The 461,373-nt window shown below is 41.3% G+C and carries 471 protein-coding genes, 1 tRNA gene, 1 other RNA gene, 1 pseudogene, 1 riboswitch and 1 other annotated feature (2 of these 476 running past the window's edge); of the genes and pseudogenes, 359 read left to right on the top strand and 115 right to left on the bottom strand.

Annotated elements, in window-relative coordinates; all coding sequences use genetic code 11:
- The 5 genes in view from NST01_RS17635 to ssuE are tightly spaced (at most 34 nt apart) and all read right to left on the bottom strand, a layout consistent with a single transcriptional unit that may run on beyond the window.
- Positions 1–380, bottom strand: partial view of an amino acid ABC transporter permease gene (locus NST01_RS17635; protein ID WP_008343545.1) — the start only. The gene continues 382 nt to the left of window position 1, outside the view; the window shows 380 of its 762 coding nt (coding positions 1–380); it begins with the start codon at positions 378–380; its stop codon lies off the left edge, out of view.
- A gap of 13 nt (positions 381–393) precedes the next feature.
- A complete protein-coding gene (locus NST01_RS17630) occupies positions 394–957 on the bottom strand; it encodes a GNAT family N-acetyltransferase (RefSeq protein WP_008343543.1) in 564 nt (187 codons plus the stop codon).
- A gap of 34 nt (positions 958–991) precedes the next feature.
- Entirely contained in the window at positions 992–1,246 is a 255-nt protein-coding gene (locus NST01_RS17625) for a glutaredoxin family protein (protein ID WP_008343541.1), read from the bottom strand.
- On the bottom strand, positions 1,246–2,271 hold the full coding sequence (locus NST01_RS17620) for an LLM class flavin-dependent oxidoreductase (protein ID WP_008343539.1): 1,026 nt from the start codon (positions 2,269–2,271) through the stop codon (positions 1,246–1,248). Before NST01_RS17620 ends, NST01_RS17625 begins: the two co-directional genes overlap by 1 nt.
- Positions 2,255–2,806, bottom strand: a complete 552-nt coding sequence (gene ssuE, locus NST01_RS17615) for an NADPH-dependent FMN reductase (RefSeq protein ID WP_008343538.1) — start codon at positions 2,804–2,806, stop codon at positions 2,255–2,257. Before ssuE ends, NST01_RS17620 begins: the two co-directional genes overlap by 17 nt.
- A gap of 150 nt (positions 2,807–2,956) precedes the next feature.
- Between ssuE and NST01_RS17610 the strand changes: the two genes are divergently transcribed.
- A complete protein-coding gene (locus tag NST01_RS17610; RefSeq protein ID WP_008343536.1) occupies positions 2,957–3,841 on the top strand; it encodes a LysR family transcriptional regulator in 885 nt (294 codons plus the stop codon).
- 39 nt (positions 3,842–3,880) lie between these two features.
- On the opposite strand, the gene NST01_RS17605 is transcribed toward NST01_RS17610, so the two are convergent.
- Positions 3,881–5,209, bottom strand: coding sequence for an LLM class flavin-dependent oxidoreductase (locus tag NST01_RS17605; protein ID WP_341042286.1), 1,329 nt, complete (start codon positions 5,207–5,209; stop codon positions 3,881–3,883).
- A 374-nt stretch (positions 5,210–5,583) separates the two neighbouring features.
- Here NST01_RS17605 and NST01_RS17600 point away from each other — a divergent pair, with 374 nt between their 5' ends.
- Positions 5,584–6,396 (top strand): zinc-dependent metalloprotease, encoded by an 813-nt coding sequence (locus NST01_RS17600; protein ID WP_035389836.1) that lies wholly within the window; start codon positions 5,584–5,586, stop codon positions 6,394–6,396.
- Positions 6,397–6,448: 52 nt separating this feature from the next.
- Here NST01_RS17600 and NST01_RS17595 read toward each other — a convergent pair whose 3' ends face one another.
- The gene (locus tag NST01_RS17595; RefSeq protein WP_008343530.1) at positions 6,449–6,634 is read right to left on the bottom strand and encodes a 2-hydroxymuconate tautomerase; all 186 of its coding nucleotides are present in this window, start codon (positions 6,632–6,634) and stop codon (positions 6,449–6,451) included.
- Between the two features lie 107 nt (positions 6,635–6,741).
- Here NST01_RS17595 and NST01_RS17590 point away from each other — a divergent pair, with 107 nt between their 5' ends.
- Entirely contained in the window at positions 6,742–7,404 is a 663-nt protein-coding gene (locus NST01_RS17590; RefSeq protein ID WP_050826697.1) for a site-2 protease family protein, read from the top strand.
- Positions 7,405–7,416: 12 nt separating this feature from the next.
- The gene (locus NST01_RS17585; protein ID WP_076821280.1) at positions 7,417–7,935 is read left to right on the top strand and encodes a YwhD family protein; all 519 of its coding nucleotides are present in this window, start codon (positions 7,417–7,419) and stop codon (positions 7,933–7,935) included.
- 125 nt (positions 7,936–8,060) lie between these two features.
- On the opposite strand, the gene NST01_RS17580 is transcribed toward NST01_RS17585, so the two are convergent.
- Positions 8,061–10,130 carry a transglycosylase domain-containing protein gene (locus NST01_RS17580; protein WP_129547946.1) on the bottom strand — a complete coding sequence of 690 codons (2,070 nt, stop codon included), beginning with the start codon at positions 10,128–10,130 and terminating at the stop codon, positions 8,061–8,063.
- A gap of 225 nt (positions 10,131–10,355) precedes the next feature.
- Here NST01_RS17580 and speE point away from each other — a divergent pair, with 225 nt between their 5' ends.
- The 5 genes from speE (at position 10,356) to argS (ending at position 14,771) form a co-directional block, all read left to right on the top strand.
- A complete protein-coding gene (gene speE / locus NST01_RS17575) occupies positions 10,356–11,186 on the top strand; it encodes a spermidine synthase (protein WP_003214614.1) in 831 nt (276 codons plus the stop codon).
- Positions 11,187–11,255: 69 nt separating this feature from the next.
- Complete coding sequence (speB, locus tag NST01_RS17570) at positions 11,256–12,128, top strand: agmatinase (RefSeq protein ID WP_017360073.1); 873 nt, start codon at positions 11,256–11,258, stop codon at positions 12,126–12,128.
- A gap of 78 nt (positions 12,129–12,206) precedes the next feature.
- A complete protein-coding gene (locus tag NST01_RS17565; RefSeq protein ID WP_007497708.1) occupies positions 12,207–12,554 on the top strand; it encodes a hypothetical protein in 348 nt (115 codons plus the stop codon).
- A 124-nt stretch (positions 12,555–12,678) separates the two neighbouring features.
- Entirely contained in the window at positions 12,679–13,101 is a 423-nt protein-coding gene (locus NST01_RS17560; RefSeq protein ID WP_007497707.1) for a DUF1934 domain-containing protein, read from the top strand.
- Complete coding sequence (argS, locus tag NST01_RS17555; RefSeq protein ID WP_017360071.1) at positions 13,098–14,771, top strand: arginine--tRNA ligase; 1,674 nt, start codon at positions 13,098–13,100, stop codon at positions 14,769–14,771. Before NST01_RS17560 ends, argS begins: the two co-directional genes overlap by 4 nt.
- Before the next feature lie 405 nt (positions 14,772–15,176).
- On the opposite strand, the gene NST01_RS17550 is transcribed toward argS, so the two are convergent.
- Positions 15,177–16,145, bottom strand: a complete 969-nt coding sequence (locus NST01_RS17550) for a S66 family peptidase (RefSeq protein WP_046526737.1) — start codon at positions 16,143–16,145, stop codon at positions 15,177–15,179.
- Between the two features lie 151 nt (positions 16,146–16,296).
- On the opposite strand from NST01_RS17550, the gene cls (NST01_RS17545) reads away from it, so the two are divergent.
- The 4 genes from cls (NST01_RS17545) to NST01_RS17530 all read left to right on the top strand — a co-directional run bounded on the left by cls (NST01_RS17545) (position 16,297) and on the right by NST01_RS17530 (position 21,058).
- A complete protein-coding gene (gene cls, locus NST01_RS17545) occupies positions 16,297–17,799 on the top strand; it encodes a cardiolipin synthase (protein WP_046526736.1) in 1,503 nt (500 codons plus the stop codon).
- 105 nt (positions 17,800–17,904) lie between these two features.
- Entirely contained in the window at positions 17,905–19,620 is a 1,716-nt protein-coding gene (locus NST01_RS17540; RefSeq protein WP_041091393.1) for an ABC transporter ATP-binding protein, read from the top strand.
- Positions 19,621–19,745: 125 nt separating this feature from the next.
- Positions 19,746–19,988: a hypothetical protein gene (locus NST01_RS17535; RefSeq protein ID WP_017368228.1), complete on the top strand. Its 243-nt coding sequence runs from the start codon at positions 19,746–19,748 to the stop codon at positions 19,986–19,988.
- Between the two features lie 71 nt (positions 19,989–20,059).
- Positions 20,060–21,058 carry a S66 family peptidase gene (locus NST01_RS17530; protein WP_017368227.1) on the top strand — a complete coding sequence of 333 codons (999 nt, stop codon included), beginning with the start codon at positions 20,060–20,062 and terminating at the stop codon, positions 21,056–21,058.
- Positions 21,059–21,087: 29 nt separating this feature from the next.
- Here the strand turns inward: NST01_RS17530 and NST01_RS17525 are convergent, their stop codons facing one another.
- The 3 genes from NST01_RS17525 to cls (NST01_RS17515) all read right to left on the bottom strand — a co-directional run bounded on the left by NST01_RS17525 (position 21,088) and on the right by cls (NST01_RS17515) (position 23,587).
- Positions 21,088–21,342 (bottom strand): hypothetical protein, encoded by a 255-nt coding sequence (locus NST01_RS17525; protein ID WP_017360064.1) that lies wholly within the window; start codon positions 21,340–21,342, stop codon positions 21,088–21,090.
- Between the two features lie 73 nt (positions 21,343–21,415).
- Complete coding sequence (uvsE, locus tag NST01_RS17520) at positions 21,416–22,378, bottom strand: UV DNA damage repair endonuclease UvsE (RefSeq protein ID WP_129547945.1); 963 nt, start codon at positions 22,376–22,378, stop codon at positions 21,416–21,418.
- A 12-nt stretch (positions 22,379–22,390) separates the two neighbouring features.
- On the bottom strand, positions 22,391–23,587 hold the full coding sequence (cls, locus tag NST01_RS17515; protein WP_129547944.1) for a cardiolipin synthase: 1,197 nt from the start codon (positions 23,585–23,587) through the stop codon (positions 22,391–22,393).
- Between the two features lie 143 nt (positions 23,588–23,730).
- Here cls (NST01_RS17515) and NST01_RS17510 point away from each other — a divergent pair, with 143 nt between their 5' ends.
- From NST01_RS17510 to NST01_RS17485, 6 genes are all read left to right on the top strand, one after another.
- Positions 23,731–25,842, top strand: a complete 2,112-nt coding sequence (locus tag NST01_RS17510; RefSeq protein ID WP_144609996.1) for a (Fe-S)-binding protein — start codon at positions 23,731–23,733, stop codon at positions 25,840–25,842.
- A gap of 103 nt (positions 25,843–25,945) precedes the next feature.
- Positions 25,946–27,121, top strand: coding sequence for an acetyl-CoA C-acetyltransferase (locus NST01_RS17505; RefSeq protein ID WP_249476694.1), 1,176 nt, complete (start codon positions 25,946–25,948; stop codon positions 27,119–27,121).
- Between the two features lie 19 nt (positions 27,122–27,140).
- Entirely contained in the window at positions 27,141–28,004 is an 864-nt protein-coding gene (locus NST01_RS17500) for a 3-hydroxybutyryl-CoA dehydrogenase (protein ID WP_007497692.1), read from the top strand.
- Between the two features lie 11 nt (positions 28,005–28,015).
- On the top strand, positions 28,016–29,128 hold the full coding sequence (locus tag NST01_RS17495) for an acyl-CoA dehydrogenase family protein (RefSeq protein ID WP_129547943.1): 1,113 nt from the start codon (positions 28,016–28,018) through the stop codon (positions 29,126–29,128).
- Between the two features lie 16 nt (positions 29,129–29,144).
- Positions 29,145–30,287 carry an acyl-CoA dehydrogenase gene (locus NST01_RS17490; RefSeq protein WP_017368220.1) on the top strand — a complete coding sequence of 381 codons (1,143 nt, stop codon included), beginning with the start codon at positions 29,145–29,147 and terminating at the stop codon, positions 30,285–30,287.
- Positions 30,288–30,418: 131 nt separating this feature from the next.
- Positions 30,419–30,616, top strand: a complete 198-nt coding sequence (locus NST01_RS17485) for a hypothetical protein (protein WP_050826685.1) — start codon at positions 30,419–30,421, stop codon at positions 30,614–30,616.
- Positions 30,617–30,629: 13 nt separating this feature from the next.
- Here the strand turns inward: NST01_RS17485 and NST01_RS17480 are convergent, their stop codons facing one another.
- A complete protein-coding gene (locus NST01_RS17480) occupies positions 30,630–31,103 on the bottom strand; it encodes a DUF2798 domain-containing protein (RefSeq protein WP_224559426.1) in 474 nt (157 codons plus the stop codon).
- A 377-nt stretch (positions 31,104–31,480) separates the two neighbouring features.
- Here NST01_RS17480 and rpoE point away from each other — a divergent pair, with 377 nt between their 5' ends.
- Complete coding sequence (gene rpoE / locus NST01_RS17475; RefSeq protein ID WP_017368217.1) at positions 31,481–32,017, top strand: DNA-directed RNA polymerase subunit delta; 537 nt, start codon at positions 31,481–31,483, stop codon at positions 32,015–32,017.
- 238 nt (positions 32,018–32,255) lie between these two features.
- Positions 32,256–33,863, top strand: a complete 1,608-nt coding sequence (pyrG, locus tag NST01_RS17470; protein WP_017360053.1) for a glutamine hydrolyzing CTP synthase — start codon at positions 32,256–32,258, stop codon at positions 33,861–33,863.
- 42 nt (positions 33,864–33,905) lie between these two features.
- Here the strand turns inward: pyrG and NST01_RS17465 are convergent, their stop codons facing one another.
- On the bottom strand, positions 33,906–34,436 hold the full coding sequence (locus NST01_RS17465; RefSeq protein WP_008343445.1) for a DUF2529 domain-containing protein: 531 nt from the start codon (positions 34,434–34,436) through the stop codon (positions 33,906–33,908).
- A gap of 180 nt (positions 34,437–34,616) precedes the next feature.
- On the opposite strand from NST01_RS17465, the gene NST01_RS17460 reads away from it, so the two are divergent.
- From NST01_RS17460 to NST01_RS17415, 10 genes are all read left to right on the top strand, one after another.
- Positions 34,617–34,991: a response regulator gene (locus tag NST01_RS17460; RefSeq protein WP_003214681.1), complete on the top strand. Its 375-nt coding sequence runs from the start codon at positions 34,617–34,619 to the stop codon at positions 34,989–34,991.
- A gap of 178 nt (positions 34,992–35,169) precedes the next feature.
- On the top strand, positions 35,170–36,027 hold the full coding sequence (locus NST01_RS17455) for a class II fructose-bisphosphate aldolase (protein ID WP_007497678.1): 858 nt from the start codon (positions 35,170–35,172) through the stop codon (positions 36,025–36,027).
- A 111-nt stretch (positions 36,028–36,138) separates the two neighbouring features.
- Positions 36,139–36,777 (top strand): fructose-6-phosphate aldolase, encoded by a 639-nt coding sequence (gene fsa, locus NST01_RS17450; RefSeq protein WP_003215343.1) that lies wholly within the window; start codon positions 36,139–36,141, stop codon positions 36,775–36,777.
- A 246-nt stretch (positions 36,778–37,023) separates the two neighbouring features.
- Positions 37,024–38,313: a UDP-N-acetylglucosamine 1-carboxyvinyltransferase gene (locus NST01_RS17445; RefSeq protein ID WP_017360051.1), complete on the top strand. Its 1,290-nt coding sequence runs from the start codon at positions 37,024–37,026 to the stop codon at positions 38,311–38,313.
- Between the two features lie 32 nt (positions 38,314–38,345).
- On the top strand, positions 38,346–39,311 hold the full coding sequence (glpX, locus tag NST01_RS17440) for a class II fructose-bisphosphatase (protein ID WP_007497670.1): 966 nt from the start codon (positions 38,346–38,348) through the stop codon (positions 39,309–39,311).
- 364 nt (positions 39,312–39,675) lie between these two features.
- Positions 39,676–40,959, top strand: a complete 1,284-nt coding sequence (rho, locus tag NST01_RS17435; protein ID WP_007497667.1) for a transcription termination factor Rho — start codon at positions 39,676–39,678, stop codon at positions 40,957–40,959.
- A 130-nt stretch (positions 40,960–41,089) separates the two neighbouring features.
- Positions 41,090–41,290: a 50S ribosomal protein L31 gene (rpmE, locus tag NST01_RS17430; protein WP_003215407.1), complete on the top strand. Its 201-nt coding sequence runs from the start codon at positions 41,090–41,092 to the stop codon at positions 41,288–41,290.
- A gap of 87 nt (positions 41,291–41,377) precedes the next feature.
- Positions 41,378–41,980: a thymidine kinase gene (locus NST01_RS17425; RefSeq protein WP_017368216.1), complete on the top strand. Its 603-nt coding sequence runs from the start codon at positions 41,378–41,380 to the stop codon at positions 41,978–41,980.
- Between the two features lie 279 nt (positions 41,981–42,259).
- Positions 42,260–43,960, top strand: a complete 1,701-nt coding sequence (malS, locus tag NST01_RS17420) for an oxaloacetate-decarboxylating malate dehydrogenase (RefSeq protein ID WP_024718762.1) — start codon at positions 42,260–42,262, stop codon at positions 43,958–43,960.
- Positions 43,961–44,051: 91 nt separating this feature from the next.
- A complete protein-coding gene (locus NST01_RS17415) occupies positions 44,052–45,008 on the top strand; it encodes an AEC family transporter (protein WP_007497662.1) in 957 nt (318 codons plus the stop codon).
- A gap of 35 nt (positions 45,009–45,043) precedes the next feature.
- On the opposite strand, the gene racA is transcribed toward NST01_RS17415, so the two are convergent.
- Entirely contained in the window at positions 45,044–45,595 is a 552-nt protein-coding gene (racA, locus tag NST01_RS17410; RefSeq protein WP_048002970.1) for a chromosome-anchoring protein RacA, read from the bottom strand.
- A gap of 210 nt (positions 45,596–45,805) precedes the next feature.
- Here racA and prfA point away from each other — a divergent pair, with 210 nt between their 5' ends.
- The 21 genes from prfA to NST01_RS17305 all read left to right on the top strand — a co-directional run bounded on the left by prfA (position 45,806) and on the right by NST01_RS17305 (position 62,790).
- The gene (prfA, locus tag NST01_RS17405) at positions 45,806–46,873 is read left to right on the top strand and encodes a peptide chain release factor 1 (protein WP_008343422.1); all 1,068 of its coding nucleotides are present in this window, start codon (positions 45,806–45,808) and stop codon (positions 46,871–46,873) included.
- Positions 46,863–47,750: a peptide chain release factor N(5)-glutamine methyltransferase gene (gene prmC / locus NST01_RS17400; protein WP_057078937.1), complete on the top strand. Its 888-nt coding sequence runs from the start codon at positions 46,863–46,865 to the stop codon at positions 47,748–47,750. The genes prfA and prmC overlap by 11 nt, the downstream gene beginning before the upstream one ends.
- A 137-nt stretch (positions 47,751–47,887) precedes the next feature.
- On the top strand, positions 47,888–48,367 hold the full coding sequence (locus tag NST01_RS17395; RefSeq protein WP_019743247.1) for a hypothetical protein: 480 nt from the start codon (positions 47,888–47,890) through the stop codon (positions 48,365–48,367).
- A gap of 163 nt (positions 48,368–48,530) precedes the next feature.
- Positions 48,531–49,181, top strand: coding sequence for a stage II sporulation protein R (gene spoIIR, locus NST01_RS17390; RefSeq protein WP_007497652.1), 651 nt, complete (start codon positions 48,531–48,533; stop codon positions 49,179–49,181).
- Between the two features lie 63 nt (positions 49,182–49,244).
- The gene (locus NST01_RS17385) at positions 49,245–49,688 is read left to right on the top strand and encodes a GNAT family N-acetyltransferase (protein ID WP_210552237.1); all 444 of its coding nucleotides are present in this window, start codon (positions 49,245–49,247) and stop codon (positions 49,686–49,688) included.
- Between the two features lie 161 nt (positions 49,689–49,849).
- On the top strand, positions 49,850–50,902 hold the full coding sequence (locus NST01_RS17380) for an L-threonylcarbamoyladenylate synthase (protein WP_249476696.1): 1,053 nt from the start codon (positions 49,850–49,852) through the stop codon (positions 50,900–50,902).
- Positions 50,903–50,962: 60 nt separating this feature from the next.
- Positions 50,963–51,517, top strand: a complete 555-nt coding sequence (locus tag NST01_RS17375) for a manganese efflux pump MntP (protein WP_052320298.1) — start codon at positions 50,963–50,965, stop codon at positions 51,515–51,517.
- A gap of 63 nt (positions 51,518–51,580) precedes the next feature.
- Positions 51,581–52,039 (top strand): low molecular weight protein arginine phosphatase, encoded by a 459-nt coding sequence (locus NST01_RS17370; RefSeq protein WP_017360042.1) that lies wholly within the window; start codon positions 51,581–51,583, stop codon positions 52,037–52,039.
- A 141-nt stretch (positions 52,040–52,180) separates the two neighbouring features.
- Positions 52,181–52,630 carry a ribose 5-phosphate isomerase B gene (gene rpiB, locus NST01_RS17365; protein WP_003214714.1) on the top strand — a complete coding sequence of 150 codons (450 nt, stop codon included), beginning with the start codon at positions 52,181–52,183 and terminating at the stop codon, positions 52,628–52,630.
- 12 nt (positions 52,631–52,642) lie between these two features.
- Positions 52,643–53,182 carry a TIGR01440 family protein gene (locus NST01_RS17360; protein ID WP_007497644.1) on the top strand — a complete coding sequence of 180 codons (540 nt, stop codon included), beginning with the start codon at positions 52,643–52,645 and terminating at the stop codon, positions 53,180–53,182.
- 177 nt (positions 53,183–53,359) lie between these two features.
- The gene (gene glyA / locus NST01_RS17355) at positions 53,360–54,607 is read left to right on the top strand and encodes a serine hydroxymethyltransferase (protein WP_024718755.1); all 1,248 of its coding nucleotides are present in this window, start codon (positions 53,360–53,362) and stop codon (positions 54,605–54,607) included.
- A gap of 147 nt (positions 54,608–54,754) precedes the next feature.
- The gene (gene upp / locus NST01_RS17350; protein ID WP_003214553.1) at positions 54,755–55,384 is read left to right on the top strand and encodes a uracil phosphoribosyltransferase; all 630 of its coding nucleotides are present in this window, start codon (positions 54,755–54,757) and stop codon (positions 55,382–55,384) included.
- 498 nt (positions 55,385–55,882) lie between these two features.
- On the top strand, positions 55,883–56,266 hold the full coding sequence (locus tag NST01_RS17345) for an ATP synthase subunit I (protein WP_007497639.1): 384 nt from the start codon (positions 55,883–55,885) through the stop codon (positions 56,264–56,266).
- A 7-nt stretch (positions 56,267–56,273) separates the two neighbouring features.
- Positions 56,274–57,008 carry a F0F1 ATP synthase subunit A gene (atpB, locus tag NST01_RS17340; RefSeq protein ID WP_007497637.1) on the top strand — a complete coding sequence of 245 codons (735 nt, stop codon included), beginning with the start codon at positions 56,274–56,276 and terminating at the stop codon, positions 57,006–57,008.
- 48 nt (positions 57,009–57,056) lie between these two features.
- Positions 57,057–57,269 (top strand): F0F1 ATP synthase subunit C, encoded by a 213-nt coding sequence (atpE, locus tag NST01_RS17335; protein ID WP_003214968.1) that lies wholly within the window; start codon positions 57,057–57,059, stop codon positions 57,267–57,269.
- Positions 57,270–57,389: 120 nt separating this feature from the next.
- On the top strand, positions 57,390–57,902 hold the full coding sequence (atpF, locus tag NST01_RS17330; protein WP_007497634.1) for a F0F1 ATP synthase subunit B: 513 nt from the start codon (positions 57,390–57,392) through the stop codon (positions 57,900–57,902).
- Positions 57,899–58,444 carry a F0F1 ATP synthase subunit delta gene (locus tag NST01_RS17325; RefSeq protein WP_007497632.1) on the top strand — a complete coding sequence of 182 codons (546 nt, stop codon included), beginning with the start codon at positions 57,899–57,901 and terminating at the stop codon, positions 58,442–58,444. Before atpF ends, NST01_RS17325 begins: the two co-directional genes overlap by 4 nt.
- 16 nt (positions 58,445–58,460) lie before the next feature.
- Positions 58,461–59,969 carry a F0F1 ATP synthase subunit alpha gene (gene atpA / locus NST01_RS17320; protein WP_035389793.1) on the top strand — a complete coding sequence of 503 codons (1,509 nt, stop codon included), beginning with the start codon at positions 58,461–58,463 and terminating at the stop codon, positions 59,967–59,969.
- Positions 59,970–60,057: 88 nt separating this feature from the next.
- Positions 60,058–60,924, top strand: a complete 867-nt coding sequence (locus NST01_RS17315; protein WP_007497628.1) for a F0F1 ATP synthase subunit gamma — start codon at positions 60,058–60,060, stop codon at positions 60,922–60,924.
- 24 nt (positions 60,925–60,948) lie between these two features.
- The gene (gene atpD / locus NST01_RS17310; RefSeq protein WP_008343395.1) at positions 60,949–62,370 is read left to right on the top strand and encodes a F0F1 ATP synthase subunit beta; all 1,422 of its coding nucleotides are present in this window, start codon (positions 60,949–60,951) and stop codon (positions 62,368–62,370) included.
- Between the two features lie 24 nt (positions 62,371–62,394).
- Positions 62,395–62,790, top strand: a complete 396-nt coding sequence (locus NST01_RS17305) for a F0F1 ATP synthase subunit epsilon (protein ID WP_008343393.1) — start codon at positions 62,395–62,397, stop codon at positions 62,788–62,790.
- A gap of 48 nt (positions 62,791–62,838) precedes the next feature.
- On the opposite strand, the gene NST01_RS17300 is transcribed toward NST01_RS17305, so the two are convergent.
- Entirely contained in the window at positions 62,839–63,306 is a 468-nt protein-coding gene (locus tag NST01_RS17300) for a hypothetical protein (RefSeq protein ID WP_008343391.1), read from the bottom strand.
- Positions 63,307–63,476: 170 nt separating this feature from the next.
- Here NST01_RS17300 and NST01_RS17295 point away from each other — a divergent pair, with 170 nt between their 5' ends.
- The 6 genes from NST01_RS17295 (at position 63,477) to NST01_RS17270 (ending at position 68,968) form a co-directional block, all read left to right on the top strand.
- On the top strand, positions 63,477–63,707 hold the full coding sequence (locus NST01_RS17295) for a DUF1146 family protein (RefSeq protein ID WP_008343389.1): 231 nt from the start codon (positions 63,477–63,479) through the stop codon (positions 63,705–63,707).
- A gap of 128 nt (positions 63,708–63,835) precedes the next feature.
- Positions 63,836–64,570: a YwmB family TATA-box binding protein gene (locus NST01_RS17290; RefSeq protein ID WP_048001103.1), complete on the top strand. Its 735-nt coding sequence runs from the start codon at positions 63,836–63,838 to the stop codon at positions 64,568–64,570.
- Positions 64,571–64,602: 32 nt separating this feature from the next.
- Positions 64,603–65,910 (top strand): UDP-N-acetylglucosamine 1-carboxyvinyltransferase, encoded by a 1,308-nt coding sequence (gene murA, locus NST01_RS17285; protein ID WP_007497616.1) that lies wholly within the window; start codon positions 64,603–64,605, stop codon positions 65,908–65,910.
- A gap of 256 nt (positions 65,911–66,166) precedes the next feature.
- Positions 66,167–67,189, top strand: a complete 1,023-nt coding sequence (spoIID, locus tag NST01_RS17280) for a stage II sporulation protein D (RefSeq protein ID WP_008343381.1) — start codon at positions 66,167–66,169, stop codon at positions 67,187–67,189.
- 324 nt (positions 67,190–67,513) lie between these two features.
- The gene (locus tag NST01_RS17275; protein ID WP_080934067.1) at positions 67,514–68,212 is read left to right on the top strand and encodes a VWA domain-containing protein; all 699 of its coding nucleotides are present in this window, start codon (positions 67,514–67,516) and stop codon (positions 68,210–68,212) included.
- Positions 68,213–68,293: 81 nt separating this feature from the next.
- Positions 68,294–68,968, top strand: a complete 675-nt coding sequence (locus NST01_RS17270; RefSeq protein WP_026050166.1) for a VWA domain-containing protein — start codon at positions 68,294–68,296, stop codon at positions 68,966–68,968.
- A 51-nt stretch (positions 68,969–69,019) separates the two neighbouring features.
- On the opposite strand, the gene NST01_RS17265 is transcribed toward NST01_RS17270, so the two are convergent.
- Both NST01_RS17265 and NST01_RS17260 read right to left on the bottom strand, forming a co-directional pair.
- Positions 69,020–71,368, bottom strand: coding sequence for an FdhF/YdeP family oxidoreductase (locus NST01_RS17265; protein ID WP_046344660.1), 2,349 nt, complete (start codon positions 71,366–71,368; stop codon positions 69,020–69,022).
- A gap of 82 nt (positions 71,369–71,450) precedes the next feature.
- A complete protein-coding gene (locus NST01_RS17260) occupies positions 71,451–72,716 on the bottom strand; it encodes an L-lactate MFS transporter (RefSeq protein WP_017360032.1) in 1,266 nt (421 codons plus the stop codon).
- Between the two features lie 134 nt (positions 72,717–72,850).
- Between NST01_RS17260 and fdhD the strand changes: the two genes are divergently transcribed.
- A complete protein-coding gene (fdhD, locus tag NST01_RS17255) occupies positions 72,851–73,639 on the top strand; it encodes a formate dehydrogenase accessory sulfurtransferase FdhD (protein WP_019743253.1) in 789 nt (262 codons plus the stop codon).
- A 10-nt stretch (positions 73,640–73,649) separates the two neighbouring features.
- On the top strand, positions 73,650–74,657 hold the full coding sequence (gene moaA, locus NST01_RS17250; RefSeq protein ID WP_017360030.1) for a GTP 3',8-cyclase MoaA: 1,008 nt from the start codon (positions 73,650–73,652) through the stop codon (positions 74,655–74,657).
- Positions 74,658–74,911: 254 nt separating this feature from the next.
- Here moaA and rpsN read toward each other — a convergent pair whose 3' ends face one another.
- The 4 genes from rpsN to NST01_RS17230 all read right to left on the bottom strand — a co-directional run bounded on the left by rpsN (position 74,912) and on the right by NST01_RS17230 (position 77,187).
- Positions 74,912–75,181: a 30S ribosomal protein S14 gene (gene rpsN / locus NST01_RS17245; RefSeq protein WP_008343369.1), complete on the bottom strand. Its 270-nt coding sequence runs from the start codon at positions 75,179–75,181 to the stop codon at positions 74,912–74,914.
- 16 nt (positions 75,182–75,197) lie between these two features.
- The gene (locus tag NST01_RS17240) at positions 75,198–76,394 is read right to left on the bottom strand and encodes a GTP-binding protein (RefSeq protein ID WP_017360029.1); all 1,197 of its coding nucleotides are present in this window, start codon (positions 76,392–76,394) and stop codon (positions 75,198–75,200) included.
- Positions 76,395–76,474: 80 nt separating this feature from the next.
- Positions 76,475–76,624, bottom strand: coding sequence for a 50S ribosomal protein L33 (gene rpmG, locus NST01_RS17235; RefSeq protein ID WP_003214771.1), 150 nt, complete (start codon positions 76,622–76,624; stop codon positions 76,475–76,477).
- A gap of 140 nt (positions 76,625–76,764) precedes the next feature.
- Entirely contained in the window at positions 76,765–77,187 is a 423-nt protein-coding gene (locus NST01_RS17230; protein ID WP_007497598.1) for a DUF5362 family protein, read from the bottom strand.
- A gap of 288 nt (positions 77,188–77,475) precedes the next feature.
- Here NST01_RS17230 and NST01_RS17225 point away from each other — a divergent pair, with 288 nt between their 5' ends.
- Together NST01_RS17225 and NST01_RS17220 are read left to right on the top strand one after the other, a co-directional pair.
- Positions 77,476–77,670, top strand: a complete 195-nt coding sequence (locus NST01_RS17225; protein WP_072367358.1) for a hypothetical protein — start codon at positions 77,476–77,478, stop codon at positions 77,668–77,670.
- Between the two features lie 33 nt (positions 77,671–77,703).
- Complete coding sequence (locus tag NST01_RS17220) at positions 77,704–78,102, top strand: hypothetical protein (RefSeq protein WP_007497596.1); 399 nt, start codon at positions 77,704–77,706, stop codon at positions 78,100–78,102.
- A 55-nt stretch (positions 78,103–78,157) separates the two neighbouring features.
- Here the strand turns inward: NST01_RS17220 and NST01_RS17215 are convergent, their stop codons facing one another.
- A complete protein-coding gene (locus NST01_RS17215) occupies positions 78,158–78,667 on the bottom strand; it encodes a hypothetical protein (protein ID WP_046526717.1) in 510 nt (169 codons plus the stop codon).
- Between the two features lie 98 nt (positions 78,668–78,765).
- On the opposite strand from NST01_RS17215, the gene NST01_RS17210 reads away from it, so the two are divergent.
- Genes NST01_RS17210 through NST01_RS17200 form a run of 3 tightly spaced genes read left to right on the top strand, consistent with a single transcriptional unit; the run spans position 78,766 to position 81,663 of the window.
- A complete protein-coding gene (locus NST01_RS17210; RefSeq protein ID WP_048002961.1) occupies positions 78,766–80,565 on the top strand; it encodes an ABC transporter ATP-binding protein in 1,800 nt (599 codons plus the stop codon).
- Position 80,566: 1 nt separating this feature from the next.
- Entirely contained in the window at positions 80,567–81,136 is a 570-nt protein-coding gene (locus NST01_RS17205; RefSeq protein WP_213407044.1) for a MauE/DoxX family redox-associated membrane protein, read from the top strand.
- The gene (locus NST01_RS17200) at positions 81,133–81,663 is read left to right on the top strand and encodes a TlpA family protein disulfide reductase (RefSeq protein ID WP_007497592.1); all 531 of its coding nucleotides are present in this window, start codon (positions 81,133–81,135) and stop codon (positions 81,661–81,663) included. The genes NST01_RS17205 and NST01_RS17200 overlap by 4 nt, the downstream gene beginning before the upstream one ends.
- Before the next feature lie 234 nt (positions 81,664–81,897).
- On the opposite strand, the gene NST01_RS17195 is transcribed toward NST01_RS17200, so the two are convergent.
- On the bottom strand, positions 81,898–82,395 hold the full coding sequence (locus tag NST01_RS17195; RefSeq protein WP_008343345.1) for a GNAT family N-acetyltransferase: 498 nt from the start codon (positions 82,393–82,395) through the stop codon (positions 81,898–81,900).
- Between the two features lie 127 nt (positions 82,396–82,522).
- Here NST01_RS17195 and NST01_RS17190 point away from each other — a divergent pair, with 127 nt between their 5' ends.
- Entirely contained in the window at positions 82,523–83,419 is an 897-nt protein-coding gene (locus NST01_RS17190) for a peptidoglycan DD-metalloendopeptidase family protein (RefSeq protein WP_007497590.1), read from the top strand.
- Between the two features lie 86 nt (positions 83,420–83,505).
- On the opposite strand, the gene NST01_RS17185 is transcribed toward NST01_RS17190, so the two are convergent.
- The 5 genes from NST01_RS17185 to NST01_RS17165 form a co-directional block, all read right to left on the bottom strand.
- Positions 83,506–83,853, bottom strand: a complete 348-nt coding sequence (locus NST01_RS17185; RefSeq protein WP_007497589.1) for a P-II family nitrogen regulator — start codon at positions 83,851–83,853, stop codon at positions 83,506–83,508.
- A gap of 18 nt (positions 83,854–83,871) precedes the next feature.
- The gene (locus NST01_RS17180; RefSeq protein ID WP_008343343.1) at positions 83,872–85,080 is read right to left on the bottom strand and encodes an ammonium transporter; all 1,209 of its coding nucleotides are present in this window, start codon (positions 85,078–85,080) and stop codon (positions 83,872–83,874) included.
- 193 nt (positions 85,081–85,273) lie between these two features.
- Positions 85,274–86,014, bottom strand: coding sequence for an amino acid ABC transporter ATP-binding protein (locus NST01_RS17175; RefSeq protein ID WP_035389775.1), 741 nt, complete (start codon positions 86,012–86,014; stop codon positions 85,274–85,276).
- A 10-nt stretch (positions 86,015–86,024) separates the two neighbouring features.
- Complete coding sequence (locus NST01_RS17170) at positions 86,025–86,702, bottom strand: amino acid ABC transporter permease (RefSeq protein ID WP_081832172.1); 678 nt, start codon at positions 86,700–86,702, stop codon at positions 86,025–86,027.
- A gap of 41 nt (positions 86,703–86,743) precedes the next feature.
- Positions 86,744–87,631, bottom strand: coding sequence for a transporter substrate-binding domain-containing protein (locus NST01_RS17165; RefSeq protein ID WP_251185843.1), 888 nt, complete (start codon positions 87,629–87,631; stop codon positions 86,744–86,746).
- Positions 87,632–87,807: 176 nt separating this feature from the next.
- Between NST01_RS17165 and NST01_RS17160 the strand changes: the two genes are divergently transcribed.
- Positions 87,808–89,199, top strand: coding sequence for an MFS transporter (locus tag NST01_RS17160; protein ID WP_035389771.1), 1,392 nt, complete (start codon positions 87,808–87,810; stop codon positions 89,197–89,199).
- Positions 89,200–89,232: 33 nt separating this feature from the next.
- On the opposite strand, the gene NST01_RS17155 is transcribed toward NST01_RS17160, so the two are convergent.
- The 3 genes from NST01_RS17155 to NST01_RS17145 all read right to left on the bottom strand — a co-directional run bounded on the left by NST01_RS17155 (position 89,233) and on the right by NST01_RS17145 (position 91,558).
- Positions 89,233–89,832: an undecaprenyl-diphosphatase gene (locus tag NST01_RS17155; protein ID WP_046526711.1), complete on the bottom strand. Its 600-nt coding sequence runs from the start codon at positions 89,830–89,832 to the stop codon at positions 89,233–89,235.
- Between the two features lie 109 nt (positions 89,833–89,941).
- The gene (locus NST01_RS17150; protein WP_024718734.1) at positions 89,942–91,129 is read right to left on the bottom strand and encodes an MFS transporter; all 1,188 of its coding nucleotides are present in this window, start codon (positions 91,127–91,129) and stop codon (positions 89,942–89,944) included.
- A gap of 15 nt (positions 91,130–91,144) precedes the next feature.
- Complete coding sequence (locus tag NST01_RS17145) at positions 91,145–91,558, bottom strand: MarR family winged helix-turn-helix transcriptional regulator (protein WP_026050165.1); 414 nt, start codon at positions 91,556–91,558, stop codon at positions 91,145–91,147.
- A gap of 347 nt (positions 91,559–91,905) precedes the next feature.
- Here NST01_RS17145 and spoIIID point away from each other — a divergent pair, with 347 nt between their 5' ends.
- The 4 genes from spoIIID (at position 91,906) to NST01_RS17125 (ending at position 95,193) form a co-directional block, all read left to right on the top strand.
- Entirely contained in the window at positions 91,906–92,184 is a 279-nt protein-coding gene (gene spoIIID / locus NST01_RS17140) for a sporulation transcriptional regulator SpoIIID (protein WP_008343327.1), read from the top strand.
- A gap of 185 nt (positions 92,185–92,369) precedes the next feature.
- Entirely contained in the window at positions 92,370–93,371 is a 1,002-nt protein-coding gene (gene mbl, locus NST01_RS17135; protein WP_007497573.1) for a cell shape-determining protein Mbl, read from the top strand.
- Positions 93,372–93,505: 134 nt separating this feature from the next.
- Positions 93,506–94,345, top strand: a complete 840-nt coding sequence (locus NST01_RS17130; RefSeq protein WP_017360018.1) for a flagellar hook-basal body protein — start codon at positions 93,506–93,508, stop codon at positions 94,343–94,345.
- Positions 94,346–94,374: 29 nt separating this feature from the next.
- Positions 94,375–95,193 (top strand): flagellar hook-basal body protein, encoded by an 819-nt coding sequence (locus tag NST01_RS17125; protein ID WP_007497568.1) that lies wholly within the window; start codon positions 94,375–94,377, stop codon positions 95,191–95,193.
- A 14-nt stretch (positions 95,194–95,207) separates the two neighbouring features.
- On the opposite strand, the gene NST01_RS17120 is transcribed toward NST01_RS17125, so the two are convergent.
- Positions 95,208–96,263, bottom strand: a complete 1,056-nt coding sequence (locus NST01_RS17120; protein ID WP_165379176.1) for a tetratricopeptide repeat protein — start codon at positions 96,261–96,263, stop codon at positions 95,208–95,210.
- Between the two features lie 219 nt (positions 96,264–96,482).
- On the opposite strand from NST01_RS17120, the gene fabZ reads away from it, so the two are divergent.
- Both fabZ and mscL read left to right on the top strand, forming a co-directional pair.
- Positions 96,483–96,917, top strand: coding sequence for a 3-hydroxyacyl-ACP dehydratase FabZ (gene fabZ / locus NST01_RS17115; protein ID WP_326114905.1), 435 nt, complete (start codon positions 96,483–96,485; stop codon positions 96,915–96,917).
- A gap of 126 nt (positions 96,918–97,043) precedes the next feature.
- Positions 97,044–97,439 carry a large conductance mechanosensitive channel protein MscL gene (mscL, locus tag NST01_RS17110; protein WP_007497563.1) on the top strand — a complete coding sequence of 132 codons (396 nt, stop codon included), beginning with the start codon at positions 97,044–97,046 and terminating at the stop codon, positions 97,437–97,439.
- A 27-nt stretch (positions 97,440–97,466) separates the two neighbouring features.
- Here the strand turns inward: mscL and NST01_RS17105 are convergent, their stop codons facing one another.
- Entirely contained in the window at positions 97,467–97,877 is a 411-nt protein-coding gene (locus NST01_RS17105; protein ID WP_003215215.1) for a YwpF-like family protein, read from the bottom strand.
- Positions 97,878–97,994: 117 nt separating this feature from the next.
- Here NST01_RS17105 and NST01_RS17100 point away from each other — a divergent pair, with 117 nt between their 5' ends.
- The 3 genes from NST01_RS17100 to NST01_RS17090 all read left to right on the top strand — a co-directional run bounded on the left by NST01_RS17100 (position 97,995) and on the right by NST01_RS17090 (position 100,545).
- A complete protein-coding gene (locus NST01_RS17100) occupies positions 97,995–98,351 on the top strand; it encodes a hypothetical protein (protein ID WP_008343305.1) in 357 nt (118 codons plus the stop codon).
- Positions 98,352–98,742: 391 nt separating this feature from the next.
- Entirely contained in the window at positions 98,743–99,603 is an 861-nt protein-coding gene (locus tag NST01_RS17095; RefSeq protein WP_029575441.1) for a Cof-type HAD-IIB family hydrolase, read from the top strand.
- Between the two features lie 153 nt (positions 99,604–99,756).
- Positions 99,757–100,545 carry an STAS domain-containing protein gene (locus NST01_RS17090; RefSeq protein WP_019743575.1) on the top strand — a complete coding sequence of 263 codons (789 nt, stop codon included), beginning with the start codon at positions 99,757–99,759 and terminating at the stop codon, positions 100,543–100,545.
- A 73-nt stretch (positions 100,546–100,618) separates the two neighbouring features.
- On the opposite strand, the gene NST01_RS17085 is transcribed toward NST01_RS17090, so the two are convergent.
- Together NST01_RS17085 and NST01_RS17080 are read right to left on the bottom strand one after the other, a co-directional pair.
- Positions 100,619–103,396 carry a DEAD/DEAH box helicase gene (locus NST01_RS17085; protein ID WP_017360014.1) on the bottom strand — a complete coding sequence of 926 codons (2,778 nt, stop codon included), beginning with the start codon at positions 103,394–103,396 and terminating at the stop codon, positions 100,619–100,621.
- Positions 103,383–104,990, bottom strand: a complete 1,608-nt coding sequence (locus NST01_RS17080) for an SWIM zinc finger family protein (RefSeq protein WP_017360013.1) — start codon at positions 104,988–104,990, stop codon at positions 103,383–103,385. Before NST01_RS17080 ends, NST01_RS17085 begins: the two co-directional genes overlap by 14 nt.
- A 186-nt stretch (positions 104,991–105,176) precedes the next feature.
- Here NST01_RS17080 and NST01_RS17075 point away from each other — a divergent pair, with 186 nt between their 5' ends.
- Complete coding sequence (locus tag NST01_RS17075) at positions 105,177–105,320, top strand: hypothetical protein (protein ID WP_003214884.1); 144 nt, start codon at positions 105,177–105,179, stop codon at positions 105,318–105,320.
- 114 nt (positions 105,321–105,434) lie between these two features.
- Positions 105,435–106,754, top strand: a complete 1,320-nt coding sequence (locus NST01_RS17070; protein WP_046526708.1) for a UDP-glucose dehydrogenase family protein — start codon at positions 105,435–105,437, stop codon at positions 106,752–106,754.
- A 40-nt stretch (positions 106,755–106,794) separates the two neighbouring features.
- Here NST01_RS17070 and NST01_RS17065 read toward each other — a convergent pair whose 3' ends face one another.
- The 5 genes from NST01_RS17065 to alsS all read right to left on the bottom strand — a co-directional run bounded on the left by NST01_RS17065 (position 106,795) and on the right by alsS (position 111,062).
- Positions 106,795–107,328: a chromate transporter gene (locus NST01_RS17065; protein ID WP_007497548.1), complete on the bottom strand. Its 534-nt coding sequence runs from the start codon at positions 107,326–107,328 to the stop codon at positions 106,795–106,797.
- The gene (locus NST01_RS17060) at positions 107,328–107,888 is read right to left on the bottom strand and encodes a chromate transporter (RefSeq protein ID WP_058337158.1); all 561 of its coding nucleotides are present in this window, start codon (positions 107,886–107,888) and stop codon (positions 107,328–107,330) included. The genes NST01_RS17065 and NST01_RS17060 overlap by 1 nt, the downstream gene beginning before the upstream one ends.
- 37 nt (positions 107,889–107,925) lie before the next feature.
- Complete coding sequence (locus tag NST01_RS17055; RefSeq protein ID WP_017360010.1) at positions 107,926–108,402, bottom strand: Lrp/AsnC family transcriptional regulator; 477 nt, start codon at positions 108,400–108,402, stop codon at positions 107,926–107,928.
- A 153-nt stretch (positions 108,403–108,555) separates the two neighbouring features.
- Positions 108,556–109,317: an acetolactate decarboxylase gene (gene budA / locus NST01_RS17050; RefSeq protein ID WP_370529243.1), complete on the bottom strand. Its 762-nt coding sequence runs from the start codon at positions 109,315–109,317 to the stop codon at positions 108,556–108,558.
- A gap of 44 nt (positions 109,318–109,361) precedes the next feature.
- Complete coding sequence (gene alsS / locus NST01_RS17045; RefSeq protein ID WP_017368183.1) at positions 109,362–111,062, bottom strand: acetolactate synthase AlsS; 1,701 nt, start codon at positions 111,060–111,062, stop codon at positions 109,362–109,364.
- A 150-nt stretch (positions 111,063–111,212) separates the two neighbouring features.
- Here alsS and alsR point away from each other — a divergent pair, with 150 nt between their 5' ends.
- Positions 111,213–112,100, top strand: coding sequence for an acetoin biosynthesis transcriptional regulator AlsR (gene alsR / locus NST01_RS17040; RefSeq protein ID WP_008343276.1), 888 nt, complete (start codon positions 111,213–111,215; stop codon positions 112,098–112,100).
- A 59-nt stretch (positions 112,101–112,159) separates the two neighbouring features.
- Positions 112,160–112,777 carry a flavin reductase family protein gene (locus tag NST01_RS17035; protein ID WP_008343275.1) on the top strand — a complete coding sequence of 206 codons (618 nt, stop codon included), beginning with the start codon at positions 112,160–112,162 and terminating at the stop codon, positions 112,775–112,777.
- A 233-nt stretch (positions 112,778–113,010) separates the two neighbouring features.
- Here the strand turns inward: NST01_RS17035 and rbsB are convergent, their stop codons facing one another.
- From rbsB to NST01_RS16990, 9 genes are all read right to left on the bottom strand, one after another.
- A complete protein-coding gene (gene rbsB, locus NST01_RS17030; protein ID WP_008343273.1) occupies positions 113,011–113,928 on the bottom strand; it encodes a ribose ABC transporter substrate-binding protein RbsB in 918 nt (305 codons plus the stop codon).
- Positions 113,929–113,941: 13 nt separating this feature from the next.
- Complete coding sequence (gene rbsC, locus NST01_RS17025) at positions 113,942–114,895, bottom strand: ribose ABC transporter permease RbsC (RefSeq protein ID WP_008343271.1); 954 nt, start codon at positions 114,893–114,895, stop codon at positions 113,942–113,944.
- Between the two features lies 1 nt (position 114,896).
- A complete protein-coding gene (locus NST01_RS17020; protein WP_008343268.1) occupies positions 114,897–116,378 on the bottom strand; it encodes a sugar ABC transporter ATP-binding protein in 1,482 nt (493 codons plus the stop codon).
- A 15-nt stretch (positions 116,379–116,393) separates the two neighbouring features.
- On the bottom strand, positions 116,394–116,786 hold the full coding sequence (gene rbsD, locus NST01_RS17015) for a D-ribose pyranase (RefSeq protein ID WP_074041793.1): 393 nt from the start codon (positions 116,784–116,786) through the stop codon (positions 116,394–116,396).
- On the bottom strand, positions 116,783–117,661 hold the full coding sequence (gene rbsK / locus NST01_RS17010) for a ribokinase (protein WP_046526704.1): 879 nt from the start codon (positions 117,659–117,661) through the stop codon (positions 116,783–116,785). The genes rbsD and rbsK overlap by 4 nt, the downstream gene beginning before the upstream one ends.
- Positions 117,658–118,644 (bottom strand): LacI family DNA-binding transcriptional regulator, encoded by a 987-nt coding sequence (locus tag NST01_RS17005; RefSeq protein ID WP_008343265.1) that lies wholly within the window; start codon positions 118,642–118,644, stop codon positions 117,658–117,660. Before NST01_RS17005 ends, rbsK begins: the two co-directional genes overlap by 4 nt.
- A 117-nt stretch (positions 118,645–118,761) precedes the next feature.
- Positions 118,762–119,904 carry a Ger(x)C family spore germination protein gene (locus NST01_RS17000; protein WP_341042254.1) on the bottom strand — a complete coding sequence of 381 codons (1,143 nt, stop codon included), beginning with the start codon at positions 119,902–119,904 and terminating at the stop codon, positions 118,762–118,764.
- On the bottom strand, positions 119,894–120,991 hold the full coding sequence (locus tag NST01_RS16995) for a GerAB/ArcD/ProY family transporter (RefSeq protein ID WP_060832711.1): 1,098 nt from the start codon (positions 120,989–120,991) through the stop codon (positions 119,894–119,896). The genes NST01_RS17000 and NST01_RS16995 overlap by 11 nt, the downstream gene beginning before the upstream one ends.
- The gene (locus tag NST01_RS16990) at positions 120,981–122,462 is read right to left on the bottom strand and encodes a spore germination protein (RefSeq protein WP_017368177.1); all 1,482 of its coding nucleotides are present in this window, start codon (positions 122,460–122,462) and stop codon (positions 120,981–120,983) included. The genes NST01_RS16995 and NST01_RS16990 overlap by 11 nt, the downstream gene beginning before the upstream one ends.
- Before the next feature lie 747 nt (positions 122,463–123,209).
- On the opposite strand from NST01_RS16990, the gene pgsB reads away from it, so the two are divergent.
- The 5 genes from pgsB (at position 123,210) to NST01_RS16965 (ending at position 127,538) form a co-directional block, all read left to right on the top strand.
- Positions 123,210–124,391, top strand: coding sequence for a poly-gamma-glutamate synthase PgsB (gene pgsB, locus NST01_RS16985; protein WP_007497522.1), 1,182 nt, complete (start codon positions 123,210–123,212; stop codon positions 124,389–124,391).
- Positions 124,392–124,406: 15 nt separating this feature from the next.
- Entirely contained in the window at positions 124,407–124,856 is a 450-nt protein-coding gene (pgsC, locus tag NST01_RS16980) for a poly-gamma-glutamate biosynthesis protein PgsC (RefSeq protein WP_007497520.1), read from the top strand.
- Positions 124,857–124,874: 18 nt separating this feature from the next.
- Positions 124,875–126,041 carry a CapA family protein gene (locus NST01_RS16975; RefSeq protein WP_241511559.1) on the top strand — a complete coding sequence of 389 codons (1,167 nt, stop codon included), beginning with the start codon at positions 124,875–124,877 and terminating at the stop codon, positions 126,039–126,041.
- Positions 126,038–126,208: a hypothetical protein gene (locus NST01_RS16970; RefSeq protein ID WP_008343253.1), complete on the top strand. Its 171-nt coding sequence runs from the start codon at positions 126,038–126,040 to the stop codon at positions 126,206–126,208. Before NST01_RS16975 ends, NST01_RS16970 begins: the two co-directional genes overlap by 4 nt.
- A gap of 106 nt (positions 126,209–126,314) precedes the next feature.
- The gene (locus tag NST01_RS16965; protein WP_035389736.1) at positions 126,315–127,538 is read left to right on the top strand and encodes a C40 family peptidase; all 1,224 of its coding nucleotides are present in this window, start codon (positions 126,315–126,317) and stop codon (positions 127,536–127,538) included.
- A 56-nt stretch (positions 127,539–127,594) separates the two neighbouring features.
- On the opposite strand, the gene NST01_RS16960 is transcribed toward NST01_RS16965, so the two are convergent.
- Both NST01_RS16960 and NST01_RS16955 read right to left on the bottom strand, forming a co-directional pair.
- Entirely contained in the window at positions 127,595–128,476 is an 882-nt protein-coding gene (locus NST01_RS16960) for a Cof-type HAD-IIB family hydrolase (RefSeq protein ID WP_181362752.1), read from the bottom strand.
- Positions 128,477–128,824: 348 nt separating this feature from the next.
- Positions 128,825–129,790, bottom strand: coding sequence for an LCP family protein (locus tag NST01_RS16955; protein WP_017360001.1), 966 nt, complete (start codon positions 129,788–129,790; stop codon positions 128,825–128,827).
- A 271-nt stretch (positions 129,791–130,061) separates the two neighbouring features.
- Between NST01_RS16955 and NST01_RS16950 the strand changes: the two genes are divergently transcribed.
- Positions 130,062–131,426 carry a sugar porter family MFS transporter gene (locus NST01_RS16950; protein ID WP_100218329.1) on the top strand — a complete coding sequence of 455 codons (1,365 nt, stop codon included), beginning with the start codon at positions 130,062–130,064 and terminating at the stop codon, positions 131,424–131,426.
- Positions 131,427–131,562: 136 nt separating this feature from the next.
- Positions 131,563–132,960 (top strand): bifunctional glycosyltransferase family 2 protein/class I SAM-dependent methyltransferase, encoded by a 1,398-nt coding sequence (locus NST01_RS16945; RefSeq protein ID WP_048003427.1) that lies wholly within the window; start codon positions 131,563–131,565, stop codon positions 132,958–132,960.
- 204 nt (positions 132,961–133,164) lie between these two features.
- On the opposite strand, the gene NST01_RS16940 is transcribed toward NST01_RS16945, so the two are convergent.
- The 5 genes from NST01_RS16940 to kduI all read right to left on the bottom strand — a co-directional run bounded on the left by NST01_RS16940 (position 133,165) and on the right by kduI (position 138,587).
- Positions 133,165–134,310: a Ger(x)C family spore germination protein gene (locus tag NST01_RS16940; protein WP_025208098.1), complete on the bottom strand. Its 1,146-nt coding sequence runs from the start codon at positions 134,308–134,310 to the stop codon at positions 133,165–133,167.
- The gene (locus NST01_RS16935) at positions 134,307–135,407 is read right to left on the bottom strand and encodes a GerAB/ArcD/ProY family transporter (RefSeq protein ID WP_017368171.1); all 1,101 of its coding nucleotides are present in this window, start codon (positions 135,405–135,407) and stop codon (positions 134,307–134,309) included. Before NST01_RS16935 ends, NST01_RS16940 begins: the two co-directional genes overlap by 4 nt.
- A 3-nt stretch (positions 135,408–135,410) precedes the next feature.
- Positions 135,411–136,877 carry a spore germination protein gene (locus NST01_RS16930; protein WP_007499884.1) on the bottom strand — a complete coding sequence of 489 codons (1,467 nt, stop codon included), beginning with the start codon at positions 136,875–136,877 and terminating at the stop codon, positions 135,411–135,413.
- A 104-nt stretch (positions 136,878–136,981) separates the two neighbouring features.
- Entirely contained in the window at positions 136,982–137,755 is a 774-nt protein-coding gene (gene kduD, locus NST01_RS16925; protein WP_041091449.1) for a 2-dehydro-3-deoxy-D-gluconate 5-dehydrogenase KduD, read from the bottom strand.
- A 4-nt stretch (positions 137,756–137,759) separates the two neighbouring features.
- The gene (gene kduI / locus NST01_RS16920; RefSeq protein WP_017368169.1) at positions 137,760–138,587 is read right to left on the bottom strand and encodes a 5-dehydro-4-deoxy-D-glucuronate isomerase; all 828 of its coding nucleotides are present in this window, start codon (positions 138,585–138,587) and stop codon (positions 137,760–137,762) included.
- Between the two features lie 257 nt (positions 138,588–138,844).
- Here kduI and NST01_RS16915 point away from each other — a divergent pair, with 257 nt between their 5' ends.
- The 12 genes from NST01_RS16915 (at position 138,845) to NST01_RS16860 (ending at position 153,092) form a co-directional block, all read left to right on the top strand.
- Entirely contained in the window at positions 138,845–139,855 is a 1,011-nt protein-coding gene (locus NST01_RS16915) for a LacI family DNA-binding transcriptional regulator (protein WP_249476698.1), read from the top strand.
- Between the two features lie 86 nt (positions 139,856–139,941).
- Positions 139,942–140,958 (top strand): sugar kinase, encoded by a 1,017-nt coding sequence (locus NST01_RS16910; protein WP_326114916.1) that lies wholly within the window; start codon positions 139,942–139,944, stop codon positions 140,956–140,958.
- Entirely contained in the window at positions 140,930–141,538 is a 609-nt protein-coding gene (locus NST01_RS16905) for a bifunctional 4-hydroxy-2-oxoglutarate aldolase/2-dehydro-3-deoxy-phosphogluconate aldolase (protein WP_079919215.1), read from the top strand. The genes NST01_RS16910 and NST01_RS16905 overlap by 29 nt, the downstream gene beginning before the upstream one ends.
- Positions 141,539–141,647: 109 nt before the next feature.
- Positions 141,648–142,103: a GNAT family N-acetyltransferase gene (locus NST01_RS16900; RefSeq protein WP_171465844.1), complete on the top strand. Its 456-nt coding sequence runs from the start codon at positions 141,648–141,650 to the stop codon at positions 142,101–142,103.
- A 70-nt stretch (positions 142,104–142,173) separates the two neighbouring features.
- Positions 142,174–143,175: a sugar-binding protein gene (locus tag NST01_RS16895; protein WP_249476700.1), complete on the top strand. Its 1,002-nt coding sequence runs from the start codon at positions 142,174–142,176 to the stop codon at positions 143,173–143,175.
- Entirely contained in the window at positions 143,172–144,614 is a 1,443-nt protein-coding gene (locus NST01_RS16890; RefSeq protein WP_008343224.1) for a sensor histidine kinase, read from the top strand. The genes NST01_RS16895 and NST01_RS16890 overlap by 4 nt, the downstream gene beginning before the upstream one ends.
- Positions 144,608–146,026 carry a response regulator transcription factor gene (locus tag NST01_RS16885; RefSeq protein ID WP_046526690.1) on the top strand — a complete coding sequence of 473 codons (1,419 nt, stop codon included), beginning with the start codon at positions 144,608–144,610 and terminating at the stop codon, positions 146,024–146,026. The genes NST01_RS16890 and NST01_RS16885 overlap by 7 nt, the downstream gene beginning before the upstream one ends.
- Positions 146,027–146,125: 99 nt before the next feature.
- The gene (locus NST01_RS16880; protein ID WP_035389707.1) at positions 146,126–147,394 is read left to right on the top strand and encodes an ABC transporter substrate-binding protein; all 1,269 of its coding nucleotides are present in this window, start codon (positions 146,126–146,128) and stop codon (positions 147,392–147,394) included.
- Positions 147,395–147,451: 57 nt separating this feature from the next.
- Positions 147,452–148,423: a carbohydrate ABC transporter permease gene (locus NST01_RS16875; RefSeq protein WP_017359986.1), complete on the top strand. Its 972-nt coding sequence runs from the start codon at positions 147,452–147,454 to the stop codon at positions 148,421–148,423.
- Positions 148,420–149,241 carry a carbohydrate ABC transporter permease gene (locus NST01_RS16870; RefSeq protein WP_008343219.1) on the top strand — a complete coding sequence of 274 codons (822 nt, stop codon included), beginning with the start codon at positions 148,420–148,422 and terminating at the stop codon, positions 149,239–149,241. The genes NST01_RS16875 and NST01_RS16870 overlap by 4 nt, the downstream gene beginning before the upstream one ends.
- 146 nt (positions 149,242–149,387) lie before the next feature.
- Positions 149,388–150,338, top strand: a complete 951-nt coding sequence (gene manA / locus NST01_RS16865) for a mannose-6-phosphate isomerase, class I (protein WP_041507862.1) — start codon at positions 149,388–149,390, stop codon at positions 150,336–150,338.
- Between the two features lie 123 nt (positions 150,339–150,461).
- On the top strand, positions 150,462–153,092 hold the full coding sequence (locus tag NST01_RS16860; RefSeq protein WP_326114925.1) for an N-acetylglucosaminidase: 2,631 nt from the start codon (positions 150,462–150,464) through the stop codon (positions 153,090–153,092).
- Positions 153,093–153,109: 17 nt separating this feature from the next.
- On the opposite strand, the gene NST01_RS16855 is transcribed toward NST01_RS16860, so the two are convergent.
- Positions 153,110–154,297 carry a CDP-glycerol glycerophosphotransferase family protein gene (locus NST01_RS16855; RefSeq protein WP_326114927.1) on the bottom strand — a complete coding sequence of 396 codons (1,188 nt, stop codon included), beginning with the start codon at positions 154,295–154,297 and terminating at the stop codon, positions 153,110–153,112.
- Between the two features lie 11 nt (positions 154,298–154,308).
- Positions 154,309–155,079 (bottom strand): WecB/TagA/CpsF family glycosyltransferase, encoded by a 771-nt coding sequence (locus tag NST01_RS16850; protein WP_046344612.1) that lies wholly within the window; start codon positions 155,077–155,079, stop codon positions 154,309–154,311.
- A 369-nt stretch (positions 155,080–155,448) separates the two neighbouring features.
- Here NST01_RS16850 and tagD point away from each other — a divergent pair, with 369 nt between their 5' ends.
- From tagD to tagH, 6 genes are all read left to right on the top strand, one after another.
- Positions 155,449–155,838 carry a glycerol-3-phosphate cytidylyltransferase gene (gene tagD / locus NST01_RS16845; RefSeq protein WP_008343212.1) on the top strand — a complete coding sequence of 130 codons (390 nt, stop codon included), beginning with the start codon at positions 155,449–155,451 and terminating at the stop codon, positions 155,836–155,838.
- Positions 155,839–155,935: 97 nt separating this feature from the next.
- Positions 155,936–157,402, top strand: a complete 1,467-nt coding sequence (locus NST01_RS16840; RefSeq protein ID WP_035389701.1) for an alpha-glucosyltransferase N-terminal domain-containing protein — start codon at positions 155,936–155,938, stop codon at positions 157,400–157,402.
- A gap of 47 nt (positions 157,403–157,449) precedes the next feature.
- Positions 157,450–159,720, top strand: coding sequence for a CDP-glycerol glycerophosphotransferase family protein (locus NST01_RS16835; RefSeq protein WP_017359982.1), 2,271 nt, complete (start codon positions 157,450–157,452; stop codon positions 159,718–159,720).
- Between the two features lie 182 nt (positions 159,721–159,902).
- Complete coding sequence (locus NST01_RS16830) at positions 159,903–162,269, top strand: CDP-glycerol glycerophosphotransferase family protein (protein ID WP_039956073.1); 2,367 nt, start codon at positions 159,903–159,905, stop codon at positions 162,267–162,269.
- Between the two features lie 174 nt (positions 162,270–162,443).
- A complete protein-coding gene (locus NST01_RS16825) occupies positions 162,444–163,271 on the top strand; it encodes an ABC transporter permease (RefSeq protein WP_008343200.1) in 828 nt (275 codons plus the stop codon).
- Between the two features lie 19 nt (positions 163,272–163,290).
- Entirely contained in the window at positions 163,291–164,895 is a 1,605-nt protein-coding gene (gene tagH / locus NST01_RS16820) for a teichoic acids export ABC transporter ATP-binding subunit TagH (RefSeq protein WP_046344607.1), read from the top strand.
- Positions 164,896–164,922: 27 nt separating this feature from the next.
- Here the strand turns inward: tagH and galU are convergent, their stop codons facing one another.
- Positions 164,923–165,804 (bottom strand): UTP--glucose-1-phosphate uridylyltransferase GalU, encoded by an 882-nt coding sequence (gene galU, locus NST01_RS16815; protein WP_008343198.1) that lies wholly within the window; start codon positions 165,802–165,804, stop codon positions 164,923–164,925.
- A 268-nt stretch (positions 165,805–166,072) separates the two neighbouring features.
- Here galU and wecB point away from each other — a divergent pair, with 268 nt between their 5' ends.
- Positions 166,073–167,212 carry a non-hydrolyzing UDP-N-acetylglucosamine 2-epimerase gene (wecB, locus tag NST01_RS16810; RefSeq protein ID WP_017359979.1) on the top strand — a complete coding sequence of 380 codons (1,140 nt, stop codon included), beginning with the start codon at positions 166,073–166,075 and terminating at the stop codon, positions 167,210–167,212.
- A 33-nt stretch (positions 167,213–167,245) separates the two neighbouring features.
- Here wecB and tagU read toward each other — a convergent pair whose 3' ends face one another.
- Positions 167,246–168,166, bottom strand: a complete 921-nt coding sequence (gene tagU, locus NST01_RS16805; protein ID WP_008348305.1) for a polyisoprenyl-teichoic acid--peptidoglycan teichoic acid transferase TagU — start codon at positions 168,164–168,166, stop codon at positions 167,246–167,248.
- Between the two features lie 182 nt (positions 168,167–168,348).
- On the opposite strand from tagU, the gene NST01_RS16800 reads away from it, so the two are divergent.
- The 15 genes from NST01_RS16800 to NST01_RS16730 all read left to right on the top strand — a co-directional run bounded on the left by NST01_RS16800 (position 168,349) and on the right by NST01_RS16730 (position 185,964).
- The gene (locus NST01_RS16800) at positions 168,349–168,672 is read left to right on the top strand and encodes a hypothetical protein (protein ID WP_035701604.1); all 324 of its coding nucleotides are present in this window, start codon (positions 168,349–168,351) and stop codon (positions 168,670–168,672) included.
- A gap of 25 nt (positions 168,673–168,697) precedes the next feature.
- Positions 168,698–170,806: a SpoIID/LytB domain-containing protein gene (locus NST01_RS16795; RefSeq protein ID WP_008348301.1), complete on the top strand. Its 2,109-nt coding sequence runs from the start codon at positions 168,698–168,700 to the stop codon at positions 170,804–170,806.
- Positions 170,807–170,828: 22 nt separating this feature from the next.
- Positions 170,829–172,319, top strand: a complete 1,491-nt coding sequence (locus tag NST01_RS16790; RefSeq protein ID WP_008348299.1) for an N-acetylmuramoyl-L-alanine amidase — start codon at positions 170,829–170,831, stop codon at positions 172,317–172,319.
- Positions 172,320–172,451: 132 nt separating this feature from the next.
- Complete coding sequence (locus tag NST01_RS16785) at positions 172,452–173,942, top strand: N-acetylmuramoyl-L-alanine amidase (RefSeq protein ID WP_326114939.1); 1,491 nt, start codon at positions 172,452–172,454, stop codon at positions 173,940–173,942.
- Between the two features lie 144 nt (positions 173,943–174,086).
- A complete protein-coding gene (locus tag NST01_RS16780; protein ID WP_019743577.1) occupies positions 174,087–174,656 on the top strand; it encodes a hypothetical protein in 570 nt (189 codons plus the stop codon).
- 197 nt (positions 174,657–174,853) lie between these two features.
- Complete coding sequence (locus NST01_RS16775) at positions 174,854–175,513, top strand: sugar transferase (RefSeq protein WP_008348294.1); 660 nt, start codon at positions 174,854–174,856, stop codon at positions 175,511–175,513.
- An 18-nt stretch (positions 175,514–175,531) separates the two neighbouring features.
- On the top strand, positions 175,532–176,983 hold the full coding sequence (tuaB, locus tag NST01_RS16770) for a teichuronic acid biosynthesis protein TuaB (protein WP_050826659.1): 1,452 nt from the start codon (positions 175,532–175,534) through the stop codon (positions 176,981–176,983).
- Positions 176,980–178,164 (top strand): teichuronic acid biosynthesis protein TuaC, encoded by a 1,185-nt coding sequence (tuaC, locus tag NST01_RS16765; protein ID WP_074041807.1) that lies wholly within the window; start codon positions 176,980–176,982, stop codon positions 178,162–178,164. The genes tuaB and tuaC overlap by 4 nt, the downstream gene beginning before the upstream one ends.
- Positions 178,165–178,239: 75 nt before the next feature.
- The gene (gene tuaD / locus NST01_RS16760) at positions 178,240–179,577 is read left to right on the top strand and encodes a UDP-glucose 6-dehydrogenase TuaD (RefSeq protein WP_017368147.1); all 1,338 of its coding nucleotides are present in this window, start codon (positions 178,240–178,242) and stop codon (positions 179,575–179,577) included.
- Positions 179,578–179,591: 14 nt separating this feature from the next.
- Entirely contained in the window at positions 179,592–180,521 is a 930-nt protein-coding gene (locus NST01_RS16755; RefSeq protein ID WP_326114943.1) for an NAD-dependent epimerase/dehydratase family protein, read from the top strand.
- A gap of 39 nt (positions 180,522–180,560) precedes the next feature.
- Complete coding sequence (gene tuaE / locus NST01_RS16750) at positions 180,561–182,027, top strand: teichuronic acid biosynthesis protein TuaE (RefSeq protein WP_326114945.1); 1,467 nt, start codon at positions 180,561–180,563, stop codon at positions 182,025–182,027.
- Between the two features lie 61 nt (positions 182,028–182,088).
- Positions 182,089–182,766 (top strand): teichuronic acid biosynthesis protein TuaF, encoded by a 678-nt coding sequence (gene tuaF / locus NST01_RS16745; protein ID WP_138826541.1) that lies wholly within the window; start codon positions 182,089–182,091, stop codon positions 182,764–182,766.
- Between the two features lie 24 nt (positions 182,767–182,790).
- Entirely contained in the window at positions 182,791–183,546 is a 756-nt protein-coding gene (gene tuaG, locus NST01_RS16740; protein WP_008348281.1) for a teichuronic acid biosynthesis protein TuaG, read from the top strand.
- Positions 183,515–184,762, top strand: a complete 1,248-nt coding sequence (gene tuaH, locus NST01_RS16735; RefSeq protein ID WP_048002904.1) for a teichuronic acid biosynthesis protein TuaH — start codon at positions 183,515–183,517, stop codon at positions 184,760–184,762. The genes tuaG and tuaH overlap by 32 nt, the downstream gene beginning before the upstream one ends.
- A 134-nt stretch (positions 184,763–184,896) precedes the next feature.
- On the top strand, positions 184,897–185,964 hold the full coding sequence (locus NST01_RS16730) for a glycosyltransferase family 4 protein (RefSeq protein WP_007499956.1): 1,068 nt from the start codon (positions 184,897–184,899) through the stop codon (positions 185,962–185,964).
- 36 nt (positions 185,965–186,000) lie between these two features.
- Here NST01_RS16730 and NST01_RS16725 read toward each other — a convergent pair whose 3' ends face one another.
- Together NST01_RS16725 and NST01_RS16720 are read right to left on the bottom strand one after the other, a co-directional pair.
- A complete protein-coding gene (locus NST01_RS16725; protein ID WP_025208065.1) occupies positions 186,001–187,092 on the bottom strand; it encodes an LCP family protein in 1,092 nt (363 codons plus the stop codon).
- The gene (locus NST01_RS16720; protein WP_181891304.1) at positions 187,077–187,745 is read right to left on the bottom strand and encodes a YigZ family protein; all 669 of its coding nucleotides are present in this window, start codon (positions 187,743–187,745) and stop codon (positions 187,077–187,079) included. The genes NST01_RS16725 and NST01_RS16720 overlap by 16 nt, the downstream gene beginning before the upstream one ends.
- A 221-nt stretch (positions 187,746–187,966) precedes the next feature.
- On the opposite strand from NST01_RS16720, the gene NST01_RS16715 reads away from it, so the two are divergent.
- From NST01_RS16715 to NST01_RS16600, 24 genes are all read left to right on the top strand, one after another.
- Entirely contained in the window at positions 187,967–189,142 is a 1,176-nt protein-coding gene (locus NST01_RS16715) for a sensor histidine kinase (protein ID WP_003213166.1), read from the top strand.
- 64 nt (positions 189,143–189,206) lie between these two features.
- Positions 189,207–189,896, top strand: a complete 690-nt coding sequence (gene degU, locus NST01_RS16710; protein WP_008348273.1) for a two-component system response regulator DegU — start codon at positions 189,207–189,209, stop codon at positions 189,894–189,896.
- 211 nt (positions 189,897–190,107) lie between these two features.
- Positions 190,108–190,950: a DegV family protein gene (locus tag NST01_RS16705; protein WP_024719242.1), complete on the top strand. Its 843-nt coding sequence runs from the start codon at positions 190,108–190,110 to the stop codon at positions 190,948–190,950.
- Between the two features lie 119 nt (positions 190,951–191,069).
- Positions 191,070–192,449, top strand: coding sequence for a DEAD/DEAH box helicase (locus tag NST01_RS16700; RefSeq protein WP_142675479.1), 1,380 nt, complete (start codon positions 191,070–191,072; stop codon positions 192,447–192,449).
- A 64-nt stretch (positions 192,450–192,513) separates the two neighbouring features.
- A complete protein-coding gene (locus NST01_RS16695; RefSeq protein WP_035701582.1) occupies positions 192,514–192,807 on the top strand; it encodes a late competence development ComFB family protein in 294 nt (97 codons plus the stop codon).
- Between the two features lie 101 nt (positions 192,808–192,908).
- Entirely contained in the window at positions 192,909–193,490 is a 582-nt protein-coding gene (locus NST01_RS16690; protein WP_234717161.1) for a ComF family protein, read from the top strand.
- Positions 193,491–193,546: 56 nt separating this feature from the next.
- Complete coding sequence (locus tag NST01_RS16685) at positions 193,547–193,966, top strand: TIGR03826 family flagellar region protein (protein ID WP_017357864.1); 420 nt, start codon at positions 193,547–193,549, stop codon at positions 193,964–193,966.
- A 79-nt stretch (positions 193,967–194,045) separates the two neighbouring features.
- Positions 194,046–194,309 (top strand): flagellar biosynthesis anti-sigma factor FlgM, encoded by a 264-nt coding sequence (gene flgM / locus NST01_RS16680; protein ID WP_003213252.1) that lies wholly within the window; start codon positions 194,046–194,048, stop codon positions 194,307–194,309.
- An 18-nt stretch (positions 194,310–194,327) separates the two neighbouring features.
- Entirely contained in the window at positions 194,328–194,810 is a 483-nt protein-coding gene (locus NST01_RS16675) for a flagellar protein FlgN (protein WP_007499977.1), read from the top strand.
- 15 nt (positions 194,811–194,825) lie between these two features.
- Positions 194,826–196,346, top strand: coding sequence for a flagellar hook-associated protein FlgK (gene flgK / locus NST01_RS16670; protein WP_138826534.1), 1,521 nt, complete (start codon positions 194,826–194,828; stop codon positions 196,344–196,346).
- An 8-nt stretch (positions 196,347–196,354) separates the two neighbouring features.
- Positions 196,355–197,266 carry a flagellar hook-associated protein FlgL gene (gene flgL / locus NST01_RS16665; protein WP_008348257.1) on the top strand — a complete coding sequence of 304 codons (912 nt, stop codon included), beginning with the start codon at positions 196,355–196,357 and terminating at the stop codon, positions 197,264–197,266.
- A gap of 46 nt (positions 197,267–197,312) precedes the next feature.
- Positions 197,313–197,891, top strand: a complete 579-nt coding sequence (locus NST01_RS16660; protein WP_035701576.1) for a DUF6470 family protein — start codon at positions 197,313–197,315, stop codon at positions 197,889–197,891.
- Positions 197,892–197,919: 28 nt separating this feature from the next.
- Positions 197,920–198,354 carry a flagellar assembly protein FliW gene (fliW, locus tag NST01_RS16655; RefSeq protein ID WP_017368139.1) on the top strand — a complete coding sequence of 145 codons (435 nt, stop codon included), beginning with the start codon at positions 197,920–197,922 and terminating at the stop codon, positions 198,352–198,354.
- Positions 198,348–198,572 carry a carbon storage regulator CsrA gene (gene csrA / locus NST01_RS16650; protein WP_017368138.1) on the top strand — a complete coding sequence of 75 codons (225 nt, stop codon included), beginning with the start codon at positions 198,348–198,350 and terminating at the stop codon, positions 198,570–198,572. Before fliW ends, csrA begins: the two co-directional genes overlap by 7 nt.
- A gap of 153 nt (positions 198,573–198,725) precedes the next feature.
- Positions 198,726–199,067, top strand: a complete 342-nt coding sequence (flaG, locus tag NST01_RS16645; protein ID WP_146270810.1) for a flagellar protein FlaG — start codon at positions 198,726–198,728, stop codon at positions 199,065–199,067.
- A 20-nt stretch (positions 199,068–199,087) separates the two neighbouring features.
- A complete protein-coding gene (locus NST01_RS16640; RefSeq protein WP_060781475.1) occupies positions 199,088–200,614 on the top strand; it encodes a flagellar hook-associated protein 2 in 1,527 nt (508 codons plus the stop codon).
- 17 nt (positions 200,615–200,631) lie between these two features.
- Positions 200,632–201,036: a flagellar export chaperone FliS gene (gene fliS, locus NST01_RS16635; protein WP_008348247.1), complete on the top strand. Its 405-nt coding sequence runs from the start codon at positions 200,632–200,634 to the stop codon at positions 201,034–201,036.
- On the top strand, positions 201,033–201,374 hold the full coding sequence (locus NST01_RS16630; protein WP_008348246.1) for a flagellar protein FliT: 342 nt from the start codon (positions 201,033–201,035) through the stop codon (positions 201,372–201,374). The genes fliS and NST01_RS16630 overlap by 4 nt, the downstream gene beginning before the upstream one ends.
- 13 nt (positions 201,375–201,387) lie before the next feature.
- Entirely contained in the window at positions 201,388–201,768 is a 381-nt protein-coding gene (locus NST01_RS16625) for a hypothetical protein (protein ID WP_008348244.1), read from the top strand.
- A 33-nt stretch (positions 201,769–201,801) separates the two neighbouring features.
- Entirely contained in the window at positions 201,802–203,487 is a 1,686-nt protein-coding gene (locus NST01_RS16620) for a methyl-accepting chemotaxis protein (RefSeq protein WP_341042213.1), read from the top strand.
- A 189-nt stretch (positions 203,488–203,676) separates the two neighbouring features.
- On the top strand, positions 203,677–204,240 hold the full coding sequence (gene hpf / locus NST01_RS16615) for a ribosome hibernation-promoting factor, HPF/YfiA family (RefSeq protein ID WP_007499992.1): 564 nt from the start codon (positions 203,677–203,679) through the stop codon (positions 204,238–204,240).
- Between the two features lie 198 nt (positions 204,241–204,438).
- On the top strand, positions 204,439–206,964 hold the full coding sequence (gene secA, locus NST01_RS16610; RefSeq protein WP_035701569.1) for a preprotein translocase subunit SecA: 2,526 nt from the start codon (positions 204,439–204,441) through the stop codon (positions 206,962–206,964).
- 67 nt (positions 206,965–207,031) lie between these two features.
- Positions 207,032–208,133 (top strand): peptide chain release factor 2 gene (gene prfB, locus NST01_RS16605; RefSeq protein ID WP_098680723.1). Its coding sequence is split into 2 segments (ribosomal slippage): positions 207,032–207,103 and positions 207,105–208,133, totalling 1,101 coding nucleotides; the frame shifts between segments, so codons are not numbered across the junction.
- Between the two features lie 124 nt (positions 208,134–208,257).
- A complete protein-coding gene (locus tag NST01_RS16600; protein WP_341042212.1) occupies positions 208,258–210,051 on the top strand; it encodes a M3 family oligoendopeptidase in 1,794 nt (597 codons plus the stop codon).
- 17 nt (positions 210,052–210,068) lie between these two features.
- Here the strand turns inward: NST01_RS16600 and NST01_RS16595 are convergent, their stop codons facing one another.
- Positions 210,069–210,803, bottom strand: a complete 735-nt coding sequence (locus NST01_RS16595; RefSeq protein WP_341042211.1) for an alpha/beta family hydrolase — start codon at positions 210,801–210,803, stop codon at positions 210,069–210,071.
- A 189-nt stretch (positions 210,804–210,992) separates the two neighbouring features.
- Between NST01_RS16595 and NST01_RS16590 the strand changes: the two genes are divergently transcribed.
- From NST01_RS16590 to NST01_RS16570, 5 genes are all read left to right on the top strand, one after another.
- Positions 210,993–211,841 (top strand): YitT family protein, encoded by an 849-nt coding sequence (locus NST01_RS16590; protein WP_017368132.1) that lies wholly within the window; start codon positions 210,993–210,995, stop codon positions 211,839–211,841.
- A 48-nt stretch (positions 211,842–211,889) separates the two neighbouring features.
- Entirely contained in the window at positions 211,890–212,219 is a 330-nt protein-coding gene (gene cccB, locus NST01_RS16585) for a cytochrome c551 (protein ID WP_341042209.1), read from the top strand.
- 382 nt (positions 212,220–212,601) lie between these two features.
- Entirely contained in the window at positions 212,602–213,288 is a 687-nt protein-coding gene (gene ftsE, locus NST01_RS16580; protein WP_008348229.1) for a cell division ATP-binding protein FtsE, read from the top strand.
- On the top strand, positions 213,281–214,171 hold the full coding sequence (gene ftsX, locus NST01_RS16575; protein WP_024719915.1) for a permease-like cell division protein FtsX: 891 nt from the start codon (positions 213,281–213,283) through the stop codon (positions 214,169–214,171). Before ftsE ends, ftsX begins: the two co-directional genes overlap by 8 nt.
- Positions 214,172–214,285: 114 nt before the next feature.
- A complete protein-coding gene (locus NST01_RS16570) occupies positions 214,286–215,548 on the top strand; it encodes a murein hydrolase activator EnvC family protein (RefSeq protein WP_341042208.1) in 1,263 nt (420 codons plus the stop codon).
- A gap of 48 nt (positions 215,549–215,596) precedes the next feature.
- Here the strand turns inward: NST01_RS16570 and NST01_RS16565 are convergent, their stop codons facing one another.
- Positions 215,597–216,337 (bottom strand): sulfite exporter TauE/SafE family protein, encoded by a 741-nt coding sequence (locus NST01_RS16565; RefSeq protein WP_008348223.1) that lies wholly within the window; start codon positions 216,335–216,337, stop codon positions 215,597–215,599.
- Positions 216,338–216,490: 153 nt separating this feature from the next.
- Here NST01_RS16565 and ctpB point away from each other — a divergent pair, with 153 nt between their 5' ends.
- From ctpB to NST01_RS16550, 3 genes are all read left to right on the top strand, one after another.
- Complete coding sequence (ctpB, locus tag NST01_RS16560) at positions 216,491–217,939, top strand: carboxy-terminal processing protease CtpB (protein ID WP_341042206.1); 1,449 nt, start codon at positions 216,491–216,493, stop codon at positions 217,937–217,939.
- 344 nt (positions 217,940–218,283) lie between these two features.
- Positions 218,284–218,637, top strand: a complete 354-nt coding sequence (locus NST01_RS16555) for a swarming motility protein SwrAA (RefSeq protein WP_007500014.1) — start codon at positions 218,284–218,286, stop codon at positions 218,635–218,637.
- Positions 218,638–218,705: 68 nt separating this feature from the next.
- On the top strand, positions 218,706–219,893 hold the full coding sequence (locus NST01_RS16550; RefSeq protein ID WP_234898347.1) for a PDZ domain-containing protein: 1,188 nt from the start codon (positions 218,706–218,708) through the stop codon (positions 219,891–219,893).
- Positions 219,894–219,901: 8 nt separating this feature from the next.
- Here the strand turns inward: NST01_RS16550 and NST01_RS16545 are convergent, their stop codons facing one another.
- Positions 219,902–220,267, bottom strand: a complete 366-nt coding sequence (locus tag NST01_RS16545) for a winged helix-turn-helix transcriptional regulator (RefSeq protein ID WP_007500018.1) — start codon at positions 220,265–220,267, stop codon at positions 219,902–219,904.
- Positions 220,268–220,487: 220 nt separating this feature from the next.
- Here NST01_RS16545 and NST01_RS16540 point away from each other — a divergent pair, with 220 nt between their 5' ends.
- Positions 220,488–221,162: an NAD(P)H-dependent oxidoreductase gene (locus tag NST01_RS16540; protein ID WP_045033987.1), complete on the top strand. Its 675-nt coding sequence runs from the start codon at positions 220,488–220,490 to the stop codon at positions 221,160–221,162.
- A gap of 91 nt (positions 221,163–221,253) precedes the next feature.
- Positions 221,254–221,478: a binding site (T-box leader), on the top strand.
- Between the two features lie 75 nt (positions 221,479–221,553).
- Entirely contained in the window at positions 221,554–222,903 is a 1,350-nt protein-coding gene (locus tag NST01_RS16535) for an amino acid permease (protein ID WP_008348215.1), read from the top strand.
- Positions 222,904–222,951: 48 nt separating this feature from the next.
- Here NST01_RS16535 and NST01_RS16530 read toward each other — a convergent pair whose 3' ends face one another.
- The 8 genes from NST01_RS16530 to NST01_RS16495 all read right to left on the bottom strand — a co-directional run bounded on the left by NST01_RS16530 (position 222,952) and on the right by NST01_RS16495 (position 234,149).
- Positions 222,952–223,944, bottom strand: a complete 993-nt coding sequence (locus NST01_RS16530) for a glycosyltransferase family 2 protein (RefSeq protein ID WP_203143724.1) — start codon at positions 223,942–223,944, stop codon at positions 222,952–222,954.
- Positions 223,945–223,975: 31 nt separating this feature from the next.
- Positions 223,976–226,087: an ArnT family glycosyltransferase gene (locus NST01_RS16525; RefSeq protein ID WP_340968256.1), complete on the bottom strand. Its 2,112-nt coding sequence runs from the start codon at positions 226,085–226,087 to the stop codon at positions 223,976–223,978.
- Positions 226,088–226,235: 148 nt separating this feature from the next.
- Positions 226,236–227,654, bottom strand: a complete 1,419-nt coding sequence (locus NST01_RS16520) for a HAMP domain-containing sensor histidine kinase (protein ID WP_048002899.1) — start codon at positions 227,652–227,654, stop codon at positions 226,236–226,238.
- Positions 227,651–228,337, bottom strand: coding sequence for a response regulator transcription factor (locus NST01_RS16515; RefSeq protein WP_017357881.1), 687 nt, complete (start codon positions 228,335–228,337; stop codon positions 227,651–227,653). Before NST01_RS16515 ends, NST01_RS16520 begins: the two co-directional genes overlap by 4 nt.
- Positions 228,334–229,317 (bottom strand): YncE family protein, encoded by a 984-nt coding sequence (locus NST01_RS16510; protein WP_017357882.1) that lies wholly within the window; start codon positions 229,315–229,317, stop codon positions 228,334–228,336. Before NST01_RS16510 ends, NST01_RS16515 begins: the two co-directional genes overlap by 4 nt.
- A 268-nt stretch (positions 229,318–229,585) precedes the next feature.
- Positions 229,586–230,920 (bottom strand): MFS transporter, encoded by a 1,335-nt coding sequence (locus tag NST01_RS16505; RefSeq protein ID WP_340968252.1) that lies wholly within the window; start codon positions 230,918–230,920, stop codon positions 229,586–229,588.
- A 40-nt stretch (positions 230,921–230,960) separates the two neighbouring features.
- Positions 230,961–231,533, bottom strand: a complete 573-nt coding sequence (locus tag NST01_RS16500; protein ID WP_025208046.1) for a TetR/AcrR family transcriptional regulator — start codon at positions 231,531–231,533, stop codon at positions 230,961–230,963.
- Positions 231,534–231,623: 90 nt separating this feature from the next.
- Positions 231,624–234,149, bottom strand: coding sequence for a PEP/pyruvate-binding domain-containing protein (locus NST01_RS16495; protein WP_340968249.1), 2,526 nt, complete (start codon positions 234,147–234,149; stop codon positions 231,624–231,626).
- A gap of 285 nt (positions 234,150–234,434) precedes the next feature.
- On the opposite strand from NST01_RS16495, the gene NST01_RS16490 reads away from it, so the two are divergent.
- From NST01_RS16490 to uvrA, 3 genes are all read left to right on the top strand, one after another.
- A complete protein-coding gene (locus NST01_RS16490; RefSeq protein WP_008348197.1) occupies positions 234,435–234,680 on the top strand; it encodes a CsbA family protein in 246 nt (81 codons plus the stop codon).
- Positions 234,681–234,970: 290 nt separating this feature from the next.
- Positions 234,971–236,956: an excinuclease ABC subunit UvrB gene (gene uvrB, locus NST01_RS16485; RefSeq protein WP_341042197.1), complete on the top strand. Its 1,986-nt coding sequence runs from the start codon at positions 234,971–234,973 to the stop codon at positions 236,954–236,956.
- A gap of 7 nt (positions 236,957–236,963) precedes the next feature.
- The gene (uvrA, locus tag NST01_RS16480) at positions 236,964–239,840 is read left to right on the top strand and encodes an excinuclease ABC subunit UvrA (protein WP_008348190.1); all 2,877 of its coding nucleotides are present in this window, start codon (positions 236,964–236,966) and stop codon (positions 239,838–239,840) included.
- 33 nt (positions 239,841–239,873) lie between these two features.
- On the opposite strand, the gene NST01_RS16475 is transcribed toward uvrA, so the two are convergent.
- Positions 239,874–240,104: a hypothetical protein gene (locus NST01_RS16475; RefSeq protein ID WP_008348188.1), complete on the bottom strand. Its 231-nt coding sequence runs from the start codon at positions 240,102–240,104 to the stop codon at positions 239,874–239,876.
- Between the two features lie 197 nt (positions 240,105–240,301).
- Between NST01_RS16475 and NST01_RS16470 the strand changes: the two genes are divergently transcribed.
- The 5 genes from NST01_RS16470 to NST01_RS16450 all read left to right on the top strand — a co-directional run bounded on the left by NST01_RS16470 (position 240,302) and on the right by NST01_RS16450 (position 246,277).
- On the top strand, positions 240,302–240,637 hold the full coding sequence (locus tag NST01_RS16470; RefSeq protein WP_008348186.1) for a hypothetical protein: 336 nt from the start codon (positions 240,302–240,304) through the stop codon (positions 240,635–240,637).
- An 11-nt stretch (positions 240,638–240,648) separates the two neighbouring features.
- Positions 240,649–241,740: a DUF4097 family beta strand repeat-containing protein gene (locus NST01_RS16465; RefSeq protein ID WP_007500040.1), complete on the top strand. Its 1,092-nt coding sequence runs from the start codon at positions 240,649–240,651 to the stop codon at positions 241,738–241,740.
- Positions 241,741–241,746: 6 nt separating this feature from the next.
- Entirely contained in the window at positions 241,747–241,941 is a 195-nt protein-coding gene (locus NST01_RS16460; RefSeq protein ID WP_008348183.1) for a PspC domain-containing protein, read from the top strand.
- A complete protein-coding gene (locus tag NST01_RS16455) occupies positions 241,942–242,328 on the top strand; it encodes a phage holin family protein (RefSeq protein WP_007500042.1) in 387 nt (128 codons plus the stop codon). It begins immediately after the preceding gene.
- A gap of 94 nt (positions 242,329–242,422) precedes the next feature.
- Positions 242,423–246,277 carry a metallophosphoesterase gene (locus NST01_RS16450; protein ID WP_341042194.1) on the top strand — a complete coding sequence of 1,285 codons (3,855 nt, stop codon included), beginning with the start codon at positions 242,423–242,425 and terminating at the stop codon, positions 246,275–246,277.
- A gap of 27 nt (positions 246,278–246,304) precedes the next feature.
- Here NST01_RS16450 and NST01_RS16445 read toward each other — a convergent pair whose 3' ends face one another.
- The 3 genes from NST01_RS16445 to nagA are packed head-to-tail and all read right to left on the bottom strand — an operon-like array spanning position 246,305 to position 248,964.
- Complete coding sequence (locus tag NST01_RS16445; RefSeq protein ID WP_081114529.1) at positions 246,305–247,030, bottom strand: GntR family transcriptional regulator; 726 nt, start codon at positions 247,028–247,030, stop codon at positions 246,305–246,307.
- Positions 247,031–247,048: 18 nt separating this feature from the next.
- Positions 247,049–247,774, bottom strand: a complete 726-nt coding sequence (gene nagB, locus NST01_RS16440; protein WP_081114530.1) for a glucosamine-6-phosphate deaminase — start codon at positions 247,772–247,774, stop codon at positions 247,049–247,051.
- Complete coding sequence (gene nagA / locus NST01_RS16435; protein WP_060781458.1) at positions 247,774–248,964, bottom strand: N-acetylglucosamine-6-phosphate deacetylase; 1,191 nt, start codon at positions 248,962–248,964, stop codon at positions 247,774–247,776. The genes nagB and nagA overlap by 1 nt, the downstream gene beginning before the upstream one ends.
- 176 nt (positions 248,965–249,140) lie before the next feature.
- Between nagA and hprK the strand changes: the two genes are divergently transcribed.
- The 8 genes from hprK to NST01_RS16395 all read left to right on the top strand — a co-directional run bounded on the left by hprK (position 249,141) and on the right by NST01_RS16395 (position 254,953).
- Positions 249,141–250,073, top strand: a complete 933-nt coding sequence (gene hprK / locus NST01_RS16430; protein ID WP_003212943.1) for an HPr(Ser) kinase/phosphatase — start codon at positions 249,141–249,143, stop codon at positions 250,071–250,073.
- 11 nt (positions 250,074–250,084) lie between these two features.
- Positions 250,085–250,909, top strand: coding sequence for a prolipoprotein diacylglyceryl transferase (gene lgt / locus NST01_RS16425; protein WP_046344550.1), 825 nt, complete (start codon positions 250,085–250,087; stop codon positions 250,907–250,909).
- A gap of 16 nt (positions 250,910–250,925) precedes the next feature.
- Positions 250,926–251,870, top strand: coding sequence for a nucleoside recognition domain-containing protein (locus NST01_RS16420; protein ID WP_025208037.1), 945 nt, complete (start codon positions 250,926–250,928; stop codon positions 251,868–251,870).
- A complete protein-coding gene (gene ppaX, locus NST01_RS16415) occupies positions 251,867–252,517 on the top strand; it encodes a pyrophosphatase PpaX (protein ID WP_017357895.1) in 651 nt (216 codons plus the stop codon). The genes NST01_RS16420 and ppaX overlap by 4 nt, the downstream gene beginning before the upstream one ends.
- Position 252,518: 1 nt before the next feature.
- A complete protein-coding gene (locus NST01_RS16410; RefSeq protein WP_017368116.1) occupies positions 252,519–253,037 on the top strand; it encodes an acyltransferase in 519 nt (172 codons plus the stop codon).
- Between the two features lie 69 nt (positions 253,038–253,106).
- Positions 253,107–253,535 (top strand): Rrf2 family transcriptional regulator, encoded by a 429-nt coding sequence (locus tag NST01_RS16405; protein WP_003213266.1) that lies wholly within the window; start codon positions 253,107–253,109, stop codon positions 253,533–253,535.
- A gap of 87 nt (positions 253,536–253,622) precedes the next feature.
- Positions 253,623–254,264: an NAD(P)-dependent oxidoreductase gene (locus tag NST01_RS16400; protein ID WP_007500066.1), complete on the top strand. Its 642-nt coding sequence runs from the start codon at positions 253,623–253,625 to the stop codon at positions 254,262–254,264.
- A gap of 56 nt (positions 254,265–254,320) precedes the next feature.
- Positions 254,321–254,953 (top strand): DsbA family protein, encoded by a 633-nt coding sequence (locus tag NST01_RS16395; protein WP_048001948.1) that lies wholly within the window; start codon positions 254,321–254,323, stop codon positions 254,951–254,953.
- A 78-nt stretch (positions 254,954–255,031) separates the two neighbouring features.
- Here NST01_RS16395 and NST01_RS16390 read toward each other — a convergent pair whose 3' ends face one another.
- Positions 255,032–255,823, bottom strand: a complete 792-nt coding sequence (locus NST01_RS16390; RefSeq protein ID WP_048001949.1) for a C39 family peptidase — start codon at positions 255,821–255,823, stop codon at positions 255,032–255,034.
- 230 nt (positions 255,824–256,053) lie between these two features.
- Between NST01_RS16390 and NST01_RS16385 the strand changes: the two genes are divergently transcribed.
- From NST01_RS16385 to NST01_RS16305, 17 genes are all read left to right on the top strand, one after another.
- Positions 256,054–257,229: an ATP phosphoribosyltransferase regulatory subunit gene (locus NST01_RS16385; protein WP_048001950.1), complete on the top strand. Its 1,176-nt coding sequence runs from the start codon at positions 256,054–256,056 to the stop codon at positions 257,227–257,229.
- Complete coding sequence (gene hisG, locus NST01_RS16380) at positions 257,222–257,869, top strand: ATP phosphoribosyltransferase (RefSeq protein WP_017368112.1); 648 nt, start codon at positions 257,222–257,224, stop codon at positions 257,867–257,869. Before NST01_RS16385 ends, hisG begins: the two co-directional genes overlap by 8 nt.
- Positions 257,866–259,155 (top strand): histidinol dehydrogenase, encoded by a 1,290-nt coding sequence (gene hisD / locus NST01_RS16375; protein ID WP_048001952.1) that lies wholly within the window; start codon positions 257,866–257,868, stop codon positions 259,153–259,155. Before hisG ends, hisD begins: the two co-directional genes overlap by 4 nt.
- Positions 259,152–259,736 carry an imidazoleglycerol-phosphate dehydratase HisB gene (gene hisB / locus NST01_RS16370; RefSeq protein WP_017368110.1) on the top strand — a complete coding sequence of 195 codons (585 nt, stop codon included), beginning with the start codon at positions 259,152–259,154 and terminating at the stop codon, positions 259,734–259,736. Before hisD ends, hisB begins: the two co-directional genes overlap by 4 nt.
- Positions 259,736–260,374 (top strand): imidazole glycerol phosphate synthase subunit HisH, encoded by a 639-nt coding sequence (hisH, locus tag NST01_RS16365; protein WP_017368109.1) that lies wholly within the window; start codon positions 259,736–259,738, stop codon positions 260,372–260,374. Before hisB ends, hisH begins: the two co-directional genes overlap by 1 nt.
- Positions 260,371–261,108 (top strand): 1-(5-phosphoribosyl)-5-[(5-phosphoribosylamino)methylideneamino]imidazole-4-carboxamide isomerase, encoded by a 738-nt coding sequence (gene hisA / locus NST01_RS16360; protein ID WP_007500079.1) that lies wholly within the window; start codon positions 260,371–260,373, stop codon positions 261,106–261,108. Before hisH ends, hisA begins: the two co-directional genes overlap by 4 nt.
- On the top strand, positions 261,105–261,863 hold the full coding sequence (hisF, locus tag NST01_RS16355; protein ID WP_108611010.1) for an imidazole glycerol phosphate synthase subunit HisF: 759 nt from the start codon (positions 261,105–261,107) through the stop codon (positions 261,861–261,863). Before hisA ends, hisF begins: the two co-directional genes overlap by 4 nt.
- Positions 261,860–262,489 (top strand): bifunctional phosphoribosyl-AMP cyclohydrolase/phosphoribosyl-ATP diphosphatase HisIE, encoded by a 630-nt coding sequence (hisIE, locus tag NST01_RS16350; RefSeq protein WP_108611009.1) that lies wholly within the window; start codon positions 261,860–261,862, stop codon positions 262,487–262,489. Before hisF ends, hisIE begins: the two co-directional genes overlap by 4 nt.
- Positions 262,490–262,619: 130 nt before the next feature.
- Positions 262,620–264,080: a tetratricopeptide repeat protein gene (locus NST01_RS16345; protein ID WP_017357904.1), complete on the top strand. Its 1,461-nt coding sequence runs from the start codon at positions 262,620–262,622 to the stop codon at positions 264,078–264,080.
- Between the two features lie 364 nt (positions 264,081–264,444).
- Positions 264,445–265,821: a C40 family peptidase gene (locus NST01_RS16340; RefSeq protein WP_017357905.1), complete on the top strand. Its 1,377-nt coding sequence runs from the start codon at positions 264,445–264,447 to the stop codon at positions 265,819–265,821.
- Between the two features lie 234 nt (positions 265,822–266,055).
- Entirely contained in the window at positions 266,056–267,006 is a 951-nt protein-coding gene (trxB, locus tag NST01_RS16335) for a thioredoxin-disulfide reductase (protein ID WP_024719880.1), read from the top strand.
- Between the two features lie 358 nt (positions 267,007–267,364).
- On the top strand, positions 267,365–267,829 hold the full coding sequence (locus NST01_RS16330) for an 8-oxo-dGTP diphosphatase (RefSeq protein WP_008348133.1): 465 nt from the start codon (positions 267,365–267,367) through the stop codon (positions 267,827–267,829).
- A 39-nt stretch (positions 267,830–267,868) separates the two neighbouring features.
- Entirely contained in the window at positions 267,869–268,756 is an 888-nt protein-coding gene (gene rapZ / locus NST01_RS16325; protein ID WP_182489029.1) for an RNase adapter RapZ, read from the top strand.
- Complete coding sequence (locus NST01_RS16320; protein WP_008348128.1) at positions 268,757–269,716, top strand: gluconeogenesis factor YvcK family protein; 960 nt, start codon at positions 268,757–268,759, stop codon at positions 269,714–269,716. It abuts the gene before it with no gap.
- A gap of 17 nt (positions 269,717–269,733) precedes the next feature.
- A complete protein-coding gene (gene whiA, locus NST01_RS16315) occupies positions 269,734–270,684 on the top strand; it encodes a DNA-binding protein WhiA (protein WP_008348125.1) in 951 nt (316 codons plus the stop codon).
- Between the two features lie 26 nt (positions 270,685–270,710).
- Complete coding sequence (locus NST01_RS16310; protein ID WP_008348124.1) at positions 270,711–270,968, top strand: HPr family phosphocarrier protein; 258 nt, start codon at positions 270,711–270,713, stop codon at positions 270,966–270,968.
- A gap of 38 nt (positions 270,969–271,006) precedes the next feature.
- A complete protein-coding gene (locus tag NST01_RS16305) occupies positions 271,007–271,750 on the top strand; it encodes an arylamine N-acetyltransferase family protein (protein WP_341042187.1) in 744 nt (247 codons plus the stop codon).
- Between the two features lie 52 nt (positions 271,751–271,802).
- Here the strand turns inward: NST01_RS16305 and NST01_RS16300 are convergent.
- Both NST01_RS16300 and NST01_RS16295 read right to left on the bottom strand, forming a co-directional pair.
- Positions 271,803–272,129: pseudogene (locus tag NST01_RS16300) on the bottom strand (ribonuclease); the annotation flags it as partial.
- Positions 272,130–272,471: 342 nt separating this feature from the next.
- Positions 272,472–273,452 carry a 2-hydroxyacid dehydrogenase gene (locus NST01_RS16295; RefSeq protein WP_283931120.1) on the bottom strand — a complete coding sequence of 327 codons (981 nt, stop codon included), beginning with the start codon at positions 273,450–273,452 and terminating at the stop codon, positions 272,472–272,474.
- A gap of 559 nt (positions 273,453–274,011) precedes the next feature.
- Between NST01_RS16295 and NST01_RS16290 the strand changes: the two genes are divergently transcribed.
- Both NST01_RS16290 and NST01_RS16285 read left to right on the top strand, forming a co-directional pair.
- A complete protein-coding gene (locus NST01_RS16290; RefSeq protein WP_160757983.1) occupies positions 274,012–274,593 on the top strand; it encodes a beta-class carbonic anhydrase in 582 nt (193 codons plus the stop codon).
- Positions 274,594–274,630: 37 nt separating this feature from the next.
- Positions 274,631–276,253: a SulP family inorganic anion transporter gene (locus NST01_RS16285; RefSeq protein WP_035701494.1), complete on the top strand. Its 1,623-nt coding sequence runs from the start codon at positions 274,631–274,633 to the stop codon at positions 276,251–276,253.
- A 230-nt stretch (positions 276,254–276,483) separates the two neighbouring features.
- Here NST01_RS16285 and NST01_RS16280 read toward each other — a convergent pair whose 3' ends face one another.
- Complete coding sequence (locus tag NST01_RS16280; RefSeq protein ID WP_008347798.1) at positions 276,484–276,825, bottom strand: MazG nucleotide pyrophosphohydrolase domain-containing protein; 342 nt, start codon at positions 276,823–276,825, stop codon at positions 276,484–276,486.
- A 136-nt stretch (positions 276,826–276,961) separates the two neighbouring features.
- Between NST01_RS16280 and NST01_RS16275 the strand changes: the two genes are divergently transcribed.
- Positions 276,962–277,540 (top strand): LOG family protein, encoded by a 579-nt coding sequence (locus NST01_RS16275; RefSeq protein WP_017368101.1) that lies wholly within the window; start codon positions 276,962–276,964, stop codon positions 277,538–277,540.
- Positions 277,541–277,595: 55 nt separating this feature from the next.
- On the opposite strand, the gene clpP is transcribed toward NST01_RS16275, so the two are convergent.
- Entirely contained in the window at positions 277,596–278,192 is a 597-nt protein-coding gene (gene clpP, locus NST01_RS16270; protein WP_007500118.1) for an ATP-dependent Clp endopeptidase proteolytic subunit ClpP, read from the bottom strand.
- A gap of 253 nt (positions 278,193–278,445) precedes the next feature.
- Here clpP and NST01_RS16265 point away from each other — a divergent pair.
- The 10 genes from NST01_RS16265 (at position 278,446) to abc-f (ending at position 288,958) form a co-directional block, all read left to right on the top strand.
- Positions 278,446–278,521: transfer RNA gene (locus tag NST01_RS16265), tRNA-Arg, on the top strand.
- A gap of 301 nt (positions 278,522–278,822) precedes the next feature.
- Positions 278,823–279,287: a DinB family protein gene (locus NST01_RS16260; protein ID WP_341042183.1), complete on the top strand. Its 465-nt coding sequence runs from the start codon at positions 278,823–278,825 to the stop codon at positions 279,285–279,287.
- A gap of 233 nt (positions 279,288–279,520) precedes the next feature.
- Positions 279,521–280,411: an ABC transporter substrate-binding protein gene (locus tag NST01_RS16255; protein WP_341042579.1), complete on the top strand. Its 891-nt coding sequence runs from the start codon at positions 279,521–279,523 to the stop codon at positions 280,409–280,411.
- A 167-nt stretch (positions 280,412–280,578) separates the two neighbouring features.
- The gene (locus NST01_RS16250) at positions 280,579–281,748 is read left to right on the top strand and encodes a macrolide family glycosyltransferase (RefSeq protein WP_008347787.1); all 1,170 of its coding nucleotides are present in this window, start codon (positions 280,579–280,581) and stop codon (positions 281,746–281,748) included.
- A gap of 289 nt (positions 281,749–282,037) precedes the next feature.
- The gene (nikA, locus tag NST01_RS16245; protein WP_073412773.1) at positions 282,038–283,681 is read left to right on the top strand and encodes a nickel ABC transporter substrate-binding protein; all 1,644 of its coding nucleotides are present in this window, start codon (positions 282,038–282,040) and stop codon (positions 283,679–283,681) included.
- Positions 283,682–283,696: 15 nt separating this feature from the next.
- A complete protein-coding gene (gene opp1B, locus NST01_RS16240; RefSeq protein WP_242731096.1) occupies positions 283,697–284,626 on the top strand; it encodes a nickel/cobalt ABC transporter permease in 930 nt (309 codons plus the stop codon).
- 5 nt (positions 284,627–284,631) lie between these two features.
- Positions 284,632–285,519: a nickel/cobalt ABC transporter permease gene (gene opp1C, locus NST01_RS16235; protein WP_035389463.1), complete on the top strand. Its 888-nt coding sequence runs from the start codon at positions 284,632–284,634 to the stop codon at positions 285,517–285,519.
- Positions 285,482–286,300 carry an ABC transporter ATP-binding protein gene (locus tag NST01_RS16230; RefSeq protein WP_341042177.1) on the top strand — a complete coding sequence of 273 codons (819 nt, stop codon included), beginning with the start codon at positions 285,482–285,484 and terminating at the stop codon, positions 286,298–286,300. The genes opp1C and NST01_RS16230 overlap by 38 nt, the downstream gene beginning before the upstream one ends.
- On the top strand, positions 286,294–287,064 hold the full coding sequence (locus tag NST01_RS16225) for an ABC transporter ATP-binding protein (RefSeq protein WP_341042176.1): 771 nt from the start codon (positions 286,294–286,296) through the stop codon (positions 287,062–287,064). Before NST01_RS16230 ends, NST01_RS16225 begins: the two co-directional genes overlap by 7 nt.
- 334 nt (positions 287,065–287,398) lie before the next feature.
- A complete protein-coding gene (gene abc-f / locus NST01_RS16220) occupies positions 287,399–288,958 on the top strand; it encodes a ribosomal protection-like ABC-F family protein (protein ID WP_216942820.1) in 1,560 nt (519 codons plus the stop codon).
- 16 nt (positions 288,959–288,974) lie between these two features.
- On the opposite strand, the gene NST01_RS16215 is transcribed toward abc-f, so the two are convergent.
- The gene (locus NST01_RS16215; protein ID WP_341042173.1) at positions 288,975–290,384 is read right to left on the bottom strand and encodes a polysaccharide deacetylase family protein; all 1,410 of its coding nucleotides are present in this window, start codon (positions 290,382–290,384) and stop codon (positions 288,975–288,977) included.
- A gap of 427 nt (positions 290,385–290,811) precedes the next feature.
- Between NST01_RS16215 and NST01_RS16210 the strand changes: the two genes are divergently transcribed.
- From NST01_RS16210 to NST01_RS16195, 4 genes are all read left to right on the top strand, one after another.
- Entirely contained in the window at positions 290,812–291,747 is a 936-nt protein-coding gene (locus tag NST01_RS16210; RefSeq protein WP_341042577.1) for a FecCD family ABC transporter permease, read from the top strand.
- Positions 291,744–292,745 (top strand): FecCD family ABC transporter permease, encoded by a 1,002-nt coding sequence (locus NST01_RS16205; RefSeq protein WP_017368092.1) that lies wholly within the window; start codon positions 291,744–291,746, stop codon positions 292,743–292,745. The genes NST01_RS16210 and NST01_RS16205 overlap by 4 nt, the downstream gene beginning before the upstream one ends.
- 16 nt (positions 292,746–292,761) lie before the next feature.
- A complete protein-coding gene (locus tag NST01_RS16200) occupies positions 292,762–293,658 on the top strand; it encodes an iron-hydroxamate ABC transporter substrate-binding protein (RefSeq protein ID WP_007500130.1) in 897 nt (298 codons plus the stop codon).
- A gap of 144 nt (positions 293,659–293,802) precedes the next feature.
- Positions 293,803–294,027 (top strand): phage holin, encoded by a 225-nt coding sequence (locus NST01_RS16195; protein WP_341042171.1) that lies wholly within the window; start codon positions 293,803–293,805, stop codon positions 294,025–294,027.
- Between the two features lie 279 nt (positions 294,028–294,306).
- On the opposite strand, the gene slrR is transcribed toward NST01_RS16195, so the two are convergent.
- The gene (slrR, locus tag NST01_RS16190; protein ID WP_007500131.1) at positions 294,307–294,777 is read right to left on the bottom strand and encodes an HTH-type transcriptional regulator SlrR; all 471 of its coding nucleotides are present in this window, start codon (positions 294,775–294,777) and stop codon (positions 294,307–294,309) included.
- Positions 294,778–295,034: 257 nt separating this feature from the next.
- Between slrR and NST01_RS16185 the strand changes: the two genes are divergently transcribed.
- The 19 genes from NST01_RS16185 (at position 295,035) to NST01_RS16095 (ending at position 315,350) form a co-directional block, all read left to right on the top strand.
- Positions 295,035–295,766 carry a YveK family protein gene (locus NST01_RS16185; protein ID WP_024719858.1) on the top strand — a complete coding sequence of 244 codons (732 nt, stop codon included), beginning with the start codon at positions 295,035–295,037 and terminating at the stop codon, positions 295,764–295,766.
- Positions 295,756–296,439, top strand: a complete 684-nt coding sequence (locus tag NST01_RS16180; RefSeq protein ID WP_008347761.1) for a CpsD/CapB family tyrosine-protein kinase — start codon at positions 295,756–295,758, stop codon at positions 296,437–296,439. Before NST01_RS16185 ends, NST01_RS16180 begins: the two co-directional genes overlap by 11 nt.
- A 165-nt stretch (positions 296,440–296,604) precedes the next feature.
- Positions 296,605–298,479: a polysaccharide biosynthesis protein gene (locus tag NST01_RS16175; RefSeq protein ID WP_341042170.1), complete on the top strand. Its 1,875-nt coding sequence runs from the start codon at positions 296,605–296,607 to the stop codon at positions 298,477–298,479.
- Positions 298,445–299,584 carry a glycosyltransferase family 4 protein gene (locus NST01_RS16170; protein ID WP_144739587.1) on the top strand — a complete coding sequence of 380 codons (1,140 nt, stop codon included), beginning with the start codon at positions 298,445–298,447 and terminating at the stop codon, positions 299,582–299,584. Before NST01_RS16175 ends, NST01_RS16170 begins: the two co-directional genes overlap by 35 nt.
- Positions 299,585–299,586: 2 nt before the next feature.
- The gene (locus tag NST01_RS16165; protein WP_017368088.1) at positions 299,587–300,426 is read left to right on the top strand and encodes a glycosyltransferase family 2 protein; all 840 of its coding nucleotides are present in this window, start codon (positions 299,587–299,589) and stop codon (positions 300,424–300,426) included.
- Positions 300,419–301,549, top strand: a complete 1,131-nt coding sequence (locus NST01_RS16160) for a glycosyltransferase family 1 protein (protein ID WP_144739585.1) — start codon at positions 300,419–300,421, stop codon at positions 301,547–301,549. Before NST01_RS16165 ends, NST01_RS16160 begins: the two co-directional genes overlap by 8 nt.
- Before the next feature lie 14 nt (positions 301,550–301,563).
- The gene (locus tag NST01_RS16155) at positions 301,564–302,667 is read left to right on the top strand and encodes an EpsG family protein (protein WP_341042169.1); all 1,104 of its coding nucleotides are present in this window, start codon (positions 301,564–301,566) and stop codon (positions 302,665–302,667) included.
- A 27-nt stretch (positions 302,668–302,694) separates the two neighbouring features.
- Positions 302,695–303,723 carry a glycosyltransferase family 2 protein gene (locus tag NST01_RS16150; RefSeq protein ID WP_056702821.1) on the top strand — a complete coding sequence of 343 codons (1,029 nt, stop codon included), beginning with the start codon at positions 302,695–302,697 and terminating at the stop codon, positions 303,721–303,723.
- Positions 303,723–304,751 carry a polysaccharide pyruvyl transferase family protein gene (locus NST01_RS16145; protein WP_017359196.1) on the top strand — a complete coding sequence of 343 codons (1,029 nt, stop codon included), beginning with the start codon at positions 303,723–303,725 and terminating at the stop codon, positions 304,749–304,751. Before NST01_RS16150 ends, NST01_RS16145 begins: the two co-directional genes overlap by 1 nt.
- Positions 304,752–304,779: 28 nt before the next feature.
- Positions 304,780–306,309, top strand: a complete 1,530-nt coding sequence (locus NST01_RS16140; protein ID WP_282900213.1) for an MATE family efflux transporter — start codon at positions 304,780–304,782, stop codon at positions 306,307–306,309.
- Between the two features lie 20 nt (positions 306,310–306,329).
- Positions 306,330–306,923: a sugar transferase gene (locus tag NST01_RS16135; RefSeq protein ID WP_050826619.1), complete on the top strand. Its 594-nt coding sequence runs from the start codon at positions 306,330–306,332 to the stop codon at positions 306,921–306,923.
- A complete protein-coding gene (locus NST01_RS16130) occupies positions 306,886–307,575 on the top strand; it encodes an acetyltransferase (RefSeq protein WP_017368086.1) in 690 nt (229 codons plus the stop codon). The genes NST01_RS16135 and NST01_RS16130 overlap by 38 nt, the downstream gene beginning before the upstream one ends.
- The gene (locus NST01_RS16125; protein WP_008347739.1) at positions 307,572–308,735 is read left to right on the top strand and encodes a DegT/DnrJ/EryC1/StrS family aminotransferase; all 1,164 of its coding nucleotides are present in this window, start codon (positions 307,572–307,574) and stop codon (positions 308,733–308,735) included. The genes NST01_RS16130 and NST01_RS16125 overlap by 4 nt, the downstream gene beginning before the upstream one ends.
- Before the next feature lie 164 nt (positions 308,736–308,899).
- Positions 308,900–310,519: a nickel ABC transporter substrate-binding protein gene (nikA, locus tag NST01_RS16120; RefSeq protein WP_341042168.1), complete on the top strand. Its 1,620-nt coding sequence runs from the start codon at positions 308,900–308,902 to the stop codon at positions 310,517–310,519.
- Positions 310,520–310,537: 18 nt separating this feature from the next.
- Positions 310,538–311,482 carry a nickel ABC transporter permease subunit NikB gene (gene nikB, locus NST01_RS16115; RefSeq protein WP_048001972.1) on the top strand — a complete coding sequence of 315 codons (945 nt, stop codon included), beginning with the start codon at positions 310,538–310,540 and terminating at the stop codon, positions 311,480–311,482.
- Positions 311,479–312,312, top strand: coding sequence for a nickel ABC transporter permease subunit NikC (nikC, locus tag NST01_RS16110; RefSeq protein WP_008347734.1), 834 nt, complete (start codon positions 311,479–311,481; stop codon positions 312,310–312,312). The genes nikB and nikC overlap by 4 nt, the downstream gene beginning before the upstream one ends.
- Positions 312,313–312,316: 4 nt before the next feature.
- Positions 312,317–313,132, top strand: coding sequence for a nickel import ATP-binding protein NikD (gene nikD, locus NST01_RS16105; RefSeq protein WP_186365168.1), 816 nt, complete (start codon positions 312,317–312,319; stop codon positions 313,130–313,132).
- A 13-nt stretch (positions 313,133–313,145) separates the two neighbouring features.
- Positions 313,146–313,961, top strand: coding sequence for an ABC transporter ATP-binding protein (locus tag NST01_RS16100; protein WP_144739579.1), 816 nt, complete (start codon positions 313,146–313,148; stop codon positions 313,959–313,961).
- A gap of 63 nt (positions 313,962–314,024) precedes the next feature.
- Positions 314,025–315,350: an MATE family efflux transporter gene (locus NST01_RS16095; RefSeq protein ID WP_144739577.1), complete on the top strand. Its 1,326-nt coding sequence runs from the start codon at positions 314,025–314,027 to the stop codon at positions 315,348–315,350.
- A gap of 24 nt (positions 315,351–315,374) precedes the next feature.
- On the opposite strand, the gene yvfG is transcribed toward NST01_RS16095, so the two are convergent.
- Positions 315,375–315,590 carry a protein YvfG gene (gene yvfG, locus NST01_RS16090; RefSeq protein ID WP_017359206.1) on the bottom strand — a complete coding sequence of 72 codons (216 nt, stop codon included), beginning with the start codon at positions 315,588–315,590 and terminating at the stop codon, positions 315,375–315,377.
- Positions 315,591–315,660: 70 nt separating this feature from the next.
- Here yvfG and rpoN point away from each other — a divergent pair, with 70 nt between their 5' ends.
- A complete protein-coding gene (gene rpoN / locus NST01_RS16085) occupies positions 315,661–316,959 on the top strand; it encodes an RNA polymerase factor sigma-54 (protein ID WP_203085409.1) in 1,299 nt (432 codons plus the stop codon).
- Between the two features lie 173 nt (positions 316,960–317,132).
- A complete protein-coding gene (locus tag NST01_RS16080; protein ID WP_008347721.1) occupies positions 317,133–317,870 on the top strand; it encodes a FadR/GntR family transcriptional regulator in 738 nt (245 codons plus the stop codon).
- 227 nt (positions 317,871–318,097) lie between these two features.
- Here NST01_RS16080 and NST01_RS16075 read toward each other — a convergent pair whose 3' ends face one another.
- Entirely contained in the window at positions 318,098–319,540 is a 1,443-nt protein-coding gene (locus tag NST01_RS16075; RefSeq protein WP_079920163.1) for a sigma-54 interaction domain-containing protein, read from the bottom strand.
- Between the two features lie 209 nt (positions 319,541–319,749).
- Between NST01_RS16075 and NST01_RS16070 the strand changes: the two genes are divergently transcribed.
- The 13 genes from NST01_RS16070 (at position 319,750) to NST01_RS16010 (ending at position 333,261) form a co-directional block, all read left to right on the top strand.
- Complete coding sequence (locus NST01_RS16070) at positions 319,750–320,943, top strand: ornithine--oxo-acid transaminase (protein WP_255835735.1); 1,194 nt, start codon at positions 319,750–319,752, stop codon at positions 320,941–320,943.
- A 137-nt stretch (positions 320,944–321,080) separates the two neighbouring features.
- Positions 321,081–322,466, top strand: coding sequence for an amino acid permease (locus NST01_RS16065; protein ID WP_048002953.1), 1,386 nt, complete (start codon positions 321,081–321,083; stop codon positions 322,464–322,466).
- Positions 322,467–322,754: 288 nt separating this feature from the next.
- A complete protein-coding gene (locus tag NST01_RS16060; RefSeq protein WP_008347711.1) occupies positions 322,755–323,792 on the top strand; it encodes a sugar-binding transcriptional regulator in 1,038 nt (345 codons plus the stop codon).
- Positions 323,793–323,823: 31 nt separating this feature from the next.
- Complete coding sequence (gene gap, locus NST01_RS16055; RefSeq protein WP_007500174.1) at positions 323,824–324,831, top strand: type I glyceraldehyde-3-phosphate dehydrogenase; 1,008 nt, start codon at positions 323,824–323,826, stop codon at positions 324,829–324,831.
- Positions 324,832–325,044: 213 nt separating this feature from the next.
- Complete coding sequence (locus tag NST01_RS16050) at positions 325,045–326,229, top strand: phosphoglycerate kinase (RefSeq protein WP_017359212.1); 1,185 nt, start codon at positions 325,045–325,047, stop codon at positions 326,227–326,229.
- A 30-nt stretch (positions 326,230–326,259) separates the two neighbouring features.
- On the top strand, positions 326,260–327,021 hold the full coding sequence (gene tpiA / locus NST01_RS16045) for a triose-phosphate isomerase (RefSeq protein WP_008347706.1): 762 nt from the start codon (positions 326,260–326,262) through the stop codon (positions 327,019–327,021).
- Positions 327,014–328,549, top strand: a complete 1,536-nt coding sequence (gene gpmI, locus NST01_RS16040) for a 2,3-bisphosphoglycerate-independent phosphoglycerate mutase (protein WP_017359214.1) — start codon at positions 327,014–327,016, stop codon at positions 328,547–328,549. Before tpiA ends, gpmI begins: the two co-directional genes overlap by 8 nt.
- Before the next feature lie 29 nt (positions 328,550–328,578).
- Positions 328,579–329,871, top strand: a complete 1,293-nt coding sequence (gene eno / locus NST01_RS16035; RefSeq protein WP_003212752.1) for a phosphopyruvate hydratase — start codon at positions 328,579–328,581, stop codon at positions 329,869–329,871.
- Positions 329,872–330,151: 280 nt separating this feature from the next.
- The gene (locus NST01_RS16030) at positions 330,152–330,421 is read left to right on the top strand and encodes a hypothetical protein (RefSeq protein WP_008347702.1); all 270 of its coding nucleotides are present in this window, start codon (positions 330,152–330,154) and stop codon (positions 330,419–330,421) included.
- Positions 330,422–330,480: 59 nt separating this feature from the next.
- The gene (locus tag NST01_RS16025; protein ID WP_008347699.1) at positions 330,481–331,248 is read left to right on the top strand and encodes an ATP-binding cassette domain-containing protein; all 768 of its coding nucleotides are present in this window, start codon (positions 330,481–330,483) and stop codon (positions 331,246–331,248) included.
- A complete protein-coding gene (locus tag NST01_RS16020; protein ID WP_265784874.1) occupies positions 331,220–332,617 on the top strand; it encodes a hypothetical protein in 1,398 nt (465 codons plus the stop codon). Before NST01_RS16025 ends, NST01_RS16020 begins: the two co-directional genes overlap by 29 nt.
- Positions 332,614–332,979: a hypothetical protein gene (locus NST01_RS16015; RefSeq protein ID WP_017359217.1), complete on the top strand. Its 366-nt coding sequence runs from the start codon at positions 332,614–332,616 to the stop codon at positions 332,977–332,979. Before NST01_RS16020 ends, NST01_RS16015 begins: the two co-directional genes overlap by 4 nt.
- Positions 332,980–333,261: a hypothetical protein gene (locus tag NST01_RS16010; RefSeq protein WP_282900216.1), complete on the top strand. Its 282-nt coding sequence runs from the start codon at positions 332,980–332,982 to the stop codon at positions 333,259–333,261.
- A 20-nt stretch (positions 333,262–333,281) separates the two neighbouring features.
- Here the strand turns inward: NST01_RS16010 and NST01_RS16005 are convergent, their stop codons facing one another.
- Together NST01_RS16005 and NST01_RS16000 are read right to left on the bottom strand one after the other, a co-directional pair.
- The gene (locus NST01_RS16005) at positions 333,282–333,746 is read right to left on the bottom strand and encodes a GNAT family N-acetyltransferase (RefSeq protein WP_035389418.1); all 465 of its coding nucleotides are present in this window, start codon (positions 333,744–333,746) and stop codon (positions 333,282–333,284) included.
- Positions 333,747–333,761: 15 nt separating this feature from the next.
- On the bottom strand, positions 333,762–334,226 hold the full coding sequence (locus NST01_RS16000) for a hypothetical protein (RefSeq protein ID WP_144625720.1): 465 nt from the start codon (positions 334,224–334,226) through the stop codon (positions 333,762–333,764).
- A gap of 118 nt (positions 334,227–334,344) precedes the next feature.
- Between NST01_RS16000 and NST01_RS15995 the strand changes: the two genes are divergently transcribed.
- On the top strand, positions 334,345–334,980 hold the full coding sequence (locus NST01_RS15995; RefSeq protein ID WP_035389414.1) for a MarC family protein: 636 nt from the start codon (positions 334,345–334,347) through the stop codon (positions 334,978–334,980).
- A gap of 54 nt (positions 334,981–335,034) precedes the next feature.
- Here the strand turns inward: NST01_RS15995 and NST01_RS15990 are convergent, their stop codons facing one another.
- The gene (locus tag NST01_RS15990) at positions 335,035–335,571 is read right to left on the bottom strand and encodes a GbsR/MarR family transcriptional regulator (RefSeq protein WP_017359221.1); all 537 of its coding nucleotides are present in this window, start codon (positions 335,569–335,571) and stop codon (positions 335,035–335,037) included.
- A gap of 269 nt (positions 335,572–335,840) precedes the next feature.
- On the opposite strand from NST01_RS15990, the gene NST01_RS15985 reads away from it, so the two are divergent.
- From NST01_RS15985 to NST01_RS15970, 4 genes are read left to right on the top strand one after another with little or no spacing between them, the layout of a single operon-like run.
- Positions 335,841–336,989 carry a betaine/proline/choline family ABC transporter ATP-binding protein gene (locus NST01_RS15985; RefSeq protein WP_017359222.1) on the top strand — a complete coding sequence of 383 codons (1,149 nt, stop codon included), beginning with the start codon at positions 335,841–335,843 and terminating at the stop codon, positions 336,987–336,989.
- 13 nt (positions 336,990–337,002) lie between these two features.
- A complete protein-coding gene (locus NST01_RS15980; RefSeq protein WP_007500193.1) occupies positions 337,003–337,656 on the top strand; it encodes an ABC transporter permease in 654 nt (217 codons plus the stop codon).
- A 13-nt stretch (positions 337,657–337,669) separates the two neighbouring features.
- The gene (locus NST01_RS15975; protein ID WP_008347678.1) at positions 337,670–338,587 is read left to right on the top strand and encodes an osmoprotectant ABC transporter substrate-binding protein; all 918 of its coding nucleotides are present in this window, start codon (positions 337,670–337,672) and stop codon (positions 338,585–338,587) included.
- 21 nt (positions 338,588–338,608) lie between these two features.
- Complete coding sequence (locus NST01_RS15970) at positions 338,609–339,298, top strand: ABC transporter permease (RefSeq protein WP_008347676.1); 690 nt, start codon at positions 338,609–338,611, stop codon at positions 339,296–339,298.
- Between the two features lie 81 nt (positions 339,299–339,379).
- Here NST01_RS15970 and NST01_RS15965 read toward each other — a convergent pair whose 3' ends face one another.
- From NST01_RS15965 to NST01_RS15955, 3 genes are all read right to left on the bottom strand, one after another.
- The gene (locus NST01_RS15965; protein ID WP_007500199.1) at positions 339,380–339,700 is read right to left on the bottom strand and encodes a winged helix-turn-helix transcriptional regulator; all 321 of its coding nucleotides are present in this window, start codon (positions 339,698–339,700) and stop codon (positions 339,380–339,382) included.
- Positions 339,701–339,782: 82 nt separating this feature from the next.
- The gene (locus NST01_RS15960; RefSeq protein WP_081114556.1) at positions 339,783–340,184 is read right to left on the bottom strand and encodes a helix-turn-helix domain-containing protein; all 402 of its coding nucleotides are present in this window, start codon (positions 340,182–340,184) and stop codon (positions 339,783–339,785) included.
- Positions 340,185–340,314: 130 nt separating this feature from the next.
- On the bottom strand, positions 340,315–340,719 hold the full coding sequence (locus NST01_RS15955) for a helix-turn-helix domain-containing protein (protein ID WP_007500204.1): 405 nt from the start codon (positions 340,717–340,719) through the stop codon (positions 340,315–340,317).
- Between the two features lie 154 nt (positions 340,720–340,873).
- On the opposite strand from NST01_RS15955, the gene NST01_RS15950 reads away from it, so the two are divergent.
- From NST01_RS15950 to ssrA, 7 genes are all read left to right on the top strand, one after another.
- Positions 340,874–341,107, top strand: coding sequence for a helix-turn-helix domain-containing protein (locus NST01_RS15950; protein ID WP_008347669.1), 234 nt, complete (start codon positions 340,874–340,876; stop codon positions 341,105–341,107).
- 37 nt (positions 341,108–341,144) lie between these two features.
- The gene (locus NST01_RS15945; RefSeq protein WP_008347666.1) at positions 341,145–341,435 is read left to right on the top strand and encodes an AbrB/MazE/SpoVT family DNA-binding domain-containing protein; all 291 of its coding nucleotides are present in this window, start codon (positions 341,145–341,147) and stop codon (positions 341,433–341,435) included.
- 187 nt (positions 341,436–341,622) lie between these two features.
- The gene (gene secG, locus NST01_RS15940; RefSeq protein ID WP_003212746.1) at positions 341,623–341,856 is read left to right on the top strand and encodes a preprotein translocase subunit SecG; all 234 of its coding nucleotides are present in this window, start codon (positions 341,623–341,625) and stop codon (positions 341,854–341,856) included.
- Positions 341,857–341,979: 123 nt separating this feature from the next.
- Positions 341,980–342,726, top strand: a complete 747-nt coding sequence (locus NST01_RS15935) for an alpha/beta hydrolase (protein ID WP_008347663.1) — start codon at positions 341,980–341,982, stop codon at positions 342,724–342,726.
- Between the two features lie 19 nt (positions 342,727–342,745).
- Positions 342,746–345,085: a ribonuclease R gene (gene rnr / locus NST01_RS15930; RefSeq protein WP_125589640.1), complete on the top strand. Its 2,340-nt coding sequence runs from the start codon at positions 342,746–342,748 to the stop codon at positions 345,083–345,085.
- Positions 345,086–345,224: 139 nt separating this feature from the next.
- Positions 345,225–345,695 carry an SsrA-binding protein SmpB gene (gene smpB / locus NST01_RS15925; RefSeq protein ID WP_326115033.1) on the top strand — a complete coding sequence of 157 codons (471 nt, stop codon included), beginning with the start codon at positions 345,225–345,227 and terminating at the stop codon, positions 345,693–345,695.
- A gap of 181 nt (positions 345,696–345,876) precedes the next feature.
- Positions 345,877–346,240: a transfer-messenger RNA gene (gene ssrA / locus NST01_RS15920) on the top strand.
- A gap of 73 nt (positions 346,241–346,313) precedes the next feature.
- Here ssrA and NST01_RS15915 read toward each other — a convergent pair.
- Complete coding sequence (locus NST01_RS15915) at positions 346,314–347,381, bottom strand: tyrosine-type recombinase/integrase (protein ID WP_341042158.1); 1,068 nt, start codon at positions 347,379–347,381, stop codon at positions 346,314–346,316.
- 252 nt (positions 347,382–347,633) lie between these two features.
- On the opposite strand from NST01_RS15915, the gene NST01_RS15910 reads away from it, so the two are divergent.
- The gene (locus NST01_RS15910; RefSeq protein WP_341042157.1) at positions 347,634–348,734 is read left to right on the top strand and encodes an AimR family lysis-lysogeny pheromone receptor; all 1,101 of its coding nucleotides are present in this window, start codon (positions 347,634–347,636) and stop codon (positions 348,732–348,734) included.
- 20 nt (positions 348,735–348,754) lie between these two features.
- Complete coding sequence (locus tag NST01_RS15905; RefSeq protein WP_280513598.1) at positions 348,755–348,877, top strand: hypothetical protein; 123 nt, start codon at positions 348,755–348,757, stop codon at positions 348,875–348,877.
- Positions 348,878–349,108: 231 nt separating this feature from the next.
- Here NST01_RS15905 and NST01_RS15900 read toward each other — a convergent pair whose 3' ends face one another.
- The gene (locus NST01_RS15900; protein WP_151284822.1) at positions 349,109–349,507 is read right to left on the bottom strand and encodes a helix-turn-helix domain-containing protein; all 399 of its coding nucleotides are present in this window, start codon (positions 349,505–349,507) and stop codon (positions 349,109–349,111) included.
- Positions 349,508–349,685: 178 nt separating this feature from the next.
- Here NST01_RS15900 and NST01_RS15895 point away from each other — a divergent pair, with 178 nt between their 5' ends.
- The 4 genes from NST01_RS15895 to NST01_RS15880 all read left to right on the top strand — a co-directional run bounded on the left by NST01_RS15895 (position 349,686) and on the right by NST01_RS15880 (position 350,616).
- Positions 349,686–349,889 (top strand): helix-turn-helix domain-containing protein, encoded by a 204-nt coding sequence (locus NST01_RS15895; RefSeq protein WP_071168555.1) that lies wholly within the window; start codon positions 349,686–349,688, stop codon positions 349,887–349,889.
- Between the two features lie 37 nt (positions 349,890–349,926).
- On the top strand, positions 349,927–350,130 hold the full coding sequence (locus NST01_RS15890) for a helix-turn-helix transcriptional regulator (RefSeq protein WP_066030369.1): 204 nt from the start codon (positions 349,927–349,929) through the stop codon (positions 350,128–350,130).
- Positions 350,127–350,294, top strand: a complete 168-nt coding sequence (locus tag NST01_RS15885) for a hypothetical protein (RefSeq protein ID WP_341042151.1) — start codon at positions 350,127–350,129, stop codon at positions 350,292–350,294. The genes NST01_RS15890 and NST01_RS15885 overlap by 4 nt, the downstream gene beginning before the upstream one ends.
- A gap of 76 nt (positions 350,295–350,370) precedes the next feature.
- Complete coding sequence (locus NST01_RS15880; RefSeq protein WP_341042150.1) at positions 350,371–350,616, top strand: hypothetical protein; 246 nt, start codon at positions 350,371–350,373, stop codon at positions 350,614–350,616.
- Positions 350,617–350,713: 97 nt separating this feature from the next.
- On the opposite strand, the gene NST01_RS15875 is transcribed toward NST01_RS15880, so the two are convergent.
- Positions 350,714–350,905 (bottom strand): hypothetical protein, encoded by a 192-nt coding sequence (locus NST01_RS15875; RefSeq protein WP_071168557.1) that lies wholly within the window; start codon positions 350,903–350,905, stop codon positions 350,714–350,716.
- A 74-nt stretch (positions 350,906–350,979) separates the two neighbouring features.
- On the opposite strand from NST01_RS15875, the gene NST01_RS15870 reads away from it, so the two are divergent.
- The 49 genes from NST01_RS15870 (at position 350,980) to NST01_RS15630 (ending at position 386,215) form a co-directional block, all read left to right on the top strand.
- Positions 350,980–351,843: a conserved phage C-terminal domain-containing protein gene (locus NST01_RS15870; protein WP_341042149.1), complete on the top strand. Its 864-nt coding sequence runs from the start codon at positions 350,980–350,982 to the stop codon at positions 351,841–351,843.
- Positions 351,782–352,648, top strand: coding sequence for an ATP-binding protein (locus NST01_RS15865; protein ID WP_341042147.1), 867 nt, complete (start codon positions 351,782–351,784; stop codon positions 352,646–352,648). The genes NST01_RS15870 and NST01_RS15865 overlap by 62 nt, the downstream gene beginning before the upstream one ends.
- A gap of 84 nt (positions 352,649–352,732) precedes the next feature.
- Positions 352,733–352,888, top strand: coding sequence for a DUF6906 family protein (locus NST01_RS15860; RefSeq protein WP_341042146.1), 156 nt, complete (start codon positions 352,733–352,735; stop codon positions 352,886–352,888).
- Positions 352,885–353,418 (top strand): hypothetical protein, encoded by a 534-nt coding sequence (locus NST01_RS15855; RefSeq protein ID WP_341042145.1) that lies wholly within the window; start codon positions 352,885–352,887, stop codon positions 353,416–353,418. Before NST01_RS15860 ends, NST01_RS15855 begins: the two co-directional genes overlap by 4 nt.
- A complete protein-coding gene (locus tag NST01_RS15850) occupies positions 353,384–353,527 on the top strand; it encodes a hypothetical protein (protein ID WP_189318026.1) in 144 nt (47 codons plus the stop codon). The genes NST01_RS15855 and NST01_RS15850 overlap by 35 nt, the downstream gene beginning before the upstream one ends.
- Positions 353,527–353,661, top strand: coding sequence for a BH0509 family protein (locus tag NST01_RS15845; RefSeq protein ID WP_142392784.1), 135 nt, complete (start codon positions 353,527–353,529; stop codon positions 353,659–353,661). Before NST01_RS15850 ends, NST01_RS15845 begins: the two co-directional genes overlap by 1 nt.
- Positions 353,662–353,676: 15 nt before the next feature.
- Positions 353,677–353,838 carry a hypothetical protein gene (locus NST01_RS15840; protein ID WP_341042142.1) on the top strand — a complete coding sequence of 54 codons (162 nt, stop codon included), beginning with the start codon at positions 353,677–353,679 and terminating at the stop codon, positions 353,836–353,838.
- An 82-nt stretch (positions 353,839–353,920) separates the two neighbouring features.
- On the top strand, positions 353,921–354,130 hold the full coding sequence (locus NST01_RS15835) for an XtrA/YqaO family protein (protein WP_341042141.1): 210 nt from the start codon (positions 353,921–353,923) through the stop codon (positions 354,128–354,130).
- A 33-nt stretch (positions 354,131–354,163) separates the two neighbouring features.
- Positions 354,164–354,421, top strand: a complete 258-nt coding sequence (locus NST01_RS15830; protein ID WP_341042140.1) for a hypothetical protein — start codon at positions 354,164–354,166, stop codon at positions 354,419–354,421.
- A 240-nt stretch (positions 354,422–354,661) separates the two neighbouring features.
- Entirely contained in the window at positions 354,662–354,886 is a 225-nt protein-coding gene (locus NST01_RS15825) for a hypothetical protein (protein WP_059375633.1), read from the top strand.
- Positions 354,883–355,275 (top strand): hypothetical protein, encoded by a 393-nt coding sequence (locus NST01_RS15820; protein ID WP_341042139.1) that lies wholly within the window; start codon positions 354,883–354,885, stop codon positions 355,273–355,275. The genes NST01_RS15825 and NST01_RS15820 overlap by 4 nt, the downstream gene beginning before the upstream one ends.
- A gap of 2 nt (positions 355,276–355,277) precedes the next feature.
- A complete protein-coding gene (locus tag NST01_RS15815) occupies positions 355,278–355,547 on the top strand; it encodes a hypothetical protein (RefSeq protein WP_341042137.1) in 270 nt (89 codons plus the stop codon).
- 14 nt (positions 355,548–355,561) lie between these two features.
- Positions 355,562–355,972: a hypothetical protein gene (locus NST01_RS15810; protein WP_341042136.1), complete on the top strand. Its 411-nt coding sequence runs from the start codon at positions 355,562–355,564 to the stop codon at positions 355,970–355,972.
- The gene (locus NST01_RS15805) at positions 355,969–356,400 is read left to right on the top strand and encodes a hypothetical protein (protein WP_341042135.1); all 432 of its coding nucleotides are present in this window, start codon (positions 355,969–355,971) and stop codon (positions 356,398–356,400) included. The genes NST01_RS15810 and NST01_RS15805 overlap by 4 nt, the downstream gene beginning before the upstream one ends.
- A gap of 4 nt (positions 356,401–356,404) precedes the next feature.
- A complete protein-coding gene (locus NST01_RS15800) occupies positions 356,405–356,587 on the top strand; it encodes a hypothetical protein (protein WP_341042134.1) in 183 nt (60 codons plus the stop codon).
- A 222-nt stretch (positions 356,588–356,809) separates the two neighbouring features.
- On the top strand, positions 356,810–356,932 hold the full coding sequence (locus tag NST01_RS15795; RefSeq protein ID WP_341042133.1) for a hypothetical protein: 123 nt from the start codon (positions 356,810–356,812) through the stop codon (positions 356,930–356,932).
- Positions 356,933–356,945: 13 nt separating this feature from the next.
- A complete protein-coding gene (locus NST01_RS15790; RefSeq protein ID WP_341042131.1) occupies positions 356,946–357,395 on the top strand; it encodes an ArpU family phage packaging/lysis transcriptional regulator in 450 nt (149 codons plus the stop codon).
- Positions 357,392–357,934 (top strand): site-specific integrase, encoded by a 543-nt coding sequence (locus tag NST01_RS15785; RefSeq protein WP_341042130.1) that lies wholly within the window; start codon positions 357,392–357,394, stop codon positions 357,932–357,934. Before NST01_RS15790 ends, NST01_RS15785 begins: the two co-directional genes overlap by 4 nt.
- Before the next feature lie 147 nt (positions 357,935–358,081).
- Positions 358,082–358,588, top strand: coding sequence for a hypothetical protein (locus NST01_RS15780; protein ID WP_341042129.1), 507 nt, complete (start codon positions 358,082–358,084; stop codon positions 358,586–358,588).
- Positions 358,589–358,889: 301 nt separating this feature from the next.
- Positions 358,890–359,468, top strand: coding sequence for a DUF4145 domain-containing protein (locus tag NST01_RS15775; protein WP_341042128.1), 579 nt, complete (start codon positions 358,890–358,892; stop codon positions 359,466–359,468).
- A 191-nt stretch (positions 359,469–359,659) separates the two neighbouring features.
- On the top strand, positions 359,660–360,235 hold the full coding sequence (locus tag NST01_RS15770) for a hypothetical protein (RefSeq protein WP_341042126.1): 576 nt from the start codon (positions 359,660–359,662) through the stop codon (positions 360,233–360,235).
- An 83-nt stretch (positions 360,236–360,318) separates the two neighbouring features.
- On the top strand, positions 360,319–360,999 hold the full coding sequence (locus NST01_RS15765) for a hypothetical protein (RefSeq protein WP_341042124.1): 681 nt from the start codon (positions 360,319–360,321) through the stop codon (positions 360,997–360,999).
- A 165-nt stretch (positions 361,000–361,164) separates the two neighbouring features.
- Positions 361,165–362,268: a hypothetical protein gene (locus tag NST01_RS15760; RefSeq protein ID WP_341042123.1), complete on the top strand. Its 1,104-nt coding sequence runs from the start codon at positions 361,165–361,167 to the stop codon at positions 362,266–362,268.
- Between the two features lie 83 nt (positions 362,269–362,351).
- Positions 362,352–362,717, top strand: coding sequence for an HNH endonuclease (locus tag NST01_RS15755; RefSeq protein WP_341042122.1), 366 nt, complete (start codon positions 362,352–362,354; stop codon positions 362,715–362,717).
- A 227-nt stretch (positions 362,718–362,944) separates the two neighbouring features.
- Positions 362,945–363,460 carry a phage terminase small subunit P27 family gene (locus NST01_RS15750; RefSeq protein ID WP_144455648.1) on the top strand — a complete coding sequence of 172 codons (516 nt, stop codon included), beginning with the start codon at positions 362,945–362,947 and terminating at the stop codon, positions 363,458–363,460.
- Positions 363,461–363,474: 14 nt separating this feature from the next.
- Positions 363,475–365,166: a terminase large subunit gene (locus NST01_RS15745; RefSeq protein ID WP_341042575.1), complete on the top strand. Its 1,692-nt coding sequence runs from the start codon at positions 363,475–363,477 to the stop codon at positions 365,164–365,166.
- Positions 365,166–365,345, top strand: coding sequence for a hypothetical protein (locus tag NST01_RS15740; protein ID WP_035701870.1), 180 nt, complete (start codon positions 365,166–365,168; stop codon positions 365,343–365,345). The genes NST01_RS15745 and NST01_RS15740 overlap by 1 nt, the downstream gene beginning before the upstream one ends.
- A gap of 4 nt (positions 365,346–365,349) precedes the next feature.
- Positions 365,350–366,630: a phage portal protein gene (locus NST01_RS15735; protein WP_135226619.1), complete on the top strand. Its 1,281-nt coding sequence runs from the start codon at positions 365,350–365,352 to the stop codon at positions 366,628–366,630.
- Positions 366,593–367,216, top strand: a complete 624-nt coding sequence (locus NST01_RS15730) for an HK97 family phage prohead protease (RefSeq protein WP_035701867.1) — start codon at positions 366,593–366,595, stop codon at positions 367,214–367,216. Before NST01_RS15735 ends, NST01_RS15730 begins: the two co-directional genes overlap by 38 nt.
- 39 nt (positions 367,217–367,255) lie before the next feature.
- Positions 367,256–368,551, top strand: coding sequence for a phage major capsid protein (locus NST01_RS15725; protein WP_341042121.1), 1,296 nt, complete (start codon positions 367,256–367,258; stop codon positions 368,549–368,551).
- 26 nt (positions 368,552–368,577) lie between these two features.
- A complete protein-coding gene (locus tag NST01_RS15720; protein WP_341042120.1) occupies positions 368,578–368,967 on the top strand; it encodes a collagen-like protein in 390 nt (129 codons plus the stop codon).
- Positions 368,968–368,978: 11 nt separating this feature from the next.
- Positions 368,979–369,281 (top strand): head-tail connector protein, encoded by a 303-nt coding sequence (locus tag NST01_RS15715; RefSeq protein WP_341042119.1) that lies wholly within the window; start codon positions 368,979–368,981, stop codon positions 369,279–369,281.
- Entirely contained in the window at positions 369,271–369,585 is a 315-nt protein-coding gene (locus NST01_RS15710; protein WP_341042118.1) for a phage head closure protein, read from the top strand. The genes NST01_RS15715 and NST01_RS15710 overlap by 11 nt, the downstream gene beginning before the upstream one ends.
- Positions 369,585–369,989, top strand: a complete 405-nt coding sequence (locus tag NST01_RS15705; RefSeq protein WP_202734449.1) for an HK97-gp10 family putative phage morphogenesis protein — start codon at positions 369,585–369,587, stop codon at positions 369,987–369,989. The genes NST01_RS15710 and NST01_RS15705 overlap by 1 nt, the downstream gene beginning before the upstream one ends.
- Positions 369,986–370,384 carry a tail completion protein gp17 gene (gene gp17, locus NST01_RS15700; protein WP_341042117.1) on the top strand — a complete coding sequence of 133 codons (399 nt, stop codon included), beginning with the start codon at positions 369,986–369,988 and terminating at the stop codon, positions 370,382–370,384. The genes NST01_RS15705 and gp17 overlap by 4 nt, the downstream gene beginning before the upstream one ends.
- Positions 370,385–370,386: 2 nt before the next feature.
- Positions 370,387–370,998, top strand: a complete 612-nt coding sequence (locus NST01_RS15695; RefSeq protein WP_341042116.1) for a major tail protein — start codon at positions 370,387–370,389, stop codon at positions 370,996–370,998.
- 55 nt (positions 370,999–371,053) lie between these two features.
- Complete coding sequence (gene gpG, locus NST01_RS15690) at positions 371,054–371,398, top strand: phage tail assembly chaperone G (protein WP_057079045.1); 345 nt, start codon at positions 371,054–371,056, stop codon at positions 371,396–371,398.
- A gap of 212 nt (positions 371,399–371,610) precedes the next feature.
- The gene (locus NST01_RS15685) at positions 371,611–376,044 is read left to right on the top strand and encodes a phage tail tape measure protein (RefSeq protein WP_341042115.1); all 4,434 of its coding nucleotides are present in this window, start codon (positions 371,611–371,613) and stop codon (positions 376,042–376,044) included.
- The gene (locus NST01_RS15680; protein ID WP_341042114.1) at positions 376,045–376,881 is read left to right on the top strand and encodes a phage tail domain-containing protein; all 837 of its coding nucleotides are present in this window, start codon (positions 376,045–376,047) and stop codon (positions 376,879–376,881) included. It abuts the gene before it with no gap.
- An 11-nt stretch (positions 376,882–376,892) separates the two neighbouring features.
- A complete protein-coding gene (locus NST01_RS15675) occupies positions 376,893–378,644 on the top strand; it encodes a phage tail protein (protein WP_341042112.1) in 1,752 nt (583 codons plus the stop codon).
- Positions 378,645–378,681: 37 nt separating this feature from the next.
- Entirely contained in the window at positions 378,682–380,556 is a 1,875-nt protein-coding gene (locus tag NST01_RS15670) for a right-handed parallel beta-helix repeat-containing protein (protein WP_341042110.1), read from the top strand.
- A gap of 13 nt (positions 380,557–380,569) precedes the next feature.
- On the top strand, positions 380,570–381,928 hold the full coding sequence (locus NST01_RS15665) for a phage baseplate upper protein (RefSeq protein ID WP_341042109.1): 1,359 nt from the start codon (positions 380,570–380,572) through the stop codon (positions 381,926–381,928).
- Between the two features lie 17 nt (positions 381,929–381,945).
- Positions 381,946–382,245 carry a hypothetical protein gene (locus NST01_RS15660; protein ID WP_341042107.1) on the top strand — a complete coding sequence of 100 codons (300 nt, stop codon included), beginning with the start codon at positions 381,946–381,948 and terminating at the stop codon, positions 382,243–382,245.
- Positions 382,242–382,421 (top strand): XkdX family protein, encoded by a 180-nt coding sequence (locus NST01_RS15655; protein ID WP_034325261.1) that lies wholly within the window; start codon positions 382,242–382,244, stop codon positions 382,419–382,421. Before NST01_RS15660 ends, NST01_RS15655 begins: the two co-directional genes overlap by 4 nt.
- Positions 382,422–382,464: 43 nt before the next feature.
- Positions 382,465–382,884: a phage holin family protein gene (locus NST01_RS15650; RefSeq protein WP_341042106.1), complete on the top strand. Its 420-nt coding sequence runs from the start codon at positions 382,465–382,467 to the stop codon at positions 382,882–382,884.
- 44 nt (positions 382,885–382,928) lie between these two features.
- Positions 382,929–383,750, top strand: coding sequence for a peptidoglycan recognition protein family protein (locus NST01_RS15645; RefSeq protein WP_341042103.1), 822 nt, complete (start codon positions 382,929–382,931; stop codon positions 383,748–383,750).
- A 286-nt stretch (positions 383,751–384,036) separates the two neighbouring features.
- Positions 384,037–384,780, top strand: a complete 744-nt coding sequence (locus NST01_RS15640) for a hypothetical protein (protein WP_341042101.1) — start codon at positions 384,037–384,039, stop codon at positions 384,778–384,780.
- 30 nt (positions 384,781–384,810) lie between these two features.
- Complete coding sequence (locus tag NST01_RS15635; RefSeq protein WP_341042100.1) at positions 384,811–385,560, top strand: hypothetical protein; 750 nt, start codon at positions 384,811–384,813, stop codon at positions 385,558–385,560.
- Between the two features lie 22 nt (positions 385,561–385,582).
- Complete coding sequence (locus NST01_RS15630; RefSeq protein ID WP_341042099.1) at positions 385,583–386,215, top strand: hypothetical protein; 633 nt, start codon at positions 385,583–385,585, stop codon at positions 386,213–386,215.
- Between the two features lie 78 nt (positions 386,216–386,293).
- Here NST01_RS15630 and NST01_RS15625 read toward each other — a convergent pair whose 3' ends face one another.
- A complete protein-coding gene (locus tag NST01_RS15625) occupies positions 386,294–386,482 on the bottom strand; it encodes a hypothetical protein (RefSeq protein ID WP_341042098.1) in 189 nt (62 codons plus the stop codon).
- A gap of 665 nt (positions 386,483–387,147) precedes the next feature.
- Positions 387,148–387,984, bottom strand: coding sequence for a hypothetical protein (locus NST01_RS15620; RefSeq protein WP_048002942.1), 837 nt, complete (start codon positions 387,982–387,984; stop codon positions 387,148–387,150).
- A 427-nt stretch (positions 387,985–388,411) separates the two neighbouring features.
- Between NST01_RS15620 and NST01_RS15615 the strand changes: the two genes are divergently transcribed.
- Positions 388,412–388,978, top strand: a complete 567-nt coding sequence (locus NST01_RS15615; protein WP_017368064.1) for a hypothetical protein — start codon at positions 388,412–388,414, stop codon at positions 388,976–388,978.
- 102 nt (positions 388,979–389,080) lie between these two features.
- Here NST01_RS15615 and NST01_RS15610 read toward each other — a convergent pair whose 3' ends face one another.
- Entirely contained in the window at positions 389,081–389,326 is a 246-nt protein-coding gene (locus NST01_RS15610; protein ID WP_017359230.1) for a hypothetical protein, read from the bottom strand.
- Between the two features lie 238 nt (positions 389,327–389,564).
- Here NST01_RS15610 and NST01_RS15605 point away from each other — a divergent pair, with 238 nt between their 5' ends.
- The 10 genes from NST01_RS15605 (at position 389,565) to NST01_RS15560 (ending at position 400,642) form a co-directional block, all read left to right on the top strand.
- Positions 389,565–391,163: a histidine kinase N-terminal 7TM domain-containing diguanylate cyclase gene (locus NST01_RS15605; protein ID WP_041091913.1), complete on the top strand. Its 1,599-nt coding sequence runs from the start codon at positions 389,565–389,567 to the stop codon at positions 391,161–391,163.
- Positions 391,164–391,417: 254 nt separating this feature from the next.
- A complete protein-coding gene (locus NST01_RS15600) occupies positions 391,418–391,873 on the top strand; it encodes a DUF6376 family protein (RefSeq protein ID WP_216099149.1) in 456 nt (151 codons plus the stop codon).
- Between the two features lie 97 nt (positions 391,874–391,970).
- The gene (locus NST01_RS15595; protein WP_249476554.1) at positions 391,971–392,276 is read left to right on the top strand and encodes a metal-sensing transcriptional repressor; all 306 of its coding nucleotides are present in this window, start codon (positions 391,971–391,973) and stop codon (positions 392,274–392,276) included.
- An 83-nt stretch (positions 392,277–392,359) separates the two neighbouring features.
- On the top strand, positions 392,360–392,566 hold the full coding sequence (gene copZ, locus NST01_RS15590; protein ID WP_017368060.1) for a copper chaperone CopZ: 207 nt from the start codon (positions 392,360–392,362) through the stop codon (positions 392,564–392,566).
- An 84-nt stretch (positions 392,567–392,650) separates the two neighbouring features.
- Positions 392,651–395,086, top strand: coding sequence for a heavy metal translocating P-type ATPase (locus tag NST01_RS15585; RefSeq protein WP_326115037.1), 2,436 nt, complete (start codon positions 392,651–392,653; stop codon positions 395,084–395,086).
- On the top strand, positions 395,083–395,280 hold the full coding sequence (locus NST01_RS15580; RefSeq protein WP_326115039.1) for a hypothetical protein: 198 nt from the start codon (positions 395,083–395,085) through the stop codon (positions 395,278–395,280). Before NST01_RS15585 ends, NST01_RS15580 begins: the two co-directional genes overlap by 4 nt.
- 256 nt (positions 395,281–395,536) lie before the next feature.
- Positions 395,537–396,814, top strand: coding sequence for a cation:dicarboxylate symporter family transporter (locus NST01_RS15575; protein WP_007500222.1), 1,278 nt, complete (start codon positions 395,537–395,539; stop codon positions 396,812–396,814).
- A gap of 16 nt (positions 396,815–396,830) precedes the next feature.
- Positions 396,831–398,276: an aspartate ammonia-lyase gene (gene aspA, locus NST01_RS15570; protein WP_007500224.1), complete on the top strand. Its 1,446-nt coding sequence runs from the start codon at positions 396,831–396,833 to the stop codon at positions 398,274–398,276.
- A 117-nt stretch (positions 398,277–398,393) separates the two neighbouring features.
- On the top strand, positions 398,394–399,710 hold the full coding sequence (locus tag NST01_RS15565; RefSeq protein ID WP_048001827.1) for an ATP-binding protein: 1,317 nt from the start codon (positions 398,394–398,396) through the stop codon (positions 399,708–399,710).
- The gene (locus NST01_RS15560; protein ID WP_050826612.1) at positions 399,707–400,642 is read left to right on the top strand and encodes a response regulator; all 936 of its coding nucleotides are present in this window, start codon (positions 399,707–399,709) and stop codon (positions 400,640–400,642) included. Before NST01_RS15565 ends, NST01_RS15560 begins: the two co-directional genes overlap by 4 nt.
- Before the next feature lie 14 nt (positions 400,643–400,656).
- Here the strand turns inward: NST01_RS15560 and NST01_RS15555 are convergent, their stop codons facing one another.
- Entirely contained in the window at positions 400,657–401,265 is a 609-nt protein-coding gene (locus tag NST01_RS15555; protein ID WP_144626118.1) for a TetR/AcrR family transcriptional regulator, read from the bottom strand.
- A gap of 89 nt (positions 401,266–401,354) precedes the next feature.
- On the opposite strand from NST01_RS15555, the gene NST01_RS15550 reads away from it, so the two are divergent.
- A complete protein-coding gene (locus NST01_RS15550) occupies positions 401,355–401,903 on the top strand; it encodes a hypothetical protein (RefSeq protein ID WP_047945414.1) in 549 nt (182 codons plus the stop codon).
- A gap of 37 nt (positions 401,904–401,940) precedes the next feature.
- Here NST01_RS15550 and NST01_RS15545 read toward each other — a convergent pair whose 3' ends face one another.
- Genes NST01_RS15545 through NST01_RS15535 form a run of 3 tightly spaced genes read right to left on the bottom strand, consistent with a single transcriptional unit; the run spans position 401,941 to position 404,508 of the window.
- Positions 401,941–402,879, bottom strand: a complete 939-nt coding sequence (locus tag NST01_RS15545) for a metal ABC transporter substrate-binding protein (RefSeq protein ID WP_326115043.1) — start codon at positions 402,877–402,879, stop codon at positions 401,941–401,943.
- Positions 402,880–402,892: 13 nt separating this feature from the next.
- Positions 402,893–403,765, bottom strand: coding sequence for a metal ABC transporter permease (locus tag NST01_RS15540; RefSeq protein WP_007500236.1), 873 nt, complete (start codon positions 403,763–403,765; stop codon positions 402,893–402,895).
- Entirely contained in the window at positions 403,765–404,508 is a 744-nt protein-coding gene (locus tag NST01_RS15535) for a metal ABC transporter ATP-binding protein (protein ID WP_008347622.1), read from the bottom strand. Before NST01_RS15535 ends, NST01_RS15540 begins: the two co-directional genes overlap by 1 nt.
- A gap of 423 nt (positions 404,509–404,931) precedes the next feature.
- Here NST01_RS15535 and NST01_RS15530 point away from each other — a divergent pair, with 423 nt between their 5' ends.
- From NST01_RS15530 to NST01_RS15500, 7 genes are all read left to right on the top strand, one after another.
- A complete protein-coding gene (locus tag NST01_RS15530; RefSeq protein ID WP_052320428.1) occupies positions 404,932–407,031 on the top strand; it encodes a heavy metal translocating P-type ATPase in 2,100 nt (699 codons plus the stop codon).
- A gap of 146 nt (positions 407,032–407,177) precedes the next feature.
- Positions 407,178–407,864, top strand: coding sequence for a DsbA family protein (locus tag NST01_RS15525; RefSeq protein WP_017359241.1), 687 nt, complete (start codon positions 407,178–407,180; stop codon positions 407,862–407,864).
- Entirely contained in the window at positions 407,861–408,274 is a 414-nt protein-coding gene (locus tag NST01_RS15520) for a disulfide oxidoreductase (RefSeq protein ID WP_007500241.1), read from the top strand. The genes NST01_RS15525 and NST01_RS15520 overlap by 4 nt, the downstream gene beginning before the upstream one ends.
- Positions 408,275–408,422: 148 nt before the next feature.
- Positions 408,423–409,034 (top strand): trimeric intracellular cation channel family protein, encoded by a 612-nt coding sequence (locus NST01_RS15515; RefSeq protein ID WP_007500242.1) that lies wholly within the window; start codon positions 408,423–408,425, stop codon positions 409,032–409,034.
- 323 nt (positions 409,035–409,357) lie between these two features.
- Complete coding sequence (locus NST01_RS15510) at positions 409,358–411,373, top strand: Na+/H+ antiporter (protein ID WP_017359242.1); 2,016 nt, start codon at positions 409,358–409,360, stop codon at positions 411,371–411,373.
- 63 nt (positions 411,374–411,436) lie between these two features.
- The gene (locus NST01_RS15505) at positions 411,437–412,306 is read left to right on the top strand and encodes an ROK family protein (RefSeq protein ID WP_341042093.1); all 870 of its coding nucleotides are present in this window, start codon (positions 411,437–411,439) and stop codon (positions 412,304–412,306) included.
- Positions 412,307–412,374: 68 nt separating this feature from the next.
- On the top strand, positions 412,375–413,220 hold the full coding sequence (locus NST01_RS15500) for an aldo/keto reductase (protein ID WP_341042091.1): 846 nt from the start codon (positions 412,375–412,377) through the stop codon (positions 413,218–413,220).
- A gap of 179 nt (positions 413,221–413,399) precedes the next feature.
- Here the strand turns inward: NST01_RS15500 and modB are convergent, their stop codons facing one another.
- The 4 genes from modB to NST01_RS15480 all read right to left on the bottom strand — a co-directional run bounded on the left by modB (position 413,400) and on the right by NST01_RS15480 (position 417,422).
- Positions 413,400–414,065, bottom strand: a complete 666-nt coding sequence (gene modB, locus NST01_RS15495; protein ID WP_058213607.1) for a molybdate ABC transporter permease subunit — start codon at positions 414,063–414,065, stop codon at positions 413,400–413,402.
- Positions 414,065–414,841, bottom strand: coding sequence for a molybdate ABC transporter substrate-binding protein (gene modA, locus NST01_RS15490; protein WP_341042090.1), 777 nt, complete (start codon positions 414,839–414,841; stop codon positions 414,065–414,067). Before modA ends, modB begins: the two co-directional genes overlap by 1 nt.
- A gap of 115 nt (positions 414,842–414,956) precedes the next feature.
- The gene (locus NST01_RS15485; protein WP_116306210.1) at positions 414,957–416,807 is read right to left on the bottom strand and encodes an LTA synthase family protein; all 1,851 of its coding nucleotides are present in this window, start codon (positions 416,805–416,807) and stop codon (positions 414,957–414,959) included.
- A gap of 123 nt (positions 416,808–416,930) precedes the next feature.
- The gene (locus tag NST01_RS15480; protein ID WP_341042087.1) at positions 416,931–417,422 is read right to left on the bottom strand and encodes a metal-dependent hydrolase; all 492 of its coding nucleotides are present in this window, start codon (positions 417,420–417,422) and stop codon (positions 416,931–416,933) included.
- A 171-nt stretch (positions 417,423–417,593) separates the two neighbouring features.
- Between NST01_RS15480 and NST01_RS15475 the strand changes: the two genes are divergently transcribed.
- The 3 genes from NST01_RS15475 (at position 417,594) to NST01_RS15465 (ending at position 420,151) form a co-directional block, all read left to right on the top strand.
- Positions 417,594–418,022, top strand: a complete 429-nt coding sequence (locus tag NST01_RS15475) for a MarR family winged helix-turn-helix transcriptional regulator (RefSeq protein ID WP_007500254.1) — start codon at positions 417,594–417,596, stop codon at positions 418,020–418,022.
- 82 nt (positions 418,023–418,104) lie between these two features.
- A complete protein-coding gene (gene sspJ, locus NST01_RS15470; protein WP_008347117.1) occupies positions 418,105–418,248 on the top strand; it encodes a small acid-soluble spore protein SspJ in 144 nt (47 codons plus the stop codon).
- 122 nt (positions 418,249–418,370) lie between these two features.
- Positions 418,371–418,549, top strand: a riboswitch (Lysine riboswitch).
- Between the two features lie 192 nt (positions 418,550–418,741).
- Positions 418,742–420,151 (top strand): amino acid permease, encoded by a 1,410-nt coding sequence (locus tag NST01_RS15465; RefSeq protein ID WP_268438972.1) that lies wholly within the window; start codon positions 418,742–418,744, stop codon positions 420,149–420,151.
- 37 nt (positions 420,152–420,188) lie between these two features.
- Here the strand turns inward: NST01_RS15465 and NST01_RS15460 are convergent, their stop codons facing one another.
- A complete protein-coding gene (locus NST01_RS15460; protein WP_144683624.1) occupies positions 420,189–421,127 on the bottom strand; it encodes an ABC transporter substrate-binding protein in 939 nt (312 codons plus the stop codon).
- Between the two features lie 259 nt (positions 421,128–421,386).
- On the opposite strand from NST01_RS15460, the gene NST01_RS15455 reads away from it, so the two are divergent.
- From NST01_RS15455 to pdxA, 20 genes are all read left to right on the top strand, one after another.
- Positions 421,387–422,439 (top strand): FecCD family ABC transporter permease, encoded by a 1,053-nt coding sequence (locus NST01_RS15455; protein ID WP_008347113.1) that lies wholly within the window; start codon positions 421,387–421,389, stop codon positions 422,437–422,439.
- Entirely contained in the window at positions 422,440–423,462 is a 1,023-nt protein-coding gene (locus NST01_RS15450) for a FecCD family ABC transporter permease (protein ID WP_048003212.1), read from the top strand.
- 21 nt (positions 423,463–423,483) lie between these two features.
- Complete coding sequence (locus tag NST01_RS15445) at positions 423,484–424,299, top strand: ABC transporter ATP-binding protein (protein ID WP_017359249.1); 816 nt, start codon at positions 423,484–423,486, stop codon at positions 424,297–424,299.
- Between the two features lie 178 nt (positions 424,300–424,477).
- Positions 424,478–425,200, top strand: a complete 723-nt coding sequence (locus NST01_RS15440) for a response regulator transcription factor (RefSeq protein WP_008347112.1) — start codon at positions 424,478–424,480, stop codon at positions 425,198–425,200.
- Between the two features lie 3 nt (positions 425,201–425,203).
- Complete coding sequence (locus tag NST01_RS15435) at positions 425,204–426,958, top strand: HAMP domain-containing sensor histidine kinase (protein WP_017359251.1); 1,755 nt, start codon at positions 425,204–425,206, stop codon at positions 426,956–426,958.
- 136 nt (positions 426,959–427,094) lie between these two features.
- Positions 427,095–428,531, top strand: a complete 1,437-nt coding sequence (gene uxaC / locus NST01_RS15430; RefSeq protein ID WP_326115060.1) for a glucuronate isomerase — start codon at positions 427,095–427,097, stop codon at positions 428,529–428,531.
- Positions 428,532–428,598: 67 nt separating this feature from the next.
- A complete protein-coding gene (locus NST01_RS15425; RefSeq protein WP_144626111.1) occupies positions 428,599–429,609 on the top strand; it encodes a LacI family DNA-binding transcriptional regulator in 1,011 nt (336 codons plus the stop codon).
- Positions 429,610–429,667: 58 nt separating this feature from the next.
- Positions 429,668–431,119, top strand: a complete 1,452-nt coding sequence (locus tag NST01_RS15420; protein WP_326115064.1) for a tagaturonate reductase — start codon at positions 429,668–429,670, stop codon at positions 431,117–431,119.
- The gene (locus tag NST01_RS15415; protein WP_144739541.1) at positions 431,116–432,609 is read left to right on the top strand and encodes a UxaA family hydrolase; all 1,494 of its coding nucleotides are present in this window, start codon (positions 431,116–431,118) and stop codon (positions 432,607–432,609) included. Before NST01_RS15420 ends, NST01_RS15415 begins: the two co-directional genes overlap by 4 nt.
- A gap of 20 nt (positions 432,610–432,629) precedes the next feature.
- On the top strand, positions 432,630–434,021 hold the full coding sequence (locus NST01_RS15410; RefSeq protein ID WP_058213618.1) for a glycoside hydrolase family 28 protein: 1,392 nt from the start codon (positions 432,630–432,632) through the stop codon (positions 434,019–434,021).
- Positions 434,022–434,192: 171 nt separating this feature from the next.
- The gene (locus NST01_RS15405; RefSeq protein WP_025207962.1) at positions 434,193–435,143 is read left to right on the top strand and encodes an ABC transporter substrate-binding protein; all 951 of its coding nucleotides are present in this window, start codon (positions 434,193–434,195) and stop codon (positions 435,141–435,143) included.
- A complete protein-coding gene (locus tag NST01_RS15400; protein ID WP_326115067.1) occupies positions 435,109–436,167 on the top strand; it encodes a FecCD family ABC transporter permease in 1,059 nt (352 codons plus the stop codon). The genes NST01_RS15405 and NST01_RS15400 overlap by 35 nt, the downstream gene beginning before the upstream one ends.
- Positions 436,164–437,450: a heme ABC transporter ATP-binding protein gene (locus NST01_RS15395; RefSeq protein WP_326115069.1), complete on the top strand. Its 1,287-nt coding sequence runs from the start codon at positions 436,164–436,166 to the stop codon at positions 437,448–437,450. Before NST01_RS15400 ends, NST01_RS15395 begins: the two co-directional genes overlap by 4 nt.
- A 179-nt stretch (positions 437,451–437,629) precedes the next feature.
- Positions 437,630–438,532: a 4-hydroxy-tetrahydrodipicolinate synthase gene (gene dapA / locus NST01_RS15390; RefSeq protein ID WP_019743891.1), complete on the top strand. Its 903-nt coding sequence runs from the start codon at positions 437,630–437,632 to the stop codon at positions 438,530–438,532.
- Between the two features lie 4 nt (positions 438,533–438,536).
- Positions 438,537–439,709 (top strand): iron-containing alcohol dehydrogenase, encoded by a 1,173-nt coding sequence (locus tag NST01_RS15385; protein ID WP_326115071.1) that lies wholly within the window; start codon positions 438,537–438,539, stop codon positions 439,707–439,709.
- 71 nt (positions 439,710–439,780) lie between these two features.
- The gene (locus NST01_RS15380; protein WP_008347100.1) at positions 439,781–441,184 is read left to right on the top strand and encodes a sodium:solute symporter family protein; all 1,404 of its coding nucleotides are present in this window, start codon (positions 439,781–439,783) and stop codon (positions 441,182–441,184) included.
- On the top strand, positions 441,184–442,359 hold the full coding sequence (locus NST01_RS15375; RefSeq protein WP_008347099.1) for a sialidase family protein: 1,176 nt from the start codon (positions 441,184–441,186) through the stop codon (positions 442,357–442,359). The genes NST01_RS15380 and NST01_RS15375 overlap by 1 nt, the downstream gene beginning before the upstream one ends.
- Before the next feature lie 146 nt (positions 442,360–442,505).
- On the top strand, positions 442,506–444,290 hold the full coding sequence (locus tag NST01_RS15370) for a sigma-54-dependent Fis family transcriptional regulator (RefSeq protein WP_341042080.1): 1,785 nt from the start codon (positions 442,506–442,508) through the stop codon (positions 444,288–444,290).
- A 25-nt stretch (positions 444,291–444,315) separates the two neighbouring features.
- The gene (locus NST01_RS15365) at positions 444,316–445,662 is read left to right on the top strand and encodes a four-carbon acid sugar kinase family protein (RefSeq protein ID WP_341042078.1); all 1,347 of its coding nucleotides are present in this window, start codon (positions 444,316–444,318) and stop codon (positions 445,660–445,662) included.
- Positions 445,638–446,642 (top strand): 4-hydroxythreonine-4-phosphate dehydrogenase PdxA, encoded by a 1,005-nt coding sequence (pdxA, locus tag NST01_RS15360; RefSeq protein ID WP_019743886.1) that lies wholly within the window; start codon positions 445,638–445,640, stop codon positions 446,640–446,642. Before NST01_RS15365 ends, pdxA begins: the two co-directional genes overlap by 25 nt.
- Before the next feature lie 36 nt (positions 446,643–446,678).
- On the opposite strand, the gene NST01_RS15355 is transcribed toward pdxA, so the two are convergent.
- On the bottom strand, positions 446,679–447,425 hold the full coding sequence (locus tag NST01_RS15355) for an SDR family NAD(P)-dependent oxidoreductase (RefSeq protein ID WP_341042076.1): 747 nt from the start codon (positions 447,423–447,425) through the stop codon (positions 446,679–446,681).
- A 189-nt stretch (positions 447,426–447,614) separates the two neighbouring features.
- Between NST01_RS15355 and NST01_RS15350 the strand changes: the two genes are divergently transcribed.
- The 7 genes from NST01_RS15350 to NST01_RS15320 all read left to right on the top strand — a co-directional run bounded on the left by NST01_RS15350 (position 447,615) and on the right by NST01_RS15320 (position 452,895).
- Positions 447,615–448,184 (top strand): cob(I)yrinic acid a,c-diamide adenosyltransferase, encoded by a 570-nt coding sequence (locus tag NST01_RS15350; protein ID WP_341042075.1) that lies wholly within the window; start codon positions 447,615–447,617, stop codon positions 448,182–448,184.
- A gap of 165 nt (positions 448,185–448,349) precedes the next feature.
- Positions 448,350–448,745: a hypothetical protein gene (locus tag NST01_RS15345; RefSeq protein ID WP_047945391.1), complete on the top strand. Its 396-nt coding sequence runs from the start codon at positions 448,350–448,352 to the stop codon at positions 448,743–448,745.
- A gap of 15 nt (positions 448,746–448,760) precedes the next feature.
- Positions 448,761–449,426 (top strand): stress responsive protein LiaH, encoded by a 666-nt coding sequence (gene liaH, locus NST01_RS15340; RefSeq protein WP_341042074.1) that lies wholly within the window; start codon positions 448,761–448,763, stop codon positions 449,424–449,426.
- Positions 449,427–449,537: 111 nt separating this feature from the next.
- Positions 449,538–450,407 carry a LiaG family protein gene (gene liaG / locus NST01_RS15335; protein WP_007500299.1) on the top strand — a complete coding sequence of 290 codons (870 nt, stop codon included), beginning with the start codon at positions 449,538–449,540 and terminating at the stop codon, positions 450,405–450,407.
- Between the two features lie 30 nt (positions 450,408–450,437).
- The gene (gene liaF, locus NST01_RS15330; protein WP_224559410.1) at positions 450,438–451,202 is read left to right on the top strand and encodes a cell wall-active antibiotics response protein LiaF; all 765 of its coding nucleotides are present in this window, start codon (positions 450,438–450,440) and stop codon (positions 451,200–451,202) included.
- Entirely contained in the window at positions 451,199–452,263 is a 1,065-nt protein-coding gene (gene liaS, locus NST01_RS15325) for a two-component system sensor histidine kinase LiaS (protein WP_060781391.1), read from the top strand. Before liaF ends, liaS begins: the two co-directional genes overlap by 4 nt.
- Positions 452,260–452,895, top strand: a complete 636-nt coding sequence (locus tag NST01_RS15320) for a response regulator (RefSeq protein WP_007500305.1) — start codon at positions 452,260–452,262, stop codon at positions 452,893–452,895. Before liaS ends, NST01_RS15320 begins: the two co-directional genes overlap by 4 nt.
- Before the next feature lie 42 nt (positions 452,896–452,937).
- Here NST01_RS15320 and NST01_RS15315 read toward each other — a convergent pair whose 3' ends face one another.
- The 4 genes from NST01_RS15315 to NST01_RS15300 are packed head-to-tail and all read right to left on the bottom strand — an operon-like array spanning position 452,938 to position 456,967.
- Complete coding sequence (locus NST01_RS15315) at positions 452,938–453,306, bottom strand: hypothetical protein (protein ID WP_007500307.1); 369 nt, start codon at positions 453,304–453,306, stop codon at positions 452,938–452,940.
- A 40-nt stretch (positions 453,307–453,346) separates the two neighbouring features.
- Positions 453,347–454,465 (bottom strand): Ger(x)C family spore germination protein, encoded by a 1,119-nt coding sequence (locus NST01_RS15310; RefSeq protein WP_008347083.1) that lies wholly within the window; start codon positions 454,463–454,465, stop codon positions 453,347–453,349.
- Positions 454,462–455,556: a GerAB/ArcD/ProY family transporter gene (locus tag NST01_RS15305; RefSeq protein WP_144739534.1), complete on the bottom strand. Its 1,095-nt coding sequence runs from the start codon at positions 455,554–455,556 to the stop codon at positions 454,462–454,464. The genes NST01_RS15310 and NST01_RS15305 overlap by 4 nt, the downstream gene beginning before the upstream one ends.
- Positions 455,543–456,967, bottom strand: coding sequence for a spore germination protein (locus tag NST01_RS15300; protein WP_108610960.1), 1,425 nt, complete (start codon positions 456,965–456,967; stop codon positions 455,543–455,545). The genes NST01_RS15305 and NST01_RS15300 overlap by 14 nt, the downstream gene beginning before the upstream one ends.
- Before the next feature lie 113 nt (positions 456,968–457,080).
- Between NST01_RS15300 and NST01_RS15295 the strand changes: the two genes are divergently transcribed.
- The 3 genes from NST01_RS15295 (at position 457,081) to NST01_RS15285 (ending at position 459,189) form a co-directional block, all read left to right on the top strand.
- Complete coding sequence (locus NST01_RS15295) at positions 457,081–457,248, top strand: YvzF family protein (protein ID WP_017359274.1); 168 nt, start codon at positions 457,081–457,083, stop codon at positions 457,246–457,248.
- A gap of 87 nt (positions 457,249–457,335) precedes the next feature.
- Positions 457,336–458,730: a class II fumarate hydratase gene (gene fumC / locus NST01_RS15290; RefSeq protein WP_108610959.1), complete on the top strand. Its 1,395-nt coding sequence runs from the start codon at positions 457,336–457,338 to the stop codon at positions 458,728–458,730.
- 123 nt (positions 458,731–458,853) lie between these two features.
- Positions 458,854–459,189, top strand: a complete 336-nt coding sequence (locus NST01_RS15285; protein ID WP_164999013.1) for a hypothetical protein — start codon at positions 458,854–458,856, stop codon at positions 459,187–459,189.
- A 26-nt stretch (positions 459,190–459,215) separates the two neighbouring features.
- On the opposite strand, the gene NST01_RS15280 is transcribed toward NST01_RS15285, so the two are convergent.
- On the bottom strand, positions 459,216–460,094 hold the full coding sequence (locus NST01_RS15280; protein ID WP_017359276.1) for a TetR/AcrR family transcriptional regulator: 879 nt from the start codon (positions 460,092–460,094) through the stop codon (positions 459,216–459,218).
- A 192-nt stretch (positions 460,095–460,286) separates the two neighbouring features.
- On the opposite strand from NST01_RS15280, the gene spxO reads away from it, so the two are divergent.
- Positions 460,287–460,451: an anti-adapter protein SpxO gene (gene spxO / locus NST01_RS15275; RefSeq protein ID WP_096881830.1), complete on the top strand. Its 165-nt coding sequence runs from the start codon at positions 460,287–460,289 to the stop codon at positions 460,449–460,451.
- A 20-nt stretch (positions 460,452–460,471) separates the two neighbouring features.
- Here the strand turns inward: spxO and NST01_RS15270 are convergent, their stop codons facing one another.
- On the bottom strand, positions 460,472–461,373 hold the 3' portion of the coding sequence (locus tag NST01_RS15270; RefSeq protein ID WP_017359277.1) for a HAMP domain-containing sensor histidine kinase. Its footprint extends 430 nt past the window's final position; only the last 902 of its 1,332 coding nucleotides appear in the window; its start codon lies beyond the right edge, outside the window; its stop codon occupies positions 460,472–460,474.

Genomic DNA, 461,373 nt, shown 5'->3' with positions numbered 1-461,373 from the left:
TGAGATGCTGGGACACTCGATAGGGCAGATCGGAATATTTCTGAAAAATACCCAGCTGTATTGAGTCCATATGTAATATACAGAAAGATCAATTTGTTCCACATGGAGATATCAAGCCCTATTGTTGCAAGCACACCAGGCAGGCCATAAAACACAATAAACATTTGAACAAGGATAGGTGTTCCGCGAATAAATGAGACATAAATTGCACTGAGCTGATGCAGGATGGGAATACGCTCAATTCGAAAATAAGCAAGAATGAATCCAAGAAAACTGCCAATCAAAGTGGCAAATAAAACGATCAGTAAGGTTGTTGGAAGAGCTGACAATACTTTAGGGAAGAGTGTGACGACATACTCCCATTTGAAAAACTCCCCCATGTTGAATCACCTCCTATGTTGAAGTCGTTTGGACTTTTTCTTCTGAGGGCGGTGCGCCTAATATGGCGGCATCGAACCGTTCAGGGATGAGGACTTTATACATTAATACACCTAAGTCGCCATTATCGGCTTCACGTTCAATATATGCTGTATAGCCTTTTCGTTCGTACATCTCTAGAAGCCAGGGGTGTTTCCGGCCAGAAGTACCCAGTGTGTATGCTGGTGCTTTAAATGTCTGCCGGAGCAAGGTGTTTTCTACATAATCGAGCAGCTTATTTCCGATCCCTTGACCGGCTAAATCAGGAGCTGTGGCAAACCACCAAACAAATGGATAGCCTGAAACCGGTTGAGTGCTCTCCCACGGAAAACGTATGGTGATGGTTGATATGAGCCGCCCGTCTCGTTCTAACACAACAGCAACGGATTGTTTGATGTTTTCTGTGACCATTTCAAGTGTGGCGTTCGTGGATGGCCAATCAATGCCCATTTCTCCAAGCGGTTTAAATGCACTGGACAGCAATTCTAGAAAAGCCGGTGCATCTTCTTCGGTAGCGATGCGAAAAATATCTCGACTCATGACAAACCTCCAATCAAAAGGGTAGTGTGTAATGTCAGCTCAACGCTTTTCGTAAAGCATCGATATCTGGATTCAGCAATGCTTGATACACGTGGGGATCACGGCTGATTTCTACTACTGGCACGTAACGGACGCCGTATTTTTCTTCTAAAATATTTCTGTAATGATCATGTTCTGTTACATCAATGGTTGAATAAGTAATGTGCTGTTCGTTGAAATAGGACTGAATGTCCTGACAATAGCTGCATCCATTTTTGCTCCATAAAATGATTTTTTGATTATTTGACATTAGACGCTCACCTCTTGGTTTATTTGGTTTTTGGCTGTTAGTTCATGATCAAATGCTTCTTTTAATAATGTGATAGACGCTATTCTTGCCTCAATGTCTACAATCGGAGATAGCACAATGAACTCATTGATATCATATGTCTCGGCTAGTTCAGTCAGCCGGTGATGAACGGTTTCTTTTGTGCCAGCGGTATAACCGGTTTTTTGAACGTGAATGTTGTAGTGTTCCTTGTTTGTTCCTTTCACCAGCTTTTCTGCATCTTCTAGTGACGTCACATTAAGCTTTCTTCCATCGGAAAAGGAGACCTTTACTGTTTCCTTTTGCTTGATGTACGAGAGGGCTTGTTCATGGTCTTCTGCTACAGATACGGTGATGGCGAGAAGAAATTGCTGGTGGGTGTTCTGTGTCTTGAATTTTTGAAAAGTCTCTCTTGCTTCTTTTAATAATGCGTCATCCCCGTTAATAAAATAGGCAAACACAAAGGATATTCCAAGTTTTGCTGCGAATTCCGCGCTCTCAATACTGCCGCCTAGAAGGAACATGTCGGGTGATACGCTAGGAATTGGCTGAGCATTTAACTCATTTGCTTGTTCAGTAAGATACGTTTTGAGATCCACTAATTTTTGAGAAAAGTCTTTCCGTGACGCTTGATAATCTTCCTGAAGCGCTTGTGTCGAGAGGTTCAACCCTCCTGGTGCTTTCCCAACGCCTAAATCGACTCTGCCAGGCGCTAGTGATGCCAGTACATGAAATGTTTCAGCCACCTTAAACGGGCTGTAATGCTGAAGCATGACACCGCCAGACCCAATTCGCAAATGGTTCGTTTTTGCTAAAAGATAACCAGCGAGGGCTTCAGGGGATGATCCTGCCACTTGAGAATTATTGTGATGTTCAGACACCCAAAACCTGTGATAACCAAGCTGATCTGCTGCTTCAGCCAATCTGACAGTATGCTGAATACCCGTCTCTGCTTTCTCGTTTTCACTGACGAGGCTTTGATCAAGAATACTAAGGGTGAGCGACATTGGCTGTTCCTCCTATTAGACTTTGATATTGAGATAGTGCGAGGTTTAATCTGTTTGTGGCATCTGGATCAAGCACATAGCTATCTGAATCCTGCTTTGAGACCTGTTGATCGACAACATACACGCCAGATTGAACGACGGTTGCACCGAGTTGATGAATGATCGGTTTAAGTGCATATTCAATGACGAGCAAATGTCCGTATGTTCCTCCTAAAACAAAGGGAAGAACGGGTTTCCCTTGTAACGCTTTCTGGGGGAGTAGATCTAAAAAAGTTTTTAAAATACCGGAAAAAGACGCTTTGTAGACAGGTGTTAACACAATGACACCGTCGCTCTCATTCACAAGCTCAATGGCTTTGACAATGTCTTCGTTTGAAAAATCTGCTCCTATTAAGGCACTGCTAGGAAGCTGGTGGACTTGAATGACATGAACATCAATCCCATGTAACGCCAAACGATGATGGATGTGTTGCAGGACACCGGTTAACCGAGATTGGACGGAATGCCCGCCTGCTATAATCGTTACTTTTGCCAATTCGTCTCCTCCATTTCTGATAATTCCTTCTAAACAACTTGGAATAGTTGATAATATAAATTATAATAAGGCAAACCAATAGAAAAGTATAATTAGTAATCATAAATACACGATTCAGATATTTAAAATATAGGGAGAAGAGGGGTTTTCATGGAGATTCGAGCGATACGCACCTTTGCCACGATCGTGAAATACGGAAATTTTTTAAAAGCAGCAGAAGCGCTGAATTATTCTCAGCCAACCATCACTTTGCACATCAAACATTTAGAAGAGGAAATTGGAGAGAAGCTTCTAGAAAGAGGGAAGACCTTAAAGTTAACAGCATCAGGACAGCTTTTTTATGAAAGAGCCAATTCTTTACTCAATGAATATGAGAAATTGACGAAAACACTCCAAGATTTAGAAGTGGGCATTGCGGGGTTCATTCGCATCGGTGTTTCTGAGCCTACAGCCAGCTTAGAATTTCCTGCACTTATTGCAGAATTCAAGGAAAGGTTTCCTAATGTAGAATTTTCTGTGCAAGTAGCGGATGCGAATACGTTGAGTTCCTTACTTTCTCATGATGAGATTGATTTTGCGATTTGCGGAGCACCAGAAGCTTCGATGGAGAATAGCTATAAGCCTCTTTTTCAAGATGATATCGTGCTGCTCGTCCCGTCTTCCCATCGATTAGCGGAAAAAGGGGTAGTGGAGGTGACAGATTTAAAGGATGAGACCATTTTATTCACGCCACACAATTGCCCCATCCGTATTCAAATTGAACAACAAATCGTCGATGTCATTGGGACCAATTACAATAAGTTAGAGATTACGAGCAGCATGTCCCATAAACATTATGTTCAGGCTGGATTAGGTGTCTCTCTTTTTACACGAACTGCTCATTCCTTTACCCTTCCAGGCACCAAGGTATTAGAAATAAAGGGCATTCATGTTTCCCCGCCAGTTGGTCTATTGAGGAAAACAAATGATTCGCCAGGAAGAGCCGTACTTCAATTCATTGATCTCATCGAAAATCGACTTCATCAACCAACATGAAAAGAGGGGTAGCCTTTGAGCTAACCCCTCTTTTCATGTTTATTTCACGGTTTGTTTAAGAAACTGATTTTTCTTAATAGGCAGACCCAAATTTTCACGAAGGGTATGAGCTGGATAATTCGGGTCGTAATATCCTCTTTCTACTAATATCGGAATGACGTGTTCCGTCCATTCAGATAAACCGCTTGCTAGAATAGGCGCGCCAAAAATAAATCCATCTGCGGCATCTTCTTCGATCCATTGGATCAGCTGGTCTGCCACTTGTTCATAAGTACCGAAAAAAGCACTTTTGGGAGTGGTCACTCGTAGAGCGACTTCTCTTAAGGTCAAGTTTTGTTCTTTCGCCATTTTTTTAATCGATTCTGTTGTGGATTGAAAGCTGTTTGAACCGGCATCACCGATATCAGGAAATGGCTCATCAAGTGGAAATTGACTGAAGTCCAAGTGATCAAAGAACCTGCCCAGGTAATGAAGGGCTTCTTCAATAGAGACCAGATGTTGAATGGCTTCATATTTTTCTTCTGCTTCTTCGACTGTTCTCCCTGTAATCGGATGGATGCCAGGGAAAATTTTGATATCAGCTGGATTTCTGCCCAGCGCTGCGGCTCTATTTTTCACGTCGCGGTAATATGCTTTCGCCTTCTCAAGTGAGTCTGCATTCGTAAATACTGCGTCCGCTTCTTTTGCGGCTAGATCCTTTCCTGCCTCTGACGCACCTGCCTGGAAAATCACCGGTTGCCCTTGTTCAGATCGTTCGATATTCAAAGGACCTTTGACAGTAAAGTGTTTGCCATGATGGTTTAATGTGTGCAGTTTATCCCGATCGAAGAAAACCCCTGTTGATCGATCTCTTATAAAAGCATCCTCTGCCCATGAGCTCCATAGGCCGTTCACTACTTTTAAGTATTCTTCTGCAATTTCATATCGAAGTGAATGGCTTGGATGCGGACGAATGATGTGGTTTTCAGCAGAGCCTTCAAGTGGGGAAGTCACAACATTCCATCCGGCCCGGCCTTTACTTAATTTATCTAGAGATGCAAATTGCCGTGCAATGGTAAAGGGCTCACTGTAAGAAGTGGATACGGTGCCCACAAGTCCAATCTGTCTCGTGACCGCTGCAAGAGCGGATAAGATGGTTAATGGTTCAAATCGGTTCAAGAAATGAGGAATTGAATGTTCATGAATATATAAGCCATCTGCGACAAAGACAAAACGGAAACCCGCTGCTTCTGCCTTTTTTGTCATTGCTTGATAATAATCAATGTTCACACTTGCATCTGCTGGAACGGATTCATCCTTCCATGCATTCATATGACCTCCTGGACCATGTAACATTAATCCAAATTGTATGTGCTTTTTTTCAGACATGTGGATCGTCCCTTCTGTTTTGAAGTAGCATTGTTTTTATGTTCTTCATCATAAGGGAGAATCGCAGAGAAGTATAATTGGTATCAGTAAAGTCTGACTTTATCTTTTCTAATATCAATTTTTTCTCCCTTATATGATGTGGCTGGGTCTATGACATCATTTTAGGAAAAGGAGGATGATTACTATGTAAATGACCCAGACCAAAAGTGCTGTTTTTTGATGAAATGTGTGTCAAAATATCCGAAAAATTAGTGAAAATGACATGATTCGACTTTCTTCCTGTATATCAAATTCCCTGTTTTTGACTGAATAGAAGGAAAATGGTGAATTTTCAGTGAATATATAACCTTGTGAAAAACAAAGGAGGGATAGGAATGAAAAAGCGTTCAGTCTTTTTGTCATTTTTATTGGTAGGTAGTTTGTTACCGGGGGTAAGTTCAGCTTCAGCACCAGTTGCAAGTGCAGGTCATGGGCATGATCATGGTCATGCGCCGTTCGAAACACATATTAGTGAAGGGTTGCCAAAGGCAAACGATTTTAAAGATTTGACGAAGGCACCTCCTATTGAAAGAGATGTGACAACAAAAATATTAGACGAGTCTGGTAAACAGGTAGGGTCTAGAACCTTTAAAGCAAATACAGGAGATTCGATTTCAACAAAAGCTAGTACAGGCAGTCAGAAAGTGACCGTCTACGCAGTAGCTGATGCGCAGTATCGTGCGAAATATAGTGATTGGCAGACGCGCATTGTCAGCATCATTGAGCAAGCGGATGTGACATTTAACCGTGATCATGATGTGGACTTTGTCGTACAAGCCGTAGGGTCTTGGACGTCTTCAGGATCAAATGCATCACAAATTTTGTCTAACCTTCAGCGCAGCTTTGATGGCAGAGGATACGATTTTGTCACAGGATTTACAGCAAATCCAAACTTTGATGCAGGCGGAATCGCTTATGTTTACAATAGTGCACCGAGCGGAAGTGCATTCAGTGTCAACCTTGATCAAGGAACAGCGAATACAGCAAAAGCGGCTACACATGAATACGGCCATAACTTTGGTTTGCCGCATGACCCTCAAGGCAGCGGAATTGTCTGCTTAATGAATTATGATTATTCTTACACTGTCGATTACTTCGATGCGGCTCATAAAAATCAAGTGAACCGTAATAAAGCTTGGTACAGATAAGGTAAGAGACAAAAGGACAAACACCGAAAAAGTGTTTGTCCTTTTTATATGCTTACAGGTCGCTCATTCGCTTTCCTGCTACAGCATAATGTTCTTTTTTCATTTCTTCAATAATGACAGAGACTTTTTCTGCACCTGCGCCTGTTGTTTCAACAACGGCATCTGTGACTTTCTCCACAAGAGCTCTTTTCTGCTCATCTGTTCTTCCTTCAAGCATTTGAACGGTGATAATCGGCATGATGGCAACCTCCTTTTTCCTGTAGTGCTACGCTTCCCTTTAGTTTGAGGGACTTCTTATAGTATACTGAATGAAGTAAATCATTGTATAGAAAGAAAGAGGGATTCATGCCTTTGGACCAATTTCTTGTTTATCCATTAGAACTGATTCCATATGTCGCCATTACGCTTGTTGTGGCTTTTACGATGCACGAGCTGGCGCATGCATATGTTGCGTATCGTTTTGGAGATCCGACAGCTAAAAATCAAGGCAGACTGACGCTCAATCCATTGAAGCACCTTGATGTTTTCGGGACGATCTTGATCTTTGTGGCTGGGTTTGGCTGGGCGAGGCCTGTACCTGTGAATCGATACCATTTCAAAAACCCACGTCTCGCAGGGATATGTGTGTCGATCGCTGGACCATTAAGCAATTTGGTTTTGGCATTTTTGGGCTTTTGTGTGTATGCGCTTCTTCAGAAATTTGGTGGGGAGTCGCTCATTCGCTTTGAGCCGGGGGTCGATTATTTCTTCCAAATCTTTATTAACTTGAACGTGATTTTGTTCCTATTTAACTTATTACCGATCCCGCCGCTGGATGGATATCGTATTATTGAGGATGTTGTCAGTCCCGGCATCCGTGCAAAGATGACGCAGTTTGAACAGTATGGAATCATCATTTTCCTCATCTTCGTCATCACGCCGCTAGGTCAGTTTGTTTTTGTTCCATTGATCGGAATGCGGGATCAAATCATATACTGGTTTAATCTTATTTTGAAGCCGCTGCTTTAGGAGGTTTAATGAATGGAAGGTAAAAAGAAGAAACCAATTGGTTTTAATATCATTAAAAAAACAGATGCAACGGATGGACATGGAGGTTTTGGGGCAGGTGCCCTCAGCCTTGATAATATCTCGCCAGTCATCATTGATGTGGAGGAAAAGGAAGCCGTCATTGATATTGGTGCGATGCATGCAAGAAGTGCCGTCGAAAAAGGAATTAAATTTTTAAAAACCAAAGAAGAGGTACCTAACGGAAAACCGTATTGGCTCGTATGGGTGACGATTGACCGCAGAGAAGAGGGGCCATATTATGCAGGCGTCACAGCTTGTGAAATGACGGTTGACCGCTCGATCCGCAGAGGATATAAGTCACTTCCTGAGCATGTGAATTTAATGGATAAATCCATGAAGCGTAAAATCGTTGTCAGTCATATGGATGATGGTTCGAAAAAGGTGCTCGCTGATTTCTTGAAGAGTCACAATGAAGCGTTATGGGAAGCATCTACAGATGAATTAAAAGAAGGGTTGTCTGTTCCTGAGTAATTGTGAAATTTTTGTGAAGAATGATGAATGCATACCAATTCCAGTCGTTTTTTCAGTAAACTGGTGTTAAAGCTAGGACATGGAGAATCCCGAGATGCAGATCTCGGGGTTTTTCATGTCCATTTTTAACGTTTCAGCCACTTTTCCCACCATTTCTTAGGCTGTTGATCCTGAGCCGTGTCTTGCTCAGATGCTTTGTTCTCGGCACCATAGCAGACACCGGTCGGCTCCGTTCCTTCTATAAAATAGGTAAATACCTTTGATTCGCATCCTGGGCCAGCGAGATCACCGGTTTTTGGATTGATATATACGCCTTTTACACCGTCTGGCGGCATGAAGGAGGAGGCTGGCTGATTCGAGAGGGCTGATTCCATAAAGGAAGCCCATATCTTTTTCGCATAGGCGGTTTCTTTGACCGAGTCAATGGTGCGTCCTTTATCGTAGCCGGTCCACACACCTGTGACGAGCTGGGGAGAGAAGCCGATCATCCAGCTGTCAGCGCCTGTCGTCCCTGATTTTCCTCCATAATTTCTGGTAAGATCTTTTGAAATGGTACGTCCTGTGACACTTGTATAGCCATTTAATTGATCATTGAACATCCCTGACATCATGTCAGTGGTGACAAATGCTGCTTTTTCATCTAGTACTTGCTCTCGTTTTTGTTTCTCCTCAAAGAGTACGTTGCCCTTTGCGTCCGTTACTTTCGTAATAAAGGTTGGCTTGACACGTTTTCCTCCATTGACCAGCATCGCGTAAGCATTGGTCATTTCGATTGGTTTGACAGGTGAAGTACCTAGCGCAAGTGAAGGCACTTGATCTAGTTTTTCGTGAATCCCGAACGTTTTGCCTGCACGTACAAGCTGTTCCATTCCTAAAAATAGATGGGTTTTGACCGCATAAATGTTATCAGATAGAGCCAAAGCCTGAAGCATCGTAATACCGTCATTGGCGTAATAGCCATGATAGTTGCTTGGTGAATAAGCGGCGCCGCTTCCTTGCTCATCGAGTTCAAAAACAGTTTCTTCACTGCGCATCACGGTTGCTGGTGTAAACCCATTTTGCAAAGCCATGTAATAGAGAAGTGGTTTCATTGTTGAACCCGGCTGTCTTTTTGCTTGTGTGACACGATTGAATGGGCTTTTCTCGTAATCTCTCCCGCCTATGAGGGCGAGTACATGCCCTGTTTGGGGATGGATGGCAGCAAAGCCGATTTGGATATCTGATTCAGCATCCATGATGTTGGTTAAAGTCTTTTCAGCGATTTTTTGTAATTCAGGTTGTAAGGTCGTTTCGATATGAAGACCATACGTTTCAATTTGTTCCTCGGTTAAACCCAGCGTTTGTTTCAGTTCGCGAATGACATCATCATAAAAATACGGGGCCTGCTTTGCTTGTAGCTGCTTTTGTTTGAGCGGGCGATAGGACAGCTTTTCCTTGCTGGCATCAGCAGCCGCTTTTTTCGTAATCATGCCATCCTCTTGCATTTGCCTCAGAATCATATTCTTTCTTGCGCTGGCTTTCTCCTCATTCACATAAGGGGAGTAGAGAGAAGGCCCCTTTGGAATACCGGCAAGCAAGGCAGACTCAGCTAAAGTTAAGTTCTTCGCTTTTTTTCCAAAGTAAAGGCGGGATGCCGCTTCCACGCCGTATGCGCCGTGGCCATAATATATGGTGTTCAAGTATCCTTCTAATATCTCATCTTTTGTATAGTTTTGTTCTAAGCGGATCGTGTAAAAGGCTTCATTCCACTTCCGCTTCCATGTTTTATCATGATCTAAATATAAATTTCGTGCGTATTGCTGGGTGATCGTGCTGGCGCCTTGTACCTTTGCCATTGCACGAATGTCTGCCACCGCAGCACCCGCCATGCGTTTCACATCAAAGCCGTGATGCTGATAAAAGGTTTTATCCTCAACCGCGACCACTGCCTGCTGTATATGAGGGGACATGTCCTTTAAAGGAACCCAGTATCTCTTTTCTCCAAAGCTCGATTCGCCAAGTTTAGACCCATCGGCTGCATAAATGGTCGTAGATTGGGGAACTTGAACAGAGGGAGCGCCTTGCCACTTAGCAAGTAAAAGAATCGTCAAAAAGACTGTGCCTGCAAATAGAAAAGCGAGCAAGCCGATAAAAAAACAGGCCCGAATCGTTTTCACGGTCATGCGGATTTTTTTATTACTCATGATTGTGTCCATGCAAAGCCCCCATTTTGACGGTTTTTTATCAGTATGGGACAAAGAAAACCGTTTTAAACAGGCGACTGCAAGGGTGCGCTTTAAAAATGAAGTTATCTCATGCGGTTCTTTACAATTTGATATGAATCCACTATACTTTTTTCTTGGACAATCGATATAGTCATAGCCGATAAAAGGCGCTAACAATAGATGTTTGTTTATTATTGGATGAGAGGAAGATGAACGATGAGCGAACTTTGGTATACAGAGAAGCAAACGAAGAATTTTGGCATTACATTGAAGGTGAACAAAACCCTTCACACAGAACAAACAGATTTTCAGCATTTAGAAATGGTGGAAACAGAAGAGTTTGGCAATATGCTGTTTTTAGACGGTATGGTGATGACATCAGAGAAAGATGAGTTTGTATACCACGAAATGGTGGCACATGTTCCTCTTTTCACTCATCCAAACCCGGAAAATGTCCTTGTTGTAGGCGGAGGAGACGGTGGTGTTATTCGTGAAATCCTGAAGCATCCAAGTGTGAAAAAAGCGACACTTGTTGATATTGATGGCAAGGTCATTGAATACTCGAAGAAGTTCCTTCCTTCAATTGCTGGGAAACTAGACGATCCTCGTGTAGATGTAAAAGTCGGAGACGGCTTTATGCACATTGCGGAAGCCGACAACGAATATGACGTGATCATGGTTGACTCAACTGAGCCAGTTGGACCAGCTGTGAACTTGTTCTCTAAAGGTTTCTATGCAGGAATCTCAAAAGCACTCAAAGAAGACGGTATTTTCGTTGCACAGACGGACAACCCTTGGTTCACACCTGAGTTAATTACAAATGTACAGCGTGATGTAAAAGAAATTTTCCCGATTACCAAGCTATACACAGCGAATATCCCAACATATCCAAGCGGTCTTTGGACATTTACCATTGGTTCTAAGAAGTATGATCCACTTGCTGTAGAAGACAGCCGCTTCTTTGATATCGATACGAAATATTACACAAAAGAATTGCACAAAGCGGCATTCGTTCTGCCGAAATTTGTGAGCGACTTAATCAAATAAATCAAGCGAAGTGGAAATGCGCAAATGAAAGTTTGCGCATTTTTTGAAGCGTAAAAGGAGGAATCTTGCATGAGATTCGACGAGGCTTATTCAGGAAAAGTGTTTATTGGAAGTCATCCGACATGGGAAGATGCGAAAGTCATTTTATACGGGATGCCGATGGATTGGACCGTCAGTTACCGTCCAGGCTCACGTTTTGGCCCGAACCGTATTCGTGAAGTATCCATTGGATTAGAGGAATACAGCCCTTATTTAGATCGTGAACTGCACGAGGTGCCATTCTTTGATGCTGGCGACATCCCGCTTCCATTTGGTAATGCACAGAAAAGCTTAGATTTAATTGAAGAGTATGTTGACAGCATTTTAGAAAAAGGGAAGTTTCCATTAGGAATGGGCGGCGAGCATCTTGTGTCTTGGCCGGTTTTCCGTGCGATGTATAAGAAATACCCTGATTTGGCCATCATCCATATGGACGCACATACAGATCTTCGTGAGGAATATGAGGGTGAGCCGCTTTCACATTCGACACCGATTCGTAAAGTGGCAGGACTTATTGGACCTGAAAATGTATACTCTTTCGGCATCCGTTCAGGGATGAAAGAAGAATTTGAATGGGCAAAAGAAGCAGGTATGCACATTTCTAAATTTGAAGTGCTGGAGCCATTGAAACAAGTATTACCAAAGCTGAAAGGCCGCCCAGTTTATGTGACAATTGACATTGATGTACTTGACCCGGCACATGCGCCTGGTACTGGAACGGTGGATGCTGGCGGTATTACGTCAAAAGAACTGCTGGCATCTATTCATGCTATTGCTGGTTCTGATGTGCATGTCGTCGGTGCAGACCTTGTGGAAGTAGCGCCTGTATACGATCATTCCGATCAAACAGCGAACACAGCAAGCAAACTTTTACGAGAAATGCTGCTTGGTTTTGTGAAATAACATCTTGATAGAGGAGCTTGTCATCTCATATGGACAAGCTCTTTTTTTTACATCGGTGACATGATAAAGGAGGCAGGTATGTTTTCTTCTGTATTGATGGTATTACTCGCTTTATGTGTGTTAGCGGCAGGCTTTCTTACGCTGAAAAGAGAGCTTGCAGCGAGTCCGCCGACGTTCACCTCGAAAAAAGAGGCAAAGGATGAGATGGTTCATCTGTTTCAGGATCGAGGCTTTTTCTATCTCACTGGCATCGCGCTGTTGATGCAGTTTGTTTATAAACAAGGGCACCTTCTCCCATTTGATTTGTTTCAGGCATTTTTGGCAAGTTCAGGTATCCAAGCACTGTTTTATCTCATCAATCGAAAAAGCGCAGGGCTCAAGACTGGACTCGTGATAGGGGTGAGCTTCATTTTTCTTTTTTTCTAAAGAGACATGTGAAGATCAAAAATGGGGTTTCATCCACACGAAGAAGAGAAATGATGGGATGATAGGCAATCGGGATTATGGTATACTATTTTAGTTAAACGGGTCTTAGCAAAGGAAGTGCAAAATGACACAAAACCAAATTTCAATTCATGTAAAGTCAGTGATGAAACCAGAGACGGAACCGGCTGAAACGATCGAATTCCGAACAACTGGAACGTATCAAGAGAAGAATGACAAAACGTATCTCACTTACCATGAAGAACATGAAATGGGTCAAGTAAAAACTGTTGTCAAAATAAGTGAAAAAGAAATTTTTGTCATGAGATCAGGTGCGATTCAAATGAAGCAGCGCTTTCTCATTGGAGAAACGACCGTGACACATTACACGATGCCATTTGGCACACTTCAGCTCGATGTGCACACACATGGTATTGATCTTGATGTAGACAATGGGCTTCTACACATTACGTACGATATGCTGACAGGTGAAGATCAAAAGCATTTACATACATTATCGATTTCATATAAGGAGGATTTACGTTCATGAATATCGCAGAACAGGTCAAAGATGCGTTAAAAGAAGAAATCATTGCGGCAGTCGTCAAAGCAGGACTTGCTGATGAAAGCCAGGTGCCGGATGTTCTTTTGGAAGTGCCAAAAGACAAAACTCACGGTGATTATTCCACCAATATGGCGATGCAGCTTGCTCGCATTGCGAAAAAAGCACCTCGTCAAATCGCCGAGGACATTGTGAATGCATTTGATAAAGGCAAAGCGTCAATCGAAAAACTGGATATTGCAGGTCCAGGATTCATCAACTTTTATATGAACAATCAATATTTAACGAAACTGATTCCGGCAGTTCTTGAAGCAAAAGAGGCTTATGGCGAAACGAATACAGGCGGCGGTCAAAAAGTGCAAGTCGAATTCGTCTCAGCCAACCCAACAGGTGACCTTCATCTTGGACATGCCCGCGGTGCAGCTGTAGGAGATTCTCTTTGCAACATCCTTGATAAAGCAGGCTTCGACGTGAGCCGTGAATACTATATCAACGATGCAGGCAATCAGATCAATAACCTTGCTCTATCTGTAGAAGTACGTTACTTTGAGGCGCTCGGTCTTGAAAAAGAAATGCCAGAGGACGGGTACAGAGGAGAAGACATCAAAGGCATCGGGCAGAAACTGGCAGATGAATTTGGTGACCGTTTCGTGCACGAATCAGAAGAAGAGCGTATGAAATTCTTCCGTGAGTACGGTTTAAAATATGAACTAGAAAAACTACGTGTCGACCTAGAGAATTTCCGTGTCCCATTTGATGTGTGGTATTCTGAAACGTCTTTATATGAAAACGGAAAAATCGAACCAGCGCTAGAAACACTTCGCGCTAAAGGCTATGTCTTTGAAGAAGATGGCGCAACATGGTTACGTTCAACTGATTTTGGTGATGACAAGGACCGTGTCCTGATTAAAAAAGACGGCAGCTTCACGTACTTGCTTCCAGATATCGCATATCACAAGGACAAATTAGACAGAGGCTTTGACCAGCTCATCAACATTTGGGGAGCGGATCATCACGGCTACATTCCTCGAATGAAAGCGGCGATCCAAGCACTCGGATATCCAGAGGACAAACTGGAAGTCGAAATCATTCAGCTTGTTCACCTTTACAAAAACGGTGAAAAGATGAAGATGAGTAAACGTACAGGTAAAGCCGTCACAATGCGTGACTTGATTGAAGAAGTGGGCTTAGATGCCACTCGTTATTTCTTTGCGATGAGAAGTGCGGCGACACATATGGACTTTGACTTAGACTTAGCGATTTCTACGTCTAACGAAAACCCTGTGTACTACGCGCAATATGCACATGCGAGAATTTGCAGCATGCTCCGTCAAGGGGAAGAAAAAGGCTACGAGCCAAACCTTGAAAAAGCAGATTTCTCTCACATTCAGTCCGATAAAGAATACGATCTTCTGAAAATCATCGGCAGCTTCCCAGAGGTTGTAGCAGAAGCGGCAGAAAAACGTATTCCGCACCGCGTCACAAACTATATCTATGATCTAGCATCAGCCCTTCACAGCTTCTACAACGCCGAGAAGGTCATTGATGTTGAAAATGAAACAAAAACAACAGCACGCCTATCACTGATGAAGGCGACACAAATTACACTAGCCAACGCATTAAAACTCATTGGCGTATCTGCACCGGAAAAAATGTAATGCAAAAAGCCCCGCTCTATTTTATGAGCGGGGCTTCTTTATATAAAAAACCCGCTATTCTCGAGAGATAGCGGGTTTTGAAAATTAACCAAGCGTATTAATAATGTTAGAAATAGAATCGAATAATTGACTAAGTACATCAGAGAACATGAGCGTATCCTCCTTTCAGAAAGCATGTAGTATGTGCGTGTCATAGGAATTACCCAAGTGTGTTAATGATGTTAGAAATAGAATCAAATAATTGGCTAAGTACATCAGAGAACATGTTTTTGCCTCCTCTCTTTTCTTTTTACATCTACTTAACGAAGGGGATGAAGGATTGGATCACTTTTTCTAAAAAAATTTTAAAAAGAAATAAAGGCATAGAAAAAGCACCCTCATATGTGGGTGCTTTTTAGGTTTTATTTATGCATGAACACGCCATTGGATTTGCCCGCCGTCGCAGGATAATTCGGCACTCCCGCCAATCGGCAAGGTGAAGACTGGCTGTGTATGTCCGATATCGACATCGTAAATCACTGGAATGTGTTGAAGCATTGGGTGCTTATCTAGAATGAACCTCAAATGTTCCTCTGTCATCTTGGATTTCTTTTGAAAACGTCCGATGATTAACCCTTTAATGGATTCGGCATGCTGCAAAAGCGAGGCAAGGTCTCTGGCGAATGTTTCAGGAAAGACCAAGTCATCATCCTCCACAAATAAGATGGCATCCTTGATGCGAGGCATAAAGGGTGTCCCTTGCAATAAGTTCAGTGTACAAAGGTTTCCGCCATATAAGGTGCCTTCAGCTGTTCCTTCTTGATAAATCCCCCATGTTGTCGGATGAAACTGCCTATTTGCTTGATCAAGATACCACGCATCATCACTCCACTTTGTAGAAGGGGTGAAATCAAATGGCTCGCTGCTCATCACGCACGCTTGAAACATGGCTGTCTGCTCCTCTTGTCCTTGTTCCATTTGGAAACTGGAGAAATGAGGACCTGAGTACGTCACCATGTCACATTTGGCGGTAATGGCGTTTGCAAGTGCGGTAATATCACTGTAGCCGCAAAGAACTTTTGGGTGCTGACGGATCAAATCATAATCTATATAAGGCAAAAGCTCATTGCAGTTAAAGCCACCGATTGCTGTCAAAATGCCGTCGACTTCATCATTTGAGAATGCCTCATGTAGATCAGATAAACGGTATTCAATAGAAGAAGAGGAATGCAGATCACATTCAAACACGTGTTGTCCAAAAGAAACAGTGAACCCTAATGCCTCTAAACGTTTTTTCGCCTGAGCCATTCCTTCTTCTGATAAAATGCTGGCACTTCGGCTTGGAGCAATTACCCGAATGTGGCTTCCCTTTTTTAAAGCAGATGGTGTACGCATCAGTCATTCGTCCCTTCCTTCACATATTTTCCATTATATCGGATCAAAACGCTCCAGTCTGTAAAAGCTAAAAGAAAGCAGCAAACCGTGCGTTTCAGACGAGCTGTGCAAAGGGTATGGAAAAGAAAAAGACAGAATGAGGGCGGAGAATGTGAAAAAGAGGAGACTGGAATTTCTATTTTTATATTTCATGATATTTGGGGCATATGTGGTGTTTTGGTGGCCGGTTCCAGCGTGGGGTTTTCAGCTTTACGCAGCTAGTTATATCGCCATCATTTTATTTAGTATTATCTCGCTTATGCTAGAGAACCGGACATCACAGCACACGCTGTTATGGATGTATGTACTGATCTTTTTCCCGATCATCGGCTATATGTTTTATTTGTTCTCGGGGCAGCTTTATGTCAAAGGACATTTGTTTAAATCAAAGAGAATGTATAACCGAGAAAAATTACGCAGAATATCAGAGCTTGAGAGTAAGCCGGATGAGACGCGTTTAACCGATAATCAGCGTGCTTTTTTTCATTACACAGAAAAAGCGACAGGGATGCATGTAAATACAAATAGTGATATGGAGATTTTAAAGAATGGAGAGGAAACCTTTCCACGTATTTTTGAAGAATTAAAAAAGGCAAAAACGTTCATCCATATAGAATATTACATGTTCAAATCTGATTTTCTCGGTCACCGGATGATGGAGATCCTAATTGAAAAAGCGAAAGAAGGAGTAGAGGTCCGATTCATCTATGATGCGGCTGGCAGCATTCGCTTCTCACGAAAAGATATTAAACGATTGAAGCAGGCGGGGATAAAGGTCGCTCCTTTTCTGCCATTAAAATACGGATTCTTTAATCAAAAATTCAATTTCCGAAATCACCGAAAAATCGTGATTATTGATGGAGAAACAGGATTTGTTGGTGGGCTCAATGTGGGGAAGGAATATGTAGGACGCGATGAAAACATCGGCTTTTGGCGTGATACGCATACGATGTTAAAGGGTGAAGCCGTTCAGACACTTCACTCCATATTTATGCTGGACTGGGAGTATGTATCAGATGAAGTGTTAATTGATGATCCGAAGTATCACACCCCGCATCCTGTGACAGGAGAAGATGTCATACAGGTCGTGCCGACTGGACCTGATATGAAGGAAAGTATGAGTGATTTATATGACGCACTCATTTCGAATGCACAGCAATTTGTCTGGATTGCGACGCCTTATTTTGTCCCAAATGAATCCATTCGCACAGCGTTAAAAATTGCGGCCACAAGAGGGGTGGATGTGCGTGTGATGGTGCCTGAGATAAACGATGGCTTTCTCACGCAATACGCCACACGATCTTATTTTTCTGAGCTTTTGAAAGAAGGCATCAAGGTGTATCACTATCAAAAAGGATTCATGCATCAAAAGGTCATGATTGCAGACGGAGAGCTTGCCTCTGTCGGAACGGCCAATGTTGATATGAGAAGCTTCCAACTCAATTTTGAGGTCAATGTCTTTACAGCGGCAAAGAAACCGATCGAGCAATTGATGGCTCATTATGAGGAAGATATGAAGGAATGTGAGCAAATGGGGCCGGTTCATTTTTATAAAAGGGGCTTAAAGGAACGTTTAAAGGAATCGTTTGCTCGGTTGTTTTCAGGTGTATTGTGAGGGAATCCAGGGGAAGAAATCATTTCCTGATCTAGTATTTCTATAATGATTCCTCTATAATTGAAAATGATTATCAATTATAGAGGAAGTGAGGTTCTTTTACATATGCTAAAACGCTTTTTTGCCTATTACAGGCCCTATCGTGGTCTGTTCTTTTTAGATTTCTTTTGCGCTGTGGCCGTCGGACTCATGGAACTAGGTTTCCCGCTGATCGTGAACTACTTCATTGATACATTACTGCCGACAGGGAACTGGACGGTCATTGCCTGGACCGCACTTGCGCTGTTTGTCATTTACGCACTCAGCTCAGTGATGCAATTTATCGTGTCGTATTGGGGGCACATGCTTGGCATTAATATTGAGACAGATATGAGAAAAAAACTATTTGATCATTTTCAGCGTCTCTCATTTAAGTTCTTTGATAACAACAAAACGGGTAAGCTTATGTCTCGAATGACCAATGACCTCATGTACATTGGTGAGGTGGCGCATCACGGACCTGAGGATTTGTTTATTGCGATTATGACCATTCTTGGCGCTTTTGCCGTTATGCTCATGATTAACTGGCAGCTTGCCATTTTAACGTTCTTGATTATGCCAGTCATCATCTGGTTAGCCCTTCATTTTAATAAAAAAATGACACAGGCAATTACACAACTCAACAATGACATTGGAGATTTTCATGCAAGGGTTGAGAACAATATTGGCGGTATTCGTCTTGTTCAAGCCTTTGCAAATGAACATTTTGAGAAAAAGCGCTTTGCTGAAAATAACAACCGCTTTCGAAAAGCGAAACTTCTTTCCTATAAAATTATGTCGGTTAACGGATCAATCAGCTATATTCTCACAAGGCTTGTGACGCTGTTTGTCCTTCTGGCAGGTACATGGTTTGTTCTTCAAGGTCAATTAACGGCAGGCGGATTTATCGCCTTTGTCTTGATCACAAATGTGTTATTCAGACCAATTGATAAGATCAACACGGTGATTGAAATGTATCCAAAAGGCATTGCCGGTTTTAAAAGCTATGTCGATTTGCTTGAAACAGAGCCAGATGTGAAGGATACAGAAGGAGCACGTGATATTTACGGCTTGAAAGGTGAAATTGAGTATCGAAACGTGACATTTGGCTACGATGAGCACAGTCATGTATTGAAGGATATCAACTTAAAGATCAAACAAGGAGAAACTGTTGCGTTTGTCGGGCCATCAGGAGCGGGGAAATCGACCATTTGCAGTCTGCTGCCTCGTTTTTATGATGTGGACGAAGGAGACATCACCATTGATGGTGTGAGCACAAAATCGATGACCTTGTCCTCTTTAAGACAGCAGATTGGCATTGTGCAGCAGGATGTCTTTTTATTCTCAGGCACCATTCGTGAGAATATTGCGTACGGCAACCTAGAAGCGAGTGATGCAGACATTTGGGAGGCGGTGCGACGTGCCCATTTAGAGGAGCTCGTTCAGCGGTTCCCAGAAGGATTGAATACGGTCATTGGTGAACGCGGCGTTAAGCTATCCGGCGGTCAAAAGCAACGCCTGTCAATTGCACGGATGTTTTTGAAAAACCCGTCTATTCTTATTTTGGATGAAGCGACGTCAGCACTTGATACAGAAACAGAAAAAGCAATCCAAGACGCACTAAGCGAACTGGCAGTCGGCCGGACGACACTCGTCATTGCTCACCGCCTTGCGACAATTAAACATGCAGACCGAATCATCGTCGTGACAGAGGAAGGCATTGAAGAACAAGGCCGTCACCAAGATTTAATTCAAATGGGCGGCGTCTATAGCAGACTGCATGAAGCGCAGTTTGGTCATTGAAGAGAAGTGATTGAATGAGTCCAGTTATTAAGCTGGGCTCTTTTTGATAGGATAAAATCTTCTTTTCCATTTAAATGGAATGTTGATATACTATAAGGCAATTGGATTCAAAAGGAGAGGATGGCTTGAGTGAAACGGCAAAAACAGTCATGATCAAAAGCATTCACTATTTGACGCTCGTTGGCTTATTTATCTTAATCATTCCCGCTGGACTCAATCCAGTCTTTTTTTATGTGGGAATGATTTTGTTTGGCATCAATACTGGAGTGAACATCATAGGTAGTTCTCTGAGCAAAAAAAAGATATTTGCGACGCTCGCCATCAGTTTTGCTGTCATATTGTTTGGGCTGTTTAAGCTCTTATATTAAATCTTAGCCCTTTTGAAAAAGGGCTTTTTTTGCTAGGATAGTAAAAACTCGTGTAGGAAGGATCTGATGGAATGAAGGGGCTTCGGCGTTTACAGAAGGGCGATAAAATAGGTATTTATTCTCCCTCAAGTCCAGCATCTGCCACCTTCCCTCTTAGGTATGAGCGGGCGAAGGAATGGCTTGAACAAAAAGGATTCAATGTGGTACCAGGATCATTAACAGGGAAAGAGGATCACTATCGTTCGGGAACAATTCAAGAACGAGCAGCTGAGCTGAATGAGCTGATGGCGAGAGAAGATTTGTCTTGTATCATGTCAATGATTGGGGGGACGAACTCGAATAGTTTGCTTCCTTATCTCGACTTTGAGCTGCTGATGAAGCATCCGAAAATCATGATTGGTTATTCAGATGCGACGGCGATTCTTTTAGCGGCTTATGAAAAAACGGGTCTGCCTGTTTTTTACGGGCCTGCACTTGTGCCGTCTTTTGGAGAGTTTGAACCATTTGTCGATCATACATATCAATCTTTCGAGGATATTCTCATTCATCCGCAGCCCATCCCATATCAGGTGAAAAAACCGCCCTTCTGGACGGACGAACGGATCAACTGGGAAGAGAAAATAAGAGACAAAGAAAAACGTCCAAACGAGTGGATGTGCGTCATTGAAGGGCAGGCAGAAGGTAGACTGATCGGCGGGAACCTAAATGCCATGTATGGCATATGGGGAAGTGAATTCATGCCTCAAATCCAAAAAGGCGATATCCTTCTCATTGAAGATTGTATGAAAACCGCCTCCACCGTCGAAAAGAACTTCTCTCTGTTAAAGATAAATGGTGTGTTTGAACGGGTATCTGGTATCCTCTTAGGGAAACATGAGCTGTTTGATGATGAAGGAACGGGCAAAAGGCCGCACGATCTCTTACTTGAAGTACTGGGAGATACAAAGAGGCCGCTCATCGCAGAATTTGACAGTGCCCATACGCATCCGATGCTCACGATGCCAATCGGTACACAAGTAAAAATGAATGCAACGTCACGCGAGGTTTGGCTGACAGAAGCGTGGATATAGAAAAAGAGCAGTTCTAATACTGCTCTTCTTTACGAAGCATGTTCTTTTTCAAATGGCTGTAGAAGGTCTTGTGCCTCTTTTCCTTCTACCACGATTAAATAGTCTGATTCTAAATGAGTGAGCCTAAAGGTTTCTAGCTCTACGATGTTCTTAATGTTGCACATTGTTTTTTTAGAATATACATATAAACGATGCTGAGCGTGCTGGCACTTTTCGTATAGAGAAATAAGCTTATGTAAATTCAATGCTTTCGCAGCAATTCGGATTGAATAGATTTGTGACATCTTCATATCCTCCTGTTAAATACTTTCTCACAATAGCTTTGTTACCCCCGTTGTGATAGAGGTAAACCTTTCTCTACGATTTCCACTCAATGGTGCCTCCGCCCGTCCGCCGATTGCCTCTGATCGCTGACAGCTCCTCAACAAGACGGAGCAAAGCCTGATCCTTTTTCTTTGCCTCAATCATAAAATCCACATCACGACCATACGGCTTTAAAGCTTGAAAAAGTGGCAATACAAAGGACATCTCCACACCATCCGCATGGCTCCGTATCGCCTTTTCTGATTTTGGTGAGGATAAGTGGATTTTAGGCGGTATGCCAGTGTTTGCCCACGTGTCAAACACTCTTGGCAGAATGTCATCAAGCGCCGCATCATCATCTTTGTTTGCCATGTGATGGTGGTAATCAAATACAAACGGGATGCTATGCTTTTCACAAACATCAAGCGTTTCTAATGACGTATAGGTTTTGTCATCATTTTCAAGCGTCATTCTCGCCTTGATATGTGCAGGAAGCTGCTTTATATTTTCATCAAAACGCTGTAAAGCAGATGCTTTGTCGCCATATGCACCTCCGACATGAATGTTCATATAGCCTTCCTTTTCAAGCTGCATGGCCTCAAGCATTTCATAATGATAGGTCATATCAATGACGGCGTTTTCTGTAATGGCTGGCTTTGGACTTGTGAACAAAGTAAATTGATTGGGGTGAAAGCTCACTCGTAATCCGTGCCGCTTTACGAGTTGACCAATCTCTAGAAATTCTTTGCGAAAGGGTGTCACAAAGTCCCACCGCACCTCAGGATGGGTGGCGAGAGGGACAATCGAGCTTGAAAAACGGTAAAGCGGAATATCATGGGCAATCGCAAAATAAAGCGTTCTTAATGTATTGACGAGGTTGGCTTTCGTCGTTCGCAATAGAGCCTCTGTCCTCTCTTCCTTTGAGAGCTTACTGTATCTTGCAAAGGTCAGCGACTTGGCAGGTGAAGCTTCCCATAAAGTGACGGCGTTGGATACATAACCAAATCGATAACGCATAGGTCAACTCCTTTATAAAAAATATGAGAACAGGGCGCCTATCCACTCAATTGGACGCGTGAGAAGTGGGCGTTGTTTGTATTTTTCTTCAGTCATCAGTTCTGACACTTCCATGTGTTCACGAATCTTTTCCTCTACATGTGCGGTGAAGGCGGGATCATCAATGGCCACATCCACTTCTTCGTTGAAAAACAAACTTCGTTTATCAAAGTTCGCCGTACTGATCATACAACGGCTATGATCGATGAGAATGGCTTTCGCATGATAAAACCCTTTATAAAAACGATACACAAGACATCCAGCAGCAATCAGATCTTTCAAATAATGAAATCCAGCTTCTTTCACAAGCGGGTGATCTGCCTTCATTGGGATGATGATGTCGACAGTCACGCCTCGCTTCCGTGCGTCAAGAAGGGCGCTTAGAAGAGGAGCAGATGGAATAAAATAGGGCGTGCAGATGGTGATTTGCTTTTTCGCCTGTTGAATATCGTGAAGAAATAAGGCCTCTAAAGAAAAACCTGCCGTCGCACGTGTAGTGCACTGTAATGTTCCCGGTTCCAGTGCAGGAAAAACCTCGTATTGCAGCTGGTGAATACCAGATGACCGGTACAAATCATTCAGAAACACATGCTGTAGGTCTGCGACAACCTGTCCTGTCATGCGCAGGTGATAGTCTTTCCAAATGCCAAACCTGCCGTTTTTCCCTATATATTCATCTCCAATATTAAACCCGCCAATGTAGCCGATCTTCCCATCGATCACCGTGATCTTTCGGTGATTTCTCATGTTTAAACGATAAATGAAAAAAGGAAAGCGTGGTTTATTTAAAAAGTAAAATCGAATGCCACTTTTTTCTAGCATCTGAATGGATGTTTGATCAAATGGATAGGAGCCTAACCGATCAGTGAGCAAAAAAACCGAAACACCTTGCTCTGCTTTCGCTTTAAGTGCTTGCAGAATCCTTTGCCCAATCTTGTCGTTCTTTACAATAAAGAACATCATATGAATAGAAGAAGAGGCTTGCTGTATATCCGTAAGAAGCTGATCAAACAGTGGTTCGCCATCATGATAAAAGGCTGCATCGCCGCTTGTTTGGTCAAAAGACCGTTCAAAAGCATGGGTAGAAAAATATTTTCTCCCTATATAAAGATCTAGCCTGACGAGTAGAACAATGACGAAGACGACGAGTAGAATGATCCATGCGATCATGAAGGTTCCTCCTTTTTTACATATGACGATAGTGTACCCAAATGGGCAAAAAATATTGACTGAATACTCATTCATTATTTATGATAGAGGTACAACATGGAAACGGAACAAAGTGGGTCTTGGGGAATGAAAGGGGGAGCAAGATGAATAGCCTTTTAATTGTTAACTTGATTGCATTTGCGGCAGTGACCGCTTACGCTGTGTATTTGTTTATTTATCTCATTCGAACACGAGCGGCGTATATTCGTCTTGGCAAAAAAGAAGAATTTCAAAAAGACATGAAAAAACGTTTAGAACGTGTTTGGGTGAATGTGTTTGGGCAAAAGAAACTGCTCAAGGACAAGAAGAGCGGCATCATTCATGTGCTGTTTTTCTATGGATTTATTTTAGTGCAGTTCGGAGCCCTTGATTTTATTATGAAGGGACTTGTTCCAGACAGCGGGCTACCATTAGGTCCGCTTTACGGTGTCTTTACATTCTTCCAAGAGGTGGTCACACTTCTCATTTTAGTGGCGGTGGTTTGGGCGTTCCATAGAAGATATGTCGAGAAGTTAGTCCGTTTAAAAAGGGGCTTTAAGTCAGGGCTTGTCCTTTTGTTTATTGGCGGATTGATGCTGACCGTATTACTGGGAAACGGAATGAACATCATTTGGCATGGGCACTCACTATCAGCAACTGAGCCAATTGCTTCCGGCATTGCTTTCTTGCTGGGCTGGCTGTCACCACTTGCGGCAACAATTGTTTTCTATGTCGCATGGTGGGTGCATCTTCTTATTTTACTGACGTTCTTAGTGTACGTCCCGCAGTCTAAGCACGCCCATCTCATCGCTGGCCCGGTCAACGTATTTGTCAGCAGATTGGACCCGCCAGGCAAACTGCAAAAAATTGATTTTGAAGATGAGACACAAGAAACGTTCGGCGTTGGGAAAATTGAAGATTTCCGTCAATCTCAGCTGATCGATCTTTACGCTTGTGTGGAGTGCGGGCGCTGTACGAATATGTGCCCGGCGACTGGGACGGGGAAAATGCTGTCTCCAATGGATTTGATTTTACGATTAAGAGATCATTTAACAAATAAAGGGGCTGCCATTACTTCAAAGACACCGTGGGTTCCGCAACTTGCTTTCAAACAGACGACAGGAAATCAGCTGGCGATGCAGGCAAGAGGAGCTGGAGCGGAAGAATCTGCGGCGAGCGCAATGTATCATCCTTCTCTCATTGGTGAGGTCATTACAGAAGAAGAAATCTGGGCATGCACGACATGCCGAAACTGTGAAGATCAGTGTCCTGTCATGAACGAACACGTCGACAAAATCATTGATATGCGCAGATACTTAGTGCTGACAGAAGGAAAAATGGATGCAGATGCACAGCGTGCGATGACAAGCATCGAGCGCCAAGGGAACCCATGGGGATTGAACCGAAAAGAAAGAGAAAACTGGCGTGAACTAAGAGAAGATGTGCATGTCCCGACAGTGAAAGAGCTGAAAAAAGCAGATCAGACCTTTGACTATTTATTCTGGGTTGGATCGATGGGGGCATATGACAATAGAAGCCAAAAGATTGCTTTTGCCTTCGCAAAACTGCTCAATGAAGCAGGGGTTTCTTTTGCCATCCTAGGCAATAAAGAGAAAAACTCAGGCGATACACCGAGAAGACTTGGGAATGAATTTTTGTTCCAAGAGCTTGCTGCAAAGAACATCGAAGAATTCCAAAAAAATGACGTAACCAAAATTGTCACGATCGATCCGCATGCTTACAATTTATTTAAAAATGAATACCCAGACTTCGGGCTCGAGGCAGAGGTGTACCATCATACAGAATTACTGGCAGAGCTAGTAAAAGAGGGAAAATTAACGCCTATTCATGAAGTGAACGAAGTCATTACTTTCCACGATTCTTGCTACCTAGGCAGATATAACGAGGTCTATGATCCGCCAAGAGATATTTTAAAATCCATTCCGGGTGTGACACTGAAAGAAATGGAACGGAATCGTGAATCCGGGATGTGCTGTGGTGCCGGCGGCGGCTTAATGTGGATGGAAGAAGAGACAGGTACTCGAATTAACACAGCGAGGACGGAGCAGGCCTTACAGGTACAGCCATCCATCATCAGCTCAGGATGCCCATATTGTTTAACCATGCTTGGGGATGGGACGAAAGCGAAGGAAGTAGAAGAGCAGGTCGGAACATTTGATGTCGCAGAACTTCTTGAAAAATCAGTGTTTGGCGAAACGAGAACGCAGGCTTCATAAAGGTGTCAGGCCGATGGATCTTCTGTTCATCGGTCGATAGATGCCGATGTTTTAAGTGCTGTCTAGCATTTATGTAAGCGGTAATAAATAGGAGGGGAAAGAAATGAGCACGACGGTCATTGTATCTGGAGCGAGAACACCATTTGGAAAACTAGGTGGAACTTTAAGTCGTTTGACTGCTGCAGAATTAGGGGGGATGACGATAAAAGCTGCGCTGGAAAGAGCCTCAAATGTTCATGAAGTGGATGAAGTCATCATGGGCAGTGTCCTTCAAGGAGGACAAGGTCAAATTCCTTCAAGGCAGGCAGCTAGACATGCAGATCTTCCTTGGTCGGTTCCGACGCAAACCATCAACAAAGTCTGTGCTTCAGGAATGCGCAGTGTCACGACAGCCGATCAAATCATTCGAGCGGGAGATGCCAAGGTGATCGTGGCAGGCGGCATGGAATCCATGTCTCATGCTCCTTATCTTCTGAAAAAAGCACGATGGGGTTACAAAATGGGAGATGGTGCTGTACAAGATGCCATGATTTTAGATGGATTAACCTGTTCGTTTACAGGTGTTCATATGGGTGAGTATGGAAGCATGGCGGCGAAAGAGCTTGACATTACACGAGAAGAACAAGACCTTTGGGCGTTAAGAAGTCATGAACGAGCCATTGAGGCGCAAAAAAGCGGCTTTTTTAAAAATGAGATCATCCCCGTTACCGTCAAGAATAAAAAAGGAGATCAGCTGATTTCAGAAGATGAAGCCCCGCGGCGTGATACGTCATATGAACGTTTGTCAAAACTGATGCCCGTTTTCGATCAGGCAGGTACGATTACCGCTGGCAATGCACCGGGTGTCAATGATGGTGCAAGTGCGCTTCTATTAATGAAAGACACATACGCCATGCAGCAAGGTGAAAAAGCTATGGCAGTTGTGCTTGGGCATGCGCAAGTGGCAGTAGAGGCAAAGGACTTTCCGAAAACACCAGCCTATGCCATCGAAAAAGTGTTAAAGAAAACAGGGAAGCGAGTAGAGGATATCGATTTGTTTGAAATCAATGAGGCTTTTTCAGCGGTTGCATTGGCATGCGAAAAAATTCTTGGACTGGATCGGCGGAAAATGAATGTGAACGGAGGGGCAGTCGCGATTGGTCACCCGATTGGAGCAAGCGGAACACGTATTATATTGACCTTGATCCATGCACTCAAACAAAGAGGCGGCGGGATCGGCATTGCGGCGATTTGCAGCGGCGGGGGTCAAGGTGATGCGATCATGATCAAGGTGGATTAAAAGGGAGGCGTTCATTGTCATGAGTATAGAAGAAACCGTCATGGTCGTTGGGGCTGGTCAAATGGGCTCGGGTATTGCCCAAGTATTTGCACAGTCAGGTTATACCGTCCTGCTCCATGATACGGAAGAGGAGCAGATTCATCGAGCCATTTCCTCTATGACCAAACAACTGACGAAACGAGCAGAAAAAGGAAAGCTGGCACATCAGGCAGTCCGTGATATTACACAGCGACTGGCTGTTTCAACAGATCTAAAGGATGTACAGCAGACGCATTTAGTGATTGAAGCCGCATCTGAACAAATGAAGATCAAAAAACAAATCTTTGAAACCCTCGATCAATTTGCACCTGATGACACGATATTTGCGACAAATACGTCTTCCTTGTCGATCACAGAATTAGCAGCCGTGACGAAACGGCCTGAGAAAGTGATTGGCATGCATTTTATGAATCCAGTTCCCGTGATGAAACTTGTGGAAGTAATCCGTGCGCTACAAACGGATGATGCCACGTACCAATTTGTTTTTGACACCGCAAAGACATTAGACAAAACCCCAATTGAAGTGGAAGACTTCCCTGGGTTTGTGTCAAATCGCATTTTGATGCCGATGATCAATGAAGCCATTTATACCCTTTATGAAGGCGTGGCAGATGTAGAAAGTATTGACGGCATCATGACGCTTGGAATGAACCATCCAATGGGCCCGCTTCGTCTCGCCGACCTCATCGGGCTCGATACTTGTTTATTTATTATGAATACCCTTCACGAGGGTCTTGGAGATAGCAAATATCGACCTTGTCCTCTTTTGAAAAAATATGTGAACGCAGGCTGGCTGGGCAAAAAGACAAAGAGAGGTTTTTACACTTACCACGACCACTCATAGGGGGAGTCAAGATGGATGTGTTGCTGACAGAAAAACAACGTCTTTGGAGAAAACGAATAGCAGAATTTGCACGCCAGCATGTATTCCCTGAAATAGAAGCGATGGAACAGGGCGTGTTCCCGAAAACGCTTTTAGCTGAAATGGGTCGGCAAGGCTTTTTAGGCATTCCGATCCCAGATAAGTATCATGGATTAGGGGCAGATTTCACAACCTATATCATGGCGATTCATGAATTATCCAAAGTAAGTGCAACCGTCGGTGTCATTGTATCCGTTCATACATCTGTTGTGACGATGCCGATTTTGGCGTTTGGAACGACTGAACAAAAAGAATCCTACGTTCCCAAGCTTGCGTCCGGGCAGAAGCTGGGCGCCTTTTGTCTAACTGAACCGAAGGCAGGATCAGATGCCTCTAGTATTCAGTTGAAAGCAGAGCGCACAGACGATCACTATGTGTTAAATGGAACGAAAATTTTTATCACAAGCGGCGGTGAAGCGGAAGTCTATCTTGTATTTGCGGTGACAGACCCTGCTTCTGCTAAGAAAAATATATCAGCATTCATTGTGGAGAAGGGGACACCAGGATTTACGATCGGAAAAGATGAGAAAAAGATGGGCCTGCATGGATCAAAAACAGTCACACTTCATTTTGACGGTGTTCGAATTCCAAAAAAACAGCTGCTCGGTGCAGAAGGAGATGGTTTTCGGATTGCCATGTCTAGCTTAAATGCGGGGAGAATTGGCATTGCGGCTCAAAGCCTTGGTATTGCAGAAGCCGCATTAGCTGAGGCGGTGACGTATTTAAAGCAGCATCCAGCTGGCCTTGAAACGACCATTCGGTTGGGCGATCTGGGCACCAAGCTGGAAGCGGCAAAACTTCTTGTCTATCAAGCGGCTTCTTATAAAGAGGCCAATCGCCCTGTCACGAAGGAAGCGTCGATGGCGAAGTTGTTTGCATCTAAAACAGCGGTTGATATTAGTACAGAAGTCATCCATTTGCTTGGTCTAGCCGGTTACACGAAGCAATACCGAGCAGAGCGGTACTTTCGTGATGCGAAAATTTGTGAGATTTATGAAGGAACAAGTGAAATACAAAGGCTGGTTATTTGTAAACAGCTAATATGAAGTGAGGTGGCTCATGATGCAGTTCCAATTAAGTGACGAACACGAAATGATACAAAAAATGGTGAGAGATTTTGCGAAAAATGAAGTGGAGCCAACAGCAGCAGAGCGAGATGAAACAGAATCGTATGATCCCGCTATTTTTCGTCAAATGGCGGAGCTTGGTTTAACGGGAATCCCTTGGCCAGAAGAAAATGGGGGGATTGGTAGTGATTATTTGGCCTATGTCATAGCGGTTGAAGAGCTCTCACGAGTGTGCGCCTCAACAGGCGTCACCCTATCTGCTCACACATCACTCGCTTCATGGCCGATCTATACATTCGGAACAGATGAGCAAAAGGAGACGTATTTAAAGCCGCTTGCAGCGGGTCAGAAGATCGGCGCATACGCACTGACCGAGAGCGGCTCGGGCTCAGATGCCGGCGGAATGAAAACAACAGCAGTAAAAGCAGGGAATGAATACGTCTTGAACGGTGCAAAGATTTTTATTACCAATGGAGGCATTGCGGATTATTATATTGTGTTTGCTGTTACTGACCAGGATGCTTCATCCCGCAATACAACCGCTTTTATTGTAGAAAAAGAGACGCAAGGCTTCTCAATCGGCAAAAAAGAAAGCAAACTGGGCATCCGCTCATCGCCAACGACAGAAATCATCTTTGAAGACTGTCGTATACCCGAAAGGAACCGGCTTGGTCAAGAAGGCGAAGGTTTTAAGATAGCGATGATGACACTTGACGGCGGCAGAAACGGTATTGCCGCACAAGCTGTTGGCATTGCTCAAGGTGCTCTGGATGCAGCAGTCAATTACGCAAAGGAGCGCAAACAATTTGGTAAACCAATCATTCAGCAGCAAGGCATTGCTTTTAAGTTAGCGGATATGGCAACGGCAATTGAGGCCTCAAGACTGCTCACCTATCAGGCAGCATGGCTTGAAACGAAAGGGCTTCCGTATGGGAAAGAATCAGCTATGTCCAAGCTTTTTGCCGGTGATACAGCCATGAAGGTGACGACAGAAGCTGTACAAATCTTCGGCGGATACGGCTATACAAAGGATTACCCAGTCGAACGATACATGCGTGATGCGAAAATCACTCAAATCTATGAAGGTACACAAGAAATTCAGCGGCTGGTCATCTCACGGAAACTGCTAGATATGTAGAAACCAAGTAAAGACCACCTGATATGAGGTGGTCTGTTTTTGTGTGAAATGTGAAATCTCTCCAATATGATCTCATATCACCTGATCACTATGGTAAAATTGGGAAAAGAACCAAAATGGAGGTTATCATGATGAACACAACATTTATTGGCATTTTAGGAATCGTCACGATGATCATATGGATTATGGTCTCCACAGAGCTTTCAAAGTCTCCAAAAAGGAAGGAAGAAAAAGAAAACAGCCGCAGAAAACTCATTGTACTCATGTCTGCGGGCACTTTATTCACCGTACCTTTGGTTTTTTCACTCATTCAGAATATCCAGCTGTAACATATCCCTTCGACTAAACCGCTGCTGTCTGTTTTAATTTCATCCATTTGAAGAAAACAAAACGGACGAGTGGTCCCATAATCAACATCTGCAAAGGGAACGCCAACATGACATTATGGCCGAAAATCGTTAAGTAATCAGATAGAATCGATTGTGTTTGAAATCCTGTGCCGATGCTTTGAACAACATATCCGCATAAAGACATGAGACACACCATCCCAAACACGATAAAGATAGAAAGAGTAAGAATAAAATAGATTTTCTTGCCTTTTGGGGCAAAACGGTTGGCTGCTTTTTTTGCTGAAGGCCCAACAATACACATCTCAATCAACAACGTGATGGCAAAACCGATCACATAGGTGAGTACACCTTCTAACCATGTCATATGTCCAAGCCGTCCATTTAAAAATAGGTTATAAAAGAACATCACTGAAAACATACAAAAACACATCAAGACACCAAATTGTATATCTTCTTTTTTTGTCATTGGCAATTTGATCAACCTCTCAAAATTAGTCTATTTATTATAGATTTCTGTTTCAATTCGTCGTAAGTGAACATTTTGTGAAGGAATAAATCCCCTTTTTTAAGAAGAGTAAATGGCTTTGTATTCATCAAAAGAGAAGACAAAAAAGCATGCAAAATGTGTACTTCACACATGAATTATGCCAATTCGGCACAAATGATTGACCGCTAGAGGCTTCTCTTGTGAAAAAATCAAAAATTAACATCAATAAAGGTGGCATAAACTCCCCTAATTTGTTTATAATGAGAGGTATGGTTTGTCGTAAGAATAAGGTATAAATACTTATTATTTCACTGATAAATGGATACATACATGTAATAGAAAGGGAGTGTCTGACCTTGAGTTTGAAAGAATACTCACAGGAACAGCTCAAACAAATGTCTTTAGTTGAACTTGCTTATGAAATTTTCAGAGACAGCAAAACACCGATTACGTTTTCCGAGTTAATAGATGAAATTGTCCGTTTGCAAGGGATACAAAAATCTGATCTTGATGATCGACTTGCTCAATTTTATACAGACTTAAATATAGATGGCCGCTTTATTTCGTTAGGTGATCAGAGATGGGGACTTCGCAGCTGGTATCCAGTTGATCAAATCGAAGAAGAAGTTCAGCCAGCTGTGAAAACAAAAGCGAAAAAGAAAAAAACAAAAGCTGCTGTCGTTGAAGAAGACTTCGATGATATTGAAGAGGAAGAAGAAATCGACGAGCTTGAAGAAGATCTTGATCTTGTTGAAGACGACGAGGACCTTGACCTAGATGATGAAGAAATCGATGAAGAGATAGAAGACTTCGACGAAGATGATGATGAAGATGATGACGGCTTAACGGAAATTGATGAAGACGATTTAGACGATGATGAGGAAGACAAATAACCCTCACAAACCGGTCCTGAAAACAGGACAAAACCGTCTTGACTTTCCAGAGCGAACTATGTAGTATGTATTTTGGGCTCTCTAAAAAAGAGTACGTAAAGATACGTTCATTTACGCTCCCTTTCATTTATTTGAAAGGGAGCTTTCTTATTTTTCAAGAGATTTAGGGATACACTCTAAAAGGATGAAGCTGTGCATGTCTAGTCATGCAAGGGTAAAAAAGAGAGGAGCATACGAAATGACAAAGTATATTTTTGTAACAGGAGGAGTTGTTTCCTCACTTGGAAAAGGGATCACGGCTGCATCGTTAGGCCGCCTTCTGAAAAATAGAGGGATGGATGTCACCATTCAAAAATTTGATCCATATATCAACGTAGACCCAGGGACAATGAGTCCATACCAGCACGGTGAGGTATTTGTCACAGACGACGGTGCTGAAACAGACCTTGACTTAGGTCACTATGAGCGTTTCATTGATATTAACTTGAATAAATACAGCAACGTCACAACAGGTAAAATCTACTCTACTGTTTTGAAGAAAGAGCGCCGCGGCGACTACTTAGGTGGAACAGTACAGGTTATTCCCCACATTACAAATGAAATCAAAGACCGTGTGTACCGTGCCGGAAAAGAAACGGGTGCAGATGTGGTCATTACAGAAATCGGTGGAACAGTAGGAGACATCGAATCCCTTCCATTCCTAGAAGCGATTCGTCAAATGAAGAGTGACATCGGCCGTGAAAACGTGATGTACATTCATTGTACCCTTGTTCCTTACATCCGTGCTGCAGGCGAACTGAAAACAAAACCAACACAGCATAGTGTAAAAGAACTTCGCAGTCTTGGTATTCAGCCAAACGTCATTGTGGTCAGAACTGAAATGCCATTGGCACAAGACATGAAGGACAAAATTGCGCTATTCTGTGATATTGATACGAAAGCAGTCATCGAATGTCAGGATGCAGATACCCTTTATTCGATTCCGCTTGATTTACAAAAACAAGGATTAGACAAGCTTGTATGTGAGCACATGAAGCTTGACTGTCAAGATGCGGACATGACGGAGTGGACGGCGCTTGTTGATAAAGTGCAAAACCTTTCAAAACAAGTCACGATTGGTCTTGTAGGGAAATATGTTGAGCTGCAAGATGCATACATTTCTGTCGTTGAATCCCTTCGTCATGCGGGCTATGCATTTGATGCGGATGTTCAAATCAAATGGATCAACGCAGAAGAAGTCACAGCAGAAAATATGGCTGATTTCGCTCAAGATGTAGACGGCATTATTGTTCCTGGAGGCTTCGGAGACCGCGGAGTAGAAGGGAAAATCATTGCAACGCAATATGCGCGTGAAAACAAAGTGCCATTCTTCGGAATCTGCTTAGGTATGCAAGTCGCATCTATCGAATATGCGAGAAACGTACTAGGTTTAGAGGGAGCACATTCCGCTGAAATTGATCCAGAAACAGCATTCCCAATCATCGACCTTCTTCCAGAACAGAAGGATGTTGATGACTTAGGTGGAACACTTCGTCTCGGCCTATACCCTTGTAAATTAAACGAAGACTCAAAAGCATTTGCTGCATACAATGACGAAGTCGTGTACGAACGCCACCGTCATCGCTATGAGTTTAATAACGAATTCAGACAGCAAATGGAAGCAGCAGGTTTTGTCTTCTCTGGTACAAGCCCAGACGGACGTCTTGTTGAAATCATTGAACTGAAGGATCACCCATGGTTCCTTGCTTCTCAGTTCCACCCAGAATTCATTTCAAGACCGACAAGACCACAGCCGTTATTTAGAGATTTCGTTGGTGCTTCACTACAGGCATCTGAATCAAAATAAAACAAAAAAACTGCCGAGAATATCATCTTCTCGGCAGTTTTTTTATTCATATTCCTCAACGATTTCTTTCACAGTAAACGATAGAGCATGGTAGACATATAAGCAGGTCATCAGTGCAGGATAGCCGAACCTTGTTCCATCTTCTGCAGGCACAAGTGGTTTTTTGAGCTGAAAATCAATGTGGACATCACAATGCTCTTCAATAAATGATGTCTCCTTTTGTGCAGGACCGACCCCGACAATAGGTGTACCTTGTTCGTGCAGCTCTTTGACAAGGGATTGAATCTCTTGATCTTCTGGATCTGAATAAAATAAAAGCACCCTGTCACTTGGATGAAGTAAGCTGCGCTCCTTTTGATCCAGCGGCAGAACCTTCGCACCCGGAAACGGTTCCTTGCTCTCAGATGCCTCTAAGGCTACAGCCGCCAGTTCATTCTTGCCATGAAAATACACGGCATGTCCACTGACAACGGCCTGAGCAAGAAGGCGTGCACCGTCTTCGATCGCTTCGGCCTGCTTATCTCCAATACGTGAAAAAATACCTGATAATTGGGTAGTGAAAATTTTTAACAAGACTCATTTCCTCCTTCTGTCAGATCATTTTATAATAGAATATAAAGAGAATATTAGGAAAAATGCTCAGAAAATGTCGTAAAGTAAACTATTATAATTAAAGGAAATGTGAAAATCAAACAGAATTATTTAACAACAGCTCTTTTTATGGCGAAAAATGAAAGCAATGGGGTGTAACAGATGAATGAGAAAATTTTAATTGTCGATGATCAGTACGGTATTAGAATATTGCTGAATGAAGTGTTTCATAAAGAAGGCTATCAAACCTTTCAAGCCGCTAATGGACTACAGGCATTAGATATTGTGAAAAACCATAGACCAAACCTCGTCCTGCTTGATATGAAAATTCCCGGAATGGATGGCATTGAGATTTTAAAACGCATGAAATTAATTGATGAAGACATTCGCGTGATCATTATGACAGCTTATGGCGAACTAGATATGATTCAAGAGTCTAAAGAGCTCGGTGCATTAACGCATTTTGCTAAACCATTTGATATTGATGAAATCCGTGATGCAGTCAAAGAATACTTGCCGCTCGAAACAAATGGCTAGATGGAAATGATTGAATCAAGTCATTCTGTTGCCGATTTGTCGAATAATTGGTATTCTAGATAAGAAGAAGAAAGCGATCTGACTTTGAAAGTTTACATATGGCGAGAAATTCTGGTCATGCTAGGGTGGAGAGCTTTTTTTAGTAAGCAAATTAGCTACATAGGGAGGATTTTTCATCATGCCTTTAGTTTCAATGACAGAAATGTTGAAAGACGCAAAGGAAAAAGGTTACGCTGTTGGACAGTTTAACTTAAATAACTTAGAATTCACGCAAGCGATTTTACAAGCTGCTGAAGAAGAGAAATCTCCAGTTATCTTAGGAGTATCTGAAGGAGCAGGACGCTACATGGGCGGCTTCAAAACAGTTGTCGCTATGGTAAAAGCGTTAATCGAAGAATATAATGTAACAGTTCCTGTTGCGATTCATTTAGATCACGGTTCAAGCTTTGAATCTTGTGCAAAAGCGATTCATGCAGGATTTACTTCTGTGATGATTGATGCTTCTCACCATCCATTTGATGAGAACGTAGCGACAACTGCAAAAGTGGTTGAGCTTGCACATTTCCACGGTGTATCTGTAGAAGCTGAGCTTGGAACTGTTGGTGGACAAGAAGACGACGTCATCGCTGAGGGCGTTATTTATGCTGATCCAAAAGAGTGCCAAGAGCTTGTAGAACGTACTGGTATTGACTGCCTTGCGCCTGCACTAGGTTCAGTTCATGGTCCATACAAAGGTGAACCAAACCTTGGTTTCGCTGAAATGGAAGAAATCGGTAAAACAACTGGACTTCCACTTGTTCTTCACGGCGGAACAGGTATCCCAACTGCTGACATCAAGCGTGCGATTTCACTTGGTACAGCAAAAATCAATGTAAACACTGAAAACCAAATTGCTTCTGCGAAAGCAGTTCGCGAAACACTTGCTGCAAAAACAGAAGAGTATGATCCACGTAAATATCTTGGACCAGCTCGTGACGCAATTAAAGCGACTGTTATCGGCAAAATGCGTGAATTTGGTTCTTCTAACCAAGCATAATTTGATGAGAACCGAAAGCCGCCTGAGTCACAGGCGGTTTTCTCCATATCATGAGAAAGCGCAATCAAATTTACATTTCAGACAATTTATTGATAGGAGAGTGGCACAGTTATGTTATTTTTCGTAGACACAGCGAATATCGCAGACATCAAAGAGGCACACGAGCTTGGCATTTTAGCAGGCGTGACAACAAACCCTAGTTTAGTAGCGAAAGAAAAGGACGTATCGTTCCACGACCGCCTTCGTGAAATCACTGACGTGGTATCAGGTTCAGTTAGTGCGGAAGTCATTTCTCTCAAAGCAGAAGAAATGATTGAAGAAGGAAAAGAGCTGGCTGCTATTGCACCAAATATCACAGTGAAAATCCCAATGACAACAGACGGTCTTAAAGCAGTCAAAGCGTTAACAGACCTTGGGATTAAAACAAACGTCACGTTGATTTTTAGTGCAAACCAGGCACTTCTTGCAGCTAGAGCTGGTGCGACGTATGTCTCTCCATTCCTCGGCCGCTTAGATGACATTGGCCAAAATGGTCTTGATCTCATTAGTGAAGTGAAAACCATTTTTGATGTTCATGGATTAGATACACAAATCATTGCTGCATCCATTCGTCACCCGCAGCATGTGACAGAAGCTGCGCTTAGAGGTGCTCATATCGGCACAATGCCGCTGAAAGTCATCAAGCAGCTGACAAAACACCCATTAACGGATGCAGGCATTGAGCAATTTTTAGCAGACTGGAATAAATAAGTGATTGTGGCAGACGGATACGCATCCGTTTGCCGCAGTTTTCCTTAAATACGCTAAGAAATGTTTTGTGCAAAGAAGAGAACATCACAGCCTCGCAAAGCTTCGATTATTTTTCTTCCGACAAATTTCGTTTAACCTGTATTCTTTCTCTTGATATTGGCTAAATTTTGGACAAGACCTTTTAAAGCGCGACATCCACAAACAGTATAACTCCAACAGTGATCTTCTTTAAGAAGGGAGACAAATATGGAAAAGTTAAACATTGCCGGCGGTGACCCCTTGCGCGGGACCGTACATATTAGTGGTGCGAAAAATAGTGCTGTGGCACTGATTCCTGCCACGATTCTCGCTGATTCTCCAGTAACCATTGAAGGCCTTCCGCATATTTCAGATATTGACACATTACGAGATCTGTTAGAAGAGATTGGCGGAAAGGTCACGTTTGAAAAAGGTGAGATGGTTGTCAATCCTACCTCCATGATCAGTATGCCGCTTCCTAATGGGAAAGTGAAGAAACTACGAGCATCCTATTATTTAATGGGCGCCATGCTCGGTAGATTCAAGCAGGCTGTCATTGGGTTGCCAGGGGGATGTCACTTAGGACCTAGACCGATCGATCAGCATATCAAAGGCTTTGAAGCACTTGGAGCCGAGGTGACAAACGAACAGGGTGCGATTTATTTGCGCGCTGAAAAATTAGTCGGAGCCCGAATTTATCTTGATGTTGTCAGTGTAGGTGCGACCATCAACATCATGCTGGCAGCCGTGCTGGCTGAAGGGAAAACAGTGATTGAAAATGCCGCAAAAGAACCCGAAATTATTGATGTAGCGACACTGCTTGCAAGCATGGGAGCTAAAATCAAAGGTGCGGGGACGGATGTGATTCGGATCGAAGGTGTGGAATCTCTCCATGGTTGCAGGCATTCCATCATCCCTGACCGCATAGAAGCAGGTACATTTTTAATTGCAGGTGCAGCGATGGGGGATGAAGTTGTGCTTGATAATGTGATCCCAACTCATTTAGAATCAATTACGGCGAAACTTAGAGAGATGGGGTTCACAATTGAAACAAGCAACGATCAAATGCTGATCGTTGGCAGAAATGAAGGACTCAAGCCTGTCGATATCAAAACCCTTGTGTATCCGGGCTTTCCGACCGATCTTCAACAGCCGATGACGGCTTTGTTAACAAAAGCGAAAGGCACGAGTGTCGTGACAGATACCATTTACTCTGCCCGCTTTAAACACATTGACGAATTGCGTCGAATGGGTGCTAATATGAAGGTGGAAGGAAGATCTGCCATTATTACAGGTCAAACGCAGCTTCAAGGTGCAAAGGTCAAAGCAAGTGATCTGCGAGCAGGTGCTTGTCTCGTTGTTGCAGGGTTAATGGCAGACGGTGTGACCGAAATCACAGGGCTTGAACATATAGACAGAGGATATAGTATGCTTGAGGAGAAGCTTGAAGGCTTGGGTGCAACCATCTGGCGTGAAAAGCTGAGTGACCAAGAAATAGAAGAACTTCAAAATTCATAAGGCTTTGACTGTGAGAGGAGATTTGGACAAAAATGGAAAGAAGTTTATCGATGGAACTAGTACGGGTGACAGAAGCAGCTGCATTAAAATCTGCTCGTTGGATGGGTAGAGGTTTAAAAGACGAAGCGGATGATGCTGCAACAAGTGCCATGCGTGATGTATTTGATACGATTCCGATGAAGGGAACTGTGGTCATCGGCGAGGGAGAAATGGACGAAGCGCCAATGCTTTATATTGGGGAAAAGCTTGGAAACGGATATGGACCTCGCGTGGATGTCGCTGTTGATCCATTGGAAGGAACAAATATTGTAGCAAGCGGCGGCTGGAATGCTTTAGCTGTTATCGCTGTTGCAGATCATGGCAACTTGCTGAATGCACCTGATATGTACATGGATAAGATCGCAGTAGGTCCAGAAGCGGTAGGCTGCATCGACATTGAAGCGCCTGTCATTGACAATCTTCGTGCTGTTGCAAAAGCAAAGAACAAAGATATTGAAGATGTTGTTGCGACAATTTTAAACAGAGAGCGACATGAAAAGATCATTGCTGAGCTGAGAGAAGCTGGAGCAAGAATCAAGCTGATCGATGATGGTGACGTTGCAGGAGCCATTAATACAGCATTTGATCACACAGGTGTTGATATTCTATTTGGTTCAGGTGGAGCGCCTGAAGGTGTCCTTTCTGCTGTTGCGCTTAAAGCACTTGGTGGAGAAATCCACGGTAAGCTTCTTCCACAAAGTGAAGAAGAGCTGAGACGCTGTGAGAAAATGGGGCTGGATGTTGGAAAAGTCCTCAGAATGGAAGACCTCGTGAAAGGCGATGACGCCATTTTTGCAGCGACAGGTGTAACAGATGGCGAGCTATTAAAAGGTGTTCAATTTAAAGGCTCTGTTGGAACAACACATAGTGTTGTCATGCGTGCGAAATCAGGTACTGTTCGATTCGTCGATGGCAGACACAGTTTAAAGAAAAAACCGAATCTTGTCATTCGTCCGTAATCTGAAAGCGGGTATTCTTTACCCGCTTTTCATATAGGTGTCAAATATATATCATTTTCTTTTTAAAGTTGAATATTCCCTGCAAATGAGGTAAAACTAAAGAGTGCTGCGAAATTTTCTGCGAATTTACTTCTTTTAAGCTTCAACAAGTTTAAATACTGCCGCATCATGACGATATACTCATTATCCTTCTCTATGTTGACAAAGCTCAATTTCACATTGTTCCTATCTTTACGATAAAACGAGTGGGAGCGTTACCATGAGAGCGAGGTCATTCCAACAAAAACGGAATTAAAAGCTAATCAAATACAATGGTCATGCATTTGTAATGAAATACATTGACTAGAAAAGTGTGGTGTCCATATTGAAAGATGTTTCGATTTCATCTTTGGAAAATATGAAATTAAAAGAGCTGTATGAGTTAGCAAAAAAGTACAAAATCTCTTATTACAGCAAACTAACAAAAAAAGAATTAATTTTTGCCATCTTAAAGGCGAATGCTGAGCAAGAGGATCTCTTATTTATGGAAGGGGTTCTAGAAATTATTCAGTCAGAGGGATTTGGTTTCTTAAGACCAATTAACTACTCCCCAAGTTCTGAAGACATTTATATTTCAGCTTCACAAATCAGACGCTTTGATTTAAGAAATGGTGATAAGGTGTCTGGAAAGGTACGACCTCCAAAAGAGAATGAACGCTACTATGGCCTCCTTCATGTCGAAGCGGTAAATGGGGACGACCCAGAATCAGCTAAGGAACGTGTTCACTTTCCTGCACTCACGCCGCTATTCCCTGATCGTCAAATGATTCTTGAAACACAGCCTAATCACCTGTCTACTAGAATTATGGATATGATGGCGCCAGTTGGGTTTGGGCAACGTGGTTTAATTGTTGCACCGCCTAAGGCTGGGAAAACCATTTTGCTCAAAGAAATTGCCAACAGTATCTCTGAAAATCATCCAGAGGCAGAACTGATTGTTCTTCTTATTGACGAACGTCCAGAGGAAGTAACAGATATCGAACGTTCTGTTGCAGGGGATGTTGTTAGTTCAACCTTTGACGAAGTACCGGAAAACCACATTAAAGTAGCAGAGCTTGTATTAGAGCGTGCGATGCGTCTAGTTGAACATAAAAAAGATGTCATCATCTTAATGGACAGCATCACAAGGCTTGCTCGGGCATACAACCTGGTCATCCCGCCAAGCGGCCGAACGCTTTCCGGCGGTATTGATCCAGCTGCTTTCCACCGTCCAAAACGCTTCTTTGGTGCTGCGCGTAACATCGAAGAAGGTGGAAGCTTGACCATTTTAGCTACTGCACTTGTTGATACAGGATCACGTATGGATGATGTGATTTATGAAGAGTTTAAAGGAACAGGAAACATGGAGCTCCATTTAGACCGTTCTCTTGCAGAAAGAAGAATTTTCCCAGCCATCGACATTCGTCGTTCCGGTACAAGAAAAGAAGAACTGCTTGTGCCTAAAGAGCATCTTGATCGTCTATGGGCGATGAGAAAATCAATGTCAGATACACCTGATTTCGCTGAGAAATTCATGCGCAAAATGAGAAAAACAAAGACAAACCAAGAATTTTTCGATATTTTAACGCAAGAGTGGAAACAAGCAAATATGTCTGCATCAAGAAGATAGCTTCCTGAAAAAATACATTTGCAATCATAGACTTACACTGTTATAATTTTATCATGTGCGTTTCAGAATTTATTCTGAGATATTAACTCTGTTTCCGAATTGGATTCAGGGCGGAAGGAGATGACAGTAGATGAAAACAGGAATTCATCCTAACTACAAAAAAGCTACAGTCAAATGCGCTTGTGGAAATGAGTTTGAAACTGGATCAGTAAAAGAAGAGGTACGCATCGAGATTTGCTCTGAGTGCCATCCTTTCTATACAGGCCGTCAAAAATTCGCTTCTGCTGATGGACGTGTTGACCGCTTTAACAAAAAATACGGTCTTAAGTAATAATAGATACAATAAACAGGCAGGAATCCGTTCTTGCCTGTTTTTTTACGTGGATTGATGGAACTTTAAAACGGGGGAGAAGACCTTATGTATGTGATGAAACAAAGCGGTTGGCTTGAAGTCATCTGCGGAAGTATGTTTTCTGGAAAGTCGGAAGAATTGATTCGGAGAGCCAAAAGAGCCACCTTTGCCAAACAAGAAGTAAAAATATTCAAACCAGCGATTGATAACCGGTATAGCACAAACTCAGTTGTGTCACATAACGGTTCATCCGTCGATGGGATTGCAGTAACCTCACCAAAAGACATAATAACGCACATATCAGAACGAACCGATGTCATTGGCATTGATGAGGTGCAATTTTTTGATGAGACAATCATTGATATTGTCACTCAATTGGCTGATAAAGGCTACCGAGTCATTGTTGCAGGCCTTGATCAAGACTTCAGAGGAGAGCCATTTGGTGTTGTTCCGCATTTAATGGCATGTGCAGAGCTTGTAACAAAACTTCAAGCAGTTTGTTCGGTATGCGGCTCCCCAGCGAGTAGAACACAACGCTTGATCGACGGTAAACCCGCATCTTATGATGATCCCATTATTTTAGTAGGTGCGCAGGAATCATACGAAGCACGATGCAGACATCACCATGAAGTACCAAAATTAGATGTTGGTACAACACTTGACAATTAAAAAAATAGCAAATGCCGCTGTGTTTCGTTTTTCGAGATTTTGGCTGAACACCCATCATTTGTACTTAAATAAATTAAATAACGCTACGAAAAAATTATCTAATTTTCAACGCTTGCGTTTTGGTATAAGCAGGCATAAAATGACTAACTGTAGTGTAAAGCATTTAAACGAAAAGTTCGATTTCTTGTCATAATTTTTTTGATTAAGGATTTTTCTCCTTGATCGTTCTTTGTATTAATAGTTCACTTTATTTATATTTTAGAAAGAGGGTAGTTTTTGATGAACAACGTGAAGAAAACAAAAGAAGGGTACCTCGAAACCACTTTGACAGGTAAAGATGTATTATCGATTCCAACGTTGAACAAAGGCGTTGCTTTCTCTGAAGAAGAAAGACAAGAGCTTGGACTAGAAGGATTACTTCCTCCAACTGTTCTGACTTTAGAACAGCAAGCAGAGAGAGCATACAAGCAATTTCTAGCTCAGCCAGATCGTCTTCGTCAAAACGTATACTTAAGTGATTTGCAAAACCGTAACGAAGTATTATTCTATAAGCTTCTAACGGACAAGCTTCGTGAAATGCTTCCTGTTGTTTACACACCAACTGTTGGTGAAGCGATTCAAGAATACAGCCATGAATACAGAAGACCTCATGGTGTCTACCTTTCAATCGACAACATTGACGGTATTGAGAAAGCATTTGAAAACTTACATGCAACAGCAGGCGACATCGACCTCATCGTAGCAACTGACTCTGAGAGTATTCTTGGAATTGGTGACTGGGGTGTTGGTGGTATCAACATCGCAATTGGTAAATTAGCTGTTTACACGGCTGCAGCAGGGATTGATCCAAGCCGCGTGATTCCAGTTGTATTAGATGTTGGAACTAACAATGAGAAATTATTAAATGATCCATTGTACATCGGGAACCACCACAAACGTGTACAAGGTGAAAAATACGAAGAGTTCATTGATGCGTATGTAAAAGCAGCACTTAAATTCTTCCCGAAAGCATTGCTTCACTGGGAAGACCTTGGAAACAAAAATGCGCGTAACATCATGAAAAAATACAACGACAACATCTTAACATTTAATGATGATATCCAAGGTACTGGTGCCATTACTTTAGCGGGTGTTCTTGCAGCTGTCAAGAAAACTGGTACTCAATTGAAAGATCACCGTGTGATGATTTTCGGAGCTGGATCAGCTGGAATCGGAATCGCCGATCAAATGCGTGACACAATGGTTCTTGAAGGTCTAAGTGAAGAAGAAGCAAACAATGCATTCTGGACGTTAGACTACAGAGGATTGCTAACAGATCAGTTTGAAGATGAAGTGCTTGATTTCCAAAAACCATACCTTCGTTCTTCTGATGAAGTAGAAGGCTGGGCACGTGATGAAAAAGGACAAATCTCATTTGCTGAAGCTGTTCGCAAGGTGAAGCCAACCATTCTTATTGGTACATCAGGTCAAGGCGGCGCATTCACTGAAGAAATTATTAAAGAAATCGCAGCTCATACAGAGCGTCCAGTGATCATGCCGATGTCTAACCCAACTCCACTTGCTGAAGCAGTACCGGAAGATCTATTCAAATGGACAGACGGTCGTGCGCTTGTTGCAACTGGAAGCCCATTCGAAAATGTCGAGTATAACGGAATTGAACATGAAATCGGACAATCAAACAATGCGTTCGTTTTCCCTGGACTTGGTCTTGGTTCAATCGTAACGGAATCAAAAATTATCACAAAAGGCATGTTCGTTGCTTCTGCAAATGCGATCGCTGAAATGGTTGATCATGAAAAACCAGGCGCTGGACTGCTTCCAAGCATTGATAAATTGCAAGAAGTATCAATCAAGGTAGCTGTTGAAGTAGCAAAAGCAGCAATTAAAGATGGTGTCGCAAGAAGAACACCTGACAACATCGAACAAGCTGTGAAAGATGCTATGTGGATTCCTGAATATAAAAAAATTGTAAGAGCATAATAAAATGTGTAACGCGGCATTGTTTCGGGTAATGTAAGCAATGCCGCTATAAAATAAGAAACATGTAAAGGATTCAAGGAGGAATAGTAAGATGGACTTTTTAAATATTTTGATCCTCCTAGCACCGATTTTTTTCGTTATCGCGCTGGGTTGGTTCGCAGGGAACTTCGGCAGCTATGACGCTAAATCTGCAAAAGGTGTAAGTACACTTGTTACAAAGTATGCTTTACCAGCGCACTTTATCGCCAGCATTCTGTCAACACCAAAAGATAAATTCTATAGTCAAATTCCATTTTTCGTTGCATTGATTCTCGGAATCGTAGGCTTTTATATCATTATCCTTTTAGTTACGAAATTTGCTTTTAAATATGATTTAACAGATTCATCTGTTTTCTCATTAAACTCAGCACAACCGACCTTTGCATTTATGGGGATTCCGGTCTTGGGCAGTTTATTTGGGGCTCAAGAAGTTGCAATTCCGATTGCTATTACCGGAATAGTTGTAAATGCATTGCTTGATCCAATTGCTATTATTGTGTCAACTGTCGGTGAAAAAACAAAAGGAAAAGCCAAAGACGGCGAAAGTTTCCTAAAAATGACGACGAAAGCGATTTTGCACGGTTTATCTGAGCCGCTTGCGCTTGCACCGTTAGCAAGTATCATTCTTGTTCTTTTAGGATTTAAACTTCCTGAAATCGGACATGAAATGCTAGAGGAAATTGGAAGTGTGACATCAGGGGTTGCGCTCTTTGCAGTCGGTGTCACAGTCGGTATCCGCAAAATTAAACTGAGCTTACCAGCTTTCAGTATCGCATTGCTCAAAGTAGCTGTACAACCGTTACTTATGTATTTTATCGCCATTCTTATGGGTCTTTCGGCGGATGAAATTACAAAAGCTGTATTGCTTGTTGCCTTCCCAGGTTCAGCTGTTGCGGCCATGATCGCCACTCGATTTGAGAAACAGGAAGCAGAAACAGCATCCGCATTTGTGATCAGTGCGATCATGTCACTCATTACATTACCGATCATTATTGCACTTACCGTATAATATAGTAGAAAGGCTGCCTCGTTAGGCAGCCTTTCTTAGCGAAATGAATGAAACAGAGGGAAGAGCACACGCTTTTTTTTCATTTCGGGGTGTGCCTTTTCCTTTTCTTCTTCTTTTGATGGTTTTGGTTTTGTCAATGTGGCTGTGAGGCGTTCTAATTTTGCAGTTAATTCTTCAATTTCTCTTCTGTGCTGGAGGAGCTGGTAGGAAACGCCTTCATCTGCTTTCTTAGCGAGTTTCCGTTCTATTTCTTGGAAACGGGCTTCAATATGACTGACATGTGATTGCTCTTGAAGGAGCTGTTTCACTTGTTCTTCTAAGGCTTCTATCCGTTTTGATGAGTCAGAAGTTTCTACAGTAGGTGATAATTGCTGGGCGGTTTCTTCATGGATCGGCAGTCTAATGTCATGGAGAATCACACCCTCGTTCATTTGGTGTTTGACCTCTTTGAGCAGCTGGACAATGTCATCATGAAATTCGTAATGTCCAAGTTCATTCCGGGCGACAGGGATGTTGAGCTGTTTGACCCAGCGCTGAATGGTTTTTGAAGATACACCAATTTCCTTTGCAACCTCATTTGTATTCAAACCAAATGCCCTCCCTTTTTTCAATTACAAGTACCATTCTCTTTCGTGAGCATCCGTTCCTTCACGTTAGACAAAACAAGTAACCAATCGCCAAAGATCGTGTTTTCTAGTGAAAAATTGCAGAAAATCAATTGTTTTGGAAATTTTTTTGACTGTCATACCCCGCTATACTATAATTAGACTGTTACGCACAAAACAGAGGTGAAGACCATGTTAGACCGTTTAAAATCAATTGAAGAACGCTATGAAAAGCTAAATGAATATTTAAGTGACCCTGAAGTGGTGAACGACCCTAAGAAGCTTCGTGAATATTCGAAGGAACAATCTGATATTCAAGAAACTGTTGAGGTATATAGACAATATCGTGCGGCATATGATCAGCTAAGTGATGCGAAAGCCATGCTGGAAGATAAGCTCGATGCCGATATGCGCGACATGGTCAAAGAAGAAATTTCAGAGCTCACAGAGGAAACAGAACGTTTAGAAGACGAGCTGAAAATCTTGCTCATCCCGAAAGATCCGAATGACGATAAGAACGTTATTGTGGAGGTTCGTGGTGCAGCGGGCGGAGAAGAGGCTGCGCTGTTTGCAGGAAACCTGTACCGTATGTACAGCCGTTATGCTGAAATGCAAGGCTGGAAAACGGAAGTCATGGAAGCGAGTGTCACTGGAACTGGCGGTTATAAGGAGATCATCTTTATGATTAGCGGTAAAGGTGCATATTCTAAACTAAAGTTTGAAAACGGTGCACACCGCGTGCAGCGTGTTCCTGAAACTGAGTCAGGCGGCCGTATTCATACATCAACAGCGACAGTTGCTGTATTACCAGAGGCGGAGGAAGTTGAAATTGATATCCACGAAAAAGATATTCGTGTGGATACATTCGCATCAAGCGGACCAGGGGGACAAAGTGTTAATACCACAATGTCTGCTGTTCGTTTGACTCACCTTCCAACAGGTGTAGTGGTTTCCTGTCAGGATGAGAAATCACAAATCAAAAACAAAGAAAAAGCGATGAAAGTTTTGCGTGCGAGAATTTATGATAAATTCCAGCGTGAAGCACAAGCTGAATATGATCAAACCCGTAAATCTGCTGTTGGAACAGGGGATCGTTCAGAGCGTATCCGTACGTACAATTTCCCGCAAAACCGTGTGACGGACCACCGTATCGGATTGACGATTCAAAAGCTTGATCAAATTTTAGAAGGAAAACTTGACGAGGTCATTGATGCATTAATTATGGAAGACCAAGCAAGAAAACTTCAAAATGCAAAATAAAAAGCGAACGATCTTTGAAGCCCTTAAATGGGCTTCTTCTTTGTTAACGGAAGCGGGCAGAGACCAAAACGCAGCAGAGTTAATGTTGATGCATGTGCTTGGATGGAGCAGAAGTGAACTTCTTGCCCGTTTTCATGATCCACTGCCAGAGGAGCAAGATTCACAATTCAGCAAGTTCGTTACGCAGCACAAGCGTGGAGTGCCTGTGCAGCATTTAACGGGTGTTGAATTTTTTTATGGGCGTCCTTTTGAGGTAAGCAAACACGTTCTGATTCCTCGTCCTGAAACGGAGGAAGTGGTGCTGGCGGCATTGAATATGATGAATCGTGTGTTTCCTAATGATCAGCCGCTCAAAGCTGTTGATGTAGGAACAGGTAGCGGTGCAATTGCGATTACGTTAGCTCTTGAAAAAGAATCTCTCACTGTGACAGCGACGGATATTTCACATGAAGCACTTGAAGTAGCAAAGCGAAATCAAGAAGCGCTTGGTGCAGACGTTCATTTTGTCCAAGGGGATTTACTTGAACCGATTATGGCTCAAGGCATCAAAGTCGATGTGTTTATTTCCAATCCGCCTTATATTGCGGCAGAAGAAATGGATGGTTTATCAGAGGTTGTCACAAAGCATGAACCTGTCAATGCGCTGACAGATGGGCGTGATGGCCTGTGGTTTTATGAGCGTATCGCCTGTGATCTCCACAAGGTACTTCATCAGCAAGCAGTGGTTGTCCTTGAAATAGGACATACACAAGCACAAGATGTAAAAGCGCTTCTTTTGCAGGCGTTCCCTTCAGCTGATGTTCATATCATCAAGGACATCAACGGAAAGGATCGAGCGGTTTGCGCACACATTCAAAACGGAAGTCCGGCTGAATAAAGTCGGACTATTTTATTATGTAAAGATGAAACTTATGGTAAAAGGGAAACGTATATATAGAAGAATGAACATTCTGATCATGATTTTTTACATAAATTTGTTTTGAAGGAGCGAATGGTGTGAACAGAAGGTATGCGATGGTGTTGGTCATCGTCAGTGTACTATTGATTGTGAGTGCTTGCGGTAAACCGAGCTTTAAAAAAGAAGCAGCAGCATTTGGGGAAAACTATAAAAAAGCACAATACACAGTGAATCGGACGGATGACCTATCTGACATGAAGGAGAAGTTGAAGGATTATTTAACCGAGCATGAATATCAAGAATATACAGAAGACAGTATGTTTCCAAGTGTATTAGAAGCAGCAAAAGATCAAGATTGTCAAATTAAACTGAAAAAAATTACGTTTACACCTTCAGATGAAAGCGATGACAGGATTGAATTTGACTATGAAATGATCATTCAATTTATTGACCATAAAGGAAAGGTCAAAAAGGAAATTGAGAAAAAAGGTGCAATGACAGTTATCAAAACAGATTCGGGATTAAAAATCAGCCGAGATTGGGATGGAAGACTGTACCCTTCCGATTACCAATCCTCACTAAAAAGCCGTTCATAAGTTGTTGAATGGCTTTTTTTCATGCAGAAAAAACATTGATTCGCTCACCTCATGTAGTTGTTTTTTACTCATAATCTATTAAAAAAATCATTTTTGCTGTTTATGAGATGCGTTTCCTGGACACAATGTTTGTAGCGAAGAGAAAAAGTGGGGGGAACACATTATGTTCAAAAGTAAAATGATGATTTGTCTTTATATGTTTCTATTATTATGTGGTGCTTTTGCAAACCTTGGAAAAGAGGAGACGGCGGCTGCTTCTGCCAATCAGCCTGTTGTGATTCCAGATGAAGCCATTCGTTTACGCATTTTAGCCAACAGTGACCGGTCGGCAGATCAAGATGTGAAACGAAGTATTCGAGATGAGGTCAATGCCAATATAACGGAGTGGGTGAAAGACCTCACATCCATTGAAGAAGCTAGACGTGTGATTCGTTCAAAGCTTCCAGACATCAATCGTATTGCCAAAGCAAAATTAAAGGAACAACACATTGATCAATCCGTATCGGTCAGCTTTCAAAAAGCCTCATTTCCAACAAAGCTATATGGCAACTTTGTTTATCCTGCTGGGAAATATGAAGCCATTTTGATTACGTTAGGGGAAGGAGACGGAGCCAATTGGTGGTGTGTGTTATTCCCACCGCTCTGCTTTATCGATTTTTCAAACGGAGAAGCGATCGCCTCACCAGAAGGAGATGATAAAGAGCAGGTAGCCGCAGAGCCATCAAATGAATCTGTCAATGAAGTGGTAAAAGAAGAAGAGACGGGTGAAGTGAAATTCTTTCTGTTCGAATGGGTCTCTAGTCTTTTCTCTTAAAAAAGGTCTAAATCTGCTTTTGCCTCATAGAGTTGAAGTAAGAGAACAAAAAGAGGTGAAAGCATGTATTATCAATTAAGAATAGCGACAGAAGAAGATGCCCCGGCCATTAATGCTTTTCTTGAAAAAGGCCAAGCAAAAGGCGGGGTGACGATTGCAGAGCGTACGTCATTTGTGGTCATGGAAGATGCAGACGGTGAGCTTGCAGGCTGTTTAGGTCTTGAACGACTAAATGAACAAGAAGGATTGCTAAGATCACTTGTGATATCAGATAAACTCGGCCAAGGGCATATCGTTTCTTTGTTCCAAAGTGTTCAAACGCTAGGGGAAAAACAAGGTGTGGACACCTTTTATGTTGTAGCCAATCACTCCTCCTCGCATGATTTTTTAGCGCTGATGGGCTTTACGCCTCTAGAGGAAATCCCAGAAAGTGTGTGGGTATCTGCGCATGCTAAAGAGTCGTTGGGAAAAGAGCAGGCGGTTGTGCTGCAAAAAACAGCTAGTTAATCACAAAACACCGGACTTATTCACATACTTATCCACTTTAAAACAAGCGTTATCCACAAATTGTGGACAACGCTTGTTTTATTTAGCATCATCTTTTATACTTTCAAAAGGATAATTGAGATATATCAACAGTTTTATCTTTTTTAAAAGGAGTTTGTATGATGTTAAATACAAAAAGGTGGTCTGTGGATTTAAAAAAGGATTTATCCACATACTATCCACAAATTGAACAAGCAGCTCTGTTGTTGCGGAAAAATGAAGTGGTCGCTTTTCCGACAGAAACGGTTTATGGACTAGGGGCAAATGCAAAAGAGACAGAGGCTGTGAAAAAAATTTATGAAGCGAAAGGACGCCCAAGTGATAATCCGTTGATTGTTCACATTGCGGACGTTCAACAGCTTCATGAATTTGCGCAAATAGAAAATGAAAAAGTAACAGCGCTGATGGATGCCTTTTGGCCAGGCGCTCTCACCATTGTTCTACCTTGTAAGCCGGGCACATTATCAAAGCAGGTGACGGCAGATTTATCTACAGTAGGCGTAAGAATGCCTAATCATCCTGTTGCGCTTGAACTCATCCGAGCAGCTGGTCTGCCAATTGCCGCGCCAAGTGCCAACCGTTCGGGAAAACCGTCGCCGACACTTGCGGATCATGTTGCGAGTGATCTTGATGGGAAAATTGCTGGCATTGTCGATGGTGGTTCAACAGGTATTGGTGTGGAGTCAACGGTTGTATCCTGTATAGACGAGATTCCAGTGATCTTAAGGCCGGGCGGTATTACAAAAGAAGCGTTAGAAGAGGTCGTAGGAACAGTCAACATAGATCCAGGGCTGACGAAAAAGGATGAGGCGCCTGTATCGCCGGGAATGAAATACACACATTATGCACCTGAAGCACAAATGTATATATTTCATGGAAGTGATGAAGACATGCAGCTGCACATTCAGAAGTACCGAGCTGAAGGGCTAAAAGTAGGTGTGCTGACGACAGAAGAAAAGAAGGAATGGTTTGCGGCAGATGTTATCTTTAGCTGTGGATGGAGAGAAAAGCCTGAAACGGTTGCGGCAAACTTATATCGTGTGCTGAGACAATTTGATGAAACGGATGTAGACTTGATCATTTCAGAAGCCTTCTCAGAGCAGGGAGTTGGTTCTGCGATCATGAACCGTCTGCAAAAAGCGGCAGGAGGGCGTACCCTCTCTTCGTTCAAATAGTTCTAACCTCTCTTGGACAAACATAGGTTAAAGGAGAATGCGTGTCCAAGGGGGATTTACATGAATGAACTAGCTGGCGAATTGCTGACACTCAGTATCATGGCTTTTGCACTTGGAATGGATGCCTTTTCGGTTGGACTCGGCATGGGGATGATTCAGCTGAGATTCCGCCAGATCCTTTATATTGGACTTGTCATTGGGATATTTCATATGTTTATGCCTCTTTTTGGCATGCTGACAGGTCAGCTTTTATCTGGCTGGCTTGGGCTCCTAGCAACCTATATTGGCGGGGCGCTGCTTTTGGTGCTGGGTCTTCAAATGATCATCGCTTCTATCCGAAAAGAAGATAAGCCATTTATCGCACCTGTTGGGGCCGGTCTCGTTCTTTTTGCAACAAGTGTGAGTTTAGATAGTTTTTCCGTTGGCTTAAGCCTGGGGATTTACGGTTCTCGGGTGTTGATGACCATTTTATTGTTTGGCTTTTTTAGTATGATGCTCACATGGCTTGGATTATTACTCGGTAAACAGGTTCGGTCATGGGTAGGTTCATATAGCGGTGCGCTTGGCGGGTTTATTTTACTAGCCTTTGGAATCAAATTATTATTTCCGCTCTAGCCAGTCTCCTTACATAACATGTAGAATGAAATGCTATATAATAGAAGAAAAGGAGGTCGAAAGATGAATATCTTATTTGTTTGTACGGGAAATACTTGCAGAAGTCCGATGGCTCAAGCCCTTTTTTCCTCCATTGCAGATGAAAAAGGCTTACAGGTCACTGTAAAATCAGCGGGCATCTTCGCCTCTGATGCAGGGAAGGCTTCTCCTCAAGCAGTCGAAGCATTATTTGAGAAAAGCATTCCACTGAATCACTCATCGTCTAAACTAACAGAAGAACTTCTTCATGAAGCAGATTATGTCTTTACCATGACGATTCAGCATAAGCAGTTGATTGTAGAGCAATACGCTCATGTGAAAGACAAGGTCTTCACTCTAAAAGAATTTGCGACAGGATCAGAAGGTGACGTGTCGGATCCATTTGGAGGGAGTCTCTCCATTTATCAGGAGACACGAGATGAACTAGAAACGCTATTGTATCAACTTGCTAAAAAGCTTAAACAGGATCACAAATCCTCATAAATGGACAACCTGTAAAACCGTTGCGCAAACGGTTTTTCTGCTTTTGTTTGCAAATGACTAGGCAGAGGTTAAAATATAACTGTAAATAAAGAATGAATGTAAGACATGACAGATCAACTCACCCTTAGGAGGAATTGCCCGATGAAAGTAGCCATTGCATCCGATCACGGCGGAACGAATATTCGTGAAGAAATCAAACAACTAATGGATGAATTAAAGATTGAATACATTGATATGGGTTGTGAATGTGGATCAGGTTCTGTAGACTACCCAGACTATGCTTTTCCTGTAGCCAATATGGTAGCAAACGGAGAAGTCGATCGTGGCATTTTGATTTGCGGGACAGGTATCGGTATGAGCATTTCAGCAAACAAAGTGAAAGGCATCCGCTGTGCACTGGCGCATGATACATTCAGTGCAAAGGCGACGAGAGAACATAACGATACAAATGTTCTTGCGATGGGAGAACGAGTCATTGGACCAGGATTGGCAAGAGAGATTGCTCACATTTGGCTGACAACAGAATTTACTGCAGGACGTCATGCTGTACGGATTGGTAAAATCGCTGATTACGAAGAAAAGCACCTGTAAGGAGCGCTTAACATGAACATTGGTCAAGATTGGCTTGAAATGTTAAAAGAGTTTCATCAAACAGTTGAACTGCGAGCTGGCCACATTTTAGTGATTGGCTGCAGTACGTCAGAAGTGGCTGGCGAGCACATTGGGACAGCGGGAAGTGAGCAAATTGCTGAAGCTATTTATCAAGAGCTCGATCAACTGAGACGCGAGACAGGAATTGAATTGGCCTTCCAATGCTGCGAGCATTTGAATCGTGCCCTCGTTGTGGAAGAAGAGGTGGCGTACCGGCTTAACTTAGAGATTGTAGCGGCAGTACCTGTCCGTAAGGCGGGTGGTTCTATGGCGGCTCATGCGTATCAGCAAATGGAACACCCTGTGCTGGTTGAATCCATTTCAGCACATGCAGGGATTGATATCGGTGATACATTCATCGGCATGCACTTAAAACGGGTAGCCGTACCGGTCCGTCTCAGCCGTCATCAATTAGGACAAGCACATGTGACGTTTGCAAAAACTCGTCCAAAGCTGATTGGCGGAGAACGAGCCGTTTATACAAGATCATAGTTCGGATATATTTCTAATATAATGTTGAATGATGAAGACGTTTCACCCTTTGAATATTCGGGTTTTCATAAAAAAGAAGTCGATTTTCCAAAAAAAACTTTTACATTTTACTCAAAAACCGTGTACAATGAGATGGTGAAAACATCGAATGGAAATAGATTGGAGAGGATTTCGCTGATGAAACATTTACCTGAGCAAGACGCACAAGTATTCAAAGCAATTCAACTAGAGCGGAAACGCCAGCAGGACAAAATCGAATTAATTGCATCAGAAAACTTCGTAAGCGAAGCAGTCATGGAAGCGCAGGGCTCTGTCTTAACAAACAAATATGCAGAAGGTTACCCTGGTAAACGCTACTATGGCGGCTGTGAACATGTAGACGTTGTAGAAGATATCGCACGTGACCGCGCAAAAGAAATTTTTGGCGCTGAGTATGTGAACGTACAGCCTCACTCAGGAGCTCAAGCGAATATGGCCGTATACTTTACAATCCTTGAGCATGGCGATACAGTGCTAGGCATGAACTTATCACATGGCGGGCATTTAACACATGGAAGCCCTGTAAACTTTAGCGGCGTACAGTACAACTTTGTAGAATACGGTGTAGATAAAGAAACACAACATATCGACTACCAAGATGTACTTGAAAAAGCACGTGAGCATAAGCCGAAACTAATCGTAGCGGGTGCAAGTGCTTACCCACGTCAAATTGATTTCAAAAAGTTCCGTGAAATTGCCGATGAAGTCGGTGCTTACTTTATGGTGGACATGGCTCACATCGCGGGTCTTGTTGCAGCAGGTCTTCATCCAAATCCAGTTCCTTACGCTGATTTTGTGACAACGACAACTCACAAAACATTGCGCGGACCTCGCGGCGGAATGATTCTATGCCGTGAAGAGTTTGGTAAAAAGATCGACAAATCGATCTTCCCTGGTATTCAAGGTGGACCACTCATGCATGTGATCTCTGCAAAAGCTGTTTCTTTCGGTGAAGTATTGAACGGAGATTTCAAAACATATGCACAAAACGTGATTGATAACGCAAAACAACTAGCTGAAACACTTTTATCTGAGGATATTCAGCTTGTATCTGGTGGAACAGATAACCATCTTGTTCTCATCGACTTGCGCTCTCTTGGCATTACAGGAAAAATTGCAGAAAACGTTCTTGATGAAATTGGTATCACAGTGAACAAAAATGCGATTCCTTATGATCCAGAGAAACCATTTGTTACAAGTGGTGTACGTGTAGGTACAGCAGCAGTGACAAGCCGTGGCTTCGATCAAGAAGCGATGAAAGAAGTCGGTTCCATCATTGCGCTTGCGCTGAAACATCATGAAGATGAAGCGAAATTAGAAGAGGCGAAAAAGCGTGTATCTGATCTGACAGCTCGTTTCCCTCTATATCAAGAATTAGATTATTAAGATGCAGACCCATTTGCCTATTTTTGGCATGTGGGTTTTTTTTGTAGGATTTGCGAATCATATTGAAAGATGATGTCTTTTTATGTAGAATTGTAGGAAGTGTGCAAAGTTCACCGGAAGATGACAGAAAAGGAGTTGTAGCAAGCAATGGCAAAGGTTTATGTATTTGATCACCCGCTTATTCAGCACAAACTTACATATATTCGTGACGTTCATACAGGAACAAAAGAATTTAGAGAGCTAGTGGATGAAGTCGCAACATTAATGGCATTTGAAATCACAAGAGACTTACCGCTTGAAGAGGTAGATGTAGAAACACCTGTACAAGTCGCTAAATCAAACGTGATCTCAGGTAAAAAACTCGGAGTTGTGCCGATTTTAAGAGCAGGTCTTGGAATGGTAGACGGGATTTTGAAACTCATTCCAGCTGCCAAAGTGGGACATGTCGGTTTATACCGTGATCCGAAGACATTAAAGCCTGTTGAATATTATGTGAAGCTTCCATCTGATGTGGAAGAGCGTGAATTTATCGTAGTAGACCCAATGCTTGCAACGGGCGGATCAGCAGTAGAAGCATTAAACAGTTTGAAAAAACGCGGTGCGAAAAACATCCGCTTCATGTGTCTGATTGCTGCGCCAGAAGGTGTAGAAGAAATGCAAAAACATCATCCAGATGTTGATATCTACATTGCGGCATTAGATGAGAAGTTAAACGAAAAAGGTTACATCATCCCAGGTCTTGGTGATGCTGGTGACCGTATGTATGGAACAAAATAAGAATGATTCATGAAAAGCCCACATGCAAACGTGCATGTGGGCTTTTTTGAAAAATATGACAAACGGTTGATATCGTTCTTAGAAAAATCAATGTATACTGAACATTAGCAGTTTTTTTGCATGAATGTCACAACTCTCCTAAAGTTTGATGAAATTGTGAACATTTTGTGTGCTCTCTCATTATAGAAAAGTTTTTTAACTTTCAACGGATTGACACATCATAGACGCTATTGTATGCTAAACGAGGGTATTATGGTAAGGTTTTCATAGCCTATAGCACTCTACTAATCCTCATTGTGAACCCTTTAATAATCAGGGTTTGTATCAGCGAATGAAGCAGAATCCCATAGATCTAAAGATTTCAAGTCTGATTGCACAATTAGACCGATGGGTGATTGATTTTTTTCAAACAGGACGGCTTATTATAAGCGTCTTCTACGCAGTTTTCATCACCATTTATCACCTTTTTTACAATATTTTTCATCGGGAGTCAGATGAATGAACGATCCAAACGTCATTTTCCGCAGACAGAGTAAATATATGTTCTATTTATTGGCAATTTTTGTGTTTGGCTATGCCATGCCTGGTTTTAAACCACTGTTTCTTGGTTTCATTATCGGCACAATTTTTGCTTTCTTTAATTTATTCCTGCTTATTCGGAGAATGCATGCTTTTGATCGAGCAGTTAAAAAAGGAAAATCTATTCGTTCAATGGGAAGTACAGCCAGGTGGGCCAACGCAATTCTCGCAGTAGCGATTGCTTGGCGTTACCCTAACGAAGTTCATCTGGCAGGTGTTGTTATAGGATTAATGACAATATATCCTGTCATTATGATAGATTCCTTCATTCAACTTAAACGTTCTACTATGGAAGAGAGGTGAATACTCTTTGGGTCACAGTTCAAAAACTACAGAATTTTTAGGGTTAACGTTCAACTTATCCAATGTTCTCATGATTACGATTGCTAGTATCATCGTTCTTCTCATAGCGGTGCTGACTACTCGTGTTCTGGCTATTCGTCCGACAAAGGCGCAGAACTTCATGGAATGGATTGTTGATTTTGTTCGAAATATCATAGGTAGTTCGATGGACATGAAAACAGGAGCCCCATTTCTAGCGCTTGGCGTTACATTACTCATGTACATATTTGTTTCAAACATGCTTGGACTGCCATTCTCGATTACGGTCGATCACAACTTATGGTGGAAATCACCAACTGCTGATCCTGCAATCACAATGACACTAGCGGTTATGGTCATGGGATTGACACACTACTATGGTGTTAAAGCAAAAGGAGTCAAGGAATATACAAAAGACTACTTTAGACCAATCCCACTCTTAGTACCGCTGAAAATTATTGAAGAATTTGCAAACACATTAACACTTGGTTTGCGTCTTTATGGAAATATTTTCGCTGGAGAGATTCTTCTTGGTTTACTTGCAGGACTTGCGACTAATTTCTATTCGCAAAACCTTGCACTAGGTATCATTGGTACATTAGGTGCCATCGTGCCGATGATTGTATGGCAGGCATTCAGTTTGTTTGTCGGAACCATCCAGGCATTTATCTTCACCATGCTGACAATGGTGTATATCTCCCATAAAGTCAGCGACGAACACTAAAAAATTGAGAGTCCAAAATGGACGTTATTTTAAAGGAGGAGCTTTTTAATGAATTTAATAGCAGCAGCAATTGCAATCGGTTTAGGAGCACTAGGAGCAGGTATTGGTAACGGTCTAATCGTATCTAAAACAGTTGAAGGAATCGCTCGTCAGCCAGAGGCTGGTAGAGAACTAAGAACACTTATGTTCATCGGGGTAGCTTTAGTTGAGGCACTTCCAATTATCGCTGTCGTTATCGCATTCTTGGCATTCTTTGGTTAATATGTGAGAAGCGTTCTAATATGAATTTTAATGGCGAAGATCAGATTAGTTCGAAACTTCGCCATTCCTTTATGTTTTGTTTCTTAACATATTATTTAAAGAAGGGAGTTGCCGTACTAAATGTCTCAGTTACCAGTAGTTTTAGGAGCAGGTCTAAACACCGGAGATATCATATTCCAGCTGATCGCTATGCTCATCCTGCTTGCACTTTTAAAGAAATTTGCGCTTAAGCCTTTATTAGGGATTATGAAACAGCGTGAAGATTATATAGGAAATGAAATTTCAAGTGCTGAAGAAAAGCACGTTCAAGCTGAAAAGCTTCTTGAAGAACAACGTGTCTTATTAAAAGAAGCACGCGAAGAATCACATACACTCATCGAAAATGCGAAAAAGATTGGTGAGAAACAAAAAGAAGATATCATTCAAGCAGCGCGTCAAGAATCAGAGCGCTTGAAAGAGTCTGCTAGAACTGAAATCGTGAAAGAAAAAGAACAAGCTGTGGCTGCACTGCGTGAGCAAGTTGCATCACTATCTGTATTAATTGCTTCTAAAGTGATTGAAAAAGAACTTGATGAGCAGGCACAAGAGAAATTGATTCAAGAGTATCTTAAAGAGGCAGGCGAAAGCCGATGAGCGTGACTATTGTCTCTAAGCGTTACGCTTCTGCTCTTTTTGACATCGTTCTTGCTTCTTCGGCAGTAGACGAAACTGAAAAAGAGCTGAATGAGATCAAAAAAGTTCTGAAGGCTGACCAAGAATTAAATGACTTTCTTGTTCATCCGAAGATTACGGCAGACAAAAAGAAACATCTGATTGCAGAAGCTTTCAAAGGTGTTTCGACATATGTTTTGCACACAATGTATTTACTGATTGACCGCGGGCGCACGAATATTTTTCCTGAAATGGCGTCTGAGTTTGTGAAACTTGCAAACCGTACGAAACAAATAGACGATGCGATCGTGTATTCAGTTAAACCGCTCAGCGGAGCTGAAATTCAATCTTTATCTGAAGTATTTGCCAAAAAAGCCGGAGTCACATCACTGCGTGTTGAAAACGTGATTGACAAGGATCTAATAGGCGGAGTGAAAATCCGTATCGGAAACCGCATTTATGACGGCAGTGTCAGCGGAAAGCTTTCCCGCATTGAACGTCAGCTTGCAGGCGAAAATCGTTAGAAGGGGTGAAACCTTAGTGAGTATCAAAGCTGAAGAGATTAGCGCGCTGATAAAGCAGCAAATCCAAAACTATCAATCTGAAATTGAAGTAAAAGATGTCGGTACAGTCATTCAAGTAGGGGACGGTATCGCGCGTGTACATGGCCTTGACAACATTATGGCAGGAGAGCTTGTTGAGTTCTCTAACGGTGTAATGGGTATGGCTCAAAACCTTGAGGAGTCTAACGTAGGTATCGTAATCTTAGGACCTTACAAAGATATCCGTGAAGGTGACGACGTAAAACGTACAGGTCGTATCATGGAGGTTCCAGTAGGAGAAGAGTTAATCGGACGTATTGTGAACCCACTTGGTCAGCCTGTTGATGGACTAGGTCCAATTTTAACAAGCAAAACACGTCCAATCGAAAGTGAAGCACCAGGCGTTATGGATCGTAAATCGGTACATGAGCCGCTTCAAACGGGAATTAAAGCAATTGATGCCTTGATTCCAATCGGACGCGGACAGCGTGAATTGATCATTGGGGATCGTCAAACAGGTAAAACATCTGTTGCAATCGATACGATCCTTAACCAAAAAGATCAAGACATGATCTGTATCTATGTAGCGATCGGACAAAAAGAATCAACTGTTCGTGGTGTTGTTGAAACACTTCGTAAGCATGGTGCGCTTGACTACACAATCGTTGTCACAGCTTCTGCATCACAGCCAGCTCCACTTCTTTACCTTGCTCCTTATGCAGGTGTAACGATGGGTGAGGAATTCATGTATAACGGCAAGCATGTGCTTGTTGTGTATGATGACCTTTCTAAACAAGCGGCAGCTTACCGTGAGCTTTCATTATTGCTTCGTCGTCCTCCAGGCCGTGAAGCATTCCCTGGTGATGTTTTCTATCTTCACTCTCGTTTATTAGAGCGTGCAGCGAAGCTTAGTGATGAAAAGGGTGGCGGTTCTATCACAGCATTGCCTTTCGTAGAAACGCAAGCTGGTGATATCTCTGCATATATCCCAACAAACGTTATCTCAATCACAGATGGACAGATCTTCTTACAATCTGATCTCTTCTTCTCAGGCGTACGTCCAGCGGTAAACGCAGGATTGTCTGTATCTCGTGTAGGTGGTTCTGCACAAATCAAAGCGATGAAAAAGGTAGCAGGTACACTTCGTCTGGATCTTGCTTCTTATCGTGAGCTTGAAGCATTCGCTCAGTTTGGATCTGATCTAGACCAAGCGACTCAAGCCAAATTAAACCGTGGTGCTAGAACAGTTGAGGTCTTAAAACAAGACTTGAACAAACCGCTGAAAGTTGAAAAACAAGTAGCGATTCTTTATGCACTGACAAGAGGATACTTAGATGATGTAGCGATTGCTGATGTCAAACGCTTTGAAGCTGAGTTATTCATGTACATTGAAGAAAACCATAAAGACTTGTTTGACACAATCTCTCAAACAGGAAACATGCCTGCTGATGAAGAGTGGAAAACAGCGATCGAAGGCTTTAAACGTACGTTTGCACCAAGCAACTAATTAGTAATCTTTCCGAGAGAAAAAGATTCTCTTTTTCTCTCTTTTCACGTAAATGAACACGGATTCCTGAAAAAAGGTGGTGAAATCTTTGGCCTCATTACGCGATATTAAGTCAAGGATCACGTCAACAAAAAAATCGAGTCAGATCACAAAAGCGATGCAAATGGTATCAGCTGCGAAACTGAATCGTGCTGAAAATAATGCGAAGTCCTTTGTTCCATACATGGAGAAAATCCAAGAAGTCGTTGCGGCAATCGCAACTGGAACAAGTGCTAAGCACCCAATGCTTCTTTCAAGACCTGTTAAGAAAACAGGGTATCTCGTCATTACATCTGATCGAGGACTTGCAGGACCTTTTAACAGCTCGATTTTACGTGCCGCTTACCAAGCCATTCAATCTCGTCATCAATCTGCTGATGAATATGCGGTGATTGTGATTGGTAAAATCGGACGCGACTTCTTCAAAAAGCGTGGTATTCCAGTTATTTCTGAAGTAACAGGGCTTGGAGACGAAGTAGCGTTTGCTGATATTAAAGAATTAGCAAGCAGTACAGTGCAAATGTTCTCTGATGAAGCGTTTGATGAGCTTTACATGTTCTATAACCATTTCGTCAGTGCCATTTCACAAGAAGTAACAGAGAAAAAATTATTGCCGCTAACGGACCTTTCGGCCGCAGCGACACCAAATAAACGTTCCGCATCTTATGAGTTTGAGCCTTCTGAAGAAGAAATTCTTGAAGTTCTCCTTCCTCAATATGCAGAGAGTTTGATTTTCGGTGCGCTTCTTGACAGCAAAGCAAGTGAACATGCTGCAAGGATGACAGCAATGAAGAGTGCAACAGACAACGCAAAAGAATTGATCGACAGCCTGACACTCTCTTACAACCGTGCTCGTCAAGCAGCGATTACACAAGAGATTACAGAAATTGTCGGCGGAGCAGCTGCCTTAGAATAGAAATAATTGTCAGGAGGGAATGCAATGAAAACAGGACGCATCAGTCAGATCATGGGACCAGTCGTAGACGTTCGTTTTGAAGACGGTCACTTGCCTGAGATTTATAATGCGATCAAAGTTTCGCATAAAGCGGAAAGCGAAAGTGAAGTTGATATCGACTTAACTTTAGAAGTAGCACTACATTTAGGTGATGATACAGTGAGAACCATCGCAATGGCATCAACAGACGGTGTGAAGCGCGGTATGGAAGCTGTAGACCTTGGAAAACCAATTTCAGTACCAGTTGGTAACGTAACACTTGGACGTGTATTCAACGTACTGGGAGATAACATTGACTTAGATGAGCCACTTGGTGTGGAAGCGCAAAGAGACCCAATCCACAGACAAGCGCCTTCTTTTGATCAACTTTCTACAGAAGTTGAAATTCTTGAAACAGGTATCAAAGTTGTTGACCTTCTTGCTCCTTACATCAAAGGTGGAAAGATCGGTCTATTCGGTGGAGCCGGTGTTGGTAAAACCGTTCTGATTCAAGAATTGATCAACAACATCGCACAAGAACACGGCGGTATTTCTGTATTCGCTGGTGTTGGAGAGCGTACACGTGAAGGAAATGACCTTTACTACGAAATGAAAGATTCTGGCGTTATCGAAAAAACAGCGATGGTCTTCGGCCAAATGAACGAGCCACCAGGTGCACGTATGCGTGTAGCTCTAACTGGTTTGACAATGGCAGAGCATTTCCGTGATGAACAAGGTCAAGACGTATTGTTCTTCATCGATAACATCTATCGTTTTACACAAGCAGGTTCTGAAGTATCAGCCCTTCTTGGACGTATGCCTTCAGCGGTAGGTTATCAGCCAACTCTTGCAACAGAAATGGGTCAGCTTCAAGAGCGTATCACGTCTACAAACGTAGGATCGGTTACATCGATTCAAGCGATCTATGTACCTGCGGATGACTATACAGATCCAGCTCCAGCTACAACGTTCGCTCACCTTGATGCAACGACAAACCTTGAGCGTAAGTTGACAGAGATGGGGATTTACCCAGCGGTAGATCCACTTGCTTCAACATCTCGTGCCCTTGCACCTGAGATTGTTGGCGAAGAGCATTATGCGATCGCGCGTGAAGTTCAGCAAACATTGCAACGTTATAAAGAATTGCAAGATATCATTGCCATTTTAGGTATGGATGAATTATCTGAGGACGATAAGCTTGTGGTACACAGAGCTCGTCGTGTTCAATTCTTCCTATCTCAAAACTTCCACGTAGCAGAACAGTTTACTGGTCAAAAAGGTTCTTATGTGCCATTGCAAGAAACTGTTAAAGGCTTCAAGGAAATCTTATCTGGTAAATACGATCACCTTCCAGAAGATGCATTCCGCTTAGTCGGTCGCATTGAAGAAGTGGTTGAAAAAGCCAAAGAGATGGGTGTAGAGGCCTAATCTGGTCCTTAGGAGGGTAAAAGCATGAAGACCGTTCAAGTCAATATCGTTACTCCCGACGGCCCAGTGTATGAAGCGGATGTGGAAATGGTCAGTGTAAGAGCAGAAAGCGGTGAGCTTGGAATTTTAGCTGGCCACGTTCCAATGGTTGCTCCGCTAAAAATCGGTGCAGTTCGCTTAAAACATAGTGGATCAACTGAATTGGTTGCAGTAAGCGGTGGATTTGTTGAAGTTCGCCCCGAAAAAGTAACCATTCTTGCTCAGGCTGCTGAAACATCAGACAAAGTTGATGTCGATCGTGCAAAGTCAGCGAAACAGCGTGCTGAAGAGCATTTGAACCACCCGAATGAAAGTGATGTACGCAGGGCGGAACTCGCATTAAAACGGGCATTAAACCGTTTAAATGTAGCAGGGAAATAAAACAGAAAATCCTTCTTATCATTGCGATAAGAAGGATTTTTTTAAGGATTACATGAGAGACTGATACATCGACACATACGGATGAGATGCTTGCTTTTCAAGATATAAATGCTCGCAAAAATGCGTACTATGCCACGTTTTATTGTTTCGGCGCAAGCCAAGGGTATATTGATGCGAAGAGTCCATATAAGGCCGCACGACCCAATCAGCATCTGAATGATGCTTGATGACAACCTCTCCCATGTACACACTCAACATCGCTTCCAATGCATCAATAGGCATTTTCCACTCAGCAAAAAGCTGCTGACGGAAGGCATCGAAGTATAATGACTCTAACTGATAAAGGCTTTCCTCTGAGTAATCCAAAGAAATGTTATGAAAATGACACAATTGTGCTAATTCTTCTAGCTGTGTCTGTCTATAATCAAAGTAGAAAGCAATGGCTTCCCATTCATGTTCAAATGAGGGAACCAGTTCTCCGTACAAATCAACAAAGTCAGGAAAAGAATCTTTCAAATATGATCAGCTCCTTCCACCGCAGTATATCATCTCCTTCGCATCAGAATAAGAGGGGATTCACTCTAAATGTAGCTCTTTTTTCCAAATGATTCATCTTTCCGATTTTGGAGGATATAATGAAAGGGAGTTTTCCTTTACAGAAATCAATAAAAGGAGGATTCAAGTGTATGGAAGACGTAGGACAACAAGCAATTGTCAGTATTGTGATCCACCTATTTTTTATCGCCATTACGTGGTGGGCATTGCTTGCGGTGAATATCGATCCACTGATTAAAAAAGGAAAAATTATTCAAGCTAGATTGCTCATGATGCTGCTCACGATTGCTATTGCATCGGCAGTCAGCAATTTCTTCCTTGATTATTTAAATTTCTCCAGACAAATCCCTTATATGTTTTAACATAAAAGGTTTGGTCACTGCCTTCTGCGGGAACGTAAAAAGAAGTGTCAAAAATATGGCCTTTGATGACTTTTCCACGTATGCATTGATCTCCTTGCGGCAACACTTGTAGCAAGGGGGAATGACAAGTGAGAAAGTATTTAAAAGGTTGGCCATTATTTGCATTTATTCTTTTTTTTGTTCTGATGATTCAAGGTGTTCGGGCAGAAGAAACATCGACGCTCGCCCAAATAGCAGAAGGTATGAAAAACCAGCAAATCGAAGTAAGTGGATGGACGCTTCATGCCAAAACAAATATAAACATTTCATCCGAACAATTTTCAAAAAAAGTGAAACGTTTGAAAGACGAACTACGACAGTATGAGTGGACCGAAAAAAAAGAGAAACATGTCACCAAAGTCACAGGAATTTACAAAGATGAAAAAAATGATACATTATCGAAAATTTTACTCGTGAAGACCGACACAAAATCAAACCAAAAGTCGTATTTATTATATGAGCAAAAAGGTGCTCGCCCACTGAATACCTGGGAGCATACATATGATCAGTTCGTACGTCATGCAAAAAGCATATTACAAGAAAAATTTGTGATTTTTACTTGTCTCGATGGTCATGTAAATGGTATGATGGATGTTGTTTTGCAAAAAAAAGCTGAAATGATAGCAAATGAATTTCAAGCAAAACCAGTTGAGTATCTCGTTGAGTCTAATTTTGTGTCGCTTTCCGCTTACACAGAGAAGTGGGAACAGTTCATTATGACTTCAAATGATAAAATGAATGTTCAAATTGCCATCAGAAGTTCGGAAATGAACGAAAATCATACGATTACGGTTGGCACACCAATCGTAACGACTGAATATTAATATAGAGAATTTGGGACGCGGAGGGGAAGACCTTGGAAAAAATCATCGTCCGCGGCGGTCAAAAGTTAAACGGCACAGTTAAAGTAGAAGGCGCAAAAAATGCCGTTTTACCAGTTATCGCTGCATCTTTGTTAGCAAGTACAGAAAAAAGCGTAATTTGTGATGTACCTACGCTCTCCGATGTATATACAATCAATGAAGTGTTACGTCATTTAGGAGCAGAAGTACATTTTGAAAATAACGAAGTATCAGTAGATGCATCTCATGCACTAGAAACTGAGGCTCCGTTTGAGTATGTCCGTAAAATGAGAGCATCTGTGCTCGTCATGGGACCACTTTTAGCTAGAACAGGTCATGCAAGAGTTGCATTACCTGGTGGTTGTGCGATTGGTTCAAGACCAATTGATCAGCATTTAAAAGGCTTTGAAGCAATGGGAGCTAAAATTCAAGTAGGTAATGGTTTCATCGAGGCTGAAGTAAATGGCCGTTTAAAAGGTGCAAAAATCTATTTGGATTTCCCAAGTGTAGGGGCAACTGAAAACATCATCATGGCAGCAGCATTGGCTGAAGGAACGACGATTTTAGAAAACGTAGCAAAAGAACCTGAAATTGTTGATTTGGCAAACTATATCAATGCCATGGGCGGTAAGGTTCGCGGTGCTGGAACTGGTACAATCAAAATCGAAGGTGTAGAAACACTTCACGGTGCAAAACACAACATCATCCCTGACCGAATTGAAGCTGGTACGTTTATGGTGGCAGCAGCCATTACTGAAGGAAATGTTCTTGTAAAAGGCGCTGTGCCTGAGCACATGACTTCACTTGTGGCGAAAATGGAAGAAATGGGTATTCAGATCATTGAAGAAGAAGAAGGTTTAAGAGTCATTGGACCATCTGAGCTCAAGCCAATCGATCTAAAAACAATGCCGCATCCTGGTTTCCCAACGGATATGCAATCTCAGATGATGGCGCTATTGCTTCGTGCGAACGGAACAAGCATGATCACAGAAACTGTGTTTGAAAATCGTTTTATGCATGCTGAAGAATTCCGCCGCATGAATGGCGATATTAAAATTGAGGGTCGCTCTGTGATAATCAATGGACCTGTTCAACTTCAAGGTGCTGAAGTGGCAGCGACTGATTTAAGAGCAGGAGCAGCACTTGTACTTGCTGGATTAGTGGCAGAAGGTCATACACGTGTCACTGAATTGAAGCATATTGACCGTGGATATGTGAACTTCCACCAAAAACTAGCAGCAATCGGTGCAGACATTGAAAGAGTAAATGATGAATCAGCAGATGTGACACAAGAACAAGTTGTATCAGATCTAAACGCATAATCATAAAAGAAATCAGTGTGTCCATTTGGGCATGCTGATTTTTTTTAGAATCATAGACTGGTTGCATTTTCAAAAGCTTATCATTAGTGTATCCAATCGTTTTAAATTTTATTCATAAAGACGAACAGTAAATCAAATGAAGAAGAGCACAAACATATCAGCAGAAGACTTGTCCAATGAATGAAAGAAGCTGTCATATTAGCTTGTCCTTGCCCATAGGATAAAAGAGATTCAATGACAAATGGGGGCAGCCAATATGAAACCAATGATATGGACAATCGCAGGAATTTGCATCATCATTTTAATGATTCCAACCTTACTCGTGTTGCCAACGTTCCAAGGAAAACCAGCAGCCAGCCAACACGTAGCAGCAGAACCATCAGTTAAAAAAGAAGTGAAAGGTTCAGTCAAATTGAAACAATCACCCGTCTCCATTCCCGTCTACCGTTCAGCGCATCAGCAGGTAGAAAACATCCCCTTAGAAGAGTATGTGATCGGTGTCGTCGCTTCTGAAATGCCAGCCGATTTTGAAATTGAGGCGCTCAAGGCACAGGCACTCGCCGCTAGAACGTATATCGTCAGACAAATGATCATTGATAAAACCGTCAAATCTCCACAAGGTTCTCTTGTAGATGACACTCAAATGTTCCAAGTGTACAAAAATAAACAGGAACTGAAGAAAATTTGGGGAAAAGCGTACAATTGGAAATTAAAAAAGGTCACAGAAGCTGTCGCCAGTACACAAGGGAAAGTACTGACGTATGACGAAAAACCAATTGATGCTTCCTTCTTTTCAACAAGTAATGGGAAAACCGAAAATGCAGAAGCTTATTGGAAAAATGAAATCCCTTATTTGAAAAGCGTCTCAAGTAAATGGGACGAAAAATCACCCAAATTCCAAAACAAGAAAACCATCACAGTGAGCGAATTTCAGCAAAAACTGGGTGTGACCCTTGGCCAGCAGCAGGTGGGAGAAATTGTAGAACGTACACCAGGCAATCAAGTAGCCAAAGCCGTCATTAACGGAAAAACATTGTCGGGTAGAGACATTCGCGAATCACTAGGATTGCACTCTGCGGACTTTACATGGGAACGAAAGGGTCAGCAAATCGTGATTACGACAAAAGGGTATGGCCATGGTGTGGGCATGAGTCAGTATGGTGCACATTATATGGCACAGTCAGGTAAAAAAGTAGAGGCGATCGTGAAACATTATTATCAAGGGATAAAAATTGAATCAGCTGATCGCTTTCTGAACACATATATGGCTAAGAAATAAAAGCAAAGGTGCCTCAAAATGGGGGCATCTTTTTTTATGTGTGAAGAGGTTTGAACAGAATGTGACAAATTGCGACTTAAGACGCACCTCAGGAAATCTTAAACATTTACATCCCGACAAGAACCGATGGCCGATACAAAGCCCCTCGAAAGAATGAGAAAACGAGGGTGACAAAAGAGTCTTTAGGTGAATATATCTAGACATCTGACAGAATTTTAGTGATTTTGATGAAAGAGAAAAAGGGATCGAGTCCTATACCATTCCAAGACAGAATATTTTACGATTAAGATGTTTCAATCAAATACATAAGGAGGAAGGAAAAGCATGTTGAAAAAAGTATTTACACTCGTAACCTTAGCTGTATTGACATTATCAATGTCAATCTCTTCACCAGTATTTGCAGAAGCAGCATCAGCCAAAAAACATAAGAAAGATGTAAGAGTGACCATCTTACTTGATGCAAGTGGAAGTATGGCAAGAAAAGTGGATGGAGAGCGCAAATTCGATTTAGCAAAACAAGAGGTATTTAAATTTGCTCAGTCTCTTCCGAAAGATGCTAAAATCCGTATGAGTTTGTTTGGGTCTGAAGGAAACAACAAAAACTCAGGTAAAGCTCAATCATGTGAAGTCATTAGAGGCGTTTATGGCGTTCAGCCTTATGAAAAGGATAGTTTCGAAAACTCTCTAAACGGTCTTGGACCAAATGGCTGGACACCGATTGCACGTGCTCTTGAAAGTGCAAAGCAAGCAGATAAGCAGCTTCATAAAGGAACAAAACACATTGTGTACTTAATTACTGATGGTGAAGAAACTTGTGGTGGAGATCCAGTGAAAGTAGCGAAAGAGCTTCATAACTCAAAGGGATCTACTGTAGTCAATGTGATTGGATTAGACTTTAACGATGGCTATGAAGGTCAATTGATGCAAGTAGCTAAAGCTGGTAAAGGTCATTACTACCAAGCAAGCACTGGGAAAGAAATGGGTTCTATCCTTACAGCAGAATCATTAAAACTACACGAATAACTTGCTGAAGAAAAGGGAAACGATTGATTGATGCTTTCGTTTCTCTTTTTCTGTACAAATGAAAAAAAGGGAGATTTTTTAATGAAAAGAAATATTATATTAACCATTTTAGCGAGTCTTGTTCTGCTTCTTTCTTCACCAGCTCATGCTGTAACGAAAAAGGAGCCTGCTCACGTGGTGATTTTACTTGATTTAAGCGGAAGCATGGCACAATCAGTTGAAGGCGAAAAGAAAATTGATATCGCAAAACGCTCGATCCAAAGTTTCGCAAGTATTTTATCAGAAGATACACAAGTCTTGCTTCGTGTTTTTGGTCATGAAGGAACGAATAAAAATGCAGGAAAAGCCGTTTCTTGTGCAAGTTCCGAAGCAGTTTATGGATTTGGAACATATGAGCAAGCAGCCTTTCAACAAGCGCTGAATGTGTATGGTCCAACAGGCTGGACACCACTTGCCAAAGCATTAACTGATACGAAACAAGATTTTGAAGATCACCAAGCTGAAGGAAAAAATATTGTATATGTTGTCAGCGATGGTGAGGAAACATGTGGCGGAAGCCCATCACAAGCAGCGAAGCAATTACATGAAGAAGGTATTGACACAATCGTCAATATCATTGGCTTCGATGTAAATGAAAAAGAAGCAAAAAGTCTAAAATCTGTTGCCAAAGCTGGTGGTGGACAATATCAACCAGCAGCAAATGCAGAAGAATTAAATCATATTCTTCAAAAAGAAGCGAACTCTTTTGGTCAATAAGATGTGAATAGACAGCTGGGGAGAAACCCCCAGCTGTTTTTTCATAAAGGATCAATTTAAAGTCGTTTCTAATTCATCAATCCGTTTCTCCACGTAGTGCTGATCTTTTCTTGCATGAAAGGTTTCGGCTTTTTCTAATATCGCGGTGGTATTGTATTCTGGAATCTGGGAATAGCTTTCGTAAACTCCTTTTGGTATTAACACGTTTCCTTCAGGCCAATAAACTGCAATATTTCCACGTTTCAGCTCTCCGAATTGAGCAACTCCTTGGTAGGATCCATATTGATTGAAAAGGACAACAGGATCGCCTTCTTGGACGTAAAGCTCTTTCGCATCTTCTTCATTCATCAAGATAGAATGCCGCTTTCCGCCATTAAAGGCATCCTTTTCACTGTAAATCATAGAGTTGAATTGCTTGCCTCGTCTTGTCGTGATATTGAAATGCCCCTCAGTTTTTCGATATTGGGGCAGCTGTGCTGGGAGCAGGTGTCCTTTTCCATCCGGTGTTGGACACACCCCATCTTCGCAAAGCCATGCGCCACCCCATTGAAAGACATCCCCTTTATGACGCAAATGCTGGATCCCATCATAGTTCCGATTTGCGATGGCAATCTCACGACGAATGTCTTCAGCATGGTCAAAATGAATCAGCTTCGCATCTTCTGGACGAACCCTTTTTGCTAGGTCAATATAAATGTCCCATTCAGCTCTGGCTTCTTCAATGCGTGGCCCTTCAATTTCCGGACTGAAATACACCATGCGTTCCGTACTGGTTGATGTACCGCCGCCTGGCTGTTCATATCTTGTCATTGCAGGCAGAACAATCACAGTCTCTTCTGCTTCTACCAGTGTAGAGGTGTTCAAAATAATATCTTGATGGACACGGAGTTCAAGCTCGGATAGTGCTTTTTCAATCGCTTCAGGATTAGGCATCGTTTCTAAAAAGTTTCCACCGCTAGTAAACAGCATCTTCAGCTTTTGCGGGTGTTCTTTTGGAAGAGCCATTTTTTCAAATGATTGCCCAATCGTGTCACCATGCCATTTTGGAATATCAAATCCCCATATCTTCTCGATTCTTTTAATATTCTCTTCATCAAAATCACTGCCGGGCAATACGAATGGATCGGCACCCATTTCGCCTGAACCTTGGACACCGCTATGGCCACGAATAGGCATAACGCCACAATGTTTTCTGCCAATAAACCCGCGTAACATGGCAAGGTTTGCGACTTGTGATATATTATCAGTTGCAAAACGATGCTGAGTGAGACCCATACTCCAAATAAACACGCCTGAATTGGCATTGGAAAGAAGTACAGCGAATTCCTTCATTCTTTCTTTAGATAAGCCTGACGATGCTTCGAGATCCGACCATTTTAACTGAGTGACATGCTGCTTTACATCTTTTATGCCGGTTGTATGCGCTTGGATAAATTCATGGTCAAGAGCGGAATGAGGCGCTTGCTCTTCCATTTCAAACCAATGTTTGATGACACCATTCATAAACGCAATATCGCCGCCTATATTGACTTGATAAAAATCATCCGCTATTTTTGTGCCGAATAAAGCACTTTCTGGGATAGAAGGGACCCAATATTTTTCCATTGCAGGCTCTTTATATGGATTGATGACAATGATCTTGGTTCCTTTCTTTTTAGCGGCGTACATATATTTAGTGGAAACCGGCTGGTTGTTTGCTGCAACAGAGCCCCAAAAAATCAATACATCTGTTCCAATCCAATCACTGTAATTACAGCTGGATGCACCTATACCAAGGGATCGTTTAAGAGCTGTTTTGCTTGGTGAATGGCAAATACGAGAAGCATTATCGATATGATTTGTTCCAATATATCGCGCAGCTTTCGCCGCAGTATAGTACACTTCATTTGTAATCCCTCTAGCCGTTAAATAGAAAGCAAGCTGACGTTTATCAATCGATTTGATTTTAGCGGCGATTTGATCTAATGCACCATCCCAAGAAATGCGTGTAAAGGCATTCTCACCTTTTTTTCGAATCAGGGGATAAGGGATACGCCCAAGTTTTCGAAGGGACGTGCTATCCATTTGTTTGAGCCGCTCAATATCTTCGAACCATTTTGGATCAATAGCTGGCATTGTGTTAAGCCGTAGCACATTCAGTCTTGTTGTGCATATATGGGGTCCTGCTAGTGTTTGATCGTATAAACCTGATACACCAAGAGCACAGCCGTCACAAACGCCCTGAGTCAATATACGGTACGCATAGGGGAGGTTATCTTTGTTCTCCCATGCCACTTTCATTGTGTCTCGAATGTGTTTCGGTTTTACTTTTCCAAGCCCCATAGGAGCAAAAGAGGCCCATAGCTTTGGTGAGGGTTTTTTGTTGAGTTTAATAGGCCCCTTGTGTTTTGTTTTTCCCATGATATCGTCACCCTCCTATTACTTTGTAAAGCGTTTTCATATCTAAAAATTACCTGTAGATTGTCATTCTGTCAAATTCATATTAAGAGCGGACCGTGACAGAAGAAGGAGCAGTAAGATTTGATTCACGAAGTTGTTTAATATCCTTCCGAATGAGAAGAGATATGATAAACGCAATGAAAAATAGGCCAGAGAAGACCATGAGACTTTGTGTGTAATTGCCTGTAATGTCACGAATAAAGGAGGAAAATAAAGGTCCTGCTAAACCAGCAGCGGCCCAAGCGGTGAGAATATAACCGTGTATGGCACCTAGCTGCTTCGTACCAAATAAATCTCCGATATAGGCTGGAATTGAAGCAAACCCTCCTCCGTAGCACGTATAAATGATCGCCATCACGATTGAAAAGATGAGCGGATCTTTTAAGTAGGGAAGTAAGGGAAAAGCAATGAGCTGTATAGTAAAGAAAATCGTATACGTATTTGGCCTTCCAATATAATCAGAGAAAGATGCCCATCCGATCCGTCCTAGCCCATTAAAGGCACCTAAAATTCCAACAAGAGTAGCTGCTGCACCGGCCGTGAAACCAACACTTTCTTGAGCAAGCGGTGATGCTACAGAAATAATGGCAATTCCGCATGTGATATTAATAAAGAGCATGACCCACAAATAATAAAAACGCCGTGTTTTAATGGCTTCATTTGCTGTGAGCTGTGATAAATCTTGAGGAATTTTCCTTTGGCTTGTTTTTAGCACGTTAAATTGTTTGACATCATCAGGTGTTGGTGGTGATAAATAAAGAGATGAAACGACCATGATGATAAAATAAGAGATTCCGAGAATATAGAAGGTATTTGTAATATCAACTTTTTCAATGAGAAATTGAATAATGGGACTGCAAATAAGAGAAGCAAATCCAAAACCCATAATGGCTAAACCCGTTGCGAGTCCTCTTCGATCTGGAAACCATTTGACTAATGTTGAAACTGGTGCAATATAGCCTACACCTAATCCGATTCCAGCGAGTACACCATAAAATAAATAGAGGAGAGGTAATGAAGACATGTGAACAGCAAACCCTGATCCAGTCATCCCAATGCCGAAGAAAATAGCTGAGAAGAGCCCTGATGCCCTCGGCCCATACTTTTCAACGAAATGCCCCATAAAGGCAGCCGATAAACCTAAAAATAAAATAGCGATGCTAAATGTCAGGCTTATTTCTGTTAATGACCATTGAAAGGTTTGATGTAAAGGATTCGTAAAAACACTCCATGCATAAACAGATCCGATAGATAAATGAATCCCCACAGCACTTGTAGCGATAAGCCAACGGTTTTTTGTTTTGTTCATTGTGTTCCCTCCATATAAAGCAAACAAAAAGTTTGATAAGATAGAAATATGTTACATTTTTATGACTTTTTAAAATAATATCACAATTCGTCTGGTTCATATAACTAAATTTGTGTTGAAAGGAAGATCAGATCATGAATCCTTCTGTTAAAACGAAACGACGCATACACCAATATCGCAGAGGTCAAATGACATGTAAAACAGATGAAGTTGTAGAAGAATTCCCTTTAACCGTGCTGGTGAATAGTGAAGAGTTTGTCACACTCGTTTGTTCACCGGATCATTTGAAAGAATTGGTGATCGGTTTTTTAGCTTCAGAAGGAGTCATTCGATTTGAAAAAGAGATTAAAAGGTTTACAATAGATGAAAGTATGGGTTTTGCATATGTTGACTTACATCACTCAACTCAGTTCCAATCCGCAGATTTTACAAAACGAGTGATCGGATCTTGCTGTGGGAAAGGAAGACATTTTTATTTTCTCCAAGATGTGAAGACGGCAAAAACAGCCATTGACCGAATCAGTATTTCTGCTGAAACTTGTATTCATTTAATGAAATGTTTACAGGAGGAAAGTCAGTTATTTCAACATACTGGTGGTGTCCATAATGCTGGACTGTGTGATACAGAAAAGCTATTCATCACTAGGACGGATATAGGACGGCATAATGCGTTGGATAAAATCTATGGATATTGTTTACTTCATAAAATCCCACTGAGAGATAAAATCCTTGTATTTAGCGGCCGGATATCGTCTGAAGTTCTGTTGAAGGCAGCAAAATTAGGGGTATCAATCGTCATATCAAAATCAGCTCCTACTGAGTTAGCACTTAAAATGGCAGAAGAATTAAATATAACAACAGTTGGATTCGTAAGAGGAGAATCTTTTAATATCTATACTCATCATCAGCGTATTACAGAATAGGAGGCTAAGTATGGTCAGTATTTTGGATAAAAGACATCGACCATTGCGCGATTTAAGAATATCCGTAACAGATCGCTGTAATTTTAGATGTACGTACTGTATGCCTGCTGAAATCTTTGGACCAGATTATCCTTTTTTAGATAAAGAAGAGCTGCTTAGCTTTGAGGAAATTGAACGACTTGCTGCGCTTTTTGCAAAGGAATTAGGTGTGGTGAAATTACGTATTACGGGTGGTGAACCTTTAATGCGTAAAGATTTGCCCGTTTTGATAGAAAAACTCGCAAAAATTCCAGGTATTGAAGACATCGCGATGACAACCAATGGAACGCTGTTACCTTTGTACGCAGATAAGCTAAAGAAAGCAGGTCTGAATAGAGTCACCATTAGTTTAGATTCTTTAAATCCAGATCGTTTTAAGCAGATGAATGGAAGACACATTTCTATCCAAAAAGTATTTGATGGGATAGAGGCTGCAAAAAAAGCTGGACTTGCTATTAAGATCAATATGGTTGTCCAAAAAGGTGTGAATGATCAAGATATCTTACCAATGGCAGCCTATTTTAAAAAAGAAGGACACATTCTACGATTTATTGAATTCATGGATGTTGGCAATACGAACAAATGGAATCTCAAGCATGTATTGACGAAAAAAGAGATTATGGAGCTAATTCATTCAAAATACCCTATCAAACCAGAACCCCCTCGATATCAAGGTGAAGTAGCCAAGCGTTATTTTTATGAGGATGGGTCAGGAGAGATTGGCATTATTTCTTCCGTTTCAGATGCTTTTTGTGGATCGTGTAATAGAGCTAGACTATCTGCACGTGGCGAATTATTCACCTGTCTTTTTGCATCATCGGGTTTTGATCTGAGACGATTCATCCGTAATTCAGAAAATGATGAATATCTAGTGAACATATTGAAGGAACTTTGGTCAAACAGACAGGATCAATATTCAGCTGAGAGAGAGCAAAAGAAAGATCAGAAAAAAGTTGAGATGTCCTATATCGGCGGGTAATGACAACAAAGTATCATGATCATCGATTTTTGAAAAGAAGAGAAAATGCTATAATCACTGTTGAAAATCTTCTTTTAACATCAGGACAATCTTTCCTATAAGCTCATCCCCATAAAAAAACAGCAGAGATTCTGCTGTTTTTTTAAAATGCTATTTTGTACCTCAAAATTGACGGAGTAAGGATGAAAAAAAGATTTTTATTCATTTTGTCCTGCTTTACATTTACAGGAACTATGCTAAGATCAAATCAATCTTTACCAACTCGATTTTTTCACTCCTGGAATCTGTCCTTTATAGGCAAGCTCACGAAAAGCAATTCGAGACATTTTAAATTTTCTCAAGTAACCTCTAGGACGGCCAGTTAATTCACAGCGGTTTTTTAAGCGAGTGGGTGAAGAGTCTCTAGGTAGTTTCTGCAAAGCTTCATAGTCACCTTTTTCTTTTAGCTCTTTCCTTAATTGTGCATATTTCAAAACGAGCTGCTGCCGCTTTTTTTCTTTTGCTATTTTTGATTTCTTTGCCATTTAAAACCCTCCTGGTTTAAGTGTGTATGTTCCATTGAAAGGGGTCTTCAAACGTTGTCCAATCTTGATCAAATTCTTCAGGTGTGAGTAAGCATTGATCTAGTGTACGAATAATATCTGCTTTAGGTAAATCTACACCGATAAAGACAAGTTTTGTATGTCGATCACCAAACTCTGCATCCCACTCATCTAAAATTTCTGGTTCCTGATTTAAGATCCGTGATCGTTCTTGCTCAGGCAAGGCAGCAATCCAGTATGCGATTGGTTCAATTGCAACAGATTTTCCGGCTTGTGAAATTAAAATGGTTAAATCATGATGTGTCACTAGCCATGTAAATCCTTTCGCTCGAACAATCTGCTCTGGCATTTGATCTAACCATGCATTCAGTCTGCCAGTATGAAAAGGAAGCCTTCTTTCATAAACAAAAGATGAGATTTGGTATTCTTCTGTTTCAGGCGTATGCTGAGAGTGTCCAGCATTAATTTCTTTGATCCAGCCCGCAGAAGCACTAGATTTTTCAAAATCGAATAAACCAGTATTCAAAATATCACTAGGCTGTACGTTACCTTTAGAGGTTCTAATAATGGCTGCTTCTGGTTGAAGTTTGGTTAACACGTGCTCAAGCCGATCTAGTTCTGATGCTGATACAAGATCACATTTATTGATAATGAGCACATCACAAAATTCAATTTGATCAATAAGTAAATCGGAAATCTCTCGTTCATCATCATCTGAAACTGCTTCTTTACGATCCAATAAACTTTCTCCTGACTGGAAATCTGTCCAGAAACGGTTTGCATCTACCACCGTTACCATCGTGTCTAATCTGCAAAAACGTGTCAAATCTATGCCCATTTCTTCATCAATGTAAGAGAAAGTTTGAGCGACAGGAATTGGTTCACTAATACCTGTAGATTCAATGACAATATAATCGATATTCCCAGCCTTACAAAGGCGTTCTACTTCAATTAATAAATCTTCTCTCAATGTGCAACAAATACAACCATTAGATAGTTCAACCAGTTTCTCATCTGATCGAGAGAGTTCTCCGCCTTGCTTAACTAATTCTGCATCAATATTTATTTCGCTCATGTCATTGACAATAACAGCTACTTTTAGCCCTTTACGATTCTGTAGAACATGATTTAATATCGTGGTTTTTCCAGCTCCTAAAAAGCCGCTTAGAACTGTGACAGGTATTCTCTTATCCATTTGGTTTAGTCCTTTTGAACATAATCATTTTGTATGCCGCCTCGCTTAAATAGTAATTGTTACGATTTGAATCCCAAAAATTATTTTGTTTCCCGATGAAGGGTGTATTTCTTTAATCGTGGAGAATATTTTTTTAACTCCAATCTGTCTGGGTTCGTTCGTTTATTTTTTGTAGTGATATAGTTTCTGTCACCTGTTTCTGTACAGGCTAAGGTGATTTTCACGCGCATAATTGCTATAATCCTCCTTTATTTCGTAATGATTACGATTTGTATTTTAAAATGATAAAGGCTGATTGTCAAGTTTAGTATCAAGTCTATGCCAACTCAAATAAAAAAGGGGTATCGTATTTCATTGATACCCCTTTCTATTAATAAAAGTCACCAAGTTCTTCTTCGTAATAATCTTCGTACTGTTGGACATCGGTAGGGAGTTCTTGGAGAAAGGCTAGTCCGCCTAGTATAAACATCAAAACAATCGCGATGAATGAGAGAATAACGGCGGCAATACTTGAAATCGCAAACAGTGTTTGCATTTTCATCATTTTAGCATATTGTTCCAATAATTCTTCGTAAGAAGTATCAGGCGCTTGAATCAATTGTTCAGCTGCTTTCACGGATTTTTGGACATGAATTCCCATCATAATCAGAAAAACGCCAATGGCAGCAGGAAGAACAAGCCAAAACCCACTGAGGATGGATAGACCACCTGAAATATAGAGAAAGATGCTCCCAACCTTTCCCCACTTTGTTATTGAATGAAGAGATTGAATGATTTTCTCAGTTTGTTGCAATTGTGTTCACTCCTTTATGTATTCACTCTCTATCATACTTGAGCAAGTAGTACTTTAGGAAGAGTGAATTGACCTTTTTTCTATCTTCCATTTACTTTTTATGGATAAATAAATTATTTTTGAATAAGAAAAAAGTAGCAATTACTACAATTCTAATCGATAAATTTTGTCATAAATAAGAAAATTAGTTTGAAGTAATTAGAAAATTTATCAAAATATGTTGTTAGTTGTCTATCAATTGGTTATTATTGTATTGTATTACCATAAAAATTGGAAGGTGGAATTCATATGTTAGATCGAATTTTAAACAAAATGACCAATGTTCAACCTGCAGCTGCTAGATGTATTTTGCAAAGATTGGTCACTTCTTGCCAATCAGCACCAACTTGTTTCCTTCAAGGCGTTGGAACTTTCCGTTACTATGTGGATCGTGACACAGGTGAGATTTGTACTAGCCAAGAACGCGTTAAATGTGGCTGCTAAATTTAAGTATCTTATTTATTAGGGTGTGAACGCATGAGCATAACTCCAATTTCATTAGTAACAAATGCTATGCAGACGTCAAATAAGCGTCAAGCTGGCCATACATCAAATTCTTTTTTGACTCAAGCAGCGCAAATTGTTCAAGGCGACCATTCTCCAGAAGAGAGAAAGGCGTTATTTCAACAACTGACTTTAGTTCAGCAAGGAAAAGATTTAGAGCTTCATGTTTCTAAATTAAAGGAACTAGAGAAAGAGGTTCAAAAAGAGGGGTCTTCTTCTGTTACTGTGAATCAGCACGGTGATCAAGTTGACATTTCAAATGAAGCTCGCAGTGAGTTTGAACAAGCTGAGGAACAAACATCCGCTTCAAGCGAAGCTAATGAAATCGCTGCAGAGGAAAAAGGGAAGGATGTTCAGCCAAATTCACAATAATAAAAAATGAGGCATGTGTTTGATGCTCTTCACATGCCTCATTTATCTTTTATCTTTAGTTTGCAGCTAGTCTTGAATAAAGACCGTCTGGAAAAGGTGCTGCATATGAGATGGTATCATTCTCTTCTACCATGATGTAGAACGGAAACTCCTGAATTTGGAATGCGTTTATCAATTGTTCGTCTACCGGAATAATTCGCAAGTTTGTTTCGTGATCACGATATAATTCTTGGTCCTTTTTTTGCCCGTTTTTCAACAAAATACTCAATGAAACGTTTAGTTTACGCTGCTTTTTTGTTTCTAGGAATTGTTCGAGTGATGGAATGCAGTGCGGACATGCTGTGTCAGTGAAGATCAGTAATTGTTGTGTACGATTTGTTTGCAGCAGATCATTCATGTGAATGGGTGATGGCTGATCGAGAAGTGGATGCGCAAGTTTCTGCCCCACGTGTTCTATAGGTAAGATGATAAGCTGCATCTGTTGTTTTAAATAGATGATAATTCCAGCCGTTAATAGAAGACTGCAAATCATAAGAGCGAGCTGTATAAGAAAAATTGAATTCATCGTATATCGTCCTCTCAAAGTGAAGTTACGCAAAGCTATCATATTACAAATATCAAAAATATGTCAATTATACTAAATGGTGTAAGGTGGAGCATCTCATGAGTACAGTGAACCATTGTTTATATGCAATCTCCTATACTTGGAAAAAAAGTCGTTCTTATCTTCTTTTAACTTTGTTCATTCAAGTGATCGTTGGTTTTATGCCTTTGGCTAGTGTCTGGATTATTCAAACTTTGATTAATGAAATTATTTTATTTATGACGTCTTCAGGTGACATCCAAAAGGTTTTGTGGTTATTTGGACTGCAAATGGTCATTGTGATTTTAGGATATGGGCTTCAATTCATTCTTCAGCTTAGTCAACAGAAAGCAACAAATCTGATTGGTCTGCATTTGAAAGGTGAATTGCTTCAAAAAGCGATAAGACTGCCGTTTATTACGTTTGAGCACCCGTCCTTTTATAATGAAAGTCAACGTGTGATGAACAGTCATCAGCATGTTCTCAGTATGGTGAGAAGTATTTTTACAATGATGAGCGCGTTGATTACTGTTGTATCACTTCTTATTTATATGATCGGTATTCATTGGGGCTTAGCGGTCATATTGTTCTTGTTTACCTTGCCTGTATTATGGATTGAACTTTTTTTTGGAGGCGCACGTTATCGATTAAATCGTTTGTTAACGGCTAATGATCGAAGAGAAATTTATGTATCTGATCTCGTCGCACAGCGAGATTCTTTAAAGGAAGTTCGTTTATATGGAATAGGGAATTATCTTCTTCAAAAGTGGAGAGGTCACTACGTTAAAAGTGCAGATGAAAAATATAATTTGCTGAAACGCCAAGTGCGCTGGGAGATGGCAGGCGGGTTGCTCATGACATTGGCCTATGTGTGCTGTGGTTTATTGATTGTCTTTCTTATTTTTCAAAAAAAATTAGCTGCGGGTACGTTTGTTGCAGTGCTACAAGCTGTACAAAACATTCAAAGTGGGTTTCAAGATTTAACGAGGGAATGTTCTAGTTTATATGAAACGAGCCTATATGTTGATGAAATGAGAGCTTTTCTAAAGAGAGAAGAGGAAATGCATGAACAGACGGAAGAGGCAGCGTCGCTTCAGGGAATTGAGCATATCCAGTCCATTACATTAGACAATCTCTCTTTTACTTATCCGAATATGAAAAAACCAGCGATTGAGCATATTCATTTTCATATGAATAAAGGTGAACGAATTGCATTAGTAGGAGATAATGGGTCCGGTAAAACCACTTTAATCAAATGTTTAACCGGCTTATACGATCCAGATCAACAGAATATGCACAAAGTCAATGGAGAGGATATTTCCACCATCCATAAAAAGACCTATCATGCGAGAATGGCTGTTCTTTTTCAAGATTTTATGAAGTACGAATTCACTGTGAGAGAAAACATAGGGTTTGGCCGTATTGATGATATAGAAGAGGAAGAGCGGTTGATTTCAGCCGCCCGTCAAGCAGGTATAGAGAAAAGAATTAATGAAATGGAAGACACATATGATGCGCAGCTAGGTCGCTTTTTTGAAGAGGGACATGAATTGTCTGGCGGACAATGGCAAAAGCTTGCGATGGCGAGAACCTTCTTTAGAGAAAGTGATTTTATTATTTTAGATGAACCGACCTCTGCTCTCGATCCATTGTCGGAGATCTCACTCATTCGAAAGTTGTTCGATCATACGCAGGATCAAGGTGTTTTGTTTATTACACATCGTATGGGAGCGGCCCGCTTAGCAGACCGTATCATCGTCATGAAAGATGGTGCTTTCATTGAAGAGGGCAACCATGATGAACTGATGGCATTACACGGAGAATACAGAAGGCTATACGAGGCACAATCTCAACTATTTCAACAAAAGGAGATGGTGTAAGGTGAGTGTCTTTTATTTCATAGGAGTCTATTTACTAGGAATCATTTTTGCAGGTGCATGGCTGGATAAAGCAAGGAAACAGAAGGCACATGTCCAGCAGATCAATGCTTATCGGCTGCTGCCGCCTTCTTTCGCGGCACCCATGTTTTATGTATTTTTGTTGATTGAGTTGGTTTGTACGATTCATTTGTTTATATGGAACATGTCTGTCCTGCCTGCAGTGGGCCTTACAGCCCTGTTATGTATTTACTCTGGAGCGGTTACGTTCAATTTAATGAGGGGGCATCGTGATATTTCGTGCGGTTGTGGAGGATTACTGGAAAACGATCGCCTGCATTGGGGGATTGTGATTCGTAATCTGCTGATGCTTACTCTTGTGGCAGGGTTATTTTATGTACATCCTAGTGTTGAAATGATTTCATTGCGGTTGAAAATGATTTGTTTTCTCATTGCAGCGGCTGTCTGTTTGATCATAGCGGTCAGCCAAGAAATTGTGCTATTGAAGCGAAAGTGGATCGACTCATTCCAGATTGCAGATGGATCAATTATAGAAGGAGATAAAATGAAATGACAGATATTTTATTAATCATTGTGTTATTAATTGTCATTGCCCAGCTGGCTGTCGTGTTTTTGCTTGCCCGTTTTATCGGGAGATTTATGAATAAAATAAAATCTCTTGATGGAATTGAATTGAAGGAAGCGGATATTGGTGACCCGGCTCCGTTATTTCGCAGTTATTCGCATGTAGGTGAAAAGGTGATCTTGAAGGAGTATTTGCAAAATGGGCGAGCTGTGATGCTGTTATTTGTGAATTCTACTTGTATGACTTGTAAAAGTATTTTGTCTGATGTGCAGCCTCAAACTTCACATGATGATGCTCATGTGATTGTTATTAATGGAGATGAACAAGCCGATGATGCCTCGCTTCTTCAATTGCTGCCGGAGCAAGCTGTTTATATGCGCTCATCACAAATTATGGAGTTGTATGGAGTAACAGTTGTTCCGCAAGCGCTTCTGATTGATGAACATGGTATCATTCTGAAAAGAAAATCGCTTCAAAATGCGAAGCAATTTGAGCAGTTGGTGCATGCTTCATAAAAAAGCGTCTCTTTCTTCAAGAGACGCTCCAGCGTGTAGACAAACCCTCGCATTCTTTGTCAGTCCTGCGTGCTGGTGCTCACGAATGTGAAATTCGCTCCGCACCAGTACTCGTCCTTCCTAGACTGCAAAGGTTTTCTATCACGATGAAAAGAAGACAAAGGGCTAAAATCAAGTTCATTTTAGCCCTTTGTCAACAATCTAAAGCGTCTCTTTCTTCAAGAGACGCTCCGTTTATAACTCTTTTCCTAAAATATCTAAGTCGTACCGATTGCCGTCCATTTCTGCGATGCGTGGCAAATGTCCCCAAGTCTCAAATCCGTGCTTCTTAAATAATTTGATGCTGGCTTCGTTGTGGCCGAAAATAAAGGCAAGTAACGTTCGGATGCCTAATGAGGGTGCCAATTCGAGCGCCTCTTGTAAGAACAGTGACCCTAAACCTTTTCCTCGATAGTTTTGGTTCAAGTAAATACTCATTTCAACAGTACCGTTGTATGCGGGTCTGCCGTAAAACGTTTCAAAACTGAGCCAGCCGTAGATATTTCCTTCCTCATCTGTTTTCACATAGAGAGGACGTTTCTCTGAATGATTCAAAAACCACTGACGGCGGTCTTCTACTGTAACAGGTTCTGTATCGGCCGTTACTTCTCTTGAAGCAATCGTTGAATTGTAGATATCGACGATCTCTTTGAGGTCATCTTCTGTTGCCATGCGGTTGAAAGTTTTCACCATATGTACCCCCATCTTTTTTCATTCATCATACATATTATTGATGCGATTGCGCAAAATAAAAAGAAAAATGATTTCGTGTGTATATATTTTTTGAAAAGTGTTCAGAATGTTGCTGAGGTGATGAAAAATGAGAGAGGAAGAAAAGAAACGTACTTCCAAAATCACAAAAGTTCAGCAATTTTTCCGTAAGCGCTGGGTATTCCCTGCTATTTACTTGGTCAGCGCAGCGGTCGTGTTAACAGCCGTTCTTTGGTATCAAGCTGTATCGAAAGATGTGAAAGACCAACTATCTGATGGAAATCAAACAGGACAAGAACAGCGTGATGATGCCGTTGAAGTTGGAAAGCCAATTGAAAATGTCGCTATGCCGGTCCAGAATTCTGAGAATGTTTCTGTCGTGAAAAAGTTCTATGAAGCAGATGCTGATCAAAAAGAAAAAGAAGCAGCACTTGTAAACTATAATAACACCTATACCTTAAGCAAAGGTATTGATCTTGCAGATAAAGATGGCAAAGTGTTTGATGTCACAGCTGCTCTTAGTGGAACAGTCGTTCAGGCGAAAAAAGATCCAGTTCTCGGTCACGTTGTTGAAATTGAACATGAAGATGGATTGTCTACTGTGTATCAATCGTTGTCTCAAGTGAGTGTAAAAGAAGGCGATGAAGTAAAGCAGAATGATGTCATCGGTGCTTCTGGTAAGAATCTATATGGTGCTGAAAGCGGCAACCATGTTCACTTTGAAATTCGTATGGAAGGTTTAGCGCTTAATCCGCTTAGCTTCATTGATAAGCCTGTTTCTTCCATTGAAAAAGCAGCGCAAGAAGTGACGGAAGAAGCAAAAGAACCTGCACAGCCAAAGGCTGATGAAAAAACGAAGGAACCTGCTGCTGACGATAAGGCAAAAGAGCCGGCTGAAGAAAAATCTGAAGATAAGTCTGATGAGAAGGGGAAATCCTCTGATCAAGAAAAGTCTTCTGATTCCTCTAAAGACCGCAGTCAGTCAGAAGAAACAAAACAATCTTAATGTCATGTCAGATCCTCTGTGTAGATAAATGCACAGAGGTTTTTTTCTGTCTTTAAAAAAACCTCCGCCATATGGCGGAGGGGATGCTATAAGGCGGCAGGTCCTTCTTCACCTGTCCGAATGTTGATTGTATTTTCTATCTCATATATAAAAATCTTCCCATCCCCTGGTTCGCCTGTACGCAGTACTTTCTGTGCTGTTTCCACGACCTGTTCAACAGGTACTTTGCTTAAGACGATTTCAATCTTTAAACGTTCGTACACATTGCTTTCCTTTTTGACGCCACGGTATAGTTCCGTATGTCCCTTTTGTAAACCGCAGCCGTGCACATTGGAAAAGGTAATCGAGGTGACACCAATCTTTCCAAGCTCCACCTTTAATGTTTCAAAATTAGCTGGACGTGTGACAATCTCCACTTTATACATTTTGCTCATAGAGACACCCCTTTTTCTTTAATCTTGATATGCTTTTTCGCCGTGCATCGTTAAATCAAGACCGACTGATTCTTCTTCTTCAGTTGCGCGAATCTTGAAGAAGATGTTGACGACTTTGATGATCACGTATGTGACAACTGCAACAAAGACGTATGTGGCCACGATGGCGACAACTTGTTTCCAAAGTAAGCTTGGATCGCCGTAAAATAAGCCGTTGGCTCCGCCATCATTGACAGATGTAGTGGCGAAAAGGCCTGTAGCAATGCCTCCCCAAGTACCGCCGATTCCGTGGAGACCGAATGCATCCAGTGCATCGTCATAGCCAAACTTGGCTTTGAGTGAATAGACGCCCCAGAAACAAACGATCCCGCCGATGATTCCGATGATAATCGAAGCGAATGGTGTGACAAAGCCTGCGGCAGGTGTAATCGCTACTAGGCCTGCAATGGCTCCAGAGATTGCACCTAGCATCGTTGGTTTTTTGTTGATCATCCATTCGACTAACAGCCAGCCGATGATTCCTGCAGCAGCTGCTGTATTGGTGTTAATAAAGGCATACATGGCGACACTATCTAATGTGAGGGCACTTCCTACGTTAAACCCAAACCAGCCAAACCAAATCACAGCTCCACCAAGAAGTGTGTAGATCAAGTTATGCGGAGAAGAACTTGCCGCTTCTTTTCGCTTCCCGAGAACAATGGCTACGACTAGACCAGCCACACCGGATGATATGTGGACGACGTTTCCACCGGCGAAGTCAAGTGCTCCCATTTCGCCAATCCAGCCGCCACCCCATACCCAGTGTGCGACTGGAGCGTATACAAATGTGACCCAAAGGAGTGTAAACACGACCACCGCTGAGTAACGAATACGTTCAGCGAAGGCACCAGAGATAATGGCTGTTGTGAGGACGGCAAAGGTCATTTGGAACATCATGAACAATGAATGTGGAATCGTATCACTATATGAACCAGGTTCAAAGCCAACGCCTTTTAGTCCAACCCAGTCAAAGCCTCCGATCCATGCATTGCCTGGCGCAAAGGCCAGTGAATAGCCAAACACGATCCAGACGATAGAGACAATGGCTAGTGAGGTTAAGCTGTGCATTGTCGTACTTAACACGTTTTTACTTCTCACAAGTCCTCCGTAGAATAAGGCTAAACCCGGTGTCATTAACCACACGAGTAGTGCGCAGAAGAACATAAATACTGTATCACCCATTTGCATGCTGCATTCCCCCGAATCATTCAGAATTAATAGATTTCTTAATTCTTCATTATAGAGAGAAAAGTCATATATAACATATTCATGTAAGTTTATCTAACATGGTTTTTTGGTCATTATCAATATAAATGGATGAAAAGTTCGTAAAAAATGAGAATAAACGTGTATGAACGACGAAAAATAAAGGGCGTTTGACCTATAAAATCGAACTGAGAAACAATTTGGTTCGCTCCTCTTGAGGAGAATCAAATAATTCTGATGGGGTACCTTGTTCGACAATTCGTCCTTCATGCATATAAACAACTCGGTCAGCTACTTCTTTTGCGAAGCCCATTTCATGAGTGACGATGACCATTGTCATGCCTTCTTTGGCAAGACTTTTCATGGTTTGCAGCACTTCGCCTACAAGCTCTGGGTCCAGCGCAGAAGTAGGCTCGTCAAATAACATGACATCGGGCTTCATGGCGAGAGCTCGTGCGATGGCAACGCGCTGTTTTTGACCGCCTGATAGCTTTGAAGGGTACACTTTTGCTTTATCCGCTAGTCCGACTTTCTCTAATAAGATATTGGCTTCAGTTATCGCTTGTGCTTTCTTTGTTTTTTTCACCATGACCGGTGCTTCGATGATGTTTTCAAGCACGGTTTTGTGCGGGAAGAGATTAAAATGCTGAAACACCATGCCTATTTTCTGCCTCATTTCATTTAATTGATCTCGTTTTGGATGAACGGGACTGCCATCAATGATGATCTGACCGTCATTTTTTATTTCTAAAAAATTCATACAACGGAGCAAGGTGCTTTTCCCAGAGCCGCTTGCACCAATTAAGACGACGACATCATTTTCATATACAGTGAGATCGATATCTTTTAAGACATGCAGCTCTCCAAAGTATTTATTCAGTTTTTCAACACGAATGATCTCTTTTGATTCTGTCATGCTTCTCCTCCTAATGATCACTGACTGAAAGTTTCTTCTCAACGGTTTGCACAGCGAATGTTAACAGCAGGACAAGAACTAAGTAATAGACAGCCACGACAAGTAAGTACGTCATGTTGTCAAAACTGTTGGAACCTTGAGTGGTGGCGATGTTAAAGAGTTCATTGACGCTGATGAAGGCGGCAAGTGATGAATCTTTTAAGCCGATAATAAACTGATTGCCGAGAGGGGGGAGGGCACGCCGCATCGCTTGCGGGAGAATGATACGTCTCATGGTTAGAAATCGCCCCATGCCAAGAGAACGTCCTGCTTCTTTTTGACCTTGATCGATTGATTGAATCGCACCTCTAAATATTTCTGCTATATAGGCACCGTTATGGAAGGCAAGCGCAATAGAGGCTGCCCAAAAGTCGGGTATATTTAATTCTGTCAGCCCAAAATACAGGATAAAAATCTGCACAATGAGTGGTGTCCCGCGTACAAGGAAGATATAGGCATTTGCGATATAACCGAAAACGGCTACGTGGGATATTTTTAGTAAGGCAAAGAAAAGCCCGATGAACATGCCGATGAAAATACTGATGACAGTGAGTTGTAAGGTGAGCAGCATTCCTTCTAAGAAAACGCCTCTAGAATCAATCAGCGTTTGAAAAAAGTGTGATAAGGTAGGCAAAACAATCATCTCCATTTGAAGAAAGTGCGCCTAGAGAAAGGCGCACAATCGTGGTTTTAATCCTGTTTGACGGTAATATCTTCGTCAAAATACTTTTCGCTAATTTGTCTTAATGTTCCGTCTTTTCTAAGTGCGTCAATCGCATCGTTGATTTCTTTTATGAGCTCTTTATTGTCTTTAGAGACAGCGATTGCTTGCTCACTTTGCCCGAGTCTTTCTTGTGCTTCAATTTTAAGTTTTTTCTTCATGGCTTCTGCACCTGTGGCAAAATCAGTGACGACCGCATCGTGTTTGCCGTTGGCTAGTGCTTCTAAAGCGACAACATCACTGTCGTAATATTTTGGTTCCTGCCCGCTATGTTCTTTGGCAATATCCGCATAGGACGAACCTTTAGAGACAGCGATTTCTTTGTCTTTTAAGTCATCTGCACTGTGAATGTCTGCGCCGGGTCTTGTGAAGATTTGCGGACCGGAGTAGTAATACGGTTGAGAAAAAAGGACGTGTTTTTTTCGTTCCTCGTTGATGGTATGACTTGCAACGGCCGCATCAAATTTACCTGCTTTGACGCCTTCGACGATGCCTGCGAATTTATATTTTTTCTGTACAGGCTCTAGGCCCATCTTGTCACTAATCGCATTGCCGACATCAATATCAAAGCCGGACATCTGGTTTCCATCCATGTAACTGAATGGGTGGAATTCACCTGATGCTGCAAAAATAAATTTCCCATCTTCCAAAATCGGCGACCCTTTCGCTGTAGAATTACGTTTATCTCCGTTCCCATTTGTTTCATTTGAACCGCACGAAGACAGAAGTAATACTGCAACCGAGAAAAGGGCTGGGACCCAAAACCGTCTTTTTTTAATAATAAGCTTCTCCTCCTTTTCAGCCGTTCTCCGTATAAGGAGAAAGTAGGCTTTTAAATATGTGTAGCATCTTACCATTTGTTCCTCATATTCTCAATTTTATATGCGCTTTTCCAACACTTGCCCTTTTTAGAATGTATGTCTTGCTTTTCGGAGAGAGAACTTGAATTGCTAAGGGTAAAAAAGGGAAATGAATCTCATAATAACGAGGAGATAGACAAAGAACGTGTATGTCAAAAGAAGGGGGCGGGTGTATGATCAAATGGAAAAACAACCGAAAAGTCTTTTTAACGGCGATTGCTTTTGGCACGATGTTAAATCCACTGAATTCCTCGATGATTTCTTTAGCCTTGCATCAAATTCAGCATGAGTTCGGTTTGTCATTTACGACGGTATCTTGGCTCATTTCAACCTTTTATTTGGCTAGTGCGGTCACGCAGCCGGTGAGTGGACGAATTGGAGATCATGTGATGAGCCGGAGAACTTTATTTTTATTTGGACTAGTTCTAGTGGCAGTCTCAGCCATTTGTGCGCCGTTTGCCCCGACTTTTGCGGTGCTGATTGTGATCCGGCTTCTTCAGGCGATTGGAAGTAGTGCGATCTATCCTTCAGGTGTTGGACTGATTCGGGATCATGTGAAGGAACGACAAGCTTCTGCTTTAGCGGTATTGTCCATCTTTGCTTCAGCGATGACAGCACTCGGGCCGACACTTGGCGGGTTTTTGATGACGATCGGCAGCTGGCCGGCGATCTTTTTAGTGAATTTACCATTCATATTGATCAGTTTTTTTCTAGGCCTGTCCTTGTTTCCTAAGGAGAAGAAGAAAAAATTGCGTATCGGAGACACTGTCCGAAAGCTTGATTTGCCAGGGATGTTTCTATTTACAGTTTGTATTGTCCTTTTGCTGTCTTTTTTATTATCACTATCTGATGGTATTCAGTATGTACAGGGCATTCTCTGTCTTGTGAGTGCGGGTGCTTTTATATGGTGGGAATATCAGGTGGATGAACCATTTATCCAAATTCGGATGTTCAGGCAGGAGAAACGGCTTTCGCTTGTGTATGTGCAATTTATCATTTTGAATATTTTCTTCTATTGTCTCTTTTTTGGCTTGCCAAGTTATTTTCAAGATGAATTGGGCTGGCGTGTGGAGATGACGGGTCTCTTTATGCTTTGCATGTCTGGCGTGAGCATTATGGTATCGCCGCTGACTGGCAAGTGGGTAGATCGCGGCGATGAACGGCACCCTGTTTTGGCAAGTGCTGTGCTGATGCTGGCCGGCGCTTCCGCCATGACTTTCTTTTTTATTCCTGCGCCATTCTGGGGGAAAGGACTGGTTCTTGCTTTGCTTGGACTCAGTTACGGGATTGGAAATGTTGCGCTTCAAGCTGCGATGTTAAAAGCGAGCCCTCAACAAATGATTGGCACGACCTCTGGGCTTTTTCAAACATGCAGGTACCTTGGTTCCATTCTGTCATCTGCCGTGCTTGGCATGCTGTTTGGTGAGGAAATTGCAGGTTCTCATTTTGAACAATTAGGCTGGACATTGATCATGATTTCTCTTGTCGGCATTAGCGTCAGCCTTTATTTTTCGAGTATGGTCAGAGGGAAACAAACAATGAAAAAAGCGGCTGGGATAAAGTAGAAGAGAGGTCTTCCATACTTTATCGCAAGCCGCTTAAGAGTTGGACAGGTCTGATCCTTGGTCCTTTTGCTTCCTTCTGAAAATTTTGCCCACAATGTTCTCGTAAAATGTCACGATACGATCAATAGGAGAGTCAAAGAACTTCCATAATTTATTCATGATAAAGACAACCACAATCGATACGATCAAGCTGCCTAATACATCAAATGGATAATGATGACCGACCCAGATGCGGGAGAACCCTGTCAGTAATCCAAAAACAAGCAACATATTGCCTAGTTTTTTATTACGGGATCGAATGGCTAGTGAAAGAGCCAGTGCACCTGTTGTGTGGTCACTTGGGAAGGAAGCGTCTGCTGAGTGCGGGATGAGTGTGTCGACTTTGTGCGCCACAAACGGCCGCTCTTCATAATAAAACAGCGTAATGGCAAAATTGACGATGAGTGCCACGATGCCTGTTACACCAGAAAAGAAGACATGCTTCTTAAATTTGTGATTACCTAAAAACCAGCAAATCAATAAGACGAGGGCATATACGAGAATGGCCTTTTTCGTAATGAAAATCATGGCCTGATCTAAAAACTCAGAATGATGAGCCATCCCGTGTATGACTTTAAACAATTCGTAATTCAAAACATCACCTATACTTTCGCTTAACGCCAACTATTTTTCAAAAGACCTATCTGTTCATTTGAAATATCCTATATTTTAGCATGTTTTCAGTGAAGTTTAAAACAGTATCCTATTCTGATAGGGAAACCTTTTGTGCTTTTGCTTCTTGCGGTTTTCGTTCGCTCCAATAAAAAACGCCCATGCTGAGTAACACGACAACGCCAGCAATGAGATATACATTTGAAAAATCTGTGAAGCTGACAAGCAGTCCGAAGACAAAGGATCCAGCGGCAATCCCCGTATCATACAAGGTAAAGAAAGTTGCTGTGGCGTAGCCTGTACGGTGTGCTGGTGAGTGCTGTATCGCAAGTGTTTGTAGACATGGCACCAAAGAGCCGTAGCCAAGGCCGATGACAGCGCCGGATAAAAGAAGCATGGTGGCTGTTTGTGTAGCGGTCAGCATCCATAAACCAATCGCAAAGAGAGCAATAGATGGATAGATCACAATATGAGGCCCGACTCGGTCAAACAGTCTGCCTGTAAATGGACGTGATCCAAGCATTGCAGCTGCAAAAACGATGAAGAAATAACTGCTTGCACCCATCAGGTGAAGTGAATTGGCATAGACTGAAATAAATGAAATGATCGGCGAGTAACAGAAGGAGATAATGATTCCAACTGCTGCCGTTTTTAAAGCACCTTTTTCAAACAGGTGAGAAAAAGTGAATCGAAAGATGACACTTCCGCCGTTTTCAGGCTCTGGCTGTCTAATCAGCATCGTGAAAGCTGCGCCGATGGAGACGATGATGGAAAAGAGCAGAAATAAAGAATGGAATCCTACTTTTCCGACTTGATTCAGTGCGATAAACGGACCGATGACCACGGCGAGGTTCATCGACATCACAAAGTATCCAAGACCCTCTCCTCGTTTATGTTTCGGAATCATATCAGCTGCAATAGCACTTGCTACGGTTGTCAAAATGCTGAAGAAGATTCCTTGCACGAAACGCAACATGAGAAGTGTTTGGAATTGATCAATTGGAATGTATAAATAAGTGAGCAGGGCAAAAGCCGTTGAAGAAAAAATCGCCATGCGTTTCTTGCCGAATTTCTCAATAATGGCCCCTGAAAATGGTCTTGTCACAATTGCTGATAATAAGAAGACCGTCACAAGGAGGCCGCCCTGTGATTCTGTTCCATTTAATTCATCCATTGTGTATATGGGGAGTAGTGTCAAAAGGGCATAAAAAGAGGTGAATGTAAATAAATTCACCAGGACAATCATGATAAAGTCTTTTGTCCAAATGCGTTCGTTCATGGTGTAAGTCACTTCCTATTCAGTTGATAATTTGTGTAAAAGTGTATGGAGGAGTTGTTTTTCTTCGTAGGTAAAATCTGAAAGACATTCTTCTTCAAATTGTTCCATCGTCTGTTTGATTTTTTTAAACTTTGCTTTTGCATCGTCTGTCATGACGATGAGATTCTCACGTTTGTCTTTTCCTTGGACTCGTTTCACCCAGCCGTTTGCTTCTAGACGCGTCACGGTTCTTGTAATCGTCGGTGCTTCGACGTTCAAATAGGTCCAAATGTCTTTTTGCGTTTTAGGACCGAATGTATCCAAACAAAAAAGTACAGTCCACTGGGACATGTACAAGTCATAAGCAGCAAGCGCTTCGTTCGCTTTTTTAGACAGCAGCCGCGCGCTTTGATGTATTTGATGTAAACACTCTCTGTTTAACGTATCCATAGGCTCACCTTTATTCATTATTTATCTAGGTAAATAAAATCACCTTTCCTATTTTACGTGTTACACCGATGCTTGTAAAGTGAAAATTTTCGGCACTCGAAATGATTTTTTGTTTTGTCTTTTCTGATAAATCCCTTGTCCCATCTTCATTTTTAGCATATTCCCTATGCAATGCTAATACACTGTTACAAACCTGACAAAGAGAGTGTTTGAGGTGAGGGATCGTGTTTGGCATTTGCTACCTAATGGATGAGAAATTAAGACGAACAAGCGCCGCTGAAAATGGATAATATTGATACGGATCTCATTTCACACTTCTCACATCCATTTTAGGGAGGTCGAGTGGTGTGCACGATTACATCAAAGAGCGAACAATCAAGATAGGAAAGTATATCGTGGAGACAAAGAAAACCGTTCGTGTAATTGCGAAAGAATTTGGAGTCTCTAAAAGTACTGTACACAAGGATCTAACAGAAAGACTGCCAGAAATTAATCCAGATCTGGCTAACGAAGTGAAGGAGATACTGGATTATCATAAATCAATCCGTCACCTGCGAGGGGGAGAAGCCACAAAGTTAAAGTATAAAAAAGAAGAAATTTTAGAAGGTGAGCCTGTAAAACAGTAAGCTTTAGTTCTTTGTTCATAAACATGATATATATATCTTCCTCTTATCGGTAGTTTCTAACCACAAATTTTGTAAAGACTTTTGTAAAGAAATATCTTTTTTTCTTCAAATTATGATAGAATATATAATTAGGGCAGAATGTGGTATTTGCTATGGAAACAGATTTTCAAGGAGGATATATATAGATGTTTGCTAGGGATATTGGAATTGATCTTGGTACTGCAAATGTACTGATTCATGTCAAAGGAAAAGGAATTGTGTTAAATGAACCATCTGTTGTCGCTCTTGATAAAAACAGCGGGAAAGTATTAGCTGTTGGAGAAGAAGCGAGACGTATGGTTGGACGTACGCCTGGGAATATTGTTGCGATTCGTCCATTAAAAGATGGCGTAATTGCTGATTTTGAAGTAACTGAAGCGATGCTCAAGCATTTTATTAACAAATTGAATGTGAAAGGGCTGTTCTCTAAGCCGCGTATGCTCATCTGCTGCCCGACAAACATTACATCTGTTGAGCAGAAGGCAATCAAAGAAGCTGCTGAAAAAAGCGGCGGGAAGCATGTATTTCTTGAAGAAGAGCCAAAAGTAGCAGCAATTGGTGCTGGTATGGATATTTTTCAGCCAAGTGGAAACATGGTCGTAGATATTGGAGGCGGAACGACAGATATCGCTGTCATCTCGATGGGTGACATTGTAACCGCCTCTTCTATTAAAATGGCTGGAGACAAATTTGATCTGGAAATTCTCAACTACATCAAAAAAGAGTACAAGCTGTTGATCGGTGAGCGAACTGCAGAGGACATTAAGATCCAAGTTGCAACGGTATTCCCAGACGCACGTCACGAAGAGATCTCGATTCGTGGACGAGACATGGTGACAGGATTACCAAGAACGATTACCGTCACAAGCAAAGAAGTAGAAGAAGCATTACGTGAATCTGTATCTGCCATTGTTCAGGCTGCGAAACAAGTTCTTGAAAGAACACCACCTGAATTATCAGCTGATATCATTGACCGCGGCGTCATCATTACTGGTGGCGGAGCGCTTCTAAACGGGCTTGATCAATTGCTTGCAGAAGAGCTGAAAGTACCAGTTTTCGTTGCAGAAAACCCAATGGATTGTGTAGCAGTTGGTACTGGCGTGATGCTTGATAATATGGACAAGCTGCCAAAGCGTAAACTCAGCTAATGATTTCCCTCATTCTTTTTAGAAAGAATGGGGGATTTTTATTAAAGAAGCCTGCCAATATGCCGATATATTTCATAGAAGATTGTGTACTGATGATTTTAGGTCATGTGAAAGAATTTGAATGAGGTGAGCACGTGTTAAAAGGACTATACACCGCAACATCTGCCATGATCGCTCAAGAGCGGCGGACAGAAATGCTTTCAAATAATATCGCAAATGCGAATACTCCAGGCTATAAAGCAGATGAAGGGGCCATGCGCGCATTTCCAGAAATGCTGCTAAGCCGAATGGAATCAGGACGTTTCCAAACATCTTCAGGCAAAGGCTTTAGTATCCCGCAGCAAACGGCGATTGGCGGAATTAATACGGGAACATACATGCAGGAGTTAATTCCTCAATTTACACAAGGAACATTAAAAACAACGGATCAAACAACGGATATCGCATTAGTAGAAAATAATGTACCCATCAACCCAGAGACAAATCAAAAGTCAGCGCTTTTTTATGCTGTGAATACACCAGAAGGCGTTCGTTATACGAAAAGCAGTTCCATTACATTGAATGATCAAAATCAGTTGACGATCAATGGACGTGCCCTTCTTTCCGTGACGGGCCAGCCGATTACCGTTCAAAGTGAGAATTTCAAAGTGAACGCAGATGGAACCGTGAGTGAAAACGGACAAAACCTTGGACAAATTGATGTACGTGTTGCAATGGATACAAGAAACCTTGCGCGTGAAGGAAATGATTTATACCGTACAGCTGATAATCAGCCTCTTCCAAGTGCGGTCAATAACGGTCAAATGTCCTATACATTAAGCCAAGGTGTATCAGAGCTGTCGAACGTTGATGTGACGAAATCATATACAGAAATGACAACAGCCTACCGCGCATTTGAAACAAACCAAAAAGTGGTTCAGGCATATGATAAGAGTTTAGAAAAAGCAGTGAACGAAATCGGAAGAGTGTATTAATGAAGAAATGAAGAGAGAGGAGGATTCTCATGCTTAGAACGATGATCAATGCAGCTGTGTCGATGAACGAGGTGCAAAAGCAGCTTGATATCATTAGTAATAACATCGCAAACAGTGAAACAACAGGGTATCGCGCGAAAAACACCCGTTTTTCAGAGCTGGTCAGACAACAGTTTAATCAGGTAGATGAAAAAAATGAGCAGGTGGCAAACAGTCGTCTGACACCTGCTGGTTTAAGGCTTGGAACTGGAACGATGGTCAATGCATCCATTAACTCATTGCAAGGGTCTATTAAAGAAACAGGCCGTGACCTTGATGTTGCATTTGGTGCGCCATCTCAGTATTTGCAGGTCAATGCTGGCGGTAACATCCGGTATACAAGAGATGGCTCTCTTTATTTACAGCCAGGAAATAATCGGAATCAAGTCCAGCTGGTGACAAGCGAAGGCCATCCGATTCTTGACGAAAACGGGAATGAGATTGTCTTAAATGCGAATTTCCGTGATATTTCTATCGATAAAAATGGCCGGCTTACAGCTATCTCTCGAGGCAATCAACCGAATCAGCAGGTGAACCTTGGGGTTGTTCAAGTGAATAATTCTTCAGCACTCATCTCTGAAGGAGAAAATTTGTTCTCAGTCGACGGCAACTATCAAGGCGCTTTAACGGCACTGAATGGGGCAAACCGTCAGGCCATTCAACTTCAGCAAGGTGCACTTGAAACGTCGAATGTGGACATGTCTAAAGAATTAACAGACCTCATGACAACACAGCGTTCGTATCAGATGAACTCAAGAACCATTACGATGGGCGATCAGATGCTAGGACTCATTAATACCATTCGATAATGAGCAGGCGGATGTCAGCCTCTCATGATAAAAAAGGCGGCTCGCTCAAAGTCGCCCTTTTTTTTATAAAAATCTGAGACATCTGCAAGCAGATCTTCAAGATCAATCCAGGCTTCTTTTCGTTCAAGACATGTGACGAGTGTAGCAATCTGTTCATCTGCCTTGGGCGTTTGGCTGTAGAGAAGGAATAAAATTTGGAACTTGATTCTTAATAGATCAAATTGGGCATCAACGGCTTCTTTTAGTCCTTTTTGAATATACTTCATTCCTTCATCAGTTAAATTCTCTTTAAAGCAGGAACGCACAGTTTCATAGAGACACGATACATAGGAGTGGGCAGATTTCCGGTATGCTGGGAGCCGAAGCGCTTTTTTAAAGTATTCTAGTGCTTCCTTATGACGATTCTGTCTCGACTTGATAAAACCAGCGTCATAATACACGATACCAAGCAGTTCTTGGTCATCAATCATTTTCACGTATTCGATAATTTCAATAAAAATAGATTCTGCTTCTTCATATTTTTTTTGATCACTAAAGTTAAGTGCGAGCACAATTTTGCACCGATAAATGCTGTGGATATCCCCGTGCTTTGCAAAGATATCCATGGCTTTTTCAACATGTCGAATGGATAACAGTGAATAGCGGTTGTTATAATAAACACCACTTGTACGGAAATGAAACTCCGCTTCCTCTAGCTCATCGTCTAGCAGGGGCAGTTTTTCTTCTGCTTTTTCAAGATAATGAATGGCATCATTTTGATCGCTCTTTAAAGATTCGTATAAACCGAGAAAAAAGTAAAAATAATATTGCAGTTGATCATTCATTTGATCTTTGTGGAGCATGAGTTCATGCTTCAGTTTTTCTAAGTCTTCTGTTTGATTCATCCAGAGCTGGTGCCGAAAAAGTATAAGCTGATAATGTAAATGAAGCTCCTGTTTCTTTGACAATCTACGTTTATATTTGGTTAAGGACGTTTTGATCTCTTCAGCCTTCGAAAAATGTCGATGTTTTAGCATTGTATACCACGAATGGAGAAGTTTTTTAATGGATTTATCGCTTATAAAATTCATTTTTACCCTCTTATTCAATCAATGATGTAATATATATTACCATATTTGTGAAAAAACGATGAGTGTAGAGTGGATTATATTTCATGACAATAGGTAATAATAGATGTTATTTTTTACCATAATTGTTGGCTAGACATTGAAAAATGACTGCATTCATAATATACTTCAATAGGAATCAAATGAAGATTAGCGATATAGAAAAGAAGGAGAGATCAAGACATGCTTGATGCTCAGCAAATTCAAGACATTATTCCACACCGTTATCCATTTTTATTGGTTGACCGTATTTTAGAAATTGATGGTGAGAAAAGAGCGGTTGGAATCAAAAATGTCACAGTAAATGAAGAATTTTTTAATGGCCATTTCCCAGGATACCCCGTCATGCCAGGTGTGCTTATTGTAGAAGCGCTCGCTCAAGTTTTTGGGGTCATCATGTTAGGTAAAGAAGAGAACAAAGGGAAAATTGGTTTGTTTGCAGGGATTGACAGCTGCCGATTCAAAAGACAGGTCAAGCCCGGCGATCAGCTACGTTTAGAGGTTGAAGTCACGCGTCTTCGCGGTCCAGTTGCCAAAGGAAAAGCAGTTGCAACAGTAGATGGCGAAGTGGCATGTGAAGCAGAACTGACATTTTCTATCGGTCCGAAAGTATCGTAATATGTCTGACGGTTCATCATGTATGAACCGTTTTTTATATGGAAACATTCAGCCCAAGCGGATAAGGACTTGCTTTTTTGACAAAAAAACGTCATATTAGACAAAAAAAGATGAAGGTGATAAAGAATGCTGAAAGAATTTAGAGAGTTTGCCGTCAAGGGGAATGTAATTGACCTGGCTGTCGGTGTCATCATCGGGGGAGCATTTGGCAAAATTGTCACTTCTCTTGTGAATGATTTAATTATGCCGCTTGTTGGTATTATTGTTGGGGGGCATGATTTTAGTGGATTGTCTATTAAAATCGGTTCTGCTCAAATTTTGTATGGAAGTTTCATTCAAACAGTGGTCGACTTCTTGATTATCTCCTTTTCCATTTTTATCTTTATTCGTTATTTAAATAAATTAAAACGGAAAAAGGTAGAGGAAGAAGAAGTGGTTGAAACGCCAGATCAAACGGAAGTGTTGTTAACCGAAATTAGAGATCTTTTGAAAAATCAAAGCCAATCGAAAGATGTGCAATAGAAAAAGAGCGGCTCATCCCGCTCTTTTTTATGTGTTCTGTTTAAAAGCATCCAGCAGTTTTTCTCCTGATAGCCCCTCTTTGACGAGGTCTTTTAATACTTCTTCGGTTTCTGTTCTGTAACGATTTGTGATCATTTTACCGTCGAGTAATACAGATATGTTTTCTTCTAAGGCAACGATGTTTTTGACTTGGACCGATAGATGAACAGGGCGGTTGTTTTCTTTTGTAATCGTCACGAGAATCTTTACTTCTGTATGCTGCTGGAAGAGCACCTCAAACACTTGTCTATGCTTCTTTGGAATCAGTGCCTCGATCATCCAGTGATTTTCGCCATCTTCTTTATTAATGATTAAGCCGTCACGAAGGGGAATGCTGGACATTTTATCTTGCTTTGGATCAAGTTCGATTTTTAAATCAATCAGCCTAAAGGTTTTCATATTTATCACCTCACAAGCGTTCATTATTCGTAAGTATCATTATAGCATACAACATCTGTATAAATGAAACCGCTGCCTACTCAGAACTAGCTGCATATAAGTGAAAGGAGATGTTTTATGGAGTCCTATCAACTTCGAAACATACATATTGGTGAGGAAAAGGAAAGCAATGTGAGGGTCTATACATGGGGAGATATTCTCTCATTTTGTGATGTGTATATGGAAGAAGGGGAGTCCCTCACTTTTCAATACGTGACAGACGATCAAATGGACTGTTTTGAATTTCAGTTGTCAATTCATGATGGAAGGCTTTGTTTTTATTGGTTTGCGTGGGACGGGTCTGACTATATTCACATGCCTTCTAGTAATTGGATTCATTCAGATGTTTTTTATCAATTTATGAAAAATAAGTATTTCGTCAAACAAAATAAGATGATGTTTTATACGCAAGCGGTAAAAAGTAAAAATGATTGAGAAAATAAAGAATTTGAAGAACGATTTTGTCATTTTCGTTTTTTGTCTCTTGTGCTATTTCTCAGTAGACTAGGGTTAGCTGAAAGGAAAGGAGGCAAAAGGCAAAGGTCTAGCATCTCGCGGCCCCCCTCTAGCTATAGCTGATAGACTTTGCCTTGTACACATATTCACTGCGTAATAGTAGAACCAAGGTTTATTTGTATCAGTCATGTGTCCCCTGTGAATCCCCTTATGCGTATCCGGTCATGTAGCGTGACCGGGTACTCTTATATTCATTGATAAGCCGATCATCCCTTGCAAATAGTGGATACTCATTTCATAATGATGATGGATTTGATAAACGGAAGGTCAACTGAAAATGAAGGCAAAAAAGGAGAGACCGATGACAAACATTCAATTAATCGCAACGGATTTAGACGGAACTTTATTGAACAGTGAGCACAAAGTGAGTCAGGAAAACGAGCAGGCGTTAAAGGAAGCAGCAGCGAGTGGGATTGAGGTTGTCGTTTCAACAGGCAGAGCGTATTTTGATGTGAAATCTATTTTTGATCAGCTTGGGATGAATACGTGGGTCATTAGTGCAAATGGAGCTGTGATTCATGATCCAGAAGGTCAAGTATATCATTCGGCTGTTCTAGAAGAAGAAAAAGCAAAACACATCTTATCATGGCTTGAAGAGCGTGATTATTACTATGAAGTGTTTACGAATGAAGCCATTTACACACCAAACCGCGGCAGGGAGCTTCTGGCGATAGAAATGGACCGCTTAAAGAGTGCAAATCCAGAAACGGATCAGCGTGTTCTTGAGCAAGCGGCTGAAGTTCAATACAGCCAGTCAGGTTTTGCTTATATTGATACATATCAAGAATTGTTTCGTGAGGATCAGAATCTTTCGTTTTATAACATCTTAGGTTTCTCATTTTTTCAAGACAGATTGAAAGCCGGATGGGAGGCGTTTGGACATGATTCTGAATTAACATTGGTTAGTTCGGCTGATCATAACTTTGAAATTGGAGCAAAGGAAGCGTCGAAAGGGCAGGCGTTAACCAGGCTGGCAGAAAAGCTCGGTATTCCATTAAGCCGAACAGCGGCTGTAGGAGACAGTTTAAATGATGAATCGATGATTCGGGCAGCTGGGGTTGGAATTGCAATGGGGAATGCGAGAAAGGATATAAAAGAATTAGCTGATCACGTCACGTTAACAAATGATGAACATGGTGTGGCACATATGATTCAACATCTTTTGAAATAATTGAATCGCATGTATTTGTATAAATGACATAGGGTGAAGCGCATTCTACAAAAGAGGAATTCAGAACTACTTCTATTTACACCTGCTATGGAACATCATATAATTTAATTATGAATATAACCCGCTTGTAAGGAAGTTAAGGAGAGTAAACGAATGGCGCTGGAATCTTATAAGTCCGACAATCTGCATTTAATCAAGGAAGCCTTAGACTATACTCAGGTTGGCCTGACGGTGACGGACCCGTCTTTACCTGATAATCCTTTAATATATGTGAACAAGGGCTTTTTAGATATGACAGGCTATCAAGAAACCGAAGTATTAGGAAAGAACTGTCGTTTCCTTCAAGGAGATGAAACTGAACAGATTGCTCTCAAACAAATTAGGACAGCCATTGAAAACAAAGAGGCTGTCACTGTTCAGTTGAAAAACTATAAAAAATCTGGTCAAATGTTTTGGAACGAGTTAAGTGTGGCGCCTCTATGGATTGATGAAAATGAAGGGAAACGCCTTTATTTCGTTGGTCTGCAAAAGGATGTTACGAAAGAGAAGGAACAGCAAGAGCTTCTTGAGCAATCCATTGATGAAGTATTGAATATTTCTGTCCCGATTGTTCCGGTGAAGGATGGTATTTCTGTCCTGCCCATCATAGGTACGTTAACAGCGCCAAGATTTGATAAAATCATCTCAACGGTTTCCACTTATATCTCTCAATCCAAAGACGATTACTTCATTGTGGATCTGTCTGGTTTATTAGAGGTGGATTCATTTGTGGCGGATGCGATCTTTAAGCTAAATGATTTGATTTTAATGACTGGCACAGAACTGATCGTGACAGGTATTAAACCAAATCTTGCGATGAAAATGGGAGAAATGAGAGAGGACTTCCGTGAGTTGAACACGTATATGAATGTGAAATCTGCATTGAAAAAGCTGCAAATTTAAGCATTCCTTTAGATGAGATTAAAAAAAGAGGACTTTTCATCACGCCCTGAGAAAAGTCCTCTTTTTGCTGTCATTACGATGATTGAGCGGCTGCACTTAACGTGAATAAATCTTCTAGTTCGTTCGTTGACAGCTCTGTAATCCAGCTTTCACTTTGGATAATTTGATCATTTAACGTTTGTTTTGTTTCGAGCATTTGATCAATTTTTTCCTCTATCGTGCCGGTTGTGATCATCTTATGGACATGAACAAACCGCTTTTGCCCGATGCGGTAAGCACGGTCTGTTGCTTGGTTTTCTACAGCAGGATTCCACCATCTATCGTAGTGAATGACATGATTGGCGGCGGTTAAGTTTAGTCCGGTTCCTCCTGCTTTTAAAGAAAGAATTAAGATGTTGAACTCTTTTTTCTGGAAGCGTTCCACCATTTTGTCCCGATCATGTTTGGATAAGCTCCCATTTAAAAATTGAACTGGTTCTCCAAACATCTTTTCGGCGAGCTGTTTGATCATGTTGCCCATTTCAATATACTGCGTAAAAATGAGGCAGCTTTCTCCTTGTTCGTGTATGGCTTTTAACAGCTCTGCTAATTTATCCATTTTTAATGAACGCTTCAACAATTTTACATCTGTTCCGCTCTCTTTTAAATAAAGAGCAGGGTGATCGCAAATTTGTTTGAGTCTGCCAAGCATACTTAAAATGATGGCTTTCCGCTGCATCCCTGTTAATGAGGCCATATGTTCGAATGTATCTTTGACCAGCTGTTCATATAAAGATGCCTGCTCTGCAGATAACGGGATGAATTCTTTTTCTTCTAGTTTCTCTGGCAGATTGAGTGCGACTTCTTCATCTTGTTTTGTCCGTCTTAATAAGAATGGCTTGATCAGCTGCTGCAGCTGTTGGATTCTTTTTTCTTCACGGTCTTTTTCAATCGGAAGGACGAATTTTTTATGAAAACTGGTCAGGCTGCCGAGATATCCTTTGTTCACGAAGTCGAAAATAGACCAAAGCTCTGTCAAACGGTTCTCCATCGGTGTCCCGCTGAGGGCAATGTGGTGCTGTCCTTTTAATTGCCTAATGGCTCTCGATTGTTTCGTATGGGCATTTTTAATGTTCTGGGCTTCGTCTAAGCAAATGGTATTCCATTTGGCTGCTGTTAATTCATCACGGTCAGAATGTGAGAGACCATACGAAGTGAGGACGATATCTGTTGATTCGTACGCTTTTGTAAAGTTCTCACCTTGTGGACGTGATGGTCCATAATGCAGAGCGACATTCAAATGTGGTGCGAATGTTTCTAGCTCTCTTTGCCAGTTCCCTAATACGGAAGTCGGTGCAATGATGAGAGATGGAGCGGCGTCTTGTTGATGCTCCTTCAAATAGGTGAAATAAGCGATCATTTGAATCGTTTTTCCAAGACCCATATCATCTGCTAAACAAGCCCCGAATCCATGAGACCTTAAGAACAGAAGCCAGTTGACACCGTGCTGCTGATACGGGCGCAGTGTGCCCTTAAAGGACTCACTCATCTCGTAGGATGGCAGCTCTTGTGTATCATTTAACTGATGAACAAGCCCTCGTAATTGAGACGAAAGTTCAAATTGAATATGGGCAAAGGCCGAACTGTCTAGCAGCTCAGGAATCGACTCAGAAGAGGCCTCTTGGTCTGCGAGTTCACGTGACAAAATATCCGACATATGAAGTCCTTCGTTCTCAGCGCGCTCCATCCATTTCTTCATTTGCTGGATAAAGGTCGGATCGATTTTAATCCATTGTCCACGAATATTGACAAGACGACGTTTACTTTGAACAAGCTCGTTGAATTCATCTTCTGTCAGCTCAATCCCGTTTGTGGCAAAGCGCCAATTAAAGTCCATAAGGGCATCCATTCCAACGTGCGATTCGCCTCGTGGTGTGGAGGAAATCCGTGCTTTTAGCATCATGGTGCTTTCTTTGACGATTTGCCACCATGATGGGAGCAGGATCTCAATCCCCATGTTCACAAGTGTTTCACTCGCTTCAGACAGGAAGAGCCACGCTTCTTCTTCTGACATGAGGGTGGTACCAGATGTAAATGAGAGCCAAGGGACAATCTGACCGAACCGCTCCAGCTCTCTGGTGATTTTTTCTTGAAACGGACGCCATGATTTTTTTAAAGAACGGATGCCTTCAAAGAAATGCAGATCACTGTTTTTCTTATCACGCAAAAACAGTTCAATTTTCCAATCATCTCCGTCGAAATCAGGCTCATTTAAACGCAAGCCGACAGTGAAAGGCGTCTCATCATCAATCCAGCCGATCGTTTCCAAGAAATCCTGTTCATCTAAAAAATGACCTTGGAAGGAGGAAAGAGCAGGCGATTGTGCAGTCATTCGGTTCCATTTGTGCTGCAAGGCATCATCATATTGAATGTAATCCTGTACGGCAAAGGAGAACCAATCAGCTGTGTAGCCATCTAACAGACCTTCTTTGTCTTTAAAGCGAAGCATTCCTTTTGTCCAAGCCTCGAAATCTGGGACAAAATCTTCATCCTCGATGAATTCGTAAATGGTTGAGGCTGTTTTCATAAGCGGCTCTGTTTCATCCGTTAACGTCACATGGCTGAAAGTATTAAATGAATTTTTCCCTAACAATTCAACGGTCATCCAAGGACTTAACAGGAAGGCAGGTGTGCCAATAAAGCTCACATCTTCTAAGAATGTTCCGTAAAAAGATGATTCGTGCCATTGGAAAAGCTGCCTCTTCATTTCATTTAGCGGTACAGGCTGTCCGTCCTCTGCTTGCGCTGAAATGGTGAAAGAGAAATCTTCGGTTTGTTCTGCATGAATGACAATTTGTTTATGGCGTGTCATCAATTAATTTTCCTTTCTTCATTTCCTCTTGGAACGCACGCAGCCGTTTTGTTGAATCTTGCAGCTGCTGTACATATCTTTCCCACACCGCGGTTTTTTTCGTTTTATGATAAAGCGTACGCAGTTTTTTGAGCATTTTCACAGATTCCCGGTAAGCACTTCGATTCTTTTGATCGAGAAGCAGTGAGATTTCCCGGTGGTATGAAGGAATGAGTGCTTCAGGCTCTTCCTTTGCAATCTGTTTTATTAATTCTTTCTCCAACTCACTGATAGAGAAACCAACGAGGCTGTGTATTTCAATCCATTCTGCATAGCGTTCTTGTGCATATAAGAGCTGACTATATTCAGTAAATGCATAAGGCATACAGATTTGAAGATAGCGTTCATACAAGAAATGATCTTTCGTCTGTTTAAAGTATGCGTCTAAATAAAAGAAGAAATCGCTGACGGCTCCACGCAGTTCTCTATAAGATAGGTCAAGCTGGCAATATTCTTCTAATACATATGTGATCTCTTGATACCAAAGTTTGAGACGCTTCCAGTCCTTGCGGTTTGTGAGATCCTTTAGCCAATTGAGCACATTTGGCAGCATATCTGCATTGAGCAATTTTAATTGCTGGAAGAGTCTTTCGTCTTCTTTTAGCAAATAATCCATATGCATCAGCCCAATGGTGCGCTCAACCGTTTGCTCCTGCTGTTGGGCGCTCTTGAGTAATTCTGTTTCTTTTTTGACCCATTTCCCTCTATTTAATATAGTTCCCCACATTTCCATAAAGACCGCAACTCGTTCATGCTGGAAAGGTCCGCTGATTTGAAGAAGTGTCCGAACGGCAGTTGGTGTGTTTTCAAGAAACGGATCGAGGGAAAAGGAAAGGGCGTATGTCCTCAAATGATCCACTGAATCAAAAATGGTGTTCATGAGCTGTTCTACATATGGATTCATTGAATAAAAGTCTTTTTCGGCATCGAGGCGGCCGAGGTCGATTAGCTCATGGAGCCTTAACCACACATCGATAGACGTATGAATCGCATACAAACTCTTGAATTCAGGTGAAGTGGGTGCGTGTTTTTTCAGGATCGATAAATAGCCGTAATACAAATGCTGTGGTGTTTGCTGGTGCTTCGGTGTCCGTTTCAGCCAGAGGTGAAATTCCTCCTGGAAAAAATTCAGCCAGCTCTGAAGTGATTGTTCATCTGGGCGCTTCACTTGGAAGTGCTGACGAATGAGTTCTTTGCTGCGCTGTAATTCATCCTTCTCTGACCAATTTTCTGTAAAGCCGGTCACACTCTCTACTTGAGCGTATAGCGAAAAGAAGACAGCGAGGATGTGTTTACATAGTCCATCAGCTGGACATGAGCAGCTGCTTCTCACTGGAAACAGCACATGAAGGTGGACTCTTGCTGCCACGACATCATGTACATAAGCTGACCATTCGGTATCAGACTCTTGCTTGAGCCGATATACGCTGTCCTGTCTATAAGTAATCAATGCTTTTTTGATGAGTTGCTTGTTTTCATCTGTTGCAGGAAGAAGTTCTTTGATCTGTTCGGCTGTTTGTTTGATTTCTTCTTCGTTGATGTTGTGCTGAAGCATTTGATCCGCTCCTAACCAAGTAAAAGATTCCAATTCTTTTATTATAGCTCAATGGTGATTTATAAAAAAGTTTTTCATGAAAATGGTCATAAATTTCAAAAGCTGTCGAATGATGTATTAGAGTATTGCATAAACCAACCATACAGCATATAATAATGAAATTAGTGGAATCGAAAGGATACAGACATGGATAATAAGGGTTTAAATCAAGAAGAGTTTTTAAAGATTTTGATGTACGCTCATGATATTGGTGAAAATTCCAATGATGTCACAACAAAAGAAATGCTTGAAAATCTGATTGCTCATATTCGAAATGGCCTTGTTTCATAAAAGTAACCCCCTGCTCTCTCAGCAGGGGGTTTTTGTATGCTTTTATGAATGGAACGAAAATCCCCGGCATACGATGACATTACAAGCATAAGGAGTATGGGGAGCTGATGTGTCATGAAGGTTGCGATTGCAGGCTGTGGGTATGTAGGGCTTGTCACAGGGGTGTGTTTAGCAGAGGCGGGACATGATGTGACATGTATGGATATTGACCGGCGGAAGGTCATGCAGCTGAAGCAAGGGAATCCTCCGATGTACGAGCCGGGATTAAAAGAACTGCTCAAACGGAATATGGAGCAAGGACGCATTCGTTTTCATATTAATGGAGCGTCAGCCTATTCGCAGGCTGACGTGTTAATGATTGCTGTCGGTACCCCGCAGCAGGCAGACGGTCAAGCTGATTTGCAGTATGTCTTTCAAGCGGCAAAGGAGATGGGCTTACAAGCAAAGCCAGGCGCAGTGCTTGTCGTGAAAAGTACAGTGCCTGTCGGAACGGGCGATCAAATTGATCATTTGATTCATCACGTGTTAGGTCGTAAGGAGCCATTATCTATCGCATCGAATCCAGAATTTTTACGAGAAGGCTCTGCCATCTCAGATACGTTGCGAGCGGATCGGCTGGTGATTGGAGCCGAAACAAAGAACGGATTAGATCAGCTAGAGTCTATGTATGCGGATTTCCACATTCCATTCGTGAGAACAGATCGGAAAAGCGCAGAGATGATCAAATACGCATCAAATGCATTTCTTGCCACAAAAATCAGCTTCATGAATGAAATTGCTTCGATTTGTGGAAAAACAGGAGCTGATGTTGAGAGAGTTGCAGAAGGGATGGGACTCGATCAGCGGATTGGTGCTTCGTTTCTTAGGGCAGGCATTGGTTACGGAGGTTCCTGTTTTCCGAAGGATACAAATGCCCTTGTTCAAATTGCAGGGCATGTGTTCCATGATTTTGAGCTATTGAAGGCTGTCATCAAAGTCAACAATGAGCAGCGGGCTACTTATATTCGAAGTGTGAAGGAGCGAATGGGAGAAAACTTGGAAGGGAAGAGAATGGCCCTTCTTGGCCTTTCATTTAAGCCGAATACTGATGACATAAGAGAGGCGCCGTCGATCCCAATCGCTCATCAGCTCCATCAATTAGGAGCGGAGATCGTGGCCTATGATCCTGCTGCCGCCCGCAATGCGGCTCAAGAACTGCCTGATCAAGTCTTTTTTGCTCAAACGATTGAAGAGGCGATAAAGGATGCTGATGCTGTCTGTATACTAACAGAGTGGGCGGATATTCAGTCCTTTCCACTTTCAGCTTATAAAGATTTCATGAGGCAGCCGATCATTTTTGATGGCCGGAATTGTCATACGCTTGAAGCGGCAGAAGCAGCTGGTGTCGAGTATCATTCTATTGGGCGCAGGCCTGTCTCTCCTATTTATATGTAATGAGAAAAACCGATAACTTCACGTGTTATCGGTTTTTGCGTTAATGCGGAAGAATGAATCCGCCATATAAAAATGCAGCCACTATTAGAAAAGCAGGGTGCAATTTGAATTTGGTCATAAAGAAAAATGAAATGGCGGCAATGGCAAGTGATTGCGTCCAGCCAATGGCTTTCACGGCATCTCCGCCAATTTCCCATGTTAATAAAAGCATCATCATCGCAATGACAGGCTGTACAGATAGAGTCATGCCTTTGACGACAGAAGATTGGCGAAAACGATCAATGAGTTTTAGCAATAAAATCAATCCAATAGCAGACGGTAGGACCGTCGCAAGCAGTGCAACGATAAAGCCTGGCCATCCCATGACATCATAGCCTACATAAGCCGCAATTTTCGTAGCGATTGGACCTGGAAGTGCGTTGGCTAATGCGAGCATATTGGAGAACCCTTCGTTTGTCATCCAATGAAAATGATTGACGATTTCTTCATAATTGAGTGGAATGGAGGCAGGTCCTCCACCATACCCTAACAGATTGGATAAGAAGAATGCCCAGAATAAAAAGAGAATCAGCATCACGAAGACACTCCTTTCTCTTTATTTGTTCGATTCCAGCGATCTTTCAGTCTAAAATGAAAGGCACCATAACATAAAAAGATGATGACAATGATTCCTGGATGAATCGAGAGTACTTGAAGACCGACAAATGCCAAAAGGAATAGGGCGATTCCGAAGATCATGCCGAAGCCCTTCAACGCTTTTTGTCCAAATTCATATGCCATCATTCCTAACAGAACGGCAATCACTGGTGTCACAGCACCGATCATATTTTGAATGATGACTGAAGAGCTTAAGACGCTGACAAGTGTAACAAGTGCCACCATAGCGAGACATGTCGGTAAAATATGTGCAGCTGTTGCAACAATGGCGCCAGATACACCTTTTAATCGATAGCCGAGGTATGCCGACATTTTCGTAGCAATCGGTCCAGGTAATGCGTTGGCGATGGCGAGTGTTTCTCCAAATTTGTCATCATTGATCCATTTGTATTTGACGACCGCTTCATGGCGAATGAGCGGGATCACAGAAGGTCCTCCGCCAAATCCCAGAATACCGGTTCGCACCATGGCGATCATGAGTTCAAGATATGATTGCAAGTGGTTCAACTCCTATCTACAATTTCATGCCCATTCGGCTTTTGTATCGTTTAATGAGCATTTGACAGTCAACACTGACGACGCCTTCAAGCGGGTACAGCTTCTTTGTCAGGAACGTCTCCATTTCCTGTTCATTTTGAAAAATGCCATGCATATGCAGTTTGCTTGGTCCTGTCATATGATAAAGGCTTGTGACGGCTGTTTCCTGCTCAAGCTGAAGGGCGACTGTTTCTAAACATTTCGGCTCAACCTCTACGTTAAAAAAGACAGAGACATGAATGCCGATCTTTGCTGGATTAATGACAGCGGTGAATCGTTCAATGACACCTGCTTCAATGAGCTGCTGAATACGGGCTTGTACAGCAACACGGGAAAGGCCGACTTGTTTCCCTAGATCCGTGTAGGACATACGCCCGTCCTCGTGTAATAAGGAAAGAATTTGTTTATCTCTTTCATCTAATGTTAAGTTTGGAATGCGATATTCATGTGCCACCGTATAACCACCTTTCTTCTGTTGATATTCTATCATATTTTATTACGAATAGAATGTTTGATTTTTAATTGAGTAACGAAATGAAATAATAAAAGAAGATAACATATCTTTTTGCATGAAAAAACACCCCAGTATCACCGGGGTGTGTTCATTTTATTTTTCTGGGCTGCTTTCCGCACTGGCAATTTGTTGTGCAAGGTCAGCACGATCAATGTCTGCTTGGAAGAACTCCTGCGTATTTGGAAGGTGTAAATTCATGTGACGTTTTTGGGAAATTCGAATGGTCACTTGATCCACAGTGTAATCAAATACATGCCCGCCTACGCTGCGATCATCATCAATAAAGTGGAGATGATATCCGCTTACCGCAATGCCATGTGCGTACTGTGGTGTACGGAAGCCTGCGATCGTCCCGCGAATATTTTCAAAATCGAAAATAGGCTGTGACTTGACTGCTTCCACCATCGGAACGTAAGGTTTTTCCTGTTTTTCAACCGTACGGGTTTGAACCTTTTTGAATGACCCATCGATGCGGATCGCATAAAAGACATTTTTGCTTGGTAAGATTCGGTCGATTTCTTCCTCTAGCTCTTTGGACGTCATCGGTGCATCAATTCGATGAACGATGTCCGTTTCAAAGAATGCTAGAGAGCAGAATGGTGAATAATCTTGATCGGTTACTGGTGTGGCTGTTCCATCAGAGCGCAGTCGATAAAAAGCGCCATCAAAGCCGATTAGTTCCCCATCTAATTGATTGAATGTGCCAATGCCAAAATCACCGTGCTCGGGAATATGTGATAGGGAGAAATCTCCATCGTATACGGCTTCCAGCAAGGAGGTCATGGTTGATACTTGATAGACCTCTTGCTTTTTGTCCTGCGGTATTGTGTTGTTTTGTTGATTCATTGGGTGCATCATACCCATATCCGCTCACTCCTTTAAAGTAATGTATCGAAGTCTTATCTGACGTTCGTTGTGTGTTTTTCACGAAAGACTTCTGGCCATTTTTGACTGGCGAGGTCTGGGTTGTCTTGATAGTCTATCGGAATATCAATAATAACGGGTCCTTCTATGTTTATACCCTTTTGAAGGACAGTTGAAAGCTCTTCAGGTGAGTTGACACGTAATCCAGTTGCTCCAAAGCTTTCTGCATATTTCACTAAGTCGATCTGACCGAACTCAACACAAGACGTACGGTCATACTTCATTTCCTGCTGGAATGCCACCATATCGTATGTGCTGTCGTTCCAAACGAGATGAACGAGATTTGTTTTCATGCGCACGGCTGTTTCTAATTCCATGGCGGAGAAGAGAAAACCGCCATCACCTGAGACTGAAATGATCTTTTCATCTGGATTCAATATGGAGGCTGCAATTGCCCATGGTAATGCCACGCCAAGTGTTTGCATTCCGTTACTCACTAGGAACGTGTTCGGTTCATAAACACGGAAGTGGCGAGACATCCAAATGGCATGAGATCCGATATCACATGTCACTTTCGTGTCATCTGGGATGATACGTCTCAACGTATGAATGACATCCAGCGGGTGTGATAAATGACTTTCTCTTTCTGGTGCTTTTTCGATATCACTTAACAGCTCTTGTAATTCTGTGACCAGATCTACGTTCTTTTTGCATAATGAAAGTGGAACGCTGTCGTGGGCTAGATGTTGCACCGTTTCAGATATATTGCCCACAAGCTCAAGCGTCGGTTCATAGAAATGGTCAATATCTGCCTGCATGTCATCTACATGGATGATGTGACGCTGCTGCGGTTTCAAATTCCAATGCTTCGGATCGTATTCGATTGGATCAAAGCCAATAGTTAAAATCACATCCGCTTTCTCAATGAGAAGGTCCCCTGGCTGATTACGGAATAAGCCGATTCTGCCCACATATTGAGGCTCAAGCTCTCTTGAGAGAACGCCGGCTCCTTGGTACGTTTCGACAAATGGGATACCAAGTGTTTTTAATAATGTTCTTGTCGCATTTGCCGCAGCTGGACGGCTAGCTTTCATTCCCACAATTGCAACAGGTAAGTGCGCATTTTGAATTTTGGCGATGGCCGAACTGATGAGAGCATCCGGTGCAGGACCTAGTTCTGGAGAAGGGTGAGCAGACACTGGTGTTTGTGTGGTGTGTTCGGTCACGACATCTTGTGGAAAGCTGATAAATGCTGCTCCAGCTTGACCTCTTTGTGCCGCGCGAAAAGCATTTGTTAATGCTTCTGGTATATTGTTTACGTCTTGTACTTCAACGCTATATTTTGTCACTGGTTTGAATAATGCCGCATTGTCGAGTGATTGATGTGTTCGTTTGAGTCGATCCGCACGGATGACGTTTCCAGCAATTGCAACAACAGGGTCACCTTCTGTATTGGCTGTTAATAGACCTGTCGCTAAATTGGATGCGCCAGGACCTGATGTGACGAGACAAACGCCTGGTTTGCCAGTTAAACGACCGACAGCTGCTGCCATGAATGCCGCATTTTGTTCGTGTCTGCATAGCACAAGCTCTGGACCTCTGTCTTTTAATACATCAAATACTGCATCAATTTTTGCACCTGGAATCGCAAAAACATGGGTCACACCTTGGGCAATGAGCGTATCAACAATCAACTCTGCTCCTCGTTTTGTTAGGGGTTGTGTTTGAGAATTCATTTACCCCGCACTCCTTTCGGCAAGTAAAATTTTTTATGAAAATATATTTTCATGATATGATTTACTATACATTTCACAAAATAAATTTTCCAATATATGTTTAACGTAGTTTTAATATGTTTCACGAATAAGTGTTTGAGGAGTGAAAGGATGGAACTGAGACATTTGCAGTATTTTGTCACAGTCGCGGAGGAGCTGCATTTCGGCAGAGCGGCCGCACGATTGAACATGACACAGCCTCCACTTAGTCAGCAAATTAAGCAGTTTGAGGAAGAATTGGGATTTCCTTTGTTTCACCGGTCTAAACGGGTGGTGGAGTTAACAGCTGCTGGAAAGGTTTTTTTACATGAGGTCCGGGGGGTGCTGCATCAGCTTGATAAAGCCGTTGATCATGCCCGGCATACGGCAAGAGGGGAGCTTGGGAAGATTATCATCGGTTTCGTTGGTACAGCGACATATGATATTCTGCCGCCAGTTGTCCGTGAATTCAGAGAGCTGTACCCCTCTGTCAGTATTGAGCTGCAACAGCTCTCTGTCCCGCAGCAGCTTGAGGCGCTTTTGAATGGTGAGATTGATATTGGTTTTTTGCATCCTACATCACCGCAAGAAGAATTGGTCAGTCGTTTAATGAAGCAAAGTGAATGTATTTTTGCGATTCCGAAAAACCATCCGCTGGCGGAAAAAGAAGCGGTCACGATTGAAGATATTCGTGATGAGCCGATTATTTCTTTATCAAAGGAATCATGGCCGTCCCTTTATCAGCATTTTGTCCTACTTTGTGAAAAGTACGGATTTTCACCCAATATCGTGCAGGAAGCAGCAGAATATCAAATGGTCATTGGTCTTGTCACAGCGGGAATCGGAATTGCTATCATTCCAACATCGGCCCGGCGTTTATTTAATTTAGATGTGGTGTATCGGTCAATTGAAGGTGAGCAGCTACTCGCGGAATGGACCATTTCTTATAGACGAGAAAATCATAATCCGGCATTGTTTCATCTTGTCCATCATATTCTCCATCGTGCTGAGCCGGAATAAGGGAAGAGAGAACGGGGTATGGTATGATGTCGTTACATATAAGAGGAGGCGTGTCTGAAGTGATTACATTACAAATGGATCAGTTGTCACGAAAAGAAGCATATAAAGTATTATCTGGTTCCGTCGTTCCAAGACCCATTGCATTTATTACAAGCCTTTCTAAAGAAGAAGTCGTCAATGCTGCACCATTTAGTTTCTTTAATGTCATTAGCGGCCATCCTCCGCTGATCGCTGTTTCTATTGGACGTCGTCAAGGAGAGATGAAAGATACAGCAAAACATATCATCGACAGGGAAGAATTTGTTGTCCATGTGAGTGATGAAGCGATGATTGAAGATATTAATGAAACAGCTGCTACTTTGCCAGAGGATGAGAGTGAGCTGACTCGTACCGGTCTTCATCAAGTGAAGAGCAGCGTGGTGTCAGTGCCAGGAATCAAGGAAGCACGCATTCGCTTTGAATGTCAGCTGGAAAAACATCTGACCTTTCAAAATGATGAAGGGGAGATCACAGTCGATCATATCATTGGCCGGGTGGTGTGTGCGCATTTAGATGAATCCGTCTATGATGCGGAAAAAGGATATATTTTTACGAATGAATTAAAGCCAGTTGCACGTTTAGCGGGGAATGATTATGCCCATTTAGGTACGCCATTTGTACTGAAGAGACCGGAATAACATCTAAAACCCCCGAGGCTATCGGGGGTCCAGCGTGTAGACAAACCCTCGCATTCTTTGTCAGTCCTGCGCTTCGGTGCTCACGAATGTCAATTCGCTCTGCTCCGGTCCTCGTCCTTCCTAGACTGCAAAGGTTTTCTATTACGCTGAAAAGAAAACAAAGTGCTAAAATAAAGTTCATTTCAGCCTTTGTCTACAATCTAAAACCCCCGAGGCTATCGGGGGTTTAGTGTTTATTTCTTTTGTTCTAGTTTCAATGGAGCGGCGATATTTTTTTCTACCTTTTTGCCTTTTAATACATCGTCCGCAGCGCCGACTGCCAGTTGACCGATCAGCTCTGGCTGCTGCGCGACTGTTGCAGATAGTTTTCCTGCTTTGATCGAGTTGAGTGCATCTTCGTTACCGTCAAAACCAACGACAAGAATGTCTTTTCCAGAGCTTTGGATGGCCTCTAGTGCGCCAAGCGCCATTTCATCATTGTGGGCAAAAACGGCTTTGATGTCAGGGTTTCCTTGAAGAAGGTTTTCCATCACGTTGAGCCCTTTTGTCCGGTCGAAGTCAGCGGCTTGTTTTGCTGTGACATCTAACTGTTTGTCTGCAATTTGATGGAAACCTTTTCCTCGTTCACGTGTCGCAGAAGCACCTGGTACACCTTCTAGTTCAGCCACTTTTGCTCCTTTACCGACTTTGTCGATGATAAAGTTAGCGGCCATTTCGCCGCCTTTGATGTTATCGGAAGCAACGAGCGCTTCAACCTTTCCGCTTTCTGCCGAACGGTCTAATGTGATGACCGGTATGTCTGAAGCATTCGCAGATTCGACAGCCGTTGATATGGCAGAGGAATCGGCTGGGTTAATGAGTAATGCATCAACCCCTTGTTGAATTAAATCTTCTACATCACTCGTTTGTTTGGCTGAATCATTTTGTGCATCGGCAATGACAACTTCGATGCCAAGCTTTTTCGCTTCTTTTGTCACGCCGTTTTTAAGAGAAACGAAGAATGGGTTATTTAAAGTCGAGATCGACAGTCCGATTTTCATGTCTTTTTTCTTGCCATCCTTTGTTGATTTGGCCCACTCTGGCGGTTCAAGCGAGCAGGCAGAAAGCATGAATAGTGAGAGAGTCACGATCAGGATTACATATTTTTTCATAGCAGCTGCCTCCTTAAGCAGATTTCTTTCTGTCGAGTAGGACTGCAATTAAGATGACAATCCCTTTCACAACAGACTGATAGAATGATGAAACACCAAGTAAGTTCATACCATTGTTCAAGACCCCGATAATGAGTACCCCGATGAGTGTGCCGACAATTCGCCCTCTTCCGCCGGATAGGCTTGTCCCGCCAAGTACAACGGCAGCAATTGCATCAAGTTCATACGACGTACCAGCTGTTGGCTGGGCTGAGTTGAGACGAGATGTTAAGATCGCACCTGCTAAAGCAGACATAAAGCCGGCTAAGGAATAAATCATGATTTTGACGCGTGGTACTTTAATACCTGAGATGAGGGCTGCTTTTTCATTTCCGCCAATGGCATACGTTCTTCTGCCAAAAGGTGTTTTATGAAGCAAGACCCAGAGTACGATAAAGGTGAGAAGCATGGTGATCGCTGGAACAGGAATGCCTAAGAAATATCCACGGCCAAATAGCTGAAATGCATAGTTAGAGCCAAGCCCTGTAATTGGGTTTCCGTCTGTATAAACAAGCGTCAATCCTCTGAAAATCGTCATCGTCGCAAGTGTTGCGATAAAAGGAGCCATTTTTCCTTTTGTGATTAAAAGACCGTTGATCATTCCAAGGATGGCACCGATGATACATCCAACGATGATGGCAAGAATCGGGTCCAAACCAGATACAATAAAGCCGGCAGTCAGAGCACTAGACAGCGCTAGAATGGCACCGACAGACAAATCAATTCCTCCGGTTAAAATAACAAATGTCATGCCAAAGGCAATGAGGGCGTTAATGGAGATTTGTCTGAGTAAGTTTAAAATGTTTAATGGTTCTAAAAAGGCCGGATTTAAGATAGAAACAATGGCGACAAGGATGATGAGTCCTAAGAATGGCCCAAGCTTTTGCATGATGTGATCAAATCGTCCATTTGAAGTAAGTGGTTTCATGTTACTTCCCTCCTGTAGCTAGTGTCATAATTCGTTCTTGTGTAGCTTCTGTTTTACTTAATTCTCCGCTGATGGTTCCTTCATGGATGACAAGCACTCGATCGCTCATCCCAAGAACTTCTGGGAGCTCAGAGGAGACCATCAAAATGGCAACACCTCGATCTGTCAGCTCGTTCATGAGCTGATAAATTTCTCGTTTCGCCCCGACGTCGACACCTCTTGTCGGTTCATCTAAAATCAGCACCTTCGGTTGAATGCCGATCCATTTGGCGATGACGACCTTTTGCTGATTTCCACCGGACAGGCTGCGTGCAGAGATTTCAGATGAAGCGGTTTTGATCGTGAGTCGTTTGATGAGCAGGTCAACAAAATCCTGTTCGTTTTTCTTATCAATCAGCCCCTTTGGAGAGAAGCTGTCTAAGTTAGGTAACCCGATGTTTTCCCGAATGGATGCATCTAGCATCAGTCCTTCATCTTTGCGATCCTCCGTAATAAAACCGATGCCAAGCTTGACCGCATCACTTGGTTTTTTAATAACAGCCTTTTTCCCATGAACCCAAATTTCTCCTTGATCCAGGGGATCGAGTCCAAAGAGCGACCGCATCATTTCTGTCCGGCCAGCGCCCATTAAGCCTGCAACACCGACAATTTCCCCAGCTTTGACGGAAAAACTGACATCTTGAAAGCGGCCTTTCCTCGTTGCTTGCTTCACCTCTAGGACGATATCACCAGTAGAAGGTGTGCGCTCAGGGTAACGATCTGTTAATTCGCGGCCGACCATTTTTTTGACGACTTCATGGAAATTCGTGTCCGGTATCGCTTTCGTATCGACCGTTTTTCCGTCACGCATGATCGTAATCCGGTCACAGATGGCAAAGATTTCTTCCATCCGGTGAGAAATGTAGACGATGGAAACGCCTTCTTTTTTGAGTGATTCAATGACCTGAAATAGCTTTTCAATCTCACGGTCTGTGAGAGCAGCTGTTGGTTCATCCATAATAATGACCTTTGCATCGGTCATTAACGCTTTCGCAATCTCAATCATCTGCTTTTGGCCGACAGAACAGCTTCCTGCCTCTTGATCGAGCGATAAGTTGACAGACAATCGGTCGAGCTGCGCTTGGGCGAGTGTTTTCATTTTTTTGGTGTCTAGGAGACCAAGTTTTGTATAGATTTCTTTCCCGATAAATAAATTCTCGAGTACCGTCATATCAGGCCATATATTCAGCTCCTGATGAATGAAGGCAATCCCGTTCTGCTCGGCTTCTTTCGGATTTTTGAAAGCGGTTTCTTTTTCGTCGATTTGAATCGTTCCTTGATCCAGGGAATAGAGTCCTGTCAGCAGATTCATTAACGTTGATTTTCCTGCCCCGTTTTCACCCATAAGTGCATGGACTTCACCTGTGACGAGGTCAAAGGAGACCCCGGCGAGAACGGTGTTTTTTCCAAAGGCCTTATGGATGTTATGCATTTCAATGTTCATAAGTGGCTCCTCCTTTTAAAAGATGACACCGGCATGAAGAATGCAGTTTGCGTATGGGGTGGCTTCACCCGTTCGAATCACTGCTTTTGCCTGTTTGGTCATGTCTTTGAACGTCTCGTGATCGACTTCATCTAACGGATGTGAGAACGCTTTCTTTAGAAAAAAATGATCTCTCTCATTGGCTTCTTTGATTTCACTGGCGATCGTGATGTGTTCAATGGCCATTTCCTCAAGAAGAAGGGAAGTAACCTCCTGAAAGGATGGTGTGCCGATGGATAATGCAAGGTCGATCTTGACCGGGCCTTCTGGAATGGGCAGGCCGCAGTCTGCGATGACAATCGTATCTGTATGACCAAGATCAGCAAGCACCTTGGCGATATGACTATTTAAAATACCATTTTTCTTCATTTCTTATTCTCCAATTCTTCTCTTGCTGGCATGCCGCCTTGGGCACCAAATTTTGTGACTGAGATAGATGCGGCTAAGTTGGCAAAGGCAAGTGCGTCGAATAGGGATTTTCCTTCTGTCAGTGCTACAGCTAGAGCGCCGTTAAAAGTATCACCAGCGCCTGTAGTGTCGACGGCTTTCACAGGATAGCCCGGTACCAACACTTCTTTTGATCCATCAAAGTAACGAACACCATTTTTTCCTTCTGTAATGAGTAATTTGTTTGGATATTGGCGCAAAGCTTCTGCTATGGTGAGTCCATCAAACATAAGAGCTGCTTCGTGTTCGTTTGGCGTGATATAGGCAGCTTGATCTAATATTTGCTGAGAGACTTTGCGAGCTGGTGCGGGATTTAAGATGACTGGGATCCCTTTTTCGCTGCAAATGGCGCAGACGGCTTCGACTGTTTCTTCAGGAATTTCCTGCTGGATAAGGACGATTCCGATATCTTCAAGAGAAGAAAGAGCATCTTTTACATAGTGAGGTGTTACCTCATTGTTTGCTCCTTTGACGACAACAATGCTGTTATCTCCTTCAGCTAGAATGATATGAGCTGTTCCGCTTTCCATTTCGGTAACCGGTTTCATATAGGTGGTGCGAACACCTTGTGCTTGCAAATTGCTCATAATGTCCTGACCATATGCGTCATCACCAACTCGGCCGATCATATATACATCTGCACCGAGCCTTGCGCTTGCTACTGCTTGATTGGCTCCTTTTCCCCCAGGGACCGTTTTAAATGATTCGCCTAGGACGGTTTCTCCTGCACTAGGACGTTTATTCGATGTGACAACTAGATCCATGGAACAACTTCCTACGACAACTATTTGACTCATTGTGAATCCACCTTTCTTGTGGTCTCTCGTTCAATAAAAGAGACGGGCATTTGAATAACTGCTTGATCTATAGGCTGTTTTTGAATGGCTTTAATGATCAGCTTTGCGGCTTCTTTCCCCATATCATAGGCAGGCTGCCGGATCGTTGATAGAGATGGGAAGAGCAGTTCGCTTTGCGGAATATCATCAAATCCAATGATTTGGACGTCTTCTGGAATGGCTTTTCCAATTCGAAGTGCTTCGTGTACGACGGCTGCTGCGACGATGTCATTGCTGGCAATGATGCCATCTGTTTCAGGGTACAGCTTGAAAAGAGCCTTGGCGCTTTTTCGGGCTTCCTGAAAAGAAAAAGAAGCGTTAGACATCACATGAAAGTTAGCACCTTCTTCAGTCAGAACATCAAGTGCGCCTTTGAATCTTTGCCGCGCCGTTTGAAGATGAGCGGGCCCTTTTAGCAATGTGATCTGCTGACTGCCGCGTTTGATTAATTCCATTGCAGCCATTTTCCCGCCTGCCGTAGCATCTGCAAACACAGAAGGCGCATTTGGAACGGTACGATCTAAGAAGACAACAGGCAGTTCATCATCATTGTACAAATCCGATTCAGGTTCGTTTGTGACAGCGATGACACCGACCACCTGGTTTTGCTTAAAGGTTTGTAAATAGGCCATTTCCTTCTCCCGATCTTCATCACTGTTTCCGAATAATAAGCGAAAACCGTTTGCATGAATCTCATCCTCAACGCCTCTAGCCAGCTGAGGGAAGAAGGGGTTTGTGATATCAGGTAAGATGAGACCAACTAATCTTGATTCTCTTTTAAAAAGGGATCGTGCCACTTCATTGGGGAAGTAGTTTAGCTCCTGCATCGCTTGTGTCACACGGGTTTTCGTATCAATATGGACGTATCCAGTATCGTTAAGCACGCGTGAAACAGTCGCAACAGACACTTGAGCAGCTTTTGCAACATCTTTAATTGTAGCCAATGGAGTGCCTCCCTTCTTTGATGTGTAACCGTTTACATAGATAGATTATCACGAAAGCATTAAAAAGACAATCTTAAAAAAATAAAAAAAGAAAAGAAAGAGGGCGTCTTCCTTTTCTTAACTAATAATGCCCGTTTGGGTAATGTTCACTTTGATTTTTGGGATGATCTTCACTTTTGGATAATCGGTGACCCAATTCATTTTCATATACTCATCATAATGTCTGACTCTGTATTTTCTGCCGAGGCTTAAGACGTCAGAATTTGCTTCTTGTAATGTAGCAACAATTTTTTCTGCTTCTTTTGTCAAGATGGTTGAAAGTCTTTTGTTCAGCATTTCAATTTTTTTGTCTGTATCTAGATTATCTTTTGGGTACTCAAGGACAGAAGTATTAAATTCAAATTTGAGTGAGTATGTTAAGTTTCGATGATCAGGATTCAGAATCTCGATGTCTCTCTTCACATCAGTGACTTGGATGGTGATGTAATTGTTTTCTTTTGACTTCATGTCGCTTCTCACTTTTTTTGTGAAGTTGGCATATTTGCCCATTTTTCCGTCCATGACGGTGAGCAGAATTGCATCTTGACCGTACAACTCGCCTTTCTTCTTCTCATTATCAAATAGAGCAACCCCTTTTACACTGATTAATTTCTTCGATTGATCGAAATGAATCAACGGCAGTGTGAAGTCTTCTCCAGTTTGGAGCATTTTAGATCGAATACTTTGAATGTTTTTAGGTGCTACTTGGGAGGAGCGTGATGCAGTTGTGATTAAGTTATTTAAATAGTCACTCACGATGAGTTTTTCCTTCAGCAGCGAGTTAATCACTTCTTCACAGGTTCCCCCTTGAACAACGGCAAGATTTGCAAGGAGAGGGCTTTTTGGATCACGATAAAACATATCTAAGTAGGGCAGAAGACGCTTTTGGGCAAATTCATCACCGATTAGCATCACCCGCATTTTCGACATGTCTATTTTTTGATCCACAATCCGGCTGAAGTTGGTTCTTGCTTTTCTTAAAGTAGGTGCTTCCGTTGTGAGAAGAGTGGTTAAAAAGCTACCTGTATTTCCTTGTTCCATACTTTGAGACTGCTGCACTTTTCGATAAGTGATTGAGTACTTCGCATTGTCATCCTCTCCTTGATCAACAGCAGAGGTTAACACAAGAGAGATGTTCTTTAATAGGTTCTGATCCCAGCAGCCAGGCATGAATATGAGAGACACACACATGAGCAACGTCAGTATGTACTTATGACGCATGTGATTTCACCTTCCCTTTGCGATGTTTGATAAAGATGATAATGGCCATAAAGATTGGGAGTGTGTAAATAAATGAATATTGAGCGATGGTGGTAAAATCATTAAAACGCTGAATTCTAAAATTATCGGTTGCAAGGTAACAGCTAGCCGCATAAATAAAAATGGAAAAATATAAGACATATTTTTTGTGTTCTTTTTTCTTAAGAATACTTGCCACGCCATTCGCACAAAAGTAAAGGTAATTACTGAGTGTAGCTAAAATGACAAATACCCAGAAACTAAGGAAAATTAAATCCGTCCGTTCAATCACACCGAACGAAATGGTTTTTAGTAGATAAAGAACTGGGTTGGGAATGATATTGAGCTCAATCGGACTGAAGAACATAAAACAAATCAATGTAATAAATAGGTAGTAAAGCGTCGTGCATATATTGGCAATGGTCATGACTTTATATCGTTCCTTAATGGTTCCTTTCATCAATGGAGAGATAATGAGGATCATCTCGAACCCATTCATAGATAGAACGACGTCTTTTAATCCAAGTGAAACTTGAGAAAGATCCACTTGGAAAAAAGGCATGAGGTAGTCGATATTGGTTCCTTTTAATGAATAGAGCATTAAGAGAGAGAGCATGAGCAAAAAGGGCGTCAAAACGAAGTTAAACCTGACAATGGCCGTAATTTGCTCCTTTGCAATGTAAATGATGGAGATCATCAGTAACAGATTAATGACCCAATTTGGTGTGAGCGGCAGTACCCAAATGCCAAGAATTCTTGTGAAAATGGATAAAACAACAATGCAGACGGAGGCGAAGTATAACGTATATAGTGCCACCAAAGTCCGGCCGATCCATTTTCCGAACACTTCAATTAAGGCTTGGAAAAATGATATATCAGGATACTTCTGAATGATGTAAATAAAAATGGTGTTAATGATTTGAATGAAAAAACAGGCTAAGATAATCGCCATCCACCCATCGTGTCCCATGTCTTTCATCAGCAAATGAGGCAGGGCTAGAATACCGACACCAATTTGAGATTGAATGATAAAAAAGACAGCTTGAGGTGGAGATATTTTATTTTTCATCTTTATTTTTCCATCCTCTCAAATTTTCAATTTGCTCTTTCTTTTTTGGATTTAAGTAAACAGGGCGCTTTTTGTACATCCACATCGGTAATCGAATCACAGTATCTTTTAAGTCCTGCCAGTTAAATGGAGCCACTGGTGATAAGTACGGGACACCTAGTGATTCGAGGCGGCATAAATTCATCAATACGATCGACAGGCCGAATGAAATGCCAATAAACCCAAACATCGATGCCATAAACATGAGAGGGAAACGAAGCATACGAATGGTGGACGTCATTTCAAAGGATGGGAGGACAAAGGATGCAACAGCTGTCACGGCAACAACAATGACAAGGACATTCGAAATGAGTCCAGCTTTTACCACAGCGTCTCCAATCACCAAACCGCCTACAATCCCAATCGTCTGACCAATTGGCTTTGGCAGTCGCACCCCTGCTTCTCGTATGAGCTCAATCGTAATCTCCATCAGCATTGCTTCAATTAACGGCGGAAAAGGAATGCCGATAATGGAATTTTTCATCGTAATCGCTAATTCATCCGGGACTACCTCATAATGAAAGCCGATGACTGCAATATAAAAAGAAGGCAAAATCACAGCGATGATACAGGCAATATAACGAAGAATACGAATAAATGTAGCCGGAATCCAGCGGCTATTATAGTCATCTGGTGATTGAAAGAAGCTAAAGAACGTAATAGGCAAAATGATAGCCATTGGGCTGCCATCCATTAAGACGACAATTCTTCCTTCAAGAATGGCAGATCTCACTTTGTCAGGTCGTTCTGTGTCAATAAGCTGCGGGAAGATGGAATACGAATCATCTTCAATCGCCTCTACAATAGAACCGGGGCTAAGCAGCGTGTCTACTTTAATAGAAGAAATTCGTTTGTTAACCTCATCTATCTTTTCTTGATTGGCAATATCAGAAATATAAACCGTTGCAACCTTTGTTTCAGATTTTGTACCGACCTTATGATACTGGATTGCAAGTTTTCGATCATTTAAGTGTGAACGCAGCAAATATAAATTGGTATCTAAACTCTCAACAAACCCATCATGTGCGCCTGCAATAATACTTTCAGAAGAAGGTTCAGAAATGGAACGCAGCGGCGGCTGCCCAACAGCAAATATTTTGATCTGTGCGGATTTTTCATCAAGGAAGGCAATACTTCCGGCAATAATGCTGTCGACAATCAGCGTCAAGTCACCTGTTTCGAGTGAACTAAGAGATTTTGCATAGTCCTGTTTTCCAGGAGGGCCAAGCAAGTTGCCAATAATGAAGTTGTTTAATTTACTTTCATCCACTCTTGTTTTAATAAAAAACAGCACTGATTTCGTTTCATTCACCATCAATTCCCGGTATTCAAAATCAGCGCTTTGTTGAAATGCTTTTTTCAGAATCCGAATCTTTTCCTCAAAACCGCCTGATAAAAAGTGTAAGCGTGTTTGCTCATTCGTATTTGGCATCTTTAGCCTCCTCTCACAGATTTTTTAACCATAGTGTAAGCCGAGAAGATGATTTTATGCGTCATCTTTGGGGAAAGCATGACATGCACCGACAACTTTCAACTAAAATCACATTAAAAATGTTAAGAAATGATGAATCTTGATAAAAAGAAATGAATAATGTTTCATTGTTTAGGTCATAAGGAGTGAATATCGTAAAGAGAGGCTATAACAAAATGATTAATCTTTGACATCTTATCCCAATTTTTTGTGACCTGAAAATAAGCAGATGACTTGATTTTTTGACAGGTGACCTTTGTCATAGGTCAACACATAGCGTTCTGACCAATGAGGATGACTTTCTAACCTGTTCATTTAAAAATATAAAATATTCTAAAACACGCACTATTCATTTAAAGCACTGATATGACTGATTTCGTAGAGATGAAAGGACTTTAAAACATTGATTCAAAATACATCTTAATAATTGTCGAAAAATTTAGGGAGAAAAGGACAAAAGATTTTTCACTGTTTGATGGTAACGCTTTCTCTTGTTTGAAGCAGAAATTCAGCCGTCATTTTGTCCGTCTTTTGGCCTTTTCATTTGAGCGTGAGGTAGGCAAATACGCCTTCTGATTAGAGGAATTTGGCATACGAGGAAGTGAAAGATTATGTTACATAATACCGATTGTGATTTTATGCTGAACCTATATACTGTTGATTGAATTTACATATCACACTCATAAAAAAAGGAGATGTAGATAAGCGATGTGGTTAATCGTTATAGCCTGTGTCATCATGTTAGGGATTGGCTTTATTGAAAAGAAGCGTCATCAGAAAAATATCGATGCCCTGCCGGTACGCGTCAATATTAATGGTATACGCGGAAAGTCTACCGTTACAAGATTGACAACCGGTATCTTAATGGAGGCAGGTTATAAAACTGTCGGCAAAACAACAGGAACGGATGCAAGAATGATTTATTGGGATACGCCAGAAGAGAAACCGATTAAAAGGAAACCGCAAGGACCAAATATCGGAGAGCAGAAAGAAGTTATGAGAGAAACCGTTGAAAGAGGAGCAAATGCCATCGTCAGTGAATGTATGGCGGTGAATCCAGATTACCAAATTATCTTTCAGGAAGAGCTGCTTCAAGCGAATATTGGCGTGATCGTAAACGTTCTTGAAGATCATATGGATGTGATGGGGCCAACTCTTGATGAAATAGCTGAAGCCTTTACAGCGACAATTCCTTACAATGGGCACTTGGTTATTACGGATAGTGAATATACAGATTTCTTTAAAGAGATTGCGAAAAAACGCAATACTGAAGTGATTGTTGCAGATAATTCCAAGATTACCGATGAGTATTTACGGAAATTTGAGTATATGGTGTTCCCGGATAATGCTTCACTTGCACTTGGTGTTGCACAAGCATTGGGAATTGATGAAGATACGGCATTCAGAGGCATGTTAAATGCGCCGCCTGATCCAGGAGCGATGAGAATTCTTCCATTAATGGATGCAAAAACACCTGGACATTTTGTAAATGGATTTGCGGCTAATGACGCAGCATCTACATTGAACATTTGGAAGCGTGTGAAGGAAATTGGGTATCCAACAGATGAACCGATTATTATCATGAACTGTCGTGCGGATCGCGTAGATAGAACGATCCAGTTTGCGGAGGATGTACTTCCTTATATTGAAGCAAGTGATCTTGTCTTAATTGGTGAAACGACAGATCCAATTGTGAAGGCATTTGAGGATGGGAAAATTCCGGCTGACCACTTACACAACCTTGAATATCAATCTACAGAACAAATTATGAACATGCTTGAGAAAAAGCTTCATAATCGAGTGGTTTATGGAGTCGGCAATATTCACGGCGCCGCTGAACCTTTAATCGAAAAAATTCAAGAATACAAAATTAAGCAGCTTGTCAGCTAGGAGGAAATATAGAAAATGTTCGGATCAGATCTTTATATCTCGTTAATTTTAGGTGTTCTACTCAGTTTAATTTTTGCAGAAAAAACAGGAATCGTACCAGCTGGGTTGGTTGTTCCAGGTTATCTGGCGCTCGTCTTTAACCAGCCAGTCTTCATTTTAGTTGTTTTATCTGTCAGCTTGTTGACATATGTGATCGTTCGTTTTGGTCTATCGAAATTTATGATTTTGTACGGACGCAGAAAGTTTGCGGCGATGCTGATTACAGGAATTGCCCTAAAGCTCATATTTGATTTCTTCTATCCAGTGGTTCCGTTTGAAATAGCAGAATTCCGCGGAATCGGAATCATCGTGCCTGGATTGATTGCGAATACGATTCAAAAGCAAGGTCTTACGATTACCCTTGGAAGCACATTACTTCTAAGTGGTGCAACATTTGCCATCATGTATGTTTACTATCTATTTTAAGATAAGGTGTGTCCAATGATGAATAAAAAATTGAGCTTTCAGGAAAAGCTGCTGAAAATCACAAAGAACCAAAAGAAAAAGACGAATAAACACGTACTGATTGCTTTACCTATTGTCATTGCTTGTACATTTCTATTTACATTTATCGGGAAAGCACAAGTACCAACTGTAGAAAAGAATCCAGAAAACATCCTGACCGCTTCGTTTGTCGGAGATATTATGTTTGGAAGAAATGTAGAGAAAGTAACAGACCGTTATGGAAAGCAGCACCTGTTCCGCTATGCGAAGCCGTATTTTGATGTATCAGATTATGTAACTGGGAATTTTGAGCATCCAGTGGCTTCAGATAAGGAACAGGCAGCACAAAAGAATATTCATTTGAAAACAGATGAAGATTCTGTACAAGCGTTAAAGGATTTGAATTTCTCTGTACTAAACTTTGCGAATAACCATGCAGCAGACTACGGTGAAAAAGGCTTAAATAACACGATTGATGCCTTTGAAAAAGCTGACATGGATTATACAGGGGCAGGGCGCAACGTCAATGATGCGAAGCAGAACATTTCATACAAAGAAGTGAATGGCGTTAAAATCGCTACCCTTGGTTTTACAGATGTCTATGGAAAAGATTTTAAAGCAACAAATCGCAAGTCAGGTATTCTACCAGCTGATCCATCTATCTTTATTCCGATGATTTCACAAGCTGCTGAAAAGGCAGATATCGTTGTTGTTCATGCGCACTGGGGACAGGAATATAACAATGAAGTAAACGACAGACAAAGAGAGCTGGCAAGAGCGATGTCAAAGGCAGGTGCTGATATCATTATCGGTGCACACCCGCACGTTCTTGAGCCGATGGAAGTCTATAACGGAACAGCGATCTTCTATAGCTTGGGGAACTTTATTTTTGACCAAGGCTGGTCAAGAACACGTGATTCTGCCATTGTTCAGTATCATCTGAATGAAGATGGAAAAGCGACATTTGAAGTGGTTCCAATGTACATCAAAGAAGCGACACCTGCTCCAGTCAAAGCAGGATCTCTTGAATCAAAATCGATTATCCGTATGCTGACAAATGGCACGAATGCGGATTGGAAAGAAAAAGACGGACATATTTTCTTTGAAGTCGATCATTCTGATAAAGTTCAAACATTAAAAGAAAACGAGGGGAAGGATAAAAAATGAAATTCCTTAAAGCAAGCTGGCCGTTTGTTGCGTTAATTTTAGTCTTTGTCTTTATGTCTGCTTTTAAATTTAGTGACAGCCTCACCGATCATGAGAAACAAAAGATCTCGGTTGAAATGCAGAAAATCGAACAGCAAAAGCAGTCAAAAGCAGAAGCAAGTAAATAAAGAAATGATGATGAAAAGAGCACGCGAGGCGTGCTCTTTTTTGACGGAAAAAGGTGTAAAATGAAAGGGGTCATGTCGAAACTATAAAAGAAAGGAGGAAGAGAGGATGAAATGGAAAGGAATACTGCTTGGAGGATGTGCCATTGTAGGACTCATGTTTATGTCTCAAACAGAGGTGTCTGCTCAAACAACATCTCCTTTAAAACAAGCGGAAACGCTGATAGGCACGCCTTATCATAAAGGAGGAATCGATCCGAAAACGGGCTTTGATGCGTCTGGTTTTATACAATATGTATACAAAACAACAGGTGCATTTGATTTGCCGCGAAAGGTGATCGATCAATACCAAATCGGTGAAAACGTATCATGGGAAAAAGCGAAGCCCGGAGACCTTGTCTATTTTCGCAGTCTTGAAGAAACAAAAGACATCCCGACGCACGTTGCTTTGTACGCTGGAAATGATCAGGTGATCCACATCACACTCAGTCAAGGGGTGGTGAAAACAGATGTCAGCAAAAGTAAATATTGGACTGATCGGTTCTATGCGGTCAAACGGCTGCCTGTCTCCCAAGAGATGTCGGATGATCAACTTGTGAAAGATGCGATGAAATATTTGGGGATCCCTTATGTATTCGGGGCATCAGATCCAAAAGTAGGATTCGATTGTTCAGGTTTTTTACAATATTTATTTGAAAAATCACTTGGGATTTATTTGCCAAGAAGTGCTGAGCAGCAATGGATGGTTGGAGAGAAAGTGGCACGAGACGATATTCGCCCTGGAGATTTTGTTTTTTTTAGCAACACGTATAAAAAAGGAATTTCACATGTAGGCATGTACATCGGAGGAGACCGCTTTATTCATGCGAGCCGTTCGGAAAGTGTGACGATTTCTTATTTGTCTGAATCGTATTGGCGTGAGAAATGGACAGGTGCGAAACGATTAACTGAGCTGAAACTAGCGAAAGAAGACCCAGTCGTATCAAAAGCCGCTACGTATATTGGAGAAGTACCCTATGTAAAAGGTGGTGCGAGCCCAAAGCAAGGCTTTGATACAGCAGGATTCACGCAGTATATCTATCAAGAAGTGCTTGGAATGGAGATGCCTCGCTATGCGCCGGGACAAGTTAAAGCAGGTACACCTGTGAAACGATCGGAACTAAAGCCAGGAGATCTTGTCTTTTTTAAAGGGACTTCGTTGATGCCAGCCATTTATGCTGGTTCAAATCAAGTCATTCATGTGACGGTTTCAAATGGCGTTGTCATTACCAATATGAAAACAAGTACGTATTGGAAGGATAAATATGAGACGGCTGTTAGAATTAAAAAATAAAGAAAAAGCCCGATCGATGCTCAGATCGGACTTCTCGACTTCTCACTAGGCGCTGATCAGACAAGCGTCTTTTTTTCTTGAAATTGATTCTGCAAAAGCAGATCAATAAAATAGGCGACGCCATCTTCATGGTTGCCTTTTGTGATATAGGTGCTTTTTTCTTTAATGACATCCACCGCATTCCCCATCGCTATCCTGTGTCCTGCTTCATCGAACATGGATAGATCATTAGGGCTATCACCGATCGCATAAATATTGGATCGGTCTACGCCATAATGGGCTGCAAGTTTCTTGAGGGCATGTCCTTTGCCTGACTCTTTTGGCAATACCTCAATGATATGTTCTCCAGATGAGGTCAATGAGAGCTCAGGCATCTTAGAAAGAAGATCTCGTGCTTCTTGCAGCTTATTCATATCAAATGAGAAGCATAGTAATTTATAAGTTGGTTCATTCGACTCAAAAATTTGACGGATGTCATCGACAGGTTTGATGCCAAACTGTTTAAATTGAGTCATCGCCCCTTCCCATAAATCAGCTACATCCTCGTTAGGATTGGCGCTTTTGATCATATCAAATTCAGCTTTGAGCTTATCTTTTCCATCAAATGGGGAAAGGAGGGCATCGTCTGTATAGACCTCGAAATAAATGTTCCGTTCCACTAATTCCTTTGCAGCACGTCTACCAGCTTCTTGATCAAGGGTGATTCTGCTGAAGAGCTTGTACCCTTCTGTATGGACAGTTCCTCCGTTTGCCGCAATGATGGGAATATCCAAATCCTCGAGAAGCTCTTTTACATCAAAAGTCGCGCGCCCTGTACAAATGGTCACAATATATCCAGCTTCCTTCGCACGAATCAATGCCTGCCGGTTTTGAGCGGATATTTCACTTTTCGTATTTAAGAGTGTACCGTCTAAATCAATCGCAATCATTTTTTTCATTGCTGTTATATCCTCCTTCATTCATGCAATAGCCTCTTCAAAGTATGTACGATTTCCTTCATTCTCATGAAAGAGTCGGGTCGTGGATTCCTCTCTTTAAGGCTAAACAAAAATGGTCAATTGATCAAGGATATAAGAAAAAGCGCCCAAAAGGACGCTTTTAGCGTGTAGACAAACCCTCGCATTCTTTGTCAGTCCTGCGCTCCGGTGCTCACGAATATCAAATTCGCTCTGCTCCGGTGCTCGTTCTTCCTAGACTGCAAAGGTTTTCTATCACGCTGAAAAGAAGAAAAAGGGCAAACACCTTTTTCAACACATAAAAAGCGCCCAAAAGGACGCTTTCTGTGTTTATGATAATTCAAGCTGTTTCTTCAATTCCGTTTTGACTTCGTTCAGTTGGTTTTGATCCAATTGGTAATAATAAACGCCATTTGGCTGGTAATCAGATCCTTTTAGTTGAATCGTATCAACAGATTTCAATGAAGTGAGTAGTGGGAAAAGACCGACTAGTTCTTTCATTGACAGGTTAGTTGAGACGTTATCGCCTAGAGTATCTATGATATTGTCATAAGACGGAATAGATGTTACTGATTTTGATTTATCGAAAATGGCTTTTAATACTTCCATTTGACGCTGTCCACGCATGAGATCACTGTCTGCTTTTCTTGTTCTCACATAAGCGAGAGCTTGATTACCATCTAGTGTGTGAGTGCCCGTTTGCAGCTGAACTTTGCCCTTTGTATCTTTAAGAATCTGTTTCACAACATATTCATCTTTAATGTTAACGGAAACACCGTTTAATTCGTTCACAATTTCCTTAAACGCTTTGAAATTACTTTCAATTACAAAGTCGACAGGGATATCTAGTAAATTCTCAACTGTACTCACCGTGAGGTCTGCATCACCAAATGCGTGTGCATGTGTAATTTTGTCATAACCATGACCTGGAATATTAACATATGAGTCCCTTGGAATACTTAATAATTTCACGGTTTTATTCGTACGATTTACTGTCGCTAATACCATTGCATCGCTTCGTGCTTGTTTGACGGTTTCGCCTGGTCTGCTGTCAATGCCAAGCAGCAAGACAGAAAAGCTGTCTTTCCCAGGATCAAATGCTTCAATCCGTTTGACAGATTGTGCACCGCGGTCTAGAGAGACTTGTGCTTTTTTTGCAGCCGATGTCACTTTATAGTAGGCATAGCCGGTGACAGAAGCGGTTGTCAGTAAAAGAATACCAAAAATAAAAAGAGTGACTTTCACCCATGGTTTTAAACGCTTTTTGCCTTTGCGTTTACTTCTTGTTTGATCCATATATTTTAAACCCTCGCTATGATTTTATAGTAAAGATGTCCTTCTTCATGCTTACAAACTAAAACAAATATACCTTAAAACGGGATATAGTGCGACATTTTTTTCACTAACGCTTAATTGACGTTTCCTTATCTAAAAAAGTTTCAATGATACGCAAATGAAATATATTTGTCATAAAACATCGAAATGTTTGAAATGACAGGAAGTGAGGAAAATGATTTTTCATAGAGAAACATCCAGTCATTACATAGATAAAAGAGGGGTTATGATCATGAAAAATCGGAATGGGTGGCTTTATTTCTTCGGCGCACTTGGCGGCGCCTTATATGGTTACGATACAGGTGTCATTTCTGGCGCTATCTTATTTATGAAAGAGGATTTAGGTTTAAATGCATTTACAGAGGGACTTGTGGTCAGCTCGATTTTAATCGGGGCGATGCTCGGGTCTTCTCTTTCTGGAAAACTGACAGATCAATTCGGACGGAAAAAAGCGATAATCGCCGCAGCCATTTTATTTATTATCGGCGGATTTGGAACAGCCCTTGCACCGAATACGGAGGTCATGGTCTTATTTCGAATCGTGCTAGGACTTGCTGTCGGATGCTCGACGACGATTGTTCCATTGTATTTATCTGAACTTGCGCCAAAGGAATCAAGAGGGGCACTTTCCTCATTAAACCAACTCATGATCACATTTGGTATTCTTCTTGCCTATATTGTGAACTACGTTTTAGCAGATGCAGAGGCATGGCGTCTGATGCTTGGAATTGCCGTTGTTCCTTCTGTGCTCTTGTTATGTGGTATTTTGTTTATGCCAGAAAGTCCTCGCTGGCTGTTTGTCCAAGGACAGGCGGACCGGGCGAAAGAAATATTGTCCAAACTTAGACAAAGCAAGCAAGAAGTTGAAGACGAAATTGCGGATATTCAAAAAGCAGAAAGTGAAGAAAAGGGCGGTCTTAAGGAATTACTCGAACCATGGGTGCGCCCGGCTTTAATTGCTGGTGTCGGTTTAGCCTTTTTACAGCAGTTTATTGGGACAAATACGATCATTTATTATGCACCAAAAACATTCACAAGTGTCGGCTTTGGCGATTCAGCAGCCATTTTAGGAACTGTAGGAATTGGTGCAGTCAATGTTGTCATGACGTTTGTTGCGATTAAAATCATTGATCGTGTCGGGCGGAAAGCGTTACTCCTATTTGGAAATGTAGGGATGGTTCTTAGTTTGATAGTTCTAGCAGTGGTCAATCGTTTTTTCGAGGGATCAACAGCTGCAGGGTGGACGACGATTATATGTTTAGGACTTTTCATCGTCATTTTTGCTGTCAGCTGGGGCCCGGTCGTATGGGTGATGCTGCCGGAGCTGTTCCCAGTACATGTCCGGGGAATCGGTACGGGGGTATCGACCTTCCTACTGCATACAGGGAATTTGATCATCTCGCTCACATTCCCAGCCTTGTTAAGTGCAATTGGCATCAGTAACCTTTTCCTTATTTATGCAGCCATCGGCATAGGTGCCTTCTTATTTGTGAAATATTTAGTCACAGAAACGAAAGGGAAAAGTCTTGAAGAGATTGAAGAAGATTTAAAAAAGAGAAACCGTGCCGTCGTGAATGACGAAGGGGAAACGGTATGAAAAAAGACCAGCTGCATGAGGCCGCTGGTCTTCCTTTGTTAAACAAACGTTTAATCAAGAAAGGACAATCACTCATCTTCTGAACGTGCTGCCTATGACATACATATGGAACAGGCGGGCGAAAGGTGGAAATGAGATGAAAGGAAAAACGAGCATTGTGATGCTGACGTACAATGAACTGCACCTAACGAAAAAATGTATCGACAGTATCAAGAAGCATACTCGGCGTGATGAATATGAACTCATTATCGTGGATAATGCTTCATCAGACGGAACAAAGGAATATGTGAGACAACTGGAAGATGTCGTGTTGATTGACAACGAGAAGAATCAAGGCTTTGCCAAGGGCTGTAACCAAGGGGCGAAAAAGGCAACAGGAGATAGTATTCTTTTTTTAAATAACGACACGATTGTGACCGAAAACTGGCTTTTGCCTTTAAGAGAAGCCCTTTTTGCATCAGAGCGTATTGGCATGGTAGGGCCTGTCTCCAATTATGTAAGTGGTCCTCAGCTCGTTCAGCCATCTTACACAGATGTGAAGGAGCTTCCTGCCTTTGCAAAGGCATATACGGCTTCGAGAAAAGGTCAAAGAACATATGTGCATAGACTTGTTGGTTTTTGTTTGCTGGTCAAAAGAGAGCTGATCGAGGATGTAGGGTTATTTGATGAGCGGTTTGTATATGGATCATTTGAGGATGATGACCTTTGTCTGCGTTCTTTGCTGAAGGGATACCAGCTGCAAATCGTCCATGATTCATTTGTACATCATCACGGTCATGCCACATTCAATGCCAATGAAGAAACGAATATCTCTACATTGTTTGCGGAGAACAGGCTTCGATTTTTAGATAAATGGGGTATTGATTTAAACCTGATCTCCCCCCATCCATATTTTGCAGCACTGCTCCCTGAGGATGCCGTATGTGTGCTGGATGTTGGCTGCGGTGCTGGGGCGACAGGGCTTGAACTGATCAACCGGCAGTCCGTTGACATGTACGGAGTAGAGGCGGATGCATTAAAAGCAGAGATGGCAAAGGCGTATTACAAAGAAGTGATTGAGACAAAAGCGGAGGCGTATCCTTGGTCAGAGAAAGAAGCTTTTTTTGATGCTGTGATCTTTTCTGATGTGTTAGAGCATGTGTCAGATCCATGGCAGATGATTGCTCAAGCGCATGCGTCTTTAAAACCAGGTGGCGTGATCATTTGCTGCTTACCTAATATGATGCATGCGGAAGTACTGCTGCCTTTAATGGCAGGTGATTTTACGTATCAAGATGTGGGGATTTTAGATCGAACACATATGAGATTTTTCACACCAAATACAATGCGGGCGCTCTTTCCAGACCATTTGTTTCATCGCGTGATTGAACAGCCCATCAATGTGCCAATTGATCAAAACGTTCAATTGTTTTTTGACGAAGTGGCGAGAGTAGGAGAGTCACTTGGCTTTCAAACAAAAGCATTATCTGATCAAGTGACGCTCTATCAGCTTTTGATCGTTGCACGTAAAAAAGGCGGTTCCCCCTCCGGGTAATCCGCCTCAGCGTGTAGGCAAACCCTCGCATTCTTTGTCAGTCCTCTGCGCCAGTGCTCGCGAATCCTTCATTCGCTCTGCTCCGGTACTCGTCCTTCCTAGACTGCAAAGGTTTTCTATCACGCTGAAAAGAAGACAAAGGGCTAAAGCAAAGTTCATTTTAGCCCTTTGTCAACCATCTAAGGCGGTCATCCGCCTTTTGTGCTACCATTTAAAGTTTTTCGTTGCGCCTTCTGCACCAAAGTTCAAAATGCTCACTTTTACGTCATATGCAATGTCTACTTCTTGAAATAGTGTATCCCATTCGTTGCGGTGCTGATCCCAAAAGTCTGGATACTTGATGCGCACCTGCCGGTTTAAAAAAATCGGGTCAACACCCACATCTTTTTGCATGTGATTGACAGCTTTTTGAATGCGCTCTTTGATTTTGCGTTCAAAAATGCGCTCAAATCGTTTGATGTATTGCTCATCGTATGAGTTTTCAGGGGGATATTGATCTTCTGATAGTTTCCCGTTTGTTTGTACACTAATTTTAAAGGAGATCTTTCCGTTCTTCAGATAGGGTTCAATCTTGGACTTTGCTTTCTTGATTTCATACGTAATCGGAAAGCCTTTGTAGGTGGCAGGTACGACTCCGCCTGAGATGCGATTCATGACCCAGTTTAAAGATTGGACATCTTTTGCTGGTATGAATCCTATCAGCTTTCGCGTTTTCCCATGGATAATGCCTGCACCATCATAGGTGAGTTCTCCGTTTACGACATCCACACTTTGGACAAGAAAGCTTGTACCCATCTGAAAGTAATCCGACGCTCGGCCAATACGTGTTGGCAGTAAAATCTTCCCGTTAAAGCTCCGGTTTTTTGATGTTTCAAAAATATGCTCGACTGGAACCTTTTGTTGTGATTTTAATTTTTGATTGATGACTTTTGATGCCTCATGGCGTGACACTAAGAGGTAGCTGCTTCTTCGAACCTCATCATCTCGTATAAAGTGGTTGAGTGTCCCTTGAATATCATGATGTTCAGCTTGATCTTTGCCAAACAAAAAGATTTTGAGGTGATCACTGTAAATCGGCGGGTCCTTCAAAGCGACATTGCTGACTGCTTCCAGTACATTTTTCCCCTTTGAGACGACATTCACATAGCCAGGGGAGTCTGCTTCTTGTGTTCCGCCCATTTTAGGGACAAGGTTTTGATAGGTGAGTTTGACTCCGTTATCATCTTCCTCGTCAATGCCAACACCGCGCACAAACGATAATTTCTCAATATCTTTTAAGTCCCAGCAACCTGTCGATAAAAGCAAAAGACAGCAAGACAAAAAGATGAGCCATAAACGCCGTCCTTTCATGCAGATCGACCTCCCCATTTTTTACGTATCATGAGCAGAATAGCTGTTATAAAAGGAATCGCTAAAACAGCGAATAATGCATAGCCGAGTAAAGTCGAGTAGTAAAAGACTTCATTGATATTTCTCGGAAAAAGAGAGAGAGCTGAGGTCAGCAAAAACAGTAACCATAGCAGTCTCGTTAAATTGGTTGTCTTAAACACCGTTTGACAGCCTTTAATAGCAAATTGGAAAAAGCCAAGCATACAAATAAACTGCTGGCACGTCCAGATCGTCAGTAAGAAAATATCAAAGCGTTCAATGAAGACCCCTTCTAGTTCTAGCGCTTGAATGAGTGAGACAGTGGGCCAGGTGAGTGATTTCGTTTCTCCAACTGTCATGGAACCAATCACAATAAAGAGCGTGAGGGAGTAAATAAGTGTGGTGATCCCTACCCCGATCGCTGCGGCCCATTTCGCTTTTGACCATTTGTCTTTATAGACAAGCGGTACGACAAACAAAATGACTTCAAAGCCTGTAAATTGAATAAATGTTTGAGAGAACAAATTACTAAAATCTTTAAACCCGTGAGCCATTACCGGGCGTAAATAATCAAAATCAAATATTTTCAAACTAAACAGCATGAGCCCAATGTAAATGATCATGGTCATTGGATAAATGTATGTCACCATTTTTACTACTGGAAAAATTCCGCTTTTTAAATGATAGGTGGCCACCAGTAAAAAAATCATCACAATCACGGTCATCGGGGTCGATTGCAGCAGGAAAAATTGAACCACTTCCCCCAGTACACGCGCCTCAAAACCAACAATGGCTAGTAAATAACCGATCAGCATTAGGTTAAAAATCGTGCCAAAGAAGGCACCGGCTCCTTTTGTATTCGATTCAAAAATGGTATCCGGTGCATTTTTCTCCGCAATCCAACCTAGCAAAAAAGCAACGAAAGCAAAGATGACTCCCTGTATCAATACAATGATCCAGCCATCAGGGAATCCTGAATTGGCAGAACTGCGTGGAATGGTTAAAATTCCAGCGCCTATCATTGTAGAACTGCACAGAATGGTGACTTGTAACAATGATAGCTTCTCAGCTCTGTACATCGTTTAATCTCCTTGTCTTTTGAGATTTTTTGTCTTGGCTGTTTTCGGTCTCGATTTAAATAGCCCTATTGGTAAACGAACGTACGTATCTTTTAAATCTGAAAACGGTGAAGACAAAACAGGTGTGAAATAGTCAAAACCAAAGGTCTTGAGCTGCATCAAGTGACAAAGTACAAATAAATAACACATGATGAGGCCGTATAATCCAAACATGGCTGAACTGAAGATCGCCATAAACCGCAGGATGCGTAAGGGAAAGCTGAAATCATATGATGGAGCAGTGAAATCGGCTAGTGCCGTCAGAGACACAATAATGACCATTAAGGCACTGACGATATTGGCTTGGACAGCCGCCTGTCCAATAATGACGCCGCCAATCAGTCCAATCGTCTGCCCAATCGCCCTAGGAAGACGAAGTCCAGCTTCCCGCAGCAGTTCAATCGTAAACGACATCAAAATGGCTTCCACTACAGGAGGAAAGGGCACATTTTGCCGGCTGCCTGCGATGGTCAGTGCCATTCGTGTTGGTAATAAACCAGGATGATAGGAAACAAGGGCGATATAGAGTCCCGGTAAAAAGATCGTCAAAAGCACGGCAATATAACGGAGCAAACGCAAAAGAGTCGCACTTGTCCATCTTTGATAATAATCCTCCGGTGATTGCATCAAGGCAGTGAGAGTCATCGGCATAATGAGGGCAAAGGGCGTCCCATCGAGCAAAATAGACACCTTTCCTTCTAGCACAGAGGCAATCACCCGATCAGGACGTTCTGTATTTTGAATCTGTGGAAAAATAGAGACATGACTGTCTTCAATCAACTGTTCAATATAGCCGGACTCAGGAATATCATCCATTTTGATTTGCTTCATACGAGAGAATACATCATCTACTAGTTTGGGGTCTGCGATATCACGAACATACACAAGAGCAGCAGATTTCTTGTTACGAGTTCCTATGTTCACCTTTTGAATGACAAGATTCGGATCGTTTGCCCGTTCACGAAGCAATGCCGTGTTTTTTTCAAGATTCTCAATGAATCCAATCCTTGGTCCTCTAACAAGGACTTCTGATTGCGGCTCCTCTACTTCTCTAAATTGAAAAAGATTCGTATGGAGCGCAAGCGCTTGAGTGGCCCTATCCACAAATAAAATAGCCCTGCCGCTGTATAACTGCTCGATGGCAAGGTTCATATCTTCCAGCACATCATTTTGAATGCCAAAGAACGTTTTAGAAAGGGAAGAAAGTGTGGTGTGGTCGACCTCGGTGATGGTCAGTTCCTTTTGCATAGGTGAAATGATTTGTTTGGAAAGCATCTCAAATTCTGTGAGTCCTTCAACGTACACGAGACATGCAGAGACAGCGGAAGGACCAAATGAAAAAGAGTGGAACACGATATCATCACTTTTGCCGGCAAAGCTTTTGACACGCTGAATGACGGACTCTATATCTTGTTCAATACGACTTTTCATAATACCTCACCCTCATGTCTTTTTTTATAGAGTGACTCGGAAGGAGAAGAATTATGCAAATAGAAAAAAGAGAATCCCCTAAAATAGGAATTCTCTTCACATGTTTATCTCGCCAGCCAGCCGCCATCTACGGCTAAAATATGACCGTTCATATAATCAGAGGCAGGGGAGCTGAGAAAGACGGCGGCACCTGCTAGATCTTCAGGCCGTCCCCAGCGTCCAGCGGGGATTCGTTTCAGAATTTCTTCATTCCGGTTCGCATCGTCACGAATGGCTTGCGTGTTATTGGTTGCAATATAACCAGGCGCGATCGCATTGACCTGAATATGCTGACTTGCCCATTCATTTGCAAAAGCTTTCGTCAAACCTGCGACAGCATGCTTACTTGCTGTATAAGCGGGAACAAAGACACCGCCTTGAAATGATAGAAGGGAAGCGATATTGACGATTTTCCCTTGCCCTTTATTCAGCATCTGCTGTCCGACCTTTTGCGTGAGGAAAAAGAGACTGTTGATATTCACATCCATCACAGTATGCCAGTTTTCCTCTGAATATTGAGCGGCCTCTTCTCTTTTAATGGTCCCAGCATTATTGATCAAAATATCAATTGAATGCTGCTTTAAAAGGGCATCAACATCCCGCTTTGCGGACTTAGGATCTGAAAAGTCTACTTGAATCGCATGAAATGATCTGCCGGTCTGTTCGACAAGTTCTTTTGTTTCATCAAGCGGCGTATGGTGGTAGGTGCCGATGATATCTGCACCTGAACGGGCAAGCGCTACGGCAATACCTTGCCCAATACCAGTTCCAGGACCTGTGACAAGAGCTGTTTTGCCTTCGAGGGAAAAGAGGGACGCTACATATGATGTCGTCGTCATTTCATTACCTCAGCTGGTCCATCGGGACAAAGTCCATATCTTTAAACGTATAGTTTTCTCCCGCCATTGCCCAAATAAATGAATAATTTGCGGTACCTGAGCCTGAATGAATGGACCAGGCAGGTGAGATGACGGCTTCTTCATTTGCTACAACGAGATGTCTCGTTTCAGATGGCTCCCCCATAAAATGAAAGACACGTGCGTCTTCCTCTATATCAAGATATAAGTACACTTCCATCCGCCGGTCATGTATATGAGCAGGCATCGTGTTCCATGTGTTATTGGTTTCAAGCTGAGTGATGCCCATCATAAGCTGGCAGCTTTGGATGCCGTCTGCATGAATGACCTGATACAGATTCCGTACGTTCGAGGCGGATGCTTCCCCTAAATGATTCGGTGTTAATTCAGCGATCGCAGCCTTTTGTGTCGGATACGCTCTATGAGCGGTGGCTGACACAAGATAAAATTTGGCCTGCTCACCTGATGAACTAGCAAACTGTACATGTTCGTGTCCAAGTCCAATATATAAGAAATCTTTATGCTCCAGCACAAATGACTCACCATCGACTGTAACCGTACCTTGGCCGCCGACATTCACAATGCCAATTTCCCGTCTTTCAAGGAAATATTCTGTACGTAAAAAGTCGCCGGCATCTAGCTTGATCGGTTCTGATGTCGGCATAACACCGCCAATCACCACACGGTCCTCATGCGAATAATATAGCTTCAATTCACCACTGACAAAGAGTGTCGGAATATGAAAATGACGACGAAGTTCCTCTGTTGTAAAACGCTTGACCTGCTCAGGATGTACAGCATAACGATTTTCCATTTGAGATAAGCCTCCCTTTCCATCTGAAACATATGATTGTTTTATTTGGTATCGGTTTCAAGGAAAATTCTAGAGGAAAAAGAGAGCGGCGTCAACCGTTAATTTGAAATCGCTTTCTTTAATTGTATAAAAGCTTTTTTTCTTCATGTTCATGAAAAAAATCTTCTAGTACAGTTCAACTTGTGGTATGCTTTTTTTAAGTTTATTTGAAATCGGTTTCGAAACAAATGAGAAGATCGATCTTGGGAGTTTTTTGTATGAAAGAGAAAAAGCAAACGAAAGTCACCATTAACGAAGTTGCAGCATATGCAGGTGTCTCAAAATCAACGGTATCCAGATACATCAATGGCAGAATAAATGAAATTTCTCCTGAAAAGGTAAAAAAGATTAAAAAAGCCATTGAGGAGCTCCATTATCGTCCGAGTCAGCTTGCCCAAGGATTGAAAGTAAGAAAGAGCAAGGTCATTGGTTTTATTGTGGCTGATATTACGAATCCATTCTCTGTTGCGACACTTCGTGGTGTGGAAGAGATTTGTGATGAATATGGATACAGCATCATGGTGTGCAACACAGATAATCGTCCAGAAAAAGAACGAGAAATGCTACTGAAGCTGCATGCTCATTATATTGAAGGGCTGATCATCAATACGACCGGTCAAAACAATGACATTTTGCAAGACTTTAAGCAAAATGGTGTACCGATTGTTCTTGTTGACCGTAAGTTACCTGAGCTCAAGGTCGATACCGTCACAACGAATAACCGTGACATCACGGCTCGTCTACTTCATCAAATGGTTGAAAAAGGCTACGAACATATCGCTTTCTTTACTGAGCCGGTCGATGGGATTAGTCCTCGTGAAGAACGAAAAGAAGCCTATGAACAGACGGCCATGAGTCAACATAAGACACCTATGATTGCAGAAATCAATTTGAAGCAAAAGGAACAAATGCGAGATGAGATTTGTCGTTTTTTACAATCAAACCATCAGAAAAAAGCGATTTTAGCAGGCAATGGATTACTCATGCTGAAGCTCATCAGTGAACTCGTCGATCTTGGGGTGAAGATACCTGAGGAGATAGGCATTGCCGGATTTGATGATACAGAATGGTATAAGCTGATCGGGCCAGGCATCACTACGGTGGCGCAGCCATCTCATGAGATGGGGAGAGCGGCGATGCAAAAAATCAAGACGCGTCTTGAAGGGGATAAGAGTGCACCCCAGACCATTCAACTTGATGGAGAAATCATTGTGAGAAAATCTTTATAAACGTCAGGCAGAGAAGAGTATACATACGTGCATGCTCTCTCTTTTTCAACTATTTTGAAACCGGTACCAAGAAAGGGGAGAAATGAGTGAAAGCATTGGATGTGATCACATTTGGGGAATCAATGGCGATGTTTTATGCAAAAGAAATTGGCGAGCTTCACCAAGTGCATACGTTTCAAAAAGCACTTGCTGGTGCAGAGAGTAATGTTGCGGTCGGCTTGGCAAGATTAGGCTTTAGCGTTGGCTGGATGAGCAAGGTCGGGGCGGACTCACTTGGTACATTTATTTTAGAAGAGCTTCAAAAAGAAGGGGTCGATACTGAGGCAGTGCTCCGTTCAAATGATGGGGCCAAAACAGGGATATTGCTTAAATCAAAAGTCATCGATGGAGACCCTGATGTGACGTACTACCGAAAAGGCTCTGCTGCGAGCACATTGAACGCAAGCGATTTCCCGTCCACTTATTTTCAGCAGGCAGGACATCTTCATATGACCGGAATCCCGCCTGCTGTGTCTAGTGAAATGAGAGCGTTTTCTTTTCATGCCCTTAAAGAAATGAAGAAAGCAGGAAAAACCATTTCCTTTGATCCGAACCTTAGACTTCAACTATGGGAAGAGGAAGAAGACATGATTCATACGGTGAATCAGATGGCTGCTCAAGTAGATTGGTTTTTCCCAGGGCTTGCAGAAGGTCAAAGACTCACGGGGTGTCATGAGCCGGAAGCAATTGCGGATGTTTATTTACAAAAAGGCGTCAAGCTTGTGGTCATTAAACTGGGAGCGGAAGGAGCCTATTTCAAAAGTGCATCCGGCCAAGGTGTAGTGGATGGTTTCCATGTGTCTCATGTCGTGGATACAGTCGGAGCTGGTGATGGATTTGCAGTGGGAGTGATGAGCGGTCTGCTGGACGGATTATCATATGAAAAATCGGTGACAAGAGGCAATGCCATTGGAGCACTTGCAGTCATGTCCCCAGGAGATCACGAGGGACTGCCGACTCGAAAAGAGCTTCAGGCATTTATAAAAGAAGCCAAACGATATCAAAGGCGACACGATATGAAGGGAGATGAGAGGTATGGGAAAGTCAGCAAGTATGAGCGTTAAAGAGAAGCTCGCAGCTTGTAAACTCATTGCGGTGGTCAGAGCAGGTAGTGAAGCAGACGGGATAGAGATGATTGCTCGTTTAAAGAAAAAAGGGGTGCGGGCCATCGAAGTGACATATACCACGCCCAATGCAGAGCGGATCATTGCATCTTACCAGCATGACCACGACTTGATTGTCGGAGCCGGAACGATTACAACGCTTGAGCAGGCACAATCAGCCATTGAAGCCGGCTCTCAATTTATCGTCAGTCCAGGATACCTTCCTGTCATCGGAGAGCACCTATCTTTTCACGATACACTTTACGTTCCAGGTGTTTTGACCCCGAGTGAAATTATGCAGGCAAAAGCAAATGGATACAGCGTGTTAAAGCTTTTTCCGAGCGGCTCCTTCGGTTTGTCCTATATGAAAAATTTGCAAGGCCCGTTTCCAGAGATTGAGTTCATCCCAACAGGAGGCATTCATCCAGTCGATGTGCCAAAGTGGCTTGAAGCAGGAGCTGTGGCAGTAGGTGTCGGCAGCCAGCTTGAAAGCAGTACAGCAGAAGAATTACAGGCCGTTCTTTCTTCCACCATCATGTAGTTCACATAAACAACCGGCGGATGACTGCCGGTTGTTTGTTCGTTTATCTGACATAAAAGATGGGAAGGCACTTCTTTTCACGTAAAATGAGCATAAAGGAGAGGTCGATATGTACATTCAACAAGATGAACTAAAAGATGGTCAAATTGAACAATTGATTCAAGCTCATTTAGAAGAGATGAAAAAACATTCACCGCCAGAAAGCATTCATGCCCTTCCGTTAGACGATCTGAAAAAACAAGATGTCACAGTATGGAGTGCAAGGGATGGCGAGGTGCTTCTTGGCTGCGGAGCCATCAAGGAGCTATCGAGTGAACATGGTGAACTCAAATCGATGAGGACGGTAGCAGCTCATATGCGAAAAGGCGTGGCGAAGCATCTGTTGACCCACCTTCTCCAAGAGGCGAAGCGGCGGGGGTATAAAAGAGTGAGCCTTGAAACAGGTGCGATTGCTTTCTTTGAACCAGCAAGAAGATTATATGAAAGCTTTGGATTTCGATATTGTCCGCCTTTTGGTTCATACCAAGAAGATCCGAACAGTTTATTTATGACAAAGGAATTATAGAGGTCGAGAGAGTATGCTTTTATAAGCAGCTCTTTTTTTTTGCGGCAACAATGGAAGGAGGGGAATGTGAATGAAATGGTCGAAGTTGTTCGGAATGGGCGCATTTCTCACATTTTGTGTCGTATCTGTTCTTTTTTTATCTGTATTAGGTCAAGATTTAGTTAAAATTGAAAGCGCTTCCGATGAGACAGTATCAACTTACCAATATCACTTTGTTCTTGTACCGGAGGAACTTGATAATGAATATTGGCAATTGGTGCAAAAGGGAGCTGCTGATGCGGCGGAAGTTCATCGGGTGTATCTTGAATACCTAGGTCCAAAGCAGGCTGATTTGGATGATCACCTGAAAACCATTGATATGGCGATTGCTGGTCATGTGGATGGCATTATGACGCAAGGACTTGATGCAAAGAGATACAAACCGCTCTTTCAAAAAGCAAGAGAGAAAGGTATAGATGTCGTCACAGTCGATACCGATGCAGAGGGGAGCAAGCGTCAAGTGTATGTCGGAACAGATAACTATTATTCTGGCTTTATCGCCGGACAGGCACTCATCGCCGATACAAAAGGTGAACAGTATGTGGGCATTGTGACGGGACGGCTTGATGCGATTCACCAGAAGCTTCGCGTGAAGGGGTTTCGAGATGCCGTTTCTGGTGAGAAACGCATTCATATTGCTGGAATAGAAGAGTCGGCGATTACGAAATCAGGTGCTTCCGGTGCTGCGTATAAATTGTTAAATGATCATACGCAGCTCACCGCATTTTATGGAACAAGTGCATTAGACGGTGTCGGCATTATTCAAGCAACAGAGCAATATCATTCGTCTAAAGATGTTTATGTACTCGCATTTGATACTCTGCCTGACACGATTCAAGCGCTGGATGATGGGAAAATTGATGCAGTGGTTGTACAGCACCCTTATGAAATGGGCTATCAAGCGGTTGAATCTCTTGTTCGTTTGCAACAAGGGGATAAACAAGAACCGCTGCAGTACACAGGGACGAGTGTGATTCGGCGAGGAGACCTGCCCCTTCATCAAATGGAAAGACCACAGGGGGTTCAGCCATGAGAAAAATACGAAGTAAATTATTATTGGCATTTTTAATTCTTGTGCTCCTTGGTAATGTGGCCGCTTTTTTTGTGTATTGGAGCAGTTCAAAAATCACATCAGAATATAGCAAGAGCTTTCGTTCCTTTCTCCTGCTGAATGATATTTCGACAGAGGCAAAAACGATGTATGAAAAGGTCAACGCCTTTGCCATCGAAAAGGATCAGGCGTTTGCCAAGGGCTATGCTGAATCAAAACAGAAAATGACATCATATGACCAAGCATTACTCAAAGATGCAGGGCTTCATGCCGCCATCCCCTCCATTGAAAAATATCAATATATGATGCGGACGCTCATAAACGAAAGTGATGCGACAATGAATCATGTCAAAAAAGGGAAAATCAAAGAATATGCTGCAAGTGTGAAGGAAGTAAGAACCGTGTCCTCTTATATCCAAGAACAGACAATGACTCTTTTGGATGATGAATTATCTGAGTATCAAGTACTCTACCAATCCCTTCAAAAAAGACATCAAACGTATGCGCTTTTTACTCTATGTCTGTTTACATTATCGATAGGCATCGCTTTATGGATGGCCTATATCATTGCGGGTGGAATTTCAAGACCGATCGTCCATCTGTCTCGAAGTGCCAAAGAAGTATCAGAAGGAAATTTTGATGGTCCGAATTTGCATGTGTCATCAAAGGACGAAATCTCTGTGTTAAATCATGCCTTTGAGCGAATGCGGCGAGAGATGAAGGTCATGATTGAAGAGATGAAGCAAAAGGCCGCGTTAGATCAGCAAATTAAAGACATGAAGCTGAAAACACTACAAAACCAAATGAATCCACATTTTTTATTTAATACATTAAACATCGTTTCACGTATGGCGTACTTAGAATCAGCTGATGCGACATCGAGATTGATACAATCCGTTTCTACGCTGATGCGGTATTCGCTATCTCCTCTCAGCGCATCTGTTACGTTAGAACAAGAAGTGAAAGTGGTAAAAGAATATTTTCATATACAAGAAACAAGATTTTCCGATCGTATTACATGCAAAACGACCATAGATGAGTCGTGTCTATCTGTTCACATTCCGAGCCTTACATTGCAGCCGCTTGTCGAAAATGCCTTTATTCATGGGGTAGAACCAAAAGAGGAGGGTGGGCTTGTAGAGCTCTCTATTGATCGAGATGATGGCTTTGTCATGATTCGGATTCGGGATAATGGACTTGGCATCAGTGATCAAGAGAAAAAGAGATTGCTATCGCAAGAGGAAGAAGATCATCCAGACACACGTAGTAAAGGTCACTCGACAGGAATTGGTCTTCGAAATGTGATGTCTAGGCTGCGTTTGTTTTATGGAGTGCAGGATGCCCTTCAAATTGATTCAAAGCCAAACGAAGGGACCACCATTCAATTGACAATACCAATCAAGGAGGAACGAGCATGCTGAACGTGCTGATTGTGGATGATGAAAAAATTGAACGAATGGCGATGCGTAAGTTCATGACCGAATGGCTGCCAGACTGTCATATTGCAGGGGAAGCTGCGAATGGAAAAAAGGCGGTGGAATTGGCGCGGTCTAAGCCAATTGACCTTGTGCTCATGGATATTCAAATGCCAGGCATGGATGGACTCACAGCGATCAAACAGATCAAGGCAAGCTGTCCTCATACTAAATTTATTATGCTGACAGCCTACGATACGTTTGATTATGCCAAGCAAGCCATGCAGGAAGGGGTCAAACAATACCTTGTCAAACCAGCTGATAAAGACGAAACCATTACAGCGATTCGTTCTGTTGCGGCAGAAATTCAGCAGGAGGTCTCCCTGCGGCAGGCTGAGAAAGTCAATCAGCAGTCGAAATGGCTGGAAGCTCATGTGTTGAACGGTCAATCTTATCCCTCCACAGCGTTTGAGCGGCTGTTTCAGGATTTTCAAGCAGGTCTAGTGATCGCTGTTCAGCGGACAGGTGGGGATCAACTCCTGAATCATTTGCAGGAGTCTGCTCTTTTTCAAGCAGTGCCTATCAAAGTGAGCGGTGAGCTGCTTACATGCTTGATTTACAGCCGTCAATCATCTGGTCATCTAAAGGCGAATGTACTGCAAGCCATTCGCGCTGCTATGACAAGCGAGCAGCATTCCTCTGTCGTTGGCTTGGGTCATCCTGTCTCAAATCCGCTTCAACTTCAGAAAAGTGCAGCAGAAGCGAAGCTTTCCTATTATCAGCGAAAAAAAGATGACAGCGCTGTTCGTTATGGCTTTTACTATACAGATAGACAATCTTACGTATTGATCAACTTGCCTGAGCTTGCCGATGACATGATGCTGGCACTAGAAGAAGGGAGAAGAGATGATGCTCTTGCTTACTATGATGCCTTCCAATTAGAAGGGGCAACCATTTCTCATGTGAAAGAGCTGCTCATTTTACTCAAATCACGACTTCGTGCAGATGTGCCGATTCTAGCTATCACCACAGAAACAGAATGCCGCCAATGCTGTGAACATTTATTTGATCTGTATGAAGCAAGAACCCAGACGGTGAATGATATAGAACGGGCGAAACGATACATTCAAACACATTTTTGCGAACATATTACGCTGGAGCAAACGGCCGCCTATGTTGATTTAAGCCCGACGTATTTCACCAAACGCTTTAAGGATGAGACAGGTCTGACGTTTAAAGAATATGTGACGACCTGTAGGATGGATAAAATGAAGAAGCTACTGAAAGAGAGTTCGCTTAGTTTAAAAGAAATCACCTATCAAGCTGGATATACTGATCCAAATTACGTCAGTCGTGTGTTTAAAAAAATGATTGGCTGTTCACCGAAGGAATATCGAAAACAGGTCGTAAAAAAATGAAGAATTTCATAAAAAAGTGAAGAAGTTTGCCTGAAAAAAGGCAAGGATCTGCCAGTATACTTATTTTGATAACGCTTACAAAATAGAGATGGGGGATCCATGATGAAGTTTAAATTAGGCTTTACTTTATTGGCACTCTGTATGCTGGTCGTCTCTGCTTGCAGTTCATCGACGAACTCAGATGCAAAAAAAGAGGGCGGAGCGGAGAAACTAGAAATTTTCTCTTGGTGGACTGGTGCAGGTGAGGAAGACGGGCTGAAGGCACTCATTCAATTGTTTGAAGAGAAAAATAAAGACATTCCAATTGAAAATGCAGCTGTCGCTGGTGGCGCTGGTACGAATGCAAAGGCTGTTCTAACAAGCCGGATGCAAGGAGATGATCCGCCAGCTACTTTCCAAGTACACGGGGGAGCAGAGCTGAATGAGAGCTGGGTAGCCGCAGGCAAAATGGAGCCACTGGATGATCTATATGAAAAAGAAGGCTGGAAGGATAAATTTCCAGAATCACTGATTGACCTTGTGAGCAAAGACGGGAAAATCTATTCCGTTCCAGTGAATATTCACAGAGGCAATGTGCTTTGGTATAACAAAAAAGTATTTGAAGATCAGGGCTTAGAGCCGCCAACGACGTTTGATGAATTTTTCAAAACAGCCGATGCCTTAAAGAAAAAAGGGATTACTCCACTTGCGCTTGGGGATAAAGAACCTTGGGCAGCGACTCATTTGTTTGAGAGCGTTCTTCTAGGAGTACTAGGTGCAGATGACTATCAAAAACTTTGGGCGGGCGACTTAAAAATGGATGATGCAAAAGTGAAGGAAGCGGCAGACATCTTTGGACGTATGCTCGAGTACGTCAACGACGATCATAGCTCGCGTAACTGGCAGGATGCCTCACAGCTCGTGGCAAAAGGGGAAGCTGCAATGAATGTCATGGGCGATTGGGCAAAAGGATATTTTGTGAATGATCTAGATTTGAAGGTGAATAAAGACTTTGGATACGTGGCAACTCCTGGTACGGAGGGCAGCTTTATGGTCATTACGGATACATTCGGACTGCCGAAGGGTGTCAAACAGCCAGAAAACGTGAAAAAATTCTTATCTGTCTTAGGGTCTGTGGAAGGACAGGATGCGTTTAATCCGCTGAAAGGGTCCATACCGGCTCGTGTGGATGCAGACGTATCAAAATATGATGAATACGGAAAATCGGCAATGAAGGCGTTTAAAGAGTCAAAGCTGGCACCGTCTCTTGCGCATGGCTCAGCTGCTGAAGAAGGTTTTGTCACGAAGGCGAACCAAGCCGTCAATATTTTCGTGACACAAAAAGACAGCAGTCAGTTCGTTTCTTCTTTAAAAGATTCAATGAAATAAAGATGAAAGAGGCGGCCGTTAGGCACCGCCTCTTTTTTAAAAAAGGAGTGTAGCTTCATGCGCATGGACACATCGCCGACCACAAAAACACCAGCAGCAAAAGTGAAACGTGTTCGGAAAAAATGGAATGGAGACCAGCTGCTTGCCCTGCTATTTTTAGCACCGTCAGCTGTTTTATTATTCATTTTTGTTTACGGATTTATTGGCTGGACAGGATATGTTTCATTATCGAACTGGACCTCGCTTGTTCCTGATTTTTCTTTCGCAGGTATGAAAAATTATGTCATGCTGTTTCAAGATTTTCGCTTTCAGTCAGATCTTCGAAACACGGTCTTTTTTACATTATTCTTTATTGGAGCAGTCATTGCTTCTGGGCTTGTGCTGGCCATTTTACTAGATCAGAAGATAAAGGGGGAATCACTTTTTCGGAATCTCTTTTTCTTTCCGATGGCCCTTTCCTTTGTTGTCACAGGTGTTGTGTGGCAATGGATCCTAAATCCATCAACTGGGGTGAATCTGTTTTTAAAAACACTCGGCATCCAGCCCAAGTGGTACACGGATACGAACATTTTAGCTGGATTTGTCTGGGGGAAAATTGAGTTTGGTGTACCGGCAGCAATGATTGCAGTTGTCATCGCTGCTGTATGGCAGATGACAGGATTTTCACTTGCGATGTATTTGGCTGGTCTTAGAGGAATTCCAGAGGAAGTGAGAGAGGCTGCTAGAATGGATGGCGCAACCGAGTGGCAAATCTACTGGAAAATCATTTTCCCGCTGTTAAAACCAATCACAGCGAGTGTCGTCATTATCATGGCACATATCTCTTTAAAGATCTTCGATTTGATTTACTCGATGACAGGACCAGGTGCAAACTTTGTCACCGATGTGCCAGGTGTTTATATGTTTGAAATGACCTTTAGAGGAAACCATTATGCAGGTGGTGCCGCCATTGCGATCGTTATGCTGATTTCTGTTGCAGTCTTTATCGTGCCGTATCTCCTGTCTAGTCGGAAGGGGGCTTCATCATGACCGCAAGAGGGTTTGTCCGTCCAGTTCTTTATGCTTTATTAATACTGTGCAGTTTGTTTTTTCTCATGCCTGTTTATGTCATGCTCGTCACAAGCTTAAAGCCATTAGGTGAAGTGACCCTTGAGCGAATGTGGTCGCTCCCATCTACACTAGATTTCTCAAGCTACAAAATCGCTTTTGAAAAGTTATCACCCAATTTAATGAATTCTCTTTATCTAGTCATTCCTGCTACCTTATTGTCAGCTGTATTAGGTGCGATGAATGGCTATGTGCTGTCTAAATGGCGCTTTAAAGGATCAGAAGTGGTGTTTACCTTCATGTTGTTTGGTATGTTTATTCCATATCAAAGTATCCTCATTCCACTTATTCAATTTTTACGTGAAATCGGCTTGTATAACTCCATTCCGGGACTTGTGCTTGTTCATGTCGTATATGGCCTGCCAATCACAACACTCATGTTCCGCAATTTTTATGTAAGCATTCCTGATGAAATGATTGAATCAGCGAAGATGGATGGTGCCGGATTTATCGGGATCTTCAGACATATGATTCTGCCGCTTTCCATCACAGGGTTTGTCGTGGTTGCCATTTGGCAATTCACAAATGTGTGGAATGAGTTTCTATTTGCGGTCACTATGACCACGGCAGAGAATCAGCCGGTCATGGTTGCACTGCAAAATTTATCAGGCAGTCAAATTGTGCAATGGAATGTTCAAATGGCAGGTGCCATCTTGGCTGCGCTGCCAACACTTTTGGTCTATATTCTACTCGGAAAATACTTCGTGAAAGGGCTTCTTGCAGGCTCTGTCAAAGGGTAAATTGATTTTCTTGTTATCGTTTTCATTCGGTGTACTGAAAGGATTGACTTCTCTTTAGATAGCGTCATAATAAAAGTTGAGACTTGCTAGTTTTCATCTTGCTAGGCAAGGATTATAAAGGGTAGCAAAGGGAGGAGTCATCCTGAATGAAGCAGTCACCAATTTTTTTACTGCCTGAATTGAAGGAGAGAATATGGGGAGGTACAGCCTTAAGGGATCAATTTGGCTATGATATTCCTTCTGATCAAACGGGAGAATGCTGGGCAATTTCTGCTCATCCAAACGGACCAAGTGTCGTGCAAGACGGTCCATATAAAGGGAAAACGCTGATCGAACTATGGAACAATCACAGAGAATTGTTTGGGGGAATAGAAGGCGATCGCTTCCCGCTCTTAACAAAAATTTTAGATGCAAACCAAGATTTATCCGTTCAAGTTCATCCAGATGATGATTATGCGGAAAGACATGAAAATGGTGAGCTTGGGAAAACAGAGTGCTGGTATATCATTGACTGCAAAGAAGGCGCAGAAATGATCTACGGTCATAATGCAAGGACGAGAACTGAGCTTGTGACCATGATGAACAGTGGAGATTGGGAAGGCCTTTTGCGGCGAGTGAAAATTAAGCCGGGCGATTTTTATTATGTGCCAAGCGGTACCATTCATGCACTATGTGAAGGCACACTGGTTCTCGAAACGCAGCAAAGTTCAGATACGACCTATCGGGTGTATGATTATGAACGAAAAGACCAAAATGGCCATGAACGTGAACTTCACTTCACGCAGGCCATTGATGTCACAACGGTTCCTCATGTAGACGGTTATGCAGATGAATCAGTAGAAACTCGTCCAGGGGTGACCATTAGAACATTTGTAGAAGCAGAATATTTCTCTGTGTATAAATGGGAAATTGATCAAAAAGTAGAGCTATCGCAAGATTATCCGTTTTTGCTGTGCAGCGTTATTAATGGGGAAGGGTCCTTAGAGCATAATGGACATACATATCCGCTGCCAAAAGGAGCCCATTTTATCCTGCCGGCTGAAACTGGGAACTTCACCATTGAAGGATCTTGTGAACTGATTGTGTCACATATATAAAGGTAAAGAGGACTTCGAGAGGTCCTCTTTTTTTCTAATGCATAAATGACTTGAAAGAGACTTGTTTTTGTCGATAAAGAGATTAGTAGACTATTATGCAAAGTTAAGAGAGGGACAGGGACCGTGAAAAAAACCATCAAGATTATGTTACTCGCAGCTGCCTTTGGTATGACATTACACACAGGCAAAGAAGTGCAAGCAGCCTCCTATGTCGATCAATCCATTTATACGATTAGCACCTCAAAAGTATTTACAACAGAAGCAGAAGTGAAAAAAGCGGTTGACACGTTGAAAAAGGATAAGAAATGGACAGCCACTTATCAAACGTCAGGAAATACATCGACCTATCAGCTAACTGCCTCAGGATATGACTCACAAGTAGCAGCTAATGCAAGTGCCGCTGCATTAAAAAAAGAGTTAGGCATGAGCGGTACGGTGTCTCCAGTAGGTGACCGCCTTCCTTTACAGAAAATCGTATCTGATCCAATCAACGATGAAAGTCAGGCGAAAAAACTGACGCTCGAGCTGACGAAAACATCAGGACTCAATAGCACGTATGAAGCTATCAATCAAAGCAGACCATCTTATCAGGTCATTTCAGGAGCCATTGATTCTGAAACGAAAGTCAAAAATATTCAAACCGAACTACAAAAACAGGCCGGAGTCACTAGTACATATCAAACCGAAAACAAAGCGGGCACTGTGTATCAGCTGATCTCAGGCAATTTGGTTGGACAGAGTAAGGCAAATACCATCCTGCAAGGTTTTCAAAAGGAATCTGGTTTAAAAGCAGTACTCCAAACGGTAGCAGCAGGCAAACCGTATTACATCGTCACATCTGCTGCACAAACGAATCAGTCTAAAGCGCAAACCCTTCTGACCCAGCTGCAAAAAGAAGCGAAAATTAGCGGAAAGATTCAGAAGGCTGGAGCTGTTAAAAATGTATATAGCATGGAATCAGGCTATTTCAAAGACAGTAAGCAAGCAGCCTCAGCGGCGGCTCAGATTAAGAAACAAGCTGGTGCGTCAGGTACTGTGCAGCGAGTAGGAAAAACGAAAAATTATATCGTAAAGCTCAATCAATTAAATGACACAACTTACGCAAAAACAGTTGCCTTTTTCAAGAAAAAGAAATGGCGCTATACGTCTAAAAAGATCTCCTCTACACAGCCATATCAAGTAGTGACTGGGAATCTTTTGGGCGATGATCAAGCGAAAAAAGCAACGGCATTTTTCCAAAAGAAAAAAGTATCCGCCACAATGAAAAAAACAGGCAAAGCATCTGACAGCACGTATCGACTTGTTGTGAATCAAGCAACGGATCAGACAAAAGTAAATAAAGGTGCTGCATACTTAAAAGCACAAAAGGTGACAAGCAGCATCACAACAGGCAAGGGACAAGCTGTCAGTAAAGCATACAGCCTAATGACAACCCCTGTATATGATCAAAGCAAAGTAAAGCAAGCGCAAGAGATCATCAAGAAAAATGGAGTTGCCAGCAGTACAAAAACATTAACAGAAGCTGTTAAGCAATACCGTATTACGACAGAGGCGACTGTGAATCAGACAAAACTGAATCAAGCCTTAAGTTATTTAACCAAACAAAAAATGAAAGCAGCCGCTCAAAAAACGGGAGCAACTGATTATGGTCAATATCAGATCAAAACAGGGGTCATTTCGACTGCTACGTTAAGAGATCAAGGCATGACATTCTTCAAAAAGCGAAATGAACCAGCTGCTTATACAACAACGACAAAACCGGCATATAAAATCAACATCACACAGCAGTTTACAGGTTTACCAAATGCGAATGCGGCCATTGCTTTTGTGAAAAGCCAATACGGCTGGACAGCCACAGCGACAAAAATCAAAAATGGTCCAATGGTGATGCAGACGAATTATAACCTCACAGTCAATGAGATGGTAAACAAACAAATGAAGGTGTCACCGCAGACAGATGGTGCAGCCTATGTCTATGCGACATATGTAGACCCAGCGACGTCCACAGTGAATACAGACGGGCTAAATGTACGTTCTACACCTGATTCAAGTTCGGCTAGCAACATCGTCGCACAGCTGAACAAAGGGACAAAAGTGAAGCAGCTTGGAAAAGAAGGCAACTGGATCAAGATCAGCCTCGGCTGGAGAAATGCGAGTTCAGCAGAAGTATTAAAATATGTAGACCCAGCGAATATCGCGGAGGGCACTCAATCTTATTTTCAATTTCTCAAACTCTCTGAAGCTGCAAATCTCAACCCGACTGAAGTGAATACGAAGATTTTAGCAGGGAAAGGCATTCTTGCCGGAAAAGGACAAGCCTTTATCACAGCAGCGAAAACGTATCATATTAACGAAATCTATCTCATTTCACATGCATTGCTTGAAACAGGCAACGGCAGTTCCATTTTAGCGAACGGTACGAAGTTTAATGATAAAATCGTGTACAACATGTATGGCATTGGTGCATATGACAGCAACCCGAATTATCTCGGTGCAAAGTATGCGTATGAACAGCAATGGTTCACACCAGAGGCAGCCATTATTGGCGGGGCAAAATTCATTGGCAACAGCTACATCAATAATGCCACATACAAACAAGATACCATTTACAAAATGCGCTGGTCTGCGACAGCCACTCACCAATATGCAACAGATATTGGCTGGGCTTCTAAACAGGTCACTCGTATGTATAGTTTGTATAACTTACTTGATAACTATACGCTGTATTATGATATCCCCGTGTATAACAAATAAAAAAACGTCCGTGCTTCTTAATGAGAAGCCGGACGTTTTTTGTGTAACAGCTGATGTTCAATAAAGGAAAGAAGCTGCTGACTTGATTCCCCTTTTGAATATTGATTCCATTCCTCAGCAAAGGTTTTCAATAAGTCTTGATTGGCTGATTCGTTTAGCTGCTTAAGCTCCGTTAAGAGCATATCTTGAGTGACGCAAGCCTTTCCTGGAATGATGTCTTCATAACGTTCGACTAAGCCGCGTTTTGTGCGATAAGTCTCTAGATCGTAAGTGAAGAACAACACAGGCTTTTGGAGCAGCGCATATTCAAACACAATGGACGAATAATCTGTAATCAGGACATCGCATACAGAGAGCAATGGAAAGAGCGGCTGATCGGACACATCAAATATCCACTCACCATCTGTTTCTGCTTTGGCTAGGTGTTTCACTGCAGGATGAAGTTTGACGAGCAGGATATAGTCACCATTCAGCTCTCTCTGCAATTGTTCTTTAGAAAAAGGTAAGACAAGACCGTCCATTGCAAAGTCCCGGTAGGTCGGCGCATACAGCAGCACTTTTTTGCCTTTTGGAAAAATATCCGTCTGAAAGGAAATAGGGCGCTCATCATAGTACGCATCTGTGAAGGGGACACCTGTTGGCAAAAAACGATCGTCGTTGACGCCAAATGAAGTTTTGAAAATCTCGCGCATGTGATCTGAGCCAGTAACGATATAATCGAAAGACGCATAGACCCGCTTGAAACGCTGCAGATCACGAGAACTACGGTGATGATTTGAAGCGTCTTCAAGACCGAACTTTTTCAAAGCACCATTGGCGTGCCACACTTGAATACAAGTGGTAGAAGGTCTATTTCTTAGCACACTTGTCATCAGAAAATAATTATCTGTGACGACGACTTTGCTTTTTAGCATCGTATAGATACATTGAATGAGATGGATGGGATTTTTTTCATGAAAATAGCGAAATGACACATGAGGCACGTCCTTTTCTATCACGGAAGCATGCTTCGTATAGAGGACAGTGAGCTTCATTGTCATATTCGCCTGTTGTTGATAAGTATCAATGAGAGCAGCTGCATTCTCTTGGAATGAAACAAGCAGCGTCACCTGATTGTCACGAGGTTTCACGCCGCTCATGAGCCATCCAGCAAAAGAAACAAAAGCTGCATAGCATGAGATGATCATTGAGTGTATATTCATCATGTATCAGTCTCTCACAGCTGCTTCGTCTGATCTTTTACTTGCTCAGGATAGTAGCGCTTTTTCCCTTTGTTTTCTTTTAATACGGCAAAAGCGTACTTTGGGATATTCAGCATTCGTTTCCATCTCCACGGATTGACAATGAGTCTGTACAGCCATTCCGTATTTGTTTTAATCATCCAGCGTGGTGCACGCTTCACCGTTCCGCTAAATACATCAAAGCTTCCACCTAAACCGATGCAAACAGCTTGCGGGAACAAATGACGGTATTCATAAATAAAGTTCTCTTGGTTTGGATAACCTAAAGCAACAAACACCATATCTGCTTTTGAACGAGCAATTTGTTTTGCCACAAATCGTTTATCCGCTTGATAACCATCACAGCTGCCTGCAATCACCACATTCGGATATTCCGTATCAATTCGCTGTTTGACAGCCTCGAGCACTTCTTTTTTCGCCCCATATAAAAAGATACTTTTAGATTGCTTGTTTGCAAGATCAAGCATAGACATAAACACATCAAAACCTGCAATTCTTGATTTCAATGGACTTTGCGTCATGCGTGACATCAACACAACACCTACACCATCCGGCAGTACATAATCCGCGGAAGAAACGACTTGATGATATGCATCATCCTTCATGACAGCATAGCCGATCTCTGGATTCACTGTCGCAATCATGGCGCCTCTTCTCTGGGAAATATGATGCTGGTTGATATAGTTAATAAATTCATCTAAGTCACCATTTACATAAGAAAGGTTAGAGACCACTTCTGTTTGCATTGTTCAGACCTCCTTTTTCATTTTGTTATCTATGAAACGTTCATTGTAAATTCATTCTTCGCCTACTCATCATTTTATCACAGTTGCTCCATGAAATATTAACAATAACTTTACAATCCTTTAAATTTCGTGACATTTTGATAACTTCATATGGAAGGTGCTTCATAAAACATTGATTTTTCGGACTTTACGTTCCGTGCCCATTAAATTGGAAATAGTTTGTCTTTACATCTGCTTAACGTTTGTTAGGCGCTGTGATATAATGAGGTTCCGAAGAGCGAAAAACACGATCGAAGATAAAAGGATTACGGATAAACATTACTGCTTGAAGCAGTCGAATAAGGATGAAGAAAGGAGTTTATGTTTGCAATGAAGAAAGTTATTACTTACGGTACATTTGATTTATTACACTGGGGGCATATCAAGCTGCTAGAGCGTGCAAAACAGCTTGGAGATTACTTAGTGGTAGCCATCTCGACAGATGAATTTAATTTACAAAAATCCAAAAAGGCTTATCATAGCTACGAGCATCGAAAGCTGATTTTAGAAACCATTCGTTATGTAGACGAAGTCATTCCAGAAAACAGCTGGGATCAAAAAGTCCGCGATGTACAAGAGCATGACATTGATGTCTTTGTCATGGGAGATGACTGGGAAGGTAAATTCGATTTCTTGAAAGAGCATTGCGAAGTCGTTTACTTGAAGAGAACAGAAGGTATCTCGACAACTCAAATTAAGGAAGAAATTGCGGGACTTTAATAGATCGAAAAAAAGTACTTCTTATCTTTTGGTGAGAAGTGCTTTTTCATGTAAAATACAATGAGCAAGTTATCATGATTTTTAAGGAGAGCTTCCTTTGTTTCAAAATTGGATGAAGAAAAAAGTTGAAGATACATTGGATCAACCTGAACAAAATGAAACGATGACTTTAGTTGAAATTCCTGACATGGACTACTACTTTATTGTAGGTGACGTACCAAATGAGGAAGACGGCTTAACGAAGTCTTTAAAAGCAAGAATAGAGCCATTGGCTGAGAAACATAAACGTACTGCGATGTTAACTTTGAATTTCGATGTAAATGTGAAGGAACGTATTCGCCGCTTGGAGGAGACCTTTCATCCTCAAATTGACATCCTGAATGTATTTGAACATTACATTCTGCCAGAGAGCGGAAGTAAAAGGTATTATTCGGAGTTTATTGCGGGTGAAGTACCTCAATCCATCAATGAAGCAGTTATCCCGGCAGATACATCGACCATTCAGGTGACGAGATATGAACTGCCTTCTTCCCCAATCTGTATGATTGATCAATATAATGAAGAGCAGCAATTAGTGAAGAGAGAAGAATACAATTGGCAGGGAGCTTTACGCAGAGTTCAAAGCTTTGTTCCTCATACAGGTGCTCTCTATTTAGAAGAATTGATCAAGGACGATGGCAGCATTTTTATGGAGATCATCTATGCTGGTGATGCAAAAAAGAATCCAGTCCGTCACATTAATTGGTATAAAAAAACAGGAATTCAAACATTTACAAAGAAGACGGATATAAAACAACAATGGCTATCCAGCATTCAATTACAAAATGACCGGTTAAAACTGATGGTCACAGAGGACCGGGACCAGGACCGCCATTTGTTTAAAATAGATCAACCGGAATCAACTTATTATGCTGCTTTTGTGCATGAAGCCCATTATGAGGAAAATCCGCACCATATCAATTCTCAATATGGAGAATTATTCAAACAAATAAGAAAACAGCAAGTGGATGCCGTCTTCTTTGGCGATACTAAGCATAAAGAAGATGTTGAGAAGGTTTTAGGAGAACAAACTTATTTCTACCATGTGCCTTCTGATGAAATGTCAGCTTGGAAAACAGTACTTCATCAGATGCTGGAAAACCGTATACGTAAAGATGAGCTGAGAAAGATCGTGGATCGCACGAAATGGGTGCTGCATGATCTTAGCTCTGAACACCATGTTCTTCATCTTCAGCTTAAGATGACAGACGAAATGAGCCAAGCGGATCATGTGGAAATTGATTTTGCAGGATATGATCGAGTGAATGGAGCTAAAATCATTTCTCAAACAATTGATGAGAATGATCAAGTCAGTTTCCCAATTGGTCATTTTCAAACAAAGAAAAACATCGAAACCAACCAAACAAAATTTGTGGATTTTTACATCCGCTTTAAAACAGAAGAACTTCAAGAAGTTTTGCAACGTCTAGAAGTAGAGGGAGAGCTCCTTACCAATAAACCATCTTCAATTGATGGTTGGTCGTATCAAACGAAACAGGGGAACTATTCTTGGAAAGTAAAATAATGATACAAATAACGGTAAGATTTTTGAACAGAGGAGATTAACGATTAATGATTGAAGAGGGAATCCATAAGAAGAGTGTCGTTGAAGGTTTAAAAAATCATCATGAAAAATTGGAAATGCTCGTTCGCATCTACGATGACATGCCATTAGCAGATAGAGAGTTTTATCTGTTTATGAGGGAAAGGGTCTCAAAACAAGAACTATTCCTCCCGCTTGTTCATCAAGAAGAGAATCTATTCAAATTGGTACTGAGTGAAGCATCGCTTCCGCTTGCGTTAGAGCAAGGCCAGACATACAACTTATATGTCACGGACTATCTGAGCGCAAACAAAGAAGAGGACGAAGACGAGCTCGAAGACTCAGCCTATGATTCTGATTCGGAAGAAGAGGATGAAGACGCAAAAGAAGCGGATACCAGCGCGACTTCCGAAATAGAAGAAAAAACACCATATTATAAACGTCGTTTGAAAATGGAAATTGAAACGCCAGAGCTGACATTTTTAGAAAATAAAGAAGCGCTGTTGTATGTTATTCCATATCGTACAGACAAAGGCAATGCTTCATTGAAAATCAAACGGGAGCTCAAAGTTGTGAAATTCCATCACATCGAGCTCAACAAAGAATGCACGCTATCTTTATCTGGGTATGCAGGCGTTCTAAGTGCAGAGCATCCTTATCAGATCAAAGAAGTAAAGCTTCTATTGAAGAAAAATGGTGAGGAACCAGTTGAGCATCGTTTTCCTGTCAAGATGACACATAAAAAAGATGAAGTCATTCAATATCGTGACGACCATCAAACACCACAACTGTATCAATTTTCAGCAGAAGTTCCTTTAGAGGAGTTAACTTATTCCTTAAACAAACGGTTTGTCTATCGCTTCTATTTTGAGTTTATTTGCGATGTTAACGGAGTGGAAGAAACGTTAACAACAACTTCTTTAGTGCTTGGAGATCGTTCAAACAAACTCAAAGGACTTGTTCAAATTCATAAAAGAAACGATGTACCAATTCGATATGAAGTGTACAGAAAGAAAAAAAGACAAACTTTAGGCATCCGAATAAATGATTACACCATGAAGACACGTGCTAAGTACTACGTAAAAAGCAAGTGGAAGAAATTCAAGAAGCAAGTGGGTAAGATTAAAAAAGTTCGCAATCGCCTTGTGACAAGTACTTTCCAAACGACCTTTACACTGGCGAGTAAACTGTCCGTCAAAAAGAAAACCGTTATTTTTGAGAGCTTTAATGGGAAACAATTCAGCTGTAACCCGCGTGCTATTTATGAATATATGAAAGAAAATCACCCTGAATATACGCTGATCTGGAGTGTTAAAAAAGGTCATGAAGCACCATTTAAAGAAAAAGGCATCTACTATATCAATCGTCTGTCATTGAAATGGATTTTTGCAATGGCAAGAGCTGAGTATTGGGTCGTAAACAGTCGTTTGCCGCTATGGGTTCCAAAACCAGAACACACCCAATACTTACAAACATGGCACGGCACGCCATTAAAACGACTGGCGATGGACATGGACGAAGTGCATATGCCTGGAACAAACACGAAGAAGTACAAAAAGAATTTCACGAAAGAAGCATCGAATTGGGATTATCTGATTTCTCCTAATGCATACTCGACCGAAATTTTTACCCGTGCGTTCCAATTCCAAAAGACCATGATTGAGTCAGGATATCCGAGAAATGATTTCCTTCACAATCAAAACAATGAAGAAACAATGAGAGCGCTCAAACAAAAAATGAACTTGCCGCTTGATAAAAAATTGATTTTATATGCACCGACATGGAGAGACGATCAATTTTATAAAAAAGGGCAGTACAAATTTGATTTAGACCTTGATCTGCATGAGCTACGAGCATCTATCGGAGAAGAATATATCATCATCCTTCGTATGCACTATTTAGTAGCGGAAAACTTTGATCTCGGACCATATGAAGGCTTTGCCTATGACTTCTCTCATTACGAAGACATTCGAGACCTTTATATGATTTCCGACCTACTCATTACAGATTACTCTTCCGTGTTCTTTGATTATGCAAACCTTAAACGTCCGATGCTGTTCTATGTACCAGACATCGAAACATATCGTGACAAGCTCAGAGGATTCTACTTCGACTTTGAACAAGAAGCACCAGGACCACTTGTAAAAGAAACATCACGCGTGATTGAATGGGTAAGAGAAACAGAACAGCCGACATTTACATTACCACCTTCATTTACGCCGTTTTATGAAAAATTCTGCTACCTAGAGAGCGGAGAGTCATCGAAGCGTGTGGTGGAAGTAGTGTTTTCTGAAAAATAGTAAAAAAAGTACCGTTCCTCTCATGTAGAACGGTACTTTTTTGTTTTTTTTATTCCATTGTACACATATTTAAAAGTAATGGTAAAAATAAAAAAACATAGAAATTTAACAGTAAACATGCTAAATTTAGATAAGATTATCCGGTATTGTAAATATGCTGAAAATAATATAGAGGTGCTTCAATGTACAAACTTTATCATAATTTTATAGAAATTCTAAATTTAGATGAACATAAGCTAGTAATATATATTGACGAAATAGAGAAGTTGTCCACTTTTGAATTTAAAGAGTTAAATGTAAACGATTCAAAGTGGATTTGTAAAATTGATGTAAAGGATCAAATGATTTTTGAATCCACAATAGATCATTCTAATGAAATGATTTATCTCTATGCTAAGGATCAAAATTTGTATATCTTGAAAGAAAGCTCTGACATGATTCAGCCAAAACAAATACATTCAATTGAAATTAACAATCAATTTGAAAAAATCTATGTTAAACAATTAGGATTAGACCGCTATGGCTTGTACAGTGGAGAAAAGGAACTGTTGTTATTCTCAGGGCTGCTAAATGTAGATGAGATCAATCAAAATTACAAAATGGATTTAGCCATTGATGGAGAAGAAAAAAGATTTGTGGACATCTCCTTTATCATATATGGTCTTTTCCACTTTGTTATTACGTACGATTGTCAAAATAAAGAACTAAATGTTAGAAAAATCTTGTTTGATGTGATGCAGGAACATAAAGATATTGAAGTGACTGTAAATAACCGTAATCAAATCAAAATTCTAAATAAGGTAACTGAGCAAAAGAAAATCGTCAACTTTAGACTCGTTCCTACATATCAGCCGCTTAAGATTTTCGGTAAAGATACATTAGAGCAATTCAAAGAAGATAACATTCTTAATATTCTAGTGATAAATAAACAAAGATATTACATATATGTAAGAACAAATGGTGTTTATTTAGTAAGAGGAAATCCATATCTTGTCACAAAACACACTTCTAGATTACGTATTTTTAGTTTGTTTAATAGCTTCTATGTTTATGGAAGACTGACTCATTACGCATATAATTCAGACCAGAAGTATGAATATCTTTATATTAGAAACTCTGAGCACCAATTGGCGAAATTTACAAGACCATTTAGAAAGATCAAGTTTCTGAAAAGATATGGCTTCTTTAAAATTTCGTTAAATGATCTTGATTTAGATAGCAGAATCCACAATAACTTGTTCGTAGGAAATGATCACCGGATTATCCATAGTTTAAGATTGAAAAAAAGAGATAAAAAGGTTAAGACATATATCACGAAAAAGAATGGGGACAAGCTACAAGTACTAAGAACAAATCTTTTTGGAAATGTCACGTCAACTATTATTCCTTATTCTGAGGAATATTCTTTATTTAGTAAGGTCAAAATAAAAGTAGCGAGCATTTTATCATCGTTTTATAAAGACAAAAAATATGGTGTCAATTTGTTTTTTGAGAAAAAGAGTGACAAAGCAGATGAATCAGCTATTAGGGTTTATGACTATGTTCAAGAGAATTGTCAAACAGACTCAAAGAATTACTTTATTCTCAATAAGAAATCCAGTGCATATCCAGCATTGAAGGCGAAATATGGAAAAGGAATCATTCCGAAATATAGTCTGAGACACTATTTAAGTATTTTTAATGCCAGTTATTTTATTTCAAGTGAGCTATCTAACCATGTTCTGAATGATAGACTATATATTGATCATCTTAGAGAGAGAATCATGAGTGTTCCGCTCGTATTTTTACAGCATGGCATTATGTTTGCTAAGCCAGTTGATAATCCAATGGCTTTTGGATTCCATAAAGACAAGAACCAATACAATATTTATAAATCAGTCATTAGCTCTGAATTAGAAGCCGGTGAGTTTTATAAAATGAACTATGACCGTGATGATTTAATTTTGACCGGGCTTGCGACCTTTGACCATGCAAAGTTAGTAAAGGGTGCAGATAAGATTGCCTTCATGCCAACTTACCGATATTGGGAAGAGGGGCTTATTTATACGAATAGAATTGAGGAAACCTCTTATTATAGAGTTCTAATTAAAATCATTAAAAGCTTTGAAGAAGCAGGCTTGCTTGATCGTCTTTTACTTGTACCGCATAATAAATTTTCACAATATGTGTATCAGAATTTACCGCAGTATAAACATATTATTTCTGATAACCCTTCAGAAGCGCTAAAAGTGTCGAAAGTGTTTATTACAGATTATTCTTCTGCTATTTATGATGCGCAATATAGAGGAGCCTACCCGATCTTTTATTGGGAAGAGAAAGATTACTTAATTAGACAGTACAAGGCCATTCCGCCTGTGAACGAAGAGAATGCACCAGGTCCAATTGCATATAACACTCAAGACCTGATTCGTATTGTCAAACATGCAATCGATCATCAGTATGTGGTAGAAGATGAGTATAAAGAAAAATATTTGAAGATCAATAGCTTTAACGATAATCAAAATACAAAAAGAATTACTGATTTCTTAAAAGAGCATCAAATCATCTAACATCTGAGGGGCCCCCTGAATCTACGATCGCAAGGATTCAGGGGGATTTTTAGTTTCTTGAATAAATGATACGACTTTTGTTATAAGATGAAATGTGAATCGTTATCTGTTACAATTATGAGCGGTGCTTTTTAAAAAAGTGATCCCAAAAACTTATATCTAAGGAAGATTAGAATGAACGCAATGTTGACGATACTGAAGGAGCAAATCAGCTCATTTTCGCTGATTATGCGACTTGCTGTTTATGAAACAAAATCAAAATATCAGATGAATTATTTAGGTGTTTTATGGCAGTTTTTAAATCCATTGATTCAAATGCTGGCTTACTGGTTTGTTTTTGGTTTAGGCATTCGCGGAGGACAGCCAATTGTCATTGGAGGCATGGAGGTTCCATTTATCATCTGGATGCTTGCTGGATTAATACCGTGGTTCTTCATTAGTCCGACGATCCTTGATGGATCAAACAGTGTGTTTAAACGCATTAATATGGTATCAAAAATGAATTTTCCGATTAGTGCGCTGCCGTCTGTGGTCATCATGTCCAACTTGTTCAGCTATTTTGTCATGATGGGTGTCTATCTTATTGTGCTGATTTCTTATGGCATATATCCTGACGCGCATTGGCTACAATATATTTACTACCTTATATGTATGATCGCGTTTATGTTTTCGTTTAGTTTGTTTAATTCAACAATTAGTGTACTCGTAAGGGACTATCAATTTCTTTTACAATCAGTGACACGTTTACTTTTCTTTTTGCTGCCGATTTTTTGGAATATCTCAGAGAAGCTCACTGGAGACAAAGCATGGATAGGAGATATTTTAAGATTAAATCCTCTTTTCTACATTATTGATGGTTTCAGAAATAGCTTGTTAAAGGGAGAATGGTTCTTCCATGATGTGAAATATACGCTTTATTTCTGGCTGATTACGCTTCTTTTTTTAACAGTCGGTTCATTGCTTCATATGAAATTTAGGGATAAATTTGTCGATTTTCTTTAAAAAGTAAGGAGATTATACGATGAAACTAAAGGTTTCGTTTCGAAACGTATCCAAGCAATACGTCTTATATAAAAAGCAGTCTGACAAGATCAAAGGGCTGTTTTTTCCTAATAAAAATGAAAAAGGTTTCTTTGCCGTTCGTGATGTGTCGTTTGATGTCTATGAAGGAGAGACGATTGGTTTTGTAGGGATCAACGGTTCTGGGAAATCCACGATGTCGAACCTTCTAGCGAAAATCATTCCACCGACAAGTGGTGAGATTGATATGGACGGCCAGCCATCGTTAATTGCCATTGCGGCAGGGCTGAACAATCAGTTAAGCGGTAAAGACAACATTCGTTTAAAATGCTTAATGATGGGTCTGACAAATAAGGAAATTGACGATCTTTATGAAAAAATCGTAGAGTTTGCGGATATTGGAGACTTTATAGACCAGCCTGTAAAGAGCTATTCAAGCGGAATGAAATCCCGTCTTGGTTTTGCTATTTCAGCACATATAGATCCAGATATCCTCATTATTGATGAGGCACTGTCTGTAGGAGACCAAACCTTCTATCAAAAATGTGTGGATCGCATCACCGAATTCAAAGAACAAGGAAAGACGATCTTTTTTGTCAGTCACTCCATTAGTCAAATCCAAAAAATCTGTGATCGGGTTGCTTGGATGCATTATGGTGAACTTCGTATGTTTGATGATACGAAAAAGGTTGTGAAAGAGTATAAGGAGTTTGTTGATTGGTTTAACAAGCTTTCCAAGAAAGAAAAAAAGGAATACCAATTGAAGCACAAAGAAGGTCGAAAAGGCGTACAAAAGACAGAGAAGGTGTCTCGTTATCATGAGAACGAGAAACGACGTTCATTTTTTGGACCAGCGTTTCAAGTGACCATGATAGCTGTTTTAACCATCTTACTTGCCCTTTCAATGTTTTCGGATCGCCCGCTTCGTACACTTGCGACATTTGGTGCAATTCCTTCAGGTAAAACAGAGGCGCCCCAGTCAACGAACCATGAGACAAAAGGTGCCCCTGATGATATGAAAAAGATTGATCAACAGGCCATAGTTAAGGCAGATCCAATGACGGTTTATACAGACAGGGCCATGAAAGAAAAGGCAGACGTCACATTATCGTTTGGACAAGAAGTAAAGGCTGTGGCTAAAAATAAACAAGCCGTTCAAATCAAAACAGCATCAGAGACGTATTATGTGAAACCTGATGCGCTACAAAACGCAGATGAATTGAAGCCGTTATCCATCGGACCAGCACAGTTCAATTCCTACGTATCACCCGCATCTGCGGGTTCGTATGAGTACTTACTTTCTTTCCTTGGAAAAGAAGAGTCTGTGCTGAAGCAAAGAATGCAAACACTTAGCTCGGTCAAAAGTGAGCAAGGTGATACCGTTGAGCGGCTGACCACTGAGAAAACCGATTATGTGATTCAAAATGGCCAGGCAAATACGATGGTGTTCCGCGAGATCATGCCTATCTCTCCTTCAACACTTGGACTGACAGAACAGAATGTCTGGATGAATGAGAAACAAACGAAGTTCGCAGTAAAGGGCGAACATAACCTGTTTGTCATTGATAATGAACAGCATACGCTGACCGTTTCAGCGATCAAATAAAAAAGCTGCCGATGCCGGCAGCTTTTTTTAATTCACTTCTTCTTTTTCAAGAAGTTGTTTCATAAATGGAATGAGTTTTTTCTTGAGCTCTTCATCTTGAAGGGCAAACTCTAGCGTCGTTTCAATGAAACCTTGCTTCTCTCCGACATCATATCGTTTTCCTTCAAAATCATAGGCAAATACACGCTGGATGTCATTGAGCTTTTGAATGGCATCTGTCAGCTGAATTTCTCCTCCTGCACCAATTTCTTGTTGATCAAGGTACATAAAGATCTCCGGCGTGAAAATGTAGCGCCCTAAAATGGCTAAATTGGATGGTGCGGTTCCTTGCGGCGGCTTTTCAACAAAGTTTTTCACTTGGTAGCGGCGCCCTTCTTGGGTAAGAGGGTCAATGATCCCGTAGCGATGCGTATCGCTGTCCGCTACCTGCTGAACGCCGATCACGGACGAAAGGGTTTTTTCATATTCATCCATCAGCTGGCGAAGTCCAGGTGTTTCGGCTTGGACGATATCATCACCTAATAAAACAGCAAAGGGTTCATCACCGATAAAGTTGCGTGCGCACCAAACGGCATGTCCGAGTCCTTTAGGTTCCTTTTGGCGGATGTAATGAATATCAGCAATATTAGAGGACTTTCTCACTTTTTCTAAAAGTTCACTTTTTCCTTTTTCTTCAAGGTTGCGCTCAAGCTCTGGCGCAAAATCAAAATGATCCTCAATGGCTCTTTTTCCTTTTCCAGTGACAATAATAATGTCTTCAATTCCTGATTCAACAGCTTCTTCAATAATATATTGAATGGTTGGTTTATCAACGATTGGCAGCATTTCTTTAGGCATAGCCTTTGTGGCAGGGAGGAAACGTGTTCCGAGACCTGCTGCTGGTATTATGGCTTTACGTACTTTTTTCAATGAACTTTGCACCTTCCTTACATAGATAACCGATTTAATAATCAATGTTAGTTCTTGGTCGTCTTTATAAAGTGTAACTTACAAATCATAGGAAAGACAAATGATTTCACTAAAAATGATTTTTAGATAGTTTACATTTTATATGTTAAATGTAAAGGAGGGTGAATGATAACGTTAATTCAATGTAAATTTCTTTTTTATATCATTAAATTTATCCTCCAAATTGTGTATAATTGAAAGTATTATACTAGGAAAGAGGCATAAACAAGTGAAAAAACTAAATGTAATGACTATTTTCGGTACTAGACCTGAAGCAATCAAAATGGCTCCACTTGTCCTTGAACTTAATAAACATCCACAAATAAATTCAATTGTCACTGTAACAGCTCAGCATAGAGAAATGCTAGATCAAGTTCTTGAGGCATTTTCTATTACGCCAGACCATGATCTAAACATCATGAAGCAGCGCCAAACATTATCTGAAATTACATCAAATGCATTGTTGAAACTAGATCAATTATTCCAAGAAGAAAAACCTGATATTGTGCTTGTTCATGGCGACACAACGACAACTTTTGCAGGAAGTTTGGCTGCGTTCTACCACCAAATTTCTGTTGGTCACGTTGAAGCGGGTTTAAGAACACACAATAAATACTCGCCGTTCCCTGAGGAATTGAACCGACAAATGACAGGCACGATTGCCGATATTCATTTTGCTCCTACAAATGAGGCGAAACAGAATCTTTTAATTGAAAATAAAAAAGAAGAGACGATTTGTGTGACGGGGAATACAGCGATTGATGCATTGCAAACAACGGTTACAGAGCAGTATCAACACCCTATTTTAGAGAAAATAGGCACAGATAAAATGATTTTGTTAACGGCTCATCGCAGAGAAAATCTCGGCCAGCCGATGAAAAACATGTTTAGAGCGATTAGACGTATTGTAGAAGAGTTTGAAGATGTTCAGGTTGTATATCCTGTACATTTAAACCCTGCTGTTCGTGATGCGGCTCAGACAGAATTCAGTGATCTTGATCGTGTGCACTTAATTGAGCCGCTCGAAGTAGTTGATTTCCATAACTTCGCTGCTGCCTCGCACTTTATTCTAACGGATTCTGGCGGTGTACAAGAGGAGGCGCCTTCTCTAGGGAAGCCAGTACTAGTGCTGCGCGATACAACAGAACGCCCTGAAGGTGTGAAAGCTGGTACGCTGAAGCTCGCAGGTACAGATGAAGAGACCATTTACAACATGGCAAAACAGCTTCTAGTCGATCAGAAAGAGTACGACAACATGTCAAAGGCGTCTAATCCATATGGTGATGGACAAGCGTCAAAACGAATTGTCGAAGAGCTTCTCCATCGTTATGGTTTAAGTGATGAAAAACCAGCCCCATTCCAATCATAAAAAAAGAAGACTACATTCCTGTAGTCTTCTTTTTTACTGCTCCAAACTATCCTTCAATTCCTTCTTCACTTTCGCTAAACTGCTGTCATCAAGCTGATAGTAATAAATATTATTGATTCGTGCGCCTGTACCTTTCAGCTCGTGCTGTTTCACATTTTGTCTTGCATCACGATAATCATTCATCATCGTCCACATGTCGTCAAAGGACATATTCGTTTTCATGTTGTTTTCAACGACTTTAAACATATCGCCGAATTTCGTAATAGATGAAATGTTAGCGCCTTTTGCAATGATGCCTTCAATGACTTGACGCTGTCTTTGCTGACGGCCGAAATCACCTTTAGGATCTTGCTTTCTCATTCTTGTATAGGCAAGGGCTTGATCGCCGTTCAGGTTAATTTCTCCTGTACCAAATGAATGGCCATCATAGCTGAAAGCAAACGTGCTGTTCACCGTAATGCCGCCAAGTGTATCGACAATGTCTTTGAAACTTTCCATATTCACTTTCACAAAGTAATCCACAGGTACATCAAGCAGTTCCTCTACTGTATCTGCAGCCATTTGTGTACCACCGAAAGCATAAGAGTGGTTGATTTTATCCATTGTGCCTTTTCCGACAATTTTTGTATACGTATCACGGGGGATACTCACCATTTCAGTTGTTTTCGTTTTCGGATTCACTGTCATGTATATTAATGTATCTGCACGGCCTCGGTCATTCTTTCTTTCATCGACACCCATGACTAAAATGGAGATCGGGTCTTTTTTACTTAAATCGACATCTTTGTCACGCTTATCTGACTTCTTTAAGTTCTCTTGAATGCCTGCGACAGTGGATGCGGCTGTATTCCAAAGATGATACGCGTATCCGCCAGTGGCTAATACGAATAAGCCAATAATCGATAAAACAATCCAAAGAACCTTCTTTTTCTTTCTTTTTCTCTCAGCTCTCATAATGTCCCTCACCTTTTCTATCATTCTTCCATGATTATAGGTTTACGAATCTTGATAAACAAGTTATTTTTTTACTCTGAACCTAGATATAGACGTTGTAACAAAAAAAAGGTTTCAAAAAACCTTAAATTTACCTTAAAATATTAAGTTATAAGACGATACAAAGACATGAGGTGAAAAAAATGAAGAAAATCGTCGTTTTACCGTTCTTAATACTACTACTAGGTATCGTGCTCACAGCATGTGGAACGGCTGAGCAATCCTCAGGAGAAAACAAGACAAGCAGTTCAACTCCTCAGGTGCTGGAAGAAAAAGCTGAATTTATTGGAATGGCTGATGCACATACAGTCGAAGTGAAAAAAGTGAATACGACCTTAAGCTATGAATTTACGGATAATTTTAAAGATGTATTAAATGAATTTAAACCAGGTGACAAAGTAGAAATCTCTTACTTTATCAATGACAGTGGTCAAAAAGAAATTCAGAAGATTGAAAAACAGAAGTAAAAAAAGATGGGCGGGATGAACAAAATTGAAGAAAACAGGCATTACACTTATCGTTCTCATGACACTGACACTACTAATTGCACCTTTTCAGTCTGCCATGGCCAGCTCGACAATTTCAGTAAAACTGTCTAACTATATCGGAAACAAAAACAGCATGGATTTCTCAACAACGGGGGAATACAAACTATCAGGATCAAATGTCGCTGTGACGAAAAGATACGACGGCAAAAATCGTTACGAAGTAGCCAATAGTATTGCTTCTGCAGGATGGAAAAATCCTTCAACCGTTGTGATTGTGAGCCGAGATGCTTTTGATCATGCCATTTCTGTATCGCCGTTAGCATACAAATTAGGCGCCCCAATTTTGTACACGAACATTGAAAAGCTAACGAAGACAACTGAAAATCAGTTGAAAAAGATGAATCCTGATAACATCTTAATTGTCGGGAATACGAAAAGTATTTCAACAGCTGCTGAGAAATCAATCAAAAAGTATGGAAAAGTGAGACGCATTAGTGGGAAAGACAAATTTGAAATTTCCCAAAAAATCGCCAAAGAAATGGGTAACTATAAGCAAGCAATTGTTGTCGGCGGGAACTCATTCATGAATGGGATTGCAATTGCATCCTATGCATCGAGAAAAGGATACCCAATCCTATTAACAAAAAAAGATTCCATTCCGTCTTATAAAATGCCAAGTAAAGTCATTATCATCGGCAGTACAAAAAGTACGGGACAAAAAGTAGAAAATCAAATCAAGAAAACCTCACAGGTGACACGAATCAGCGGTGCCAATCGCTACGAATTATCTGTGAATATCATTAAAAAATTAAACATTAATGCAGATAAAGTGTACTTGGCAAAAGCCTCTAGCTATATTTATGCAATGCCTTTGTCGCAATTGGCTGCAAAATCTAACAGTACCGTTGTGTATGTGAAGCCGGATTCTGTCACAGCGTCATTAAAAGCATTGCTGAAAGAAAAAGGTACATATGCTTACCATCTTGCTGGTAGCACAAGTGCGATTACAGATAGTTTAAAAAATTCTTTAGCCAAACAAGTCTATCTGAAAAAAAATCAAAACTACCAATTGAATATTTCTAACGGAAAAATTTCATTAAAAGGCATTAAGACGTATAACACATTAAGAGTTGTTCCTGAGAAATATTCAACCAAAAATGTCCTTCAAATCGCAGGGAAGCCTTACTTAGGTAACGTCAACTTTGCCATTGAATCAGGATATATCAGGCCGACTAATGAAAATATTCCATTTGAAGACTATCTAAAAGGTGTTGTGCCAAACGAAATGCCTGCGAGCTGGCATGTTGAGGCATTAAAAGCACAAGCTGTTGCCGCTAGAACGTATTCAGTGAAAAGTATTGGAAAAGTCGTACCTGATACAACAGCCTTCCAAGTATATGGAGGATATAACTGGTACACAAATTCGACAAAAGCTGTGGATGCCACAAAAGGCAAGGTTCTGAAATACAACAATCAACTTATTTCAGCCACCTATTATTCTAGTAATGGCGGATACACTGAGGCGAGTGAAGAAGTATGGGGGAATGCACTGCCATACTTAGTCGCCAAAAAAGACACAAAAGATCCTGTCAATGCGTGGACACTGAAGTTGTCTAAAAAGCAATTAGGCACTACGTTGACTGCAAGTACAGCAGCTTCTGAGTGGTCTAAGGCAAAAGAAGCCAATGCTGCCGACCTTGCTGGTCTAAAATCATGGCTGTTGAAAAATAAAGAAACAGCTGCATCTGACATGAGAATTGCATCTATTTCAAGCCTGACATTCTCAGGAAAAACAAAAGGTCAGCGTGCGAAGACCGTTTCAATCAAGCTGAATTACCATCTGAAAAACAAAACAGGTACGTATACAGTGAACAAAAGTACAACGGCAAGTATGAAAATGACAGAGTTTAGAACAGTCATGGGCGCAACAAAGGTGAAAAGTACGTTTGCGTCAGTAAAGAATAATACAAATGATTTCACGATTTCAGGAAAAGGCTATGGTCACGGCATTGGTATGAGTCAATACGGCGCCAAAGCTAGAGCTGAATCTGGAAACTCGTATTCTTCTATACTTTCGTTCTACTATCCAGGTACAAAACTAACAAACTATTAAAAGTTAAGGGAGGACACAGAAGATGCGCTCAATGATCAAAACAGCCATCCTCAGCCTCATCGCCATTTTCGTTATTGTTCCAACAGCTTCAGCAGATAACTCGGTCTCCCGAATTGATGGTGGGAGCCGGTATGCTGTAGCAGCAAACGTAGCGAAAAAAGGATGGGGAACAGCAAGTACAGTTGTTTTAGTGGGGAAAACTGCATATGCAGATGCAACAGCAGGAATTCCACTGGCACATCAAAAAAATGGACCAGTTCTTTACACAAATAGTACAAGCCTTTCTGGAGATACAAAAAAAGCCTTAACGGCTTTAAAAACGAAGACAGTTATTGTTTTAGGCAGCACATCAAGTGTGTCAAACAACGTGGTCAATCAAGTAAAGAAAATGGGCATCTCTACACAACGTATTTCAGGAAAAAACCGATATGAGCTATCGGCAAATATCGCGAAAAAAATGAAAACGCCAGCTGGCGTCGTTGTGGTTGAAGGGTCATTCTATGCACATGGAATTGCCATTGCACCTGTAGCGGCACAAAAAGGGTTCCCAATTCTATATACAGATAAAAAGGGCCTTCGTTCTGAAATCGCTTCTGTTGCAAAAGCAAGCAATGTGAAACAAACCATTGTCGTAGGCGGAGAGAATTACGTCACAAAAGCAGCTTATAATCAATTAAAATCTCCAACGCGAATCAAAGGCTCTACTCGTTATGACGTGGCTGCGAATATTGTGAAAAAATACAATATGAGCACAAATAATACCTATGTAGGAAGAGGGTTTGGCTATGCCACTTCATCTTCTGCGGCAGGAATTGCAGCAAAGCAAAACAAAGCATTGCTCCTAACGAATGAAAAGACGCTGCCAAAGGTAACAAGAGCGACGATTAGCAGCAAAAAAATCACCAAATTTACTGTCGTTGGCAGTACAAATACAGTGACACCAACTGTCGTGAATCAATTGAAAAATCCTGTCGTTGGCAAAAAAGTATTCATTGACCCAGGTCATGGCGCTCATGATTCAGGAGCGGTAGGCTACGGATTATATGAGAAGAACTTAAACTTAGATGTAGCCAAACGTCTAAATACAAAGTTAAACAACGCAGGTGCACTTGTGACGATGTCAAGAACATCAGACACATTCGACAGTCTTCAAACACGGGTGAGCAAAGGTGCGTCAGCAAATGCAGATATCTTCATCAGTGTCCATGCGAACTCAAATGATAACAGCAGTGCAAATGGAACTGAAACGTATTATGACAAAACATATGCGGCAACAAACAGCTTGAAGCTTGCGCAAAATATTCAGCCTAAAATGGTCAGTGCATTAGGCACAAGAGACCGTGGCGTGAAGACAGCTGGTTTCTATGTGATTAAATATTCTAAGATGCCAAGTGTTCTCTTAGAAACTGGTTTTGTTTCCAGTCCAGTTGATTCAAATATTTTGAAATCTGCTACTTATAAAGATCGATTAGCGTCAGGTATTTCAAGCGGTGTTTCAGGCTATTTTAGATAAGAAAACATACAGATGAGGGGTGCCTAAGATACACCTCTTAGGCTGCTCGAGAAACGACTCTCGGCAGCCTTTTTTCAAAAGTACATGAAGTGTTTCCGGGGTGAAGGGTTCAAAACCAAGGAGGTTGACTTCATGCGTTCTTATATCAAATGTTTTGTTTTGATTGTGGTTTCACTATGTTTGTATGCACCATCTGCATTTGCGCAGCACAATGTATCGAAAATTGAGGGAAGTAATCGATATGAGGTGGCAGTTAACGCTGCAAAACGAGGCTGGTCGACAGCACCTACAGTTGTTTTAGTAGGCGGTGAAGCTTATGCAGATGCGCTAAGTGCTGTGCCGTATGCCTTTCAGCAAGGAGCCCCAGTGCTTTTAACGAATACTAGCAGTCTTTCAGGTGCAACTAAGTCAGGTCTTCAGCATTTTAAAACGAAGCGTGTCATCATTCTTGGCGGAACCGCAAGCATTTCTCAAAAAGTCGTAGCGCAGCTAAAAGCAATGAATCTATCCGTATCGCGAATACAAGGGAAGAATCGATATGAATTGGCGGCAAACGTTGCTAAGCAAATGAAGAGTGCTGATACAGCTGTGATTGTGAATGGTTCTGCTTATGCAGATGCTGTGGCGATTGCTCCGTATGCTGCAAAACAGGGCTTTCCTATTTTATTAACCGATGCAAAAGGGCTGCGGCAGGAAACAGCCAATCTATTAAAAAGCAAAGCGGTGAAACGGACGATTGTGATTGGCGGGGAAACAAATGTCAATCAAGCAGCCTATCAAAAGCTACCATCACCCGTGAGAATCAGCGGAGCTAATCGGTATGAAGTGGCAGCCCGAATTGCGAAAACATACCCGATGAAGACAACCCAAACGTATATGAGTAACGGCTATGCATATGCCGATGCGGCAGCTGCGGCAAGTACGGCAGCCAAGCAAGGGCAAACCCTTCTTCTTACAGACGCTCAATCAGTACCAGATGCGATTCGTCGTGTCATTGGGACTAAAAAGATTTCAACATTTACAGTGTTAGGCGGAACATCAACCATACGAACCAGTGTGATCACACAGCTGAAAAATCATGTGTTAGGTGAAACCATCTTTATTGATCCAGGTCATGGTGCGCAGGATGCTGGAGCGGTAGGAAATGGGCTGTTTAAAAAAAATGTAAATCTGGATGTCGCGTTAAAACTGCAAGCAAGGCTCAAACAAGCGGGTGCGCTGACGGTCATGTCTAGAACATCTGATACATTTGATTCCTTGCAAACGCGCGTAAGCAAAGGATCACAGGCTGGTGCGGATGTGTTCATCAGCATCCATGCCAATGCAAATGATAATAGCGGTGCAAATGGAACAGAAACGTATTATGATGCGACGTATGCTTCGGCCAATAGTTTAAAGCTGGCACAAAAGGTACAGCCCCAGATGGTGAAAGCCCTTGGCACAAGGGAGCGTGGTGTGAAAACAGCAGGGTTCTACGTGATCAAGTATTCAAAAATGCCCAGCATCTTGCTCGAAACAGGGTTCGTAACCAGTCCGATTGATGCCAGTATATTAAAATCAACGACTGCTAAGGAGAGGCTGGCTTCAGGAATCGCAGCAGGTGTATCTCAATATTTTGAATAAAATAGATCGGATGAATGATATGTCAAGTTAAAAATACATTTCATTTCAGGTTATTTTTGTTATAATCGAAACATAGAGGGTGGATTTTTCACGTATTTGCCTTCCAATGACAGCAAATCGACAAATCATGAAGAGGTGACGATCTTGAAAAAATTAATCACAATGCCGTTTTTAGTCTTACTTCTAGGTGTAATGCTCACAGCATGCGGCACATCAAATCAGTCAAACGATAACAATACGGATAACAGCAAAAAAGAAACAACTGAAGCAGCAGATCAAAAGAAAGAAAATGCAACAGATGAAAAGACGGAAGACAAGTCTGCAAGTGAAAAAGCAGATGATGAAAGCAAAGAAACAGCTGCTCAAACAGAAGACCAAGCAGGTCAATCTGATGAAGATGCAAAAGAAAGCTCAAGTAAGGAAATCACAAAAGAAGAAACGACAAATGATCAGTCAAAAGCTGAATCTAAAACAAAAAAAGAATCTACAACGAAGAAAAATGAAGTCACCAAAGAAGGCACATATGTCGGTTTGGCTGATGGACATACAATTGCTGTCAACATTGATGGAAAAGAAGTAGCCATTCAATTCGGAAATACATTTTCTAAACAAGTGAACAGCCTAAAAGAAGAATCAAAAGTGAAAGTAACGTATACAAAAGATGCAAACGGAACGCTTAGACTGAAGACGATCGAATCCGTAAAGGCAAAATAAAAAAGACACGTAGACCCGCAGAATTGCGGGTCTTTTTTACGTTTAAAAGGGCATAACTTGATATAAGGGCACATTCTTAACACACTTTTACAAGACTTAACAGCCCATTTACATTTGCTTAATGTTGCTCTGCTAAACTGACTTTCATAGAACATCTCTTTACACAACAACTACTTTGAATGGTGAGGTGCAGGTCAGTGAGCGCAGAGAAAGCGATGAACCTTTACAGAGAATATGAAGTGAGACGAAACCACTCTTTTGCTTTAACAGAACATATGGTTCGATATTTATTTGCAAAACGTTTCATAGATGTCGTGTTCTCGTTCATCGGATTGATGTTGAGTACGCCAATCATTTTACTGTTTGCCCTTTTAATCAAGCTAGAAACACCAGGGCCAGCCTTTTATATGCAGGAAAGGGTCGGAAAAGACGGTGTCTACTTTAAATTATGGAAGCTCAGATCGATGAGAACCAACGCAGAAAGCGGAGGAGCGAAATGGGCGCAAAAAAATGACCCTCGTATCACCAAAGTGGGGGCATTCATCAGAAAAACAAGAATTGATGAACTGCCGCAATTTATCAACGTGTTAAAAGGAGAAATGAGTATTGTAGGTCCACGTCCGGAAAGACCAATGTTTACTGCCGAATTTAATCGGACGATTCCAGGCTTTACAAAAAGACTGACAGTGAAGCCGGGGCTGACAGGCCTTGCTCAAGTAAATGGGGGATATGAAATGAGTCCAAGTGAAAAATTATCACACGACTTACAGTATATTCAAAACTTGACATTTTCTCTCGACACGAAGATTATGGTAAAAACGTTAAAAGTCATCGTGACTGGTGACGGAGCCAGATAAGTAAAGTAGGGAAGAGAAATGGCAAGTATGAAAAATCGCCTGCTGGGCGGAGCAAAATGGACAAGCTTGTCCGCATTGATCATTACCATCATCCAAATTGCACAGTTCGCCTTTTTAGGGAACGTAATGTCACTGAAAGAATTTGGACTCGTTGGCATGATCACAACGGTCACAATATTTACACAGATTTTACTTGATCTAGGTATCGGTGCTGCGATCATTCAAAAGGAACAAACGACGGAACGTCAATTATCTACATTATATTGGATCAACTTGCTGACGGGAATTCTCTTGTTTTGTGTATTGATCCTCGCAAGTCCCTTGATTGCCGCCTTTTATGCCAGACCTGAGCTGGAAGGCTTGCTCAAGTTATTATCGATCATGTTTCTTATTGCACCAATTGGTCAGCAATACCAATATATGATGCAGAAAGATTTAGCCTTTAAAACCTTAAGTACGATTGAGACGATAGCGACGATCATTTCGCTGATTGTTCTACTGATTCTAGCCTTTTTTATTAATCCAATTGTGGCCTATGTGATCTCTCAAGTACTGCTTCAATCAGGAAAAGGACTCATGTATGCAGCGGCTTATTGGAAGAAGTGGCGCCCAGCACCCGTTTTCGCATTAGGGGAAGTGAAAGAGTTTTTCTCCTTCGGGGCTTTCCAGCTTGCGTCAAGACTAGTCAATCGGGCAGGCTCAAATATCGACATGATTTTAATAGGACGGTTTCTTGGAGCAGAAGCTTTAGGGATTTACAGCCTGGCTTATCAAATCGTCACAATCCCGGTGCTGAAAATTAACCCGATTGTGACGAGAGTGGCTTTCCCAGTTTTCGCAAAAAGTCAGCGTGATCATTCTAGGCTGCGTGAGGGCTTCCTCAGTATGACGAATATGCTCGCACTCATTAGTTTTCCACTCCTCATCGGTCTTGCTGCCGTATCAGATAGCTTTATAGAAGTGGTGTTTGGAGAGAAATGGCTAGTGGCGGTCCCGGTTTTGAATATTTTGTGCATTGTTGGTCTACTCCGTGTGCTGATGAATCCAAATGGTTCCATCCTTCTTGCAAAAGGAAGAGCTGACTTAGCTTTTTATTGGGATACAGGCATGCTCATCGTATATGGATGCGCCTTATATGCAGGAGTCCATACTGGCAGTCTATTGACTGTAGCTTGGGTCTACTCAGGGGTCAGCCTGCTGAACTTCATTGTCGGCAGGTGGCTGATGGCTTATGTCATTCAGCTAGATATGAAGGTGTATGTAAAATCACTCGTAAAGCCTGCTGTCATGACGCTGTTAATGGCCGGCTGCGCAGTAGCTGTTCATCAAGGGATGAAGCTGACATCAGCGGATATACTGCTTCAATTACTACTGACGATTTGTTTAAGTGCGGCTTTATATAGCTTGCTGCTTGTCAAAATGTATCCGCAGGTGACAGGGAAATTATGGAGAAGAGGTCGTTCGTCATGAAGGTGCTATGGCTGACAAGTGTATATCCTAGTGAAAAACATCCAAGTGAAGGCGTCTTCCATGAAACGCAAGTGCAGGAGCTGGTCAAACAAGGCGTAGAAGTGAGCGTGATTTGTCCTACCCCTGTCAATCCGCCCATCTTACGGATGCTTAAAGCTTCCTATCGTCAGAGAAAAGATCTTCCCCAGCAGGAAGTGAGGTGCGGAGTACCGGTTTACAGACCGCCTTATACAGCACTGCCTGGACAGCTAAAATGGGCTCAGCCGAGTAAACGAATCGCAGCTTCTGTCCTACGCACAATGGAGCTTTATGAACTGTCACCGGATTTCATCCATGCGCACTTTGCCATGCCGTCTGGCGGCGCAGCAGCTGTGATCCAAAAGGAAGCGAGCATCCCTTATCTTCTGACCTTACACGGTAGTGATGTGAACATCTATCCAAACTATAGCAAAGGGGCGCTTGCAGCCTTTGAAGCAGCAGTAAAACAGGCGTCTGCTGTTCTCACAGTGAGTGAGGAGCTGGCAAAGAAAACACATGACATGACAGAGGTGGATGCACAATGTCTCCCGCTTGGAATTCCGCTCAAGTCATTTTCTAGAACACCAGGGGATCAAACAGCCATCAGAAAGCAGGTAGGTTTACCGCTTCACGACAAGCTCATCGTTTTTGTTGGCCGTTTAGTCAAAGAGAAAGGTTTGCTTGAATTAGCGGAAGCTGTCAGCGGGATGGTGGGTGTGAAAGCCGTCTTTGTCGGAAAAGGACCCCTCGCAAAGGAGCTGGCCGAACGGGCGGGAGAATCCATTATACTCCCGGGGCAGGTGCCGAATGAACAAGTCAAACATTATTTAATGGCAGCTGACCTGTTTGCCCTTCCATCCTACAGTGAAGGAATGCCGACTGTCGTCCTTGAGGCGCTCGCTTTAAAACTGCCTGTCATCGCAACACGGGTTGGTGGTCTCCCATCACTATTTTCTACCTATCAACATCTGCTCATTGAACCGCGTTCAACGAGTCAGCTAAAAGAAGCGATTCACGCTTATCTTTATGAAAACAGATGGAACGAGCAAGTGAAGAACGATCTTCACCACATCGTCCATACAGATTATTCATCATCACATAATGCTACGCTTCTGATTCAACAATATGAAAAGGTGCTGAATCAATCAACATCCACCGTTTAAACAGGATGAAATGTGCAAAGACTGATAGATAAACAGTTTGGAACGACCAATCTGCTTTTACTGAGAGGATGAAACATGTTGAAGAAAATTGCTGTGATTGGAACAGGATATGTCGGATTAGTATCGGGTACTTGTTTTGCTGATATCGGAAATCGCGTCATTTGTTGTGACATCGACGAATCAAAAATCAACAGCTTAAAAAGCGGTCTCGTTCCAATTTATGAACCGGGCTTAAAGGAATTGATTGAGAAGAATACAGAAGAAGGAAGATTGTGTTTTACAACCAATATTCCTGCTGCAATTCGAGAATCAGAGATTATTTATATTGCTGTAGGAACACCAATGACACCTCAGGGGGAAGCGGATTTAACATTCGTGAAAGCTGTGGCACAAACGGTTGGGGAACACCTGAATGGCTACAAAATCATCGTGAATAAGAGCACAGTGCCAGTTGGAACAGGACGTCTTGTTCAAGCCATTGTTCAAAAGGCTTCACGCAGTAAATATCCATTTGACGTCGTCTCCAATCCAGAGTTTCTGCGGGAAGGTTCAGCTATTCAAGATACGATGAATATGGAGAGAGCGGTGATTGGCTCTACAAGTGCACACGCATCCACGATCATTAAAAAATTGCATGATCCGTTTCAAACAGAAGTGGTTGAGACCAATCTAGAAAGTGCAGAAATGATTAAGTATGCGGCAAATGCCATGCTCGCCACAAAAATCTCATTCATCAATGACATTGCGAACATTTGCGAGAGAGTTGGTGCTGATGTGGAAAAAGTCAGCGAAGGCGTTGGGTTAGACAGCCGTATCGGGCATAAATTTTTAAAAGCAGGCATTGGATTTGGCGGTTCTTGTTTCCCAAAAGATACGATGGCTCTTCTCAAAATTGCCGAAACAGCCGGCTACCGGTTCAAGCTGATCGAATCTGTCATTGAAACAAACAACCACCAAAGAGCCCATCTTGTCAGCAAACTGATGAGTGTGTTCGGTGATATTAAAGGAAAAACGATTTCCGTTTTAGGGCTCGCATTTAAACCAAATACAAACGATATGCGTTCAGCGCCAGCACTAGATATTATCCCAATGCTGAGAGAGCTCGGAGCTTTTGTCAAAGCCTATGATCCAATTGCTTATGTAGAAGCAGAAAGAGAGCTTGGCCCGCAGGCGGTCTTCAGCAATGATCTCTATGAAACAGTGAAAGATACAGATGCTTGTCTCATCTTAACGGAATGGGATGACGTACAGAAGATGGATAAGGATCAGATCAAGCAGCTACTTCGTTCTCCCATTTTAATTGATGGAAGGAATTTGTTTGATCCAGCAGAAATGAAAGAGAGAGGATTTATTTACCAGTCCATCGGCCGCCCAGGCGTATGGGAAACAGAATTGGTATCGAAGGCACAATAATAGGGGGAACTTGGATGAAGAAAGTATTGGTCACTGGGGGAAGTGGATTTATAGGATCTCATACGGTAGAGGCTTTATTAGAGAAAGGTTATGAGCCCATCGTTCTTGATAACTTTTCAACTGGATCGAAGGAAAATATCGCTCATCTTTCCGTACAATGCATTGAAGCAGATGTCACAAAATCAGAAACGGTCGATTTGATCAAACACATTGCACCAGATTATATCATTCATCTTGCAGCGCAAGTGAGTGTAGCCGTTTCTGTTCAACATTTCGTCTACGACGAAGAGGTCAATATTAAAGGTTCGCTGCATGTGATCAAAGCAGCGGCTGAAGCCGGGGTGGAGAAAGTGGTGTTTGCCTCATCGGCAGCAGTCTATGGAGACCCAGTCTATCTGCCGGTCGACACAGCTCATCCACTGCAGCCTGGTTCACCTTATGGCTTGTCGAAACTGACAGTTGAACGATACTTAGAGATGGCAAAATCACTCTATGATGTGGACTATTGTATTATGCGGTACAGCAATGTATATGGTCCGCGCCAAGACGCACTTGGTGAAGGCGGTGTTGTCTCAATTTTTTCTGATAAGTTTGCAAAACATGAGGCACCTTTCATCTTCGGAAACGGGGAACAAACAAGAGATTTCATCTATGTAGGCGATCTAGCCGCAGCGAATGTTGCAGCTTTAACAGCTCAATCAAACGTTTGTTTAAATATCTCATGTGGTCATTCCATCACGGTGAATGAGCTGTTTCAAACGATGAAGCGAGTCACGAGATCAGATCTTGAACCGATTTATAAGCCTCAGCGCGCAGGAGATATTGTGCATAGTACATTGGTAAATGAGGAAACGAAACAAGTCTTAACATGGGAGCCTGTTGTGACTTTACAAGAAGGTTTGGCTCGCACCATTTCCTACTATGAACAGGAAGTAAAGGCTTAATCCCTCAAATCGGATGGGTTGCTTAGGAGGAAAATGGGTATGAGTGTGAAACAAACAGCATGGCAAATCATAATCGGATGTATTTTATTAATAGCAGGTATCGGGCTTGTACAAATGGCATCCGCACAGTCTATCGGGTTAAAGAAGATGGTGGTCATTCCGGTTTTGATTGTGGTGCTCATGGTGGCTGCTATATATATGAAGCTCTACATGAATGGTGAGCACATATTCATGTCAGCCATTTACCTTTTAATTGCACTAACATTTCTCAATAACGCTTTCTTCTCTATTAGTGCCGGGTTCTTTAGTCTCTTTCTCTACCGCATCATGCTCTTGGCTGTCTTTGCTTTATTCATATGGCGGATGAGAGACAAAGGAACGTACATATCCCAGTGGCAGCAAATTCGTGTTAAAGGCATTCTTGGTTTTTTCGCTGCATGGTTTCTTTACGGGCTCATCTCACTGCTTTGGGCTCATTCGGTCACAGACGGGCTGAAATATATGTCTCTTCTTGCGATGGGAATGGGTTTTGTCTTTCTTGTGGTCATGTACATTCAGCGAATGGATCAAATTGTGACTTTTTATAGTATTTGGCTAGTCATGACTGTATTTGTGATGGGAATCGGGTTCTATAATCACTTGACCTTGAATCATTTACCGAATACCTCATTGTATCTTGGACCAGCGTACAAACAGCACTATCCTACAGCTGTCTTCTTTAACCAAAATGACTTTGCGACGTTTTTATCTATTAGCTTTTTCTTATATGTGGCGTGCATGCGCCAAATGAAAAATGGTTATATCAAAGCGTTCGGATTACTAGGAGCCATCTTAGCGCTGTATCTTATTTTGTTAACAGAATCGCGCGCCAGTTTGCTTGGCATATTAGCTGGAGCGGCAATCTATGTATGGTTGCTGATGCCTCGCTTTTTAAAAAAGTGGTCCATCATGGCAGCAGGCGGGCTTGTTATCATCTGTATCGCCATTTTTTCAGCCAAAATCTATTCTATCTTTTATGACTTGTTTCTCGCTTCTCAGGTCGCTCATTCTTTTAGCGAACCACTTCCGTCCAACATTGCCCGGGCGAATTTAATCAAAAACGCCTGGCATTTCTTTACGAATTCATACGGTTTCGGAGTCGGAGCGGGCAATGTGTCTTATTACTTAGCTCACTTTTCTATCTTTGATACAGATCAGGTCGTTGAAGTTCACAATTGGCTGCTAGAGGTGATGACGAATTTTGGGTTTGCCGTCATGCTAGGTTATATCTCAGTGTATGCCTATCTCATGTTCTCGCTGTACAAACAATACCAATTGGCTGACACGAGATCAGCCAAGATGATCATTGAAGGTCTATTTGCTGCCATGCTGAGCTTTCTCGTCTCAAGTATCAGTCCTAGTTCCGTCTCGAATTTATATTTCCACTGGGTGTTTCTAGGGCTGGTGATCGCAGCGGTCAATATCATGAAAAATAAACAGCGCTTCAAGCCGTGGGCAAACGTGTGATGCTGAGTTTGTATGGCTACACTAGTGAAAAAGCAAATACGTCAATGTTGGGAGAATGAGCATGTCTGGTTTTATGTTAAGAATAGGGAAGCGAATGAAAAAATATATCGTCTGGCTTGTGCTGCTGCCTGTCGCATTAGCTGCTTTTGGTTTCTTTTTTGCCAAAGGGACAGTAGAACAGTCTAGTTACACAGCTGCTGTGACCTTGACGCTTGGGAAATATGACGACGGTGTGTATAACAATCTGTCAGAAGTGACATCTCTATTAAAAAGCGATGCATTTCTGAATCAAGCACTCCGTGATGTAAAGGAAGAAGAAAGGCAGGATGTGAAAAATCGTTTGATTCTCACGAACCAGTCCGATACACAATTGCAGTTGTCGTTTACAGATGCTGATCAAGCTCGAGCTTTGGCGGTAGTGAAACAAGTGTCAGATACATTTTTAAAGCAGGACAAAGCCTTATTTACGAAAAGACAGCAAGTCATTGAAAGAAGACTATCCGCTCTTGAAGATGAATCTGTCAGCAATGACTCCAAAGTCGATAAAGAACGATTTTTATATGAATTGGAATCGACAAAGCTGGGTATGAAGCAGGCAAAGATTGTCGATCCTGCCCAAGTGCTTGATGAAGGGAACAAAGGTATGTCAGCGAAAAAACGAGCACTGCTTGGACTTGTCATTGGCCTTAGCATCTCGCTTATGTTTGTGGTGTTACCTGAAGTGTTCAAAGAATCTTAATGATGAACTGGAGATGAGTCTTAGGTGAACAATCAACCGTTAGTATCAATTATTACACCGGCGTATAATGCGGAACGTTATTTAACGGATACAGTTCATTCCGTCCTTGCCCAAACCTATTCCAACTGGGAGCTGATCATTGCAGATGATTGCTCAACAGATGGCACAAGGAAGCTGTTAGGGGAATTAAGTCAGACGGACGACAGAATCAACGTCATTTATTTAGAGGAAAACGGGGGAGCCGCTATTGCTAGAAACACAGCCATCAAACAGGCGAAAGGCCGCTTTATCGCTTTTTTAGATAGCGATGATATGTGGAAACAGACAAAGCTCGAAAAGCAGGTCAAGTTTATGTTAGAAAATGATCATGCCTTTACTTTCACGGCATATGACATCATTTCAGAAAATGGAGAGCCATTACAAAAAACCGTCACAGCGCCGGCTCAGTTGAACTACAATGAAGCTTTAAAAAATACGATTATCGGCTGTTTGACGGTGATGCTCGATCTTCAACAAGTAGGACACGTGGAAATGCCAAACATTCGAACAAGGCAGGACTTAGCCACATGGCTCTCTATTTTAAAAAAAGGGTTTACTGCCTATGGAATGAGTGAGCCGCTCAGTGAATATCGCATCGTGGGAAACTCGATTTCTAGTAACAAGTGGAAAGCAGCGAAAAAAACATGGTTTGTCTATAGAGAAATTGAGCAGCTTCATTTTGTGAAAGCATCTTGGTGTTTTATGCACTATGCCACAAATGCTGTCAAAAAGCGCTTATAAACAGAAGGGAAAAAAGGTGATAAAGGTGAAAGCAGAGTCGATCATACATGTGATTGTCGCAACGGGAGAATGGGGACACGATGGCCTAAGGTACAGACGACATCGACTGGCGGAATTTCTTGCATCTGATCCAGAAACGAAAGAGGTCATCTGGGTCTGCCCATCTTCCACTCGTCATTCAACTCCCTTTCAGCCTATAACGGATCGAATGAAGCAAATGACCATTCCTGATGTGCTCAAGAGCAAGTTTTTTCGCTTTGGCCGTTATCAAGATATGTTTTATTTTCATAAATTATCTCCTCTTCTTGAGCATTTGCGTCAAGAAGAAAAACAGGGCATAGCCGTCTGTTTATGGTATACGTTTCCGGGATTTCCGCTCTTATCTTCTTTATTTGAATGGAAACATATTGTGTATGATTGCAGTGACCTGTGGGGAGAGCCCATCAGCGGAAAAAACAACATTCTCTCTTATATGAGACAGCGAGTCATTGTAAAAGCAGAAAACCGCATTATTAAATATGCACACAGCATTACGTGCTCTTCACAATACTTACATGATCAAATCAAAAAAAGGCTCATGGGTGAACCGAAAGATGTCTTTACAGTCGAAAATGGCGTCGAGTATGATGTGTTTGCAAAAAGCAACCTCCCTAGCAGGGAAGACGTGCTAGAGGGAAGAGAGGGAACGGTTCTTGGCTTTATAGGTGGGATCAAGCCGAAGCTCGATTTTGACATGATCGCTCAAGCTGCTCGCATGCAGCCAGATTGGACATTTTTATTTGTCGGTCCGGATGGAACGAATGGAGATCCATCTTTTCAGCATGCACTCAAACTGCCCAATGTCCTATGGACAGGAGCAGTCGCACCAGAAGAAGTGCCTGCTTATATGAAATTAATTGATGTAGGGATGATGCCATACAAACAGTCTCCTTACAATCAAGCGGTTTTTCCGCTCAAGCTGTATGAATTTTTAGCTGCCGGAATCCCTGTTGTTGGTTTAAATCTTCCATCAACGGAAAGGCTAAAAGAGAATGATGTGTATGAATATGTAGAGGGCGAAGATCCAGCTCTCTTCGTAGAAGCCTGCCAGAAAGTGATCAGTAAAAAAGATGACATGACATGCAGACATCTAAGACAAAGCCGAGCAAAGAAAAAAGATTGGCACGCACTGTTCACAAACATGGTGGAATTAACGAATATTAAAGAAAACGCATAATTCATTCAGGATTGTGCGTTTTTATTTGTTTCTTCTTCTTAGGGGGAGCTTGTGATCATCCTATATTCAATTGTATAATGGAAAGAGCGGCCAATATACAAAATACAGATTTCAATTTAGAAGGAGACTGACCTATGGATTACGAACGCGCCTTATTAGCGTTTTTTGTCTCTCTGGCTACAGTTTTAATTGTGACACCAATCGTCAAAAAGTTTGCAATTAAGATTGGTGCAGTGGACCAGCCGAATAAACGAAAAGTTCATGATAGAGTAATGCCTCGAATGGGCGGTTTGGCGATTTTTATTGGGGTAGCGGCTGGAGCACTAGCAGGCGGGCTGTTTCTACATAATAAAATTACAGCTATATCAGTTGGCGCTGTACTCATCGTCATTTTAGGTATATTTGATGATAAATATAATTTAAGTGCAAAATTTAAATTTCTTGTGCAAGTTCTCGTTGCTTGCTTAATCGTGAGCACGGGCTTAAAAATGGACTTTTTCTCTGTTCCTTTCTTAACAGATCGACTGGAGTTAGGATGGATGGCATATCCCCTGACTGTACTATGGATTGTTGGGATTACAAATGCGATCAATTTAATTGACGGATTAGATGGACTGGCTGCCGGAATTTCGGTTATCGGTTTAACCACGATTGCCGTCATGGCATTTTCTGCGGACAAGATCCTGATTCTTTCGTTATCTCTTGTCGTCATTGGCAGTACCATCGGTTTTCTTTTTTATAACTTCCATCCAGCAAAAATATTTATGGGTGATACAGGTTCGTTATTTTTAGGCTATATGATCTCGGTCCTGTCACTTTTAGGATTGTACAAAAGTGTTACTTTGTTTAGTGTTGTTGTCCCTGTAATTATTTTAGGTGTGCCTATTTTTGATACGACCTTTGCGATCATCAGACGAATATTGAATAAACAGCCTATCTCAGCACCTGACAAATCACACATCCATCATCGACTGATGGCCTTTGGCTTATCACATCGAATGGCAGTGATTGTGATTTACATGATTGGCTTAGTCTTCAGCTTAAGTGCGATTTTGCTGACAAGTGCCACCATTTGGCTGTCATTGATCATCATCTTTTTACTGGTCATGTTTATGCAAGTTATTGCTGAAGTCACTGGATTAGTGAACGAAGAGTTTAAACCATTTACGAAATTCTACAAACGTATGGTCAAAAGACAATAAAAAACAGCCCGTTCCTCGGAAGGCGGGCTGTTTTTATTATTGTCCTGTTGTATTGCTCGAAGGAGTCGTGGTATCAGTTGTTCCTGTTTCACCAGAGGCTGGATTTGTTTGTGAATCTGTTTCAGATGATGACTCAGCAGGAAGCTTTAAATGTGTCCTTAACTCATTTTGCACCTCAGCCAAGTTGGTTTGATCTGGCTCAAAGAAGTATGTTCGATTTGGTCCTAGATAAAGGTCTGATCCTTTAATAGATAATGTTTCAGTATCGTCTCCTTTGAAACCACTGTAAATTTGCTGTAGAGCAAGTCCTTCTGTGATGCGGAAGTTGGTTGTTATATGATCACTTACTTCTTTTGCAATATTATCCACGTTTGCAATGTTATGAGGTTTCGCCATTTGATCAATCATGGCACGTAAGATTTGTTTCTGACGATCGTTACGCCCGAAATCACCACGTGGATCTTGTTTTCTCATTCGCGCGTAAGCAAGTGCCTCTTCCCCGTTTAAATGCATATTCCCTTTTTTAAAGTAAATCTTTTTCGATTTTTTGACGTCACTTTTTTCATTGAAGTCAAATGGAACGTCTATATCGATTCCCCCAACTTCATCAATGACATCCTTAAAACCGTCAAAGTCCACTGTTGCATATTTGTCAATTGGGATATGCAAGAATTGTTCGACAGTTTCAATCGTTTCGTCTTTACCGCCTTTAGCAAATGCCGCATTGATCTTTACTTTATTTCCCGTTGTGTCACTAGCAAGCTGTACTCGTGTGTCACGGGGGATACTGACCATTTTCATCGTTTTATCCTGAGGATTAATCGTTGCGACGATGAGTGAATCTGAACGGCCGTGATCACCATTTGTGGCGTAATCCTCTATGCCAACAAATAGGACAGAGAAAGGTTTTTTCTTTATATCAATGACAGCATCACGGAGTTTCGATTTCTCCCCGCGCTCTAATTCATCATAAGTTTTGTCAGCAGCTTGGAGTGTATTCACAATCTTATAAACTGCAAATCCGCCCATGCAGATAAAGAGAAGCAAAAATAAGACCAGAATCCGTTTGAAAATCTTTTTCTTCTTACTCTTTTTCTTTCGTACACGCACTTTTACTCGTTGTGCCATTCATCTGTCTCCTTTATCGGACCAACGTCCTTTTCTAAATAAATCAATTCGCCTTCTTTAGTAACACTCTTTCCATTAGTCAACTCAGTCATCCATTCAATGAACTGCTCTTTTTGTGTTTCTTCTACATACGTTTCAAAAATCACATCTTCTGCATAATGGATGTCTTTTAGCTGAAAAGATGAGACTCTAAGCTCATTCTCTACCTTTCCAAGCCATGTATAATCTATTGTTGTGTGCATCGTACGCATTAAACAGCGTTCTACCATACCAACATGATTGATTGCTTCAGACACAGATTTTCCATACGCGCGAATTAATCCACCGGCACCTAGCTTAATACCGCCGAAATAACGAGTGACGACAACAACTGTATCTTTCAGCTTGCGTTTTTTAAGCACTTCAAGCATGGGTACCCCTGCCGTACCGCTTGGTTCACCATCATCATTTGCTTTTTGAATCAGATCATGTTCACCGATCAAATAGGCGGAACAATTATGAGTGGCGTTCCAATGTTGTTTTTTTATGGATTGTATAAAGGCTTGTGCTTCTTCTTCTGAGACAGCACGTTGTATATGACAAATAAAACGTGATTTTTCAATGACGATCTCATGCTCGCCACGGCTTTTTACTGTGAGATAGCGGTTCAGCAAAAGACATACCCTCCTGACAAGCAAATTGTAAGGCTAGAGAAAATTTGCATTGGTTTTAGAATTTTACAGCGTATTTTGTTATGATGATAGGAGCGGAAAAAGGGTCGTCATAAAAATTTCATGATTTATACGCATTCTTTCATTATAATTCGACATAAAATGCAGATCAATGACATTTATAATAAAAAAAGATGACATCACTGTTACGGGAGGTAAAAGCCATGACAACACCTAAAATGGATCCGAAGTTATTGGATTCAATCATCATGAAAATGCTAAGTACAGTTGATGGCAGTAAGGACGAAGTATTTAGAATCGGCGAACAGTCCCGTCAACAATATGAAAGCCTAGTAGAAGAGCTCAAGCAAATTAAACAGCAAGTCAACGAAGTCATTGATTTTGGGGATAAACTAGAAGTACATACGAGACATGCTAGAAATCGTTTATCTGAAGTCAGCAGAAACTTCAACAAATTCAGCGAAGAAGAAATACGAGAAGCCTATGAAAAAGCACATAACCTGCAAGTAGAATTGACCATGATCCAGCAGCGCGAAAAACAGCTGAGGGAAAGAAGAGATGATCTCGAAAGACGATTGTTAAGCTTACAAGACGTCATTGAACGTTCAGAAACGCTTGTGAGCCAGATCACGGTCGTCCTCAACTACTTGAACCAAGATTTACGTCAGGTCGGTGTTTTACTTGAAGATGCTCAGGCAAAACAAGATTTTGGACTAAGAATTATTGAAGCCCAGGAAGAAGAGCGCAAAAGGGTATCACGAGAAATCCATGATGGACCTGCTCAGATGCTGGCAAACGTGATGATGCGTTCAGAACTAATTGAACGAATTTTTAGAGACCGTGGAACAGAAGAAGGATTTAAAGAAATTAGAAGTCTAAGACAGAATGTGCGAAATGCACTGTACGAAGTGAGAAGAATCATTTATGATTTAAGACCGATGGCTTTAGATGATTTGGGTCTCATTCCGACACTGCGAAAATACTTAAACACAATTGAAGAATATGATGGAAAAACCAAAATTACGTTCCAGTGCTTAGGTGATACTGAAAGCGAAAGAATTGCTTCTCAATTTGAAGTGGCACTATTTAGACTAGCTCAAGAAGCTGTCACAAATTCTTTAAAGCATTCTGAAGCTGAAGAAATCTCTGTGAAGGTTGAAGTGACGAAAGACTTTGTCACCTTAATTATCAAAGACGATGGAAAAGGCTTTGATATGAAGGATGTTAAAACAAATAAAAACAAATCCTTTGGGTTACTTGGTATGAAAGAGCGCGTAGACTTACTAGAAGGTAAAATGACCATAGACTCAAAAATAGGTCTAGGGACATTCATCATGATTAGAGTACCGTTAACATTACAAAATAAAATTGTAAAATAGAGACAAAAGACATATTGACCATAAAGTTCAGGTGTAGAACAATAAACATGGGGAGGCGTAGCTTGTGACTAAAGTAAATATTGTAATTATCGATGACCACCAATTATTCCGTGAAGGTGTCAAACGGATTTTAGATTTTGAACCTACTTTTGAAGTAGTTGCAGAAGGAGACGACGGTGACGAAGCTGCACGTATCGTAGAACACTATCATCCGGATGTTGTCATTATGGACATTAATATGCCGAATGTAAATGGTGTGGAGGCTACAAAACAGCTAGTAGAGCTTTATCCCGAATCAAAAGTCATTATCCTATCTATTCATGACGATGAAAACTATGTGACACATGCATTAAAAACAGGAGCAAGAGGCTACTTGTTAAAAGAAATGGATGCAGATACCCTCATTGAAGCAGTAAAAGTAGTAGCTGACGGAGGCTCTTATTTACATCCGAAAGTCACTCATAACTTAGTAAATGAATTCCGACGCTTAGCAACAAGCGGCGTTTCAGCACATCCACAGCACGAGGTATATCCTGAAATTCGCAGACCACTTCATATCTTAACAAGACGTGAATGTGAAGTTCTTCAAATGTTAGCTGACGGAAAGAGCAATAGAGGTATTGGTGAGTCGCTCTTTATTAGTGAGAAAACAGTCAAAAACCACGTGAGTAACATTTTGCAAAAAATGAATGTAAATGACCGTACTCAAGCTGTTGTTGTAGCAATTAAAAACGGCTGGGTAGAAATGAGATAATGTTCCGGACAAGTACTCCTTTTTCGCCTGTTTTTAGTTCTCTCATATTCAAGTTAGAGAGCAATGATAGGCAGGTAAGGAGTCTTTTTCGGATATAGCGGGCTTGCCTATTGATTAGGCAAGCTTTTTTGATTAGTATTATAAATCTAGTGAAAAACAATGATCATTCTTTTTTAAAAAGCAACTTAACGGATAAGGAAGGTATTTAAGAATGAAAATAGCCGTTGTAACAGACAGTACTGCTTATATACCACAAGAACTACGTGATAAACATCATATTCATATGATCCCTCTGAATGTCATCTTTGGTACTGAATCATACCGTGAAGAAGTAGAAATGGATTGGAAGACATATTATGAAGAAGTCAAGAAACATAAAGATCTTCCAACAACCTCTCAGCCTGCTTTCGGTGAACTTATAGAATTATATGAAAAACTTAGTGAAACATATGATGCTGTGATTAGTATACATCTGTCAAGCGGAATTAGTGGAACATACAATAGTGCGGCCTCAGCGAATGAACTAGTTGACGGAATCGACATTTATCCGTTTGATACAGAGACTAGCTGTATGGCGCAAGGTTTTTATGTGTTAGAAGCTGCTGAAAAAATCCAAGGTGGTGCTTCTCCAGAAGAAGTGATTTCCCATCTCAATTATCTGAAAGAAAATCAAAGAGCTTATTTTATGGTAGACGATTTAACTCATTTACAACGTGGCGGCAGATTAAATGGTGCTCAGGCTTTTATTGGAAGCCTCTTAAAGGTAAAGCCTATCTTGCATTTTGACAACAAGCTAATTGTCCCTTTTGAGAAGATTCGTACACGCAAAAAAGCCATTTCACGTATTTTTGAATTATTTGATGAAGATGCATCACGTGGTGTTCCAATGAGAGCAACTCTGATACATGGTAATAGAGAAGAAGAAGCAGATGAATTAATTGCGCACTTATTAGAAAAGTATCCTCATGTTGAATTTTATAAAAGCTACTTTGGTGCCGTGATTGGCACTCATCTAGGCGAAGGCTCTTTAGCACTTGGCTGGATCATCAGATAGATATCAAAATCCCCTTTTCTCATGGAAAAGGGGATTTGTTTTTCTGTTTTTACAATTAGACGAAAGGCCTTCTCTTTGTACATAATGGGTCAACATGAATGGAAAGGTAGTGCGTGAAATTGAATCTGGAAAAAGCAATGGAACTCAGTCACAAGCTACAATCAAGGCATCTTCTTCCTATTGAATGTCAATGTACACAGTCCGAATTGGAGTGGCTGGAGAATCAAGGATTCATCCATAGAACACCTGCTGTCAATAGGGTGGCGAGTGGTTTGATCTGCTGCCGGTGCGGTGTATCAAACAAGCGCTACTTTGCCCTCTCTCCGTGTGAAACATGTAAAAAAGACTGTGTATACTGTAGATCCTGCATCATGCTGGGAAAAGTAAGTGAATGTGGCTTTCTCTATGAATGGACGGGTCCACAAAAGAAAGAAACAAGACAAGTTGAATTAACATGGCAGGGAGAACTTTCTAAAGGGCAAAAGAGAGCGTCCGATAGGCTAGTAGAAGCAATCCAAAACAAATTTGATCTGCTCGTTTGGGCTGTTTGTGGTGCGGGGAAAACGGAGGTGCTTTTTCACGGAATAAAATATGCGCTAAATAACGGAATGAGTGTTTGTATTGCGACGCCTAGAACCGATGTTGTACTTGAGCTTGAACCTCGAATGAGAAAGGCATTTCAAGGACTGAATATAGCTGCACTTTATGGCGGGAGTTCTCAAAGATTTCAAATGGCACCGCTTATGATCGCTACAACCCATCAGCTAATGAGATATAAAAACGCTTTTGATGTCCTCATTGTAGACGAAGTCGATGCTTTTCCTTATTCAATGGATGAACGGCTTCAGTTTGCTGTTTTAAAGTCAATGAAAAAAACAGGAGTTAGAATTTACTTAAGTGCCACACCATCTAAAAAAATGCAAAAGGATGTTGCTTGTAGACAATTAGAAGCGATCAAAATTCCTCTGCGCTTCCACCAAAAACCGCTGCCTGTCCCAACATTTCAATGGGTTGGAGATTGGAAAAAGAAATTAAAAAGAAATCGGCTTCCAGCATCTACAATGAACTGGCTGCATGAACATATCACAAAGAAAAAAAGAGTGCTACTCTTTGTTCCTTCTATTTCTACTATGAAGAAGGTAACTCATATTCTTCAAGTTCAATGTGTAAATGTACAGGGAGTTTCTGCCGATGATCAAGAAAGGAAGCAAAAAGTCCAGCATTTCAGAGATCATAGATACGATGTATTGGTTACAACAACTATTCTAGAAAGAGGCGTTACCATTCAAGATGTTCAAGTGGGCGTATTAGGTGCGGAATCTCCTATTTTTACAGAAAGTGCACTTGTCCAAATTTCTGGTAGAGCAGGGAGACATCCAGATTTTTTTAATGGAGACGTGTACTTTTTTCATTTTGGTTTAACGAGAAGTATGAAACAAGCAAAGAAACATATCGTAAAAATGAATAATACAGCTGAAAAAGAGTTTTCTGAAAAATAGTGTGGGTTCAACTAAATCATGGTACATTATATTCACAAAACACAAATGGCAGGAGAGACAAAATATGCTACTCAACGCAAAAGAAATACTACTTAAAGAAATTCTCTATCAATATCTCAACCAATTAAACATGATTTGTCATTGTGAAAAATGTATAGAAGATGTATTAGCCATTTCTCTAAATCAAGTGAAACCGCAATATATAACAGATATCGATAAAATATCCTACAGTAAATCCGAGATGGTGGATAAACAGAAAAATACGGCGATGCTCGTCATTCTGACAGAAGCTGCTTCAACGGTCACAACATATCCAAGGTGCGAAAATCATTTGCCGTTGAACAAAGAAAATCGTTGATTTGTCCAATTTGTGAGAGCCATTTTGTGGCTGCTTTTACATGGAAATCATTCCTACTATTAAATGAAGATTGTTTATGTGTAGCATGTAAGGACCACCTGATGAAGATTCAAGGTCCTACTTGTCCCAAATGCGGAAGAGCGCAATTAAATGATCAATTGTGTCAGGATTGTTCAAGGTGGAATAAACGACGGGATTTTGCTGAGATTCTTGTGATGAATCGATCTGTTTATGCTTACAACGACTTTATGAAAGATATTCTAGCTCGATTTAAATTTCGAGGTGATACGGCTTTAGCTGATCTATTTAAAAAAGATGTACAGTCAGCGTTTAAACGTTCTTTTTCAATCAAAGAACCGGTCCTTGTCCCAATTCCTTTGAGTAAAGAGAGATTAAAGGAAAGAGGATTCAATCAGTCAATGATGCTTGCTTCCATGATTGGCGGACCTATATTGGAGCCACTTATAAAAGTACATCAAAGTAAGCAGTCTAAGAAAAGAAAAAATGAACGTTTACATCAACAGAATTTGTTCCAATTAAGGCAGTCAAACCCGATCGTTCTAAAGGATGTCGTGTTAATCGATGACATTTATACAACTGGGGCGACAGTCTATCATGCAGCAAAAATTTTAAAAGGAGCAGGCGCCAAAAGTGTTTCCTCTTTTACGTTGATTCGTAGTTAAAAATCATGACAATCAACCGATATTAAGAAAAGAAAATAACGTAAGGGGTTTTGGTTATGAATCAATTGGCAAACTGTCCACAATGTAATCAGTTATTTTTAAAAACCACCATCCAAACGGTTTGTAACAAATGCTTTGAAGAAGAAGAACGTTCTTTTGATATCGTTTATAAATTCTTGCGTAAGCAAAGTAATAGACAATCAACCATTGCTGAAATAGTAGACGCAACAGAAGTTGATGAAGAATTAATCCTGAAATTTATCCGTTTGAAAAGACTTCAAATTAGTCAATTCCCGAATATCAATTATCCTTGTGAAAGATGCGGCCAACCGATCAGGAAAAACAAGCTGTGTAGCCATTGTGAAAAGGATATAAAGACGCAAATCAGCCAAATGGACCAAGAAGAAGAGCGTAAAAGGGAGATTGAATCTAGGAAAAAAGACACCTATTATGCCATTAATCCTAAAAACGACTGATTCCCTAAACTAAGTTGCAGTTTGGTCGATAAAATGGATAGAATCAAGACAGACTGTAACGGAAAGCGAGAGGAATCCCGTGAAAATTAATCGATATGGAACACAACCAGTAAATCCTTACAAGAAAACATATGAGAAACAAACGTTGCAATCGAATCAAGCAAAATCAACTGACAAAGTCGAAATTTCTAAAAAGGCAATCGAAATGCAAAAGGTGCCGAATATCATGAAAGAACGTCAAGATAAAATAGACCAAATTAAAAAAAGCATTGAAGCCGGAACATATCAAGTAGATACAAAAGGCATTGCAGATAAAATGTTGAATTTTTATAAACAACAATAACAAAAGGGAGTAGCGTGAATGTCAGTAAAAATAATGATTGAAGAACTGCACCGTCTCTACGGATTACATGAACAGCTTCTAAAGCTGTCTAAGAATAAAACAGAAATGCTGAAAAATAACGAGATCGATGCTCTTTCAGAGGTTCTGAACCTTGAGCAAAAATATATTCAGGCCATTTCACAATTAGAAGAAAAGCGGATTGAAGCAGCAGTTCAATTTTTACAAAGTGATCAATCGCCGACAATCACCGCATGCATCGAAAAAGCTACAGGAACGGATCAAGAAGAGCTTATTTCGTTATATGAGAAGCTGAATGACATCATGGTGGAACTGAAAGATGTAAACGAACTGAACAAACAGCTTATTCAGCAGTCACTTCAATTTATTTCACTGACATTCGATCTTGTGAATCCTAACAAAGAAAATATGAATTACGGACAAAATGGTCTTGAGAGTTCAAAGCCTAAACAGCATAGGGCTTTGTTTGATTCAAAGGCGTAAACAAGGAGGATATCTATGGGTTCTACATTCATGGGACTAGAAACGGCAAAACGAGGAATCACAGCCCAGCGTGCAGGGCTTTATGTCACATCAAACAACGTATCCAATGCAAATACTGATGGCTACTCAAGACAGAGAGTTACCTTTAAAGCAGAGAATCCTTACCCAGTGATTTCTGTTTATGATGGCAAGACATACGGCCAAATGGGGACAGGTGTCCAAGTTGGAACTGTTGAAAGAATTCGAGACAGCTTTTTAGATCTTCAGTATAGAGATCATAACAATAACTTGTCTTATTATGCGACGAAGTCTGATGCTCTTTCACAAATGGAAGGAGTGATGAATGATTTGACAGATGAAGGCTTGAATAGAGCCTTTGATAATCTCTGGAAATCATTACAAGTCTTATCGGAATCGAAAAATGCTGATACTGCTTCAGCCCGTACAGTTGTTAAGACAAGTGCTCAGGCTTTAGTAGATCAATTCCGCCTGCTAAATTCTTCTTTAACAACGATACAAAAGAATTTAAAAACTGAACTCGATTCAACGGCAAAAAATGTGAACACCCTATTAACTCAAATTGATGAAGTGAATAAACAGATTGCAACAGTTGAGCCAAATGGTTATCTTCCCAATGATCTTTATGATACGCGCGACGCTCTTATAGATCAGCTTTCCTCACTTGTTGATATTAAAGTGAGCTACAACCCTTCTGGAGGAAATGCTCTGGAAATTGCTGAAGGAACCGTTAACATCGATATTATCGGTGCAAATGGACAATCTGCTGGAACAATTTTAAATGGCATTACCAATGAAAAATCTGAATTGCAACTTTCCTATGATAATACGACAGGACTTGTTAACTCACTCCAATTTGGAACGACAACCATCGCAGCTGATCAATTACAAGTGAATGGTAAAGTAAAAGCACTTGTTGAGGCGTATGGCTATATGTCTAATGGAGCTGAAAAAGGCATGTACCCGGATATGCTTGCTGAGCTGGATGAAGTAGCAAAAGTATTTATGGATACTTTTAACGACGTCCATAAGCAAGGGTACACGTTAAATGGCACAAGTGGACAAGACTTTTTCGATATTGAGAATAACAATGATTTGAATAAAGGCTTGGCAGCACGTATCAAAGTGAGTGACGTGATTTTAGCATCGACAGATAACATTGCTGCATCTCTTAATCAAACGCAAGGTGATGGTTCGAATGCTACGAAATTAGCTAATATTCAAAACTTAAAGCTGCCAATCGGCGGAACTACCACTACGATTCAGGATTACTATCAGAATGTTATTGCTGAAATGGGGATACAAGCTAAAAAGAACATGACGCTTGAAAGCAGTTCAGCTGCTCTTGTGAATTCAGCCAATGAACGCAGGATGTCAACTAGTGCTGTATCTATAGATGAAGAAATGACGAACATGATTCAATTTCAGCATGCGTATAATGCAGCAGCAAGAATTATGACGATGCAAGACGAAGTATTAGATAAAATAATAAACGGCATGGGAGTCGTAGGAAGGTAGGGTAACTGATGCGAGTCACGCAAAGTATGATTTCTCAAAATTCACTTCGAAATATTAGCAAAAGTTATGAAAAACTCTCTAAAATTAATGAGCAGGCACAGTCTGGAAAACGTTTCACAAAAACGTCTGATGATCCTGTTGCAGCAGTGAAAAGTCTTCAGTATAGTACAGCCATGTTTCGAAATGAGCAATACCAAACTAATTTAAATGAGGCGCGAAACTGGATTGATACATCTGAAACAAGTGTCACTGAAATAATTGATATCATGTCAAATATACGAGATAAAGTACTCGATGCGGCCAATGGAACAAAACAGCCAGAAGATTTAGCTGCTATCGGAGTGGAAATTGGTCAGATGAAGAATCAAATCATTGATGCAATGAACACGCAGATGTTAGGTAAGTTTGTTTTTAATGGGACGAATACCAATGTTAAACCAGTTGTAGAGAATGCAGATGGTACGTTTACATTTAACTTTGAAAACTATACAGATGCAAACGTGGTTCAGTCGAACATTTCTGATGGAATCACATTAAATGTGAATTCAAATCCTCTTTCAGCTTTTGGTGGGCAATCTGCCAGTGGTCAAAATGTCATTGAAATGCTGACTGATTTAGAAAACTCATTAAAAAATGGAACGTTTACAAATTCTGATGATGCATTAGGAAATATCGATCAGTTTAAAGAAGTGATGAGTGCTGAGCGTTCAGATCTTGGGGCTAGATCCAATCGTATCGACTTAGTCGGGAGCCGTTTGACTTCGCAATTTGAAGTGCTGAAAAAGGCTAAATCAGATGCCGAAGATGTAGAAAGTGAGAAAGCCATTCTTGATCTTCTTCAACAAGAGACTGTAAATAGAGCTGCTTTAGCGACGACAGCTAAAGTGATTCAGCCATCCCTTGTCGATTTCTTAAGATAAGAAAAAGCATCCGTTGGGTGCTTTTTTGCATCATGGAGGTGAACCTATGCAAATCCCTAGATTGTTAATGGAGCAAACTTATGCAAAGCTGCAAATGTCGACAACCCCTTCCAGGCAAGAAGTAGAGCAGCCAAGAGCTGAGCTTGAGATTCAGCAGCCAAGAGCTGTCATGAATATCACAAGGACACCGTCGAAATTAACCATAGATCAAACCGAGGCATTTGCCGATATGGATATTAAGTCGATTTTTAGACGTTCAGAGGAATGGGCTGCGGAGGGGAAACGTGCGATTGGAGAAGGTATGGGGCGTAGAGCGGAAGAAGGAAGTGAACTCATCAAGATCGAGAATGGTGGGAATGCGATTGCTGAGTTTGCGAAAATCAATGGCAGTCCTCCAGCAAAACAATTCAACATCGGTGTGATTCCTTCATTTTTTAGTGTGAAAATTCACTATCAGCCATCTGAACTTAAAATTGATGTGGAGCCGCAAAAAGCTATTATAGAGGCAACACCTCATAAACCAATTGTTAACTACCAGCCAGGTAAAGTTCATATTGATATGTTACAATACCCAGAATTAAAAATAGAAGTTGACGAAACAGGTCAAAATGGTGATAAGGTATAGTTAAGAAAAATGAAAAAGGTCGTGAATTATGATCATTCAAACAAAATACCATGGCGAAGTGACGATTAAAGAGGAGCAAATCATTCACTTCTCTAATGGGATACCAGGATTTCTGGATCAAAAACAATTTGTCATTTTACCTTTATCAGAAGAATCCCCATTTTTAGTTCTTCAATCTTTGAAAAATGCAGAACTAGGCTTTATTGTCAGCAGCCCATTTTTGTTCTTCAATCAATATGAATTTGACTTAGAAGAATCGGTTGTAGACATTCTTGGGGTAGAAGATGCCAATGAAGTGGAAGTCATGGTTATTTTAACAATGGGATCTTCTATTGAAAAAACGACAGCCAATTTAAGAGCGCCTATTATTGTGAATCGGAAAAACATGAAAGCCAAGCAGGTCATTTTGCATGATTCAGCCTATCATACAAAACATTTGCTAGAGGTGGCTTCCTCATGTTAGTTCTATCTCGTAAATTAAATCAATCGATTCAAATAGGCGACGATATTGAAGTTAAAATTATTGCGATTGAAGGCGATCAAGTAAAAGTTGGAATTGAGGCTCCTAAGCATATTGATATTCACAGGAAGGAAGTATACCTGTCTATTCAAGAAGAAAACAGCCGTGCTGCTAGCTTGTCCCTCGATCTACTTTCTCAATTATCCTCACAAAAAAAGTGAGGATTTTTTTATCCTATTTGTCGATCCTCCTCCGTGTGAAACCGTAGAAGTACACCATCTATATGAAACTTTAACAAATCGGTCCATCTATATTTAATTTAAAAATTCAAAGCCGATATAAAAGATAGATTAAAGCACAGGAGCTGAATAACTATGTCTGTTGGTAAGTTGACTTCGATAGAGCCACTGATTGATGCATTTCAAACCCGTGTTACGAATCATCAAAATGACAATGCAAACACTGATTTACAAGCAAATGGAAAAGTCGTTTCAAAAGAAGAAATTGAGAAAACGCTTCAAGGAGCAAATAAGTTGATTGAACCTACTCAATTTCATCTTCAATTTGAATTACATGAAAAACTCAATGAATATTATGTCAAAGTCGTAGATAACCAAACCGAAGAAGTCATTAGAGAGATTCCTTCCAAAGAATGGCTTGATTTCTATGCGGCAATGACAGAGATTGTCGGTTTATTTGTCGATAAAAGAATGTAATTGAAGGGAGAACATAAACCATGGTTAATCGAATTACTGGATTTTCAAATGTATTTGATATTGATGAAATCGTCTCAAAGCTAATGAAAACTGAGCAAGCACCACTTGATAAAATGACACGCCAGAAACAAACACTTGAATGGCAAAGAGACAGCTACCGCGAGGTCAATTCAAAGGTCAAAGAATTAGATGATCTCATTGCCAAACTAAATTTAACATTACCAAGTACTTATGGCGCAAAAAAGGTGACAAGCTCAAACGAATCTGCTGTCACAGCAACTGGCTCAACAAATGCTGCCTCTGGCTCAATTAATGTGACCCAACTAGCGACAGCATCCGTTTTCAAATCTTCTAGTCCATCTGGATTTACTGCTTCAAACGGTACGTTTACGTTTGAGGTGATGACACCAGATTCTACAACACCTAAAACAGTGACCATTAATACCACTGATACAGATACCCTTGATACAATCGTGACAAAATTGAACAGCTCTCAACTTGGTGTCACGGCTTATAAAGGCCAGATCTTTGATGGAACCAACTACGTAGATACGATCGCCCTGACTTCGCGTACGACTGGTGAAGGTGTCAGTATTAAGGCAGCGGATGGCAATTCCGCTTCATTTTTAACGCAATTAGGCTTCCAAGTGGATGGAGATAATAAATTAGTTGCGACTACTCAAGGGCAGAAAGCGCAATACGAAATTAATGGTCTCAAAATGGAAAATAACAATAATACCTTCACGCAGGCTGGTATCACATATGAGCTGAAAGGAACAACAGATAAGCCTGTCAGCTTGAACGTTTCAACAGATGTCGATGCCATCTTTGATAAAATTAAACAATTTGTTGATAAATACAACGAACTCGTTGAATTGGTCAATGGTAAAGTGAATGAAAAGCGAAATAGAGACTATCAACCATTAACGGCTGAAGAGAAAAAAGCCATGTCTGAAAAAGAAATTGAGTTATGGGAAACAACCGCTAAGTCTGGCTTACTGAGAAGTGATTCTATTTTACGAGCTGGTGCCTCTAAAATAAGAAGTGATTTTTATGCTGATATTACGACAAGTGATGGGAATAAAATTCACCTGACACAAATCGGTATTTCTACTTCATCCTCGTATAAAGATGGCGGGAAGCTTGAATTAATTAATATTAATGGAGTAGAGAAATTAAAAAAAGCCATTGAAGAAGACCCAGACAAGGTAAGGCAAATGTTTATCTCTGGTTCTTTAAATGTTGATTCTAAAGACAAAGACAAAGCACAGCAGCAATATAAAGAACAAGGAATCATCTATCGCGTCAAAAATTCCTTATCAGCCTTCACGAAGAGTATTCAAACAAAAGCTGGTAGTACATCAATGGAGCTAAAAGAATATGGACTTGGTAAGGATTTAGATTCTTTGACAAAACGAATGGATACATTCCAAGATCGTTTAAAAATGGTGGAAGCTCGTTACTACAAAAAGTTTAACGCCATGGATAGTGCGATTCAAAAGCTAAACAACCAATCTGGCTATCTTTCTCAACTGCTTGGACAATAATTGGAGGTTTATAACATATGGCAATTCAGAACCCTTATGCCGCCTATCAGAAAAATTCTATTGAGACCGCAACACCGGCCGAGTTAACGCTTATGCTTTATGAAGGATGCTTAAAGTTTATTAGACTAGCAAAGCATGGCATTCAAAAAGAAGATGCTGAAATGAGAAACTTGAACCTGAAAAAGGCTCAAAACATCATCCAAGAATTAAATGTCACCTTAAATCGTACGTATGATGTATCAAAGAGCATGGCAAGTATGTATGACTACATCTATCGAAGACTGATTGAAGCCAATCTGCAAAATGACGAAGAGATCCTGAATGAAGTAGAGCAATATGTGACTGATTTCCGAGATGCTTGGAAGGAAGTCATTCAAACCGATCGAAAAGGGCGTCACCACTCTATTGGGGGATCTCTATGAGTATTGTGGATCAACTGCACGACCAAACGTTAAAAATGGCAGCGGAAATAGAGGCCAACCCGCAAAGCGAAACACTCGTTGAAGACTTTGATGCTTTTTTAGTTGAGAGAGACGAACTAATGAGAGACATTCAACATGAGCTTTCCGTTCAAGAAAAAGAGAAAATCAAAGAAATCATTCAAACAGATCAACTGATGGCCAAGCAATTAACGGAGATTCAAAATGGGATCAAGGCAGATATTCAAGCCATTCAACGTAAGAAAACAAAACAGCTGAATTATCAAAATCCGTATCAGCCCATGACAAGTGACGGCGTATACTACGATAAACGGAAATAAATAGGTGAGACCTGTGGCGTATCGTTCAGATGACTATATTTTATTAACCACATATTATGACCTTCTATATACGATAGAAGAGAGTCTAAAATATTTAGATGAAATTGAGAAGGATTTCGCTAAAACAGAAGGGGATCGGATCTTTAATGATCTGATCCATGCCTTCTTTCATTTAGAGACAACACATCCGCTTCTGCTTTCGATTATTGAAAATGAGCACTTTGCCAAGACGATTCGATCGTTTGACCAAATTTTTTTAAGTTTCGATATACTAGCTTTCTATACATTCCCTTCAAATCACTTCCAGTCATTCCTTACATCATATTTTATACCTGAATATAGAAAGTGGATGGATGAAATACATGCCTGTATGAGGCCGTATGTCATTCATTAATTTTTGTTCAATTCAGACCATTCGGAGGAATTTATGAGACTAAAAAATCAATTTTTATTTGGGCTTATTGTCATATGTGTATTGTTTGTCAGTATTTTGGGGTTTTCTAGTTTTATTTATTACAAAACAGATCAATCGTATAAAGCACTTCTCACCAAAGAAGTAAAGCTGTACCAGACCTCGCTGGAATTAGAGGCACTGCTACAAAAGCAAGAAGCACAAATTAAAACGTATGTGGTTGTTCAAGATGCTGAAAATTTACAGAAGATTGAGCAAACATATGAAGAAATCAATAAGAAAACAGCTGAAGCATCAAAAATGAGCACCGTTAAACAAGCAAAAAATCTGTTAGATCAAATTTCCGAAAAAAATTATCTTTACTACACCTCAACAAATCGATTATTTAATTCATTGAATATGCAAAATCAAAAAGAATTCAACACCCGCCTCAGTCAAGAATTACAACCTATCGAACAAGAAATACATACCTTTACAAAAGAATTTGCTCAAACACAATTGAAACAGCGGGATCAAAAAATCAGTCAGCTCAATGAAGAAAGTAACCAATTATTGCTGACGCTTATTCTCGTTAGCGCAGCGATTATAGTCGGCTTTTTAGTCATTGGCACAAGGTTTGTTCATCGTATGACAAAACCGATTGTCTCTGTCACACATGCAGCAAGAAGAATGGCAGATGGTGACCTCACACTTGAAGAGATTGAAGTAACCTCTAAAAATGAAATTGGCCAGCTCGGTACGGCTTTTAACCAAATGACCGCTCATTTGCGTCAGCTCATCTTACAGGTGCAAAACGGATCAAGGCAATTAGCTGATTCTGCTGCGCAATTTGAAGAAACCATCAGTCAAACCATATCGGCTAGTGAACAGACGTCTAGCTCGATTGAACAGGTCAGTGAAGCTTCACGTGAACAATCGGATGCAGTAGGAAAAGTAGCTTCGGCGATTCAAGAAGTCTCGACTGGTATGCATAATGCGGCTGAACATACGTCTGATGTTTCGGGTCACTCAATTTCAGTGACTGAAAAGGCTGAAGAGGGCGCATCCCTCATTCAACAATTTGTGAAACAAATGAGTTCTATTAAGGAATCTGTGAATGAACATCATTCTACAATGGCCAATGTACAAGTACAGTTTACCGGCATTCAAGACCTGCTGGGGAATATTCATGCCATTGCAGATCAGACAAATTTACTTGCTTTAAACGCAGCCATTGAAGCAGCAAGGGCTGGGGAACATGGACGAGGTTTTGCGGTTGTTGCAGATGAAGTCAGAAAGCTGGCAGAAGAATCAAGTCAACTGACTGATCAAATTAGTCAGTTACTCGCCAACGTGAACAAAGATACTGATAGATCGTCTCAATCTATGACGAAAGTGGAACGAGATGTAGCAGAAGGTGTGAAAGTATCGCAATTGTCTGAACAGAGCTTTCAAGAAATTCTGGAATCCATCCGTGATATCTCGATGAAAGCAGAGGAGCTTTCTGCCACGACAGAGCAAATCTCAGCTAGTACAGAAGAAATTTCTCAAACAATTGGTGTGATAGAAGAAGGAGCCAAGCGAAATTCTGAGGAAACAGAGTACATGTCGGCGGCTGTTGAAGAATCACTAGCGGCGAATGAGGAAATGAAAGCAGCTGCGGAAGATTTAAAATCTTTGTCTCAATCACTGAAAACATCTATTTCATCTTTCAAGATTTAACAGTGCGATGGTCTTTTTCAAGAATCAATCGAATATATATTCATCACCTATCAAGTAAAAGCTGAAGCACCGCAGGATTCGACAAATTTCAATAAAAATTCACATTTTTTTTACGTTTGAGCAGGAGAAAAGGAGGGAAAAGTAGAAATAAGTTTACATATCCTTAATTTTAAAGGAGGCGTTCTTTACATGAATTACAATGTCCGAGGAGAAAACATCGAAGTAACACCTGCACTAAGAGATCATGTCGAGAAAAAAATTGGAAAGTTGGAGCGTTATTTTGAGTCAGATGTTGATGCTTCAGTCAACGTGAACTTGAAATTTTACAACGATCAAGAATCTAAAGTTGAGGTTACCATTCCAATGACTGATCTAGCACTTCGAGCAGAGGTGCATAATGAGGATATGTACAATGCAGTAGACCTAGCAACCAGTAAATTAGAACGTCAAATTAGAAAACATAAAACGAAAGTGAACCGTAAATTCCGTGAGCAAGGTGCGAAAAAGCATTTATTTGCTGGAGGAAACGGTGCTTCCGAAGTAGCAGTTCAAGATGACGAAGAAATTGATGAAACAGAAATCGTCAGACAAAAACGCTTCAATCTAAAACCAATGGATAGCGAAGAGGCCATTCTCCAAATGAACATGTTAGGTCACAGTTTCTTTGTCTTCACAAATGCTGAGACAAATTTGACCAATGTGGTATACCGCCGAAATGACGGTAAATACGGACTCATTGAGCCGAACGCTTAATCATTCGTTCCTTTTGATCCGAAAATGACCTAAAAAAAGTAAACCCGTTCCCTTCATAAGGGGCGGGTTTTTTGTGCTAAATCATTGCAAATTCTTTGGAAATCAAGGAAGGTATGGTATGATAAATGCAGGTAAATATGGACCTGTCAAACTTTTGGACATGCCGAAAAATTGCATGAAATAGAGGAGCGTTATTATATGCTTGGAATCTTAAACAAAGTGTTTGATCCTACGAAACGTACGATCAGCCGATATGAAAAAAAGGCAAATGAAATCGAAGCTCTCGCTCAAGATTTCGAGAAATTATCTGACGAGGCTTTACGAAATAAAACGATCGAATTTAAAGAAAAACTTGAAAAAGGACAATCTGTAGACGACCTTTTGGTTGAAGCATTTGCAACGGTTCGTGAGGCTTCCCGCCGCGTGACAGGAATGTTCCCATTTAAGGTGCAGCTCATGGGGGGGATCGCCCTACATGAAGGGAATATCTCTGAGATGAAAACAGGTGAAGGGAAAACGTTGACATCAACGATGCCTGTTTATTTGAATGCTCTTTCTGGAAAAGGCGTCCACATTGTGACAGTCAACGAATATTTGGCAAGCCGTGATGCAGAGGAAATGGGCAAGATTTTCGAATTTCTTGGATTAACGGTTGGCTTGAACTTAAACAGTTTAGACAAAGATGAAAAAAGAGAAGCGTACGCTGCTGATATCACGTATTCAACAAACAATGAGCTTGGCTTTGATTATTTACGAGATAACATGGTGCTGTATAAAGAGCAAATGGTTCAAAGACCACTTCATTATGCCGTCATCGATGAAGTTGACTCCATCTTAATTGATGAAGCGAGAACACCTCTTATTATTTCTGGACAAGCTGCAAAATCGACGAAACTTTACGTACAAGCAAATGCCTTTGTTCGTACGTTAAAAATAGAAGACGATTTCACTTATGATATTAAAACAAAAAGTGTACAGCTGACTGAAAGCGGAATGACGAAGGCGGAAAAAGCATTCGGCATTGAGAACTTGTTTGATGTCAAACATGTCGCTCTTAACCACCATATCGCGCAGGCTCTTAAGGCACATGTTGCGATGCAAAAAGACGTTGATTATGTTGTGGAAGATGGTCAAGTCGTCATCGTTGACTCCTTCACAGGACGTTTAATGAAAGGACGTCGCTATAGTGAAGGTCTGCACCAAGCCATTGAAGCAAAAGAAGGTCTTGAAGTGCAGAATGAAAGCATGACACTTGCAACCATTACGTTCCAGAACTACTTCCGTATGTATGAAAAGCTATCTGGTATGACAGGTACAGCGAAAACGGAAGAAGAGGAATTCCGTAACATTTACAATATGCAGGTTGTCACAATCCCAACCAATAAACCGGTTGTGCGTGATGACAGACCTGATTTAATTTACCGCACGATGGATGGCAAATTTAAAGCAGTAGCTGAAGACGTCGCACAGCGTTATATGACAGGACAGCCGGTCCTTGTCGGAACTGTTGCGGTTGAGACATCTGAATTAATTTCAAAACTGCTTAAAAATAAAGGCATCCCACATCAAGTGTTAAACGCGAAAAACCATGAGCGTGAAGCACAAATTATTGAGGAAGCTGGACAAAAAGGTGCCGTCACAATTGCGACAAACATGGCGGGACGTGGAACAGACATCAAGCTTGGCGAAGGTGTGAAAGAACTAGGCGGTCTTGCTGTTATTGGGACAGAGCGTCATGAATCACGCCGTATTGATAACCAGCTCCGTGGTCGTTCTGGTCGTCAAGGAGACCCAGGGATTACTCAATTCTATCTCTCAATGGAAGATGAATTGATGCGCCGATTTGGTGCAGAGCGGACAATGGCGATGCTTGATCGCTTCGGCATGGATGACTCTACTCCAATTCAAAGTAAAATGGTCTCAAAAGCTGTTGAATCTTCTCAAAAACGTGTTGAGGGGAATAACTTTGATTCCCGTAAGCAGCTTCTGCAATATGATGATGTTCTTCGTCAACAGCGTGAAGTCATTTACAAACAGCGTTTTGAAGTCATCGATTCTGATAACTTGAAATCGATTGTGATCAATATGATTCAATCGTCTATTGAGCGGGCTGTTGGATCTTACACGCCGAAAGAAGAACTTCCAGAAGAATGGAAACTAGATGGTCTTGTTGAATTAATCAACACGAACTATTTAGATGAAGGTGCCATTTCGGTCAAAGATATCTTCGGTAAAGAAGCAGATGAGATCACCGAATTCATCATGGAGCGGATTAAAGAGAAATATGATGCAAAAGAAGAGACATTTGGCGATGAACAAATGCGTGAATTTGAAAAAGTCATCGTTCTTCGTGCAGTAGATTCGAAGTGGATGGATCATATTGATGCAATGGATCAGCTGCGTCAAGGAATCCATTTACGTGCATATGCACAAACCAATCCGCTTCGTGAGTATCAAATGGAAGGATTTGCGATGTTTGAGCATATGGTCGCTTCAATTGAAGATGACGTCGCTAAATATGTGCTGAAATCAGAAATCCAAAACAACCTAGAACGTGAAGAAGTCGTTCAAGGACAAACAACTGCTCATCAGCCTCAAGAAGGCGATGAGGAGAAAACAGTGAAGAAAAAGCCGGTGCGTAAAGTGGTGGATATCGGAAGAAACTCACCATGTCACTGCGGAAGCGGCAAGAAATATAAAAATTGTCATGGGAAGACAGAATAAGTAATGGAAAGAGGTGAAAACCTCTTTCTATTCATGTCAGCCCCCATACATCTATGAGGTGAAGGATATGGAATTAGTAGAAATTAGACAAGAGCTTGAAAATATGGCTAGCAGGCTAGCTGATTTTAGGGGGTCTCTTTGACCTCGATACAAAAGAAGCGAAAATTGCAGAGCTTGAGGCCACGATGTCAGAGGCTGACTTTTGGAATGACCAGCAAAAAGCGCAAGGTGTCATTAATGAAGCCAATGCACTGAAGGATTATGTGAATACATATCATGAGCTCAGTGAATCTCATGATGAGCTGCAAATGACGCATGATTTATTAAAAGAAGACTACGATGAGGATCTTCATGCAGAGCTTGAAAAAGAACTGAAGAACTTAACAAAACAATTTAACGAGTTTGAATTGCAGCTTCTTTTAAGTGAACCGTATGACAAAAACAATGCCATTCTTGAGCTTCACCCGGGTGCAGGTGGAACGGAATCACAGGACTGGGGATCGATGCTCCTCAGAATGTATACCCGCTGGGCAGAGCGCAGAGGCTTTAAGGTCGAAACACTTGATTACCTTCCTGGTGATGAAGCAGGAATTAAGTCTGTGACATTACTGATTAAAGGACATAACGCTTACGGTTACTTAAAAGCAGAAAAAGGTGTCCATCGTTTAGTCCGTATTTCTCCATTTGATTCATCTGGCCGTAGACATACATCTTTCGTTTCCTGTGATGTCATGCCAGAATTTAATGAAGAAATTGATATCGATATTCGTACAGAGGATATTAAGGTGGATACGTATCGTGCAAGTGGTGCAGGGGGGCAGCACGTCAATACGACGGACTCTGCGGTTCGTATCACACACATCCCAACAAATGTCGTCGTGACGTGCCAAACGGAAAGATCCCAAATCAAAAACAGAGAACGTGCAATGAAAATGCTGAAATCTAAGCTTTATCAAAAACGGATAGAAGAACAGCAGGCGGAATTGGATGAAATTAGAGGAGAACAGAAAGAAATTGGCTGGGGAAGCCAAATTCGCTCGTATGTTTTCCACCCATATTCCCTTGTGAAAGACCATCGTACCAACACGGAGATGGGAAATGTTCAAGCGGTGATGGATGGAGATTTAGATTCCTTTATCGATGCGTATTTACGTTCAAAATTATCATAAAAACTCGGCTTCTTGCCGGGTTTTTTTAATTGTGAGAAAATATAATGAATATAAAGGAATACATATGCCATACTGACTCTATATCCTTTGTATGATGAAATTAGCAATTAAAGGGGGAAATAATTTGGGATTAAAACCATTACAAGAGACGTGGGATTTAGATGCCTTTTTTAAAGGAGGCAGTTCTTCATCAGAATTTATCACATACTTACAGCACATACAGCAGCTATTAGATGAGTTACGACAAAAGGTAGATGCCTTTTCAAAAGAAGATACACAAATTGAAAAAAAGTTAACAACTGTCCTTGAAACGTATGAAATCACATATAAAAAACTAGCGCAAGCAGGTTCATTTGTATCCTGTCTACAATCTCAAAATACAAAGGATATGAAGGCAGGTAGTCTCCGAGGGTCTATTGCCAAGCTGGAAGCTGAATTAGGAACCATTCTAGCAGGGTTTGATCAATCACTTGCTGAGATTCCTACTAGCCAGTGGGAAGAATTAATGGATTCAGCCGCTTTCTCAGATGTTCGTTACATATTAAATGAACGAAGAGAACATGTGAAAGATCAACTGCCTGTTGAACAGGAAACACTCATTCAAAAACTAGCAGTAGATGGGTATCATGCGTGGGATGAACTTTATTCTAGCTTGGTGAACAAAATTACCATTCCATTTGAGCAAAATGGTGAAACACAAATGATCTCTGTAGGCCAAGCAGAAAATGCGATGGATGATTCAGATCGTGAAGTAAGAAAAGCCGTGTATCATAATTTAGAACATGCATGGACACAGGATGAACATTTGTTTGCAAGCACACTCAATCATCTCGCTGGTTTTCGTCTACAAGTATATGAAGCCAGAGGATGGGATCATATATTAAAAGAGCCTCTTGATATTTGTCGGATGAAACAAGAGACGCTCGATACAATGTGGTCTGTCATTGATGAACATAAACAGCCATTCATTGAATATTTACAACGTAAAGCTGACATGCTTGGGGTTGATAAACTGAGCTGGTTTGATGTGGGAGCGCCTATTGGAAGTGAGACAAAAACCTATTCTTATCAAGATGCAGCCGCTTTTATTATCAATCATTTCGCAGGGTTTGGAAAAGAGCTCGCTGCTTTTACTGAAAAAGCTTTTAATGAACGCTGGGTAGAAGCTGAGAATCGCCCAAACAAACGAGTGGGCGGTTTTTGTACGAATTTCCCTGATAGCGGAGAATCACGTATTTTTATGACCTTCTCAGGGACTCCATCCAATGTAGCGACACTAGCACATGAGCTTGGTCATTCGTTCCATCAGGAAGTCATGCAGGATGTTCGGATGTTGAATCGTAAATATGCGATGAATGTAGCTGAAACTGCGTCTACATTCGCAGAAATGATTGTGGCAGATGCTTCATTAAAAGAGGCGGCCAATGAAGAAGAGCGTCTCAGTTTGCTAGAGGATAAGCTGCAGCGCAGTGTAGCATTCTTTATGAATATTCAATCACGCTTCTTATTTGAACAACGCTTTTATGAAGAGCGCAAACAAGGAGAAGTGCCAGCTGACCGCTTGAATGAGTTGATGGTAGAAGCACAGAAGGAAGCCTTTGGCGACTCTTTAGATGAATACCATCCGCATTTCTGGGCGTCTAAACTGCATTTCCATATTACAGGTGTCCCGTTTTATAACTTCCCTTACACCTTCGGGTACATGTTCTCGCTAGGTATTTACGCGAAAGCATTGCAGGCTGGGGCATCATTTGAAGAGAAATATATTGCGCTATTAAAAGATACAGCGTCAATGACTGTAGAAGATTTGGCATATAAGCACCTAGGTGTCGACCTGACTCAAAAAGCATTTTGGGAAGAGGCCATTTCACTGGCTGTGGCAGATGCTGAAGAGTTTTTAGAAGCGACGAAGGCATAAAAAATGAAAAGCTCCCATTACGGGAGCTTTTTTGCTGGTTTTAACCATTCCAGCATCGTCTGAACGATGTCTTTTTGTTGCGTGAGGACTGGAATGTCTGCAGGCTGATCCCCTTTTTGTTTGCTATACATGCCAAATTGAGCATGATTACCGCCTTTTATCTCATGATACACCGTTTGAGAAGGCAGCTGCTTTTTCGATTTTTTGATTTTTTCTCGTGTTGCGAGACCATCTTTTTCGCCTGAAATAGATAATACTTGCAAGGAAGCCTGTTTCAAATCATCTGATGCAGGATAGGAGGCAAGGAAAAAGAGGCCGTCCAGCTTGCTTTGATTTTTATATGCATACATAGCGGCAGCTGTTCCGCCTAGCGAATGTCCGCCAATGTACCAATGCTTGATGGCCGGATGACTTTTGAGGATATCGTCTGCTTTCTTCGTATTAAATATTGCGAAGGAAAATGGCATGTCTGGGATAAAGACCGAATAGCCTTTCTTCATCAGCGCATTCCCAAGATAGGCATACGCAAGAGGTTCAACTTTTGCCCCAGGATATAGAATGATGCCAGTATCGCTTTTTGATGCTTCAAATGAATATACCCCGTTTTTATGATCGACCTGCTCAATGTTCATCTGCTTTTTTAACGCTTCCGATGGTCCATATGTAAATCGGCTCCATGTATAGAAAGCACCAAAAGCTAAGATGATGAGTGCAAGTAATGTAATACCGGTGATCTTCAGTATTTTCTTCATCGTATGTCCCTTCTTTCTCATGTACATATTAAATATACCATCATTTACTCTTCTGCCAAACGGCAAGTACGCTGATCCGGCTGTGTGATAAAGTATTAATCCATTAGCACTGCATTTGGCTGTTATTTACAATCTGAATGAGAGGACTTAAAATAGGTGTGCATTCAGAAGTAACGGAGGAAGAAAGACATGAAGCAGGAACATTCTCAATTTTGGATTGAAGTGAAAAATTATTTACTCATTTTAATAGGATCAGCTATCGTAGCGGTTGGCTTTAATACGTTATTATTACCAAATCAGATTGCTGCTGGCGGTGTGAGCGGAATCAGTACCATTATGCAATCATTCGGCTTTGAAGCTGCATATGTACAATGGGGTCTCAATATTCCGCTGTTTATCGCAGGCTTTTATTTATTAGGTGGAACATTTGGGGTAAAAACGCTCGTTGGTTCTGTCTTTTTACCTTTAATGGTGTTCTTAACAAGACACATTGCTCCTGTCACCCATGAAGCACTGCTAGCCGCAATATTTGGCGGTGTAGTGATTGGGATCGGGATTGGGCTCGTTTTCCTCGGCAATGGTTCAACGGGAGGAACGGCACTTGCGGCCAAAATCATTAATAAATATACAGGGCTGACGTTAGGTACTTGTTTAGCAATGATGGACGGTTTGATTGTTTTGGCGGCCATGACTGTTTTTGGGATTGAAGAAGGTCTGTACGCAGTGATCGGAGTGTTCATTTCTAGTAAGACGATTGATGTCGTACAGGCTGGCTTTAGTCACTCGAAGATGGCCATGATTATTACGGGCCATGAGGATGAGGTCAGACAGGCGGTGTTTGATCAAATTGATCGTGGTGTAACGAAGATTTCAGCAGTAGGTGGGTACACCGACCATGACCGGCCTATTTTAATGTGTGTTGTAGGGCAGTCACAATTCACAAAGTTGAAACAAGTGGTAAAAGCGATCGATGCATCAGCGTTTGTCATCGTCATGGATGCAAAAGAGGTGCTTGGTGAGGGTTTTAAAAGGGCGTAAACAAGGATATAATAACGTTGACCAAATGATTGTAAGGGAGGGAAATACATGAAAAAGAGCGGATTAACGCTTCTTTTTGTCACTATGCTTTTTGTACTTGCGGCCTGTGGAGGAAATTCAAGCAGCAGTGACAAAGAAGGCAGTAAAAGTGCTTCAAGTGTGAGCAGTGGTGAAGAGATTTATCAGCAAAACTGTATTGGCTGTCATGGAAAAGACTTATCTGGCGGAGGCGGCCCAAGCCTGAAAGAAGTCGGGAAAAAATATAATGAAAGCCAAATTGCAGATATTGCCCAGAACGGTAAAGGATCTATGCCAAGCGGAATGGTAGATGAAAAACAAGCAAAAGAAGTCGCCAAATGGCTTGCAGAGAAAAAATAAAACCTTTGTCTAATCGACAAGGTTTTTTTATTTTCTATTTGTAGAAAAAGACTTTTGGATAGTATGAAAACGTATTATATTAAATTTTATTTAAAAAATAAGGGTAAAAAGACATGTTTTTCGGTTTTGGTTGCTCTATTTACCTTTTATTTATAAGTTTTGAAATATAAATGTAATACCATTGCGTCGATTCATGACGTATAATTGGAGTTGTTGAAATTTAGACGATTCAATTTTTTCATCTTTTTGGATGAAAAGGACATAAATTGCTTGTGCGTATCGAAGGGTATGTGCGTGACCATACATAACGTTTTTTGACGAGAAGTGTCAGAACATCATGATAAGCTGTTTGACAGCGAATAAGAAAAGATTAGGTGATTACATGATTGAAATGAAGGAAGTCTATAAGATCTATCCTAATGGTGTAAAGGCGATCAATGGAATCAATGTCTCTATCCATCCAGGAGAGTTTGTGTATGTTGTTGGTCCCAGTGGCGCTGGTAAATCCACGTTCATTAAAATGATGTATCGTGAAGAGAAGCCAACAAAAGGGAAAATCTTAATTAATAACAAAGATTTAGGCTCGATGAAGGAAAAAGAAATTCCTTATGTGAGAAGAGAAATTGGCGTAGTATTCCAAGATTTCAAACTGCTTCCAAGTCTTACGGTCTTTGAGAACGTGGCATTTGCTCTTGAAGTCATTGGTGAACAGCCAAGTATTATTAAGAAAAAAGTGCTTGAGGTACTTGATTTGGTGCAATTAAAGCACAAAGCTCGTCAATTTCCAGATCAGCTTTCCGGCGGTGAACAGCAGCGTGTATCGATCGCTCGTTCGATCGTCAATCATCCTGAGGTTGTCATTGCAGACGAACCGACAGGAAACCTTGATCCAGATACTTCATGGGAAATCATGAAGACACTCGAAGAGATTAATAACCGCGGAACAACAGTCGTCATGGCGACACACAACAAAGAGATTGTAAACAGCATGAAGAAACGCGTCATCGCAATCGAAGATGGAATGATTGTGCGTGACGAAGCAAGAGGGGAGTACGGAATTTATGATTAAAACTCTCTCGCGGCATTTACGTGAGAGCTTCCGTTCACTTGGAAGAAACACGTGGATGACATTTGCATCAATTAGTGCGGTCACTGTCACATTGATTTTAGTTGGGGTTTTTCTTGTCATTATGCTCAACTTGAATAACATGGCATCGAACGCTGAGAAAGAAGTAGAAGTAAAAGTTCTCATCGATTTAACTGCGAATCAAAAGCAGCAAGATGAATTAAAAGCAGAAATTGAGAAGATTCCTGAAATAAGTGATGTGAAATATTCATCCAAGGATGATGAACTAAAAGCACTGATTAAAAGCTTTGGTGAAAATGGACAATCTATGGGACTGGTTGATCAAGAAAATCCATTGAATGATGCGTTTATTGTGAAAACAACAGATCCCCACGATACACCAAAAGTAGCGAAAAAATTAGAAAACCTAAAAGGGACGTATAAAGTCACTTATGGAAAAGAAGAGGTCAGCCGACTCTTTAATGTTGTCGGAGTGGCGCGTAATGTCGGCATCGCACTTATTATTGGGCTTTTATTTACAGCGATGTTCTTGATTTCCAATACGATCAAAATTACGATTTTTGCTAGACGTAAAGAAATTGAGATTATGAAACTAGTAGGTGCAACGAACTGGTTTATCCGCTGGCCGTTCTTCATCGAAGGATTACTACTTGGTGTATTTGGCTCGATTATACCAATCGCTGTATTGCTTGGCACGTATCAATATGCTGTCGGCTGGGTGGCACCAAGGGTACAAGGTTCATTTATTTCAATGCTTCCATACAATCCGTTTGTCTATCAAGTATCACTGATCCTTCTATTGATCGGTGCCATTATCGGTGTGTGGGGAAGTTTAACGTCCATCCGTAAATTCTTGAAAGTATAAATCTATTTATATTGATGGCAGCACTCGAAGATTCTATAGAAGATGTGACCGGTTGATCCAATTCATCCGGTCGACTCTTTATGCAGGCAGTTGTCATGGGAGGGGAATATCGTTTTGAAAAGAAAGCTGATGATGGCTGGAATGGCAGCGTTTATTGGAACAACGTGGCTATACATTCCAGGGAACGAAAATCGTGCATTCGCATACGAAGACCTAGATCAAAAACGTCAACAAATTGAAGAGAAAACATCGAAGACTGAATCAACCTTGAAGAAAAAGAAATCAGAACTGGCAAAGCTTGAAAAGAAAGAATCAAAGCTCAAGCAAGAAATTGAAAAAATTGACCAAAAAGTAAGTGCCGCAACTGAAAAAGTCGCTGAAAAAGAAAAAGAGGTCAAACAGACGAAAAAAGAGATCAAAAAACTAAAAAAAGAGATTGAAGTCATCAAGGAGCGAATTGAAAAGAGAAAAGCGATTTTCAAAGATCGAATTCGTTCTATGCAAAAAAGCGGCGGTACAATCAACTATTTAGATGTGCTGCTAGGTGCTCGTAGCTTTAGTGATTTTGTCAGTCGTGTGGGAGCTGTTACAACCATCGTCGAAGCAGATAAAGACATGATTACAGAACACGAGAATGATTTGGAGCTAGTAGAGCAAAAAGAAGCAGAGCTAAATAAACAGCTAAGTGGACTTGAAACATCTTTGAAAGAGCTTGAAACGTTGAAAAAGGACCTATCTAAACAGCAAAAAGAAAAAGGAAAAGTCCTTGGTCATGTAACGGAAGAAAAAGAACATGCACATGATGAACTAGGAAAGCTTGAAAATGAACAAGAAATTTTAGCAAATCAAAAAGCGGCGGTAAAGTCTGAAGAGGCACGCCGTCAAAAAGAAGAAGCGAAGAAAGCAGAACAAGCAGCTGCTGAAAAAAGTGCACCTGCACCAAGTGGAGGATCTGATCAAGTGTCAGATACACCAGCAAGTAGCTCAGGTTTCATTAAGCCAGCTGCAGGCCGTTTCTCATCAGGCTTTGGCGGACGTTCTGGCGGACAGCATTACGGATTAGATATCGCTGCAAAAGGCACTGTATCTGTCGTTGCAGCCGCATCTGGAACAGTCACGAACTCAAGCTACTCGTCGAGTTATGGGAACGTGGTGTTCATTACACATAACATCAATGGCCAAACGTATCAAACGGTATACGCTCATCTTTCAACAAGAAGTGTGTCAACAGGTCAAAGAGTCGAGCAAGGTCAATTCCTTGGATATATGGGCAACACAGGTCAGTCTTATGGCCAGCATCTTCATTTTGAAATTCATAAAGGATTATGGAATGGCGCGAAATCAAATGCAGTCAATCCAGCGCAATATATCCGCTGACAAAAAGCCGATAACAGCATGTTATCGGCTTTTTTCATGTAGATGAAATTAAAATAACAGCAGTAATCCGGCAATAATAGGTGTTAAAAGCACAGCGGATTTTAATAACAGTTTTGGCGCAAGGCGTGTAAATTTTGCCCCAATAAAAGCTCCTAATACGGTACCGATTAAGATCTGAACGAGCAGGATAAAGTCAACATAGCCTTCTGAAATATAACCAATTCCACCGCCAATAGAGATTGGAATAATCACTAGCATCGTTGTGCCAACAGCTTGTCTAATAGACAGCTTCAGCAAAATCAAAAGCCCCACTTGAATAAATGGTGCTGATCCGATACCGAACATCCCTGAAAGCATCCCTGATACAAGGCCTAATATAATGCCCCTGATCAGCAATTGGCGTGAAGAAAGCGGCTGTTGTTCAGCATCTTCTTTTAGGACAAACAATTTGATCATCATAAAAACAGCAGATAAAAAGAGCATACCAGCTGTTAAATAGTGCAGGCTATCCTCTGGAATAAAAGGAGCCACTTTTGCTCCGGCAAATGAAGCAATACAAGCTAGTGCACCGACAATCAAACCTGATTTGAGCTGGATATTTCCTTCCCGGTAGTGGCTGTATGCACCAGATAAAGTCGTAAATGCCATAGCAGCTAAAGATGTCCCAAGTGCAGTATGGATTGGTACATCAAAGATTAACGTCAGCAATGCGATGACAAAACCAGCCCCGCCAGCTCCTACAAACCCTAGTAAAATTCCTAATAAAAGCATCGTCAATATAATATACATAGCGAAGACTCCTTCTCGATCGTAACAAAATAAAAATTACACCTAATGAAATGATTAGTCAAGCCTCCCTAGGAGAATGTCTTTACATGAAATCCCTTCTTCTGGCATATAATAACTCAGGTCATCAGGAAGAGTTGAAGAAGGAGGCCAAATATGAAAAAACAAATCGCATCCATCATGGCAAGTGTCATTCTCATCATCAGTGCAGGGGTTATGACGCATAAAGAGGCGACTCAAGCGGAGTCACCGAAAGCGGCTGCTGCAGTGGCTGGACAAGCTCAATCAAGTGATCGAGCGAAGGAAAACGGAATGGAGAAAATTGAGAAAGCCTATGACCTCATTTCGAATGAATATGTAGAGGAAGTGGATCGTCAAAAGCTGCTTGAAGGTGCCATTCAAGGAATGCTTTCAACCTTAAATGATCCGTATTCAGTATACATGGACAAGCAAACCGCAAAGCAATTTTCGGATTCACTTGATTCCTCATTTGAAGGAATTGGGGCAGAAGTTGGAATGGATGAAGGAAAGATTATCATTGTCTCTGCCTTTAAAAAATCCCCTGCGGCAAAGGCGGGTCTGAAACCGAAAGATGAAATCATCAGCATTGACGGTGAGACGATGAAAGAAAAAAGCCTAAACGATGCTGTACTGAAAATAAGAGGGAAAAAAGGAACGTCTGTCGCCTTGAAAATCAGACGAAATGGAATTGAAAAAGAGCTAACATTCCATATCAAACGCGAAGAAATCCCGCTTGAAACCGTAACGGCTTCAATGAAAGAGGTCAATGGTCATAAAACAGGCTATATTGCGATCTCTAGCTTCTCTGAAGATACGGCGAAGGATTTCACGGCAAGCCTGAATAAGCTCGAGAAAAAGGGCATGGAAGGCCTTGTGCTGGACGTGAGAGGAAACCCTGGCGGCTATCTACAAAGTGTGGAAGACATTTTGAAACATTTTATCACAAAGGATCAGCCATATATTCAAATTGCAGAACGGAATGGCGATCGAAAACGATATTTTTCAAAACGAAAAGAACAAAAACCATACCCGGTCAATGTCTTAATTGATAAAGGAAGTGCATCCGCTTCTGAAATTCTGGCTGGTGCTTTGAAAGAAGCAGGGAAGTATGAAGTGGTAGGTGATGTTTCCTTTGGTAAAGGAACTGTGCAGCAGGCGGTACCAATGGGAGATGGAAGTAACATTAAATTAACGCTGTATAAGTGGCTGACACCGAAAGGGAATTGGATTCACAAAAAAGGCGTTGTGCCGACCATTGCGATTCATCAACCAGATTACTTCACCGTTGGCCCGCTCCAGCTGAAAGAACCGCTTCAGCTTGATATGAACAATGAAGAAGTCAGACAAGCACAGACATTGTTAAAAGGGTTATCATTTGACCCTGGCAGAGTAGATGGATATTTTGACGAAGAAACGAAAAAGGCTGTACTCGCATTTCAAAGCACATACAATCTCGAAAAATCAGGCGTTATTGATTTAAAGACAGCGAAAATGATGAACAAGATGGTAGATGAAGTGAAATCTTATGAAAAGAATGATCTTCAGCTGCAAACTGCACTAAAAGCACTATATCTCAAAAAATAAAGAGGCGAATAAATGCCTCTTTTTTTTGGTTCATAAGTGTTACGAACATGTAATAATTTATTCTTAAAAATATATTATATCGAGAAATATATTCATTTATTTTACAAAAAACATAACATTCCTTCGAATTTACCCGATAACATATTTATATAAGAGACTTTCTGTTGATTTAAACATGTCATGAAAATGAAACTTTTGAAAGTTGTATGTTACATAAATAATTCTTACAATAAAAAGTAGCACTCATTTTAAATATTTTATTTTTTGCGGATATTCAGCTTAAGCATTGAGCTGTACCGAGGTTTGCGCTTTTCTTAAAAGAACTAGTAAATGGGGGTACACAATTGAAAAGGGCAAGTATTGTGAGAGAGAAAAAATATTACGAGTTGGTAGAGGAGCTTAAGAGTCGTACGAAAGATGTGACGTTTTCGGCTACAAAGGCATTAAGTCTACTCATGCTGTTAAGCAGGTACTTGGTCAATTACACAACGGTAGAATCAGTCGACGAGATCGATGAAGACTGTGCTGAGATATACTTCAATTATTTAATGGATAATCATAAGAGACTTGGTATAAACTTAACCGACATCAAGAGGTCTATGCAGCTTCTCGGCGGCATACTAGATGTAGATGTGAATCACTATTTAAAAGATTTTTCACTGTCGAATGTCACACTTTGGATGAATCAGGAGAAATAAACCTGATGTCAAGCATCGATTTATTTGATAGAATAAGAGAAAATGCTTGACTTGGGCGGTGAACGATAATGAGCTCGGAGTGGATGGGAGCCGGATTAAAAGCGGTCGGTCTGTTTTTAATCCATCCTCTTTTTTATTTTATGATATTAATCAGCCTATTATATGGCTACATCCGCGTAAAGCGGGAGAGAAAAGCGTTTCAAACAAGAATAGAAGATGTTTACGATGAACTGAAATTTACATATTCAAAGGGATGGGTTCCAGGAATTTGTCTATCGATCATATCTGTAGGCTTAGGGATTTCCCTTCCGCCTGGATTCATCGTGCTGATTGCAGCGATGACCATCGTTTTCTCTTTATTCTTTAAGGCGAGTGCGCTTTCGTCTGCATACACACTCGGTTTCAGTTTTATTGCGGCATTTGGATTGATGTCTGTTCAAGTGAGCCATTCTTGGCTGCCGCAGCTTTCAATGATGAATGCATCAGCCGTTGTGATCCTGTTAGGGCTACTGTTAATGACTGAAGGCATGTTAGCCTATCGAACGGCGCATTTACGTACATCGCCTGCAATGGTGATGAGTGCGAGAGGACTTTTGATCGGCCAGCAGCGAGCAAACCGTCTGTGGCTTCTACCACTTGTTTTGCTGATGCCGGCAGGTGAATGGACTTCTTCTCTGCCATGGTGGCCTGTGCTTCAAGTGCACGATCAAAGCTTTTCATTTATTGTGATCCCTTACATCATCGGCTTTGGCCAGCGTATTCAAGGATCGCTGCCAATTGTGAGTATTCAAATTACGTCACGCCGTATTATGATGCTCGGTCTAGCTGTTGCTGCAGTAGGTGCGGCAAGTATTTGGTTTGAGCCGATTGCGTGGGGAGCTGTTGTTCTAGCGATTGCAGGAAGAGCCTTTTTATCATGGAAGCAGAGGGTGAATGACAACGCTGCACCATTCTTTTTCTCTAAGCGGAATCAAGGGCTTATGGTGCTTGGTATCATTCCGAATACCCCTGCGGCTGATTTAAAGCTTGAGATCGGAGAAATGATTACAAAGGTCAATGGAATCGAGATCAAAACCGTTTCAGAATTTTATGAAGCACTACAAACCAACCGTGCTCTGACAAAGCTCGAGATTATTGGTCTCAATGGTCAGACAAGATTTGAGAAACGCGCCTCTTACGAAGGGGAGCATCACCAGCTTGGTATCCTGTTTGTGAAGGACGATCCTCAGCAAGAGCCAACGGCGATTTCATCTTAAAAAAGCTGCTAGAGATGGCAGCTTTTTTCTTTTGGGTGCGTTTCTCTCCCATAGGATTCACCCCATTCACGCATGGCAAAGATAATGGGCTTTAACGTATTTCCAAGAGAAGTCAGTGAATACTCGACACGAGGAGGAACTTCCTCATAGACTTCACGGTGAACAATCCCGTCTTGTTCAAGTTCTCGTAATTGCAACGTCAGGACACGCTGCGAAATTCTTGGCAGAAGCCGGCGTATTTCGTTGTAACGCTTTGGACCGCAAGTCAAATGATAAAGGATGACGCCTTTCCATTTCCCTCCGATGACATTTGTAGTGATAGACACGGGACAGCCATGATTCACAATACTGACTGGATTGGATGGTACACTCATCTCAACATTCCTTTCTTAAACGAAAATGGTCATAAACGAACATGTTTGTGCCTAACGAACAAAAATGTGCGTACTTGAATCAATGGAAGCTTTTCTTTTACCATAGAGATAGACATCACACATTCGGGTTGTTTGTTTTCCTATCATAACAATTTCTACGAGGGAATGGAAAGAAATTGGATTGTGGGAACACACCTGTTCATTAGAAAGGATGAATAACATGCGAGACAAAGAGCTATTAAAAAAAGAAATCATTGAGGCGTATGAATTCCGTCATGCGACAAAAGAGTTTGACCCAGCGAAAAAGATTCCAGAGGATGATTTTGCATTTATTTTAGAAACAGGAAGACTTTCTCCAAGCTCTGTAGGGTTTGAGCCTTGGAAGTTCCTCGTTGTTCAAAATGAAGCATTTAGAGAAAAATTAAAAGAGTATACATGGGGAGCGCAAAAGCAGCTTCCAACTGCCAGCCATTTTGTGATCATCTTGGCAAGAACAGATGCCCGCTATGATTCAGCATATGCAGAATACATCAACAAGCAAATCAAAGGAATGACAGACGAAACGTTTGAAATGGTCAAGGGGCGCTACAGAGAATTCCAAGAGAACGATCTTCATCTACTAGAAAATGACCGTACATTATTTGATTGGGCTTCAAAACAAACGTATATTGCCTTAGGTAACATGATGACAGCTGCGGCACAGATCGGCATTGATTCATGCCCAGTTGAAGGATTTAGCTACGATCACATCCATCGTATCTTAGAAGAAGAAGGGTTACTGGAGGATGGTCAATACGACATCTCTGTCATGGCAGCCTTTGGTTATCGTGTCACTGAGCCAAAACGCGGCAAAACACGTCGCCCGATGGATGAAGTAGCTGTTTGGATTCGTTAATAGCTGTTTGTCTGAAAAAGGCTGTTGACAATTGCGTGGTTAGTCAGTATATTTAAAAAATAAAATCTTTGACGAATATACAAATTTGACTATAAACGCTTTGACTTGAGAATAGTAAATGAACATCCGTTTTTTAAGAGAGCTGCGGGTCGGTGCAACGCAGTAAAACGAATCATTGAACTCGCTCAAAGAGCGGTAAGACTGAATGAATAGTAAGTCTTTACGTGTGACCTCCGTTATCGGGTTTTAAGTTGGATTCAGCCATGGCTGAATCAATAAGAGTGGTAACGCGGTTGCAAGGTCAGTCGTCTCTTCCAGGAGATGGCTGGCCTTTTTATATGCTTTTATCTCATATTTGTCTGAAGATTCAAATTTAAAGGAGCTATAGAAAATGGAAAAGGAACATGTGCAGTTAAAACGAACAATGACATCAAGGCATATTATGATGCTTGCGCTTGGCGGTGCCATCGGTGCTGGTCTGTTTAAAGGAAGCAGTTCTGCCATTGATATTGCGGGTCCTGCTGTCATTTTGGCATACATGATTGGTGGTCTTATTTTATTATTTATTATGCAAGGACTTGCCGAAATGACCGTTGCACGACCTGGAGCAAGAACATTCCGTGACTTGATTGAACCTGTGTTAGGAAAATATCCGGCCTATTTCTTAGACTGGATCTATTGGAAGATGTGGGTGCTGAACATTGCAGCAGAAGCGATTGTGTCGGCCATCTTTATTCAGTACTGGTTCCCACAAGTGCCAATCTGGATGCTTGTGTTAATCATTTCACTTGTAGTCACAATCATTAATGTTTGCTCAGTCAAAATGTTTGCTGAGACAGAGTATTGGTTAGCTTCTATTAAAATTGCTGTCATCATCTTATTTATTATCATTGGATTTACCATGCTATTTGTCTCATTCGGACAGCATGCAGCACCTGGATTGTCTAACTTAACGGATCACGGTGGATTTTTCCCAAATGGTACTGGTGGATTAATTGCAGCAATGCTGGTTGTCGTGTATTCATATGGTGGGACGGAGATGATTGGGGTCACGTTAGCAGAAACAAAAAACCCTGAAAAAGTCATCCCAAAGGCCATTCAAAGTACGTTTGTACGCATCATCGGTTTTTATGTACTACCGTTCTTTATCATTGTCAGCTTAATCCCTTGGAATCAAGTAAACAATGAGCAAGTAAGTCCATTTGTGACAGTGTTTGCAACAATCGGAGTACCGTATGCTAGTGACATCATGAATGGTATTATCTTACTAGCGATTTTGTCTTCTATGAACTCTGGCTTGTATGCTTCATCACGGGTGCTTTATACACAGGCAATGGATGGCCGTGTATGGAAAGGATTCTCCAAGCTGTCAAAACAGCAGGTGCCTGTGCGAGCCATCCTTGTATGTACATCTACCTTGTATGCAGCTGTATTGATTTCTCTTTTTGTAGGAAGTCAAACGTTTAATTACTTAATGGGCTCTTTAAGTTACACAGTTCTATTCATCTGGTTTATCATTGCCGTCGGTCATTTGAAATCTCGAAGCGTCGCACAGCCAGGCGGATATCGCGTGAAGCTGTATCCTTTCACAACGTGGTTTTCAGTTATTGCGATCATGGCCATTTTTGTCGGCGTTGTATTCAATACACCAATTGTTCAAACGCTGGTCACCATGGGCATTTATTTAATCATTACACTATCTTTCTTTATTAACAGAAAACGGTTTGAAACAGCCGTCTAATTTATTAAAAAGCGTGCAGGACCTTCTGAAGGGTCTCGCACGCTTTTTTTAATGCTGTTTATATTGCTTGAAGTGGACAGGGGATTGAACGGGATGTGGCTTTGCCTGAAGGCCATAGCTATCCCTGACGATATAAAGCGGCCGGTCCTTGGCTTCATCGTAGATTCGGCCGATATACTCCCCGATCATGCCTAACATAAAGAGGATGATCCCGCTAAAGAATAGCTGAATGACAATTAATGAACTCCAGCCGGTGATGGTGCTGTTTGTAAAAAGCTTTAAATATAAAACTAGAAACATCGAAATGAAGCCAATAGCTGAAAGGGCAATACCTGCCACGCTGGCTAGCTTTAAAGGTTTGTAAGAAAAAGATGTGATCCCATCCATCGAGAGCTTGAGCATCTTTTTGAGAGGATACTTTGTTTCTCCTGCCAACCGCTCATCCCGAACATATTCTACCGCAATCTGTTTGAAGCCAACCCAGCTCACTAATCCGCGGACAAATGGGTTTTTCTCGCGTATTTTTCTCATTTCATGACACACTTTACGATCCATCAATCTAAAGTCGCCGGTGTCAATAGGAATATCTACTTCGGTGATTTGACGTAGCACTCGGTAGAAAAGGGAAGCCGTGTACTTTTTGAAAGCTGTTTCGCCTTTTCGTTGCGTGCGGACCGCGTATACGACCTCATAGCCTTCCTTCCATTTTTCAATCATGTCTAAAATCAATTCAGGTGGATCTTGTAAATCCGCATCAATCACTACGACAGCTTCTCCCTTTGCATAATCCATTCCCGCTGTAATGGCAATTTGATGCCCAAAGTTACGAGAAAAATCAATAAGTCTCACATGCGGATCGGTCTGGCAGTACCCTTTAATCAGTTCAGCTGTTCGATCCATACTGCCGTCATTGACGAAGAGAAGCTCATATGCTTCTCCCGTCGAATCCATGACGGTCTTGAGGCGCTGATACGATTCATGGATCACAAGTTCTTCATTATACACTGGGACTACAACAGAGTATTGTATGTTCTTTTCCATCAGTCATCGTTCCTCCCTTTTAATAGATGAATTAATCAACGGATAGTTCATAAAGAGTACCGCTCTCCATTCCGCCCATTCGTCCATTTGACTGATCATTTTGTTTTGATTGTTGGCTGTCTGTTTGCTGGTTCGTTTTGGATATAGAGCTGTTCTGCCATTTAGAAGCAGATACTTCTTTGCCATTTTTTTGAATCCAAGTGAGAATGTCAGAGCTGCCGCCTCTCATACCAGAAAGATAGAAGTATTTGATTTTGCCGTCTTTAACGAGCTGTTTGAATTCATTAAGCGTGAGAATGTTATCAGATCCACTAAATCCACCTAATGCCATAACAGCTTTTCCTGTTTTAATAATGTAAGGCGAAGCAGTGGTTGCATCTGTTGTCCCGAATAGGAATTCTTCTCCCGTATTGTTTTTTTCCAGATAGCTGATCAGCTTTTCATTGACTTGTGAACTCATGCTGCCACTTGAAGTTGCAAGCTGAGGACCAGCCTCTGGCAGCATACTGTTTCCTCCGTAAAGAAGAGGTGTGCTTGCCCAGTATAGGGGTGCGATCAGCATCCCAAGGATGGCAATGAGAGACATGAATTGTTTTAGTTTTTCTTTCCCTTTTATCAAGAGCAGAGAAAGGATCGTTCCAACACCAATGATACCGACTGCGATGCTTAGTCCAAGTCCGATCGTGCTTGTAAAAGTGGATAGGATAAAGATTTCAAATGCGGTTGTGACGAATATCGCAATTGGAAGCAACCATTTTTTAAAGCCAGTTCCTGTTTGGAACAATTGAGTCATAGAAACCCATCCTGCTCCTGCTAATACAGCAATTGGCGGTGCCAGCATGATTAAATAATAGTGATGGAAGAATCCTGCGACACTGAAAAATGCAGCAACGGGTATAAGCCAAGCTAGCCAAAATAGTGTTTCTTTTTGTTTTGTATTGAGGCGTCTTCTTTCAAAGGCTGTCGAGAAGAAGATACCAATCGCACCGAAGAGCGCAAATGGAAGCAGCCAGCTGATTTGATCGGACAGTTCAGATTGGAACAGACGTAATGGCCCTTTTGTTCCTGTTCCAAACATGCCAGAACCATTTCCCATTTTTCCGCCCCCGCCATTTGGCGGTCCATCACCATTACCGCCTGAAGGCATATCAGGTGGTGTTGTGCCGTTTGCATTGCTTGGTGGTCCTTGCATTGAAGGCTGTTCCTGACTGGATGATTGGTTTGAATTGTCTGAGTTGTTTTGAGTTCCATTTGATGGCGGCTGAGGCATGGTGGATGAATCATTGTCATTTTGCTGATCACCCTGCTGTGAAGGTGGCTGTCCCTCACCTTGATTTGTGCCGCCTCCGCCAGACTGTTGACCAGTCAACCGCTGCAGACCATTGTAACCAAAGGCTAATTCTAGTGCTGAGTTCGATTGACTTGATCCCATATAAGGACGATTGTCTTTGGAAGTGAGATCAACCGCTATAGACCATGAAGCAGATACACCTAAAAGAACAATCATTGAAATCATCAGCGATAACAACTTTTTCTTCCATGTCGTTCGATAGGCAATGATGTAAAACAGAACGAGAGCCGGTACAATCATATACGCTTGTAGCATTTTTGTATTAAAACCGACACCGATCATTGCAAAAGAAGCAATCGCCCAAAGCACTTTCTGCTGTTTCACAGCCTTGAACATCATGGCTGTTGCGAGTAAAAGAATAAAGACGAGTAAGCTGTCAATGTTATTTGTACGAGATACAGCAACTGCGATTGGTGTACACGCCATAATGAGTGCTGACAGTCTTGCAGCAGCCAGGCCAAATGTAGGTTTGACTAGGCGGTAGATTAAATAAACAGATCCAATGCCAGCTAAAGCTTGGGGTAAGATCACACTCCAGCCATGCAGGCCGAAAATTTTGGCACTGATCGTTTGCAGCCAGAAGGCGAGCGGTGGTTTATCCACCGTGACATAACCTGAGGGATCGAACGAAGCAAAGAAGAAATTATGCCAGCTTTGCATCATACTTGTGACCGCCGCTGTATAATAAGCGTTCACCGTATCGTCGTTCCAAATGTTATAAATGTTTAAAATGGCAGATAAAATCAATATGAAAAATAAATAAAGATCAAATTTCTGAAAGCGTCTAATCAAAAGCTTGTCACTCCTTTTTCTTAACTTGAAAAAAGTGTAACAAGCAAATATGAATAAATTGTTAATAAAAAAAGGCCAATTCTTTATTTTTCTGTTGAATAAAAACAGCTCTAGAAAAGAGCTGTTTTGTTTAAGATGTCATCTTATTTTATGAGGAGACAGGAGGAGTTTCAGTGCTCTCTGTACTTGGTAATTGTATAATAGCGGTCGTACCTAGGCCTTGTTCAGATTGAAGAACGAACGTGCCACGATGTTTTTTTATAATTTGATAAACAATGGCTAGTCCAAGACCAGAGCCGCCATCTTTTCTTGTGCGGGCTTTATTCACTCGATAAAAACGCTCAGAAACATGAGGGAGATCTCCTTTTGGAATTCCGCTGCCTTCATCTGTGATTCTCAATTCAGCAGTTTGTTGGTGAACGAATAATTCAATCGAAATCGATTTTCCTGATGGCGTGTAATGGATGGCATTGTCCAATAAATTACGAACGACTTGCTCAAGTCGATCGCTATCACCATAAATAATACAATCTTCTTCGAGTTCTCGGTTGAACGAGATTCCCTTTTGACTAGTAATGAATGTCATTTGATCAAGAACATCATGAATAAGCTGCGCAAAGACGATTGGTTCCATCGTTAGTGGATAAGATTCCCCCTCTAACTGCGCGAGATCAAGAAGATCATGTACGAGCCTGCTTAATCGTGTGGATTCGTCTTGAATAATCTGCATGCCTTTCTTTTGATCAATAATGCCTTCTTCAATTCCTTCGGCATAGCCTTTCATATAACTTAAAGGCGTTCTCAGTTCGTGAGAGACATTAGCAAGGAACTCTCTGCGATGCTGTTCAACTTTTTCTAACGTAGAGGACAGTTTATTAAAGGAACGGCTCAGCTGATTTAGCTCATCCCCTTTTTTGGTCACAGCCATGCGTTTTGAAAAATCACCAGATTCCATTTCCATTGCAATTTCTTTCATTTGATTGATCGTCCTTACGACTTTATTAGAACTTTTATATCCAATAAAGAAAATCAAAAGCAGGATAATTAAAATAGAGATGCCAAGCGTTAATCGAATTTGAACAAACGGTTCATACACATCAGATAAAGGCATAGAGAGGAAAATGGTTCCTGATAAATCATTTTTGTTTGAGAACACAGGGATGGCAATCCCGAGAATATCTTGATGAAACTGGGGGTGTTCTCTAATTAACACAACTGTTTTCCCCTGAAGAAGCTTTTGGCGTTCTTTAAACGTAATGAGGTTATCGTTTGTATTCGTATCGAAAGGAATACCGCTTGAAAGCTCCATAGGATCATCAGTAAAAATAACACTTGCCTGACTTGAGTCATTTGCCCACTTCATTCTGTCAGTAAAATACGTGTCTTTCCCGTGTTTGTGATAGATTTCTGCCAGCTTCTTTCCTTGTAAACTTAAAGAGTCAATCTGTTTATCTATATATAAGTGCTGGTATAAGTAATAAGTCAGAGCAAGAGCTGAGGCAGCAACGATTCCTATAACGGAAAGGATTAAGAAAAGCACTTTCCTTTTAATAGATAATGGCTTCATTTGTCCTCCTCAAACTTATAGCCGACACCCCAAACGGTTTTAATATACCGTTCCGCTTCCTTTAATTTCAGTCTTAGTGTTTTAATATGTGTATCGACTGTTCTTAAAGATCCACTAGATGAGTGTGATTCCCACAATTTTTGATAGAGCTGTTCACGGGAAAAGACTTGGCCTTGATTGAGCAGAAGAAACATAAGTAAATCAAATTCTCTTCTTGTTAAATTGATGGGCTCTTGCTTGAGATAGACTTGTCTGCCATCTTGATCGATCTCCAAGTCACCAATCATGATTCGCCTGCGCTTTAAAGAAAGACCTCTAATTCGTCTTAATGTCGTTTCAATTCTAGCTGCAAGCTCACGTAGACTAAAAGGCTTCATGATGTAGTCGTCTGCTCCAATTTCCAGCCCCTTAATGCGATCCTCTTCATAACTTCTAGCTGTTAAAAATAAAATGGGGATTTGAGAGGTTTGCCTGATGCGCTGGCAGACTTCGAATCCATCCATATCTGGCATCATAACATCCAATACAACAAGGTCAATGGCCTCTTTTTCAAGCTGATGTAAGGCGCCCGTGCCATTATTTGCAGTTATCACGTGAAAGCCTTGTCTCTGCAAAAAGGATCCGATTAACTCAAGCATATCTAATTCATCATCTACTATTAAAATATTCATCTGTTCTTTCATTTCTTTTCCTCCAACATGATAGCATAAGGTCCTGCTGGGATGTTCAGTCGGTTCTTCAACATGAATGTATGTTTGTCGATGACGGATACTGAATTGTCATCTAAGTTACTGACATATATAGATGAGGAATCAGCAGTGATATAATTCGGATTTTGACCGGTCTCAACAGAGGAAAGCAGTTTGTTTTTCTCGGTATTTACTTTATATAGTGTATGGTCTCCATGACATAATACATATAAAGTAGAAGAGTTTTTTTCTGAAAAAAATGCGACTGGCATAACACCTAGTTTGATTTCTCGCTGTTTTTTACCTGTTTTAGGGTCGTAAGCAAAAATGCTCTTATTTAATGTGCCCGGTTTACCGTGTCCTCCAACCCAAATGGAGTGCCCATCAAAATGAATGCCAGATGGCCGTTCTAGGACGGAAATCGTTCGTATCTTTTTTTTCTTTTCAATATCAATGACTGAAACAGAATGACTTTTTGCATTTAAAACAAACAACGTTCCTGAAGAAGACAACGCCATAGAAGAGGGTAATGTCCCGGTCTTCACAGTTGCTTTTATTTTCTTGTGCACTGTATCGATAAAATAAACGACATTTTTCTCTGAATCGGTCACAAGTAAAGTGTTGGTCTCCGCATCATACGCAAGTGAAGTCAGACCTTTATTCACATCCATATAGTCCGCTGCTGTTCCTTTTTTTAGATTGATTTCTATAAGAGATTGTCCCTCCTTACTTGATGCAATGATCACATCTTTGTTGATGTGAACAAGATCAGTGAGAGGATGTTTTAAATCAACGGAAGAGACAATTTTATTTTTTTGTAAATCAACGATTGAAAAGGAGGCTTTTTTTAGTTGAGAAATGACAGCAATTGATTGAGAGCTGCCAGGTGGCGTAAATTGCTGGTCTTTTCCGCAGCCTGCTAGGAAAAATAGTAGAGCTGACAAGCATATTAAAAAATATTTCACTCGTTTCATCCTTCTGCTCCTTTGGTGCTCTATTTTCAAAAAGCATAACACAAAAATTGTGAAAAAAAATCGAAGTTATGAATGCTGGAAGATATGAAAAGAAGTTTTTAGGTGGGGAAGTAGAGTTGAATGAAAGTTGAAATTTCTTTTTCGTTTATTCATATGACATTTTTTCATGAGTAAAAGATCATTTTCACAGTTTGATCATTGTATCCATAATCGGTTACAGTAACAAATAATCATAGCTCCCCCGCCCTAAATAGAGCGAAGGGAGTCATTAAGCAGAGTGTTCAGATGAATGAGAAGTGGGTTTCGTTTTTAGACTATGAGAGAGGAGGAAACCAAGAATACCTGCGCCCATTAATACGATAAATAAAGATTGAAAACCACTTAATATACCAATTAAAGTAGATGAAATGATACTTCCGAAATATCGAAAGGTAGAAAAAATCCCAGATGCAGAGCCGGATAAACTCTGATCAACAGATGTTAAAGAAGCCATCTGCATGCTAGTCATGCCAATACCTGATGAGATCCCCCCAGCGACTAATGTGATGATAAGGAGTGGTAAATTTGGGTAGCTGCTTAGTGTGATCAGCATAACACCGGATAAAGTAAGGCATAGAAATGAAAATCGAATCATTTTTTTGGCACCTTTTATTGGATGGAGCTTTGCTCCGAGTAATCCACTAATAGACATACAGAGTGAAAAGATCGAAAGGAAAATCCCGCTTTGTGTATGAGAAAGCGCGAGTTTTTGCTCCATAAACAGCGGCATGATGAGAAGAATCGCGTACATCACAAAATTACTAAGCATGATAGAAAGGTTAGCGTTCGTAAAAGTACTGTTTTTAAATAGTGTCAAATCAATGATGGGATTTGTAACTTTCCGTACGTGTTTGAAAAATAAAGGAATGGAAATGACCGCTAGAACGCCATAGATCATGTATTCGTTTAATACTTGGCTTTTAGTAAACAAAATGAGTGTGGCGATCCCGATTGTTAAGTATAACGAACCGATGATATCTACATTGGCTTGTAAACGTGTATGTTTCATCTTCGGAATCATAAAAACGCCTGTCACAAGTGTGAGAATCAAAAATGGTATATTCACTAGGAAAATGGAATGCCAGTCAAAGCTCTGAATGAGAATAGAGCCGATAAAAGGTCCAAGTGCGGCACCAATTCCCGCTCCAAAACCGAAAAAACCCATAGTTTTAGAAAGTTTTTCATGTGATACTGTTGCACGAATTAAAGCAATGCTGTTCGGCGTTAATATAGCTCCGCCTGCCGCTTGAATTGATCGGAAGCTAATAAGAAAAGCAAGATTAGGTGCGAAAGCACATCCAATGGAGCCAATCAAAAAGAGTATCACACCAGCTAAATACATGCTGCGGTGGCCGTATATATCTCCCAGCTTACCCGCAATAGGTTGAGTGACTGCCATGACAATTAGATAAATCGTGACCACCCAAGTAATGTTTGATATGGATTGATCGTAATAAGTTGATATAGATGATAGAGCGACTGCGATCATGGTTGAATTGACTGGAACTAAAATAGCTCCAAGCAGCAAAGAATAAATGATCAAGTTCTCTTTTTTAAGATTCAATGTGTTTACCACCTTTGTAAAAAAGAAGAATTTCACCCAATTAAGTGGGGGAAATTCCTCTCATGAAAATGTGTGTGCATGTCTCAATAAAGTCTTCTTTTTTTGTTAAAACAAGCTGAATGTCTTGCTCTAGCTGTTGAATGAAAAAGCCAAAATACGTGCTAATAAATATATCTGCATAGATGTCTTCTTTTCCTTCTAATACACGATGCTGAGCACCCATTTTTTTGAAATAATGAATCAGCATGTCTCTCAATTCTTGAGGATAAATTTTTTCATGGTCTGTTAAATCTTTAAACATAGCGGGTTCTCTCATGCTGATATAGATAAATTCTTTTTTTGAAGTCAAATCTTCAAGGAAATAGCTACCGAGAAATTTTAAATCGGTGTATAAATCGTCTTTAAATTCTGCTTCAAGGGTTTTGGTCGGTGTTGATTTCATTTTCATAATGGCAGCAATCACGCCGCGTTTGTTTTTAAAGTTACGAAAAATTGTCGCTTCACTTACATTCGCTTTTGTCGCAATTTCTTTTGTCGTTGTTTTTTGATAGCCCTTTTCAGACAATAATTCCATTGTTGCGCGAATGATCCGTTGATTTGTTGATTTTAACAAGCATACTCACCTCAGGTTATGAATGTGTTTGCAACAAAGTAAGTATACCGATAAAATCTGTGACCGCCAATATGATTCAAACAGTGACGACTATGCCCGTGAATGCTGATTTAATAACTGGATACGCCCATTGGCTCCATCTACTGTCACGAGGTCACCGGATTTTAGTTTTTCAGTTGCGATCCGTGTACCTAGGACAGCCGGTATCATATATTCTCTAGCGATAATAGCGGAATGGGACAAAATGCCGCCAGAATCGGTGATGACTGCTTTTGCGTCTCTAAATAAGCTGGTCCATAAAGGTGTCGTTGTTTTACAAACTAAAATGTCATCTTTTTCAAATTGTGAAAATTCATCAGCAGATGTAATGACTCTGACTCTTCCAGAAGTAATGCCGCTAGATGCACCAATTCCATAGATTGAATCGTCTGTGTTGTTTTCATTTTCCCTTAGCGAACCGAGCATTCTTTCTACTTGCTGTAATTCAGCTTCAGAAGGCGTTCCTGTATAAGCTGGTGGTTGGATGGATTCATTTTCCTTCATTTCAATTTTTCTTTGCTGAATGATCGAATCGTATGTGGTCGAAGTTGTGAGCGCATTGAGTACTTCATCATCGTAAAGATACCAAAGGTCTTCTTGATGAGGGATCGCTCCTTTTTGAACAAGAAGTTCACCAATCTTTAAGAGATAGAGTCTCGCTTTTGCATCTAACATGGCATCAATGTAAAAGTGATGATCATCTCGAATATTGGCTGCATGGAGTGCAAAATGATAAAGTTCTTCAAATTTTGTTTTAAACGCTTCATCTGTCACTTGACTGATAAACTGTTCATACGTTTCTTGTCTTTTGATCACGGCTTGTGCAAATTCTTCATCAAAATCAGATTGGTACCGAATGTTGTTTCTAATGATGTCCAAGACAAATTCAGGATTTTCCACCCATGTTTCCTCTGTGAAATCATGGCTTTTAACAGACCGCCAACCATAGACTTGGAGAAAATCTTCTACTTTGGAAATGAAGTTTTTCCCTTTTTCTGTATGATTGAGTGCATATAATAGTTCAGCATTCGCTGAATGATCTGTAAATGCCTGAAGAAGTTCCGAATCTTGAAGGACGTCTTTTGCCAAGTGAAATAGCTTTTGATCTGTTTCAAGAGACTTGTTCATCACACCTATCATCATTTCATGCAACAGGACGACTTGTGTTTGATCGCCATCATATGAGACAAGCATGTCTTCAATGATTGCTGATAGAATGACTTGAGGTATGACAATGTCAAAATGGTCGTCATACGCTCTTAGATAAATCTCTTTTAATTCTTGAAAGCCATTAATGGCTTCATCAATTGTCAGCGATTGAGTGATTTGCCGATCAAGTTTTTCGTATAATGGGAACAAGTTTTGCTCTAAAATGCGATACATTCTTTCGCTTAAACGAGGAAACAGTTCGAATAGGCTCTCGTCAAAAACTGGTTCATGTGTCGCTTCTGGTATAGACGGTGAAGAATACAGATGTCCTCTATAAAGCTTGATATCTTTAATATTAAGGTCTGGTACTTGATACTTCTCTCCGTTTTTCTTCATCCCGTTTTTTAAAGCAGGTATGATCAAACTTGAAAAAAGAGGACTTGTTGGTCCAGGCATATGATCGTCCATTGAGATCCAGAAGTCTTGCAGCTCTTCAGGTTTCAATTGAAAGGCTGCACCTGAGGAGCCATTTGCTGTATTGGAAAAAGAAGCAGTAATCGGTCTTGCTTGAAGTAAATAAAAAGTACCATCTGACATGCCGAATTCGATATCTACTCCATGTCCATAAAGTTCTTCTACTTGTTTTGTCATTTTCGTGATTTGGATCAATTGGTCATCTCGAAGACAAAATTGGCCAGCCATCTCTTCACCTACGGGTTGTTCAATGACGCCCTCTTGACAGGGGACAATTTGCAGTTCTTTTGTTCCTAGTGATTTTTCAATAGAGTACGTTTCTTTGTTTACAATAAATGTATCTGGCGTCACAAGGCCGGAGACGATGGCTTCTCCTAGTCCATAGCTTGCAGTCATCATGACTTCGTTTGTTTTTCCTGATACAGGATTCTCACTAAAGATGACACCAGAGATGTCAGAATGGATCAATCCTTGTACAACAACAGCCATGAGCGGCATCTCTTCCTCGTTCTCAATCATTTCTTCCTTATATTCTGTGACTCTTGCTGCGAAGTAAGACGACCAACATTCTTTGACGGCTTGCAAGAATTCTTCATTTGTTTTGATATTTAAATAGGTCTCGTATTGACCTGCAAAGGAGGCGCCTTCGAGATCTTCCGCAACAGAAGAGGATCGCACTGCAACGGATGGATATGTTTTCAACAATGATTGAAAGGATGAAAGTAATTCTGTCTCCATTTGTGAAGGAAACGAAGCTTCTGTGATTTTTCGGGCAAGGTTTTGATCAGTTGGATGGAAATTGTGATATGAAAGAAAGCTTGCAAAGCTGTTCGTTTTAATAATAAATCCATCTGGAACTGGCAGTCCGTGATTGTTTAATTTAATTAAATTCACGCCTTTTGCCCCTGCGAGTGATGCGGATTCTTCAGCCGCATGAAATAATACTGAATACATGGGAATGCCCCCTTATCCAAATAGCCAATGGTTTCATTTGTCTCTTTTTGTTTTTTTGAATGATAGTGCGCACTATCATTTTCATCATAGAATTTATTGGATGTAACTGTCAAAGACGTAAAGACCTATCTTTAGAAAGGGGACGTTTTCACTAATTTTCCTCCTCATCTATATCAAAAGTCTTCACCCGAGAAGAAAAAAAGCTGAAATCGAAAACTGTGAATTGTTCATTATGCCAATCTTTACTATAATCAAGGGAGTAGACCATGTAGAGGGAGGGTTTTTGTGATTACAAAAGCCATATTTGCACTTGTTTTTCCTTTCTTGCTCGTTATTTTATTTTCAAAGGTTACTTATAATCATTACGTTGGCATTGCATTAACAGCAGCGCTTTTATTTGCTTCGTATATGAAAGGCTATACAGAAACCTACTTTATCGTAGGATTAGATATTATTTCTTTAGTGGCCGGGGCATTGTTTATGGCCAAGAAAGAAGTCGAAAAAAGAGAGAAGGCTGAAAAACATCATTGATGTGATCCCTCTTGATGAAAAGAAAATGTTTTTGATACAGGAGCTGTGCTTACGATTTCTAGTGAGTGCAGCTTTCTTTTTTGTGGTTTTTCTGCTGATCGAATATCTCACTCCAAAATGTTCCATACTGAAAGGAAGGTTTCTTTAGAGGGTTATGAGCCACGGCAGAGAGGGTATGGTTGTATTGGAAATAAAAATCAAGTCAGACACGAACTTTAGTTCGTATTTTTGTGTTCTTTTATGATAATATATTCATTAGATAGATTTCGTAACGAAATGGAGGCTTTGATGTGAGTGACCGCTTTGAATTAGTTTCTAACTATCAGCCCCAAGGGGATCAGCCAAAAGCCATTGAAAAGCTTGTGGAGGGCATCCATCAGGGGAAACAGCATCAAACGCTGTTAGGTGCTACAGGTACGGGAAAGACCTTTACTGTATCCAACCTGATCAAAGAAGTGAACAAACCAACCCTTGTCATTGCGCATAACAAGACACTTGCCGGACAATTATACAGCGAGTTTAAGGAATTCTTTCCGAATAATGCTGTCGAATATTTTGTGAGTTATTATGATTATTACCAGCCTGAGGCGTATGTGCCTCAAACTGATACATTTATTGAAAAGGATGCCAGCATTAATGATGAGATCGATAAGCTAAGGCACTCCGCCACATCCTCATTATTTGAGCGGAGAGATGTCATCATCATTGCCAGTGTGTCCTGTATTTATGGCTTAGGTTCTCCTGAAGAATACAGAGAGCTTGTGCTGTCTTTACGAACTGAAATGGAAATTGAACGAAATCAGCTGCTGCGTAAGCTTGTGGATATTCAGTATTCTCGTAATGATATAGATTTTCAGCGCGGAACCTTCAGAGTTCGAGGAGACGTCGTTGAAATTTTTCCTGCTTCACGAGATGAGCATTGTATCAGAGTGGAGTTTTTCGGTGATGAAATTGAACGTATTCGTGAAGTAGATGCTCTCACTGGAGAAATTCTCGGTGATCGTGACCACGTTGCTATTTTCCCAGCATCTCACTTCGTCACAAGAGAAGAAAAGATGGAAAAAGCGATTATTAATATTGAAAAAGAGCTTGAGGAACAGTTGGAAAAGCTTCGTGAAAACGGAAAATTGCTTGAAGCACAGCGTCTTGAGCAGCGGACAAGGTATGACCTTGAGATGATGAGAGAGATGGGCTTTTGTTCAGGGATTGAGAACTACTCAAGACATCTCACCTTACGTCCGCCTGGTTCTACACCTTACACATTGCTTGATTATTTCCCGGATGATTTTATGATTGTTGTCGATGAGTCACACGTGACCATCCCGCAAATTCGCGCCATGTACAATGGGGACCAGGCAAGAAAACAAGTGCTTGTTGATCATGGATTCCGTCTGCCGTCAGCACTTGATAATAGACCACTCACATTTGATGAGTTTGAAAAGCACATTAACCATATTGTGCATGTATCCGCAACACCTGGCCCATACGAGCTTGAGAAAACGCCAGAGGTTGTGGAACAAATTATTCGTCCAACCGGTTTGCTTGATCCAATCATTGAAGTCCGCCCGATTGAAGGACAAATCGATGACTTAATTGGGGAAATTCATGCAAGGGTTGAGAAAAATGAGCGTGTGCTTGTGACGACTTTAACGAAGAAAATGTCTGAGGATCTGACAGATTATCTGAAAGAAATCGGAATCAAGGTCAATTATCTGCACTCAGAAATTAAGACACTAGAGCGGATTGAGATTATTCGTGATTTACGTCTCGGAAAATATGATGTGCTTGTTGGGATCAACCTTCTTCGAGAAGGTTTGGATATTCCAGAGGTGTCGCTCGTGACGATTTTAGATGCGGATAAAGAAGGCTTTTTACGTTCAGAAAGATCCCTCATCCAGACGATTGGCCGTGCTGCAAGGAATGCAGAAGGCCGGGTTATTATGTATGCAGACAATATGACGAAATCAATGGACATTGCCATACAAGAAACAAAGCGGAGACGTGAGCAGCAAGAAGCGTATAATGAGAAATTTGGTATCACTCCGCAAACGATCCATAAGAAGATTCGAGATGTGATCAAGGCAACAAAAGTACATGAGGATTCGGAAGAATACGAAACAAAAGCAGCACCAAAGTTGTCAAAAATGAGCAAAAAAGAACGAGAAAAAGTGATCGAAAACGTCGAGATGGAAATGAAAGATGCAGCAAAAGAGCTTGATTTTGAAAAAGCAGCAGAATTAAGAGATCTATTGCTAGAGCTAAAAGCGGAAGGATGAATGCCTGATGGCTATGGAACGAATAGAGGTGAAAGGGGCAAGAGCCCACAACCTTAAAAATATTGATGTCAATATCCCGCGCGATCAGCTAGTGGTCATTACGGGTTTATCTGGTTCGGGAAAATCGTCGCTTGCCTTCGATACCATTTATGCAGAAGGTCAGCGTAGGTATGTTGAATCACTGTCAGCCTATGCACGTCAATTTCTCGGTCAAATGGACAAACCAGATGTAGATGCGATTGAAGGGCTTTCTCCAGCGATTAGTATTGACCAGAAAACGACAAGCAGGAACCCTCGATCAACCGTTGGGACTGTTACAGAAATTTATGATTACTTGCGTCTATTATATGCTCGAGTCGGAAAACCGATTTGTCCTATTCATGGGATCGAAATTACATCACAGACGATTGAGCAAATGACAGACCGCATTTTAGAGTATCCAGAACGAACGAAACTACAAGTGCTTGCTCCGGTCGTATCTGGACGTAAGGGAACTCACGTGAAAGTACTTGATCAAATTCGGAAGCAGGGCTACGTTCGAGTCAGAGTTGATGGCGAGATGGAGGACCTGTCAGAAGAGATCGAGCTTGAAAAGAATAAAAAGCATTCCATTGAAGTGGTGATTGATCGAATTGTCGTGAAAGAAGGCGTGGCGGCACGGTTGTCTGATTCTCTTGAAACGGCACTCCGACTTGGTGAAGGTCGTGTGATGATTGATGTGATTGGACAAGAGGAGCTGTTATTTAGTGAGCATCATGCTTGTCCGCACTGCGGATTCTCTATTGGGGAACTTGAGCCAAGAATGTTCTCGTTTAATAGCCCTTTCGGTGCCTGCCCAAGCTGTGATGGGCTTGGTTCTAAACTAGAAGTAGATCCAGAGCTTGTGATTCCGAATAAGGATTTGACTTTACGTCAGCATGCCATTGCCCCATGGGAGCCTCAAAGCTCACAATATTACCCGCAGCTTCTTGAGGCCGTATGTACACACTATGGAATTGACATGGATATTCCAGTAAAAGATATCCCGACGCATTTATTTGATAAAATTTTATATGGCAGCGGCTCTGAGCTGATTTATTTTAAATATGAAAATGATTTTGGCCAGGTCCGTGAAAATGAAATCGAGTTTGAAGGTGTGCTTCGTAACATTGAACGGCGTTACAAGGAAACGAGCTCCGATTATATTCGGGAGCAAATGGAAAAATATATGGCCAATCAGCCATGCCCGACCTGTAAAGGATATCGCCTGAAAAAAGAAACGCTTGCGGTTCTCATCAATGGCAAACATATTGGAGAAATGACCGATTTGTCTGTATCTGATGCCCTTGATTTCTATGAGAAAATTGAGTTGTCTGAGAAAGATTTGCAGATTGCCCAGCTCATTTTACGTGAAATCAAAGAGCGCTTATCCTTCTTAAATAATGTCGGATTAGATTATCTGACATTAAGCCGGTCTGCTGGCACATTATCAGGCGGGGAGGCGCAGCGGATTCGTTTGGCGACACAAATCGGATCAAGACTGACAGGCGTTCTTTATATTTTAGATGAACCATCGATTGGTCTGCATCAACGGGATAATGACCGGTTGATTGGGACATTGAAAAACATGCGTGATATCGGAAACACACTGATTGTCGTAGAACATGATGAAGATACGATGCTTGCCGCTGATTATCTCATTGATATTGGTCCAGGAGCAGGGGTTCATGGAGGAGAAGTGATTTCAGCTGGAACGCCAGAAGAAGTCATGAAGGACCCAAAATCGTTGACTGGACAATATTTATCTGGTGAGAAATTCATCCCGCTTCCGATTGAGAGACGAAAGCCTGACGGCCGCTTCATTGAAATTAAAGGGGCAAAAGAAAACAATCTTAAAAACGTGAATGCGAAATTTCCTTTAGGTGTCTTTACCGCTGTGACGGGTGTGTCAGGATCAGGGAAAAGTACACTTGTGAATGAAATTTTATTGAAATCCCTTGCCCAAAAACTGCACAGAGCAAAAGCGAAGCCAGGACAGCACAAAGAAATCAAAGGAATGGATCACTTAGACAAAGTCATTGATATTGATCAATCTCCAATTGGCCGTACACCAAGATCCAATCCTGCTACGTATACAGGTGTATTTGATGACGTGCGGGATGTTTTTGCGCAAACCAATGAAGCGAAGGTACGAGGCTATAAAAAGGGGCGATTCAGCTTTAACGTGAAAGGTGGACGCTGCGAAGCGTGTCGTGGAGATGGCATTATTAAAATTGAAATGCACTTTTTACCTGATGTATATGTGCCTTGTGAAGTGTGTCACGGGAAACGTTATAACCGCGAGACGCTAGAGGTCACGTATAAAGGGAAAAATATTTCCGATGTGCTTGAAATGACGGTAGAGGACGCACTTCAATTTTTCGAGAATATCCCGAAAATTAAGCGGAAGCTGCAAACGATCTTTGATGTTGGATTAGGATACATTACACTTGGGCAGCCTGCCACGACATTGTCTGGTGGAGAGGCGCAGCGTGTGAAATTGGCATCTGAGCTTCACCGCCGTTCAAACGGAAGATCCTTGTATATTTTAGACGAACCGACAACCGGTCTTCATGTGGATGATATTGCTAGGTTGTTAAAAGTGCTCCAACGCTTGGTCGAAAACGGGGATACGGTATTGGTCATTGAGCACAACCTTGATATTATTAAGGCAGCCGATTACCTTGTTGATCTAGGACCAGAAGGCGGTGCTGGTGGAGGAACGATTATTGCTTCAGGAACACCTGAACACATTGCTAAAGAAGAAGCTTCTTACACCGGTCGATACCTAAAACCGATTTTAGAGCGTGACCGTGAGCGAATGAAACAGTTAGTCAAAGAAACAGAAAGTGTGACATCCTCATAAAGAAAAACCCCTCGGAAAAGAGGGGTTTTCCTTTTATTGCACATCTTCCTTTGGCATTAAGTTACTGAGGTGCGTTAAATCCTTTAAAATATGAGTGCTGCTACTATCGAGCAGTACTTTTAAATAACGGATATCACCATACTTCGGATGAGACGGATGAATGGCCTCTAGCTCCTTGATCATATCGCTGTTCATGCTTTTCTGTTTCTGTATAAGGTCTAAAAGCGTTTGTGCCGTGTGGTTAGCATTATGATGATCTGTCAAAATAATTACCCCCTATAATGATAATCACCATCTTTTCAACATATTTTAAAGGGTAATCCATAAAGAATCTACACTTAGGTGCAAAAAGAAATAATTTGTGTCTAAGGTCATATGTAAATCGAATGAGTTTGAAACTTTTTATACGCCATAAACGTATGAGTTAGAAAGGAATTTTCATCATGAAGGAGCGAATATATATGAACAGAGATCAGTCGATCATTGCATCTATTTGTTATTTTAGTGTATTTTTCATGCCGTTTATTGTGCCGATCGTGGCATATTTTGTAGTGGATCAAAAGGAAACGAAACGGCATTCGCTGCGTGCATTGTGGTCACATGTTTTGCCAGTCGCAGCGTGTGTGCTGCTGGTTTTTGGAGCTATCCCCTTTTTATTGACGACACAGGCAAGCGACTCACTCGTTCCAGTGTTCACCGTACTTATCTTGTCCTTTTTAGTCGCCATTGGCTTTTTGATCTCTGTCATTTGGAATATCATTCAAGGTATTAAAGTGCTTCAATCCATTAAATCGTAGGAGGGCTTTGTATGAATGAAAAAGAACGCATTTTAAAATTAGTAGAAGACGGGACATTATCTGCAAAAGAAGCGATTACGCTGCTTGAAAAACTAGAAGAAAATCAGTCCATTTCACTAGAAAAATCAACGGCTGATCATACCTTTCATGAAGAAAAAGCTGGCACAGAGAATAAAGGAACTGGTACTGAAAACCTCGGTGCAAAGCTGTTTGGATGGTTAGATTCGGCGGTGAAAAAGGTCAAAGATGTCGATCTTGATTTGAACTTTGGACAGTCCGTCGACGTTGAACACATTTTTCAATTCAAAGACGCTGCACTGTCCCATTTAGATATACAATTGGCAAACGGCAGTCTCAATTTGATGCCTTGGGATGATGGGGATGTTCGGGCAGAGTGTCATGCGAAAATTTACCGTGCAGAGGATGGAGAGCAGGCCAGACAGCAATTTCTTCAACATCTGGATTGCGGGCTTGAAGGGGACAAATTTTTTATCCGAACTGAAAAGAAGACCATGAAGGTCAATGTCACCCTGTATGTACCTCGTATCCAATACGATAAGATCAAAGTCAAACTGTTTAATGGACCGATTCGCGGGGAAAAGCTAAAGACAAAAGAACTGGCTGCAAAAACAACAAATGGCGTCGTCTCTTTTGCCTCTTTACAAGCAGAAAAAGTCGGAATTGAAACAGCAAATGGACAAATCAAACTGGCTGATCACGAGTGTGGTATGATTGAAGTAGAAACCATTAATGGGCTCATTGACCTGCGTGGGAAAAGTGAATCAATTGATGCACAGAGCTTCAATGGGAACATTGCTGTTCAGCTGTCAGATGAGAAATGCCGTTCGATCTATGCAAAAACGACAACAGGCAGTGTGGACGTTCAGATTCCGCGTGCTTGTGCAGTGACTGCGGAGCTGAAAAGCAATCTCGGATCGATCTCTCATGAACTGCTTGATGCAAATATGATTAAAGAGAAAAATGAAACACTGCAAAAAGAGAAAATGATCAAAGCCAATCAACAGGCGGAGCACAATATATCCATTTTTGCAGAAACAAAAACAGGCTCAATCCAAGTAAAGCACCAATCAGACAAGGAGTGATTCTACATGAAGAAGCTTTATCGTTCAGCGACAGATAAAAAAATAGCGGGTGTTGTTGGTGGACTTGCTGAATACTTAAGTGTCGATGCATCCCTGCTTCGTATTTTAACGGTGATCATCGGATTTATGACAGCATTTATGCCGATATTCTTGATCTACTTCATCTGGTATTTTGTTGTTCCGGAAGAAGGCACTAACTAAATGCTTAGATGGATCGTTAGTATTTTCGTCAATGCATTACTTTTAATCGTCATTGCTGGATATTTTGATTCAGGCATTCTGCCAGGCCTTGGTAGTGTGTATATTGAAGGTTTTGGCGCAGCGATTGTAGCAAGTATTATTTTGTCCTTGCTCAATATTTTAGTGAAGCCGTTTTTGATCATTTTAACGCTGCCAGTGACAGTACTTTCACTAGGATTGTTCCTCTTTGTCATTAATGCCATCACACTGATGATGACCTCAAGCTTTATGGGAGATAGTTTTAACATTGATGGGTTTGGAACGGCCATTTGGATGGCTGTCATTTTATCCATTTTCCATCTGCTCATACAGAAAGGAATCGTGGAACCGTTAGCGAAAAAAAGCTAACGGTTTTTTTGTGTGAATTTATATCGTTTCCTCGTTCCATCTGTCATAAAAACCGTCTTCAGGAGACACAATATCCGAAGGGAGGCGGTGCACGATGGTGAATGTGAGCAGACAAATCATTCTTTTGCTTTTTTTGAGCATTCTTTTTTGTTTCAGTCAGCCTGCTTCAGCAGGATCTTTGACACAAACACAAGTGAACATACGAAATAAGCCCTTTTCACCTTTTATCTTTGATCAATTTCAAGTAGATGTCCGTCCGGTTCAAGGAAAAAAACGTGATCTTCAATTTAGGGCATCTATTAGTCAGTCAGAGCAAATTTTGTCTGCAAACTTGTACTATAAACAGAGTGATGAACTAGGATATCGATTGATCCCAATGGAACGATTACCGGGGATGAAACCAGAATTCACAGCGAAAATCCCGACAGATCAGTTGTGGAATCCAACAGTTCATTACTATACAGAATTCCTGACGCAGAAGTCTGTCATCAAAACAACCGAACAAGCAGTTCACTTAAACGGATTTGAAGAGGATCTCTCACAAATTCCTGAGCTATTGATGACAGAAATCGTCGTGAATTCAAAAAACCGCAAAGGCAAGGATGCTTTTGAATTCATCGAGGTGTATAACACAACACATGCACCCATTTCACTTCGACATTACCAGCTTCGCTATCGCAATCCAGCGCAAGGCGTGGAGATGGATGATATATATTCATTTCACACAAGTCCTATCACCATTTCTCCTGGAAAGCCGTACGTATTTTGGCTTAGAAAAAAAGGGCAGGAGCATTTAACGGTAGCGGACTTTAATGCGATGTACAAAAGCCATTTAAAAGAGGGCGAGCAACTATCGGTCATTGAGAGTAAAGGATTGTCCAATTCTAAATCCCGCCTTGTTTCTATCACAACAAATATAGGAGAAGAGGTATCGTCGGCATCCTATCGTTTAAGGCCTTCATTGTTTAGCGAGCACAGATCGTTACTGTTCAAGTATCCAATGGATGGTACGACACAAATGAAGCTGATCTCGAAAGTGGAGGAAGAGCCAACACCCGGAAAAGTGTTAAAAGCACAAATTCCAACTGAAAAAAAAGAAATATCACAAGATGTTCATAAACCTGTGATCGAAGATATGACAGACAATCAACCGATAAAACCAACTGAAGGCATTGAAATGAGGGCAGATGTGCAGGATGATCAGTCCGTCAAAACGGTCAAATTGCGATATCGAACCAATCGTCATGAAGATTTTAAAGAGGTGCTGCTTCAAAAGGATCATAATGATCGGCTGTTTCACTATATTATTTATTCACCTGAGCTCATCGGTAAAGATCGATTGGAATATCAGATTGAAGCGTCTGACGGCGAAAATCAAGCAATGACAATGAAAAAAACAATTGATGTGGAACAAGTAAGCAAAGCTCACGGCCTTCGATTGAATGTAGAAGAAGGAGATACGGTTTCTGGCGTATTTCACTTAAAAGCAACAGCAGATCAGAAAAAAAGCATACAATTAATGATAGATGGAAAACCGATTCGACAAGTATTCCCTGCACTTGAAGCAGATCCATATCTTGCATTTGATGTCAAAGGGACAAATTTATATTTTAAGAATGGTGTGTCTATAGGTAAGCACTTACTTTCCATTTTTGATGATTCGACAAAAGTGTATCGCACCTATACGATACCAATACCAGAAAAACACTTAGAAAAGGCAGGTCCACAAACGATATCATTCCATGCTGGGACGAAGTCATCGCCGTTTGACCGATTTCCTGGAGAAAATCACGATGATTTTGAATTGAAAAATGTCCAGATGATTTTATCGAATGGAACTCAAATTCTGCCTCTAAATGCGAGCCAGCATGAGGAATGGAAAATGGGCGACGGTGGCAGCGCTAAGAAGGTGAGAGCATTTCAGTTTCAAATCCCGAAGCAAGCATATGCATCAAGCTATATTCAGTGGGATACAAGAAGGCTGAAAGAAGGAGTACATGTTGTTCAGGCTAAAACCGCAGACGAATCTCAATCTGTACGTGTGAAAGTCGATAACACGGGTCCGAAAATCAAGAGTAATATACAGGCAAATGACCAATATAAAGGCGTCTTTACGTTAAAGGCAAAGGTAACGGATCGTTGGAGTGACATAGCGGAGATGAAGGCATATTTAGATGGAAAACCGATCTCTTTGCCTTATCAAACGTCCTCTAGCGAATTAGAACCTGGGGAGCACACATTGAAGATAAAAGCAAAAGATGCCGCTGGAAACAAATCAACTTTGAAAAAGGTTTTTAAGACGGTACATGAACACCCTGAAACGCCAGAGAGAGTGTCAGATAGGACAAAAAAGGAATCATCTAAGCAAACAGTGCTAACCAATGATCCTACTAATGATCAGTTAGATTACTCCTTTTACCGTGCCTATCAATATACATCGCTGCATCCGTCCATGAAGATTTTCAAATATGCAGCGGAAACAGAGCCGCCAAAACATTTAAATGAAACAGGGGAAATGATTTTTTCTGATCGAGAAAGAAATCGCATTGCATTTGCTGATGGTAAATCAGTGGAAACGAAAGATCTACAGCATTTTCCTTATCATCGCTTTCAAATCAAGGTTCATCACGATGTACGTGAAAAGGATGTTGTCGAGGCTGTATGGAAAGGAAGCTCATTATCAGGGAGAAAGGTAACGATGTACGCTTGGAATCATCAGCAAGAAAAGTGGGATAAAATCACTCATCACTTTGCCAAGGATGAAAAGGAATTTTACCTAAAAGGGCTGCTGTCAGTCAGACAGTATATGAAAAATCAAACGTTTGATTTGCTTGTACAAGATGAGATCAGTCAGACGTTAAAGCCTTATAAGATGGTGTGGATGTCTGATACTCAATATTATGCCAGAAGTTATCCTCATATCTTCAAAAAAATGGTCGAGTGGATCAGAGATCAAAGGGACCCATTAAATATTCAATATGTGTTCCATACAGGTGATATTGTGGATGATTCAAAGGATAAGCAATGGAATCGTGCCGATACATTTATGCGTGTGTTAGATCAGCATCAGATTCCTTACGGTGTATTAGCTGGTAATCATGATGTCAGACACAAAGACGGCCATTATAGGGAATATGGGAGATACTTTGGAGCGAAACGCTTTGAAGACAAGCCATATTACGGTGAATCTTATCAAAACAATCGAGGTCATTATGATCTTATCTCTGCTGGTGGCAATGATTATATGATGGTGTATATGGGCTGGGGGATCAAGCAAAATGAGATTGACTGGTTAAATCGAGTCATTTCTGAACATCCAGATCGCATTGTCATTTTAAATTTCCATGAGTATTTGTTAGTGAGCGGCAATCGAAGCCCAATTGGAGATTTGATCTTCCATCAAGTGGTAAAGCGTCACCCGAATATTGTCGCAGTATTTAGCGGTCACTACCACGGAGCCAGTCGAAAAGTAGATGAGATTGACGATGATCATGATGGAAAAGTGGACAGAAAAGTATATCAAATCCTTGCAGATTACCAGTCAGGTCCTGAAGGCGGTCAAGGTTTTATGCGGCTGATCACTGCGGATCAAGAAAAAAATAAACTTCATTTCACCACATATTCACCCTACTTGAATCAAGAACATTTCTATGATCCAAAAACGTATGGAGATCAAGATGAATTTTCAATTGATGTCGATTTAACACCAAAAATGAAATCCGTCAAAACCAATTATTTTGAATTGAATGTCTACACAAACGTTCTTCTTGGAGAAGTCAAAGGTGTGAAAAGTGGTAAAAAAGCAAGCTTTGAATGGAAAGGGTTAAAGCCAAATCAAGAATATTATTGGTACACTGTCGCAAAAGACCGTTTCGAAGGGAAAGCGATTTCGCCTATATGGAAAATTCATACAAAAAATGATGATCAATCAACATTTCTTAGGAAATAAAAAAACTGTGCTTTCAGGAGCACAGTTTTATCTTTCCATTGTGTGAGTGAGTTTGTATCGATCCCCTCTATAAATGGACATGACATACTCGAATGGAAGGTCATTTTGAAAATAAGTTGTTCTTACAATGGAGAGGACAGGGTCCCCTAATGAAATAGACAGCAGGTCAGCTTCTTCCTTTGAAGCAACATTGGCTTCAAGCTCCTGCTTGGCATGGGCAATGGTTAGACCTGTGTTCGTTTCTATATATTCATATAAAGATCCAGTTAAATGGTCCTTTGTGAGCTCGCCAGCAAATTTTTCAGGTATATAACTCGTTTCAATAGCCATTGGTTCATCGTTTGCAAGGCGGATTCGTTTTAATTCATAGACATCTTCACTGTTCGACAGCTGTAATGATTGCAGCAAGTGCTCTGGGCATGCGACTTTTTTGAAATCAATCAACTGACTTGAAGCTTTGAACCCACGTTGACGCATATCTTCTGTAAAGCTTGTTAAGCCCTGAAGCGGTTGTTCAAACTTCTTTCGGCTAACAAATGTTCCTTTTCCTTTTTGCCGGTATAAATATCCTTCGTTCACAAGGTTCGATAAGGCTTGTCTGACAGTCATTCGGCTAATACCAAAGCGTTCGGCATATTCTCTTTCAGAAGGAATGAGTGTATCAGGTGCTAACGTTCCATCCTCAATCTGCTTTTTCAAGTTCTCCATAATCTGATGGTACATGGGGATAGGTGACTGCTTATCAATAAACATGTGAAAATCCTCTCGTGTTTAGCGTAGTGAACCAGCTTCTCGATCAATAAAAATCGTCACATCTTCATGAAGTTTCAGAGCAGATGCAGGGAAGTCTGGGTGAATCTCTGTTCGTTCTAAATATTGTATCACGTCCGCTTTTGATTTTCCTGATGCGAGAAGGAGAATTTTTTTACTTGAAAGAATGCTTGCAATTCCCATTGTAATGGCATGTGTAGGCACCTCATCAATAGAAGAAAAGTATCTTGCATTGGCGTGGCGAGTGTGTTCATCTAATTGAACGACATGCGTCTTTGAGTCAAAGGGAGTACCAGGTTCATTAAACCCGATATGTCCATTTTGTCCGATACCAAGTAGCTGAAGATCAATGCCCCCTAAATCTTCAATGAGCTGATCATACCTTAAGCACTCTTCTTCCAAGTGAGAAGCAGCACCATTGGGAAGGAAATATTGATCTGACGGGAGATCAATATGGTCGAATAAATGACGCTTCATGTAAGTCATATAACTATTTTCATGATTTGGATCAATTCCCACGTACTCATCCAGATTCACTGTTCTTGCTTGTTTGAAAGACAATTGTTCTGTTTGATGCAACTGAATTAACTCTTTATAAGTGTCAATTGGTGTACCGCCAGTTGCCAGACCGAGAACCGCATCTGTTTTTGATTCAATGGTACGTGCAATGAAAGCAGCTGCTGCTTTTCCTAATTGATCTTTATCTGCAAATTCGATGATGTTCATCAGTGTGTGGCCTCCTTTTTTTCATAAACGATTTGTCCATGGCAGATCGTCATCATGAGTTCGCCAGCTTCATCCCAAATGACCAAGTCTGCCAGTTTTCCAACTTCGATCGAACCGAGCTGATGATCGATCCCGAGCTGAGTGGCTGCATTTGTTGAGGTCATTTGAGCAATTTCTGTCCATCCGCATTGTGTGATCTGTCTCATACGTTTGACCCCATCTTTCATTTGTAAAATCGATCCTGCAAGTGTTCCATCTGCCAGCAATGCTTTTTCACCGCTGACTGTCACTGTCTGCCCACCAAATTCGTAGGTTCCCTCTCCAAGTCCTTTTGCACGCATTGAGTCTGTAATCATGATCAAACGTTCACTTCCCTTTGCCAAATACGCAAGCTTTACGGAAAGAGGATGTGAATGAATGCCATCTGTAATCAGCTCAGTCAAAAGCTTTTCGTTTGTAAGCGCAGCCCCTGCAACATTGGGCTCACGATGCTGAAATGAACTCATCGCATTATAAAGATGCGTGACATGACGCGCACCGTGCTTTGCTGCTAGTTCAATCATGTCATGAGGAGCATTTGTATGTCCAATAGAAGGAATGATATTTTTTTCTTTTAGTAAGGAAAGAAATGCAAAATCATCATCTTCCTCAGGTGCAAAAGTGACAATTCGAATCAGCTGATCAGATGCACTCAGCCATTTCTCAAAAAGAGGAAGGTTAGCCTGCGTAATCCATTGAGCAGGCTGCGCACCAGCTTTATCTTTAGAAATAAAAGGACCTTCTAGATGAATGCCTAAACATTGTGCCTGACTTCCAGCCTGCTTTTCATTATAGGGTCTCCACTGTGCGACATTTTTAAGTGCTTGCTCAATCTCTTGATGATTTTGTGTAATGGTTGTTGCTAAAAAGCTTGTCGTTCCTTCTGCGGGTAAGTGATCAGCAAGTGTATTCATGGCTTCTGGTGTCGCATCCATCATATCTGCACCATATCCCCCATGAATGTGAATATCAATCATTCCGGGGAGTAAATAAAAGTTTTCCCGGGAAATATATACTTTTTCATAATTTCCTGTCGGTGGTGATGTTGAAATATAGTCGATCTTGCCATCGCGTAAACCGACAAAACCGTTTTCAATGATTTCTGTCTTTGTCACAATATGAATATTGGAGAGCAATAAAGAACTGCTCATGATTGTGCCCCCTTATTCTCGTCGTTAGATTCAGTTTACCTTTTTTAAGTATAGTTGTCTATACCAGTGAATGTGTTGAAACAGGATCAGGATAAAATACTGTTTTGGGTTCATCATTGAAAGTGATAAAATAGAGCTGTATTTCTGAAACGCCTGTGATAAAAGGAGGAAGAAGCGTGCCGAAAGTTCGTACGAAGGACATAATGGAACAATTTCATCTTGAACTGGTAAGTGGGGAAGAAGGGATTAATCGTCCCATTACAATCAGTGATCTTTCCAGACCAGGTATTGAAATGGCTGGATATTTTACATATTACCCAAAAGAAAGAGTTCAACTTTTAGGGAAGACAGAGCTTTCTTTTTTTGAACAGCTCCCAGAACGCGAACGAAAGCAGAGAATGATGTCTCTTTGTACAGATATTACCCCTGCCATCATTTTGTCACGAGATCGTGAAGTACCAAAGGAATTGATCGAAGCTTCAAATGAAAATGGAGTGCCGGTTTTACGCTCAAGCTTAAAAACGACAAGACTTTCGAGTCGATTAACGAACTTCTTAGAAAGCAAGCTTGCACCAACGACTGCGATTCATGGCGTACTCGTAGATGTATATGGTGTAGGTGTACTGTTAATTGGAAAAAGTGGCGTAGGAAAAAGTGAAACGGCTTTAGAATTGGTGAAGAGAGGACACAGGCTGGTTGCAGACGATTGCGTGGAAATCAGGCAAGAGGATCAGGATACGTTAGTTGGAAGCGCACCAGAGCTGATTGAGCACCTTCTAGAAATCCGTGGATTAGGCATTATTAATGTGATGACCTTATTTGGAGCGGGCGCTGTCAGAAGCTATAAGAGAATTACGATTGTTATGAACCTTGAGCTTTGGGAACAAGGCAAACAGTATGACCGTTTAGGACTTGAGGAAGAAAAAATGCGGATCATCGATACAGATGTACCAAAGCTGACCATCCCTGTACGTCCGGGACGAAATTTAGCGGTCATCATCGAGGTAGCTGCTATGAACTTCAGATTGAAACGAATGGGACATAATGCAGCGGAACAATTTACAAGTAAACTTGCCGATGTCATTGAAGACAATGGCCAGGATGAATAGGAGCTGTCTATATGAATGAAGCAATTCAACCAATTGATCCGATTGCTTTTCAGCTCGGACCTATTTCGGTTCATTGGTATGGTGTGATTATTGGGGTCGGAGCCCTGCTTGGACTCTGGCTCGCATTAAGGGAGTGTGAAAAAAGAGGCATCAATAAAGATATGTTTATTGATCTCATCTTATTTGCCATTCCTATCGCCATTATTTGTGCACGAATTTATTATGTATCCTTTGAATGGGATTATTATCAGCAGCACCCAAATGAAATCATCAAGATTTGGAATGGTGGAATTGCCATACATGGCGGACTAATAGGGGCGGTGCTGACAGCGATTGTCTTTACTAAAGTGAGAAAGGTGTCCTTTTGGAAAATCGCCGATGTCGCAGCGCCTAGTATTTTACTAGGGCAAGCCATCGGGCGCTGGGGGAACTTTATTAATCAGGAAGCGCATGGTGAGGCTGTTTCAAGAGCCTTTTTAGAAAATTTGCACCTGCCTGAGTTTATTATTAATCAGATGTACATTGACGGGACCTACTATCACCCTACGTTCTTATATGAATCATTATGGAATATCGCAGGCGTTTTGATATTAATCTTATTACGTAGAACATCATTGCGTCGAGGCGAAATGTTCTTGTCTTATTTAATCTGGTATTCAATCGGCCGTTTCTTCATTGAAGGAATGAGAACAGACAGCTTAATGCTGACTGAGCATCTTCGAATTGCACAGATGATTTCGATTGCCATATTTGCAGTGGCTGTTTTGCTGATTGTGTTTAGAAGAATCAAGGGATATGCATCTATACGGTATAAAGAGAACAACTCATCAAATTAAGCAAGGGGGATAAGAGATGGGTGAGACATGGAAAAACGGCTTGAAAGCAGGGTTATCGACAACTTGGACACTTGGAAAAGTCATTTTTCCGGTTACCATTCTCGTTAGTATCTTGCAGCATACACCTGTGATGGATTGGATGATACAATTCATCCGTCCTTTTATGGGCCTGTTTGGTCTTTCAGGGGAAGCGGCCATTCCGCTTGTTTTAGGAAATATGCTGAACTTGTATGCGGGTATTGCAGCCATCTTGACATTAGAGCTGCCTGTGAAGGAAGTGTTCATTTTAGCGGTCATGCTCTCCTTTTGTCACAACTTGATCATCGAATCAACAGTGGCGGCGAAGGTTGGGCTGCGGGTGTCTGTCATTTTGCTGGTGAGAATCAGTCTTGCCGTCGTGTCAGCAATTGTCATTCACCTCGTTTGGCAGGGAGGCGAGGAGCCGGCGCAATATGGTTTGCTGACAGCTGCTCAGTCGGCTGATGTGCCTTCTAGCTGGTATATGATCGTACTTCTTGCTTTACAGAAAGCTGTTCTTGGTGTGCTGCAGCTGGCTTGTATTGTCATTCCTCTCATGATCATCATTCAATTTATGAGAGACTTAGGGTGGCTCCATACGCTGTCTAAGTGGCTGTCTCCTTTTACGAGAATGCTTGGAATGAAAGAAAATACGTCTATGACGATGGTGGCTGGTTTAACCATTGGTCTTGCCTACGGGGCAGGCGTCATGATGAAGGCAGTGGAAGAGGACGGTGTCAGCAAAAAGGATTTAACGCTTGCTTTCATTTTCCTTGTGGCGTGTCATGCGGTGGTCGAAGATACACTCATTTTCATTCCTTTAGGTATTCCAGTCTGGCCGCTTCTTCTTATTCGCCTTATTTCTGCTATTTTATTGACAGCTGCCATCAGCTATATCTGGCGGAGGCGCGAACATACAGCTGTTAGAAAGGAAGCCATATGAACCAATCAACTATTAACACAGTGCTATTTGATTTAGATGGCACATTAATCAATACAAATGAATTAATTATTGCTTCATTTCAGCATACGCTTGATCATTATTACCCTGGTCAATACAGCCGTGAGGATATCCTTCATTTCATTGGTCCATCATTATTTGATACATTCTCTGCAATGGATCCGAATCTGACAGATGACATGATTCAGATGTATCGAACGTTTAATCATGAACAGCATGACCTGCTTGTGACGGAGTACGAGACGGTGTTAGACACGTTGAAAATTCTTCAGGATCGAGGGTTTAAGCTTGGTATTGTGACTACAAAAATACGTGATACGGTTTTAATGGGATTAAAGCTGACTGGTTTGGAGCCTTTTTTTGAGGTCATTGTCACACTTGATGATGTACAAAATGAGAAGCCGCATCCAGAACCAGTCCAGCTGGCATTATCCAAGCTCGGCAGTGATCCGCATGAGGCGATCATGGTTGGCGATAACTATCACGACATTTTATCTGGTCAAGCGGCAGGGACGAAAACAGCAGGTGTTGCTTGGTCTATTAAGGGAGAAGAAGCCCTGTTAAAGCATCGCCCTGATTATATGCTGCAGAAAATGAGTGATCTCTTGGCGATTGTTGGAGCTGATTAAGTTGAGAAAAACAGATCGTTATCCTGTCAAAGGGGTCAATTCGCTTAGACAAGTCTATCGGACGGTCCCCTTTCTCAAGGTTGTGAAAAACTTTATCTTTATTCAAATGGCAAGGTATACGCCTTTTATGGGAATGAAAAATTGGATTTATCGCACCTTCCTTCGAATGAAAGTCGGGGAGGATACGGCGTTTGCTTTAATGGTGATGGTCGATCTCATGTTTCCTGAGAAAATCACTGTCGGTCGAAATAGTGTGATTGGCTATAACACGACCATTTTGTCCCATGAGTATTTGATTAAAGAGTATAGGCTTGGGGAAGTCTATATTGGTGATGAAGTCTTAATTGGGGCAAATTCAACGATTCTACCTGGAGTGACAATTGGTGATGGTGCGATTGTATCGGCAGGAACTCTTGTGAACAAAGATGTTCCGGCAGGCTCCTTTGTTGGAGGTAATCCAATGCGGATGATATATACAAAAGAGGAAATGGAAGCACGTCAATCTACGTCTGCTGAGTAGCTCGGCAGACTTTTTTGTTGACATTCTAACTTGGTGTAACTATAATGATTACAACAGAGGTGAGAAAACATGAAAATCAGCAGCAGATTTACTGTCGCTGTCCATATTCTGGCCTTGCTATCACTTGAAAAAGGATCATTACAGACATCGGAGGATATCGCAGGAAGTGTCAATACAAATCCAGTGGTCATTCGCCGTATCATGAGTAAGCTCAAAAAAGCAGGCCTAATCTCAACGAGTCTTGGCAAAGGCGGTTCTCAATTAAACCGAAGTGAGGATGACATTACACTGCTCGATGTGTATAAAGCGGTTGAAGTGGTGGATGAGGGAGAGTTGTTTCAAATTCATGAAAGCCCAAACCCTGACTGTCCGATCGGTGCAAATATTCAAGCTGTACTAGAATTAATTTTGTGCCGTGCTCAAAGTGCGATGGAGCAAGTGCTTGCTGAGATCAAATTAAGTGAATTAACGCAGGTTTTAATCAAAAAAATTGGATGATCTATTCAATTTTTTTTACCTCTGTTGTAACCATTTTGGTTACATCTTAAGTGATCAAAATAACCTTATATTGTAGGAGGAATTTACATGAACATTGGAATCATTGGCGCAACAGGTAAAGCAGGACAACACATTTTAAAAGAAGCTCAATCGAGAGGGCACGAAGTAACGGCAATCGTTCGAGATGCACAAAAAGTGACTAATTCATCAGCAGCTGTTTTAGAAAAGGATGTTTTTCACTTAGAGGCAGGAGACGTCAAAGGTTTTGATGTGATCGTAAATGCATTTGGTGCGCCAGCAGGACAAGAGCACCTTCATGTAGAAGCAGGGAAAAAACTCATTCATCTCTTGAAAGAGACACCAGAAACGCGTTTAATCGTCGTGGGAGGTGCTGGAAGTTTATTTGTAGATGAGGCCAAAACAACTAGACTGATGGACACACCGGAGTTTCCAAAGGAATACCTTGCTACTGCTTCACACCAAGGAGAAAACTTAAAAGATCTTCAAAAGACCGAAGGATTAAAATGGACATTTTTAAGTCCAGCAGCCTTCTTTAATCCAGCAGGCAAACGGACAGGTGCTTATGTGAAAGGCAAAGACCATCTTATCGTCAATTCAAAGGGTGACAGCTATGTGAGTTATGCTGACTACGCCGTTGCGCTTGTCGATGAGATAGAACAAGCTGCTCATGTTGGAGAACGTTTTACTGTGGTTTCTGAAGCAGAATAAGCAGAATAACATGCGTTTCATTGTCGCTAAAAAACGATGAGTGAGGAGTCTGTCTTATGAATGATCAAGAAAAATCTTTTATCTATGTATGGGATGCGTATTGTGGCTGGTGTTATGGATTTTCAAACAGCATCCGTACTTTACACGAAAATCACCCTGAGATATCACTGACACTTGTATCGGGCGGTTTATTTGTAGGAGAGCGTCGTCTACCGATAAAGAATTATCCACACATTTCAGAAGCAAACGAGCGTATCAGTCAGCTGACAGGTGTCGAATTTGGAGACCGTTATGAAGAGTTGCTAGAAAACGGAACATTCATTTTAGACTCTGAGGCTGCTGCAATTGGATTTTCAGCATTAAGATCCATCGCACCAGAGCATGCATTGTACTTGGCTTCATCTATGCAAAAGGCCTTTTATCAAGACGGAAAAAGCCTAAGTGATGAAGAAACTTATAGAGATATCGCTATGAAACACCAACTTGACCCTGATGTATTGGTTGAACGAATGAATGAGACAGAAACGATCAATGATGCGTATGCCGATTTTGCAAAGGTTCAGCAATTGAACGTGAATGGCTATCCTACACTTTTACTAAAAAAAGGGGATGAATACATCAGCCTTGGTGGGGGTGCGATGACGGCTGAAAAGCTTGAAGACCGTCTGAAGGAAATACTAACAAAATAAATCATTCAAAAACATCCTCCATTCGTATGGAGGATGTTTTTGATGCATGTGTGAATTCTCTTCAATGGGAGAAGTGGTCTATGCTTTAATGATAATCGCCTGGCTGCCCATCTGTTTCCAAGAATCCTCAAACTGTTCACGATCGACTTTTTGATTTTTTTCTCCGTATGGGTTATTTAAGTAGATGTGATCCTTGTCGTAGCCAGTGATGACGACGCTATGCATATTAAAGCTGATATCTATTTTCCCATTTGGTGTATTCCATGTTTCAATGTTATCTGTTTTGGCAAAGGTCGAAGTGGTAATGACCCAGACAGGATAACCTTTTTCAAGTGATTGATAGATGGCCTTTTTGACTGGCTTGCCGGTTAAGTCCACCGCTTGATTACCTGCATATTTTTTCGCAAGCTGATAAATGGGTTCGTGGTACACACCAAGACCTGGCCCATTCTCCATATCGCCTACAAACCCGTCATGAGGGTCTCCTTTTAAGCCATTCTCATAATTGAGCGGGACACGCTTAATCTCGTTTGCCAATGCGTTTTTCGTTATATGCTCATAGCCGCTGTAATGAAGAAGCATGGCTAAGCTCGTGACTTCGCATCCGTTATAAAGCTTTGGTGCATCCATTTGATTAAAGAGGATGACGTCCATGGCTTTTTTATTTCCTTTTAAACTAGAATGTGTTGTTTCTGTTTTTTTCGTAGAATGCGTTTCTTCTGCTGCTAGTGCGGTGTCATTTTCTTTTTCTTTGGCTTCTTGCGGTGACGTTGTTTTCTTGACTTGGTCGAATTGTGAAATGAAAATAAAGCCGAAATAAACAAGACATGCGCACAACAAAGTTAAGATTAATGTCTGGATGAATTTCACTGTAATCTCCTGTGTTATTCAATATTTTTAAGTATTATAGCATGTTCCTAAAGCAAAGAGATCAAAAAGGATTAGGTGTCATTTTAATGTAATATATGAACAAATGATTAAGGAAAAAAAGGGGAAAATAAAAATGATTGATTTAATCACTTTATTTTGTTAGCATATTATCATATTAGCGAACTAAAGGATTCGGAATTTTTTGTTTTAATGTGTTGGAGGTGCGGAACATGTTCATGTTTGAAAAACCATATGGTATGCGAGATTCATTACCAGGATTGTATGAGACGAAGAAAAGAGTTAGGCATTCTTTAACAGAGGTCATAAATAGTTGGGGTTATCGTTTAATGGAAACGCCAACGCTTGAATTTTACGATACAGTCGGTGTTCAATCGGCGATTACAGATACGCAGCTGTTTAAGCTTCTTGATCAAAATGGTCAAACCCTTGTGCTTAGACCTGATATGACGGGACCGATTGCGAGAGTGGCGGCTTCAAAGCTTCACGAACAGGCGTATCCGCTTCGAGTCGGTTATGCAGCCAACGTGTTTCGGGCACAGGAAAGAGAAGGCGGAAGACCTTCTGAATTTGAGCAGGTCGGTATTGAATTGATCGGTGATGGTTCGATTAGTGCAGATGCTGAAGTCATAGCGCTTGTTGTGTTTGCATTAAAAAATGCCGGACTTCAATCCTTCAAAATTGCGATTGGGCATGTGGCTTTGGCAGAGACCTTGTTTTTAGATGTACTAGGGAATACAGAGCGGGCGAACGTATTGCGCCGATTTTTATATGAAAAGAATTATGTGGGATACAGGCAGCATGTCAAACAATTGCCGCTCTCATCCATCGATAAAACAAGGCTGCTCCAGCTTTTAGAGCTGCGCGGCGGTCAAGAAGTGACCGAGCAGGCTGAAGAAATTGTGGTGTCACAAGAGGGCAAAGAAGTGCTGGCGGAGTTAAAGGCGCTGTGGGAGACACTTGAAGATTACGGCTGTACAGAATATATCCGTTTGGATTTAAGCATGGTTAGTCATATGAGCTACTATACGGGGATTTTGTTTGAAGTATTTGCAGATCATGTTGGGTCTGTGATCGGAAGTGGAGGAAGGTATGATCAATTGCTTGCTCACTTTGATGCACCCGCACCCGCTACAGGCTTCGGACTTCGATTAGACCGTCTTCTTGAGGCACTCGACGCAAAAGAAATAAATGAGCCCCAAGAGGCTGTGATTTTTAGTAAAGAACAGCGGCTTGAAGCATTTGATTTTGCAGAAAAAGAGCGGACAAAGGGCAAAAGGATTGTTCTCCAAGACTTAGCAGGTATTGAAAATATCGATGCCATGACCAAGGCATTTGAGCAAGTGACTTATTTTATCGGCGCTAGAAAGGAAGAGCAAAATGGGTAAAGTGTTGACAATGGCAATGCCAAAGGGGCGGATATTTGAAGAAGCAGCAGGGCTATTAAGACAGGCTGGATATCAGCTGCCGGAGGAATTCGAAGATTCAAGAAAATTAATCATTGATGTACCGGAAGAAAATCTCCGCTTTATTTTAGCGAAGCCAATGGATGTGACGACATATGTAGAGCACGGTGTAGCGGATGTGGGCATTGCAGGCAAAGACGTCATGCTTGAAGAAGCACGGGATGTGTACGAAGTGCTCGATTTAAACATTAGCAAATGTCATTTAGCTGTAGCGGGCTTGCCGGGAGCCAGCTGGGGCGGTGTCGCACCGCGTGTGGCTACAAAGTACCCAAATGTCGCTTCTTCTTATTTTAGAGAACAAGGTGAGCAGGTGGAGATCATTAAGCTAAATGGTTCCATTGAATTAGCACCGCTCATCGGACTTGCCGATCGAATTGTTGACATTGTCTCCACCGGTCAAACACTTAAGGAAAATGGACTTGTCGAAACGGAACATATTTGTGACATTACGTCACGTTTTATTGTCAATCCTGTGAGCTATCGAATGAAGGATGCGGTAATCGATGAAATGGCGCAGCGTCTGGCAAGAATCATCGAAGGAGAAGGGGAGCAAACATCATGAACATCACCTACATACAAGAAGGTGAGACAGACACTCTCTCACTCAAGCGTTCTCTAGATACAGGAACGGAAGAGCAGCGACTGGCTGTTCAGCGGATTATCGAAGAAGTGAGAAAAAATGGTGACGAAGCGGTACGGTCTTTCACGAAGCAATTTGACGGTGTCTCTATTGAACAACCACTTGTGACGGAGGAGGAAAAGACAAAAGCCTACGAACGTTTGGAACCGGAGATGATCCAAATCATCCAAAAAGCGATCCGGAATATTCGAACATACCACGAGCGTCAGCTAACCTCCTCTTGGTTTTATCACCAAAAGGACGGCTCAATGCTAGGTCAGAAAGTAACGCCGCTCGATGCGGTCGGTGTATATGTCCCAGGCGGAACGGCCGCCTATCCATCATCTGTTTTAATGAATGTGATCCCGGCACTTGTTGCCGGCGTTGAGCGAATTGTCCTTGTGACACCGCCAGGAAAAGACGGTCGTCTGTCTGACGCTGTACTAGTAGCAGCGAAGGAGCTAGGCATTTCAGAAATGTACAAAATGGGTGGTGCTCAGGCGATAGCCGCTCTTGCATATGGAACGGACAGTATCCAGCCTGTTGATAAAATCACCGGTCCAGGAAACATTTATGTAGCACTTGCCAAACGGGAAGTATTTGGTCAAGTAGACATTGATATGATTGCGGGCCCAAGTGAAATTGCTGTCTTAGCAGATGAAACGGCAACTGCACATGAGGTGGCAGCTGATTTGCTTTCACAGGCAGAGCATGATGCATTGGCATCTAGTATTTTGGTGACACCATCTAAAGGATTGGCTGAAGCAGTGCAAGCGGAGGTGCAAGCGCAGCTTGATACTTTGCCAAGGAAATCAATTGCAGCACAATCTATTCAAGACCATGGTTATATTTATGTAACAGAATCTTTGGATCGTGCAGTTGATATCGTGAACCAGTTAGCCCCAGAGCATTTAGAAGTGCTGACGGCGTATCCAGAATCACTACTTGGTCAAATCAAGCATGCTGGAGCAATTTTCTTAGGGCGTTACAGCCCAGAGCCGGTAGGGGATTACTTCGCAGGACCGAACCATGTGCTGCCAACAAACGGGACGGCAAGGTTTTCTAGTCCGCTCGGCGTCACGGATTTCCAAAAGAAAACGAGCATCATTTCATATAGTAAAGAAGCCTTTGAAACACATAGGGAAAGCATTGCGGCTTTTGCAAGATTAGAAGGGCTTGAAGCACATGCCAGATCGATTGAAGCGAGAAAGCGGGAGGAATCAAAATGAGACAGGCGGAAACAGCGAGACAGACAAATGAAACGAACATTTCGTTAGCGCTAGAGATTGATGGCGAAGGAAAAGCAGATATTCAGACAGATGTCCCTTTTATGACGCACATGCTCGACTTATTCACGAAGCATGGACATTTTAACTTAACTGTAGATGCAAAAGGAGACACAGATGTCGATGATCACCACACAACAGAAGATATTGGCATTGTGCTTGGGCAGATGTTTAAAGAAGCGCTCGGTGATAAAAAAGGAATTAAGCGCTACGGCTCTAGTTTTGTTCCAATGGATGAAACACTCGCCCAAGTAGTCGTGGATTTAAGCAATCGTCCTCATTTGGAAATGAGAGCCGATTTCCCTAGTCAGAAGGTCGGCACCTTTGATACGGAGCTGGTTCATGAGTTTCTTTGGAAATTTGCCCTTGAAGCACGAATCAATCTGCATGTGATCGTTCACTATGGAACCAATACCCACCATATGATTGAAGCCATTTTTAAAGCGATGGCACGCGCCTTAGATGAAGCAACAACCATTGATCCGCGTGTGAAAGGGATTCCGTCGACAAAGGGGATGCTCTAATGATTGGCGTAATTGACTATGGAATGGGAAATTTGTTTAGCGTATCAAAAGCACTGGAACGAGCAGGAGCGTCTTATATCGTGTCTTCTGAAGCAGAGGAGCTGAAAAAGGCAGATGCGTATATTTTGCCAGGAGTCGGTTCATTTCGTGATGCGATGCTGCTGTTAAGACAGACAGGACTTGAGGCGTTTATCCACCAAGTCGTGCAGGAAGGAAAGCTGTTATTTGGCATTTGCCTTGGCATGCAGTTGTTGTTTGAAGAAAGTGAAGAAGCAGGAAAAACAAAAGGGCTAGGCCTTTTAAAAGGACGTGTCGTTCTTTTGAAGGATCGTGATCAGGATGGACAAAGGCTGAAGGTGCCTCATATGGGCTGGAATGAGCTCACATTTCATCAGCCCTCTCCATTGTTTGAAGGTGTGCCGGAAGGATTTGCATACTTTGTTCACTCTTATTATGTGAGCGGCATGAATCCAGAAGACCTATTGGCAAGTGCACCCTATGGTGTGCAAGTACCTGCCGTTGTTGGGAAGGGGAATGTGTTTGGAACGCAGTTTCACCCTGAAAAAAGCAGTACAACAGGAATGGCACTGTTGAAACAGTTTATTCAATTAGCAAACGAACAGAGGGTGAGCAAATGAGTGATTTTACATTATATCCAGCAATTGATATGAGAAATGGCAAATGTGTACGACTTGTGCAAGGAGACTATGACCAAGAAACCATTTATGGAGATTCACCGTTAGACATGGCGAGACTGTTTGCAAATGAAGGAGCGAAATGGATACATCTCGTTGATTTAGATGGCGCAAAAGCAGGAAAACGCGTGAATCATGAGCATGTGCTGGCGATTGCTTCCTCATTAGATGTGAATGTCCAAATTGGCGGCGGCATTCGGACAGAAGAAGATGTTGCATTTTATTTAAACAATGGCGTATCGAGAGTCATTCTTGGCAGTTCAGCGGTGTCAAACCCGGTTTTTGTGAAAAAAATGCTGGCGCAATATGGAGAGAAAATCGCCATTGGCATTGATGCACGAAACGGTTTTGTATCGACTGAAGGCTGGCTTGAAACGTCGGAAGTGAAGGCGGAGGAACTTGGTCAGGAACTGGCAAAGGAAGGCGCAGAGGTCTTCATTTTCACGGATATTCAAATGGATGGCATGCTGTCTGGTCCAAATGTGGAAAGTACGGTTCGATTAGCAGAAGCAACTGGCAAACAAGTCATTGCCTCAGGTGGTGTCAGTGCAGTGAGTGATCTGCAAAAGCTGTCAGCACAAAAGCAGACAGGTGTGTCTGGTGCAATCATTGGCAAGGCGCTGTACACAAAGCAATTTACTTTAGCTGAAGCGTTTGAAGGGCTTGACAGCATATGATGACAAAACGAATCATTCCATGTCTTGATGTAAAGGAAGGGCGTGTGGTCAAAGGGATCCAATTTCTAGGGTTGAAGGATGCTGGTGATCCGGTCGAATTAGCGCAGATCTATGACGAGGAAGGTGCGGATGAACTCGTCTTTCTTGATATATCTGCCTCTCATGAAGGCCGAAAAACGATGGTGGATGTGGTCAAACAAGTGGCATCCACTCTCGCTATCCCGTTCACGGTGGGCGGCGGGATTAACCACCTTGATGACATGAAGCGTATTTTAAGAGCGGGGGCAGACAAGGTGTCTGTGAACACAGCGGCTGTTTTAAGACCGGAGCTAATAACAGAAGGAGCCGACTTTTTTGGTTCACAGTGCATAGTTGTTGCGATTGATGCGAAATACGATGAAGAGAAACAAGCATACATGGTCTATACGCACGGAGGACGCCGTCAAACGGATTTAGAAGTGAGTGACTGGGCGAAAGAAGCCGTGCGAAGAGGAGCAGGCGAGATCTTGCTGACTAGCATGGATGCCGATGGTGAGAAAACGGGCTTTGAGCATCGTTTGACGAAGCTTGTATCAGAAACAGTCACAGTGCCAGTTATTGCTTCAGGAGGTGCTGGCAATGCGCAGCATATGCTGGAGGCTTTTACAAAAGGTGAAGCTGATGCCGCACTCGCAGCCTCTATTTTCCATTATAAAGAAACCTCAATTCAAGAGGTGAAGACATTTTTGAGAGAACACGGGGTGAAGGTAAGATGAAACAGGCAAACGAATTAACCTTTAATAATGCAGGTCTCATTCCTGCCATTGTACAGGATGCTCAAAGCAAGGAAGTTCTTACTTTGGCGTATATGAATCAAGAATCCTATGAAAAAACATTAGAGACAGGGGAAACATGGTTTTTTAGCCGGTCGAGAAATGAGCTTTGGCACAAAGGAGCCACATCTGGACACACCCAGCGTGTCACATCCATTCGCTATGACTGTGATCAAGATGCCCTGCTTGTTCTAGTGACACCAAGCGGTCCAGCCTGCCATACAGGCAGCTATAGCTGTTTTTCGGAAGAGGGCGTGAAACAGCAAAGGGGAGAACAAGACCGCTTTGCCATTTTAAATGAACTGGAACAGGTCATTGCGAAGCGTCAGATGGAAATGCCAGAAGGAGCTTATACAACCTATCTCTTTGAAAAAGGAGTCGACAAAATCCTGAAAAAGGTAGGGGAAGAAGCTTCTGAAGTCATCATTGCAGCGAAGAACCGTGATCAAGAAGAATTGAAATGGGAAACAGCAGATCTTCTGTATCACCTTCTTGTGTTATTACGTGAACAGCAGCTGCCTCTTGATGATGTATTAAAGGTATTGAAAAAGCGCCATCAAGGGGAATGAAAAGCTGGGGGTACCCCCAGCTTTTTGCTTTTAAATGAAAAACAAATCCTTCCTTTCCTTTTGTTCTATGTGACGACTCATGAAGTATGTTATACTACACACGGTACACTGTTCGAAATGGAGGGTATCGGTGAGTAAATACACTTCTCAAAATAATCACACACAAGTCGTCCAGCTATTCCAAGATGGGCATTACTTTTTTCATAAAGGTCTAAAAGCATATAGAGAAAGAAATCTGTCTAGGGCAAGTAAGCTGATACAGCGGGCCATCGTACTTGAGCCTGAAAATGTAGAAATGCTGTCGCAGCTTGCCATTATTTATACTGAAATGGGGCATTACCAACAATCTAATGAACTGCTTGATTTTATCCTTGAACACTTGGATGAGAACATGTCAGAGTGTCACTACTTTAAAGCCAATAATTATGCGAATCTCGGTTTGTTTCAAGAGGCATATAGATGCGCCACTGCTTATGCTGCGCTGGAAGAAGACGGGGAATTTGCAGATGAAAATGACGATCTCCTCGATCTGCTTGATATGAGTGACGATGTTGATGAAGATTTTCCTTATGATCAGGATGATCTGATTGTAAAGCAGGATCAAGCCAACCATTTGCTAGAAAGCGGCAGGCTGGATGAAGCAATCGAGATGCTGGAACAGATGATTGTTGAGTATCCAGAGTTTTGGTCAGCGTATAATAATCTCGCTTTGGCCTATTTTTATTCTGGCCAAATCGATCAGGCAAAAGAAATGTTGAACCGGGTCCTTCATGAAAATCCCGGTAATCTGCATGCCCTTTGTAATCAGCTTGTTTTCTATCATTATGAAAAAGAAGAAGAAAAGGTCAATCTGTTAGCGAAGCAATTAACGCACGTGTATCCAATATTAAGTGAACAGCGTTATAAGCTTGGCGCAACATTTGCCCTTGTTGGAGAATTTGAATGGGCATTTAAATGGCTTTATTCTTTGTATAAAACAGGTTTCCAAGGTGATAGTACGTTTTTATACTGGCTGGCAAGTGCAGCCTATTATACGGGCCACAAAACGCTGGCGCAAACCGTCTGGGATAAGATGGTGGAAGAAGATATTGATGCAGATGAAATCAAGCCGTGGCAAGACAAACCAGAGGAGTCTGAGCCAATGGTTTCAATTGAGGAACGACTCACTGCCTACTATGTCAGCAAACAAAAAGGTGAACGTGACGTCTTGCAATCTGTTCTTGATTCCCGCGCTGCGAAAACGGCCTTTGAACAGCAGTTTATTGAGTTACTTTTATATGAAGATCAAATGGAAGAACGATCGTTTTCAGAAGATGCGGTCTTCGCAAAACAGGCGGCATCTGCTTTGGAAGAAGCGGTGCAGCCTGATAGCCACATGCCATATTTTTGGTTATTCCATATTATTCAGCAAGCACGCGCTTCAGGCGTAGAGAAGAAAAATGCCATTGCATGGGCAGCAGCTTCTTATTATCTATGGATGAATGAACAAGAAGAATCAGCTGTCAGCAAAAAAGAGATCGCAGCTTCTTTTCAGATCAGCGTTCAAACGCTGTCAAAATATGAGAATGTTATTTGTGCGTTCATGGTTTGAATAGGTAAATAGAATCAGATAACAGCAGCATGGCCGAAAAGGTCATGCTTTTTTCTTGGATAAAAAGGTGGGATTTGCTAGGATTTGGCGAAGTATGACAATCTCGACATCTATTTGAAACATAAATGTAATAAAAATATTAGCTCATTTTGTCGATGTGTCATGTATAATGAAACTCGTGGATTAAAACAAAGATATATATTTAAATATTTTACTATACATAATGCAACACCTAGTGATAGAAACAATCTGGTCAACATCTGACTGAATCATCAGGAAGAAAGACACAGGAAGCACAGATTGGTCGCAGAGAATTTGCTGCTTTCTCATGTCGCTTGGGAAATTGTCAAAGGAGGAACTATACGTGAAAAAGTTTATTACTTTCGGTTTAGCTTCGGTGATTGGAGCGAGCGGTTTATTTATTCCATTTACTCATGAAGCAAATGCACAGAACTTTGAACAAAAGAAACAAGAACTAGACAGCAAGCAGTCAGAGGTAAACAAGAATCTTCAAAAGAAAAAAGAAGAGCTTTCAAAGCTTGAGGCAAAACAAGAGGCACTTGCGCTAAAGCTAAAAGAAATTGACGAAAAAGCTTTAAAAACAAGTGATCAAATCGAAGAAAAACAAAAAGAAAACGAAAAAACAAAAAAAGAAATCAAAGCACTGAAAAAAGAAATTGCTGATACAGAAAAACGTATCGAAGAAAGAAACGAATTCTTGAAAAAGCGTGTACGTGCGCTTCAAGAAAGCGGTGGTTCTACGAAATACATAGATGTATTACTAGGAGCAAAAAGCTTTAGCGATTTCATCAGCCGTGCAGGTGCTGTATCTACATTAATCAACGCAGACAGCGAAATCATTAAAGAACAAGAAAGAGACAAAGCGGAATTACAAAAGTCTGAAAACGAATTAAACACAAAGCTTGAAGATGTTCAAAAGACGCTTGCAAAGCTTGAAACACTTCAAACAGACTTAAATAAACAGCTTGATGAGAAAGACAAGCTATTCAAGCAAGTGAAAAAGCAAAAAGGAAGTGCCTCTTCTCAAATCAGCGAGTTAAACACTGAGGCAAACAGCATTGCATCTGAAAAAGACGCAACAATCGCTGCTCAAAAACAAGCTGAAAAAGAAGCAAGAGAAGCTGCTCAACAAGCAAAAGAAGAAAAAGCACAAAGACAACAGCAACGTCAAGCTAGTGTTCAAGCAGAAGACAACAGCTCTAATAATGACAGCGGTTCTTCTTCAAATAACAGTGGATCTTCAAATAATAACAACAACAGCAGTTCACCAAGCAAAAAGCCATCTTCTGGCGGTGGATCACCTGTTAGCAATAACGTAGGCGGAATCGAAGGTGCAATCAGCACAGGTTCTACGATTGTAGGACAATCTCCATATAAATGGGGCGGCGGCAGATCACAAGCCGATATTGACGCACGTCGTTTTGACTGTTCTTCATTCGTTCGCTGGGCATTTGCATCAGCAGGCATCAACCTTGGACCAGTTGGCGGTACAACAACAGATACGCTTGTAGGTAAAGGAAGAGCTGTAAGTGCATCTGACATGAAACGCGGAGACCTTGTGTTCTTTGATACGTACAAAGTAAATGGCCACGTTGGTATTTACTTAGGAAACGGTACATTCTTGAACGATAACAGCTCTCGCGGTGTTTCAGTTGACTCAATGAGCAACGTTTACTGGAAAAAAGCATTCAAAGGCGTTGTAAGAAGAGTCGTTGAATAAATCATTACTTACTATATAACCGTAAACAGGCTTCCTTAAACAGCAGTTTAAGGAAGCTTTTTCTTTTTTTGAAGATATGAGCAAATGATTCGCTTATTATCCGCAGATTTAATAGGATATGGGTAAGGAATAAAAGCTAAGAGTGGAAATGATGCTCTCTGTCATGAATGGAAGCATCACCCAAGGGCATTCTAATAAGAAATGCTAGCAGCAATTGAAGAGGGAGTGACAGTTGTGTCAGAAGAAAAAATCTACGATACGATCATCATTGGAGCGGGTCCTGCCGGAATGACAGCCGCTGTTTATACATCACGGGGAAATCTTTCAACACTGATGATTGAAAGAGGAATTCCAGGCGGACAAATGGCGAATACGGAAGATGTCGAGAACTATCCGGGCTTTGAAAGCATCTTAGGGCCGGAACTTTCAAATAAAATGTTTGAGCATGCAAAGAAATTCGGTGCCGAGTATGCGTATGGCGATATTAAAGAAATTGTAGATGGTGAAGAGTACAAAATCGTCAAAGCTGGTTCAAAAGAATACAAAGGACGCTCTGTCATTATTGCGGCAGGTGCTGAATACAAAAAAATCGGTGCACCAGGCGAAAAAGAACTTGGCGGCCGCGGCGTATCATACTGCGCTGTATGTGACGGTGCCTTCTTTAAAAACAAAGAGCTTGTCGTGATTGGTGGAGGAGACTCAGCAGTAGAAGAGGGTGTTTACCTCACTCGCTTTGCATCTAAAGTCACAATTGTCCATAGACGCGACAAACTTCGTGCCCAAAGCATCTTACAAGCACGTGCATTTGATAATGAAAAAATCGACTTTATGTGGAACAAAACCGTTAAAGAAATCAATGAAGAAAATGGGAAAGTCGGCAGTGTGACATTAATTGATACCGTGACAGGTGAGGAAGAAGACTTCAAAACAGATGGCGTCTTTATCTACATCGGTATGTTGCCGCTGTCTAAACCATTTGAAAATCTAGGGATTACAAATGCAGAGGGCTACATTGAGACGAACGAAAGAATGGAAACAAAAGTTGAAGGAATCTTCGCAGCTGGTGACATTCGTGAGAAAACACTTCGTCAAATCGTCACAGCAACAGGTGATGGAAGTATTGCAGCACAGAGTGCACAGCATTATGTAGAAGAGCTTGCTGAAAAGCTAAAAGCAATGAAATAAACAGCTGTCGTAAATCCTTAATATTGCGTCACGGGCTTTTAACTGGAATGTAACACGGGTGAAATAATTATCCGTTATGATGAAACTAGTAATTGACCCCCTTTTATAAGGAATACATGTTTGGCACGGATGTGAATCCGTGTCCTTTTTTTTTGCTTAAAATCAGAAATTCACGAGATGTTCACAAATGACGCATGGAGAACCGTTACATGTTGTAAAATAAAGAATAGAGAAAGTGCCCGTCGCCATATTCATACGAAAACCTGTCTGTTTTCAGTGAAGAACGGGCATGTTCATTGTGGGAGTCATGATGAACCTGTATAATAAGAAAAAGACATAAAAGAGTAGGTGACAGCTGATGCAACGAGTAACCAATTGTGTGCTGCATCACGAAGATCAAGTTCTCTTGCTGCAAAAGCCAAGACGAGGCTGGTGGGTAGCACCTGGCGGCAAAATGGAGAGCGGAGAATCGGTCAAGGATTCAGTCGTTCGAGAATTTAGAGAAGAAACAGGCATTTATATTTTAAATCCTCAGCTAAAAGGCGTGTTTACCTTTATCATAAAAGAAGGCGATCAAATCGTTCAAGAGTGGATGATGTTCACCTTTATGGCAGATTCCTTTACAGGAAAAAACGTATCAGAGTCGGAGGAAGGCATTTTAAAATGGCATGATGTAAAAGATGTGCCCAGCTTGCCGATGGCTCCAGGAGATTCCCATATTCTTGACTTCATGTTGAAAGGGAAAGGACTTCTCCACGGCACTTTTACGTATACACCAGATTTTGAGCTGATTGCTTATCGATTAGATCCTCAAGGAGACTAATAAATGAACCGTTTTCATAAAGAAGGAGAGGGAGCAGGCATGAATACGCACAAACAAGATGATATTCAGCTTGTGATTATTACAGGGATGTCAGGTGCGGGGAAAACCGTTGCCATCCAAAGCTTTGAAGACTTAGGTTACTTTTGTGTGGATAACTTACCGCCATCACTTTTACCGAAGTTTCTAGAGCTCATGAAGGAATCCAATTCAAAGATGAGCAAGGTGGCCCTTGTGATGGATTTGCGAGGACGTGAATTCTTTGATAGCTTAATTGCTGCCTTAGATGAGATGAGTGATATCGGCTGGATCACACCAAGGATTCTATTTTTAGATGCAAACGATAAGGTGCTTGTCTCAAGATATAAAGAAACGAGACGTTCTCATCCCCTTGCGACAACAGGTTTGCCGCTCGAAGGAATTGAGATGGAACGCGCTCTGTTAGAAGAGTTAAAAGGCCGGGCTCAAATGATTTTTGATACATCGGATTTAAAACCGAAACAGCTTCGAGAAAAAATTGTCGCACACTTTGCCACAAGCCAAGGGCAGGTGTTTACAGTGAATGTGATGTCCTTCGGTTTTAAATACGGTCTGCCAATTGATGCTGATCTTGTATTTGATGTGAGATTTCTGCCGAATCCTTACTATATTGAGAGCATGCGTCCACAGACTGGAAATGATGAAGAAGTACGCTCCTATGTCATGAAGTGGAGTGAAACGCAAAAGTTCACAGAGAAATTAATCGACCTTCTCAGCTTTATGCTTCCGTCCTATAAACGAGAAGGGAAAAGTCAGCTGGTGATCGCTATTGGCTGTACAGGTGGACAGCACCGATCAGTGACGCTAGCGAACTACTTATCGGAGTATTTTAAAAATGACTACTATACTCATGTCACTCACCGGGACATTGAAAAGAGAAGCAGAAAATAGATGACGACACTTCCAAAGGTGGTCATTCTTGGCGGGGGCACTGGCTTATCTGTTTTGCTCAGAGGGCTAAAAACAAAGCCAGTGGATATTACCGCTATTGTAACGGTTGCTGATGACGGAGGAAGCTCAGGCAGACTGCGACATGATTTGAATATTCCGCCTCCAGGCGATATTCGAAATGTACTTGCGGCACTCTCTGATGTCGAACCGCTTGTAGAAGATTTATTTCAGCACCGTTTTAATAAAGGGAATGACTTAACAGGCCACTCTCTCGGCAATCTCATTCTTGCGGCTATGACGAATATAACCGGTGATTTTTTTCATGCTGTCACAGAAATGAGCAAGGTCTTAAATGTGAGAGGAAAAGTATTGCCAGCAGCGAATTCAAGTGTTGTTCTTCATGCTGAATTAGAAAATGGGCAAGTGGTAACAGGAGAATCAAAAATCCCAACCTATGGTGAGCGAATTAAACGAGTGTTTCTCACACCCGATACGATAGAGCCGCTCCCAGAATCCATTCAAGTCATTCGTGAAGCCGACTTGATCGTCCTTGGACCTGGCAGCTTGTATACAAGTATCTTGCCAAACTTGCTTGTACCGCATATTGGCGAAGAAGTGATTCGTTCTAAGGCGAAAAAAGTCTATATTTGTAATGTCATGACACAGCCGGGGGAAACGCTTTCCTACAGTGCAGCTGATCATGTGCAGGCACTAAACGATCATATGGACCGACCATTTATCGATACGATATTTGTGAACAATAAAGAAATTCCAGAAGAAATCAAAGCAAAATATGCAGAAGAGCAGGCGCAGCCTGTACAATTCGACACAGATGTACTCAAAGCCATGGGACTAGAAGTCATCCCTGGGGAAATCATTACATATGACCAGCATGTGATTCGTCATGACACGCTGAAAGTAGCTGCGCTGCTTGTCGATTTGCTGCATCAGAAAAAATAGGAATGGGGGTGGCAAGGATGTCATTTGCATCCGAAACAAAAAAAGAGCTGACTAATCTGGAAGTGAAGGACTGCTGCACAAAAGCAGAGCTTTCTGCCCTCATCCGTATGAACGGTTCATTATCTTTTTCTAATCGAAAATTGATTTTAGATATACAGACAGAGAACGCAGCCATTGCAAGACGTATTTATACCCTTTTGAAAAAGAAATACGATGTGACTGTCGAGCTGCTCGTTCGTAAAAAAATGAGATTAAAAAAGAATAATGTGTATATTGTCAGACTGGTAGAACGAGCGAAAACCATTTTAGAGGACCTAAAGATATTAGGTGAACAATTTGTATTTGAACGCAACATTTCAGAAGAACTTGTGAAGAAAAGATGCTGCAAGCGTTCCTATATGAGAGGTGCTTTTTTAGCAGGAGGTTCTGTGAATAATCCAGAAACCTCTTCGTATCACCTTGAGATTTTTTCACTATACAAAGAACATAATGATGCCCTTTGTGAGCTCATGAATCAATTCCATCTTAACAGTAAAACACTTGAACGAAAAAAAGGCTTTATCACATACATGAAGGAAGCTGAGAAAATTACGGAATTCTTAAGTGTTGTGGGTGCTCATAACTCATTGCTTCGTTTTGAAGACGTGCGCATCGTCCGAGATATGAGGAATTCAGTGAACCGGCTCGTCAATTGTGAAACAGCAAACTTGAATAAAACGATCGGTGCCTCACTGCGCCAGGTTGAAAATATTCAATTCATTGACGAAAAGATTGGACTAGACGCCCTGCCAGATAAGCTGCGTGAAATTGCGCAACTGCGTATCGACTACCAAGAAGTCACACTAAAGGAACTTGGCGAAATGGTGGAAAGCGGCAAGATCAGCAAATCAGGCATTAATCACCGTTTAAGAAAGCTAGATCAAATTGCAGAACAATTAAGAAACGGACAAGCTGTTACACTCAAATAGGGAAATAAAAAAGGGAGGCAGATCATATGGTGGAAAAAACGGTCACAATTCAGCTGAAAACGGGTTTGCAGGCACGTCCGGCTGCTTTGTTCGTTCAAGAAGCCAATCGTTTTGGTGCTGATATTTTTCTAGAGAAAGATGGGAAAAAGGTCAATGCGAAGAGTATTATGGGACTGATGAGCCTTGCGATCAGCTCTGGGGTCACCGTCAAACTAATAGCTGATGGAGCAGATGAACAAGAAGCCATCGATGCGTTAACGGATTTTATCAATCAAGAAAACTGAGTCTCTTCAAGGGCTCAGTTTTTTTAGGAGGGAAAGTTGTGATTCAATCAGCCTTTTTACAGAAAATTGGATATGAAGCCGCGTCCATTACCTTTGATCAATTGCCTGATTTACTAAGGAAGATGGCTTATACCTTTCCTTTTGAAAATAGATCTGTGGTGGGTAAACACGCCTATGCTTTGGATCAAGAAGGTTTGAAGCATCATCTTCTGGAAGGCAGCAGAGGTGGTCTTTGCTATGACCTCAATCCGCTCTTATATTATGTCTTAAAAGAGGCAGGTCTCGCTGTACAGCTCGTTCAAGGGACCGTATATAACAAAGAAGCGGAGAAGTGGGCACTGGATGGGACGCATGTAGCCATCGTCCTTCAACATCACCATGAGCGCTACCTCATTGATGCAGGATTTGGTGTGAATTTACCCCTTCAGCCCGTCCCTTTTACAGGTGAATGGGTGGAAGCACCGTCCCTTCGTTTTCGAGTGAACGCAGAGGAAACAGAAAAAGGAACCCATCTACTCCAATTGGATAGGGGAGCGGGTGCTGAAACAGGTTATGCTTTTACATTGAAAGAAGTCGGTGAAGATACACTTGTGCAATTGAGGCATGAGATTTATGAAAATGAAGCCTCTCCTTTTAACAAAAGGCCGCTTGCATCCAAACTGACACCAACAGGTCGTGTGATCGTGACAGAAGATCATGTCACGATACATGAACAGGAAGAAGTATCGAAGAAACCACTCTCACAACCGTTTGAGGAGTACGTACAAAAACTGCTTCCGTAAACAATATGAAAAAAGACAGCCCTTTTGACTTAGGGCAGTCTTTTTACAATGATTAACGAATCCGCGTAAATGTCGCATAGTGATCGGTTGTTTTATAAATGAGCCAGTCACTTGAGTATACTAGGCGGTCAGCATTACGGAAACCGGAGACGTAGTTGATGTCGGCTTCACGCCATGTACGGCCACTAGCTGATGGAAGGCGTCCTTCCCGATTAGAGAATACGTCTCCACCGATGCTTTTGCCCGGCGCGACTTCAGCTAAATTTCCTTTTGATGCAACCCATCCGAGGGCGCTCGCTTGTGATTTGGTGATGTAATTATCAGGTAGTCGTTTATAGCGGATTAAGTAATCTGCTACACCATCAAAGGTATTAATGACGGCAAGGGTACGAAGGTCTGGTGCAAGCTGTACGGAAGCAGTTTCATTTGTGGCTGTTGGTGTAAGTGGTGTTTCTGCATGGGCTTGCTGCGGGATAAATCCAGAAAACAGAATGGCAGCAATCAGAGCGAACAGAGTAAAAATCGAACTTATTTTTTTCATCTTGATCCTCCTCAAAAGGAAATGGGATGCCGTCCTCTTGATGCTTGTCTATCTCATATTATAGCACCGGCATATGAAGAGAATGTAAAGAATCAGGAGATTGGTGAAAATGAGGCTTTTTGACCTACTGTCTCTAGATGACGTAAACAAAAAGACGCAGTTCCCTGCGCCTTTTTTCAATTAAGATGAGGCAAGCTCCTTCACAATATCAACAGGGGCTTTGCCGTCAATTCCATGAATCACATTATGAATGGCTCGTTTCAGCATAAGGTCTCTTGTCGTTTCAGTAGCGGAACCGATATGCGGGGCAAGTGTGACATTGTCCATCTCTTTGAAAGGATGATCTTCCTGAAGCGGTTCTTGCTCGTACACATCCAGACCAGCTCCTTTAATCCACCCTTCCTGCAGTGCTTGAATGAGGCTTTTCTCATCGACGGTTTTTCCGCGGGAGATGTTCACGAATAAAGCTGTCGGCTTCATTAATTTCAATTCCCGCTCTCCTATCATATGGTACGTCTCATCAGTCAGCGGTGTGATTAACACGATGATATCAGCTTGCTTCAGCAAGTCATCCAGTGCACAATATACAGCGCCATATGCCGATTCGGCTTTCTCGTTTCGGCTCCGGTTGTGATAGAGAACGTTCATATCAAAACCATGAGCGGCTCGTTTGGCTACTTGCTCACCGATTCGTCCCATTCCAATGATCCCAAGCGTTTGATGATGGACGTCAATGCCGAATATATCTTCCTCTTGAACAAATTTTGTCCATTCTCCCTTGCGGATAAAACGATCAAGCTCGGCAATTCTCCTTGCAGAAGAGAGAATGAGCGAAAAGGCAAGATCAGCAACGGTATGATCGAGTGTATAAGGCGTGTGCGTACCAATCACGCCTCTTTGTCTCATGGCTTCTAGATCAAAATTGTCATAGCCGACTGAATTATTGCTCACCACCTTGAGTTGGGGTGCATGATCTAATAAATCTTGATCAATTTTCGTACCAGATGTTAAAAGGCCATCAGCATTCTGCAGCTTCTCAAATAACAGATCTCTTGGGATCGGGTCCTTTGACTGCCATACCTCATATGTACAATGTTCCTTTAGCATGTCTTCAAAAGAGGCAGGTAAGGGTTTGGCGACAAAAATATGTGGTTTTATCATCAACTCGCTCCTTTCACATGATCATCTTTCTCTTTTTATTATAAAGCAACCATTTTGGCAGTACACGTTTGAATATGAGCTGCTCAATATTTAATATACTGAAATAACGGAAAAGGAGAGATTTTTATAGTGAAAGAGTAAATGACATGGCCATCTGATGTCTTTTTATGATGTAGAAAAACGAGTGATTAGTAGATGAGTCATAGAAAAATGCTAGATGTTTCGAGAGATAATCTGACAAACTGGAAAATAGATCGAGACTTTTTGATAGAAAATTTATTATATTTGCAGTGTATTAAACGGGATGGTCATTTTCTACTAAACCATTTCATCGTTTTTTGGTGAAATGAGAGCCATCGTTTGTAAGCAAAAGCCGCATATCCCCTGTGCTGAAGCGGAACAAAGAGCAAAATAGAGAAAATGTTTACATATTCTCTCATCGTTTTCTCATTTTTTTCTTTTTTTTCTATCATTTTTCTTCTCTATGCTTGAGAACACACAAGGGAAAAGGAGGCCAGGTAAGCGTTACAATCACTTAAAAAAGTTAGGAGATGACAGGATGGAATCAACATTAGAACAGATTCTTCAGCACAATGAAGACTTTGTGAAAGAGAGACAGTATGAGCCTTTCAAGGCGGGAAAATTTCCTGAGAAGAAATTGGTTATATTAACTTGTATGGATACACGCCTGTTGGAATTATTACCCCAATCCATGGGGCTTCGTAACGGTGATGCGAAGATCATTAAAAATGCAGGAGCCATCGTCACACATCCATTTGGTAGTGTCATGCGGAGTATTTTACTAGCCATTTATGAGCTGAAAGCAGAGGAAGTATGCATTGTCGGCCATCATGAATGCGGAATGGCAGGCCTTGCGGCAGACCCTTTACTTGAAAAGGCAAAAGCACGTGGAATTGAGGAAAAGTGTTTGAGCATTGTGAAAAGCGCAGGTGTTGATTTAAAGGGCTGGCTGACAGGCTTTGATTCAGTGGAAGAGAGCGTATCCCAAAGTGTGAAATTAGTCAAAGAACACCCGCTCATGCCAAGTGATGTAGCTGTTCATGGACTAGTGATTCATCCGGCAACAGGAAAGCTGGATGTCGTTATAAAAGATAAACAGATCGACCCGCAATATACCTAAATCATCTACACATACTTGAAGGAGGCCAACACATACCATGCGTTTTTATGGAAGATTTGAAGGTTATGATTCATCAAAGTTTAGACGCGATTTAATCGCTGGGCTTGTCGTGGGCGTTGTGGCAATTCCTTTAGGCATGGCTTTTGCCATTGCATCTGGTGTCGGACCAGAATACGGATTATACACAGTCATCGTTGCCGGCATTTTGATTTCATTGTTTGGTGGTTCAAAGTATCAGATTGGCGGACCGACCGGGGCATTTGTTCCAATTTTATTCGGGATCGTCAGCCAGTACGGTATTGAAAACTTACTCATTGCTGGTTTTATGGCAGGCTGTATGCTTGTCTTATTCGGAATATTCAAACTAGGAAAGCTCATGAAATTTATTCCTCGTCCGGTTATCATCGGCTTTACTGCCGGCATTGCTGTCATTATTTTTTCAGGACAGATTGCCAACTTCCTCGGATTAAAGGGTGTTGAAAAACATGAAAGCTTTTTCCTCAATATGAGAGAAATCGTGGTCCATCTCGGTACCGCAAACAGTCTCGCCATTCTCACAGCGATTGTTGGGCTCATCGTGATTTTGGCGGCACAAAAATACATTCCCAAAATACCTGGTGCTCTATTAGGTCTACTCGTTTCAACATTTATAGCTGTTCTCTTTTTTCAAGGACAAGTTGAAACCATCGGCTCTGCATATGGCGAAATCCCTCGTCAGCTACCAACTTTCGCTTTTCCTGAATTGACGATTGAAAAAATGATTTATTTGCTGCCGCCGGCTATTGTCATTGCGCTTTTGGGCGGCGTGGAGTCGATCTTGTCCGCGATGGTAGCTGATAATATGAAAGGTTCTAAACATGACAGCAATAAAGAACTCGTCGGACAAGGAATTGCCAATATGGCGGCACCGCTTTTTGGAGGGATCCCAGCGACTGGAGCGATTGCTCGTACGGCAACAAACATTAAAAATGGTGGAGCAAGCCCCATTTCAGGAGTCGTGCATGGTGTCGTTGTCTTGCTCATCTTAATGTTATTTGCACCATATGCATCGATGATTCCACTTGCTGCCATGGCACCGATTTTGATGTTTGTGGCGTGGAATATGAGTGAGAAAAAGGAGTTTATCAATATTGTCAAAGTCAAAAATGCGGATTCCCTTGTGCTTGTCGTGACCTTCCTGCTAACGGTCATCGGTGATTTGATTATAGGGGTGACTGCAGGTCTCATTTTAGCGTTTATCGCCTTTATCAAAAAAATGAGCCAGACAACGAATATTTCCTCAAATGTTGCTGTTCCTCAAATCGAAACCGCAGCTGCCTTAGAAAGGGAGACCGATCAGAAAGGGATTAGTATGTATTCGATTGAAGGGCCACTCTTTTTCGGTACAACCGATTCATTGGAAAATTCGATTTTGGATCATGTTCAGACAAAGCCGAAAACACTCATTTTGCTTATGAACAAAGTGAATTATATGGACACCTCAGCAGAAGCGGTTCTGATGAACATTTCTAATCGTTTAAAGCATCACAATGGAAAATTGATGATTGTAGGGCTTCAATCACAGCCAAAAGAGCTTTTGCATCGTACCGGTCTTTTCCATCACATTGGAAAACAGCATTTCTTTGAACGAACGGATGATATTTCACCACAGCAGCTATAAAAGGCTAAAAAAAGCACGTGACATGTCGGTCACGTGCTTCAGCGTATAGACAAACCCTCGCATTCTTTGTCAGTTCTGCGTGCCGGTGCTCACGAATGTCAAATTCGCTCCGCGCCGGTACTCGTCCTTCCTAGACTGCAAAGGTTTTCTATCACGCTGAAAAGAAGACAAAGGGCTAATCAAGTTCATTTTAGCCCTTTGTCAACAATCTGAAGCCCGTGACATGTCGGTCACGGGCTTTTTACCTGCTCTTTTTCACTAGAAAACCGTTGTGTGAGTTTCTGTTGATGGGAAGAGAAGACCTCTTCTACTGTTACATCATAGAGATCAGCTAGAACAAGTAGATTTCCTAAGACATCTCCCATTTCTTCAATAAGGTCCTTTCTTAACGCGGCATCCTCCTGTGTTTTCTCATCAGGTCGATCGCGTCCAATTTCGACCGCCCTGACTGCGCGAGCGAGTTCACCTGTTTCTTCCATCAGGAAACCTAACCTGATAAACGGCCCGTATTCTGTCCAATTTCTCATTTTGTAGAAATCTTTGATCCATTTTTCCATTTCAGTTGTTTGCATTCTCTTTATACAGCTCCTTATATGGTGTTCACCTTCTGATTTTACACTATATATAGATGAAGCGGCTGTTTCTTTACAATGAATTATAGTAGAATGAGTGGGTGAAGAAATCATAGAGAGAGATGGAGCTGTTTTGATGAAAACGATTTGTGTGTTTGCTGGTTCGAATCCAGGTGTGAATGACATCTACAAACAAAAAGCTGTCGAGCTAGGGGCTTATATGGCAGAGCAAGGAATCCGTCTTGTATACGGTGGCTCACGAATTGGCTTAATGGGAGCTATAGCGGATGAGGTATTGAAAAACGGCGGGCAAGTGATCGGAGTCATGCCAAAAGGGCTTTTTAGAGGAGAAGTTGTGCATCAAGAGCTCACTGAACTCATTGAAGTCAAAGGGATGCATGAACGAAAAGCGAAAATGAGCGAGCTGGCCGATGGGTTTATTGCCATGCCAGGTGGTTTTGGTACATATGAAGAATTATTTGAGGTGCTATGTTGGGCGCAAATTGGCATCCATCAAAAGCCAATCGGATTGTATCAAGTGAATGACTATTTCAATCCGCTCATAGACATGGTGAAGTTTAGTGTACAGGAAGGTTTTTCGAATGAATCACACCTTCAATTGCTACATGCCTCTGGAGAACCGGAAGAATTGATTTCACAGATGGCTTCCTATCAAACACCGTCTCTTCAGCAGAAATGGACGGAGCTGTCTTAAAATAGATGCATAACAAAAAACCGTCTGTTCAAAGAGCAGACGGTTTGTTTTGTGATTATTTTTGTTCTTCTGTATTACGGGTCAAGACTTTGTCAATGAGTCCGTATTGAAGTGCTTCTTCCGCTGTTTTGAAGTTGTCACGATCTGTATCACGCTCAATGACTTCAATTGGCTGACCAGTACGTTCAGCAAGTACTTGGTTCAGTTTATCGCGTAAAGAAAGGATTCGTTTTGCCGCAATTTCAATTTCTGTTGCTTGACCTTGCGCACCACCTAGTGGTTGGTGAATCATCACTTCACTATTTGGAAGGGCATAACGCTTACCTTTTTCACCAGCAGCAAGCAGGAACGCACCCATAGATGCAGCCATACCAATACAAATAGTTGATACCTTTGGTTTAATAAATTGCATCGTATCGTAAATGGCCATACCAGCTGTGATCGAACCGCCAGGGCTGTTAATGTAGATAGAGATATCTTTTTCTGGATCCTCGGCTTCTAAGAAGAGAAGCTGTGATACGATGGAGTTGGCAACATTGTCATCGATCGCAGAACCAAGCATGATAATACGGTCTTTTAAAAGACGAGAATAAATGTCGTAAGCTCTTTCCCCACGATTTGTTTGCTCAATGACTGTAGGTATTAAATTCATAATGTTCCTCCTTCACCTTTTAGGTAAGTATGTAATTCAATGATACATTTTTGGTCAATAAAGGTCAAACAAAATGCTGACCTAAAATCAAATACCCCTATCCATTTTCCCCAAAACTCTTCCACTTCAAACCATCATATGAGTATATGTATGGGAATGAAGAAAATGCATCGACAGGGATAGCGATTAATCATTGCTTTCTTGCAGCATTTCCCTTATAATTTGATATGCTGACGTTCAAAAAACATATCGTGCGCTCGTAGCTCAGTTGGATAGAGCGGTGGTTTCCGGTACCACGTCTGCCGGGGGTTCGAATCCCTCCGAGCGCGTCTATAGTATCCGGTAGGATTTGATTTATAATTTGTAAAAAAGCAAAAAACCCTTTAAAATAAAGGGTTTTTTTGTTTTTTATGAGTGGTGTTGTGTGAGTAGATTGAGAGGAACTTCACTATTTATTAGAGAGTTCATCTTGTATCGAAAAACACAGATTAAAATTGTTAAAAAGACAAATTTTCTTGATGATAGGCAATCAAGTAAACTTAATCTATTATTGGAGTATAAAGTCAGTTCATCAATATTCTCAAAGCTTGTTCAACGAAAAGGGCAAAATTCATTCATAAGGAGGCACTAATGAATTGTGAAAGTGTTTTACATCAAATTGAAGTAGCTGTTAAAACATTAGTAAAAATAGTGAGTCAATTAGAAGAAGCTGATTTACGCAAAAGACCAACACCTCATAAGCAGTCTATCGGAGAGTTGTTGGAACACATTGCGATCATTTGTGAAGCTGACTGGCGTATTGCGAATGAGGCGACTCAAGAAGAGATGGAAACATTTTATGCTAATGTATCATATAAAACTGTAAAGTCGATAGAAAATGGCTTAATGACTAATTTTCATTCATTAAAAAATAATTATATGAAATTATCGGACACAGAACTACTGTCTCGTACCACTTCCTATTGGGGTGTGACATATACAAGGTATGAATGGTTGTTAGAGATTTTAGCACATGTTTATCATCATAGGGGGCAAGTACACGCTATGCTTGTTCACTGTTACGATAAAGACCCTAAAATTTCTATGTTTGAATAACTGTCCTCAATTCAAATAACCATCCATCGTGTTGGTTCAAGTAATGTCAATTATACGTTCTTCGAGTTCATGCTCGACCTAGTTTACGATAGAACAAGGTCTCTCAAACCCTTCTCCATTAAGAGAGGGGTTTTTGTGTGGCGTTCACTTCTAAAACTTTACATCTATACCAAACTATTTATGCTATAATTAATAATCATTCTCAATTAAAGGTGGTTTCGTCAGTGAAAAAAATGATTTGGCTTATGAGTCTGCTGGCAGTATTGTTGGTGGCTTGCGGGCAGAAAGACAATAAAGAACAAGAATCAAATACTCGTACATATACAACTGAAACGGGTGAAAAGATCACCATTCCTGACAAGCCAAAGCGTATTGTTGTGTTAACAGCGCAGCTTGGAAATTTTAAAAAGTTAGGTGTGACACCTGTTGGCATGACAGATGTTTATCCTAAATCATCCTTTTTAGATGAAACAGGTGTGAAGAGGGTGCCGATAGAAAATGTGGAGGCAATCGCCAAACTGAAGCCTGATCTCATCATTGCTTATTCACAAAATGATCAAGTTGAGAAATATAAAAAGATCGCAAAAACAATTACTTTCACAACAAGTGAGCATAGCTTCAAAGAGATGCATATTGAAATCGGAAAGATTCTTGGAAAAGAATCGTTAGCGAAAAAACAAATACAAGAAATGGACGAGCAGCTGAAAAAAGACGGCAAAGAGATTAAAGCAAAAATTGGTGATGACAAGACGTTCTCTATTATGGACGTCGAACCAAAGCAAGTATACTTATTTGGTACAGACTTTGGCCGCGGCGGGGCAGTCATCTATCAAGGCTATGGGTTCAGCTTGCCTGAAAAGGCAGAAAAAGCTCTTCCAAAAGAAGGGTATCTCGGCATTTCATTAGAAGAGATGAACGAGTATACTGGCGACTATTTACTTGTACCAACAAAGGATGGAAAAGCACCGAATTTTGATATCACAAGCAGTGGTGTATGGAAGAAAAATAAAGCAGTAAAACAAGGACATGTTCTAACCTATTCAATCAATGAATTTATCTATGCTGATCCAATCTCAATTGAAAAACAGTCTGCTACGTTTAAACAAATGCTACTTAAAAATTAATAAAAAGAAGACAAAGCACTTAAACAGGAGGCTTTGTCTTTTTTTCTGCTATCCTCTTAAAATACTAGCCATAAGACTCATTTCTGCCCTTTTCAGGCGTATTTGTTGAGCCCGATCACTGTATAAGATTAACATGGAAGGGAATTGACAATAAGGAGAGGATTCTTGTGGCGAAGGTTTTAATGATTACGTTCCCAGCTGAAGGACATGTGAACCCAATGTTAGGAATGATAAGAGCATTTGTTGATCGAGGTGATGAAGTGCATGTGGTCACAACTGAACATTATCAAAAGCGGATCAAACGCTTAGGCGCTCACATACATATACATCCAGATTATATTCGGACATTAAGTGTGGAAGAAGACGATTTGGAATCCATGCAGCCATTTTTTCATGCCATGCTACAAACGTCATTAGACATTTTAGAAGTGGTGGAAACTCTTTCTCAACAGCATTCATTTGATTTGGTCTATTTTGATATGTTTGGAGCAGGTGAGCTTGTGCGGGATTACTTACAGATTCCAGGCATCGGTTCGAATCCTTCTTTTGTGCTGCAAGAGGCACATTTTGATACACCTCTATACAGAAAAGATGAGAAGGCGGCTCATCTGTTAGAAGAAATACATGAACGTTTTGGCGTTCAGCCAACCCATTTGATGCAATTCATGAAAAACCGCGGAGAACTGAATATGGTGTATACAAGTGAATATTTTCAGCCGTCTGTTGATGCATTGGATGATTCGTTTGTCTTCATTGGACCTAGCTTTCTAAAACGTGCTGACCAGCATGATTTCCCGTTAGAAACGCTTGAGGGAGAGAAGGTCGTCTTTATTTCAATGGGAACGGTTCTTGGAGATACTGAAGCATTCTTTAATATGTGTATTGATGCCTTTGCCGACTTTGATGGAAAAGTGATTCTCGCAACTGGTGAAAAAATCGACATGTCTCTCCTAAAAGAAGCGCCATCTCATTTTCTCATCGAGCCTTATGTGCCGCAGCTTGAAGTCCTTGAACTGACAGATGTGTTTGTGACTCACGGCGGGATGAACAGTGTCAATGAAGGTATTCATTATCATGTTCCGATGGTTGTCATTCCGGTTGACAAAGATCAGCCGATGGTGGCAAAAAGACTGACGGATCTCTCTGCTGCTCGTGCACTCGATAAAGACCAGCTGACAGCAAAGCAGTTGAGAGATACTGTAGAAAGTGTACTGGGAAGTGACACGTACCGTGCTGGAATTGAAAAGATTGAAGAAAGTTTCCAAACAGCAGGTGGAACAGAAAAAGCATTACGTGTCATTGATCAGTTTATGCAAGCGAAACAGACTCAATCATGAGTCTCTCAGCGTGTAGACAAACCCTCGAATTCGCCCGCAGGTCTGTGCGCTGGTGCTCGCCCTTCCTAGACTGCAAAGGTTTTCTTTCACGCTGAAAAGAAGACAAAGAGCTAAAATAAAGATCATTTTAGCTCTTTGTCAACAACCTGACAGACTCAATCATGAGTCTGTTTTTTCGGTGAAAAAAGACATTGTATTTCCCAGATCTGTATGCTAATATTCAATTCGTAATCATTTCGATCGATAATCGTAATGATTACGATAAAATGAACATTTGGGGGAAGTACATATGAATCATCAACCTGTTTACATAAAGAAAAAGGACGAGAAAAAGCAGTCCTTTGTGACATATACCTTGATGCTGTTTTCAGTCATGGCTTGTTTTCTATTGGCATCTTGTTCTGAAAATAAGACCTCTTCCAGTTTAAGTGGAAGAGAAGATGATGAACTGGTGTATGCAAGTACAAAAGATATAAGAGACATTAATCCCCATCTATATGGCGGGGAGATGGCCGCTCAAAATATGGTGTTTGAATCGCTTGTTGTGAATACGGAAAAAGGCATTCAACCTGCCCTGGCCCAAAGCTGGGATATTTCTAAAGATGGAAAAACCTACACATTTCATCTTCGAGAAAACGTGACTTTTTCAGATGGTGAGCCATTTAATGCGAAGGCTGTCAAAATGAATATTGATGCAGTTGTCAAAAATATTGAAAAAAATGCTTGGCTCAATCTCGTGTCAGAAATTAAATCCACAAAGGCTGTAGATGAACATACATTTGTTCTCACATTGAAGGAGCCCTATTATCCAACATTAGAAGAACTTGGTTTAACACGTCCATTCCGTTTTATTTCTCCCAAAAGCTTTATTGATGGCACCACATCAAAAGGCGTCAAAGGTTATGCAGGTACAGGTCCTTATGTGTTAAAGGAACATAAGAAAAATCAATATGCTATTTTTGAAGTGAATCATCACTATTGGGGAAAGAAGCCAAAGATTTCAACAGTGAAATGGAAGGTCATGCCGGATCACCAAACGATTTTACTCGCTCTGCAAAAAGGGGAGATCGACCTCTTATTTGGAGCTGATGGTGACATGATCGACGGAGATTCATTTCAGGCTTTAAAAGAAGCTGGTCAATATGGGGTAACCGTGAGTCCTCCTGTTGGATCAAGATCTATTGTGATCAACTCCAATCAACCAATAACACAAGATCCAAAAGTAAGAGAAGCATTTCAATATGCCATTCAAAAAGAGATGATTACAGAAGGGATTTTAAATGGAACTGAACAGGTGGCACATACACTGCTCGCCCCATCAGTCCCTTACGCAGATATTCCGCTTAAAAAGAAAACCTATCAAAAAAAGAAAGCAGAGGCATTATTAGATGAGGCAGGCTGGAAGCTAAAAGAAGACGGCTATCGCTATCAAGAAGACAAGCCGCTCAGCGTGACCATTTATTATAATTCGGATAATGCAGGTGAAAGAACGATTAGTGAATCGATTCAGCAGGACTTCAAGCAGGTTGGAATCAAGCTGGATATTAGAGGTGAAGAAAAACAGGCATTTTTAGATCGTCAAAAAACAGGAAAGTTTGATCTTATGTACTCTCTATCTTGGGGACTTCCTTATGACCCTCAAACATACGTCTCTTCATTCCGTGTTGCATCCCATGCTGATTATCAAGCTCAGTTAGGATTGAAAAAGAAAAAGTGGTTGGATGAGACCATTACGAAAGTATTGGTGGAGCCGGATGAGAAAAAGAGGGCACAAATGTACCGAGATATTTTGACGTATATTCATGATGAAAATGTGTATATCCCTATTTCCTATTCTGTGACAAAGGCCGTTTATAATAAGCGCCTCAAAGGTGTAGATTTTCATGTATCTCAGTATGAAATTCCCTTTGATCGAATGTATTTTTCGTCATAAATGGGAGGCTGAGACATGACACGCTATATCATAAAACGATTATTGCTTCTTTTGCCGCTCATTGTATTCATTACGTTTTTTGCGTTTGTGCTACTTGCGATGCGTGCGAGTGATCCAGCTGAGGTCGCTTTACGTGTGAACCAAGTAACCCCAACGGAAGAGATGGTTGAATCTATGCGTCAAGAGTTAGGCTTAGATCAACCTTTTTTCATACGCTATGTCACATGGCTTAAAGACGGATTAACAGGTGATTTTGGCAGTAGTTATGTCACACATGAGCCTGTACTTGACCTGATGATGGAGGCACTTCCTGCGACTTTACAGCTTGCAGGGATGTCCCTTTTGTTTATTATTGTGCTGAGTTTGTTATTCGGAATGGTGTGTGCATATGCGGCACATACATGGTTGGATCGAATCGTGAGAGCATTTGTGTTTATTGCAGCTTCCATGCCTAGTTTTTGGTTGGGCATTTTATTTATCTGGCTTTTTTCAGTCAAATTTAACTGGGTCAACACGAGTGGAATGGAAGGGTTTAAATCGCTTCTTTTGCCAGCGATGACTCTATCGTTTGGCTACTTATCGACCTATGTGAGACTCATTCGAAATCAAATCCTAAAGTTTCAGCACGAGCCCTTTGTTTTTTATGCAAGAGCTCGTGGTTTAAAGGAACGAACCATTCAATTGAAGGTGATGAGACATGCCCTTCAACTAGCGGTAACAGCACTCGGTATGTCAATACCAAAGCTCATTGCAGGAACCGTCATTATTGAAAATCTCTTTGCTTGGCCAGGGGTTGGCCGTTTGTGTGTAACAGCTATTTTTCATGCCGATTTCCCTATTATTCAAGCCTATTTGTTTGTGATGGGATGCCTGTTCGTTGTGTGCAACCTCGTTGCTGATGTCATACAAATGATCATGAACCCGCAGTTAAGAAAGGAGGTCTAAAAAATTTGATCGTATGGAATCAATTAAGAAAAGATCGAATGGCTATTCTGTCTATCTGGCTTTTGGTACTTGTCACATTAGCTGGGCTGTTTGCACCGTTTCTAGCGCCGCATGACCCAACTGACACGAACATTCTTCAAAAATATGCTGGTGTGAGTCTAACATATCCCCTCGGAACCGATCAGCTGGGGAGATGCGTATTGTCCCGGCTCTTATATGGTATTCGGACAACGATGCTTGCTGCCGTGCTGACAATGTGTATCACGATGTTCATTGGTACGATACTTGGACTTGTAGCTGGCTTTTTTAGAGGGAAAGTTGATGGAGCTCTAATGAGAATATGTGATGTCATGCTGTCATTTCCAGCAGAGGTGATGATTTTGGCCGTTGTGGGCATTATGGGACCTGGGCTTTTCAATATTATTTTGGCCAATGTCCTTGCAAAATGGGCTTGGTATACAAGGATGATTCGTTCGTCAGTCCTGCAATATACGAATGAACCATCTGTTCAGTTTGCGAAAGTATCTGGGGGTTCACCTTTTTATATCCTTCGAAAACATCTATTTCCTCGCATCTCAGGAGAGATTGCTGTCTTTGCTACACTTGACGCAGGCTGGGTCATTTTAAATATTTCTGCTCTGTCTTTTCTTGGATTAGGTGTGAGTGCACCTACACCGGAATGGGGCATGATGCTCAACGAGGCGAAGAATGTCATGGTGACGCACCCGGCTCATATGCTCCCGCCTGGACTTGCGATCTTATTTGTGGTCATGGCACTGAATTTTTTAGGAGACAGTCTTCAGCAGGTCATGAACCCTGCCATGCACCTTACCAACAAAAAAGGGGGGAGACGGTTTGCCTTTCATCGAGATAAAAAATCTGTCCGTACATGATCCGATTCAACAAAAGGATTTAGTGGCAAATATCACGTTTACATTACATAGACAACGTTGTTTAGGCGTTATTGGAGAAAGTGGAAGCGGAAAATCAACCGTTGCAAAAGCATTAATTGGCCTTATCCCTCCTTCGCTAGAGATGATTGGGACCATTTTATTTGACGGTGAAAAATTGACAAGTCAGACTTCACAGCAGTGGAGAGGAAAGCGAATTGGCTACATTCCACAAGATGCTATGAATGCGTTCAATCCAATTGAAACAATTGGTCATCAAATACTTGAAACGTTCCAGCGGCATTTGGGTTTACGTGGAAAAGAAGGGACAGCACATGCGATCACTGGGCTAGAACGTGTCCATTTAAACAATCCGCATATGTTAATGAAAAAATATCCTCATGAGCTGTCGGGAGGAATGCTTCAACGTGTCGTGATTGCCATTACGATCATGCTTTCTCCTGACGTGATCATTGCCGATGAGCCTACAGCATCATTAGATGCATATAACCGGCGCGAAGTCATCACACAATTACAGAGGCTGAAAGAAGAAACAGGAGCTGCCTTGATCATCATTTCGCATGATTTAGGCGTCGTTCAGGCAATCGCTGATGAATTGTTGGTGATGCACCAAGGGGAGATGCTTGAGCATCGTCATGCAAAAGAGATATTTACATCACCTGAGCATCCTCAAACGAGGCATTTACTAGAAACGAGGCTTCGCTTATCGGCACCCCTTGAAGCACTGAGGCAGCAGAAGAGAGTGAGGGCATTCCCATGCTGATCACAGCAAATCAACTACTTAAACATGGAGAAGATAAAGGGCGCTTTTTTCATAAAGAGGAATCCATAGCACGCATAGCTCAGGTTTCATTTCAGGTTGGAGAAGGTGAATGTGTCGGGTTAGTCGGTGAGAGCGGTAGTGGTAAAAGTACAATAGCACGTACGCTGCTTGGTTTAGAAACATTAGACGGCGGAGAGATAAAGATAGGTGGATGGCCAGCTCATACATGGCGTAAGATGAACCGGGGGGGAATGAGTGTTGTTTTTCAGGATTATCTATCTTCTGTCCATCCTTCCTTTACAGTGAAAGAGATCATAGCAGAACCCATGCAAATAATAAAGCGAAACATGGATGTGAACCAAAAAGTGTTGTCCCTGCTCAAGCAAGTAAGACTTCCATCGTCTTTGCTAAATCAATATGCTCATCAGCTAAGCGGCGGTCAGCTCCAGCGTGTATGCATAGCAAGAGCCATATCGACGAATCCAGCCATTCTCATCTTAGATGAAGTCCTTAGCTCACTTGACGTTTCTGTCCAAGTTCAAATATTGGAGCTTCTTGAGACATTAAAGCAAGAGTTAGATATGACCATTCTCATGATTACCCATGATCTAGAGGCAGCCGTTTTTTTATGTGATCGACTTCTTTTTTTACATGAGGGAAAACTTGAGGAAGAATGTAAAAGTGACCAGCTGTTTGAAGCGACTCATCCATTTACGCTCAAGCTAATAGACTCACTCATGCCTTTTCAACTTGACAAAAAATAACCAATCTTTTATCGTATACGTAACAAATGACGGAAGGGTGACCCAATGCAATGAAGTACTAATCCTATGACCTGTAAGCAAAATGAAAGAACGAAGGCAGTGAGCAAACGATATGTGTTGCTATGTTTGCTGCGTTTTCATTTTTTAGCTTCGGAATAGGATGGTACAGCTTGGGAATCAAAGATTGAAGTGATGGATACGGGGGAGATGTGTGCTCATTTGATGAACCGCATGTCATTCTGTATCGATACGCTTATTTTTGTACACCATTTTGCCTCCTATTCTGAGAATGGGAGGCTTTTTCATGTCTCCTGATACGAAAGGAGAGGGTTGGATGTTACTGAGAGCCCACCAATTAAAAGTATTTCGAAAGGATCGCTTGTTATTTGATATAGAGGAGCTGGCCATTCATCAAGGGGACCGAATCGGCCTTGTAGGGACGAATGGCAGTGGGAAAACGACATTGCTCCATGTACTGGCGGGGAGGGAAAAACCAGATAGCGGCACATTTGCACACACTACAACTTGTACGCTGCTTCCTCAACTAAAGACAGGAGATGGCAGACAAAGTGGCGGAGAGATGACTCAAGCTTATATTGAGAGAGCTTTAAGCCGGCCTTCTGCCCTTTTATTAGCCGATGAACCGACGACTCATTTAGATACGGAGCATATTGAGTGGCTAGAAGAAAAGCTTCGTTATCATCAAGGTGCTCTGATTGTCGTCTCGCATGACCGTGCTTTTTTAGATGCGTTATGTACAGACATTTGGGAATTGGAAGATGGGGAGCTCAAACTATACAAAGGCAACTACAGCGATTTCGCCCGGCAAAAAGAACTCGAACATCGCCAGCACGTGGAGGCGTACGAGGCGTATACCCAAAAGAAAAAACAGTTAGAACATGCACTGCAAAAGAAAATGAAAAAAGCTGACAAAGCGACAAAGCCATCTCCAAAGCTGAAATCCTCGGGGCCTAAAATTGCAAAGCCTTATTATGCAAACAAGCAAAAAAAGCTTCAAAAAACAGCCAAATCCATCGAAACAAGAATGGAGAAATTAGAAAAGGTGGAGAAGGTAAAGGAAGCCCAGCCTCTTCAAATGACGCAGCATACCATGAAGGAAGTGGCAAGCCGCACCATTTTTCGTGTGGAACATGTAGATGGTATGGCAGGAGATAAAGTCCTTTGGAAAAAAGCGAATGTAGAAGTAAGAGGCGGAGACAAAGTCGCGATCATTGGGAAGAATGGGAGCGGTAAAACGACATTTCTCCGAATGCTTGTAAACGGACATCCCGGGATTTTTCGTTCAGAAGCCGTGAAGATCGGTTATTTCAGCCAAGATCTTTCAGGACTGAATCTAGATGAATCGATCTTACAAAATGCACTGGAACAGGCGATTCAAGATGAGACGATTGTGCGCACCGTTTTAGCGAGACTTGGGTTTCGGGGAGACGATGTGTATAAGCTGACGAACGTATTAAGCGGCGGGGAACGGGTGAAGACGATGCTTGCCAAGCTGCTCGTCAGTGATGCCAATGTACTGATGCTTGATGAACCGACGAACTTTTTAGACCTTGCGGCAGTAGAAGCGCTTGAAGAACTTTTAAAAGATTACCCGGGCACAGTCGTGTTTGTCTCCCACGACAGGAGGCTCATTGAGCAGGTGGCTACTCGTATTCTTCATGTGCACGAGGGTACCATTGAACGCTTTGATGGCACCTATGAAGAATATAAACAAAAGGAAGAAAAGCCAGCTGCTACAAAGAAAGAAGAAGAGCTCCTGCTGATTGATATGCAGCTGTCTGAAGTGCTCAGTCGTTTAAGCATCGAGCCTTCTCATGAGCTTGAAGAGACGTTTCAAGCGCTGTTAAAAAGAAAGAAGTTGTTAGAGTCATAAAAAAAAGCCCCTGTGTTTACTGCACAGGGGTCTGTTCGTTTCGTTCTTTTTTCAATTGTTCAAGTTCGCTGACTGTGACAAGCTGGTAGCCTTGTTTGGTGAGTTCATGTATGATCTTCACCGCTGCTCGAGCAGAGCTGTCATAAATATCGTGCATGAGTACGGTTTTGCCATCTGCTGCATGTGAGAGAACATGGTTTGTGATCTGCTGGCTGTTGCGAATTTTCCAGTCTTCAGGATCGACATCCCACAATGAAACGTTCATGCCCACCGCTTGATTGATCTCGGGATTTGTTCCTCCATATGGCGGTCTAAAGTGCGTAGGAGTATAACCGCTGGCCTTTTCAATCAGCTTCTGCGTGTCTTTTACTTGTTTGACCGCTTCTTTTAGAGGGAGTCTCGTTAATAAAGGATGGTTATATGAATGGTTTCCGATCTCATTTCCGCCCTTTAAAATGTCGGCAAGCATTCCAGGATAATACTGAACCCTGCTTCCTAATACAAAAAAGGTGGCGTGTCCTTTATTTTCCTTCAGCGCTGCTAAAATGGTTGAAGTTGTGGCTGGGTTTGGACCGTCATCAAATGTGAGTGCGATGGCTTTTTTATTCGGATCAAGCTTTGGCTTTTGCGGCAGCTTGACGGCTTTTCTTTTTGGATTCGGTTCTTTGATTTCATTCTGATTTTTGGTCTTATTCATATATTCCGGCTTCAAGATATCTTTTAGCAGCGTCTTTTTGATCGCCAGCGTTTGCGGGCCTAAGTCCTTCGCGGCTACTTGAGAAGCTGGGAAATAGAACTCTATATATTTCTCTTTTAAGGCGAATTGACTGAAGTTTTGATCAGTAGGGGCTGTTCCTTTTTGAAGGAGTGATAGATCCTTAGACAAGGTTTTATCTTTTTTAAGCTCCGTGTATGTAATATAGGATAATTTTTTCAAATAGTCCTTTTTTGGTTGAAATAAATCTTTTGTGTCAAGAAAGTCTTTTTTCTGAAAATCGAAATTGATTGTGACGTGATGAGTGGTTCCATTTTGCTGACCTGTATATGTGTAGGTCGTAAAATAAATGGCCGCAGATTGTTTTGCATAGTGCACCATGTCATAGTCAATATTCAGTTCAAACCGTTTGTTTTCATCAATGTCCTTTGCTTCACTAAATGTCTTTTTGAAATGCTCTAATGCTGAATTCGCATAGCTTTGAATCTTGTCATCTAGCTTTTTTTGATGAAAAAGTGGATAGTTCACCGCATATCTCATAAACTTCCCGTCATTTACAAGAGTGACAATTTCAACATTTTTATAATTCGTATCCTGCTTCACATTTTTCTTCTCTGTACCGCTTGCTTGCTGATTTTGAAAGAATGCAACTGCTCCAATGACGATGGCAAGCGCAAATAGGATGATACTCCATTTTCCCTTTACTGACACAACTTTCAATTCTCCTCTCATGACGGGTCATTCTTTATTCCTTTGACATCTGTTTGTAATATTTTTATAACATTTGACTTACTTTTGTAATTTTAGGGGATTTTCATGCGGAATGTCAACTATTTTCCTATTAAACTACTGTAAAAAATGATAGGTCTTTCAGAACGAGAAAAAGCAGAAGGAAAGAATTCTCTTATTTGCCGTCTACCAATACCTTCAATAATTAAAAAATTGAGCCGTACATTGATTTTTCAGAGGCTGACGGCTATAATTTTGATGATTATGATTCTCATTTTCAAACTGACTTTTAATGAAGAAAAGGATGACACCGATTTTGCCGGATAAGCGAACATCTCAACAAAAACGATCATCACCTATTTTGTTCTTTTTATTGTTTTTTCTCGCGGTCATTGGTTTATTGGCAGCTATGTTTTTGGCTGTTTCATACGGTGCAAAGTCATTGTCTTTGCAAACGGTCTGGACAGCTGTGTTTGACTATCAGTCTCATGTGACAGAGCAGCAGATCATTCATGAATTAAGGCTTCCTCGTGTGCTAGGAGCGGCGCTTGTTGGAGCGGCGTTTGCTGTGGCAGGTGCGCTCATGCAAGGCATTACAAGAAATCCGCTGGCAGATGCGGGGATATTAGGCATTAACGGCGGTGCGATGTTTGTAGTCGCTCTCTGTTTTGCTTTTTTTCCAGGAATGCCTTATTCGGCATTGATGTTATTTTCTTTTTTTGGTGCCGTTCTCAGTACACTGCTGATCTTTGCCATTGGGGCGGCTGGCGGCGTGCTGACCCCACTTCGGCTCACTGTAGCTGGAGCTGTTGTTGCCGCATTGCTGCATGCGCTAAGCTCGGGTATCGCCATTTACTTTGATCTCAGTCAGGATCTGGCTTTTTGGTATGCAGGGGGTGTGGCAGGTGTCAAATGGCCGCAGCTGATGATCCTTGCTCCAGTCATTCTCATTGTCATCGTTTGGGCGATGTTATTAGGACGATCCCTCTCGTTATTATCACTTGGTGAAGATGTAGCTGCGAATTTAGGGGTGAAAACCAGGCAAGTGCGAATACTAGGTATGGCTGCTGCGGTTCTGCTGGCAGGCGTGTCTGTATCGGCGGTTGGGTCTATTGGGTTTGTCGGGCTTGTCATTCCGCATATTGCACGAAAGCTGGTTGGGGTCAATTATCGTTTCGTCATTCCGATGTCAGCGATTTTAGGCGCAATACTTCTCGTCTTCGCTGATCTTGCCAGCCGGACAGTAAATCCGCCAAGAGAGCTTGCCATTGGCGTCATGGTGGCACTTGTTGGTGTTCCTTTCTTCTTATATATTGCCAGAAAAGAAGGGAGGAACATGTCATGAAAGAGAAACGGCGTGCTCTTGTCGTGACAGCCGTTTTGCTTTGTCTGAGTGCGGCTGTCGTGCTGTATAGTTTAAATACCGGCACGCTGAAACTCAGTCCTCTCGTTGTCGTCAAAACGTTATTTGGCTTTGGAGATTTCCAAAGTGAGACGGTGCTGTTTGATTATCGTCTCCCTCGAATCGTCGTGACGATACTAGCTGGAATAGGTCTAGGTATCGCAGGTGGCATTTTGCAGAGTTTATCCCGCAATCCACTTGCCGATCCAGGGATTATCGGTCTGAATGCAGGAGCCGCATTCGGCTTAATCATCTTTGTGACGTATTTTCACGTACTAGAAGGAAATCCATCTTTACTCATTCCGCTCTTTACGTTTGGTGGAGGCCTACTTGCGGCGGCAGTCATCGTTCTTCTTGCGTACGACAGGCATGAAGGGCTTGTACCTATCCGGCTGATTCTTGTTGGAATTGCCGTAGCTGCGGGGTTTAGTGCATTGACGTTATATTTGTCATTGAAACTGGATGAAGATACATATACCTTCGCTTCAAGGTGGCTTGTGGGAAATGTATGGGGAAGAGACTGGATTCATGTACTTGCGCTCCTGCCTTGGATCGTATGTCTTGTCCCGCTTACGCTCATGCAGTCCAGCACACTCAATGCGTTAACGTTAGGTGATGCCGTCGCCTCAAGTGTCGGAGTACGTGTACAGCGTAAACGTCTGTTGTTACTCACCTTAGCTGTAGGTCTAGCGAGTGCAAGTGTATCGATGACAGGCGGAATTGGTTTTATTGGCCTTGTTGCACCTCATTTGGCGAGGCGTCTTGTCGGCTCACTGCACCAATATTTTTTACCAGTGAGCGCCTTGCTTGGATTGTTGATTTTGGTCAGTGCTGATACACTCGGACGTTCCATATTTGCCCCAAATGCCATCCCAGCGGGTGTGGTTGTGGCTTTTATCGGAGCACCTTATTTTCTCTATTTACTAACAAAAACAAAATAAGAAAGAGGAACTCATCATGAAAAAAGTACTTGTGTTTGGTTTAACGCTCTGTTTCTTGATTCTTGCCGCTTGTGGTCAACAGGAAACAAAGAAGACAACAAATCAAGATGAAAACGGAACACCTAAGATTGCGTCCTTGTCGATTCATTTAACAAATGACTTATTAGCACTCGGGATAAAACCTGCTGGCTCTGTTGTAGGGGGAGACTTAAAAGATTTCCTTCCACATGCGAAAAAGCAGCTTAGCCAGACGAAAAAGCTAGGCATTGCAGCAGATCCTGATATGGAGTCATTGCTTGCTTTAAAACCAGATGTCATTTACGTCGATGAAGAACTGGCTGGACAAGACTTATCAAAATACAAAAAAATCGCCAAAACCGAAGTGTTTAATTTAAATGATGGCACATGGCGTGATCATTTGAAAAAAATCGGCAAGCTCGTCAATAAAGAAAAAGAAGCCGATCAATATATTAAGGACTACAATCAAGAAGCAAAAGAAGTCAAATCACTCATCCAGAAAAAGATTGGAAATGGAAAAGTGATGGCGATTCGTGTAACAGCAAAAGAGCTTCGAGTATTTAGTATGAAACGTCCGATGGGTCCAATTTTATACGATGATTTAGGACTGACACCTGTAGATGGTGTGAAAAAACTGGACAGCAAACGTCCATTTGAAGTCATTTCTCAAGAAGTGCTTCCTGACTTTGATGCAGATGCTATTTTTGTTGTCGTGAACCGTGATGATAAGGCGCAGCAGGCATTCAAACAGTTAGAGCAGACGCCGATTTGGAAAGGCCTAAAAGCCGTAAAGAAAAACCAAGTGTATCCGATTGCCGATCAGCCATGGCTAGATTATTCAGCTCTAGGCAACAAAATGGCAATGGATGAAGCAAAAAAGATGTTCTCTAAATAAACAGCACATAAAACAAGGCATCATTCCGTATCTAGGAATGATGTCTCTTTTTTTGATTCATTCTTCTATTCATGCGCTTTTTGCATACATATGAGAGGGAACGAGCAGTATCGCCCGTATGAAAGGATAAGGGGAGGGGTTACATTGAAGGTTCAAAAAATTAGTGCAGGCACTATAGCGAGGCTTGTGCTGCTTTTATTGGCACTTGTGAACAGCGCTCTCACCGCTGCAGGGAAAAGCCCAATTCCAATTGATGAAGAAGGTGTGCAGCAATTCATTACGTTAGTCTTTCTTGGCATCACATCACTATGGGGCTATTGGAAGAACAATGATATTACGAAAAAAGCACGAACGAAAAAAGAAGAATAATAGAAAACAGAGCCTTTTCATGCAAAAGGGCTCTCAGCGTGTATAGAAACCCTCGCATTCCGTGTCAGTCCTGCGCGGGTACTCACGAATGTCAAATTCGCTCCGCAAAAGTAGCTGTCCTTCCTAGACTGCTATCACGCTGAAAAGAAGACAAAGAGCTAAAATAAAGTTCATTTTAGCCCTTTGTCCATAAACTGAAAAGAGCCTTTTCATATAAAAGGCTCTATTTCATCGAAGCGACAAGCGCCTCTCCCCGCAAATTGGTTTGATCTCAGTGGCTTACGCCCGGTGTTCTCCCATATTGGTAAGAAACGCTTTCACTTCCTCGATGGTTAAGCCAATGGCCTTTGCTTCACTCATGAGACGCTTCCATTCTGACATATTTGAGTCGGTCAGCTTTCTATGATGGACATGCAACGTCTTTCCTTCCTGCTCCTTTCTGTAGGTTTGGAGCAGCTGATACAGTTCTTCTTTAGGCATGCCGGATTGGACGGCATGAACGATATGATCCCGCCACTCCTGTTCACCGCCCTCAGCGTAATGAAACATCATCGTTTCTGCATCAAACAGCTCTTGTAAATCAATGTCTAGTGATGAGGATACCTTTTTTAAAAACTGGACAGATGGATTACGATGGACACCACGCTCAATCTTACTCAAATACGATTTAGAGACATGGGCATCTTCAGCCAACTGCTGAATTGAGTATCCTTTCCTCTTTCGGTAAATGCGTATCACCTTTCCTATCATTCGATATATGATCTCCCTTCTCCCCGGCGAATCGTTCTGCGACCTTTTCGTTCATTATAAGAAATAAATTGTTCTTTATAAAATTCAAAAACGTAAGAAACAGGAAGTAAACAAAAGAAAACGAACGATTTCGTTCTTTAAAAAGAACTATAAGACCTATTATGACATTTTTCTTTGCGGGTATTATCTTTTATAATCCAATCATTAACAAAAAGAAACCATATATAACCTTTTTATGATGAAATCGGGAGGTATCTATGAATGAGAATATAGGTTTTAAGCAGCTGTTTTCTGTCATAAAAGAGAAAATGGCCCTTCTGATCCTGATTGTCCTGATCGTAACGGGCATTTCAGCCTACTATCAGTTCTATGTCTCGACTCCTGTATATCAGGCAACCACTCAAATTCTTGTTCATAAACGAAGCAGTGATGCACAAGCGAATTTAAACGATATTCAGATGAACCTTCAATATACACGTACCTTTCAAGTCCTATTAAAAAGTCCAATCGTTATTGAAAAAGTAAAAGAAACACTCAATCTTACAGAATCGGCTGAAGGATTAAAACACAAAATTGCCACAAGTACAGAAAATGAGTCAGAGGTCATAAATATTTCTGTACAAGATGAGGACCGAGCGAAGGCAGTAGCCATTGCGAATACAGCCACAGAGGTGCTGCAAGAAGAAATCAAAAAAACCATGAATATGGATCGCATTAATGTTTTGTCTGAAGCCAAGCTGTCCAACACGATACTGATGAACTCACGTAAATTCGTTCACATTGTTCTGGCACTAGGCGCCTCTGTATTAGGGGGAATGACACTCATTTTCTTAATGAATTTACTCGATGATACGGTGAAACGAACACATCAAATAAGAGAAGAGATCGGATTGCCGTCGCTCGGCAGTGTCTATCAGATGCAGGCAGACAGGAGGGCAAAAAAAGACAAGCAGTCCGTCATAACGGGAGGACAGAACATTGATTTTTAAGAGGAAAAAAAGAGAAAAAAGAGATTTATCCTGTATTTCTGTATTAAATCCTCACTCTGTCATTGCGGAACAATTCCGAACGATCCGAACGAACATCGAATTCACGTCGATTCAAACGAGGCTGAAGTCGATATTGGTCACATCCTCCTTGCCGAAGGAAGGAAAATCATTTACGGCTGCAAACTTGGCAGCTGTTTTTGCACAGCAGAAAAAACGGGTTTTGCTCATGGATGCTGATTTACGTAAACCAGCCATTCATGAATATTTTGATCTGAGTCCGCACACCGGTTTGACCAATGTGCTATTAAATAATTGCAGTTTGGAGGAAGCCATTTTGCCTACACCGATTGAGCATTTAGAGCTGCTTCCGAGTGGGACCATTCCGCCAAATCCCGCTGAGCTGCTTTCCTCCTCTGTGATGAAGCAGCTATTTTACGAGATTGAACAGCAGTATGACATGGTGATTGTTGATTCCACACCACTTCTGCCTGTAGCCGATGCAAAAATATTAGCGAACCGGACGGATGGAAGCATTCTTGTTGTTTTAAGCGGTAAAACGAAGATTGCCGCTGTGAAGAAATCAAAAGAAGTATTAGAGGGTACGACAGGGAAACTGCTTGGGGCGATGCTAAATGGCAAGAAAGTGAAAAAGGGAAGGCACTATATGTATTAAAGAGATTGATAGGTGATGTCTCCTAATCTTTAACAACGGAGGCACTCGATCCTGCTGTGGGCATGACATATGCCTTAGATGCTCGTCATCGGTAGTGGGATGTGAGGACGGGTTTGATGCCCATTTTATGTAAGAATAGTGATGCTTTAAAAAGGGGGAGGAGCGTTGACTTACGCCCAAAGATTATCAATCATCGTGGCACTAGATTCATATCTCATTTTAGTTGCCGTCTTTTTTGGCTTTCAATTTGTCCAAGAGGCAGCGTTAACCGTATATACATTTGAAATGCTCGTCATTTCTTCGCTCAGTCTACTGATCGGGCACCATTTGTTTTCGTATATTTTTCACGTGTACAAGCAAGTATGGGCCTATACAGGGGTTAGAGAGCTATTTTCTTTAATGAAGACCTTTGCGTGTTCATTTTTATTTTCCATGACGATGCTGTACATTTTTGTGCAGACATGGCCATTTCGCTTTTTATTTATTGTCTGGCTTTTCCATGTGTTATTCATCGGTGCATCTCGTATGGCATCCAGGCTGTTTCATGATGGTGCGAAGCGGTATCAAGTTGAAAAGGAGCGGGCACTAATCATTGGCGCTGGATCAGCCGGAACCATTATCGTTCGTCAGCTTCAGCAGTCGAGTGATGTACATATTGAGCCGGTCGCTTTCATTGATGATGACAAAACAAAGCATAAGCTTGAAATTATGGGGCTGCCTGTTCTTGGGGGAAAAGAACATATTCAAACGGCTGTTGTGATGATGGATATTCAAAAAATCATTATCGCCATTCCATCCAAAAGCAGTCACACATTAAAAGGACTGTATAGAGAATGTGTGGCGACTGGAATCAAAACACAGATTATGCCAGAAATGGAACAGATTTTAAAAGGAACCCATGCGCTGAATCAATTGCGGGATGTACAGCCAGAGGATTTGCTTGGAAGAGAGCCGATTCAATTAGATACAAGCCGTCTATCCGTTCACCTAAAAGGAAAAACGATTATGGTGACAGGAGCTGGCGGGTCTATCGGGTCAGAAATCTGTCGTCAAATTTGTGTATTTGCCCCTCGGGCGATTGTGCTTGTGGGACATGGAGAATTTAGCATTCATTCTATTTTACTAGAGCTGAAAGAATTGTATGGAGATAGCATTAGCCTATATCCACAAATTGCGGATATTCAAGATAAACAAAAAATGAGTGAAATCGTTGGTCATTTTCAGCCGGATATGATTTATCATGCCGCCGCTCATAAACATGTCCCGCTCATGGAAATCAGCCCGAAAGAAGCGGTGAAAAACAATATTATCGGGACAAAAAATGTGGCAGAAGCTGCACATGAGCACGGAGTTGAAACATTTGTCCTCATCTCATCTGACAAAGCGGTCAACCCTGCCAATGTGATGGGAGCGACAAAGCGGTTTGCTGAAATGGTGATTATGCAAATGGGGGCAAGCAGTGAAACGAAATTTGTCGCCGTCCGGTTTGGGAATGTACTCGGAAGCAGGGGGAGCGTCATTCCGATCTTTAAAAAACAAATTGAAAAAGGCGGGCCAGTGACTGTCACGCACCCAGCCATGACAAGATATTTTATGACGATACCAGAAGCATCAAGGCTTGTTATTCAAGCTGGTGCACTAGCAGAAGGAAGGCAGATTTTTGTTTTAGACATGGGGGAGCCAGTCAAAATTGTCGACCTCGCAGAAAACCTCATTCACCTCTCAGGCTACACCACAGACCAGATTCCCATCACATTTACGGGGATTCGTCCCGGAGAGAAAATGTACGAGGAGTTACTCAACCAACATGAAAAAGCACAGGAGCAAATTTTCCCGAAAATCCATATCGGGCATGCCTTGGATGGAGATCCGTATGTGCTGAACCGCTTTATTCACGAATTTAATATGATGAGTGACGATCAATTAAGACAGGCCTTGTTTGCCGCCATTGAGTCGCATGATGTATTGCCTGAACCGATGGAACGAGAGGAGGAGCCACTTGCCAATGAAGAAAAAAGTCTTGTTTTGCGCAACGGTTGATTATCATTTTAAGGCGTTCCATCTCCCGTATTTCAGGTGGTTTCAGGAACAAGGATGGGAAGTGCATACAGCGGCAAATGGCCAGCTGGAGCTGCCGTATGTGGATCAAGCGCATTCCATTCCGATTCAGCGTTCCCCTTTTCATTTGCAAAACCGGCTTGCTTATGTGGAGCTGAAAAAGCTGTTAGAAAAAGAGCATTATCAGTTCATCCATTGTCACACACCGATGGGGAGTGTCATTGGCAGGTTAGCGGCGAAAACAACACGCAAAAAAGGGACGAAAGTTCTTTACACAGCGCATGGCTTTCACTTTTGGAAGGGGGCACCGCTTCAAAATTGGCTGCTTTATTATCCAGTTGAGAGATGGCTCGTTCAATATACAGATGCACTCATCACCATTAATGGAGAAGATTATGAAAGAGCCGATCGTCTGTCAAAAGAGAAGGCGGCTGTGCATTATGTTCCCGGTATGGGTGTCGATATGAAGCGATTTGCACCAGTTGATGACAAAGAAAAAGATCGCCTTCGTAAAGCATATGGTTTTACCACGCAAGATTTTATCGTGCTGTGTGCTGGTGAATTAAATGACAATAAAAATCAAGGAATGCTCATCAAAGCTTGCGCGCAGGTGTATCGGAATATACCACATGTGAAAATAGTATTTGCTGGAGAAGGGACAAGTCGGTCGTCCTATGAAAAGCTGGTCTGTCAGCTGAATCTTGAGGAACATGTACAGTTTGCGGGATTTTGCAAACACATCGAAGAGTGGATGCATCTGAGCGATGTATGTGTATCAACCAGCTTGAGAGAAGGACTTGGGATGAATCTTCTTGAAGCGATGTCTGCTGAAAAGCCGGTGATTGCAACAGAAAATAGAGGGCATTGTGAGCTCGTCAAACATGGAGTGAACGGCTTTTTAGTCAAACCGCATGATGTGAATGGTTTAGCCGTTTATTTACAGCAGCTCTATCATAAAAAGGACCAGCTTCACCTAATGGGGAAAGCGGGACGTTCTATGGCTCACGCATTTGCACAGGAGCAGACGATAAGTGCTATGGAGGAAATTTACACAACGTATATGGATCAAAAAGAGAAGGTGATGTGAGCATGCGTCAGCCGAAAGTATCGATTATCATGGGTGTTTACAATTGCCAAGAGACAGTAGAAGAAAGCATTGAATCGATTCTCCGTCAAACCTATGAAAACTGGGAGCTCATCATATGTGATGATGCATCAACAGATGGCACCTATGAAAAAGTGCTGCACTATACCATGCGTGAACCCGATAGAATTCGCCTCATCCGAAATGAACACAATCAAAGACTTGCCGCCAGTTTAAATCGTTGTCTCACTGAAACGAATGGAGAACTGATTGCAAGACAGGATGGCGACGATATATCGGTGTCTACACGATTAGAAAAACAGGTTCGTTTCCTTGATGCACATCCGGAATATGATGTAGTTGGTACGGCGATGACGGTGTTTGATGAGTCAGGGACGAAGGGCGTTCGAGCACTTGTCTCAGAGCCTGATCGAAGGGTGCTAGCAAGAGGAACGCCTTTTTGTCATGGGACGATTATGATGAGAGCGTCTGCCTACAAGGCTTTAAATGGCTATCGTTCTGTCAAAACAACCAGACGGATGGAAGATATCGATCTGTGGATTCGTTTTTTTGCTGCGGGGAGAAAAGGCTTTAATCTGCAAGAGCCCTTATACCTTGTAAGGGAGGATGAAGCGGCCTTTCAGCGCCGGAAATTCCGATACTCAATGGACAATGCCTGGCTTGTGTTAAAAGCATGCAAGCAATTAAAATTGTCGCCGTTTGATTATCTCTTTGCGCTTAAGCCGGTCATCCGTGCCTGTATGTCACCAAAGATCATGAGGTTTTATCATCAGCGGAAACTTGGAGGATCTATGGTGAAAAGGAGGACGATTCGGGATGAGTGAGCCAAAGCGTGTACTTCATGTTGTGGGCGGAATGAACAGAGGCGGTGCAGAAACGATGATCATGAACATCTATCGTGCAATCGACCGAAATGTTCTTCAATTTGATTTCATTACCCACCGAGAGGATGTCTGTGATTACGATGAGGAAATTCGTCAGCTTGGCGGGCGGATTTTTTATGTCCCAAGTATTGGAGCGTCCTCTCCATGGACGTTTGTCAAAACGTTGACGAAGACGATTAAGCAAACGGGACCTTATCAGGCGGTGCATGCACATACAGATTTTCAAACGGGCTTTTCTGCCCTTGCTGCGAAACTGGCAGGTGTGAAGATACGCATTTGCCATTCACATAATACGGCTTGGAAACAGTCTCCTAGCCGGGTGGATCATTTGATGCTCAAAGGATTTCGTCAGCTGATCTTTGCCTTTTCTACGAAGCTTGTTGCATGCGGTGAAGATGCCGGTGTCTTTTTATTTGGACAAAAAAGAATGCACGATGGACGAGTGGACATTTTGCCAAATGGGATTGATTTGGACCTTTTTTTTCAGTTGGAGCCAGAAGCGAAGGTGAAGATGAAAAAAGACCTCCATCTTCACGAGAGAAAACTGATCATTGGACATATTGGCCGATTTCATGAGCAGAAAAACCATGTTTTTTTCATCGAATTAGCGCAGACACTGAAAAAACAAGGGGTCTCCTTTCAGCTAGTTCTCATAGGAGATGGGCCGCTCCGGGCAGTGGTTGAATCGTATGCAGAGAAAGCAGGATTAATGGAAGACATTGTGTTTACGGGCGTTGTCTCAGAGGTTCCGCAGTATATGAAAGCATTTGATGTGTTTGTGATGCCGTCTTTGTTTGAAGGTCTTCCGCTCGTATTAGTGGAAGCGCAGGCATCTGGACTCCCATGTGTGATTTCAGATCATATCACAAAGGAAGTCGATCTAGGCTGCGGGCTTGTGAAACGGAAATCCTTGCAAGATTCAGCACATGAGTGGATGAAAGCCATACTAGAAGCCTACCATGCAGACCCTCCTCTTCAGGAGACGATTATTTCTCAGCTTGGCCTTAGAGGATTTGATGTGAAACAGAACATCACCCGTGTGATGAATGTGTATGGATTGTAAGGAAGGATTGGCAGATGGCGATTTATTTGGTGAACATGATCATGGTCTATTTATGGTCGAGCTTTGCCGCATTTTATGGCAGACGTGATGATACCATACAAAGCGGCTGGCGGCCGAACAAGCTTCTGGTGTTTTTTCCATTTTTATTTCTTTGTATTGTGGCGGGCATACGCTACAAAGTAGGAACTGATTTCGTCACCTATGGACAAATGTATGAGTTCTCCGTCAACTATGACAAGCCTTGGCATATTTTCGGATTCGGTGTAGACAAGGCCGCCACTGATCCGGGCTTTACATTGATCTTATGGATGCTCAATCAACTGTCACATGAGCCGCAAATCATGTATATCACAGTTGGGATCATCACCTATTTTTTTATTATCAAAACACTTGTGCGATATGGACGGCCATTTGAGCTTAGTATGCTACTATTTCTCGGCACATTTCATTATTACGCTTCGTTTAATGGCATGCGGCAGTATATGGTGGCGGCGATTCTTTTTTATGCCATCCGGTTTGTCATCAAAGGTCAGTGGAAATGGTATTTTCCGCTCGTGCTTGTATGCGCGCTATTTCATTCCTCGGCACTCATTATGATTCCAGTCTATTTCATCGTCAGAACAAAGGCATGGTCTTGGATGATGTTTGTGTTATGTATGATTTTTCTAGGCTTAACCGCTCTGTATGACCGCTTTGTCTCCGTGTTTGTGGTGATGCTGCAAGGGAGTTCTTATGGTCATTACGAGGAGTGGCTGACAACGAATACGAATGGAATGAATGTGACGAAAATTGGTGTCTTGATCTTGCCGTTATTGCTTGCGTTCTTTTGTCGAAAACGACTTCGTGAGCTGACGCCAGAGAGTGATTATATTGTAAATTTTTGCTTGCTTGGATTTTTGTTTGGCATCCTTGCAACGAAGGATGTCATTTATGCAAGATTTCATATTTACTTTGGTCTGTATCAGCTCATTTTACTGCCTTATTTCACACGGATTTTTGATCAGCGAACCAATTTCTTTATGTATATCGGAATTGCGGTTTGCTATATTTTGTACAGCATCATGCTGATGCCGTTTGATTCTTCTGTTTTACCGTACCGAACGATTTTTACAAAGTAGATTTGAAGAAAGGTGGGGCTTGCTGTCATGCCAGCTATCAGTCTATTGGTCGCAGTCTATAACACTAGTCAATATGTGGAGCAGTGTCTTCAATCGATTGCAGACCAAAGCTTTTCAGATATAGAGGTCATCCTCATTAACGATGGATCTACCGATCACAGTGGAGACATCCTTGAAGCGTTTGCTGCGCGTGATGAGCGATTTCGGGTGATTCACCAAACCAATCAAGGGCTGGGAGCGGTGAGGAACAGGGGCATAGAAGAAGCAACAGGAACGTATCTTGCCTTTGTTGATTCAGACGATGTTCTCGCTCCTCAATACTGTGAGGCTTTATATCAAGAAGCCGAAAACACTGGTGCCGATCTTGTTGTTAGTGAATATTGGATTCAGTTTGAACAGTCAAAAAGGATCATACCGACGACGCTGTTAGCTCAGCAGAAAGCCGATAAGACAAGTTTAATAGAATCGTTATTACATGGTGAGATCACGGGATTTTCATGGAATAAGCTGTATCGGCGGGCATTTATCGAAAAGCATCATATCCGTTTTCCGTTGAGAGGTGAGCTTGAGAATATTGAAGATCAATATGTCACGCTGCGCTGTTTTTCTTTATCACGTGTCATTGCCTTTGTTCATGAGCCGCTTTATTATTACCGGGTTCATTTGTCATCCATTGTCCAGCGATATCAAAAGCAGTATTTTCAGCATGGACTGGCGTTTTATGACACGCAGCGTTTGTTTTTAAAAGAGCATGATGAGCTGACACCATATGAGAAGGCTTTTTGTTTTTTTATCGTGAATCATACGCTGCATTGTATGCTCAATGAATGGAAGAGCCAAAATTCCCTGTCCTTTCAAAAAAAGCTTGGTCATATGCGTGAAATGGTGACACATGAAGCTTTTCAGAAGGCTGTGAAACAAGTGGAACCATCGAAGCTGACTGTGCGAAAGCGAATGATCTTATTCCTTGCTAGGCTGCAGTGGGTGTATCCGCTCTCTGCCGCAGCTTCAAGCTATCAAAAATGGATTGAATATCAAACGAGAAAATCGGGGTGATGAGTGTGACATTCCAGCAATTAAAAGCACATGCCGCAGAGTGGCTGCTCTTAAAGGTCAAGTATCCACTTCAATATAGGTTGAGCCGCCAAAGACTGCCAGAGCTGCGTCATCAGAAGAAGATCATTCTCACGCTGCTACCGGCACATGACAACTTAGGTGATCATGCGATTGCCTATGCGAGCTGCTGTTTTTTACAAAAGCATTTTCCAGACTATCAAATCATAGAAGTAGACATGCAGGAGATGTATCGTCTAGCACGTCCGCTGAAGCACGCGCGGCACCCAGAGGACATTGTCTGTATCATCGGCGGGGGCAACATGGGCGATTTATACCGATATGAAGAATGGACAAGACAATTTATCATGAACGCCTTTAAGTCCTATCCCGTCATTCAGCTGCCCGCTACTGCTCATTTTACAGAAACAAAGAGAGGGAAAAGAGAAGAACGCCGCGCCATTCAAGCATATCAGCAACACCCGAGGCTTCTTTTGATGGCAAGAGATCAAACCACCTATCAATGGATGAAGCAGCATTTTCCTAATAAAGAGGTGTGGAAACAGCCTGATATGGTCCTGACATTAGACGAAACATCAAAGAGTCAAACCCGTAAAGGAGTGCTGCTTTGTCTGCGTGAGGATAAGGAGGCATATCTCACGAAAGAGAAACGAGAACAACTGCAGGAGCATATCAAAGAAACGTATGATCAAGTTGGTTTTATCACAACAACCATTGGGAAGCGAGTGAATCGAACGACTCGTTTAGAGGAATTATCTACGTTATGGACGCAGTTGAGACAGGCACAAGTCGTCGTGACAGATCGACTGCATGGCATGATCTTTTGTGCGATCACACATACACCGTGTGTTGTCATCAGGTCGTTTGATCATAAAGTCATGGAAGGATATGAATGGGTAGCGCACTTGCCATTTATGACCCTTTTGAAGGAACCAACGGAGGAAGCGGTGAAAAAGGCCATTCATCAGCATATGAAAACAAGCGGACAAAAGGGAGAGGAAGCTGGATGAAGGCCCTTAAACACTGCGTGAAATCACCATGAACCGTGCGTTTCTTTACAATGTCAGTGCAAATGTAATGACGTTTATCTTGATGATGCTGATGTCTGTTTGTTTAACGCCTTACATTGTTCATACACTTGGAGTGGAAGCGTTTGGTCTGATTCATCTGACGCAAAATATGATCAATTATTTATCGGTCATTACGGCTTCATTAAGTGCTGTGGTGGTGCGTTTTTTTTCTGTTGCCGCTCATAAAGGAGAGATGGAACAAGCGCAGCGCTATCTCGCTTCCTATTTTGTCAGTTCTCTTTTTTTATCCATCTGTCTTTTTTTACTTTGTCTATTCATGTCTCAGCAGCTGGTTGATTGGCTCCATGTGCCTGCTCATCTTGCAAAAGATACACAGATCGCCTTTGTGTTAGGGGGTCTTTTATTTATGCTCAATTTCGTCATGTCTGGTATTGGGGCGGCACCATTTTATGCGAACAAATTATATGTATCGAGTGTTGGACAGGCCATTCAGATGTTTGGCAGGGCGCTTGTGATTGTGCTGCTATTTACCGTGACGACACCAGCTATTTGGCATATTCCGCTTGCAGCCGTTATGGGGAGTTTCGCCGCTTTGGGAATGGGTCTCTATTATTTTAAGAAACTCATTCCTTGGTTTTCGTTTAAGTGGCGGTACGTTTCTTTATCTTCAAGTCTCACGCTGGTTCGATCAGGGGTGTGGCATTCATTTGAACAAATGGGCATTTTGTTGTTTTTACAAATCGATTTATTGATGACCAACTTACTGATTGGGGCAGAAGCGACTGGACAGTATGCCGCCATTTTACAATTTCCATTATTATTGCGCACCCTTGCAGGGACACTTGCGGTTGTGTTTGCGCCAACGATCACAAAATTATATTCAAATCAAGACGAGCAGGGGCTCATTCAATACGCCGCCAATGCCATGAAATGGAGTGGTTTATTTGTAGCATTCCCCGCGGCTCTGTTAGGAGGTCTTGCCGGTCCGCTCATGCTGTTATGGCTTGGACCAGCCTTTGAGGAGCTGAAATGGCTGCTGATGATTCATGCGGCTTATTTGTGTTTCACGTTGATGTTTTTACCGCTGACCTATGTACCGACTGCCTTTAACCGATTTAAAGTGCCGGCGGTTGTGACACTCATATTAGGCGGTTCCAATGTCCTGTTCGCCTATGGACTGACTCACCTACTTCAGCTTGGGTTATATGGCATTGCCTCAGCAGGGGCCGTTGTTTTATTGATGAAAAATATCGTCTTTCTCCCATTGTATACAGCCAAGATCACGAAACAGAAAAGTACCATCTTTTATAAACATACAGTCGTTCCGCTGTTTGGGGCTTTGTTCATATGGGGGATCTGTGCCGGCATTCAGGCTGTGTATGATGTGACGAGATGGTGGGAGCTATTTTGTATTGGCGGAATATGTTTCGTTCTCTACTTAGGCTATTTGTATCAATTTGCAGGAACAAAACAAGAGCGGATACAGCTCATGCGCAAGGTGAAACAAGCTGCTATTGAACGGGCTGTCTCCCGCTAGTGTGGAAAGGAGAAGCAGTGATGAAAAGAATAATAGATGTGGTCGTGGCTTTGACCCTGCTCATCGCAGGCAGCCCCCTTTTCCTTCTCATCTATGGACTCATTAGGTGGAAAATCGGAGCTCCTGTGGTGTTTCGACAAGAGCGGCCTGGTCTATACGGACAGCCGTTTATGCTTTATAAATTTCGGACGATGACCGAGGAACGCGATGAACATGGCGTACTGCTTCCAGACCATCTTCGATTAACAAAAACCGGCACCTTTATTCGCAAGCTCAGTCTTGATGAATTGCCGCAGCTTGTCAATGTACTCAAAGGGGAAATCAGTCTCGTTGGACCAAGACCGCTTTTAATGGAGTATTTACAAATGTACACAGAGGAGCAAGCGAAGCGTCATCTTGTGAAGCCTGGTATCACTGGATGGGCCCAGGTGAATGGGAGAAATACTCTCTCTTGGGAGGAGAAATTCACCTATGACCTCTGGTATGTAGAGCATCAATCGTTTTGGCTCGATATGAAAATCTTATGGATGACCTTGTTGAAAGTCATCAAAACAGAAGGGGTGCAGCAGCCAAATCATGCAACAGCTGAAAAATTCAAAGGAACCGATACGTAAAGAGCAGTCCATTGGCTTAATAGGGGCTGGCGGACACAGCAAGGTCATTCAGGAGTTGATTTTTTTGCATCCTGATTACTCATTGTGTGCTGTATTAGACGATCGATTTGAGGAAGCTGACACTCAAACCGGTATTCTGTATGGTCCGGTTTCTATGAGTCAAAAGGTAAGATGTGAAATACCTGATATGCAATGGCTGATTGCCATTGGGCAAAATGAAATCAGACAGAGGATCAAAGAACGTCTCGCATTTGAAGAGAGGGCATTTGCCACACTGATTCATCCAGAGGCAGTTGTGAGCTCGTCAACGAAGATTGGCCGGGGAACGGTTGTGATGGCAAGGGCTGTTGTGCAAGCAGATGCAGTAATTGGTGAGCATGCCATTATCAACACCGGTTCTATCGTGGAGCATGATTGCTTTCTCGAATCCTTTACGCACCTATCCCCGGGAGCCGTGCTCACCGGCTGTGTCTCTGTGCGAGAGGGTGCTCATATTGGAGCTGGGGCTGCTGTCATACCTGGCAGAACCATTGGAAGCTGGGCAGTGATCGGCGCAGGAGCGGCAGTGACCCGAGATATACATGATCAGAAAGTCGCCGTAGGCGTTCCTGCAATTGAGATCAAAGATCGAAGAGAAGGTGGGAAATCATGAGAGACAGGAAACGAATCTACTTATCTCCTCCTCATATGAGTGGAAAAGAACAGATGAAAATAGAGGAGGCATTTAAGAGCAATTGGATTGCACCATTAGGACCGCTTGTAAATGAATTTGAGCAAGTGGTCGCGGATTATGCAGGGGTGAAGAGAGGAGCGGCATTATCTTCAGGAACAGCAGCCATTCACCTTGCCTTAAAACTCCTTGGCGTTCAAAAGGGAGATATGGTCTTTTGTTCCACTCTCACATTTGTTGCCAGTGCAAATCCTATTTTATATGAACAAGCGACGCCTGTTTTTATTGATTCAGAAAAAGAGACTTGGAATATGTGTCCGCTGGCGTTAGAGAAAGCCTTTGCTGAAACAAAACGACTTGGGAAAAGACCCCGTGCGGTTATTGTCGTTCATTTATACGGACAAAGTGCGAAAATGGATGAAATCATAGCAGTGTGTGAGGCATATGATGTGCCAATCATTGAAGATGCGGCTGAATCGTTAGGCAGTATATATAAAGGAAGAAAAAGCGGTTCAATGGGCAGGTTCGGTGTTTACTCTTTTAACGGAAATAAAATCATTACAACATCAGGAGGCGGAATGCTTGTCAGTGATGATGAAGCAGCCATCGACCGATGCCGATTTCTCGCGTCACAGGCGAGAGAACATGCCCTACACTATGAACATCAAGAGGAGGGATATAACTATCGGATGAGCAACCTGCTCGCAGGTGTAGGAATTGCACAAATGGAAGTGTTAGAGGAGCGTGTTCAGCAAAAACGCCGCATTTTCGAGCGTTATCAAGATGCTTTAGCCGATATTGAAGGCCTTCAATTTATGCCAGAATATCAAGACACCACATCAAACCGCTGGCTGACCACATTCACCATTGATCATCATGCACAGATGTCTCCAGTAGAGATGATAGATGCTTTAGAACAAAAGCAGATCGAAGCAAGGCGTGTATGGAAGCCGCTGCACCAGCAGCCGCTCTTTCATGGTTATCCTTTTTATACAACAGCCGATGAAGTCCCTGCATCTGAGTTGTTATTTGAGACAGGTCTTTGCCTGCCATCTGGTACAAGCATGACAGACGCGGAACAGGAGCTTGTCATTGATACACTGTACAACGCCCTGCAAAAGAAAGCATTACCCTCCTCATAGGCTGCTCGTTCATCAGCAGCCTGCCTCTCTTTTTAACAAATCCCTTAATTTGTGGAATAATAAGGAATATATATTGTCATTTCGTTTCAAATATGATATTGACAACAGAGTCCTTCCTCCTTAAAATGAAAATGATTATCAGCATCAATTAGGAGGAGTAACTTATGTCTATTTGGAGTAATTTTCCGAAAATTAAAATAAATAAAATATTACCTATCCTACTGATCTTCTTACTAGTAGGCTGTTCTCAAGCAAATAATGGAGCAGGTGGAGACAAGGATCATCCTGATATGATCACCATGGCATGGCCAAGAGATATTGGCGAAATGAATCCACACATATACAATCCATCACAATTGTTTGCCCAATCCATGATTTACGAACCATTGGTGAGCTATCAAAAAAATGGAAAACTTAAACCTGAATTAGCAAAATCATGGGATGTTTCCAAGGATGGCAAGGTGTATACGTTCCATCTTAGAGACAATGTCACGTTCTCAGACGGATCTAAATTTAATGCGAACATTGTGAAAAAGAATTTTGATACGATTTTAAAAAACAAAGAAGTACATAGCTGGTTAGGTGTCATAAAGAAAATTAAAAAGACAGAAGCAGTGGACAAGCAAACGTTTAAACTCACATTAACTGAGCCTTATTATCCAACTGTTCAAGAGTTAGCTGTTGTGCGCCCCGTACGTTTCCTAGGCGAAGCAGGTTTTCCGAAAAACGGAGATACGTCAAAAGGAATCGAAAAACCAGTGGGGACAGGCCCTTGGGTATTAAAGACGTACAAAAAAGATGATTACGCGATTTTTGAACGAAATGACCACTACTGGGGAGAGAAACCAAAGGTCAAAGAAATCAAAGTGAAGGTCATTCCAGATGCCGAAACAAGAGTGATGGCATTTGAAAAAGGCGATGTAGATCTACTTTACGGAGAAGGAACGATTAGCCTTGATGCTTTTAAACAACTAGAGGCGAGCGGCAAGTATGAAACGAAGATGTCAGAGCCTGTAGCCACAAGGCAGCTTGTCATGAACACAAAAGTCGATCAGCTGTCAGATGAGAAAGTGCGTCACGCCCTTCAGTATGCGATCAATAAAACATCATTGGTGGAAGGTGTGACCTCTGGCTTAGAGGATGTAGCAGATCACATCTTGCCGACAAACATGCCATATACGTCAGGCATCCGGGTGAAATCTTTCCAGTATGATGTGGACAAAGCGAAGGCTTTACTGGATGAAGCGGGCTGGACGCTTCCAAAAGGAAAAACCATACGGGAAAAAGACGGAAAAACGCTTGAGTTTAGTATGATGTATGACTCAGCAGAATCGATTCAAAAAACAATGGCTGAAACACTGCAGGCAGAATGGGCAGCCATTGGCGTTGGTGTCAAACTTGAAGGTGTCGAGCTGGCGACGCAGGTTCAGCGGTTTAAAGCGAACAAATTTGATATGAACTTCTTTAGCAATTACGGAGCGCCGTATGATCCGCATACATTTATGAACGTTGTCTCATCAGATGGTTTTGGATTCAAAGAGGCGATCTCAGCGTATCCGAATAAAGATAAGCTGATCAAAGAAATGACGGAGATTCCATCAACAACAAATGAAAACAAACGCAAAGTACTTTATTCGTCCGTCTTATCTTCCTTGCAAGATCAAGGGGCGATTGTGCCAATCTCTTATTTTAAAAAGACAGCTGTTTATCAAAAAGATGTGAAGGACTTTGATTTCCCTGCGAATCGCGATGAACACCCTTTCACAGGCATCAAGCTGAAGTAACAGAAGGAAGGTAAGCAAATGAGCCGCTATATCATCAAACGAATGTTATCTATCATTCCTGTATTTCTACTAGCCACACTGTTCACAACTGGCATGATTCATCTGTCACCAGTTGATCCAGCGGAGGCATATTTAGCAGCGGCTCATATTCAGCCTACTGATGAGGTATTGGCGCAAAAACGAAGTGAATTTGGTTTAGATGAACCTTTTTACATGCAGTACCTTCATACGATTGAAAAAGTCGTCCGTCTTGATTTTGGGCGGTCGTATATGACCAATCAGCCTGTGCTTGATGAGGTGATCTATCGAATACCTGCGACGATTCAATTGGCGTTCACTAGTCTGCTGATCGCAATTTGCGTCAGTATTCCACTAGGCTTTTTCAGCGGATTGAGAAAAAACGGCGTTGTAGATCATATGAGCCGGATGATTTCCTTCCTAGGAGCATCTATCCCGACCTTTGTTTTGGGATATTTGCTCATCTTCTTTTTTTCAGTGAAACTCGATCTTTTACCTGTTGAAGGTGTTGGTACATGGGAACATCTTGTACTGCCATCCATTACACTGGCTGTGCCGTTAATTGCGATGTATACGAGATTATTGCGAGCGAGTGTGAGTGAGACGCTTCACGAGCCTTTTGTTCAATATGCGAGAATGAGAGGGCTAAAGGAACAATCGATTATGTTCAAACATGTCTTCAGAATGGCGATATCACCGATGCTGACAGGACTTGGCGTGAATCTTGGCAAGCTGCTCACAGGGACTATTATTGTAGAGGCTGTTTTTTCATGGCCTGGATTTGGACGATTTTTTATAGAAGCGATCTTTAACCGGGATCTGCCGGTCATTCAATTTTATGTGTTGATGGCGGCGTGTATCTTTATCTTAAGCAGTTTGATAGTGGATCTTCTTCAGCTGCTCATTGACCCCCGTATTTCTAGAAAGGAAGGCCGCCAGCCATGATGACAAAAGTAAAACACCTCTTCTATCATCAAAAGATGATCTCGATCTGTGTGGTGCTGCTCGGTCTCCTGCTCATTGTGACGATATGTGCACCATGGATCGCTCCGCATGACCCGGCGGCGGTTAATCTTGCAATGAAGCTAAAGGGTTCTTCATGGGGGTATCCTCTAGGCACCGACCAATTGGGAAGATGCAATTTATCTCGTATTCTATATGGTGCTCGTATTTCACTAGGATGTGCGTTGTTAATCTTTGTTTCCTCTCTATCTATCGGTTTAATCGTAGGGCTGATTTCTGGATATAAAGGCGGCTGGATCGATCACGTCTTGATGAGATTGTGCGACGGGGTCATGGCATTTCCAAATTTGGTGCTGATCCTCGGATTAGTCGGTATTTTTGGACCAGGGCTTTCTCAAGTGGTGCTGGCTTTGATGCTTGTGCAGTGGGTGTATTACGCCCGCGTCTTTCGAGGGATGGTCCTTAGTTTAAAGGAACAAAACTTTATTGCAGCTGCGAAGATTAGCGGTACTTCCCATTGGAATATCATGAGAAAGCATATGATTCCGAATGTACTGCCGCCACTTGCGGTTGTGGGCACACTTGAAATGGGCTGGGCGATTATGGACATTTCAGCCATGTCTTTTCTAGGCTTAGGGGTTCAGCCCCCTACGCCTGAATGGGGAGCGATGATCCATGAAGGAAAATCTTATATTCAAACAAATCCTCAGCTGATGCTTTATCCGGGCCTTGTGATTATGGCTGTGGTCATTCTATTCAACTTACTGGGAGAAGCCCTTTCAGAGAAATATGGCATCAAACGTCGTGTGTAAAGGAATGAGTCAGTTGGAAGAGTCTATTTTAAATATAGAGAACCTGCATGTGCATACGAAAACGCCGCAAGGAACCATTTCTCTCGTTCAGGAAATAGCATTTGAGGTAAAGCACGGTCAAATTGTTGGATTAATTGGTGAGAGCGGATGCGGAAAAACGGTGACAAGTATGTCGATCTTAAACATGCTTGATCGAAAAACAACGGAAGTGACTGGCAGTATCACTCTACAAGGTCGAGAATTGATCGGTTTGAGTGAACAGCATATGCGGTCTATTCGTGGCAAAGATCTCTCATATATCATGCAAAATCCAATGAATAGCTTTACGCCTGTATGGACAATTGGACATCAATTGATTGAAACAATCCGCCGGCATACATCTGTCAGTAAAAGGCAGGCTCGGGTCCAGGCAATGAAAGCCTTAGAGAAAATGAACCTGCCGCATCCAGATCAATTACTGAGTAAGTACCCTTTTGAATTAAGCGGGGGGATGCTCCAGCGTGTCATGATTGCTATGGCTGCCTGTATGCATCCGCCTCTGATCATCGCAGATGAACCGACAACCGCATTAGATGTACACAATCAGAAGCTGGTGCTTGAGCACTTGAATCAAATTCGTCATGAATACGGAACGGCGACTTTGCTCATTACCCACGATCTTAGTGTGATTGCGGAAATGGCAGACGAGGTCGTGGTGATGAAACAAGGAAAAATCGTTGAAAAGGCTGAAGTTCTTGAGCTTTTTGAACACCCAAAGCATGATTATACAAAGAAACTTTTAGCAGCTCGTCCATCCATTCCAGCTGTTTGCCCGATTTGAGGTGAGAAGACCGTTGCATTTAATAGAAGTGAAAGCAGTGAGTCATTCATATGGCAACCGATCGTTTCTGATGAGGACAAAAGGGAGAACCCCTGTCCTGAAAAACGTTCATTTGACCATTGAAGAAGGCACTTGTCTTGGGTTATTAGGTCAAAGTGGTGCAGGGAAAAGTACACTCGGCCGCATCATCCTTGGACTAGAGAAGCCGAGTAGCGGACAAGTTCTGTTTGAAGGTCAGGATATCATTCGTGCAGATCAGCGGACACATCAGCATTTCCGCCGACATGTACAAGCGGTATTTCAAGATTCATATTCAGCGGTGAATCCAAGATGGACAGTGGAACAAATTCTATCTGAGCCGCTTGAAAACTATGAACCAATGAACTGTAAAAAACGTCAGCATATACTGATTCACTGGTTAGAAAGAGTAGGGCTCAGTGAGCAGGATTTGTCCAAGTACCCATACCAATTTAGCGGTGGCCAGCTACAGCGGATCAACATCGCCAGAGCACTGGTGCTTCAGCCAAAGCTCATTGTGCTGGATGAATCAGTCAGTAGCTTAGATATGGTTACGCAGGCAGTCATTTTAGATTTGTTAGTCGATTTAAAGAAAGAGCTGAAGCTTGCATACTTATTTATTACACATGATTTAACAGCGGCCTATCATTTAAGTGATCAATTAGCGATTCTTGATCAGGGTGAGCTTGTGGCTCAGTTTCAATCGAAGGATGATTTCTTTATATCAGAGCACGAAGCTGTGCTGAAAATGAAGGAGGCAACGCTCGCCAGCCACCCTTTGTCTCGAACGATTGGTAGGCCGGTTCGTTAACTTTTTCATTCCCTCAATGCCTCTTTTAAGAGAGGCTATTTTTCATGAAAGGCAGGTGGCATCGTGAACCATCGTGCATATTTAGCTTTGGCGATCCCTTTAACCATTTCAACGATGACCACGCCATTACTTGGAGCTGTCGATACAGCAGTTGTTGGCCAGCTTGCCAACCCCGCTTATATAGGGGGCGTCGCAGTCGGCAGTCTCATTTTTAGTACATTGTACTGGCTGTTTGGCTTTTTACGGGTAAGTACATCTGCTTTTGCCGCCCAAGCAAACGGAGCGCAGAACGAGGAGCAGGGTGTTCTTGCTTTTCTAAGGCCTTTTTTGCTGGCTATTATCGTGGGGCTTTGTTTTATTGCTCTTCAATGGCCCATTATTCAATCCGCATTATGGATCATCTCTCCTGCTGCTGATGTGCGCGAATATGCAGCGGACTATTTTCATATTCGGATCTGGGGAGCGCCATTTACCTTGATGAATTACGTCATACTCGGCTGGCTGATGGGGATGGCAAAAATGAAAGAAGCCCTTTCTTTACAAATTTTGATCAATGTCATGAATATGATCTTGGCATTGATCTTAGTTCATGCGTTTTCTTTTGCCGTCAAAGGTGTGGCAGCGGCGACATTGATCTCTGAACTCACTGCTTTTGTGTTAGGGGCCTGGATCATCTTGAAGCATACGTCAAACGGTTTTCGGATGCCGTCTATCCAGCAGGTGATGGACACACGTGCAGTAAAGAAAATGTTTCATGTGAATAAAGACTTGTTTATCCGAACGATCTGTCTGCTTGTCGTGATCAACATGTTTACAGCAAAGGGAGCGTCTTTCGGAACGGAGCAATTGGCGGCGAATGCCATTTTATTTCAAATTCACTACATCATGGCCTATTTGTTCGATGGATTTGCCAATGCATCCAGCATCCTTGTCGGTAGATCAGTAGGTGCGAACGACCGAGCGCTTTATGATAAAACATTAACCCTTTCGAGACAATGGGCAGTTGTGATGGCATGTGTCATTGCGGCAGGTTACTTTTTCTTTAAAGTTCCGATTTTGAGCCTGTTTACAAATTTACCTCAGCTTCTTGATGTGACACTGCAATATGCCGATTGGCTCGTTCTTTATCCGTTTGCTGCTTGCTTTGGCTTGGTGATTTATGGTGTATTCACAGGTGCGACAGAAATTGCTCCTGTCAGGAATTCAATGCTCTTTGCGATGATTTTGTTTGTGGCTGTTCAAGCGGCAGTCATTCCGATATGGCACAATCACGGACTATGGTTTGCCTTTATCATTTATACTGTAGGGCGGTCAGGCTTTTTGATGATGTACAAATCGAAGCTGGATCAAAAGCTTTTCCTACATGATAAACACCCTTTGCAATCGTGACAAAGGGTGCTGTTTTTCGTCCATTTATTCGCTTTCTTTTTTCACCTTTTGGTACGCTTCATCGAGATGCTGAATTCGCTTCAAGACAACAGCATTTTTCGTCAATTGGTCCTGCACAAGTGTAGAAACCACTGAACGATAATAAGCGTTCATGGCATGAATCTTGTCTTCATGTTGATTCATGGCAATGTGCTGTTTTAAGTTATCAATAAAGTATGGAACAGAAAAAAGTTCAGACATGGACATCACTCCTATTTCGTATATACGGTCCGTCAATCTTCATGTAAAATGATGAGAGGGAGGGGAGACAATGAGCCTTAAACTGCAACAAGAACTAGTATTAAAGCAGGTACTCACACAAGAACTCAGGCAGGCGATTACGCTGCTGCAACTGAATTGTACAGAGCTGGGTGAGTATCTTGATCAGTTAGCGCTTGAGAACCCTCTGATTGAGCGGAAAGACACGGACAGCTATCAACCAGTTTATCATAAAAGAACGCAAGATCGAATGACAGAGCCGTATCGTACGCATCAAAAAGAAAGCCTGCAAATGTATTTAAAGAGACAGGCCATTGATTTGAATTTAAGTGAAAAGAATCAAAGGATTTTTCACTTCATGATTGAGTCCATTGATTCCAATGGCTATTTAAATGAACCGGTTGACCAAATGGCCGCTGTTTTACAGGCTTCGGCAGAAGAAGTAGAAGCTGTTCTTCATCAGCTTCAATCATTAGAGCCTGCTGGTATTGGCGCTAGATCATTGCAAGAATGTATCCTGCTCCAGCTTAGACGAAAAAAGGATCGCTGGTATGAAGCAGAGCTGATCATCGAAGGGCATTTCTTTCTTTTCGCAAGGAAGGCTTGGAAGGAAATCGCGGCAAAAACAGGTATACCTTTGAAAACCTTGCAGGCCATACAAGATGAGGTGTCGCTTCTCGAACCAAGACCAGGCCTTCATTTCTCTTATGAAGACCAGGATGTGTATATAGAACCAGATGTGTTGATTACAGCTACGGGAGGTCACATCACATTCGAGCTGAACCAGCGTGCTTTTCCGGACATTGAAATGAATGAAGGGTATTTCGCCATGATTCAAGATCAAAAGCGGCATGAAGCATACACGTATTTAAAGGAAAAGCAGCAGCAGTACAATTGGCTTGTTCAAGCGCTGAAGCAGAGAAAACAAACGATGACAAATGTCGTTCGTGAGATTATCTTACAACAGACTGATTTTTTCCTGACAGGGAAGCATAAAATGAAACCGCTTACGATGAAGCGGATTGCAGATATATTACAAGTGCATGAGTCGACAGTGAGTCGAACAGTCAAAGGGAAAATGGTGCAGACCCCTTACGGATTAATGGAAATGAAACAGTTTTTCCAAGCGAAACTAGAAGGGCATTCGCTCGAAGAAGCATCCAGCTACACAGTGAAGACCCACATTGCGGAGCTGATTCAATCAGAAAATAAGAAAAAACCGTATTCGGATCAGCAAATCATGACGCATCTTCAGCAAACCTTTGGTATCCGCGTCTCTCGCAGAACCATTGCCAAATATCGTGAACAAATGAACCTTCCGTCTTCCACGCTGCGGAAGCGATATGATTAAAAAGAAGCACATGCCAGAAACAATGGCATGTGCTTCTTTTTTGATGAGTGGAAGAGTGATAGAAGATTTCTTGAGAATTGAAAAAAGGGAAGACGTGTGATCTGAATTTTGGGGTAAAGTATAAGATAGGGCATGAGCCGATAGGGTAGACAACAGTGATGAGGTGAGACCAATTGAAATATAAACAAATCAAAACGAAAAAAATATATGAAGAAATTGCGGACGCATTAGTCGAATCCATTCGAACGGGGGAGCTTCTTCCAGGCGAAAAATTAGACTCGGTTCAAGCACTTTCTGAAAATTTTCAAGTCAGCCGTTCCGCTGTGAGAGAGGCGCTGTCCGCTCTGAAAGCGATCGGATTAATAGAGATGAAGCAAGGAGAAGGCACATATGTGAAGCAGTTCGATCCTGAGCAGCTCACATTTTGTTTATCTCCTGCTTTTTTGATGAAGCAGCAGGATATCGCACAGCTTCTTGAAGTGAGATCAATCATTGAATCAGGTGCTGTCAAAAAGGCAGCATTGCTGCGGACAGACGATGACCTCCATCGACTGCAGGAGGCACTAGAACAAATGAAGCGTGCAGAAGCGCATAAAGAAATTGGTGAGGAGGCAGACCTCACATTTCATCTTGCCATCGCCAAAGCCTCAAAGAATCATTTACTAGCGGCGTTAATGAATCAGGTCTCAACCTTGTTAATGGAAACGATGCGAGAAACAAGAAAAGTCGTGTTATTCTCAAGAAAAGCGTCCATCCATCAGCTTTACAAGGACCATGAACGAATTTATCAAGCTATCATGGACAAACAGCCAGAAGAAGCAGAGCGGGCGATGCTCACACATTTGGAAAAAGTAGAACAACTTCTTGGTGATGTGCTGCAAGAACAGGAAGGAAAGCCAGATATACAATAAGCTGTGCCGAAAAGCGGCACAGCTCAGCGTGTAGACAAACCCTCGCATTCTTTGTCAGTCCTGCGCGCTGGTACTCACGAATGTCAAATTCGCTCCGTGCCAGTGCTCGTCCTTCCTAGACTGCAAAGGTTTTCTATCACGCTGAAAAGAAGACAAAGGGCTAAAATAAAGGTCATTTTAGCCCTTTGTCAACAATCTAAGCTGTGCCGCATAACGGCACAGCTCTATTATTGAAGAGAAATATGCAGCTTTTTCATTCGATATTGCAAACTTTGCCTGCTCATGCCCAATATCTTTGCAGTCTGTGAAATATTGTCGTCCATTTTATTTAAGTAATGGACGATGTATTGTTTTTCAAATCGTTCCATTTGGGTTTGGAAATCAGTCGTATGTTCTGAGCTCGTGTAGACGAAGGTATCAGCTGCAGCTGTAGGCTGCACCGGACTCATCTGCATGTGTTCACTAGGATGACCTTCTCCTTGCTTGAATCGGAAATGGTAAGGAAGGTGATGCAAGCTTAAGGATGTTTCGTCCATCATCATATTCATTCCAGCCTCAATCACATGCTCCAGCTCTCTTACATTACCTGGCCAATGATAAGTTTGGAACAGGGCAAGTACCTCTTCATCAGCCGCCTTCACATTCATTTGAAACAGTTCATTATATTTTTGAATAAAATGCATCACAAATGTCGGGATGTCTTCTTTTCGCTCAGAGAGCGGCGGGATAAACAAGGTGACAATGCCAAGCCGGTAAAATAAATCCTTTCGCATCCGTCCACCTGCGATCGCATCCACAGGGTCCTCATTCATATTAGCAATCACTCTCACATCAATGGCGATTTCTTTTGTACTGCCTAACCTTCTCACGCGCTTCTCCTGCAAGACGCGCAATAGTTTTGCTTGAAGAGCCGGGTGTAATGAGTTGATTTCATCTAAAAGCAGTGTACCACCTTGTGCTTGTTCGAATAGACCGGGCTGATCTGTTGCCCCTGTAAAAGCCCCTTTTTGTGTTCCAAAAAGCAGACTTTCAATGAGGTTATCAGGCAGCGCTGCACAATTCTGCGTAATAAATGGTCCAGATGAACGGCTGCTGCCATTATGAATGCTTTGTGCAAATAGCTCTTTCCCCGTCCCTGTTTCACCAACAATCAGCACATAAGAAGAGGTACGTGTGGCTCGTTTCGCATGTTCAATTACTTCTAAAAAGGCAGGACTTTCCCCAATGATTGAATCAAATGTAAAGCGTGTGTTTCCTTTTTTCTTCATATTGTGGTGAATGAGCCGTTCCAGTTTCGTGACATCATTCGAAATTTCAACTGCCCCTTGAATCAAACCGTCTCGAACGAGCGGGTATGTATGGTTAATCGTTGTGATTTCTTTTCCATTGTAGTTGTGATACGTCTGCTTTGCATGAACCGTTTGTTTCCCGGTTCGCAGCGCTTGGACAAGTGTACTGTGCATCTCGTCCTGAAACACAAAGAGGTCTAATACATTTTTATAAAGGACATCAGAACGTTTTAAAGATTCGATCTCCATCATTTTTTTATTATAAACAATGGTATTGCCATTTTCGTCAATGGCGTGAACCCCAACATCAATTAAATCGAGCATTTGTTTATATAGATCAATCTCATTTTCAAGCTTTGCGGTATGCTGATCTTTTTTCACTTGCGCCACCTCCAGACATTACCTCTATTTTACATGAAAAATTTTGCGGTTTCCTCTAAAAAAATTTGCATATGCAAAATATTTCTGCGTTAAAGGTGAGAACAATCCTAGGCACAGAGCGATCACTAAGTTGGCATGATCCTTGCATAACATAAGAGTGAAGATGAACCCCATAAAAAGAGGCAAGCTTACAGAAGGAGGAATACACGATGACACAGACAAAAGCATTGATTCATCAAACAGAACAATACGGTGCGGCGAACTATCATCCGTTGCCAATTGTGATTTCAGAGGCTGAGGGAGTGTGGGTGACTGATCCTGAGGGCAACCGCTACATGGATATGCTCAGTGCATATTCTGCAGTCAACCAAGGACATCGCCATCCCCGCATTATAGAAGCGCTTAAAACACAAGCTGACCGCGTGACACTCACATCAAGGGCCTTCCATAATGATCAGCTTGGTCCTTGGTATGAGAAGATTTGCAAATTAACGAATAAAGAGATGGCATTGCCGATGAATACAGGAGCAGAGGCTGTGGAAACGGCGATAAAGGCAGCGAGACGATGGGGCTATGATGTCAAGGGTATCGAAGAGAATCGGGCAGAAATCATTGCATGTACCGGGAATTTTCATGGTCGTACAATGACGGCTGTGTCACTTTCTTCGGAAGCAGAATATCAAAGAGGTTTCGGTCCGATGCTTCCGGGCATAAAGCTCATCCCTTATGGAGATATTGAGTCGTTACGCAAAGCGATCACTCCGCAAACAGCAGCTTTTCTCTTTGAACCGATTCAAGGGGAAGCGGGCATTGTCATGCCGCCTGAGGGCTTTATAAAAGAGGCAAAAGCGATCTGTGAGAAGGAACATGTGTTATTGATCGCAGATGAAATTCAAGTGGGATTAGCGCGGACTGGCAAGATGTTTGCATGCGACTGGGAAGGCATTGAGCCGGATATGCTGATTCTTGGTAAAGCACTTGGCGGCGGGGTATTCCCGATCTCATGTGTTGTAGCAAATCGTGATATTTTAGGTGTGTTTAACCCAGGATCTCACGGGTCTACCTTTGGCGGGAATCCTCTTGCGTGCGCAGTATCGCTAGCTGCACTAGATGTTTTAATCGACGAGAAGCTTGCCGAGCGCTCATTGGAGCTTGGGGAATATTTCAAAGACAAACTGTCACGCATTCAAAGTCCTGTCATTAAGGAAGTGCGCGGGCGTGGACTATTTATTGGAATGGAACTGACTGAGGCAGCTAGACCCTATTGCGAGAAGCTCAAGCAAGCCGGGCTGTTATGCAAAGAAACCCATGAGACAGTAATTCGATTTGCACCGCCGCTCACCATTTCAAAAGAAGACTTGGATTGGGCAATCGCTCATATCGAAGCGTTATTTCAAGCATAAATGATCAAGGGAGAAGCCTTCAAATTCTCCCTTTCTCTTTCAATGAACGGCGAATTTTGTCAAAGGTTGATGAATAGAAGAGTGAAAGTGGGGAAGCGGATTTGAAGCCAGAACAGCATAATGAACTAGAGCGTTCCATGAAAAGTAGACATCTCTTTATGATTGCCTTAGGTGGGGTCATTGGAACAGGCCTTTTCCTTGGGTCAGGACTCATTATTCATCAGGCAGGCCCAGGGGGAGCCATTCTTTCGTTTATCATTGGCGGATTGCTCATGTATTTGGTGATGCTCTGTCTTGGTGAATTAGCAGTGGCGATGCCGACAGCTGGTTCTTTTCAGGAGTATGCCACGAAGTATATTGGTCCATCGACGGGCTTTATGATCGGCTGGCTCTATTGGTTTAGCTGGGCGTGTACGATTGGACTTGAGTTTACATCAGCAGGTATTCTACTCCAAAGGTGGTTCCCAGATATCCCTGTTTGGCTTTGGTGTCTTGCCTTTAGCGTCATCTTATTTTCCATCAATGCCATCTCGGCACGCAGTTTCGCTGAAACAGAGTTCTGGTTTTCAGCCATCAAGGTTGCTGCGATCTTATTGTTTATTATCATTGGAATTGGCGCAATTTTCGGAATGATTCACTTAAAAGGCGGGGAACCTGCCCCACTATTTCGTCATTTGACGGATCATGGCGGCCTTTTTCCTAATGGTCTTTTGGCGATTTTATTAACCATGGTCACAGTCAATTTCTCCTTTCAAGGAACAGAGCTTGTAGGGATTGCAGCAGGTGAAAGTGAAAGTCCGGAAAAAACACTCCCGCGTTCTATTCGGAATATTATTTGGCGGACGATGGTCTTTTTTGTTTTATCCATTGCGGTTCTTGCAGCCCTTCTTCCATGGCAGACCGCCGGCGCAGTGGATAGTCCGTTTGTTGTGGTATTGGACAAGGTCGGCATACCATACGCCGCAGATATCATGAATTTTATCATCATTACAGCCGTCTTATCTGTAGCGAACTCTGGATTATATGCATCATCACGTATGCTTTGGGCTCTTTCAAAAGACGGGAAAGGACCTGTTTTCACGAAAAAATTATCCAAGCGTAAAATCCCGATCAATGCCTTATTGGTGACAATGGGTGTATCCGCTCTATCACTGCTTACGAGTGTTGTAGCACCAAAAACGGTATATGTCTGGCTCATATCCATTTCGGGTATGGTGCTTGTCGTGGTTTGGATGTCGATTTGTTTATCCCAATACTTCTTTAGGAGACAATTCATAAAAGAGGGCGGAGATGTAAAGGATCTTGTCTTCCGAACGCCTTTTTATCCATTTGTGCCATTAGCAGGCTTTATCGCATTTGGCATTGTTCTTATCAGTTTATTCTTTATTGAGGATCAGCGGATTGGTCTTTATTGCGGAGTTCCATTTATGGCCGCCTGCTACATCATTTACTACCTCAAGATTAAACCGAAGGAAGATGCGAAACGATTTAATGAAGAGAAAGAAACGATACCGAAAACATAAGCAGGCGGCTTTTGACCGCCTGCACCTTTTCAAAGACAAATGCATTCAATATAGAAGAAAATAAATAGTTTTAAAAAAATAAAATGGCGGAAAGCTAGATGACAAGCAGGTTATCGGTCAAAATGTGTCTATTTTTTGTCTAAATGTGTTTGTAAGAGTTGAAAATGCAAGATTATCCTGTTAAAATAATTAAAGAAAGCAGGGATTGATTTTTTTTGGCTGTGGCGGGACGTTTTTTGTCACAGTGGGACGTTTTTAGTCCAACGTGAAAAGAAAGGGTCGTTAGCCATGAATCGTTTATTGGAAGCTCAAAAAAAATTATTACCAGATCTTCTCACAGTTATGCAAAAGCGCTACGACATTTTGCAGTACATCAGATTAGCTGAACCAATTGGTCGCAGAAGTCTTGCGACAAGTCTTGGTCTGAGTGAACGTATCTTAAGAGCTGAGGTTCAGTTCTTAAAGGAACAAAATCTGCTGGATGTCAAAACGAGCGGTATGATGCTGACGACTGAAGGTCATGCTTTGCTTGAAATGCTTGAAGGAATGATGAAGGACGTTTTAGGTTTAACCTTTTTGGAAAATACATTAAAGAGGAAATTAGGCCTGGAAGAAGTCATCATCGTTTCTGGTGACAGCGATGAATCCCCGTGGGTGAAGCAAGAAATGGGAAGAGCTGCTGTTCAATGTATGAAAAAAAGGTTTACTGGAAATAATATCGTCGCCGTCACTGGCGGAACGACGATGGAAGCTGTTGCCGAAATGATGACCCCTGATGCCAAAAATCGCGACATGATGTTTGTCCCTGCGAGAGGCGGTCTTGGGGAGAATGTAAAAAATCAGGCAAACACCATTTGTGCCCACATGGCTGAAAAAGCTTCCGGTACTTACAAACTGCTGTTTGTTCCAGGACAGCTGTCAGAAGGTGCTTACTCTTCCATTATTGAAGAGCCGTCTGTCAAAGAAGTGCTTCAAACAATTAAATCATCCACGATGCTTATTCATGGAATCGGTGAAGCAAAAACAATGGCGATGAGACGAAACACACCCGCTGAAGATTTAAAAAAGATTGATGAGCATGACGCAGTGACAGAGGCCTTTGGCTATTACTTTAATCGTGATGGTGAGGTCGTCCACAAAGTGCACTCCGTCGGCATGCAGCTAGATGATTTAGAAAGCATTCCACACATCATTGCTGTTGCAGGTGGATCATCAAAGGCTGGGGCCATTGAAGCTTATTTCAAAAAACCCCGCCGAACGGTTCTCGTCACAGACGAAGGAGCCGCAAAAGAGTTATTAAGGGAGTCAATTGATCCCTCAATATAAAACATTGTGACCTATAAAAGGAGGAAACATCATGGCAGTAAAAGTCGGTATTAACGGATTTGGACGTATTGGACGTAACGTATTTCGTGCAGCATTAAACAATCCTGAAGTTGAGGTAGTAGCGGTTAACGATCTAACAGACGCTAACATGCTTGCACACCTTTTACAATATGACTCTGTTCACGGAAAACTAGATGCAGAGGTTTCTGTAGACGGTACGAACTTAGTAGTGAACGGTAAAACAATCGAAGTATCAGCTGAGCGTGACCCTGCGAAATTAAGCTGGGGTAAACAAGGCGTAGAAATCGTTGTTGAATCTACTGGATTCTTCACTAAACGTGCAGACGCTGCTAAACACTTAGAAGCTGGCGCTAAAAAAGTCATCATCTCTGCTCCTGCTAACGAAGAAGATATCACAATCGTTATGGGTGTAAACGAAGACAAATACGATGCAGCTAGCCACGATGTCATCTCTAATGCATCTTGTACAACAAACTGCTTAGCTCCATTTGCAAAAGTACTTAACGATAAATTTGGTATCAAACGCGGTATGATGACAACTGTTCACTCATACACAAATGACCAACAAATTCTTGATCTTCCGCACAAAGACTACCGTCGTGCTCGTGCAGCTGCGGAAAACATCATCCCAACTTCTACAGGTGCTGCGAAAGCTGTTTCACTTGTATTGCCTGAACTTAAAGGTAAATTAAACGGTGGCGCTATGCGTGTTCCAACACCTAACGTTTCTTTAGTTGATCTTGTTGCTGAATTAAATCAAGATGTGACAGCTGAAGACGTAAATGCAGCACTTAAAGAAGCAGCTGAAGGAGAACTTAAAGGAATCCTTGGCTACAGCGAAGAGCCATTAGTATCTGGTGACTACAATGGTAATGCAAACTCTTCAACAATCGATGCTCTTTCTACAATGGTAATGGAAGGCAGCATGGTGAAAGTCATTTCTTGGTACGATAACGAGAGTGGATATTCTCACCGCGTTGTTGACCTTGCAGCTTACATTGCAAAACAAGGTCTTTAATTTCTCACACTGAAGGAACTCACTTGGTTCTTTCCTAGAGACACGATATAATGAAGACGGACAAGGGAAGGGGAAGCATCCCTTTCCCTTTTTCTCTGTATTTATCCGTTCTGCACGATTTCTCGTTTTGATGAGGGCAAAATGGGAAAAGGATAAAGAGAGACTTGTCCAATGCGTAAGGAAACCAGAATAAAGGAGGATCTCCTGACGAGCATGAATAAGAAATCAGTAAAAGACATTGACGTAAAAGGTAAAGTTGTGTTCTGCCGCGTAGATTTTAACGTTCCAATGAAGGACGGAAAAGTGACGGATGATACTCGTATTCGCGCAGCATTACCAACGATTGAGTATTTAACAGGACAAGGCGCAAAGGTACTACTAGCTAGTCATTTGGGTCGTCCGAAAGGTCAAGTTACTGAAGAACTGCGTCTGACACCTGTAGCAAAACGTCTGCAAGAGCTTCTTGGACAAGAAGTGAAAAAAGCAGATGAAGCTTACGGCGACAACGTGAAAAAGCAAATCTCTGACTTAAAAGAAGGAGATGTGCTAGTGCTTGAAAACGTTCGTTTCTATCCTGGTGAAGAAAAGAACGATCCTGAATTATCAAAAGCGTTTGCTGATTTAGCCGATGTGTATGTCAATGATGCGTTCGGTGCTGCACACCGTGCACATGCATCCACAGCTGGTATTGCAGCGTATCTTCCGGCTGTTTCAGGCTTCCTCATGCAAAAAGAGCTTGAGGTTCTAGGGAAAGCCATTTCAAACCCTGATCGCCCATTTACAGCGATTATAGGTGGCGCAAAAGTAAAGGATAAAATCGGTGTAATTGAAAGTCTTCTTGATAAAGTGGACAACCTGATCATCGGCGGCGGACTTGCTTATACATTTGTCAAAGCACTTGGCCACGAAGTAGGGAAATCTCTATTAGAAGAAGACAAAGTAGATTTAGCGAAATCCTTTATGGACCGTGCAAAAGAAAAAGGCGTGAACTTCCTGATTCCAACAGATGTTCTGGTAGCCGACGACTTTTCAAATGATGCGAATACAAGCATTGTGCCAATCTCTGAAATTCCAAGTGATTTAGAAGCACTTGATATTGGAACAGAGACAAGAGAGAAGTATGCTGATGTCATTAAAAACAGCAAACTTGTTGTCTGGAACGGACCAATGGGTGTATTTGAAATCGATGCATTCGCTAAAGGAACAAAAGCAATCGCAGAAGCACTGGCAGAAGCAAAAGATACATATTCTGTCATTGGTGGTGGAGATTCAGCAGCAGCTGTTGAGAAATTTGGTCTTGCCGATCAGATGAGCCATATTTCTACAGGCGGCGGCGCTTCACTTGAATTTATGGAAGGCAAAGAACTTCCAGGTGTGACTGCATTAAACGATAAATAAGACCAAAACTGCTATAAGGAAGTGTCAATCATGAGAAAACCAATTATAGCTGGGAACTGGAAGATGAACAAAACACTTGGTGAAGCTGTAAGTTTCGTTGAAGAAGTCAAATCATCTATTCCATCTCCTGACAAAGTGGAATCTATTGTCTGTGCACCAGCCCTTTTCCTTGAAAAGCTGAACAGCCTTTCTAACGGAACAGACCTTAAAATTGGTGCGCAAAACATGCACTTTGAAGAAAACGGTGCATTCACTGGTGAAATCAGCCCTGCTGCGCTTAAAGATCTTGGCATCGGATACTCAGTGATCGGTCATTCAGAGCGCCGCGAATTCTTCGCTGAAACAGATGAAACAGTGAACAAAAAAGCACATGCTGCATTCAAGCATGGCATCGTTCCAATCATCTGTGTAGGTGAAACGCTTGAAGAACGTGAAGCAGGCAAAACAAACGAACTTGTCGCTGATCAAGTGAAGAAAGCACTAGCTGGTTTAACGAAGCAGCAAGTCGCTGAATCTGTGATTGCCTATGAGCCAATCTGGGCGATCGGTACAGGTAAATCTTCTACAGCGAAAGATGCAAACGATGTTTGTGCGCACATTCGCCAAACAGTTGCAAGTGAATATGGTCAAGAAGCGGCAGACAGCCTTCGCATTCAATATGGCGGAAGCGTGAAACCTGCGAATATTAAAGAATATATGGCAGAATCCGATATTGACGGTGCTTTGGTAGGCGGCGCAAGCTTAGAACCTCAGTCTTTCGTTCAATTATTGGAGGAAGGTCAATATGAGTAAGAAACCAGCTGCATTAATCATCTTAGATGGATTCGGTTTAAGAGGCGAAACAGTCGGTAACGCTGTTGCCCAAGCAAAGAAACCGAACTTCGACCGCTACTGGAACGAATTCCCGCATCAAACCTTAACGGCTTCAGGTGAGGCAGTGGGCCTCCCAGAAGGTCAAATGGGGAACTCTGAAGTTGGGCATTTGAACATCGGTGCAGGACGCATCGTGTACCAAAGCTTAACAAGAGTGAATGTGGCCATTCGTGATGGGGAATTTGAGAAAAACGAAACGTTCCTAGATGCAATGACTTATGCAAAAGAAAATGACAAGGCGCTTCATTTATTCGGCCTCTTGTCAGACGGCGGTGTGCACAGCCACATCCAGCATCTTTTTGCCTTGCTGAAACTAGCGAAAAAAGAAGGCTTAACAAAAGTATACATTCACGGTTTCTTAGACGGACGTGATGTTGGTCAGAAGACAGCGAAAGTGTACTTAAAACAGCTTGAAGAACAAATCAAAGAAATCGGTGTCGGAGAAGTCGCAACACTTTCTGGACGCTATTACTCAATGGACCGTGACAAGCGCTGGGATCGTGTGGAGAAAGCATATCGCGCGATGGCGTATGGTGAAGGCCCAAGTTATCAAAACATCTATGATGTCGTTGATGACTCCTATGAAAATGGAATCTACGATGAGTTCGTTATTCCATCTGTCATTACGAGAGAAAATGGTGAGCCGGTTGCAAAAGTAAACGACGGCGACTCTGTGATTTTCTATAACTTCCGTCCAGACCGTGCGATTCAAATTTCAAACACATTCACAAATGAAGATTTCCGCTCGTTTGACCGCGGGGAAGCACATCCGAAGGATTTACACTTCGTCTGCTTCACACACTTCAGTGAAACGGTAGATGGCTATGTGGCTTTCAAACCAGTGAATTTGGATAACACAGTAGGAGAAGTACTTTCTCAAAATGGATTGAAGCAGCTGCGGATTGCTGAAACAGAGAAATATCCTCACGTGACGTTCTTTATGAGTGGTGGACGTGAAGAAGAATTTCCTGGAGAAGACCGCATCTTAATCAATTCACCGGATGTGGCAACCTATGACCTCAAGCCAGAAATGAGCGCTTATGAGGTAAAGGATGCACTTGTTGCAGACATCAATGCTGACAAGCATGATGCGATCATTCTGAACTTTGCTAACCCAGATATGGTGGGGCATTCAGGAATGCTTGAGCCAACAATCAAAGCCATTGAAGCAGTAGATGAGTGCTTAGGAGCTGTAGTCGACGCAATCCTAGCAAAAGGCGGACATGCCATCATCACGGCAGACCACGGTAACGCAGACGTGCTCATTACCGAAGAAGGAAAGCCGCATACTGCACATACAACGAATCCTGTGCCAGTCATCGTAACGAAAAAAGGTGCGACGCTTAGAGAAGGCGGCATTTTAGCTGATCTATCTCCAACGCTTTTAGACTTACTTGGTCTTGAAAAACCAAAAGAGATGACAGGAACATCATTGATTCAAAAATAACAAATTGATTCAAAAGGAGAGAAATAACGATGCCATACATTGTTGACGTATATGCACGCGAAGTATTAGACTCTCGCGGTAACCCAACAGTTGAAGTAGAAGTTTACACAGAATCTGGCGGCTTTGGCCGTGCACTAGTACCAAGTGGTGCTTCTACTGGTGAATATGAAGCAGTAGAACTACGTGACGGAGACAAAGACCGTTACCTTGGAAAAGGTGTTCTGACAGCTGTAAACAACGTAAATGAAATCATTGCACCAGAGCTTTTAGGCTTTGATGTCACTGAACAAGTAGCAATTGACAAAATGTTAATCGAACTTGACGGAACTGAAAACAAAGGGAAATTAGGCGCAAACGCAATCCTTGGCGTATCTATCGCTGTAGCACGTGCGGCTGCTGATTTCTTACAAATTCCACTTTATCAATACCTTGGTGGATTCAACTCCAAAACGCTTCCAGTACCGATGATGAACATCGTCAACGGTGGAGAGCATGCGGATAACAACGTAGACATTCAAGAATTCATGATTATGCCTGTAGGTGCTCCAAACTTCCGTGAAGCACTTCGCATGGGCGCTCAAATCTTCCATAGCCTGAAATCTGTATTAAGCGCAAAAGGCTTAAACACAGCTGTAGGTGACGAAGGTGGATTCGCTCCAAACCTTGGTTCTAACGAAGAAGCACTTCAAACAATCGTAGAAGCGATTGAAAAAGCTGGTTTCAAACCAGGTGAAGAAGTGAAACTTGCGATGGATGCTGCATCTTCTGAGTTCTATAACAAAGAAGACGGTAAATATCATTTATCAGGCGAAGGTGTTGTGAAAACATCTGCTGAAATGGTTGACTGGTATGAAGATATGGTATCGAAATACCCAATCATCTCAATCGAAGACGGCCTTGATGAAAACGACTGGGAAGGTCACAAACTATTAACTGAGCGTCTTGGCAGCAAGGTTCAGCTAGTAGGAGACGACTTGTTCGTAACAAATACGAAGAAGCTTTCTGAAGGAATCAAAAACGGCGTTGGTAACTCAATCCTCATCAAAGTAAACCAAATCGGTACATTAACTGAAACATTTGATGCAATCGAAATGGCGAAACGTGCAGGCTATACAGCTGTTATCTCTCACCGTTCTGGTGAAACAGAAGATAGCACAATTGCAGACATTGCAGTTGCAACTAACGCTGGACAAATCAAAACAGGTGCTCCGTCTCGTACGGACCGTGTAGCGAAATACAACCAATTACTTCGCATCGAAGATCAATTGGCTGAAACAGCTCAATACCACGGCATTGCTACATTCTATAACTTGAATAAGTAATGTAAAGCAACGCGCTGCGTGCGCTCTTTTGAAAAGAGCGTATCGCAGCGTTTTTTTTATGTTGAAATAAAGACGCAAAGCTGGCTCAAGCGAATAGGCTCTGCTTCCTTTGTCATATCCTATTTTTGTAAAAAATCATCCTTCAGTCAGAGGCGAAACGATGAGCTTGACGATTTATAAGCAATAAATCATGAAAACTCTTCTAAAAATATGATCTGAATTGAACTTATGCTATTTGCATGGGGGTGGTATCATTTTACATATATTAGGGGGTGATGAGATGCTGAATCCTTTTAGCCTTCGTTTTCCAGTAGGCGTGTACATGTATGTCCTTCACCTACTGGCGGCATATGATGAAAGGAAGCAACGAATTCTAACTTCTAAGAACGTACAGAAAAATGCATTTTGGATTTATGTCCTTGCCGCTATCTTAGGCATTGTGACAGCTGCAGCTTTGATTTGGGCATGCAAAACATTTGGAAAAGGCTCGAAATTTTTAGGAGAGTTCAAGTTTTTAGGCCTGTATATTAAAATCAAATGCGGCTTCTAACAAATGGTGAGAACAGATGCGAGGTCATCTGTTCTATCTGAAATAAATGGAGGGACATGATGCTGACATTACACTTAACAGAAAAAACGTATAGCCGCACCTTTTCTCTCCGCGATATTCAGTTAAATGTAGAGAAAGGACGTATGCTTCTGCTTTTGGGGCATAATGGGGCAGGAAAAACCACGATGATTCAGTCTATGTTTGGCCTGACACCATTTACGGGTGTTGTCTCTTTAGATGGTAAACAGCTGAATTTTCAATCCTCAGCACATATCTCCTTTTTGAAAGAACATGTTTCCTATATTCCTGATGATCATGCTTTGTTTGATTATTTAACGCCGAGAGAATATTTTCATTTACTCCAGCTTCCAGACAAACGAAATGGACCTCGAGAAGAGGCCTTCGTCGATCTGTTTGAGCTGAGACCTTATATGGATCAGCCAATTGCCCAGCTGTCTCATGGCAATCAAAAGAAAACCCAAATCATTTCACAGCTCCTTAGGTCTTGTGATTATTATGTATTCGACGAGCCTACAAATGGACTTGATCCAGATATGATGATCATCTTAAAAAAGGTGCTCATGAAGCTGAGAAATCAAGGTGCAGGCATTCTCATTTCTACCCATCATTTGGGCTTTGGTGAGACATTGTATGACCACCTTATGATCTTAAGAAACGGTGATATCAAGCTGGATATGTCACGTCAAGAAACAAACAAAACATTCCCTCATCAAGCACTTGAGGATATTTATAAAGAAGTGAATCAAGATTACTATATGCAGGTGGAGAGGTTGCTCAATGACTTGGACACGACACGTTCTTCATAAAATAGAATGGGGCATGCTCACAACGAAAATCAAGCAGCTCGGCAAAAAATATCCTTTGCAGCTTCTCGCCGCAGCCGTTTTTTTATTGCTGATCTACGCCATATACGTTGTCATGAGCCTGCGTTTTTTTATGCAAGTAGGGGAGAGCGAACCAGTTGCTTTATACCTTCAATTTGTGAAAATGACCCTGCTGCTTTTGGGAGCAGGTATTGTCTTTTCCCGTCATAAAATGAAGCGTCAAGAGTATCAGTTCTTCTTTTTGAATAGTGCGATGCAAAGTGTCTCATTTGTCCTTTGTGTGTATTTCTTTCCAGTGCTGTTTTGTTTCATCATGCTTGGTCTTCTTTTTTTACCCATCCTATTAGGACTGATCATTAGCGGCGTTACACTATCTTTGTATTGGATCATTGTGGTAGGGATCACTTGCTGTGGATTGGCGCTGTATACGCTTGCTTCTTGGATGCTGATACGCATTGGTGTGAGCCATTTTATATCAAAAACAAAAGAGCATTTACTGCTGCAAACGATTGGATTTGTGACGCTCGGTGCTTTCTTGTTTCTCCTTTTTCAAAAAGCGGTTGAGATGATTCACGTATGGCCGTCTATCTATCTTGTATTTCTGATGATCTTTCTATGTGCATGGTGGTTTTGGCTGAAAGGGTTGGCGGCTTGTTATGTCAATCGGATGTTTTTGCAGCTAAAGGTAGAGGTGAAGTCGTTTTCTTACCAAAAAATTAGATCGGATTCTTCATTTTTCACACATCTGCGGCAGGAGCTTGTTTATTTTAGCCGATCAGCTGTGTTTAAAGAACAAGGTATTTTGTTCCTGTTTCTTGTCTGTTTCACGATAGGTCTCCCATTCATCTTTACTCCGGCAGAGACTGGCTGGCTGTATGCTTTTATTGTGCAGTTTGCCTTAAAGGAGATCCTTATTATGCTTCCCCTGATGATTGGCAGGGAATATCATCTCCATCAGCGAGCCATTTTTATGTTAAATACATCAAAGGGTGCCTATTTATTATCAAGAATTTTATTTTATTACACAATGAATATATTGATTTATTTTGTCTATATCGGGCTTGCTTATTTCATGATTGGGGTTGAAAGTGAAGGGCACGGTTTGGCAAGTTTGTCCATTTTATTGATCACTGTCATGGCGGCATGTGTCGGGTTTGTCGTGAAGATTAGTGATTTTAATAAACTGTTTGTGATCGTGATGATGATTGCTGTGTTCAGTATGTTGGATATGCTTTTAGTCCAGTGGCTTTCAGCAAATATCCAGCTGCTCTCAACTGCCTATATGGCTTGTTCAGCCGCATTCTTCATCTTCATATATGCTGCCATGCTAAAGAGGCCGATTGTGCGATGATGACGCTTTTATTTTGCTTAATAGCCGTTGTGCTCATTCATGAACTCGGTCATATCCTGATGGTGATGGTGTGCAACAAAATCGAAAAAAGACCCATCTTTGATTATGTGGTGATGATCGATTGGAAGCACGTGTCGATTGTCCATGAGAAATTTTCACGGCCGGGTTTTAATATGATGGTCGCACTTGCAGGTCCTGTGTTTCCAGTGATCTGCTCGGGTGTGCTTTTCTTCATGTGGTGGCATCCATTGACGCATCCATTGCTGCTTTTTTCTTTATTAAATACAGTGATGCTGCATCCAGCTTGCCCAGACGGGAAAAATATCATCGCCAGTTTAAAAGAGATGAAAGGAGAGAACTAAATGGTTAAAGTATTTCATTCGTTTTCTAGCGGCTTAACGCTTGCGATGCTTTATGTGTTTGCTGTGTTTATGACACCAGTATTTTTAATACTGCTAGAGGTTCATCATGTTGAATCAAGTCCAACTCTATTTGGTATGCCATTTTATATCATGAAAATTGAACAGTATCAATTCAGCTCAGAGGCAACGCTCTTTGGGTGCGTGGTCTGTTTTTTAGCGGGTGCCGCTCTCTACTTCTTGATTCAATATGTGATTCATGCAGTGAAAAAGAGCAGAACATAAAAAAAGCAGGCTGAATGAAGTCAGTCTGCTTGAAGAACGAGTGACAACCGCACCATATCCATACACTGAATACCGTTCTCATAAATCGGTTCATCATAGTGCTTCAGAAAGAAATCGTGATCGATAGACGCCATGCGAAAACCGCATTTTTGATAAAGGGCGAGCTGCTGAATACTAGAGTTGCCTGTGCCAATTTCAATTGTATGAAAGCCAGCTGCCTTGGCTTCTGAAATAGCATGGCGGATCAGCTGCTTCCCAATTCCTCTACCTTGCCATGACTCTTTCACGGCGACATTCATGATTTCCACTGTCTGCTGAGACAGAGGCGTCAGAACATACACACCAATCATGTCCTGTTTATGAAAAGCAACATAACAAGAACCAGATTGTACATAGGCAATGACTTTTTCAGTTGAAGGGTCAGCTAATAGTAAAAGATCCATAGGAACAGATTGATCATGAGACAATGGCCGAATCTGTATCAAATCATTTCATCCTCTCTATTCTTTGATATACCCTTGTTTAACACCCCAATCATATTGATCCTGCACCCATTGAGAAGGAGGATGATGGGTGACATTTGGGTCCTTTTTGACAGTTGCTTTCCTAGTCGTTTGTGCTGCCTGCTTATTCGCTTGAGCCGTTGCTTTCGCTGATGCCAGTTCTTTTTGAAGCTGGTCTATTTTTAACTCAAGCGCTTTACGCTGTTTGGTTTCTTTTTGATGCGCCTTCTTTTCTTTCTTCAGCTTGTTTGTGATGGTGGACAATTCCTTTTTTTGACCATCCATTTCATCTCTCATATCCGTTCCTTCTGACTTTAATTGTGTCAGCTGCTCATCATTCTTTCTCATTTCTTGCTGGTGTTTTTTCTCTGCCGCGGTGAGCGACTGCTGCTGCCACACAATCCAGCCAGTTGCACCTAGGATGATCACAGACAGGACAATGATCGTGATGTTTTTTTTCATGTTCTATTCCCCTTTCGTTAAACCTCTATTATCATCGGTTAAAACAAACCAGGTTTTAACAGAACAAGGGAATATTCGCATCAGATTAGCAGACACTATGAAAAAAGGAGGGTGTCTGTTGATTTCCTTTATGATTCATGTCATTGTGTCATTATTTGCTGTCTCAAATCCCATTGGAAACGTGCCTCTTTTCATCACTTTAACAGAAGGCTACTCAGAAAAAGAACGCGCCCAGACGGCCAAAAAAGCGATTGTTGTGTCTTTTATGATTTTGATTGCCTTTCTTTTGGCAGGCAGGCTCATTTTCAAATTGTTTGGCATTGATATCCATGCACTCCGTATCGCCGGAGGTATTTTTATTTTTGGTATCGCTTACAATTTGCTAAATGCAAAAGAATCACATGTTCAAAACCCTCATTCGGATGAAAAGGCAGAGAGCAAAGAGAAGGCCGATGTTTCGGTGACCCCGCTCGCCATTCCGATCATTGCCGGACCTGGTACAATTGCGACTGTCATGAGCTTAACGCCAGGAAGCCACCAAGTAACGCTTCATCTGCTTGCGATTCTTATTGGCATTGTGGTTGTACTTGCCATGACCTATTATGCATTTCATTATTCAAGTTTCATTATGCGGAAAATGGGGAAAACAGAGATGAATGTCGTGACACGATTAATGGGATTGATTCTAGCTGTTGTGGCAGTAGAGATGATTGGCGCAGGGATCAAAGGGATGTTCCCAATGCTGATGTCATAAGTGTATATAAAAAAGCTGTTTTTTTCTACAAAATTGTAAAATAAAACAGCTTTTTTAAGGTTTTGGCACATGTTGAAATACTTCTTCACTTTCAAAGAACTCAATTAAACGGCTAATCCAGTCATAATAATCGAGACTTTCCTTGATTTCTGAAAGAAGAAGATTGATTTTATCTACTGTTTCTTCTGGCAGGTCATCTTGTTCAAGCAGCTCCAGCAATTCTTTGCATGTCTTTTTATGTGCCTTGCGATTTTTGCTGACAACACGTGACCAATTGGCTGCAAACAATGAAATAAAGGTTTGATATTGATCTTGCTCAACGTCATATAAATCTTTGCGTATTCCTTTTTCATAAACCTTTTCAGCAATATTCAGATCAAGCATTTCTCGAACGACTTGACTCATTCTTGTTTTGCTCATGCCGGTCGCCTCTGAGAGCTCACCGAGCGTCATTGGTTTACGGTTCATATGAATGATACCAAGCACTCTACCCACTGTGGCAGAAAGACCAAAGGCATTCATGTTCTCGGCAGCTTTTTCAATATAATGATCCTGTGCTTTTTGAATGGCGCCTAACGCTTGCTTGTCCATTCCCCGCTTCATCCCTTCACGACTGACAATTTGTAACACAATATATCATATACCTGTTTGTTCATGAAAACAATAAATATTGAGTATTTGCTCGTAAGTTGGAGGAAAAAGGAGGGATCGGTACATATCAGGCCGTTAACTGAAAATTTTAAATAAATCTTATGCAATACAAACACATCGTAAACTTTTTATTTTATAAAGTTTGCACTATAATAAATAAGGTGTAAATTTTCTGAAAATATATATCCGACTAATTGGAGGTGTCTCATTTGCTGAAACTAGAGAATGTATCTAAGACGTATAAAGGCGGAAAAAAAGCTGTCAAAAATATTGATTTAGAAATAGCAAAAGGAGAATTTATTTGTTTTATTGGACCGAGTGGCTGTGGAAAAACAACAACCATGAAGATGATTAACCGACTGATTGAACCTTCCTCAGGAAACATATTGATCGAGGGAGAAAACATTATGAAAAAAGATCCAGTCCAATTAAGAAGAGAAATTGGTTATGTGATTCAGCAAATTGGACTTTTCCCTCATATGACCATCGCACAAAACATTTCCCTTGTGCCGAAGCTGCTGAAATGGCCGGAAGAAAAACGAAAAGAACGAGCGCGTGAATTGCTCAAACTCGTCGATATGGGGCCGGAATACTTAGAGCGTTACCCGCATGAACTCAGTGGAGGACAGCAGCAGCGTATCGGCGTTCTTCGCGCACTCGCAGCAGAACCCCCTTTAATCCTGATGGATGAACCATTTGGAGCACTTGACCCGATCACAAGAGATTCATTGCAGGAAGAATTTAAGAAACTGCAAAAAACGTTAAATAAAACAATCGTATTCGTCACACATGACATGGATGAAGCGATTAAACTTGCAGACCGCATTGTCATTTTAAAAGATGGAGAGATTGTCCAAGTGGGCACGCCAGATGATATTTTACGTAACCCTGTGAACGAATTCGTAGAAGAATTCATCGGGAAAGAACGTCTGCTTCAATCAAACCCGAATATGGAACGTGTGGAACAAATGATGAACACGTCTCCAGTCACAATTACCGTCGAAAAAACATTGACAGATGCCATCTTTATTATGAGAGAAAAGCGGGTTGATTCCCTGCTTGTCGTTGATGAAAATCATGTGCTGAAAGGCTATATCGATATTGAAACCATCGATGCAAACCGCAGAAAAGCAGCCTTCGTTGGCGATATTTTAAATACAGAATTTTATACAGTACAAGAAGGTGCGCTTCTTAGAGATACTGTCCGAAAGATCTTAATACGCGGCATTAAATATGTACCGGTTGTCGATGCAAAAGGGCACTTAAAAGGTATCGTCACACGTGCAAGTCTTGTAGATGTCGTATATGACTCTATTTGGGGAGAAGATACCCCGGAGGCTGTCACTGAAATGAACTAAGGGAGGTGTACACATGGATCAAATCATCGATTTTCTTGAGAAAAATGGTGGGGAACTCCTCACAAAAATGTGGGAGCATTTATACATTTCTTTAATTGCCGTTGTGTTAGGCATTATCGTGGCCGTTCCTTTAGGCGTCATTCTTACACGAATGAAAAGAGGCGCCGGTTTTGTCATCGGCGTCGTGAATATCTTTCAAACACTCCCTAGTTTAGCGATTCTTGCATTTTTTATTCCTATTTTGGGAGTTGGAAAAATACCTGCGATCGTTGCGCTATTTTTCTATTCCGTTTTGCCTATTTTAAGAAATACGTATGCCGGTGTTCAAGGTGTGAACAAAAACTTGCTTGAATCTGGTAAAGGGATTGGCATGACGACATGGGAACAAATTCGTCTTGTGGAACTGCCGCTTGCTGTTCCGGTCATTATGGCAGGGGTTAGAACCTCAACGATTTATTTAATTGGGTGGACAACACTTGCTGCTTTTATCGGTGGAGGCGGTCTTGGTGACTACATTTTAATTGGGCTTCAGCTTTACCAGCCGGAATACATTATTGCGGGTGCAATCCCTGTCACTATTTTAGCGGTCATCATTGACCTTATATTGATGAAGCTTGAGAAAAAAGTAACACCAGAAGGCTTAAAAGGATTGAAGGAAGTTTCATAAGGAGTTGGCTCATGTGAAGAATCGAAAAACAAAATGGATCAGTGCACTGCTTGCCGGATGCTTGCTATTCATAAGTGGCTGTTCACTTCCTGGACTAGCCGGCTCTTCAGGGAGCACGCTGCGAATCGGTGCACAAAACTTTACAGAATCAGAAATTATGGCCTATATGGTGGGAGACATCATTGAGCATTACACAGATAAAAAGACAACCATTGTGAAGAATTTAGGCTCAAATACCGTACAGCAAAAAGCAATGGAAAACGGGGATGTCGACATTTCGGCAACACGATATACAGGCACGGATTTAACAAGTACGCTAGGAATGGATGCAGAAAAAGATCCAAAGCGTGCAATGGAAATCGTCCAGAAAGAATTCAAAAAACGCTATGATTACAAATGGTTTGATTCCTATGGGTTTGATAATACGTATGCCTTTGCTGTGACGCAGAAGATGGCGAAGGAAAACAACCTAGAAACAGTCTCTGATTTAAAAAAGAATGCCAAAAATTATCGCTTCGGTGTGGATAATATTTGGCTGAAAAAGAAAGGTGACGGTTACGAAGGGTTTGTGAAAACATACGGAATTGAATTTGGAAGCACTTTTCCGATGCAGATCGGTCTAGTCTATGACGCATTGAAAAATGAAAAAATGGATATTGTGCTTGCCTATTCAACAGATGGCCGGATCAAAGCGTATAATCTCAAAATCTTAAAAGATGATAAACGATTCTTCCCACCATACGATGCATCACCAGTTGTCCCTGAGAAGGTATTAAAAGAAAATCCAGGACTGGACAAGGTGATCAACAGGTTGATTGGAAAAATCGATACCGAACAAATGCAAGAGCTCAATTATCAAGTCGATGGAGAACTAAAAGAACCAGCGACTGTTGCGAGAGATTTTTTAAAGAAACACAATTACTTTGAGTAAGATTGGGAGGTGTCAGAGCTGATGGACACACTGCAGCAATTATGGGCGTATTATCAACAGAACGGTTCATATGTGTTAGAAGAATTTTACCGGCATTTCCTCATGTCAGCGTATGGGGTATTATTTGCGGCAATTGTCGGAATACCAGTCGGCATCTTTGTGGCGCATTACCGCAAACTGAGCAATTGGGTGTTCGCAATAACCAATGTCATTCAAACCATTCCAGCGTTAGCGATGCTTTCTGTGTTGATGCTTGTATTAGGACTTGGCGCAAATACAGTCATCTTATCACTCTTTTTGTATTCGCTTCTGCCGATTATCCGTAACACGTACACAGGTATTGTCAGCATTGAGCATGCCTATTTAGAATCGGGGAAAGCGATGGGTATGACGAAATGGCAAGTGCTGAGAATGGTTGAATTACCGCTTGCTTTATCTGTCATTATGGCTGGTTTAAGAACCGCACTTGTGATCGCAATCGGTATTACAGCGATTGGGACATTTGTTGGTGCTGGAGGACTTGGTGATATCATCATCAGAGGATCAAACGCGACAAACGGAACAGCCATTATTTTAGCAGGTGCTATTCCAACTGCGCTCATGGCCATTATTGCCGACCTTGTCATGGGCTGGCTTGAACGCTATTTAAGCCCAACCAACAAGAAAAAAGAAAGCAAGGCGTTAGCTGAAAAAAACATGACATCCGCATAAATGCTTGAAAAGACAAAACCTCCTCTACATCTGTAGGGGAGGTTTTTTTATCATGATTAGGCGGCTCACATCAGGAGACATTTATGATTCAAGTGTGATCCATTCAGAGGACCACTTCGCAATTTCCTCAAAAACGGGTGCAAGTGAGCGCCCCATATCAGTTAATGAATACTCAATACGCACGGGTGTTTCAGCAAAAACCTCCCGTTTTACAATGCCTGCTGCTTCCAGCTCTTTTAATCTCTCAGATAAAACCCTTCCGCTTAAATTGGTCAGAGCTGCTTCGATTTCACTAAAGCGCTGTGAACCTGAGAGAAGCTGAAAAACAATCAGTGCCACCCAGCGTTTACTTAATAACTCAACTGCTTTTTCAAACCGCGGGCACATATCAGATTGATTCATCTTTCTTCACTCCAATCTGAACCCATTATACCGTAATTCTGTCAAAAATCGGCGCAAAAAGCTTGTCAATGATCAAAACATTTTACGATGACGAACGGCTGTTTAGTAGAAATAACAAATAGCGGTTTAAATCCTCTATTTCATGTTTAGAAAGGGTGGACCATATGTCCCCATTAAATATTTCAAGATCATCAAGTTCATATTGCTCTGCTGCTTCTCTTATTTGGGTAAAAGCCGTTTCTTCTTCCTTTATGACATGGGCAGAAGATGCTTCTTCAATATACCCTGCAGCATGCATCATGTCCTCATAAGGTACTTTTAATGCACCTGCTAGTTTTTTAATTGTAGGAGGTTTCGGAATGCCGCGTTTCCCGTTTTCAATCCGAGAAATACCAGCAGCGCTGACCTCTGAATACATCGCTAATTGGTTCACCGATAGTTTCCTTTTCTCACGTAATGCTCTTAAATATGCACCGAAGTTCATCAACTCAAAACCTCACATGGTTAAAGATTAGTTATCTCTAGTGTACTCGATTTGTTGACTATTGGCAATAAGTGCACCATGAAAATATTGACATTAGTTAATAGTGGATGTATCTTATGTTTATGCCCCGCTATTTGTTCGCCTTTTTTTGGTTAATGAGCGTGAGAAAGTATTGATTCAGCTGGCTGATGTCTTGTGCGGTGAGTGTTTCCCATTGGTCTCCATCGAAAATAGGGAGATGTTCTACATCCTTTTGAAGCGCCGTTTGATAGATTTTTAATATGGATTCATATTTCGGTTTCATTTCATGCACTTTTTCCTGTTCAATATAACCGGCAAGCAGCATTAAATCCTCATAAGGCACCTTCAAAGCGCGTGCTAATTTTTTTATGGTTAAAGGCTTTGGCACACCACGCTTTCCATTCTCAATCCGAGAAATACCGGCAGCGCTTACGCCTGAATACATGGCGAGTTGATTGACAGACATCTTTCTATTCTCTCTTAAAATGCGTAATTGTTCACCAAAGTGATTCATGTCATCGAACCTCACATTTCAGTATATGACTTATTTTAGTATGATCATTGACCAAAGGAAATAGAAAGGGCGTAAAAGTGTTGACATAAGTTAATGAATCCGAGAGATATGAGAGTCCTACATGTTGTACATATTGATCCTATAGGAGGTTGTAATGATGGTCGAAAAGATTCAGATCAGGCGGGCGTTTGTGATGCAGTATATGATCGAAAACGATATGTCTTTAAATCAGCTCGCAGATGAAATTGGCATCTCTCCTGCCACACTCAGCAGGGTATTGAATGGTCACCGGAAGCCAGGACAGCTTGTCATTGGCAAAATGATTCATTACTTTGATAAAAAATTTGAAGATTTATTTTACTATGAAGATGTTGACAAAAGTCAATGAACGAAATCATCGTATGATCATTAAGGAGGCGGCTTCATTGAAAAGAACTGGAATGGTAAGACACATCGATTCGCTTGGCAGAATTGTTCTGCCTTCAGAAATGCGGAAGGTACTCAATATAAAAGAAGAGCAGCTGTTAGAAATTTTCATCGAAGATCAAACCATTATGCTGAAAAAATATGATGCAGATAAGAGCTGCTTATTAACTGGCCAAATAACGAAATACAACAAAAGCTATGGAAACGGCAATGTCGTACTGAGTCCTGAAGGAGCTGAACGGCTGTTAGTAGAATTAAAACAGCTCTTAAAAGAAGAAGCAACTCGCTAAAAACGTTTTTTAACCTCAAAAATTGCATATAAAAAATGCTGCATACAATCCATTGGAGCGAAATTGAATCAAAATGACAAATAAAGTCGACAATATATAGGAAATCTTTATTTTGATGTTTCGTGACATGCACCTTGTTTTCATGTAAAATAAAGTTATGTGTACCAGTTTGTCTGGAGGTGTTTTCATGCACGCATTTGTTATCACATTACTCGTAATTGTCAGTATCGCACTTATCATCGTTGTATTATTACAATCAAGTAAAAGTGCAGGACTGTCAGGCGCTATTTCAGGTGGAGCCGAGCAGCTTTTCGGTAAGCAAAAAGCGAGAGGTCTTGACTTGATTCTTCACCGATTAACTGTCATTTTGTCAGTGCTTTTCTTCATCTTAACACTTGCATTGGCATATTTAGGCGTGTAGGCGCGAGTAACAGAAGGTCTGATCTTTTTTCAGACCTTTTTTTATTATCAGCACTCTTTTGTGTTTGTATTATACATACAAGTGGAAAATATAAACCATATCAGAAGGAAAGGAAGTCACATCATGAAAGTTGTTACACCAAAACCATTTACGTTTAAAGGTGGAGAAAAGGCGGTGCTTCTTCTTCACGGTTTTACTGGGAATACAGCCGATGTTCGCATGCTTGGGCGTTATTTGAATGAAAGAGGCTATACATGCCATGCACCTCAATACAAAGGACACGGTGTACCGCCAGAGGAGCTTGTTCATACAGGTCCTACAGATTGGTGGAAAGATGTAGAAGAAGGCTATCAATTTTTAAAAGACGAAGGTTATGAGGAAATTGCGGTCTGCGGACTATCCCTCGGAGGAGTTTTTTCATTGAAATTAGGTTACACTGTACCTGTAAAGGGAATTGTACCTATGTGTGCACCTATGTACATAAAAAGTGAAGAAGTCATGTATCAGGGTGTACTAGATTATGCCCGTAACTATAAAAAATTCGAGGGTAAGTCAGAGGATCAAATTGAGCAAGAGATGGAAGAGTTCAAGAAAACACCAATGGGTACACTCAAGGCTCTTCAAGAACTCATTGCAGATGTCAGAAACAATGTTGACATGATTTATTCACCTACTTTTGTTGTTCAGGCTCGTCATGATCATATGATTAATACAGACAGTGCAAACATTATTTATAACGAAGTAGAGACAGATGAAAAACATTTAAAGTGGTATGAAGAATCGGGCCATGTTATCACGCTTGATAAAGAGCGGGAGAAGGTTCATCAGGATGTATATGCATTCTTAGAATCACTCGATTGGTCAATTTAAATATATAGGGGGTTAGAGTGTGCAAAAAGAAGAATTTATGGATGAATTACTTGCGTTTATGCAAGAAGAGGCGTACAAACCATTAACGGTACAGGAATTAGAAGTCATGATGGAAATTACCAATCCAGATGATTATAAAGAGCTCGTCAAAGCACTTGTGATATTAGAGGATCAGGGGCTTATCGTCCGTACCCGCAGCGACCGCTATGGTGTACCGGAAAAAATGAACTTGGTAAAAGGGAAGCTGTCTGCGCATGCAAAAGGATTTGCATTTGTGACACCAGAAGAGTTTGGGCAGGATGATATTTTCATTCCGCCAAATGAGCTAGGCACAGCAATGAATGGCGACACCGTCATGGTTCGTGTCAGCCACAAATCAAATGGCACCAAAAAAGAAGGAACGGTCATCCGTATTCTGGAGCGTAATACTCAGACGGTTGTCGGTACCTATACAGAAACGAAAAGTTTTGGTTTTGTCATTCCTGATGATAAAAAAATCACAAACGATATCTTCATTCCAAAATCCGCTAAAAACGGAGCGGTTGAAGGTCATAAAGTCGTTGTCACGCTGACAAGCTATCCAGAAGGAAGAATGAGTGCAGAGGGTGAAGTGACGGAAATTCTCGGTCACAAAAATGACCCTGGCATCGATATTTTATCGATTATTCATAAACACGGTCTACCAGGTGAGTTTCCGGAAGAAGCGCTCCAGCAGGCAGCAGACACACCTGAAACGATCGATGAAAAGGATCTTGAAGGTAGACGTGATCTGCGCAATGAAACGATCGTGACGATTGACGGTGCAGATGCAAAGGACTTAGATGATGCCGTAACCGTGCAAAAGCTCGATGATGGCAAATATAAGCTCGGCGTGCACATTGCAGACGTTTCTCATTATGTTACAGAGAATTCGCCGATTGATCAGGAAGCCTATGAGCGCGGAACGAGTGTGTATCTTGTTGACCGCGTCATTCCAATGATTCCTCATCGCCTGTCAAATGGCATTTGCTCATTGAATCCGAAGGTTGATCGTCTCACACTCTCTTGTGAAATGATCATTGATCGAAGTGGGAAAGTCGTCAAACACGAAATTTTCCAAAGTGTGATCAAAACGACGGAAAGAATGACCTATTCCGATGTGAATAAGATTTTAGTTGACCAAGATGAAGAGCTTTTAGACAAATACGAGCCGTTAGTACCAATGTTCCAAGAGATGGAGAAGCTTGCAGAAATTCTGCGTGACAAGCGAATGGAGCGCGGAGCAGTCGACTTTGATTTCAAGGAAGCAAAAGTGCTTGTAGATGATGAAGGCGCAGCAAAAGACGTCGTCATTCGTGAACGTTCTGTTGCCGAAAAACTAATTGAAGAATTCATGCTGGTGGCAAACGAAACAGTTGCCGAGCATTTCCACTGGATGAATGTTCCGTTCATTTACCGAATTCACGAAGAACCAAATCCTGAGAAGCTTCAGCGCTTTTTAGAGTTCGTGACGACGTTTGGTTACATCGTCAAAGGGACGTCAACGAACATTCACCCGCGCGCACTTCAAAGTGTACTTGATGCCGTCCGTGATCAACCAGAAGAAGTCGTCATTCAAACTGTGATGCTTCGCTCTATGAAACAGGCGAAGTATGATCCAGAAAGCATTGGACATTTTGGATTATCAACGGAATTCTATACACACTTCACATCACCGATCCGCCGTTACCCGGATTTAATCGTGCATAGGCTGATCAGAACCTATTTAATAGAGAAAAAGACAGACGAAGCGACCCTTGAAAAGTGGGGCCAACTGCTGCCAGAAATCGCAGATCATGCATCTACAATGGAGCGCCGCTCTGTTGATGCTGAGCGCGAAACAGATGACCTGAAAAAGGCAGAGTTTATGCTGGATAAAATCGGTGAAGAGTTTGATGGTATGATTAGTTCCGTCACGAATTTCGGACTATTCGTTGAACTGCCGAATACGATAGAAGGTCTTGTCCATGTAAGCTACATGACTGACGACTACTATCGTTTTGATGAACAGCACTTTGCCATGATTGGTGAACGTACAGGGAATGTCTACCGTATCGGTGACGAAATTACTGTCAAAGTGGTGAGTGTGAATAAAGATGAGCATTCCATTGATTTTGAAATCGTCGGGATGAAAGGCACTCGCCGTAAATCACCAAAAGACTTCAAGTTCAAAAAACGGACAGATCCACCAGCCAAAAAAGGACGCGGAGGTCAAAAGGCCTCTGCGGAAAAAGGCAAAGAGGATAAAGGCGGCGACTGGTTTACAGGTCGTAAAAAGAAGAAAAAGAAAAAACGCGTATTTGATAACGCACCGAAACAAAAGCGCAAAAAGAAAAAGTAACGTGACAAAAAGCAAATAGGGCATCACGCTCTATTTGCTTTTTGACCACGTGGCAGCAGCATTGTCGAAAGCTGGATTGTTTGATAAAATAATCCGTACGATTTGGACCGTGTCTGTGTCAAAAGGAGGGTGTACGCCAATGCCAAAGGGAGAGGGAAAGGTTGTTTCCCAAAACAAAAAAGCCAACCATGATTATTTTATAGAAGAAACATACGAAGCCGGCCTTGTATTACAAGGAACTGAAATCAAATCCATTCGAACAGGAAAAGTGAATTTAAAAGATTCCTTTGCCAAAATCGAACGAGGAGAAGTGTTTCTTCACAATATGCACGTGAGCCCATACGAGCAGGGGAACCGTTATAACCATGATCCGCTCAGAACGAGAAAGCTGCTGCTCCACCGCAAACAAATCAGTAAATTGATTGGTGCGACAAAGGAAGAGGGCTACTCACTTGTTCCCATTAAACTCTATTTGAAAAATGGCTTTGCCAAAGTGCTAATTGGAGTCGGTAAAGGGAAGAAGAAATATGATAAACGTGAAGATCTGAAGAAAAAAGATGCGAAACGTGAAATCGAGCGAGCTTTCCGTGACCGGCAAAAGCAATTCTAGACGCGTGCAGATGGCTTGCTGAGAGCGGAAGCATTATGCTACAATATGTTATGCAGTAAACAATCATCGTCGTCTTTTTACAGAAACCACCAGTTGTTTCGAGCGATGAGATTGTTATAATAGTCATATACGGAAGCAGTTAAGCGAAAGAACGTTTCCATCCCGTATATCCCTTTTACAAGGGGACGTTACGGATTCGACAGGGATGGTTCGAGCTTAGGCTGCGAGCCGAGAGGCGATCTCGTTAACACGCACCTAAATGTAACTGGCAAAACTAAAAGTTTTAACCAAAACTTAGCACTAGCTGCCTAATAAGCGCAGCGAGCTCTTCCTGACATCGCCTATGTGTCTGTGAGGAGCCCAATGAAGTAGGCTACGCTTACGTTTTCGTCTGAGGACGTAAGAAGAGATCCATCAGACTAGCTCTCCAAGCGCCCGTCAGCAGGCATGAGGATGAGTGAACACGTAAATATGTTGACTACGCTCGTAGACGCTTAAGTAATCGATGTCTCTGGACGTGGGTTCGACTCCCACCGTCTCCATCAAAACTTTTAGAATGCAGTCGTATCAAGGGTTTGAAAGCCCTTGGTGCGGGTCTGGCATCATTTTGGCATCATTTTAGAAAATTTCTTCTTCCATGAAAGCCACAACTTCCTTTTGTTTGGAAGGGTACAGATGGCTATAAGTGTTTAAAGTTTCTGCAACATCTGAGTGCCCTAAACGATTGGCTAGCACCAAAGGATTACAATTCTTATTTATTAAATATGAGGCATGAGAATGTCTGAATTCGTGAATAACAATCTTTCTGACATTCGATTCTTTTAAATATTTTGCATAACGTCTGTCGATAGTGCTGGTAGCTATACTATCGTAAAACGTTCCAAAAACCCTATAATCATTTTTAACTGGCGCTATTTTTTCAGCGTCCTTTTTTATGCCCTTTAATAAATCCATTACTTGATTTGGCATCAAAATAATTCTTATCGATGCGGATGTTTTTGGAGGGGTAATTTCTCTATTGTACTCCGTTTTATTAATGTCTATATAATTTTCTTCAAAATTGACATCAGCCCATGTTAAGGCAAGCAACTCTCCTTTTCTTGCTCCACTAAAATAAAGCGTGGAAAAGAATGCTTTATACAATGGATCGTCCACCACACTTATAAATGTTTTAAACTCTTCAAACTCCCAATAATTCAACCTTTTATTAACAGTTACTTCAAAATTACCAACTACTTTCGCCGGGTTATTCTCAGTACCATGATACTTCGCTGAAAAGTTGAATACGGCTGATAAGGTAGAATGGATTTTTTTGAGAAAATCAGGAGCATATTTATTAATGATTTTATTTTGATAAAGCATTACATGTCTTGGAGAAATTTTCTTTATTTCCATTTGTCCAAATTCATGTATTAGGTGGTTGAAGATGATATTTTTAATCACCTGAATTGATGACTTTTTTCGTCGAGCTTGATACCAGTCGAAATAAGATTGAGCAGCTTCTTGAAAAGTAATCTCAGCTACTTTTTCATCATTGTAGCCGAGTAGTAACTCTGCTTCGGCCTCTTGGGCATCTTTCTTCTTTTTAAAGCCTCTGCGTTTCACTTGTTTTTTTGTTCCGTCACTTAAAGTGATTCTCTTTGCAAAGTAATATGTATTGGTTTTCTTATCCTTATATACAGGCATCATTTCACCTCTAACAAATTTCCATTTTATCTTAGATTATTTATAAAGATAACACCATTTTTGTTTTTTAAAAAGTTTTGTTTATAGAAAATACGACTATGTCATCAAGAAAAACGTGTAAAATATGGTATAATAAAGAATTAAATAAACAAAGTAACAACTAAGAAATCAAAAAATTCTAAATAAGTTCGTCAGAAATCGACACACTTCTAATTAAATGGTTGGTAAATTTGTATTCGAAAAGGTGATGTCATGAATATATTAACAGCGAAAAATATGAGGGCTTATCTACAACAAATATTGAGATCAAGTGGCACTAACCAAAAAGTGATAGCAAAGCAGATTGGGATAAGTGATAGCTATTTTAGCAAATTTATAAATGGAAAAGAAATTGCCTTTTGGATGGCTCGTAAAATTATTCAGACGATCGATAAAAGTAATGAAGCTACTTTATTAAAGTTATATGTATCACAAGGTATTAAGAAATCTAATTACGCTGCTGCTCTTGAATATTTTTATTCAAAGCAAGAATATAATTTTGTTGAAGAATTGATTTCCTTAAATGGAGATAGGGGTCCTTATTTTTGTGAGCTATCAAATGTTTATAGATTTGTTTTGGATTCACGTTTTACCTATGAAAAACTAGAATCTATTGAGAGACTAAAACAAATTAAAACAGAACACATTGAATCTCAAATAGTCTTAGAATTTATTCATATGTATACTTATTTTCTTAATCGAAATTTTGAGATCACACTTTATAGAATTGAACTTATCAAAAAATTAATAGAGCAACTAAATGATCCATTTCTTCAAATTTCTTTCCAAGCAAGGATTGATGAAGTGCTTGCAAATATCTATTTGAAACAAAATAAAAACATCAAAAAGGCTCGAATAGTAGCCAAAAAAATTCTTGCTAGAGATTATAGTGAAAATCATAATATGACAGCTTATCACACATTAGGTCTATCTTATTTCTTGGAATCATATGATGAGTCTTTACACTATTATAAAAAAATGCTAACTCTAATGGAGAAATATAACGACAGAGATTCAGATTTAGTAGAAAATAAAATGGAAATCGCAATTCTGCAATATTATTGGGGCAAAGAAATAGAATCTGCTTACAATGTGAACGAATTTACCCAATCATTGATAACAAATGAAGGTTTGGTACGTTTTTATAATGAACCTAACTTAAGAAAATATGCAATGTTTTTAGACGGTATGAAAGAAAAATCCGAAAAGAAGTTGCTTCTATCTATACATTACTTTGAGAAAGATTACGAGAAATTTCGAGCAACATTTCCAAAAAAAGAATTGATGAAATTAGATTTTGCATATACACTTTAGAAATAAGGAGGTGTTTAATCTTGGGAAAAAAGCTAGTAATTACATGTTCCTTACTAGGATTATTTATCTCTACAGTTGCTTTATTACCTCATTCACAAGCAGAAAATGTTTATGAAACTAAAGATGTTAGACCAGGTGTATAAAACTTTTATATAGTACATATCAAAAAGACGCTACCTATAAGCTAGGTAACGTCTTTCGTACTTTTTAAGGGGATTTCCTACTTACCCTAAATTGAGGAAATAGGAAATTAGGAAACCGTAGAACATTATCTTGAGAGGAGTTCCTTATTTTGTCTAGTTATGAGCAATTATTAAAGAAAATAGAAAGAGAAATTTTAAAAGAAAAAGCGGCGCAAGGCAAAAAAAAATAAGTTATTCTTTATCTTTCAGATAGCTTTCTTTCAGGCTTCTCAATTCCTTTAAGCGATCTATGACATATTGCAATTCTTCTTCTGTAATTTTTGAACCATTATCATGAACAATGTTTAGTTTTTTTAAATCATCGATATTAATGTTTTCTTTTGACAATAATTCTTTTTCGCTCTCATCAAAGCTGTTTAAGCTGTCTTCATCAAATAATAAATAAGAACTGTGAACATTAAAATAGTCTGCTATTTGATTTATCACTTTAAGAGAAGGTGCCTGAGAGTTATTTTCGATCCTAGAAAGATAACTTTGTGAGATACCAATTTCTTTAGCTGCTTCCTCAACAGTTTTGTTTTTTTTAAGCCGTAGGCGTTTAACTGTAAATCCAATCATCCGATTCTCCATTTTTTTAACCACCTCTATGGGAACAGTTTTACCTTATATATTTTATGTATTATTTGTTGTTTATTATACCATACAGACTTTCCGCGCGGGAATATTTGCGGAAAAATAGACTTGTCAAGAATATTCCTGTGTGGTATATTCATTTTATATTCCTGTCAGGTATGTTAGGGGGTGTTTTATGATTAATTTAAATGAGTTATCGGGAATGCTTAAAAAGAAACGAATTGAGAGCGGACTTTCACAAGAAGAGTTCGCAAAGACTTTAGGGTTCACCGCTTCATATATATCTAGACTTGAAAATGGAAAGGTCTCTCCTACCTTTAAGAGTCTTGAAAGGATTTCAGAGCATATTGGTATAAAAGCCAACCTTTTTTTTGGTTAATATTATACCTGACAGGAATAAAAAGGAGGATGAATAAATGCACTTAAATCTATTTGTTGCCCGTAAGGAAAAAAGGATGTCTCAAAGAGAAATAGCTGAATTGATTGGAACACACCCACAAACTTATCATCTGAAAGAAACTGGGAAAAGAGATTTTCTGCTTGATGAAGCTTTAACTATTGCAAGTTTCTTTGGTCAAAAAGTGGAGGAATTATTTAATAAGGCGGAGGTTAGATCATGAATAAAAAAACAAGTGAACCTAAAGTTGGCGCTAAGAAAAAGAAAAAAAGCAATTTGTTTCTCGGAGAAGTTTTCTTTGGAACAGAAGATCGAGAAAAACTTTTTACCGAGGCAGTAGCACCGTATTACACGCCTGTAAAGAAGGAAGGAAATAAAGAGGATTGAAACTTTTGTTTCATTTTTTTAAAAGGACAAGCTCTTTCGGAAAAGTTATTTAAGAAAATCATATGGAGGTTTTAATATGAACGAAAAACAAATGAAAACAACCCCTGCTGCAACAGAGGTTGATTCTAAACTCTTCAAATATGTGGGTATTTCTGGTTACGAAATTAAACAACGAACGATTGGCGAACTTGATGTTACATCTATTCCACCAAGTACGTTGAATGTGGAGTTCTTATTCATCAGTCAGAATTTAGGTGTTGAAAAGTATAATCAATTTCTTAAAGACTTAAAAAAATTTATTGATGAACAAAATCAATCATAATCTCCTCTCAGCTGTGACAGATGATGAACTTCATAACAGGAGGGAAAGGGATGTAAATCGTGTTTTTAAGTCATTCCTTTCACTCCTATTCAGTTGGTTACAAAGTGAAATTTCCAGATTTTATATGATCATTTAATTCAGTATCTTTAGAGTTGATAAATAGTTTGAAGGCTGATTTATATAACTCTAGCTTAAACTCGGCAATTTGATCTGCTGCTTTACGTTCAATGGTAGTTGATTTTACAACTGCGAGTGCAAAATCATGTGCTTGTTCTTCTCTGCTTTTCATGGTTACACCTCCCTTCCTACGAGGGAGATTATACCATTTTTATCTAATTATGAGAAATGAAAGGAGGTTTCTTTATGGCTAAGTTCAGACATGTTCAAACAACTTTCTGGCAAGATCCAAAAGTGACGGAAGAAATGACACCTGAGGATAGGTATTTTTTTCTGTATCTCATTACTAATCCTAATACGACTCAAATTGGAATTTATACGATAACTAAGAAGCAAATAGCTTTTGATATAGGGTACTCTATTGAGTCGGTCAATAGCTTGATGGATCGCTTCGAAAATCATCACAAACTGATACTTTACAACAATAACACTAGGGAAATGGCAATAAAGAATTGGCCTAAATACAACTTGAACAAAGGTGGAAAACCAATATTAGACTGTGTCACTAAAGAATTAAATGAGGTTAAAGACAAATCTCTCGTGAGTGCACTGTATCCAAAAATTGAGAATGCGAGCGTTAGGGAATTGTTTGAACGACACGCTAACGATACGTTACACGACACGTCAACGACAAGTGGACAAAAAGAAAAAGAAAAAGAAAAAGAAAAAGAAAAGAAAGATATATTGTCGGGCAACCCGACTGTTGATGATCCAAAAACTCAAAAAACAGAAATTCCTTTCAAGCTGATTGTTGATCTGTTGAATCAAATGTCAGGTAAGAAATTCAGAACAACCACCCCAAAGACACAAAAAGACATAAGAGCACGATGGAACGAGGGATTTAGATTCGATGACTTTAAAAAAGTGATCTTGTCCAAATGCTATGAATGGCGTAATAACCCAGACATGAGTAAATACCTCCGACCTGAAACACTATTTGGAACCAAATTCGAGGGTTACTTAAATCACAGTGATGAGGTGATAAAGCGTGCAGAGCATCAAATCAGTGGCGGCGGAGGCCTTAAACGCAAGAATGACCTTCCATTCTGAATACTGCAATAAACACACATTCACAAGAGGGAACGAGGATGTCATCAAGCCTGTTCGCATGATGATCCTCAATGGCAAAATAATCTGCCCACGATGTGAACTAGATGCGAATGAAAAGAAGATTCAAAAAGACTTGGAGAGGCAGATCGAGTTTAGCCAGCGTACAAAGAATTTCAACATGCTGGAGAAGCGCAGTATCTTCCGAGACAGGACTATTGCGAAAGCAACGTTTGATAATTACAAAGTGACTGAGCCAGAGGAAACGGCAAACAAACGCCTCATGATGGAGCTTGTCGGTTATTTGAAACAAGGAAAAGTGTTTAATATCTTTCTGCAAGGTCATCCAGGAGTGGGGAAGAGTCATCTAGCTTATGCCGCACTTAAAGCTCTCAATGTGCCGCCTGATCCAGACAACCCTGAGGATATGGGCAGATCATGCTTGTTTATAAACCTTGCTGATGCTGCTTTTGCAATTCAAGACTCTTTCAACAACAAAGAAAGCAAATTCACACAAGGTTATGTAACTGGGCTTATAGGTGATGTGGATTATCTAGTGATTGATGATGTTGGTGCTGAAACGGGATCTGAACATTCAAAGAGCGAAGCCACTAACTTTATTCACAAGATACTTTATGCAGTCACATCGGCTAGACAGGATAAATCAACGATTTACACATCCAATTTAACAGGGGACAAACTAAAACAAATGTACGACACAAAACTTGTATTACGTATGACAAAAAAGTCTAAATACATTTTGTTTAAAGACACCTTTGATAAGCGTGACGAAGAATTGCCATTTTAGGAGAAAACTATGACCATCAGCAATTCAATAGCGTCCAAAATTGCTAGTTTAATAGCCTATAAAAAAACACAAGGAGGAACGATCATGAAAAAAGGCGGTAGAAAGCCCACGAGAGCCGAAAGAAAGATTTTAGTAGTAAATGGGTTGAACCCACTTTATTGGATCGTAGAAAAGAATCTGACGACATCTGTGCACGTTGTACACAGAGAGGTCGGTCGCAGAAAGGAAATTGCAAAGTGAGTGCTACTAGAATCATTTTAGAAGATTTCAATTTCGAATGGACCATTGTTGGCCTCAAGAGGTTTTTGGATTACTGGTACGAAGGCAGGTCTTTGAGTGAAATGGCCGAGCTGTTTCGCAGGCCAGAAGAAGAAGTGTTAATGCTGATGATTGATTTCAGCAAGCGTGGAAAGATCAAGGAGCGTCCGAACGGTGTCGGGGCAAATAAACTAATGTATATCAAAAAAAGCGCCATGAGCGTGAAGAAGAGAGAATTACGCAAGTTGTTTGAACAGCAACCGGTTTACTATGCTTGTCCGCACAGCGATTTCATATTTGATGAAAAAGACATCATTTTATTTAGACAAATGTGGCAGGACCACGAGCCTATCAGACACATTGCAAATCGTTTAGCACGCAATGTCGATGACATCCTGTTGCTGATTATAGATCAAGCCGAGTTAGGCAAAATCGAACCACGTAAGGGAGGGATTTTTGGAAAGGGGGACAAGCTACGTGAAGAAAAAAAGCGCCTTGTTGCTGCCATTTGAGAAAGCCACAGCGCGTCAGCTGGAAGTGATTGCGAGATATGAAGATTGTCCGACACAGCTAAAAACAGCAGCAGTTCGCCACCTCAAAAAGAGAGGAGGCATCAAGTGATGACCAGTGACGAAAGAGAGTTAATGATCGAGTGGTTGAGTCTCACAAACGTTGGTCGCGAATATTGCGAAAAACTATCAGACAAAGAACTCGAAAGAATCTATAATCTCAACGTTCCGCAGCGTGACGAATAAGAGGAGGTGAGCTTATTGGAAAAAGTAAAAAATCCATACAAATCGGGTCCAGTGAAAGCGTGGGTTATGTCAGAGGAAGAACTAGCAGCTTATAGGCAGCAACATCCACCCAAGCCATATAAAAAGAGACTCAAACGAAAAGACTGGCGTTGGCAGCGCACAGATCAATCCGTCTAGTCTCAACGGTAAGAATTCACATCAGTTCAATGTGAGTAATTAAGCTTAGGAACCTTAATTATATCACATTGGAGTGAAGATTGTGAATAGACCGCAGACTATCTCATTAACAAAAAACGAGCCTTTCACAACATTAGTTGAACAAGGCAAGGTACAAGTGATCGTGCTGGACGGGATCAACAACACAGCGCATTACATAGAGGCTCCCGAACACGGTCACACAATCATTGAAACGATTAAAGGAAGTTTTGAACGAGTTAGATTTGATTTCAGTTATAAAACTAAACGATAGCAGGGGTTCATCCCCTGCGGGGGAGGAAATACCATGAATTTACCTAAACATGTCGAGCTTTCACAGGCAGTCAAAGCCTGCAAAAATCAAGCAATGACGATTGATGATGCAGCTGCATATATAGGCGTGCCGGAATTTTTCGTACCGGTGCTTGCTGATAGTTGCCCTGATCTGATCATCGAAGGAAATGTAGTCATGGCAAAGCGTGAGTCAAACGGACCTGTCATCTTCACGCTGCTGGCTTTCATGTCCTTTATCGTGATCGCTGGGTTGATGAGCGGAATTGGATAATAGACAAGCAGGGAATTATTCCCCTGCTAGTCCAACGATAATTAAAGATATTGAATTGAGAGCAGTAATTAAAGATTGCAGCAAATCTTTGAAATATTTCGTAATTCTAGTGATTACATTTTCTCTATTAAGATTCATTTTTATCACCACCTCTTTTAAGAATAAACATATTATACACCAAAAATGAGAACTTGTGTTCGTATTTTTAAAAGTATTTAAGAATGATTAGGAGGAGAAGGTATGAACACCCAAAAAATAACTATTCCTGATCGTGACTCAAATGGTTGCTTGATCGGTTTTAGAGAATTAAATGTGCTTTGGGAATGCCCTACATGTGGATGCGAAATGTGCGAGCCTCAACTCACACAACATGCCGAAGATGGCTTTTATGGGAGTGTTCACACTTGGGAGAGCAAGTGCGGGCATGTAGCAAAATACGCAGACTTAAAGGAGATAAGCGGATGAAGCTCAATAAAAAGCAACAACGGCAAATCATTGAGCGAATGAACGACTTTGGAGAAAGAGGAGTTCGTTCGAATGGAGCGGATAAAGAAGCTGTTGCCGGCATGGCTACTCTTATTTGGATGCTGCAGGTCTTAAATATTGATACTGAATCATTAAAGGACGAATCACGATCATTTCCAATCGAAGAACTAAACCGCCAGTTTGCAAAAGAACAGGCTTTCCAAGCTCGCTATGATCATCATATCTCACAAAAATACGAAGCGATGGCAGGGAAATATGATGACTGGAGCAGTAGTGAAGATGCTGTAAAACATCACGTATTGAGTGCAAGTCTAGTTTATCAGCACGCTTTGACAGCGGGTTTTAAAGTGAAAACGGAGGGTGAATGAAGATGAAATTTTACGAGGTGCATGATCCATATTACGCATTGATCAAAGCAAAAACCAAAGAGAATGCTATGACAATCTATACTGATGTTGTCGCCGATGATGAAGAGGGAGAACTTGCAGAGAACATCAAAGAAGTGACAGGACTATATGCAGCAGCGAAATTCAGCCGCATTCCTGGAGAAGATAAAGAATTAATACCATTTGAAGAAGTCCTTGAGGATTTAACCAGCGAAGGAGAAATGATGCTGGCAGTAGACGGCAGTTTGATATGAGGAAGGGGAACATTATGAAAAAACTACTAATCACACTATCTATTATTGTGGCTGCGGTGCTTTATGCGCCGTCTGCTCAAGCAGTAACGAGCGGATATAAAACAATTGGAGGGCATACAGTCAGCGTATCAACGGATGCCAACTCATACACACCGAGAGCCAAAAGCATTGATGTCACGGCACGTAAAACAGGCAATGAGACAGTATACTACCGTTTCACGTTACAAAAGAAGGTGAGCGGCAAATGGAAAGATCAGCGGTTTAGTCTCGTTGGATCATTCAAGACCGCCACGCCAGCAAAAGAGTTTTACATCGTCAACCATACTGCTGGCACGCACCGTATCAAAATGACGATCTACAAAAAAAGCAATTGGACAGGTGTAAAAGGCCATATCTATACGCCAGCTTTTGAGGTGAAAAAATGACCATCAAACTATCAAACCTACCTGACGATGCGAAAATAATCAATGAGAGCGGCTTCCTTCTCCAAACAGCTGCAGAAACAAAAGAAGATATTTTAGAAAGAGGCGAACGCCATCACGAAGACAAATGGACTCTTTTATTGGATGACGATGTGTTCGGTGATGAGGTGGAAATAGATGTACTTCCCGTTAAAATCGTATGTCCTCATTGCAAGAGTGTTGATGGATTTTACACGAAAGAGAGAGTAACCGGCTCAGCTCACATCTACTACAATTCAGCCGGAGATTTAGAAGAAGAACAAGGCGCTATGTATGACGGCCTGTCGCACCACGGAGGAACAAAAGCCTATTGCAAGCAGTGCTATAAACCGATGGGGAAAACAAAGGATCTGGCATCTGGAAATCATGAGGAAGAAACATGGCGGAGGTAGCGGAATGAAAGCAGAAGACTTGCACAGCTATTACTGTGAAGATTGTGATGAATGGACATATCTTGAAAGATTAGAGCATCCGGGTGAGGTCCATTGTGCATATTGTGGGGTTGCTGATGTTAATATCAGCCCAGCCGATTATGAAAAACTCAAAGAATGGGTGAAGATATGTAATGAATCAGTATAGAGTGTATGACAAAAGAACAGATGAAACATTGTTTGAGTCTAAAGATAAACCTGCTTGTTATTTTTTCATACAAAGCAACTATGACGAGAGTGACGATGATTGGGAACATATTTTCATAGATACAATTAAATAAGTCCAAGACGGAGAGCCTGCGGACACTGATCAACACCTTTTTAGGGTGCTGGTTGGTGTCCGTTTTCTTTTTGTCGGAAAGGAGCAGCCATGAAGAAGGAAAAGGCGAAGAAACGCCCGCAGGAGCTTACAGAAAGAGAGATAAAAGAGCTCATGGGGCAAAACATGCAAAGACTTAAAAGAGCCAAAGGTGGGGCAATGCGCAGAAAATAAAGGGGGAATTATCATGAATCAAACAAGTTTAGACATTCCGCAGATCGACGAGGAAAAAACTAGAGCAAAGATGGAAAAAATGCTAGAAAAGTATAAAATGTTAAGGCTTCAAACTCCAGAAGACTTTCTTCCGAAGATCACAACAACTTACACGATTACGCCGCCTAGCTTTTCCAATCAGTTTCATTCATCGACCGAGGATGCAGCCCTTAAAAAAATTGATTGGGAAATCGAGCGTGATCAATTCATGAAACGGATTCAGCGTGCAATCAATCGTCTTACGCAAAAAGAGCGTCGCATTTTAGTTATGCTCTATATGCAGGATGAAGAAATGTATGATTATGAGATTTACGCTGAAATGGGCCTCAGCCAGCGGAATTACTATCGTGTTAAAAACAAAGCATACTATCGACTGGCCTTTGCACTTAGAGAAGAAGTGTACAAGCAGGGGGATTTATCATGAATTTTGTTCAGCCGATAAGAGATTTAGACCAAATTCATTATATAAAGAAGTATTTAGGTGAGAGGAGTAAAAGAAATCTACTGTTGTTTGTAGCCGGAATCAATCTAGGGTTGCGTATATCTGATCTTCTACTTTTACGTGTAAAAGATGTGAAAAAACAATATGTGACTTTGAGGGAGAAAAAAACAGGTAAAGAAAAGAGAATCAAGATAAATAAAACGCTTCGCAAAGCACTAGATCAATATATTAAAGGCCAGGATGATCAAGAGTATCTTTTTAAGAGCAGAGAAGGACTCAATAAACCAATCAGTCGAAGCAGCGCATATAAAATTATGAGGGATGCGGCCGATTATGTTGGTCTTGATAGTATAGGTACTCACACATTAAGAAAAACTTTTGGGTACTGGCATTACAAAAAATTTAAAGATGTTGCTCTACTGCAAGAAATATTCAATCATTCAACACCAGATGTTACATTACGATACATTGGGATTACACAAGATACAATGGATAGGACAATGGACAACTTTGGCTTGTAGCATTTCAAACTGAGTGCCCTTAATTTGTTGCAAACTTGTGTTATACTGACGTGTTTTTCGTGCAAGTATGACCTGAAAAAGTTCAATATTGTATTATGTGATAGATTTATAGGTAAGTATGAAAAATTATAAATAAGGAGATAAATAATGAATTTATCGGAATTGCTGGTTGAACTTGAGGAATGGGAGTTTGTGTTTCGTAAATGGACGAACTTCACTAAAGAAGCGGACGGTAGAAGTAACTTAGATCAGACAGATATTATATGGAAAAAAGCATTTGAAAGAATTTATGGTTGGGAAAACTGTGAGGATAAAGTTGCGAATGAACTTGCAGAAAACCTACTATATACAGGGGAGCTAAGAAGGATACATATAGACCATGAAGAAGTGTTGTACCATAATCATTATGTTTCATGGACACAAGCTGATAATTTGAATGATTTATATTGGTTTAATTCTTCAATACCCCATACAATAATTACAGCACAAGCTACAAAAGATAATCCAGGGATTAGTATTAAAGGATTTGAAGAATTCATGAAAAAATATCGTAATGAAAATTATATATTACTGACACAACCGGTTAGCTTAGAACAAGAAGTTATATTTCCGTTACAAGAAAGCATGAAATTGGGTGTTAAACAAGTGAAGTGAATCATTAATTATAGCCATTAATCTTTTAATTTAGAGAGGCTGTTAAATTTTATTAAAGAGTAATCATAGCTTTGCGGCTCTGCCTTTCCAGGTGGAGTTTTTTCTTTGTGCAATGAATTCTTTTTCACCAACTATTCATAATGAGCAAGTGTCTAACTCATTTAAACAAAATGGCTGAAAAATAAGCGGGACAAAGGATTCAGCTATTCCCACAGTTAGACACAATAATAGATATGGTTAATTGATAGATATACTGTATAATAATTAAGAAATAACCAATAAATTAACAGGGAGTTATTACATGGAATCTTTACCAGGTAAGTGGGATTTTGGATTTTACATCTATTCCACACCGTATCAGTGCGGATACTGTGAAAGAGATGTTGCATCTAATGAAGGAATTTACTGCAAAGTGGAGGATTATGGTGACGGTGATGTAGCAACTATTGTTATTTGTCCGCATTGTAATTTTCCGTCAATCATAAGTGTTTACTTAGATAAAGGGCAAATTCCGTTGCCAAAAATAGGCGGGAAAATCAAAGGTTTAAAAGAGAATATTGAAAAGTTATATGAAGAAGTTAGATCATGCTATTCAATAGGTTCATTTAATGCGGCAGTTTTGCTAGCAAGAAAACTATTAATGAATATTGCGGTTGATAAAGGAGCTGACGAAGGAGAAAATTTTAAATTCTATGTAGATTATTTGTCAGATCAATTTATAGCTCGGAATAATAGAAGTTGGGTTGATAAAATTAGACTTACTGGTAACATAGCGACTCATGAATTACCAGATATTCAGAAAGAAGATGCGGAAGAAATATTGTTGTTAGTTGAAATGCTTTTGCGTCTTGTTTACGAATTTCCGTCTAAATCAATTTAAACAACAGAACTTGAATTTGGCACACTTTTGGCACGATTTTGGCAAAGCGTTTTGTCTAAGAGCGGTTATGATGGTATTAGGTGATACTTTGAGAGCGACTTCCATTGCGGAGGTCGCTTTTTCGTTCGACAAAATTTGCGAATAATAAAATTTTACAAATGGCAGGTCGATATATAATCTGAGGTGATTAAATGACTAGGAAATTTGGGGAATCTAAATATGCAAACAAATATTTAGAAGATCGATATGGGAAGATTTATAATTTGACTTTTGATTGCAATGAAGAGTTAAAAAAATCAATTATTTTAGACCATGATAAAGACCAATTAAAGAGGATGTTAAAAAGGGTTGAAGCTACGATAAATATAGAAAAGGATACTCAAACGCTTTTCAGCCAGCCATATTCGATCATACTGGTTATGATAACTGTTATGATGTCAGCTGGAATGGCAATGATCTCAAGCTTGATGTCATTTATGAGCAACATTTTTGGGAGATTTCTAGATAGTAAAGATGTCAAAAAGATTAATTTTGACGAATTGTTTAATTCTATTGGAGATTTCACACCAGTAATTCAATATGCATTATTAATTGCTTTTTTTCCTTTTTTGGCTTTAATTATTTATTGGTATTTCTCTTTTAAGAGAAATAAAAAAATCATTGAAAAGAGATATGTGCTTTTAATTTTGTTAAGGGAAAGTTTAGAGAATTATGATGATGTCAAACAACAAATAAAACAGAAGAAATTAATCGAGTCTAATCTTTAATAGGCACAATTTTTATAAGTCAAGCTTCGAGATTTAATAAGTTTAGTTGTTGGATATTCTGAGTAAATTAAGGGATGAATTAAATGGATATAAAAAAGAAAATTAGTGAATTTTTAGAAGAAAAGAATTCATTGTTAAATAATGAATATGTTCAACTATTAGGCGATACTTCAAAAATAATAAACTTAGTTCGCGGTACATCCGAATTAATACTACAAAAGAAATTCGAATCGTTTTTAAAAGGATTCAGTAATGTTGAAAAACCAACTGGAATTCAATTGGAAAAATTAAAAAAATACATTGATAATGAGACTAAAGCTGAATTTGTGGCAGATACATTTTCTAAAATTTTGTTGTCTAATTCCAGTAAATCGTGTTTGATAATGGGAACAATATTAAAGGATATTGTAGAAATGCGGAATGATCTTAAACACGAAGAATTAATTGCTATCAATGCTCTAAAAGAATTTTATGATGTGGATATATCTAATTTTAATATTATACAATCTGTATTTGTTGAAAAATCAGAAGAGAAAATAGGTTTGACAGACATTCTTTTTAAGATAAAACATAATAACTTAGATGATATAAGTGTGCTAATGACTTTAGATAAAGCGGCAGCAACTCAATTATTATTTAAAACTTCATCCGTTGACATGTCTACTGAAGTAAATGATTTTGAGAATAGAAGAAAAGAAGCAGATGATTTTTATGTAATGACAACTGGAGGAAAGTTACTAACAAAGTACATTAGTAGAATTTAAGAACTCCTAGAATGACAAAATTTTGACCAGATCTTGGCAAACCGTTTTGTCTGAGAACCTTTAATGGTAGCAGGAAATAAATTGAAACTTAAAGAGTTTGTTTGATAATGTCTGTAAAGTCATACATTAAATATTATTATCCTAAATTTCGAAAGTAGTGTTAAAGTGATTACAAACGATGAAATGCTTGAATTGAAAAACCTGGTATCGAGTAAGAAAATCAGAGAATTTAGAAGTGATATGAAAAAGGCATATAAAGTAACGCTTTGTGGATTATTTGGTGACATTATAAAATATGGTCAATATAGAAATGGGAGATTTTATGGTATTGCAATGGACTTAGCATATAATCCATTATCTTACACACAGATTGTCCCAGAGGGCAGATTAGAAGATACTCTATACGCATTTTATTTATTTAATGATCATTATTTCTATAATGACGATATCAATGATTCCAAGTATTTAGATTCTGTATTAGAATTCTTTAGATCTTACTTATCAAACTATGAAAAGAAGAAGAGACGGTTATACCTTGTTAAGGATATTCAAAAAATATATGATATTAAAAAATTTCACTTGGTGCATGGTGTAAAAGTCAAAGATCATCATTGGATGGATATTAACTTTTCTCATCCTATTACGTTTACAATTCCAGAGTTTTTCAATTATGCTGATGTAATTAACATATGGAATGAATTTATTAGTGTATATTTTCAACTCTTAGCAGAAAATGACGATAAAGAAACAAGAAAGTTGCAATTTAGGTTGTCAACTTCCAGTAGACAGCTTGTTATAGCTTCAATAACATTTTTAGAATCTTATCTATATTATTACTTTTATAATTTGAAAAATGATAATACTCTAGCTGTAAGTCATTCAGTAAAAAAAGTAATTGAACAAGATGAATATTTACAAGACAAACAGATAATTAAGCAGATTATATTTAAGTTACACCAACATATAAAAAATGATGAAGCTGTTAAACAATTATTTAAAAAAATAAAAGAAAACATAAAGTTGAGAGATAGATTTATTCATAATTCAGCTTTTATAGACAAGACCAATCAATTATCACAGTTGGAACCATTAATGGCTTTAGAGACTGATAAAATTATAGACATTGCACAAAGTTGTATTGATTTTATTTTAAGAGTAGAAGAGTTATTACCAGAAGAAGAGAAGATTTTATTTTGGTGGGATGCATTTGAAACACCTGATTTTAAAAAGAAAAAATATATTAGTCCTTTAAATATAAAAGAAAATTAAAGAAAAACGCAGTTAACAGCTGCGTTTTTATATTTTTATAATCTTCCTTTATTTAAAAATAGTTTAAATTTGGAGGTTGAATTATGCCACCTAAACCATTAAGAGAATGTAAGGTGCGAGGGTGCAGAGAGTTAATTAGGGATGGTTATTGTCCTACTCATGCTGATGGTAAGCAGCAGGAAGCAAAATATTACAACAAACATGTTCGAGATAAACAATCAACAAGCTTTTACAAATCGAAAGAGTGGAAACAGACAAGACAACTTGTTCTAATGCGAGACAATTACCTTTGTCAAAGCTGTTTAAAACAAGATCGTGTCGTACCTGCTGCCATGGTTCATCACAAGATCGAACTTAAACAAGATTGGGGCAAGCGATTAGACCTAAACAACCTCGAAAGCCTGTGTAATAGCTGTCACAACAAGGTGCATGGTAAGCGAGGGTCATAGTACCCCCCGGCATTAAATCCCTAGGAAATGGCTTCGTGAAGATCGGTGAGCCGTCGTCTGCAAACAAACACCGCTTTTCAAAGTTTCCGAAAAACAGAAAAACCCCCTCGGCGAAAATGCCGAGAGGGCTTGGTACGACTGGTTTTGTTGTTAATTCGATCTTATCACGAATTTGATCAAAAACAAGCATAAATTTGAAAAAATCGAAACGGAATGAGGTGAAAAATATGCCGAGACCTGCAAAATCCGCAACGCTTCAATTAATACAGGGCAATCCAAATAAGAAAAACACAGATGAACTAGCGATGCGCGCCGAACAAGAACAGAAAATGAAAATGCGATCAAACAACATTAAACCTCCATCCTGGTTGGACAAGGTTGCTAAAAAGGAATTCAAACGGATTGCCGAGCTATTAAAGGAAGTGGACATTATAACGGAGGCAGATATCAGCATGTTGGCCGCCTATTGTAATGCCTATTCTCAATATATTTCTATTACAAAGGTGATAGAGGAAGATGGACTCATGGTTCATAAAGATGGATTTGATGAGGACGGAAATCCAATTGAATTGATTGGAGAAGAACACCCATTATTGAAAAGACAAAAGAACTTCTTTGATCAAATGAAGTCAGCTGCAAATGATTTTGGTCTTACTCCATCAGCCCGCGCAAAACTAGCGATCACCAAAACACAGGAGATTCGGGAAAAGACGGCTGCTGAAAAGGAGTTTGATAACGTGTGACAATTAAGCAGTTTATGATTGATTACTCAAATGATGTTCTACAAGGGAAAATTGTAGCTTGTCAAAAACACATTTGGGCCTGTCAGCGTTTTTTGAATGATGTTGAACGAGAAGGAAAAGAAGAGTTTCCATATGTATTCGATGAAGAAAAGGCCCGCAGATTTCTTTTTTGGATGACTCAATTTAAACATACCAAAGGACCATTAGCAGGTGAAAATATTGATCCTGATCCTATTCAGATTTTCATTTTTGGCAATGTCTATGGATGGGTCCACAAAGATACCGATATTCGCCGTTTTACAACTGTGTATTGGCAAGTTGGCCGTAAAAATGCAAAGACTCAAAGCTTAGCAACTGTTGGGTCATATGAAGCAATGGCGCTTGGAGAAAGTATGTCGGAGGTTTATATAGGTGCAACCAAAAAAGAGCAGGCTAAGATTTGCTGGAAAGAAATAAATGCTCAAATTGAGGGTAGCGACCTTCTCAATAAACCATCTAAAAAATATAAGGTAGCATATGGGACAATTGAACATATTAAAACAAAATCAATTATCACACCACTTGCAAAAGATGCCGGGAAAACCGGAGATGGATTTAACCCTCAATGTGGAATTATTGATGAATATCATGCTCATCCAACATCAGAAATATATGATGTTATTGAATCGGGTATGGGAGCAAGATCACAACCTTTAATGGTAATTATCACAACTGCTGGACCTGAATTGAATAATCCTGCTTACCGTGTCGAGTACAATTTTGCTTCTCGTCTTTTAGATCCAAATATGGTAGAGAAAAATGACCATTACTTTGCAATGATTAATGAGTTAGATGCAGATGATGATATTAAAGACGAGAGTAAATGGGAAAAAGCAAATCCGATACTTGCAAAACACGAGTTTGGCATAAATTATTTAAGACGGCGTTTGGAAATGGCTTTGAATGTACCGGAAAAAATGCGAGATTTCCTCACAAAAAATATGGATATTTGGGTGAACATGCGATCAAACGGATATATGGATATGCAGGCATGGTCTGATTGCGGGGTGAGTGAAGGTCTACCAGATTTAAAAGGTAAGGAATGTTATGCAGGGATTGACCTATCAAAACGTATTGATTTAACAGCTGCCAGTTTTGAATTTCCACTCGAAAATGGGATGTATTATGTTACAGCGCATGGCTTTATGCCAGAAGATACTTTTCATGAAAGGATGAAAACTGACAAGGTACCGTATGATTTGTGGGTCAAAAAAGGTTGGCTAACTCTTACTGATGGTGCTGTCGTTGACTATGATTATATTCGTGCGTACATCAAAAAAATGGAAATGGATAAAGGGTGGAAAATCAAAGAGATTGGATATGATCCATATAACGCAACGCAGTTTGCGCAGCAGATGGAAGCTGATGGATATGTCATGATCGAGATCAGGCAAGGGGTGCAAACCTTATCTGAGCCGACCAAAGATTTACGTGAGAAAGCTAAAGCGCGAAAATTAATCCATGACAACAATGATCTATTGACGTGGGCGATGGGGAATGCCGTCACAAAGATTGACGCGCAGGAGAATATCATGCTTGATAAATCAAAGTCGTCACAACGTATTGATCCAGCAGCTGCACTTATAAACGCTCATGTGAGAGCTAGTCAAAATGATGATCATTTAGATTTGAATGAGTATATTTTGTCAGGAGGCTTTTCATTCTAATGAAAAATATCATTAAGCAAGTTATGATTTTTCTGTACTCAATATTAAATGACCTAGTATTTTTTGCTGGGGCAATCTTTATTACTATAGCAGCTTATAAAATACATGAAATCATCGGTCTTTTAGTGACTGGTGGTTTTTTTATATTTACAGCAATTTTAATGAGCCGAAGGAGGTGATTAATTGTTATTAGAAGGTATGTTTTCTAAGAGATCAGCAGATTCAGACAGTGGCTGGGGAATGTCACAAGTCCCGCAATGGGTGTTTGATATTTTCGGTGGTGGTAAAACGGCAAGCGGGGAGAAAGTGAGTGAATCGACCTCGTTAAAACATCCTGATGTTTTTTCTTGTATCAATGTTTTGTCAGATGATATAGCAAAACTATCTGTCCATATGTTTAGGAGGCTGGGAGAGAATATTTCAGGAGAGCGTGACCATCCTGTTTTTAAATTGCTCTATTTAAAGCCCAATCAATATATGACAGCTTTTACTTGGAAAAAATTAATGATGACGCATGTTTGTATGTGGGGAAATGCATATTCTTTGATTCTTTCAGATAAAACGGGTGATATCAAAACATTAATCCCTCTTAATCCAGCGAATACACATCCCTATCTTGATCCAAAAACAGGGGAGTTGTGGTACGAAACAATAATCAATAACAAACGAGCTGAATTACATGCGGAGGAAGTTCTGCACTTTAAAGGAATGACGGAAGATGGGATAGTAGGTCTCAGTCCAATTCGGGTTGCAAGAGAAAATATTGGTGCTCAATCTGCCGCAACAAAGTTTAACGCGAAATTGTATAAAAATGATGCAACACCAAGAGGTATTTTGAAAATCCCAACCCTGTTACAACCAGAGGCAAAAGAGGTTGCAAGAAAAGAATGGATGAGAGTAAATGCGGGAGAAAGCATTGCGATTGTCGATGCTGGTCTCGACTATCAATCTATATCAATGCCTCTAAAAGATGCCGAATTTGTAGAGTCTATGAAATTCAATAAGGCTCAAATTGCTTCCATATTCAAAGTTCCCCTTCATAAAATAAACGAATTGGATCGCGCTACATTTAGTAATATCGAACATCAATCTATAGAATATGTGAAGAACACTTTACAGCCGTGGATCGTTTCCTTTGAACAAGAAATCAATACAAAGCTGTTTACTGATGCTGAAATAAGGCAAGGGCTATATGTTCAATTTAATGTTAATAGTGAATTGCGCGGTGATTCAAAATCAAGAGCTGAATTCTATGAAATTATGGAACGAATTGGAGCTATGAATATAAATGAAATTCGTGCCCTTGAGTCAAAGAATGCTATTCCTGATGGGGACAGACACCTAGTTTCACTGAATTACACTTTCTTAGATATGTTAGATCAATATCAGATGGCTAAAGCTGGCCATAAAGGAGGTGATCCGAATAATGCCGAAGGAAATCAGACAGCTAACGACGGAAATTGAAGTTAGGTCACTTGATGATGAAAGCAAAAGTGAATATGTAGAGGGTTATGCCCTTAAATTTGAAAAATGGTCTGAGCGTCTTGGGTGGTTTAAGGAAATCATCAGCCGTGGAGCGTTGGACGAAGCAGATATGTCCAATGTAATTGCTTTATTTAATCATAAAATTGATTATCCATTAGCAAGAAACACTGTTTCAACGGGAGCTGGTAGTCTCCAATTAACTGTTGATGCAATAGGGCTGAAATTTAGATTTGAGCCAACAGACACCACTTATGGACAAGATTTGATGAAGAATTTGAGAGCAGGCGTCATCAATCAATGTTCTTTTTCGTTTTCTCTTGATCATTCAGGTGATGAAGAACCTGATGAATGGACAAGAAATGAAGAAGAAAAGTTATATGAGCGCCGAATTAATCGAATCAATCGCATTTTTGACATTTCACTTGTGACAACTCCTGCATATAGCGATACGGAAGCTGTTGTAGGAGAAAGAAGTCTAGAAAAAGTAGAAGTTTTAAAAAGACAAAAAAACACATCAAATAAGAGGATTGAGCTGGAACTAGACTTATTAGACCTGACTATATAGTGGGTCTTTTTTTATGCTCAAAATCAAGGAGGAAAATCTATGCCAGTAACGATGAGTAAAGAGGAACGTCAATTGCGCCAGCAGTTCACGCAGAAAAAGCAAGAAGCTAGGAATTTAATAAGTGAAGGAAAAGATGAAGAAGCACGCTCTATGCTTGATGAAGCAAAGGCTCTGCAAAAAAGAATTGAAATGATGTCTGAGGAAAGAGAACTCGATGCACCAGAAATTGAAGACCGACATTATGTCCCGAAACAGAAAAGAGATCCTGAATCTGATTCTTCTAATGAAGACCGCAGCTTAACAGGAACGCAAGAATATAGAAATGCATGGTTCAAGGTCTTGACTGGTCGTGATGATGAATTAGGTAACGAAGAAAGGAAAATGCTGCAGGAAGTTTTAAAAGAAAATAGACAACTTTCATCTAGCAGTGATAAGGATGGCGGATACACAGTACCTGATGACATTTCGAAACAGATTATTAAGTCCATTCAAGAATTAAATTCTGTTCGTAATCTAGTTCGGATTGTGCCAAAAAAATCACCATCTGGCACTTATCCAGTAAGAAAAGGTACTGCTGGAAAGTTATATAACATTGGGGAAAAAGAGGCAATTAAAGAGCTCAAAAGTATGGAGTTTGAAGAAATCCAATACAATGTTAAGAAATTCGCTGGATTTTTACCTATTTCAGCTGAATTGCTTGATGATTCTTTCCTTAATTTCACAAGAGAAATTGTAGAATGGCTTTCTGAATGCGCAACTGTAACTGAAAATGAGGAAGTCTTCTATGGAAAAGGTGGAGACAAAAACATAGAAGGAATTATCTCAAGCAAAAAATATAAAACTCTCAAGGCACCTTCACTTATCACTATTAAATTTTTACGGAAAGTCAAAAATCAACTTAAAAAGGGTTACCGAAGAAATGCTAAGTGGGTTATGAATACAGAAGCATTTGAAACGCTTGCAAACATTGAAGATAAAAACGGCCGCGGAATCTTAGCAGAGGACCCACGCAATGAGGACAGCTTTCTTTTATTCGGAAGACCTGTTGAAGTGTATGACGAGATTGTCACAGACGATAAACAAAAAACTCATATTCTATTCGGTGATTTTAAAAATGCATACTTTATGTTTGATCGCCAAAAATTCGAGATCAAATCAACTGATATCGGTGCAGATGCATATCTAACTGATCAAACATATTTCAGAGGTATTGAACGATTTGACGGAAAAGTTATTGATCCAGAAGCCGCAGTTATTGTTACTGATTTAGTTGTTGGTGAAGAAGCAGAAGTTGAAACACCTTCTGAAGATAAGTCCGTAGACGCTGGAAAATAAGAAAAATTGAAAGGAATTGATTAATCATGGCTAAAGATTTTTTGAATGAAAGTAACGGAGTGTACACATCTGCAGAGGCTGGGCCTGACGGTAAACCTATCACGCCTGTTTCTATCAGAGACAACAGCGAAGAAAACCCTCTTATTGTTAAGGGATTGAAAGGTGATCCTGGTGAACAAGGTCCTCAAGGTCCAAAAGGGGATCAAGGAGAGCAGGGGCCGAAAGGTGATAAGGGTGATGCTGCAGTAATTGAGGCTGGCTCAATTAAAAATGAACATTTAGGTGATGGTTCAGTTAATTCCCGGACAATCGGTAAAGGGAGTGTCAAGTGGGACAATATCAATTCAGAAGTACAGAAAATGATCACTGACCTTCAAGAAAAAGTCGAAGCATTAGAAAAACCAAAATCTGAATAAGGTGATGCCGGATGACTGAGGCAGAGCAAAAAGAGCTTGAAAAAGCAAAAAAATACCTCCGAATTGATGGTGATGCGGAGGATGATTTAATTTTACATTTCATCGCTGCAGCGAAAGAGTACATCACGAATGCGACAGGTCTGAAATTTCCTAATAGTTCAGCCCGAGCAGAGCTGGCTGTCATGTCATTTACAACTCATTGGTATGAGAATAGGCAAATATCAGGAACGACCTCGAATCTTGACGGGGTGCTCACAACAATGGTCAATCAACTTAAATACGTGGTTGTGGACGGTGGAAAAGATGCTGAATGACATGAGACACCGCATCCAATTTCAGCAGAAAAAAGAAAAGACTCGTTTACCTGTCGATGGTGACAACGGCTGGGAAACTGTAGTTGAGTGTTGGGCCAAAGCAGAGGTTTTAAAAGGCGCTGAATATTATGCTGCAGCTGCTATCAAAAAAGAACATACAATTAAATTCACCATTCGCCACCGAGAAGATATTGACGATCATATGAGGCTTATTTTCAGAAAGAAAACATACGAGATTGAATCAATATTACCTCATTATTCAAGGCTTAACTTTCTTACGGTTAGGGCAAAGGCGGTGACGTGATGTTTAACCTTCAAATTGACGGCTTAGAGGAATTAGAAAACGCCATTGGAAATATGCAAAGAAAAGTAAGCAAAATGCATAAAGAAGCGCTCACAGCTGGCGCAACAGTGATAAAAGATGAACTGCACCCAAACACACCGAGATCAGACAAGGCCCAAAAACACATGCAGGATGATCTTGATATTACCCGCCTTCGCACTGATGGAGACGGAGTGAAATATGTGGCGGTTGGTTGGCCTAAATCCAAGTCACGTAAGGACACACAATGGAGAATTCACTTTCCTGAATTCGGCACCTTACATCAGCCTGCGCAAAAATTCTTTACGAGAACTGTCGATGCGAAATGGGATGAGGCTATACGAAGAGTAGCAGAAAAATACAGACAGGTGTTGAGTAACCTATGATTGATCAAAATTTAATAAGGCGTGCAGCTGATTATAAAGAAACCATTTTTAAAGCGTTGGGAAATGACCCAGCGCTTTTGTCTTTGATACATGAAAGTGACATCCATGAACTTGCAGTGCCAGAAGGAACAGGCTTGAAACCACCCTATATCGTGCTGCAAGAAATCAACTACAAACCAATTAAATGGGCTGATAACAGGCCCATACAAGATAGCGCAACCTATCAAATAGATGTTTATCACAATGCCGATCCACAGCCCATCATGGCTGCAATCGGGGATGTGATGGAGCGTTTAGATTTTACGCCCACTTTATCCATTAATGAATTTTTAGAGAAAGAGAGATTGATAAGAAAAGGGTATCGTTTTGAAAAAAATATAATACTAGGAGGCTAACTATGACTGAGTACAGTTCAGTAACTGGTCTAAAAAACGCTCGTTTTGCACCTCTGCAAAAACAAGGTAAATTCTATGTTCCAACCGAGGTTTTAAAATACGAATATGCAATGAATATGAAAGTGGAAACTGAAACATCAACTGAAAAGCAGTATGCGGATGACAAACTTGTTGATTTGGTTGTTTCAACAGGTTCAACAAAACTAGAAATTGAAATGCGGGATCTCCCTATGGAAATTCTTGCGAAGCTGTTAGGCATTGAACAGGACAAAAATGGATTGTACTTGTTCAAAAAGAACATTATTCCTCCATGGGTCGCAATGACGTTTGAAGGTCCAAAGGCAAACGGTAAATCTCGACATGTTGGTTTAGTAAAAGGTCGTTTTTCTTTACCGGGTGATGAATGGAAGACGAAGGAAGAAAAGACAGATTTCCAAACGGTTAAATTATCTGCTGAATTTGTTGATCGAGAGCAGGATGACGTTTTCAAGGTTGTCACGGATGAAGATGCAGAAAACTTTAATCTCGATGCCTTTTATAAATCAGTTTTTGGTGATGCATACAAAGACGAAACAGAAAACAGCAGCAGTGTTGATATTGGAAAAGGTGCTTAGAGGGCTGAAAAGCTCTCTTTTTTAATTGGAAAATAAAAAATAAGGGGGAGTCACTATGACTCAAAAACAAATTTCTATCTCTATTTGGTTCGAAGAAGAAAAAAAGCACAAAACGTTTATTGCGCCACGAACAAACGCAAAAACTCTCTATGAGGCTTTTGATTTAGATGAAAAAGCAGCAGCAGCGGAGAATGCAAAAGAGATTGTTAAAAGCATGAATGAACGAATCAAATTCATTGTACGTGTATTTCAGAATCAATTTACTTACGATCAGTTTCTAGAAGGCTTTCAATCTTTTGAAATTGCGGATGCAGTAAGAAAAATCATGATGGAAATCATGGGATTTAAAGTGGCGGAAACGCAGGAAGAAAAAGATTTTTTGCCCGACATGAAGGCGTAAATGAGCCATTAAAAAACGGCAAAGATCAATTAAATAAAATCTATACCACTTTACTTGAGCAAGGTTGGAAGATGCATGAAATTGATCAAATGGATATTTTTCATTTCTTAGAATTGAACGCTGAATCTAGCACTAGCAAAACAAAAGAAGTAACGATTGATCAAATATTCTAAGTCTTGAAATCCATGTCAGGGAAGCGGGGTGGTACATAAATGACTCAAGCAATCGGCAATATGGTCGCTAAGGTCAATCTGGATGATTCGGGTTTTAATAGAGGCATAACAGGGCTTCAAAGGCAATTGAGATTAACCAACTCTGAAATGAAGGCATCTGCGGCCATTTATAAAAATACTGGTGATAAATCAAAGCAATTACAATCACAAGTAGAAGGTCTTAACAACAAATATCGCCTTCAAGGGCGAATTGTTCAAGAACATCGAAAACGATATGAACAGCTTGTCAGGGAAAAGGGCCGTGATGCGCGAGAAACGCAAATACATGCCCGGAAACTGAATGACTCCATCGCTGTGCACCAGAAGTTAGAAAAAGAGCTTCGGCAGGTATCGAAAGAATACGAACATTTACAAAACACCAGCAATAAAACAGCTGGTGTTTTTTCTGTTTTTAAGAAGAACGCTGGGGAAGTATCAGAAGAGTTACAATCTGTCTACTCTGCTGCGGGAATGGCAGGGAAGGCATTAACAGGTATCGGTGTAGCAGGCACCGTCGCAATAGGTGGAGCTGTCAAAGTGGCCGCAGACTTCGAAAAGGCTATGAGTAGGGTCGGTGCTGTGGCGAATGCATCGAATGACGAGATGGGCCGTCTCACGGAAACGGCGCGTCATTTGGGGGCTACGACACAATTTACAGACGGACAGGTTGCCGAAGGAATGCAATACCTTGCAATGGCTGGTTATAAGACAAATAACATTATCGGTGCCATGCCGGGCTTGCTTGCTACTGCGGCAGCAGGGCAAACAGATTTAGGTGTAACAGCGGATATTGTATCTGACATACTCACAGAATTCCATATTGCTGCAGAAGATACAAACCGGGTTGCAGATGCAATGACCTACACTTTCACTAACTCGAATGCGACATTGCAGCAGATTGGCCAGACCATGAAATATGCTGGGCCAGCTGCGAAAACAGCAGGTGTCAGCATGGAAGAGTTAGCGGCCGCAACGGGTATCATGGCGAACAGTGGAATCAAGGCAGATATGGCAGGTACCGCATTACGATCCACATTAACAAGGCTTGCGGCACCTCCGAAGCCAGCAGGTAACGCGATACATGAACTTGGCCTTAGTGTTACTGATGCCAGTGGCCGTATGCGACCATTGTCAAATATCATTGATCAAATCAATGATAAAACGAAAAATTATACAGAAACCGAGAAAATCCGAATCGCAAAACAATTGGCTGGTCAACATGCCTTATCTGGTTTTATCACTTTGCTTCATGCAGGCGGTGATAAGGTCGACAAGTTTACTAAGCGAATTGAAAACAGTGGCGGTGTCGCTGAAAAAGTGGCAAAAGGTCAAATGGATAACCTTGCGGGGTCAATGGAGTACCTGCGTTCTGCGGCAAATAACGCAGTCATTTCATTGGGTAATCAGTTTATTCCAGTGATCCGCGCCACTACAGATGGATTAACGAAAATCGTTAACTGGTTTGATCACCTGCCTCCATCTGTTATGCAAACAATTGCCGTTACTGGTGCTGCCGTAACAGCTTTCAGTCTTTTAGGCGGGGCTTCTTTATTATTATTGAGTGTCATTCCTAGAATGGCCGAGGGATGGAGAGTGCTTCGTACTGCTGGCACGTATCTGACAGGCACTGTCAGAGGATCATCAACAAGTTTAGGAGTATACACGACACAAGTTACTGCAGCTGGTGTTGCTTCGCGAACTGCTGCAACTGGTATCAACACAGCTGCAGCATCAACAGCCGTTATGTCTACTCGCATGGGACGTTTACAACAAAACACAGGTCTAGCGACTACTCGTATGGGCCGTCTAAACCAAACGGCCACAAGAACATCAAGGACAATGCGTGGTCTTGGTGGTGCCTCGCGTATTGCTGGTGGCGGTTTAATGATGTTTGGTGGACCGATGGGTATGATTGGCGGTCTTGCACTCTCTTTTCTTCCTGAGATACTCAAATTCGGTAAAGGTATTGTTATGACTGGGGTAAACGCCGTGAAAAGTGCAGGCGGTTTTATGAAACTTGCAAAGGGCGGTTTTGGCCTGTTTAACATTCTTAAAAAAGGCGCAGGCGTTGTGAGTTTGCTTAGAGGCGGCTTATCTGTGCTTGGTGGTCCTGTAGGCATGTTAATAACAGGAGTCACGCTTCTAGGCGAAGCAGGGTTTAAATATTATGACAACCTGCAAAAACGTGTCTTACCAGCAACAATAGACTTTGGCGATAAAGTATCTGAATCCACTTCTAAAGCTGTAAATGCTTATTCGGATATGGAGACAAAAGCCAATGCTAAATTAAATAGCCTTTATCTCAATCAAACTAAGATAACGGATAAACTAGCTGACAACATGAATAAGCGATTTTCAAAAATGGCTGACACCATAAAAAAAGGCTATCAAGATAGTGCTGACAAGTCTCTTGACGTTTTAGGAGATTTCTATTCAAAGAATAATTCACTTAAGAAGAAAGATGAGGAAAACATCCTCAATAAAATCAAAACAGGGAATGAAAAGAAGCAGAAGCAAATAGAAAAGTACGAGAGTCGAGTCAAAAAAATATATGACAAAGCAGCAAAAGAACATCGCTCTCTCACTCAAAAAGAATGGGATGAAGTCAAGGGTATCACCCAAAAGATGAGTAAAGAAGTCGAAACGGCTCTTACAAAAAGCAAGGATGAGCAAACACTCATTTCTAAAAAGTTAAAAGAAGAATCATCTACTTTGTCGGCCAAACAAGCAGCCGCGACAGTTAAAAATAGTAAATCAGCAAAAGACAAAGTTATTAGTAATGCTGAAAAACAATACAACGCTGTTGTAAAAGCTGCAGATGACCAGCGTTACGTCAAAGGCACTATTAGCCAAAAAGAACATGATGCTACGGTAAAAGCAGCGGAAAAACAAAAAGAAAAAACAATAAATGAAGCTGAAAAAAGTCATAAGGGCGTTGTAAAAGAAGCGAAAAAACAGGCTGCAGGACATATCGAGCAAGTTGATTGGGAGACTGGTGAAGTTCTCGGCGCTTGGGATACGTTTCTTGTGGATTTAGCAGGTGTAGTAAATACTATTACTGGTGGTATTAATAAAGTTCTTGAATTCATGAACTTAAAAACTATCCCAACTTGGAAACCTAAAGGATATGGGAACAAAAAGGATGGAGCAAAGCATTCTTACGCTAAAGGAACTGACTACCATCCGGGAGGCCGTGCACTTGTTGGTGAGGAAGGATATGAGCTTGCACATACTCCTGGTATTGGAACATATATGGTCGGCGTTGGTGGTCCTCAAATTTGGGATTTACCACGCGGAACATCGGTACTGCCTCATGATCAGACCAAAAAAATCACTTCACAGGGCTTACCGGGTTATGCAGGTGGTGTTGGTGATTTCTTTAAAAAGGGCGCCAAAAAAGCTGGTGAAGTAGTCGGCAAGGTGAAAGATTTCGGATCAGATATCTTTGACCTTGTGATGGCTGGCCCAAAGAAAATTATCAGCAATATATTTGGCGGTCTAATTCCTTTTAAAACTGGTAAAGGAATAGATGGTCTTGGAACAGGTATTTTAAAGACAATTCAAAAAGGTGCTTTAGGATTTTTAACAAAATCGTTAGGTGATTTTGGAGGAGACGGAGGATCATTCAAAGGTGTAGGGGGTAGTGCTGCAGTCAAAAAGTGGGTTGCACAAGCTATCAGCATCACTGGAATTTCTCCATCCTATGCAAAAGCGTTAGAAACCATTGCCATGAAGGAATCAAGCGGAAACCCGACATTAGTTAACAGGTGGGATAGTAACTGGAAGGCGGGACATCCATCACAAGGGCTTATGCAATTTATACCAAGCACATTTGCTGCTTATAAAAAGCCCGGATACGGAAACATCAAACATCCAGTACACCAAATTGTTGCCGCGATTAACTATTTAAACAAAAGATACGGCGGAATATACAATCACCCGGGGCTTAAATCTATGGCACGCGGTGGCCCTTACATCGGTTATGCATCTGGTGGTGTCATTGATAATCACCAAATCGCACAACTGGGAGAAAACGGCTGGCGAGAATATGCAATCACGACTGAACCTAAATACAGAAAGCGTTCTTTGCAGTTGTATTCTAATCTTGGGAAAGAGCTTGGAGTGCCTAGTTTTGGGGATGGTATGATCTCCACGGCTTTACAGATGCTTGATCGCATTAGTAACAAAGGAGACAAGCCTCAGAGCAGGCAGCAAGATGGATCCGATATGAGACAGATGATCGAGAACCAAAACAAGCAAATTGGTCTGATGGCTCAACAAATAGACCTGCTGTCTCAAGGATTAATGATGATGCAAAAAGGCTTTGAACAATTAATTTCAAAAGATAGCAACAATTACATGGATGGGCGAAAGCTAGATCAAACGACAGGTGAACGTTTTAGAAAAGAAGCATTTATGAGTGGGGTGAGGTAGATGGAATTATATATTGATTTTAACAATGGATTGGGTGAACAAAGCCTGAATGACTTGCTTCCTCATTTCCACCCGTTAAGCCTGACACCTGCCTCACCAATCGTAGAATTTGAGACGGTGTCATTACCACGAATTAACGGTATTGTATTGCCACAACATCCGCGGGATGTGAAGTACAAAGAAAGACAGATTCAGCTTGAAATATATATGAACTCAATCATTGCTGAAAATTTCTACAGCTATAGAAGTGAACTATATGCTTTATTAGTTAAACCGTTCCCATACTACATTTCATGTGACCTTCTGCCAAACAGAAGGTTTTTAGTAAAATGTGAGGGGAATTTCACTACTCCAAAGGAAAAAGAAAAGAACCATGTTGTTTTTAGCGTTGAATTCACCGATATTTTGGGTGCTGCTGAATCGAAAAGTACATCATTAAATCGTCAATCGTTTGAGGGTGAACGATGGAGTCCCGGAATGAATATTGAGATGCGTGACGACCTAGAGTATTCATTCAAGAATAAAAAAACGTTCAGCATATATAACATTGGAGACTTTAGGATCAACCCACTTCGTCATGATTACCAAGTGACGTTGAAAGCTAAAGGAAAAGGTGTAACCATCATCAATCATACGACAGGTGAGCGTTTGAAAATTGAAGATGAAATATCCAAATCAAGAGAGGTTTCTTTTATTAAACAATACACCGTTGCAAACAAGAAACGGCTCAAGACATCTGGTAGACTTCCATCACTTGATATTGGCAGAAACGACTTTGAAATACAAAACGCAAGTGACATTGAAATTGTGTTTGACACAAGATTCTATTATGCATAAGGAGGGGTGACATGGCTGCGGTTGACTTTATCAAGAAATTAGCACCGGGAGCGCAAAAGGTCCAAAAAAAATACAAGGTGCTTGCAAGCCTTGTCATCGCTCAAGGCTGCCTTGAAAGTGGATTCGGTGCTAGTGATCTATCTAAGCAAGCCTACAACCTCTTTGGAGTCAAAGGGACTTATAACGGCAAATATGTATTAATGTGGACCAAAGAACAGGACAAGCACGGCAATGAAACTAGAGTAAAAGCGCGCTTTAGAAAGTATCCATCATATGCTGAGAGCCTTGCTGATTTAGGAAGTCTATACACACGTTTGAGTCGTTATAAAGATGTGGTCGGTGAAAAAGACTACCAAAAAGCTACTGCTGCTGTTGCAAAGGGTGGTTATGCGACTGATATCAATTATGCTACAAAATTAAACAGCATCATCTTTACTTACAAGCTCACACAATATGATAATTTGGATGATCTACCAGAAGAACCGAGTGAACCTGAAACACCAACTGGTCCTGATTACCCAAGTAAGGAATACGATGGGAAAGACATGCCACTCAATCAAAATTTACCGTCTGATGTGGATTTCCCGCAGCTGCATGTTTCAAGCAAGGATGGAAAGGAAGTCATAGAAATCACAGGTGCGTCAGTTGATTTCACAGTTGATACAACAGGTAAAAAATCGTTTACATTCTCGTTAGTTCGTACACAGGAAAATGCTGCAGAGTTTGAGTTGTTAGTGGTGGATAACATTTTATACCTTGATGAAAAGAAATATAATCATCAAAAATACTACATTACCAACGTGAGTCTTCATCAAGAGAATGGAATGCTGACAAAAACGGTTACAGCTGCGCACATCTTCACTGTACTGTTGATTAATAACAGAATCGAAAATACAGTTTCTAAGAAGTTAAGCATTAAAGAAGCGCTAGATATTGCCCTCAAAGGAACTGATTTCAAATATGTCATTCATGCAAAAGATGGTGAAATTTCTTCTGCGGAACAAGAAAACTTCGGTGAAAAAAATTCCACAGAGCTTATGGATGAAATCATTGAAGATTATGACATAGAGTTAGACGTAGATAATTACAAAATCCATGTTTACAAAAAGATGGGACAAGAAATAGATTTTGTGCTTGATAGTCGCTATAACATGCCTGGGATCACAATCACGACAGATTCTCAGAATTGTACCACTCGGGCATGGGGATATGGCGCTCAAAAAGAAACGGATTCTGTTTCTAAATCAAAGGATGACAGCAAAACAACAGAAGATGAAAAAGAAGTGAGAAAAGATGAAGAGAAAGAGCCTGAGTATGTTTTTGAGCCAGTTCTTTACATTCATCCCGATGAAGATAAATTTCTCATTGAAGGTAAACCACGTTGGGCGGAGCCAATTAAAGACGAGAGGTACAAAAAATCTAGCAGCATTATTTCTGCGTTAAAGAAGCATGTTAATCCTTACCCGGAAATGACTGTGGAAGTAGAATTCCAAAAAATCTATGAACCGAAATTGCTTGAAATTGAACAAGATTTTTGGCTAGGTGACACGATTCACGTCATCGCTGACACAGCAGACGGAATAACCTTTGAGGACGATTTGAGAGTTGTCTCAATTCAGCATAACCCTCTCAATCCGTATAGCAGCCCAACGATAACATTTGCGAACTTCCGCAAGGACATTCAGCGTATTAATGTAGATCAAGTAAAGAAAATGAAAAATTTACAACGATATATAAACGACATGCTCAAGACGCTTAGATAGGGTCTTTTTATTTTTGCCAAAAAAGGAGAGTGAGAACATGGTGAGGCTTAGAAAGGACTATGACACTAGACGAAACTCGAAATACGCAGAGCAGCTGCGAGAGGATATACAGTCTATAGAAACTCATTTGAATCAGAATGCAGATGATTTGAAACGGCATAAAACAAACGATATAGCTCATACGTCGAATCAAATCAAACATGGGTTATTCTCTGTTGCCAATCGTATAGACAACTTATGGTCTAGGATTATCAATCTTGTATTGAATCATGATGGAAAAGACGTAAAGGAAGTCGTAGATATTCGTGTCGCTAGGGATGCATCCATTCATCCCACCGCAAAAGACAGGTTGGACTATGACTTTCAAATTCTTGAGCAGGAAATAGAAGATGCTGCGGTTTCTCTTAATCTCAAAACATTCATCAAGAAATACGGGAGTTTTACATCTGGATTTAAGGCTGCACTAAGTCTTGCGAAATTATATCCTGTGCATATTGTCGTGCCTCCCGGTAATTACAAGCTGATGGAGACTGCCCGCATCTATAAAAATACTCATTTGACCTTACAAGCTGGTGCCGTTATAAGGCGCGGATTTGTAGGGTCAATGCTTGTAAATGGTGACAAAGACGATCAAACCAAAGGCTATGAGGGACATGGGAATTTGCTGATTGACGGTCAGGGAATGTTTGATAGCGCGGGTGATGAATATAAGGAACAGTGTTCTGTTTTAGGATTTGCTCACGCAGATGGAATAGTTATCAAAGGGATTAGCATACGTGATGTTTGTGGTGGACACGGCATAGACTGCGCTGGTAACAAAAACGTATTGATAGATGATGTCAAATTCTCTGGATTTGAAGATTATAAGGGCGATAGGTGGTTTTCAGCAGCTATTCAATTGGATCTTATGAGATCTTCTGAAAACTTTGGGGCATTTGGTAGCTATGACAATACCCCTTCTGAAAATATAATCGTTCAAAGGTGCCATTTCAGTAAATCAGATAAGCTAGGCGGCTATGCACGAGCGATGGATTCACATACAAGCACAGATGGATTTTGGTATAAAAATATCAAATTTCTATTTAACGTTGTGGAAGATACAACCGAATGGGCTATCTCGGGAAACAAGTGGGAAGATGTTTTAATTGAAGGGAACACCTTTTTAAATTGTGCGTCTGGTGTAAGGTTGCTACTTCCGGCCGTTACATCGAAATATACGCAAGATAAGAATGGGAATCCTACAAATCGAGTCAATAAAGTGAAAAGGCACATTGTTTCAAAAAATACTTTTATTAACGTAAAAGACCGCCATGCAATACAAGTTTATGGACGTAAAGGTTATCAAACAATCGAGGATGTAAAAATTAATGGAAACTTTATAGATGGCGTTAAAGTAAAGCATGCTATTCATCTATCTGACGTAGTAGGCTTCACTGTTTCAGACAACGAGTTTAATTATGTAGGACATCATGGGGTTTTACTGACTCGTTGTAAGAATGGACAAGTTGATCTAAGCATTGGAAAAAATATTGAAGGAAACGGTATTCGAGTGGAGTTTGGATGCGAAAACGTTAGCATCAATCGCACGCGACTACATGAAGTGGGATATTCAGGAATATCAGTTTCTGGAGATTCAAAAAACATTGATGTAGACGGAGCTAATATTAACAATGCGGGAAAGCGTACTTCCTCTTCAAATCCATATTACGGGGTCATCTTGATGGATGGTGTAGAAGATTCTTCGGTTAAATTTGTGACTGTCAAAGGAAAGAAATGCAGATATGCAATGTATTTGACTAGCAAATGTTCACGGATTCAGCATTTTGGAAATAGGCTTAAAGGAGCTGGCGCAGAAGGCAGCTTGAAAGATGATAGTGTCGATCCAATTAAAACAATCGAGAATGTAACATGAGAGAGGTGATAACATGATTCGCAAAAACGGTCCACTTGATTTTGATGTAAACGCATATACCAGTTCAAGTGTATCAACCAGCATAAATTTTTGGACGCAGGACCGTCAGACAGCAAGTCTCATTTTCAAACTCACGAAAGATGGAGTACCACTGCCTTTAGCAGCTGTCACGGGAAAACTTGTTCTAGTCATGTCCGACGGCAGCCAATTCATTAGAGACGTAACGATAGTTGATAGAGTGAACGGTCACGCCGAGTATATCTTGTCTGATCAAGAGATCAAGCATTATGGAAACGTACATGCTGAATTAAATTTGTACTATACAAATGATCAATCTATGTCGGTGCATCAATTCTCTTTCAATATATCTAAGTCTCTTATAGATCAAGACATTGTGCCGATCACTGAGTATTATGTGGACGAGTTCGAGGCTTTAAGAGCTAAGATAAATGAGCTTTACGATGAGTCTATACAAACGATTGATGATCTGAGGGCCAAGTTTGAGGACTTGGAAAAGATCGAAACAAAACAAGGTGCACAAGATAAAGTGGACGCTGCCCTTACGAAAGCTAAAGAATATACGGATGAACATGCAGAGACACCTGACGGCGCAAAAGATAAAGCAGCGGCGGCATTGGAAGCGGCAAAAGAATACGTCGATCCGCATCTTGAAAACAAAAAGATTCACGTAACAGAATCAGAGAAAAGCAACTGGAACAAGGGCCAGCTGTATAGGCTTACGCCTAACGATGGTCAAGTGGCAAGGTTGCCAAACGGTACTGATATTTTTTCACTACCTACGGGCTTTTATATGGGAGCAAATCTGTTAAATCTGCCTGTAGAGAATGATTCCAGTTTCTATTACATTGAAGTTTTAGAAACATCATATGTCCAAAATGAAGTTAATTACAAACGGATTATTGCCACAAGGTCATTTGATAATATGACTTGGATTGGCACGTTCCATGCACAAGGCTTTCGAGGTTGGAAACGTCTCATAACTGACGGAGATGCTGTGGCCACTTGGAAAACACCTTCATTGTCCAAAGGGTGGAAGCAATATGTATCATCAGATGGATTTCCGCACACGTTACGCTACACAAAAGATGCTTTTGGAGTGGTGGAGATCATTGGATCTATTACTGGTGGGGTGATAGGTAATGATGTCGAGGCATTTACATTGCTTGATGGATATTTACCATTGCAATCCATGCACTTTATTGGAGTAGCATCAAGCGTAGGAACACCAGGAGTACCGCAATATCACCGAACCTATATAGGCACTGACGGTCGGGTTTGCGTTCAATCTTGTTCTAATACGGTAAATCCCAATGAATTTATTACGTTTGGTTTCCGTTTTAAGGCAAAGTAAGCATGGGAGGTGCGAATATGATCTGGGTTTATAAATATGATGAAAATTACATTTGGCAAGCAGGCAAAGATATTTTAATAGATGTAGATAACGGAGAAGCAATACCTAAAGGCTATACAGATAAACAACCGCCAGATGGGCTATTTATTGCAAAGTATGATCCTCAAAAAGAAGAATGGTTTGAGGCAGCAACTAAAGAATACATTGATAGTTTGCAGCCTGATCCACTGCCACAAGATGCAGTAACGATGCTTAAAAAACAAGTGGCTTTACTCACATTGCAAGTTTCGCAGCTGCAGAGAGGCGGGTCATCATGATCTACCCAACGGCGGCCGACATAAAAGTATTTTGGGATTGGGGCGTGTATACGCCTGAAATCATGAGGGAGTATGTTTCGTTGAAAGTTATCACTAAAACAGAATTTGAAGAGATCACAGGTTTGAAGTTTGACAAGCCTGCTGTCTCAGTGGATTTAGGTTCAACAGCATCTTAACAGGTGCTTTTTATTTTGCCTTCGAAAGGAGGTGACTAAAGAAATGGAGGAAACGATAGTGTTTATAAACTTTGAAACTTTGGATCTTGCAAGAACATATCTATTCGGCGGAGTGAAATTTTTGGACTTGCTCTTGCTGCTAAGTGTTATTGACGTTTTGACGGGTATTATCAAAGCTTGGAAATTTGGGAAGCTGCGAAGCCGTACAGCATGGTTCGGTTACGTGCGGAAAATGCTTAGTTTTGTTGTGGTGATTGTTGCTAACATCATTGATCAGATTATGGGACTAAACGGAGTGCTGACCTTCGGGACAGTGCTTTTTTATATCGCCAATGAAGGTTTGTCTATCGTAGAGAACCTTGCACAGATCGGCGTGAAAATTCCAGCTTCCATCACTGACAGGCTTCATGTGATTGAAAATGACAGCCAAAAAGAAGAAGAGGAAAAGAAAGCTGCTGAGTAATCGGCGGTTTTTTTCTATATAAAAAAATTAAGGAGTAGATAAAAATGGCAATCAAAGTGAAAAAGAAAATGGTTCCATCTAGCAGACACGGTTTAAAATGTCCAAATGTAATGAATGCGGAATACATTACAATCCACAATACAGCGAATGACGCAGCAGCTGAAAATGAAATTAACTATATGATCAATAACACAAGTTCGACGAGTTACCATTTTGCGGTGGATGATAAAGAGGTAATCCAGGCCATTCCCTTAGATCGCAACGCGTGGCATTCAGGTGATGGTACAAACGGAACTGGTAACCGCAAGTCTATCGCCATTGAAATATGTTATAGCGAGTCTGGTGGCGCTAGATATATGAATGCTGAGAAATTGGCCGTTAAATTCGTGGCGCAGTTACTAAAAGAACGTGGTTGGGGTGTTGATCGAGTACGTAAGCATCAAGACTGGAATGGGAAGTATTGTCCGCACCGTATCCTTGGTGAAGGTAGATGGAACTCATTTAAAGCGGCCATTGAAAAAGAGCTAAAGGCGCTTGATGGAAAAACTTCATCTTCCAAGCCTAAGAAAGCATCCTCAGCAACAACACCTAATAAAAAAGCATCTAAGAAGGTGCACAAGCTCCCAACAGGCATCTTTAAGGTAAAAGCACATTTGATGAAAGGGGACGCTGTAAGGAGAATCCAAGAAGCACTAGCAGCACTCTATTTCTATCCTGACAAAGGAGCAAAAAACAACGGGATTGATGGCTACTATGGACCAAAAACTGCGAATGCGGTCAAGCGGTTCCAGCTGATGCATGGGCTTGCTGTCGATGGCATTTATGGTCCAAAGACAAAAGCAGCTCTTCAAAAAGCATTGAAATAAGTAAACCCCCTGTCTAATGGATGGGGGCTTTTTTACGTTTAATATTAAGCCCACACAAATTATAGAGAATAGTATCTCCTCAATTAATTTCGTAAAAGTTTCTTATGCAAATGTTTCACTTACTTCATAATGAATACCGATTTTAAAAAATTCCAAATCCAAATAATTCTAAAATATTACAATAAAATCTTAAATTTACCTTAAATATCCTATAAAGTATTTATTTAAATTTGAAGAGAAACTATACTAAAGTTTCTTCAAATTACATAAATAGGAGGATTATTAGGTGAAAATTACTAACAAGGTTTTAAGTTTACTATTAATATTTTCATTGTTTGTAGGCGCTGCAGGGTTTATTCCCCAAGCTAATGCAGTTGGTCAAGACGAAGATGAGGCTTATTTAGAAGATAGTAGCGTGATTATTGAGGAAGATAATGATACTGATGCTGAGGAAGAACTTGAAGAAATTCAAGGAGTCGAAGAAAGTTCAGACGAAGGTACTCTAAGCGAAGAAGAACTACAAAATATTAAAATAACTACTCAATCTTGGGATAGAGGTGGTTTTAATGGAGGCCGTATTGGAGGCGGTGGTGGAGGTGGTTCCATTGTACCAAAGCCAAAACCAACACCAAAATCTACACCAAAACCAACACTTCCAGCAAAAGGATTCAAAACCGGTGCAGAAGGTGAAAAATATCTAAATGCTCATGTTAATGGAAATGGCCATAAAACTTTTAAAAATGTAAAAGTTTACGACAGGAAAAAGAAAAAATATGTGTTTGAAAAAAGAATAATTGATGCTTATGTTTCAAAAAAAGGTGTTGCACACGAATCTAAAGTTGGCTATACAAGTTTATCAAACTTTGTGAGAAAACAAATTGATAAAGATGCTAGATTAAGAAGTGAAGGCAGAGTTAAAGGCGTAAAGTGGCATTTTTTCAAAAGTGCTAGAACCGGAAAAATTGGTATCACCAAGAACTTGAAGGAATACTTAGAGAAAAAGAAAATTCCTTATAAAATTCATAAATAACTAACAGAAATAAAACAGGAGGATTAATAGGTGAAAATCACTAGCAAGATTTTAAGTTTACTATTAATATTTTCATTGTTTGTAGGTGTTACAGGTTTTAGTCCACAAGCTAAAGCTGTCGGTCAAGATGATGATGAGGCTTATCTAGAAGAGAGTAGTGTAACTATTGAGGAAGATAATGAATCAGATGCGTATGAAGAACTTGAAGAGCTTTTGGGAATAAACGAAGACGCTGAAACGATTTCTAGCTCAAATAATGATCCTGTAATAACAGCGTTTATGAATAAAGATATGGGAGGAGGAAACGGATACCCGGCTGGTGGAGGAGGAATAGGAATAGGAAAAGTTAGACCAACTCCAAAACCAAAACCAAAACCAACTCCAAAACCAACACTTCCTGCAAGAGGGTTCAAAACTGGTGCAGATGGTGAAAAATATCTAAATGCTCATGTAAAAGGAAGCGGCCATAAAACTTTTAAAAATGTAAAAGTTTACGACAGAAAGAAGAAGAAATATGTATTGGAGAAAAGAATAATCGATGCATTTGTTGCTAAAAAAGGACGGAAGGGTGTTGCACACGAGTCTAAAGTTGGCTATACAAGTTTATCAAACTTTGTGAGAAAACAAATTGATAAAGATGCTAGATTAAGAAGTGAAGGTAGAGTGGATGGAGTGAAGTGGCACTTTTTTAAAAGTGCTAAAACTGGTAAGATAGGTATCACTAAGAACTTGAAGGAATACCTAGAGAAAAAGAAAATTCCTTATCAAATTCATAAGTAACTATTTAAGCGGAGGTTAGTTCATGGAATACCCTTTAATGGAACCACCGGTTACAGTGGAATCCTTTGAGAATTTATCGAAAAAAGAAGCTGAAATTCACTTCGAGTGGTTTATTAATCAGATTCCAGACCGGATTGAAGTTCTGAAAAATGTTACTAATGGAGAAGTGGATTTTAATTTCACTCCCGAATCTCTTATAGATATCTATAGTTGGTTTTTATCTCAGGTGGAGATTTATGAACTATCAGAAGAAGAGATTGGTAGAGAATTAGAACGATTAAGTCAATATCCTGATTATATTTATGAAGATGAAAAAGAGAGTTTATTGGCTAATCCAGTTGAAATAGCGAAAGTGGACTATGCAATAGCAATGGATATAGGGATTTATTATGCAGAAGTCATTAGAAGAAATCATCCTCAAGTGCAATGGACGTACTTTACAAAGCCAAAATCTTATGCCTACTTAAACAAGCCTATTCTTCATTTCGAAGAAGGTGATTACATTTATTATGATCGTGAACCTATAGATTTAATGTTTATACTTAACCAAAGAATATTAAATGGAGAAGTAACAGAGCGTACACTTTATGAGATGTATTTTACTGATCAAAATTTGATATTGGGTGTAGACGAAGATCCTGAGGATGAAGATTAGAACAAGAGCAACTTCTATACAGAAGTTGCTCTTGTTAGTTTTGTATTCAGGCACTCGGATAAAGAAAATATAGTTAATTTAAAAACGCCATTCTCTTTTATCTTCATCCCATTTCAACTCTTCTTTTGACAAGAGATTTTTAACTGCTTGCCTAACAGTCTTCTCGTCTTTACCTGTTTTTCTTTTCAGATCATCCATCGTGGGATTCTTTTTGAATCTGCTCATGTTATATATTATTCGATAAAGTTTCCTTTCAAGATCAGTCATGGCGTACCCTCCTACAAAAAAGAATGTACGTTCGATTATAAATGTTAATAAAAAACCCTTCAACTTGAAGGGTTACCTTAAAGAAGATACTTTATCAGTGATTATCATATGTTCTCCTGAACGTTCATACGAGAATTTAGCGACTGTTTCTTCTTCATCTACATAAGGAACTTTCCAAAATACAGCAAGGTAATCTTTACGTTTAGTTTTTCTTTAGTTTGAATGCTTTCTTCTTTTTTACTAGAGTTCCTTGTGGATGTGTTTTCACTGTTGCACTCACTTAACAATGTAATACATAATAATAGGAAGAGACACGCTTTAATATAATTCAATACAAACTCTCAATGGTAATTAATTTCCATACAAGTTTATCATAAGAAGATAGGATAATGTTTAAAGACGAGGGTTTTTTTGGCATCATTTTGGCATCAAAAGCTTAAAAACATTGTTTTATTCTACTTAGCTAATAACAAACAAAACGTTGAATGGTAAACGTATCTAATGAATATTACAAACATACGAAATCAAACTAATAGACTCCCACCGTCTCCATATGATTTTAAAAAAGTGTCAAAACCCATGTTAGATAAGGGTTTTGACACTTTTTAAATACGTGAAATTTTATAGTTGCAATGAACTTTTGCTATATGTTGCTGTTACAAATATTATAGGAATTCATAATTTAGTTTCAGTTGTTTATATATAAGTGAACTTCGTTCAAGAATAGCTTGATTAACAAAAGTTAAAAATTCACTCAGATTATTTTCATCTTTGGTACTAACTGTTTCTTTAAAGTGATTGCGCCAAAATTCTTTTGGTTCACTGGTTAAATCTTTTGGGTTTTCTAAAAAGCTCTGCAAAAAATTCTTCTCCACAAAATTAGGCCAAGTTTTAAAACTTAAAATCCACTTAGCGGATTCAATAATATATTTTTTATACTTAAAAGTGTTATTGTTCATTGTGTTTTCTAAAAAAATCTCAATAGAATCATTACTATTCATAAAATCATTTAAAATGACTTTAATATGGTTCAAAGTTAGATCCCAATAATCATAGGTAGATTTATAACGTTTGCTATTAAAAGGAGAAAACCAATTTTTATTATTTTTGATGGCGTATACAGGTATAAAATTACCTACTGTGTGTGTTAATTTTGCATAATCTTTAAATATAGGATTAGATAAATCATATGTCTCCTTATAAAAGGCTTTGTAAGGAGTTACAAATGAATTCATTGTTTCTCCATTTGCCTCAACAAAATCTGTTTGTTTAGTATTCCAGAATTCAAATTGATTTCCCCATAAGCGTTTGTATATTTCGAGGGTCAAAGGTAATCTATCACAATCAGATTGGGAACCATAAATATTACCTTTATATAGAATAATATTTGCAATAGGGTTTTTTTCATCATATATTAAATTTCTTAAATCAAAAACCTCTCTTTTGAAATCATAATTTATAAATTCTTCTTCTGAAAGTTCCATTAATTCATCAAAAGTCATTCGTAAGTTCTCCTTTATGTCCACTCTTTATTTATTAGAAGATTATCTAACTTCATTTTTTAACCTCTTTATTATACTTTAATATACTTCATCTAATTCATTTCACACTTAAAATTCAAAAATTAAGAAGCGATTCGGCAATGTAGCTTGTTTCTAAACTTTCAGAAGCCGTCGTATCTAGTGTCTGGAAGATAGATGCTTAGGTTGTTTCTTATAGAATTTTTTATTAGAAAGTTAGGGAGAATACCTAAATATACCTATTTTTTAACCGATGATAATTTGTAGGGAAATATCACCAGATAATGACAGGGGGACAATTTAGTTAAAAGAAAAAAGTTCGAATAGACCCTACAAAGCATATGATTAAACAGCTAAAGTAGTTGACGAATTAGAAAAAGTCTCAAAGGATAAGGAGTAATTCATAAAAATGAAAACAAACAAAAAGACAATCATTTCAGTATTTCTTTTAGTATTTACATTGATGATGGGTACAGCATGCGGTAAAAATGAATCAGCAAACGGTTCATCAAACAAAGCAGCAGCAAAACAAGAAAAAATAGAAAAAATGACTGATAGCGAATATGCATCATGGTATAAGGGATATCTAAAACGGTTTGAAGAAAGAATTATGTCTTTTGTTTTATCGTTGGTTCCTTTAGACGAGGTTTACGATAAAGAATGGGCTAGTGATGTTGAGACAAAGATTGATAGCATGAGGGAATTACTCAGCGAAGCCAAAGACAAAGAAGTTAAAGTTCCTGATACGTATAAAAAAGTAAACGAGTACTTGGTGAAAGCGGATGACAAATTTGAATCACTTTTCAAAGATATCTTAAAAGTAATCAAGCGAGATAAAGTCAGTGATGATGATTTAAGTTTCATGAATTCTAGAATGAAAAAAGCTTTAGAAGAAGTGGATAATGCTAAAAAAGAGATGAGTAAAATGAAAGACAATAAATCAAATGAAAAACAAAAAGATAAATCAAATTCATAATTAAGTAAAGAAAAAGACGTCTGCTTTACAAAGCTCAGAGGGTCTTAAGAATAACGAGTTTAGTTCACAAAGTAAGAAGGATGCTACATACTGTCATCCTTCTTACTTTTCATGTAAGTTCCTTGAAGAAAACCGAACCAACCGAATAAACAAAGGACAAACCACAATCACCGCCATCATCAACAAAAGCCCATCAGGCATAATCTCCACAAATGTTGTCTGAATCACATAAACCGCAATCAGCAGCAAATAACTCATCAAAAATAACAGCTCAGATCGTTTCTTCTGAAATGGCTTCTCTAAAAGAATCAGCATGAACAAACCTGCCATGATGATCAAAAAAGTCATCTCCTATCAAGCCTCCTTTTCATTCATCTCCACATTGTACAGATATTTCACTTGCTACAATATGCTTTATCCATAAAATAAGTAAAAAGTAATGAACAGATAAGGCGCCACGACTAGTAAAATGACGAACGCTTTCCAAAAAACCGCAACCAAATCAAAATCACATCTTCCCATTTGAGATGTCCTCATATATAGTAAGATTAGACTAGTTCTAAATAACTGAAATTGGGGCGTTTACATGGATTCGATTGTTTTACATTTTATTGTGATCATGAGTGTTTCTGGCATTCTGTCCGTAATATTATCAATCATTGCTCATGCAAATCGCCATCGGTATATTGGCTGTCAATTGTTTATGTATATGTCTGGAGCAACTGCGATTTATATTTTTGGACATACATTTGAATTATTGGCGCGCACCCCTCAAGAAATTACATTCTGGGTTAGTTTTCAATACATAGGTCTTCCGTTTATTGCACCGTTCAGCCTGATGATTGTGCTGCAGTTTACTGGTTTCCATCAATATGTAACAAAGCGCCGCGTGCTTCTCTTCTTGCTGATTCCAATTTTAACCACCATTCTGGTGTTCACCAACTCTTTTCATTCACTCTTTTACCGAAGCATCACGATGAATACAGTAGACGGGTTTTTATTAGCTGATTTTACCATTGGTTATTGGTATATCATTCATGGGGTCTATACATTTGGCTGTTCTATGCTCGCTATTTTTATGCTGCTTTGGTTTTTACGTGTGAAGAGAGAATATTTGAAACAGGTTCTGATCTTGCTCGTTGGAATATTATTGCCGATCACGACCTCTTTTATCTATTTATTAGGTGTCACGCCTTTTCACATTGACCCAGTACCAGTGGTGATGTTTTTAACCAATGCACTCTACTTATGGGCGATTATGTCTTTTCATCTCTTTAAGCTCTCTCCCATTGCGATGGAGCGTGTGTTTGAACATATGTCAGAAGGTGTTCTTCTATTGGATCGATACCGAACACTGATTGATTATAACCCTGCGGCTGCATTGATCATTCCTGTGCTCGCTAAAAAGGGAATCGGCTATAAAATCGATGATATATTCTCAGGGATCATCAAAGAGCCAGCGTTTATCCAGTGGCTGCGTTCTCCGCAGGATCATTCACAGTATGATTTAATGTGGGAAAAAGAGCAGCCCTTCTATTATCATCTCACTGCTTCTTCTCTTTTTAATAGAAGAGGCGAAGTCGAGGGCAGGCAAATTGTGATCAGCGATGTTACGGAGCAGCGACTATTGCAGGAAGAGCTGGAGCGCCGAGCATATATTGATGGTTTGACGAATATCTTCAATCGGTCTTCCTTTATTGAACGAACGCAGATGTTATTGGAAGAGGATGCGCAGGATACTGCGATATTGCTATTTGATATTGATTTCTTTAAACAAATCAATGATACGCACGGACATCATATTGGAGACGAGGCGTTGCGTCATGTTGTGTCCATTTGTCAGCAGCATTTGAAGATGGATGATTTATTTGGCCGATATGGTGGAGAAGAGTTCGCCATTTGTCTCCCGCATCATTCATTTGAAGAGGCATGTCATATTGCGGAACAGATGAGACATTCATTTGAAGTGAGTTTCTTTCAGACAGATGAGAAGAAAGTAAGAGTGACAGCAAGCTTTGGCGTCGCCCATACAGCGAATGATCCCTCTATATTAGAAACGCTTCTATTTGAGGCAGATCAAGCCTTGTATATGTCAAAACGCCAAGGACGTAATCGGATTTATGCATCAACTGGTTCGGACTATATGCTGTACCAAAAGCAGGATCTTCCGCCTGCTTCTCATTGACTGATGTCCTTCATTTAGATATGATAAACATAACATTTGAACGGTTTCCTAAAGGGGAGTAGCTTTTACGGTTTGGTCGTCATTACAGAAACATCCGTTGTTTCTCGGCCATTCCGGCATGAACATGTTAGCCAGACCTTTGCCTATCACACATGAGGCAAAGGTCTGGCTTTTTTTAGGTCTTTTTGCATCTGTGTGGTTGGAAGCTGGACAAATGAGGGGTTTCAACATAGCAGATGAAAGGATGATGGATCTTGAAACAATATGTGATGGCGTTTCTATTTACCGGTACGTTTTTGTTAAGTGGATGTTCAGGACTGATAGACCAAGTAAACGATACAACGACATATGTCACAGAGGCAAATGAGTATGTGACGGATATTCAGCAATTCACAGAGGATTTTCCACAGCTTGCGGAAGAAGCTGTACAAGATGCTGCCAAAAGAGCAGATTTGACGCAGCAACTGGAATCATTGAAAGCAGACATTCAAGAATTTAATGAACTCACAGCCCCATCAATAGCAGAAGACCTGCATGCACAAATCATAGAGAAAAATAAAGTGCTGTCAGAGGAGATTCAAACCTATTTACAGCAATTGAAAATGGACAACTTCGATGCTGCAGCTATTTTAGAGGATCAACAAGGGCTCATGAAGCAGCTTCAGCAATCGGTCAGCCTTTTGCAAGATATTGAACAACTAACAAACTAGGATAAGCAAACGGTGATCACAGCATATCTTTGCCTTTCCAGGTGAAGATATGCTTTAATTGAATGTAACACAAGTATGATAGAAAAAAGGTGATCAGATGACAGAACATGAAGAAAGACATATCGCTTCGCCTAGAGTTGAGAAGGAAAAAGAGCAATTAATCAATCGCTTAAAACGAGTGGAAGGTCAAGTGCGAGGGATTCAGCAAATGATTGAAAACGATCGCTACTGCATAGATGTCGTGAATCAAATTTCTGCTGTCAATGCAGCTTTAAAAAAAGTGAGTCTTCAATTAATGGAAAAGCATACACACCACTGCGTAGCGGATGCCATTAAGAGCGGTAATGGGGATGAAGCGATTGAGGAGTTAATGAATGTCTTCACGAAGCTGACAAAATCGTAGCAAAAAGCGGATCATTTATGTTTACAATTATACCCTACTAGGGTATAGTAAAAAAAGAAAATGATTGATGGAGGCGATGAGAAGTGGAACAAGCAACACTACAAGTGCAAGGCATGTCTTGCGGACATTGTGTGAAAGCAGTCGAAGGAAATGTAGGAGAATTAGCAGGTGTTGAATCTGTGAAAGTCCATTTAGATAAGGGTCAGGTGGAGGTTTCCTTTCACCCAGATCAAATCACGTTACACCAGATCTCTGATGTCATCGAAGAACAGGGATATGATGTCGTATAAAATGAGCATACGTGCTGCATAAGACAGCACGTATTTTTTTAAAAATAACAATACCCCCATGGAGTATGTGGAGAGGTGAGATAAATGAAAAAAGAAATTGATTTTCAAATTACGGGAATGACTTGCGCCGCCTGTGCAGGCCGCATTGAAAAGGGCTTGAACAGGTTGGAAGGTGTGGACGACGCCAGTGTGAACTTTGCGCTTGAAACATCCCACATTGTGTATGAAACAGAACAACTCACAGCAGAGGATCTAAAACAAAAAATTCAATCTCTTGGCTATGATGTGGTGATGGAGCAAGCCGAATTTGATATAGAGGGAATGACATGTGCGGCTTGTGCAAATCGAATTGAGAAAAAAGTCAACCGGATGGATGGTATTGATCAAGGGTCAGTGAACTTTGCACTTGAGTCACTTCAGGTGACATATCATCCAGGGAAAATATCTCCAAGTGACATAAAAGAGGCTGTGAAATCTATTGGATATTCATTAATTGAACCAGCCGAAGAGCATGCAGAGGAAGGGAAAAAAGACCATCGTCAAGTAGCGATTGAGAAACAAACGGCACGCTTTTTGTTCTCGATGATTTTGTCATTGCCTCTTCTTTGGGCAATGGTCAGTCATTTTTCTTTCACATCGTTTATTTGGTTGCCAGAAGCGTTTATGAATCCATGGGTTCAGCTCGCATTAGCAGCGCCCGTCCAGTTCATTGTCGGCTGGCCTTTTTATGTAGGTGCTTATAAAGCGTTGAAAAATAAAAGTGCCAACATGGATGTCCTTGTGGCACTAGGGACATCGGCTGCTTTTTTCTATAGTTTATATGAAAGTATTCAATCAGCGGTTCAAGGCACACATGAAGCGGCCCTCTATTATGAAACGAGTGCTGTGCTCATTACGCTAATTGTGCTCGGAAAGTTAATGGAAGCAAGAGCGAAAGGGAGATCATCAGAAGCGATTCAAAAACTGATGGGCTTACAAGCGAAAGAAGCTGTGATAGAGCGAGATGGGAAAGAAATGACCGTTCCTATTTCTGAAGTGAAAGTGAATGATCTTGTGTTCGTCAAGCCGGGTGAAAAAGTCCCGGTAGACGGAGAAATCATCGAAGGAACAACAGCGATCGACGAATCGATGATTACAGGAGAAAGTCTGCCAGTTGATAAAACCACAGGAGATACAGTCATCGGGGCAACCATCAATAAAAATGGATTTGTGAAAGTGAAAGCAACAAAAGTAGGAAAAGAAACGGCTCTTTCACAAATCATTCGAGTCGTTGAACAAGCGCAAGGCTCAAAAGCACCAATTCAAAGAATGGCAGATCAAATTTCAGGGATATTTGTCCCCATTGTTGTAGGATTGGCTGTGCTCACTTTTCTGATTTGGTATATCTTTGTTGATCCAGGAAATGTGACAGCAGCCCTTGAAACCTTTATAGCAGTCATCGTCATCGCATGTCCTTGTGCGCTTGGCCTTGCTACACCGACCTCTATTATGGCAGGCAGCGGCCGGGCAGCTGAATCAGGGATTCTGTTTAAAGGTGGAGAACACTTAGAGGTAACTCAATCACTCGACACAGTAGTGCTAGATAAAACAGGGACTGTGACAAAAGGGGAGCCGAGTCTTACAGATGTGATTGCGACTGCCAATTGGACAGAAGATACGCTGCTTCAGTTAGCAGGATCGGCAGAACAGCAGTCAGAGCATCCACTTGCCAGAGCGATTACAGAAGGCATGAAGAACCGGGGTCTCCAAACGGTAGAGGTAGAAGCTTTTCAAGCAGATCCTGGTCATGGAATTGAAGCAAGAGCTGCAGGACATGAGCTTTTGATTGGCACACGGAAGCTCCTAAAGAAACATCATATCAGCTGCGAAGCACTAGAAGCAGTTGTGACTGAGCTTGAAGAACAAGGGAAAACGGCGATGCTCATTGCCATTGACGACGAGCCAGCAGGTATTGTCGCCGTTGCTGATACAATCAAATCGTCTTCTTCTCAAGCGGTCGCTCGTCTCAAAGAGCAAGGGATTCACGTCGTGATGATGACAGGAGATAACAAACGCACAGCAGAAGCGATTGCGAGTGAGGCAGGAATAGATCATGTCATCGCTGAAGTTCTTCCAGAGGAAAAAGCGGCTCATATTGCAGCGCTTCAGAAACAAGGAAAAAAAGTGGCGATGGTTGGAGACGGCATCAATGATGCCCCTGCCCTTGCAACAGCAAATATCGGGATGGCTGTCGGAACAGGTACAGATGTTGCCATGGAAGCGGCAGATATTACGCTCATGACTGGAGATCTCCATGCCATTGCAGATGCACTTGAATTTAGCAGAAAAACGATGAGAAACATTAAACAGAATCTATTTTGGGCACTTGCTTACAATTGTATTGGCATACCAGTCGCCGCATTTGGGTTCCTGGCACCATGGCTTGCAGGAGCGGCAATGGCCTTTAGTTCTGTATCGGTTGTGCTGAACGCACTAAGATTACAGCGATTGAAACCTGTCAGAGAGGGTGTAGCAAAATGAAGCTGAATGTCAAATGGGTGTGGACGGTGAGTGCTGTGATTTATGTAGCCTTTGTACTGATAGGTTATGCGATTTATGTCGAACTTTCCCCTCTTCAAGAGCCGCCAGCTGATCATATGCAACATGAGACTTCATCAGAAGCGAAGTCCTCGCATTCGGTGTCAGTCCTGCACGTCGGTGCTCGTCCTTTCTAGACTTCAATGGATTTCTATCACACTGAAAAGAAGACAAAGGGCTAAAATAAAGTTCATTTTAGCCCTTTGTCAATAATCTGAGACTTCGCCAAAAGCGAAGTCTTTTTTTAACAATTTTGTGGAAAAACCCACCTTTTAAAAGATTTTTCATAAAAAATTCACTTCTTTTTGTTCCTTTTTGTCGTTTTTTGTAGGTTCATCGTTAAGATGCGATTAGGCAACAAAGAAAGCGTTATCAAAAAAAGGGGGTCCACGTATGAAAAAGTTAGGGTTAGCTTCTCAAATACTCATCGCACTTGTTTTGGGTGTTGTCGTAGGAGCATTATTTTATCAAAATGAAACCGTTATTAATGTGTTAACGCCGATTGGCGATATATTCATCCACTTAATTAAAATGATCGTTCTTCCAATTGTTATTGCTGCATTGATTGTAGCCGTTGCAGGTGTAGGCGATATGAAAACCATCGGAAGACTCGGTGGGAAAACGATTCTTTACTTCGAAATTGTGACAACGATTGCATTAGCAGTTGGACTGCTTGCAGCAAACGTTTTCCATCCTGGTACAGGAATTGATATGAGTAACATGGAGAAAGGCGATATCTCTAAATATGAAGAGACATCTAAGTCTTCTGCCGAAAAAGCTAGTTTCTCTGAAACGATTGTGCATCTTGTGCCAACAAACGTGTTCCAATCCATTGCAGAAGGTGATCTATTACCAACAATCTTCTTTACAGTGTTATTCGGATTAGGAATTGCAGCAGTTGGAGACAAAGGAAAACCAGTGTTAGGATTTTTTGAGGGCATCCTCGAAGCGATGTTCTGGGTGACCAATAAAGTGATGAAGTTTGCACCATTTGGTGTATTCGCGCTCATCAGTGTGACGGTGATCAAATTCGGGGTCGGAGCGCTTCTCCCGCTAGGTAAACTGGTACTTGTCGTTTACGGCACAATGGCATTCTTCGTGATTGTCGTACTTGGCATTATCGCAAAATTAGCTGGAACAAGCGTCTTTACACTATTTAGAGTGTTAAAAGAAGAAATCATTCTTGCATTCTCAACAGCAAGTTCAGAAGCTGTACTGCCTAGACTAATGGATAAAATGGAGAAGTTCGGCTGCCCGAAAGCGATCACGTCGTTCGTTATCCCAACAGGCTATACCTTTAACTTAGATGGAAGTGCCATCTATCAATCCATTGCCGCCATATTTGTTGCACAAATGTACGGCATGCCTCTTTCCATCTATGAGCAAATTACGTTACTATTAATCTTAATGCTCACATCAAAAGGAATGGCTGGTGTACCAGGTGCATCGATCGTTGTTGTCATCACAACACTTGGAGCAATGGGACTTCCACTTGAAGGACTTGCCTTCATCGTTGGGATCGACCGTATCCTTGACATGGTTCGTACAACTGTTAACGTATTTGGTAACTCACTTGCAGCCATTGTCATGTCTAAGTGGGAAAAAGTGTTTGATCAAGAGAAATCGAAGAAGTATATTGAGGAATTAAAACAACAAACAAAAGCAGCGTAAAAGGAGATCTTTTCAAATGACGAAGCTACAGGACAAGCAAGTTCGTATCGAACGAGACTTTCTAGGTGAAAAGGAAGTAGACACTCAAGCGTATTATGGAATTCAAACATTACGTGCAGTAGAGAACTTTCCAATTACTGGCTACCATGTTCATGAGGAACTCATCAAAGCATTAGGGATTGTCAAAAAGGCAGCCGCACTTGCAAATATGGATACAAAGCGACTATATGCTGGTCTTGGAGAAAAAATTGTTCAAGCCGCAGATGAAGTGATTGAAGGAAAATGGAACAATCAATTTATTGTCGATCCAATTCAAGGCGGAGCTGGCACTTCAATGAATATGAATGCCAATGAAGTCATTGCAAACAGAGCGCTTGAACTACTAGGAAAGGAAAAAGGCGCTTATACTGAGCTAAGTCCAAACACGCATGTGAACATGTCGCAGTCAACAAACGACGTTTTCCCAACAGCGATTCATATTTCAACATTGAATATGATTGAAAAACTACTTTATACGATGGAAAACATGCATCAAGTCATGACAGAAAAAGCGCAAGAATTCGATCATGTCATCAAAATGGGACGTACGCATCTTCAGGACGCTGTTCCAATCAGACTTGGTCAAGAGTTTAGTGCATATGCAAAGGTTCTTGCTCGTGATATTAAACGAATCAAGCAGTCTAGACAGCATTTATATGAAGTCAATATGGGCGCAACAGCAGTTGGAACAGGACTGAATGCTGATCCTAAATATATTCGCCAGGTCGTTGGTTATCTAGCTGACATTAGCGGATTGCCGTTAGTTGGAGCAGAAGATTTGGTCGATGCTACGCAAAATACAGATGCTTATACAGAAGTATCAGCTGCACTGAAAGTATGTATGATGAATATGTCCAAAATGGCAAACGATATTCGTTTGATGGCTTCAGGTCCTAGAGCAGGCTTTGGTGAGCTGCACTTGCCGCCTAGACAGCCAGGTTCATCTATCATGCCAGGGAAAGTCAACCCAGTGATGCCTGAGGTCATGAACCAAGTGGCATTCCAAGTCATTGGAAATGACCACACGATCTGCCTTGCATCAGAGGCTGGTCAGCTTGAACTGAACGTCATGGAGCCAGTTTTAATATTCAATTTACTACAGTCACTCAGCATGATGAAAAATGTATTTGAATCCTTTGTCGATAACTGCTTGCGTGACCTAAAAGCAGATGAATCTAGATTAAAAGAATATGTAGAAAAGAGTGCCGGTGTCATGACGGCGGTCAACCCGCACATTGGTTATGAAGCTGCTGCACGAATTGCAAGAGAAGCCATCCTTACAGGCGTATCTGTACGTGAGCTTTGTCTGCAAAATGATGTGTTATCAGAGGAAGAGCTTGATATCATCTTAAATCCTTTTGAAATGACGAAACCAGGTATTGCTGGCGCATCACTTTTAGAAAAGGATCGTTTAGAAGATTAAGCGGCATCATGAGAAGCGCACACCGACAAATGTCTGGTGTGCGTTTTTTCATGGACTGTTTGTTTTTCTGAAGCTCACATAGTATACTATCGTCAATTATTAGGGATGTGACTGCGTTTGAATCTACTGAAAAAATGGTTGAATACAGAGCCTTATTTAATTATCATGCTCATTGTTCTGACTCCGATTGGGGGAGAGCTGAAATTTTATCCATTTGAGGATAGCTTTCGTGTCAGCTTTGGAACCGTTGTCTTTTTCTTTATCCTGCTTCAAATGAAAAAATTCCCGGCATGGGCAAGCGGCATCATTGCGGGGGGATCCGTGTTTGCATTCCGGGTGCTTCTTGATACTGCTGTGTCAGGCCACCTAGCGCTGGAAGAGGCCGTTTCTTTAAGATTTCCTTCCCTGCTGTATTACGTCGTCTATGGTACGCTTTTTTATGTATTACAGGTCAGACGTTTCCGTGATAAGCCTTGGCTCATTGGGGCGACAGGGATTATCATGGAACTATGTGCAAGTGTAGTCGAAATGATTGCACTCAGGGGAGCCATTGATGAAATTTTAACAGTGAGAACGCTGTTTCAACTATTTGTATTGGCGATTTTCAGAAGCTTTTTCGTATTGGCTTGTTACACGATGATTCGATTATACGAAGAACAGGCGAGAGAACGCCAAATGAAAAAGGAAAAGGAACACCTGTTGATGCTGCTTTCGAATCTTTATACGGAATCTACATATTTTTATAAAACCCTTGCACATGCTGAGCACATTACAGCTACTTCATATCAATTGTATCAATCTCTGCATCATGCAAAGGATACGGAATCATTAGATTTGAAAAAACTCGGAAAAACAGCCCTGCAAATTGCAGGTGAGGTACATGAAATCAAAAAGGATAATCAGCGGATTTTTTCTGCCTTATCAAAACTGATTCATGAGGAAAACTTTCAGGAGTATGCAAGTCCTGCTCATATCGCAGGACTTGTGATTCGTATCCATGAAAATTATACGGAATCTCTTAAAAAACACATCGTTTTTCATTATGATGAAGAAGGACAGCACCCTGCTTATCATGTGTATACCATTCTATCTTTATTAAATAACATTGTATCCAATGCCGTTGAAGCCATTCCGGTGAATGGAGAGGTATCACTATCCATTTTGCGGAAAGAAAATGATGTGATTTTTCAAATCAGTGACAACGGGCCAGGCATTAAAGAGCGCAACCATCATGTGATCTTTAAACCGGGCTTCACTTTAAAATACGACCAAGCCGGGAACCCATCAAGCGGTATCGGTCTTTCCTATGTGAAAGACACAGCCGAGAAGCTTGGCGGAAGTGTTGAAATGAAGAGTATCCCAAATCAACAAACGATGTTCACTTTAACGATACCAATTGATCAAGTCAGCAGAAAAGAGGGGAATGGGAGATGAGATTTTTTATTGTTGATGATGATGAAGCCGTTCGTTCTTCACTGGCACAGCTCATTGAAGATGAAGAGCTTGGCATTGTGGCAGGGGAAGCAGAGGATGGTGCTGAAGTAACAGCGAGCTACTTAAATGATTTGCATATTGATATCTTGTGTATTGATCTTCTGATGCCGGAAAGGGACGGGCTTGAGACGATTCGAGCGATCAAGGATGAATTTCATGGGAAATATTTAATGCTGTCACAGGTAGAAACAAAGGAACTCATCGGCCAGGCATATACGCTCGGTGTCGAGTATTATGTGACAAAGCCGATCAATCGGGTAGAGGTCTTAAGTGTGCTCCACCTCATGATTGAACGTCTGCATTTAGAGCACTCAATTGAAAATATTCAGCATTCGCTCAAATCGGTCATGCAGTTCCAGCAGCGCGGACAGACCACGAAAACGAAGCAGCGTGGGAAAAGTCTTGCAGAGGCAGGTCAGTTTTTGCTCGCGGAGCTTGGGATTGTCGGTGAAAAGGGGTCTAAGGATTTACTAGATATGATTCTTTTCACAGATCAGTATTTAGCGTTACATGCCGATCAGCACGACTCTTTTCCTTCATTAAAAGTAATTTTCACTGGCATCACAGAGGATAAATTAAACGAACCTTTTACATCAGCAGACATCGCAAGAGAAGCAAAAGCAGCGGAACAGCGGGTAAGACGTGCGATCAACCAATCATTGAAACACATCGCCTCGCTCGGGTTAACCGATTTTTCTCACCCAACCTTTGAAAACTATGCATCAAAATTTTTCGATTTTACCATTGTGCGTAAGAAAATGAGTGAACTCACAAAAGAGAAAAGTGGAAGAGAAGAGCACACACGTATCAATGTGAAGAAATTTGTACAGGTGCTCTATTACGAGGCGAAACGTATTTTCATGGAAGATTAAATAAGACATGCTCTCTATAAGGAGGGCATGTCTTTTTTTGTGATGGATTGAAGATGCATCTGTAGCACGGAGCGCATGAGCTGAGGCGGTAAACGATGGGGCTGTACGATTCCATTCAACGCAAGCCCATTGATGACCGCATAAAGCCGCTCAGTTTCTAATAAAAGATCGAGATGATCTAGCAGTAGCTCATCCTCTTTCAATTTCATTAAGCAAAATTGAACGGTTTGAAAAAGCTCGTCATACATCTTGGCATTGAGCGGCTGTAAATCTGGTTCAGTCAGTGCCTTGACTGTAAAAGCCTGCCACACCTCCATTTCAAATATTCTTTCTTCGTCTAGTGGAAGAACCTGCTCCAATAATGTGAATACATTTTCCTCTGTTGAACCGTTTAATGGAAGCTTAGCAATTCGCTCCTTCACTCTTTCCTGAATTAAATTCATGGAGAATAGAAATAATTCTTGCTGTGTGGAAAAATAATGACGCATAGAGCCGGCTGAAATGCCAGCTTCAACGGCTATTTTTCGTACAGAAGCGCTTTCCAATCCCTCTTGTTTAATCACTCTCATAGCAGCTTGAGCGACCTTTTGTTTTTGTTTATAGTGATCGACGATTTTTGGCATACCTTGATTTTAGCACAGCTATTGTTTTTTTAACACAGTTGTGTTATTTTTTATTTAATACAATCGTATTAAAAAGGATGTGGGTGAAATTGGTCGGTTTATTGATTGTGGCATGTGAAATTGGTTTTTGGCTGTTTATTCTTATGGGCTTAACACTGCGTTATGTGTTTAAACAGAAAAAATGGGGTGCTTTCTTCCTTGTCTGTACCCCGGTTTTAGATCTCATCCTTCTTGCGGCTACTTATATAGATTTAAAGCAAGGGGCTGTGGCGAGCGTCATTCACGGGCTTGCGGCTGTCTATATTGGTGTGAGTCTGGCCTTTGGACATCAAATGGTGAAATGGGCGGATGCTAAGTTTGCTTATCGTTTTGCAGGAGGCCCTAAGCCGAAGGGAAAACCAAAGTACGGGAAGGAGCGGTCTTTGTATGAAATGGTGGGCTGGACGCGTCATTTCATCTCTTATGTCATCGGAGCGGGGCTATTATATGGATTGACCTATCTCATCCAAGCACCAGAACGAACGGAATCTCTGATGCAGCTTGTCAGTGTGTGGGGGATGGTATTAACCATTGATTTCATCATTAGCATCAGCTACGTCATTTGGCCGAAAAAACACCCAGAAAATATAGCAGGCTGACAAAAAAGACAGGCGGATTTACTCCACCTGTCTTTTCTTATGATGACAGTCCTTTATAAATGGTGTCAATATTCCATTTCATCATCTTATAGTAGCTGTCCCCATCTTCACCTTCTTTGCCAATAGAATCCGTAAATACTTTCCCCTTAATCGGAACTCCGGTTTCCTCAGATAGGCTTTCAAGGCTGCGCTTATCTACACTTGTTTCAAGAAAAAGGGCAGGAACTTGATGGTCTTTGACAAAATGAATGATGCGCTTCATTTGTCCAGGTGTTCCTTCACTTTCTGTGTTGATCTCCCAAATGTAGCCGGCTTTCAGTCCATACGCGTTCGCAAAATATTTGAATGCCCCTTCGCTTGTGACAAGGAGTTTTTTGTCTTTTGGCAGTTGATCAAACTTGTCTTTTGCTTCATCGTGAAGCGTTTGAAGCTTTTTGATATAGGTTTCAGCATTTTTCTCGTAATCCTCTTTATGCTCAGGATCTGCTTGAATGAGCGCATCTCTGGCATTTTGCGCATAAAGAATCCCATTCTCGACATTCAGCCATGCGTGTGGGTCCTGCTGGCTTTCAAGCCCTTTTGAAGACAAATGCTTTACTTTGACGCCTTTACTCAGTTCGGCTACAGGTGCATCATCCCCGTCCTTGCCGCTCGATTCAAGCAGTTTTTGAAACCAGCCATTCCCTGTTTCAAGGTTCAAGCCATTAGATAGAACAAGGTCTGCATCCGTCGTATACTGAACATCCTTTGGCAGTGGGTCAAATTCATGTGGGTCTGTACCAATGGGAACAATGCTGTGAATAGAGACATGCTGTCCTCCTACTTCCTTCACAATGTCATAAAGAATGGAGTAGGTCGTGACAACTTTTAATGTACCGTCATCTTTTCCGGAACTCTTTTGCTGAGTAGAACAGCCTGCGATGACCAAAAGGGCAATACATACTGCGACCAAACGGATTGCTAATACCTTCTTCATATATGTCCTCCTTTTACATAGACGCTTCCTTTTTTAACTGTGTTCGTTTTCGCTTCGATTTTAAGGATCTCCACAATATCCCTTGTTTCGGTGAAAAGATAAAGGCACTGCCGAATAATATGGTCGCGACCAGCACAATGGAAGCACCAGACGACAAGTTATACGTAAAGCTGAGCCCAAGTCCTACGACGGCTGAAACTGCTCCAAAAAAAGCAGATAAATAAATCATGATCCATAGCCGGTCTGTCAGTAAATAAGCGGTGGCAGCTGGTGTAATAAGCATTGCAACAACAAGAATAATACCTACAGTTTGCAGGGATGCCACGGTCACTAAGGTCAATAAGGTCATGAGGAAATAATGGATCATGCGATTCGGTAAACCGTATACCGAAGAAATCACTGGATCAAATGAACTAATGAGCAGTTCTTTGTAGAAAACGATGACAGCCAGCAAAATGAAAATGCCGATGCCAAGCGTGATCCACATATCAGATGAACGAACGGCTAGTACGTTTCCAAACAAGATATGATATAAATCGCTGGAACTTTTTAAAAATGTAATCAAAATGATCCCAATGGAAAAAAAAGCAGTGAATACGATCCCGATGGCAGAATCATTTTTAATACGGCTGTTTTGACTGACATATCCGATGCCGATGGCTGTCAGTACACCGGTTAGAACCGCACCAAAGAAAAAGTTAATGCCGAGCATATAAGAGATGGCGACACCTGGAAGTACAGCGTGTGAAATCGCATCTCCCATCAAAGCCATTCCCCGTAAAATGATAAAGCAGCCAATGACGCCGCAGATGATCCCTACCATCACGGATGTAAATAACGCTTTTTGTAAAAACGCATATTCAAAAAGTCCGGTTAAGAATTCCATTACGCGTCTCCTCCTGCTGATTTTAAAAATGGTAGCTGTGTTTCGTATGCTTGGAGCATGACCTCAGGACGAAGAATATCATGTACAGGCCCTGCTTTGACCAGCTTTTTATTTAGAAGAACGAGATGGCTGAAGTAATCATCGGCTTTACTTAAGTCATGGTGGACGACCAGAATGGTTTTTCCTTCATCTCGTAATTCCTTCAAAATGCCGATCATCGTTTCTTCACTTGCCATATCAATTCCGACAAATGGTTCATCTAAACAAAAGAGCTGTGCGTTTTGAGCGAGTGCTCGTGCAAGGAAGACACGCTGCTGCTGACCGCCAGATAATTCCCCAATCTGTCTTTTGGCAAAGTCCTGCATCCCGACCTTTTCTAAGCAATGGTACGCATAGGCACGGTCTTCTTTTTTCGGTCGTTTGATCAATCCGAGCTTTGGGTATGTGCCAAGCAGTACGGTATCCAGCACATGGATAGGAAACGTCCAGTCTAGATCATTTCTTTGCGGTACATAGGCGATCTGTTTTCTCACTTGTTTAAAGGGTTGTTCAAAAAAACGAATATCCCCTTGATCCTTTTCAATTAAATCTAAACATGCTTTCAATAAAGTCGATTTACCAGCACCATTTGGACCAATGATTCCAGTCATCGTTCCTTCCTGTATGGAAAGAGAGACGTTTTCTAGTGCATCCTGTCCGTGGTATGAGACATACAGGCGGTCGATTGTTAAAGCATTTGACATCTCTTGCGGCCCCTTTCGATCATCAATTGCGTTTCCTAAAAATATATGCATACATTTAATAATTTTGACTAAAGGATGAAATGATTCTCTAACGCTAATTTGTTTCCTTAAGGAAACTTTTATCTTATTCTAATCGTATGTCCTTCTTTTGTAAAGAGAAATGCTGAAATATTCCCATCAAGCGATCGTTTTTATGTTATGCAACGAAGAGGGGACATGAGCATGGATTATTGAAAATTCACGTGACATCCTTGAATACGAAAAATCTCAAACATTTGCTTATAAATGATTGACAGTTTGTAAGAACTCCTCATATAATAAGGGTAATTCAATATATGAATATGTGCTCATATATAATATCTACAGCAGCTGATAGGTTTGATTGAATCAGGGAAGGCTACTTATATAGAAAAAGGTGAGAACATGAAAAAGATGAAGGATGAATACGTATTAAGCGGTCTCGATTGTGGAAACTGTGCACGTAAAATTGAAACAGGTGTCAGCAAACTCGAAGGAGTGGAAGCTTGCTCAATTAATTTTGCGACGGGTACATTAACTGTGACACATGCTGATGCACAAGAAACGATGTCAAAGCGTATTGAAAAAACCGTTCAGTCCATTGAACCTCATGTGAGTGTATCACCAAAAGAAGAAGGACATCACCACGATCACGATCATGGAACAAAGAATTTAAAAACGATTGTACTGAAATTAATTGGTGGTGCAGTCATTGGAACGGCGGCTTATTTTATACCTGACAATGGCTTACTGAAGTTCATCATGTTTTTCGCCGCGTATTTACTAGTTGGCGGAGATGTTGTCTTGAAAGCACTGAAAAATATTGTGCGCGGTCAAGTATTTGATGAGAACTTCTTAATGACCATAGCTACAGTTGGTGCTTTTGTGATTCAGCAGTATCCTGAGGCACTGGCAGTCATGCTGTTTTACCAAATTGGAGAACTGTTCCAAGGGGCAGCTGTGAATCGCTCTAGAAAATCAATTAGCGAATTAATGAATATCCGTCCAGAATACGCAAACCTCAAAGTGGGGCAAGAAACAAAAAAGGTAAAGCCGGAAGAAGTCAAAGCTGGTGACCGTATTGTCGTCAAACCAGGTGAAAAAATTCCTTTAGATGGACGCGTGATAGACGGTTATTCTCTTGTGGATACCTCTGCACTAACTGGGGAGTCTGTTCCAAGAGATGTGGAAGCAGGAAAAGATGTGCTTGCTGGATTTGTGAACCAAAACGGCATTCTTGAAATTGAAGTGCAAAAAGAGCTCAGTGAGTCAGCGGTTACGAAGATTTTGGATTTAGTGGAAAATGCAAGCAGCCGTAAAGCGCAGACAGAAAACTTTATCACAAAGTTCGCTAAATATTATACACCTGCTGTGGTCGTGCTAGCTTTATTGCTTGCCTTTGTACCACCGCTTCTCATCCCATCAGCTCAATTGTCTGATTGGGTGTACAGGGCACTTGTCTTCCTTGTCATTTCGTGTCCATGTGCTCTCGTTGTATCCATTCCATTAGGTTTCTTTGGCGGGATTGGTGCCGCATCAAAACGAGGTATTTTAGTGAAAGGCAGTAACTACTTAGAAGCTTTGAACTCTGTCCGCTATGCGGTGTTTGATAAAACAGGTACTTTGACAAAAGGGAACTTTACAGTCACTCATATCGAAGCAGCAAATGAGAAATGGTCAGAAGAGGAATTGCTTTCTTTTGCGGCACTGGCAGAAGCGCATTCTTCGCATCCGATTGCAGAATCGATTAAGGCGGCTTACGGAGCGTCTCTTGATGAGAGCCAGATCGAATCTTACGAGGATATTGCGGGTCATGGGATCAAAGCGACAATTCGCGGAGCCCGTGTATTGGCAGGTAACCATCGCCTTATGGAACGAGAGGGCATTGCTTTTGAAAAAGAAAAACGAAGCGGAACGGTTGTGTATTTAGCAATAGACGGTGAGTTTGCGGGATCTATCTTGATTGCAGATGAAGTAAAAGACGATGCAGTTGAAGCGATATCTTCTCTAAAAGCTGCGGGCATTCAAACCGTGATGCTTACAGGGGATGCTTCGCAAGTAGGAAATGCAGTCGCACAGCAGATCGGCATTGACGAAGTTCACACTGAATTATTGCCACAGGATAAAGTCGCCAAAATCGAAGACATGTATGAGAAAAAAGCATCTCAAGACAAATTATTGTTTGTTGGTGATGGCATAAACGATACGCCGGTTTTGGCAAGAGCGGATATAGGTATTGCCATGGGTGGACTTGGTTCAGATGCAGCAGTTGAAGCGGCTGATATTGTGATTATGACAGATCAGCCATCGAAGGTAGCGGAAGCCATTGCTGTTGCTAAAAGAACGAGAGCCATCGTATGGCAGAATATTGCGTTTGCTCTTGGGGTGAAGGCCGTCTTCCTCATACTTGGTGCATTCGGTATTGCAACGATGTGGGAAGCCGTCTTCTCGGATGTTGGTGTCACTGTACTGGCTGTTTTAAATGCGATGAGGGTCATGAAATAAAATTGTAAGGAAAAATTCATGAATAGCGTCTTTCATAATAGACCCCCTCTTGTTAAAATAGAAGAAGTTGGATAATGGCATTTTCCTGAGCTGTTATCCTTTTTCTTTGTGAAGGAATGAATGAAAAAGATAAGGTAGGTGCTTTTGTGAGTAAAAAAAATAATCAATCTTCATCCATCAAGTTTGCAGTTATATTAACCATCATTGCAGCTCTTCTCATCGGTATTTTCGTTGTGATCGGTAACAACAACAGCCAAGAAGCACAAACGGTCGACAGTAAGCCGTCTATTAAAGGACAGCCTGTCATGGGAGATCAAAAGGCAAAAGTGCAAGTTGTCGAGTTTGGGGATTACAAATGTCCATCATGTAAATCATTTGAGACTGACATTTTCCCAAAATTGAAAGCAGACTACATAGATAATGGCGATGTATCCTTCTCATTTATTAACTTACCACTGCCTGTTCATGGGGACGGTGCGGTATTAGCAGCACTGGCTTCTGAAGAAGTGTGGAAAGAAGATCCGAAAAACTTCTGGGCATTTCATGAAGCGGTCTACAACGCACAGCCAGATAGTGAAGCAGAATGGGTAACGCCAGCAAAGCTCACCGAATTGGCGAAGAAGACAACGAAAATTGATACGGACAAGCTGAAAGATAACCTATCAAAGAAAACATATCAGCCACAGCTTAACACAGATGATCAGCTGGTGAATCAATACAAAGTAAATGCAACACCAACTATTTTCATTAACAATAAACAAGTCCAAAACTTTTATGACTATGATGAAATCAAAGAATTAATTGATCAAGAGCTGAAAGGGAAAAAATCATGAAGAATAAACTGATTTACTTATACAGCGCTTGGATCGTCTCGATTGTGGCGACGATGAGCAGCCTGTATTTAAGCGAAGTAAAGAAGTTTATTCCATGTGATATGTGCTGGTTTCAGCGCATTTTCATGTATCCGCTTGTGCTTTTACTTGGAATTGCTACATTCCGTGGCGATGTCAAAGTGAAGTACTACGTTCTCCCTTTGGCCGGGATTGGTGCTTGCTTTTCCATCTATCATTATATGGAACAAAAGATTCCAGGCTTTGCATCGATTCGCCCTTGTCTAAGCGGTATTCCTTGTTCCGTTGATTATCTGAACTGGTTTGGTTTTATCACCATTCCACTCTTAGCTCTCATTGCATTTATTCTGATCATCATTAGTATGCTGCTTTTAAATGCAAAAGAAGATTGAGGAGATAGCCTGCTTAAAAGTAGGCTATTTTTTATTTTTGCAAAAAGATAAAATTTAAAGAAAATTTGTATTGCTTTTCATTTGTGTCAGATATACATTAAGGGGAGAGTGTTAGATGATCAGACAATGGTAAGGAGATAAGCGGAAAATGGCATGGGAAGTGTTAAGTATTATTGGCATTGTGGCATTCGCCATTAGTGGTGCGATTGTCGCAATGGAAGAAGAGTACGATATTCTTGGTGTGTACATTTTAGGGATTGTCACAGCATTTGGCGGTGGAGCGATTCGGAATCTATTAATTGGTCTTCCGGTGTCTGCTTTATGGTCGCAGGGCAAAATGTTTACCATTGCCCTTGTATCCATTACGATCGTGTTTCTATTTCCAAAGCTTTTGCTCAAGCACTGGAGCACGTGGGGGAATTTCTCGGATGCGATCGGTTTAGCAGCGTTTGCGATTCAAGGTGCATTATTTGCTGTACAAAGAGAGCTCCCGCTCAGTGCGGTCATTGTGGCAGCCATTTTGACTGGAAGCGGCGGCGGCATTGTGCGTGATTTATTAGCAGGACGAAAGCCACTTGTGCTAAAAGCAGAGATTTACGCAGTATGGGCAGCCCTTGGAGGCTTACTCGTGGGACTCGGCTTAGCGCAAGGAGAGCTTGCTTTATATCTGCTGTTTGTCATCCTCGTTATATGCAGGGTTTGTTCCTACTTATTCAAATGGCGGCTTCCCGCTAGGTCTTATTTTTTAAATAAAGGGTAAAACGAAAAGAGGGCGATGTGTCGCTCTTTTTTTTTATGTGATATTCGAGCTTGATGTCAGCAGGTCAAGCTGTTTTCGTGTAAAATAAAAGTAGGTTCTTTATTCATCATTGGAACAATACATGAGATGAAAATGTTGTCATTTGACTGAATATGTAGATTCAGTCTTTTTTTGCCTAGATGGATTGTTATGTGTTGGTTTCGCTTTTTGCGGGATACTAAAGAAACGCTCATGACCGAACGGATGGATCAGAAAGAAATGAACACATCTTTGCATGTAAGCAAAACATGACGGAAAAAATGAAATGGGAGGGACATGTACTAGTGGAGATATTTTTGGCAGTGCTCGTACTACTAGCACTCATTGCATCATCTAATATTATCAATCGTTTTCTGCCCTTTATTCCAGTTCCATTAATCCAAGTGGGGTTAGGGATATTGGTCGCAGCTTTTCCTTCAGGTTTACATATTTCTTTAAATCCTGAGCTATTCTTCGTTTTATTCATTGCACCGCTGTTATTTAATGATGGGAAGCGTACCCCAAGGGACGAGCTGTGGAAATTAAGAGCACCCATTCTTCTATTAGCTTTAGGGCTCGTATTTGCGACAGTTATTGTCGCAGGATATACCATCCATTGGATGATTCCAAGCATACCACTTCCAGCTGCATTTGCGCTTGCAGCGATTTTATCACCGACAGATGTGGTTGCTGTAAGTGCACTTTCCAGCCGTGTGAATATGCCGAAGGGGATCATGAGACTGCTGGAAGGCGAAGGGCTGATGAACGATGCGTCAGGACTTGTTGCTTTTAAATTTGCTATTGCAGCAACGGTTACTGGGGCATTTTCCATTGCAGAGGCATCTTTTAGCTTTGTTCTTATTGCTGCTGGCGGATTATTGACTGGATTTATTCTGTCGTTTTTTATCATTCGTTTTCGCTACTTTCTCCGCCGTTTAGGCATGGACGATGTCACAATGCACATCATCCTGCAAATCCTCACGCCGTTTGTGATTTATTTAGCAGCGGAAGAAATTGGCGTATCCGGCATTTTAGCCGTTGTTGCCGGTGGTGTGACACATGCCATCGAGCAAGACCGAATGGAAGCGAATTTAGCAAAACTGCAAATTGCTTCTTCAAACACGTGGAATATTATTTTATTTATTTTAAATGGCCTTGTTTTCGTTTTACTTGGGTTACAAATTCCTGATGTATCGACCGTCATTTTCCAAGATGAAGCCTTTAATAATATGCAGGTCATCAGTTACATTTTAATCATTACATTCTGTCTAATGATTCTCAGATTTCTATGGGTATGGCTGTTCTGGGCAGGAAACTGGAGTGTATCGAAAAAGAAGAACGCGAAAAAACCGAAGCTGCGTGCTTCCATGCTGATGACATTCTCTGGTGTTCGTGGTGCTGTTACATTAGCAGGTGCTTTCTCCATCCCATTTACGCTTGCAGACGGATCACCATTTCCTGAGCGTCATTTAATTATTTTCCTCGCAGCAGGCGTCATTTTATGTACACTCATTTTAGCGAGTGTGCTGCTGCCTATTTTATCGGAGAAAAAAGATAAGCAAGTGGATGTGGACTTAGATACAAAGATTCAGCACGCGAAACGGAAGCTGCTGAGAAGTGCCATTAAAACTCTAAAAGAAGGAATGAATGAAGACAATCGAGAAGTCTCCCTTGCACTCATCAATGATTACCGAATGAAGCTGAGAAATATTCAGCGGGAACCGTATCAGTTTGGTATGAGAAAACAAGAGAGAAAAATCAGACTACACGGCATTAAAGCAGAACAGATGAAACTTCAGCAGTTGATTGAGGAAGAGAAAATCGACAAAGAAGAAGCGTATGAGCTGCAAGAGAGATTTCATGAGCTGGAAATGCTCTATTCCAACTCCTTTAAAATTCGTTTCTCAAAAGTGAAGTTTCTGCGCTTACTACAATGGCTTCAACTATGGCGTCCGAATCAGCGTATTTCAAGCGGCATATTAGAAAACGAGGAATCGTATAAACAAATCCGTAAGAAAACGGCTGAAGCTGCGGTGGATTCTATTAAGCACCATATGACCGAAGACAATCAACAAACGTGTCATCAAGTCATTGGGTTTTACAATCAAGTGATATTCCGCTGTGAACATGGTCCTTCTTTCTTTCAGCAAAAGGATCGTACGTTTGACCGGAAGAAGAAAGAGCTTAACTTCCAAGCCGTACAGACGATTCGTAATGAAATCCAAACCTTATATGAAAATGGCGAAATCAATCGTGATATTGCCCATCATTTAAGGGAGTATATCAACGACATGGAAGCAGTCTTACTGACCAATACATGATGTTGTCATCTTCTCGCCTATGTTTTATGATGAAAAAAAGAGACGAGCAGGGGGAGAGGCAGGATGACATATTACGGAGCGATTGAAGCTGGGGGAACAAAGTTCTGTTGTGCCATTGGCAATGAACATGGTGATATCATAGAGGAATTGACCATTCCAACAGAGCACCCGGAAAAAACCATCCAATCACTTATTCCATTTTTTCAGCAACATGAAATTGCAGCATTAGGGGTTGGTTCCTTTGGACCGATTTGTGTCCAGAAAGACGATCCTTCTTACGGTTACATCATGAATACGCCGAAAGTTGAATGGAAACATTACCCGTTTATACCTGAGCTGGAGAAACAATTAGGCGTACCGGTGTCCTTTACGACAGATGTCAATGCCGCAGCATTAGGTGAACTGACAAAAGGGGCCGCCAAAGGGCTAAGCAGCTGTCTGTATATCACGGTCGGTACGGGGATTGGTGCCGGGGCTGTTGTGAAACATGAGCTTCTCCACGGTCACTCACATCCAGAAATGGGACACATCCTGGTCAGGCAGCATGAATCAGATCAGTTTGCAGGTGTCTGCCCAGCGCATGGTACTTGCTTAGAAGGACTGGCGGCAGGACCAGCTATTGAGGCAAGGTGGGGAAAGCCGGCTAAAGAGCTTACCGAAGAAGAAGCAGTTTGGTCTCTTGAAGCAGATTATTTAGCACAGGCATTAATGCAATACACGCTGATATTAAGCCCAGAGCGCATTATAATGGGTGGAGGCGTCATGAAGCAGAAACAGCTATTTCCGCTCATTCGAGAGAAGCTGGTTGCGTATGTCAATGATTATGTCGACATGCCACCGCTTGATACATACATTGTCTCTCCTGGACTTGAGGACAAGGCAGGTATGACAGGTGCTTTGCTACTAGCGATTGAAGCGAAGAGAAACGCCTGATAATAGAGTTTTCAAACGCAACATGAGATAATGAAAAAGATGGAATCTATGAAAAGGTGGTTGTTAACATGGTCAAAAGCTTGAATGATACCGTAACACTAAATAACGGAGTAGAAATGCCATGGTTTGGTTTAGGTGTATTCAAAGTGGAGGACGGCAACCAAGTGGTTGATGCCGTCAAAGCAGCCATACGAAACGGTTATCGCAGCATTGATACGGCTGCCGTTTATAAAAATGAGACAGGCGTAGGGAAAGCCATTAAAGAATCTGGCGTCAAAAGAGAAGAATTGTTCATTACGTCAAAAGTATGGAACACAGATCAAGGATATGACAAAGCACTCGCTGCATTCGATGCAAGCTTAAACCGGCTCGGTCTTGATTACTTAGACCTCTATTTGATTCATTGGCCTGGACCAAATGCAGACACGTTTAAAGAGACATGGCGTGCGCTTGAGAAGCTTTATAAAGATGGAAAAGTAAGAGCGATTGGTGTCAGCAACTTCTACGTGCAGCATTTAGAAGAGCTGTTAAAAGATGCGGAGGTTGTTCCAGCGGTGAACCAAGTGGAGTTTCATCCAAAACTGACACTTGTCGAATTACGACAATATGCGAAAGAAAAAGGCATTCAAATTGAAGCATGGTCTCCGCTGATGCAAGGGAAGCTTTTGGATCATGACGTATTAAAGGAAATTGCAGCACAATACAACAAATCTGTGGCTCAAGTGATCTTGCGTTGGGATCTGCAAATCGGCGTTGTCACAATTCCAAAATCAATCAATGAAGAGCGCATTAAACAAAATGCCGACATTTTTGACTTCGAGCTTTCACAAGAAGACATGGAAAAAATCAATGCACTTAATAATAACGAACGTGTCGGGTCTAATCCAGAAACGATGACGGTTGGGTTTGAATAAATAAAAAATCCCCTTAGCGTGTAGACAAACCCTCGCATATTTTGTCAGTGAGTACTGGTGCTTCCTAGACTAGCAAAGGTTTTCTATCACGCTGAAAAAAGACAAAGGGCTAAAATCAAGTTCATTTTAGCCCTTTGTCAACAATCTGAATCCCTTTCTCTTTTTGAGAAGGGGATTTTTTAATTCCTGCTTCGGCGAACAGCCAACAGCATGAGGAAAGACAGGATCACAATACAAATGGTCCAAGCCCACGCAAGTTCCATTCGTCCAGAATCAATCGCCACATAGATGGCTGTTGGGAGGGTTTGCGTTTTCCCAGGAATGTTGCCGGCGAACATTAAAGTCGCTCCAAATTCTCCTAAGGCCCTTGCAAAACTTAGAACCGCACCAGAGAGAAGAGATGGCAGTGCGAGTGGGACGGTAATATAGGCAAAGACCTGGAAAGAATGCGCACCATCAACTTTTGCAGCACCTTCAATGTCTGACTCAATCGTAGAAAAACCAGCTTTCGCTGATTGATACATGAGCGGGAATGCGACAACCGTCGATGCAATGACCGCTGCCCAATAAGTGAAGATGACAGGCTGATGGAAGATCCATTCAATGGCTTGTCCAATCACACTGTGCTTCCCGAACACGACGAGCAGCAGAAATCCTACGACCGTTGGCGGCAGGACAAGCGGCATCATGAGGAGCGTTTCCACGATCATTTTTCCTTTGAAAGATGTACGCGCCATCCAAAAACCAATGGACGTTCCTAAAACGACAGCCAATAACCCGCTGAAAGCAGCCACTTGTACGGACAGCCAGATAGGTGAAAGAAAATCTTCGGTCAGCATCGGCATTATTTCACTTGAAAGCCGTACTTTTTAAAAATCGCTGCGGCTGGATCTGATTGGAGATATTGAAAAAATGCTTTCGCTTCCTTCATATGTTCAGTCTGTTTGACAATGCCAACTGGATAAATGATGGGGGAATGCATGTCCTGATTTGCCTCATCTACTATCTTTACTTTGCGAGAAACGAGCGCGTCCGTCTTATACACGACTCCAGCTTCCACATTTCCTGTTTCGACATAGTTTAATACTTGACGAACATCCTTGCCATAGACAGCGTTCTGTTTCACTTGGACCCATATATTCAGTTTTGTGAAAATCTCTTTTGCATATGTACCAGCAGGAACAGATTCAGGTGTGCCAAGCGCTATCTTTCCTTTTATGTGCTGAACATCGCGGAAGGTTTTGATAGAAGAGGAACCTTCTTTTGGCACGATGAGAACAAGCTCATTTTGTATGGCATCCTTTGTATGATCCTGATCGATGTCGCCAGATTGAACAAGGTCATCAAAAGGCTCTTCAGCTGCTGAGAAGAAGAGATCCGCTTTTGCTCCTTGAGCGATTTGCTGCTTCAATGCGCCGGATGACCCGAAATTATTCGTGAGTGTCACGTTTGGATGAGCATCTTCATAGGCAGATTCAATCTCTTTCAAAGCATCCTGCAGGCTTGCCGCCGCTGAAATCACAAGTTCTGTCTTTTTGCTTTGATCTGGTGACGTCGACTCCGTTTGACACCCAGTCAGGAGCAAACAGATGGCGACGAAGGTTAAGAATAAATATTTCATGATCACACCTCTTTATCATTCAACATCATGTGTATCCTTTATTATAATCAAACTTATTTGACCATTCATAGGCTTTCAGGAAAAGAGAAAAGAAAAAGCCGCCAGAGGGCAGCTTTTAATGCTGATAAAAACGTAGTAAGTTCCCGTTGATCACTTTATCTGATAGAGACAGCTCTTTATTGGTTTTTTCTATATAGGGCTGGCATACTTCATCTTCTTCAACAGGTTGTTTTGTTTTTTGATCATAGCACGTGTTCTTTGTATAAAGATAATCATCCGTAATAAAGTTTCCATTTCTCAGCACAGCGAACGGTGTACGCTCATTGGAGAAAAGGTCATTTCCAAATTGAATAGAATCTTTTGATTCAATGCCGAGTAAATGAAGAAGTGTCGGTTTGACATCCATTTGACCGGCTGTTTCAGAAATGGTTTGAGGGGCCTCGTCTGTCACCCCAGGAATGTAAATCAAAAAAGGGACCCGCTGCAGTTTAACCGCATCAAACGGTGTGATTTCATCCTGCTTCAGCAGCTCTGCCATTGCCTCATGATGTGCTTCTGAAATGCCATAGTGGTCTCCCATCAGGACAAACATTGTATTTTCATATAGTCCTTCTTCTTTCATTCGTTCAAAGAACCTTTTGATGGCTTCATCTTGATAGCGAACGGTGGTCACATAGCGGTTTAAAATGGTGCTAGTCGAATCGTATTCATCAATGAACTGATCCTTTGGATCAATTTCAAATGGGAAGTGATTGGTTAAGGTAATAAACGTGCTGTAATAAGGCGTTTTCAGCTTTTTTAAATAATCGATGGATTGGTCAAAAAAGTCGATATCCTTTAAGCCCCAGCCAGTCGAATTCTGTTCATTGACATCAAATGAATCGACATCATAAAAGCGGTCAATCCCAAGAGATTCATACATCACATCACGATTCCAGAACGTTTTATTATTCGCATGAAATTGGACGGATTGATAATTCTCTTTTTTCAATTGCTTGTACAGTGTGTCATATTCGTTGTCACTCGCTGTGAAAAAGACAGCGCCACTGCTAGATGGATAGAGGGAGTTTGCGACGATAAACTCTGAGTCCGACGTTTTGCCTTGCTCTGTCTGCTGATAAAATTCATCGAAATAGAAGCTTTTTTTGGCAAGTTGATTTAAAAATGGTGTGATGTATTGTCCATTCACCTTTTGATTCATGACAAATTGCTGCGTTGATTCAAGTGAAATGAACACGACATTTTTGCCTTTAGCAAGTCCAAAGTAGTCTTCATTTGGTGCACTGTAATCAGCTTTTGTGTAGTTTGCCACTGTTGAAAGTGTATCTTCGTCAGCAAAGGCTTTTTGACCAATACGTGCTGTTTGAGCGGCACCGTCATACAAATGGAATTGAAACAGCCCAAGGTTGCGTACAATGACTTCTCGATCATACGAGCTTGTCAAAAATCGAGGGTGGTCCATCAAAGCTGAGCTGACATGGAACAATAGCAAGCTGCAGCAAACCACATAGTATGTTTTGATCGTCTTAAAAGACGCTTTTGGTGATAGCGGTTTCCGTTTTAAGAGCCATGCCAGCACCACAAAATCAATCAGCATGAGTATAAATAGCGGATGAAACAATTCAGTCATACTGCTGCCCATATCTCCCATGTTCTTTGCTTGAAATAAGACAGGAATGGTAATGAAATCAATATAAAAACCGTAAAAGATCGTATTCGATATCAAAATGGCTGTCAAAATAAAATTTGTGGTCAATAAAAAGACCTTTTGTTTCGTTTCATTTAAGAAAAGAGCAATCCCAAACAAAGGGAGCAAAAAGCTAAGTGGATTAATCAAAAGCAGCCATTCGTGAAACAGATTGGCCGTTCGTATATGAAATCCGAATTGATAAATGATATATGTTTTCATCCACATAAAGAGGATGGAGTACACTAAAAACCAGTGATTTTTGAAAAACGCTTTCATTTATGTAACTCCTCACCATTCTGTATTCAGCTGCAAGGCAAAAACACTTATCTTAAAACTACTAAAAAAATGAGGAATGATCAATTCATATCCTGCTTTTTTGCAAAACTCTTTTTTCTTTTTCTAAAACGGCAATGGGATGGATATTCCGCAAATGACAGCCATGTGATAGCAGGTGACAATGGTCAGAGCAGCTAGTACGACTTGTTCTCCTGTGCTGCCTGTTTTGACATAAAAGGGGAGACGTACTTTCATGGTTGCAGGGAACAAAAATTTAATACCGTTCACTGTGCCTGCATCAAGGATGAGGTGGCTTGCCATCCCAACTAGTAACCCGGTACTGAGGCTGTCATTTGGAATGTATGTTGTCGCAATAAAATAAATGATCAGCAGAAATAATAAACTATGTGTAAAGGTGCGGTGCCCGAACACACTACTGATCAGTGTGGAAAGGAGCGGGAATTTCCTGCCGATTTTGCTTTTCGTATGACATAGATCTGGGATGAGGGCACCTACTGATCCTGCAGCAGCCATCGTCACTGGTTCGAATCCGTAATAATAGGCGACGGCTGTGGAGGCGGCAATTCCGCCCATAATATGTGTTTTTCCTGTCATGATGCGTACTCCTGTTCTGTTTTTTGTTCAAGTACTCACTATATCAAGGGTGAATCCATTCAGCAAGGCTTATTTCTAAAGAAAAATGGGATAAAATAGTTGGCTGTTTGGAAAAACATTCTATAATAAGAAGGAAGTCATGTTGACACTAACGATAAGGATGCGATTCGGATGAGTAATGCAGACATTTTAAAAGAAATTGTTCTTGTACATTATGAAGTCAGCCGTAAATTAAACCGCAAGTTACTTGAGTTAGAAAAAGACATCACGCCTCCACAGATATATGCTCTTTCTATATTGATACAAGGAAAAGTATCACATGCTGAAGAGCTCAAACAAAGACTCTCTCTCAACCCAGGTGCCGCTTCCATTGCCCTCAATAAATTATGTGAGCAAGGCTACATTCAGAGAGAGAGGGACAAGGATGATCATTCCCTTGTCCGGCTAGAAGCCACGGAAAAAGGGCTGGCTATTTACGAAAAGCATACACGTCTTTTTGGAAAGGTGATTCAGCATATGATGTCAGACTTCACAGAGGAAGACTTAAAAACCTTTCTAACGTATTTGCAAAAAATGAGACAGACCTTTCACGATGAATGAACCGCTCCTCTTTGTATAATGCTGAGCGCTGTAGCACAAATTAAACAGGCAAAGTCATTTTATGAAAAGGGGGGAAATAGCGATGTCATTTTTCCAAAAGGATAAAAAGGCGAAAAGCGAGAAAGACCATCAGCAGGTAGATCAGCTGTTAGAAGAAGCAAGTAAAGAACTAGCTGGCGATCCGCTTCAAGAAGCTGTCCAAAAGAAGAAAAACAACCATCAATAAGCTGACAAAAAGGCGGAGAATCATTTCTCTGCCTTTTTTCTATGTTTTTCCCTTTGACAGATATGAGAATGTTTGATAACCTTCGTGTAGTAAAAATGAATAGAAATCCTCACGCTATGTCTCAGTGAGGTAGAGGTTGCGCGGATGATGAGTCACTCATGGGAGAGATGGAATCGTTGATCATGAGAAAAAAGGCATCAGCGCCGAAGTGTAGAGAGAGCTCCAACTTTCTTTATGCTGGGTCTGCATTGAACAAATGCAGGACTGCCACGTCTTTGAAGCGTGGAGGGCTATCCGGAGATCAAGGTGTATGTTTTGAAAAGCATGGACTTTTGTTCAGGCTTTTTTTTATGTTCTGATTGCCTAAGAAAAGGGTATGCTGGTAAGAAAGTGACCCAACATGAACATAAAGAATGCAAGTCATTGCTTCACAAATATATCAATGAAGATACTGCCGGGTCTGGTCCAAAGTGAATATAACGGAGGTACGAAAATGGAACAGACAAAAAAATGGGGTTTTTGGTTATTGACGGCTTTTGTCGTCGGAAATATGGTAGGTTCAGGCATCTTTATGCTGCCTAGTACACTTGCCCAGCATGCAAGTCCTTTAGGTGTGACGATGGCATGGCTTGTCACAGGTGGCGGCGTACTGATGATTGCCTTTGTGTTTGGACATTTGTCCATTCATAAACCGCAGCTAACAGCTGGACCACAAAGCTATGCAAGAGCGCTTTTTAAAGATCCGAAAAAAGGAAAAGCAGCCGGTTTTACAATGGTTTGGGGATATTGGGTGGCAAGCTGGATTAGTAATGTCGCCATTATCACAAGCCTAGCTGGTTATTTAACAACCTTTTTCCCAATTTTAACCGTGAAAACGGAGGTCTTTACTTTTGGAAAAGAAGCGATCACACTTGGTCAGCTCACAACGTTTATCGTATGTACAATCCTTCTATGGGGGACTCATACGATTTTAATTACAAGCTTAAGCGCAGCAAGTAAGCTGAACTTTATTACGACCTTTTCAAAGGTGCTTGGATTCGTCCTTTTTATTGTCGCAGGCTTATTTGCATTCCAAACCGCATTATTTGAACATTATTACTTCCCTGTTGAAGCAGCAAGTGGTGAAGGAGTGCTCGGACTTGGAGGCCAAATTCATCATGCAGCCATTTCCACACTATGGGCATTTATCGGCATCGAATCTGCTGTCATTTTATCAGGAAGAGCTTCCTCGCAGCGTGATGTCAAACGTGCGACGATTACAGGACTTTTAATTGCACTGTCTATTTATATGATTATTACCTTGATTACAATGGGCGTTCTGCCGCATGATCAATTGCAAGGTTCTGATAAACCATTCGTAGACGTGCTTCAGCTGATTATCGGACCGGCTGGCGGCATTGTCATGGCACTTCTTGCGATCATTTGTTTATTTGGTTCGATGCTTGGCTGGATTTTGCTTGGTTCTGAAGTCCCTTATCAAGCAGCAAAAGCTGGCGATTTCCCAGAAGTGTTTGCAAAAACAAACAAAAAAGGCAGTCCTGTTATTGCTTTGACTGTCACAAATATCATGTCACAGCTGTTTATTTTCTCAGTCATGTCACGTACGATTAATGAAGCCTTTACTTTCTTAACAACATCAGCGACACTTGCGTATCTCATTCCGTATATCGTGTCGTCGATCTACAGCTTTAAGGTCATCATGCAAGGTGACACATATGAGCTCCAAAAAGGCAACCGGACAAGAGACGGGATCATTGCGCTTGTGGCCATGGGGTATTCCGCTTGGGTCATTATTTCAGGCACAGCTGATTTCAAAACATTTGGTCTTGGTATTGGATTGTTCTTAGTTGGCATTTTACTCTACCCATTCATGTCCAAAAAATTTGCCAAAGGTACAGTTTAAAAAATACGTTTCTCCAATGCTGGAGAAACGTATTTTTTTATGAGGCAGATGTTAATCGATCCACAATAAATTCGAGCTGACCTTCTAGTGACACAGGGTCATTAAAGAAGTAACCGACTGTATCTGTTTCAAATACGCGTTTGTTTTGGACAGCAGGAAGTGATGCCCAGATGCTGCTTTTATACACTTGATCGCCATTACTTTTTGAACCGCTCCATGGGCTTGTGAAAATATAATCGCCTGCAAATTCTGGAAGCTTTTCAAGAGAAATGTTTGCATAACCGACACCACTGTCGATGGCTTCTTTTTGGGCGGCCTTCGGAGCTTTTAATTTCAGCTCGTCATAAATGATTTCACCACCGCGTGCAAAAGTGTTACCGAAAATGTAAATGCCCTTATCGAATGGTGATACGATCGAAACGGTTTTGTTTCCTACAGCTTTTGTAACTTTTGGTTTCACTTCAGCAATTTTGGCATCCCATTTTGTGATCCAATCCGTTGCTTTTTTTGATGTGCCTGTCATTTTACCGAATTCTTTTAGCTGGTCTTTAAACGAATATTGATTGTATTGAATGGCAACTGTAGGTGCAATTTTTTTGTATTGATCAAATTTCTCATCTTCTCCCCAAGCAATGATCATATCCGGCTTCAAAGAGGCTACTTTCTCAACAGAGGGAGATTTTCCAATATTTTTCACTCCATCTGTTTTTCCTTTATAGAAAGGGTTTTTAAAGATGGGCGCAGTGGCAGCAATTGGGGTTTTGCCGAGTGTGACGAGATCCCCGTAATAGCTTTCCGCCAGAAGCACAATACGTTTTGGGTTTTGAGGCAGTTTCACTTCACCCTTTACATCTTGATAGGTGATCGTGTCATTTTTTTTGGCTCCCGATTCTTTATTGGAAGTGCTGCCGCAAGCAGCAGTAAAAATCATAAGGGTCATGAAGGAAATCAAAAGAAGTCCGGTTCGTTTTTTCACAAAAGTTCGCTCCTATTCAATTGTTTATGATAATGATTCTCATTCGCGATTATATCTTAACATGATAGAAGAAAAAATGCATCGGCTATTTTATGACCAAAATGAAAATGGTGAAATTCTCCCGGTTTTTTGATGAAAATAAAGAAATTTATCAGAACAAGGATTTCAAAACGTGAAGAAAGTGATATACTAGACTCCGAGATTGATAATCATTATCACTAATAACGAATAGATATGAACGGAAAGGAAGAGACTGGTTTTGGGCTCACAATCGAATAAACAGCTGTCAGCTAAAGATGATGCGATAGATATTGTGACAAAGCCTTTTGGTACAGCAGCTGTTGTCATCATAGGAATCATTGCTTTAGCATTTGGTCTTTTTTTATCAGTATCGCTAGGAGCGGCAAACATTCATTTACACACGGTATGGGAAGCCGTCTTTCATTTTGACTCACAACAAACCTCACATCAAATCATTAGGGAACTAAGGCTGCCGCGTACAGTTGGTGCCGCACTTGTCGGTGCCTTTTTAGCAGTATCGGGTGCCATCATGCAAGGCATGACAAGAAATGCGCTTGCGTCTCCTGAAATCATGGGTGTGACAAATGGCTCTGCATTTGCGATTGCCATTGCGTTTGCTTTTTTCCCAGGCCAATCTTCTTTTACATTAATTCTTTGGTCATTTTTGGGTGCAGCACTTGGCGCCTCTATTGTATTTGGGGTTGGAACCCTTTCAAAAGGGGGACTTACTCCTGTGAAGCTCGCATTAGCCGGTACGGCTGTTGGCGCACTTTTAAGCTCAATTTCCTCAGCGATTGCCATTCGATTTGACGTCGCGCAAGATATGAGTTTTTGGTACGCAGGCGGTGTGGCTGGTGTGAATTGGAGCAATATTAAGATCATCATTCCAGTTGCGGCTGTAGGACTGATCATCGCAATGATTCTTGCCCGCTCCATCACGGTTTTAAGCTTAGGTGATGAATTAGCAAAAGGGCTTGGACAATATACACGAACAGTCAAGGTACTTGGCATATTGGTCGTGATCCTTTTAACAGGTGCAGCCGTGTCAGTTGCAGGTTCTATTGGCTTTATCGGGCTTGTGATTCCTCATGTTACGCGTTTCTTGGTCGGCGTTGACTATCGCTGGATTATCCCTTGCTCAGCTATTTTAGGGGCTATTTTGCTCATTTATGCAGACATTGCGGCAAGGCTTGTCAATGCGCCGTTTGAAACGCCAGTGGGTGCCATTACAGCCATTATAGGCGTTCCTTTCTTCTTATATTTAGCGAGACGTGAAAGGAGCGGAATTTAAATGGAAATGGTGCAGCAGGCAAAGAAAAAGAAATACAAACGAACGATGGTCATGATCTTTTTAGCGATCGTGGCTGTGTTCCTGATTAGTTTAAATACCGGAGAGATACGGATTTCTCCGATGGATACATTCAAAACATTTTTTGGACTCGGAAGTGAAATGGATGAGCTTGTATTATTCGAGTTCAGACTTCCAAGGATGGTCATCGCTTTACTTGTTGGCGCTTCTATCGCTGTATCAGGAGCCATTTGGCAAGGTGTTTCTCAAAATGGTTTAGCTGATCCCGGCATTCTAGGTGTAAATGCGGGTGCAGGTTTTGCGGTGGTTTTGTTTATCTTTGCCTTTCAGGGTTCGATGTCGAACTTAGGTGATTTTTCAATATTTGTACTGCCGCTTTTCGCTTTCGTAGGTGCCGCCTTTGCTGCATTCCTCATCTATGTGCTAGCGTGGAAAAAGGGCATTACGCCTGTTCGATTGATTTTAACTGGTATTGGGATCAATGCTGCATTTTCGGCAGCGATTGTGGTTATTCAATTAAAGATGAGCCCAAATGATTTTAACCAAGCCATTGTGTGGCTGTCAGGAAGTATTTGGGGCTCAAGTTGGACATATGTCTTATCAGTCGTGCCGTGGATGCTGATTTTTCTTGTATTAGCGATGGTGAGGGCACGCTACTTAAATATCATGAATTTGGGTGATCAGATATCTTATGGCTTAGGGATTTCAGTTCATAAAGAAAGAAGTTTTCTCATGCTGATTGCAGTTGCATTAGCCGGTGCGAGTGTCGCTGTTGCAGGGAGTATATCGTTCCTAGGGTTAGCGGCACCACACCTCGCAAGAAAGCTAGTTGGTCCGAAACATCAAGGAATGATACCGGCGTCCGCTATGATTGGTGCACTGCTGTTATTACTTGCAGATACACTTGGGCGTGTCATACTTGCTCCATCAGAGGTGCCCGTTGGACTTGTCGTTTCTGCCTTAGGCGCACCTTACTTCATTTACTTATTGATGAAAACGAACTAATGAGGAAGGAGAGTACAACAGATGAAATCACTTGAAACAGAAAAGCTTTGTATTGGCTATCATGACCGTTTGATTGTAGACGATTTAAATATCAGCATCCCAAAAGGCAAGGTGACGACATTAATTGGGCCGAATGGGTGCGGGAAGTCAACGATTTTAAAAACAATGTCTCGTATTATGAAGTCCCATCAAGGTGCTGTTTATTTAAATGGCCAGGCGATCCATCAAACACCAACAAAAGAAATTTCAAAACAAATGGCCATCTTACCGCAGACGCCTGAAGCGCCAAGTGGTCTGACCGTTTATGAGCTTGTGTCATATGGACGTTTCCCGCATCAAAATGGATTTGGTCGTTTATCAAATGAGGACAAACGAATCATCAGATGGGCACTTGAGGAGACGGGAATGATTGCGTTTCATGACCGGCCAATTGAAGCGCTCTCCGGTGGACAGCGTCAGCGGGTATGGATTGCGATGGCACTCGCTCAGGAAACAGAGCTGCTTTTATTAGACGAACCAACGACGTATTTAGATCTTGCTCATCAGCTGGAGATCCTTCAGCTGTTAGAACGCTTAAACAGAGAGCAGGGCAGAACGGTGCTGATGGTGATTCATGACCTGAATCATGCTGCACGCTTTTCACATTACATGATTGCCCTCAATCAAGGGAAAGTCATTAAAGAGGGTACGCCTCATGAGGTCATGACAAAAGAGGTGCTCAGTCAGGTGTTCCACATCGATGCAGAAATTGTGCTTGATCCGAGAACGAATAAGCCGATCTGTTTAACATATGACTTAATGAATCATGAAAGAAAGCTTGAAGCTGTGAACGGATAATAGATGGACAAAAAACTCGGTATGTATGACCGAGTTTTTTTGCATCTTCTGGTATTACCTTGTTATGCCATTTTCTCCAGTTGATCTTTTTTCGCTTTTATGCAGAAAAGAGGTACTTTTTTACTTTGGACAATGGTAATATACGGTTAGAGATCATAGCTAGAAAGGAAAGAGATGCGTGGAAACAGCAAAAATATTGATTGCAGATGACGAAGAAGCAATTGTAAAAATGGTTGAACGCGTATTAAAAAAAGAAGGGTTTCAACATATTTATAAAGCCTATCATGCAGATGAAGCATTAGATATTGTCAAAAACGAGGACATCCACCTCTTACTTCTAGATGTGATGATGCCCGGTAAGTCAGGCTTTGATGTTCTGCCTGACATCAGGAAAATGACGAAGGCACCGATTTTCTATTTAACAGCAAGAACGTCTGATGTAGACAAATTGACTGGATTTGCACAAGGTGCAGACGATTACATCACAAAGCCATTTAATCCGTTAGAGCTAGTAGCTAGAATTAAGGCGCACTTAAACCGAACTTATGTCTCCTTACAGGAGGAGCAGGAAGAAGCGCACAGTCAATATGAATATGCTCATTTCTCGTACCATCCTCATGCAGCCGAGTTGAAAGTAAGGGGAAAGGTGACGGCTTGCTCAGCTCAGCTTTTGTCCTTGCTGAAGTATTTTTGTGACCATCCGAATGTAGTACTTTCAAAAGATCAAATCTATGAGAAAGTATGGGGGGTTCCGTCATATGGTGACAACAACACCGTCATGGTTCATATCCGAAAGCTGAGAGAAAAAATAGAATTAGATCCAAGTCAGCCTGAATATATTGTGACGATCCGTGGTATGGGCTATAAGTTCATTCCCCAACCTGTGAAGGTTCTTCAATAGTTTATGAATTTACGAACAAAACTTTTCTTTCACTTTGTCGGACAAATGTTTATTGTCATCGTCATTCTAACGATCGGGCAAACATTCTCTGAAAATCTTTATTTTCAAAAACGCTATGAGAATATGACTGAAACTGGTTTAACGAAGGCAGATGGAGATACACTCATGAGCTGGCTTTATTTTAACGAGGATGGAAAAATGGAAGCCGATGATCAGCTCAAACAAGCAGTGGAAAAACGTGATGGCTGGCTACAAGTGATTGATTCCAAAAAACGCAACGTCTATAGCTATCAACTCCCTAAAAACATTCCAACATCCTATCAAAAGGATGAAATGATCAAGATCTTTGAAAAAAGACAATTTAAAGATTACAAGATGTACTTCTGGCCAATTGAGATTGATCAAGAAAGCTTTATCGTCTTATATGGATTTAAAACGAACAGCACAAAGGTAGCCAATTATCTCAAGCAGCATGAAAAAAATCTGGCTGCATTGTCTCAATATTCAGTTGAAACAAAAGAATTTTTGAAAAGAATGAATGGATCGGTGCATCTGTTTAATGAAGAAGGAAAATACTTAAAAGGTATCCGAGCCAAAAATAATTTGAAAAATAACGTAACGGATGTTGAACTGCTCAAGTATCAATCGAAGCCTTGGGAGTTTAGAAGCGACCTGTCGTATATCAAAGTGAATAAGGATTTGTATATGATTGTTTCGGTGCCAAACAAAGTATACAGCCCAGACGAGCTTTATGATAAAGAGACAGAGGCTTTAAACCAATATACAACGCTTTTGATTGCAGGTCTTGCGCTTACGATTATTATCGTTATGACATTATGGTACTCGTATCGCTATGGGCTACCGATCTATCACATTATCCGCTGGCTGATTTTCTTATCAAGAAATAAATTGCAGGAGCCAACAAATAGAAAAGGTATTCCAGTAAGTAAAAATAAAAAGGGCCGTATTAAGCGGGAGTATCGGCTGTTTGAGGATATTCTCAAAACAATGGATCAGCTCACCAATACGTTAAAAGAGAATGAAGCAAACCGAAGAAAAATTCAAACCACGAGGGAAGAATGGATCGCAGGGCTGTCTCATGATCTAAAAACGCCTCTTAGCACGATTTACGGCTATGGATTAATGCTAGAATCAGATCAATACCAATGGTCCAAGGAAGAAGTCATGGAAATGGGACAAGTCATTCGTGAGAAATCAGAATACATGTCGACGTTGATTGAGGATTTAAACCTCACGTATCGATTGAAAAATGGTGCATTGCCTATTAATCGAAAACCTGTTGAGCTTGGTGAATTTTTAGCCTCCATTATGGACGAGTTTTCAAGAAGCACGCTTTCAGAAGATTATTTGTCATCCTTTGAAGATCAAACAGAGGGTGTCATGTTTGAGATCGATAAAGCCTGGTTTAGACGAGTCATTGAGAACCTGCTGGCAAACGCAGTGAAGCATAACCAGAAAGGTACTCTTATTCAAGCTGTTCTATCTGAAACAAATGATGAAGTTCGGATCGAAATGAAAGATAACGGACGCGGAATGGCGCAAGAAACGGTGGATCATTTATTTAATCGTTACTATAGAGGGACAAATACGAATGATCCAACAAATGGAACAGGACTAGGACTGGCGATTGCAAAAGAGCTTGTCTTACTGCACGATGGCGATATTCAAGTAGAAAGTGAATTAGGTCAAGGAACAACTATTGCGATTATCCTAAAGAAAACACCATCTGTAAAATAGCCAAAAAACGATTTTCTTTTCTAAAGGAGATCGTTTTTTCTTGTTTTAGGATTGAAATCGATTTTGTAAACGATTACAATAAAATTGTTAACGTGAACAAATTGATTTTCATCATTATAAGAGATGGGGGAGTTTGATGAAAGCTTTTTTAGATGAGCAGTTTTTATTAAACAGTCAAACGGCGGAAAAGCTATACCATGAGTTTGCAAAGAACCTTCCGATTATTGATTACCATTGTCATTTAAGTCCAAAAGAAATCTATGAAAATAAAACGTTCCGAAATATAACCGAAGCATGGCTTTACGGGGATCATTACAAATGGCGCGCCATGAGAGCAAATGGGATACCTGAAACACATATCACAGGAGATGCCTCAGATGATGAGAAATTTTTAGCATGGGCGAAAACTGTTCCGATGACGATTGGAAATCCTCTCTATCACTGGACCCATCTAGAGCTAAGACGATATTTTGATGTTGAAGAACTTTTGAATGAAGAAAGCGCAGACATCATCTGGAAAAAAGTAAATGAAAAGTTGCAAGGAGATGGATTTGGTGCGAGAGATTTCATTGTGAAATCAAATGTTGAAACGGTTGTGACGACAGACGATCCGGTTGATTCGTTGATTTATCACCAACAACTGCGGGAAGAAGGCTTTTCTGTGCAAGTACTGCCAGGGTTTCGGCCAGATAAGGCATTAGATATCACAAATGACTTGTTTATCGAGTATGTTCATCAGCTGGCGGAGGTTTCATCTATCAAGATCGAATCCTATCAAGACTTCATAAAAGCACTTCATATGCGAATCGATTTCTTTCATGAACAGGGCTGTTTGATTTCAGATCATGCCATCAATGAAATGACTTACGAAGACACGACGGAAGAAGAAGCTACGATCATTTTTCATAAAAGAATGTCTGGACATCCATTGACGGAAAAGGAGAAGGTTCAATTTAAAACGCACACATTCATTGAACTAGGTCAGGCATATGCTCAGCGGGGATGGGCGATGCAGCTTCATATCAATGCGCTCAGAAACAACAATTCAAAAATGTTTGAGCGGCTTGGACCAGATACCGGATATGATGCAATGAATGATGAAGACATTGCAAAACCTCTTTGCCGCGTATTAGATCGGTTAGAACAAGCATATGCATTGCCAAAAACCATCCTCTATTCCTTGAATCCAAGGGACAATGTGGTGATTTCAACGATCGCTGGAAGTTTTCAAGATGGAAAGACTCCTGGGAAAATGCAGCATGGAACAGCCTGGTGGTTTAATGATACAAAGCAGGGAATGACAGAGCAGATGATGGCACTTTCCAGTATCGGACTGATCAGCCGATTTATTGGGATGCTGACAGATTCACGAAGCTTCCTGTCTTACACAAGACATGAATATTTCCGTAGACTGTTATGTGACATCATTGGAAATTGGGTGGAAAAAGGTGAAGCGCCTAATGATCTCAATTTGCTAGGGGGAATGGTAAAAGGAATCAGCTATGAAAATGCAAAGCAGTATTTTCAATTTGAACGGGCAAATGAGCTTTCGCATAAAAGCAAGATGATATGAACAAAAAGCAAGAATATGAAAGCGTTTTTATGATAAGATGATAAAAAATCATAAAAGGCGGAATAGCATGACAGTCACAATCAAAGATATAGCAAAATTGGCAAACGTTTCTCATACCACAGTATCAAGGGCTTTGAATAACAGTCCTTTTATTAAAGAGAAAACAAAACAAAACATCTTGTCGATTGCAAAACAGCTGAATTACTCACCGAATGTCCATGCCAGAGGCCTTGTCTCGCAAAAATCATTTACAATTGGTCTGTTTTTTACGAGTTTAACAGAAGGCACATCCTCAAGTTTCTTTGTTGATGCATTAAAAGGCGTCAACAGTGTAATAACAGAAAACTATCATTTGGTTGTAAGAGGAATTGACGATTTTCACGATTACACAACCATTCATAAACAGCGGTATGATGGTATTTTGCTCATGAGCCAAAGCGAGCATGATGAAGCGTTTATCCATCATGTGAAAAAGCAGGGCATTCCCATTATTGTACTGAATCGCCGTGTAGAAAGTAATCAAGTGATGAATATATTAGCGGATGATGGTGAAGGGGCATACCAAGCTGCACACTATTTCATTCAGCAGGGGCATAAACAAATTGCCATTATTGAAGGGAAAGAAGGGTTTAAATCCACACAGGAAAGAAAAGCTGGTTTTCTGCAAGCACTCATTGACCATCATGTACCCATGAAGAAGGAATACATGATCACAGGCGACTATCATATGAAGAGCGGCTATGAATCAATGGAAGCCTTACTCACTCTTGATGATCCGCCAACTGCCCTTTTTTGCTCAAACGATGACATGGCGATTGGTGCGATGAATGCATTGTTTGCAAAAGGTAAAAGGTGTCCTGATGATCTCTCTATTATCGGTTTTGATGATATTTCATTTTCATCTTATACAACGCCTGCCCTCACAACAGTCAAAAAGCCAATTGAAAAAATGTGTGCGCTTGGAGCAGAAGCGATCCTTTCAGTCATCAACGATGAAAAGCAAGAAGACGATCATCTGGAAAAAGTGTATGTCCACACAGAGCTGATGATTAGAGATTCAGTCAAAAAGGTGCAGTAATCAGCATCTTTTAAATAAGAATGTTCACGTGTGCAAAAAATGTGGGGAGGAAAAGCGTTTGAGACGATTATCCAAAGATGTGTACCCAGTGGCTGAATATCCTGAAACCATTCTACAAATTGGCGAAGGAAACTTTATGCGGGGATTTATGAATTGGCAGATCCAGAAGCTAAACGACTGTACAGATTTTAAAGGAAGAGCAGTGGTCGTTCCTCCTCGAAAAGGATCAGTGACCGCTCTAAATGAACAAGATGGTTTGTACACTTTATGTATTCAAGGATTTCATGACCAAAAAGAAATGAACGAACGGATCGTCATTCAATCCATCAGCAGGGGAATCAGCACATATACAGATTATGATGCCTTTTTACATGTAGCGGAAAGTCCTGATGTGCGCTTTGTCTTTTCTAATACAACAGAGGCAGGACTTGTGTTAAGAAAAGAGGACCGATTAGAAGATCGGCCGCAAGTAAGTTTTCCAGGAAAGCTGACAGCCTTCTTGTATCACCGCTTCAAAGCTTTTTCTGGAGATGAGAAAAAGGGCTTGATCATTTTACCTTGTGAATTGATTGAACAAAACGGTGATCGATTAAGAGAATATGTGATCACAATGGCAGCTGAGTGGAATCTTCCGCCTGATTTTGTGGCTTGGGTCAAGGAAGCCAACACGTTCTGTAATACGTTAGTTGATCGGATTGTCCCAGGATTTTCTCAGGAAGCAGCGGAGACTGTTCAAAAAGAAGAGGGGTATATCGATGAATTGCTTGTCACAGCAGAATATTATCACCTGTTTGTCATTGAAGCACCTGCGTTTGTTCAAAAAGAGCTTCCTTTTCAAGAAGCAGGGTTAAACGTACTTTTTGTGGAAGATATCGCTCCCTATCGTATGAGCAAGGTTCGCATTTTAAACGGTGCGCATACAGCGATGGTGCCGATTGCATATTCATGTGGCTTGGATACTGTCAAAAAAGCGGTGGATGATGAGCATGTTGGTGTGTTCATTCGCCGCATGCTTGAGGAGGAAGTGCTGCCAGGTTTGCCACTTCCTGAAGAAGAGCTGCTGCTTTATACACAATCCGTTTGGGATCGATTCTGCAACCCTTTTGTCAAACATCAATTACTTGATATTGCCTTAAATGGTGTATCGAAATTTCGGGCGCGTATTCTCCCGTCTCTTCTAGATTATATAGAGCTAAAAAAACAGTTGCCTACGAAACTTATGTTCTCACTGAGCAGTTTGATTTATTTTTATCAAGTCCATGCAGATCAAATAAAGGATGATGAGTCTGTGATGACATTCATGAAGGAAGCATGGGAGGAAGTGGACCATTCCTATGAATCAATGGTCGATCGACTTCTTTCAAACGAAGTTTTATGGGGGATGGATTTGACGAGGATCGCAGGGCTGACGGGTGCAGTAGCCGAGCAGCTCACCTTCATACATGAAAATGGCATGAGAGCTGCTGTTCACCAAATACTTCAATATGAAAGTCAGGGGGAGAAGGCATGAGGGACTTTGTTGTGATTCATCCTTCAGATAATGTTGGCATCGCTTTAAAAGTACTTGAGCAAGGCGAAGAGCTTCAGCACCAAGGTCATACAATCATTTTAAAAGAAACCGTTGCTAAAGGTCATAAATTTGCATTGGCTGAGATCAAAGAAAAAGAGAATATCATCAAATATGGCTACCCCATTGGTCATGCAGCCACTAAGATTTCTGCTGGAGAATGGGTGCATACGCACAATATCAAAACGAACCTATCAGGTAAGCTCGATTACGAATACCGACCTTCTTTAACAGAAAACCCCTATGAAAAAACGAATCTGACATTCAAAGGGTATAAACGAAAAAATGGCGCAAGTGGTATACGAAATGAGCTTTGGATTGTCCCAACAGTTGGGTGTGTCAATGGCATTGCCGATCAAATCATTCAAATATTTACTGCTGACATGGGGGGAAGCATCCATCCTTTTGAAACGGCGTTAGTATTAAAGCACAATTATGGATGCTCCCAACTTGGGGATGATCATGAAAACACAAAAACCATTCTTCAAAATGCCGTAAAGCACCCAAATGCTGGAGGGGTTCTCGTTCTAGGTCTTGGCTGTGAAAACAATGACATTGAGGATTTTAAAGCTACATTAGGGGAGTATGACAAGACGAGGGTGAAATTTTTAAGAAGCCAAGAAGTAGGGGATGAGATTGAGACGGGTGTCGCTTTGCTCAAGGAAATTTATGACGCAGCGAAAGAAGATCAGCGTGAAGACATTCCGTTATCTGAGCTGAAAATTGGCTTGAAATGCGGAGGTTCAGATGGGTTTTCAGGCATTACCGCAAATCCACTTTTAGGCAGACTGTCTGATTTTATTGTGGCTCAAGGAGGGACCACCGTCTTAACAGAAGTACCGGAAATGTTCGGGGCTGAAACGATCTTAATGGAGAGAGCGGAATCAAAAGCGACATTCGACAATATTGTGCAGATGATCAATGATTTTAAACAATACTTTATGGATCATCGACAGCCAGTATATGAAAATCCTTCCCCGGGAAATAAAGCAGGAGGAATTTCGACATTAGAAGATAAATCTCTCGGCTGCACACAAAAAGCGGGTACTTCCGTTATAAAGGATGTTTTAACATACGGGGAGCTGCTAAAACGAAAAGGATTGAATTTATTAAGTGCGCCTGGGAATGATTTGGTTGCTTCATCTGCTCTCGCAGCGTCTGGCTGTCAGCTCGTCCTCTTTACAACAGGCAGAGGCACACCGTTTGGCACATTTGTTCCAACGATGAAGGTATCGACCAATACCGCTTTATATGAAACAAAAAAACATTGGATCGACTTTAATGCGGGGGAATTGCTTGAGGATGTACCAGAAGATGTGGTGCTAGAGAAGTTCATTGCCACGGTGATTGATGTGGCGAGTGGAAAGCTGTTAAATCATGAAAAAAACAATTTTAGAGAGTTGGCTATTTTTAAAACAGGTGTGACACTTTAAGGCGTCTGGGGGATAAGGAAATGTCTAAAAAACGGAATTTGATGTATGTGACAGCAGGAACAGTACTAACAGGAATTGGACTCGCACGTTTAGCAAAGCAAGGGAAAAAAGACAAAGAAACAGATGGTATAGATCATGTGTTAAAGCAGATAAAAGCGCCAAAGTTCCCAGATCGTGAATTCAATGTCATTCATTATGGTGCAGATAACAAAGGGATAGAGCTTTCGACAAATGCTATTCAGTCTGCCATCGATGATGCACATCGTTTGAAAGGAGGGCGAGTGCTGATTCCTGAAGGGACATTTTTGACAGGCGCTCTAGAATTGAAAAGCAATGTAGAGCTTCATCTTCATGAAAATGCCTATGTGACCTTCAGCCAAGATACACGTCATTATCTTCCGCTTGTTCTAACAAGATATGAAGGCATTGAGCTTTATAATTATTCGCCACTTATTTATGCCCATCATGCAGAAAACATCGCGATTACAGGAGCAGGCACGCTGGACGGGAGAGGGGATGAACACCACTGGTGGCCTTGGAAGTATGGAACAAATGGTCAGCCCTCTCAAGATCGGGATCGTCAGCTCCTTTTTGATATGGCTGAAAAAAGAATACCAGTGGAAGAAAGAGTGTTTGGCGAAGGACATTATTTAAGATCAAGCTTTATCCAGCCATACAATTGCCAAAATATTCTCATTGAAGGAGTAACCGTAAAGGATTCACCGATGTGGCAAGTCCATCCGGTGTTAAGTGAAAACGTCATCGTCCGCGGGGTGAATATCATCGGTCATGGCCCAAATACAGATGGTGTGAATCCAGAGTCGTGCCGACATGTGCTCATTGAAGATTGTTATTTTGATAATGGCGATGATTGTATTGCCATTAAATCGGGCAGAAATGAGGACGGCCGGAGAATCGGCGTTCCATCTGAAAACATCGTCATTCGTAGAAATACGATGCGTGATGGTCATGGCGGAGTAACGATCGGGAGTGAAATCTCTGGAGGCGTCAAGTATGTATATGCAGAGGATAATGTCATGGACAGTCCGAACCTTGACAGGGCATTGCGCATTAAGACCAACTCTGTCAGGGGCGGTACCATTGAACACATCTATTTTAAAAACAATCTAGTGAAAAGCTTAAAACATGAGGTGGTCTGTATCGACATGATGTATGAGGAAGGGGATGCCGGTCCGCATAGGCCTGTAGTCCGTCATATTGAAGTAGAAGGGTTAAAAAGCAGCGGAGGGCGATATGGTGTCAAGATCGCCGCATACTCACATTCCCCGGTCACACACTTTAAAATGAAAGACTGTGTCATTGACGATGTCACATACCCTCTTTCATTGGAACATGCAGTATCTCCTTCATTTCAGAAAGTTGTCATTAATGGTGAACATATCAACCAATAGCGGAAGTGAAAACAGCCACGTCAAAGGCTGTTTTTCTTTTACAAGGACAGACAAGACGTATTCGGAATCACATATACAACCTATCTGCACTGTAGTATAATATTCCCGAAATTAGAAAAGAATTGACGAAAGAGATGACGTCAAGCAGTACATAAAGCAGGGGGTTTATTGATGAAGAAGTTAACTGGTATTTGGCTATCATTGTTACTTGTGATCGGTGTTTTAGCAGGGTGTGCAGGTGCGGAAACGGACCAAAAAACAAACAGTTCAAAGCCTAAAGAGACAGAGGCTGCGGCATTTCCTGTATCCATCAAAGATGCAGCTGGTAAAACAGTTGAAATCAAAGAACAGCCTAAACGAATTGTTTCGTTAATTCCAAGTAATACAGAGGTTGCCTATGCCCTTGGTCTTGGAGATAAAATCGTGGGTAGATCAGATTTTGACAACTATCCAAAGGAAGTAGAAAAGGTAGAGAAGATTGGCGGTCTTGATTTCAATGTAGAGAAGGTTATTTCCTTAAAGCCTGATCTAGTCTTAGCACATGCATCACAAATGAGCTCAAAAGACGGATTTAAACAGCTTGAAGATGCAGGTATTCAAGTGCTGACTGTCAATGATGCGGCTTCCTTCAAAGATGTTTATAAGTCTATCCATATGATTGGTGAAGCAACCGGCGTAAAAGAGGCATCAACGAAGCTTGTAGATGAGATGAAATCAAAACTGAATGACATCAAAAAACAAGCAGAATCCATCTCCAAAGACAAACAAAAAACAGTTTTTGTCGAAGTATCAGGTGCGCCTGAAATTTATACAACAGGTAAACAAACGTTTATGGACGAAATGTTGTCTGTCATTCATGCAAAAAATGCTGCTGGCGACCAAACAGGCTGGGTGCAAATGACGGAAGAATCAATTATTAAACGAAATCCTGATGCTATTGTTACGATTGATGGCGCAAGCTTAGCTGATCTGAAAAAAAGAGACGGCTGGAAGGCGATCAAAGCAGTCAAAGAAAAACAAGTCTTTCAATTGAATACGGATCTGGCATCACGACCGGGACCGCGATTGGTTGAAGGAGTGGAGGCTCTTGCGAAAAGTATCTATCCTGACACGTTCAAATAAGATCATCATCGCATACACAGTAAGTGCTTTACTTCTTGTGGTGAGCATTGGAATGGGAATCTCATTTGGTAGCTTAGGGATTCCCATTCCTTCTATACTTCGGATCTTCGTTCATGAAGTATTTGGAATCCAGGTCGGAACCATTGATGCAATTGACCGCAATATTATGATGAATATCCGGCTGCCGAGAGTGATATTAGCGGCGTTAGTCGGAGCAGCTCTGGCGTTATCTGGTGCAGCCTTTCAAGGTTTATTAAAAAATCCTCTCGCTGACCCTTATACACTTGGGGTATCTCAAGGGGCATCTGTGGGGGCTGTAGCCACATTGTTTTTCAGTTTGCAGTTTCCTTTGCTCGGCAGTTTTACACTGCCTTTTTTGAGTATGACAACAGCGCTTGTCACACTATGTCTCGTCCTCTTTTTTGCCCGTCTGGTTCACCGAGGAATGAGCATTTCTTCTTTAATTTTGACGGGGGTCATCTTCAGCTCTTTTTTAGGAGCGCTCATTTCATTAATGATTGCGTTAACAGGTGATGATTTAAAAGAGATTATTCATTGGCTTCTAGGCAGTGTGTCTATGAGAGGCTGGCGATATATTGCTCTTTTCCTTCCTTTTTTCCTCATTGGTACATTTGCATTGATCTTGATGGGAAGAGATTTAAATGTGATGACATATGGCGAAGAAAAGGCAAAACTGTTAGGGGTTCATGTGAAACGGAGCAAATATGTGGTGTTGCTTGCTGGTTCGATTCTGACTGGAAGTGCGGTGGCTGTGTCAGGAACGATCGGATTTGTAGGACTGGTGATTCCGCATTTTATCCGTCTTTTATCCATTACGGATCATCGTCATTTGCTGCCTTTGTCGATGCTGAATGGTGCTTCCTTTCTCGTTTTAGCAGATGTGCTCTCTCGTACGATCATTGAACCGACTGAATTGCCTATTGGCATCATTACGGCGTTAATTGGTGCTCCTGTCTTTGGCATCATCCTCATCCGCAGATATAGAGGAGGGACGCATCTATGATTCAAGTGAAGGAAGTTAGAGGAGGATATGGTGAAAAAGAGGTCATTCACGGCGTGAGTTTTGAAGTGGAGCGAGGGGAATTCCTCGGTATCCTTGGTCCGAATGGGAGCGGTAAGACGACACTGCTTAAAATGATCGCAGGTATTTTAGCACCTGAGAGCGGCCAAGTAACACTAAGTGGCCATCCAGTTCAATCCTACCGGCCAAAGGCACTTGCGCAAAAATTGGCGGTTCTTCCCCAGAAGACCGATCAAGCCTTTTCATTTACAGTGGAAGAAACGGTCCAGTTTGGGCGTTATCCTTATCAGAAAGGTTGGCTGCAATCTGTTACGAAAGCAGATATCGAGATTGTCAGCAAGGTGATGGACCTAACAGATATTGCTCAATTTAAGAATCAATCCATCCAAGAGTTAAGCGGTGGAGAACAGCAGCGGGTTTACTTAGCTCAAGCGCTGGCTCAGTGCCCTGACTATTTATTGCTGGATGAACCAACCAGTTTTCTTGATTTAGCTTATCAAAAAGAGTTACTCGATTTGATTAAACAAGAGACCGCTTCCTATAACTTAACGGTGATCGGTGTGTTTCATGATGTGAACATTGCCAGTTTGTATTGTGACCGTCTGCTTTTGCTGAATGAAGGAAAGACGGACATGCTGGGAGAACCGCATCATGTGTTGACCACCGAACGGGTGAACCGGGTGTATGAAACAGATGTAACACCTCTCCAACATCCACTGCGGGCAAACCCTCAGCTGGTAATTGAACCTGCGTCCATCTCTGAACATTCAAGACTGAACTTAGCGGATGGGTGGAAAACATATGGCGCAAACGGAATGACATTTTCTACTCATCAGCCATTGCGCATCCTTTCATCACATGAGAAAAGCGGGGGTTTCTTTTGGACACGGTCCCTTGGAACGGGAACTGAAGCACTCCAAGACATGCTGGATGATGAGGAAGGGTACTTATTTCTTGGTCAATCTGATGGGCCGAAGCAATACGCCGCTGAAGATGATGATGAAGATGTCCTTCTTTATGGAATGCATCAAGAAGGAGAGCTGTCCGTTTGGCTTGTGCTGAAAGGAACGATATCAGATGGTGCGTCTGTCCAGCTGATGGGCGAGCTGATGCACTTCATTAAACAAGAGACAAGTATCCAGGTACATCATCTTTGTATCGCTGCTGCCAATGCAGAAGAAAAGGAGCATGCTGCTCATTTACATGAAAGAGTCAGACTGAAAGTGAAGCATCTTCTTCATACGTTAAATGTAATGAAAAAGTGAACCGGCTGGTTCACTTTTTTTGTTGAAAACATCAACATCTACTTATGTCACCCACTGAATATTTGAAAAAAACGAAAAATATGTTGCTAAATAAATCATATTACTTTTATAATAAGAATCATGAAAGCGTTTTAATAATTAATTGTTTAAAAATGCAACAATCGGAAGGGGAGGATCATTTGAACATTCAGGGAATCATTCCAGCTATTTTGACACCGCTTACAGAAGAAGAGTATTTTCATCCAGAAGTGACAAAGCAACTCATTGATCATTTAATCGACTCTGGTGTGCACGGCATCTTTGCTTTAGGGACAAACGGCGAATTTCATTTGTTTTCAGAGGAAGAAAAGCTTCAAATTGCTGAAACTGTTGTAAAGGCTGCGGGCGGCAGGGTGCCTGTATACATGGGAGCAGGCGAGAATAGTACTGAGGCAACCATTAAGCTTTCAAACAAGTTCGCAGATTTAGGCGTAGATGTCCTGTCGGTTATCACCCCTTATTTTGTTGCGCCATCACAAGAGGAGCTGTATGAGCATTTTCGTCATATTTCAGAAAATGTGACCATCCCCATCTTGCTCTATAACATTCCGTCAAGAACAGGTGTGTCACTTGCGCCAGAGACGGTTGCAAGGCTCAGCGTCCTACCGAATGTGTTAGGTATTAAAGACAGTAGTGGAGATATTGCCAATATCAAAGCGTATCTCGATGTTACAAAGGATGAAGAGTTTGTCGTGCTTGCAGGAACGGATTCCCTCATTTTAGAGACATTGAAGCTAGGCGGAACAGGTGCAGTGGCGGCAACGGCAAATGTATTTCCAGAAACCGTCGTTGGCATTTATGAATCGTTTCAGCAAGGAAATCTTGACCAAAGTGAGCAATTTCAGCAGCAGCTGCAGCCGTTAAGAGCCACATTCACATTAGGAACGTTACCAGCACCTTTGAAAAAAGCAGCTGAACTTTCGGGGATTCCTGTAGGTCCGCCAAAAAGCCCGGTCAAAGCATTATCCGGCGAAGCTTTAGAAGCTGTGGTGAACATGATGGAGAATTATCGGATACAAGCAAAAGCAGCAAAGGAGTCGTGAAGAGATGACAATATCACAATATCACTTTCAAACGGCATCACACATTGTTTCTGGCGCTCACTCTCTAGAGCTCCTTGGGGAGAAGCTAGAGCTATTAGGACTTAGCAAGTTGAGATCCATTTTTATTTTAACGCAGCCATCCATCGTATCTCTTGGTTACGCAGATCAAATCAAAACAGAACTTGCGAAAAAAGGGATTGCGAGTGAGATCAGCACAGAGATTAAGCCTGAACCAACGGAAGAAAATATCGAGGACGTCTTCCAGACATTTTTAAAAGGGGAGCATGAAGCCGTTATTGGGATTGGTGGCGGGAGTGTGCTGGATGCGGCCAAAATATTAGCCGTTCTAAAGACGAATGATCAGCCAATTTCTGATCTCGTTGGCACGAACCTTGTTAAAAAAAGAGGAGTTCCAACGATTCTCATTCCAACAACCTCAGGTACGGGATCAGAAGTGACACCAAACGCGATTGTTACCTTTCCGGAAAAAGAATTAAAAATTGGCATGGTCAGCCCATACCTTTTGCCTGATCTTGTGATCTTAGATCCCGCACTGACACTCAAATTGCCAAAAGCCATTACCGCAGCTACAGGGATGGATGCGTTTACGCATGCGCTTGAATCGTATATTTCAAATAAAGCCAATCCATTTAGTGATATGTTTGCACTCGAATCGATGAGGCTCATTTCAGGAAGTATTCAGGAGGCCTATCATCACGGGGATAATATGACAGCAAGGGAAGATATGCTGGTTGGTGCCATGTATGGCGGGATGGCGCTCACAAGTGCCGGAACCGCTGCTGTTCATGCAATGGCTTATCCGTTAGGGGGGAAATTCAAAATTTCACACGGTGTCGCTAATTCCATGCTGCTTCCTCATGTCACGGCGTTTAATGCAGACCATATCAAAGATCGTCTTGAAGATATTGCTAGAGTGATAGGGATCGAAGAGAAAGGCTCAAAGCATACGCTTGCAGAGCAAGTGATTCGTCAAGTTGAAGAGTGGACAGCGGATTTACACATTCCTCAACAACTCAAAGCCTTCGGTGTGTCAAAAGAAGATGTGCCGGCACTTGCTGAAGCTGCTTCAGAGGTGAAGAGATTAATGGATAACAACCCGAAGCCGATGTCTGTCTCTGATATTGAACAGGTCTACATGAAACTGCTCCACGTTTAACACTTCATACGTCACTGGGATGGGACATAAGAAGTTGCTTCATACGGCTTGCACACAAAGGGGGATTTTAAGTGAATGTCTTAAGCAGTTCTGTCATCACATTTATTTTAATCGTCATTATTCTCTATATTCTGTTTACGACCTGGCTGACGATGCGTTTCCGTAGTAAGTCTAACTCAGAATTTAACAATGCCGCTAAGTCACTTCCAGCTATTGTGGTCGGTATTTTGTTAATGAGTGAATTCATTGGGACGAAGTCAACTGTCGGAACAGCTGAATCTGCTTTTACACACGGGCTTTCCGCTTCATGGTCTGTTATCACAGTTGCTATTGCCTTTTTTATTTTTTCCTTTTTCTTAGTGGGAAAGTTTTATCGAACAGGACAATACACGATTTCAGGTATTATCGATCAAAAATTTGGAAAATCAACAAAGCTTGTTGTCTCTGTCATTATGATTGCAGCCCTGCTCTTAGTGAATCTAGGAAACTATTTAAGTGGTTCAGCTGCCATTGCATCTATTCTTGGCCTTCCTTTAATGACCTGTGCCATCATCACGGCGGTTGTGAGTACATTTTATTTTACTTTCGGAGGAATGAAGGGGGTTGCATGGGTCACGATCCTTCATTCAATTGTGAAGTATGCGGGGATTTTAATTACACTAGGGGTAGCCCTTTATTTAACAAAAGGCTTTGAGCCAATGAAACAAACATTACCCGACCATTTCTTTACATGGGATGGGACCATCGGTTGGGGAACGATTGGAGCTTGGTTTATAGGAAACATGGGGGCCATTTTTGCGACGCAGTTTATCATTCAAGCGATCACCTCGTCGAAAAGTGAGCGAGAAGCGAAAAAATCGACCCTGTATGCAGCACTCCTTTGTTTGCCGCTTGCCATTGCGATCGGGATCATCGGTGTCTCAGCCCGTTATTTGTATCCAGACATTGACCCTATTTATGCTTTCCCTGTCTTTTTACAGCATATGAATCCGATTTTGAGCGCTATTGTGGCAACATCGCTTGTCGCATCCATTTTTGTTGGTGTCTCGACGGTTGCACTTGCTACAACCACGTTGATTATTGATGACTTTTATGTACCGAAAAAGAAACCATCACCAGAGCAGCGTATGAAGGTGACTCGGTATGTAGCTGTCATGGTTGGGATTGTGCCGCTTGTGGGGGTCGCACTTGCACCAGAGTTGCTGTCACTTTCCTTTTTTACACGAGCACTTCGAACATCGATTGCAGTTGTAGCAGCAATGGGCTTTTACTTGCCATACTTTAATTCAAATAGAGGAGCAACCATTGGTCTTGCCGCTTCAGGCATCGCCACGACGGTGTGGTATTTACTCGATAATCCATTTGGAATCGATAATATGTATGTGGCCATTATCATTCCTTTCCTAGTTCTGGTGATGGATCGATGGATCAGCCCGCCAGCTAAAAAGGATCAATCACTGAAAGGAGAATTATGATGACAAATGAAGACATCATGATCAAAATAGATGGAAAATTGCGACAAAATGAACAAGACGCAGCTAGAAAAGAAGCCTTTTTACCAACAGATTGCGTGCAAAACCATGCGGCTAATCTCATCGAACTGGATAATGGAGATTTGCTGTGTGTATGGTTTGGCGGTACGCAAGAAGGAATTCCTGATATCTCTATCTATATGTCAAGGCTCAAGCAAGGAAGTAATCAATGGACGAAGGCTGTGAAGCTGTCTGATGATTCTACACGATCTGAACAAAATCCAGTTCTTTTTCAAGAGAAAGATGGCAGGCTGTGGCTGCTTTATACAGCACAACTTTCTGGCAATCAAGATACAGCTCTTGTGAGATATCGTTTATCGGAGGATAGAGGAGAGACTTGGGGAGAGATTGGTACTTTATTTGATCAGCCGGGGACGTTTATACGACAGCCTATTGTTGTATTGGATAATGATGATTGGCTCCTTCCGGTGTTCTATTGTAAAACGATTCCTGGCGTAAAATGGACAGGAAACCGTGATGTCAGTGCTGTGAAGATTTCCTCAGATCAAGGGAAGACCTGGGAAGAGGTCACTGTGCCCAACAGTACTGGCTGTGTTCATATGAATATCGGAAAATGTGCGGATGGTTCCCTGCTTGCCCTCTTTAGAAGCCGGTTTGCTGATTCGATTTATATGAGCCGTTCAGTGGATCATGGACGGACATGGTCTGAGCCAAGAGCAACAGAGCTGCCAAACAATAACTCATCCATTCAATTTACGGTGCTCCATAATGGTCATCTTGCCCTCGTTTATAACCATATCAATGCGGATGATCAAACAGAAAGAAGAGCGTCCTTGTATGATGAAATTGAGGATGAAGGCGATACACGAACGGCTGTTGATACAGAGGCGCGTCCAGCCTTTTGGGGAACACCGCGTGCGCCAATGACACTTGCCATCTCGACGGATGACGGTGCGACATGGCCCGTCAGACGTAACCTTGAAATTGGCGATGGATATGCCATGACAAACAACTCAAAGGACAAATTGAATCGAGAGTATTCTTATCCATCCATCACAGAAGGAAAAGATGGTAGTCTGCACATTGCGTTTACTTTTTACCGGCAGGCCATCAAGTATGTGTGTGTGAAAGAAGAATGGACTCATCACACGTCTTAACCGCAAGGGATCAGTGTTTCCGTGAATTGTAACCCTCATTTTCTTCATTTATAATTGATGTTTGGAGGGTTGTCTCAATTTGCTAACATTTGGACTCCCTCAACGTATGTCTCACGATGAAGAGATAAAAAATGGGGGTCCTTTTCATGAATATAAAAGTATTAGGTATTGCACCGTATAAAGGATTAGGCGATGTATTAATCGACCTTGCCAAAGACGAAAAAAGCATCACATTCCAGCTTGAAGTCGGAGATCTTAGGTCTGGTGTTGCACTGGCAGAACAGGCCGAGGCTCAAGGAATGGATATTATTATGAGCCGCGGGGGGACAGCTGCGCTTATTCAAAAACACGTCAACATTCCAGTGGTGGATATCCCTGTGTCAGGCTACGACTTGCTTCGTGCCCTCACGCTGATTAAAGGTTACCAAGGGAAAAAAGCAGTAGTTGGATTTGAAAATATTACACAAGGTGTACGCACCATCGGAGAGTTATACGGGATCAAAATTGATATTTATACAATACAGCAAGAGGAAGAAGTGTGGGATCTTTTACAGCAGTTACAGGAGCAAGGGACACAGGTTGTACTGGGTGATGTGATTACAGATAAAGCGGCCAAGGAGCTGGGGATGCAAAGCATGCTCATTACCTCAGGACGTGAATCTGTCAAAGAAGCGTTTCATCAAGCAAAACAAATGTACCGTTTATATAAAGAGGCGACAGCTGAGCAGCGCCTCTTTCGTGAAATGATTGATCAAGAGTCAAAAGGGATGCTGATCATTGATCAGCACAATCAGCTTTATTTTATCAATCAGCAAATGAAAGAATGGACAGAAAAAGGGTTATTTGCACCGTTTACGTCTCATGTTGATGTGATGGATTGGTGCCCGGCGCTTGAACCAGCAGTAAAAGCAGTTCGAGAAGGAAAACAAAATGGATATTCTCAAATCTCCTTTCAGCAGCAAGTGTGGCATGTCAAAGGAAGCTTATTATCTAAAGGTGAGCTACTTTTGACGATTGAGAAGCCTTCTGCTGTGATTAATAGGGAGGGGCAGCGTATATGGATGCTGGCTGCACCTGTTCATTCAGCACATCCATTTGCTCTTTTTACTGAGCAGAGTTCAAATATGAAAGATGTGATTAAAAGGGCAAAGGCGTTCAGCCAAACAGATCGATCGATTTGTCTCTATGGTGAACAAGGAACTGGTAAATCAAGCCTTGCTTTTGCTATTCACCAAATGAGCGAGAGGAAAAATGAGAGCTTTATGACGGTGCATTGCAGCCGTTTGACTGAATTAGATGATGTAAACATAATTCCGGTGCATCAAAAAGGGACGATCTTTCTGAAGGATATTGATCGTGTCCCAATGGCTATGCAGCCCATTATGGCCGAGCAGCTTAGTCATCATCAGCAGAACATTCGCTGGATGGCTGCATCTACAGTTGATTTGTTCAAATTGATGCAATCTGGGGCGTTTCATGAAGACCTATATACGTGTTTGCAGGAGCTCGTCATTCATGTCCCGCCGTTATCTGAACGGGCAGAAGATATTGAGGATATGAGCAGGTTATTTATAGCTGAATTAAATTCTCTTTATGGGACGCAGGTTGTTGGGCTGTCAGCAGATGTGATTGCCGCCTTTCAAAACGAGCGATTTAGAGAAAATGTCCGGCAGTTCAAGCGGATTATGGAGGAACTGGTGCTGACAACAAAAAGTGGATATATCACGTTGAGTAAAGCAAAGCCGGCAATTGAGCAACTTGCTTCTGAGAATGAAGAAAAACAGCTGTCCAGCTATTTACATGGCACGCTTGACGAGATTGAAAGACGAATCATTCGGACGGTGCTGGAAGAAGAAAATATGAATCAATCAAAAGCAGCAAAGCGGCTGAATATTAACCGCACGACGCTGTGGAGAAAGTTAAAGGAATAATATGCAATGAGACCGAGGTGTCTAAATGACAAACGATCTATTAAAAAAAGGAGCGAACTTAGAGCAAAAGGTGATCATTGTGGCTGATGATTTAACAGGCGCAAGTGATACAGGTGTTCAATTTGTGAAGGCCGGTTTAAAAGCCTCTGTGCTGTTCCAGCCGTCATTTGAGGATATGAGCCGGTACAAGGAGGAAGATGTACTGATTGTCGATACAGACTCGCGAAGTATGTCTTCTGAAAGAGCGTATAATGAGGTCAGTCAAATGGTTCAGCCGTTTCTACAAGGGGATTCACACCTTTTCTTTAAAAAAATAGATTCAACGTTAAGAGGAAATATAGGAATAGAGCTTCAGGCACTAATGGATCTTGGCCGGTTTGATGCGGCAGTCATTGCCCCCGCTTACCCCGATGCGAATAGATCTACGGCCTATGGCATTCATTATGTGGAGGGTGTGCCTGTTCATCTATCAGAAGCAGCGAAGGACCCAAAAACGCCTGTCCTGACATCCAGTATTTCAGACTTAATTGACGAGCAGACAAACATCAAGCCAAAACATCTTTCGCAGCAAGCGGTCTATTCAGAGCTAAACGAAACGAGTCATGACGTTTCATCTTTATTAAAACATGGTCATCAATGGTTTGTGTGTGATGCAGAAACGAACCATGATTTAACACAGATCGTTGATTTGTTTATGAAGATCAATCAAAGAGTGCTTTGGGTCGGGTCAGCCGGACTCGCTGGCGCATTATCATTCTATGTCGCGAAACACCGCAATCTTTCTCATGCAAAAAAGCATGAATCTGTTCTCATCGTTTCAGGAAGTGCTTCTCAAAAAACAAATGAGCAGTTTGCTTTTTTAAGAGAAAAACACGATTGTCTCGAGGTGAAAGTGAACCCGTTGAATGTATTAAACGGCCGTGAAGCATGGGAAAGGAAATCAGTCATGGATCAGTTGCTCATGCGTCAGGATGAAGATATTCTCCTTTATACAGACGCAAGGCCAGAAATGGTTGAACAGATGTTGGCATACGGTGAAGCGAATGGCATGACAAGACAAGAAGTAGGAAGTACCTTATCTGTCTGTCTTGGTAAGATCACAAAAGACATTGTTGAATTAACAGGGATGAAACGCCTTTTTTTAACTGGTGGAGATACGGCGCGTGCGATATGCCATGAGCTTGGAGCAGGCGGGATTCAGCTGTTGAAAGAAATTGAACCCGGCATCCCGCTTGGGCGGCTCGTTGATACGAGTGTATATGCGGTCACAAAAGCAGGGGCATATGGTCAAAAAGATTCTGTGCTCCATGCGGTTGAAGTGTTGAAAAACATAGAGGGGGTAGACGAATGGCAAAACCAATCATTGCTGTAACGATGGGAGATGCTTCTGGGGTTGGTCCTGAAATTATTTTAAAAGCCTTCCAGCAAAGCCGTTTACATGAAGAAGCCGTTCTATTTGTCATTGGAGACACCCATATATTAAATAGGGCGAAAGATTTTGTGAATACAGATGTGGAGATTGTCAGTATTAAAGAACCGGAGGAAGCGGAACAAGTAAAAGCTGGTGCCGTTCCTTGTCTTGATCTTCATCTATTAACAAGTGATATTCCAGTAGGAGAGATTTCAAAAGAAGCAGGGAATGCCGCTTTTCGATATCTTGAAAAAGCCATTACACTTGCGAATGACCGTAGAATTGACGGCATTTGTACAGCACCGTTAAACAAGGAAGCACTTCATAAGGCTGGTCATATGTATCCAGGGCATACAGAAATTTTAGCTGACCTGACAGGTACGGACGATTATGCCATGATGCTGGCAGCTCCTAATTTAAAAGTGGTGCATGTGACGACACATATCGGATTAATGGATGCCATCTTAAAAATCAATCCTGAGCGTGTATACACAACGATTAAACTGGCTCATGATACCCTCGTTCGGTCTGGTATCCCTGCACCTAGAATTGCTGTGTGCGGGATTAATCCGCATGCTGGGGAGAATGGTCTGTTTGGAAACGGAGAAGAAGAGGAGAAGATCATTCCAGCGGTAGAACGAGCACAGGATGAAGGGGTTCAAGTATTTGGCCCGCTACCAGCTGATACACTGTTCTTTAGGGCAACAAGAGGCGACTTTGATATCGTTGTGGCGATGTATCATGATCAAGGGCATGGACCAATCAAGGTGCTTGGCTTAGAATCAGGCGTTAATATTACAGTTGGATTGCCTATAATCCGTACAAGTGTCGATCATGGGACAGCATTTGATATTGCAGGAACAGGAAAGGCTGATTCTGCGAGTATGGAAGAAGCCATTCGGCAGGCAATCATGCTTTCTGGTACGAGAGAGAACCGATAGTAAAAGTGAAAGAGCCTTCCAATGGAGGCTCTTTCTTTAGTTCATATACGTTCCGCCATTCATATTGATGGTTTCCCCTGTGATGAAATCTGACTGATCAGAGGCTAAAAAGGTGACGGCGTTTGCGACTTGCTGCGGTGTTCCAATTGTTTTCAGAGGAATTCTTTCTAAAACAGATCTACGGTATTCATCACTCCACTGTTTGCTCATGTCTGTCTCAATTGGCCCAGGACAGACAGCATTTACATGAATGTGATGTGCTGCTAATTCTTTGGCAAGATGCATCGTTAAGTAATTGATACCTGCCTTTGAAACGCCGTAAGCAGGTGATGCATTGTGATGAGGGGTTTTGCCAGTAGTTGAACTCATGTTGACAATCTTCCCGCCTTGCTGTTTGATCATGTCAGGAATGACTGCTTGACACATGAGAAACGTACCCGTCAAATTAATATCAATTAGTCTTTTCCATTCATCAACAGATGTATCGACTGTTGATTTCCGCAAATTGATCCCAGCATTGTTGACCAATATATCAATCTGTCCGAAATGGTTTTTTGCCTTCTCAACGAGGGAGGCAGCTGTCGCTGGTAAACTAGCATCACCAGCGACAGAAACAGCGCGTGTCTCTTCTTTATTCAGAGAGGAGCAAACGTCTTGCAATAGCACTTCATTCGTTCCGTTCAGCACCACTTTAGCTCCTTCAGAGACAAATGCCTCCGCAATGGCGCGGCCAATCCCTCTGCTTGAACCTGTAATGATTGCTACTTTGTTTTGTAAAGTCATCTATCATCCCACCCATCAGTCATAATTAAAAAGCGCTTTCATTTATTATAAAATGTGATGTTTCATCATTCAACATATAAAGTGGGAATGAAGAGGTTTTGAATAAAAGTGTTTCATAATAAAACAAATACATCTTTTCCACTTCAGGGTATACTAAAAGGAACAAGCAATGGATAAGGGGGAACCTCAATGAAACTTTATACAAAAACTGGAGATCAAGGTCAAACAGGCTTGATTGGCGGGCGGGCTGATAAAGATGACGCAAGAGTAGAAGCGTATGGTACATTAGATGAAGCGAATAGTTTGATTGGACTAGCCAATGCAAACTTAAGGCAGCATGGCGAATTGTTTCAAGATATTCTATCTGAGCTAATGGTCATTCAGCATGAACTGTTTGACTGCGGCGGTGATTTGGCAGCGGTGAAACCACCGAAAGAAGGCAAGTTAAAAGAAGAGTCTGTCACAGTCCTTGAAAAGCGAATGGACGTGTATGTAGAAGAAGCCGCGCCGCTGACTAAATTTATTTTACCTGGGGGCCAGGAAGGTGCTGCCCTCTTACATGTAGCGCGAACAGTCGTCAGGAGAGCCGAGCGGCATATTGTGACACTCGCAAAGCAGGAGGAAATTCCAGCAATTACGCTCACATATGTGAACCGTCTATCCGACTATTTATTTGCTGCCGCCCGTATTGTGAATCATCGGCTCGGTGAAGCAGATGTTGAATATGAACGAAGTGCAGATGTGTTTCGTTCTAAATGAGGAAAAGCACTCTTCTAGTCGAAGAGTGCTTTTTCTATGGATTCAACCGTTCAGTCTGAGCCATGTTACGACTCTGGTCGCAATCAAAGATCAATCTACGACACGTTTTGCCGGCTTCCTTTTTTGACTATAGTTAAAGCAAGGAGCAAGAAAGGAGGCATGAAGATGAAAATCACAAGTAAAACCATCATCGGTTCAATCCTGATGTTTATCGGTTTATCCATCTTCTTTGGTGGTTCATTGGGCGGGCTGATCCCGACTTTGATTGGGGCGTGGCTCATTTATGTAGGTGTCAAAAAATATGATAAGGGCAGTAAGACAACAGGGGTCATACTCTCTATTATCGGTGTATTGCTCGTCGCACAGTCGCTGCCATTTTTACTCGGAATCGCATTTGCTGGAGTACTTCTCTACTTTGGCTGGAAGATGATCAATGGTGAATCTGCAAAGGAATCATCCGGCAGAACAACATATATGGAGCCAAACACGGCACCGAACATGGAAGAAACTATGCACACGTCATTTGATCAAGAATGGGAAGACTTTTTAAAGAAAAAATAAAGGGAGGAATATGAAATGGTATTAAGAAGAGTACGTGATATGTTTGTTGCAACAGTCAATGAAGGCTTAGATAAATTGGAGAATCCGCGTGTCATGCTGAATCAATATGTTCGTGATATGGAGGACGATATTGCCAAAGCGAAACATGCGATCATTAAACAGCAAACCATTCAGCAAGGTTTCTTGAGAAAAGCAGAAGAAACAGAAGAATTTGCTGATAAACGAAAGAAACAGGCGGAGCTGGCGTTTCAGGCAGGAGAAGAAGAACTTGCACGGAAAGCACTGACTGAAATGAAGTATTTTGAAGAAAAGCACAACGAATATCAAGAAGCCTATCAGCAATCTGTTAAACAGCTGAAAGAGCTGAAAGAACAGTTGCAGCATCTAGAAACAAAGCTGCGTGATGTTAAAGACAAGAAGCAAGCGCTGATTGCAAGAGCCAATGCCGCACAGGCAAAGCAGCATATGAATGAATCTATGAATAAGGTTGATAGTGAAAGTGCTTATAAAGAATTTCTACGCATGGAGAACCGTATAGAGGAAATGGAGACAAAAGCGGGTAGCTATGCACAATTTGCCGATCAGGGTGCTTATGCTCATCTTGATTACGCTGATGAGGTTGAAAAGGAATGGCAAAAGCTTAAGCGATCAAAGCAGCTTGAGAAACAGCCGGCAAACTAATGGAAATGTGTCAAAACGGAAGAAAAACAGGATTTTTCTTCCGTTATTTGATTTCTTTCTGTTTCGCTTTTCCTTATAATAAAAAGGTCAAAGGATAAAGGGATGATATAAATGAAACGGTTCATTGGTCTAATTTGTATACTTGTTGGTGTTTTTTTGATGATTGGGATGCTTTTCAAAAATGGAGATCTCTTTCATTTGAGCTTTTCTCGTGATAAAGCGGTCACAACAGCTTCAGCGAAAAAGGATGAGGTTGAACAATTAGATATCTCTCTTTCTGGATTTCGCATCAAGGTGAAGCCGGAAGATCGTTCGGATATTTCTGTGATGGTTGTGAATGGAAAAGGGAAAATGTATGCGGAACAAACAGGCGGAACATTCAAAGTCCGTGCTGAAAATAAAGGATTTTTGTTTTTCTCTGCATTTGAAAAAGGAGAACTCTTAGTCAAAATTCCAACAGATTATCATAAAGATGTGAAAATAACAGGTGGAATCGGCGTGAGCGAAGTAAATGGCGAAGGAAAGCTGTCTCTTCAAGATGTGACGCTCAAATCAACGAGCGGAAACCTCACAGCTGAGAACTTCTCAGCAAATCGTGTGGAAATCAAAGCGACTTCTGGCAGACTTTCAGTGTCTCATATTGATGCGAAGGAAAGTGATATTGGTGCCACTTCTGGTCGTGCTGATATTCAAGATGTAAAAGGAAAGCTGCAATTAGGCATGACAAGCGGCAGGCTGACAGCAAGCTTTGATACAATTGATTCACCAGTCGACTTTCACATGACATCAGGCAGTGCGAAATTGAACTTGCCAGATGAGGGAGATTTCAAAGTTCAAGTGAAAAAAACGAGTGGACGTATTGATCATTCGTATGATTTTGACCAAGCGGATAGTGAAGGCCGAGGTTTTACAGGCACGCATGGGAAAGGGACACACTTAGTCGATATTGAGATGACAAGCGGAAACTTAAAATTGCGGTAAACAAACGAAAAAAGGAAGGAGGCGAGTCAACTGCGTTTTTCTAGAAATCAAATTTTAGGCATCATTGTGGTGATTTTTGGTATTAATCTTTTTCTCAAAATTATTGGGATTGGGGCAGACCTATTTTGGCCAGTGTTTTTTGCTCTATTTGGTTATTGGCTGCACTCTCGATCTAAACGTTGGCTCGGTTCGGTTTCCTATATTTTTGCAGGCTTTCTCTTCTTGAAGTTTCTACTAAATATCACGTTTAGTTTGACTGGGTATTTATTTGCTGCCTTTTTGATCTATGCGGGCTATCGTTTATTGAAAAACAAACCTGTTTTTGATGTCGATAAAAAGGAATCATCAGACGATGGAAAGCCTTCACTGAAAGTTAATCTTGAAAAAGAGGGCGATCAGAAGAAAACAAAAAGCCAGACGAAGCCACGCAAAGAACATGATTTCTTTATCGGTGAAGTCAGGCTGATGAAAAAACCATTTCAATTAAGTGATTTGACCATTTCAGGTTTTATTGGCGACGTCAAAATCGACTTATCAAAGGCGATCATTGCAGAGGAAGAAAGCACGATCGTCATTAGCGGGCTCATCGGAGATGTCGATATTTACGTACCGCAGGATATTGAAGTGTGTGTGAGTGCTTCGGCTGCGATTGGTGATATGAAAATCATTGATGAAAAAAGAAGCGGGTTCGGCAGTAAAGTGTATGTCATGACAAATGATTATGATGAGAGCAAGCGAAAAGTGAAAATCTCCATTTCTCTCCTGATTGGGGATGTGGATGTGAGGTACTTATGAGGAAACTGCATTTAGGCATCCAGTGGCAATCTGTTCGTCTTGCAGTCGGTATCTCGCTTGGTGTTGTCATCATGACGACACTCCCGATGTTTTTTTATTACCAGCTTGATCCCATGATTTTGCTGTCTACGCGGTGGTTCGGCATCCCGTTTTTTTGTATTTTACTCATTATTAGTCTCGCCATTGGTGTATCAGCTGGGCATGTGTTTGGCTATCAGCATAAGAAGCGACTAGATCAGCTTGTAGAGTCGATTTTGAAGTTTGAAAATGGGAATTTTGCCTATAGACTGCCTTCTCTAGGTGATGATGAAATTGGTTTGGCGGCAGATCAATTAAATGAAATGGCGAAACGAGTGGAAGGGCAAGTAGCCTCCTTACAAAAGCTCTCAAATGAGCGAGCTGAATGGCAGGTTCAAATGAAAAAATCGGTTGTCTCAGAAGAGCGTCAGCGTCTAGCGCGTGAGCTGCATGATGCAGTCAGCCAGCAGCTATTCGCCATTTCGATGATGACGTCTGCGATTCTTGAAGGGATGAAGGAAAAGGATGAAAAGATTTTAAAGCAAATGCGTCTTGTGGAACGAATGGCTGGCGATGCACAAAATGAGATGCGTGCACTCCTTCTGCATTTAAGACCGATCACCCTTGAAGGAAAAGACTTGAAAAAAGGCTTGATTGAGCTACTCAATGAATTTCAGGCAAAGCAGCCAATTGATATTGATTGGGAAATAGAAGATGATGTTCCGCTGTCTAAAGGGGTGGAGGACCATCTGTTCCGAATTGTGCAAGAAGCCCTTTCCAATGTGTTTAGGCATGCAAAGGCGACAAAGGTGACAGTACGTCTGCTTATTCGGAACCGTCAAGTTCAGTTGAAAATTATCGACAACGGGATTGGTTTTCAAACAGATCATGTGAAGACTGCTTCCTACGGACTTGAATCGATACGAGAAAGAACAAGTGAAGTAGGCGGTGTCGCAGAGATTATGTCATTTGAGGGAAAAGGCACACAAATTGATGTGAAGGTTCCCATTTTTGATGAAGGAAAAGGAGAGAACGTTCGATGATTCGAGTGCTTTTAATTGACGATCACGAAATGGTGAGAATGGGTCTTGCTGCTTTTTTAGAGGCACAGGCGGATATTGAAGTCATCGGTGAAGCGTCAGATGGACAAAAAGGTGTAGAACTAGCGGTTGAATTAAAGCCAGACGTGATTTTAATGGACCTTGTTATGGAAGGCATGGATGGCATTGAAGCAACGAAAAGAATTTGTCAGGAAATAGAGGATGCCCGAATTATTGTACTGACGAGCTTTATTGATGATGATAAAGTGTATCCAGTGATTGAGGCTGGTGCTTTAAGCTATCTTTTAAAAACATCGAAAGCAGGAGAAATTGCTGATGCCATCAGGTCTGCGAGTATCGGCGAACCAAGACTTGAATCAAAAGTAGCTGGAAAGGTCATGAACAAACTCCGCCATTCATCAAATGGGTCCATTCTGCACGATTCGTTAACCGCAAGAGAAATGGAAATATTAAAGCTGATTGCCGATGGAAAATCGAATAAGGTCATTGCTGAGGAATTGTTTATTACCATCAAAACAGTCAAGACGCATATTACTAACATTCTTTCCAAGCTTGATGTAGAAGACCGCACACAAGCAGCCGTGTATGCACATCGTCATAAGCTGATTCAATAAAAAAACAGCTTTCAAATGAAAGCTGCTGGAACATGCGCAAAATTAGTCCTTCTGTCCTGTGATTGGACGTTCGGATAGTTGATGGAGCTCAGGAACTGGAAAAGCCTCCTGCTCCTCGGCCGATTTGTCTTCCAGGGTTTTCTTCATCTCGGAAAGCAGCTTGACGCTTTCCTTTGCCACTGCCGCTTTTTTCTCTTGCAAATCAATGATCTGTGAAAGTCCAACAAATAAACCGCCTCCAATCAGAAGGAGCGCAGGGGTTTGTCCATAATAAATCACGATCAAAAATGTGCTTGAAAAGCTGTCGGCTTCAATGAAGAAATCTTCTTTTGATTGCATGAATACCACGACTAACAGAAGTATTCCTAGAATCAAAAATAGAATGCCGGCCGAAAGTAAAGCTCGTTTCATGATTGACACCCTTTTTTTCTTACCATTTTAACATACTCTATTAGGATTGTGTTGCGCCCTTAGTCCCGAAGTCACGGATTTTCACATTTACCTTGTAACGAATATCCGATTCACTAAAAATGTCATCCCAATGTTTTGCTTCTTTTCGGAATTCCTTCGGATAGGCAATACTCGCTTTTTGATAAAATCCACAAATATCTGCTTTGATCTCATGCTGTAATTCCCCGATAAAATCTTTCACATTTTCCTCAAGTCGATGTGCCACGACTTTCTCAATTTCTTGGAGGTATTTTTCATTAAATGAATTTTCCCGTTCATTCCAATCCTCAGACAATCTGCCATCAAGCTCCACTGACACATCAAATTCATATTTGCCACTGGCTGTTTTATGGGTGTCAATGTTGTGTTTGATTTTAAAGATCTCAAAAGAATAAATGCTATGTTCATATTGGAATTCAATCACTCCGCCTGTTGCATCTCCAGTCAGCAGGTTGTAGGACTGCACCGCTAAAGGAGAGATGTTAGTGAGAAATCGTTTGTTCTGAATAATCGAGGCACCATCCAGCATTAATTTTCCCTGACTGACACTGACTTTAGGAATGGCAAAAGATACGTTGTTTTGCATGGCAGAAGAAATATCTCCTAAGGAAACGGGCTTGAACATACGAATGGTCGTTTTTGTATTCGAAGAAATATCGTATAAGGTGGAAGCGGCAGGCTGCCCGTCGTCATTGATTTTCAGCATATCTCCAGGCTTCTCAGAAGCCATAAAGACAAGGCTTCCTCTTCGTGTTTCATTGTCCCGAATGAATTGATTGATGACCAAATCGAAATTATTTTCATTGATAAGGTCTTGAGAAAACAAATAAACCCTCAGCTGCTGAGCAAAAATGCGGTGTGTTTTTAGGGCCGTCGTACGAAAAATTTGGTGTATGGAATCACCGCTTGTTTCAATAATCTTCGTCGGATCTTTCACGCTTGATTCTTGCTCAATTTTTTGCGGAACGAGCACCTGCATAGACAGCTTCAATTTATGTCCGTCATCTCCTTTATCTACAGCAAATCCAATTGCCATGTTGAGCTCCTCGATATTTGTACTATCCCAGCACCCGCATAATAGAATCAGTGAGAAGAGCGCAAGAACCGCTTTCTTTTTCATGCTGTTTTCCGCCTCCTTTTGAAAAATACGATGATAAATAAAAGAAACGGGAGTATACCAAATAGAAGAAAGAACAAGTTGTTTACGTAGGTTAAATAGTCTCGGACCGTATCAACATCTTTTGGGAAAAGAGCGGCAAAGAAGATCACAATGCCCATCAAGGCGAGCGAGATTTTTTTAGGGAATTTAGTCAATTTGATGACTCCTATCGTAGCAAAAAAGGTATACCCTACAAAGCTCGTATAAAGCTGGACAAGCCAAACGATGAGCAAAAAGGATTCAATCCGTTCAATAAAAATCCCCTGAATATCAAATGATTGAAATAAGGCAATGGTTGGCCACGTCAGAGTCGCCGTTTCTTTCACCGTGAGCGCACCAACCACAAGAATATAGGTGAAAATATAGATGATCGCAGGAATCAAAAAGCCGATGGAGCCATATGCAAAAGTGTGTTTTTGCGTATTCATATAGGCAGGCATGAAAAGCATCATTTCAATGCCGACAAACGAAATGGCCGAAGCATTCAAGGAATTGAAAACAGGGGAAAAGCCCTCTCCTAAAACTGGCCGTAGGTTATCGAGCTTAAACTCTTGTACACTAAGTCCGTAGGCTACAAATAAGATGATGAGTGTGACAATCAGAAAAAAAGGGCACAGCCGGGCAAAATCACCAATCCCCCCAATCACAAGGTAAAAACCAACAAAAATAAAGCTGATCATCGTCACGGCTACAGGTGTATTTTGAAGTAGAAAGAATTTCACCATCTCAGACATGGCTCGTACTTCATAGCTGGCAACGCCGAGAAAGTAAATAATAATCAACAGGTTGGCAAGTGAGCCAATCCATTTCCCAAGTCCTTCTTTTGTATAGTCATAGTAGGAAGAAAAGGAGACCTTTTTCATCATGAGCACATTGACAAAAATAAACACAATGTATATCACACTCATGAGTAAGAGTGCAATCCAGCCGTCAGGTGTAGGCGCAGCTTGAGCCATTGATCTTGGCAGAATCATCATACTTGCGCCTAGTGTGGTATTGGCGATAATGGCACTTGCCTGATAGCTTGTGATCGACTCTTTATGATTGACCATGTTGTTCCCCTTTCTTTTGATTTTTCAAAGGCAATCTGATGATGGAATTGTCCTCATTTTTATAGCTGAACACAAAATCTGGTGAAAAATATGGGGTGCCAAAGCTTTTTTGTCTTGTCAAATGAGTGAGTAAGACGAGCATAAACAGGACAAGTCCATATAAACCGAATGCAGCTGCAGCAAACATGGACACAAAGCGAAGGACACGAAATGATATCCCCATTCCATATTGAGGAAAGGTAAAGGATGCAAGTGCAATGACGCTGACAATAATGACCATAATGGAGCTGACGATATGGGCTTGTACGGCTGCCTGCCCAATGACAACACCGCCCACAAGTCCGATTGTTTGTCCAAGTGGATTAGGCAGTCTTAACCCAGCTTCCCGCAGCAGCTCAATGGTCATTTCCATGATGAGTGCTTCCACAATAGGAGGAAAGGGGACATTCTCTCGTGTGCTTGAGATGGAAATAGCTAAAGTTGTGGGCAAAAGACCTTGATGGAAGGACACAAGGGCAATATAAATGGCTGATAAAAACAATGTGAGAAAGATGGACGTAAAACGCAGCAAACGAATCAGAGAGGCAGCGATCCATCTTTCATAATAATCATCAGGTGATTGCATAATCGTCGCGAGAGAAGCAGGCACAATTAAGATAAAAGGCGAATGATCAACAAAGATGGCGACGCGTCCATTGTTTAAAGCAGACGCCACTTTATCAGGCCGTTCTGTGTTTTGAATTTGCGGAAAAGGAGAATACACATTGTCTTCAATCAGCTCCTCAAGAACGCCTGAGTCTTGAATATCATCTATGGTGACTTGTTTGAGACGCTTTTTTACCTCTTTTAAAACAGAGGGCTCAACGATACCATCAATGAACATGATCGATACTTGGGTGTATTTCTTTTCGCCGATTTTCATATCTACTGTTTTGAGATCAGGGTTTTTCAAACGCTGTCTGACGAGAGCTAAGTTCGTGTTGATATCTTCAATGAAACCAATTTTTGGTCCTCTTACGACGGTTTCAGATGTAGCATCTCCTAAATTACGTTTCTTCGTTCCGTGTGTTTCTAAAATATAAGCATGCTGAAATCCATTAATCAGTACGACACAATGTCCTTGGAAAATAGCATCTACTAGTTCTTCAGAGGTTTTCACCGTACGGGTAGTCATCATCGATAAATTGGATTCTAGCTTCTCTTTTGTCAGAGAGGCATGATCTTGCAATAGCAGTTTTAAGAAGGTTTGAATCTGCATCGCTTCGTTCATTTCTTTAATGTATAAATAATAAACAACCTGTCCATGAGGCAATGTTTTTTTCTCATGGATCAAATCATCCATGTCCTTTAACTGAGGGAGAATGACAGAGAGATTATCGTATAAGTGCTCTTTCAATGGAGTTTGATTCAAATGGATCACCCGCCTCAATTTCTTTTTCTTAGCATTACCTGCTTGAAAAAACAATATTCTGTGTTACATTATTTTGTGGTATATGAAAGAATCACGGTGTTGGAGGAAAGAAAATGGCGCAAATTCGTTTAGCAGGAACAAAAGAGGAGATCGACCTTATTCTACAGTCGTTTGACAAGCATTATGAGGTGACTTATACGTCAAAAGATTACGGAAAAACAAATCCAAAATACAAATATTCCAAAGATGTTCGTGTTTATATTGAACTAAAATTAAAATAAAGATAAAATTTTAATTGAAAACGCTTAAAGGATTTTCGTTTTTTGTATAGAATAGAGTTGAGTGATGAAGCTATGGAGGGATACATAATGACAGAATTTAGAATCGAAAAAGATACAATGGGCGAAATCAAGGTGCCACAGGACAAGTTCTGGGGTGCACAAACACAACGAAGCAAAGAAAATTTCAAAATCGGTTCTGAGAAAATGCCAAAGGAAGTTGTGAATGCGTTTGCAATTTTGAAACGTAGCACAGCGATTGCGAACGAACGTCTAGGCAACTTAGAAAGTGAAAAAGCTGAAGCGATTGCTGCTGTATGTGATGACATCATCAGTGGAAAATATGACGAGCATTTCCCGCTTGTTGTATGGCAAACAGGAAGTGGAACACAAAGTAACATGAACATGAACGAAGTTGTTGCAAATAGAGCAACTGCTTACTTAAAAGATAAAAATAGTGATTTCAGCATTCACCCGAATGATGATGTGAACCGTAGCCAAAGTTCAAATGATACATTCCCAACGGCTATGCACGTGGCAGCTGTTTTAGCTGTGTACAAAAAGCTATTGCCTGCGATTGACCAGTTAAGAGCGACGCTTGATGAGAAAGCAAAAGCATACCAAGAGATCGTGAAAATTGGCCGTACGCATTTGCAAGATGCAACACCTCTTACAGTGGGCCAAGAGATTAGCGGCTGGGTGTACATGCTTGATCGTTCAAAAGAAATGATTTTAGAATCTACTGAAAAAATGAGAGAACTTGCCATTGGCGGAACAGCTGTTGGGACAGGAATTAACGCACATCCTGAGTTTGGTAAATACGTGGCAGAAGAAATCAGCCAGTTAACAGGTCAAACGTTCAATTCTTCACCAAACAAATTCCATGCGCTGACAAGCCATGATGAAATCACATATGCACACGGTGCACTTAAAGCACTTGCAGCTGACTTAATGAAAATTGCCAATGATGTGAGATGGCTTGCAAGTGGTCCTCGCTGCGGAATTGGTGAATTGATCATTCCTGAAAATGAGCCAGGCAGCTCCATTATGCCAGGAAAAGTCAACCCAACTCAAAGTGAAGCTTTAACAATGATTGCCGCACAAATCATGGGGAATGATGCAACAATCGGTTTTGCCGCAAGCCAAGGAAACTTCGAGCTGAACGTATTTAAGCCGGTCATCATCTATAACTTCTTGCAGTCAGTTGAATTGCTAGCTGACGGTATGAACTCATTCCATGACAAGTGTGCCATTGGAATTGAACCAAACCTAGAAACAATCGAGAAAAACCTAAACAATTCATTGATGCTTGTGACGGCACTCAACCCGCACATCGGATATGAAAATGCAGCGAAAATTGCGAAGCTTGCGCACAAAGAAGGATTAACACTAAAAGAAGCTGCCCTTCAATTAGAACTATTAACAGAAGAGCAGTTTGAAGAGTTTGTGAAACCAGAAGAAATGGTGACACCGAAAGCAAAATAAGACACCAGAGGCCTCTGTGCCTCTGGTTTTTATATGGAAACATATCGAGGTGAATGGTGTTTGAGGCAGTTGAAGACAAGATTTATTAGGTGGTTACGGACACGGGATGTTGAATTTTTCCAAGTGATATCACAGGATACGGAGGAGTCTGCTTTTTTATTATATGTTGATCAAAGGTGCCAAAAGAGTGGAAATCATATTGATATATACTTGATTTCTCATTTTGAACTGTCAGAAGAATCGTATGAAGATGTGTTAAGCTTCAATAACGATATGCTTGGTAATAAACCAGCCTGTTCCTATTATATGGACATACTGCCGGTGGAGGAAGAATTTGATTTTGATTTTCCGTATGACATGCTGGCTGTTCAAAGATATGTAGATGAATTGCTTGAAAGAGTCCAAGCGAACAAACTTCCTGACATAACAGAAAAGGATTTTGATTATTTGTCACAATAAAACCCAGGGCAAGCAAGCCCTGGGTTTTATAAATGATCTTCTTTTAGAATGCGTAATAAGGAGCCTGAGACCGGCTGAAGTGGTGTGTATAATTTCAATTGGTAAAGCATGCCTTTGACGATGACTTGTCTTGGTTTTTGTTTGTTTAACTCATTTTCTAAAATGCCAAGCGCTTCAAATAAATCTGGCTCGTCTTTTACTTCATAATGTGCTTCTGCCAGTTCTCTTAATTCTTTTAATAGTGATTCTGTGAGCGGGTCAAATGATCGTTCATAAATCGGGCCGAACCAGTCGCTTGCTTGGTCCACAGAAATGAGTGGATGGTCATTGCGCTTCATCATACCGCCCATTAGATCATCGATACGGTGAATCATTGTTGCGGCAAGCTCCTCTGCTTCGAGCTGAAAATCATATAAAATGGCAAGCTCAAAGTAAACGTGACTCATGCCCTCAATCGTTAAACATAGATCAGCCATATAAGGAATGGCTGCATCTCCATACACTTGCTTAATGTTATCAATGTGCAACTGAATCGTCGCAAGTCGAATTTGCTTTGCGAGCTGCTGCGTTTCTTCGTTCAATGGGAGCGCCCTGTCGCTTAGCTGCATTTTAATAAAATCTTTTTGCTGCAAAATATTATCGTAATAGACAGTGAGCTGTTTCCGGTAGGCCTCTTTTGGTGTGCCGCCCTCTGTTTGAACCTCGTGAATCCGGGTAAATACCTTATCGTAATAGTAATGCAAGATCGAAATAAGTAGTGCTTCCTTCGATTTGAAATAAAGGTAAAACGCACCCTTTGACATGTGGCATTCATCTGCAATTTCCTGAACAGACGTTGTATTATAGCCTTTGCTGGCAAATAACTTCATACCAGCCTCAATAATCATTTTTTCTTTCTTTTTCAATATGAATGTCATCCTTTCTTACCGAGAGACAAATGTCTTAGGAAACGTGCGCAAAGAGATGTGACTTATCGGTCATAAACGACAAAACTTTTCAAAAATTAATCAGATTGTAACTTGTTTTTTACAGTGTAATTCTTTATATTATAAAGTAAGGTGACCAACCGGTCAAAAAATGTGAAAGGATGATGTTCCATGAGAGAAATTGATGATATGATTAGACGCTTGAAAACAAAAGGAATTCAAGTAGAAAAAGTCAAAATGCCGAAAGAGACAACCATTGAAAAGAAATGGATGTATCAAGCTGGCAAGAAAATCAAAGCCACATACCGTGATTTCAATGGGTATTCATTCATCTAAAAAAGACTGCGGTGTAAAACCTACAGCCTCTTCTTTGGAACAGTGATCGTATAGCGTACACCTAGTTCATCATTTTCAATTGATATGGACGCTTGATGCATTGAAAGAATTCGTTTGACAATGCTTAATCCAATGCCGAATTCGCCCTTTTTTCCCTTACTAAAAGGTTCGTATAGGCTGGATAGCATGTGTTCTTCAATTGGAGGGCCATCATTACGAATGACGATGCGAATTTGATCCTCTTCCTGCTTCATATGAATATCAATTTTACTTTTTGCGTAACGCAGTTGATTTTCTAATACATTTTCAAATAATTTGCTCCATTGTTCTGGATCGCCTTCAAGTGCAGCCTCATCATCTAAGTCCACGTTCCACTGCAATTCATTTTTCGACCAGCGTAAACGGTCAACCACTTCCAGCATTGTATTACTCACAAGGAAGGGAGAATGCGCCGGATGTTGTTTTGATAAATAATCAAGCTTTGTTAAATACAGCAAATCTTTGATTTTCTTCTCAAGCTTTTCCGCTTCGCCTTCAATCACTTCCACCGTTTGTTCAAGATCTCCTTTAGGGAAAATTCCATCTTTAATAGACTGCGTATAACCGCGGATGACCATCACAGGTGTTTTTAAGTCGTGTGATATATTTTGCAAAAGCGTTCGTTCTGTTTCATCTTTTTGAATGAGCTTTTGTCTCATTTCTTCAATCGTATGCCCCAGTTTGCCAATTTCATCTTGCCGGTCAACAATGACAGGATCGTCCCAGTCTTCTTGTGCAATGCGCTTGACGTGCTTTTCAAACGCGACGATTGGACGTGATAAGTAGCGGGCAAGCCAAATCGATGGAATCCAGCTTAGTAAAATAACCGTTCCTAAGATGAAAATCAGCTGTTTAAACAGTGTAAAGGACAAGTCATCTCGAT

Origin of the sequence: Bacillus sp. FSL R7-0166 (assembly GCF_038008935.1) — a bacterium.
Classification (GTDB): Bacteria; Bacillota; Bacilli; order Bacillales; family Bacillaceae; genus Bacillus; species Bacillus altitudinis.
This window is presented reverse-complemented; position numbering and strand designations above follow the sequence as displayed.

Excerpts from the sequence above, each read along its gene's own strand:
- NST01_RS15910 (WP_341042157.1), top strand. The coding sequence starts at position 347,634 with ATGAATATATTAACAGCGAAAAATATGAGGGCTTATCTACAACAAATA.
- eno (WP_003212752.1), top strand. The coding sequence starts at position 328,579 with ATGCCATACATTGTTGACGTATATGCACGCGAAGTATTAGACTCTCGC.
- NST01_RS17380 (WP_249476696.1), top strand. The coding sequence starts at position 49,850 with ATGTTAAATACAAAAAGGTGGTCTGTGGATTTAAAAAAGGATTTATCC.
- NST01_RS15780 (WP_341042129.1), top strand. The coding sequence starts at position 358,082 with ATGAATTTATCGGAATTGCTGGTTGAACTTGAGGAATGGGAGTTTGTG.
- NST01_RS16790 (WP_008348299.1), top strand. The coding sequence starts at position 170,829 with ATGCGCTCAATGATCAAAACAGCCATCCTCAGCCTCATCGCCATTTTC.
- NST01_RS17160 (WP_035389771.1), top strand. The coding sequence starts at position 87,808 with ATGATCAAATGGAAAAACAACCGAAAAGTCTTTTTAACGGCGATTGCT.
- fliW (WP_017368139.1), top strand. The coding sequence starts at position 197,920 with ATGATCATTCAAACAAAATACCATGGCGAAGTGACGATTAAAGAGGAG.
- csrA (WP_017368138.1), top strand. The coding sequence starts at position 198,348 with ATGTTAGTTCTATCTCGTAAATTAAATCAATCGATTCAAATAGGCGAC.
- NST01_RS15875 (WP_071168557.1), bottom strand. The coding sequence starts at position 350,905 with ATGAAAAGCAGAGAAGAACAAGCACATGATTTTGCACTCGCAGTTGTA.
- NST01_RS15980 (WP_007500193.1), top strand. The coding sequence starts at position 337,003 with ATGGATCAAATCATCGATTTTCTTGAGAAAAATGGTGGGGAACTCCTC.
- NST01_RS16140 (WP_282900213.1), top strand. The coding sequence starts at position 304,780 with ATGAACCGTGCGTTTCTTTACAATGTCAGTGCAAATGTAATGACGTTT.
- opp1B (WP_242731096.1), top strand. The coding sequence starts at position 283,697 with ATGACACGCTATATCATAAAACGATTATTGCTTCTTTTGCCGCTCATT.
- NST01_RS16870 (WP_008343219.1), top strand. The coding sequence starts at position 148,420 with ATGACCGCAAGAGGGTTTGTCCGTCCAGTTCTTTATGCTTTATTAATA.
- upp (WP_003214553.1), top strand. The coding sequence starts at position 54,755 with ATGGCAAAGGTTTATGTATTTGATCACCCGCTTATTCAGCACAAACTT.
- NST01_RS16255 (WP_341042579.1), top strand. The coding sequence starts at position 279,521 with ATGATTTGGCTTATGAGTCTGCTGGCAGTATTGTTGGTGGCTTGCGGG.
- NST01_RS16060 (WP_008347711.1), top strand. The coding sequence starts at position 322,755 with ATGAATCGTTTATTGGAAGCTCAAAAAAAATTATTACCAGATCTTCTC.
- NST01_RS17195 (WP_008343345.1), bottom strand. The coding sequence starts at position 82,395 with ATGGTGAAAACTTTCAACCGCATGGCAACAGAAGATGACCTCAAAGAG.
- NST01_RS15685 (WP_341042115.1), top strand. The coding sequence starts at position 371,611 with ATGACTCAAGCAATCGGCAATATGGTCGCTAAGGTCAATCTGGATGAT.
- NST01_RS15505 (WP_341042093.1), top strand. The coding sequence starts at position 411,437 with ATGACATATTACGGAGCGATTGAAGCTGGGGGAACAAAGTTCTGTTGT.
- NST01_RS16290 (WP_160757983.1), top strand. The coding sequence starts at position 274,012 with ATGGAATCAACATTAGAACAGATTCTTCAGCACAATGAAGACTTTGTG.
- NST01_RS16675 (WP_007499977.1), top strand. The coding sequence starts at position 194,328 with ATGTCAGTAAAAATAATGATTGAAGAACTGCACCGTCTCTACGGATTA.
- rpiB (WP_003214714.1), top strand. The coding sequence starts at position 52,181 with ATGAAAGTAGCCATTGCATCCGATCACGGCGGAACGAATATTCGTGAA.
- hisIE (WP_108611009.1), top strand. The coding sequence starts at position 261,860 with ATGAAACAGGCAAACGAATTAACCTTTAATAATGCAGGTCTCATTCCT.
- NST01_RS15765 (WP_341042124.1), top strand. The coding sequence starts at position 360,319 with ATGGATATAAAAAAGAAAATTAGTGAATTTTTAGAAGAAAAGAATTCA.
- NST01_RS16450 (WP_341042194.1), top strand. The coding sequence starts at position 242,423 with ATGGTGAATGTGAGCAGACAAATCATTCTTTTGCTTTTTTTGAGCATT.
- NST01_RS16015 (WP_017359217.1), top strand. The coding sequence starts at position 332,614 with ATGATGACGCTTTTATTTTGCTTAATAGCCGTTGTGCTCATTCATGAA.
- NST01_RS16930 (WP_007499884.1), bottom strand. The coding sequence starts at position 136,877 with ATGAAAAGTCGTATTGAACAAGATATAGAGTCCGTCATTCAGCGTGTC.
- NST01_RS17215 (WP_046526717.1), bottom strand. The coding sequence starts at position 78,667 with ATGAATTCAATTTTTCTTATACAGCTCGCTCTTATGATTTGCAGTCTT.
- NST01_RS16540 (WP_045033987.1), top strand. The coding sequence starts at position 220,488 with ATGCGAGACAAAGAGCTATTAAAAAAAGAAATCATTGAGGCGTATGAA.
- NST01_RS16915 (WP_249476698.1), top strand. The coding sequence starts at position 138,845 with ATGAAAGAGAAAAAGCAAACGAAAGTCACCATTAACGAAGTTGCAGCA.
- hisH (WP_017368109.1), top strand. The coding sequence starts at position 259,736 with ATGATTGGCGTAATTGACTATGGAATGGGAAATTTGTTTAGCGTATCA.
- flaG (WP_146270810.1), top strand. The coding sequence starts at position 198,726 with ATGTCTGTTGGTAAGTTGACTTCGATAGAGCCACTGATTGATGCATTT.
- NST01_RS15425 (WP_144626111.1), top strand. The coding sequence starts at position 428,599 with ATGACAGTCACAATCAAAGATATAGCAAAATTGGCAAACGTTTCTCAT.
- NST01_RS16125 (WP_008347739.1), top strand. The coding sequence starts at position 307,572 with ATGAGAGACAGGAAACGAATCTACTTATCTCCTCCTCATATGAGTGGA.
- NST01_RS15755 (WP_341042122.1), top strand. The coding sequence starts at position 362,352 with ATGCCACCTAAACCATTAAGAGAATGTAAGGTGCGAGGGTGCAGAGAG.
- ctpB (WP_341042206.1), top strand. The coding sequence starts at position 216,491 with ATGAAAAAACAAATCGCATCCATCATGGCAAGTGTCATTCTCATCATC.
- mbl (WP_007497573.1), top strand. The coding sequence starts at position 92,370 with ATGTTTGCTAGGGATATTGGAATTGATCTTGGTACTGCAAATGTACTG.
- NST01_RS15800 (WP_341042134.1), top strand. The coding sequence starts at position 356,405 with ATGAAAGCAGAAGACTTGCACAGCTATTACTGTGAAGATTGTGATGAA.
- NST01_RS17460 (WP_003214681.1), top strand. The coding sequence starts at position 34,617 with ATGAATGAGAAAATTTTAATTGTCGATGATCAGTACGGTATTAGAATA.
- NST01_RS16020 (WP_265784874.1), top strand. The coding sequence starts at position 331,220 with ATGACTTGGACACGACACGTTCTTCATAAAATAGAATGGGGCATGCTC.
- NST01_RS17175 (WP_035389775.1), bottom strand. The coding sequence starts at position 86,014 with ATGACAGAATCAAAAGAGATCATTCGTGTTGAAAAACTGAATAAATAC.
- NST01_RS15615 (WP_017368064.1), top strand. The coding sequence starts at position 388,412 with ATGAAAACAAACAAAAAGACAATCATTTCAGTATTTCTTTTAGTATTT.
- nikA (WP_341042168.1), top strand. The coding sequence starts at position 308,900 with ATGTCTATTTGGAGTAATTTTCCGAAAATTAAAATAAATAAAATATTA.
- NST01_RS15880 (WP_341042150.1), top strand. The coding sequence starts at position 350,371 with ATGAACGAAAAACAAATGAAAACAACCCCTGCTGCAACAGAGGTTGAT.
- NST01_RS15745 (WP_341042575.1), top strand. The coding sequence starts at position 363,475 with ATGATTGATTACTCAAATGATGTTCTACAAGGGAAAATTGTAGCTTGT.
- NST01_RS17020 (WP_008343268.1), bottom strand. The coding sequence starts at position 116,378 with ATGAACATTGAAATGCATAACATCCATAAGGCCTTTGGAAAAAACACC.
- NST01_RS16510 (WP_017357882.1), bottom strand. The coding sequence starts at position 229,317 with ATGAAACGAGTGAAATATTTTTTAATATGCTTGTCAGCTCTACTATTT.
- NST01_RS16295 (WP_283931120.1), bottom strand. The coding sequence starts at position 273,452 with ATGATAAAACCACATATTTTTGTCGCCAAACCCTTACCTGCCTCTTTT.
- NST01_RS16135 (WP_050826619.1), top strand. The coding sequence starts at position 306,330 with ATGAAAAGAATAATAGATGTGGTCGTGGCTTTGACCCTGCTCATCGCA.
- fabZ (WP_326114905.1), top strand. The coding sequence starts at position 96,483 with ATGCTTGATGCTCAGCAAATTCAAGACATTATTCCACACCGTTATCCA.
- NST01_RS15870 (WP_341042149.1), top strand. The coding sequence starts at position 350,980 with ATGGCTAAGTTCAGACATGTTCAAACAACTTTCTGGCAAGATCCAAAA.
- NST01_RS16455 (WP_007500042.1), top strand. The coding sequence starts at position 241,942 with ATGCTTAGATGGATCGTTAGTATTTTCGTCAATGCATTACTTTTAATC.
- NST01_RS16210 (WP_341042577.1), top strand. The coding sequence starts at position 290,812 with ATGTTTTTGGCTGTTTCATACGGTGCAAAGTCATTGTCTTTGCAAACG.
- flgK (WP_138826534.1), top strand. The coding sequence starts at position 194,826 with ATGGGTTCTACATTCATGGGACTAGAAACGGCAAAACGAGGAATCACA.
- NST01_RS17210 (WP_048002961.1), top strand. The coding sequence starts at position 78,766 with ATGAGTACAGTGAACCATTGTTTATATGCAATCTCCTATACTTGGAAA.
- NST01_RS17565 (WP_007497708.1), top strand. The coding sequence starts at position 12,207 with ATGTTTTCTTCTGTATTGATGGTATTACTCGCTTTATGTGTGTTAGCG.
- NST01_RS17060 (WP_058337158.1), bottom strand. The coding sequence starts at position 107,888 with ATGATCGCCATGGTGCGAACCGGTATTCTGGGATTTGGCGGAGGACCT.
- NST01_RS16150 (WP_056702821.1), top strand. The coding sequence starts at position 302,695 with ATGCCAGCTATCAGTCTATTGGTCGCAGTCTATAACACTAGTCAATAT.
- NST01_RS16285 (WP_035701494.1), top strand. The coding sequence starts at position 274,631 with ATGCGTTTTTATGGAAGATTTGAAGGTTATGATTCATCAAAGTTTAGA.
- NST01_RS17325 (WP_007497632.1), top strand. The coding sequence starts at position 57,899 with ATGAGCGTGACTATTGTCTCTAAGCGTTACGCTTCTGCTCTTTTTGAC.
- NST01_RS16885 (WP_046526690.1), top strand. The coding sequence starts at position 144,608 with ATGCTGAACGTGCTGATTGTGGATGATGAAAAAATTGAACGAATGGCG.
- alsS (WP_017368183.1), bottom strand. The coding sequence starts at position 111,062 with ATGAATTCTCAAACACAACCCCTAACAAAACGAGGAGCAGAGTTGATT.
- NST01_RS15465 (WP_268438972.1), top strand. The coding sequence starts at position 418,742 with ATGGAACAGACAAAAAAATGGGGTTTTTGGTTATTGACGGCTTTTGTC.
- atpF (WP_007497634.1), top strand. The coding sequence starts at position 57,390 with ATGTCTCAGTTACCAGTAGTTTTAGGAGCAGGTCTAAACACCGGAGAT.
- argS (WP_017360071.1), top strand. The coding sequence starts at position 13,098 with ATGAATATCGCAGAACAGGTCAAAGATGCGTTAAAAGAAGAAATCATT.
- NST01_RS16010 (WP_282900216.1), top strand. The coding sequence starts at position 332,980 with ATGGTTAAAGTATTTCATTCGTTTTCTAGCGGCTTAACGCTTGCGATG.
- NST01_RS15950 (WP_008347669.1), top strand. The coding sequence starts at position 340,874 with ATGATGGTCGAAAAGATTCAGATCAGGCGGGCGTTTGTGATGCAGTAT.
- moaA (WP_017360030.1), top strand. The coding sequence starts at position 73,650 with ATGGTCAGTATTTTGGATAAAAGACATCGACCATTGCGCGATTTAAGA.
- NST01_RS15960 (WP_081114556.1), bottom strand. The coding sequence starts at position 340,184 with ATGAACTTCGGTGCATATTTAAGAGCATTACGTGAGAAAAGGAAACTA.
- NST01_RS15845 (WP_142392784.1), top strand. The coding sequence starts at position 353,527 with ATGACCAGTGACGAAAGAGAGTTAATGATCGAGTGGTTGAGTCTCACA.
- whiA (WP_008348125.1), top strand. The coding sequence starts at position 269,734 with ATGTCATTTGCATCCGAAACAAAAAAAGAGCTGACTAATCTGGAAGTG.
- NST01_RS17345 (WP_007497639.1), top strand. The coding sequence starts at position 55,883 with ATGAACGATCCAAACGTCATTTTCCGCAGACAGAGTAAATATATGTTC.
- NST01_RS17610 (WP_008343536.1), top strand. The coding sequence starts at position 2,957 with ATGGAGATTCGAGCGATACGCACCTTTGCCACGATCGTGAAATACGGA.
- NST01_RS17145 (WP_026050165.1), bottom strand. The coding sequence starts at position 91,558 with ATGGATACGTTAAACAGAGAGTGTTTACATCAAATACATCAAAGCGCG.
- NST01_RS17265 (WP_046344660.1), bottom strand. The coding sequence starts at position 71,368 with ATGGGAAAAACAAAACACAAGGGGCCTATTAAACTCAACAAAAAACCC.
- NST01_RS17190 (WP_007497590.1), top strand. The coding sequence starts at position 82,523 with ATGAGAGAGGAAGAAAAGAAACGTACTTCCAAAATCACAAAAGTTCAG.
- NST01_RS15885 (WP_341042151.1), top strand. The coding sequence starts at position 350,127 with ATGAATAAAAAAACAAGTGAACCTAAAGTTGGCGCTAAGAAAAAGAAA.
- NST01_RS15625 (WP_341042098.1), bottom strand. The coding sequence starts at position 386,482 with ATGACTGATCTTGAAAGGAAACTTTATCGAATAATATATAACATGAGC.
- gap (WP_007500174.1), top strand. The coding sequence starts at position 323,824 with ATGGCAGTAAAAGTCGGTATTAACGGATTTGGACGTATTGGACGTAAC.
- hisF (WP_108611010.1), top strand. The coding sequence starts at position 261,105 with ATGATGACAAAACGAATCATTCCATGTCTTGATGTAAAGGAAGGGCGT.
- malS (WP_024718762.1), top strand. The coding sequence starts at position 42,260 with ATGAACAACGTGAAGAAAACAAAAGAAGGGTACCTCGAAACCACTTTG.
- prfA (WP_008343422.1), top strand. The coding sequence starts at position 45,806 with ATGTTAGACCGTTTAAAATCAATTGAAGAACGCTATGAAAAGCTAAAT.
- NST01_RS15545 (WP_326115043.1), bottom strand. The coding sequence starts at position 402,879 with ATGAAGAAGGTATTAGCAATCCGTTTGGTCGCAGTATGTATTGCCCTT.
- NST01_RS16620 (WP_341042213.1), top strand. The coding sequence starts at position 201,802 with ATGAGACTAAAAAATCAATTTTTATTTGGGCTTATTGTCATATGTGTA.
- NST01_RS16565 (WP_008348223.1), bottom strand. The coding sequence starts at position 216,337 with ATGTATATTATATTGACGATGCTTTTATTAGGAATTTTACTAGGGTTT.
- NST01_RS17385 (WP_210552237.1), top strand. The coding sequence starts at position 49,245 with ATGTATTATCAATTAAGAATAGCGACAGAAGAAGATGCCCCGGCCATT.
- NST01_RS17295 (WP_008343389.1), top strand. The coding sequence starts at position 63,477 with ATGGAAGACGTAGGACAACAAGCAATTGTCAGTATTGTGATCCACCTA.
- NST01_RS17305 (WP_008343393.1), top strand. The coding sequence starts at position 62,395 with ATGAAGACCGTTCAAGTCAATATCGTTACTCCCGACGGCCCAGTGTAT.
- hisD (WP_048001952.1), top strand. The coding sequence starts at position 257,866 with ATGAACATCACCTACATACAAGAAGGTGAGACAGACACTCTCTCACTC.
- NST01_RS16160 (WP_144739585.1), top strand. The coding sequence starts at position 300,419 with ATGAGTGAGCCAAAGCGTGTACTTCATGTTGTGGGCGGAATGAACAGA.
- fsa (WP_003215343.1), top strand. The coding sequence starts at position 36,139 with ATGTTATTTTTCGTAGACACAGCGAATATCGCAGACATCAAAGAGGCA.
- NST01_RS16420 (WP_025208037.1), top strand. The coding sequence starts at position 250,926 with ATGGGTGAGACATGGAAAAACGGCTTGAAAGCAGGGTTATCGACAACT.
- NST01_RS16975 (WP_241511559.1), top strand. The coding sequence starts at position 124,875 with ATGAATAAAAAATTGAGCTTTCAGGAAAAGCTGCTGAAAATCACAAAG.
- NST01_RS15915 (WP_341042158.1), bottom strand. The coding sequence starts at position 347,381 with ATGCCTGTATATAAGGATAAGAAAACCAATACATATTACTTTGCAAAG.
- NST01_RS16275 (WP_017368101.1), top strand. The coding sequence starts at position 276,962 with ATGAAAACGATTTGTGTGTTTGCTGGTTCGAATCCAGGTGTGAATGAC.
- secG (WP_003212746.1), top strand. The coding sequence starts at position 341,623 with ATGCACGCATTTGTTATCACATTACTCGTAATTGTCAGTATCGCACTT.
- tuaE (WP_326114945.1), top strand. The coding sequence starts at position 180,561 with ATGAGTGTGAAACAAACAGCATGGCAAATCATAATCGGATGTATTTTA.
- NST01_RS15770 (WP_341042126.1), top strand. The coding sequence starts at position 359,660 with ATGACTAGGAAATTTGGGGAATCTAAATATGCAAACAAATATTTAGAA.
- NST01_RS16880 (WP_035389707.1), top strand. The coding sequence starts at position 146,126 with ATGATGAAGTTTAAATTAGGCTTTACTTTATTGGCACTCTGTATGCTG.
- NST01_RS17630 (WP_008343543.1), bottom strand. The coding sequence starts at position 957 with ATGAGTCGAGATATTTTTCGCATCGCTACCGAAGAAGATGCACCGGCT.
- kduD (WP_041091449.1), bottom strand. The coding sequence starts at position 137,755 with ATGACGACGACATCATATGTAGCGTCCCTCTTTTCCCTCGAAGGCAAA.
- NST01_RS15790 (WP_341042131.1), top strand. The coding sequence starts at position 356,946 with ATGAATCAAACAAGTTTAGACATTCCGCAGATCGACGAGGAAAAAACT.
- NST01_RS15695 (WP_341042116.1), top strand. The coding sequence starts at position 370,387 with ATGACTGAGTACAGTTCAGTAACTGGTCTAAAAAACGCTCGTTTTGCA.
- NST01_RS17415 (WP_007497662.1), top strand. The coding sequence starts at position 44,052 with ATGGACTTTTTAAATATTTTGATCCTCCTAGCACCGATTTTTTTCGTT.
- nagB (WP_081114530.1), bottom strand. The coding sequence starts at position 247,774 with ATGAACATCATCGAATTTGCAGATAAAGATCAATTAGGAAAAGCAGCA.
- ppaX (WP_017357895.1), top strand. The coding sequence starts at position 251,867 with ATGAACCAATCAACTATTAACACAGTGCTATTTGATTTAGATGGCACA.
- fumC (WP_108610959.1), top strand. The coding sequence starts at position 457,336 with ATGACAGAATTTAGAATCGAAAAAGATACAATGGGCGAAATCAAGGTG.
- liaG (WP_007500299.1), top strand. The coding sequence starts at position 449,538 with ATGAAACGGTTCATTGGTCTAATTTGTATACTTGTTGGTGTTTTTTTG.
- mscL (WP_007497563.1), top strand. The coding sequence starts at position 97,044 with ATGCTGAAAGAATTTAGAGAGTTTGCCGTCAAGGGGAATGTAATTGAC.
- NST01_RS15630 (WP_341042099.1), top strand. The coding sequence starts at position 385,583 with ATGGAATACCCTTTAATGGAACCACCGGTTACAGTGGAATCCTTTGAG.
- NST01_RS17580 (WP_129547946.1), bottom strand. The coding sequence starts at position 10,130 with ATGGACACAATCATGAGTAATAAAAAAATCCGCATGACCGTGAAAACG.
- NST01_RS15890 (WP_066030369.1), top strand. The coding sequence starts at position 349,927 with ATGCACTTAAATCTATTTGTTGCCCGTAAGGAAAAAAGGATGTCTCAA.
- NST01_RS16965 (WP_035389736.1), top strand. The coding sequence starts at position 126,315 with ATGAAATGGAAAGGAATACTGCTTGGAGGATGTGCCATTGTAGGACTC.
- NST01_RS16130 (WP_017368086.1), top strand. The coding sequence starts at position 306,886 with ATGCAACAGCTGAAAAATTCAAAGGAACCGATACGTAAAGAGCAGTCC.
- tuaB (WP_050826659.1), top strand. The coding sequence starts at position 175,532 with ATGGCAAGTATGAAAAATCGCCTGCTGGGCGGAGCAAAATGGACAAGC.
- NST01_RS15970 (WP_008347676.1), top strand. The coding sequence starts at position 338,609 with ATGGACACACTGCAGCAATTATGGGCGTATTATCAACAGAACGGTTCA.
- tuaD (WP_017368147.1), top strand. The coding sequence starts at position 178,240 with ATGTTGAAGAAAATTGCTGTGATTGGAACAGGATATGTCGGATTAGTA.
- NST01_RS17625 (WP_008343541.1), bottom strand. The coding sequence starts at position 1,246 with ATGTCAAATAATCAAAAAATCATTTTATGGAGCAAAAATGGATGCAGC.
- NST01_RS16155 (WP_341042169.1), top strand. The coding sequence starts at position 301,564 with ATGGCGATTTATTTGGTGAACATGATCATGGTCTATTTATGGTCGAGC.
- prmC (WP_057078937.1), top strand. The coding sequence starts at position 46,863 with ATGCAAAATAAAAAGCGAACGATCTTTGAAGCCCTTAAATGGGCTTCT.
- tuaF (WP_138826541.1), top strand. The coding sequence starts at position 182,089 with ATGTCTGGTTTTATGTTAAGAATAGGGAAGCGAATGAAAAAATATATC.
- modB (WP_058213607.1), bottom strand. The coding sequence starts at position 414,065 with ATGCCGATGCTGACCGAAGATTTTCTTTCACCTATCTGGCTGTCCGTA.
- cccB (WP_341042209.1), top strand. The coding sequence starts at position 211,890 with ATGAAAAAGAGCGGATTAACGCTTCTTTTTGTCACTATGCTTTTTGTA.
- nikB (WP_048001972.1), top strand. The coding sequence starts at position 310,538 with ATGAGCCGCTATATCATCAAACGAATGTTATCTATCATTCCTGTATTT.
- budA (WP_370529243.1), bottom strand. The coding sequence starts at position 109,317 with ATGCACCCAATGAATCAACAAAACAACACAATACCGCAGGACAAAAAG.
- NST01_RS17600 (WP_035389836.1), top strand. The coding sequence starts at position 5,584 with ATGAAAAAGCGTTCAGTCTTTTTGTCATTTTTATTGGTAGGTAGTTTG.
- NST01_RS15705 (WP_202734449.1), top strand. The coding sequence starts at position 369,585 with ATGTTTAACCTTCAAATTGACGGCTTAGAGGAATTAGAAAACGCCATT.
- NST01_RS16545 (WP_007500018.1), bottom strand. The coding sequence starts at position 220,267 with ATGAGTGTACCATCCAATCCAGTCAGTATTGTGAATCATGGCTGTCCC.
- tpiA (WP_008347706.1), top strand. The coding sequence starts at position 326,260 with ATGAGAAAACCAATTATAGCTGGGAACTGGAAGATGAACAAAACACTT.
- NST01_RS16465 (WP_007500040.1), top strand. The coding sequence starts at position 240,649 with ATGAATGAAAAAGAACGCATTTTAAAATTAGTAGAAGACGGGACATTA.
- NST01_RS17360 (WP_007497644.1), top strand. The coding sequence starts at position 52,643 with ATGAACATTGGTCAAGATTGGCTTGAAATGTTAAAAGAGTTTCATCAA.
- ftsE (WP_008348229.1), top strand. The coding sequence starts at position 212,602 with ATGATTGAAATGAAGGAAGTCTATAAGATCTATCCTAATGGTGTAAAG.
- NST01_RS15580 (WP_326115039.1), top strand. The coding sequence starts at position 395,083 with ATGAAGCTGAATGTCAAATGGGTGTGGACGGTGAGTGCTGTGATTTAT.
- pgsB (WP_007497522.1), top strand. The coding sequence starts at position 123,210 with ATGTGGTTAATCGTTATAGCCTGTGTCATCATGTTAGGGATTGGCTTT.
- tagH (WP_046344607.1), top strand. The coding sequence starts at position 163,291 with ATGAAACTAAAGGTTTCGTTTCGAAACGTATCCAAGCAATACGTCTTA.
- NST01_RS15415 (WP_144739541.1), top strand. The coding sequence starts at position 431,116 with ATGAGGGACTTTGTTGTGATTCATCCTTCAGATAATGTTGGCATCGCT.
- NST01_RS15605 (WP_041091913.1), top strand. The coding sequence starts at position 389,565 with ATGGATTCGATTGTTTTACATTTTATTGTGATCATGAGTGTTTCTGGC.
- NST01_RS15650 (WP_341042106.1), top strand. The coding sequence starts at position 382,465 with ATGGAGGAAACGATAGTGTTTATAAACTTTGAAACTTTGGATCTTGCA.
- NST01_RS16385 (WP_048001950.1), top strand. The coding sequence starts at position 256,054 with ATGTTCATGTTTGAAAAACCATATGGTATGCGAGATTCATTACCAGGA.
- NST01_RS15785 (WP_341042130.1), top strand. The coding sequence starts at position 357,392 with ATGAATTTTGTTCAGCCGATAAGAGATTTAGACCAAATTCATTATATA.
- tuaC (WP_074041807.1), top strand. The coding sequence starts at position 176,980 with ATGAAGGTGCTATGGCTGACAAGTGTATATCCTAGTGAAAAACATCCA.
- NST01_RS17100 (WP_008343305.1), top strand. The coding sequence starts at position 97,995 with ATGGAGTCCTATCAACTTCGAAACATACATATTGGTGAGGAAAAGGAA.
- NST01_RS16825 (WP_008343200.1), top strand. The coding sequence starts at position 162,444 with ATGAACGCAATGTTGACGATACTGAAGGAGCAAATCAGCTCATTTTCG.
- NST01_RS15805 (WP_341042135.1), top strand. The coding sequence starts at position 355,969 with ATGACCATCAAACTATCAAACCTACCTGACGATGCGAAAATAATCAAT.
- NST01_RS16690 (WP_234717161.1), top strand. The coding sequence starts at position 192,909 with ATGAAGATTCAAGGTCCTACTTGTCCCAAATGCGGAAGAGCGCAATTA.
- hisB (WP_017368110.1), top strand. The coding sequence starts at position 259,152 with ATGAGACAGGCGGAAACAGCGAGACAGACAAATGAAACGAACATTTCG.
- NST01_RS16200 (WP_007500130.1), top strand. The coding sequence starts at position 292,762 with ATGAAAAAAGTACTTGTGTTTGGTTTAACGCTCTGTTTCTTGATTCTT.
- NST01_RS16310 (WP_008348124.1), top strand. The coding sequence starts at position 270,711 with ATGGTGGAAAAAACGGTCACAATTCAGCTGAAAACGGGTTTGCAGGCA.
- NST01_RS15535 (WP_008347622.1), bottom strand. The coding sequence starts at position 404,508 with ATGTCAAATGCTTTAACAATCGACCGCCTGTATGTCTCATACCACGGA.
- rbsD (WP_074041793.1), bottom strand. The coding sequence starts at position 116,786 with ATGAAGAAAAATGGTATTTTAAATAGTCATATCGCCAAGGTGCTTGCT.
- speE (WP_003214614.1), top strand. The coding sequence starts at position 10,356 with ATGAGCGAACTTTGGTATACAGAGAAGCAAACGAAGAATTTTGGCATT.
- speB (WP_017360073.1), top strand. The coding sequence starts at position 11,256 with ATGAGATTCGACGAGGCTTATTCAGGAAAAGTGTTTATTGGAAGTCAT.
- NST01_RS16050 (WP_017359212.1), top strand. The coding sequence starts at position 325,045 with ATGAATAAGAAATCAGTAAAAGACATTGACGTAAAAGGTAAAGTTGTG.
- NST01_RS17120 (WP_165379176.1), bottom strand. The coding sequence starts at position 96,263 with ATGAATTTTATAAGCGATAAATCCATTAAAAAACTTCTCCATTCGTGG.
- NST01_RS17225 (WP_072367358.1), top strand. The coding sequence starts at position 77,476 with ATGTTAGATCGAATTTTAAACAAAATGACCAATGTTCAACCTGCAGCT.
- NST01_RS15620 (WP_048002942.1), bottom strand. The coding sequence starts at position 387,984 with ATGACTTTTGATGAATTAATGGAACTTTCAGAAGAAGAATTTATAAAT.
- NST01_RS17220 (WP_007497596.1), top strand. The coding sequence starts at position 77,704 with ATGAGCATAACTCCAATTTCATTAGTAACAAATGCTATGCAGACGTCA.
- NST01_RS16145 (WP_017359196.1), top strand. The coding sequence starts at position 303,723 with ATGAGTGTGACATTCCAGCAATTAAAAGCACATGCCGCAGAGTGGCTG.
- kduI (WP_017368169.1), bottom strand. The coding sequence starts at position 138,587 with ATGGAAAATCGTTATGCTGTACATCCTGAGCAGGTCAAGCGTTTTACA.
- NST01_RS15295 (WP_017359274.1), top strand. The coding sequence starts at position 457,081 with ATGGCGCAAATTCGTTTAGCAGGAACAAAAGAGGAGATCGACCTTATT.
- NST01_RS15395 (WP_326115069.1), top strand. The coding sequence starts at position 436,164 with ATGATTCAAGTGAAGGAAGTTAGAGGAGGATATGGTGAAAAAGAGGTC.
- NST01_RS15315 (WP_007500307.1), bottom strand. The coding sequence starts at position 453,306 with ATGAAACGAGCTTTACTTTCGGCCGGCATTCTATTTTTGATTCTAGGA.
- NST01_RS16875 (WP_017359986.1), top strand. The coding sequence starts at position 147,452 with ATGCGCATGGACACATCGCCGACCACAAAAACACCAGCAGCAAAAGTG.
- uvsE (WP_129547945.1), bottom strand. The coding sequence starts at position 22,378 with ATGCGTTATCGATTTGGTTATGTATCCAACGCCGTCACTTTATGGGAA.
- NST01_RS17495 (WP_129547943.1), top strand. The coding sequence starts at position 28,016 with ATGGATGTGTTGCTGACAGAAAAACAACGTCTTTGGAGAAAACGAATA.
- NST01_RS16835 (WP_017359982.1), top strand. The coding sequence starts at position 157,450 with ATGATTGAAGAGGGAATCCATAAGAAGAGTGTCGTTGAAGGTTTAAAA.
- NST01_RS16950 (WP_100218329.1), top strand. The coding sequence starts at position 130,062 with ATGAAAAATCGGAATGGGTGGCTTTATTTCTTCGGCGCACTTGGCGGC.
- smpB (WP_326115033.1), top strand. The coding sequence starts at position 345,225 with ATGCCAAAGGGAGAGGGAAAGGTTGTTTCCCAAAACAAAAAAGCCAAC.
- clpP (WP_007500118.1), bottom strand. The coding sequence starts at position 278,192 with ATGAATTTAATACCTACAGTCATTGAGCAAACAAATCGTGGGGAAAGA.
- NST01_RS17605 (WP_341042286.1), bottom strand. The coding sequence starts at position 5,209 with ATGTCTGAAAAAAAGCACATACAATTTGGATTAATGTTACATGGTCCA.
- NST01_RS16165 (WP_017368088.1), top strand. The coding sequence starts at position 299,587 with ATGCGTCAGCCGAAAGTATCGATTATCATGGGTGTTTACAATTGCCAA.
- hisG (WP_017368112.1), top strand. The coding sequence starts at position 257,222 with ATGGGTAAAGTGTTGACAATGGCAATGCCAAAGGGGCGGATATTTGAA.
- fdhD (WP_019743253.1), top strand. The coding sequence starts at position 72,851 with ATGAATCCTTCTGTTAAAACGAAACGACGCATACACCAATATCGCAGA.
- gp17 (WP_341042117.1), top strand. The coding sequence starts at position 369,986 with ATGATTGATCAAAATTTAATAAGGCGTGCAGCTGATTATAAAGAAACC.
- NST01_RS17560 (WP_007497707.1), top strand. The coding sequence starts at position 12,679 with ATGACACAAAACCAAATTTCAATTCATGTAAAGTCAGTGATGAAACCA.
- NST01_RS16070 (WP_255835735.1), top strand. The coding sequence starts at position 319,750 with ATGACACAGACAAAAGCATTGATTCATCAAACAGAACAATACGGTGCG.
- rpoN (WP_203085409.1), top strand. The coding sequence starts at position 315,661 with ATGAGCCTTAAACTGCAACAAGAACTAGTATTAAAGCAGGTACTCACA.
- NST01_RS17165 (WP_251185843.1), bottom strand. The coding sequence starts at position 87,631 with ATGGTAAGATGCTACACATATTTAAAAGCCTACTTTCTCCTTATACGG.
- NST01_RS15655 (WP_034325261.1), top strand. The coding sequence starts at position 382,242 with ATGATCTACCCAACGGCGGCCGACATAAAAGTATTTTGGGATTGGGGC.
- NST01_RS15445 (WP_017359249.1), top strand. The coding sequence starts at position 423,484 with ATGAAATCACTTGAAACAGAAAAGCTTTGTATTGGCTATCATGACCGT.
- liaS (WP_060781391.1), top strand. The coding sequence starts at position 451,199 with ATGAGGAAACTGCATTTAGGCATCCAGTGGCAATCTGTTCGTCTTGCA.
- NST01_RS17125 (WP_007497568.1), top strand. The coding sequence starts at position 94,375 with ATGCTTAGAACGATGATCAATGCAGCTGTGTCGATGAACGAGGTGCAA.
- NST01_RS15365 (WP_341042078.1), top strand. The coding sequence starts at position 444,316 with ATGACAAACGATCTATTAAAAAAAGGAGCGAACTTAGAGCAAAAGGTG.
- NST01_RS15410 (WP_058213618.1), top strand. The coding sequence starts at position 432,630 with ATGTCTAAAAAACGGAATTTGATGTATGTGACAGCAGGAACAGTACTA.
- NST01_RS16630 (WP_008348246.1), top strand. The coding sequence starts at position 201,033 with ATGAGTATTGTGGATCAACTGCACGACCAAACGTTAAAAATGGCAGCG.
- NST01_RS16460 (WP_008348183.1), top strand. The coding sequence starts at position 241,747 with ATGAAGAAGCTTTATCGTTCAGCGACAGATAAAAAAATAGCGGGTGTT.
- NST01_RS17455 (WP_007497678.1), top strand. The coding sequence starts at position 35,170 with ATGCCTTTAGTTTCAATGACAGAAATGTTGAAAGACGCAAAGGAAAAA.
- NST01_RS17490 (WP_017368220.1), top strand. The coding sequence starts at position 29,145 with ATGCAGTTCCAATTAAGTGACGAACACGAAATGATACAAAAAATGGTG.
- NST01_RS15725 (WP_341042121.1), top strand. The coding sequence starts at position 367,256 with ATGCCAGTAACGATGAGTAAAGAGGAACGTCAATTGCGCCAGCAGTTC.
- NST01_RS16520 (WP_048002899.1), bottom strand. The coding sequence starts at position 227,654 with ATGAAGCCATTATCTATTAAAAGGAAAGTGCTTTTCTTAATCCTTTCC.
- NST01_RS17090 (WP_019743575.1), top strand. The coding sequence starts at position 99,757 with ATGGCGCTGGAATCTTATAAGTCCGACAATCTGCATTTAATCAAGGAA.
- NST01_RS15815 (WP_341042137.1), top strand. The coding sequence starts at position 355,278 with ATGAAATTTTACGAGGTGCATGATCCATATTACGCATTGATCAAAGCA.
- NST01_RS16995 (WP_060832711.1), bottom strand. The coding sequence starts at position 120,991 with ATGAAAAATAAAATATCTCCACCTCAAGCTGTCTTTTTTATCATTCAA.
- NST01_RS17500 (WP_007497692.1), top strand. The coding sequence starts at position 27,141 with ATGAGTATAGAAGAAACCGTCATGGTCGTTGGGGCTGGTCAAATGGGC.
- pgsC (WP_007497520.1), top strand. The coding sequence starts at position 124,407 with ATGTTCGGATCAGATCTTTATATCTCGTTAATTTTAGGTGTTCTACTC.
- NST01_RS17525 (WP_017360064.1), bottom strand. The coding sequence starts at position 21,342 with ATGTCACAAATCTATTCAATCCGAATTGCTGCGAAAGCATTGAATTTA.
- NST01_RS15900 (WP_151284822.1), bottom strand. The coding sequence starts at position 349,507 with ATGGAGAATCGGATGATTGGATTTACAGTTAAACGCCTACGGCTTAAA.
- NST01_RS15860 (WP_341042146.1), top strand. The coding sequence starts at position 352,733 with ATGAAAAAAGGCGGTAGAAAGCCCACGAGAGCCGAAAGAAAGATTTTA.
- NST01_RS15750 (WP_144455648.1), top strand. The coding sequence starts at position 362,945 with ATGCCGAGACCTGCAAAATCCGCAACGCTTCAATTAATACAGGGCAAT.
- NST01_RS15795 (WP_341042133.1), top strand. The coding sequence starts at position 356,810 with ATGAAGAAGGAAAAGGCGAAGAAACGCCCGCAGGAGCTTACAGAAAGA.
- NST01_RS15830 (WP_341042140.1), top strand. The coding sequence starts at position 354,164 with ATGAATTTACCTAAACATGTCGAGCTTTCACAGGCAGTCAAAGCCTGC.
- NST01_RS17480 (WP_224559426.1), bottom strand. The coding sequence starts at position 31,103 with ATGACAAAAAAAGAAGATATACAATTTGGTGTCTTGATGTGTTTTTGT.
- NST01_RS16330 (WP_008348133.1), top strand. The coding sequence starts at position 267,365 with ATGCAACGAGTAACCAATTGTGTGCTGCATCACGAAGATCAAGTTCTC.
- NST01_RS16280 (WP_008347798.1), bottom strand. The coding sequence starts at position 276,825 with ATGCAAACAACTGAAATGGAAAAATGGATCAAAGATTTCTACAAAATG.
- spoIID (WP_008343381.1), top strand. The coding sequence starts at position 66,167 with ATGAAACCAATGATATGGACAATCGCAGGAATTTGCATCATCATTTTA.
- NST01_RS17595 (WP_008343530.1), bottom strand. The coding sequence starts at position 6,634 with ATGCCGATTATCACCGTTCAAATGCTTGAAGGAAGAACAGATGAGCAG.
- NST01_RS16395 (WP_048001948.1), top strand. The coding sequence starts at position 254,321 with ATGAATGATCAAGAAAAATCTTTTATCTATGTATGGGATGCGTATTGT.
- NST01_RS16660 (WP_035701576.1), top strand. The coding sequence starts at position 197,313 with ATGCAAATCCCTAGATTGTTAATGGAGCAAACTTATGCAAAGCTGCAA.
- nikD (WP_186365168.1), top strand. The coding sequence starts at position 312,317 with ATGAGTCAGTTGGAAGAGTCTATTTTAAATATAGAGAACCTGCATGTG.
- NST01_RS17085 (WP_017360014.1), bottom strand. The coding sequence starts at position 103,396 with ATGACACGCCATAAACAAATTGTCATTCATGCAGAACAAACCGAAGAT.
- NST01_RS16935 (WP_017368171.1), bottom strand. The coding sequence starts at position 135,407 with ATGTACAGAGCTGAGAAGCTATCATTGTTACAAGTCACCATTCTGTGC.
- NST01_RS16590 (WP_017368132.1), top strand. The coding sequence starts at position 210,993 with ATGAAGCAGGAACATTCTCAATTTTGGATTGAAGTGAAAAATTATTTA.
- NST01_RS16890 (WP_008343224.1), top strand. The coding sequence starts at position 143,172 with ATGAGAAAAATACGAAGTAAATTATTATTGGCATTTTTAATTCTTGTG.
- nagA (WP_060781458.1), bottom strand. The coding sequence starts at position 248,964 with ATGAGCAGTTCTTTATTGCTCTCCAATATTCATATTGTGACAAAGACA.
- NST01_RS16705 (WP_024719242.1), top strand. The coding sequence starts at position 190,108 with ATGAAAATAGCCGTTGTAACAGACAGTACTGCTTATATACCACAAGAA.
- nikC (WP_008347734.1), top strand. The coding sequence starts at position 311,479 with ATGATGACAAAAGTAAAACACCTCTTCTATCATCAAAAGATGATCTCG.
- NST01_RS15500 (WP_341042091.1), top strand. The coding sequence starts at position 412,375 with ATGGTCAAAAGCTTGAATGATACCGTAACACTAAATAACGGAGTAGAA.
- lgt (WP_046344550.1), top strand. The coding sequence starts at position 250,085 with ATGAATGAAGCAATTCAACCAATTGATCCGATTGCTTTTCAGCTCGGA.
- rbsK (WP_046526704.1), bottom strand. The coding sequence starts at position 117,661 with ATGAGTCAAATAGTTGTCGTAGGAAGTTGTTCCATGGATCTAGTTGTC.
- rpmG (WP_003214771.1), bottom strand. The coding sequence starts at position 76,624 with ATGCGCGTGAAAATCACCTTAGCCTGTACAGAAACAGGTGACAGAAAC.
- NST01_RS16715 (WP_003213166.1), top strand. The coding sequence starts at position 187,967 with ATGACAACACCTAAAATGGATCCGAAGTTATTGGATTCAATCATCATG.
- glpX (WP_007497670.1), top strand. The coding sequence starts at position 38,346 with ATGGAAAGAAGTTTATCGATGGAACTAGTACGGGTGACAGAAGCAGCT.
- fliS (WP_008348247.1), top strand. The coding sequence starts at position 200,632 with ATGGCAATTCAGAACCCTTATGCCGCCTATCAGAAAAATTCTATTGAG.
- NST01_RS16530 (WP_203143724.1), bottom strand. The coding sequence starts at position 223,944 with ATGGAAAAGAACATACAATACTCTGTTGTAGTCCCAGTGTATAATGAA.
- NST01_RS15740 (WP_035701870.1), top strand. The coding sequence starts at position 365,166 with ATGAAAAATATCATTAAGCAAGTTATGATTTTTCTGTACTCAATATTA.
- NST01_RS15955 (WP_007500204.1), bottom strand. The coding sequence starts at position 340,719 with ATGAATCACTTTGGTGAACAATTACGCATTTTAAGAGAGAATAGAAAG.
- NST01_RS15775 (WP_341042128.1), top strand. The coding sequence starts at position 358,890 with ATGGAATCTTTACCAGGTAAGTGGGATTTTGGATTTTACATCTATTCC.
- NST01_RS16400 (WP_007500066.1), top strand. The coding sequence starts at position 253,623 with ATGAACATTGGAATCATTGGCGCAACAGGTAAAGCAGGACAACACATT.
- NST01_RS15555 (WP_144626118.1), bottom strand. The coding sequence starts at position 401,265 with ATGCCAAAAATCGTCGATCACTATAAACAAAAACAAAAGGTCGCTCAA.
- pdxA (WP_019743886.1), top strand. The coding sequence starts at position 445,638 with ATGGCAAAACCAATCATTGCTGTAACGATGGGAGATGCTTCTGGGGTT.
- NST01_RS16850 (WP_046344612.1), bottom strand. The coding sequence starts at position 155,079 with ATGCAAACAGAAGTGGTCTCTAACCTTTCTTATGTAAATGGTGACTTA.
- NST01_RS16030 (WP_008347702.1), top strand. The coding sequence starts at position 330,152 with ATGCTGAATCCTTTTAGCCTTCGTTTTCCAGTAGGCGTGTACATGTAT.
- NST01_RS17505 (WP_249476694.1), top strand. The coding sequence starts at position 25,946 with ATGAGCACGACGGTCATTGTATCTGGAGCGAGAACACCATTTGGAAAA.
- NST01_RS16025 (WP_008347699.1), top strand. The coding sequence starts at position 330,481 with ATGCTGACATTACACTTAACAGAAAAAACGTATAGCCGCACCTTTTCT.
- spxO (WP_096881830.1), top strand. The coding sequence starts at position 460,287 with ATGAGAGAAATTGATGATATGATTAGACGCTTGAAAACAAAAGGAATT.
- NST01_RS15670 (WP_341042110.1), top strand. The coding sequence starts at position 378,682 with ATGGTGAGGCTTAGAAAGGACTATGACACTAGACGAAACTCGAAATAC.
- uvrA (WP_008348190.1), top strand. The coding sequence starts at position 236,964 with ATGGCTATGGAACGAATAGAGGTGAAAGGGGCAAGAGCCCACAACCTT.
- NST01_RS17275 (WP_080934067.1), top strand. The coding sequence starts at position 67,514 with ATGTTGAAAAAAGTATTTACACTCGTAACCTTAGCTGTATTGACATTA.
- NST01_RS15560 (WP_050826612.1), top strand. The coding sequence starts at position 399,707 with ATGAGATTTTTTATTGTTGATGATGATGAAGCCGTTCGTTCTTCACTG.
- abc-f (WP_216942820.1), top strand. The coding sequence starts at position 287,399 with ATGTTACTGAGAGCCCACCAATTAAAAGTATTTCGAAAGGATCGCTTG.
- NST01_RS15575 (WP_007500222.1), top strand. The coding sequence starts at position 395,537 with ATGAAAAAGTTAGGGTTAGCTTCTCAAATACTCATCGCACTTGTTTTG.
- NST01_RS16535 (WP_008348215.1), top strand. The coding sequence starts at position 221,554 with ATGGAAAAGGAACATGTGCAGTTAAAACGAACAATGACATCAAGGCAT.
- NST01_RS17080 (WP_017360013.1), bottom strand. The coding sequence starts at position 104,990 with ATGCTTCAGCACAACATCAACGAAGAAGAAATCAAACAAACAGCCGAA.
- NST01_RS17170 (WP_081832172.1), bottom strand. The coding sequence starts at position 86,702 with ATGGAGATGATTGTTTTGCCTACCTTATCACACTTTTTTCAAACGCTG.
- NST01_RS16905 (WP_079919215.1), top strand. The coding sequence starts at position 140,930 with ATGGGAAAGTCAGCAAGTATGAGCGTTAAAGAGAAGCTCGCAGCTTGT.
- NST01_RS17075 (WP_003214884.1), top strand. The coding sequence starts at position 105,177 with ATGGATAATAAGGGTTTAAATCAAGAAGAGTTTTTAAAGATTTTGATG.
- hisA (WP_007500079.1), top strand. The coding sequence starts at position 260,371 with ATGAGTGATTTTACATTATATCCAGCAATTGATATGAGAAATGGCAAA.
- NST01_RS16855 (WP_326114927.1), bottom strand. The coding sequence starts at position 154,297 with ATGATGAATATACACTCAATGATCATCTCATGCTATGCAGCTTTTGTT.
- NST01_RS16225 (WP_341042176.1), top strand. The coding sequence starts at position 286,294 with ATGCTGATCACAGCAAATCAACTACTTAAACATGGAGAAGATAAAGGG.
- pyrG (WP_017360053.1), top strand. The coding sequence starts at position 32,256 with ATGACAAAGTATATTTTTGTAACAGGAGGAGTTGTTTCCTCACTTGGA.
- rpsN (WP_008343369.1), bottom strand. The coding sequence starts at position 75,181 with ATGGCAAAGAAATCAAAAATAGCAAAAGAAAAAAAGCGGCAGCAGCTC.
- alsR (WP_008343276.1), top strand. The coding sequence starts at position 111,213 with ATGGAACTGAGACATTTGCAGTATTTTGTCACAGTCGCGGAGGAGCTG.
- NST01_RS15825 (WP_059375633.1), top strand. The coding sequence starts at position 354,662 with ATGAACACCCAAAAAATAACTATTCCTGATCGTGACTCAAATGGTTGC.
- NST01_RS17185 (WP_007497589.1), bottom strand. The coding sequence starts at position 83,853 with ATGAGCAAAATGTATAAAGTGGAGATTGTCACACGTCCAGCTAATTTT.
- rbsB (WP_008343273.1), bottom strand. The coding sequence starts at position 113,928 with ATGAAAAAATATGTAATCCTGATCGTGACTCTCTCACTATTCATGCTT.
- NST01_RS17260 (WP_017360032.1), bottom strand. The coding sequence starts at position 72,716 with ATGAACAAAACAAAAAACCGTTGGCTTATCGCTACAAGTGCTGTGGGG.
- NST01_RS16640 (WP_060781475.1), top strand. The coding sequence starts at position 199,088 with ATGGTTAATCGAATTACTGGATTTTCAAATGTATTTGATATTGATGAA.
- NST01_RS15485 (WP_116306210.1), bottom strand. The coding sequence starts at position 416,807 with ATGAAAGCGTTTTTCAAAAATCACTGGTTTTTAGTGTACTCCATCCTC.
- NST01_RS16800 (WP_035701604.1), top strand. The coding sequence starts at position 168,349 with ATGAAGAAAATCGTCGTTTTACCGTTCTTAATACTACTACTAGGTATC.
- NST01_RS15595 (WP_249476554.1), top strand. The coding sequence starts at position 391,971 with ATGACAGAACATGAAGAAAGACATATCGCTTCGCCTAGAGTTGAGAAG.
- NST01_RS16550 (WP_234898347.1), top strand. The coding sequence starts at position 218,706 with ATGAGCTCGGAGTGGATGGGAGCCGGATTAAAAGCGGTCGGTCTGTTT.
- NST01_RS17370 (WP_017360042.1), top strand. The coding sequence starts at position 51,581 with ATGAATATCTTATTTGTTTGTACGGGAAATACTTGCAGAAGTCCGATG.
- NST01_RS16495 (WP_340968249.1), bottom strand. The coding sequence starts at position 234,149 with ATGTATTCAGTATTATTTCATGCGGCTGAAGAATCCGCATCACTCGCA.
- NST01_RS16405 (WP_003213266.1), top strand. The coding sequence starts at position 253,107 with ATGAAAATCAGCAGCAGATTTACTGTCGCTGTCCATATTCTGGCCTTG.
- NST01_RS16970 (WP_008343253.1), top strand. The coding sequence starts at position 126,038 with ATGAAATTCCTTAAAGCAAGCTGGCCGTTTGTTGCGTTAATTTTAGTC.
- hpf (WP_007499992.1), top strand. The coding sequence starts at position 203,677 with ATGAATTACAATGTCCGAGGAGAAAACATCGAAGTAACACCTGCACTA.
- NST01_RS15450 (WP_048003212.1), top strand. The coding sequence starts at position 422,440 with ATGGAAATGGTGCAGCAGGCAAAGAAAAAGAAATACAAACGAACGATG.
- tagD (WP_008343212.1), top strand. The coding sequence starts at position 155,449 with ATGAAGAAAGTTATTACTTACGGTACATTTGATTTATTACACTGGGGG.
- sspJ (WP_008347117.1), top strand. The coding sequence starts at position 418,105 with ATGTCATTTTTCCAAAAGGATAAAAAGGCGAAAAGCGAGAAAGACCAT.
- NST01_RS15355 (WP_341042076.1), bottom strand. The coding sequence starts at position 447,425 with ATGACTTTACAAAACAAAGTAGCAATCATTACAGGTTCAAGCAGAGGG.
- atpE (WP_003214968.1), top strand. The coding sequence starts at position 57,057 with ATGAATTTAATAGCAGCAGCAATTGCAATCGGTTTAGGAGCACTAGGA.
- NST01_RS16595 (WP_341042211.1), bottom strand. The coding sequence starts at position 210,803 with ATGAAGAAAATACTGAAGATCACCGGTATTACATTACTTGCACTCATC.
- NST01_RS17395 (WP_019743247.1), top strand. The coding sequence starts at position 47,888 with ATGGTGTTGGTCATCGTCAGTGTACTATTGATTGTGAGTGCTTGCGGT.
- NST01_RS17105 (WP_003215215.1), bottom strand. The coding sequence starts at position 97,877 with ATGAAAACCTTTAGGCTGATTGATTTAAAAATCGAACTTGATCCAAAG.
- NST01_RS15720 (WP_341042120.1), top strand. The coding sequence starts at position 368,578 with ATGGCTAAAGATTTTTTGAATGAAAGTAACGGAGTGTACACATCTGCA.
- NST01_RS16900 (WP_171465844.1), top strand. The coding sequence starts at position 141,648 with ATGTACATTCAACAAGATGAACTAAAAGATGGTCAAATTGAACAATTG.
- NST01_RS16830 (WP_039956073.1), top strand. The coding sequence starts at position 159,903 with ATGTACAAACTTTATCATAATTTTATAGAAATTCTAAATTTAGATGAA.
- spoIIR (WP_007497652.1), top strand. The coding sequence starts at position 48,531 with ATGTTCAAAAGTAAAATGATGATTTGTCTTTATATGTTTCTATTATTA.
- NST01_RS16000 (WP_144625720.1), bottom strand. The coding sequence starts at position 334,226 with ATGAAAAAAAACATCACGATCATTGTCCTGTCTGTGATCATCCTAGGT.
- NST01_RS17065 (WP_007497548.1), bottom strand. The coding sequence starts at position 107,328 with ATGCTGATTCTCTTTTTATTCTGGGCATTCTTCTTATCCAATCTGTTA.
- NST01_RS15475 (WP_007500254.1), top strand. The coding sequence starts at position 417,594 with ATGAGTAATGCAGACATTTTAAAAGAAATTGTTCTTGTACATTATGAA.
- NST01_RS15405 (WP_025207962.1), top strand. The coding sequence starts at position 434,193 with ATGAAGAAGTTAACTGGTATTTGGCTATCATTGTTACTTGTGATCGGT.
- NST01_RS16940 (WP_025208098.1), bottom strand. The coding sequence starts at position 134,310 with ATGAAAGGACGGCGTTTATGGCTCATCTTTTTGTCTTGCTGTCTTTTG.
- ftsX (WP_024719915.1), top strand. The coding sequence starts at position 213,281 with ATGATTAAAACTCTCTCGCGGCATTTACGTGAGAGCTTCCGTTCACTT.
- flgL (WP_008348257.1), top strand. The coding sequence starts at position 196,355 with ATGCGAGTCACGCAAAGTATGATTTCTCAAAATTCACTTCGAAATATT.
- NST01_RS17445 (WP_017360051.1), top strand. The coding sequence starts at position 37,024 with ATGGAAAAGTTAAACATTGCCGGCGGTGACCCCTTGCGCGGGACCGTA.
- glyA (WP_024718755.1), top strand. The coding sequence starts at position 53,360 with ATGAAACATTTACCTGAGCAAGACGCACAAGTATTCAAAGCAATTCAA.
- NST01_RS15675 (WP_341042112.1), top strand. The coding sequence starts at position 376,893 with ATGGCTGCGGTTGACTTTATCAAGAAATTAGCACCGGGAGCGCAAAAG.
- NST01_RS15310 (WP_008347083.1), bottom strand. The coding sequence starts at position 454,465 with ATGAAAAAGAAAGCGGTTCTTGCGCTCTTCTCACTGATTCTATTATGC.
- NST01_RS17550 (WP_046526737.1), bottom strand. The coding sequence starts at position 16,145 with ATGCGTACACCATCTGCTTTAAAAAAGGGAAGCCACATTCGGGTAATT.
- NST01_RS16185 (WP_024719858.1), top strand. The coding sequence starts at position 295,035 with ATGAATGAGAATATAGGTTTTAAGCAGCTGTTTTCTGTCATAAAAGAG.
- tagU (WP_008348305.1), bottom strand. The coding sequence starts at position 168,166 with ATGAGAGCTGAGAGAAAAAGAAAGAAAAAGAAGGTTCTTTGGATTGTT.
- rpmE (WP_003215407.1), top strand. The coding sequence starts at position 41,090 with ATGAAAACAGGAATTCATCCTAACTACAAAAAAGCTACAGTCAAATGC.
- NST01_RS15715 (WP_341042119.1), top strand. The coding sequence starts at position 368,979 with ATGACTGAGGCAGAGCAAAAAGAGCTTGAAAAAGCAAAAAAATACCTC.
- NST01_RS16725 (WP_025208065.1), bottom strand. The coding sequence starts at position 187,092 with ATGGCACAACGAGTAAAAGTGCGTGTACGAAAGAAAAAGAGTAAGAAG.
- NST01_RS17270 (WP_026050166.1), top strand. The coding sequence starts at position 68,294 with ATGAAAAGAAATATTATATTAACCATTTTAGCGAGTCTTGTTCTGCTT.
- NST01_RS17200 (WP_007497592.1), top strand. The coding sequence starts at position 81,133 with ATGACAGATATTTTATTAATCATTGTGTTATTAATTGTCATTGCCCAG.
- NST01_RS16445 (WP_081114529.1), bottom strand. The coding sequence starts at position 247,030 with ATGTTTATTGATAAGCAGTCACCTATCCCCATGTACCATCAGATTATG.
- NST01_RS16170 (WP_144739587.1), top strand. The coding sequence starts at position 298,445 with ATGAAGAAAAAAGTCTTGTTTTGCGCAACGGTTGATTATCATTTTAAG.
- nikA (WP_073412773.1), top strand. The coding sequence starts at position 282,038 with ATGAATCATCAACCTGTTTACATAAAGAAAAAGGACGAGAAAAAGCAG.
- NST01_RS17180 (WP_008343343.1), bottom strand. The coding sequence starts at position 85,080 with ATGCAAATGGGTGATACAGTATTTATGTTCTTCTGCGCACTACTCGTG.
- NST01_RS16955 (WP_017360001.1), bottom strand. The coding sequence starts at position 129,790 with ATGGATCAAACAAGAAGTAAACGCAAAGGCAAAAAGCGTTTAAAACCA.
- NST01_RS15810 (WP_341042136.1), top strand. The coding sequence starts at position 355,562 with ATGAAAAAACTACTAATCACACTATCTATTATTGTGGCTGCGGTGCTT.
- NST01_RS15305 (WP_144739534.1), bottom strand. The coding sequence starts at position 455,556 with ATGGTCAATCATAAAGAGTCGATCACAAGCTATCAGGCAAGTGCCATT.
- NST01_RS16990 (WP_017368177.1), bottom strand. The coding sequence starts at position 122,462 with ATGCCAAATACGAATGAGCAAACACGCTTACACTTTTTATCAGGCGGT.
- rbsC (WP_008343271.1), bottom strand. The coding sequence starts at position 114,895 with ATGAAACCACTTACTTCAAATGGACGATTTGATCACATCATGCAAAAG.
- modA (WP_341042090.1), bottom strand. The coding sequence starts at position 414,841 with ATGAAATATTTATTCTTAACCTTCGTCGCCATCTGTTTGCTCCTGACT.
- NST01_RS17000 (WP_341042254.1), bottom strand. The coding sequence starts at position 119,904 with ATGCGTCATAAGTACATACTGACGTTGCTCATGTGTGTGTCTCTCATA.
- uxaC (WP_326115060.1), top strand. The coding sequence starts at position 427,095 with ATGAAAGCTTTTTTAGATGAGCAGTTTTTATTAAACAGTCAAACGGCG.
- NST01_RS15345 (WP_047945391.1), top strand. The coding sequence starts at position 448,350 with ATGAAAATCACAAGTAAAACCATCATCGGTTCAATCCTGATGTTTATC.
- NST01_RS15665 (WP_341042109.1), top strand. The coding sequence starts at position 380,570 with ATGATTCGCAAAAACGGTCCACTTGATTTTGATGTAAACGCATATACC.
- gpG (WP_057079045.1), top strand. The coding sequence starts at position 371,054 with ATGACTCAAAAACAAATTTCTATCTCTATTTGGTTCGAAGAAGAAAAA.
- liaH (WP_341042074.1), top strand. The coding sequence starts at position 448,761 with ATGGTATTAAGAAGAGTACGTGATATGTTTGTTGCAACAGTCAATGAA.
- aspA (WP_007500224.1), top strand. The coding sequence starts at position 396,831 with ATGACGAAGCTACAGGACAAGCAAGTTCGTATCGAACGAGACTTTCTA.
- NST01_RS16695 (WP_035701582.1), top strand. The coding sequence starts at position 192,514 with ATGCTACTCAACGCAAAAGAAATACTACTTAAAGAAATTCTCTATCAA.
- slrR (WP_007500131.1), bottom strand. The coding sequence starts at position 294,777 with ATGATAGGAAAGGTGATACGCATTTACCGAAAGAGGAAAGGATACTCA.
- NST01_RS15680 (WP_341042114.1), top strand. The coding sequence starts at position 376,045 with ATGGAATTATATATTGATTTTAACAATGGATTGGGTGAACAAAGCCTG.
- NST01_RS16755 (WP_326114943.1), top strand. The coding sequence starts at position 179,592 with ATGAAGAAAGTATTGGTCACTGGGGGAAGTGGATTTATAGGATCTCAT.
- NST01_RS15370 (WP_341042080.1), top strand. The coding sequence starts at position 442,506 with ATGAATATAAAAGTATTAGGTATTGCACCGTATAAAGGATTAGGCGAT.
- NST01_RS15480 (WP_341042087.1), bottom strand. The coding sequence starts at position 417,422 with ATGACAGGAAAAACACATATTATGGGCGGAATTGCCGCCTCCACAGCC.
- NST01_RS16320 (WP_008348128.1), top strand. The coding sequence starts at position 268,757 with ATGACGACACTTCCAAAGGTGGTCATTCTTGGCGGGGGCACTGGCTTA.
- manA (WP_041507862.1), top strand. The coding sequence starts at position 149,388 with ATGAAGCAGTCACCAATTTTTTTACTGCCTGAATTGAAGGAGAGAATA.
- rapZ (WP_182489029.1), top strand. The coding sequence starts at position 267,869 with ATGAATACGCACAAACAAGATGATATTCAGCTTGTGATTATTACAGGG.
- NST01_RS15385 (WP_326115071.1), top strand. The coding sequence starts at position 438,537 with ATGACAATATCACAATATCACTTTCAAACGGCATCACACATTGTTTCT.
- NST01_RS15585 (WP_326115037.1), top strand. The coding sequence starts at position 392,651 with ATGAAAAAAGAAATTGATTTTCAAATTACGGGAATGACTTGCGCCGCC.
- cls (WP_129547944.1), bottom strand. The coding sequence starts at position 23,587 with ATGATCGCATGGATCATTCTACTCGTCGTCTTCGTCATTGTTCTACTC.
- NST01_RS17150 (WP_024718734.1), bottom strand. The coding sequence starts at position 91,129 with ATGAACGAACGCATTTGGACAAAAGACTTTATCATGATTGTCCTGGTG.
- NST01_RS17240 (WP_017360029.1), bottom strand. The coding sequence starts at position 76,394 with ATGGATAAGAGAATACCTGTCACAGTTCTAAGCGGCTTTTTAGGAGCT.
- NST01_RS15710 (WP_341042118.1), top strand. The coding sequence starts at position 369,271 with ATGCTGAATGACATGAGACACCGCATCCAATTTCAGCAGAAAAAAGAA.
- NST01_RS15435 (WP_017359251.1), top strand. The coding sequence starts at position 425,204 with ATGAATTTACGAACAAAACTTTTCTTTCACTTTGTCGGACAAATGTTT.
- NST01_RS17485 (WP_050826685.1), top strand. The coding sequence starts at position 30,419 with ATGAACACAACATTTATTGGCATTTTAGGAATCGTCACGATGATCATA.
- NST01_RS15320 (WP_007500305.1), top strand. The coding sequence starts at position 452,260 with ATGATTCGAGTGCTTTTAATTGACGATCACGAAATGGTGAGAATGGGT.
- NST01_RS17540 (WP_041091393.1), top strand. The coding sequence starts at position 17,905 with ATGCTAAAACGCTTTTTTGCCTATTACAGGCCCTATCGTGGTCTGTTC.
- NST01_RS17375 (WP_052320298.1), top strand. The coding sequence starts at position 50,963 with ATGAATGAACTAGCTGGCGAATTGCTGACACTCAGTATCATGGCTTTT.
- atpD (WP_008343395.1), top strand. The coding sequence starts at position 60,949 with ATGAAAACAGGACGCATCAGTCAGATCATGGGACCAGTCGTAGACGTT.
- NST01_RS15350 (WP_341042075.1), top strand. The coding sequence starts at position 447,615 with ATGAAACTTTATACAAAAACTGGAGATCAAGGTCAAACAGGCTTGATT.
- NST01_RS16470 (WP_008348186.1), top strand. The coding sequence starts at position 240,302 with ATGAACAGAGATCAGTCGATCATTGCATCTATTTGTTATTTTAGTGTA.
- NST01_RS15375 (WP_008347099.1), top strand. The coding sequence starts at position 441,184 with ATGACAAATGAAGACATCATGATCAAAATAGATGGAAAATTGCGACAA.
- NST01_RS16785 (WP_326114939.1), top strand. The coding sequence starts at position 172,452 with ATGCGTTCTTATATCAAATGTTTTGTTTTGATTGTGGTTTCACTATGT.
- NST01_RS15935 (WP_008347663.1), top strand. The coding sequence starts at position 341,980 with ATGAAAGTTGTTACACCAAAACCATTTACGTTTAAAGGTGGAGAAAAG.
- NST01_RS15610 (WP_017359230.1), bottom strand. The coding sequence starts at position 389,326 with ATGACTTTTTTGATCATCATGGCAGGTTTGTTCATGCTGATTCTTTTA.
- NST01_RS15540 (WP_007500236.1), bottom strand. The coding sequence starts at position 403,765 with ATGGAATTCTTAACCGGACTTTTTGAATATGCGTTTTTACAAAAAGCG.
- NST01_RS15515 (WP_007500242.1), top strand. The coding sequence starts at position 408,423 with ATGGCATGGGAAGTGTTAAGTATTATTGGCATTGTGGCATTCGCCATT.
- NST01_RS16065 (WP_048002953.1), top strand. The coding sequence starts at position 321,081 with ATGAAAAGTAGACATCTCTTTATGATTGCCTTAGGTGGGGTCATTGGA.
- NST01_RS16685 (WP_017357864.1), top strand. The coding sequence starts at position 193,547 with ATGAATCAATTGGCAAACTGTCCACAATGTAATCAGTTATTTTTAAAA.
- NST01_RS16260 (WP_341042183.1), top strand. The coding sequence starts at position 278,823 with ATGAATTGTGAAAGTGTTTTACATCAAATTGAAGTAGCTGTTAAAACA.
- tuaH (WP_048002904.1), top strand. The coding sequence starts at position 183,515 with ATGCCACAAATGCTGTCAAAAAGCGCTTATAAACAGAAGGGAAAAAAG.
- NST01_RS15530 (WP_052320428.1), top strand. The coding sequence starts at position 404,932 with ATGAAAAAGATGAAGGATGAATACGTATTAAGCGGTCTCGATTGTGGA.
- NST01_RS17530 (WP_017368227.1), top strand. The coding sequence starts at position 20,060 with ATGAAGGGGCTTCGGCGTTTACAGAAGGGCGATAAAATAGGTATTTAT.
- NST01_RS17620 (WP_008343539.1), bottom strand. The coding sequence starts at position 2,271 with ATGTCGCTCACCCTTAGTATTCTTGATCAAAGCCTCGTCAGTGAAAAC.
- NST01_RS16205 (WP_017368092.1), top strand. The coding sequence starts at position 291,744 with ATGAAAGAGAAACGGCGTGCTCTTGTCGTGACAGCCGTTTTGCTTTGT.
- NST01_RS17585 (WP_076821280.1), top strand. The coding sequence starts at position 7,417 with ATGGAAGGTAAAAAGAAGAAACCAATTGGTTTTAATATCATTAAAAAA.
- NST01_RS15645 (WP_341042103.1), top strand. The coding sequence starts at position 382,929 with ATGGCAATCAAAGTGAAAAAGAAAATGGTTCCATCTAGCAGACACGGT.
- NST01_RS15965 (WP_007500199.1), bottom strand. The coding sequence starts at position 339,700 with ATGAATCAATCTGATATGTGCCCGCGGTTTGAAAAAGCAGTTGAGTTA.
- NST01_RS17425 (WP_017368216.1), top strand. The coding sequence starts at position 41,378 with ATGTATGTGATGAAACAAAGCGGTTGGCTTGAAGTCATCTGCGGAAGT.
- NST01_RS17070 (WP_046526708.1), top strand. The coding sequence starts at position 105,435 with ATGAAGGTTGCGATTGCAGGCTGTGGGTATGTAGGGCTTGTCACAGGG.
- NST01_RS15660 (WP_341042107.1), top strand. The coding sequence starts at position 381,946 with ATGATCTGGGTTTATAAATATGATGAAAATTACATTTGGCAAGCAGGC.
- NST01_RS17590 (WP_050826697.1), top strand. The coding sequence starts at position 6,742 with ATGCCTTTGGACCAATTTCTTGTTTATCCATTAGAACTGATTCCATAT.
- NST01_RS16960 (WP_181362752.1), bottom strand. The coding sequence starts at position 128,476 with ATGAAAAAAATGATTGCGATTGATTTAGACGGTACACTCTTAAATACG.
- NST01_RS15520 (WP_007500241.1), top strand. The coding sequence starts at position 407,861 with ATGAAGAATAAACTGATTTACTTATACAGCGCTTGGATCGTCTCGATT.
- NST01_RS16945 (WP_048003427.1), top strand. The coding sequence starts at position 131,563 with ATGAAAGGAAAAACGAGCATTGTGATGCTGACGTACAATGAACTGCAC.
- gpmI (WP_017359214.1), top strand. The coding sequence starts at position 327,014 with ATGAGTAAGAAACCAGCTGCATTAATCATCTTAGATGGATTCGGTTTA.
- yvfG (WP_017359206.1), bottom strand. The coding sequence starts at position 315,590 with ATGTCTGAACTTTTTTCTGTTCCATACTTTATTGATAACTTAAAACAG.
- NST01_RS16515 (WP_017357881.1), bottom strand. The coding sequence starts at position 228,337 with ATGAAAGAACAGATGAATATTTTAATAGTAGATGATGAATTAGATATG.
- NST01_RS15990 (WP_017359221.1), bottom strand. The coding sequence starts at position 335,571 with ATGGACAAGCAAGCGTTAGGCGCCATTCAAAAAGCACAGGATCATTAT.
- secA (WP_035701569.1), top strand. The coding sequence starts at position 204,439 with ATGCTTGGAATCTTAAACAAAGTGTTTGATCCTACGAAACGTACGATC.
- NST01_RS17510 (WP_144609996.1), top strand. The coding sequence starts at position 23,731 with ATGAATAGCCTTTTAATTGTTAACTTGATTGCATTTGCGGCAGTGACC.
- NST01_RS15730 (WP_035701867.1), top strand. The coding sequence starts at position 366,593 with ATGCCGAAGGAAATCAGACAGCTAACGACGGAAATTGAAGTTAGGTCA.
- NST01_RS15895 (WP_071168555.1), top strand. The coding sequence starts at position 349,686 with ATGATTAATTTAAATGAGTTATCGGGAATGCTTAAAAAGAAACGAATT.
- NST01_RS15820 (WP_341042139.1), top strand. The coding sequence starts at position 354,883 with ATGAAGCTCAATAAAAAGCAACAACGGCAAATCATTGAGCGAATGAAC.
- NST01_RS16730 (WP_007499956.1), top strand. The coding sequence starts at position 184,897 with ATGGATTACGAACGCGCCTTATTAGCGTTTTTTGTCTCTCTGGCTACA.
- NST01_RS16895 (WP_249476700.1), top strand. The coding sequence starts at position 142,174 with ATGAAATGGTCGAAGTTGTTCGGAATGGGCGCATTTCTCACATTTTGT.